Raw genomic sequence first — 364,137 nt, 5'->3', positions numbered from 1 at the left:
CGGCTGCCGCCGCGGTGCGACTCGCCAAACTGGACGAATTTGCCGGCAAGACCATTGTCGCCATCCTTCCCGACGCGGCTGAACGCTACCTCTCCACGCCGCTGTTCGAGGGCATCTGATGGCCGCCCCGACCCCTGAACCATGGAGCCGGGACCTGGAGCAGGTCGTGCGTGAGGCGCTGAGCTCGATCCGTTTCGGCACGGTGACCCTGGTGGTGCAGGACGGCCGGGTGATCCAGGTAGACAAGAGCGAGAAGATCCGGCTCAACAAAACCGGATATGTGGACGGCGGCGGGATTTAACAAGCCAACGTCCCCACCGTCATAGACCAATAACAAAATATCTTATTCCGCGCTGACTAGACAACTGGAGGCCGGGGGAACCATTCCCTCGGCCTCTTTTCGTTTTCTACGGGAGATTGCACCATGACCATATCATCATGCACCAAGGACCGCGTCACCCATGGCCACCCCTGCTTCGGCGGGAACCGGCACAAAAACGGCCGCATCCACCTGGCGGTGGCGCCGCGCTGCAATATCAAGTGCGGCTACTGCGACCGCAAGCACGACTGCGCCAACGAATCGCGCCCCGGCGTCACCAGCCGGCTGCTCTCCCCCCAGGAGGCCCTGGAACAGGTGCGCAGCACCATGGCAGATGAACAACTCGGAAAGGTTATTAAGGTGATCGGCATCGCCGGGCCCGGCGATCCGCTGGCCAACGAGGAAACCTTTGAAACATTTCGCCTGGTGAAGGCCGAGTTCCCCGAACTGCTGTTCTGCATGAGCACCAATGGCCTGTTGCTCCCCGAGCGGCTCAAGGACCTGGCAAAGATCAACCTGCACAGCCTTACGGTGACCATCAATGCCCTCGATCCGGCTGTCGGGGCCCAGGTCTATCGCCACGTGATCTACCACGGCACCCACTACCGGGGTGAGGAGGGAGCCGCCATCCTGATCAAAAACCAGTTCAAAGGGGTGCGCCTGGCCGCCGAGCAGGGTCTGGTGGTCAAGGTCAACACGGTGCTGACCCCCGGCATCAACGACAGCCAGATACCACTTATCGCCGACAAGGTCAGCGAGTACGGAGCCTTTGTCATGAACGTCATGCCGATCATCCCCCAGGCGGAGTTGGCCCATGTCGCTCCGCCGTCGCCGGAATACCTGGAAACGGTGCGGGCGGCCAACGAACAGATCATCAGCCAGTTCAGGGGCTGCCAACAGTGCCGTGCCGACGCAGTCGGCCTCATCGGCGGCGGCTGTTCCTTGTAACTGCGTCTTCCATCGCAAGAACCAAACCTTGCCACACCACATTGCCCACCAATTGTAACAGCGCAAGCCTCAGGAAATTATTTTCGTTGGAGATTCAGCAGAACAGCCTGGAAACGCATGATTTTTCAGCCTGTTCTGCTATACGACAACCGTTATCCCATTGGGACGGCACCATGAAACGGAACCTGGATTCCCTGCGGGATACCGCTATTTTTCTGTACGCACGCCCTAGTTGCACCCAGCCAGTCAAAAGAACTCTGAACTCAACTTTGAAGTTGATAAAACAGAACAACATGTTGTAATTGTGGATAGTACAATCTTACAATCGGTGATTCTCCCAGTGAATTCCCCATTTATGGGTATCGTTGCACGAAAGGAAAAGTCCATGGGAAGATCGATGCAGGAAGTATTGATATTCAATGCTTTCATGCAACATACGAGTGATTCCATCGTAATCAAGGAATATTTTGCCAATGAACGGGGCGAGTTCACGGGTGGGAAAATAATCTGCGCCAGTGCCACCAAGGCCCGCCACTATGGTCTCAACATGGACTCCATCCGAGGTTACACCGATTTTGACCTTTTGCCCCATGATCAAGCTGAAAAGGCCCTTCAAGATGATCTTTGGGTGATGAAGCATCGCAAACCTATTGAAGACCAACGCGAAACAATAACCCACAAAAATGGCGAAATAGTAAAGGTTTCCGTCACCAAATTCCCCTGGGTTTTGCCGAGTGGCGAAATCGTGGGGGTCATGTGCATCGCCCGGAACGTAACTATCCGAGAAAGGGCCAAGCAACAGGCCCGTGACTTGATGGAGTTTATGAAGCGGGAAGTTTTGAAACCCTTGCTCCCTCTGTACCATGCCAGTAGCAAAACATCCATGTCAGGAAATGTGCTGCAACCCATTATCGTGCGATTAATACGAAAGCTCGCGGAAACAAAGGATTTGCAAGCTTGAAACCATCGTAGAGTGCCGGTTAATTATGCTGCATACCCGCAGCAATCATTCTGTTCGTTCCAATGCAGGTCTCCCGATCGAGCCCTATTCTACCGCATATCGGCGCACGATCACCGAGATGGCCGAAAAAGGGTGACTACCCCCGATAGGATAGAAATGACGGCAGGGACATCCCTGCAGATTGCCCAACCTGAAGCGAAAGCACTATCATAGCGGGATGAAAAGAGAGGGAAGACGTATGGGAAACATGGCAACAATGCTGCTGTGCCTGGTACTTATGACAGGGTGTGCAACAGTGGAAAAGCACGACACGGCTCCAACCGCCCGGGGGGGGATTCTGGGCTACTTGCCGGCCAAGCAGTTGCCCGACATGGTGGCGCTGCTCCCTCCACCACCTGCCACCGGTTCGACCGCGTTTGCGCTCGACCAGGAAACCAGCCGCGCCAGCTTTCCCCTGCGGGATTCGGACCGATGGGCGCTGGCTATCCAGGATGCCGACCTTTCCTTTCCGGCTGCGGCCGAAAGTTTTTCCTGTGCCCTGAACGCCCGCATCACCGAGCAGGAAACCCCTCGCCTCTTCCGCCTGCTGCGCCGTACCCTGGCCGACGCGGGTAACGCCGTTTCCCGGCCGAAGGATACCTATAAGCGCCCCCGCCCCTTTATGGTGAACGGGGAGCGGATCTGTACCCCAGGCGACGAACAACGGTTGCGCACAAGCGGCTCGTACCCCTCGGGGCACACCACGGCCGGGTGGACCTGGGCGCTCATCCTGAGTGAAATCGCGCCGGAACGGGCCGATGCGGTCCTGATTCGGGGCAGGGCCTTTGGCCAGAGCCGGATCGTGTGCAACGTGCACTGGTTGAGCGACGTGAATGAGGGGCGTACCGTTGCCGCAGCGATGGTAGCCCGCTTACATGTCGACCCCGCCTTCCGGGCGGACCTGGAGGCCGCCAAGGCCGAGCTAGCTGCGGCACGCACCAAAGGGCTGTTACCTATCCGCGATTGCCGGACCGAGGCCGAGGCGCTGGCCCTGCCCCCGGTTGCCGAGCCGCAGCCCACCGGCAAATAGGTGCCCCGAACCATTATAGACACAACCGGGTTGGGGATGCGTTGGAAACCGTAACCACGGGGTGCGGACATTCGGGAGCCCTCGGCATCTGAAACGAAAAGTCCAGGATTACCGGGAACGCGAAACAGGTCATAAGAAAATACAGCTCAAAAGAGGAGGTATAATGGACCACGCCGAGAACATACAACCAGGGACCAAGCCCCATGGAAAGCATAAATACGGCCCGGAATACATGTCTCATGAGCTGAAGGTGACAGGGCGTGTAGAGAGGCCTCTTTGCTTGAGCGTTGCCGATCTCCGCAAGATGACCGCCCTGGAGACCGGGGCGCTACCCATTATCTGCGGCAGCGGCACGGAGAAGGGGACCATCAAGAGCTATCGCGGGGTATTGCTGCGGGATATCCTGGCACAGGCGTCCGTAGTCATAACGGAGCATCATGCGCCGAACAGGCTGTACCTGAAGCTCACTTCCAACGACGGCTATATGGCGCTCTTCAGTTGGCAGGAGATCAATAATACCGTCGTCGGTGAAAAGGCTATCGTCGTATTCGAAAGGGAGGGGCGGCCGTTGGACGAAAACGAGGGGGAATTCGCCTTTGTCTCGGCGAACGACTACCGGCCCGGCCCACGACGCATGCGCTACCTGGGGCACATCGAGGTGTGCGAGGTCGTCTGATTACCCAGGGGCGGGCATCGGGTCGGCATGACCAGCCGCCACCCAACCGGTGGCGGTCACAGCAGCTCGAGGGCGCCAGGGCTGTTCCACCACTTCATTGGATTGCGACATCAATTTTGAATTTTTGACAAAAAAATCCCCGTAGCACGGAGGGTTAGCTACGGGGTGCCTTATGGGCAATTTCCATCGTGAACAACGTTATAAACCGACTTTCTCGATGCACGGCACACTACCACGAGCGGCAAAGAGTGGACGGAAAGAGCTTGCTCAACTGTGGGCAACCCACCACATCCTGGCCATGAGGCCGGCAAAGAGTATGACGCCAAGCGTGAACACGCCCATGACTCCGGTGGATACGGCGGTATCTATCGGCATCACCTTCTGCAACACCCTCTGGTTTCGATCTCGGCTGCTATCATGATTTTCTGGTCTCTGCATTTTTAGCCTCCCGGTAATTCACTGCGACCCCATTAAGGATAAAAGATATCATCTTTATCCTTAATGTCAACAACTCGATCACCGCACCCCGCCTCCCAGCATTGTCGATGGTGGTACGCCATTGCGAAATATCACCGCTGCTGATCGCGGAAATAGGCGTATAATGGGACTAGAGGGCAAAATGGACCGCCCGGAAAGGATGGCGGGTATGACAGCTTTCCTTAGCTTTATCTATGCGACAGGCATGATGCTCGGATTATTCATCGCTGCGTTTGTGGGAGTGTACATATTGGCGTTGCTTTTATCACCAATTGAACGGAGAATATCCACCTATATCTGGTCCCATCCCATGCATGCGCCGGAGATGGGCACTCATAAGGGGTCATTCAAAACATTCAGCAAAAGAATCGAGAATGGACATTACACCAGGTAACCACATGCGAGGCGTAAAGCTTCAAAAGAAGTTCCTGTCGGTGGCAACCGTAGCCTGTGTGGCCCTCCTGAAAGCTGCCGTTTGCTGCGCCGGCGAAGAGAAGGACGGTTTTTCGTTGGGATACGGCATCTTGCGGCCTGTTGCCACCGATACGACCGGCAAGAGCCCCGGCCTGCTGACCGCCAAATATGGCTTCAGTTTGCTGAAAAATGTCACTCCGTACATCGGAACCGGTGTGGCCTATGCCCTCCCCCAGGATGCAACCGTTACGGACGCTCCCACAAAACTGAAAACAGGCGTGGCAGGCCAGGCCGGCGTCAGCTTCAACCTGAGCGGCAATTCGTCGCTCGTCATTGACTACAAATATTTGCATTTCACCAGTGAGCCCCCCACGAGCGACAGGAGCACGCCCCCCCAATCACTGGGCATCGGCGTACACATCAAGTTCTGACAAACTCATTAAATTATAATAAGCTCGCCATTTCAATCGATTATATGTGTATACATATTTTCACCATTTGACTTACCTGACGGCCATCAGCTATAGTTTTCACCTTTCGACACACATATCGGTTAGAGGGGTAAGGGAATGCTCAGAAAAAAGCTGGCTTTCAAGGTATTGGTAATCCTGGGGATTTCACTCGGCTGCGGCCTGGCAGCCATGATGGCGATTTCGATCTGGCAACAAACCACCTCGACCATGACGTTGCAGTTGAAGAATACCCGCAACCTGGCGGCGATATTCATCAGAGACATCGATGATTACATGATGAAAGGCGACTCGAAAGAGGTCAATAAGTACATTCGTGAAAATAAAGAGAAGAAACTGTTTCTCGACCTCAAGATCTACGACGAGCACGGCAAGGAGTCTGAAGCCAAAGACGGCGCGGTGCAGCCCGCCATTGCAAAAGCGCTTGAACTCGGCAAAACCATCGAGTTCAAAAGCGAAGAAAACGGCGTAAAAGCCCTCAACCTCGCCATCCCCTTCGAAAATGAGCAACGCTGCAAGCAGTGCCATGACGCCGCCCCCAAATTCCTGGGGGGAATGCTCCTGAAAACCTCCATCCAAGAGGGGTATGACAGCGCCAAAGAGACGTCCATAACCCTTTTTCTGACCAGCGTTTTGTTCTTCTTCGTCCTGCTCGGAACGATTTTCCTCTTCCTGAGAGCGGCAATCATCAAACATATCCTGGCTTTTTCCAAAAAGGTCGATGAGTTGTCCAGCGGCGCCGGCGACCTGACCACGGTCATCCAGGTGTCGTCCGACGACGAGATCGGCCATCTTGCAGTTGGAATCAACAAGCTCATTTCCAAGATCCACGACATCATGTCCCAGATCGCCCAGAATGCAGTTGCACTGTCGTCCTCCGCGGACCAGTTGCTCAGTACATCCCAAAAAATGACCGCGGGCATCGACGATGCGGTCAGTCAGACGGACACGGTGGCCACCGCCAGCGAGGAAATGGCGGCAACTTCGAGCAATATCGCCACGAATTGTACCGCGGCGGCGGAGGAGTCCGACAAGGCGAACGATTCCGCTACTGCCGGTGCCGAAGTGGTTTCAAGGACCATTGATGTCATGGCCCGCATCGCCGACAAGGTGCGGGAATCGGCGACGACCATCGAATCGTTGGGCAGCAGATCGGACCAGATTGGGGAGATCGTCGGCACCATCGAGGACATCGCCGACCAGACCAACCTCCTGGCTCTGAACGCCGCCATCGAGGCGGCCCGAGCCGGGGAACAGGGACGCGGTTTTGCTGTTGTCGCCGATGAGGTCCGCGCCCTGGCGGAACGGACCACCAAGGCCACCCACGAAATCGGCAAAATGATCAAGGCTATTCAAAACGAGACCAAGAGTGCGGTCGCCACCATGGAAGAAGGCGTTAAGGAAGTGGAGGCCGGAACCGAAGAGGCCGCCAGTTCGGGAGAGGCGATCTTTGAAATCATCGAACAGATTCGCGCCGTCGTGACCCAGGTCAACCAGATCGCTACCGCCGCCGAGCAGCAGACGGCAACCACCAGTGAGATCAGTTGCAATATCCAGCGGGTCACCACCGTCGTCCAGGGGGCGGCGGACGGGGCGCAAGAAACGGCCACCGCCGCCAATCAACTGGCGGATCTTGCCCATGACCTGAAACGGCTCGTGGGACTGTTCAAACTCTCATAACAGGAAGACAGCGGGCGGTCGGGCCATCACCCCCACCGTCCGTTTTTATGGAATATGGCTGCAAACACGAAACGGGGGACGCCATCTCCCGTTTCGTGTTTGCAGGGTAGACCGTGTGTCTACCCTGCCCCACCGTGGACACGAACATTCCACATCACACGGCTATCCGAATGCACTTTTACGCGCACCTGTGGTAAACTGTCTATCAGTAAAAGCTACCCCTTGCTCCATCCTTCCCCCATCGGCATCCATAAAAGGACAGAACGTGGCGCTACCCGACCATAACCGTACCATAACAACGATACTCGACACCCTCAGCCGTGATTATCTCCATGGCAAGGAAGAGGTGCTGCGCCTTTCCATGGTCGCACTCCTGACCGGTGGGCATATCCTGATCGAGGATCTGCCCGGCCTGGGCAAGACGACCATTGCCTTGGCCCTGGCCGGTATTACCGGCCTCTCCTTCGGCAGGGTGCAGTGCACCAGCGATCTGCTCCCTTCGGACATCACCGGCCTGTCGGTATTCAACCGGGAAGAAGGGCATTTCGCCTTTCTGCCGGGGCCGATCTTCAACAACATCGTCCTCCTCGACGAGATCAACCGTGCCATGCCGCGCACCCAGAGCGCCATGTTGGAGGCCATGGAAGAGCGGCGGGTGACGGTGGAAGGGACGACGCACCACCTGCCCGACCCCTTCATGGTGTTCGCCACCCAGAACCCCTCCGACCAGAGCGGCACGTTCCCCTTGCCCGAATCCCAACTCGACCGTTTCCTGATCTGCACCGGCATCGGTTATCCGCCGGAACACCTGGAAAAGGGCATCATTGCCGGAGGCGGCATCCGCGAGCGGATCGGCGGCATGACGCCGGTGGCCTCGACTGCCGACATCCTGGCCGCGCGCCGGTGCGTCGAAACCGACATCTACCTCTCGGACAAGGTGGTCGACTATATCTACGCCCTGGTGGCGGCCACCCGCAGCCACGGCATGATCCAGACCGGCCTCTCCACCCGGGCCGCCATCAGCCTTGCCCTGGCTGCCCGCGCGGCCGCTTTTCTGGAGGGGCGCGATTACGTGGCGCCGGACGACGTCAAGGGGATTGCAGTCCCGGTCTGTGCCCACCGCCTGGTCATGCGGCCCGATCAGGAAACCGTTGACAGGGGAGAATTGTTACGGGCACTCATCGCCGACATAGCGCTTCCTTTGGCCTGAAGATCAGCAAGGCGGGGGCACTCTACATCGCCATCACCCTTCTGCTGGGCTTCTCGGCCGTCAACACCGGCAACAACCTGCTGTTTCTGGTGGTTTCCGGGCTGCTGGCGTTCATGTCGGTCACCGGGTATGCCGGCATGCGCAACATCAAGGGGCTCATCCCCGAAATCGTCCCTCCGGCCGAGATATTCGCCGAAATCGCCGCACCATTCCGCCTGCGCATCCACAACACCAAACGGCACAGCCCCTCCTTCCTGGTCCGACTGGAATGCCCCGGTGGTCAAGGGATCACCTTCCCCCTGATAGGCTGCGGGGTCTCGACCGAGGGGAGCATCTCACTCATGTTCCCCGACCGGGGGCATGCCGTCCTTGACCGGATTACCATAAGCTCCACCTTTCCGGTGAACTTCTTCACCCGCTACTGGACATTTGCTACGGCTTGCCGTTTTATCGTCTTTCCCCGGCTGCAGGCCGGCGTGACAGTCGGCGACGGTGACGAGGCGCAACGCCATGGAAGCAACTCCCGGCAGGATCGGGGCCTGGACGGCGAACTGGAACGGATCGCAACCTACTCCGGCCGCGAGCCGTTACGGATGATTCACTGGAAGCTCTCTGCCCGCAGCGAGGAGTTGCTGGTCAAGGAGTTCGGCCGACAGACGGCGGCGCCCTTGGTCATCGATCTCGACTCCTTGCCGGGACAGGGGCTGGAGCAGCGCATCTCCCGCGCGGCCTGGCTGGTCAGGCGCTGGGTAGGGCTGCGGCCGGTCGGGCTCAGGTGCAACGGAAAGGTCATCCCGGCCGAAACCGGCCGGCACCACGGCCTGAAACTGCTGGCGGAGCTTGCCCTCTATGGTCGCGATTAGTTCGCTCACAGCCGTTCTCTCCTACGCCATCGCCCTCTGCGGAATCGTGCCGCTCTTCCCCTGGCTGGCCGCAACACCGCGAATGGCCCTGGCGGCAGGCCTGCTGGCCGGTATCTGGCAGGAGCGCCGGGGAGTCTGGCCCCTCAAAAACTGGCAGTTCAACCTGGCCGTCCTGCCGGTGTTCCTCTATTATGCATTCCAATTCAGCCGCGCCAACCCGGTCCAGCCGGTGGTGAGCGCGCTGGCCATCATGCTGGCGGTCAGGTTGTGCGGCGAAAAAAGCGTGCGCCACCATCTGCAGATTGCGGCCTTGTCCCTGTTCTGCCTGGCCTCATCATCCCTGTTCGACCTCAGCCCCATATTCCTGCTCTACCTGACCCTCATGCTGTTGCTGGTAGCAGTATCATTGGTTCTCCTCACCTTCCATGCCCAGGACAGCCGCATGGCCCTGTCCCGCCCCCACCTGCGGAAGGTGCTGGCCGTCGGGGTATTGATGCCGCTGGCCTCGTTGCCGCTCCTGCTGCTCTTCTTTCCGATCCTGCCCCGCACCCAGATTCCTTTATGGAATATCATGGCCGCCCCGGCGGCCCGCCCCTCCGGCTTCAGCGACAAGGTCGAGCCCGGCACCAGCGCCACCGTAGCGGAGTCGCGGACCATAGCCTTCCGGGCCGAGATGCCCCGGCAACCGCAACAACAACTCTACTGGCGCGGCACGGTCTTCAATCGCATGGAGGGGCACCGCTGGGTACGGGATGCGACCGTGCCGTCGGAACATCTGCTGTACAAAGGGGCGCGCATCGCCCAGACGGTCTACCCGGAGCCGGGGCCCTCCCGCGCCCTCTTCAGCCTGGATGCACCCGCCATTATCGCCCTGCCCAGGGCGCGGGGCGCCTCGGACGGTACCTTTGAGTATCCGGTGCCGCTCACCCGGCGCCTGGGCTACCGGACGGAATCAATAACCTCGGGTATCCTGCCGACGGCAGGGGGCATTAACCGGTTCTTCTACCTGAGGTTGCCCACCGACATCCCGGAGCGGGTGAAACAACTGGCGGGCGACATCAGGCGGCGAGGGACCGACGATGCCCGGAGGCTGGAGCTGCTGGAGCAGCATTTTCGCAACGGCAACTACCGTTACAGCATGCGCGATCTCCCCACCGGCGAACACGCCCTGGAGCAGTTCCTGTTTGTAAAGAAACAGGGACACTGCGAGTTCTTTGCCTCCGCCTTCGCCCTGCTCCTGCGGGCCGCCGGTGTCCCGGCGCGGCTGGTTGGCGGTTACCTGGGCGGGGATTACAACGACCTAGGGGGCTACTACCTGGTGAGCGACGATATGGCCCATGTCTGGGTCGAGGCATATCTGGAAGGCCGCGGCTGGCTACGGGTGGACCCCAGCAGCTTTGCCAGCAATGCCGGGGCGGTGTGGGGGGACGGAAAGCAACGAAGCCCGGCGATGAAGCTGCGCCTGTTTCTGGACTCCCTCGACCACACCTGGAACCGCACCATCGTCACCTATGATTTCGAGCAGCAGGTGGAAATAGCCCGCAGCGCCGGCAAGCGCCTGCAAAAATTCGAGATGGGAAAGGCGGCCCGGGCTGCCCTGCCCTACCTCCTGCTGTCCATGGTCCTGGCCTTCGCCCTGATCGTCATCGTGCGCCGCCCGTGGCTGTTCGCATCGCGTAACGAGCGGTTGTTGCGGCGTTTCTACCGTTTGGTCGAGCGTGATTGCGGAGTAAGGGTTCAACCGGGCAGCCAGGGGCTCTTCGAAACCGCCGGACAGACCGGGAACGCCAGGGTCCGGGAATTCGCGGCCATCTATGCCGGAGCCGTGTACCGGGACCGGAAGCTTACCCCACAGGAGGTGGCGCGGCTGCACCGGATTCTGGAAGAAGGTTTTGTTACAAGGACATGACGGCGTGCCGTAACACTTGCTTTAATCGGCCCAGTGCATACAATAGCCCCGATATCCTCCGGCCGGGAGAGGATTGCTATCCCGCCGAAGCGGGCTAAAATTTTTTAGGAGTTCCTATTCCGTATTACGGAGGATAATCCGTGCCGGAGCCTGACGACAGCAGAGAAATCTACAGGGAACGCGCCATCGCCGTTGTCAGGGCGCGCTGGAAAGGCCTGCTCAAAAACCGGGAGGCCTGCCTGCGCAGTGACGATGTGGACGCCGTTCATGACCTGCGGGTTTCAACGCGCCGGCTCAGGGCTGCGCTTGATTTTTTCGGGACCTTGTGCCCCGGCGACGAGGCGCCCCACGCCCGTTCGTCGATCCGGCGCCTGACCCGCGGCATTGGCGAGCTGCGCAACCTGGACGAAGGAATCCTCTTCTTTTCCCGAAACATCCCCGACAAACGGGGAACAGGCGACGCGTTCGCCCGCCTACTGCTCCATCTGCGCGCCAGGCGGGAATCCGAGGCCCTGAATGTTCAGAGGCTACTGAAAAAGCTGGATACGACCAGGATGGAACAGGTGATCGACCGCTACGCCACATGTGTGCGGGAACCGGCTGACGGCCGACACAGGCATGGGGTGCCGGCCTCCCTCCCGGCATATTTTTCGGAAGAGGGTCTGCGCCTGTATGGTGACGTCTGTCATCACCTTCCGGGGGCGCTTGTGAGGGAAAACGCGCGAAACCGCCATGCGCTGCGGATAGCCGTCAAACGGTGGCGCTATTTTTTGGAGATCGCCGCCGAGATATTTCAGCAGGATTACCGGGAGACCCTGGAACGGCTCAAAGAGTATCAGCAACTGCTCGGCGACCTCAACGATCTGAGGGTGTTCGAGGCTTTCGCCCACGAAACGCCCCTTACCCCTGCCGGGGCAGCGGCGCTCGACGCCCTGGTCACACGCCTGGCCGCGAACCATCTTCAACACCTTGCCCTGCTGTTCGACAAGCACCCGATCCGTTACCAATTCTCGGTGTAAGAGGCCTGTAATGAAAAAAACCCGACTAGCAGCTATCGACATAGGCACCAACTCCATCCGCTGTATCGTGGTCGAAGCGGGGCAGCAGGGGCGCTTCATGGTCCTGGACGACGAGAAGGCCACGGTGCGCCTCGGCGAACAGCTCAGCAAGACCGGAGCCATCTCTCCCGCGGCTTTTGCCCGGGCTGTGGAGGCCATCAGCCGCATCCGCAAACTGATCGACGGCCTGAAAGTGACCGAGGTCGAGGCGGTGGCCACCAGCGCCGTCAGAAGCGCAGCCAACGGCCCCGAATTGGTAGAGGCCCTGAGCCGGGAACTGGGCCGGGAGATCCGGGTCATTTCCGGCGAAGAGGAGGCCGAGTTGGCCGCCATATCCGCCCTGCACAACTTCGAGATGAACGGCAAACGGTATGCCATGATCGACATTGGCGGCGGCAGCGTGGAGATCGTCACGGCCCAGGGAAATCATATCGAAGAGTACTATTCCCTGGACCTGGGGGCCGTGGTCCTGACCGAGCGCTTTTTCCCCACCGATCCGATCAGAACGGCCGATTTCCAGAAGTTTCAACGCCACGTGCGGGCAGAACTCAAGAGGGCCTTTTCCGGGCAGAAACTCGCCGTCCAGACCTTCATCGGCTCCGGCGGCACCATCACCTCCCTGGGCTACATGGTCATGAACATGCGGCGGCAGGAGTATTCATCGGTCCACGGCTACGAGACCCTGCGCTCCGAACTGGTGCACCTGTTGGCCATGCTGATGCGGCGGGACATCAAGGGGAGGCGGGCGATACCGGGCCTGAACCCCGATCGGGCCGACATCATTGTGGCCGGTCTCGGTGTCGTTGACGAACTGATGCGTTTTTTCGGCGCCAACACGTTGTTGGTCAACGAGCGCGGCATCCGCGAGGGGTTGATCATCCGGTGCATGAGGCGGCTCGGGCTCATGGCGGAGGAACAGGGCCAACGCAACTGGCGCCAGTCGGCGCTGGAGTTTGCCCGTTCCTGCCACTTCGACGAACCCCACTCCCGTCATGTGGCCGGTATGGCGCTGGCCATGTTTGACTCCCTGAGCAAGGAATTTCGTCTGAAGAAGTCGGAACGAAGGATGCTCGAAGCGGCGGCCTACCTGCACGATATCGGTTACTTCATCAGCTACAACAGCCATCACAAACATTCCTACCACCTGATCCGCCACGCGGACCTGTTCGGGTTTGCTCCCCAGGAGCGGGAGATGATCGCCCAGATCGCCCGTTATCACCGCAAATCGCTCCCCAAGAAAAAACATGTGGAATTCCTGCGCATGTCGGAAAAGGATCAGCAGACCGTCTGCAGACTGGGGGGCATCCTGCGCCTCGCCGACGGTCTTGACCGGCGCCGGAGCGGCCTGGTGGAGGTGGTGGAGCTTCTCCACACCGAGGGTGATTACCGGATAAAACTCTTGGGAACCGAGGACATATCGGTGGAGATTTTCGGCGGTAATGCCAAAAAGGACCTGTTTGAAAAGGCCTTTGAGGGGAACATCGTCTTTGTGACCAGTTAACCTTTCAGATTCTGCCACAGAGCCACAGAGACACAGAGAAAATCGGGAGTAAGGCAAACGAAACAACAACTAATTTTTGAGGCTGGTTTTCCCCAATGATGTTGTGTTTCTCTGTGTACCTCCGTGGCTCTGTGGCCTAGCTGCCGTTGTTACGTCGGGACGGGAAACAGCCGCACGAGCTTTTCAAAGTCGTCCGGCGGCAGCGGTCTGCTGAAGTAGTGTCCCTGCATCTCTTCGCACCGCTGATGCGCAAGGAACAGGTATTGATCCTCCGACTCAACCCCTTCGGCCACGAGCTTCTTACCCAGGCTGTGCCCCATGGTTATGATGGCGGAAACCACCGCCGCCTCGCCCGGATCGAAGGTAATGCTGTTGACCAGGGACTTATCGATCTGCAACTCGTCGATGGGGAGCCGGTTCAGGTGGCTGAGCGATGAGTAGCCCGTGCCGAAATTGTCGAGGGAAATCTTGACGCCGATCTCCCGCAACTCCCCCAGCTTCCGCACGCTTTCGGTGATATTGTCCATGATGATCTTTTCCGGAAGCTCGATTTCGAGGTAATGCGGATCGAGCCGGGTAGCGGAAAGGGCCTGGGCGACCTTTTCCGTGAAGTCGTCCTGGTGAAACTGCCGGGCAGACGTGTTTACCGCCACGCGGAGCGGCTCCATCCCCCGATCCTGCCACGTCTTGTTCTGGCGGCACACCTTATCGAGCAACCATTCGCCGGCCGGGACGATCAGGCCGCTTTCTTCCAGCATGGGGAAAAATTCCACGGGAAAGGCCAGGGGTGCCCCCTTGGGCTGCCAACGCATCAGCGCCTCCATCCCGGTGATCTTTCCCGTGGTGGCGTCGATGCGCGGCTGATAGTGGGGCAGGAATTCTTCCCGTTCCAACGCGGAACGCAGCCGTTTCTTCATGATGGCCCGCTCGTCGCTCTTGAGGCTCATGGATTCGGTGAAGAACTGAAACGAGTTTTTCCCCTCCCTCTTGGCCTGATACATGGCCATGTCGGCCGTTTTCAGCAACCCCTCGACGGTGGTGCTCTGGAGCGGGTAGATGGAGATGCCGATGCTGGTCGTCACATAGGTGGGCTGCTCCAGGATATAGAACGGCCGCTGGAATAACTCCTGCACCTTTTCGGCAAACTTTACGATGTCGTGGATGTCCGGCATCTCGTTGACGACGATGACGAATTCGTCGCCGCCGAACCGGGCGACCGTATCGTACTGCCGCATGCACTGTTGGAGACGTTTGGCCACGTCCTTCAGGAGGATGTCTCCGACAACGTGGCCGAGCGTATCGTTAACCGTCTTGAAATTGTCCAGATCGAGGATCATCAGTGCCAGCAGGTTATTATGCCGGTCCTCGTAGGCCAGGGCCTGCTTCAGGCGGTCGAAGAGCAGTTCCCGGTTGGGGAGGCCGGTCAGGGCATCGTGACTCGCCTGATGCTGGAGCTGTTTTTCCGAATTTCTACGTTCGGCGACCTCTTCCTTCAGGAGTATGTTCACCTTGATCAATTCGGCATTGAGGGTGCGGATTTCCTCTTCGGCGCGCTTGATCTCGGTAATGTCGATCAGCGACACAACGCACCGCTCCGTGCCGGGCACCTTCTTGATCTTGGTGCAGACATGGCTGGTACGCTGGTTATTGCCGATGAACAGGGAGGCGGCATCCAACGAAGCCGCTCCGTTGGCCGTCCCTTTCAGGCATTGCTGGATCTCTTTGGCGGCAAACTGTTCCATCACAAAGAAGTCCGACCACTCTTTCCGATATTCGACCGCTTCCCTGGGGTAACCGGACAGGTGTTCGAACTCTTCGTTGACCATGGCAATGGTGCCGTTTTCGTCCACGATCATCATTGCGCTGCCGCTCACCTCGAAAATGGTGCGGTACTGCTCGCTGCTCTCCTTCAATTGCTTTTCTATCGCATGTTTGGCGAGCGCAATCTGGATAGTCTGACGGAGGCGCAGGGAATCAAACGGCTTTAAAAGGAAGGCAAAGGGGCCGGTCAGGAGCGAACGTTGGAACGTTTCGTCATCGGCATGGGAGGAGAGGTAAATCACCGGGATGTCGAAACGGGCGCGGACCTTTTCGGCGACCATGATGCCGTCGTCGCCTTTCCCGAGGGAGATGTCCATCAGAATGAGATCGGGCCGTTCCTCCGCCGTCGTATCGAGGACGAATTCCCCGGAATAGACCACGGCGGGGACGTCGTATCCCATCCCTTGCAACGTTTGTTTGAGATCTTCCGCAATAACGGCCTGATCCTCGACGACCAGTATTTTCACCTTACCGGACATGTTCGCTTCCCCTCCCGGGGCTATCCTCTGAATGAAATTTTACACACCGTTCCGGAGGTGCCGATAAATTCAACGACCCCCTGGAGCTGTTTGGCCAACGTAGTGACCAGGCTCAGGCCAAGGGTGGCCGGTGCCTCCATGTCGAGCCCCCTGGGAAGGCCGATACCGTTGTCGCCTACCACAAGTGTGTATAACCCCGCCTCGTCGCAATCGAAATCGATGCTGATCATTCCGTTTTTGACGTCCGGGAAGCCATGTTTCAGGCTATTGGAAACCAGTTCGTGGATAATAAGGCCGCAGGGCACGGCTATTTCAAGGCTGACGGCTATCCGGCTGATGCGCATTTCCACCTGGAGATTACTCTGGTTGGGGCTGTAGGCGCTTATGATACCCCCCACCAGGCTCCGCGCATATTCGTTGAAATCGATCCGGGCCGGATTACCGGAGTTGCACAACATCTCATGGATAAGCACCATGGCCCGGACTCGTTCCTGGCTCTCCTTGAAAAACTCCTGGGCACCGGGATTGTTTAGGTACCTCGACTGCAGGTTGAGCAGGCTCATGATGACCTGCATATTGTTCTTCGCCCGCAGGTGGACCTCCCTCAGCATGTTGTCCTTTTCGCGAAGTGCGGCCTTGAGATCATTTTCGGTGCGCTTGCCCGCGGTAACGTCCATGGCTATGGTGATGAACAGACGGCGCTCATCGGGAAGGGTGCCTGCGGGAGCGGAACAAAAGTTCCATACGAGCTTCTCGCCGTTGCTGGTGGTCACCGACAGATCCTCATATGTGCAAGCGGTCTCGGTTTTATACAGGAAACCGAGCTTCTCGAACATCGAAGCGGAGTCGGTGCCAAAGGCTTTCCTCACCCAGGCATCAATCGTGGGAATATCCTTGAAGGCATAGCCGGTTCGTTTGGTCCATTCACTGTTGACCACCACCACGAGGCCGTCCTCGGCATGAATCATGATCGGAAGGGGCGCGGCAAAGACCGCCTGCCGGAACCTGCCCCCCGCTTCCAGAAGGTCCTTTTCCACCCGCCGGTACATGGTGATATCACGCATAAAGACGCAGAAAAGTTCTTTTTCCCCATAATGGATCAGGCTCAACCTTAGTTCCACGTCGATCAGGGTGCCGCCCTGCCGCCGGCATTTCACCTCGCCGACATACTGGCCTTTCCCGGTGAGAGCCTGATTATAGAGCCTCTCGACCCCCACCGGAGAAAGGTCGATAAAATCATTGAGGGTCATGGAAAACAACAGTTCCTCGGGATAGCCGACCAGTTCCGCAAAGGCCTTATTCGCCTCCAGCAGGTACCTGCTGGCACCATCGATCAGGACAATCCCTTCCGCTGCCTGTTCGAAAACCGTCTGAAAAAAATTCTCGTTCATACTGTTTCTAACCCCTCAAAATCCGCAACCAATCCGCCGGTGCCCCCACAAAGCATACGTGTCCCAGGGGGTCAGATTCCGCCTAATTGCGGTTTCTAACGGCCAAACACCGGAAGCGGCACCAGGCGTTGTCGGGGCTTCACATCGCTCCCACGGCCACCAGCAACATACGGCGCTCCCTCTTGCGACCCATCTCCTTCGAGGGGGACGAGTCCGGCATCTGCAATCAATGCAAGAATTGATCCTCAATCAGAATAGGAATTATGGAGATTTGAAATGGAGTATTTACAAAAAAACCTCGAATACATAGCATGTTACCGCCATGAGCTCGAGGCCTCCGTTTCTCTTGGATAAAGTCAGGGACAAAATTTATTATGGCTGAACCTTTAGCAGATTCCCAATCCAACATCAAGTTGGAAATGGGCCAAACACATCATGGCCCGCACCGGGGTACGCTCACCCCGACGGTCATCTCTGTAAAGTAATCAGGGCGCCCTTGTCGAAATATCTTACAGAGCCACCCCCTTTGCTACGGTGGGATGGAGTCCGTACCGGGCAGGGACCCGGCAAACCTGTTCCTACTGGATCCCGCAGAGGTTGTTCCGTTCGTCCTCAGTGAACATACGATCAACATCCCCAGATTCAATCGGCGGGGGCAGACGGTGTGGATTTCCACTCCACATCCCGGAAAGAGCCCCTATTCGCTGGTCGGATCACCGGGTTAAACCCCCGATGATCAAGGTGACCCAGCCACATCACCAACATCCGGCGGCCACTTTCGTCCAGGGCCGTGATGCCCCTCAGGTCGATCTCGGTGGTTATCCTGGCACCGGGACAGAATTCGCTGAAGCGCAAGGCCTGCTCCGAAATCAGATGGGATTGCCGGGCGATCCAGGGGATCCGGTCGGCAACCGAATTAACGGTCCATTCGCCTTCCAGCGAGACTTGACAAACCTTACCTTCGTTCCGATGGGCTCGCATTATGGATGGCCGGGTGCTACAGCTTGAACTGGTTTACGAGCCGCTGCAACTCCTCGGCCTGCTGCGAAACATTGTTGGCAGTTACAGCGGTTTCCTGGATCGCGGCGCTGTTATGGTGCGCCAGTTCGTTCAGACTCAGTACGTTGTGGCTGATCTCCCGGGTCGTGGCCGTCTGTTCTTCGGCAGCCGTGGCGATCTGGCTGATTTGTTCGGTCACATCAGTGATGATGACAAGAATCTCCTGCAACGATCTGCCGGAGTCGGCGGCATGGGTGCTCCCCTGCTCGACCTGGGCAACACTCTGCTCCATCGTATGGACCGCCCCCCGGGTCTCCTTCTGGATCGCCTTGATCATCTCACCGATTTCCTTGGTGGCGCGGGTCGTACGCTCCGCAAGGGCGCGCACCTCGTCGGCCACAACGGCAAAACCGCGCCCCTGCTCCCCGGCGCGGGCCGCCTCGATGGCGGCATTCAGGGCCAGCAGGTTGGTCTGGTCGGCAATATCTTCGATGGTGCCCACGATCGTGCCGATCTGATCGGAGCGGTTGCCCAGCGTCTCGACCGTATCGGCGGCGTTCTTGACACGCTCGGCAATGGCCTGCATGACCTCAATGGACTGGTTCACAACCTCGGCGCCCTCGGCAGCCTTGCCCAAAGCGCCGCCGGCATTGGTGGCTGCATGATGGCAGTTGCCGGCAATATCCGAGGAGGTGGCCGACATCTCTTCCCCGGCCGTGGCCAGCGAGGTGGATTGGGACGAAAGGTTCCCCACGCTTTGCGACATCGCCTTTGAAGTCGATTGCAGTTCGTTGGCGGACGAGGAGAGCTGAAGGGCGCTGCCCGATACCTGGGAGATGATCCCGTGCAGTTTGTTCACAAAGGTGTTGAACCATTCGCTCAGTTCGCCGATCTCGTTGTTACCGCTGATCGGCAGACGCTTGGTCAGGTCACCCTTGCCCTGGGCGATGTCCTTGATGGTTTCCACCACCTCTTTGACCGGCCGGGTGATGGAGCGGGAAACCAAACCGGCCACAAGGACGCTGAGCCCCAGGATCACCAGTAGGCCTGTCCAGATGCCGAACTGCACATGCCGCATATCCTCGTCCACGCCATCGATGTAGATACCGGTTCCCACCACCCAGCCCCACGGGTTAAAAAGTTTGGTATAGCTGAGCTTCGGCAGCGGCTCGCTCGCCGATGGCTTGATCTGGCGATAACTGACAAACCCGCCACCTTTGTCACTCAACGCCGCCTTGGTGAAGTCCTGGTACATAAACTTCCCGTCGGCGTCCTTGAAGGAACTCATGTCCTTGCCTTCGTTTTCCGGGCGCAGCGGATGAGCTATCAGCCGATTATTGAGGTCGCTGATGAAAAAGTATTCCTTGCCGTTGTAACGCAGTTGCCTGATATCCGCGGCGGCCCGTTTCCGGGCGTCTTCCTGGGTCAGTATTCCCACCTCGGCCTGTTTTTGATAGGTGGCAAGGATGGTCGACGCCTCCTCAACCAGAAAGCGAACCATATCCTTTTTCTCATCCATGACCAGCCCCCGGATATACGGCACCAGAGCAAAGGTCGCCGCCAGCGCCAGCATCACCCAGGTCAACAACGACAGACTCATGATCTTGGAAAAGATTCCCCAGTGTTTGTAGCTTTTCATTCTGCTAGTTCCTCCCGCGCATTCGTTGATAGACAGCCAAACATCGAAAATGAAAATGTTCTGTGGCTTCCATCCATTGCAGTTCCACCGGTAAAAAGCATGACACATGCCAAGGAGATGAACCAGATTTAGCGAAATATTACTGCATGTTATAAAGGCACCGCCGTGCCGCCCCCTGCGTCGCAAGTTGACAGGGCGGCCCGCAGAGCTGAGCTGATCGCAGTAGATGGGGCGTTTGCGGGGTAACGACAAAAATTACTGATGCAATAATTGTCGCCGGGGTAACAACGGCTGCGCGGGCAGCGGTGGAGAGAGCTACGCGGGCGCTCGGGAGAGACGTTTGTTGAGGGCTTGGCGGGTAATTCCGAGATATGAGGCGGCTAGGCGCTGATTACCGCCGGCCAGCCGCAACGCTTCGGCGATCAGGTATTCTTCGGCGCCCTTCAACGTGGGAAAACGGTCCTTAAAAAGACAGGTATGGCAGCGTTCCTCGTTTGACGCTTCATCCTGCGGAAGGGCAAGATCGCCGCTTATGGCGACCAGAAAGGGTTCCAGCGAGAGGATGCCGTGGCCCGGGTGCCGGGCCACGGCATCCCGTACCAGGGCCTCAAGTTCGCGGATATTGCCCGGAAAACGATATGCGGCCAAATAGCGGCTCAACTCCGGGGGGGCGGACGGACGAGCCTTGTTGAGCGCCTGAGCGGCATTATCGAGGAAATGTTCCAGCAGGAGCGGGATATCCTCCGGCCGCTCCCGCAGGGGGGGAAGCGCCACATGATGGGCGCAGAGGCGGTAATAGAGGTCGGAGCGAAAACGGCCCGATTCCATGCCGGCCTTCAGATCCACATGGGTGGCAACGACAATCCGGGCCTCACAGATGCGGGGCGTATCGGCCCCCAAAGGCAGGTACTCCCCTTCCTGCAACAAGCGTAGCAGTTTGACCTGGGACGAGGGGGACAAGTCGCCGATCTCGTCCAGAAAGAGCGTCCCGGCCTCAGCCCGGCAGACCAGCCCCTCCCGCGCCCGGTCTGCGCCGGTAAAGGCCCCCCGCTGGTGGCCGAAAAGCGTATCGCTGAACATGGTGTCGTCCAGGCCGGCCAGGTTTACCGCAACAAACGGTCCTCCTCCCCCGCTCAGGGTATGGATGACGCGGGCGACCAATTCCTTGCCGGTGCCGGTTTCGCCGGTAATCAGCACCGGCTGCCGCGAAGGGGCCACCGACTCGAGATAGAAAAAAATGCTGCGCATGCGGGGCGAAACCGTGATGATGTCGCGGAAAACCGCCTCGTTCTCCAGTTGTCCTTCGGACAGGTGGCGGCGCAGGCGATCCAGCTCCGTGCGGGTACGGCCAAGGTCGTAGCAGGTCCCGACCGTGGCGACCAGCCTGGTGCGGTCCACCGGCTTGACCAGGTAGTTGTCCGCCCCGGCCTGCATGCAGGCCACCGCGGTATCCACGTCATTGACGGCCGTCATCATCACGACCGGCAATCCGGGATGGGTTTCCTTCACCCGCCGGAGCAGATCCAGGCCGGAAAGATGGGGCATGGTCATATCCAATACCAACACGGCGACCGGTTGCTCGTCAAGCATGGCCGCCACCAGGCGGCTGTCCGACTGGGTCAGGACATTGGCAAAACCTTCCCGGCGCAGGATCAGGCGGGTGCTGAACAGAAGCTCCTCTTCGTCATCGACCAGGAGTATGGCAGGTTCCTCGGCGGGCGTTTTCATGGGATTGCCCCCTGCCCCTGCACGACGCAGGGCGGTAAATGGATGATGGCGCGGGTGCCCTTTCCCTCTTCACTCTCGAAGCACAGGGTACCGCCGTGCTCCCTCAGGATCGAGTCGCTTATGGAGAGCCCCAGACCGGTTCCGCCGGACTCGTGCCTGGTGGAGAAGAACGGTTCCGTGAGGTGTGCGAGGGTTTCGCGGGTCATCCCCCTCCCCTCGTCGGCAATGGTTATTACCCCCCCGCCGCGATCCCCATCCCTGGCCGTACTGACCACGATCCCCCGTTCGCGCCCCGGCAAGGCCTGCAGGGCATTACTGATCAGGTTGATCAGGACCTGTTCGATCTGTTGCGAATACCCGCGCACCGGCGGAAGATTGGGAGCCAGCTCGAGCTCGAACCGGTCGGTTATGCGCTTTATCTGATGATCCAGCAGCGTAACGGCACTGGTGACCGCCCGGTTGATGTCGCACCCCCCTGCGCCCCCCGCCGCACAGGGACGAGAGTATTGTTTAAGCTGCCCCACAATGGCGTCGATGCGGCGGGAACCGTCGGCAAGACCTTTGAAGAGACGGTCGGCGGTGGCGGGGACCTCCCCGAAAGGGAGTCCCCCCAGGGTAAAACCGGGATGGACGTGGGAGTAGTCGGCAAGGACCGGCAGGGAGTCCCGCCAGACCTCGGCCAACAGGTCGGTATTGAAAGCGATCAGGTTGTTGGGGTTATTTATCTCGTGGGCAATCCCCGAGGCCAGCATGCCGATGGATGCCAGTTTGTGCGCCTGGATCAGGCGCGTCTGGGAGTCCTGCAACTGCTTTTCGAGCATGATTTTTTCGGTTGCATTACGCAATGAGCAGTAGAGCACCGTCTCATTGCCGAGGGTTATGGACCACGCCTTCAGGGATACGATCAGTTCTGCGTCTGCGCAGTCTTTTGCCGGGAGGTGCTCCCTCAGAAAAAACGACTCTCCGGTCAGGTGCGTCAGGCCCGCTATCAAATCCCCCTGTTCCGCCGTTGCGAAGAAGAACGGGAACTTTCGGGCAAGTATCTCCTGGTAGGGGTATCCGAACAGCTTGGACGAGGCGGGGTTCGCATCGAGGATGACCAGCTCCGGGAGCCGACACAGGATGATGGCGTCATCATGTTGGAAAAAGAATTGATAAAAACGCTGCTCGCTTTCCTTGAGTTGCCGGGTCCGCTCCTCCACGAGTTGCTCGAGGCGGTGGCGGTATTCCAGGTTTTCCCGTACCAGGCGGGCACGCTCAAGCACGCGCGCGATGGTGATGGTGATTTCATCCAGGTTCGTGATCGGCTTGGTGATATATGCCCAGGCACCAAGGCGTATGGCCCGGATGGCTTCACCGACGTCTCCCACGCCGGACATTGCGACGATCGGAATCTCGGGGAGTTCCCGCGTCAGCCGCTCCACCACCTCGAAACCATCCATGACCGGCATGCGGAGATCGGTGAAGACCAAGGATGGCCGCTGCCGGCAACAGATTTCGAACCCCTGGCAGCCGTCGGGAGCCAGGAGCACGACATAGCCCTGGTCTTCGAGACAGCTTGCAAGCGACTCGCGGACCATCGGTTCGTCATCAATGACGAGTATTGTCATTATGGGTTCAGGCATATTTCTCTACGAACAAGTTGGTTTAATTGGACGATAGTAATTTTTCACGCGGGACTATATCATAAACAAATGATATCTCAAGCATCATCGCTTGATTTACCGGCGGGATTCGATTATATCATGGAAGCGGATGCCGTATACACCTTTAAGGGCGTGATGATGGAATTCCTCAGCAAATTCAAGCTGCGCTGGAAGTTATTGGCGCTGGTGCTGCCGCTGGTGATCGGCCCGATCTTTATCGTTGCCGGCGTCATCGGCTATATTGCCAACCATCAGGCGTACCTGGGGGTCACCCAGACCAGCAAGGATGACCTGCAGCACATCACCGCCTTTACTATCGACCTGCTCAATTCCCATTACCAGCAGTTCCAGGTCTACAAACAGGACAAGATCAAGAACTTCAACAGCGAACTGGCAACCCTCACCAACCTCTCCTATAACCTGGTCGAATCCGAACACAAGCAGTACAAACAGGGCCGGTTCGACCTGGCCACAGCCAAGCGGGAAGCGCGTGACGCGCTAAAAAAGGTCAACGTGGGGGAAACCGGCTACATCTATGCCATGACCAGCCGCGGCGACCTGAAGGTGCACATCGCCCGCGAAGGGGAGAACGTCTACAACGAAAAGGATGAAAATGGACGCTACTTCATCCGCGAGATGTGCGAAACCGCCCGGCAGTCCAAGCCGGGTGAGGTGCTGTTCATCATCTACCCCTGGCGCAACGCCGTCCTGGGCGACAAATACCCCCGCAAGAAGATCGTCGCCTACCGTTATTTCCGGGAATGGGACTGGATCATCGCCACCGGCGGTTATCTGGAGGAAACCTACGACGAAGCGGCCTTCGAGCGCAAGTCCTTTGCCGAGCTGAAGGAAAAGATCAAGGCCAAGAAGGTCGGCTCCACCGGCTACATCTTCTGCATGGACAGCAAAGGCAACTTCACCATCCATCCCGACTCGGAGGGCAGGAATTTTATCGATGCCCGCGACTCCAGCGGCTTCCCCTTTATCCGCGAGATGTGCGGGAAGAAGAGCGGCTGGATCCGTTATCCCTGGCAGAATGTCAGCAACAGCGAACCGCGCATGAAGATCGTGCGTTACGAGTATTTCAAGCCCTGGGACTGGATCGTGGCGGTCGGTTCCTATGAGGATGAGTTTTACCACGAGGCCAACAAGATCAAGGACCGTATCCTGATCAGCATGGTTCTCCTCAGCCTGCTGGTGGGGCTATTCGCCGTGGTCCTGGTCTTTCGGGCCTCAACCATCATCACCAGCCCCATCACCCACATGATCGATGTCATACGGCGCGTCAAACGGGGTAACCTTGAGGAAAAGATGGTGGTTGAAGGGGAGGACGAACTGGCGGAACTGGCCGGGGTGTTCAACCGCATGACCGACATAATTCGTCGCAACAAGGAAATGGAGGCAAGCCTTGCCCAACACGGTAAGATGGCCTCCCTGGGCATCCTTTCATCGGGAGTGGCCCACGAGATCAACAACCCCCTGGGTGTGATCCTTGGCTACGCCGGCTACTTGGAAGGCAAGATGGCCGAGGACGACCCGAACTACAAATACATCCACGAGATCAAGCGCGAAAGCAAGCGCTGCAAGAAGATCGTCCAGGACCTGCTTTCCTATGCCCGGACCCCCCGGCCGAGCCTGGAGCCGGTTGACCTGAACGATCTCCTGGCACAGATCACGGATTTCGCCGCCAATCACACCGACATGCGCGGCGTGGTCATCCGGACCGAGTTTGCCCCCGATCTGCCCAAGGTCCATCTGGACGGCGACCAGATGCGCCAGGTGGCCATCAACCTGATCCTGAACGCAGGCGGCGCCATGCCGGACGGCGGCACCCTCACCATCCGCTCCGAAGCGGTTGACCCCGATCATGTCCGCATGGTATTCAGCGACAGCGGCTGCGGCATCCCGGCCGAAAACCTGGAGAAGATCTTCGAGCCGTTTTACACCACCAAGGAGCGCGGCACCGGCCTGGGGCTGGCCATCACCCGCCAGATCATCGAACAGCACCACGGCGAGATCCGCATCGCAAGCGATCCGGACACGGGCACCACGGTCACCGTAACGCTGCCCATCGAACGGGATGAACTGTAAGCGGACATCTCAAAGAAAATCGTGAATCGTGAATGGTGAAAAGTTAAATGCGAAAAGCGAATAGTGAGGGGCTGACGGCTTCAGGGTTTGTATCTTTCACCATTCACGATTCACCATTCACGTTTCACGTTTCACTTTTTTCTCTGTGCCCCCGTGTCTCAGTGGCAGATGGTGTTATCCGGCGTAAAAAAGGAACGACGCAAAAATGGCCGACAAAAAACGCATCCTCCTGATCGACAACGAAGAAGGCCTGTGCCGCATGATGGAGCAGGTGCTCCTGGATAACGGTTACCTGGCCCGCGCCTACACGTCGCCGCTCAAGGCGATTGAAGAGTTTCGTCCCGGGGCCTGGGACCTGCTCATCACCGACATCAAGATGCCCGGCATGAGCGGGCTTGAAGTACTCCAGAAGGCCAAGGAGAAGGAAAAGGACATCCCAGTGATCATGATCACCGCCTACGCCACGGTGGACATGTCGATCCAGGCCCTGCGCAAGGGGGCCTACGACATGCTGACCAAGCCGTTCGAGCCGGAAGAGCTGATCTACCGGGTCAAGAACGCCCTGCAACAGTCGCGGCTCCTGGAAGAAAACCGGGAACTGCGCGCCGAACTGGAGGGCAAGTTCTGTTTCGACAACATCATCGGCGCCTCCGGCGGTCTGAAAAGCGTGCTGGAACGGGTCGAGAAGGTGGCGGTGCGCGACACCTCGGTATTGATTACCGGAGAATCCGGCACCGGCAAGGAGTTGATCGCCCAGGCCATCCATTACAACTCGCCTCGGCGCGAGCGCAAGTTCATCGCCATCAACTGCGGCGCCCTGCCCGAAACCCTTTTGGAGAGCGAGCTGTTCGGCTACAAGAAGGGGGCCTTCACCGGCGCCAAGGAAAACCGTCACGGCCTTCTGGAGGCGGCCGACGGCGGCACCCTCTTCCTGGACGAGGTGGGCAACCTGCCCATGAATGTGCAGAAGACACTGCTACGCTTTTTGCAGGAAAAGGAATTCAACCGCCTGGGGGAGACCACCCCCACCCGGGTGGACGTGCGGGTGCTGTCGGCCACCAATTCGGACCTGAAAGAAGCGGTCAAAAGCGGGGCCTTCCGGGAAGACCTTTACTACCGGTTGAACGTGGTCAATATCCATCTGCCGCCGCTGCGGGAGCGGACCGACGACATCCCCCTGCTTGCGGCCCATTTCATCACCCTGCAAAATCAGAAGTTCGACACGGTGGTTAAAGGTTTCGACAAGGAGGCCATGCAGGCCCTGTGCGCCTGTGCCTGGCCCGGCAACATCCGCCAGTTGAAAAACGTGATCGAGGCCTGTATGGCCATGGTCGGCGAGGAGTATATCTCCCGCGAAACCCTGGACCAGTTTGTGGAGAGCGGCCACGAACCGGTCGGCATCCCCCTAGCGGCGGCCACCACGGCGGGAGAGCTTCCCTTCAACGCCGCCCTGGAACGTTTCGAGGCCGACCTGCTCAAGGGCCTTTTGAAAAAGCATGGGGGCAACATCGATGCCGCAGCCCGCGAGGCGGGCATGAACATGGTCACCATCTATCGCAAGATCAAGAAGTACGGACTCAAGAAGGACGACTATCTGTAACCTGAATCCGTGACGCCTGAACGGCAGAGTGAGCGTCATGCCGGAGTCCAACGCCGCCCATGCAGTATCATGCCTGCTTTGCCGTGCGTCCTCCGCTATGGTGGTGGAGACGCGGGCAATGCCAGGACTGAGGCATGGTAAGCGAGAGGAGCCGTTCAGGCGTCACGGATTCAGGTGTAAGGTGATTCCATGCTCGATTGGTTTCGCAGAAAGCAAGAGCCAGTGGTGAGCTTCCCGGATAACGAGGCCGCCTTTGCCCATGCCTGCACCATGGGGTACCGCCTGCTGCTGAATGCATTGATCCCGGCCCTGGTAGTGGACGTGGGGCGGCGCGGCGGCGAGGGGGAACGCTATTTCCGCCTTCGTCTGGCCGAGCCCGATGGGACTCAGGAAATATGGGGCTGCACGATGGCCGATGCCCCGGGCTACCCGGAGGTCGGGGACCTGGTGGCTTTCCGGATCGTCAGGATCGCCACGGAACTGCCGAAGGAAGCCCAACTGATCGGCTACATCGCCTGCAAACTCGCGCCGGTCCTGAACAGAAGCAAGGGATGGCAGATTGCCGCCAGTTTTACCCCCGCCCATCTCAAGCCGGAACTCCACCTGTGAACACTCGCCAGCCCTAAAACAGCCCCCGTTTCGTGGCCGGACCCCTCACGGGCCACTGCCGCTTCCGCCCATCCGCACGGTTATTCCCCCACCGACCTTACACCATCGCCATAATGAGGTATACTTACGGTAAGAGAGGGGGGAACCCATGCGCTTCAGCCTCTGTATCCTTCTATGCCTGCTTGTGTGCGTAACCGCGTCGGCCGCCGAACGGGCCAGGGTCAGGGTCGTAACCATCCACGATCCGATCACCCCGGTGACGGCCCAGTTTCTCCATCGCACCCTGAATGAGGCGGCCCGGAGCGGAGACAGCCTGGTGCTGGTGGAGCTTGACACCCCCGGCGGCCTGGATACCGCCATGCGGGAGATCGTCAAGGACATCTTTGCCAGTCCGGTGCCGCTGGCGGTCTATGTGGCACCCTCGGGCGCCCGCGCCGCATCGGCCGGAGCCATCATCTGCCTGGCGGCGGATGTGTGCGCCATGTCTCCCGGCACCAACATCGGCGCGGCCCACCCGGTTTCCCTGGGCGAGAAGCCCGACAAGACCATGGAGGAGAAGGTGATCAACGATGCCGAGGCCTACGCGGAAGGGATCGCCCGCAAACGGGGCCGCGACGAGACCATGGCGCGCAGGATGGTGCGGGAGAGCATCTCCCTGAGCGCCGACCGGGCGCTGGCCGGCAAGGTTATCGACCTGATCGCCCGGGACCGGGCCGACTTGTTGCACCGCATGGAGGGGCGTAGCATTATGCGGGACGGCCGGGAGGTGCCCCTGCGTCTGGCCGGGGCCGAGACGTTTTCGGCCGAGATGCGACCGGGAGAGCGGATACTGAACGCCATCAGCAACCCCAACGTGGCCTATGTCCTGATGATGCTCGGCATGCTGGGGCTGTTCTTCGAACTGTCCAATCCGGGCGTGATCCTGCCCGGGGTGATCGGGGGGATTTCCCTGATCCTGGCCTTCTTCGCCTTCCAGACGCTGCCGGTCAACTACGCAGGAGCACTGCTCATCCTGCTGGCGCTGGTGCTCTTTATCGCCGAGATCAAGGTCGTCTCCCACGGCATGCTGACGGTGGGCGGAATGATCGCCATGGTGTTCGGGTCGCTGCTCTTGTTCGAATCCCCGGAGCCCTACCTGCGGGTTTCCTGGAGCGTGATCCTGGTGACGGTGCTGGCCACGGCCGGCTTCTTCTCGGTAGCCATCGCCAAGGCGTTGCGCGTCCATCGCCTGAAACCTGCCACCGGCGCGGAAGGGCTGCTGGAACAGGAGGGGCGGGCCGAGAGCGCCATCGCCCCCGAGGGGAAGGTCTTTGTCAACGGCGAGTATTGGGACGCCTGGAGCGACCAGCCGATTGCCGCCGGGTCAAAGGTTGCGGTGGAGAAGGTGGAAGACATGCGGCTCAAAGTGAGGAAGACACTGTAGGGGCGAGGTGCCATCGCCCTTTTTCCGGTGCCCCAGTGGGGCGCTTCACATGAAAACGGAGGCTTGTCATGTTCAATCTGTTCAACTACGTCCCGGTTCTTTTTGTTGCGGTCCTGTTCATCATGTTCGTTGCCAGCGCGGTGCGCATCCTTCCCGAGTACGAACGGGGCGTGCTGTTCCGCCTGGGCCGGCTGGCCGGGGTGCGGGGACCGGGCCTCTTTTTCATCATCCCGGGCATCGACCGTCTGGTGCGGGTGACACTGCGCACCGTGGTCATGGATGTCCCCCCCCAGGACGTGATCACCCACGACAACGTCACGGTCAAGGTCTCGGCGGTCATCTACTTCCGGGTCATGGAACCCCAACGGGCGGTCGTGGATGTGGAAAACTACCTGTACGCCACCAGCCAGTTGTCCCAGACCACCCTGCGGAGCGTCCTGGGACAGGTGGATCTGGATGAACTCCTGGCCAACCGGGAGAAGATCAACAAGGAGTTGCAGGAGATTCTCGACCGCCATACCGGGCCGTGGGGGGTCAAGGTGGCCAACGTGGAGGTAAAAAACATCGACCTGCCCCAGGAGATGCAGCGGGCCATCGCCAAGCAGGCCGAGGCGGAGCGGGAGCGCCGCGCCAAGATCATCCACGCCGAGGGCGAATTGCAGGCATCGGAAAAGCTGGCCCAGGCAGCCGTAATCCTGGCCGCCGAGCCGACCGCGCTGCAACTGCGCTACCTCCAGACCCTGACGGAGATCGCCGCGGAAAAGAACTCCACCACCATCTTTCCGGTTCCCATCGACCTGATCAAGATGTTTCTGGATCGTCGGGACAAGGCGTGATACGCACCGATGGCGGCCCCACGCCGGAGCATCCCGTTCTAGCCCGAGAAGGCGACGAACGCCTTGCGCTCCCGGGGGCCGTCGAACTCGCAAAAATAGATTCCCTGCCACGTCCCTGAATCGTGTTATACTGTAAGTGGAAAAGAATGCAAAGGAGGTGGCGGCCATGAGAGACACCAAAGGTCCGTTCGCGAAGCCTCGGAAAACGATGAAGACGGCCATGCCCGGCAAGCACGAGATGATGCTCCGCCGTGCAGGCAACCACAATGTCCATGTCATCACCCCACACGGCAAGATTCAGGCCGGTCGCAAGGGACGCAAGGTATGATGGCGCAACGCAGGTAATACGAAAAAGCCCGGCATATGCCGGGCTTTTTCGTGGCGGTGAAGTGCCGCCGCACCGTTACCCCGCAAACACCCTTTTCCAGATCAGGCTGACGCCAATCCCCCACATGGTGCACCCCACCAGGATATCGAGAACCCGCCAGGCAACCGGCTTGCGAAACAGCGGCGCAAAAACCCTGGCGCCATAGCCGATGCCGTAAAACCAGACAAGCGATGCCGCCACGGCCCCCACGGCAAAGAAAACCCGGGCATGCCCGCGGAATTGCGCCGCCAGGCTTCCCAGCAGCAGGACCGTGTCCAGGTAGACGTGCGGATTCAGAAGGCTGAGGGCCAGCGTGGTCGTCACCACCGCCGCAAGGTCTCCCCCCACCACGCTTTCTCCATCGGTCCCTAACGCCTCCGGCCTGATTGCCGACCAAAAGGAACGGATACCGTAGCAAAAGAGGAAGGCGGCCCCTCCCCACAGGGCACACACGAGCAGTCGCGGCGATGAAGCCACGACCGTGCCGAAACCGCCGGCCCCCAGTGTAATCAGAATCATATCGCACAGAAAGCAGATGGTGCTTACGGTAAAGACGTACTCGCGGCGCAGCCCTTGGCGCAGGACAAAGGCGTTCTGGCTTCCGATGGCGATGATCAGGCTTGCTCCGAGGCTGAAACCGTGGACAAGGGGTTCATAGGACAAGGAATTGCTCATAAGGTTTCCACTCCGGCGGCAAGAATACCGGCTTCGGCACCATTTATCAATCCTGTTGTCCCGTGCCGCTATCACGACAACCGGGGCACATGGCAGAAAACGCCTGTTTGTTGTCATTGTGCCGTGCAGCACTTTGTGAAAAGATGCACACCATGAATCGTCACAATCAAGAAGTGAATGGCAAGACCGGGACAACCGAACCTCGCACCGTCGTCGTGGTCGTTCATGAGGGGTGCGAACTCCTGGATGCGACCGGCCCGGCCGCGGTATTCGGGGTGGTGAACCGGACATTGCGGGAGCAGGCGGCGGATGCGCCCGGTTACCTAGTCACCATCGCGGCACAGGAGCGGGGCGGCGTTACGACCTCCGCGGGGGTGCAGTTGGTGGCCGATGCGGCATGGCGCGACATGGCCGGCCCTATCGACACCCTGCTCGTGGTGGGGAGCCCGGACGAGCCCCTCGGCCGCGCCGTGGCCAATCGTGAACTGATCCACTGGCTGGCAGAAACGGGGGGACGGGTCAGGCGCCTGGTCTCGGTCTGCACCGGCGCCTTCCTCCTCGCGGAAGCGGGTCTCCTGAACGGCCGGCGGGTCACGACCCACTGGATGGACGTGGACCGCATGGCCCGGGAGTACCCGGAGGTAACCGTGGAGCCGGATGCGATCTATGTCAGGGACGGCTCCATTGCCACCTCGGCGGGCATTACGGCCGGAATCGATCTGGCGCTCGCCCTGGTGGAGGAAGATTACGGCAGGAAGCTGGCCCTGGCAATCGCCCGCCGCCTCGTCCTCTACCTCAAACGGCCGGGCGGGCAGAGCCAGTTCAGCAGTCGCCTCCGTTCCCAGATGGTCACGGGCGGGCCGCTGGCACAGCTCCTGGCCTGGCTTGAGGAAAATGCCCATCAGAATATCGCGGTTGAGGATCTGGCGGACAGGGCGGCCATGAGCCCCCGCAATTTTGCCCGGGTGTTCCTCCGGGAAACCGGCATGACGCCGTCGAAATACCTGGACCGGCTGCGGATCGAACGGGCCAAGCACCTCCTGGAGGAGACGAATCACCCCATGGAGACGGTTGCACGGGAGAGCGGCTTCAGCGGCGCCGAGCAGTTGCGGCGCACCTTCCAGCGGTGCCTGGGGATCACGCCCCGCGCCTACCGCGAACGCTTCTGATTATTGCCCCCAAGGAGTCATGTATGAACTACCTGCTGAAAAAAGGCGAAACGGTCGCGCTCACCGTCGCCCCCGAAGGTTGTTCCCTGCGCATGGACCGCGGAAGCGCCTGGCTGACCCGTTACGAGGACTCGCGCGATTATTCTCTGAGGCCGGGAGAGACCTTTGCCATCAGCGCTCCCGGCGCGGTGGTGATCGAAGCGCTGGAGGATACGACGTTCACTCTGGAATACGCCTGCACCGGCGGACCGGCCCGGGCGACCATCCAGGTCGGTCTCGGCCTCCCCTCCCCCGTCGCCATGGAACTGCACTGACCCATCCCCGCCACACTCCCCCTTTGATTGACTTTTTCCCCTGGGCGGTATATTCAGGAATGTTGCAATCTTGCCCAAGGAGCCCCGTGTGCCCGATACACCAAAACCAAGCCGTCTGTTCGCCTTCGTCGCCAAACGCCCGCGCCTGATCCTGGCGCTGGCCCTGTTGCTTTCCGTCTGTTCGGTCATCTACACCAAAAAGAACATGGAGTTCCTGACCGGCCGCGACGACCTGATGGCCAAAAACGCTCCCTTTCAGATGGATTACCAGGCCTATCGCCGGGAATTCGGCGATCAGGAAGAGATCGTGGCGGTTATAGAATCGGACGACGCCGAGAAATCGACCCGCGCCGCCGATGCGCTCTATCAGCGTCTGAATCGGGAAACCGGCCTGTTCCGCGACGTTTTCTACCCCGGCGGCCTCCCCTTCTTCCGCAAGAACGGTCTCCTGTTCATGCCGTTGGAGGATATCCAGCGGTTGCGCCACACCCTGACCATGGCCGCACCGGTCCTGAAGAACCTCTCCGCCTCCCCCTCCGTACAGACGCTCTTCACCAGCCTGACCGGCCAGATCGACGGGTACCTCGCCTCCGGCGACCCGGCTGCGCTGGAGAGCCTGACCTTCATGCTGGCCACCCTGGACAAGGGGTTCAAGGCCTTTGACGGCAAGGGGAGCGGCATGTCCATGGACTCGTTCCTCAAGGGAGGCGGCGACGGCAAGCCATCGGCCCTGGAAAGCGCCGGCAAGCAGCAGGTCATCACCATGCGGCCGGTCAAGGACGAGGGGAGCTTTGTGGCCTCGGAGAAACCGATCAAGGCGGCCCGCGCCGCCCTGGCCGAACTGGTGAAGCGCCCCGAGTTCAAGGGGGTCACGGCCGGCCTGACCGGCGTGCCGGTGCTTGAGTACGAGGAGATGGCCACCAGCCAGCGGGACATCGAGATCGCCACCATCCTTTCCCTCTCCCTGACCGTGATCCTGCTGTTGTTCGCTTTCCGCGGTCTCTTGAACGTGATCAGCGCCATGGTCTCGCTGATCGTGGGCATCTGCCTCTCCTTCGGCTTCGCCACCGCCGCCGTGGGGCACCTCAACATCCTCTCCATGGTCTTCGCCATCATGCTCATCGGCCTGGGAATTGAATACGGCATCCAGGTGGTCCTGCGCTACCAGGAGGAGTTGCGGGGCGGTTCGTCCGGCATGGCGGCCATAGAAACCGGCCTCAGGGCCAACATCCGTTCCATCATCATGGCCGCCGCCACCGTGGCCCTGGCATTCGCCACCTTTGCCTTCACCGATTTCAAGGGCATTGCCGAACTGGGCATCATCGCCGCCGGCGGGGTCGTGATCTGCGTCATCACCACCTTCACCGTACTCCCCTCCATGCTGATCCTGCTGGAACGATTCAGGAAGCCCCACACCGAGGGCCCCAAAGAGCAGGCTCCGGCAGGCCTTGCCGAAAAGCCCTTGTTCCACGCCCTCTTCACCAACCCGCGGACGGTCGTCGGTGCGACCCTGCTTCTGGCTCTCGTCTGCCTCTACCCCACCCTGACCATGCACTTCGACTACAACCTGATGAACCTCCAGGCCAAGGGGCTGCAATCGGTGGAATACGCCTACAAGCTGATGCGCAGCAAGGAGAACTCCGGCTATTTTGCCGTGGTGATCGCCAAAGACCGCGCCGCGGCCAAACAGTTGACCGAGCGGCTGGAGAAACTCCCCAGCGTGGACCACGTGGTCAGCCTGCCCGCCCTGGTGCCGGACAACCAGCAGGCCAAGCTGGCCGAACTGGCGGCGCTCCGTCAGGTATTGGCGGACGTCAAGCCGATGCCCTACGAGGAGAACCTGCGGGTCATGGAACTGCCCAGGGTCTTCGAGGCGTTCCGCGACCGGGTGGGCAAGCTGAAGACCGCGCTGGAGGCCAAAAAGGCGCCCGAAGCCAAGCCGGTCGGCGCCTTTCTGACGACCCTGGACGGCTTCTTCGCGAAGCTGGAGAAGGAAAAGGACAAGAACGCCCTGGGGATGCTGCGGGAGTTTCAGGGGGGCATGTTCGCCGAGCTGCCGGTCAAGCTGACCATGATGAAGGAGAGCCTGGAGGCGTCGCCGGTCGTCGAGGCGGACGTGCCGACGGACCTGAAGCAGCGTTTCGTGGGTAAGAGCGGCGTATTGCTGCTCCAGGTCGCCCCGAAAAAGGAGATCTTCGAGCACGAGCCGCTCCAGGAATTCGTCACCCAGGTCAAGGGCATCGTCCCCAACGCCACCGGCGAGCCGATCATGGTCTACGAATCCCTGACCATCATGCGGGACGCCTACCTCAAGGCCTTTGCCTATGCCTTCCTCGGTATCGCCGTGATCCTGCTGATCAACTTCAAGAGCGTGAGATTTGCCGCCATGGGTGCCCTGCCGCTGGCGGTGGGATTACTCTTCATGGTGGGGGGGATGCGGTTGGCGGGGGTCAGCTTCAACTCGGCCAACATCATCGTGCTGCCGCTGATCCTGGGAGTGGGGATCGACTCGGCCATCTACATCATCAACCGCTACCGCCAGGGGAGCGAGACCCCCGCCCAGGTGGCCACGAGCAGCGCCGGGATCGGCGTGTTCCTCAACGCCCTGACCATCCTGTTCAGCTTCGGCGCCCTGATGGTGGCCCACCACCAGGGGGTCTTCAGCATCGGCGCGGTCATGTCCCTGGGCATGGCGGCCAGTGTGGCGGTGTTTTTGGCCTTCCTGCCGGCGTTGTTGACGTTGTGGGGGAAGCGGTAAGGACCTGCACATTCTGAGGTAGTGGGAGTTGAAAGACCTCCGAGGCAGGGAACGCCTCGGAGGTCTTTTTGTTTGATTGTGCGTAAAAGCGTGGACGATGCCGGTTCCGTTTACTCGTTTCTTCGAACCGCAGTTTTATCCTTGGGGAACCAACCGCACGCAATGGGCGCTGGCCTCGGCCCGGCTTCGGGCCTCGTCGGTGGATGCCCCTTGCACCAGGGCCACCCCCATGCGCCGGCCGGGACGGGTATCCGGCTTGCCGAACAGGCGAAGCTTGGCGCCGGGGACGTTGAGCGCCTCCGCAAGCCCCTCGAAACGCACGTTGTCCAGGCTTTCCTTCGCCAGGATCACATGGCTGGCCGAAGGGGCCAGGTTGAGGATCTCGGGCACCGGCAGCCCGAGTATGGCGCGCACGTGCAGCTCGAACTGGCTCAGGTTCTGAGAGACCATGGTCACCATGCCGGTGTCGTGGGGGCGGGGGGACACCTCGCTGAACCAGACTTTGTCGCCGCTGACGAACAACTCCACCCCGAAGATGCCGTAACCGCCCAGGGCGCCGGTGACCGCCGCCGCCTGACGCCTCGCCTCGGCAAGGGCCGCCGCCGACATGGCCATGGGCTGCCACGATTCGTGGTAGTCCCCTTTGATCTGGACGTGACCGATGGGGGGGCAGAACGAGGTACCGCCGGCATGGCGGACGGTCAGCAAGGTGATCTCGTAGTCGAACGGGATGAACTCCTCGATGATGGCGGTATCCGAAGCGCCGCGGGCTCCCTCCATGGCGTAGCGCCAGGCGGCATCCACGTCCGAGGCTGACCGCACCACGCTCTGCCCCTTGCCGGATGAACTCATGATCGGCTTCACCACGCAGGGAAAGCCGATGGCCGCGGCATTGGAGCGCAGCTCTTCCGCACTTTTCGCAAATGCGTAGCGTGCCGTGGGCAGGCCCAGCTCTTCGGCCGCCAGGCGCCGAATTCCTTCCCGGTTCATGGTCAGGTTCGTCGCCCGCGCCGTGGGGATCACCCGCTGCCCCCCCTGTTCCAGCTCCAGCAGAAAGGCGGTGTCGATAGCCTCGATCTCCGGTACGATCAGGTCGGGCCGTTCCTCCGCCACCACCCGCCGCAGCGCCTCCCGGTCCAGCATGCTGATGACATGACTTCTGTGGGCCACCTGCATGGCCGGGGCATGGGGGTAACGGTCCACGGCGATCACCTCCACGCCGAGACGTTGGGCCTCGATGGCGACCTCCTTGCCCAGTTCTCCCGATCCCAGCAGGAGTAGTCTGGTAGCGCCCGGTTTCAGCGGGGTTCCAAGCTTCATAACAGTATTATCCTCCGAGTTCAAAGTTTCATTCCCCTATCACGGCGCACTGACGTTAATCACCTGGCTCCCCTCGTTCCCGGGATTCACCACCTGCAGGCGGAAATCCTTAGCGACCGGCGAATAGGGAAACCGTTGGTAAATGAGCCTGGTACAGTCGATAAAGATCACTTTCTCCCGTGCCGCCGAATCCTGGCCGCCATTGCCGCCAATGCGCTGGCCGTCCACATAGAGGGCCGAGTTCTGTTGGAAATTCTTCCCCTCTATGATCAATTCGTAATAATTCACGTACTCGTTTCCCCGGGTCACCTGGCTGATTTCCGGTTTGGTCTCGATCTCCAGCGCCAGTTGCACCGAGGCGTTCTCGGGTGAATTTTTTACCATGACCTGGTGCAGCCCCCCCGCCACCTGGGGCACCCGGAAGGCGATGGCCTCGGCCGAAACCACCCGGCTCTTGATGGAGGCATTATCGAAGAAGAGGAACGTCGTCTCACCGAAATTCCGCCCCACGGCGGTCACGTCCCGCTCCCCCCCCTGGGCGCAGGAACTGATCTTGTCGGGCGAAAGGGCGATAAGCACCGGCCGCAGGGGGAGTACGGAAAAGTTGTAGGCCCGACCCACGACGCCGTCGCCCCGCTTGAGGTACAGGGCGTACAACCCCGCGTCCAACGGCGGAACGATGAATTCGAGTTGCCGGCCGTCGGTTACCTTGGCCGGTATCTCCACGCTGCCGAGAAAGGCGGAAATCTGCTCGCCGAAATTGGCGCCGAAGATGGTCACCTTGCCGCCTGGCTCCGCCTGAGCGGGAATGATGCTGAGAATGGCGGGAGACGTATCCGGAGTCGAGACCGCCGGCTTCATGACGCGCTGCGGCCGTTCGGCGGCAAACAGGGCGGTATTTCCTGCCAGACAGAACGTCACGATGATCAGGATAGCGGCGATGTTTTTCATGTACGGCCTCCTTGCGGCTTTCGGCGACAGGATGCGTAACCTGTCAAAGGGGGACTGACGGGGCGCATGCCGCGCCCTGACGGAATGCGTGGTCGATCAGGCTCAATTCTTCACGGACATGGCCAACCACACCCCGCTCAGGCAGAAGATGATATTGGCTCCCCAGGCCGCAACCAAGGGCGGCAGCACCCCGCTGCGCCCGTAGGAAAGCAGCACGGCATTGACCACAAAATAGGCGAAACCGATGCCGATACTGGCCCCGATCCCGAGAGCGGCGCCGCCCGAACGGCTGTTCCTGAATGCAAACGGAATGCCCAGGATAACCATCACAAAGGCCGCAAACGGCCCGGAAAGCTTGGTGTGCATCATGGTCAGGTAACGAAAGGCCTGATAACCGCCGTTTTGCAGATTATCGGCATACTCCTTGAGCTTCCGGTAACTCAGGTTGTCGGCATTGTTGTCCAGGACGCGCAGATCGTCCAATTTCAGATTCAGGGCCACATCCATACTGCGGGCCCGCTGGGCCACATACCCGTGCCCCTGGCTGAAATCCTTCGTCACCACGTCTTTCAGGGTCCAGCGCCCGTCATGGAATTCGGCCGATCCGGCATCGATACGGCTGGTCGGGTTCATGGAACCGTCCAGCTTCCAGAGGGTGACCCCCCGCAGCACCTTGGCCTGGGGGTCGAACAGGCGGGCCTGAAGGATTTGGTTGTCGGAACGGAACCAGATATTGTTGCGTCTGAATACCGCATTGACGCCCAGCTTGCGGATATCGACCCGCTCGATCCGCTCCATACGTTCGTAGCTGCCGGGCACCACTAGTTCGGCGTTTAGAAGCAGCACAAAGCTGGCAACCAGCCCCAAAAACAGCATGGGGAACGAAATGCGCAGCAGGCTGATCCCGCAACTGCGCATGGCGATGATCTCGCTGTTGCGGGAGAACATCCCCAGGGTCAGCAGGGTCGCCATCAGGATCGAAAACGAGGCGGTCTGGCCGACCATTTCCGGCAGTTTCCAGACAAAGAACCGCAGGATGTCCCCGCCCGAGCCGCCGGCACGGATGAAGCGCGGTATCTTGTCCATCATGTCCAGCACCAGGTACACGGCCACGAAACTCCCCAGGCAGAGGGCCAGGAGGCGCAGCCAGGCCATTGCTATGTAGCGGGCGAGGATCGTCATCGAACGGCGTTCCTCCTCCCGATCAGGGTCAAGAGCACATTCTGAACGGCTGTCCAGATACTGCGTTCCAGGGATGCCATCCGCAGAAAGTGCCATCCCACGGCCAGAAAGATCACATTGGGGAGCCAGAGCGCCAGTTCCGCCGGCAGCGTTCCCCGTTCCGCCAAGGTCCGCAGAAGCGAGAGGAGCACATAGTAGGCCAGCAGGATGGCGATGCTGACGGAAAAACCGGCGGATTTGCCCGAACGGCGGTTCTGGATGCCCAGCGGCACGGCTACGACGGCGAACACCAGGGAGGCGAACGGAAAAGCGAAACGGCTCTGGAGTTCGGCCGCCATCTTGAGGCGGGTCGCCTTGGGAGTTGCAGGGTTGTCGATCTGCTGCCGCAACTCACCGATCCCCATATCCAGTTCATTGCGACCGATCCCCCCCCCTTTGCCGGGACCGGCCACGGTCATGGCGTACTCCCCGAAATTGACCAGCCGGTACCCGTCTCCCTTGCCTGCCGCGTGGATGCTGCCGTTGTTGAGCACCAGGCAGATATCCTGCTGATTGGGCGTGCAGCCGACATTTCCGCTGGCGGCAAAGATGGTCATGGGACGCGCCTGGTCGCGGCCGTCGTGGATGACGACCCCCTTAAGGGTGTGGCTCTGTTCGTCGTAATGGTCGGTATAGAGGATAATGCCCGGGATTTCGTCCCAGAACACCTTCTCGCGGATCGTCACAGCCACGTTCTGCTTCAACATCTCGAAACTGATGCGTTTGAAGGCGCTGTTCCCCCAGGGAACGCCGACGATGCTGGCGGCAAGGGTCAACAACACGGCAACTACGCCGCACAGCAGCACCGGCGGCATGATCTGCACCAGGCTGAGTCCGCCGGATTTCATCACCGTGATCTCGTTATCGGCCGAAAGGCGGCCAAAGGCCAGCAACACCGCCAAAAGAAAGGCCATGGGGATCGTGAACACCAGAAACGAGGGCATCAGGTACAGGATCATCCGGCTGATATCCGCCAGGGGCACGCCGCGGGAGATGACCAGATCGGTGAGTTTGATCAGCCTCCCCATCAACAGGATCAGGGTGAAAACCGCGATGCCGAGCAGGAAGAGTGAGGCGATTTCGCGGATTATGTAAAACGTTAGGATGCGCTTCATGATGGCATGATGATACATGAGCCGCGGGCAGGTGTAAAGGGAGGCGGGAATAAAAGAGAGTGTAAAAAAGGTGGCGAGTGCCCGCCCCGCTCAGATGACGCCGGCCAGTCCCAACATCGCGCCGGCCCCGATCAGCCATAGCGGGTTCCACCGGCTGTTCAGGACGATCAGCACGGTTGCCGCCGTGAGGCCGTAGCCCCCCCAGCTTGCATCGGCTCCACGGGTGATGATGCAGCCGCTTGCCAGGACCAGGCCGATCGCCAGGGGCGAGATGCCGGTCTGGATGATGAGCCGCCAGCGCGTGCCGTGGATTTTCTCCCAGAAGCGCATGAAAAAGTAGATCAGCAGGCTCGAAGGGCCGCACATGGCCGTCGTGGCGGCCAGGGCGCCGGACAGTCCCGCCACATGCCAGCCGATCAGGGTGGCGATAATCGCATTGGGCCCCGGCGTGGCCTGGGAGATGGCCACCAGGTGGGCAAAGGTGGCGTCGTTCATCCAGTGGTGGGTCTCCACCGCCAGCCGGTGCAACTCGGGCAGCACCGCGCCGGCACCGCCAAAGGCAACCAGGGAGAGCATCCCGAATTGGAGTGTGATCTCGACGATTATGTTCATGGCGCGCTACAGTACCGGCGCGCCGCAACCCACATGCTGAACGGGGCCAAACCAAACATGACCATGACCAGGGGCCAGTGAAGAAAAACCACCGCCACCAGGATCGCGACGCTGAAAATCATCAGGAATGGCCGTTTCAAGAGGTCGGCCGCCATCCGCACCCCCATGGCCAGGATCAGGCCTGCCGCGACGGCGGCGATGCCGCGCAGCATGGCCTGGATCGCGGGCAACTCACCAAACCTGCCGTAGAGCGCCCCAAGCGCGATGATGATGACAAACGGTGCGAGCAGCAGACCGAGCAGCGAGACAACGGCGCCGCTGGCGCCCTGGAAGCGAGCCCCGATGCAGACCGAGAGGTTGACGATGTTCGGTCCGGGCATGAACTGGCACAGGCCGAACAGGGTGGTGAATTCCTCGGAGGAGAGCCACTCCCGTTCTTCGACGATAGCACGGCGAGCCCATGCCATGACACCGCCGAACCCCGACAGGGCGATTTGGTTGAATCCCCAGAAAAGCTCGCTATGAGTAATCTCACGACGCTGTGTCACCATCGACTCCCGGAGGTATGATTGCCGACGCATCCCGCGAACGCCCCGCCAAAAAGATACGGCCTACGAACTATGCTTGAACACCATTCAGGCCAACAATGTCAATAAAATGTTTGTCAACAACGGCCAGGCAGCGTAAACAGTTCCATCCGCGACAGAAGCTCCATCGCTTCCCGTTCGTCATGGCCGCACATATCGAGGCTCGGCTGCAGGCTGGTGCAGACGGGTGGACGTTCGGGGCGGCCAAAGAGGCCACAGTGGTTGTCGGGCGTCAGTTGCACGCAACGCACCCCAGCCGGCTTGCCGTCGTCCATGCCCGGGATCGGCGAGGAAATCGAAGGTGCTATGCAGCAGGCAGCGCATCCTGCGCGGCATGCCATGGCGGCTTGTCTGTTCACGGTGTCCCCCCGAGAGAAAAAAAGCCCGTCGGAATCCCCGGCGGGCTTTGATTTTTATGTATTTTACCGCTGCCGCATCAGGCCTGGGCAGACCAGAGGCCGTGCAGATTGCACAGTTCACGGGCCGTCAGGCTGGTGGCGGTGATGTTGAACGTGGCGGTCGGCACATCGCCCGGTTTAAGGGCCTGGCGGTAGGCCTTGCCGTCGGCGACAAGTTCAATCCACTCGATGTAATGTTTCTCCTCCATGGGGTGGGGCACGCTGCCCACCGTGACCTTGACGATGCCGTCGCCGATTTCGATAACCGGCACATGTTTTTCCTTGGCAGCATCAACGGTGTTTTCCGTCAACTGCTTCATCGGCTCGCCGCAGCAGTGCAGCGGAGCGCCGCCGCCGTGGACGATCTCGACGATATTGCCGCAATGTTCGCATTTGTAGATTTCAAGAAGCTTCGGCATGATGGTATTCCTCCTGTGTGTTGTTGTTGATACCTGTTTCCAGGCAGTGGGTTACCGGTTTTCGCCCAACGGTTCAAAAAGGGCTATGGAATGAATACGGACCGGACAGAGCTCGGGGCATTTTGTCCCGCCATATCCGCAATTTCTGTCTTTGAATCACTGCATCAGCAAATACGACAATTATTATCTTTTATACCTTATTTTTGCAGTTTTGCAAGTCTGAAAATAAAAAAAGGGGATGCGCTGCCGCATCCCCCTGCTTCTTTTCATGAAAAAATCGGATCAGGACAGCTGGCGCCCACCATCGGCGGCCCACTTCTCCAACATGGCGGTGGTAACGGACTTGGGACGCTCGATGGCGTAGCCCAGACCGCGGTCCCAGGTGATGTTGGCCATGCAGCCCAAGGCGCGGCCAACGCCGAACAGAACGGTGTAGAAGTCCCATTCCTTGACGCCGTAGTACCACTGAATGACGCCGGATTGGGCATCGACGTTCGGCCAGGGGTTTTTGGTCTTGCCGTGCTCGGTGAGGACGCCCGGCGCCGTTTCGAAGATCATGGCAACCAGCTTGAACAGCGGGTCGTCCTTGAGGCCCGGCGTCTTGAGGCAGAACTCGCGCTGGGCGGTGTAACGCGGGTCGGTCTTGCGCAGAACGGCGTGGCCGTAGCCCGGAACAACCTGGCCGGCATTGAGGGTGTCCCAGAGGGCCTTGGTGACGTTTTCCTTGGTCGGCTCGGCACCATTGAGTTTTTTCTGGAATTCCATGATCCAGCCCAGGACCTCCTGGTTGGCCAGGCCGTGCAGCGGGCCGGCCAAGCCGTTCAGGCCGGCGGCATAGGCATAGTAGGGGTCGGACAGGGCCGAATGCACCAAGTGGGTGGTGTGGGCCGAGACGTTGCCGGACTCATGGTCGGAGTGCAGGATGAAGTACATGCGTGCCACATCCTTGTACTGATCGCTCTGCCCGATCATGTGGGCGAAGTTGGCACCCATGTCGAGAGTCGGGTCAATGGCGATCTGCTTGTCGCCCTTGTACTTCAGGTTGTAGATGAAGGCGGCGATAATGGGGATACGCGCCACGATGTCGCTGGCATCTTCATAGACCGATTCCCAGGCGACCATTTTGTTGAATTTGCCGGAGTTGTAGAAAGCGGCAAACTTGGACTCTTTCTGCAGGGCCATGATGCCGACCGAGAGCATGACCATGGGATGGCTGTCCCTGGGCAGGGCGCGAATGGCGGTGAAGACGTACTCGGGAACCGCTTGGCGCGTCTTCCACTCGGCTGCGACTTCGGCGACCTGGGCGTCGGTCGGCACGTCGCCGGTCAGCAGAAAGTACCAGAAGGACTCAACGGTCGGGTAGGCCGAACCGGCGGCCTTGGGCAGCGCCGCAAAGGTCTCGGGGATGGTCTTGCCGCGGAAACGGATGCCTTCCTGGGGATCGAGATAGGAGATGTCGGTGACGAGGCTGCGGATATCGCGGGCGCCGCCGATGCATTGTTCGATGGTCACCTGATCGATGATCACCTTGCCGAACTCCTTGGTAAGCTTGGTGGTACGGGGGCGGTGTTCCTCAATCTTCTGCTTGAGTGTCTCTTTCAATGCCATGTTGGTACTCTCCTTTCGTTGTGAGGATTAAACTGAGATCAGCAGTGTGAGCCGGACTCTTCGATACCAGTAAAAACCAACCGAAACGGTCGTCTACCCAATCCAAAAATATTTTTTTAGGATACTGTATACAATTAAGAAGTGTCGTAGTTATACCAAAGCCTTGACAAAATGCAACAAAAATTTTATAGGCGCGCTAGCGAGACAGGATCACCAGTTCTTCACTCGAATAGGTCAATTGTTTGAGCCCCTCATCGCTGATATAGAAGGTGTTTTCGATACCGACCGCCCCCTCTCCCGGAAAGACCACCTTGGGTTCAAAGGCAAAGGCCATCCCCACCTGGAATGTCATGTCCTGAAATCCACGCGCAATAAAAGGATATTCATCGATCTCGACCCCCAGGCCATGGCCGATGAAGGAAACCTGTGAGCCTTTGGCTCCCATGAAACTGTCGGCATACCCCATCTCCACCGCCAGGGCCAGGCACCGGTCGTACACCTCACCCCACGGAGCGCCCACAACGACGATTTGCTTCATCAACTCCTGCACCCGGAGCATGTCGTCATATCCCTTGCGCAGGCGGTCGGAGAGGCCGCCAAGGGCAAAGATACGGGTCTGGTCCACCAGATAGCCGTCAAAGCTCCCGGCAAAATCGACAATGATCGGCTCGTTGCGGCTGATCGGCTTGTAGCTCGCGCCCTGCCCGAAACAGGGACTGGGCCCCACACCGCCGAAGGGGGTATCGGTATAGGCCGGCACGGCGCTATCCGTGCCGGAAAAGGTGTGCCCGAAGAGCATTTCCCCATTAAAGACCCGCATCCGTATCAGCCCCAGGTGGCCGTTCAAGCGAGCCGTATGCTCAAGCTCGGCCGCCAGCTCCAGGTCGCTCATCCCCTCGCGGAGCACGTCCCGCACCCGGCGCGTCACCTTGTCCACCTGGTCTGCCGCGTCCTTCATCAGATGGATCTCGTAGTGGCTCTTGATCATGCGCACCAAGCGGATCAGCGGCGTGGCATCGCTGAATTGCGCATTGGGGAAGACCTTGCGATAGCGTTCGAAAAGAGCGACCGGCAGCACATCGAACTCCATGCCGATCTTCTTCGGCTCGGGGTAGCCGTGGCCGGCCGCCAACTGGGGGATGTCCTTGGGAGAACCGAAGGGCAACACCTCTTTCAGCCCCGACTCCATGCGTGCCCTGGCGGCGTCCCGGCGCACGAGGTACAGCGGCTGCCCGTGGGCGGGGACGTAAAGGCAGCCGCTCTGGACGGTCCCGGTGAAATAAAAGAGGTCGGCATTCTGGGCGATGATAATGGCATCCAACCCCTCGGCGGCCATATGATTTTGCAGCATTTTGCAGCGGTATTCCAACTCGGTGGCAGGGGTCAAACGCATGAATCCTCCATAAACGCGCATGTTGCCGACATATCTCAACAACTATTCCAACATGCGGGGGCATGCTCCCCCGGGAACGGCATAGTCGGTGCGCCGGATGGGGGAATTTTACACATGAACGGGAAATATGCAAGCGTGAGAGCCCCTGTTCCCTTTTGGGCAGCCGTTCGGGATACGGGCTGAAATGGCGTCTTTTTGCCTTGATCCAGCATTTCAGTATCGCCAAATTAATTTTATATAACACAAAAACAATTTTCTTGACTTACGTCATTTTTTGCTCAAGGATTCACCTAAAAAGACAAAGCGAATCGTATATATCTTTTTGTTGGTTCTCGATATCTGGATTGGGGTGCAAACCCCAAATAACCACATTATGGGGAGGATCAGGCTGATGAGAAGAAGGTTACTAGGAGTGGCAGGGGTTGCGGCAGCGGTAATGATGCTGGGGATGGCAACCATGGCCGGGGCGGCGGATGATTATCAGAAGTTTGGCGTGCGGATCAGGGCGATTTACGTCAAGCCGGATGAAAGCACGAACCTTAAGGGGGCAAACGTTAAAGTGAGTGACGACATCATTCCCGAACTCGACCTGGAGTATTTCTTCCTGAGGAATGTATCTGCGGAGCTCATCGCCGGGGTTACCAGGAACGATATCAAGGTTAACAACTCCTTTGCAGGTTCCACGTGGCTGCTCCCCCCCACCCTGACCGTAAAGTATCACCCGCTGGCAGGCAATACGATCAGCCCGTATGTCGGTTTTGGTGTCAACGTTATATTCCCCTTCAATTCAAAACTCAACGGCGCTGACCCTGGCTTCCAAATTGACAATAGCGTGGGGTGGGCCGCCCAGGCCGGCGTGGATTTCAAACTCAAGGACAACCTCTACTTCAACATCGACTACAAATATCTCAATGCCGACACCAAGATGACGATCGCCGGCAACAAGTACGACCTCGACCTCAACCCGCACCTCTTCGGCATCGGCGTCGGCTACCGTTTCTAATCAAAACCAAAATCACGTACCACAAGAAAAGGCGGGGGAATTGTGTCCCCCGCCCTTTTCCATTCACCTTCTATCTCTTCTCATCTCGGTTGCGCATGCAATGGGCAAGCCTCGTTTCACAATCCGCCTGCCTCCCGCTTGCTCTCCGGTCCCCCCATCTCGTAGTCGGCCCGCCGCTGGCGCTCCAGCTTTCGCCGGCGCTTGCCTCCCAGAAACAGCTCCTCGATCACAATGGCGATGAAGCAGATCACGAACAGCAGAAAAACGATACCGATAAGTTTTTGTAATATCATATCACACTACCTTGCCATGCCGAAATCCCGCAGGTAAACGGACCGTCCGGTCAATCCGCCCATCCCTCCGAAGCTACGCCGTCTCGCCGGCATCCTCCAATTGCAGCTCCTTGATGGCCATCTCCCGCAGCTTGAACTTTTGGATCTTGCCCGAGGCGGTCATGGGATACCCGTCCACAAACTTGACATACTTGGGAACCTTGTAGTTGGCGATCCGCCCCTTGCAAAATTCCCGAACCTCCGCCTCGGTCATCTCCAGCCCCTTCTTGAGGATAATGGCCGCCATCACCTGTTCGCCGTACTTGCGGTCAGGCACGCCATAGACCTGGACATCGGAAACCTTGGGATGGGTGTAGAGGAACTCCTCGATCTCCCGGGGGTAGATATTCTCCCCTCCCCTGATGATCATCTGCTTGATCCGTCCGGTAATCTTGCAGTAGCCGTTCTCGTCCATTATGGCCAGATCGCCGGTATGCAGCCAGCCGTCGGCGTCGATCACCTTGGCGGTTTCCTCCGGCATCTTGTAATAGCCTTTCATGACCATATACCCACGGCCGCACAACTCGCCCTGCTTACCGGGCGGCAGGGCGGCGCCGGTTTCGATATCGACGATCTTGACCTCGGCGCCCGGCAGAGCCCGACCGACCGTGGCCACCCTCAGTTCGATCGGGTCGTCGGTGCGGGTTTGGGTAATGCCGGGTGAGGATTCGGTCTGCCCGTAGACACTGGTGATCTCGGTCAGGTTCATATCCTTCACCGCCCGCTTCATTACCTCGATGGGGCAGACCGAACCGGCCATGATGCCGGTGCGCAGGGTGCTGAGGTCGAACTTGGAAAATTCCGGATGTTCCATTTCGGCAATGAACATGGTCGGCACGCCATGGAGCGCCGTGCACCTCTCCTGTTGGACCGTCTGCAGCACCTTGAGCGGATCGAAGATCTCCACCGGCACCATGGTCGAACCATGGGTAACGCAGGCCATGACCCCCAGCACGCAGCCGAAGCAGTGGAAAAACGGCACCGTGATGCAGAGGCGGTCCTTTTCGGTGAACTTCATGCATTCGCCGATATTGAAACCGTTGTTGACGAGATTGAAGTGGGTCAGCATGACCCCCTTGGGAAAGCCGGTCGTGCCGGAGGTGTACTGCATATTGATCACGTCATGGCAGTCGAGGGTCGCCTCGACGGCGTTCAGTTCAGCATCGGATATCCGCTTTCCGGCCTCGGCCATCGCCTCGAACGTGAACATGCCCCCAGGGGCCTGATCGCCGATAAAGACCACATTTTTGAGATAGGGCAGCTTCGGGCACGCCACTTTGCCCGGCTCTGCAGCCTGAAGTTCCGGCACCACGTCGTACACGGTTTGTACGTAATCGGTATCCTTGAAGGACTTGACCATGAAGAGCGTGGTGGAGTCGGACTGATTGAGGATATAGTCAAGCTCGGCCGATTTGTAGGCGGTATTGACCGTTACCAGCACGGCGCCGATCTTGGCCGTGGCGAACTGGAGCATGACCCACTCGGGAACGTTGTAGGCCCAGATGGCAACCTTGTCGCCTTTTTTAACCCCCATGGCGAGCAGACCTTTGGCGACCTGCCGGCAGACCTCGTTAAATTCCTTGTAGTTGTAACGCAGACCGCGTTGGGGATGGACCAGGGCGTCGTTTTCCGGGAAACGACGCGCCATGTCGTCCAGGAGCCCACCTACCGTTAGAGTGATTTGCTGTGACATCACCGCCTCCACATCAAAAGAAAATTTGCTCGCGCAAAATCATATGCAATTTAACATATTGATTTTAAAGAACTGTTTTAATAGCACAGCCAAACATGCGCGTCAAGATGCAAAAGAGCGGGAAACAGATGGGTTATCGGGCTGGAGGGTAAAATAGAACGTGGCGCCTTTTTGGGGTTCGCCTTCGGCCCAGATCCTGCCGCCGTGACGATTGACGATGCGTTGCACCGTCGCCAGGCCGATGCCGTTTCCCGCAAACTGACCGGGATCGTGCAAACGGGTGAACACGCGGAAGAGCCGGTCCACATCCTTCATGTCGAAACCGGCACCCGTGTCGCTGATGAAGAAAACCGGAACAGGACCATTATGCAACGCGCCGAACTCGATCCGGGGGGAGGGGCTGTGAGCGGTATACTTCCAGGCATTGCTGAACAGATTGGTCAGCAGTATCTTCAAGAGCCGCAGGTCGCCAACGACGGTCAGGCCGGGGGCGATGACCACCTCCGGCCTCCGTTCCGGTTCCGCAGCCCTGAAATCAATCGACAGGCTCTCGACAATAGCGCTGAGATCGACCTGCTGGGGCTGAAATTCGCTACGTGCCAGTTGGGCCAGCCTGAGCATGGCATCGATCATCTCGTTCAGCCAGCAACTGGATTCGTAGATCCGGGTTACGTACGACCGGGTCTGGGAATCGAGCGCAGCCTCCTCCAGTATCAGTTGGCTGTACCCGGAAATACGCGTAAGCGGGCCGCGCAAGTCATGGGATACCGAATAATTGAAAGCCTCCAGCTCGCTATTGGCAGCTTCCAGGCCGTTGGCCTGACGGGCAAGCTCGGTATTCAACTGGCGAATTTGTTCCATGTACATATGGTCGGTCTCCTCCGCCAGCTTGCGGGAGGTGATGTCCCGATCAAACCCGAGGATATAATTTTTGCCGTTCAACTTGACCGGGCCGGCATGCACTTCAAGGGGGAAGCGCGCCCCATCCTTTCTGAAGTGCCACACCTCGAAGGTTATCCACTGGCCGCTGAAAATGCGCTCCATCCAATCCGCCGAGGCCTCGTTGGACTCCGGGACATTGAGATCATGAATGCTCATGCCGCACAACTCTTCAACCGTATAACCGTGCTGGATGGCCGAGGCCTTGTTGGCGGCAACGATCCTGCCGCTCTCATCCCCCTCCGTACCGAGCAGCAATATGCTGTCCGGCGCCCGTTCGAACAGGATGCGATACTGTTCTTCCCGCTCCCGCAGGGTAACTTCGGCCCGTTCCAACGAATCCAGCATACCGTTGATGGTCAAGGCCAGATCATCCAGTTCGTCGTTGTGCTCCGTGACCTTCAGGCGTGAGGAGATATCGCTGTCGTTGCTGATCTGCCGAACGGTGGCGCTGAGAATCCCAAGGCGTTTGAGGACCGTCTCCCGGACAAAAAACAGCATCACGCAGCAAAAAACAAAGCCGGCAACGCAAAGGGCGGCCAGGATATAGGTAATGCTTGCCTTCCCCTGCTGGTACAACAGGCGCCGTTCGGTCAGCTTGGCGATGAAAAGCGGCTGCCCGTTGATATCGTTGAACAGGGCATAGCCCGCTATATGCGACTCATCAAGCGGAACCGCATGAAAGGATGCCCCGTCGCCCAGATCGGCAAGCGCTTCCTTGAAGTCGGCCGGCAACCCTTCGTCCCGGACCTGCCGGATTTCGAGGGCAAACTCGCTTATGTCGGATAATTGGGCAATCTCTTCCCGGTCGATGTTCCTGCCCACAAGCAGGACGCCTCCGCCGGCACAAGGCCTGACAACGACCTGGTGCAAACGCGCGCCGTTACGGATGGCCCCCTTCAGATGCCGGTCCTTGCCCTTTATGGCAAAAAGTGCGGTTTTGCCGAGACATTGCACAAGTCCATCATCAAGACCGGCAGGCCTGCGGTAATGATAATCCGCCGACTTGGCCGAGAGCAGTTCTCCAGCAGCGTTGTACACGGCGACAAAATCCACATGATGGTTGACAAGCGAGTCGGTATCCAACGTGCCGATTTCACTCGCGCCCCCCTTCTGCACCAGCGCGACGTAATCCCGGGCGCACGACTCCATATCGTCGAGGCTCTCCCGTATTTCATACTTCAATTTGGCGATGCTTTCGCCGAGCAGTTTGTTTTCGAGATTGGCAAAGCTGTTGAGCAGAATGAAGTCGGAGGTTATGGCCAGGATAAAGACCAGCCCGATAAAGGTGCTGACGATGACGAGGATTGTCTTGCGGGAAATATTCATTGCAACCCGAGGCGCCCAGGCGCCACTCGTACACATCTGTGTAGTAAAACGACTCAAAAATCAGCGTAAACAAAACACACAATGCCGAACGCCCGGAAACCGCGGCAGTGTCGCCGCGGGAAGACAACCGGCAAATACCCCGCTATTTCAAGGGGTAATAATACTCATGGTCCCGCCTTAGCCGCAACTGTTTTTTCGGGCACAATGGTTGCTTAAGCAAATAGTTCGCTATCAGCCCATGAGCTTTCGGCATGCCGATGACTGCGGCCGCGCGCCCCGTTCTGCGCAGGAACCCGGTCTGTACCGGAGGAGGTAGAAAGTGCTTTATAAATCCGTCAACGAATCATTCAACGAGTTCATGATCGAACGTAGCGACCCCAAGTGTATCCGCTGCAAGGTATGCGTCCGCCAGTGCGCTTATGAGGTCCACAGCTACGTGGAAGCCGACGACCGCCTGGCTGAAGACAATACGCTCTGTATCGGCTGCCGCCGCTGTTCGGCGCTCTGCCCCACCGGTGCCATTACCATCCGCTCCAACCAGGAAACTTTCAAAAAGAACGAGTCCTGGTCCGCAGCCCATATCCGCAACGTGTATGCCCAGGCCGACACCGGCGGCATCCTGCTGACAGCCATGGGCAACCCGGCCAAGTACCCTATTTACTGGGACCACCTGCTTCTGGACGCATCGCAGGTAACCAACCCCTCCATCGATCCGCTTCGCGAGCCGATGGAACTGCGTACCTATCTGGGCAAAAAACCTGACCGTATCGAAGTCGTCCACAACGAAAAAACCGGGAAGCCGGAGCTGAAGACCAAACTATCCCCCCAGCTCACCCTGGAATATCCTTTCATCTTCTCGGCCATGAGCTACGGCGCCCTGAACCTGAATGCCCATCGCGCCATGGCCGCGGCAGCCCAGGAACTGGGCACGATCTACAATACCGGCGAGGGTGGCCTGCACAAGGACCTTTTCAAATACGGCAAAAACGTCATCGTCCAGGTGGCCTCGGGCCGTTTCGGCGTCAGCGAACAGTACCTGAATGCCGGAGTCGGCATCGAGATCAAAATCGGCCAGGGCGCCAAACCGGGTATCGGTGGTCACCTGCCGGGAGAAAAGGTCGATGACCAGATCTCCGAGACCCGCATGATCCCCATGGGCTCCGACGCGATCTCGCCGGCGCCGCACCACGACATCTACTCCATCGAGGACCTGCGCCAGTTGATCTACGCCTTGAAAGAGGCCACCAACTACACCAAGCCGGTGTCGGTCAAGATCGCCGCCGTGCACCACATAGCCGCCATCGCCTCGGGCGTGGCCCGGGCCGGCGCCGACATCATCACCATCGACGGGTTCCGCGGCGGCACGGGCGCCGCACCGCAGGTAATCCGCGACAACGTGGGCATCCCCATGGAACTGGCCCTGGCAGCGGTAGACTCCCGGTTGCGTGATGAAGGCATCCGTAATCAGGTGTCCATCGTGGTCGGCGGCGGCGTACGAAATTCCGGCGACGCCATCAAGGCCATCGCCCTGGGCGCCGACGCCATCAATCTGGGGACCTCCGCCCTGCTGGCCATGGGCTGCACCCTGTGCCAGCGCTGCTACACCGGCAAGTGTCCCTGGGGGATCACCACCAACAACCCCTACCTGGCCAAACGCCTCAACCCGGAGATCGGCGCCGAAAAGCTGGTGAACCTGGTCCACGCCTGGGGCCACGAGATGAAGGAAATCCTGGGCGGCATGGGGTTGAACGCCCTGGAATCACTGCGCGGCAACCGCTACAAACTGCGTGCCGTCGGGTTGACGGAGAAGGATATGAACTTGCTCGGCGTCATGCCGGCTGGAGAATAGACCATGAAACGAATCTACACCATTGAAGATGCCTGCATTGGCTGCCACCTGTGCGAGGTGGGCTGCGTCACCGAGCATTCACTCTCGAAAGACCCGGTCAAGGCCTTTCTCCATGAGCCGGAACGTCCCATCTCCCGCTGTACGGTGGAGGAGTTGCACGGCGGGATCATCTCCCTTTCGACCACCTGCCGGCACTGCGACGAGCCGGATTGCCTGCGGGCGTGCATTTCAGGCGCCATCCAGAAAAATGCCGAAGGGGTCGTGCGCATCGACACCGAACAGTGCGTGGGATGCTGGTCATGCGTGATGGCCTGCCCCTATGGCGCCATCCAGCGCAACCTCAAGAAGAAAAAGGCCAACAAGTGCGACCTCTGCCCGGACAGGAAGTCGCCGGCCTGCGTTGACGCCTGCCCCAACCGGGCACTCGTGTACAGGGAGGGGAGCCAGAAATGAACTACGTAATCGTCGGCAATTCCGTAGCTGCCGTGGGCGCTGTCCGCGCCATCCGCGAGCGGGACCAGCTGGGCAATATCACGGTCATATCGCGGGAAAAGCATAATGTCTATGGCCGGCCGCTGATCTCCTACCTGCTGGGCGGCCTGATCAACGAGAAACGTATGGCCTATCTGCCGGATGACTTCTACGCCCAGAACCGCATCAATCTGCTGCTGGCATCGGAAGTCGTAGGGGTGGACACCAAGGCCAAGAAGGTCAAACTGGCCGGCGGCGACGCCATTGCCTACGACAAGCTCCTGCTGGCCACCGGCGGCGACCCGTTCATCCCGCCCATCGAAGGGATGTCCGACAAGGACCGCATCTTTACCTTCACCACCTGGGAAGACGCTGCCAAACTGAAAGGCATCGCCCCGGACATCAACCGCGCCGTAGTCATCGGCGGCGGCCTGATCGGCCTCAAGGCTGCCGAGGGCCTGAACCTGCTGGACAAGTCGGTGACCGTCGTCGAACTGGCCGACCGGGTCCTTTCCTCGGCCTTCGACCGACCGGCCGGCAAGATCGTGGCCCGCAAGATGAAGGCCAACGGCATCGACGTCATCACCGAGGACACGGTCGTCCGTATCGAAGGGGACGGAGCCGAGATCAGCGGCGTAACCCTCAAATCGGGTGACTTCATCCCCTGTGATACCGTTGTCGTGGCCATCGGCGTACGCCCGGCTGCAACCTTCCTCAAGGGGAGCGACATCGAGGTCAACCGCGGCATCGTGGTGGATGCGACGATGCAGACCTCCAGCAAGGATATCTATGCCGCCGGCGATGTGGCCGAGGCGGCCGACTTCTTCAGCGGGCAGAAGAACCCCATGCCGATCTGGCCCGATGCCTACATTCAGGGAGACATCGCCGGTGCCGCCATGGCAGGGGGGACGAAGGAATATGTGGGGGGCCTGGCCATGAACTCCATCGAGTTCTTCAAGGTCTCCACCATCTCCATGGGGGTCACCAACCCCAAGGACCCGACCCAGTATGAGATCCATACCTATCAGGACATCCAGAATTACCAGTACCGCAAGGTTGTGTTGCAGGACAACCGACTGGTGGGCGCGGTACTGGTGGGGAATGTTGACCGGGCCGGCATCTTCTCGGGCTTGATCCGGGAAAAGGTCGATATGCCCCCCTTCAGGGAGAGCCTGCTCACACCTGATTTCGGATTCCTCCATCTCTCCAAGGAGATCAGGAATAGACTTTTTGCGCCACAGGGGAAAGTGGCCGATAACGGCCGTGCAGAGCGGGCGGCGGGACATTAAACCTATGTAGGGACAGCATTGCCGATGCCTGCCCATGAGCGGGTGAAGACAAATTACCCCTGCATTAAGGACGATCTATGAAACCACAACCTACCCACATCTTTCAGAAAGACATCTCCAACTGCGGCCTGACCGGTTTCATCTCCAAAAAGGGGACACGGGTCGAAGGCTCGGTGATCATCAAATCCATCTCGCTTATGCATGACCGTGGCAACGGGTTGGGAGGCGGTTTCGGCGCCTATGGCATCTACCCGGAGTTCAAGGACTTCTACGCCTTCCACCTCATGTACGAGAACGCCATGGCCCAGCAACTGGCCGAGGAATATCTGGATGCGAACTTCCACATCGAACTGCAGGAAGATATTCCGACCCGCCGCACCAAGGCGATCGCCAATCCTCCGGTGTTCAAGCGCTACTTCGCCACCCCTCTGGAGACCGACGAGTACCGGGAAGCGGTGGAATACCAGGGCATGACCGACTCGGACATCATCGTCCGCCACGTCATGGCCATCAATCACGAGATCGAAGGAGCCTTTGTGGTTTCCTCCGGCAAAAACATGGGTGCCTTCAAGGGGGTTGGGTTCCCTGAAGAGATTGCCGAGTTTTTCCGCCTCGAGGAGTACAGCGGCCACATCTGGACCGCCCACAACCGTTTCCCCACCAATACCCCCGGCTGGTGGGGCGGCGCCCACCCCTTCACCCTTTTGGACTGGTCCATCGTCCACAATGGCGAGATCTCGTCCTACGGCATCAACAAACGCTACCTGGAGATGTACGGCTACCTGTGTACCATGCTGACCGACACCGAGGTGGTGGCCTACACGCTCGACCTGCTGATCCGCAAGCACGGGCTGTCGCCCGCACTGGCCTGCACCGCCCTGGCGCCCCCCTTCTGGTCGCTGATCGATCAGCTCCCCCAGAACGAGCGGGATCTCTACACCGCCATCCGCCAGATCTACGGCAGCGCCCTCTTGAACGGACCGTTCGCCATTCTGTTCGCCAGCAACAAGGGGCTGATCGGGCTCAATGACCGGGTCAAGCTGCGGCCGCTCGTCTGCGCTGAAAAGGACGACTTCGTCTACATGGCCTCCGAAGAGTCGGCCATCCGCGAGATATGCCCCGCTCCTGCACGCATCTGGACACCGCGCGGGGGAGAGCCGGTCATCGCCATGGTAGAAGGAAACGTTTAGCGGTTGTTGAAAAACAGCCATCTCGCCGCCATCCTCGAAGGCCCTTTCGTGCGGCGTAGCGCTGCTACGCCTCCTCAGGGCCTTCTCCGGGTGCGACGATCTGACTATTTTTGAACAACCTGGTTTTTTCAACGGCCTGTTAAGGAGCTTATATGAAGATAAACGCGCAGGGCATCTATTACCGCGATCTCAACAGCACCATACGCGAGGCGGTGCTGGCCGGTACGGACCAGATCGAGTTGAATAACGTCAACGGCCAGTACTTCATCGGCGACGGCATCAACAAGCCGGTGACCATCACCATCAACGGCGTTCCGGGCAACGATCTGGCCGCATTCATGAACGGCGCAACCATCATCGTGAACGAGAATGGCCAGGATAATATCGGCAACACCATGAACGCCGGCAAGGTCATCGTCCATGGTCACGCTGGCGACGTCTTGGGCTACGGCATGCGCGGCGGCAAGATTCACATCAGGAAGGATGTGGGGTACCGGGTCGGCATCCACATGAAGTCCTACCAGGAAAACAAGCCGGTGCTGATTGCCGGCGGCAAGGCGGGAGACTTCTTCGGCGAATACATGGCCGGTGGCGTGCTGATCCTTCTGGGCATGTTCACCGACGACCCGGCAAAGGACAAGCATGGCTACCTGTTCGGCACCGGCATGCACGGCGGCGTGATCTACGTGCGCGGCGGCGTGGATGAGTCCCGTCTGGCCAAGGAGGTCGGCGTTTTCGAGTTGGACGACGATGATCGAGCGGCGTTGGAAGGATACGTCGCTGAGTTTTGCCAGGATTTCAAACTTGATGTACAAGAGGTGCTCAAGGAGCGGTTCGTCAAGGTGTTGCCCCGCAGCAAGCGTCCCTACGGCAACATGTACTGTCCGATGCCCAAGTAATTCGCTTCACGATTCGATTCTCGCCGCAAAAAAAACCCGCCAAGCATCATTGGCGGGTTTTTTCTGTTCCATTGTCATATTCCCCGGGGACAAGGCCAACAGGCTATCCCATTGGCGGCAATCAGCCGGCGGTAACCGACCGGCTGACTACTCCTCCCCGCCCTTCCCCGCCTCAGACCCCTAGCTCCCTCAGTACAATGGCCATTTCCGGCTGTCGGTCCAACCACGCGGCCAGACGCTCCACTGCCTCCGCCTGGTCGGCGGCGGCCTCATGGGGCCAGACCCCAAGCACCGGCGCTCCGCACAGGGAACCGATATAATGGGGCGCACTCCGTTCGGCCAGGTCTGGCTCTTTGGGAAAATTGTTGATGATGACCCCGGAGACCGGAATACCCATCTGCTGGGCGGCAAAGCAGGTCAGCACGGTATGATTGACGGTCCCCAGATTGGGGCGCGCCACCACCAGCAGCGGCAGTTCCAACTCCCGGGCCAGGTCTGCCATGAGGAATCCGCCGACCAGCGGCACCATCAGTCCTCCGGCCCCCTCCACGATCACGAAGTCGTACGCCGCTGTCAGACGATCAAAGGATTCCCGAATCCGGGCGAACTCGATTACGATGCCATCGATCTTTGCCGCCTCGGCAGGGGCCAGCGGCTCCCGGAGCAGATAGGGGGTAACGTCCCTGCTGCAGGAGATGCCTGCGGCCTGGCACGTGAGAAGTGCATCATCTGAGACCAGCTCTCCGTCTACCTCCCTGCAGCCGCTGGTCACCGGCTTCATGACGCCGACGCGGACGCCGCGCATCCGCAGGAGCCGCGCCAAGACGGCGGTCACAATGGTCTTGCCCACACCGGTATCGGTGCCGGTTACAAATATGCCTTTACCCATTACTACTCCCTGATCCAATGGAATATAAATCCATGCCGAGATCACCTGAATCCTGAGAAACGGCCGCGCGGAGGACAGCCGTGACTATTCAGGCGAGACCCAGGCTCAAGAACACCCGCAGGGCGCAACGGTCAGTCCGAGATCTGCCACCATCTGGCGGTCAAGGGCAGGATTCCGGCCGACCTTGGTCAGATAATTGCCGGTCATCATCCCGCTGGCGCCGGCCATGAAGATCCACGACTGCAACTCACGCAGGTTTTTCTCGCGGCCGCCGCAGACCGTTATCTGCCGGTCGGGCAAGAGAAAACGGTACACGGCGATGGTCCTGAGGCACTCCAGCGGCGTCAGGAAGTCTGCATGCTCAAGGCGGGTACCTTCAACCGGGTCGAGGAAATTGACCGGAATGGAATCAACCCCCAGTTCGCGTAGCGTCAGAGCCATCTCGACCCGCTGGGCAAAGGTCTCCCCCAGCCCGAAGATGCCGCCGCAGCAGACCTTGAGGCCGGCACGCTTGGCGGCCCGGACCGTGTCCACATCCTGCTCGTAATCGTGGGTGCTACAGATGTTCGGGAAAAAACTGCGCGCGGTTTCCAGGTTGTGATGATAGGTCACCATGCCCGAATCCCTGAGAAGGCAGGCGGTCTCATAATCGATGATCCCCAGAGAGCACGACGGTGCAATGCCCGCTTCCTGGCGAATGCGCCCCAGGGTGCGGCAGATCCGGTCCAACTCATCCCGACTCCCGATCCCCGTGCCGCTGGTGATGATGCCGTAGCAGGAAGCGCCATGCTGCTCGGCGCTTTTGGCGCAACTGATCATCTGTTCTTCGTCCACAAGCGGGTACGCCGCAGCCTGGGTCGAGTGATGGGCGGACTGGGCGCAAAATGCGCAGTCCTCGGGACAGGTGCCCGATTTGGCGTTGATGATCGAACAGAGCGTCACCGCCTTGCCGACATAATGTTCCCGGATGCGGCCCGCTTCGGCCAGGAGCCGGTAGAACTCAGCCCCCTCAACATCTCCAAGGCGCAAGGCGTCGTCGCGGTCGAGGGTGTCGCCCGCGATCACAGAGTCGGCCAGCTTTTGCATAGTATCTTTCATGATCCCCTCCTCTGCGTGCAATATCATGACTCACCGGCATTGTCAACCACATCAGGACGGTAAGTTTACTAACGGTCAGACAAATAGCAATATTTATTGCACCTGCCACATTGTTTTCACAGGGGAGTATCTACCTTTCTAGCACATGATTCTGTCGTATTTCTCTGGCCAACTTGCAACGATCGTTGCACAAGGGCCGCAGACACCTCCGGACTCATCCCGACAAAATATAACAAATTCAGATACATACATATTAATATCCGTTCGGTATACATAGTGCATTACTTCTCGCAAAAATTCGCATAAAGCCACAAATGCTGCTGTGCAATCCCCGTGGTTCATCGCAACCCCCCCCCCCCCCCCACGACCGGCAGGAAGTACCTCCAGTTATATTACGACGTGCTATTTAATTTTTATTATATATATCAAATTGTTATGAATGTGTTACCTCCTATTTTCAAGCATCATCAGTATTGTAGATCATGCAACCTGCATCTCATGAAATGAACGGGGGACCACCGATGAAAAAACTTGCCGTTACACTCATAACACTCCTTATCGCCTGCTCGGCATTTGCCGGGGAAGCCCCAAAAACAGAAGAACAAAAAACGCTGTATGCCCTTGGCCTGCTCGTGTCCCGCTCTCTGGCAACCTTCAACCTCACCCCGCCAGAGTTGGAGATCGTCAAACAGGCACTTACCGACGCCGCAAGCGGCATGAGCCCGCAGGTCGATCTTGGCGTTTACAGCGGCAAGGTTCAGGAACTGGCCAGGGCGCGCCGCAAGCTTCAAGGTGAACAACTGGCGGCTCTCAACAAGGGTTTTCTCGATGAGGCTGCCAGGGAAAAAGGTGCCGTCAGAAGCGGTTCGGGGCTGGTGTACCTTTCGCTGAAAGAGGGGACCGGAACCGTCCCGGGCCCAACCGATACGGTTAAGGTACATTATCGCGGCACCTTGCCCGACGGCAGAGAATTCGACAGTTCATACAAGCGCGGCAAACCCACCGAACTCCGTCTGGATGGTGTCATCAGATGTTGGACCGAGGGGCTGCAAAAGATGAAGGCCGGCGGCAGGGCAAAGCTTGTATGCCCGTCCAGTATCGCTTACGGCGATGCCGGTGCGGGTGACCTGATCCTGCCGGGTGCGGCCCTGGTATTCGAGGTCGAACTGCTTGAGGTGAGAAAGTAAGGGATCGGCGCAACCATGACACGAGTACAGGTGACATTGACCATAGCCCTGGTCCTGTTGGGATCCACGGCAGCCCACACCTCCGATAATTGCAGGGTCGTAGAGTACCCGGACCGTATCGAGGCGAGCTGCATGGGGAATTCTGTTTCCGCGCCGGCATCACCGGAGGCGTCTGCGGCTCCCATTGCCGCTCCGACAGACGAAGCGGTTTCGAAAGAGTCGACCGTCACCGTGTCTTCGGTGCCCGCTGCCCATAGTGGATTCGCGGAACCGGCCCCAGACAGTCCCTTGCCACAGACAGCCAACAGTCATCAGCAGCGCCGCATTGCGACAGACACCATGGAGAACGCCAGGGCGGCGCGCCTCCAGAAGATAATGAACAGCAGGCAATGACAAAACCATTATGAGCAGAAAGTGAGTATCTCATGCCGCACACATCGATCTTGTCCCCGTTTCTGCTGATCCTGACGGGGATGTGCCTCATTGCCGCCCCGTCCCATGGGGAAGAACGGCAACAGCTCAATTCCTCAGGAGACAAAATCCAGTACGCCATAGGGGTTGAGGTGGCCAGAAATTTTAAAAACCAGGGACTGGAATTGAATCTGGATTTGGTTACGAAAGGCATGCGGGACGTATTGTCCGGTGAAAAACTTCTTGTTTCGGAAAAGGAGCTTCGAAGCATCCTGATCTCTGTTCAGAGCGATATACGGCGAAAACAGTCATTGGTGAGGCAGGGGGTTACTGGCAATAAAATACCATGAAAGGTTTACCTGTATTTGAGTATTTGAAAAGACGTGGAGTATTTGACTTTTCACCATGTAAAGAGAGGGGCATCATGAAAAGAGAACAATTCTGGATGTTGCTACGACTGGTGCTGGTAATTGCCGTTTGCCTCTGGAGCCCCCCACGGGTCCAGGCAGGCCCGGGAGGTGGCACCTACTACGCTAACACCCCCTCCGGGGGCCTTTCGGGCACGGCACTCCGGAAATTTGTCGACAAGCTTCCGGGCTTGGGGTTCCCCAACTGTACCATGAGCAGCCCACCGGGGGTGGGGACCTGTAATGAAAACAACCTGGGAAGCTACATCCCGATTGCCAACAAGATCACCAGCCCGACTTTTCCGGCAACAACGGCAACGGATGGCGTAACCGCAATACCCGCTTCCGACTATTATGAGATCGGGCTCGTTGAGTATTCCCAGAAGATGCACTCCGACCTGCCGAAAAAGACCCGGCTGCGCGGATACCGGGACCTCAATGCCAGTTTCACCAACATGTCCACCCAGTATCTGGGCCCCCTGATTATCGCCCAACGGGATGTGCCGGTCCGCGTCAGGTTCAAGAACCTGCTCCCCACGGGTAATGCCGGCAAACTGTTCATCCCGGTGGATACCAGCCTGATGGGCGCCGGACGGGGCCCGGCGGTTACCACGTTCGCAATCGCCAGCACGATCGGCGCCACGGTCCCCGCATTCACCAATTACAGCGGCAACTACACCCAGAACCGCGCCACGGTCCACCTCCATGGCGGCAACTCCCCCTGGATCAGCGACGGCACCCCCCATCAGTGGACGGTGCCGGTCAACGAGATATCCACCCCCTACCAGAAGGGTGCCTCCGCCAGGGACGTGCCCGACATGGTGCCGACCAATCCGGGAGAGCTGACCTTCTACTGGACCAACCAACAGAGCGGCCGCTTGATGTTCTACCACGACCACTCCCTCGGGATAACCCGCCTGAACGTCTATGCGGGCGAAGCAGCCGGCTACCTGATAACCGATCCGGTGGAAGAGGGGCTGATCAATAACGGGACCCTGCCGAACATCTGCCCCGGCGGAGGGACGGCGGTCTGCGAATACCGTTACGGGATTCCCCTGATCATCCAGGACAAGACCTTTGTTCCCAAGAATATAGACACCCAGGACGCCCTCTGGACAAAGAGTTCCAAAGGGGTGGCAAACAATTGGGGCGTCTACGGCGACCTCTGGTTCCCCCATGTCTATGAGGCAAACCAAGACCCAACCAGCCCAGGCGGAGCCAATCCGTTCGGACGCTGGGACTACGGTCCCTGGTTTTGGCCGCCGGTATCCATAGCGGCGGATAAGAGCACCCTGCCCGAGCCTTCCACGACACCGGAAGCGTTCATGGACACCATGCTGGTCAACGGCACCGCCTACCCCTACTTGACGGTGGAGCCGAAACCGTACCGGTTCCGCATACTGAACGCCTCCAACGACCGCATGCTCAACCTGAGCCTCTTCGTTGCGGACCCCAACGATCCCCTGGGCACGGAAGTAAAGATGGTGGCGGCCGCCCCCACGCCGTCATTTCCGGCCGGACCGTTCCCGGATGTAGCTGTCTGGCCCACCGACGGCAGGGCCGGCGGCGTGCCGGACCCAACCACCATGGGACCGAACATCATCCAGATCGGCAACGAGAGCGGTATTCTGCCCAATCCGGTCGTTCACCCCAACCAGCCGGTCAACTACAACTATAACCGCCGCGACATCGTGGTTCTGAACGTCCAGGAAAAGAACCTCTTCCTGGGGTCTGCGGTGCGTGCCGATGTGATCATCGACTTTTCCGACCCGAAATACATCGGCAAGAACATTATTCTCTACAACGACGCCCCGGCGCCGGTCCCTGCCTTCGACACGCGTATCGACTACTACACCGGCAACCCGGACCAGACTACCAGCGGCGGCGCACCGTCGACCCTGCGCGGATTCGGCCCCAATACCCGCACGGTCATGCAGTTCCGGGTGGCGGGCGCACCGCAGCCGAATCCCAACCTGCTGGCCAACCTCAAAGCGGCCCTGCCGGCCGCCTTCAAGGCCAGCCAGCCGGCCCCGCTCATCCCCGAGCCGACCTATCCCGTGGCGGCGTGGGGGGTTACCGCACCCACGGAGCAATACGCCAAAATCCAGGATTATGCCATCACCCTGAACCCTCTGAATCGCGACTACACCGCGAGCACCATACCGGTGACCATCCCCTTCCAGCCCAAGGCCATCCAGGAGCTGTGGGACCCGTACGGGCGTATGAACGCCACTTTGGGGATCGAACTCCCTTTCACCACCCAGCTCAACCAGACGACCATCCCCATGGGGTACGCCGAACCTGCCACGGAGCGGATCGTGGACGGCCACCCGCAGATATGGAAGATAACCCATAACGGTGTGGATACCCACCCGGTGCACTTTCATATGTTCGACGTGCAGGTACTCAACCGGGTCGGCTGGGACGGAGCCATCCGTTCGCCGGACGACAACGAACTTGGCTGGAATGAAACCGTCCGCATGAATCCGCTGGAGGATATCATCGTTGCCCTGCGGCCCAAGGCACAGGCGTTGCCCGGCGCATGGGTAGGCTTGAATACAGACCCAACTGCTGCTGGCTTGCCTCTTCCAAAAAGCAATCGCCTCATCGATCCGTCCCTAGCTCTCCACGCCCCGATTGCAACAACCGATATCGGCAATCTCGGCAAAGGGGGGACACCGGTTGCCGGTCTTGCCGTAAACGTACCCAACGATCCCACAGATTACGGTTACGAATATGTCTGGCACTGCCATATCCTCGGTCATGAGGAAAACGACTTCATGCGACCGGTCATATTCAGCGTATCCTCGGCGCCCCCTCTTTCTCCGAGCGGTCTTGTCGCCAGCATTGGTGGGGCTCCCGTACAAGGTCTGACTAACTATGTTACCCCCTACACCAACCCGAACATCAACCAGGTCGTGCTCCAGTGGGCCGACAACGCACCCGTTTCCACACCCAGCCGTTTCCAGGTGTTTCGCGCTTCCGGTGCCGGTCCTTACACGTATCCCACAGGCTTCACCGCCCTGGCGGAGATATCCTATTTGCCGGGCTATCCGCCAATCTATACCGATACCAATGTCAACCCGGGGACGACATACACCTATGCCGTCATCTCCCTGAACGACTACTTAACGCCTAACAACCCATCGAATGCCACACAGAGCACACCGGTCACCACGGCCACCTGGACCGCGGCCACCGGTGTGACCGTCACCGACAGCAAACCCGTGGGGCATGTAGTCGGCACCAATGTTTCGTTCACCGCCGCCGGCACGGGCGCAACATCAGGCAATCCGGCCCTGGCGGTGGTCTACCAGTATCGCTTCCTGCTCAATGGGGTCGAGGTACAGGCTTTCAGCACCAACGACATGTGGACCCTGCCGGATACCGCAGCCGTGGGCAGTTACACCATCACGGTCGAAGCCCGCACCAGCGCAGGGCAGAACCCGGTTGCCACTGCAACCATTACCCATGTGGTCAACAATCCGCCCAGTCCGCCGGTAACGGTTGCCAGCCCGGTCCCCGCCGTCTATTCGGCGGCTCCGGTGGTGGTGTCCCTGACCGCAACGACCAATGCGCCGCCGGCGACCATCTACTACACCCTGGACGGCAGTACGCCCACGACGGCAATGCCTCCCTACACCGGGCCGATCACACTGAATCAGACCACCACCATCAACTACTTCGCCGTCGACGTCAACGGCACGGCCGAAGCGGTCCACACCGACACCTGGTACATCCATGTGCCGGACCTGGTGGCCACCATGCAGATCAACAACGGCGCAACCTTGACCAAGACCCTGGCAGTTACCCTGAATCTGAACGCCTTTGACCCGGTCGGCGTCGCCACCATGGAATTTTCCAACGACGGCACCAACTGGAGCGGCGAGGAGCCCTACGCGACCAGCAAGACCTGGACTCTGCTTACCGGCAGTGACGGGCCGCGCACGGTCTATGCCCGTTTCCGCGACAAGTCGTTGCCCACCGGTGTCCAGTATCCTCCGATCACCGCCGCCATCACCCTGGATACGACCCCGCCGGTCACCACGCCAAGCCCGGTTCCGGGTACCTACACCAATGGCAGCTCGCTTGCGGTCACCCTGACGGCAAACGAGACAGCCACCATCTACTACACCGCCGACGGCACCACACCGACTACGGGTTCGCTGGTCTATGCAACCCCGATTCAGATCAATACCGCCGCCGGTTCGTCAACGACCATCAAATACTTTGCCATTGACGGCGCCGGCAACCAGGAATCGGTCAAGAGCGGCGTCTGGAACATGGCGACGATCGACTTGGTCGCCAGTGCCTTGATCAACAACGGGGCCAGTTGGACGCCGACCCAGAATGTCACCCTGACGCTGAAGGCCTTTGATCCAACCGGCATTGCCAGTTATGAACTTTCCAACGACGGCTCGACCTGGTCCGGCCCGTTCGCCTCGCCGGACACGACCGCGGGAGTCACCGTAACCATGACGCCGAGCTGGACCTTGACCGGCGGCGAGGGGTTGAAGACCGTGTACGTAAGATTCACCGACACCAACCTGGGGGGCGGCACGACCTATCCCCCCATCACGGCCTCGATCCTCCTGGGCAATAAGGATGGCCTGCTGCCGGGCACCAGCGGCTACCTGGCCAGCGCCTTGAAGGCGCTCCACATCGCCACCGGTTTCGAGTCGCCCACCCCGTTGGACCTCGTTCATGCCGACGTTGCTCCCTACTCCAACGGGACGGCAAAACCGGACGGCAAAATCGACCTGGGCGATGTAACCATGATCCTGCTCCGTTCGCTGGGGCTCATCGCAACGTTCTAGCACTGTTACCGAGCCCCCTCCTCTCCTGCGGGAGGGGGCCTTTATCTCTTCACCCTGGAGGAACGGTCCTTATGAAAAATCATATTATTTCTACAATCATCTGCACAATATCATTCCTGACGCTGGCGGCCTGCGGCGGTGGAGGAGGCGGAGGTCAGACGACACAGGCGGTCACCACGTTGTACCTGTTCGGCCAGATGTCCTCAACCACCAACAGCAAAATCGACAGCATCCAGACATCCTTCGTTGTGCCGACAGGCGTGCTGGTCAACTACACATCGGCTCCAGGGGCCCCTGCCGGCAACTATCCCGTCCGTGCCGGCTTTGCCGTACCGTCAGGCCCGATCAAGGTTGCAGCAAGCGATATCAGCGGTACGTACAACACCGGCAGCAGGCTGTTGACCATCAGTTTGCAGAACGTTGCCAATCCAAAGCTGGCCTTGCAGAGTTATACCACCGCAAAAAATGGAGCCACCATCAAAGGCGCCGAGGTAGCCAAAGTGACCTTGAAGTTGGTGACGCCGGGGAGCACCCCAACCTACCCGTCGCAAGACCTTTTCGCCACGATCTGGCAATACAGGGAATTGCCATCGATTTACCTTGGGTTATTGGATGGTTCCCATGTAAATTTCGACACGAAGTTCCAATAACACCACTCCGCCGTACGTGTGCATTCAAAGGCTGGTAACGGTGAACCCGCCCGTTGCCAGCCTTGTCCTTTTACTGGGGCTTCCGTATCACCCCACCCCGGAATGGCACTATGAGTAGCGTAAATAGTATTGCCATCAATTCAGCCCTAAGCTATGCTCATACCTAACAAATTCCATCCGACAGAAAGAGATAAACCATGACTCGACATCTCGGGCATATCTTTATGACGGCAACCCTGATCCTGGCAAGCGCCTCGCTTTCCCTGGGGGCTACAGTGTCAGTCAATCCAACAGGCACTTCAAGTAACGGCGTCTACACGGTCCAGGGGAGCGACATGGACGGTGTCGCCGGTTTTGACTTGGTTTTGAAGTACGACAGCCCGGCCTTGGCATCGCCGACGGTAAGCCAGGGCAGCCTCATATCCGGCGCAATAATGGTAGCCAACACCAACGCGGCCGGGACGATCAGGATTGCGGTCGTCAGCAACAAGTCATTTTCAGGCAGCGGGCCGCTTGTCACCATTAAATTTACAACCCATACGGGAGGCACCGTTTCAGTAGCCTCCTTCAACCCGATCAACAGCAGCGGAGCGACTGTCAGCGGCGGGACCACTACCGACACTCCCACTACCGACACAACCAACACCGGTACTACCACTACAGGTACTACCACTACAGGTACTACCACTACAGGTACTACCACTACCGGTTCTACCACCGCCGGTTCTACCACCGCCGGCACTACCACTACCAGCAGTTCAGGCGCCACCTATCTCGGCACGGTCACCATGCCGTCGGACAGTCAGATAAAGGGTGAGACAAAAACGACCGCGGCCGGGGAAACGCCGGTCCAACCCAGCACTCCTGAGGTGGCCGCCAAGCCGGGGGAAACGCCTCCCGCGGGCGAAGCCCCCCCTGCCGGGGAAACGCCTGCCGCGACCAAGGTCCCGACGGCGACAAAGAAAGCGGAAACGATCAACGTCGCTTCCAACACGGCGGTCCTTGAACGCTTCAGGGCCTACCGGGGAGACAAGACTCCCGCCATCATGGTCGCACTGTTCAAACAGCAGATTTCCCCCTCCTTCCGCCAGAAGCCTTTTGTCGCTCTGAGCGACGGCACGACCACCGTGACCATAGTCGCCGATCTTTCCGCGGAGACGGGAAGTTCGCCCAATTTTGCCCTGACCGGCGCAAAAATGGTCTCCCTGAAAAAAGACGACGCTTCATCCACCTGGCTCATTAAAGCCCTCCCGGCGAAAGGCGCGTTGAGCGCAAGCCTGATGGTCCTGAATGAAACCAAGGTTACCGAATACCCTCTGACCATCGCCCCGGCCATCAAGAAGGCGGCAGCTACGGAGAAGGAATTCGCAGCCTTCCTCAAGGATGCCGCCAAGACGCCGGCGAAGCACGACTTGAACGGCGACGGAACGTACGACGGGATTGATGATTACATCTACACCGCCAATTACCTCGTCCGGCAGCAAAAGGCCAGAACAACCGCAAAATAGCTATTCCCCCTTGCAGGCCGAAAACAAAGAAAGCCGACCGGAATTTCCGGTCGGCTTTCCCATTTCCCCAATAAAGGGCGTTGCCCTATCCGGTCATGGCCACAACTTCTTCATAGGTCGTCACCCCCTCCAGCATCTTCTGAATGGCGATCTGCCGCAGAGAGGCCAAGCCTTCCTCACGGGCGGCGGCCAGCAGGTCCCCCAACTCCACCGACCCGGTAATCAGGGACTTGACCCGCTCCGACATATCCAGCACCTCGAAGATGCCGGTACGTCCCTTGTAACCGGTGGAGCGGCACTCCTTGCACCCTCCCCCCTCCCAAACCCTGGAAGCCTTTTTACCCAGTTGCAGGTAGGTTCGTTCGTCATGGGTCAGTTCGCGTGCGCTCTTGCAGTGGGGGCAGATCCTGCGCAGCAGCCGCTGCGCCACAATACCGATCACCGTGGCTGAGATGAGGAATGGTGGCACCCCCAAATCGAGCAGGCGGATGATGGCCGAAGCGGAATCGTTGGTATGCAGGGTGGAAAGCACCAGATGGCCGGTCAGGGCGGCCTGTACGGCATTTTCGGCAGTTTCCCGGTCGCGGATCTCGCCGATCATGATGATGTCCGGGTCCTGGCGCAGGATGTTGCGCAGGATGGAATCGAAGCCGACGCCGATGGCCTGCTGCACGCCGATCTGGTTGAACTCTTCCATGACCATCTCGATCGGGTCCTCGACGGTGATGATGTTCACCTCCGGGGAGGAAAGGGAGCGCAGGGAGGAATACAGGGTCGTGGTCTTGCCGCTGCCGGTCGGGCCGGTAACCAGGATGATGCCGTTAGGCCGCCGGATGAACGCGTTGTAGAGGGCGAGTTCCCGGGGATAGAAGCCCATGCTGTCCAGATCCTGCAGCAGGATGTCCGGATCGAAGACCCTGATGACCACCTTTTCGCCGAACGCGACCGGAACGGTCGAGACGCGCAGTTCCACATCCTTGTTGTTGGAACTGGTCTTGATGCGGCCGTCCTGGGGACGGCGCTTCTCCGCCAGGTCCATTCGGGAGAGCATCTTGATGCGCGAAACGATCGGGGCATGAAGCGGCTTGGGGATCACGTGGATATTGTGCATGACGCCGTCGATCCTGAAGCGGATCAGGGACTTTTCCCGCTTGGGCTCGATATGGATATCGCTGGCGTTCTGGTCGAAGGCGTATTGCAGCAGGAAATCCACCGCATCCACCACATGCTTGTCGTTGCCTTCAATGTCGTGGTGCCCCTTGAGCTTGAAGAACTGCTCCAGATTCCCCAGTTCGACACCGGATGACGCCTCGGCTTCGGCGGCCATGACCGAGGCGCGGAACCCGTAGAATTCGCGCAGTATCTTGAGGATATCGCTTTTGGAACTGAGGACGCGCCTGATCTCCAGCCGGCGCGCCGCGGCCAGTTCCTTGACCATGGTATCGTTGAAGGGGTCGGCCACGGCTACCGTGATCACGCCCTTGTCTTCGGCAACGGCGACAATCAGGTTTTTCAGGGCAAAGGGGCGCGGGATGTGGGCGGTGACGACATTCAGATCAAGCTTGAGCGGGTCTATCCTGAGGTAGGGCAGGCCGACGGCGGAGGCCACAACCTCGGTAATGAGATCTTCCGTCAGGAATTTTCCGGGAGAGCCGGACAGTTCGAGATTGAAGGAGGCGATCACCTCCACCGGCGAGATGGCCTCGGCACCGTGCTGGACTCTGCGGGATGCGCCGGCCTGGTAGTAGGCGAACAGCTTGCTTTCCTGAGCCTTGCCGCGGGAAAGGATATCCTTCTGTTGCTCCGGGGAGATGACCCCGCGGCGTTGCAACAGCAGGGCGCAGTTTTCAAGGGTCAATCGGTTCGATGGGGGCATGGTCCCTTCCGGTGCTCCGTGCGGTTGGTCGTGGGAAGTTATTCCAAACTATTTTGGCTGGTGCCAAGGCGCGACGACGCGGGTGGCGCAGATTTTACCTCAAGGAGGCGCGACAACGGCAGCGGCCCCCGAAAACTGAAGAACGAGTACGAACCAACCGCACGGGGCGCTAGTTCGTGAATTTATTCTTCTTGGCCGCCTCGGCCTTCTGGGTTTCTATGCGCTTGACCACTTCTTCCACCACCTTGTCGGGGGTAAAACTGGACACGGCGGGTATCTGCCCCGCCGCCACCCCCTCGGGTTGGACATTTACCCGCTCCTGCGTCTCCGCCCGACGGGGCTGATGTACCGGCAGCGGGGCCTCCTGATACTGCGCCATGGCGTCCGTCAGGCTGCGCACCAGGCGAATCCCCATGATCACGGTGATCCCCAGCGCCACAATATCCTCGCGCCAGTACGCCAGGCTGAGATTGGTCGTCATGGAACCGGCCAGCAACCCCGCCGCTGCGATCAACAGGCAAAGGCCATTGCCGATCACGGTTAATTCAATATCTTGAGGCTCTTTTCGCCCGACCGCCTGGCTCGCCATGGTAGTCCTCCCGTCCCTGCCCGCTACAGTTCCTGATCGGCATCGGTCACTGAAAGCTTTAGCCCGATACGCTGCACGACCCACGCCTGCATGCGGTCCATATAATAATATACCACCGGGGTGATGTACAGCGCCAGTTACAACAAAGCCCATTCAACTGTCGGATGAATGGGCTTTGTTACCGCTTGCAGGAAATACGGCAGCTATTCTCTCACATACGTGTCCATGTCGGTTTCATGCACCATACCCATGACACGCGCATATTCGGACTCGATCATCAGGTAGTGATTGTGGGTTTCCTTGGCGTTCAGTTCGTACACCGCCCGTACCCCGGAGTCGTCAACCTTTGCCGCTGTTTCCAGCAGGGTCTGCTCCAGGTTTTGCTCCCGCTCCATAGCCAGCTCCAGAGCCTTTTGTTCGGTAAAGTCCTCGTCGATGAGCCGGGAGATCGACGCAATCCAGCTCGATTCATTGTCGGGGGGGGTATCAAGGAACTGGTCCAGGGACGGGATATCCTTGCCATCATATATCCGGTAAAATTGCCCGGCATGCTCCCGTTCTTCCTGTGCCAGAACTTCGAATGTCCGGCGGGCAGCCGTGTCCCTCATCTGTTTGGCACCCACCTGGTAAAAATTCATGGCGTTCTTTTCGGTCTGAATTGAACGTTTGACAGCCTCCTGAACGTTAATACTCATGATATCTGATCTCCTTTCCCTGGATTCTGATACTACCGGCACCTGCCGTCGGATAGACATAAACACTACCTATTGCCTCTTATTTGTCAAGCGATTGCCTGCGGAAAAATCCAAAGCGGTTGACAGTCGTCACAAGCGGCGTGTAAAAGGATGTGACATTTCGGTTCCCAAAGGAGACTGCACGTGGCACAGGAAGTTACTAAAATCATTTACTCGATGATGCGGGTCAGCAAGTTTTACGACAAGAAACCGGTCATCAAGGACATATCCCTCTCCTACTTTTATGGTGCCAAAATCGGCGTGCTGGGCCTGAACGGTTCGGGCAAGAGTTCCCTGCTCAGGATCATGGCCGGCGTGGACAAGGATTTCAACGGCCAGGCGGTGCTCTCCCCCGGCTACACCGTGGGCTATCTGGAGCAGGAACCACACCTGGACGAGGCCAAGACCGTGCGCCAGGTGGTGGAGGAAGGGGTCCAGGAGACGGTAGACCTGCTGGCCGAGTTCAACGCCATCACCGACAAGTTCTCCGAGCCGGACGCCGATTTCGAAAAGTTATGCGAACGTCAGGCCACCCTGCAGGAGAAACTGGACCACCTGGACGCCTGGGACCTGGACAGCCGCTTGGAAATGGCCATGGATGCCTTGCGCTGCCCGCCGGGAGACACGCCGGTCAAGGTACTCTCCGGCGGTGAAAAACGCCGCGTGGCGCTCTGCCGGTTGCTCCTGAAAAAACCGGACATCCTGCTCCTGGACGAGCCGACCAACCACCTGGACGCCGAAACCGTAGCCTGGCTGGAGCACCACCTGCACAACTATGCCGGCACCGTCATCGCCGTGACCCACGACCGCTATTTCCTGGACAATGTGGCCGGCTGGATTCTGGAGCTGGACCGGGGCGAGGGCATCCCCTGGAAGGGCAACTACTCCTCCTGGCTGGAACAGAAGCAAAACCGCCTGGCCCAGGAGGAAAAGCAGGAGAGCGATCGTCAGAAGACCCTGCAACGCGAACTGGAGTGGATCAGGATGTCCCCCAAGGGACGCCACGCCAAGTCCCAGGCCCGCATCAGCGCCTATGAACAGTTGGTGGCCCAGGAAAGCGAAAAACAGGCCAAAGACCTGGAGATCTATATCCCGCCAGGGCAGCGCCTGGGGGATATCGTCATCGAGGCGGACAACGTGGCCAAAGGCTTCGGCGACCGGCTGCTGTTCGAAGCAATGAACTTCCGGCTGCCCCGGGGCGGCATCGTAGGGATCATCGGCCCCAACGGCGCCGGCAAGACGACCCTGTTCCGCATGATCACCGGCCAGGAACGGCCGGACAGCGGTTCGTTCCGTATCGGCGACACCGTGCAGTTGGCCTACGTGGACCAGAGCCGCGACGCCCTGAACCCGGACCGGAATATCTGGGAGGAGATATCCGAGGGGCAGGACACCGTCCAACTCGGCAAGGTGGCCGTCAACTCACGGGCCTACGTGTCGCGCTTCAACTTTTCCGGTGCGGACCAGCAGAAGAAGGTGGGCATGCTCTCCGGCGGCGAACGCAACCGGGTACACCTGGCCAAGATGCTCAAAAGCGGGGCCAATGTGATCCTGCTGGACGAACCGACCAATGACCTGGACGTGAACACCATGCGCGCCCTGGAGGAGGCGCTGGAGAACTTTGCCGGCTGCGCCGTGGTCATCAGCCATGACCGCTGGTTCCTGGACCGTATCGCCACCCACATCCTGGCCTTCGAGGGAGATTCCAGCGTGGTGTTCTTCGACGGCAACTATTCAGAATACGAAGAGGACCGCAGGAAGCGGCTGGGCGCGGCGGCGGAGCAACCGCACCGCATCAAATACCGTCAGTTGACCAGGGCCTGACACTCAACAACACGATTTCGATCCACAACCAGACAGCCCCGGACCACGGTGAGAAACTCACGAAGAGCGGGGCTGCCTGTTTTTTCGTATTTTACGTGCTTGCCGTCAGGAACGCGAGCGGCCCCGTTCGAACGAGGTCGTCATCAGGTTCACAAAGGCCTCACGCGTTTCAGGGTCGACAATACCGGCCGCCTGTTCGGCGATAAACGCCTTTTGCTGCTCGCTCAGAACTTTCGGGGGCGCCGGTTCGTCATCATCGGCGGACCCGGCACTCTTTGCAAACGTACCGGGCCGGAGGACAATCTCCTTGATCAACTCCGCCCCAAGCTGTTCGTTAAGCTTTTGCTTCATCATGGTGGTGAGGAACCGCAGCTCCTGCATCCAGGCGGCGCTCGACACGGCAACGGTCAGGGTGCCGTTGATGATCCGCAGCGGTTGCGCCCGCGAGGCCACCGTCGGGCCGACCACCTCGGGCCAGAGACGCCAGATCTCCACCTCCCGCAGCCGTTCCGCCAATCCGAGCCCGGCCATCTGTTTTTTGAGCAGGTCCGGCAGGAGTTGGGGGAAGCGCATCTTCACCCGCTTAGCCATTTTGTTTTCTCCGCCGGTTGATGATGCCACCCGTAATCTGGCCGGCCACCGCCCCTCCCAGGGTAAGGGGGATGACGCGCCAACTGAGGCCGGCCGAGATGCGCAGCAGGGCAATAATGGGGATCGAAACATGAATGAGCAAAAACCACATGAATGAATATTTTTTGTAATTCTGGCGCAAATACCCGCAGGGAATACTGGAAAGGAACGCCACACAAACCACCAGTACAACTGTCAAAGACTCTTGCATGAACAACTCCTTTCAAGCATAGTAGAAATTCGTCTACAGTTTGTCAATCCGCTTATGTTCTAACAGGATGGGGAGATGGAGAAACGCCTTATGGTACAGGAGGGACATTTACTGGCGGTATTCAATTCCGGCCACCGGGTCATGAAGGCCGAGGGCGTGCTCAAGGCCCTCGGGCTGCCGGTGCTGCTCATACCCGCCCCCCGTCAGCTCCAGACCGACTGCGGGCTGGCCTTGCGCTTCAGCGAGGATGTGCGGGAGGAAATCATGCGGATACTGGAACGGGAAAGCCTGCTGCCGGCCTTTGTCAGCCAATACATGGGGGGAGAGTTCGTTACGTTTTGGGTTAACGAGGCAAACGGGCCCCCGACTATTTTATAGAGAGGTACGAAAAGAAATGACTACCATCGACTGCAGGAACCTGGCCTGCCCGGCCCCGGTGATTACGGTGAAGAAGGCGTTGGAGGAGCAGACGGAGTTGCGGGTCCTGCTGGACGACGGCGCACCGCGGGAGAACGTCACCCGATTTGCCCGCAATCGCGGCTGTCGGGTGAGTGAGGAGCGGGACGGCGCCGGCTGGGCCCTGACCATTGTCTCCAGCGGCGAACCGGCGCAGAAAGCGGCGACGACTGCCGTCACCGGCGAACGGGTGCTATTGATCACATCCGACCGCCTGGGGGACGGCCCGGAGGAATTGGGGCGCCTGCTGATGAAGAACTTCATCCACACCCTGCTGGAAACGAGCGAACTCCCGGCGCGCATGCTCTTCCTCAACACCGGGGTGCTCCTGACCACGGAAGGTTCGGATGTGCTGGAGGCGCTGGAAAAACTGGGGGGCATGGGGGTGGAAATTCTCTCCTGCGGCCTCTGCCTGGACTTCTTCAAACTCAAGGACAAGCTGAGGGCCGGCGGCACCACAAACATGCTTACCATCGCCGAAAGCCTGCTTTCAGCAGGACAGGCAATACGGCTTTAAAAACAAATAGTTCTTGACAGTTCTCCAAAGGCTACTTTATAGTAAACCCCTTTTGGAATATTCCGTACCATGAGACGATGCAACGACGATGTTTGACAGCCTTTCGGAAAAACTTGAATCGGTCTTCAAAAAGCTCCGCGGCCAGGGGGTAATGACCGAGGACAATATCAAGGAGGCGCTGCGGGAGGTCCGCCTGGCGCTCCTTGAGGCTGATGTCAATTTCAAGGTCGTCAAGGACTTTGTCGAGAGCGTACGCGTCAAGGCGGTCGGCACCGAAGTCGTGCAGAGCCTGACGCCGGGCCAGCAGGTCATCAAGATCGTCCACGACGAACTGGTGGCCGTCATGGGCGGCAACGAGGACAATGGCCTCAATCTGTCGGCCAAACCGCCGGTGGCGATCATGATGGTCGGCCTTCAGGGTGCGGGCAAGACGACCACCTGCGGCAAACTGGGCCGGCACCTGAAGAATCTGAAACGCCGTCCGTTGCTGGTCCCGGCCGACGTCTACCGCCCGGCCGCCATTGAACAGCTTGCCACCGTCGGCAGACAACTCGGCCTTGAGGTCTTCAACTCCTCGGCCGACCAAAAACCGGTCGATATCTGTTCGGCCGCCATGCGTTTCGCCGAATTGAACGGTTTCGACACGGTTATCCTCGATACTGCCGGACGGCACCAGATCGACGATTTTCTGATGAACGAACTGGCCGAGATCAAGGCATCTGTTCTGCCCTTGGAAATACTCTTTGTGGCGGACGCCATGACCGGCCAGGAAGCCGTCAACGTTGCCGGCGGATTCAACGAGCGGCTGGACATCACCGGCGTGGTCCTGACCAAGCTGGACGGCGACGCCAAAGGTGGCGCCGCTCTTTCCGTCAGGGCGGTTACCGGCAAACCGGTCAAGTTCGTCGGCCTGGGTGAGAAACTCGACGCCTTGGAGGTTTTCCACGCCGATCGCCTTGTATCGCGCATCCTGGGCATGGGCGATGTCCTCACGCTGGTGGAAAAAGCCCAGTCGGTCTTTGACGAAAAAGAGACTGCCCGGCTCCAACAGAAACTGAAGAAGAACCAGTTCGACCTGGAAGATTTCCTGGCCCAGCTCCAGCAGATCAAGAAGATGGGTTCGCTGGAATCGCTCATGGGGATGATCCCCGGCATGGGCAAAATGATGAAGCAGATGCAGGGGGCCCAGCCCAGCGAGAACGAAATGAAGCGGATCGAGGCGATTATCCGTTCCATGACGCCGGGCGAGAGGGCCAATCACGGTATCATCAACGGCAGCAGGCGCCTGCGGATCGCCAAAGGGAGCGGCACCACCGTGCAGGAGGTCAACCAACTGCTCAAGCGCTTCACCGAGGCGCAGAAGGTGGTCAAACAGCTCCAGAAACTCGGCCCCAAGGGGCTCCTCAAGGGTATGGGGGGGCTTGGCAAGGGCATGCTCCCGTTCGGCTAGACAACAATCGCATTACGGTTTTACTTAACTTCGCAGAAGAAAGAATCAGGAGGATTCAGATGGCAATCAAGATCAGGCTTGCACGTGCAGGCGCAAAGAAAAGACCTTTCTACCAAGTGGTTGTAGCCGATGAGCGCTGCCGCAGGGATGGACGTTTCATTGAAAACGTAGGGACCTACGACCCTACCAAAAATCCGGCAGCCATCAAGCTGAACGTGGAAAAGGCCCAGGCCTGGCTTGAAAAGGGCGCACAACCGACCGAAACCGTTCGCCAGCTTCTCAAGAATGCCGGCGTTTTGGGCAAGGCGGCGGCTCCGACGGCATAGCGAGTGTATCCACCCCGGTCCGCCGGCGATTCTACATGAGCAGAGGATACCGACATGAAAGCACTTGTTGAAACCATCGCAAAGGCATTGGTTGACGATCCGACTCAGGTCAAGGCGGCCGAGGAAACGGAAGAGGATACCTTGGTCATTAAACTGACCGTCGCCAAAGAGGACATGGGGCGTATCATCGGCAAGGAAGGCCGTACCGCCAAGGCAATTCGCACGATCCTCAATGCCGTGTCCACCAAGGACAACAAGAAGGCTATCCTCAAAATCGTAGAATAATGGGCGATCCGGACGAACTGATTACCGTGGGCAAGATCAGCGGGACCCATGGGATCAAGGGACAACTCAAGGTCTATTCCTATTCGGGCAACCTTGAGAGCTTGGGCGCTGCGCGGATCATCACCCTGAGAAGCCCTGGCGGCACGACGCTGCGGGAATTCGCCGTCAAGGGTGTAAAGCCGCACAGCGCCGGCTTCATCCTCAGCCTGCGGGATTTCGACAGTATCGACCAGGTTCTGCCTCTGGTGGGGAGCGAGTTATGTCTCCGGCGCAGTCAGTTGCCGGAACCGGAAGATGACGAGTATTACTGGTGCGACTTGCTCGGCCTTCGGGTCGTAACCGTCGACGGGGTCGAACTCGGTACGCTGGCCGACATCTTCGAGACCGGAAGCAACGACGTCTATGTGGTACGCAAGGAGAAGCAGGAGTACCTGATCCCGGCGGTAGCCTCCGTGATCAGCTCCGTTGATCTGGCGGGCGGCACCATGGTCATCACCCCAATGGACGGGCTTCTGGATCTATGATTTTCGATATATTAACCCTCTTCCCCGGGATGTTCGCCGGTCCTTTCGACGAGAGCATCATCAGGAGAGGGAAAGACAAACAGCTCATTGAGATTGCGTTGCACAACATCCGCGATTGGGCCACCGACCGGCACCAGACCGCCGATGACGCTCCCTATGGCGGCGGCGCCGGCATGGTCATGAAGGTGGAACCCCTGGCCGCCTGCATCGAAGCGGTCAAGGCCCGTCGTCCCGCCTCGACGGTGGTTATGACCTCCCCACAAGGGAGACGCCTCACCCACCAGGTGGCTGCGGAACTGGCTGAACGGGATGGTCTGATCATCGTCTGCGGCCGCTATGAAGGGATTGACGAGCGTATCCGCCAGTTGTACGTGGAGGATGATATCTCCCTGGGCGATTATGTCCTTTCCGGGGGCGAAATCGCCGCCATGGCTATTGTGGATACCGTGACGCGGCTTTTGCCCGGCGTGCTCGGCAGCGACGAATCGGCTGAAACCGACTCGTTCTGCGACGGCCTTCTGGAGTATCCCCAGTATACACGCCCGCCGGAATTCGCAGGCATCAAGGTGCCGGAGGTGCTCCTGTCCGGTAACCACGAGCTGATCAGAAAATGGCGGCGGCGCGAATCGTTGCGCAAAACGCGCTCACTCCGGCCGGACCTGCTGGAGGAAATCGCCCTGAGCAAGGAAGATCGCGCGTTGCTGGCCGAGATTGAACGGGAAGACGGCGCCTGTGACTGCTGACAGGGCCAACATGGCGATAGCGCTGCTGCACCATCCGGTTTACAACAAGCGGCGCGAGGTGGTGACCACCGCCCTGACCAACCTGGATTTGCACGATATCGCTCGTTCATCGCGTACCTTTGGACTGGAGCGCTTTTATATCGTGACCCCGTCTGCCGAACAACGGAATCTGGCGGAACGGATCACCGGCCACTGGCAGGAGGGGTGGGGAGCGGACTACAACCCGGACCGCCGCGAGGCGCTCGGTATCGTCCGAATCTGCACGGACCTGAAAACGGCCGTCAACGATCTCCAGACCGGATTTGCCAAGCCGGTCAAGACGATCATCACCGGGGCGGCACAGCGGCCGGACAGCCTTTCCTTTCCGGCTTTCCGCCAGATGCTGGCCGAGGCCGACCAACCGTACCTGCTTCTTCTGGGTACCGGCTGGGGGCTAACGGATGAATGCTTTATTGCGGCAGATTACGTTCTTGAGCCCATCGCGGGTGCAGGATCTTATAACCACCTCTCGGTCCGTTCGGCGGCGGCCATCATGCTCGACCGCCTGAGGGGAACACAACAAGAGGCACTTTAACAGGAAGCAGATACATAGAGGAGGAAGGCACTCATGAACACCATCGATACTCTGGAATTCGAACAAATGAAGAAAAACATCCCCCCCTTCAAAGTCGGGGATACGGTCAAGGTACAGGTTGCGATCGTTGAAGGCGACAAACGTCGTCTCCAGGCCTATCAGGGCGTGGTGATCGCCCGCCAGAACGGCGGCATCCGCGAGTCCTTCACGGTCCGCAAGATTTCCAACGGCATTGGCGTGGAGAGGGTGTTCCCGCTGCACTCCCCCAGCATCGAGGCCATCGAGATCGTGACCCGCGGCCATGTCCGCCGCGCCAAGCTGTACTACCTGCGCAATCTGCGCGGCAAGGCGGCCCGCATCCGCGAGAAGAAATATATCGCCGGAGCCTGAGAAGAAAGAACCGAAAAAGCCCCGCTTAGCGGGGCTTTTTCGGTTCTAGGGACCAACCATGCGACAAACTGAACTCTTTCCCGTCCCCCCTCTGGACACCCTGGCCCTTGAGCAGCACGCCCGCAGTCGGGGGTTTACCATGATTGCCGGGGTTGACGAGGCGGGGCGCGGCCCCTTGGCCGGTCCCGTGGTTGCGGCGGCGGTCATACTTCCCGAAGGGCTTCGCATCCCCGGGGTCGATGACTCGAAGAAACTTTCTCCGGAAACCCGCGAACGCCTTTTCGATGTCATCCAGGCCCAGGCCCTCACCATCGGCGTCGGTATGGGCAGCCCGGAGCTGATCGACCGCATCAATATCCTCCAAGCCACCCGCCATGCCATGTTGGAAGCGGTCACCGCCCTCTCCCCCCGGCCCGATTTCATTCTAATCGACGGAATCACCCAGATCGACTCCACCCTCCCCCAGAAAACCGTCAAAAAGGGGGACTCCCTCAGTCTCTCCATCGCAGCCGCCTCGATCATCGCCAAGGTCACCCGCGACCGTCTGATGCGGAAACTGGATGTCATGTACCCCGGCTACGGCTTTGCCGGCCATAAGGGGTACGGCAGCGCCGCCCATCTTGCAGCGATCCGCCAACTCGGCCCTTCACCGGTCCACCGCCTGAGCTTCGGCGGCGTCAAGGAACACGTCCCATGTCCCTCTTCCTGATCACCTTCCTGAGCCTCTACGGCGGCATGCACGCCTATGCCTTTCTCAGGCTGCGCGGCGCATTCCTGCCGAACCACCCCCTCACCCTGGCACTGGCGGCATGGATGATCCTGATGACCGCTGCCCCCATGCTGGTGCGCCTGGCCGAAGGCGCCGGCCTGGAACGGAGCGCTCTTTTCCTGGCATGGCCCGGCTACACCTGGATGGGGGCGATATTCATCTTTGTCGCTACCCTGCTGGCATGCGACGCACTAAGGCTGCTCGCCTGGCTGTCGAACCGCCTCTGGGGGACCGCCACCCCGGGGTTTCTGACCGCAACCGTCACCTGCACGACCGCCCTGATATTCGCGTTCCTTGCCAGCACCTATGCCTTCTACGACGCCCGGCGCATCAGAACCGACCATGTAACGGTGACCACGGCCAAACTTCCGCCATCGGTCGGCCGGGTCAGGATTGTGCAGATATCCGATGTCCACATCGGGCTCCTGTTCCGTGAATCCCGTTTGAACGGCATCCTGACCGCCGTCCGAAATGCCCGGCCCGACATTCTGGTGTCCACCGGCGATCTGGTGGATGGCAGGCTCTCCCGGGAGGACGTCATGTCGCATCAGAACAGGCTGGCCACTATGCTGGCGTCCATCGAGACCCCGGGCGGAAAATACGCCGTGACCGGCAACCACGAGTTCTACGCCGGTCTGAACCAGGCCCTGGCCTTCACCCGCACGGCCGGGTTTACCGTGCTCCGCAACCAGGCGGTCCCCCTTCCCAACGGCATCACCATCAGCGGGGTCGACGATCCGGCCGGCCGGCGCATGGGGGTTCCCGCCCCTCCCCTTTCGGAACAGGCGCTCCTGCGGTCCGTCCCCAGAGACCGCTTTTGCCTCCTGCTCAAGCATCGGCCGGATATTCCGGCCGCTAGCGACGGCCTTTTCGATTTACAGTTGTCCGGCCATGTTCACAAGGGGCAGATATTTCCCTTTAACCTGCTGGTACGTCTCCAATACCCCATCCCCTGCGGAACGACCGCTACCGCCAAGAATTCGCTCATCCACGTCTCCCGCGGCAGCGGCACCTGGGGTCCGCCGTTACGTCTGCTGGCCCCTCCCGAGGTAACCATCATAGACATCATTCCTCAGGGGGAGCAAAAACCATAACGCGCCGGGCCATGGGGAACTGAGCGTTTGCGAAGTTATGCCTGCTGTCCGCCTGCGCAATGATATCCCCCAGCCCTGGAGGCAAAGCAGGCATGGGCAAGGAAAATCCATTGATTTCTCAAACTTGATAAGTGTAAGGTTACAGGTAAAATGCACTTGTCGCCTGTGAGGGTCCCATGACCCAAGCAAACACCATGAGTCCGGCAACACCCCCTCCCATCGAAAGTACGGACCTTATTTCGGCGCTTCTGATGAAAGACGGCGTCATCGATGAGCAGCAGCTCTCCTATGCCACCAGAGTCCGCTCCAAGCTCAGCACCCAACGGACCATGATGGACACCCTTCTGGACCTGGGCTACGTAACCCAGGAACAGCTCCAAAAGACCCTGCGCAACAACCAGATGAACATCCGCCTCGGCGACCTCCTGGTGGAATTGGGGTATCTGCGGGACGCGGACCTCCAACAGGCCTTGGGGATACAGAAAGAATATCTGGGCAAAAAGCGGCTGGGCGAAATCCTGGTGGAACGGGGCTTCATCGAGGAGCGCCGGCTGCTGGAAACCCTCGCCTACCAACTCGGCTATCCGCTCATTGAGTTGAGCTTCGTCACCCTCGACCGCTCCCTGCTGGCCTCCATACCGCTCAACGTCTGCCGGGAGCACAAATTCGTGCCGGTCAAGCGCGAGGGTGACGCTATTGTCCTGGCATTTTCCGACCCCCTCGACCAGAGGGCCCAGGATGTGGCCCGAAAGATCCTGGGGCAGGGCCTCAAAATTGCCATTGCCCCCCGGGAATCGATCCTGGAAAATCTCACCGCCCTGGAACGGACATCAAGCCAGCCAGCCATTTCGGACGAGTCCACCATCATCGGCATGATCAACACGCTCTTCGAGGAGGCCATCGAAGAATGCGCCAGCGACATTCACATCGAACCGATGAAGGACCGTCTGCGCATCCGTCTCCGGTGCGACGGCGTCATGCAGCAACACAAGGATTTTCCCAAGGAACTGGCGGCTCAATTCACCAGCCGGATCAAGGTTATGGCCCAGGCCGACATCGCCGAACGGCGCCGCCATCAGGATGGGCGCATCCTGTTCGCCAGCGCCAAACACGGCATCAACCTGGATATGCGCGTATCCTTCTTCATCACCATCTACGGCGAAAAGATCGTCCTGCGGCTCCTCAACAACAAGGGGACCCTGCTGGATATCAGGGAGATCGGGATGGCCCCGCGCATGCTGGAGCATTTCATCTATGAGGCCCTGGAGGTCCCCACCGGCGTCATGATCATCACCGGCCCCACCGGGTCGGGCAAGACCAGCACCATGTACAGCTGCGTCAACTTCCTGAACAACATCAACACCAGCATCATTACCGCCGAAGACCCGGTGGAATACATCATCGACGGCATTACCCAATGCTCCATCAATCCCAAGATCGGCGTCACCTTCGAGGAAACCCTGCGCCACATCGTCCGTCAGGACCCGGACATCATCGTCCTAGGGGAGATTCGGGACCATTTTTCGGCCGAAACCGCCATCCAGGCGGCCCTGACCGGCCACAAAGTGCTTACCACCTTTCACACCGAAGACAGCATCGGCGGCCTGATCCGCCTGATGAATATGGAGATCGAGGCCTTCCTGATCTCCTCCACCGTGGTCTGCGTGGTGGCCCAACGCCTGCTCCGGCGGGTCTGCCCCGACTGTGCCGAGGCTTACATCCCCACCCCCCTCGACCTGTCCCGCCTGGGCGTATCGCCCAACGACCTGGTCGGAGCGGAATTCAAAATCGGCCGGGGATGCAAGTCCTGCCGTTTCAGCGGCTATCGCGGCAGAGTCGGCATATTCGAACTGCTGGTGATGAACGAAATGGTCAAAAACGCCATCCTGAACAACAAGAGTTCGTACGATATCCGCAGGATCAGCATAGAAACATCGGGCATGGTGACACTCGTTGAGGATGGCCTTGTCAAAGGGGCGCAAGGGTTGGTCTCCATGAAGGAGATCATCACCGATCTTCCGCGCCTGGGGAAACCGCGACCGCTTGGTGAACTTCGAAGGATACTGGGAGTTACGCAATGACCACGGGAAAACCGCTCGTAGAGCTGATCAGAGACCGGCTGGCTGGGGACCTGCGCGGTCTGCCGGTCTTTCATTCAGTGGCGGTCAAGCTCCAACAGATGCTTGTCAGCCGGGACTTCCGCATCGAGGAGGTCATCAGGCTGATCAACGAGGACCAGTCCCTGGCCAGCCAGGTTCTCAGGATGGGGAACTCTTCCTTTTATACCGGTCTCTCCAAGGTTGCCACCATCAAGGACGCCGTTGTCCGTCTGGGCGCCCAGGAAATCGCCAACCTGGTCATGATGGCGTCCCAGGCCGAACAGTACAAGTCCGGTGACCCGGTCCTGGACAATTTTCTGCAGAAACTGTGGGACCATGCACTCTCCTGCGCCACAGGGGCCACCTGGCTGGCGTCTAAGGCGGGCTATGCCTCCCTCGCGACCGAGGCATTCATGGGAGGTCTGCTGCACGATATCGGCAAGCTGGCCATCATCAAAGCGTTGGACGAAATCCTGCAAGCCGGCGGCACAAAGGCCACTATCTCGGAGATACTCATCAACGAGATCCTGGACACCATGCATGAGGATGTGGGCAACCGACTGATGCTCTCCTGGAGCCTGCCGGAGATCTATTGTTCCATCGCCGTAAACCATCACAATACTGAGTATGACGGCAACGATATCCTGCTCGTCATTGTCAGGCTTGCCAACCTGGCCTGCCGCAAGGTGGGCAAGGCTCTCACCCCCGATCCGGCGGTTGCCCTTTTCGGGGCACCCGAGGCGCAATTTCTGGGGATCAAGGAGATCGCCCTCGCCGAGTTGGAGATTATCGTCGAGGATGCGGGAACACAGGCGGCCTGAAACCGGCCCATGGAGTCAGGAGTGGCGGGACGCGGTTTTACGGAAATTTTACCTTTTTCGCCACACTCGCTTCACATTTCCCTGTTAGATTTGGTATAATAGATTTTATTTCTGGAGGTACTCGGCAAAGGCTGAAAAGGAGGTTTGTATGGGTAAAAAGATCCGCAATTCCATCGAAATCGTTGTGGAACAATTTCAGAATCTTCTCGAAAAGTGCCTGCAAACCAAGGACGACCATGAGCGGGTCGTATTGGTCCGAAGACTTATCAACCTGGTGGGGGTCATTCAGTTTCTGGTTTCAGTGCAAAAGGTTACACCCCACGCCTGAAACCTGAGCCAAACAAAAAAAACAGAAAGCCGGAGCCCCAAACAGGCCATCCGGCTTTTTTTTTGCAGAATTTCACGATGGTACGGGTATCAGTTTCTGAGATAGCGCGCGACGGCCCGATTATGCTCATCCAGGGTGCGGGAAAAATAGTGGGTGCCATCCTGGCGGGCCACGAAATAGAGGTAGTCGCTGCGGGCCGGCTGGAGGGCGGCGCGCAGGGCGTCCGCCCCCGGATTGCCGATGGGACCGGGTGGCAGTCCCTTGACAAGATAGGTGTTGTAAGGGGAATGGCGGCCGATGTCGGCCTTAGTGACCTTGCCCGAAAAGGCCCGCGCGCCGTAGACCGCCGTCGGATCGCTCTGCAGCGGCATTCCCAGGCGCAGACGGTTGTAGAAGACCGAGGAGATCAGCGGCTTTTCGGCCCCGGAAACCGCCTCCTTTTCGATGATCGAGGCCAGGGTCACGATCTCGTGGAGGGACAGTCGGCCCTGTCCCCGGCCGCCCGTGGTCACATCGCCGTAAACCTTCCGGAAGTGGCCGACCATCTGGGTGACCAACTGTTCTTCCGTGCCGTTGCGCGCCAGGTTGTAGGTGGCCGGAGAGAGGTACCCCTCGGCACTGGCGGCGTGGATACCCAGACGCTCCAGCAGGACGGTGTCGCGGCACGCGGCAAGAAACGCATCCCGCTTGAAATACCCCTTCTGGTCCAGCATCTCGGCGGCCTGGTAGATGGAATACCCCTCCGGCAGGGCAAAACGGCGGTAATCCACATCGCCCGCCGCCAGCTTACGCAGGATATCCCCCGGCGTCATGGCGTCCGTGAGACGGTAATCACCCGCTTTGAGGCGGTGAGCCTGCCCCCGCAGACGGGCGAGGAGGATAAAGTGCCACGCACTGCGGATAACGCCGCCCTGTTTCAGTTCCCCAGCCAGCTTTCTGATGCCGCTGCCGGCCGGAAAGGAAATATCGCGGACGAGAGCGCCCTTTCCCGGCGGGATAAAGGTGCAGACCAGATACCAGCCCAACAGGAGCAGAAAGCTGGCGCGAACGGAGAGTATGGCAAGTTTTTTGGGTGTAGGGGTGAACGGAAGCATTGTCGGCATTATGGGGTTTTTCCGGCTCGCAGTCAAGCCCGTGGGCGTTCCTTGACATCAGGTGCGAATGTTGTTACAAAAATTGATACAGAGAGAGCCATCATCATTGAGGCACCGACGCGCTGAACCGCCTCGATACGGCGGCGAAAGGGGAAACCATGGAACTGTTCAAGGATATCCGTCAGGTGTTCGACTTTGCCATCGAAAAGGAAGAGGCCTCGTACCAGTTGTACACCAAGGCCGCCGCGATGGTATCGTCAACCGCCAGCCGCAAGATGCTGGAGGAGATGGCCGGGCAGGAACTGGGGCACAAGCGCCTTTTGCAGGGACTGGACCGGGAGAAGGTCCATGAATACCGTTTCGTCAAGGTGCCGGATCTGAAGATTGGCGATTACCTGGTAGACATCGAATACCGGGACGACATGACGTTCCAGGAAATCCTGGTCTTTGCCATGAAGGCCGAGGAAAAGGCCGCCCGGCTCTACAGCGAGGCCAGCCACCTGACCGACGTTCCCGAAATCCAGCGCATGTTGTTGATGCTCGCCAACGAGGAGAAGAAGCACAAATTCAACCTTGAATCGATGTACGATGACAAGATACTGACCGAGAACTAGTGCCCCATGACTAACCGCACGGGATACTAACGTATCGGATGCCGCCTCCGGGCGGCATTTTCTTTGTGAGGCCCTTATGATGTTTCCCGAACAGATCCACCTCCCCTTCAATTTTGCCATCATCAGAGAGTACTTCCTACTCTGTTATCCCGCACCGCACGAACCGGCGGAAGAAGGCTACTGGGCCATCATGCAGGGTAACAGCATCCTTGTGGCGCGGGATGAAAACGGCCTATCCCTGCCCCAGGGCGGCCTGCCGGGCTGGCTCCAGCCGAAAGCTCCTCCGATCTTCATCGGCCAGTGGCATGGCAAGCCGCTCCGCGCCTTTGTCGTCGCCAGCGACCTGCCCCTCCAGGCCCCCTTCGAGGCCGAGGCGTTCAACGCTGCCGAGCAGCGTCTGGACATGGCGACCCTTTCCGTGGGGGGCCTTGCCAAGCAGATTCTGCACTGGGACCAGCAGAGCCGCCACTGCTCCCGCTGCGGTGCGCCGACCGAGCCCATGACCGGCAATTGGGGCAAACGGTGCACCGGCTGCGGCACAGAGCACTTCCCCCACATCCACCCCTGCGCCATCGTACTGGTCAGACGGGGCGACCACCTGCTCCTCACCCGCAAGGCGGAATGGCCGGCGGGCAGGTACAGCCTGGTGGCCGGATTCGTCGATTTCGGCGAATCCCTGGAAGAGTGCGCCATCCGCGAGGTCAGGGAAGAGACCGGCATCGGGATCGAAAACGTCCGCTACGTGGGAAGCCAGAACTGGCCCTTCCCGGCCCAGCTCATGGCCGGCTTCGTGGCCGACTATGCCGACGGCGAGATCACGGTCGATCTGAGCGAACTGGAGGATGCCCGCTGGTTTCCCCTGGATGCCCTCCCCTCGCTCCCGCCCCGGCGCAGCATTGCACGCTGGATCCTCGACAACTTCAAAACGCCGACATCCTGCCCCATTTGAGGCAGCCCGGCGACCCTGTCCGCCGGAAAACGCCCGTTTATGCCATTCCTCCGCACGGCATGTTCTTTGCGTTATACTAATTGAACCGAGAGACACCATCGCCCCAACCGGGGCAAGGAGGCTGTTATGCAACACGTACTCTGGATAGTTTTCATGCTGTTCATCGCCATCCCGCCATCCTGGTCCCTGGCCGGGGTCATCAGTCCGGCCCGGGTACACCAGCAGGTCGGCGACGTCTATTTCCGTACCCCCAGTGATACGGATTGGCTGCCGGTTGCCATCAACACGCCACTGGACGAGGGGGATTCGGTCTGGTGCCCCGACGGCTCACGGCTCGAGATCCAGTTGAACGACGGGTCCCTGATCAGGATCGATGGCGGCTCCACCATGGAGATGCTCGCTGTGGAGGAGGGCTTTACCCAGATACACCTCTCCGCGGGGCGCATGTACGTGCACACCGTCAGCAATGTCAAGGAACGTAGCCTGCAAATCGATGCCGAGGACACCACGGTGCTCCCCGCCAGCCGCACGCGCCTGCGGATCGACATGCTGCCCAACAGTGAAGAGGACGTATCCATCTTCAAGGGTTCGGCCTATGTGGAAGGCAACGGCAGCCGCACCAGGGTGCGGGCCGGCGAGCAAATCGCGCTGGAAGAGGGGCGTAACGAACTTTTGGCGCTCAATCCCCCCGACGATTGGGAGCGTTGGAATCTGGACCGCGACCGGGGTATCATCCGCAGTTCGCGCTCGGAGGCCTATCTCCCCGAGGAGATCAGGGGGTATGCCGGAGAACTCGACGCCAGCGGCGAGTGGGTTCGGGTTCCCGACTACGGCATGGTCTGGCGCCCGACGGTAATCCTGGCCGACGACTGGGCGCCCTACCGGAGCGGCCGCTGGATCTGGAAGGGCGACGACTATGTCTGGATCTCCTACGAAAACTGGGGATGGGCGCCCTATCACTACGGGCGCTGGATCGTGGTGGGCGGACGTGGTTGGTGCTGGGTCCCGCCCGGTCGCGGCGATGTCTACTGGGGACCGGGGTACGTGGGGTGGTATCGCACCGGCGACCGCGTCGGCTGGACGCCGCTGGCCCCGGGCGAGACCTACTACGGACATCGTTCCTACGGCCGCAACAGCGTCAACATCAACGTTACCAACATAAACGTCAGGAACACCACCGTGGTCTACCGGAACAGCGGGGCCCGGGGTGGGATGACTATGGTTCCCCAGAACGATTTCCTGCGGGGCAGGACCGTGAATACCCCGATGAGCGGGAGAAACGCAATACCCCCTTCGGCGGCCGTATCGGTCGGCAGTCCGCGCATCAAACCGATCCGGGAATCGCGCATGCCGGTCGTCAAGGGCACCCCTCCCCGGGTCGCACCGCCTGAGGTGAAACGGGTGGCGCCCCAGGAGATGCGGCAACGCTTCCCGCGGATAATGCCATCTTCGCCCGCCGCTACCCCTGCCCCGGCAAGAACGCCGAAGACAGCAACGCCTGCCCCCGTAGCGACGCCCCAGGTGCGGGACAGGAAGAATGTCCCCGCCGGGCAGCCAACCGCACAACCACAACCGGCCGGCAGAACGACAGCCCCGGCTGAAACCCGCGCGCCGGCCTCTCCGGCAACCCAAGGGAGGGGAGAACGGCGCTCCCCCGTGCCGGTAGTAACGGCACCGGCAGTAAAAACAGCCCCGGCGATGCAAACACGGCCCCAGAGTAGCCCGGCCCCGAATGCCGGACAAAACCGCAGAGCGACACCGTCACCCCAGGCACAGCCGAGAAAGGTCTGGAACGTTACTGCCCCTGAACAGCGCAATGAGAATAAGGGGGCGCCGGTCCCCGCACGGGGGCGTTCGGAAGAACGGCGGGAGGCTCCCCAAAGGTAGCTTGAATCGTGAAGAAGTACATCTCTGCCGGTAACACAAAAGGCTCTCCATGAGGAGGGCTTTTTGTATTGGTAAAACATATATGCAGCAGGGCAGAAGAGATGCACCACGAGCCAAAGGCTACTTCACCAGCATCTCCATCAGGTCATGCCCCTCCACCTTCAGGCCGGTCGTCCCGGCCTGTTCCTCGTCGTAGGACTTTGCGCCGTTGCCCGGCCCTTCCCCGCCGCGATAGATGACAAAGGGAACCGGTTCTGCCGTGTGGGTCATCAGGCGCACCGGCGTGGGGTGGTCGGGGGTGCAGAGGATGGCGAAGTCGCCGAATTTCCTGATCCCCTCCAGGACCGTACCCACCACCTGGCGGTCAAAATCCTCGATGGCCTGGATCTTGTGATCCATCCTGCCGGAATGGGATGCTTCGTCGGGGGCCTCCACATGCACGTAGACGAAATCGTGGTTTTCCAGGGCCGCAAGAGCGGCTTGTGCCTTGCCCAGGTAGTTGGTGTCGATGTAACCGGTGGCCCCTTCCACGTGGATCACGTCCAGGCCGGCGCAGACGCCGATCCCCCTGATCAGGTCCACTGCCGAGATTACCGCTCCCGAGAGGCCGAATTTCTGGCTGTAGGGATCGACCCGGGGGGTCTTGCCGTGTCCCCAGAGCCAGATGGAGTTAGCCTGCCGCTTCCCCTCCTCCTTACGTTTCTTGTTGAGGGGATGGTCGTGCAACACCATCTGGGCGTGGTTCATGATATTGTTCAACGTGGCGGCGCCATCGCCGCTGGGGAGGTACTCCAGCACCGCCTTCCCGGTGATGTCGTGGGGGGGGGTGGCCGTCATGCCGTCCTTGCCGCCGCGCCAGACCATCAGGTGGCGGTAGCCGACGCCGGGATGGAACTCGAACTCGGCGCTGCCGATCTCTTTCTGGAGCGCTGCCACCAATCCGCGCCCCTCCTCGGTGGTGATGTGGCCGGCAGAGAAATCCTCCATGTACAGCGAACTGCCATGGGGGTTGAGGGTCACCAGGTTCATGCGGAAGGCGACGTCGTCCGGGCCGAGGGTTACCCCCATGCTCACCGCTTCCAGCGGAGAACGACCGGTGTAACAGGTCCGCGGATCGTAGCCGAAGATCGACAGGTTGGCCACGTCGCTACCCGGCGGCAACCCCTCCGGGACGGTATTGGCCAGGCCGACCTGACCGTGCCGGGCCATGAAATCCATGTTGGGGGTTTTGGCCGCCTGGAGCGGTGATTTGTTGCCGAGTTCGCTGTAGACCACGTCCGACATGCCGTCGCCGAGGAGGATGATGACCTTCATACGCGCCTTTCAGGATGAGAATGGGGATAGAAAACCAATACTGCGGAAGTCTGGTTATATTAGTTTCCGAATCATCCCCTTGTCAACCTTCCTTGCCGCTACTTCCGCACAAAAATCTCTTTTGCCAGGTTGCCGTCGATGGCAAACTCGGAAAATCCGACCCGGAAGATGTAGGAGGGGAAAGACTGCACCAGTACGATACGATTACCCGGCAAGACCCCCATGGCCATCAGCTTCTGCATCTTCTTGCTGTCCTCGGTCTGGATGTAGGCGATCTCCCCCTCCTGTCCCGATTTGAATTCGGTCAGGGCCACCACGCCAAGGTCGCCCTGGGCCCGGGCATCCGCGCAGCACTCGCCCGGCGGTATCGGCTTGCCGTGGGGGCAGGTGGTGGGATGGTTGAGCATGGTGCAGATCTTGACGTCCACCCCTTCATTGAGCAGGTGCTCGAACTGGCATGCCTTATCGTCTCCCTCATCGCCGCGCAGGTTAAGCACATCCATCATCAGGCGCTCCGCCAGACGATGGCGGCGGATGGTCATCTTCCCCTCTTCACGCCCCTCGGGCCGGAAATAGACCATCCCCTGGCGCAGCTCCACCAGCGCGCGGTCGGTCAACTCGCGGTAGGCCGGGTCATCGGCCGGGAACCCCATCTTCTCCGGGTCGAGAAAACGCCCCCCCTCTTCTTCCACCGCGATCCACAGGGCCTCCAGGATCTCTTCCGCCTTTTCGGACAATTTCATATACGCTCCTTCTTTGCCACCGGGTGACAGGCATACAGAGAAACAACCATCAAATCGGACATCGCACCATAGCTTTCCCGTCGGGAAAACTATTTTAAGATGCCTTTGATTTTTTGTCCTCTGAATTCTCTGTAACCCCAGCGTCGGATGATGTTTTCCGTTTCAACATGTTTTTCAGCTTACCGATAAAGGCCGGTTCCAGGGGATTCTTGTAGTTGCAGCGCGGGCAATGCACACTGTGGCACCCGCCGGGGCAGCCGCCGCACCCGCGTTTTCCTTCATTTTCATCAAACTCGTGTCCGCAAAACCCGCAAATCATCTTCATATCTCCCAGGGGTGTCCCCCTCGCAGGATACTAGGAAAGTATCCCTGTTGCGAGCAAGAAACGGTTGAGCACATAGCCGCTGCCGAAGGCCAGCAGGCTGACGAACACGCCGATACTGCCCGCCACCTTCCATCCCCGCTCCTTCTTCATGATCAGAAACTGGGCTATGCAGGGGATGAACAGGGTCAGCGTCACCGCGGCAACCGTCAGTTGGCGGGCATCCATCAACCCCTTCGTCTGCAATTCATACAGGCCGGCAGCGCCGTAATCCCGGCGAAAGAAACCGAAGATGAAGGCCACGGCCGTCTCCTTGGGCAGGCCGATGGACGCCATCACCGGGGTCATGGCGGTTACGAGCTTTTCAAAGAGCCCGGTTATCTTGCCGAGCCAGAGCAGTATGGAGGCGAGCACGAACAGGGGCAGGATCTCCATGAAATACCACTGCATGCGGGTATAGGTCTTGGTCAATACATTGGAAAACTGCGGCAGCCGCATGGGGGGCAACTCCATGTAGAACATGGGGGCTTCGCCCGGCATGACCCGGGCCGCCAGCAGGCCCACAACCACGAACAAAAGCAGCAGACAGGCGCCCCATACCGCCAGGGCGCCGGGGAACTTGGACAAAAGCGCCAGGATCACCCCCAGCTGGGCCGAGCAGGGGATGGTCAAGGCCAGCAACACCGTGGCGATGACCCGCTCGCGGGTCGTTTCCAGGGTGCGGGTCACCATGGTCGCCATGGTGTCGCAGCCGAACCCCAGCACCATGGGGATCACCGCCCGGCCGGTGAGGCCGAACCGTTTGAAGATGCGGTCAACCAGCAGGGCCAGGCGCGGAAAGTAGCCGGTATCCTCCAGAAAGGAAAAAAAGATGAAGAAGGTCGCCACGATCGGCAGGATGATCCCCACCGCATAGCGGATTCCCAGGGTGATGATGCCGTACTCCCCCACGAACAGCTCCTGAATGATCTCCCAGGGGATGACCATCTTGACGATGCCGGTAATCCAGGGGTTGAACATCTCCACGAAGAGTTTTTTTTCCAGCACGTCAACCAGCGTGCCCGCGCCGAAGTCGCCGACGAACTTGTACAGGCCGAAATAGAGTACGATCAACAGCAGGGGGATACCGGTCAAAGGCTGCGCCGAGATGCGCGACAACCGTTCGCCCCAGGTAACGACCCGTTTCTCCGGGCTGGTGAACACGTCCAGGACCAGTTTTTTGACGATATCCTTACGCTCCATGGAGAGATCCAGGTGGAACGACCCGCGGCGATTGAAGGCGATGTCCCGCACCCTTTCGGCGATCACCCCGAACCCTTCCCCCTCCCGGCGGCGCACCAGGGAGGTGATTTCTTCGTCCTGCTGGAAAAGCAGCAGGGCCAGGGCGCGGCGGGAAAGGATGTACTCACCTTCCATGAGCCCGGACACCTCGTTGATGTCGTGCTCCAGGAGACGGCTGTAGGTAAAATGCCGGGGGCTACCCATATCCTGGCGATAGGTGGCGATGGCGGAGCGGATCTCGCCAAGCCCCCGTTTGCGGGTCGTCGCGGCCCCGACCACCGGGATGCCGAGCCTCTGCCGCAGCAGTTCCAGATCGATCTTGAGCCCCATCCGCTCGGCTTCGTCCATGATGTTGACCACCAGAATCACCGGCAGACCCGCCTCGATCAACTGGAGCGTCATGGCCAGCATACGCTCCAGGTTACGGGCATCGAGCACGTGCAGTACCACGTCCGGGGTCTCGTGCAACAGGATTTCCCGGGCAACCCGTTCCTCCTCGGTGATGGTATGGATCGAATACATCCCCGGGGTGTCGATCACCTCCCACGGCTGCTCATTGATCACGGCATGGCCGCGGGAGACCTCCACCGAGGTCCCCGGATAGTTGGAAACGGTTACGTACGACCCGGTCAGGGCATTGAAGAGCACACTCTTTCCGACGTTGGGATTGCCGACCAAGGCCACCCGTTTGGCATTTGGCACCTTCCCCGGCGCTTCCGTCTGTTTACCGCAGCATGTCGCCATTACTCCATCCTTTATGTTCTTGATTTTCAATTTCAAATATATGGCAAAAAAAATTACTGGTTAGCTCTGCATGCTGCGCACAGTCCGTAGAGTTCAAGTTTATGACTCTTGATCATGAAACCGTGGAGTAGCGCTATCTCCTTCTGCAGTTTCTCGATGGTCTCATCCTCGAACTCGATGATCGCGTTGCACCCGGTGCAGACCAGATGGTCATGGTGCTCGCCCGCCGACACGTGTTCATAGCGGGTCTGGCCGTCGTTCAGCAGGATCTCGCGGGCCAAGCCGGCCTCGGTGAACAGCTTGAGGGTGCGGTACACCGTGGCATGGCCGATGCCGGGATGGCTGGCCTTGATCTTCAGGTACAACTCTTCGACGCTGACGTGCTGGCGGGTGGAAAGAAAGAAATCAAGGATTATGTCCCGTTGACGGGTAGAGCGGAGCCCTTTGGCCGCAGCAAACGCATTGAATGCCTTTTTCTTTTCGAGGATCATCCCGCCCTCCTTTTTGAACTTGAAATTCAATATATGGGACACACCATGATCCTGTCAACACAAAAATATGCGGCCCGAAACGAAGCCAATAACTTGAGTTACCTGGAGCAGAATGCTATATAAGGACTGTTGTAATTCTTGATTCAGCTTAAATTGTCGGAATCCCGCAAACAGTGCATTGTGAGGTTTCGTCGGTTTTCCCGGAGATGTTTGACTTGTGGGATTAACCCAAATCGACAATATTGAAGTGGGCATGACCCTGGCAAGCGATGTTCACGACCGCACCGGCAGATTGTTGTTGGGCGCGGGCGTGGAGTTGAGCCAGAAGCATCTTGTGGTATTGCGGACCTGGGGGGTGATGGAGGTCAACATCGTCGGGATGGAGGACGATGACCCGAATAGCCGCCTCCCCGCAGAGATCACCCACGAGCAGTTGGATGCCGCCATGGCGTCACTTGGACCGCTTTTTTGCAAGAGTGACGTACAGCACCCGGTCATGCGCGAACTGCTCCGCCTCGCAGCGTTGAGAAAGGCCACCCATGAGCTTTGCTGAACGCGCGCCCATCACCCTGGAGCGGCTCGTGGAGCAGACGCGCACGATCTACTCCCTCCCCTATTTCTACGAACGGTTCAACGAGGCCATCAATCACCCCCGCAGTTCCATCGCCGATATCGCCAAGATCATCATCGAGGACCAGGGCCTCACCGCACGCATCCTCAAGCTCGCCAACAGCCCGCTGTTCGGCTATTACTCCCGGGTTGATTCGATCACCAAGGCGGTGACCATAATCGGTACCCAGCAGTTGCGCGACCTGGCGTTTGCCGCCTCGGCCATGGGCGTGTTCAAGGGCATCCCCGACGATTTGATGAATATGGCCTTTTTCTGGCGGCACAGCATCGCCTGCGGCATCATCGCCCGCAATCTGGCGACCTGCCTGCGCGAAAGCAATGTGGAGCGTTTCTTCGTGGCCGGAATCCTCCACGATGTGGGGCAATTGATCCTGTGCGCCGCCATACCGGATACGGCCGGCGAGTTGCTGGCGCTGAGCCGGTCGCGTCAGGAGCATTACCACCATACCGAGCGGGACCAGTTGGGCTTCGACCATGCCGACCTGGGCGGAGCGCTGTTGCAGGCATGGAAGCTTCCGGCCAATATTTTCGAACCGGTGGCATGTCACCACACCCCCCGCTCCGCAGCCCAATTCCCCCTGGAATCAGCCATCGTCCACCTGGCGGAAATCATCTGTCAGGCCTTCGAGTTCGGCGCCAGCGGTGAGTGGTGCGTCTCTCCCCTGGATCCGGCGGCCTGGGACCGCCTCGGCATGCCGGTCAACATCCTGGCTACCATCCTGAAACAGTCGGAACCGCAGATCGAGGAAACCTTCGACATTCTGATGGAGGGGCAATGAAAGCAAAAAGCCCCCCCCTTCCCCTTGAATTCCTCCAGGAGCGGGTCCAGTTTCTGGAAGAGGCGAACCGGCGTTATATGTCGATTTTGGACATGCTCGCGTCGAGTCTGGACTTCCAGGGCGACCTCAACCGCGCCAAGGACTTTTCCGCCATTTTCCAGGCTACCCAGGTGCAGGTCCGCAGAATCCTGGTAAGCCGCGAAATGGGGTGCCTTGAGGCGATGGAGGATGGCAGCTTCGAATTGGCATCCTGGGAACCCGTGGATGCCCGAAACGAGATTCAATCCGAGATCGACGCAAAGATCATGGACGGGACCTTCGCCTGGGCCCTGAACCGCAACCAAGCTATCCTGGTGCCCCTTGCCGGCAACCGGACCCTGCTCCTGCACAGTATCGCCACCCGTTCCCGCATCCTGGGGATGTTTGCCGCCATCCTGCCCGGAGATTCGACCTCGGTCGATGCAGCGGCCCTCAACGCCATATCCATCGTACTGTACACCTGCGCCCACGCCCTGGAGAGCACCACGCTCAACGCCAAGCTGCATGAAAACATGGTTACTCTTGAAGAGAAGGTCCTGGAGCGGACACGCGACCTGGCCATCGCCCGTGAACAGGCAGAAGAGGCCAGCCGCGCCAAAAGCGCCTTTCTTGCCAACATGAGCCACGAGATCAGAACCCCCATGAACGGAATCATGGGGATGACCGATCTCCTGCTCACTGGCGGGCTCGCCCCCACCCAGGAGCGGCAGTTCTACCACGCCATCAAGGATTCGGCCGACAGCCTGATGCTCGTCATCAACGATATACTCGATTTTTCCAAGATCGAAGCGGGCAGGACCGTACTCGACCATTCCCCCTTTCTGCTGCGTACGGTTATCGGTCAGATGCTGCGCTCGCTGGCGCCCAGGGCGACCGACAAAAAACTGGAGTTGCTCTGCGTCCCGGAAATAAACGTGCCCGACGCGCTGCTCGGCGATGCCGGAAAACTACGGCAGGTGCTGGTCAATCTCGTGGGCAATGCCATAAAATTTTCGGACCGGGGTGAAATCGTCGTCCACACCAACCTCGTGACAGACGATGGCGACCAGGTGCTGCTCCAGTTTTCCGTCTCGGACCGCGGGATCGGAATCGCCCCGGAAGCCTGCGGACGGATCTTCAACGTGTTCGAACAGGCCGATTCGTCCACGACCAAACGCTTCGGCGGCACCGGCCTCGGCCTGGCCATCTCCCGGCGGATCGTGGAACTGATGGGAGGCAAAATATGGGTCGACAGCACGCCGGGACAGGGGAGTACCTTTCACTTCACCGCCCGCCTCCAGATTCAGCAGCACGTACCTCCCCGGCCGGAACCGGCCGAACTGGCGGACCAGCATGTGGTGGTGGTGGAACAGATCGAGTTGAACCGGCGCACGTTGGCCCAATACCTGACCGCATGGGGCATGCGGCCTTTTTGTGCTGCCGATGGAACAGAGGCGCTGGACCTCGTCCGCCGACTGGCTGACGCCTCCAAACGCCCCCTGCTGGCGCTGGTTGATTTGCAAACCCTGGGCGCGGATTGCTGGGGCGTGGTCGAACAGCTTCGTGAAGCCGGCCGCGCCGGCCTGTTGATGATCGTCATGACCAGCGCCGGGATGCGCGGCGACGCCGAGCAATGCCGCCGGCTGGGGGTGAACGGGTATCTCGCCAAACCGTGGATACACGATGAACTGCGGGACGCCATCCTGGAGGTCCTGACCGGCCGGGGCGCAGTGCAGCAGGTGCCGACAACCCGCCACGCCCCGCAGGAGGAGCAGGCCCGCCTTGACATTCTGGTGGCCGACGATGTGGAGGTCAACCGGATGGTGGCGCTGGCCATCCTCGAAAAGCAGGGACACCGGGTCACCCTGGCCACCAACGGCCAGGAGGCTGTTGCGGCCTATGCAGCGGGGCGTTTCGACGCCATCCTGATGGATGTTCAGATGCCGGTCATGGATGGATTGCAGGCCACACGTCAAATCCGGGAGTTGGAGAAGGCTGCCGGCCGGAAATGCCCCATCCTCGCCCTGACGGCCTATGCCGGCCAGGAAGATCGCGAGAAGTGCCTGGCCGCGGGTATGGATGGGTACCTTTCCAAACCATTCAAAGCGGCTGAACTTGCATTCGCCCTGCACAAGCAGTGTGGCCTCCCGCTCCCTCCCCAAGAGTCCGGTTCAGGGGCCCCCGTCCCTCTGAAGATTTCAGAACCAAACCTGCCGGTATTCGACCGCGCCGGACTGCTTTCCCGCCTGGGGGGGAAGACCGAGCTGATCGGCAAATTTGTGGCGTTGTTCCGCAAGGGGATGGACGGCAACCTGGCAAAACTTCTCGCTGCCGCGGAAAGCCGTGATGCCGAAGGGATGCGGGTAAATGCCCACACTATCAAGGGAGCCGCCGGCAATATCGGCGCGCCGCGAATCCAGGACATCGCCCGGCGCATCGAGGAGACCGCCCGGGAAAAACGACCGGTTGAAGCGCTGGACCTGCTCCCCAGTCTCAACAACGAATATGCTGCTTTCGTACGCCTGACCGATGAAGAATCATAACCGGCCCGACCCAGGCGGGCCGGATTTCACAGAGGAGGAATTACATGGAGCTCAAGAAATGCCTTGTCGTAGATGATGACGAATTGGGACGCGAGATCGTAGCCCAGTACCTGGAGAACGTTCCCGTCGTTGACACCGCCGTCGGCGGCCGGGATGCGGTTGAAAAGTTCCAGGCAGCCATGACGGAGGGTGCCCCCTATGAGCTTATCCTGCTGGATATCGTCATGCCGGACATGGATGGGATCACCGCCGGCAAAGAGATCAGGAAACTGGAGAAGGGACTGGCCCTGCCGACGGACAAGCAGGTCAAGATCGTCATGCTGACCGCCCTCAATACCCCCCAGGATGTCATGCAGTCCATGCTGGCGGTTCAGTCGTCGGCCTATCTGGTCAAGCCCGTAGAGCCGGAGAAGGTCCACAAAACGATCAGCCAGCTGGGGTTGCGGATTTCCAGCTAAAGGACACTGGCCGGACAAACCATCGGGGAAGCTGGAATTACAAGGTAAAGGGGAAGATTGTCTTGTAATCTGACCATTTAACTTTATGATATGAAATCAGGTTAAGGCACTATGATCATGTTAATCACTCAGGCGTGCTATCAATGACGGTTCCGACAATCCTTATCGTTGACGACGATGAACTGAGCGTTCGCATGCTGGAAGCCCAGCTTGGCGAGGCTGGTTTCGCTCCCGTAGCCGCATTCAGCGGTGCAGAAGCCTTGGACATCATGGAGCAACGCCAGATCGATCTGGTCATCTCAGATCTGGTTATGCATGAAATGGATGGCCTGGAACTCATCGAGCAGATCGGGAAGCGGCACAAAGGGATACCGGTCGTCGTAGTAACGGCAAACGGCAGTGTGGAGAGCGCTGTTGAGGCCATGCGACGCGGGGCTTACGATTACCTTGAGAAGCCCATCAATCCCGCTATTTTGCGCATCACCACCCAACATGCCCTCGATTACCACCACATTGTCCGCGAAAATGAACAGATCAAAGGGCTCCTGGGAGAACCATTCACCTTTCAAAGCATTGTGACCGTCAATCCGGCAATGAAAGAGATGCTGCGGCTGGCTGCCAAGGTGGCTGCGGCACGCCAGACGACCATAGCCATCTACGGCGAAAGCGGTTCCGGCAAAGAGGTGTTGGCGCGAGCCATCCACTTCGCCGGCAAGGGGCTCCCCACCAGTTTTGTAGCGATAAACTGCGCCGCTATTCCCGAGCAGCTTCTGGAAAGCGAACTCTTTGGCCATGTGCGGGGAGCCTTCACCGGTGCCGACCGTGATCGGGAAGGCAAGTTCAGCCTGGCCCGTGGCGGAACGCTCCTGCTCGACGAGATCGGCGACATGCCCCTGCCGCTCCAGGCCAAGCTGTTGCGGGTCCTCCAGGAGCGCGTTTTCGAAAAAATCGGGAGCAACACCCCGCTTCCCGCCGACTGCCGGGTCATCGTAGCCACCAACCGCAATCTGGCCGAGTGGGTCGCTGCCGGGCGCTTCCGTGAGGATCTCTACCACCGGATCAACGTTTTTCCGCTTACCATCCCGCCCCTGCGTGACCGCAAGGACGACATCCCCCTGCTCTGCGAACATGTGCTCGACCATCTGCGCCAGCATCTGGGCAAGGCACTGCCCGGCATCTCCCCAAAGGCCATGGAAGCCATGCTCGACTACCACTGGCCGGGCAACGTCCGCGAACTGCGCAACTGCCTGGAACGCGCAGCCATTCTCACGGACGGAGAACTGATCCGTCCCGCCCATCTGGGGATCAATTCAGCAGGTTCCACTGATGCCGCCAATGGCGGCAACGCCGGCGACAGCGTCACCTATACCCTGACAGTACCGGGCGATATCCTCTCACTCGATACGTTGACGAAGCGCATTCTGGCCATCACCCTGGAACGGTGCAACGGCAACAAATCCAAGGCTTCCCAAATGCTCAAGATCGGCCGCAAAGCATTTTACCGTCCCTGACCCGTTGCGGTCCATTCTCCCGCCTGTCTGCAGCCGATGTACGCCCCTCATCAGAAGTTTGGCCGGGAAATCCGGGTAAAAACCATAGGCGTGGCGCAGCGGCTCCCGGCACCGTATTCCGGCTGAGACGTCATGAAAGCCGGGAATGGGGGAACAGGGATATTTTTAGTATGTTATACGAAGGAAACCGACAGATAGGGCAAAGTTGCTGGAGGCTGTGGGTGAATCGACAGCCTCGGGAACAATGGTAGGCATGGCAAATTTAATTGTGCCGTCTTCGATTTCAGCCAGCGTCTTTACCGCTTTTGCCAAACCGAAGATGGTGCCGCCGATAGCGCCGCACCCAGCCCCCACTCCAAAGTTGACAAGGTGTTTCGCCGGCTTTTTGGTGAAAGCGACGGTCGCGCCGCCGACTAACGTGCCGATCATGATGCCGTAGAGGGCATCCTGGAGCGTTTCCTGAAGGGCCTGGTCAACCGCAGAAGCGGGAATGGCACTCAATATTGTGGCAGAGATCACGATCATTGAAACGATTTTACGGGTTTTGAGCGCTTTCATCGAACCTCCTGTCTATCCGTTGCCATGGTTTCCCGGCATCACCCCGCCAGCGGGACGCCACCGCAGGATACGCTTTCAGAGGCGTTCCCCGGTTGCGCATGTCCATACTGCATCTGCACCATTCTTTCGTGGACATCTTTGCGGCAGAACACCTCAACAGCGATAATCTCGCCATCGATTACGTCAACCAGGATATTGCCCTGCCTAGGAGCCAATGCAATCGTGGTCTGCCCCGCTCCCCATCCTTTCGAAGGCTGCAGCCCCGTACAGAGCATGGCGCAAAATTCTTCACTGATCACACATCGCCCCACATCGACCGGCATATCCCTCACTTGGCAGGCAAGTTCAGGCCTGTCCTCCTCAAGGAGCAGACGCTCCAGTTCCCCCACAAAATCCGGCAGGCAATCTTTCAGATATACTTTTAGCATGACCTTACCCTGTACTTGTTCATCTCGCCGGGAAGTAGCACCGCATTTCCGCAGCAACGGCCTCAAGCCGCCCCCCTGTCGGCATACTCACTCGGGTTTCGATTGCTCGTTCAAGGATGGGGGGAGTGTTTCTTTGATATCGGCCTTGCGGATCAAAGACTTCATGAGTTCCATGGCGGTGAGGTTCACGCCCTCGGAGGTGTCGTTGATGGTTACTCCCCACAGCAGCCTGCCGGTTGTGGTATCGGCTATCTTGGCGGTCAGGGAAACGGTGCAGCGGTTTTTCTTGTCCATATTGCTGGCCAGACTGGCTACCAGCGAGGGGGACCTAATCGTCTCGCAACTGAAATCATTGACACTGCCGAAAACCACTGCAGCTATATTACGGGACTGCAAAGTATTCCGCATATCGTCACTCAGGCCCGAGCCGTAGAACTTTGTTTCATTCACCAAGGCAGTAGCGGTGCTTCGATCAATAACGATATATCCCTTGGCCACCAGTTCCAATGCTACGCGGTCGGCGGCCTCCTGGCCGATGCTTTTGGAACTGGCGGTAGAAAAGAAGGGCATGAGCGCTACCGTCCTTGTGTCGGGTGGGCTCCTGAACAGAGAGCAGCCGGCCAATGGAATACAGAGAATAATGTGACAAATAATTCGTTTCATTAGTGCTGTTTTCATAACCTTTCTGTGGTAAATGCCAAGGTAAAAAAGATCATGCGGCCTCAAATTTGTAGCCGGCGCCGTAGACAGAGTGGATAAACTCCGTGTCGGGATTGGCACCTGCAATCTTCTTGCGCAACTTTTTGATATGGCTGTCGATGGTACGACTGCTGACAACGCGGCGGTCGAGATAAATCTGTTCCATGAGTTGCTGACGGCTGTAAATTCGTCCCGGCTTTGCCGCCAAAAACTGTAACAATTTGAATTCAACAGCGGTGAGGCAGAGTTCATGTTCGGCAAGCGTGGCCCGATAGCGCGATTCATCAAGCATAAGCCCGGCAGCCTGCGTGGTCTGTTCGTCGCCCATACGGCGCAGAACCGCCTTGACCCGGGCGACGACCTCCCGCGGGCTGAACGGCTTGCAGATATAGTCATCGGCGCCGAGTTCGAGCCCGAGCAAACGGTCGACCTCATCAATACGCGCGGTCATCATAATGATCGGCACATTGGAAAAGGTTCTGATCTCCTTGCAGATATCTATACCGTCACGCCCGGGCAGCATCAGATCGAGCAGGACAAGGCTCGGTCCATTATCCTTTACCCAAAGCGCAACTTCAGTACCATTAGATAAGCTTGTCGTTTCGAATCCTGCAAGATATAGATAATCTTTTAGTACATCGACAAGTTTAAGCTCATCTTCAACAATAAGTATATTTTTTGCCATAGGTATTTCCCCACTAATAGGTTTCATAAGACGATACTAGTTTAGTGTGGTACACACCATTACCATAACAAGGCCCGCTTGTATCACTACCTCTATATATTTTCCTATTTTTGCCACATTCCCGCCACGTTTCCTTCTTTTCTGCCCATTTCACGCATTTCAGCATCGCCGAGAGACGCAAACATCATTGGACCGTGCCGCTGACGACGAGGGCGATAGGGGATGATGCCGTGGCCACCGTTGCCGCCCCTGCGGTCAGCGCCCCGGTCGTCTGGTCGACGGTGTATCGGAAGATGGAGTTGCCGTAGTAGTTGGCCGCATAGGCGAACGTTCCCGAGGGATCGAGAGCCAGCGAGCGGGGCTGTTTACCGGAAGCCGCAGTCGTACCGGCGGTCAACGTCCCGGTAGACTGGCCGATGGTATAGGAGGAGATGGTGTCGGAACCGTAGTTGGCTGCATAAAAATACTTTCCGGTGGGATCGACGGCGACAGAATAGGGGCTCGTGCCCGCAGCCACATCCGTTACCTTGACCAGCGCCCCGGTGGTTTGGGTGATGGTAAATACCGAAATGGTGTTGGAGCCGCTATTGGCCGCATAGGCGAATCGCCCCGTGGGATCAATGGTAATCGAGACAGGATTCGTACCTGCCGCTGCCGTCCCGACAGCGGTCAAGCCCCCGGTGGTCCGATCGATGGCATACGCCGAGATCGTGAAAGAGCTATAGTTGGCCGTATAGAGAAACCTTCCCGAGGGGTCAACGGCAATCGAGACGGGGTTGGTATCCGTTCCGGCAGAAACCGTCGCCACGGCGGTCAAGGCGCCGCTGGCCTGGTTGATCGTGTAGCCTGAAATGGTACTGGCACCGTAGTTGGCCACATAGGCAAATCTTCCCGAGGGATCGATGACTAGGGAACGCGGCTCAGTGCCGGCAGCAACCGTCGTCCCGGCGGTCAAGGCACCCGTGGTCTGGTCAATGGCATAGACCGAGACATTATTGGATGAGCGGTTTGCCACGTAGGCGTATTTCCCGGAGGGATCAACGGCGATACCGTAGGGACCTGTCCCGGCAGCCACAGCCGTCCCGGCGGTCAACGCCCCGCTGCTCTGGTTGACGCCATACACCGAGATGCTGTCCGAAGCATAATTCGCCGCATAGGCGAATTTCGGCACATTGGTGACGGCAGCGGTCCCGGATACCATGGCCATTTGAACGGGGCCGTTGGCGGCGGAAACCGTTCCTGCGGCGTTTAAGGCGCCGGTGGTCTGGTCGATGGCATAGACCGGGATGGCGTAGGAATTGAAACACGTTGCATAGGCGAACTTGCCCGAAGGATCGACCATGACGGAGGCGGGGTTTGTCCCTGCGGCCACCGACGTCCCCTCGGTCAGGGTTCCGGTGGTCTGGTCGATGGTATAGACCGAAATGGTGTTGGAATCATAGTTGGCCACATAGGCGAATTTGCCCGAAGGAACAACGGTCACGGCCGTAGGAGCCACCTCGGTGAGGGCTGCGGTCCCCGCAGTCAAGACTCCGGTAGTCTGGTTGACGGTATAGACCGAAACAGTGTTGGAGCCGCTATTGGTCACATAGGCAAATTTGCCCGAAGGAGCAACGGTCACGGAGACGGGTGTCTTGCCGGTAGTTACAGCGACTCCTGCGGTCAGCCCTCCGGTGGTCTGATTGATGGTATAGGTCGAGATGGTATTGTCACCGCTGTTGGCTACATAGGCAAAGTTACCAGAGGGGGCGATGGTCACCGAGGAGGGGGTTACGCCGGTAGCCACGTCGTTTCTTGCGCTCAAAGCCCCGGAAGTCTGATTGATGGTATAGGCTGAAATCGTGTTGTCAACGCTATTGGTCACATAGGCGAATTTACCCGAGGGGTCGACGGTTACGGACAGGGGAGCCGTGCCTGTGGTCACGGCGGTTCCGGCGGTCAGGGCTCCGGTGGTCTGATTGACGGTGTAGACCGAGATACTGTTGGAACCGTAATTGGCGACATAGGCGAATTTGCCCGAGGGGGTGACGGTCACGGCACGAGGATGCGTCTGGGCAGCCACATAGCCGCTATGGCGCAACTGGCCGGTTGAGGCATTGACGCTATAGATGGAAACCGTCCCGTCGTTATAGTTTGCGGCGTAGGCAAAGCGGGGATATGTCGGCGTGGCGTTCGTGCCGCTGCTTTCGCCGCTGCCGCACGAAGCCGATACCAAAAGAGTAAGAATCAAGACTGCCGTTTTCATTACATCCCGGACCATAACCATGCCGCCCTCTTTAACTTAGTATTTTGCATTTGAAAATCTGATCGTGTTGTTGAATGGGATTGTGCTGCCTTTGGGGAAAGAAACAGGGGGATACAGGCAACTGAACATGATCTTCAGTTGCCCCCAAAACGTCCAACCGGATGAACGGATTCGGTTTACCCGCGATGCAATTTAGAGCAGGAATGTGATTGAAATATGTAGGAATTGAGCAAACACATGTGAGGGTACCCCATCACGTCATTATCCGCGGCACCAGGACGCCCAGGGACATCCTGCCAGTCAACGGTTACTGGGTAGAAACGGGATTCGACTCGGACAACCTGCTTGGACAACGACCTTTACAAACCCTTTGAGGCGAAGGTGCTGCTGCGCTATCAAGTTGCAAGTGGTCCTGGAGCAGTCCGTCTCACCCCCGCAACCGTACCCAGAAGACACACCATGTACCCCACGGGCACACGCCTCTGGTCTCGAAAGTTCATAACCCACTGTAATCAGTGCATTATAAATATTGGCATTCAACCTGCTAGATATGGGATGTAGTGCACAGACTGTCCCCATCACGCACAGACGAGGCAGTGAGTGACAGTGCGTGCTTCATCTTGTTACGGGGAGGGAAGACATGGGATTTTCATCGGTCTTGTTGGAGAGACTTCATACGACTGAGGATGTGTTAGTAAAACAACTCGTTCGGGACGTCAAAGAGGTATTCAGTACCATGATCGGCATGGACGATCTGCTGCATCTCCCGCTGGAGATCAATCCCGTGAACCATTTTTCCGGCTGCACCAGCGCCCTGGTCGGCTTGGCGGGCACCTACAACGGCCTCATCAGTCTGCACGTCCCCGACGAATTGGCCCACAACATCACCACCAGCATGCTTGGCAAGGAAGCGGGGGACGATGACGACGATATCCAGGATGCGCTGGGAGAGGTCGCCAACATGATTGCCGGCTCCTTCAAACAACACCTGACCAACAGCGGATTGGATATTCGTCTCTCGACGCCATCGGTGGTTACCGGGAAACGGTACGCCATCGCCCTCACCAACAAGCCGGAGGCAATGGCGCTGCGCTTTGCCGCCTCGAATGAGGATTGGTTCATGGTTGCCGTGGCCCTGGAACAGGGTTAGGCCTCAGACTCCGCCAGCCACTACCCCTGTCCGACGAAATACCTGATGATATCGTTGTAGAATGCCAGCGCCATCAGTCCCAGGAGCAGCATCAGGCCGACCTGCTGGGCATATTCCCGTGCCTTTTGGCTGACCGGGCGACGGAATACCAACTCCCAAAAGAAGAAGAAGAGATGCCCGCCGTCAAGAACCGGCACCGGCAGGAGGTTGAGCACCCCCAGGTTGACGCTGAGCAGCGCCATGAAGGCCAAAAAGCTGGAACCGCCGGCCTGGGCCGTTTCACCGGCCATCTTGGCGATCATGATCGGGCCGCCGAGCGTATCCAGCGGTACGACACGCTGGGCCAACTTTACCAGTGACATGACCGTGATCTCGATCACCTTACCGGTTTGGACCGTCCCCTTGACAACCGACTGCAGGGGGCCGAAATGCTCGGTGACGACCTCGCCGGCCGAGGCCACGCCAATGGCGAAGCCGTTGACCTTCTCGCCGAACAGGTTCTTGCTTATGCGCGGTTCGGGTAAGATGGTGAACTGCAGGTCCGCAGCGTTGCGCTTTATTGCCACCACAACCGGCTTGCCCTTGGCCGCGGCAATCGCCTCGGCCACCTCTTCCCAATGGGTAATGGCTTTACCGTTGATGGCGGTTACGACGTCGTTCTTTTGAATCCCGGCCTTTGCCGCCGGCTTGTCCTTCAAGACCTCGCCGATCTTGGGGGTGATAGAGGGCACGCCCAGCATGCAGAGCACGATAAAGGCAAACCAGGCAAACACCAGATTGAAGACCGGACCGGCCATTACGATGGCGATCCTCGCCAGAGGCGGCTTATGGGCGAAGGAACGGCTTTTTTCCTCCTCCGTCAACTCCCTCGAAGCAGCGGCAGCCTCGCCGGCAACTGCGGCGCTGTTTTCCTCCTCATCTTCCGAAGCGGGATGGTGCGACTCCCCCCCCTCGATGAAGCCCCCTTCGCCGAACATCTTAACGTAGCCGCCCAAGGGAAAAGCGGAGACCAGGTATTCCGTCTCGCCGATCTTTTTGCCCGCCAGCTTGGGTCCGAAGCCGAGGGAGAATTTTTCCACCCTGACGTTGAACAGCTTGGCCACCAGAAAATGCCCGAATTCGTGAACAAAGATCAACACACCCAGGACGATTACGGCATAGACGATCATCATATCAGTTCACCATTCCCCGGCAGATCTCGCGCGCCCGGTCGCGTCCCCAGCGGTCGGCCAGCAGCACCTCTTCGATGGATTTCAGGTTATGGGCCTCATGGGCGTCCATGGTTCGTTCAATGACTTGGGCGATCTGCATGAAGCCGAGCCGCCCCTCCAGGAACGCCTCCACGGCGATCTCGTTGGCGGCATTCATTACGGCCGGCATGCTCTCCCCGTCCTTGATGGCGCGATAGGCCAGGCCGAGGCAGCGGAATTTTTCCCTGTCAGGCCTGAAGAAGGTCAGCCCGGACAGAGCGGTCAGGTCGAGCGGCTTGACGCCGGTTGCCACCCGCTCCGGATACGACAGGGCGTAGGCGATGGGGGCCTTCATGTCGGGCGTGCCCAACTGGGCGATGACGCAGCCGTCCACGTATTCTACCATGGAGTGGATGATGCTCTGGGGGTGGATGTTGACATCGATCTTCTCTACGGGCACGCCGAACAACCAGCGCGCCTCCAGTACCTCCAGCCCCTTGTTCATCATGGTTGCCGAATCGATGGTGATTTTGCGCCCCATGCTCCAGTTGGGATGATTGAGGGCATCCCGCACGGTAACGCCGGCCAGTTGCTCGGTCGGCGTGTTCAAAAACGGACCGCCCGAAGCCGTCAGGATGATCCGCGTGATATCCTCGCTACGATGCCCCTCCATGGACTGGAACACGGCGCTGTGCTCGCTGTCCACCGGATAGAGCTTGACGCCGTACTCGGCGACCATATTCATGAAGAGATGCCCGGCGGTGACCAGGGTTTCCTTGTTGGCCAGGGCGATATCCTTACCGGCCCGAATGGCGGCGGCGGTGGGGACCAGACCGGCTGCGCCGACGATGGCGGCCACCACCATCTCCGTCTCGTCGGCGGTGGCTGCGGCGATCAGGCCTTCGACACCTCCCAGAATCTCCACTGTCACCCCGGAACACATCTCCCTGAGACGGGGGACATCCTCCTGGGCGGCGACCACGGCGATGCGCGGCGAGAACGCTTTGATCTGGCGGGCGAAGAGTTCGAGATTGCGGCCGGCGGTCATGGCGACCACACGGAAACGGTCGGGGTACGCGGCGACGATCTCCAGAGTGCTGACGCCGATGGAACCGGTTGAACCGAGAATGGTAAGATGTTTCATAGAGCTATCCCTTGAAAAAATAGATGACGTAGTAATAGAGGGCCGGCGCGGCGAAGATGATGCTGTCCAGACGGTCCAGCACGCCGCCGTGGCCGGGAATGATGGTCCCGGAATCCTTGACCCCGAAACTGCGTTTAAGTAATGATTCGAACAGATCGCCGGCCTGCCCGAGGGCGCCGATGAACAGGGCCGTCACCAGGGCATCTCGAAAGCTCAATTGGGGGAAGAAGCTGAACTTGGCGATCAGGGTGCCGACAATGCTGCCGACGAGTCCGCCCAGAGCCCCTTCGACGCTTTTTTTGGGGCTGACCAACGGGTAGAGGGGGTGCTTGCCGAAGGCGCTGCCGGTGTAATATGCCGCCGAATCGTTGGTCATGACGATCAGCATGATGACCAGGAGCCATTGAATGCCGTAGGTCGTCTGGCGTAGCGCGACCAGGTGCATCAACAGGAACGGGATGTAGAGAAACGCCAGCATGGCATAGGCGATCTCCCGCGCGGCATCGGCCACCTCCCGGATACGGAAGAGGAACAGGAGGGCAAAGCCCAGAAACAGGAGAGCGCCCCCTGCCAGGAGATGGCGATCATTGCCGAAAAAGGGAATGAAAATAAAGAGCGTCCCGCAGACGGCTGCCGGCCACACCTCGACGGTCCTGGCCGGAAGGGCCATACGGTAGAATTCATGGATGCCGATAAAGACGAAGATGGCCAGCAGGCAGGCGAATAAGAGCGGGCCGCCCTTGAGAATGGTCAGGATCAGGACCGGCAGGAGGATAAGCGCTGAGATCAGGCGTTTAATAAGGAGCCCCTATTCAGTAGTTGGTCGCTGGTTTTGCCGAATCGCCGTTCACGGGACTGGAAGTCGGCCAGAGCCTTGTGGAACTCGTTGATGGTGAAATCGGGCCAGTAGGTTTCGGTAAAATACAGTTCGGTGTAGGCCAGTTGCCACAGCAGGAAGTTACTGATGCGCATTTCTCCGCTGGTGCGGATCAGGAAGTCAGGGTCGGGCAGCCCCCCGGTGTCGAGATAGCCGGAGAAGAGATCCATCGTGATGTCGTCCGGTTTGATTTTTCCGGCCGCCACGTCCCGGGCCAGCCGACTCGCCGCCATGCTGATCTCCTGGCGGCCGCCATAGGAAAGCGCCAGGGTCAGCACCATGCCGGTATTGCCGGAAGTCTCGCGAATGGCGTCTTCCAGGGTCGCATTGACGTCATCGGGCAGGTCGCTGCGGTTGCCGATAACATTGTAGCGAATGTTCTTGCGCATCATGCGCGCCGTTTCCTGGCGGATATACTTCTTGAGCAGCGCCATCAGCGCCTTGACCTCCATTGCGGGACGGGACCAGTTTTCCGAGGAAAAGGCGAAGAGAGTCAGGTACTTTATCCCCAGAAGGGACGCCTGCTCCACCACCATCTTGATGGTCTCGGCCCCGCGCTGGTGGCCTACGATGCGCTTGAGCATGCGCTGCTGAGCCCAACGCCCGTTGCCGTCCATGATGACGGCAAGATGCGTGGGCAGTTTGCCCGGTTCGAGCGGTTCCATCAGACTTCCATGACCTCTTTTTCCTTATGGGCCACGGCCTCGTCTATCTTGGTCTCGAAGTTCTTGGTAATGTCCTGAACATCCTTCTCATACTTCTTCAGTTCGTCTTCCGTGACCGCTTTGTCCTTTTCCAACTTCTTCAGTTTATCCATCGCGTCGCGGCGGATGTTGCGCAGGGCAACCTTGTCCTCTTCGGCCTTTTTCCTGAGATCCTTGACGATCTCCTTGCGGCGTTCCTCGGTCAGCGGCGGCAGGTTGAGACGGATGATCTTGCCGTCGTTGGAGGGGGTCAAGCCGATATTGGCGTTGAGGATCGCCTTTTCGATGGGGCCGATCATCTTGGCCTCCCACGGGGAGATGGTGATGGTGCGCGGTTCCGGCACCGCCAGGGTCGCCACTTGGCTAATGGCGGAAGGATTGCCGTAATAGTCCACCTTGACCGCATCAAGAATGCCGGTGCTGGCGCGGCCGGTCCTGATCTTCTGGAATTCCACCTTGAGAACGCTGACGGTCTTTTCCATATGGGACTTCATGTCGTCGATCACGGCCTTTGGCATAGTTCTATTCTCCTTGTACGATTGTTCCGATTTCTTCGCCGCAGATGACCTTCTTGATGTTCCCCTCGGTGGTCAGATCGAATACGATAATCGGCAGGTTGTTGTCCATGCAGAGCGAGGTCGCGGTCGCGTCCATAACCTGCAGCCCCATCTTGAGTACTTCGAGATAGGTGAGCTTTGGCAGTTTGACCGCCGTGGCATCCTTCTTCGGGTCGGCCGAGTAGACACCGTCCACCTTGGTTCCCTTGAGGATCACCTGGGCGTTGATCTCCATGGCCCGCAGGCTGGCTGCGGTATCCGTGGTGAAGTACGGGTTGCCGGTGCCGGCGCCGAAGATCACCACCCGTCCCTTTTCAAGGTGACGTATGGCCCGCCGGCGGATATACGGCTCGGCCACCTCCTGCATGGCGATAGCCGACTGGACGCGCGTGGAAACCCCCACCTTCTCCAGGGCGTCCTGCATGGCCAGGGAGTTGATCACGGTGGCCAGCATGCCCATATAGTCGGCGCTGGCACGGTCCATCCCCTTGGATGAGGCGGCCAGGCCGCGAAATATGTTGCCGCCGCCGATCACGAGCGCCAGTTGGACCCCCGAGTCCACTACCTCTTTGATCTCCCGGGCGATGGTGCTGATGGTCAGCGGATCAATGCCATATCCCTGGTCGCCGGCGAGCGATTCGCCGGACAGCTTCAAGAGCACTCTGGAAAATGACGGTCTGTTCATGGTCTGCTCCCGTCTTGAATGTGATGTAAGTATGAAGTCGTCAGATTTGAAATGATGCCAAGGCGGCGAGTATAAAAAAAGCCGGCCATGGCGGCCGGCTTCGGCGTCTGATTACATGCCGGCCGCTGCTGCCACTTCGGCAGCAAAGTCCGATTCCTTCTTTTCTAACCCCTCGCCCAAGACGTACTTGGTAAAGCGGCGAATGGACATATTCTCGCCGATCTTGGCGATGGTTTCATTGAGGTACTGCTCAATGGTCTTATCCGTATCCTTGACGTAAGCCTGCTCCAGGAGGCAGACATCGGCGTAGAACTTGTTGACCTGCCCTTCAATGATCTTCTCGATGATGTTTTCCGGCTTGCCGGTTTCACGGGCCTTGGCGCGATAGATTTCCTTCTCGCGCTCCAGAACGTCGGCAGGCACTTCCTCGCGGCGCACGCAGGTGGGCGAGGCGGCAGCGATATGCATGGCGATGTCCTTCACGAAAACCTGGAAGTTTTCATTCTTGGCAACGAAGTCGGTTTCACAGTTGATCTCGACCATGACACCGATCTTGCCGCCGGCGTGGATATAACAGCCAACGGCACCTTCAGTGGCGGTTCTGCCGGCCTTCTTGGCGGCAGCGGCCAGCCCCTTTTTACGCAGGTAATCCACGGCCTTTTCGAAATCACCGGTACTTTCCTCAAGGGCCTTCTTGCAATCGAGCATGCCGGCCCCGGTCGATTTTCTCAGTTCGTTGATCTGTGCAGCAGTAACAGCCATCATATCCTCCTTCCCCGTACCAGGGGATCAATGTATAAAATCAGTGCTTATTCGGCAGTCTCGCCGGCAACATCTTCAACCGCTTCAGCAGCGGCGAATTCCTCGGTCCCTTCGCTATCTGCCTGAAGAGCGGCGTTACGGGCCTGGTTACCTTCGATGGAAGCGTCGGCAATCTTGGAGCTCAGCAGACGAATGGCGCGGATGGCGTCGTCGTTGCCGGGGATAACGTGGTCGATGGGATCGGGGTCGCAGTTGGTATCGACGATGGCAACAACGGGGATGCCCAGCTTGTTGGCTTCCTGAACGGCGATCTCTTCGTTCTTGGGGTCGATGACGAACATCAGGCCGGGAAGTTTGTTCATCCCTTTGATGCCGCCCAGGATCTTCTGGAGTTTTTCCCGTTCCTTATCGAACTGGAGAGATTCTTTTTTGGTGTAGGCGTCGACGGTGCCGTCCTCGAACATGGCGTCGAGCCGCTTGAGACGGTCGATGCTCTGCTTGACGGTGGCAAAGTTCGTCAGCATGCCGCCCAGCCAGCGCTGGTTTACGTAAAACATGCCGCAACGGGTCGCTTCTTCGGCCACCGAGTCCTGGGCCTGTTTCTTGGTGCCGACGAACAACACGGTGTTGCCGTTTTCGACCGATTCCTTGACGAAGTTGTAAGCGGATTTGAAATAACGGACGGTCTTCTGCAGGTCAATGATGTAGATCCCGTTACGGGCCCCAAAGATATAGGGTTTCATCTTGGGGTTCCAACGCTTGGTCTGGTGGCCGAAATGGACGCCGGCCTCCAGCAGTTCCTTCATGCTGATACTTGACATATTCTTCTCCTTTGGTTTTTCCTCCGCCCCGTTGAATCCCTGCAAGCCACAAGGGACACCGCCGGTTCATTACCCGAGGCGTGCGAATTGAAATCGGAATTTTATAGCATGGTAGCCACGGAATGACAAGCAAAATCACCTTCGGGTACGTGCGTCTTTCTTCCCGGTCCTCCATGACGCCACGCAATTTTTGATCAGGGGGGCTTGACAGAAACCGCGGGCTCTGTTATTCAATTGAAACATTCGGGCGCTTAGCTCAGCGGGAGAGCACTGCCTTCACACGGCAGGGGTCACTGGTTCAATCCCAGTAGCGCCCACCAATGAAAACCATAATGGCTGGCCAACTTGGCAGCCATTTTTCGTTCGAGCACGGCGCGGCCAAACGAAAAATCCGTGAAGTTTTTGACGCTGCCATTGTTTGTTATTTAAAATTCGGGGAATCAAGTAGATGAAAAAGTTCGTTTTGTCATTGCTGATCTGCTTTGCGGTCATGACGGGGTGCAGCAAGCCGGAGTCCGAAATATACGGCACATGGAAGGCTGAGGGCTTCGATTTCGTTGCCGAATTTTCCAATGATCACACCGGCACCTCCACAAGCGCTATGGGAAAGACCTCCTTCACCTGGATGGTTCAGAGTGACGGCAGGATCAAGATCATCGACCCTTTCAAAAAAGACATTTTTCTGAAATTCCGCGGGGATTCCCTGAAAATCGATGGCAGCAGCCTCACCCTGACCAAAATCAAATAACCCACACTACGCACTATCCGCGCCGAGCAGGCAATCACAGGCCGAGGGAACAATTCCCCCGGCCTTTTCTTTTTCAAGCATTCGATAGATCACATCACGCCCTGCAGCGCAATCAGCGCCAACATTCCGCTCCGCCCTCTCCTGGCATCTGCATATTCACCACTAAAATACGTTACAATTTTTTCGAGCGATGACAGCAAGTTATTAGTTCAAAAACCATCATAACGTTCCTCATGTAAGAATTCCCTCACGAATACATCACCAATATGCTAAATATATCCTAAAAATTTATTGACAAAATATATGTAGTTTGTAAATATTGCTTCAAGACAATCGAATAACAACTCAGACCTTATTGAGAGTGGTGGAGGGAAAGGCCCGACGAAACCACAGCAACCGGCCCCATACAGGGCGTCAGGTGCTAATTCCTGCCGGTACCGGCAAAGATGAGGTGGAGGTTGCGAAATCCATCCTTCGTGACACCCATCCCATCTGACATCAGATGGGATTTTTTTATGGAGACATTTTAAATGGAAACACCACTACGCTTTGATTCGCTGCTCGTACATGGCGGCCTGGAACCGGGACCGGCGGGCGCCACCTCGGTCCCCATCGTTCAGTCCAGCGCCTTTGCCTACGAAACGGCCGATGCCCTGGAGGATGTCTTTCGCGGCCGGGCGGCCGGACAGGTCTATACCCGCCTGGGCAACCCGACCACCGAGGCCCTGGAACGGCGCCTGGCGCTGTTGGAGGGGGGCGGCACGGCCATAGCGACCGCTTCGGGCATGGCGGCCATCACCACCACGGTCATGACCATCGTACGGGCCGGTGACGAGATCCTGGCGTCTTCCTCCCTGTTCGGCGGCACCTTTTCCCTGTTCCGTGATACCCTCGCCAACTTCGGCATCACGGCCCGCTTCGTCGATCCCCTGGATCTGGAGTCGGTCCGGGCCGCCATCAACGACCGAACCCGGCTCCTCTTCGTCGAGACCGTGGGCAACCCCAAACTGGATGTACCCGATCTCCCCAGGCTGGCCGAGATCGCCCACCAGGCGGGACTCCCCCTGATCGTGGACGCCACCGTCACCACCCCCTATCTTGCCGACGGCGCCAAACTGGGGGCGGATATCGTGATCCATTCCACCAGCAAGTACATCAACGGCAGCGGCACTTCCATCGGCGGCGTCATCATCGACCGCGGCGTCTTCAACTGGAACACCGCCCGTTTTCCCCATTTCGAACCCTTTCACAAAAAATATCGCCAATTTGCCTTTACCGCCCGCGCCCGCAAGCTGGTGCACAAAGACGTGGGGGCCTGCGCCGCGCCGTTCAACTCCTTCCTGCTGACCGAGGGCATCCAAACCCTGGCCCTGAGGATGGAGCGGCACTGCAGCAATGCCCTGGTCCTGGCACGTTTTCTCACGAAACATCCCAAGGTGGCGTGGGTCAACTACCCCGGCCTGGAGGACGCCCCCGGCCATGGGGTCGCCACACGCCTGTACGGCGGCCGCTACGGCGGGTTGCTGACCTTCGGCACCGGCTCCAAGGAAACGGCCTTCCGCGTCATCAACGCCCTGCGTATGGCTAAAAACCTGGCCAACATCGGCGACGCCAAGACCCTGGTGATCCACCCGGCCAGCACCATCTGCGCCGATTACTCCCTGGAGGACAAGGCACTCATGGGGGTGTGCGAAGACCTGGTCCGGGTGTCGGTCGGCATCGAGGCCCCCCAGGACATCATCGACGATTTCAATCAGGCGTTGGACGCCATCTGATACGGAGAACTGCCATGAATATAACCATCAACGGAAAAGAAACCACCCTTGCAGAAAACCCGGCCCGCACCGTAGAATCCCTGCTGGAGGAACTGGATGTGGCACAGCGCCAGTACGTTACCGTGGAACTGAGCGGCGAGATCCTGGAACGGGATGCCTTCGGGAACACGCCGGTACAAGACGGCGACGCCCTGGAATTCCTCTACTTCATGGGCGGAGGACGCTGACCATGCTGACCGACGAACAGATCGAACGCTATTCCCGCCACATCATGCTGAAAGAGGTGGGGGGCAAAGGGCAACAGCGGCTCTTCGACGGCCGCGTGCTGATCATCGGTGCCGGCGGCCTGGGGGCGCCCATCGCCCTTTACCTGGCAGCGGCAGGAATAGGTACCCTCGGTATCGCCGATGCGGACGACGTGGACCTGTCCAACCTGCAACGCCAGGTGATCCACTTCACCCCCGACGTGGGCAAGCCCAAGGTGGAATCGGCCCGGGAGAAGATGGAGGCCATCAACCCCGCCGTGCGGGTCAGAACCTATAAGGAATGGGTCAACGCGGCCAATATCACGGACATCATCCGCGACTACGACTTTGTCATCGACGGCACCGACAACTTCGCCGCCAAGTTCCTGATCAACGATGCCTGCGTACTGGCCGGCATCCCCTACTCCCATGGCGGCATCCTGCAGTTCGACGGCCAGACCATGACCGTCAAACCGGGGGAATCGGCCTGCTACCGCTGCATCTTTCCCGAGCCGCCCCCAAAAGACGCCATCCCCACCTGCTCCCAAGCCGGGGTGATCGGCGTGCTGCCCGGCGTCCTGGGCACCATCCAGGCCACCGAGGCGATCAAATTCCTGCTGGGCAAGGGTGAACTGCTGACCAACCGCCTCCTCACCTACAATGCCCTGCGCATGAAGTTCCGGGAGATCCCGCTGAAACGCAACCCGGCCTGTCCGGTCTGCGGCGAGCACCCGACCATCACCGAGGTAAAGGACGAACTGGACGCGCTGACGGTCTGCGATCTGAAGAGTTAAACCATCCGGGTTACCTGTGCCACAGAGGCGCAGCGTTAACGAAATTGAGTGATGGTATTTAATTGCCACCTCGTTACCGTTCCTCCATCGCGGCAAGCGATTTTAGACGCACTCTGCGATTTGTTCTGTGTCTCCGCGTCTCTGCGGCAAATACGTAGTGAGGTGTTCACTGTGCTGAAAATTCCCGATTCCATCCATGACGACTTGATCGCCCATGCCCGCGAGGGATTCCCGCTGGAAGTGTGCGGGATTCTCGGCGGGACGGGCGATACCGTCTCCGCTATCTACCGTATGACCAATACCGACGCCAGCAACGAGCACTTCATGATGGAACCGCGAGAGCAGTTCAGCGTGGTGAAGGATCTGCGGGCCAAGGGGCTCTCCATGCTGGCCATCTATCACTCCCACCCCGAGACGCCGGCTCGCCCGTCCCAGGAGGATATCAAGCTGGCCCTCACGCCGCTGGTTTCCTACGTCATCATCTCGTTGGCCAATCCCACAAAACCTGCCGTGAAATCCTATAAGATTCACGACGGAAATGTGGAGCCTGAGCCGATCGAAACGATTAAATACTAAATCAGTAATAAACAGTAAAAATATTCTTGACAATGTCTATGTATTTAATATAGGTTTAAATCATACTTTTTCAGGAGAGAAATAAATGTCAAAGGCACAGCAGCCCACAAAGATCGATTTGAGCAATCTCAAGTCCGGCGGGTTCATCAAGGAGCGGGGCAAAGACCTGTTCACCGTGCGTCTGCGGGTTCCCGGCGGCAGGATGTCGGTCCCTCGCCTGAAAAAGATTGCGGAAGTGGCGGAAAAATACGGCGGCGAGTTTGTCCATCTTTCCGTGCGACAATCCATCGAGCTGATCAATATCAACTTCAAGGATTTCGACGTGGTGGTGGAGGAATTGGGCGAGGCGACCCAGAAAGTAGCCTCCTGCGGGGCGCGGGTGCGCGTTCCGGTGGCCTGCGGCGGGTGCGAATACAACCCCAACGGCCTGGTGGACACCCAGAAGTCGGCCCAGGAGGTGGATGAGAAGCTGTTCGGCACCGCCACCGGCCACCACAAGTTTAAGGTTGCCTTTGCCGGTTGCCCCTTCGACTGCCCCAAGTCGGCCACCAACGATGTCGGCTTCCAGGGCGCGATCTACCCTCAGTTGGACAAGGCTGCCTGCATCAGCTGCGGCCTGTGCGCCAAGAGCTGCGTCCCCAAGGCGATCACCATGGGCGAGGACAATAAGCCGGTCTTCAACGCCGAACGCTGCATCTGGTGCGGCGACTGCGTCAAGGTTTGCCCAACCAGCGCCTGGAGCGAGAAACGCCGCGGCTACACGGTGCGCATCGGCGGCAAGTGGGGGCGCAATCCCCTGGTCGGCACGCTGTTCGCTACCTTCCTCCCCGAAGAGCGGGTGGTGGATTTCATTTCGACCGTGTTGGAGTGGTACAAGGAAAAAGCCGAAGCTTTGGGGCGCATCAGACTGGGGGACGTGATCATCAAGGAAGGCCCCCAGGCCTTGCTCGACCATCTGCGGAAGCAGTTCCCAGACAACACGGTCACGGCAACCATACCGCCCCAGGTCATTGAGACCCAGGTGGGAATACGATCATGAAAGGAGCATGCTCATGCAGGTGATCGATCTGCGGGGCGTCGGTTGTCCCACGAACTTCGTCAAGGCCAAGCTGGCCCTGGAGGATATAGCGGCCGGAGAGACGGCCCAGATCCTCCTGGATGACGGGGAGCCGGTCAAGAATGTTCCCCGCAGCCTCAAGGCCGAAGGGCACAAGTTGCTGGGACTGCGGCAAACGGATGAAGGCCACTATGTCCTGGAGTTGGAAAAGGTGGAGGATTAACGCTGGATCAGCGCATTATTTTGGAGTTTATTTCTATAAACTCTATAGACAAAAATAGGAGGTAACACAACTATGCACCCACGAAAGCTCGTCACCATCATCGCCGTACTGTCGTTAACCCTTGCAGCAGCGTTGCCGGCATTTTCCGCGCCGGGCGTCACCCTGCAGAATGTTTCCTACGATCCGACCCGTGAACTGTACCAGGATTTCAACAACGCCTTTGCCAGATACTGGCACAAAAAAAGCGGCCAGAACGTCACCGTCAAACAGTCCCACGGCGGCTCCGGCAAACAGGCCCGTTCGGTCATCGACGGCCTTGATGCCGATGTGGTCACCCTGGCCCTGGCCTACGACATCGACGCCATCCAGGAGAAAGGGCTGATCAAGCCCGGCTGGCAGAAACGCCTGCCCCACAACAGCTCTCCCTACACCTCGACCATCGTCTTTCTGGTACGCAAGGGCAATCCCAAGCATATCAAGGACTGGAGCGACCTCATCAAGCCCGGCATCTCGGTCATAACCCCCAACCCCAAGACCTCCGGCGGCGCCCGCTGGAATTATCTGGCAGCCTGGGGCTACGCCCTGCACCAGAAAGGTGGCAACGAGGCCAAGGCGAGGGAATTCGTCACCAAACTCTTCAAGAACGTGCCGGTGCTTGACTCCGGCGCCCGCGGCGCCACCAACACCTTTGTGCAGCGCGGCCTGGGCGATGTACTCCTGGCTTGGGAAAACGAGGCCTTCCTGGCCATCAACGAGTTGGGACCGGATAAATTCGATGTCGTAACCCCGCCCGAGAGCATCCTGGCCGAACCTCCGGTAGCCGTGGTGGACAAGGTCGTGGATAAACACGGCACCCGCAAGGTGGCCGAGGAATACCTGAAATATCTGTACAGCGCCGAAGGGCAGCGGATCGCGGCCAAGCATTACTACCGCCCCATCGACAAGAAGGTGCCCACCAAGCTGGCCAAACTCCGGCTCTACACCATCGACCAGGCTTTCGGCGGCTGGCAGAAGGCCCAGAAGAAACATTTCGCCGACGGCGGGGTGTTCGACCAGATCTACGGTGCCGCAAAATAGAGGACGCACCTTTTCCGCGCTGTCCGGGGCAGGCACTCCCTGCCCCGGACATGACAAACCCAAATACGTTTCAGCATGATCCCGAGCGAGAGGAAGCGCATGAAACCGACATCTCCCATACCATATGGGAACCGTCACGTCTCTTCCCCCCGGCTCGGTAGCATCCAAGGGCCTCAATCATGAAACTTTTCAAGCGCCATAACAACGTCCTGCCCGGCTTCGGGCCGACCATGGGGTACACACTCCTCTACCTGAGTCTGCTCGTGCTGATCCCGCTTTCTGCCCTGATCTTCAAGACCGCGGGGCTCTCCTGGCACGACTTCGTGGCCGTTGTAACGGCGCCGCGGGTGCTGGCCTCCTACAAGGTCACCTTTGGCGCCGCCCTGGCGGCAGCCGGCATCAACGCCCTGTTCGGCGTCCTGGTGGCCTGGGTGCTGGTGCGTTACCCCTTCCCCGGCAAGCGGCTGGTGGACGCCCTGGTGGACCTCCCCTTTGCCCTGCCCACGGCGGTGGCCGGTATCACCCTGGCGACGGTCTACTCCGCCAACGGCTGGGTGGGGCGCTATCTGGAACCCCACGGCATCAAGGTAGCCTTTACCCCCCTGGGGATCATCGTAGCCATGACCTTCATCGGCCTCCCCTTCGTGGTACGCACGGTCCAGCCGGTGATCGAGGAGTTGGACAGCGAGATCGAAGAGGCGGCCGCCTGCCTGGGGGCCAACCGTTTGCAGACCTTCCGCAGGGTATTGTTCCCGCTCTTGCTCCCGTCGGTTTTGACCGGCTTTGCCCTGGCCTTTGCCCGGGCCGTGGGTGAGTACGGCTCGATCATCTTCATCGCCGGCAACATGCCCATGGTTTCGGAGATAACCCCCCTGGTCATCATCACCAAACTGGAACAGTACGACTACCAGGGGGCAACGGCCGTGGCCACGGTCATGCTGGTGGCATCATTCGTCATACTGCTGATTATCAACCTGCTCCAGAAGTGGAGCAGAAGGTACGCCGACTAATCGATTTTCCGGCGGCAGGCAATGAATATGTGCTACAGAGACACAGAGAAAAGCGAAAACCCAAGGTAACATCGAGGTCCCCATGTCCGCACCAACCACAACATACGCCGCAAAGGCAAACGACAACCACCGCATCACCGAACCGGCCCTCGTGCGCTGGGGGTTGACGGTCGTGGCCCTGGTTTTCCTGGCCATGTTCCTTGTTCTCCCCCTGGCGGCGGTGTTCAGCCAAGCCTTCGAAAAAGGGTTGGACGTCTACCTGACCGCCCTCAAGGAGCCGGACACCCTGTCATCCATCAAGCTGACCCTGATCACCGCCGCCGTGGCGGTGCCGCTCAACCTGGTGTTCGGCGTGATGGCGGCCTGGGCCATTGCCAAGTTCACCTTTCCGGGCAAGAACCTGCTGATCACCCTGATCGACCTCCCCTTCTCGGTCTCGCCGGTCATCTCGGGCCTGATCTTCGTGCTGCTGTTCGGCCGCCAGGGGTGGCTGGGCCCCTGGCTCGACGCCCACGACACCAAGATCGTTTTCGCCGTGCCGGGCATCATCCTGGCCACCATCTTCGTTACCTTCCCCTTCATCGCCCGGGAGTTGATCCCGCTCATGGAGGCCCAGGGGAGGGACGAGGAGGAGGCGGCCCTGGTGCTGGGGGCCAGCGGGTTGCAGACCTTTTTCCGGGTGACCCTGCCCAACATCAAGTGGGGCATCATCTACGGCGTGATCCTGTGCAACGCCAGGGCCATGGGGGAATTCGGCGCCGTGTCGGTCGTCTCAGGCCACATCCGCGGCAGCACCAACACCGTGCCGCTGCACGTGGAAATCTTGTACAACGAGTACAACTACACGGCCGCCTTTGCCGTGGCATCGCTCCTGGCCTTTCTGGCCCTGATCACCCTGGTGGTGAAGACCGTGGCAGAGTGGAAGGTACGGCAGCAACTTGGCAGATGATGGTTAAAGGCCAAAATCTGCCACAGAGACACGGAGAGAGTCAAAAGCGCTACAGAGAAGCAAAACAGGCTATTTTATACGTGGTGAGAATTTTGGTTTCCTCTGCGTCTCCGTGTCTCTGTGGCAAATGTTAAGAATCCAAGTTTGAGAATCTGACTTTACAGGTGATCCCATGAGTATCGAGGTAGAAAACATCCATAAGCAGTTCGGCAGCTTCACCGCCCTGAACGACGTCACCCTTTCCATCCCTTCGGGAGAACTGGTGGCACTGCTGGGACCGTCCGGGTCGGGCAAGACCACCCTGTTACGGATCATTGCCGGCCTGGAACGTGCGGACAGCGGGCGCATCCTCTTCAACGGCGAAGATACCACCGAACACCATGTGCGGGAGCGCAAGGTCGGCTTTGTCTTCCAGCATTACGCCCTGTTCAAACATATGACCGTCTTCGACAACGTGGCCTTTGGGTTGAACGTCAGGCCGCGCGGCACCCGCCCCTCCAAATCGGAGATCAACGCCAAGGTTATGGATCTGCTGCGCCTGGTACAGTTGGAAGGTTTGGCGCAACGCTATCCGGCGCAGCTCTCCGGCGGCCAGCGCCAGCGCATCGCCCTGGCCCGCGCCCTGGCGGTGGAGCCGCAGGTGCTGCTCTTGGACGAACCGTTCGGCGCCCTGGACGCCCAGGTGCGGGCTGAACTGCGCCGTTGGTTGCGCAAACTGCACGACGAGATCCATGTCACCAGTGTCTTCGTCACCCACGATCAGGAGGAGGCGCTGGAGGTGGCCGACCGCATCGTGGTCATGAACAAGGGGAGGATCGAGCAGGCCGGCACGCCGGACCTGGTCTACGACCACCCCGCCAACCCGTTTGTACTCAACTTCCTGGGCAACGTCAACCTGTTCCATGGCCGCCTGAACCAGCCGGGCGCCGACCAGCATGGGGCAGACGAAAACGCCGTGTCGTACGTCCGCTCCCACGACATCGAGATCGAGCGCAGCCCCCAGGACTCGACGGCCCTGAAGGCCGAGATCAGGCATATCCAGAAACTGGGCCCCTCGGTGCGGGTCACCCTGGCCATTGACGCCACCGGAGAGTTTATCGAGGCGGAGCTGACCAGGGACGTATTCAAGAACCTGGGATTGCAGCAGAGCGAGCAGGTATATGTGCGGCCACGCCAAGTCAGGGTGTTCGTGGAGGATTACCAGATTTAACGAGGAACGGAAGAGAAAGGCAACTAATGAGTGCAAACATTCCTGAAATAACGGCAAACGCAACCCCGGCGGAGATTCTCCGCGCCGGTATCGAGGCCGCCGGAGGGCCGGTATCCCTGGCCTGCTCCTTCTCCCTGGAGGATGTGGCCATTATCCATATCGCCCATGAAGCGGGGCTCTCCCTGGGGGTATTTGCCCTGGACACCGGTCGGCTGAACGAAGAGACCTACGAGGTGGCCGATGCCTTGGTGGAACGCTACCATCTGCACATCGACTGGTTTTTCCCCCGCCACGAAGAGGTCGAACGGCTGGAACGGACCGAGGGGCTCTTCTCCTTCCGCGAGTCCCTGGACAAGCGCCACGCCTGCTGTCATATTCGCAAGGTGGAACCGCTCTCCCGGGCCCTCAAGGGGCTTGCAGGCTGGGTGACCGGCATGCGCCGCGAGCAGAGTGTCACCCGAAGTGATCTGAAGGCCGTCGAGTTGGACTCACTGAACGGCGGCATCTTGAAGATCAACCCCCTGATAGATTGGAGCGAGGAGCAACTCACGAGCTACACCGACGAGCACCGGCTGCCCAAAAACCGCCTGTACAGCCAAGGGTACCGTTCCATCGGCTGCGCCCCCTGCACCAGGGCGGTGCAACCGGGCGAGGATGCCCGCGCCGGCAGGTGGTGGTGGGAGAATCCCGAGAACAAGGAATGCGGGCTGCACAGGCGATAACGGTATGAGGTCAACATGAGCAAAAAACATGTCGTGATAGCCATGAGCGGCGGCGTCGATTCATCGGTCAGCGCGGCCCTGCTGAAGGAGCAGGGTTACGAGGTGACTGGGGTGTCGTTGCAGTTGTACGATCCGGTCCCCCGGGAGCCCGGATGCCGGATAAAGACCTGCTGTTCCCTCGATGATGTCATGGATGCGGGCAGGGTGGCCAAGAAACTCGGCATCCCCTTCGAGGTAGTCGACATGCGGACCGAGTTCAAGGAACTGGTCATCCAGTACTTCATCGGGGAATATGCGGCCGGTCGCACCCCCAATCCCTGCATACGCTGTAACGACCTGATCAAATTCGACCTGCTGCTGAAGAAGGCGCACGAGATGGGGGCGGATTTGCTGGCAACCGGCCATTATGCGCGTATTGCCGAGGATGGGGCGGGCAAGAAATGGCTTCTGGCCGGTCTCGACGCCGCCAAGGACCAGTCCTACTTTCTCTTTACCCTGACCCAGGAACAGTTGCAGCACGTCCTGTTTCCGGTCGGCATGCTCGAAAAAACCGCAGTCAGGAAGCTCGCCGCCGAATTCAACCTCCCGGTGGCGCAAAAGCATGAGAGCCAGGAGATCTGCTTCATTCCCGACAATGACTATGTGAACTTCCTGGAGAGCCATGGCGTAGATCAGAAACCGGGTGATATCGTGACCGGTGACGGAACCGTTGTCGGCCGCCACGCCGGGATGCACCGCTACACGATCGGACAGCGAAAGGGGCTGGGGATTGCCTGGAAGCATCCGCTGCACGTGCGGGCCATCGACACGGACACGAATCGGGTCGTGGTGGGGGGGCGCGAAGAGTTGGCGGCCCTGTCCCTGACTGCGGCCCACTCGACCTGGAACACCACCCCGGCAGCGGCGAGGTTTCGCGCAACGTGCCGCATCCGCTACCACCACAGACCGGCACCGTGCGAGGTGGTCATGCTTGCGGAAAACCGCTTCGAGGTGCACTTCGATGAGCCCCAGACCTCCGTGACGCCGGGGCAGGCCGCCGTGCTTTATGACGGGGAGCGAGTGCTGGGCGGCGGTTGGATAGAGTGATGCGGACGCGGCTTTTGCGCCAGGGCTGCGTAAGTCTTCGGGATCACTTGTGCGGCGTAGCGCTGCTACGCCTCCGCGCAATCCCTCGACAGCCTTGCCCTGACGCAAAATCCGCATCCGCTGGACATTAAGGAGAAATTATGAGCAAAAACTTGACACATTTACAGCAGCTTGAAGCCGAAAGCATCCACATCATCCGCGAAGTCGTGGCCGAATTCGGCAACCCGGTGATGCTCTATTCCATCGGCAAGGATTCTGCGGTCATGCTGCACCTGGCCCGCAAGGCCTTTTACCCGGCACCGCCGCCGTTTCCCCTCCTGCACGTGGACACCACGTGGAAGTTCCGCGAGATGATCAAGTTTCGGGACCGCATGGCGGCCGAGTGCGGCCTTGAGCTGATCGTACATGTGAATGAAGAGGGGGTACGCAGGGGTGTCACCCCCTTTACCCACGGCTCGGCGCTCTACACCGACGTCATGAAGACCGAGGGACTGAAGCAGGCGCTGGACCGCTACAAGTTCGACGCTGCCTTTGGCGGCGCCCGCCGGGATGAGGAAAAATCACGGGCCAAGGAGCGCATTTTTTCCTTCCGCAGCGCCAACCACCGCTGGGACCCCAAGAATCAGCGCCCGGAGTTGTGGAACCTGTACAACACCCGCGTCAAACCGGGCGAGAGCATCCGCGTCTTTCCCATCTCCAACTGGACCGAACTGGACGTCTGGCAGTACATCCATCTGGAACAGATTCCGATCGTCCCGCTCTACTATGCCGCCGTCAGGCCGGTGGTGGAGCGGGACGGCATGCTCATCATGGTGGATGACGACCGCCTGGAACTCAAGCCGGGGGAAGTCGTGCAGCACAAATCGGTCCGTTTCCGGACCCTGGGCTGCTACCCCCTGACCGGGGCCGTGGAATCCACCGCCGACACCCTGCCGGCAATCATCCAGGAGATGCTGCTGACCCGCACCTCGGAACGCCAGGGGCGCCTGATCGACCACGACCAGGCCGGGTCGATGGAGAAAAAGAAACAAGAGGGGTATTTCTAATGGCACACCAGTCGGATTTGATCGAAAAAGATATCCTTGCCTACCTCAAGAGCCAGGAGGAGAAATCCCTGCTGCGTTTCATCACCTGCGGCAGCGTGGATGACGGCAAGAGCACCCTCATCGGGCGCCTCCTGTGGGATTCCAAGATGGTGTTCGAGGACCAGCTGGCGGCCCTGGAGGTGGACAGCAAAAAAGTCGGCACCCAGGGGGGCGCCATCGACTACGCCCTGCTGCTGGACGGTTTGCAGGCGGAGCGGGAACAGGGGATTACCATTGATGTGGCCTACCGGTACTTCTCCACCGATCGGCGCAAGTTCATCGTCGCCGACACCCCCGGCCACGAGCAGTATACCCGCAACATGGTCACCGGCGCCTCCACCGCCCAGGTGGCGGTGATCCTGGTGGATGCCCGCAAGGGCCTCCTTACCCAGACCCGGCGCCACAGCTACCTGGTTTCCCTGGTGGGTATCCGCCATATCGTCCTGGCGGTGAACAAGATGGACCTGATCGATTTCGACCAGCAACGTTTCGATACCATCCTGGGGGACTACCGGCAGTTCGCCGCCCCGCTCGGTTTTGACTCCATAACGGCCATCCCGATCTCCGCCCTGAACGGGGACAATATCATCGAATCGAGCGTCAACACCCCCTGGTATCAGGGGCCCACCCTGATGAACTACCTGGAAACCGTCCAGGTTGAGGGTGAGAACGTGGAAAAGCCGTTCCGGCTGCCGGTCCAGTGGGTGAACCGCCCGAATCTGGATTTTCGCGGCTTCTGCGGCACCATTGCCGCCGGTACCGTTCGTCCGGGTGACGAGGTGCGGGTCGCCTCGTCGGGACGCACCAGCCGGGTGGCCCGGATCGTCACCATGGATGGGGATCTGCCCGAGGCGACCGCCGGTCAGGCGGTGACCCTGACCCTGGCGGATGAGATCGATATCAGCCGGGGCGACACATTGTCCGTCCCCGATGCTCCGCCGCTCCAAACCCGTTTCCTGGAGGCGCACCTGGTCTGGCTCCACGACGAGCAGTTGCATCCGGGGCAGAGCTACCTGATCAAGACCTCCTGCGCCGTGATCCCCGGTCGTGTCACGACTCTGCGCCACGTGGTGGATGTCAATACCCTGGAACAGAAGCAGGCGCCGACGCTCCGGCTCAACGAGATCGGTGTCGGGCTCCTGGAATTGGACCGCCCGGCGGCCTTCGATCCCTACCGCCTGAACCGTGCAACCGGCAATTTTATCGTTATCGACCGCTACACCAACGCCACCGTGGCGGCAGGGATGGTTATCGCTGCGGCGCCGGAGATCCTGCAACCCCAGGAATTGGTGGCGGGGGGTATCCCGGCACCGACGGCCGAAAGTAACGCCGCCACCCGGCGGATCGACCTGGGGAGCCGTTTCATAAACGGCGACGAGGGGAACCTGGTGGATCTCACGGAGGAACCGGGGCAGATCGAATTCGCAGTTAGCCCGGCCTTTCTCGACGCCCTGGCGCAGGGAAACCGGGTGCTCTTCCGTCTGCGCAGCCCCGAGCAACTCCCGCCGGTGGCCCTTTTAGCCTACGAGCACAGCCTCCAGTGCACCTTCAGCCGGGCTGGCGACCGGATAAACCTGATCCTTTTCAGCGGTCCGGCCATTACGGTGCCCCTGGATGAAGGAGCCGATACCGGCCTCTAATTTTCGCTATGAGTATCTGCCGGAATCCGGTAAAATTTGTAAAGAAGTAACAAGCTTGTCTGAAAGGATTTGCACCACCCATGGATCAGGCACTACTGAACAAAACCACTGAACTCAAGAAGCTCCTCGCCGGGATGGGCGGGTGCGTGATCGGCTTTTCCGGCGGGGTAGATTCCACCCTCCTGTTTGCGGTAGCGGCGGAAGTGCTGGGGCCGCGCGCCCTGGCGGTCACCGCCACCTCCGAGACCTATCCCGAACGGGAGCGGCGGGAAGCCGAGGCGCTGGCCGAGCGTATCGGCGGCCGTCACCGGCTGGTCGTGTCCGAGGAACTGGATATCCCCGAGTTCCAGGACAACCCGCCCAACCGTTGCTACTACTGCAAGCACGAGCTGTTCGGCAAGCTGCGCGCCATCGCCGACCAGGAGGGACTCCCCCATGTGCTGGACGGCACCAACGTGGATGACCGGGGCGATCACCGTCCCGGCCGCCAGGCAGCGGCGGAGATCGGGGTGCGCAGCCCCCTGGAGGAGGCGGGATTCACCAAGGAGGATATCCGCCAACTCTCCCAAGCCATGGACCTTCCCACCTGGGACAAGCCGGCCTTTGCCTGCCTCTCCAGCCGCTTTCCCTACGGCACCGCCATCACCGCGGAGCGGGTCCGCAAGGTAGGGCAGGCCGAGGAATCCCTCCGGGAACTGGGTTTCCGCATCCTGCGCGTCCGCTACCACGACAGCGTGGCGCGGGTCGAACTGGGACAGGAGGAGTTTGCCCAGGCGGTCGGTCCCTTGCGGGATGAGGTGAGCCGCCGCGTCAGGGCGGCGGGTTTCACCTATGTTGCCGTGGATTTGCAGGGGTACCGCACCGGGTCCATGAACGAGGGGGTCGCCGCCGGGACACCGTGATGCACGGAGAACCGGCCTGATGGCCCATACCCCAACCTTGAAAGAGGGTCAGCACGTTGGTGCCGACCCTCTTTTCTATTTCACCCCTCCTAGTTATGCAACTCTCTGCTTGTAAATACCGTTAACGTCCTCATCAGTGGCATTGACCTTTTCTTGACGCTTTTCCCCTCCATTTTCACACCATCTTTACCTGTTACGTCCTATCGTAACAGTGAAGGATAAAAACACGCCCCAGAGGGGCCCGTCCCACAAAAGGAGTCGGATACATGGTAAACTTTGTAAAAGGCATGACACGGAGTGTTCCTCCGCGCAGGTCAATGCTCACTCAATGGAGAAACCGTCATGAACTCCTATGATTGGCTGCAAATCATCTGCTTCTTTGTCGTTCTTCTGGCGCTGATCAAGCCCCTGGGTAGCTTCATGGCGCACGTTTACCAAGGGGAGCGGACCTTTCTTTCGCCCCTGCTCGTTCCTTGCGAGAACCTGCTGTACCGCATCTGCGGGGTAAAGAAGGACGAGGAGATGGATTGGCGGCGCTACGCCGGGGCCATGGTCCTTTTCAACCTGGTACTCTTCGCGGCGCTCTTCCTCATGCTGCTGACGCAGCACCTGCTGCCCCTCAACCCGCAGAAATTCCCCGCCTTTACCTGGCAGTTGGCGCTCAACACCGCCATCAGCTTTGTCACCAACACCAACTGGCAGGCCTACAGCGGCGAATCGGCAGCCAGCTACTTCACCCAGACGGTCGGGCTGACGGTGCACAACTTCGTATCCGCCGCCACCGGCATGGCCATCGTGATCGCCCTGATCCGCGGCTTTGCCCGGCGCAGAACCTCCTTGCTGGGCAACTTCTGGGTCGATCTGACCCGCGGCACCCTTTACATCCTGCTCCCCTTGTCGCTGGTCGGCGCCCTCTTCCTGGTCTCCCAGGGGGTGATCCAGAACTTCACCGCCTACAAAACCGTGCCGCTCGTGCAGGCGGTGACCTACGACAAGCCAAAGCTGGATGATAAAGGAAACCCGATTAAGGACGCCACGGGCAACCCGGTCACCGAGAGGGTAACAACAAAGGAGGTCACCATCCCCCTTGGACCGGTAGCCTCCCAGGAGGTCATCAAGGAGTTGGGGACCAACGGCGGAGGGTTCTTCAACGCCAACTCGGCCCACCCCTTTGAAAATCCGACCCCCCTCTCCCATTACGTGGAGATCCTCCTGATCCTGCTGATCCCCGGCGCCCTCACCTACACCTTCGGCGTCATGGTGGGCAATACCCGACAAGGGTGGACGCTCCTGGGGGTGATGCTGGCGCTCCTGGTCATCTCCTTCGGGGTTCTGCAAGGCGTGGAGAGCAGCGGGAACCCGCTCGTGGCAAAACTCGGCGTCCAGGGGGCCAACCTTGAGGGCAAGGAGGTACGCTTCGGCCTGGCGGGCACCAGCCTGTTCGAGGTGGCCACCACCGGCACCTCCTGCGGCGCCGTCGCGGCCATGCACGACTCCCTGACTCCCATCGGCGGCATGGTGCCCCTGGGCCTGATCCTCTTGGGCGAGATCGTCTTTGGCGGGGTCGGTTCCGGGCTCTACACCATGCTGGCCTTTGCCGTCATTGCGGTCTTCGTGTCCGGCTTGATGATCGGCCGGACGCCCGAATATCTGGGCAAGAAGATCGAAGTGCGGGAGATGTGGATGTCGATCATCACGATCCTGACGGCCGGGATCATGGTCCTCGTCCTCTCGGGCATCGCCTTCCTCGTCCCGGCGGCCGTGGCCTCCATGGCCAACCCCGGCGCCCACGGCCTCTCCGAGGTGATCTATGCCTTTGCCTCCATGGCCAACAACAACGGCAGCGCCTTTGCCGGGCTGAACGCCAACGTCAACTTCTACAACCTGGCCGGCTCCCTGGCCATGATTGCGGGACGCTACGTCCCGGCCATCGCCGTGCTGGCCATGGCCGGCTCCCTGGCGGAGAAGAAGTATATCCCTCCCAGCCTGGGTACCCTGCCGACCGACAAGGTCCCCTTTGCCCTCTGGCTGTCGCTGGTCATCCTGATTGTGGGGGCGCTGACCTTCTTTCCGGCCCTGGCCATGGGACCCATCGTCGAACATCTGACCATGCTGGGAGGGAACTAGACCATGGCGAAGCACACACAACAACCTCAATCGGCTTTCGATAGAAAACTCATAGGGGGAGCCCTGGCCGACTCCCTGATGAAACTCGATCCCCGTTCCCTGTGGCGCAATCCGGTCATGTTCTGCGTGGAGATCGCCAGCGTCATAACCCTGATCACCTTTGTCATGTCGCTCACCGGCAGCAACAGGGAACCGGCCTGGTTCACCGGCGCCGTGTCGGTGTGGCTCTGGTTGACGGTGATCTTCTCGACCTTTGCCGAGGCTCTGGCCGAAGGGCGCGGCAAGGCGCGGGCCGCCTCCCTGCGCAAGGCGCGGACCGACATAACGGCCAAGCTCCTTGCCGGGCCCGAATTCGGCAGCGCCTCGACGGCCGTGGCCGCCAGCCAACTCCGCAAGGGTGATTACATCCTGGTGGAGGCGAGCGACATGATCGCCGGCGATGGCGACGTGGTGGCCGGTGCAGCGCTGGTGAACGAATCGGCCGTCACCGGAGAATCCGCCCCGGTGATCCGGGAGTCGGGCGGCGACCGCAGCGCCGTCACCGGCGGCACCACGGTCATCGCCAACGCCATCATCGTACGGATCACCGCCAATCCGGGCGAAACCTTCCTGGACCGCATGATCTGCCTGATCGAGGGCGCAAAACGGCGCAAGACCCCCAACGAGATCGCCCTGGAGGTATTGTTGATCGCCTTGACCCTGGTGTTCCTGCTGGTCTGCGCCAACATGAGCCCGCTCTCCATCTACAGCGTCAAGGCGACCGGCCACGGAGCGCAGGTTTCACTGACCATCCTGGTGGCGCTCTTCGTCTGCCTGGCCCCCACCACCATCGCGGCGCTCCTGCCGGCCATCGGCATCGCCGGCATGGACCGCCTCTTCCAGAAAAATGTCATAGCCCTGTCGGGGCGCGCCATCGAGGCGGCCGGCGACGTAAATGTGCTGCTCCTGGACAAGACCGGCACCATCACCCTCGGCAACCGGGAGGCGGTGGCCTGTGTCCCACTGGGGGGCCACAGCGAGCAGGAGGTGGCCGAGGCGGCACTCATGGCATCACTGAGCGACGAGACCCCTGAAGGGCGCAGCATCGTGGCCCTTGCCCGGCAAAAGTACGGTTTCACCAGGGACGCACCGCCCGCAGGGTCCGAGGCCATCGTTTTCAGCGCCGACACCCGCCTTTCAGGGATCAACGCCGACGGCATACAGTACCGCAAGGGCGCCGCCGACTCGGCGGTGGCCTTCGTCAGAAGCCTGGGAGCCACGTCCGTACCCAGCGACCTGGGCGAGATCGTGGACAGGATCGCCCGCGGAGGCGCGACCCCGCTGGTGGTCAGCCGCAATGAGGAGATTTTCGGCGTGGTCAACCTGAAGGACATCGTCAAGGGGGGCATCCAGGAGCGCTTCCTGCAACTGCGCAGCATGGGGATCAAGACCGTCATGATCACCGGCGACAATCCGCTCACCGCCGCCGCCATTGCCGCCGAAGCCCAGGTGGACGATTTCCTGGCCCAGGCCAAGCCCGAGGACAAACTGCGGCTGATCCGGGAGTATCAGGAACAGGGGTTCATGGTAGCCATGACCGGCGACGGCACCAACGACGCCCCGGCGCTGGCCCAGGCCGACGTGGCCGTGGCCATGAACACCGGGACCCAACCGGCCCGTGAGGCGGCCAACATCATCGACCTGGACAGCAACCCCACGAAACTACTAGACATCGTCGAGGTGGGCAAACAGATCCTCATGACCCGCGGCAACCTGACCACCTTCAGCATCTCCAACGACATCGCCAAATACTTCGCCATCATCCCGGCGGCGCTGCTCTCCATCTATCCCCAACTGGGGGTGCTCAACGTGATGCATCTGGCCAGCCCCTACAGCGCCATCCTGTCGGCGGTGATCTTCAACGCCATCATCATCCCGATGCTGGTGCCGCTGGCCTTGAAGGGGACCAGGTTCCGCCCCATGCCCGCCGAAAGGCTCCTGATCCATAACCTGCTCATCTATGGGGTCGGAGGCATCATCGCCCCCTTTGTCGGCATCAAGGCCATCGATCTGGTGGTGGGGTTGTTGGCGTAACACTTACTCACAGGAGAGAACGACATGAACGACCTGCGCTCGGCAATCCTTATGTTCCTCGTATTCACCATCATCTGCGGCGGCGCCTATCCGGCCATCGTTACCGGAGTTGCCTCTGCCGTCTTCCCCCATCAAGCCGCGGGGAGCTTCATAACCGGCGCAGATGGCAAAGAATCCGGCTCCGCCCTGATCGGGCAGCCCTTCTCCGCTCCGAAGTACTTCTGGCCGCGTCCTTCGGCCACCACCGATTTCGCTTACAATCCCATGGCATCGGGCGGGTCCAATGCCGGGCCGACCAACCCCGACTTCATCAAGACGGTCGGGGATCGGGTCGCGGCGTTGCGCACCGCAGGGGTGGCAGGCCCGATTCCCGCCGACTTGGCGCTGGCTTCGGCCAGCGGGCTCGACCCCCATATCACGCCGGCCGCGGCGCGGCTCCAGATTCCTCGAATCGCCAAGGCCCGCCTCTTGGACGAGGGAGCAGTGGCTGCGATCCTGTCAAGGACTGCCGAAGACCGCCAATTGGGTCTTTTGGGGGAACCGAGGGTAAATGTGCTCATGCTGAATTTGGCGTTGGACAGGCTGAAGCCGTAGACGAGAGACGCCATAATGTAGCGAAATCTTACATTGCCTTTGATCACATGGCCTCCCCCATCGAGAGGCCATGTCTGTTTTTGGAGGTGAAAGGTGATTGCTAAAATTAAGTTAATGGCAATTAAGTTATGTATAAATAAGCATAATTGTTTGACATGATTTTTGAACAGGTATACAAATATGAAACATTAGCCGGCTGCTGTTATGATGATTTCTACTCTAGGAGATAGTTATGTTCCTTCTTCCGAAAGGCAACCCTCTTTTTGAGAATCTGGCAGTCGGCACGCTGAAGCTGCCGGAAGTCCTGGCAAAGCTGAGTACCGGTAATTTCACCGGATATGCCAGTTTTGTTTTTCAGGAAGCGACTATCACCCTGGTGTTTGAGGCAGGTAAAGTAGTCAGCGCACTGCACGAAGAAGAAAACGGCAACCGGCAAACCGGCCTTGAGGCCCTGACGGCCCTGTGCCACCTGATGGTCGGTACAAGCGGCGGAACCCTCAACGTCTACAAGCTTTCCAAAGACCTCACCAGGTGTATCCATGCCCTACTCCAGGGCGAGATTCTCTACAAGGCACAAGAACTGAAACTGGTCGACATCAAGGCCCTTCTGGAAAAAATCGGTTCCGATAAGATGAGTGGCTGCCTGCGGATTTACACCGATGAGCGGTCAACCATAATCTTCTACAAGGACGGCGCTCCCCTGGGATTTTTCCATGACGGTTCCCAGGATATCGAGACATCATCCAGCGAATCCCAGAAGATCGCCGGGCTACCCGGTGCCAAGATCGATCTTTTCACGACCCAGGGGGTTGAGCACCTGATGGGGCTGAACCTGCTGGAGATAATCAACATTCAGAACATCTGGGAAACCGCCGTTGCACTTCAGCAATCCGAGATCAATAGAATCAATACGGCACGCGAAGAGCGGGAGAGAAAGAATATTGCCGGAAAACTCGAGGAACTGGAAGATCAGGTAAAGACCATTGTCGTCGAATCTGTGGGCAGGGTCGGGCGGGGTATCGTCGATAAAGAGTTGAACGATCAGGGCGGCAACAGCTGTCTGCTCGACGAGACCAATGTTGTGAAATTCCTCGCTGGCGTCGAGCGGTCTGCAAAGCTTCTCATCAGTGCAACCAGCCTTAAAGTAATGATGGAACAACTTTCCAGAACTATCACCGCGGCCAAATCGGGGCATTGAACACTTTTTATAGCGCAATTGGAGGCTAATAATGGAACAATTCATTGAGTTGCTCTCCCAGGTCAACACCTTTGAGCTTGTCAGGACGATCTTCTGGGGCTTGGCCGGTGCCATAAGTTTTTACTTCAGTATCGGCAATGCCCGCGTGTGGACCAGCATCTCCATCGGCTTCTTTCTCATCTTCCTCGGGCAGGCGTATGCCATTAATCCCTGGGTCCACTATTACAAACTTTCCGCGTTCCACAATATTGTCGGGACCGTGGCGATCGTAGTAATCACCCATGGTTTTCTGGAGTACTATGTTTTTTGCCGCACCTTCGAGATTTCAGGCAAGAAGGTTGCTGTCTATCTTTTCTCGCTACTCATCCTGGTCGCAGGCGGGCTCTTCCTGTTCGTCAATCCGACCCCCAGCCCCAATACCATCAGGAACTTTAAAATCGTCGAGAACGCCATCTGGGTGTTCCTCTCGATCATGAACCTGGAACTGATCCGCAAGATCTACGTTGCCATCAAAGACTCCCCCATTTCAAAGGGGTTCATAGCCTTTGGCATTGTTTTCTTCCTGATTTTCCTCTGGAGGGGCTCGGAACTCTATCTGCAAATCTTCCAATGGGATAAGGACTGGCAGGACATTATCGCCGTCATGACCGACGAGGTCTCGGATATCGACAAATTTGCCGACCGGGTGCAGATTTCGACCCTCGTCAATAGGTATGCCGGCTTCCTGTCCAGCCTTTCCGTCGGGGGGACGTTCATCTATATCTACCGTTTGCTGAGATAGCTGGACTGCCGTTGAAAGGCATGTTGCGCATTTTTTCAGGAGGATCACACATGGTCTCAAGAATTATCGCTGCATCATCGCTTCTGGCAGCGTTCCTGCTGGCCTTGGCCGGCTGCGGCGAAAAAACGGTTACGGCCGGCGGCAGCACAAAACTGGCCCAGTCGGAAGCCTGTTTCAACAACAATTGCCATCAAAACGCCGTCAGCCCCGGCACCGGCAAGAATATCGCCGAGGAATGGAAACTTTCGGTCCACAACACCTCCAACGCCGCCGGTTGCGCCGATTGCCACGAGCCCGAGGCGGGACACCCCAACAGTTGCAGCCGGTGCCACGGCGGTACGCCGAGTGGTACGCCGGGCAGCGCGAACCACGTCAGCAGAAACCCGGATACCGACGGCAAGTGCGACAAGTGCCACGCCAAGTCAAATGGGGTATTCAATACTACCGCCTACGATGCAGTCGCCCGGGATACGAAATTCATCCACTTCAGCACCGGCAGGCGAGCCGTCTACGTTGCGACCAATTACAAGCACTACTGCCGTAAATGCCATAATCCCCACGACACCACCACTGCCAAGACAATGCTTCAACAGTGGTCACGCTCCGCCATGGGTGGCACGGCCCTTCCCAGCACCACCGACTTCAAAACACGCGGGAGCGCACTAACGGCGAGTGCCAACTACGGCAACTTCTGCGTTCGTTGCCACACCTCGACCGGTTTCATCAATTTCGTATCATCAGGCTTCATGACTGTACACGCACTGCCGGACCTGGACGGCGTGCGAAACGATTATCCCGTAAACGCCCGCGCCACCTATCAGGACACCACCCGCGAGCCTACCGCCGCCTGCGACACCTGCCACAGCGACGGCAGGTCCAACGATGGGAGCGCCTACAGCGGTAGACTGCGCAGTGTACCGGCGGCTTCGATCTGGTACATGTACTCGTCCCACCCCGCAGGCGCCCCCCTGATCCGGGCCTCGTTGAATATTCAGTACGACTCTCTTGGCAATTCAAACGTATGCATGCCGTGTCACGCGGGACGCGAAGTCGGGGAGATGATCAAGACCGCCGACAAACTCGGCCTTTTTGACTATAACGGCTCCAACCCAGGAGGCATCTCACCGCACGATTTTGCCTCCGGGGCCAACCTTCAAGGGAGGAGCGGCTTCCAGTTTTTCGCCGACTCCATGTACGCGGTCAACCCGACACACAAAAATGTCGGTGCCGCTCTGAACATGGCGTCAAAGGGCGCCTGCATCGTCTGCCACATGACCAATGACCGTCCCCACTACGTCTTGGCGGCAAGTTGGGGGAATGCCGGTACCGTCAGCGATTCCATCAAAGACATGCCGAGTGAGCAACAAGTATGCAGTAAATGCCACTATGCAGGCTCCACGGTAGCGGACCCGAGACCGCGCACGGCAGCATTCATGAATGCCGAACGTGACAGCTACCGCGCAGCGGTGCTGGTGCTCAATGCCCTGTTGAAGAGCTACGGCGTTAACGGCAGCGGTGTATCCCCCAACAACAACTGGAAGAAATTCGGCAATTACACCGTGGCGGCCTCCGGTACCAGCAAAATCCGCGCCGGAGCCTACACCATGGGCGCCTACTTCAACTACAGCCTCTTCTTCAACGATCCGGCCGGATACACCCATAATCCGATCTATTCAAAACAGCTCATCTATGACTCAATCGACTGGCTGGTGAATAACAATCAGAATTTTACCGCCGGCGCAAACCCCGGCACTGTCTATACGGCCATCCACACGGCCACCATGCCGACATTGCCGCTTACCGGCAGCGGATTAACCTACTCGGGCCCCTACAATACCGAGCAGGCCTTGAACTTCATTTGCAAAAACTACGACAGTAGTTCAGGGATGTGCTACCGCTGGTAACAATTTGAATTTAATCAAATTACAGGAGGAAGACACCACCATGACAAGAAAACCGGCTTTGATCCTGTGCCTTATAGGATCTTGTCTTGTCCAACTGATTGTGGTTGCCTCATCCCACGCCATCCCTGCATTCAGCCGCGCCTACAAGGTCGAATGCAGCACCTGCCATACCATCTACCCCGAATTGAACGAGTACGGCGAGGCGTTCCTTAAAAACTCATACGTCTACTTCGGCAAGGGACAGAAGGCGGCCAAGGCCAAGGAAGCCGCCCCCGCCCCCAAGGCGACAGCCAAGCCGGCTGGCGGGGCCATGGAGGTGAGGGGCGAAGGTGACGCCGACAAGTTGAGCAAATTGAAGGGCGGGGCACTGGGGGCCGCAGAGGCGTCCTCACCCGAGCCGGCCCAGGAAGCGGCTGCGCCTGACGCGGCTCCCGGGGGCGAGGCCAAGCCCGAAGGGCTTCTCCTGGCGGCTATCCCCGAACTTCTTCCCATATCCTTCACTGCCTCGATACATGCGACCTACGACCACAACGCCGTCAACGAGCTCGACCTCTCGACACGTGCCCTCAAACTGAACGCCGGCGGCAATTTTCGGGAAAAGGTTGCCTTTTTCGCCACCTATGTGGCCTACAGCGAGAATACCGATAACATTCTGAATACGAATACGACGAGCACCACCCCGGCCAACAACAGCACCAATATCAATGAACTATTCGTCATCTGGCGCCACGCCCTCGACACGCCCATCAACTTCAAGGTGGGGCGCATGCAGCCGAAGCTCGGGCTCTGGAAGTCCAACAACAAACTCTCCACGACCAACTCCTTTGCCCCCTACGCCTACACGGTCGGCACTTCCGAATTCAAGCTCGAACAGCCCCAGGACGCACTGGAGGCCAACGCCGTCCTTGCTAACCGCTTCTTTGTCGCCGCCGGGGTGGTGAACCGCAAGTATCAAAACACCAAGGAAGGGTATGGGCACATCTCCTACAAGTTCGGCGGGGCGGATTACCTGGCAAACGAACCGGAGGTGGATCTGGCCAAGGAGGAGAGCATCTTCGACTTCCTGACGGTCACCGTTGGGGCCTACGGCTACTATGGCAAGAACGGCACCCCGAACACCACGGAAGGCGGCCTCATCCAGAACACCTATTATCGCAGCGGCCTGGACCTGGACATCCTCTACAAGCTCTTCAGGCTCAGGGTGGCCGGTGTGCTGGGCAAGGACGACAATGCCTACCTGTCCACGACCCCGACCGAAGTAAAGTCCTACGTGGCCGCAGTCGAGGGCGAGTACACCTTTCTCCAAAACCTCATCGGCGCCATGCGGTTCGAATATCAGGATGACGGACGCGGCCTGGTGCGCCGGTATATTCCGACGCTTGCCTACGCCCCGCTTGAAAACGTAAAGGTGGCCCTGGAATACAAACATGAGATCGCCTCTGCGTACAAATCGTCCGTTAGTTCGAGTGCTCAGGATTTCACCAACAAAATAGGCACCCTCGGGGTGACGTTCAGTTTCTGATTTTTGCTCTACTAGCCGCCATAATTTCGTCTGAAGGAGTCTCACATGCGGAAGCTCATCATACTGGTCACGCTCTTCACGCTTGTCATTGCCGCGGTTGCCGACGCACGCATCAGGGTAAAGGGACGCGGGGACAGAATGAATTTCGATCCCGACAGCATCCCGGCCAACTACAGGGCATCGTTCGATCTCATGTCGCGGAAATGCATCAAGTGCCACACCATGGAACGAACCGTCATTGCCGTGCAGACCGGGAGGGCTCCCATCACCGGCCAGCCCTTTGACCGGCAGGCGGTAAAGGCCTATGGCATCAAAATGCTGCGGAAACCCAATTCCAATATGAACAAACAAGAGATCAGGGAGGTTGTCATACTGTTGAATTACCTGCTTGACGAGAACGCACGGTAGGGCATCGGCCACACCGGCGTTTGGCCCGCTGTTATCGTCTGTTCCACACAGCCTCGCCCCTCCCGGTGCGAGGCTGTTTTCATATTATAATTGTCTTATTTTATCTTGAAATTTCCATCACAATTATGCAGAGTAGGGTTTTATACTGATAACATCGGGCTGGACGGAAAACCAATCGCACGTGTGGGCAGACTGGTCGTTTGACGGAAGGGGGGAAGCGGTGCGCCCTCCGTCATGCGTAATCGGCCCCGCGGACAAAGGGGCGTGCAATGCCGCTGAAAAATGACCTCCTGGACGCTCTTCACACGAGCGAGGACGAGCTGCTCAAGCACCTCATCCGTGATGTGGAAGAGGTGTTCTGCACCATGGTGGGTATGGAAAACCTGCTGCACCTGCCGCTCCAGGTGGCACCGGAGACACATTTCAAGGACTGCATTACGGCAATGGTCGGGTTTGCCGGTGTGTATAACGGCCTTGTGAGCCTGCATGCCCCCCAGAAGCTGGCGCTCGCCTTCACATCAAGCATGCTCGGCATGGAAGTCACCGAGTTGAACGACGATGTTCGCGATGCCCTGGGCGAGATCGCCAACATGATTGCCGGTTCCTTCAAGCAGCATATCTCACCGGGCGGCACCGATATCAAGCTGTCAACTCCTTCGCTGGTCAGTGGCGACGATTACTATGTCAATGCCGGCAACAATCTCGACACGCTCACCCTCCGGTTCGCAACCGATGAGGATTGGTTCATGGTGGCGATAGTGCTCGAAAAGGAATGAGCAAGGGAGGCCCGCCGGACCGGTAATGATAACCACCCGTTCCACTGCGCTCCGAGCATCTCCCGCTAAAATATTATTGACAAGATTGGTGGCATATCGTAGGCTCAACCCACAATAATTCACACAAAAAATACATAAATTTCTTATCGAGAGCGACCGAGGGACTGGCCCAACGACGTCGCGGCAACCAACCTGCAAGGGTAAGGTGCCAATTCCAGCGAAACCGCACGGTTTCGGGAGATAAGGAAGAGATGCCCTAGAGGAATCCTCTTCCACACCCCGGAAGGGGATTTTTATTTTGGGAGGTAGAAGATGAACATCAGTACGCAGGCGGTTCAGATCGGTCTGGAATGGGATACCCGGACCGGCGCGGTTTCGGTGCCCATTTATCAGACCGCCACGTTCAGGCACCCGGGACTCGGCCAGAGCACCGGCTATGATTACAGCCGCTCGGGCAACCCAACCCGCCAGTCCCTGGAAGACGGCATGGCCCGCCTTGATAACGGGGCGCGCGGCTTTGCCTATTCCTCCGGCATGGCCGCCATCGCCAACCTGCTGTTGCTGTTTCGTTCGGGGGACCACCTGGTCGTTACCGAGGACCTGTACGGCGGTACCTGCCGCCTGTTCGACAAGGTGTTCAACCAGTTCGGGCTGACCTTCAGCTATGTCGACACGAGCGACGTGGAGGCGGTGCGGGCAGCGCTCACGCCCCGGACCAGGGCGGTATTCGCCGAATCGCTCACCAACCCCCTGCTGAAGTTTGCCGACATCCCGGCCCTGTCCACCCTCTGCCGTGACCGCGACCTGCTCCTCATCGTGGACAACACCTTTCTGACCCCGTATCTCCTGCGCCCCCTGGACCTGGGGGCCGACATCGCCGTCTACAGCGCGTCCAAATACCTGGCCGGTCATAACGACACCATCGCCGGGCTGGTGGTGGTCAAGGACGCCGAACTGGCCGAGCGGGTCTACTACCACCAGAACGCCGCCGGCGCGGTGCTGGGGCCTCAGGACTCCTGGCTGGTGATGCGCGGCATAAAGACCCTGGGGGTCCGCATGGACCGGCAACAGGAAAATGCCGCAAAAATCGCCGGCTGGCTGAAAAACCACCCGGCCATCGCCAAGGTCTATTACCCGGGTCTCGAAGATCACCCCGGTCATGCCCTGGTAAAGCGCGATTCCCGCGGCTTCGGCGCCATGATCGCCTTTGAGGTCGCGACCCACGCCCTAGTGGAACAGGTGCTCCTGAAAACGCGCCTGATCTCCTTTGCGGAGAGCCTGGGCGGGGTGGAAAGCCTGATCACCTTTCCCGAGGTGCAGACCCACGCCGACATACCGCTTGAACTCCGGGCGCGGCTCGGTATCAACAACACCCTGCTGCGCCTGTCGGTCGGTATCGAGGACAACAACGACCTGATCGAAGATTTGAACCAAGCCCTGGAAGCGTAAGGAGACGACCATGAAGTTTGCAACCCAACTCATTCACGGTGGCCAGACCGCCGATCCCTTGACCGGCGCGCTGGGCGTGCCCATCTACCAGACCTCCACCTTTCGTCAGCAATCGGTGGACCACTTCGGGAAATACGACTACGCCCGTTCCGACAACCCCACCCGCGAAGCGTTGGAAGTGGCCATCGCCGGGCTGGAAAAGGGGAGCCGGGCCTTTGCCTTTGCCTCCGGCATGGCGGCCATTTCCTCCACCCTGTTGATCTTCTCTCCCGGCGATCATCTGGTGGTGTGCGAGGATGTCTACGGCGGCGCCTACCGGGTGCTGACCAGCATCTTCCAGCGCCTCGGCATCAGTTCCACCTTCGTGGACGCCACCAGCCTTGAGGCCATCGCGGCCGCCATCAGGCCGGAAACCAAGGGCATCTACCTGGAAAGCCCCTCCAACCCGCTGCTCAAGGTCACCGACCTGCGCGGAGTCGTGGCCTTGGCCCGGCCGCGGGGTATCATCACCCTGGTTGACAATACCTTCATGACCCCTTACCTGCAACGCCCCCTGGAACTCGGTTGCGATATCGTTCTGCACAGCGGCACCAAGTTCCTGAACGGCCACAGCGACGTCATCTGCGGTTTCGCCGTTGTCAGCGACCCGGAGCTGGGCAATCGTATCCGCTTCATCCAGAATGCCTTCGGCGCCATCCTGGGGCCCCAGGATTCTTTTTTGACCCTGCGGGGGCTCAAGACGCTCAAAGTCAGGATGGATCAGAGCCAACGGAGCGCGGAAAAGATCGCGGCCTGGCTCCAAACCCAAAAGTCAGTCCTCAAGGTGCACTACCCCGGACTCACCGACCATCCCGGCCATGCCATCAATGCCGCCCAGGCCGACGGCCCCGGCGCCGTCCTCTCCTTCGAGCTCGAATCCTACGCGTTAACCAAGGAACTATTGGAGAAAGCGCAGTTTTCCGCCTTTGCCGTCAGCCTGGGGGGGGTGGAAAGCATCATTTCCTACCCGGCAAAAATGTCCCACGCGGCGGTTCCCAAGGCAGAACGGGAAAAGAAGGGGATCAAGGACACCCTGGTGCGCTTCTCGGTCGGGCTGGAGGATGTTGACGACCTGATTGCCGACCTCCAGCAGGTCATTGGCCGTTAGATAATAGTCTTGTCTTTCCGGAAGTTTGAGATTAAACATCCGACAGTGCCGGAAGGCCCCGGCGATACTTTACAGACGAAAAGCAGTTTGCCCATGCGCATACGGATAAACGAGATAGCAACAGAAATCGACCCGGGGGCAACCTTGTCATCACTGGCCGCGCAATGGAAACCGGGCGCAGACGTGCTGATCCACAACGGGTTTCCGGCTCCGGCCGAAACGGCGCTCCGGGATGGCGATGAGGTCTACCTGATCAAACGGGGGGAGCGGCCGTCGGAAGATGAGTTGCAACGGCTGATGGCTGCCCGCCACACCCCGGGCGTGCATGCCCGGCTACAGGCGGCCACGGTCGGTATCGCCGGTGTTGGCGGGCTCGGCTCGGCGGTTGCCGTGTCCCTGGCGCGGATAGGCGTCGGCAGGATCGTGATCGCGGATTTCGACGTGGTGGAGCCGTCCAACCTCAACCGTCAGCAGTATTTCGTCGACCAACTGGGCCATCCCAAGGTGGCTGCCCTGGCCGACAACCTGGCCCGCATCAACCCCTATATCACGGTGGAACCGCACCACGTCATGCTGAGCCCCGCAAACATTCCCGCGGTCTTCGCCTTGTGCACCGTTGTGGTCGAGGCCTTTGACCGGGCCGACATGAAGGCCATGCTGGTGGAGACGCTCCTCGCCCGGATGCCGGAGGTCGTGGTCGTGGCCGCATCGGGGCTGGCAGGGTATGGCCCCAACAACGCCATTGTCACCCAGCGGGCAGCCTCCCGCCTGTACCTCGTGGGGGACGGCGAGTCGGAAGCCCGGACCGGGTGCGGCCTGATGGCCCCGCGGGTCGGCATCGCAGCCGGCCATCAAGCCAATCAGGTGGTACGAATTATTCTCGGAGAGGAAGGTACCTGATGGCCTCCGAAAAGAAACCGGTTGTCGCCGTCGCCATGAGCGGCGGGGTGGACTCATCGGTCACCGCCGCCCTGCTGAAGCGCCAGGGCTTCGAGGTGATCGGCATTACCATGCAGCTCTTCGCACCGCGCAGCACGGGCAGCGGCTCGGCCGCCCACGATGCCGCAGCCGTGGCCCGGCACCTGGGAATCCCCCACCATGTGATCGGCCTTGAAACGGATTTTCGCCACCTGATCATCCAGGACTTCATCGACGAGTACCGTTGCGGCCGCACCCCCAATCCCTGCGTGCGCTGCAACCGCTACGTCAAGTTCGGCCTGCTGCTGGAACAGGCGCGCGCCGTGGGGGCGGACCTGCTGGCCACCGGCCACTACGTCAGGAACACCATCGATAGCGCGGGCGTCTGCCACCTGCGGCAAGCACGCTGCATCGGCAAGGATCAGTCCTATTTTCTCTACACACTCTCCCAGGAGCAGTTATCTCAGGTGCTCTTCCCGCTGGGGGAGATGGCGAGCAAGGATGAGGTGCGCCGCCTGGCCCACGAGTTTGCCCTGCCGGTGGCCGACAAGGGCGACAGTCAGGAGGTGTGTTTCATCCCCGACGATGATTACGTGGCGTTCCTGGAAGAGAGCGGCGGCCTGGCGGGAACGCCGGGGGACATCGTGCATGTGGGAGGGCAGGTTGTCGGCCGCCACCGCGGGACGCACCGGTATACCATTGGCCAGCGCAAGGGACTGGGGGTCGCCTGGAACAGGCCTCTGTACGTAACAGCCATCGATACCGACCGCAATGTCGTGGTGGTGGGGGAGGAAGAGTATTTGGCAGCTGCCGGCCTGCTTGCCGCAGAGGTGGGCTGGATCGTCCCCCCGGATGGGGAGGAATTCGAAACGGCCTGCAAAATCCGCTATCGCCATCACCCGGTTGCGTGCCGGGTCAGGCTGCTGCCGGAAAGCAGATGCGAGGTACGCTTCGATGAACCGCAGCGGGCGGTTACGCCGGGCCAGTCAGTGGTTTTTTACCGGGGTGACGAGGTGCTGGGAGGCGGGAAAATAGCAGGGGCGATAGGACCATCTGCCCCTTGTGCAGAACAAACGGTTTGACAGCCGGACAGGGAAGGCATCCCTCGGGCGGGTGATCACGGTTCGGCATCACCCCTGCGGCGACGCGCCGATCTTATCCCAGGTGGGATTTTCATCGGGCTTGCGGATTTTGAACTCCAGGTAGTGCGCAGCCATCTTGAGTTTTTCCGTTGCCGTCTCCGATTTCGAGAAAACCTCCAGCGATTCCAGAACCCGCTGTACGGCAATCTGACTGGAAAACCCCTCCCCCCCCTCGGCCAAACGTCGAATGTGGCCGAGAACGGCCTTTTGCTCCTCCGCGGTATCGAACCTCTCAGGACCGGTAAGAAAAAGGATATACCGGGCCATGTTCCGCAGGTCCTCCACCAGCCGTTTCTCGTTGAGCAGCGACTCCATCACCGTCGCGATGCTCCCCTTTTCGGCGTAGTTGAGATTCTTGTTTTCGGCGTAAGAGGTGAGATAATCGAGGGCCGCGGTTCGATTCCGGGTGTCCTGCAGCTTGAAGATCAGTATATTGGCGGCCAGTAGTTTGAGCGCGTCGTTCTCTCCCGGAAGCAAGAAACAGTGGAGCATAAGGGCAATCTTCTCCCGTGCGGCCTCGCTGAGCGTTTCCGTATCCAGCTTCGCCCTGATCTGTTCCAGCAGGTCATGTTTGTCGGCATATTCGCCATAGATGATCTTGATGATGAGCCCGCGGACCTCGGGCTCATCGCTCACATCCCATAACTCTTCGACCGCTGCGATGATGCGGCGGCAAATCCCCTTGAGTTTTTCTTCCTTGGGCACTTCATCGTTGTTCCAATAATCCGGATAGATATCCATGACCGTGTCGGCTTCTTCAGGGTTCCGCGCCTTTTCCAATACAAATTTGAAATAGTTGAGCATCTTGAGTTGGAACGTTTTGCCGCCATCGTTCAAGGGGCGCAGCAGGTCCTCGAGAAAGGTGATATTCAAACCCGAAGCGCCGCTGCACAGGTAGCGATACACCCCTTCCGCCTTTTCGATCTGCTTCTCGATATACTTCTGCCGCAGGGCCGCACCGAGGTTGGTGGACTGCACCTTCTTGAAAAAAACGCTCAACAGGTTGGAGGCATGATGTTTGATGTTATAATCTGCATCATCGGAAAGAACGATGTCCAGGCAGGCGTCAAAGATCTTGACCTGTTCGCGCTCGTCTTGCGATGAATCGATATAGGCTTCCAAAATGGCTATTATTTCAGCCATATGGGTCCTATTCCTGCTATTGAGCAGGGTCATGAAGGTATCCCGCAGGCTACTGGAATCGATAATGCCGAAAAGGAACCGTATCGCCGCATTGCGATGGGCTCCCCCCTTGGTATCCACCGTTTTGAGCAGTTTGAGGATACTTTCCGCCGGATCGGAAACCCAACCGGGGAGCAGGTCCTCCAGCAGTATCTCGGCCTTTCTCCGGACCCGGGCATCCAGATCATAGACGAAATATTTGGCGATCTCGATCTTGAAGTCATGGTTGCCGTTCGAAGCGGAAATGATCTCGAAAGCGGTGGCCTTGTCCTTGGCGGACAGTTTGGCGATGTCCTTTTTTGCCTTGGATGCATCGTTGATTTTTATGTAAAAATTGACTATGTCTTTAACCGACACTTCGGCATCAAAGGCCATGACAGATCACCTTCCACAAAGATTTGAAGAATTATATACTTATCGCCATCCGAGTGCAACCACCAGATTGGCGGCCCCATGGGGCGGCCAACGATTGTATCCGGGCCGAAAGGAACCCGCATGAAGCTCTTCCTGTCTGTCATCATCCTGCTGCTGATAATCGTTGCAGAGGCCGGCGCCGCCAGCAGAAGCGTCACCTTTTTCTCCGACGGCGCTGTCGTGGAACTGGCAGGCGTCGCCGCCAGGGGCGTCGTCAAGATCCCCCTGCCGCCCGGCACGCGGGAAGATACCGTGCGAATCAAGCCGGAGAGGGGCACCAGCATTCAACGCGTCGATATGTTGCCGCTCCGCCGGGACACCAGGGGAGAAAAGGAGCTCGCTTCCCTGATCGAGCAGAGGAGTCGCCAGGAAGATCGACTGGGTACGCTGGCGACGCGTGAGGAGATTTTCAAATCCGCCGCCAAGTCCCAGAGCGGCAAAGCCCCCCGCAAGACCAAATCAAACCCGGACCCGATGCAGTCTATCCGCCTGGGGACCGACTTCGCCATCACCCAACTGGAAGCGGTTTATACGGCCCGGCGCAGGGCGGAGCAGGAAATCCGGCGCATCGACGCCCGTATCGCAACCGCGCGGAAAGCGGGAGCCGGGGAGGAGCGGGTGGCACGGGTGATCGTTTCGCCAAGGAATGGGCGGGTCACGGCACGCTTCGCCATTGGCAAAGCCGGCTGGACGCCCTGCTACGACATTCGCAGTAACGGCGGGGGAACCGCCCGGGTCACACTCTACGGTCAGGTGCCCGGGTTCTTCGCCGGCTACCAGATCCGCGTATCCCCCACATCCCTGGCTGGTGCGGCCGCGGAACGATCCAGCGTTCTCCCGGCAGCGGGGCAACGCGCCCGATTGGCGGAATATCGGATGGCCACCGAAGAGGAATATTTCGGCAACGGGCCGCTGCCATCATTCAGCTTCACGCTGAAAAACGCAACCGGCGCCGATCTCCCGGCGGGAGAAGCAGCCATTTACCGGGCCGGAGAATACTGGGGGGCCATCAGATTTGCGGGGATTTCATCGGGACGCAGCGCCAGGCTCGCCTCCAAAGCGGTACGGTAACAAACGAGGCCGGCCCTTCTGTCGCTGGGCCGGCCTCGTTTCGATGTCACGGGATGTGAACCCCGGTTACTTCAACAGGATCTCGACCTTGGCGGTCTTCCGGAGTTCCGTCAGAAAATCGCCCACAGCGGCGTTAATCTTCTGGTTCTTCAAGTAGTCCTCTATCCGGGGGCGGACCGTGCTGAAAGGCACGGTCTCGGCCTTTGTCTTTTCCGTTTGCTTGATGATGTGGTAGCCGAACTGGGTTTCGACCACATCGCTTATCTCACCCGGCTTGAGGGCAAAAGCGGCCTGCTCGAACGGCGGCACCATCTGCCCCTTGCCGAAGAACCCCAGGTCCCCCCCCTGCTTGCTGCTGGGGCAGGATGAATTTTCCTTGGCCAGGGTGGCGAAGTCCGCTCCCTTGGCCAATTCCTTGCGCAATTTTTCCGCCTTTTCGCGGGCCTTTTTCTTTTCTTCGGCACTCGCCTTGGTATCTATGCCGCACAGGATGTGGCTGGCCCTCACCCTTTCCTCCTGCCGGAATTTATCCATATTCTGGTCGTAAAACTTCTTGCTTTCCTCTTCGCTGATCGCAATCTTGGGGGCAATGGTCGAAGTGACGAAATTGGAGATGATCAGGTCCCTGCGGGTATACTCACGAAGTTCCTTTTCTGTCATGTCAATGGCTTGGATAGCCTTGGCAAACTCCGCCTCGCTGGCAAAACGCCCCTTGCTCTGTACGATCTTGGCGTCCACCTGCTTGTCGAGGTCCTTGATCTCCAGCTTCGAGCCCGCCTGGTAGAGCAGTTCGGCGGAAACCAGTTGGTCCACCACCCGCGTGTCGAGTTCCTTCTGTTCATCTGCGGAAAGCTGCCGCACGGGCTGGCTGGCCTCCAGAATCTTGTGGGCCCGTTTCAATTCGGCGGCCGGAATATCCGTGCCGTTCACCCGGGCGACCGGCCCCCGCAGCAGAGCGTCGGCGACAGGCGCCGGCGTTGTTTTCGGTCCTGACTCCGCAGCTGAAGCAGAAATAACGAACAGACTGAATGCAGTGATCAGGGTCAGTGATCTGCAGGTGATATGACAGAGTGTGCGCATGAACGAATCTCCTTCTATGAGTGTGGTATGGCGCTCCTATATAACATGCTTTACGGGCCGGTTAAAGACAAACATATTTTTGACATTTTACCACTTTTCGAGTACATTCGCTCCGCTCATTAAATTTTGGACAGCCCGGCATGAAGCGGCCGCAATGCGCATCAGGAGGATACATCACATGAAGAAGGTTCTTGTCGTTGACGACAGCCTTTCCGTAGCCCGACAGCTCGAGAAGATCATTTCTGAATCTGGTGAATTCACGTGTGTCGGACATGCCAAAAACGGCGCCGAGGCCATCAAGATGAATCACGCCGAGGACCCGGACATTATCTGCATGGACATGAACATGCCCGGCATGGATGGTCTCACCGCCCTGCGCAGCCTGTCGATGTTGGACAAAGAGGTCAAGGTGGTCATGGTCACCTCCTTGGGCGGCGTAGGCGATAAATTTACCGAAGCGCTCAAACTGGGCGCCAAGAATGTCATCTCAAAACCATTCGAGGCCGACGACGTCCTGAAGATCCTTCGGGATCTCTGATTTTTTCAGCACCAATAAACTCACGATACAAGGGGATATGTGCATGGCCGTCAAATTTTTCGGGCAGTTTCTGGTGGAAAAAGGGATCGTTTCACGTGAGGCTCTGCTCAGGGCGATTGAACTACAGGAACAGAAAAACCTCAAATTTGGCGAGATGGCACTGGCTATGGGCTACGTAACGCCGAACGATATCGAACGCGCCCACCACGCACAACTCTCCCGCGACATAAAACTCGGGGATTTGCTGGTGGAGATCGGTATCCTGACTCTTACCCAGTTGAACGAGGTCATCACCCGCCAGAAGAACAACCACCTCTACATCGGCGAGGCGCTGGTACTTGTGGGCGCCTTCTCCAACGAGCAGCTTCAACAGCATCTGAATGAATTCAAGGCCGACCAGGCGCCGTACATCTCCGAACGGGTCGAACTTCCCGCCGGCATCCCCAATCCCGAAGTATGGGAGATGGCCGCAGACCTGACCTACAAGATGATTACCCGTATTCTCGGGCTCCCCTTCAGGGCCGGAAAATGCCAAGCCGTCACCACGGTGGACACCAACTTCGTCATGGCGGCCATGGACCTGTCCGGCGACCAGGATGCCCGCTTTATCATCTCGGTTTCCCAGGGGCTTCAGAAGTCGGTGGCCAAGGCGATCCTGCGCGAGACATCGGTGGATAATGAACCGCAGGAGGTTCTCGAAGACACCGTGATGGAATTCGTCAACGTGGTGTGCGGCAACATCGCCGCCAAGGCCTCTCAGGCCGGCAGGATCGTCAACATCAACCCTCCGATCACCATCCGTCCCGACGCCGGGGGACTGGCCGTACCTGCGGGCCATACCGGTCTCTGCTTCCCGATCCTGGTCGGTGACGGCGAAACCATGCAGTTGGTGCTCCTTATCAAGAACTAAAGGCGGCACACAAACCGACACCGTACCAAAAGGGCGCCCTGCGAGGGGCGCCCTTTTCTATGCCGGTCATATACGACAAGGCTATTCACCCAGAATCCGTTGCGCCTCGCAGGAGTACTCCCCCTGCTCATCGTGGATAAGGAGCGGCGGCAGAACCAGCGTATCCCCTTTTCTGCCCTTGGCGAGCTGCGCCAAGAACATCGTTGCCGGTGCGGCGGCGGAACCATGCACCATGCGGAGCCTGAGCAGCGCAAGCTTGAGCTCCCCGGCACAGCTGACAAACTCCGCCAGCCGCGAGGGATGGCTGATAAAACAGATGGCTCCCGACGGTTTTACCAGGTATTTGGCAACGGACAGGAAGTCGAACAGGCCGGCGCTCGATTCATGGCGCGCAAGATCCCGGCCGGCGCGCGGACTGATGCGGCCACTGCCCGGTGTACGGTAGGGGGGGTTGGCGGTCACCAGATCAAACGACGAGACCGGAAACCTCCCGCGCAGGGAGAGGATATCGTCGCAGATAATCCCGATCCGCTCCTGGAGGCCGTTCAGGGTGACATTACGCATTGCCAACCCGGCCGCCTCCTCCTGGAACTCCACGCCGACCAGAGAGGCCCCGGCAGCTTTCCGGGCAAGAATCAGGGGAATAACCCCGCATCCGGTGCCGAGATCGATTACCCGGCCAACGGAACCCGCCTCGATAAAATCGCACAGCAGCAGCGGGTCGAGGGAGAAACGGTAGCCGTCTTTCGGCTGGCGGACCCGCAGGTCATAGGCGCGGAGTTCGTCCTGGGTTTCTTCACCTTTCACCTTTCACCTTTCACTCTTCTCCTCAACCACCACTCCCGCCCCAGCATGGCGGCGAAGAGAGCGAACGACGCCAGGGTCAGCCATTTGCCGACCTTGAACGGCAACGGATCGAAGTCGAACTCCACCCGATGGGTGCCGGGCGTCAGATATACCCCGCGCAGGATATGATCCACCGGCACGATCTCGGCTTTATTGCCATCCACAGAGGCGTACCACCCTTTGTAGTACTTTTCACCCAGGACAAGCAGAGTATTCACCGGAGCAGCCGCATCTACCACAACACGATTCCCCTCGTACACCGGTACAGTCACACGTTGCCGGACCAACGGCACCGCCCCATCCGGATTGGCCATGGCTATCGGCGGCGGGGACTCAACAAGGGCAACCGCCGCGGGGTTGAAACCGGGATTTTGTATGATTCCCACCCGTTGCGCGGGGTCGTTGATCACCGCAACAGCGGGCACCAGCCACCCCTTAGGCAGTACGTTGCGGTTTTCAAGAACAACCGTGGCACCGCCGGGAGCGGTGAAAACCGGGACGAATTTATTGCCAAACAGGCCTTTCTGTTGTTGATAGCTCTCGTTCGCTATGATCAGGTATTTTACATTTACGATATCCGGCATGGGACCGAGCGGGTTAAAACCGTCGAGAAACTGTTGCCAGCGCATCTGCTGAACCGCATTGGAGGTGAACATCACCGGAATGCCTTCTGATACGTACTGCATCGGGTCGCTGCCGTCCATAGGCAACACGCGCCAAGTCTTCGGGGTAGACTTCAGGAATCTCAGCAACGGTGATGCCTCACCCGCTTTTGCCTTGACCGGGGCTTCCGTGAGAAAGAGGAACTTGTCGTTGATCCGCCACGTATCGCCGACAAACAGCAGCAGCAACAACCACGGAACCGCAGCCACCAGACGCGGCTTCCTCAGCATCCAGAACACTGCGGCGCAGACCGCAGCCAGCCCGCCGGCAAGGGCCGTTTCACGCACCAGGTTGGCCCAGCGTTGCCCAACCAGTTGCGGTCCCTGTTCATAACGGGTCGGTTGGGCAAGCATATCCATAAATTGCCCCATCCAGTGATCCGCTCCCGCACGTTCTATCCCCAGCAGGACAAACAGCACTATCGGCAGCACGGTAATGCCGAGAAGGTACCGGAAAAACTCCTTTGTTTTGCGTACCTCCTCATCCTTGATCAGATCAATCCCCCGGGCGGCCAGGATCGCCAGCCCCAGCACCGGAATGAACATCATCATCTTGGGCACCCTGAAATGGTTGATTCCAGGGAAAAACCTGTACAGCATCCAGTAGAAAGGCGTGTATTTGCCCATGGAGAACAGGATGCCGCCGACAATTCCGCCCAGCGACAGCCAGGTATACTTGTCGCGCCGGAAGATCAGCGGCAACGGCAGCAACAGCCAGGGGATCAGCCCCATATAGCTGACCGTCTGGGTGAAGCGCATCCTCCCCCAGTAATACGAGGCGATGTTTGAAGGGTTATCCCCCGCTTCCTGGCGGGAGAGGCCGAAAAATCCGGGGATGACAAAGGCCCCCAATTCTTCCGGCGGCAGGGACCAGGACATGGCCTCCTCCACATCCAAGCCGCCTTTCGTAACACTGCTGCCAGCCGCCTGGTTGGCTCCGCTCTGCACGCCCCGGTTGGTATCCTTGGACCAGTTGGCCAGCGGCAGCAGCGAAATAGCAACCGTGGTCAGGAAGAACACCAGCAGCACCATGTTCATGCCGAACAACCGGGGGAACAGCTTCTTCCCCTCTTCCTTGTCCGCGACCACGATGCCGAGCAACCGGCAAATGCCGTAAGCGCCGACGCACAGACAGGTGTAGAACGCGATCTGCCAATGGGTGTTGAAGAACTGGAAGGCCAATACGAAAGCGGTGGTAAGGAAAAAAATCACCCGCCGCGTCTGAAACCCCCGCTCCAGGAAATAGAAGGCCCAAGGGGCGTAGCAGATGGTAGCGATCTTCATCACGTGGCCGGCGTTGATGAGCGATGCATTTTCTGGCGCCAGAACGAATATCAGCCCTCCCAGGAACGCTGCGAGCCGACCGGCGCCGATGACGCGGCAGCAGAGGTAGGTGCCGCATGCGCCAAAGAAGAGGTGGAGCACGATGAACCAGGCCACGCTCTCCGGAGCGGGAATCAGCCAGAACAGGAGATTCCTCCAGACAAGAAAGGCCAAGGAGACGTCTCCCCCCTCGACCGAGGAGCCGCTGTTGATCATCATGTCCCACGACGCCTGGAGACTCCAGGAAGGGAGGATATCGAGGAACTTCATATCCCTGATCCCCCGTACCCCCCAGTAAAACTCGCCGATGATGTCAGGGGCGCGGATTATCTTGTCGGTAAACAGGATGCGCGAGAAGAAACAGAGCAAAACAAGCAGCATGCCGGTAAAAATGGCCAGTTTTTTCGTACGGTCACTCATGCAATGATCATCTCCGATTCTCGTTTTATGTACCGATATTCCCGCATAGCGCAGGATATTGTCCGAGCAGCAACTTCTGTGGGAACATAGTCATCCCGTCCCTAGCGACAGCAAACGTCAGATTTTTGCCGACAATTCCCCGCGTAAAACATCGCCAGCCTCCCGGCGAACTCATGCCACGTGAATCGCTCCGCGAGGTAACGGCGTCCCTCTTCCCCGACCTGCCTGCCCAACGTCCTGTCCAGCGCGAGGGCGGCCGTCTTTTCCGCCATGGCTTCCACCTGGGCCGGGTCACACAAATATCCCGACGCACCGTCGCTCACGTATTCGGCAGCCTGCCCGACCCGGTCCGCCACAACCGGTATGCCCGCCCTGATGATCTCCGTCAGCTTGGCGGGGCATTTGGCCCGGTTGACCAGGGTATCGTCCAGCGGATAGATGGCCACGTCGGCGGCCGCCAGATAATCGGGGATCTCCTGCGGCTCGACCCAGCCCGCCATGACCAGCGCTTCCCGGAAGCCCCCGGTTTCCGCGGCACCGGCCAGCCGCTCCTCCTCGCCGTGCCGCCCCTTGCCCACCACCAGGAAACGGACTCCGGGGACCCTTCGGTACAGGTCGGCAAACAGCCGGTGCAGGCGCTCCTGGGAAAACTCGAAGAAGCGGGTATACAATAGCACCACCGGCGCAGCCGCTTCAATACCCAACCGTTTCCGGGCGCGAAGGCCATCCCCCGGCGGAGCCTGCTCCACGCAGTTGGGCAGATAGAGGATCTTTGCGGCCGCCACCCCCAGCCCGGCGGTCAGCCGTTCCAGTTCGCGGCTGGCGACGGTCATACCGGCGGCATGGCGGGACAGCCACTGTTCCTGAAAGGCGAAGAAACGTTTTTCAAGCGAAGAGTAGGTGTGGAGCTCGTTCATCCCCCCCTTACCCTCCCAATCGTCGGTATCCACGAACAGCGGGGGGAGCCCTACCCCCAGCCGGTGCAGCGCGATATGCGCCATGGCCGCCAGGCCGCCGTATCCCTTGGGCTTGAAGAGGTGCACCACATCCGCCCGTTCACGGAGGGCGGCCCGAAACATACGCCACGCCAGGGGGAGGGCCCGCCGGGCATTACCGCCGGCCGGGAGCGCAACGTTCACGAGCCGCACCCCGCGCAGCACCTCCGTCTTCCCCGAGTCCTCGGGATTGGTGTAGGGGGGGGCGATAATCACCACTTGGTGGCCCAGGCCCTGCAACTCCGCCGCCAGCGGCAGCATGCGAGCGATCACGGTCCCCTTGGGGCGGATGCCGAAGGGTGCGAGAAAAACGATCTTCATATCCCGCTCCCCATCTTGCGCAGGAAGATTCCCAATGGGGAGCCCCCCCGCGCCAGCAGCCCCGCGATCCGGACGTTGTCCAACCGGCGCAGGCGCGCTATTTCGCGCCGTTTGCGCAGCAGCGCCGGAAGGTCGCGCAGCACGTGCAACCGCGCCCGCAGCGCCGGCACGAACCGCCCCCGCACGAGCGCCAGCAGCAGCGCGGCCCCGTCCCAGGCGAGGATTCGGGGCAGATGGCGCAACAGCAGCGTCGGCGGCCAGTTTTTCAGCAGCACATACCACTTGTTGCGCTGGACCTGATACACGGTAAACGGACTCATGCGCCCCCCGGTGGCCGAATGGACATGGTACACCACCGCGCGCGGGGCCGTCACGGCCCGCCACCCCGCCAGCCTGCCCCGCCAAGCCAGGTCCAGGTCCTCGTAATAGGCGAAAAAATCTCCATCGAAGAAGCCGATCTCCTCCAGCATGGCCCGCCGGTACAGCGCCGCCCCGGCGCAGGGGCCAAAGACCTCGGACGGCACGTCGTACTGCCCCTCGTCCGCCTCGCCGACCCCGATATTCATGCCGAGTCCCGCCGTTGTCGGTCGCACCCCCACCGAGTCGATGCGGCCGGTCCGGTAAAAGTTGAGCATCTTGGCCGCCACCATGCCGATGCCGGGGTCGGCCTCCACCGCCGCCACCAGTTCGGCGAGGAATTCCGGCTGCACCGCGGTGTCGTTGTTGAGGGTCACGATATGGGTGCCCTTGGCAACGGCCAGCCCCCGGTTGTTCCCTTCGGCAAACCCCACGTTCTCCGGCAGTTCCACCAGCCGTACCCAGGGATAGGCGTTCCGCACATAATCGGCCGAGCCATCGCGGGAGCCGTTGTCCACCAGGATCGTCTCGAAATCCCGGTACGACTGCGCGGCCAGGGCGTCGAGGCACGGTTGCAGGAACGTTTTGCCGTTCCAGGTGAGGATGATGACGGAGACCATCGGACTCAAGGTTCATCCCTTCCTGTCCGGTATTCCCCCCCTCCAAATCGAGCGCACAGCTTCTGACCAAGAACATATGATAACAGTGCAAATAAAAAATACTTACCACGTTGCGGGAACGACCGCCGAGAAGCGCTAAAGATGTGGTTCCGCCCCTCATCTGGTCTGCCGTTTGCAATCAATGACTTCCCGAAGTCAGCTTCATGATAGGAAACAACCTGTTGGGTATCTATTCCTTGCCGGTGCAACTCATCCGCATGTTCGGAAACGAACTGCTGAACCACCTGCCATTTGGTTTCGTGCATAGAGATTTCGTCACGGCTGGTGTTCGATTGATGCATACGGCAGAAGGCATGATATTTGTCGATAAAACCGAAACGAACCCCTGACAGCGCCAACCTCAGGAAAAACTCCCAATCCTCGTTGTGCGAAAGTCTTCTATTAAAACCGATCACCGTATCAACCGCTGATTTACGGATCAAAGGTGAGTGTACAGTAATAAAATTACCGTACAGAAGTTGTTCGAGAACCGCCCCTGTAGGAGTAGGCCGGTCAAGATTGAAAAAACTCCTTTCGCCTTCTTCTCGAAAAAAACGGACTTTCGAATATACTGCCCCGTACTCGGGGTGCGTCTCGAGAAAATATACTTGGTCAACTATTTTATCGACAGCCAACGAATCATCCGCATCAAGGAATGACAAATAGTCGCCGGTCGCTATGGCGATGCCAGCATTTCTGGCCGCAGAACGCTCGGCGTTTTCCTGATGCACATACTTGATTCTGTCTCTAAAGCCTTCGGCAACCAATGATGTCGAATCAGTCGATCCATCGTCCACAACAATACATTCGATGTTAATGTATGTTTGGGAAAGCACGCTAGTGATAGCTTCCGCAAGAAATTGTTCCGAGTTGAAGGCCGGGATGATAACCGACACACGACAGCCTGTCCCTACTGTCATCATTAGTGTCCCTTTCCCTGGATGCCAAAAAACAATTCGTGGTATTTCTTGCAGTACTTTTCTCCTGCAAAATGCGCCTTTGCATATTCATGGGCTGCACGGGACATTTTTTTAAGGGCAGACGCATCATGGGCAAAATGGTCAAGGGCATCTGCCATTTTAAGGGCAATCATATCCTCTTTTTCTTCGGTAATCAGGATGCCGTTCACACCATCCTCAACATGCTCGGGAATCCCCCCAACGCTAGTGGTAACTGGGACGACCCCGTTCGCCATCGCTTCCATGATAACTACGGGAAATCCTTCGCGGCATGAACAGAGCAGCAGGACGTCCGCTTCCCGGTACACCTTGGCAAGCTCATCAGGATCATTGATCTCCCCGAGAAGCATACAGTTGTTACGATCTTCCGGACGAATGGCACCGGCAACATCCCCTGCAAACCGGAACTCAGCAGTAATGCCCCGATTTTTGGCAAGTGTAGCGACCAGCCCGGCGATATGGACCCGTTTTTCCTCAGAGCCCCTTCCAACATACAGCACCTGTAGTTGAGAAGAGACTTTCTGCGGGCATGACGCAGGTACACTGATCCTGTTTTCGATGAGAACAATCCGATCAAGAAAGTTGGTATCCAAATCATGAGCCGCATACTGGTGCCGGAAATCATCAATGGTCTTCCGGTTGATGACAACACGGGCATCGAGAAGCGGCACTGCCGACAAACTAAAGTCTTCACCACCGCCCCCGAAGGCATGTAGCAGATCGATGCGCCGCGCATCCGGCTTTAGGTATGGAAGCATTTTGTAAAAAAAGCGGCTGTTGCACCCGAAGACCACAGGCGACTGTTGCCGATTGATTAGACCGGCAATGAAACCGACGCTGAAGGGAAGTGTGTATTTGAACAGCCACCAGACGTTATGCAGACGAGCTTCCCGACCGAACAGGTGTTTGAACTTGCTATTTTTCGACTGGTGCGTAAAGAAAACCAACGGGGTGAACTCGGCAAAACAGCGCACAATCTCCGCATGCACTTTTTCCGCGCCTCCAACGTGATAGTAGGGGAAGAAGAAAAAGACTCTAGTACTATTTGTGAAAGGGACCAGTCGGGAAAATTCCAAGCCCAGCCGCACAAGCAGTTTTCTGAATCCCACTTCTATATTTCTGTCGTAGGGTGTGTTTCTCATAGTTTGAAGTTTGTCATTTGCCGCAGAAGAATCTCTTTATTTTTTTGACAGGACGGATAACACACTCCGCTTTGGAGCGAACATAATCTTCCATGACCTGCCGCTTTACTTTTTGTACATACATTCCAGGTATTCCCTGACCTTCCGCCCAATCTGCAAAGTTTCTGAAAACTTTCATACGGGCTATTCTTTCTTCTCCGAGGCTACTTCGTACACTGTTCGCTGCATCGTTTTGATATGTAACCAGCGGTTCAGGGACAAAAGCAAAATTCGTCTGCGTCGCGACCCGTAACCAGAGGGCATAATCTTCGCACCCTTTCAGGGTTTCGTCCTCGGGAAAGCCACTCACAATATCAACTAGTGACTTGTGCAGTAACGCCGAGCTGCATATAACCTGGTTAACGGGAAGCAAATCATAGAAAGATAGTTTCCGTGACTCCCATCTTAAAAAATTGCCGGTAATGCCCTTACCAGGAACGAAATTATGAGCATTGGTGCAGGCAGCCCGACAGTCCAGTTCTTCCAGCAGCGAAAACTGCTTTTCCAATTTCTCTGGTTGCCATTCGTCATCGCTATCAAGAAAGGCAAGCCATTCTCCCTTGCTTGCGCGAATACCGCAATTTCTCGGGATTGCAGGTCTTCCCCCGCGCACCCCACTCACCCACTTGACGCGTTCATCACCTATGGACTTTACGATTTTTTCTGTGTTGTCCGTTGACCCATCGTCACATATTAAGACTTCGAGTACTGGTATGGTCTGACCTAGTACGCTTTTTATTGCCTTTTCAATGAGGATCGCGCGATTCCACGTTGGGATTATTACAGAAACAGTATGCATGAATTAAACGATTCCTTATCGGTATAAGAATAGCCGACACATTAAGTATAATTTTAATCGTAATACCATCATGGCAATTAACATTAACAAGTTATCAGCCCACAATCTATATTCTAAGCCATGCATCTGGTATAAGATCATCTGAATTAATTTCAGTGGCGCTATACCATTTTTGAGGTGCAACCACTATTTTTTTAGAGTTTTTATTCAACCATGCCCCCCACCAACTGAACGAACTGTTGGCAATAATATGGTGCTGGCAGGCACTCATTAGTCGGAGGTCATCGTATGCCTTTTCTGCTCCGTTCACATCTATGTATGTTACAGGAAAGTCGATTTTAAAATTGTGCTTTACCCATGTCAGGTCGTCTGAGAATACAAAGAAGCGCGGCGAGGCAACTCGCGCACCAATCGCCTCAATTGCAGCAGCATAGTAATCTAGCGAGAGCACGCCGTGATAAGCTGCGGCATTGGAGTTCGTCACGTAATCTCCCCTGCGGAAATGGAGCGACACGGACTCACACACTTTGATTTCCCGTAGTACGGAGGCATTAGCCCCATCAGGGCTTTCCTTCAATCTGAAGTCATTCCGGATCACATCGGCCGTGTCACGAAAATATTTTTCGCTTTGCCAGTACCCATCGAGATAGATATCACCCTTTAGGCTGAGAATCTCGGGAGCGGAATTAAAATGCTGTTCAGCAACGTAACTAATGGGTGTCGCATAACCGACTGAAGCCAGCAACCGCTTCACAGCCTTCGGCCACCGCCGGGTGTCCACCCCTCTGAGCCGTCGCACTTCCTCTGCGGTGGCGATATCGGCTGTGATGTCGAAGACGCCGAGCTCGTACCGTCGGGGTGTGTCGCCGCGAGCTTCTCTGCCGAACCATTGGGTGTCCAGTTTCAGGCGGTCGCCGTTGATATGGGCCAGTCTCCGGGCAGCGGCATACTGAAACATCTGGTTGCCCAACCCTCCCCAGAGCTTGACAATAATCATGGGTAGTCCCCCTGTTGAAGGTCGCGGTAGCAGCGAAGCGGTTTCGCCAGTTTTTTATGAAACCACTCATCATAATTGTCGAGAAAGGCAATCCGTTCTCCCCGACTTTCTCTGATGCCACGATTGCGGGGAAGAGTTGGCCGCCCTCCACGCATCTCGGCATTCCAGCGAATTCGCGAATCACCAATACCTCGGACAACTTGTTCGCTGTCATCGGTGGAACCATCGTCGCAGACGAGAATTTCCAGCAGGTGGCTTGTCTGGGCCAGTACACTGCAAACAGCTTTTTCCAAGAATTGCGCGTGGTTCCATGTTGGAATTATAATTGTAATTATTTTCACGGCATGGCTTGTATAAATAATCTAATATCGCTAAATTTATCGCTATTTTGTTTTATCCACTCAATATTTTTATCCCACCATTTGATCTTTTTAAGTTCATCAATTTCGAATGTTTGAAAACGAAATTTAATGTGTTTTGCAGGAACACCGCCAACAATCGAATATGGTAAGACATCTTTGGTTACAACAGCATTTGCAGCTATAATTGCCCCATCCCCAATTTTCACTCCATCTGAAATCATAGCACCAGCACCTATCCATACATCGTTACCAATTTCAACAGGTTCAAATTCAATAAATTTTTGATTACTCACAAATGAAGTAAGACATCCACTATTATTAGCGGAAAAAAAAGCAGGATATGTGGATACAAATACACTGGATGGATGTTTCCCCAGACCAATTTTTACGTCTGGACCAATTGAGCAAAAACTGCCTATTTTGCTATTTAATATTATTGATCTATCTGCGAAGTAAGTATATCTACCTATCTCTGAATTTATTATTTTTACATCGGTATGGATAACCGTATTTTCTCCAAATTTGCAGTTATGAGCCTCAGATCTATCATGGAATATAGTGTTTTTATATCTCTCTATAGCTTTCAGTCTTCCATTTTCGTGATTCAGCAGCTTGATTATATTATTTATTAATTTGTAGTATCGTCGAAATTTATTAATTATACTTTCCATGTCTAGTTCTACCTTTCCAAATGTTAATCGTGCCATTCTTTACGGCATTTACGCCAAATTATAACAAAGTATGGAAGTACAAATAGACTTGTTACGGCAAGGTATCCTATTGTAACACCAAGTGATCCAAACCTTTTACCCAAATACCATGTCATAACCGCTTGCAATAAAGAAGTGATAACTGTCACAACCATAAGAGGCTCTTTTTTGTGTGCACGCAAATACGTGGCAATTGATCCATTAAAAATTTGGAAACAAATGGTGCATAAGAGGATTGCTGCTTGCCATGCAGGAATGAATCGTTTTCCAAAAGAAGAATACATTTGTAATACCCAAATTGCCGACATACCTGCAACTGCACCTACTAAAACGAGAATAATCGCTTTTTTTGTTGTCTGAAAAAAAAGATCATCAAGGCCTTTCCAATCATTAACGGCTATACGTTTTCCAAAATCAGGTGTCTTTGCATTGATAATCGTCATGCTTGCAGCAAGAAGAGCATTTGCCGCAGTTAGCGTCATCCCCATCTGCCCGGCGACAACTGCTCCATGGTATTGGAATAATACCGGATTAAAAAGCTGAAAAATAAAATATGCAGCACCAGAAGAGATTGCCATCCGCCACTGCATCGGCCAGATCTCCCCCCACCATGATAATCCGCCAGGCGCTTTCCGAATCGCCCGTTCTTCTCCAAACCACCCGCGCCATGCAAGTTTGAGCAATTCCGGACGTCGAGCCAAAAGATAGCCCCAAGAAATGGCAAGAGCGCCCAAATTGACGGCGAATGCCGCATAAAGGCCGCCATGAAGTCCAATAACCGCCCAACAGAGAACTGAACTGGTTAAGGCCGCAACCAACTCCCGCTTGTTGACGGTAACAACATCACCGCTCCCCATAATAATTGAGAAGAAAGGAGTAACGAAGAGGTTGAGCGAAACGCCCACTACGGCAAGAATCCAGGGAAGTCGCCACTGAAAATCGAGATTACCTTTTTGGCCGAAAAAGAAGAGACCGGCAGGAATCAAGACCACTGCCATGAGAAGCGCAGCAACGCCAAACCACAGCACGGTTTTGCAAAGGAGATCGGTGAAACGACGAAGCGCAAAAGGATCACCCTCCAGTCGCCCATTCCGCCCCCACGAAAGATTCACGAACTCGTGGCTGGCAAACTGTGCAAGCACATACATCAACCCGAGGTCAAAAAAGGTTTGAAGCCCCAAGAGACTGCTGAAAGTAAAGTAGAACCCTTGCTGTGGCGCAGTGAGGCCCGTCGCAATGATCACCATCGTGATCGGGCCGGAGATGAGTCCCCAACTCCGTGCCAGAATCCCGAAGGTTACGGCCCTGTCAAAACCAAGAAAACGAAGAATTTTTTTAATCATACGCTTGATGAACGCTGCTTTCTTGGGACTCCGCTAACCGCGGCCATATTTTCAAACAGATAATAAAAATTTGCGGCAGCTCCCTCATATCGTGGTGCAGGACTTCGTGAGAAGGTCTGCAATCCTCCCCGCCGCGTTCCCATCCCCATACGGATTATGGGCCTGACTCATGGCCCTATATGCCTCCCCGTCCGTAAGCAGGCGGCCAGCTTCAGCCACAATCCTCTCAGGGTCCGTTCCGACCAGCCGCACCGTTCCAGCCTCAAGGGCCTCGGGACGTTCGGTGGCCTCGCGCATGACCAGCACCGGCTTACCCAATGACGGCGCCTCTTCCTGTACGCCGCCGGAATCGGTGATGATCAGGTGGGAGCGGTTCATCAGCCAGACAAAGGGGAGGTAATCCTGCGGTTCGATCAGGTGGATGTTGCCATACTTGCTGCCCAGGAGGCGCCGTACCGGTTCTTGAACGTTGGGGTTCTGGTGGGCGGGGTAGACGATCTCTACGTCAGAATACGTCTCACCTATTTCAGCCAGCGCCCGGCAGATATTTTCGAAGCCTTCGCCGAAATTCTCCCGGCGGTGGCCGGTGACCAGGATCACCCGAGAGGTCCGAGAGGTCACAACGGGTGAATTTTCCGGGAGGCACCGGCGCAGGCGCTCCACGATCCCCGCTTCGTGCTCCGGCTGCCGCACCTTGCCGACGACCGCCAGGAGCGCGTCGATCACCGTGTTGCCGGTGATGTGGATGGTTGCGGGGTCGATCCCCTCGCGCAGCAGGTTGTCCCGCGCCCACGGCGTGGGTGCGAAATGCCGGTCGGCAATCACCCCGGCGACGTGCCGGTTGATCTCCTCCGGGAAGGGGGCGTACTTGTTGTGCGTCCGCAACCCCGCCTCCACGTGCCCCACGGGGATGCGCAGATAGTAGGCGGCCAGCGAGGCGGCCATGGTGGTGGTCGTATCGCCGTGGACCAGGACGATATCGGGCCGTTCCTCTTCCAATACCCCGCGCAGCCCCAGCAGTACGTTGCAGGTGATGTCGAAGAGGTTCTGGCCCGGCTTCATGATGTCCAGGTCGTGATCCGGGACGATGTCGAAGAGGTGCAGCACCTGGTCGAGCATCTGGCGGTGTTGGGCCGTGACGCAGACGCGGCTGACGAAGCGATCGGCATGTTTCTCAAGTTCCTTGACCACCGGGGCCATCTTGATCGCTTCGGGGCGCGTGCCGAATATGGAGAGGACCTTGATCACGCCCGGCCTCCGCCATTTTCCTTGCCCGTATCCGCTCCGGCGGTGAAGATCCGCCCCAAGGCGATCCCCTGCCCCAGGAGCGTCTGCAGCAACTCATTGCGTCGCTTCAGGGAGGAGATCACCAGTGAGGCAGTCAACTGGGGCGCTCCTGCCGCCAGTGCGACGACCGGCACCCCGAAGAAGGTCTCGCCGGCACGTGCGTCGTCCATGACCGCAACCAGCTTGATATCGGTCTCCTGCAACGACAGGTAGGCCACCTCGGCCACCTCGTCCACCCCGCAGAAGGCGACCTCCCGCACGCCGGCGGCCTCCAGGCGGCGGAACAGGTCCAGGTAGTCCTGACGGGCAACGGTGTAGAGGCTGGTGAAGTAACTGAGATGCTGATAGGCCAGGCGGCTCTTCTCGGCCAGCCCTTGGGGGGTGAGGAGATAGGCGTAGCGGTTGCTGGGAAAGTTCTTGACCCGCACGTAGCCTTTGGAAACAAGGTTTTTCAGGTAGGAGTTGACCAGACCGACGGCAATGCCGAGCCGGCGGGAGAGTTCCCGCTGGGACAGGGGTTCTTCGCCGGTTATCTCGGAAAGTAGCAAGAGGGAGCGGTAGGATTCAAGTGATTTTTCACTGTTGTTCATATTCTGAACATTAGCGAAAAACAGGGGAAAATTGCAAGCTAAAACGGTGAAACTGTGAATTGTGAATTGTGAATTGTGAAAACGGTGAAGGGTGAAACTGTGAATCGTGAAGGGACTACTTCGTATTTTCTCGTACTTTGTTGATGAGGCCGGCAAGCTTTGCTGAAATCGAGTCGATCCTGCTATCCATTTCCTTTTTCTGTGGAGATTCAATAAATCCGAGGTTGAAGGCAATTTCCAACTGCGTGTCAAGCTCACTCAAAGAACCACCGGCAATACTGAGAAACTGGGCAAATTCTTTCGTTGAAAACCGTGCGGCCCCTTCGGCGATATTGCTCGGTATTGAGACTACAGCCCGGCGCATTTGAGAGCTCAAGCCATATATCTCAGATTTTGGAAAGGCCTCGGTCAGCTCATAGATGGCGGTGGCAAGGGACACGCCTTCCTGCCAAACTTCCAGCTTTTTATGAGCCCTCTTCACCATTCACCATTCACCATTCACCATTCACCATTCACGGTCCTTAGACCTGCCTTCTTCACGATTCACGATTCACCATTCACGCCTCACGCCCCACCATCTCCCGATACCAGCGATACGTTGCCGCAAGCCCATCCTCCAGGCCGATATGGTGCCGCCAGCCGAGGGCGTGGAGGCGGGACACGTCGCAGAGCTTGCGCGGCGTGCCGTCGGGCTTGCCGGGGTCGAAGGCCAGATCGCCCGCGAATCCGACCACTTTTTTCACCACCAGGGCCAGTTCGCGGATGGTTAGCTCCTCGCCGCTGCCGATATTGATCAGGGCCGGGGCCGCAGGATCATCCAGCAGGCGGCCATACTCCGCCTCCGGCAGGTTGATCAGGTGCAGGCAGCCGTCCGCCAGGTCATCCACATGGAGGAATTCCCGCAGGGGCGTACCGCTGCCCCAGATGGTCACCGTGGCGTCGCCGCGTTCCTTTGCTTCGTGGAATTTGCGGATCATGGCCGGCAGGACGTGGGATGAGACCAGGTCGAAGTTGTCGTTGATCCCGTAGAGGTTGGTGGGCATGGCGGCCAGGTAGCGGGTGCCGTACTGGCGGTTGAAGGAGCGGCACATGGTGATGCCGGCGATCTTGGCCACGGCATAGGCGTCGTTGGTCGGTTCCAGCGGCCCGGTCAGGAGGTATTCCTCCTTCAGAGGTTGGGGCGCCAGCTTGGGATAGATGCAGGTGCTGCCCAGGAACAGCAGGCGCTTGACGCCGGTGTTCCACGAGCCATGCACGATGTTGTTCTGGATCATCAGGTTCTCGTAGATAAACTGGCCCGGCTGGGTGCTGTTGGCTACGATTCCGCCCACCTTCGCGGCGGCCAGGAAGACGTATTCCGGGCGTTCGTCGCGGAAAAAGGCCGCAACCGCAGCCTGGTTGCACAGGTCCAACTCTGCCCGCGAAGGGAGCACCAGGTTGGTGTAGCCCGCCCCCTGGAGTCGGCGCACGATGGCCGATCCGACCATGCCGCGATGGCCGGCCACATATATCTTGTCCTGCGGATTCATCTTGAAACTCCTTAAAGACGTGAATGGTGAAACGTGAATCGTGAAGGGAAAAACGTGAAGGGCTATTATTCACCATTCACATTTTCACTTCAAATACCCGAATTTTTTCATCCGGTAGCGGAAGGCGTCGATCCCCAGGCTGAGCTTCTTGGCGGCCTTGGACTGGTTCCACTCCGTGCTGTCGAGGGCCTGGCGGATCAACTCCTTTTCCACCTCTTCGATATCGATGCCCTCGGCCGGCAGCCGGAAGGTCGCCAGGGGGGGGCCGCTCTGGGGGGTGGTCTTGGCGACGATCTCCAGGGGCAGGTGCTCCAGCATGAGCGTATCCTCGTTACCCAGGATAATGGCCCGTTCGATGACGTTCTTCAGCTCACGCACGTTGCCCGGCCAGCCGTAATCCGCGAGAATCCGTTCGGCCATGCCGGCGATGCCCTGCACCTTTTTGTTGAAGTCCTTGTTGTAGACCCCGATGAAATGGTTGGCCAGGGGGATGATGTCCTCCTTGCGGTCCCGCAGGGGCGACAGGTGGATGGGGATGACCTGTAGGCGGTAATAGAGGTCGTTGCGGAAGGTTTTTTCCTCGATGGACTTCTGCAGGTCCTTGTTGGTGGCGGAGATGATGCGCACATCGACGGTGAAGACCCGGCCGCCACCGATACGGCGGAACGAGCGGTCCTCCAGAAAGCGGAGCAGTTTGGCCTGCATCCCCATCTCCATGTCGCCGATCTCGTCCAGAAACACGGTGCCGCCGTCGGCCAGTTCGAACAACCCTTTCTTGGTGTTCTTGGCGTCGGTGAAGGCCCCCTTTTCATGGCCGAACAGCTCGCTCTCCAAAAGCGTGGCCGGCACCGCCGCGCAGTTGATGGCGATGAACGGCTTGTCCGCACGGTTCGAACTGTAGTGGATCCACTTGGCCACCAGTTCCTTGCCGGTGCCGGATTCCCCCTGCACCAGAACCGTGGAGGCCTCGCTCTTGGCCACCTTGTCCAGCACCTCCATCAACTGCTTTATCTGCCTGCTGTCGCCGATGATATTGGGCGGGAAGGATTTCTTCGTCTCGGAGCGGAGGCGGGCCACTTCGCGCTTGAGGTCCGTGGTCTCCAGCGCCTTTTTGATGATGATGGCCAGTTCGTCCAGGTTGAACGGCTTGCTGATATAGTCGTAGGCCCCCAAGCGCATGGCGTTGACCGCCGTCTCAAGGCCGCCGTGGGCGGTCACCATGATGACCACGATCTCCTCGTCGTACTCCTTGAGCTTTTCCAGCGCCTCGATGCCGTTGATGCCCGGCATCTGGATGTCCAGCAGCACCAGGTCGGGCTGTTCTTCCCGGGCCAGGCGCAAAGCCTCCTCGCCGTCGCCGGCGGTAACGACCTCATAGCCCTGCTTCTTCAGGTTTTGCTCCAACGACCAACGGATCAGGTGTTCGTCGTCAACAACCAGAATTTTGTTACGTTTCATGCGCTCTCCTTACCTACTTCGATGTCATGAACGCTGCAGGCCGGCAGCTCTATGGTGAATATGGTGCCGCGGGGGGTGTTGTTGGCAACGGTGAAAAAACCGTTGTGCAGATTGATCAGCTTGTAGCATATGGGCAGGCCCAGGCCGGTGCCCTGGGCCTTGGTGGTAAAAAACGGCGTAAAGATCTTTTCCTGAATCTGGGGGGGAATGCCTGAGCCGGTATCGGCCACGTCTATCCGCACATGGTCGCGCCCCTGGCGGGTGGACAGGCTGGTGCTGATGGTCAGCGTTCCCCCTTCGTTCATGGCCTGGAAGGCGTTCAGGATGAGGTTGAGAAATACCTGCTGCATCTGCTTGCCGTCGGCATACACCGTGGGGAGGCCGGGGGCGAACTCCAGCTGCCGTTCGATGTGCTTCACCCCCCGGTGCTGGGAAGCGAATTTGAGGGTCTTCTCGATGATATCGCTGATGTCGATGCAGGCAAGTTCAGGGACCGAAGGCTTGCCGAAAAAGAGCAGGTCGTTGACCGTCTTGTCCAGGCGCTGCACCTGTTGCAGCACCTCTTTGAGGATGCCGCTGCGCGGGTCGTCCGGCTCCATGTCGTCCCTGATGATGCTCACCGCGGCGGAGATGCCTGCCAGCGGGTTCTTGATCTCGTGGGCGATGCCGGCGGCCATCTCGCCGATGGCGGCCAGGCGGTCCGCCCGTTCCAACTGTTGGAAATGATACTGCTCCAACTCCTTTTTGGTCACCTCGAGCCGGTCCACCATGGAGTTGAAACTGTTGATCAATTTGCCGATCTCGTCATCCGTGCCCCGGTAGTCGATGCGCACGCTCAGGTCGCCGTTTTCTACCCGCGACATGTTGGCGGTCATGCTGTCCAGGGGCTTTTTGACAAACTTGAAGAGTATGAACGAAATGGTGATGGAGAGAAAAAAGGTGATGGCAACCGACGAGGCGATAAAGATGCGCGAAGCCGTCAGCATCTGCATCTTGGTCCGGTAGAGCGAATAATCCACATTGAGGATGCCGATGACCTTGGCCTTGCTGCCGTGGCAGGTGTGGCACGCCGCTTCGTTGTAAATCGGCTTGACCATGGACAGCACCTCACCGTAGGGGGGGAGGTCGAAGATGCCGTAATGTTTGGGATTGAGGTACAGGCGGTAGTCATCCATGCCGACCACCTTGCCGACCTCGGCCGGGTTGGACGAGCGCAGGATCACCCCATGGGGATGGAAGATGCGCACGCCGACCAACTGATTGTGCTGCCCCATCATGGCCAGGATCGAACTCACATCCTGAACGTTTCCCAGGTGCATGGTGTTGTAGATACTGTTTTCTACGGTATGGAGCAGCAATTCGGTATTTTCGCGGGCCGTATCGATCAGCTGGGACTGCTGCTGCCGGACGTTAAAAAAGGTATAGATGAAGATGCCACCAACAAGCAGGACAATGGTCGTGGCAATAATGCGGGTTGTCAGGCTCTTGAACACTAATGGTATCCCTGTGCGATGTCAGCACGTCGCTGTTGCGGCCGAAGGGCCCTACGTGACCGTCCGTTTGAGGTAAAGCCCCCACGGCCAGGATTATTTGTCATTGGCACCGAAAAACGAAAGGATGGCGTCGTCAAGCTTGACCACCTCTTTCGCGGCTTTGTCGCGGTCGGCCGCTTCCTGCGAGGCGGCGCCGCCCTGTTGCGGCACAGGCGCTGCGAACAGGAGCGAGATATCGGCTTTCGCGGCTGACGGGGATTGAGAGGCGAGCGGCGCAGAAAGGAGCTCGGAATCCGCAGCTGCCGAGGGAACGGGCGACTTGTCGGCGACAGCCCCTGCCCGGGAAGAAGGGGCCTGAAAGGCGCGCTGGTCGAATTCCCCCGATTTGAGGCGCCGCATCATCTCCTTGTGCTGATCCTTCATCAACTCTTCCACCACGGATTCAAGGTTCTCTATCTTCAGGATGTCGGCGTAACTGGTCTTCTTGGAGCAGAGGATGACTCCCCCCCGGTAGAGCAGGGTAATGATGTGGGGAGAGGAGACACCACTGTCCTCGGTTTGGACGTGGAAGACCTCTCCCTTATACATGACGTTGTGATTGAATCCCAGAACCATGAGCAAACCCGTACGCGAAATAACGGAATCAACCTGACGTTACCACAAAAGCCCCAGTAACTGCAACATGTTAAATAGTTGATTCAAAAAGAACTCCCCGCCAAATCACCACAACAAAATCACCCCTCGGCGCCCAGCAACTGCTTGATCCTGGCAACCGCCTCCATGGCGTCGCGGGCATAGAGATCGGCGCCGATTTTGTCGGCGTATTCCTGGGTCACCACCGCCCCACCCACCATGGTAAAGGTCTTTACCCCGGCTGCTTTGAGCCGTTTGATCACATTGTCCATCTCGGACATGGTGGTGGTCATCAGGGCCGAGAGTCCCACCGCGTCGACGGCGTACTCCTTTGCCTTGGCGATGATGGTGGCTGCCGCTACGTTCTTGCCGATATCGAAGACCTCGAAGCCGTGATTTTCCAGCAGGGTACAGACGATGTTCTTGCCGATGTCGTGGATGTCGCCCTCCACGGTGGCCATCAGGATGCGGCCGCGGCTCTCGAACGCCTGCCCCTTCATCTCCTCTTTCAGGCGGACGAAACCGGCCTGCATGGTGTCGGCCGCCTGCATGACCTGGGGCAGGAAGAAGATATTCTTCTCAAAGCGCCGCCCCACCTCCTCAAGACCGGGCAAAAAGCCCTCGCTGCTGACCTGCATCGGGGCCAGCCCTTCCCGCAGAGCCTCCTCCACCAGGGGAACGATGCCGTCCCGGTCGCCGTCGATGACCGCCCGGGAAAGCCGTTCGCGGATGGAAAGCGGGGCGCCGGATGCCGTGGCCGCCTGAACTGTTGCCGCTGCCTGTTCGCCGCGGTAGGCTTCGATATAGACCGCTGCCTGGTGATCGCGGTTCAGGAGGACCATGGCCGAGCGCCAAGCCGCCATCATGGCGCCGTCCTTGGGGTTGATGATGGCGGCATCCAGCCCGGCCTCCATGGCCATGGCGAAGAATGCCGACGAGATCAACGGCCGTTGCGGCAGGCCGAATGAGATGTTGCTGACCCCCAGCACCGTGGCGAGCCCCAGTTTCTGTTTGACCAGCCGGATGGCCCGCAGGGTTTCGGCGGCCCGTTTCTGCTCGGCGCTGACCGTCAGGGTCAGGCAGTCGATGATGATATCGGCGTCCGGGATGCCGTACCGCCGGGCGGCGTTACGGATGCGGCGGGCGATGGCCAGCCGCCCCTCGGCGGTATCGGGGATCCCCTTCTGGTCCAGGGCCAGGCCGATCACGGCGGCCCCGTACTTTTTGGCCAGGGGCAGCACACGGCGCAGGCTCTTGGCCTCCCCGGAAACCGAGTTGATCAGGACCTTGCCGTCGGCCGCCTTGAGCCCCCGCTCCAGGGCAGCCGGGCTGGAGGAATCCAGCACCAGCGGCACACCGGCGGCAGCGGCGGCGCAGAACACGGCACGCTCCATGGCGGCCGGCTCGTCGATGCCCGGCGCCCCGACGTTCACGTCCAGCAGGGTCGCTCCGGCGGCGACCTGTTCCATGGCCTCGCGGCGGATGTAGGCCACCTTGCCGTCCAGGAGTTCCTGGGAGTAGACCTTTTTCCCGGTAGGATTGATGCGCTCACCGATGATGGCGGTCTTGCCGCCGCCCCCCGCCGCCGTCCAGCCGGAACGGCTGGAAAGGAACGTCACGCCGGTCGATTCCGGGCGCGGCTGCCATGGCTGCTGCATCGTGCCGAGCGCCGCTTTCATGACGCGGATATGGGCAGGCGTGGTGCCGCAGCAGCCACCGATCACCCGTACCCCCATCCCGATCATCCGCTCGTGATAGGCGGCCATCTCCTGCGGTGTCCCGGGAAAGACCGTGACGCCGTCGATGAGTCGCGGCAAACCGGCGTTGGCCTGGGAGATCAGCGGCAGATGGGTCACCGTGCGCATCCTGCAGAGGATATCGTAGATGCCCTCCACCCCCAGGCCGCAGTTGGAACCTATGATATCGGCGCCGGCAGCGGTCAGGGTGATGGCGGCGGACTCGGGCGGCGTACCCAGCACCGAGCGGCCGTTGTCGTCGAAGGTCAGCATGGCGATGACCGGAATCGTCCCGGAGACCTCGCGGATGGCGATCAGGGCGGAGCGGCACTCCTTGATGTCCAGAAACGTCTCCAGACTGAGCAGGTCGGCCCCGGCGTCGATCAGCGCCGCCGCCTGTTCGCGAAAGGCGGCCTTCATCTCGTCGAAGGGGACCTCGCCCAAAGGCTCCACGAATTGCCCGGTGGGACCGATGGAACCGCCCACGTACGCCCTGCCGCCCGCTTCCTTGCGGGCGATCTGGACGGCGCGGGCATTGATCTCGGCCAACCGTCCCTCCAGGCCGTAGTGGGCCAGCTTGAAACGGCTGCCGCCGAAGGTATTGGTTATGATGATATCGGCCCCGGCCTCCACATAATCACGGTGCACCGACGCAACAACCTCCGGCATGGTCAGGTTGAGCTCCTCCGGGGACTGCCCCGGCCTCAAACCCCGTTCCTGGAGCATGGTGCCCATGGCCCCGTCGAGAATAAGCACCTTTTCTTGGATGGCTTCGAGGAATGGCTTCATCATTTTCCCTTTTTCGGTGTGGATGGTGCGACGGCCGGGGCCTGTCCGGACGCTTGTTCCAGAGAATAGTCCGGCGCCAGGGGGGCGGACAGATCCAGATGGTTGAGCACTGTCGAGCTATTCCCCTCTACTGTCAGCTTCACCCGACTGATCTGGGGGTAATTGGCACTGACCGTATCGACGATGGAATACACGGCCAACATCTCCGCAGAGCTGCCGGACGGCAGGTCCACGGCAAACTCCCGACTCAGATCGACAACGGCCGTACCACCTTCTATGCGCACACTGTTCAAACTCGTGTTTTCCGGCAGGGCTTCGTCATAGTCCCCCAGGGGACCGCTCAAAAGGGCATCCAGCGTATTTTTGATGCAGGCCCCGGTTTCGTTGCACGACTCCAGCTCCCGGGCCTCGCGCGCCAATCGATTGCCGTCGGCCACAAAGAACAACACCACCGTTCGCGTACCCGAATGTTGCTTGGTTTGCGGGGTCGCAGGAATCTTGTAGCTGGTTTGGTACTTTTGCCAGAGCATCCACCCGAACGCCAGGGCGATCACCAGAAACGGCAGTACCAGGCCAATATTGACACGTTTTCGCCGGACCAATGGCATGGGTCAGCACTCCTCTCCGTCTTTGTCAAGGTCCACCTGATACACATCCCCCAGGCGCCCCCCCAGGAAACGGTTCCCCACCCGGATGAATCCGGCCGGGATATCGCTGACATAGTAGTGATGATTTCCCTCCTCCGCGGCAGGGCGCAGGAGGTGCTTGTCGGCCAGAATGGCGGCCACGGTCCGTGCGGTCTCTTCAGCCGAGTCCACCAGGGTGACGTCCGGCCCCATGATGTCGGCGATGAGCGGTTTGAGCAGCGGGTAGTGGGTGCAGCCCAACACCAGGGTATCGATCCCGGCTTCCTTGAGTTCGCGCAGGTAGCTCTCGGCCGTAAGGCGCGCCACCTGATTGTCGGTCCACCCCTCCTCAGCCAGGGGGACGAACAACGGGCAGGCGCGGGTCAGCACACAGGCGTCGGGCTTGAGGCGCTTGATGGCGCGGGTATAGGCGCTGCTCCGGATGGTCCCGGCAGTGCCGATCACCCCTACCCGACCACTGCGGGTCACTTCGACCGCCCGGCGCGCCCCCGGCTCGATCACCCCCACAACCGGGAGCGAGAACTGTCGTTTAAGCCCGGGAAGCGCTACGGCGGAAACGGTGTTGCAGGCCACGACCAGCAGCTTGATATCCCGCCGGCACAGGAACGACGTGATTTCGTGGGCGTACCGGGTCACCGTTTCGGGTGACTTGGTGCCATAGGGCACCCGGGCAGTGTCGCCAAAGTAGATGGTATCTTCCTGGGGCAGCGTCCGGATGATCTCGCGCAGCACCGTCAGCCCCCCCACCCCTGAATCGAATATGCCGATGGCCTGCCAAGACACGCCTGAACTCCTCCCGAATAGCCCCTAAACGCTGATGAATTTTGAATTATATACTCGTTTCTCTTTCCGAGGCAAGCCATTTGACGGACCGGCGCAATCGCCGGAATACTTCTTATTGTCCTTGACAAATCAGGAACCACTTATTACCTTGAAATCAAGAACTAGCACTCCCTGATGTTGAGTGCTATTTTTTTGAGGTTTGGCCATGGACGTGGAACTGTCAACCAGAAGTAGACAGATACTTGAAGCGATTGTCGAGGATTACATCGCCACCGCCGAACCGGTCGGCAGCGGTTCCGTGGCGCGCAGACACGCCCTGCCCCTCTCGACGGCCACCATCAGAAACGTCATGGCCAACCTCGAAGAGATGGGACTTTTGACCTCGCCCCACACCTCGGCCGGCCGGGTGCCGACCGAAAAAGCCTATCGACTCTACGTGGACTCCCTGGTAGCGCTTCGGCAGGTCAGCCGTGACGAAAAAAAACTGATCATACGCCGCTGTCGCGAAGCCGGGGCCGGGCTTCTGGGGATTCTCAAAGAGACCAGCCGCACCCTGTCGTCACTCTCCAATTATATGGGTATCGTCGTGGCGCCCAGCTTCACTTCAGACGTGTTCCGCCACATCGAATTCATCCGCATCGGGAGCCACAAGGTGCTGGCGATCCTGGTATCCAGCAACGGCACGGTGCAAAACCGCCTGGTGGAAAGCGATACGGAATTTTCCCAGTCCGATCTGATCACCATGGGTAATTACCTGAACGAGTTGATGCAGGGGTTGACCATCTCCCAGGCCCGGAAACGCATTCTGGAAGAGATGCACACCGAGAAGATGCAGTACGACAACCTCATGTTGCTTGCCCTGCGCATGACCGAGCAGGCCGTTTCCGGTGAGGGAGACGAAATATTCGTCGAGGGCCAGGCCCGTATCCTTGACCAGCCGGAATTCAACGATGTCGGTCGCATGAAGGATGTTTTCCGCGCCTTCGAACAGAAGGGACAGTTGCTGAAGCTCCTGGAACGGTGCATGTCCGCCGATGGCGTGCAGATCTATATCGGCTCCGAATCCCCCTTGAGCCAATCGGCCGGCGTCAGCCTGATCACATCCCGTTTTGTCACCAGCAGTAATACCGTCGGGTTGTTGGGGGTGATCGGCCCCACCCGGATGGGCTACTCCAGCGTCATCCCCATTGTCGATTACACCGCTCGCCTGGTAAGCCGGATGCTCGCGGAAACCTGAGCCGAAACGCAGTATATCTTAGAAAAAGGATTATAAGCGACCATGAAAGCGCACGATACCGTAGAACCGAAGAACGCCGAACAAGCCGCCGGCCAGGGTGGCGGCGCCGCAGACCAAACCGCAGCCGGAGCACCGGAGGTCGAGCCCCTGTCCCTCGAGGAGCAGCTCGCCGCCAAGGAAAAGGAAGCGCGGGAGAACTGGGACCGCTTCCTGCGGGAACGGGCCGATCTGGAAAATCTGCGCAAACGCACCAATCGCGAAAAAGAGGAATTGCTCAATTACGGCTACAAGTCGCTGATCGAGGAGATACTGCCGGTACTGGACAACCTGGAACGCGCCCTGGGCCATGCCTCCGAGGACGGGTTGCCCGCCCTGGTGGAGGGGATTCGCATGACCCACACCATGTTGCTGACGTCGCTCCGAAAATTCAACGTGACGCCGGTCGAAGCGGTCGGCGCCCCCTTTGACACGGCCTTCCACCAGGCCATGGCCCAGGTGCCGACCGATGAATTTCCCCCCAATACGGTTGTGGAGGAATACCAGAAAGGCTACCTGCTGAAGGATCGCCTGCTGCGCCCGGCCATGGTGTCCGTCTCGACGGAGATCAAAGGGGAAAATCGTGAATAGTGATGGTGAAAGGTGAATGGTGAATGGAAAAAACGAATGGTTTAAGGGTTTGCACCATTCACGTTTCACAATTCACGTCTCACGCTTCACTTTTTTTTTACCATACCCTTGTTTTTTCCCAAAACGATGACTAGTTTTATTTCTACAGGAAGATATGAAAAGGAGGATTATCCGTCATGAGTAAAGTAATCGGAATCGATCTGGGGACCACCAACTCCTGCGTCGCAATCATGGAGGGTGGCGAACCAGTTGTTATCGCCAATTCCGAGGGGAGCCGCACCACCCCCTCGATGGTGGCTTTTGCCGAGAATGGTGAGCGCCTCGTGGGGCAGCAGGCCAAACGGCAGGCAGTCACCAACCCGGAGAACACCCTGTACTCCATCAAACGTCTGATCGGCCGCAAGTTTGAAACGGATGCGGTCAAAAAAGACATCGCCATTTCACCTTTCAAGATCGTCAAGGCAGATAACGGCGACGCCTGGGTCGATGTACGCGACAAACGCTACTCCCCCCCCGAAATCTCGGCCATCGTGCTGCAAAAGATGAAGAAGACCGCCGAGGACTACCTGGGCGAGGCCGTCACCGATGCCGTCATTACCGTGCCCGCCTACTTCGATGACTCCCAGCGCCAGGCCACCAAGGATGCCGGCAAGATCGCCGGCCTGAACGTCCTGCGCATCATCAACGAGCCGACCGCTGCCGCCCTGGCCTACGGCCTGGACAAGAAAAAAGACGAGAAGATCGCCGTCTTCGACCTGGGCGGCGGTACGTTCGATATTTCGATCCTTGAGCTGGGCGACGGGGTATTCGAGGTCAAGTCCACCAACGGCGACACCTTCCTGGGGGGCGAGGACTTCGACCAACTGGTGATCGACTGGATCGCCGACGAGTTCAAGAAGGACCAGGGCATCGACCTGCGCGGCGACAAGATGGCCCTGCAGCGCCTGAAGGAAGCGGCCGAGAAGGCCAAGTGCGAACTCTCCACCTCCGTGGAGACCGACATCAACCTCCCCTTCATCACCGCCGACGCCTCCGGTCCCAAACACCTGACGCTGAAGCTTTCCCGCGCCAAGCTTGAATCGATCTGCGCCCAGTTGCTGGCCAGGCTGGACGGCCCCTGCCGCACCGCCCTCAAGGATGCCGGTCTCTCCTCCAGCGAGATCGACGAGGTTATCCTCGTGGGCGGCATGACCCGCATGCCGGCCGTACAGAAACGGGTCGAGGAAATCTTCGGCAAGACCCCCAACAAAGGCGTCAACCCGGACGAGGTAGTCGCCATCGGGGCGGGCATCCAGGGCGGCGTGTTGAAGGGTGATGTGAAGGACGTGCTGCTGCTGGACGTTACCCCGCTTTCGCTCGGTATCGAAACCCTGGGCAGCGTCATGACCAAACTGATCGAAAAGAACACCACCATACCGTGCCGTAAAAGCCAGGTGTTCTCCACCGCAGCCGACAATCAGCCGGCCGTCTCCATCCACGTTCTGCAAGGTGAGCGCGAGATGGCGCATGACAACAAGACCCTCGGCAACTTCGAACTGACCGGCCTTCCGCCGGCACCCCGCGGCGTGCCCCAGATCGAGGTCACCTTTGACATCGATGCCAACGGCATCGTCCACGTCTCGGCCAAGGACCTGGGCACCGGCAAGGAGCAATCCATCCGCATCACGGCCTCCTCGGGGCTTTCAAAGGAAGAGATCGACAAGATGGTGCGCGATGCCGAGGCCCACGCGGAAGACGATCGCAAGAAACGCGAAGCCATCGAGGCCCGCAACCAGGCCGACAGTATGGTCTACAGCACCGAAAAATCGCTCAAGGAGTTCGGCGACAAGATCGATGCCGTTGAAAAGGGGAATATCGAGAACAAGATCGCCGAACTGAAGAAGGTCATGGAAGGCGAAGACGCCGAAGCGATCAAAAAGGCCACCGACGAACTGGCCCAATCGGCCCACAAGCTGGCCGAGGCCATGTATGCCAAGACCCAGGAGGCCGGGGCCGAAGGAGAAGGCGCTGCCGGCGCCGAACAGACCGGCGCTTCGAAACACAAGGATGAAAAGGTCGTTGACGCCGATTTCGAAGAGGTCAAAGAAGAGAAGAAGTAAGCCAAAATACTTTTAATATCAGCAGGTAGCACATAATTCACCAAGCACGGGCAGTGCCTCTCCCAAGGGGCGCTGCTCGTTGCATTATCAAGGACACTATTTTGGCAAACGGCGAAAAACGCGATTACTACGAGGTATTGGAGGTCCACCGCAACGCCTCCGAGGCAGAGATCAAGAAGGCCTTCCGCAAGATGGCCATCCAGTATCATCCCGACAAAAACCCGGATGACAAGGCCTCTGAAGAAAAGTTCAAAGAGGTGACCGAGGCCTACGAAGTGCTTTCCGACGCCCAGAAACGCGCCCAGTACGACCAGTTCGGCCATGCCGGCGTCTCCGGGGCGGGCTTCGGCGCTGGCGGGTTCGGCGGCGGATTCGGGGCCGGCACCCCCTTCGGCGACATCTTCAGCGACATCTTCGGCGATATCTTCGGCGGAGGCGGGACCGGACGCGGACGCGCCCAGGGGCGGCGCGGCGACGACCTGCTCTACAACATGGAGATCAGTTTCGAAGAGGCCGCCTTCGGCACCGAGCAGAAAATCGAGGTTCCCTTTGCCAAACGGTGCGGGACCTGCAACGGCTCCGGTTCGAAACCGGGCACCGAGCCAAAGGTTTGCCCTTCCTGCCGCGGAGCGGGCCAGGTCCGGTATCAGCAGGGATTTTTCAGTGTCAGCAAGACCTGCAGCCAGTGCAACGGCGAAGGCAAGGTGGTGGACAACCCCTGCCCGGACTGCCGCGGCAAGGGCAGCGTCAAGGACACCAAGACCCTCTCGGTCAAGGTGCCGGGCGGCGTGGAAACCGGGTCGCGCCTCAAGCTGACCGGCGAGGGGGGCCAGGGCAAAGGCGGCCCCAACGGCGACCTCTACGTGGCCATCAGCGTCAGGGAGCACCCCATCTTTCAGCGTGAAGACAACAATGTCATCTGCGAGATCCCGATCAGCTTTATCCAGGCGTCCCTGGGATGCGAACTGGATGTGCCGACCCTGGACGGCAAGGTAGCCATGAAGATCCCGGACGGCACCCAATCCGGCAAGGTCTATCGCCTGCGGGGCAAGGGCATCCCCTCGCTTCAGGGCTATGGCCGGGGCGACCAGTTGGTGATCATCAGGGTGGAGACCCCCACCAACCTCAACAAAAAGCAAAAGGACCTGCTGGAGGAGTTCGCCAAGATCAGCGGCGAGGATGTCCATCCCTTGAAAAAGGGGTTTCTGGACAAGGTCATGGCTATCCTGAGCTGACGGCGCACTTCGCCATCTGGGGGAGAATACGGGATGCCCGCGTCAAATTGGCTTGCCGGGCATCCCGTTTTGCATTACTATTCCAGGGAATCGAGTCCAAACCTGTCGGAAACGGAGCGCATGCATGGATAACCAGCAGCTGGCGGAAAAGGCGACCGAGGCGCTGCGCCCCTTCGAAACCGCCAACCTGATGAATACGATTCAGCATCTCACCCTGAAGCAGATATTCACCCACCCGGCGTTCTTGGTCGTCGTCACGGCGATCTTTTTCTTCGGCGTCGTCAAACGGTCAAAAACCGTCCTGCTGACGCTGTTCACCCTGATCGCTTTCATCGTCATCGTGCGCTTCTCCATACCGGCACCCGGCGAGGAACTGTCCCTGAAATCCTTGCTGCCGTTCATAAGCGGCGGCTTGGTTATCGGTGGTGTGATCATCTACTTCTCACTCATCAAATCAGACTGAATCCAGGAGAAGGGACGTTATTTCATGAAAATCGACAAACGCGACTGGCTGTTCATCGGGCTCATCGTTGTGGTGCTGGGCATATTCTTTGCCATCTCCGGCAAAGAGAAGACCAAGTTCGTTCCTCTGGACGACAAGCATAAACCGTTTTACGATACCTTCGCCCAAACCGGCAGTAAAAAGGAAGCGGAAAAGGGGTGCGAAACCTGCCACAACGAAAAAGGGGTTCCCTTCCCCCCCAACCACCCCCCCAAGAACCGTTGCCTGCTCTGTCACAAACTGAAACGCTAGCAAACCTTCAGGCAGCCCCCACGTAAGGGGGCTGCCTATTTTTTAACCTCATCCAGACGCTTTTCCCCTCATCACGGAGCGACATCGGACCGACGCCGCGCCAGAGCGTTCCGTAACCATTGCATTTTGAACGGCATCTCGTTTTGGCCCTGATTTTGCTTCAATTTTCACCGAGCCGCACACACCTCACGCAAAAGACGAGCGCGCTATGGCAGCCATCTCTTCCGACACATCCCAGAAACCCCGCATCTCCTACCACGAATTCTATACCGATGGCTTCACCCCCCGTGAGCACTACCGGCCGCTCTGGGAGCACATCCAGTCGGTCGGCCAGAACGCCTTCGAGGCCAAGGTGCACGAATCGCAACTGGCCCTGCACGCAGAGGGGGTAACCTTTACGGTCTACGGGGACTCGGACGAGGGGATCGAGCGCATCTGGCCCTTCGACCTGATCCCGCGCATCATCCCGGCCAGCGAGTGGAGCATCATCGAGTCGGGCCTCAAGCAGCGGGTCCGCGCCCTGAACCTGTTCCTCAAGGATATCTACCACGACCAACGCATCCTCAAGGACGGCGTCGTGCCGGCCGAACTGATCTACCAGGGCAAGGATTTCCGCCGGGAGATCATGGGCATCGACCCGCCCCACGATATCTACACACACATCAGCGGCATCGACATCATCCGGGACGAGGACGGCAAGTACCTGGTTCTGGAAGACAACCTGCGCACCCCCTCCGGCGTATCCTACATGATCGAGAACCGGGTCATCGAGCGGCGCATCCTGCCGGAGTTTTTCGCCAAATACCGCGTGCGCCGGGTCGAGCACTACCCGGCCCTGCTGCTCGAGGCGCTGCGGGCCGTATCCCCCCGCGGCACGGGCCAGGCCGAGATCGTCGTGCTGACGCCGGGCATCTACAACTCGGCCTATTTCGAGCACACCTTCCTGGCCAAGGAGATGGGGGTGGAGCTGGCCGAGGGGCGCGACCTGGTGGCCAAGGACGACGTGGTCTACCTGAAAACCACCACCGGCCTGCAACGGGTCGATGTCATCTACCGCCGGGTGGACGACGACTTCCTCGACCCGCTCGTGTTCAGGTCCGATTCCACACTGGGGGTGGCCGGGATCATCAACGCCTGGCGGGCCGGCAACATCGCCATCGTCAACGCCCCCGGCAACGGCATCGCCGACGACAAGGCGGTCTATCCCTATGTCCCCGACATCATCCGCTACTACCTGGCCGAGGCCCCCATCCTGCACAACGTCCCCACGTACCAGATGACCAACCCCGAGGAACGGGCCTATGTCCTGGACAATCTGGAACGCATGGTGGTCAAGGCGGTCAGCGAATCGGGCGGCTACGGCATGCTGATGGGCCCGGCCTCGACCCCGGCCCTGCGCAAGGAGTTTGCCGCCAAGGTGCAGGAAGATCCCCGGAACTACATCGCCCAACCGGTGATCCAGCTCTCGCGCCACATCTGCTACATGGACGGCGAGTTGGAGGCGCGCCACCTGGATCTGCGTCCCTACATCATTTACGGCGACGATATCAACGTGGTGCCGGGCGGCTTGACGCGCGTCGCCCTGACCAAGGGATCGCTGGTGGTCAACTCGTCCCAGGGTGGCGGCAGCAAGGACACCTGGGTCCTGGCAGAATAAGGAAACGCGCCGCACACTGACAGGCTGTCGAAAAATTAAGGTTGTTCAAACACAGTCAGATCGTCGCACCCGCAGAATGCCCCGAGGAGGCGTGAGCTTTGCTACGCCGCACGAAAGGGCTTTCGAGGACAAAGGCCTGATGGCTGTTTTTCAACAACCTCCCAGTATTCACAAAGGACACGCCATGCTGAGCCGAATAGCCGATTCTATCTACTGGATGTCCCGCTATCTGGAGCGGGCCGGCGATACCGCCCGCCTGATGGAGATCAACCTGCTCTATCTGTTGGAGGCCGAGGAGGACATGTCCGAGGGGGACAAGTGGCGGCCGCTGCTCAGCATCACCTCGGCGGAGGCCGCCTTCAACGGGCTGTACGGCGAGGGGCAACTCACCCAGGGGCGGGTGTTGCAGTTCATGACCGCCGAAAAGAGCAACGGCAACTCGATCCGTACCTGCCTGCGCCTGGCCCGGGAGAACGCGCGCATCGCCCGCGACCGCATCTCGCGGGAGATGTGGGAGGCCATCAACGAGCTCTGGCTGAATATTGACCAGCAGTTGAAAACGCCGCTCCACCCTCTGCGGGCCAGCCAGTTTTTCTCCTTCGTGCGTAGCGAGGTGGCCCGTTTCCACGGCCTGACCAGCACCACCATGATGCGGGGCGAGGCCTTCGGCTTCTACCGCTTGGGCACATTCCTGGAGCAGGCCGACATGACCGCCCGCATCCTGGACGTGAAGTATCACCTGCTCCTGCCGGATCTAAGCCTGGTCGGATCGGCCCTGGACTATTATCAGTGGGCGGCCCTGCTCAAGTCCCTCTCCGGGTACGAGGCGTTCCGCCGCAAATATCACGCCGGGTTTCGCCCCATGGACGTCGTGGAGTTCACCATCTTCGAGCAGGAGTTCCCCCGTTCCCTGGCCTATACGGTCAGACGCATGCGCCGGGCCCTGGTCGATACCGGCATCACCGGCCAGCAACGCTCTCCGGCCGCCATGGAGCGGCTGGAAGGCATGTTGGCCGGCAATTCTGCGGAGCAGATCTTTTCCACCGGCCTGCATGAGTTCCTTGAGGAGTTTCTGGCCGCCATCGCCGCCCTCAACCAGGCGGCCCAGGCCGATTTCCTCGATACCCATATGGAAGAGCCGTGATATGCGTTATTTCATAGAGCACGAAACCGTTCTGGAGTACCCGGAAGCGGTGCGCGAGCACCACGTCGAACTGCGCCTCACCCCCCGTGAAGATTCGTACCAGCGGCTGTTGGGCATTACGCTGGAAACCGAGCCGACGGCCGGGCTGCGCGGCTACCGGGACTATTACGGCAACCAGGTCACCTGCTTCGACATCATCCAGCCCCACCGCCGCCTGGTAACCCGCATGCGGGCCGAGGTGGAAAACACCCTGGCAAATCCCTTCGACTTCCAGCCGCTGTCCCCCGGCGACGAACAGGAGCGGCTCAGGGAAGCGCTGCGCACGACCCCGGCGCTGTACGATTATATCCTGAGCCGGAGCCCAGCCACCCCGAACCTGGGACGGCTGGACCAGGGGTTCGCCTTCCCGTGCCATGAGCCGGGCCGCCCGGTCCTGGAATCGGTGCAACAGGCCATGGAGTGGATCACGACGGTGCTCCGTTATAAAGCCGGCGTGACCACTGTCCACTCCACCCTGGCCCAGGCCCTCACCGCCGCAGCCGGGGTCTGCCAGGATTTCGCCCACCTTTTGATCGCCATCGTCAGATCGTGGAAAATTCCCGCGCGATATGTTATGGGATACTTGGCATCCCGTGAGGAGGGGGCAGAGGAGGCTCCGCCCGCCACCCATGCCTGGACCGAGGTGTTCATCCCCGGCCGCGGCTGGACCGGTTTCGACGCCACCCAGCAGATCCTCGCCAACGACCTGTTCATCCCCGTGGCCGTGGGGCGCGACTACCTGGATGCGGCCCCCCAGCGTGGCAGTTTCAAGGGGGATGCGGCGGGCGACAACCCGGTGATACGGCTGTCCATATCTCAACAATAACCCTGGAGCAACGACGCGCCATGCCCGAATCCACCATAGCCATCAGCACCTCGTGCATCCTCTCCCTGGAGATGCCCTACAGCGAACAGCTCTGCATCCGCCGCACGGTGTACCGCGGCGGCGACGGTCCGCGGGCCGCCATCGTGGCCGGCATCCACGGCGACGAACTGGAAGGGCTCTACGTCTGCCAACTGCTCGCCGACTGGCTGGAACAAATGGCCAGGGAGAACCCGGCCGGACTGGCCGGGACCGTGGAACTCTATCCGGCCATGAACCCCCTTGGGTTGGACACCCTGACCCGCGCCATCCCGGTCTTCGACACCGACCTGAACCGCAATTTTCCCGGCTCACCCAACGGTGACCTGCCGAAACGGATCGCCCACGCCGCCAGCGAGAACCTGTCCGGCGCAGCGCTGGTGGTCGATATCCACGCCAGCAACATCTACCTGCGCGAGATTCCCCAGGTGCGGATCAACGCCGACTTTGCCGACAGCCTCGTCCCCCTGGCCCGGCGCCTGAACCTGGACCTGATCTGGCTGCACGGCGCCATGACCGTGCTGGAGGCCACCGTCGCCCACAGCCTGAACAGCGTCGGCACCCCCTGCCTGGTGGTGGAGATGGGGGTCGGCATGCGCATCACCCCCGACTACTGCCGCCAAGTGATGTCCGGCATCCTGACCCTCTGGAAGGACCTGGGCGTGCTGGCCCCGGACGTGGAGTTGCCGCCCCTCAACCACCTCCCCCTGATCGCCGACGACAGCAACGTCCACTACCTGAACGCCCCCACCTCGGGGCTGTTCGTCCCGGTCATCGAACACTGGACCGACGTGCGCAAGGGGCAGCTGCTGGGCAACATCGTTTCCCCCCTGCAGGGGGGCATCCTGGCCGAGGTACGCTCCCCGGTGGACGGCGTCCTCTTCACCCTGCGGGAATATCCGCTGGTGTACGAGGGGTCGCTCATGGCGCGGGTCATGGCCAGAAAAGGGAGGTTGGCATGAGCAGCCGCGACCTGGTACTCATGACCGCCCCGCTGCGGGAAGACTTCACCATCCCCTGCCACGAGATCGGCCCGGCCGCGGGAACCCCGGCGGTATCGTTCGTGTCCGGCCTGCACGGCGACGAGATCAACGGTATCTACATCCTGGCCCGCCTGGCGGATTTTCTCAAGGCCGTGGAGGGGGGCGGATATCCGAAACTGCGCCTTGCGCAACGGGTCCTGATCATCCCGGCGGTCAATGTCCTGGGCACCAACACCCTGCGCCGCGCCTGGCCCTTCGACCAAAGCGACCAGAACCGCATGTTCCCCGGCAACCAGATGGGCGAGACCACCCAACGTATCGCCTACACCGTGCTGGAGGCGACCAAGAAGTCCGCCTACCGCGTGGACCTGCACAGTTCCAACCTGTACTTCGAGGAGCTGCCCCAGGTGCGCCTCTACGATCCGACCCCGGAGGAACGGGAGACCGCACATCTGTTCGGGCTGCCCTCCATCATGGAGCGCTCGGTGAGCCCGGTATTCACCACCACCCTGATGTATGCCTGGAAATACTGGCCCGGTCAGAGTTTCCTCCTCCAAATCGGACAGGCGGGCTCCATACAACTGCCCCACTGCCAGCAGGTCTTTCGGGGGCTGGTTTCGTTTCTGGGGAGGATCGGCGTGCTGGAAGGGGTTGAGGTGGCTGAGGCGGACCAGGAGGCCCTCTACTTCACCAGGGAGTGTTCCGTCCGCATCTATGCCGACCGGGCCGGCATGTTCGTCTCGGACAAAAGCCTGGGTGGGTGGGTAAACAAAGGGCAGGAGTTGGGGTATATCTACGACAGCTTCAACGGCAACGTCCGCACCCGGGTAACCGCGCCGGTAGCGGGCCTGCTCACCGGCATCCGCCGCCAGCCGATGCTGTTCGAGGGGGACCTGCTGATGCGGATCTGCACCAGGACCCCCTGAGGGGTTCAACGCTTTTCAGTACCGGTTCCCGGGCAACCACCCCGGACGGATAATGGGCGCATTCAGGGGGCGCACGCAACCTAAACGGTCTTTTCCCGGTATCAGTACATCTCGTACTTCAACAGCCGGCATTCGATCGGCCCGTTGAAGAGCACATACCGGCGCGAGGCCTTCAGGCCGATATATTTCGCCAATTCCAGATTGCCGGTCAGGATGAAACCGGTCCAGCCCCGGCAGCGTTTTTTCAGGACATCGCCGATCTGGCAGTACAACTCCCGCAGTTCGTCCTCATCCCCCAGGCGCTTGCCATAGGGGGGGTTGATGATCACGACCCCCTTGTCCCCCTCGGGCTGGAACTCCTCCAGGGCGGCGTGAAAGAAGTGCACCTGCCCCTCGAATCCGGCCAGTGCGGCGTTGCGGGCCGCCAGGGCCAACGCCCGGCTGTCCCGGTCATAGCCGGTGATCAGGCCGAGAGGGAGCCGCTGCATGCCGCCCTCCGCTTCCCTGAGCAAGCGTTTCCACACCCTTTCGTCGAAATCCTGCCAGCGTTCAAACCCGAAGGAGCGCTTCAGCCCCGGCGGCACATGGGCCGCCAGCAGGGCCGCCTCCACCGGGATCGTCCCCGAGCCGCACATGGGATCGGCCAGGGGGATTGAGCCGTCCCAGCCGGTCAGGGCGACCACGGCGGCGGCCAGGGTCTCGCGCATGGGGGCTTCGTTGCGTTCCAGCCGGTAGCCGCGACGGTCCAAGGCGTCTCCCGAACTGTCCAGACTGACGGTACAGACGTTCTTGGACAGGTGGACATTGATGCGCACGTCGGGCGCAGCGGTATCCACGCTGGGACGGCTGCCGCACGCCTCTCGAATTCGATCGACCACGGCGTCCTTGGTCTTGAGGGCCACAAAACCCGAGTGGGTCAGGGCCGAGTCGCGCAGGCTGCAATCCACCGCCAGGGTCATGGCGGGGGTAATCAGTTCCTGCCAGGGGATGGCGTGCACCCCGGCGTACAACTCCTCGGGGGACGAACAGGGGAACAGGGCGAGTTGCACCAGCACGCGGCTGGCGGTGCGCAGCCAGAGGTTGGCCCGGTAGAGCCCCTCGCGGTTGCAGGTAAACGAAACCCCGCCCCGTCCGGCGGCCACATCCCCAACCCCCAACTGTTCGAGCTCGTGGGCCGCAATCTCCTCGGCGCCGCGGGGGACAGCGGCAAAACAGGTCATCTTCGGATCGGGCCGCTGGGCCTGCCGCGGGCCGGGCCGCAGAATGTGATTTTTTTCACTCATGGTGTACCGCTATCTCCTGTTCCCAAATTTCCGCCAAAAGAAGGCGTGTCTCCTCAAGGGTACCGCTGTTGTCGATCACGACCCTGCCGTGGCGTTCCTTCTCGGCCAGGGGCATCTGACTGCCAATGATCCGTTCGGCCTCTTCCCGGCCAATGCCGTCCCGCGCCATGAGCCGTTCCAGCTGAACCTCCGGCCGCACCGTCACCACCCAGATCTCATCCACCCGGTCGGTGACGCCCGCCTCGATCAGGAGCGGCGCCATGTATATCACTATTCGCTGGCCGGCAGCCGCGGCCCGGGTAATGCGTTCCTCCGCCAGACGCCGGATCTCGGGGTGCAGGACCGCCTCAAGCTGCCGCCGCTTGTCCGCGTCGGCGAAAACGATACCTGCCACGCGCTTGCGGTCGAGGGTGCCGTCCCCGCGCAGCACCCCGGCCCCGAGCAGCGCGGCAAGCCGGGCCAAACAGGGACTCCCCGGCTTGACCGCCTCCCTGGCCAATTGATCGGCATCCACGACCGGCACGCCCCGTTCCTCGAAGAAGCGGGCCACGCTGCTCTTGCCGGTGGCGACACCGCCGGTCAGACCGATGACGCGGATTCCGGACGGCCTCATTTCAACTCCTTCAACTCGTTGTAGGCACGCCGGAAATTGGCATCGAAAAAGGTGCGGAATCCGGGCATGTTCTGGAACTGCGGCACTGAAAACTCCCGTTTGGCGGCGTCCACGTCAAGCCCTTTCGCGGCAAGACGCAGGATTTCGGTGGTAAAATCGCGGAAGAAGGCCCGGAAACGTTTGATGCCGTCGTTGTTCGTCACCGCGCCCAGCCCCGGAACAACCGTGCGCGCGCCGACCTCGTCCAAGGTATCGAGATCCATGAGCCAATCGCGGAAATAGCCGTCCCCCATGTAACCGCCCACATCGTTGAACAGGAGGTCGGAGGTGAACAGGACCCCGTCCTCGGGAAGGGAGACGAACACATCGCCCTCGCTGTGCCCGCGCTCGGTGGCGGTCATGACGATCTCCCGGGAACCTCGCTTGATGGTAAGCCCCTGTTCGAAGAAGATTACCTGATTTTTGATCTGGCCCGGTTCCTTCCTGAGGAGTTGCCAGGTACGCTGGGAGGTGATGATGTCGGCATTGCGGGGGAAATCCGTATCCAGGGCGTCGAAGCCGCTATGGTGGTGGGTCAGGATGACGTAGCGCACTTGGAGCGGCGTTATGGTCCCGACAAACTCGAGCAGTTCCCTGGTGGTCGCCTTGGTGAAATGGGCGCCGGCCAGGATGACCTGATAGTCGGCCACCACGATCAGGCAATTGCTGGCGGCCCGGCTCCCCGGCTCGGCAATGGCCGCATAAACATCGCCCCCAACCTTTTGAAACCTGAAGTTGGCCGCATCGGCCACAATCGGCAAAAAAAGCGCAACAAAGAGCACTATGGCCAAGGACACGCGTTTCATGGTTCTCCCTTGAAAGCGCATTCTAACAGAGCATCCGATAAAAAGACAGATTTTTGGCTTGAGTTGCCCGCTCGATTAGTGTAATTTGTTTGGATAATGTCCGAAGCTGGACAGGAATGGTGCGGGCGGTTAGCTCAGTTGGATAGAGTACAGGCCTCCGAAGCCTGGGGTCGTGGGTTCGAATCCCATGCCGCCCGCCAATCCTGCAACACGGGATGATGTTTTACCTCTCTTTGTTCGCTATGGCTCACGCGGGTAACAGTCCCATGCCAACACGCAGCACATCAACCATTTTCTCCAGCCTCCTCCAGCCGTCTCCAATCACCATCTCCATCGTAAACATCGTGCTGCTGGTCATTCTCGGCTGGCTGGACTACATAACCGGCGATTATTCCCTGATCATCTTCTACCTGATCCCGGTATCGCTCGCTGCGTGGCATGTGAGCAGGGGGGCTGGCGCGTTATTTTGCCTTCTCGCGTTCATCACCCGCTTGACCGCCGATGGAGCCGGCACGTCTTTTTCCTTTTCCTATTCGCCGCTCCACTACTGGAATGTTTTTGTCGAGTTTGTCTTCCTGCTGATCATGAGTTTTCTGGTCGCGACCTTGAAACGGCACCTGCACGCAGAAAGGTCGCTGGCAAGCAGCGACCCCCTGACCGGCCTGCTCAATCGCCATGCCTTTTTCGAGTCGGCCGCTCATGAGTTGCATCGTTCGCGCCAGAGCAGGCAGCCGGTCTCCATCGCCTGCATCGATCTTAACAATTTCAAGGAGATCAACAACCGGTTCGGCCATAAAACGGGGGACAGCCTGCTCGTGGAGGTGGCCGACGCCATCAGGGCAACGACCCGGGGCAGCGATCTCCACGCCCGGTTCGGCAGCGACGAGTTTGTCGTGCTGATGCCCGATACCGATAGTACCGCGGCCCTGCCGCTTCTCGAGACACTTCACCACCAATTGCAGCAGGCGATGGCACACAAGGATTGGCCGGTCGGTTTCACCATCGGCGCCGTCACCAGCCTGCGCGATCTGCCCGCCATCGGCGAGTTCGTCCACAAGGCCGAAGAACTCGCGCGCACCGCCAAGGAGCGCGAAACGGACGGCATAGCGTATGTGGTGGTCTGATCATCTTCATTTTGTGACTATCACGGAGGGACCTCATGGCAAAAGGGAGTTTTGACGCAACCGACTTATTGGCTCCACTCATGTTGCGGATACCGCTGGGGCTGATCTTCATGGCCCATGGCTCGCAGAAATTGCTGGGTCTGTTCGGCGGACAGGGCTTGACCGCCACCTTCAAGACCTTTGAACTGAAAATGGGCATCCCGCCGATCTTCGCCCTTCTGGCGATCATTGCCGAATTCGGCGGCGGCTTCGGCGTGTTGACCGGATTCCTGACCCGGCTTTCGGCGGCCGGCATTTCAGCGGTCATGCTGGTGGCCATCTACAAGGTGAGCTGGGTGAACGGTTTTTTCCTGAACACCTATTGCATACCGGGCCACGGCCATGGCATCGAATTCAATATCGCGCTTTTGGGCATGGCCCTCTATCTGGTTCTTGCCGGTGGGGGCCGTTGGTGCCTGGACCGCTTGGTCTTCCGTTCGTAGGGGCGGATTCGGGGGACCCGTTCCCCCCTGAAATCATCATGGATACAAGAGGCGGGCCAAGCCCGCCGCTATTCTCGCCGAACACCCCGTAATGTCACTATTTATCGAACTTGGCGGCAATTTGCTGTTTTTTTGCTCATGTCGATATGATCTTGAAAAACCCGTTCTCAATTTTGAAAAACCGGGTTTGAGGCCCTCTCCACTTATTAATAAAACGTTTTTATCGGTCTAGGGGCTATTTTGGTTCAAGATCTAATCCGACAATGCTCTCACGCAATGCTAACAATTTGTAAGGTTTTTGTATAAATCCAGCCAATCCTTTGCCAACAAATTTTTGCGTCACTTCCAACTCACTGAACCCACTGCTCATGATTACTTTCACTGCGGGATTCAGCGCCCGTAGTTCCCTGAAGCACTGTTCGCCATCCATATGCGGCATGGTCAGGTCAAGGATGACAAAGCTTATATCCGCTCTTGCTTTGTAGGTTTCTATAGCCTCTTGACCATCGTTTGCAGTCACAACATTGAAGCCCAGTTCTTTGAGCATTTCAGCGCCTATCCCTCGAATCGTTTCTTCATCATCAACAAGGAGTACCGTGCCGCTCCCCTTCCAATAATCATCCCTCGTATTGTGATTGAAAATCTCAACAGGTTTGCCGCTTGCCGGGAGAAGAATTTTGAATGTGCTGCCTTTGCCCGGCTCACTATAGACCTTGACTGCGCCCTTATGTCCGCGAACTATCCCGAGGACAGCGGCCATTCCGAGGCCTCTCCCGGTAAATTTCGTCGTAAAGAACGGGTCGAACAACTTTGCAAGTGTTTCTTTGCCCATACCACATCCAGTGTCAGCAATTTCGATAAAAATATACAGTCCATCATTTATGTTTTCATCAAGCCAGACATCTTTCAAATAACTGTTGTCACAATCCATACAACCGGTGGTGATTGCAATTACGCCGCTTTTATTGCCAATAGCTTCCGAGGCGTTTATAACCAAGTTCATTATAACTTGGCGAATTTGGGTAGCATCCACCTCGACTGGTGGCAAGGGGCGGGTAAGGTTAAGGCGCAGTACGGCCTTTTTTGAGATTGAAACCTGAAGTATATGAAGCATTTCTTCCAGCAAATCGTTGATGTCATGATTACTGATGACAAACTTGCCTTTACCAGAATATGCGAGCATCTGTTTGGACAGATCGGCGGCACGGGCAGCGGCTATTTCGATGCTGCGCAGGTTATCGATAGCGGGTGATTCCGGATTGATGCGCATAAGGGCCAAGTCTGCATTCCCGATAATTGATGTAAGGATATTGTTGAAGTCGTGGGCAATACCACCAGCCAGCACTCCAAGGCTCTCCAGTTTCTGGGCGTGGAGGAGTTGCTGCTCAAGTTTCAGCCGTTCCTCTAGAGCACGCTTACGTTCCGTTATATCGCGAGTAAAGGCGAAATTGAATTCGTGGATGCCAAAATGAACATAGTTAGCGTTGACCTCGACGGGAAATATACGGCCGTCCTTTGCACAGTGCCGAGTCTCAAGTATAATATTACCTCGCCGCCTGAGTTCTTCGAAGTGTGCCGCCCATACGCCAGGCTGGTAATCCGTGTCAAGGTCAAAAATACTCATGCTGAGTAGTTCTTCACGGGAATAACCAAGGCCCGCACAAGTTGCTTCGTTCACATACAGGATACGCCCCTCGCTGGTGACCCAAAACATGCTATCACCCGCATGATCAACACAAAACCGCATCATCTGTAGCGACTCATCAGCTTTCTTTTGCTCAGTGATGTCATGAAATGACCAGAAGCGTCCCGCAATTTCATTACCGACTTTCTGAGGCTGTGTATAACGTTCAAAAATGCGGCCATCAGCAAGATAGAGTATGTCGGTACTTGTTTGCTCTGGATGTTCGTACATATCTGCGACTTTTGCCAAAAATTCTTCAGGGCCGGCCATCTGAGAGGACGCATGAGCGAGTATCTGTTTATTATCGGTCATATAAAGAAGATGCTGCGGAACATTCCAAAGTTCGACAAACCGCTGATTCCAACGGGTGATTTTCCCTTCCCGGCTTACGATCAGGATGCCATCAGGTGTAGATTCCAGGGCGGCTGTGGCCAAAGAAGTTGAGTAAAGCAGCTTACTATCCGCCGCTCTGCGGTCTTCTTGCTTCTTCAATATAAGGCCGATAATCGTAGTGAGGACAGGATAAATGAGCAGGACCGGGGGGGCGGACTCTCTGAGGATGGAATTACGCAACCCGGCGGGGAAGAGGAACATGCAGGAGAGCATTCCCAGATGGGTAACAACGCCAAAAAAGTACAGTTGCATGCAATTGAGAGATTTCTCGTTTTTATCTTTCCAATGTTTCCCGGCAAGACCAAAACACGCTGTAACTACAATCACAATAGTCCCGACCGCCCCCCCAGAGCCGCCTTGGTAGAGGCGAAATGCTCCGGCAATACCCATCGCAATCGTTGTAGGAACGAGCCCGAAAAAGAGCCCGCACAGGCTGAGAAGAACCGATCTGGTATCGAAATATATACCGTGTTCAAAAGGCCAGGGATTCAACATAACGGCAATGCAGATAAGCCCAACCAGGATTCCAGTCAAACTGTCCCGCAGATTTTTTTTTGAAATTTCAGAGACGCTAAATGTGTCATAAACGACACAAAGGATAAGCATCAATGCCGCATTATTTAAAAAACCTGCAAAAGTGTCCAAAATGCCCCCAGGTCATAGGTTGCTATCCTACAGTCGAAGATAACGCAGAATAGACTCAATGTTGACTTCTAATCTTGAATTCGCTGAAAAAGAAATCCAGTTAAATAATCTTCAGCGCCTTGCCCCAGACGAAAAGCCAACACAAGTAATGTTCGTATCAGGTCTTGGCGCAATCCTGCCTGCACGACCAAGAGATTTCCCACTATCATGATATTTTACTTATCTGGATTTAACAGGCAATTGCAAGAGGAAAATCTATGGCAGATACCGGTAAAATCTGCTAATGTATTTGCTATTGTTGTCGTTTTTTGCAACTTGTCAACAAGTAGATAACCCATTGATATTAGTAAGTTGAGAATATATCGAAAGGCGGGCTAAGCCCGCCTTTCGATTGCTAAAGGAGCACTCGTGGAAATGCATAACCAGCAGGAAGTCGACAAACGCCGTACCTTTGCCATCATCAGCCACCCTGACGCCGGCAAGACCACCATCACCGAAAAACTGCTCCTCTTTGGCGGGGCCATCCAGCAGGCCGGAGAGGTCCGCGCCCGGAAGAGCTCCCGCCATGCCACCTCCGACTGGATGGAGTTGGAAAAACAGCGCGGTATCTCCGTCACCTCCTCCGTCATGAAATTCACCTATTCCGGTTGCGAGATCAACCTGCTGGACACCCCCGGCCACAACGACTTCTCCGAGGATACCTACCGGGTCTTGACCGCCGTTGACTCGGTGCTGATGGTGATCGACTCGGTCAAGGGGGTGGAGAGCCAGACCAAGAAGCTTCTGGAGGTCTGCCGCCTGCGCCGTACCCCGATCATGACCTTCATGAACAAGCTCGACCGGGAGGGGCAGGACCCCCTGGACCTGTTGGACGACATCGAGAAAAACCTGCACATGCAGACCGCCCCGGTTACCTGGCCGGTGGGGATGGGCAAACGCTTTCGCGGGACCTATCACCTCTACACCAAGGAGTTGACCTTTTTCGACCCCGATGCGGCCAACGGCACCGGCCAGGTGCTGACCGCCACCGGCCTGGACGACCCGCTGCTGGACGAACTGCTGGGCAGTCAGGTGGATGAGCTGCGCCATAATGTGGAACTCCTGGAGGGGGCCGCCCATCCCTTCGACAAGGATGCCTACCTGGCCGGGCAGCAGACGCCGGTTTTTTTCGGCAGCGCCATCAACACCTTCGGCGTTCAACAGCTTCTGGACGCCTTTGTGGAGTATGCCCCGGCGCCGCTGCCTCGCGAGACGATCAGCCGGATGGTGTCGCCCTACGAGGAGCCCTTCAGCGGCTTCACCTTCAAGATCCAGGCGAACATGGACCCGGCCCACCGGGACCGGATCGCCTTCTTCCGCATCTGTTCCGGCAAGTTCACCCGCGGCATGAAGGTGCGGCACGTACGCCTGGGGCGCGAGGTGCAGATCGCCAACGCCACCATCTTCATGGCCCAGGACCGGACCAATGTGGAGGAGGCTTGGCCGGGGGACATCATCGGCATCCACAACCACGGCACCATCAAGATCGGCGATACCTTCACCCAGGGGGAGGAGTTGAAATTCACCGGCATCCCCAGCTTTGCCCCGGAACATTTCCGCAAGGTCAGGCTGCTCAATCCCATGAAGTCAAAGGCGCTGGAGAAGGGTCTGGTGCAACTGGCCGAAGAGGGCGCCACCCAGGTTTTCAAACCGCTGATGGGGGCCGACTGGGTCATCGGGGCGGTCGGCTTGCTGCAATTCGAGGTGGTCATGCACCGCCTGGAGTTCGAATACGGCGTCAAGGTGGCCTTCGAGCCGGTCAGCTACGTGACCGCCCGCTGGGTTCTCGGCGAAAAGAAGGAGATCGAGGAGTTCGAGAAGAAGGAGGTCATGCACCTCTATATCGACGGCGAAGGCAAGCTGACCTACATGGCCGGCAGCCAATGGCGTCTGGACAATACGATGGAAAACTGGAAGAAGCTGGAGTTCCACGAAACCAGCGAGCATAGCTAGGCATGGCCGAAGCCGCCGCACAACCGGGCAAGCAGGGTGAAGAGCGGGGAGGGTACCGGGTACGGGCGACCTGGCAGGCCATCAGCCATCTACCCCTGGAGAATTTCCCCCTGATACTGCCCCATGTCCACCCGGTTGCCGCTTTTTTCATCCTGCGGCGGCTGAAACATCGGGGTTTTTCCGACTGCAAGGTCGTGACCACCGCCAAAGGGCTGGTTGTTCACGCTCAACGATAAGACAGGAAAGGGCGGTCCCTGACAGGGCCGCCCTTTTTTGTTTTCGTTTTTCTCTTGAGGAAGGTAGCCCCACGGCTACCCCATGAACTTGGATATCTCGAAACCGATCTGCCCTAGGGGCAGCACCTCATCGGCGACCCCGCCTTCGATACAGGCCCGAGGCATGCCGTAGATGGTCGATGTCGCCTCGTCCTGGGCAATAGTCACCCCCCCCTTGCTCTTCAGGAGTTGCATCCCCTTGAAACCGTCGTTACCCATACCGGTCAGGATAACCCCCAGCATGGAGCCGTTGGTTGCCTCGGCCATGCTCGAAATCATCAGGTCCACCGAGGGGATATAAACATACTGCGGATAGGCGCTGGTGGGGACGGTTTTAACCACAACGCTCGTTCCCCTGCGCACCAGGGTGGTATGCATGCCGCCAGGGGCGACCAGCGCCAGGCCGGGTTTGAGTACATCGCCATCTACCGCCTCCCGGATGGTCATGGAGCATTTGGCGTTCAGGCGATCGGCATAGGGGCCGGTAAAGGCCTTGGGCATGTGAATGCCGACGATGATGCCGTAGGGAAAATTGACGGGAATACGGGAGAGCACTTCCTGGAGCGCCACCGGTCCCCCGGTGGATGCGCCGATCCCCACATAATTGATTTTTTTGCCGGTAAACCGCGATGCCGTGGGACGCGTTGGGGGTGCGGCAACAGAGGCGACGCCGACAGACCGTACCGGGGAGGAGGCTGCGATGCGGCCCACATGGGATTTCCCCGCTTCCCTGACCTTGCGCAACAACTCCTCGCGGAAGATATGCTGGGCCTCGGTCGAGTCGGTGACGTTCTTGGGGATGTAATCGATGGCGCCGGCGTCGAGGGCCTCGAAGGTGGCCTTGGCCCCTTCGTTGGTCAGGGTGGAGACCATGAGTACCCTGGTGGGCGCCTTGGCCATGATCTGGCGCAGGGCAGCGATGCCGTCCATGCGGGGCATTTCCACGTCCATGGTGATGACGTCCGGCTTGAGGGCGATGGCCTTCTCCACCCCTTCCAGGCCGTCTGCCGCTGTACCGACGATATCAAAGGATGGGTCCTTGGAGAGCACACTTCGTATCGCCATGCGCATGAACGAAGAGTCGTCGACGATAAGTACCCGTATTTTTCCGCTTCGGGAAGTAAGCATCAATCCCCCGCCTGTTCGTGTGAAGTAAATATGGAACGGACCAACGCCTTGACATCGGGAATGGCGTCGTCCAGCTCGTAGCAGAAACGTTCGATATCAAGGTTTGCCAGATTCGGGGCCTCGTTCCTGAGTATCTGCCAAGCGGCTTCATCGGACAGGTTAAAACTTACCCACTCTCTTCCGCCGTAATTAAGTTCGCGCACGCCGCAGAACAGATCGGACAGGTTGACGATAGCGCACAGGACCGGGTCGATGGTCGCCTCGGCAGGTGTGTGATGCTGGGAAATCAGCTCGCAGTACACCTCGGGGAAGTTCCATTTCCGGGCCATGCACAGGCCGATCTCGCAATGGGTCGTGCCCAGCAGCTCCGCCTCGGCATCCACCAGCTTGATCGGCTTATCCTTGATGCGGTCCAGGACCGCCTGAAAATCCTCGCGCTGGTACTGGCTCAGGAAGACGACGCCCAGGTCGTGGATAATGCCGCCGATATAAGCCTTTTCAAGATCCGGATACCCGATCTTTTCGGCAATGATCTTGGAAACCATGCCGACCCCGAAGGAATGCTCCCAGAAGGCGCTGATCTGAAAATCGCCCGTATCGGCGTCAAAGGCGTTGATCAGGGAGGTGGTAAGGGCCAGTTCGCGGATGTGCTTCAAGCCGAGATAGACAAGCGCCAGCCTGAGGGAGGTAATGTCGTGGCCGGGCTTGAAGATCGGCGAGTTTACCATCTTCATCACCCGGGCGGTCATGACCTGATCGGTCAGCATCAGGTCGGCCACATCCTCGACCTTCACCTCCGGTTGGTCAAGGAGAAGCAGCACCTGAGTGGCGACCACGGGAATCGTCGGCAGATCCTCGATTGTACCAACCAATTCTTCCGCTCTCTGTATCATCGCGAGCTTGTCCATGGAATATACCTTTCAGGCTACTTTTTGTAGGTGAAGCCACCGGGAAAGTGGACGGTCTTGAACTTGTCGTTGACCCCATGCAGGGACTCGGATTGGCCTACAAAAAAATAACCGTATGGTTGTAGGTTGTTGTAAAAGTGTTGGACAACCTTGGATTTCGAAGCAGTATCGAAATAAATCAACACGTTGGCACAAAAGATAAAATCAAAACTCTTCATGAAGATCATCTTGGAATCATCGTACAGGTTGAGCTTGTTGAACGTAACGAACTTCTTGACCTCCGGCGAGAGAAGGAACTTGCCGTTCTCCTCCTTTATATACTTGCGTTTGTAGAGGTCGGGGATGTTACGGACCGAATAGGCGTTGTAAATCCCCTCTTTGGCCTGGGAGATGACGGTTTCGTTGATATCGGTGCCGACGATCTCGATAATCCAGTCCTTGAGGAGCGTCGAACGCTTTTCCAGCAGCATCATGGACATGGTATAGGCTTCCTCCCCCGAGGAGGAGCCGGCACTCCAGATGCGCAGCTTGCGAAAGCCCATCTTATTCTTGGTTTCGACGATTTCCGGCAGAAGTTTTGTTTCCAGCGCCGTCAGTTGCGGCACATTGCGAAAAAAATAGGTTTCATTTGTGGTGATCTCATCCATCAGATACTTCAGCTCTTCGGAACCGCGTGGCGATTTGAGGAACTGATAGTACTCCAGATGCGTCTTCGTGCCGGTAATCTCCATCCTCCGACTAAGACGGCTCTCCAGGAAGTACTTCTTGGTGGTATGGAAGTACATTCCGCAGATATTGTAGATAAAGTCGCGCAGCTGTATGAAATCACTATCGGATATTGACACGGTCGGTCCTTTTGGGCTTGTGGTTGGCGCCTACTCCAAGAACGCCAGCATATCTATGTCAGTTATCGAATCGGCAACCTTCAATTGTACCGTTTTTCGTCCAAGTTTCTTTTAATGCGAGTCGAATCGCCGACTCGCGCCGCCGGGGAGAAAAATATTGGTGGGAACTGCCGGCCTACCGGCCCGGAGCGTTTTCGCCGTCATCGATGAGCCCGACCGGGTCGACGATCAGGGTGACCCGGCCGTCGCCGAGGATGGTGGACCCGGCTATACCGGGGATATTGGCTAGGTAGTTGCCGAGCGACTTGATGGCCACCTCCTGCTGTCCCACCAGGCGTGTGACCACCAGTCCCATGCGCTTGTCCGCGGCGCCGACAACGACGACATAGCAGAAATCGTCGTTTTCATAGCGCTGCTGTACGTTGAACTTCCGTTGCAGGCGCATCAGCGGCAGCACCGATTCGCGCAGTTTGAGTACCTCCTGGCCGCCGACCATGTGGAACGTGCGCTGTTCGACCCGCAGGGTCTCAAGCACGGAGGAGAGAGGAATGGAGTAGATCTCTCCCTCCACCTCTACCAGGAGCGATTGAATAATGGCCAGGGTCAACGGGAGGCGCAGGATGAATTCCGATCCCAGCCCCTTTTCGCTCTTGATCTCGATCAAACCGTTGAGCTTCTTGATATTGGTCTTGACCACGTCCATGCCGACCCCCCGGCCCGAGAGGTCGGAAGCCTTCTCCTTGGTCGAGAAGCCGGGCAGAAAGATCAGATCGAAGACTTCACGCTGGCTCATGGCGGCCAGTTGCTCCTCGGTGATCAACCCCTTTTCCACGGCTTTGCGCCCGACCCGGTCGGTGTCGATGCCGCGGCCGTCGTCCTTGATGCTGATGATGATCTGGTTGCCCTCGTGGACGGCGGCCAGGATCAGGACGCCCACCCGTGGCTTACCGGCGGCAACGCGTTCGTCGGGGGTCTCCAGGCCGTGGTCCATGGCATTGCGGATCAAGTGGATGAGTGGATCGCCGATCTCGTCCACAACCGAGCGGTCCAGCTCGGTCTCTTCGCCGAAAATCTGCAGATCGACCTCTTTGCCCAGGTCGCGGGCCAAGCTGCGGACGATACGGGGGAACTTCTTGAAAACCTTGTCCACCGGGATCATGCGCATCTTCAGGACCTGCATCTGCAGTTCCGAGGTGACAAAGCTCATCCGCTTGGTGAGTTTGCCGAATTCTTCATTAAAATCGAGCCGTTCCGAGTCACCCTGCTGCAGATCCTGATTAAGCTGGATCATGCGGTTACGCTCAAGCACCAGTTCGCCCACCTGATTCATCAGGTCGTCAAGGCGTTTGACATCGACGCGCACGGTGGTGTTGTCGGAAAGGTCCTCTCCCTTCCCCTCGGTCGGCTTGGGCACCGGTGCCTTCTTGGCGACGGCGTCCCCGGCCGGTTTCGGCGGCGGGACCGGTGCGACTTCCTGTTTGACAGGCGACGGCGGCGGTTCGGCCGACGATGCTGCCGCGGCATCCGGGGCAGGAGCCGCAACGGGCTCGGCAGCCGCTTGCGAACTTGCGTCGGCAGCGGGTTGCGGGGCGGCCGGAGCCTGGGCGGCAACGCTCTCGGAAAGGAGTGGCATCAGCTTGGCGATGGTACCGTCGATCTCCCGTTCCTGAATTTCACCCGCCTTGATATCGCTTACCAGAACCTTGACCAGATCCGTGGCTTCGAGAATGACATCCATGATTTCAGGGTTCACCGTCAATTCGCCTTTTCGCAGGCGGTTGAGAACATCCTCCGTCTTATGGGTCACTTTAACCAAGAGGTCGAAGCCCAGAAAACTCGAAGCGCCCTTAACGGTATGGATCGACCTGAAAATCCGGTTGAGAAGTTCGGGGTCGTCCGAGGACTTTTCCTTCTCCAAAGCCACGAGATCGTCGTCGAGTTTCTCGAGCAGTTCGGTTGTCTCGGTAAGGAAGCCTTCCAGCAGTTCCTGGTCTTCACTATCAAACGGTGGCATTAACGTCTCCTTGAAAAAAACTGGACCCTACAAACTACATTGATGCAAAAAGCCGCCGCTCGTCGCCGGAGAACATCTTCTCCAAGTCGAGCAGAACCAGCAGACGCTCAGCCTGATTTATTACACCAGCAATGCACTCCTGGTCAATGCCGCTGGCGACTACCGCGGGCGAAGGCTGGATCTCGCTGCCGGAAATACGGATGACTTCCGAAACGGCATCGACGATGAAGCCCATCAGCTCTCCTTCCACATCCATGACCATAATGCGGGTCTGCTTGTCGTTGTCCACTTCCATTAGGCCGAATTTTTTGCGCATGGAGATGATGGGGATCACCTTGCCGCGCAGGTTGATGACACCGTCGACATAATGGGGAGTATTGGGAACGCGCGTCACGTTCGGCATCCGGATAATTTCCCTGACCTTGAGGACATCGACCCCATATTCCTCCTGGTCAAGATTAAAGCTTACCAACTGTATCAATTTATCGCGAGATTCATCAGATTTCACCGGCACGAGCGCATCGTTCATTACTCCCTCCTCCATGTGGATAAGCATACTCGAAATGATCAAAATAGTTATGGAAGTTTGCCTGGACGGCAGCCCCCGCATAAATTAGAATACTAAATTATGGCTAATATTTATCATGCAGACCGCCATTTATCAAGTACGATAAAATTTAAATTCGGGACGGCAGCACCAAACAGATCGGCTGCCCTGCCAATCGCAAGAAAAACACAAAGTCATTTTCTTGACTTTAGTGTCAATGCGCCCTATTATTCTCCCTTAATGCCTTTCGAAGCATCGTGGGCACATCACCGCACACCTCTGCCAGTACTGGATAATACGTCATGGATACGCCGGGCACCATTTTCATAGTCGAGGACGATCGCAAAACCCGCGATCTCATATCGGCCTTTTTGAAATACCAGGGGTACGACATCGCCCACGCCACCCAGGCATCCAATATTTTTGACACCATACATGAAAAACATATCGGCATCGTGATCGCAGACTTGAAGCTGCTGGCCGATATCGCCCCAAATTTCATCGAAGAGGCCAAGAAGATAAACCCGCTCCTTGTCCTGATCGGCTACAGAAGCAATGCCCATATCAACTCGGCAAACGAAGACAATGTTTTTCTCCTGTCCAAGCCGCTCAATCTGGACGAGCTGGAAAGTCTGGTCATGCGCGCCAGGGAGTTCCAGACTATGAAAACGCCCCATGCCTGGACTGCACCACGCGCCCCTCGCACGCTCTGTTCCTCCATCATCGGAAAAAGCAGCCGGATGGCCGCCCTCTTCGAGTTGATCGAAAAGATCGCCGCCTCAAACGCCACGGTGTTAATCCAGGGAGAATCGGGCACTGGCAAGGAACTTGCAGCTCGTGCCATACACCAGTTGAGCTCCCGGAGCGACAAAAATTTTGTCCCGATCAACTGCGCAGCCATCCCCGAGGACCTGATCGAAAGCGAGTTGTTCGGCCATATCAAGGGGTCGTTCACCGGCGCGTATGCCAATCGTGCGGGGCGTTTCGAGATGGCGGACAAGGGGACCCTGTTCCTGGATGAAATCGGCGACATGAAGGCCAATCTGCAGGTCAAGCTTCTGCGGGTCCTGCAGAGCAAGGAATTCGAACCGGTCGGATCGACGAAGTCGCAGAAGGTGGATGTCCGCATCATTGCGGCGAGCAACAAGAAACTGGAGGATCTGGTGGAGTCCCAGGACTTCCGCGAAGACCTCTTTTACCGGCTGTCGGTCATTCCCATCACCATCCCCCCCCTGCGGGATCGGCGCGAGGACATACCGCTGCTGATAGACTTCTTTCTGGACCGTTTCAATGGCGAAAAGCGGCATGCGGTAACGGGCTTTTCCAGCGAAACCCTCGGAATCCTCTGCGCCTACGACTGGCCGGGGAACGTCCGGGAGTTGGAGAATCTGGTGGAACGCCTGGTGATTCTCAAGGATAGCGGCCTCATTACCCCTGACGATCTCCCGGAGAAATACCTTTCCCGGACGGTTCAGGTGCAGGCCCCGGCAGTCCCGGTCGGGAACGAATTCCCGGAAAGCGGCATCTGCCTCAACTCGGTCCTTGACGAGTTCGAAAACCGGCTGATCCTCCAGGCTCTGGAGCGGACCAGGGGCAACAAGAAGGAAGCGGCCATGCTACTGAACCTGAAACGCACGACCCTGATCGAGAAGCTGAAGAAAAAGAACCTGGCCTACGGCAAGGAGTCCGAGACGCAATGACCATAGATATCAGCGGCAATCTGTCGCTTCTCAAATCGGTTCTGGCGCTGGAGTCGCGCAAGAGCGAGCGCCAGGACGCCGCAGGACGGACCGATGGCGTCTTCGCCGAACGGCTCGACCGTGCCATGGAGAGCTCGACGACGGAACAGACGCAGCAGGCCAGCGCCCAAAACCTTGCCGAAGCTCTCAGCCTGCAGATGCTCCAGACCACCCTGAGCTTGGCGGGAGACGGCGCGTCCGACGCCTCGCCGGCCCAGACGCTCGGACAGCAGCCGTCCCTGCTCCAGCCCCTCATTAAGGCCTATGCCGACGCCGCCGCGCAGGCACCCCCGAGCCAGACAGCCTACAGTGGGGGGGAATCCCCTTCGACACAACCTGCTGCGGTGTACCCGTCCGCGTCTTCGACACCGCTGGGCAGCGACAAAGAATGGCTGGAGCCGATCATTGCCAAGGCCTCCCGCCGTTACGGGGTCGAGACAGGGCTCATCAAGGCCGTCATCAAAGCCGAAAGCAACTTCAACCCCACGGCCGTTTCCTCCGCAGGGGCCAGGGGCCTGATGCAACTCATGCCCGGAACCGCCCGTTCCCTCGGTGTCAACGACTCCTTTGACCCCGAGCAGAACGTCATGGCCGGGACGCGCTTCCTGCGCGACCTGCTCGACCGCTATGACGGCAACGTGGACTCGGCCCTGGCCGCCTATAACTGGGGACCGGGCAACGTGGACAGGAGGCCGGATCGCATGCCCCGCGAAACACAAAATTATCTGGTACGGGTAAAACAGCTCTACGCATCGTACAGCGCCTGACCCTCGCATAATGTCTAACATCTTTACCGCACCACATATCGTGTGGCACCCATCCCGACCATGAACAGGTGATTTCATGCCACCCCTGTATATCATCGGCACCGGCCCCGGCGACATCGTCCACCTGACCGATGCCGCCCGGCAAGCCCTCGCCGAATCCACAACCATTATCGGTTACGACAGTTATCTGGAGCAGATCAGCCCCCTCATCGCCGGAAAAACGACGGTGGCAACCGGCATGATGCGCGAGATCGAGCGCTGCCGCGAGGCCATCGTCAGGGCGCGCGCCGGCGAAGCGGTCGCCCTGGTCTCCGGGGGCGACGCCGGCATCTACGGCATGGCCGGCCTGGTGCTGGAGTTATTGGAAAACGAGGCCGAAAGCGGCCTGCCCCAGCCGGATGTCCGGGTCATACCGGGTATTTCGGCCATCCAGGCGGCGGCCTCCGTGCTGGGCGCACCGCTGATGCACGACTTTGCCGTCATCTCCCTCTCCGACCTGCTCACCCCCTGGGACCTGATCATGACACGGCTTACGGCGGCCGCCCGGGCCGATTTCGTCATCGTGATCTTCAACCCCCGCAGCACAAAACGGGTCACCCAGATCGAGGAGGCCCGCCGCATCATCCTGGCCTCCCGTCCGGCCGAGACCCCGGCGGGCATCGTGCGCAACGCCTGCCGCCCGGACGAGCAGAGCACCGTCACCACCCTGGGAGCATTGCTGGAGCACCGGATCGACATGTCCACCATCGTGGTCATCGGCAACAGCAGCAGTTTTGTGGACAGCCACGGACGCATGGTCACTCCACGGGGGTATGCCGGCAAGTACGGCGCCGCCCCCAGTTCGGAACCTGAATCCGTGATGCCGGAATGCCGCAGTGGCCGGGAGAGCCGGGGCCCGCACGCCGCACGTGCCGCAGCGGACCAAGCGCCATGCCGGTCCTCAGTCGGACGGTCGATCACCTCTCTACATGCAAAGGCAGAGGCCTTCCGGCCAGGAGGCATGGAGGCGTCACGGATTCAGGCGGAAACGGATACGCCGGCGGTATCCCGGCCGGGTGCCCTCATGTTCTGCGGCACCGCATCGGACGTGGGCAAATCGGTCGTCACGGCCGGCTTCTGCCGTCTGCTGGTCAGGTGCGGCATCCGCACCGCTCCCTTCAAATCCCAGAACATGTCCCTCAATTCCGCCGTCACCCCCGACGGGGGCGAGATCGGCCGGGCCCAGGCCGTGCAGGCCCAGGCCTGCCGCATCGATGCCCATACCGACATGAACCCGGTGCTGCTGAAACCCAATTCCGACACCGGCAGCCAGGTCATCGTCCAGGGCAGGCCGGTCGGCTCCATGAATGTGGCACAGTACGATGCGTACAAGCCCCAGGCCTTTGCAAGGGTCGCGGAGAGTTTCGAACGCCTGAAAGGCGGCTACGACTTCGTCGCCATCGAGGGTGCCGGAAGCATTGCCGAGATCAACCTCAAGCACAACGACATCGCCAATCTCCGGGTTGCCGCCATGGCACGCTGCCCGGTCATACTGGTGGCCGACATCGACCGCGGCGGCGTCTTCGCCCAGATCGTCGGCACCATCGACCTGCTGGAGCCCCATGAGAAGGCGATGATCCGCGGGATCATCATCAACAGATTCCGCGGCGACGCCGCCATCCTGCGGCCAGGGCTCGACTTCATCACGGAGCGGACCGGCATCCCGGTCATCGGCGTCCTCCCCTGGCTTGCGGACCTCAATCTGCCGGCCGAAGACAGCATGGCCCTCAGCCGCCCCTCACATCCGACCGGCGGTGCCCCCGACCCGAACACCATCCGCATAGGGGTCGTCAGGCTGCCGCGCATCTCCAACTTCACCGATTTCGACGCCTTCAGCTACGAGCCGGACTGTACCCTCACCTATCTGGAATCGCCGCAGCAGATGGCAGGGCTCGATGTCCTCATCCTCCCGGGCAGCAAGACCACCATCCCCGACCTCAACTACCTGAAGGAGCGCGGCTTCTTCGAGGCGATCGAGGACTTCACGGGGCAGATCGTCGGCATCTGCGGCGGCTACCAGATGCTCGGCCAACGGGTGTCGGACCCCGACGGCGTGGAATCGGACGTTCGGGAACTGGCCGGGCTCGGCCTGCTCCCGGTGGAGACGGAACTCCTGCCGAAAAAGAGCACCCATCAGGCGGCGGCCCGCCTCGACGACGCCGGTCAGGCACTGGCCCCCGGCTGCGAGGAGGAGTTGGCCGGCTATGAGATCCACATGGGCATCACCACCCCCGTCGGCCCGGGGCGCCCCTTTGCCCGCATCTCCCGACGCGGAGCCGCCCAGGTTGCCGTCCCGGACGGCGCGGTTTCCCCCGATGCCAGAATCTTCGGCACCTACCTGCATGGCATCTTCGACAACGCCCGTTTCCGGAAGGCCTATCTCAACCGTATCCGCAGCGACAAGGGACTCCCCGTACGGCATGACGCCCACGAACCGGATCGCGGCGATCCCTTCGACCGGCTGGCCGATCACCTTGAGCGGCATCTCGACATCCCCCTCCTGCTGCATATGTGCGGGCTGGAACGGTGACACCTGCTGAACCGGCAGTGCTGATCCTGGCCCTGGCGTTGGACCTGGCCCTGGGCGACCCCCGTCGGTTGCCCCATCCGGTGGTCCTGATCGGCCGGTTGATCGCCTTCCTCGAATCAAGCCTGCGCAAGATCACCCGCCATGAGCGGGCCGCCGGCATCGGCCTGTTGTTCCTCACCGTGGGCACGAGCGCCACAACCGTTTGGTTGGCGCTGTACGGGCTCACAATCCTTACTCCCCTTGCCGGCCTCCTGGGCGCGGCGTACGTTTCCTACACCTGCCTGGCCGCCCGCTCCCTCCACCGGGAATCGGCCCTGGTTGCCGACGCTCTGATGGCCGGAGACCGGGAGGCGGCGCGACGCAACCTGTCCTTTATTGTCGGCCGGGATACCCACGATCTCTCAGATACCGATATGTGGCGGGCAGTGGTGGAAACCGTCGCCGAGAACACCGCCGACGGCATTGTGGCGCCCCTGTTCTGGCTGACCCTCGGCGGGCCGGTGGCCGGCATGGCCTTCAAGGCGGTCAGCACCCTGGACTCCATGGTGGGCTATAAAAACGAGCGTTATCTGCGGCTGGGGTGGGCATCGGCCCGCATGGACGATCTGCTGAATTACCTCCCCGCCCGGCTGACCGCCCTGTTGATGATCATGGTCTCGCCCCTGACCGGACTTTCATGGCGCAACGCCGCGCGCATCACGCTGCGCGACCGCCGCAATCATCCTTCGCCCAACAGCGGCCACCCGGAGGCTGCGGCCGCCGGGGCTTTGGGGGTGCGCCTGGGGGGGGCGGCCAGCTATGGCGGCCAGCCCTCCTGGAAGGAGCCCATCGGCGACCCGTTGCTCCCCCTTGACGGCCGGGCATACCGGAGTATGATCAGGCTGATGTACGCCACCACCCTGCTCATGGCAGCCGCCTGCATTGCCGCTGCCTGGGCGCTGAAAGGCTTCCATGTCCCGCAGTTATGACCACGGCGGCACCATATTCGCGACGGCGCGCCGGATGGGCGTCCCGCTGTCCGCACTGGCCGATTTCTCGGCCAGCATCAACCCGCTGGGACCGTCGCCCCTGGTGAGATCGGCCGTCGACCATGCCTTTGACAGCTTGGTGCATTACCCCGACGCCGGCCATGAAGAGTTGAAAGAGGCCCTCGCCCATTACCACGGGCTTCCCGCAACCCACTTCGTTATCGCCAACGGCTCGACGGAACTGATCTACCAACTGCCGGCCGTCCTATCCGGGAAACGCGCCCTGCTCGCCGCCCCCTGCTTCAGCGAATACGAGCGGGCCCTGAAGCGGCACCGGTGGGAGGTGCACCACTTCCCGCTCGCACCAGAGGACGGTTTTTCCTTGGACCCGGCACGGCTGGAAGCGAAACTTGCCGAGGGGTACGACGCCTTCTATCTCTGCAACCCCGGCAACCCCAGCGGCACGCTCTATCCGCCGCCCATCGTCGAGCAGGTCCGTGAACTGTGCAGCGCAGCAGGCACCTTTCTGGTGCTGGATGAAGCCTTTATGGATTTCTGCGAGGAGGCGTCGGCCAAACACGCCGTCGTCACGAGCGATAACGCCCTCATCCTGCGGTCCATGACCAAATTCTTCGGCATCCCCGGCCTGCGCCTGGGGTATGCCGTGACAAATGCGCCGCTGTGCGGGCGTCTCGACGCCCTCGGCGTACCGTGGAACGTCAACACCCTGGCGCAGGCCGCCGGCACGGCATCCCTGCGGGATCGGGAGCATAATCAACGGACCCTCTTCTTCATCGACCAGGAGCGGCGCTTCCTGGCCGACCGGTTGGCCGGCTTTCCCCGGCTCAGAGTCTACCCTTCCCGCGCCAACTTCCTGCTGGTGGAGCTTACGGGCGAGATGACGGCCCGGGAACTGGCGCAAAAACTCCTGCCCGAATTGGTCATTATCCGCGACTGCGCCAGTTTCAGCGGCCTTACGCCCCGTTTTTTCCGCATCGCGGTGCGTACGCGCCCGGAAAACGAACGTCTCGTTGCATGTTTGACAAAGATTCTATCAACAGAATAGGGGGGTGTGATGGGAGAGACCATACGTTTCGGTATATCCATCGACGACGGGCTGTTGGAGCGTTTTGACCGGCTGGTTACGGAAAAGGGCTACGTCAACCGTTCCGAGGCCATACGCGACCTGATCCGCGACGCCCTGGTGGAGCAGACCTGGGAAGACGGCAACGAGGAAACGGTCGGCACGGTGACGCTGGTCTACGACCACCACGTCCACGACCTGGCCGACCGGCTGACCGCCATCCAGCACGACCACCATGACCGCATCATCTCGACCCTGCACGTGCATCTGGACCACCACAATTGTCTCGAGGTGCTGATCGTCAGGGGCAAGGCCAGCCAGATCAAGGCCATCGCAGACTCCCTGATCGGCGTGAAGGGGGTCAAGCACGGCAAGCTGGTGATGACGACCACCGGCCGGGAATTGGGCTAAGGGACGTCAAGTTTATCCTGAATCCGTGACGTCGGAATGCCACTGTATCCGGAAGAGCCGGGGCCTGCCCGCCGCCATGCCGTAATATCTCACTTACGAGGCCCGTCGGTCGCAAACTCTGCAAACGCAAAGGCAGAGACCTTCCGGACCAGCGGCGGCAGGAAGGTGTCACGGATTCAGGTGTACAAAAAAAGGGGAAGCGCGAGGCTTCCCCTTTTTTACTCATTCTCTCCACCCTGCCGTCAGCTTAAAGGACCTCCGGCGAGTTTCCTCAACCATGGGAGTCAGTATACTGCTTCAGGCAAATCCCGCGTAATGGGGCAGCACACCACAGCAGGGAGCGACCCCCGTTTTGTTTAGCATTCCGCCCGGGTGCTACTGCCGACCAACAGGGTAGAGAGAACGTTCTGGTGGTTTCATTATTACACCGGCGACCAAATCATTACAAGCCTTTTATATACGGTCAGACATACCCCAGAAAACCGGTCAGCCGCCGGACCTCTTCCATCAGGTTTCCGAATCCGGGGAAGGTGAGGGACTGGGGACCGTCGGAGAGTGCCTTTTCCGGTTCCGGGTGCACCTCCACCAACACGCCCTGGGCCCCCCCCATCAACGCCGCCAGCGCCATGGGGGGCACCAGGCTGCGCTTGCCGGTGGCGTGGGAGGGATCGACCATGATCGGCAGGTGGGACATTTCCTTGATCAGCGGCACAATGGCCAGGTCGAGGGTGTTGCGGGTAGCGGTTTCATAGGTGCGGATCCCCCGTTCGCACAGGATGACCTGATCGTTCCCCTCGGCCAGGATATACTCGGCCGCGGCCAGGAACTCCTCCACCGTGGCGCTCATGCCGCGCTTGAGCAGCACCGGCTTGCGGATCCTGCCCAGTTCCCGCAGCAGGTCGAAGTTCTGCATGTTGCGCGCCCCGACCTGGAGCAGGTCGGCGTACTCGGACACCAGCCCCACACTGTCCGGGCTCATCACCTCGGTAACGATGGGCAGGCCACTCTCCCTCCCCGCCACGGCGAGCAGCTTCAGCCCCTCCTCCCGCAGTCCCTGGAAGGTATGGGGGCCGGTGCGCGGTTTGAACGCCCCTCCCCGCAGCATGTCGGCGCCGGCCTGTTTCACGAAGAGAGCTGTCTTGACGATCTGCTCCTCGCTCTCCACGGCGCACGGCCCGGCCACCACCACCGGCCGGCACCCCTGGCCGACACGGACGCCCCTGACATCGACAATGGTATTTGCGGGATGAAAATCGCGGGAAACCAGCTTGTATGGCTTGGAAACGTGGATCACCTGTTGTACGCCCGTCAGTTCCAGAATTTTGCTGTCATCGACATATCCCTGGTTGCCCAGGACGCCGATGGCGGTCCGTTCCCTGCCCGGGATCGGCGCCGCCGTAAGGCCCATCTCGTTTACGGTCCGGACCACGGCGTCAATATCGGCCGTGGTGGCATTATGGCTCATGACGATCAACATGAATAGCTCCTTTTACCCAAATCAGACAAAATTTCCCATGGAGATACGGCACGCCTCTGCTGTTTCCGAACCGACAAAGATTTCAGATGCCCTTGATCTTGTTTTTCTCTGTATCCCCGTAACTCCGTGGCAAAAGTATCCTCGATCCTCACTCGTGCCGCTCGGACAGTTTTTGCAGCTTTTCCATCTGGTGGATCACCACCCGGCTCCCCTGGACCTCGATAATCCCCTCGTCCTTCAGTTTGCGCAGGGTGCGGGAGATGGTCTCGCTGGCGGTGCCGAGCCGCGAGGCAAGCTCGCCCTTTTTGACCCCCAGGTCGATGTAGGTGATGCCGCCGTAACTGGCCGACTTTTCGGCGGACCGCCGGACCAGAAAGGAGGCCAGCCGCGAAGTGACGTCGGCAAAGGAGAGCTCCTCGATCTGGCGGGCGAACTGCCGCAGCATGAGCGACAGGGAGACCACCAGGTTGAGGGAGAAATTGGGATTGCGCCCCATCAGCTCCAGAAACCCTTCCTTGGGCAGGTAGAGCGCCTCGCCGGCCGCCAGTGCACGGGCTTCGGCCGGGTAGCGGCCGTCGCCGAAAAACGCCGCTTCGGCAAAGGTCTCGCGGGGTTGCACGAAGTGCAGCACCTTTTCCCGGCCATCGGGGGCGATACGGCAGAGCTTGATGCTGCCCGATACCAAAAGGTAAAAACCGGTGGCTTCATCGCCCTCGCTGAAGAGGGACTCACCTTTCCGGAACGTGCGGCGGACCGTAATGACGGCCAGTTCAGCCAGGTCGTTATCCTTTAGGCCGGAGAAGAGCAGGGATTTTTTGAGCAGCTCGATCAGTTCCATACCAACACCTTAACATCCGAAACCTTACATCTGCCACAGAGACACGGAGAACGGCACAGGAGAGGAAATAGAAATTTTGTAGATTAACCCCAAAAGATGTTGCTTTCGGTTTCCTCGATTCTGCCTTTCCTCTGTGTCTCCGTGTCTCTGGGGCAGATGTTCAAGCCTATTTTTTAAGGAAAGCAGCGATCTTCTCCGCCACCTGGGGCGCGGTAAAGCCGAACTGTTCCGCCAACACCTTGTCCGGGGCTGAGGCGCCGAAGTGCTCGATGCCGATGAACAGGCCGTCGCATCCCAGAAGCTTGCCCCAGGACTCGCCACGCCCCGCTTCAAAGGCCACGCGGGGAACTCCTGCCGGGAGCACCTCGTCGCGGTAGGCGGCAGGCTGGGCCTGGAACTGCCCCAGGTTGGGCACGGAGACGATGCGGGCTCCGATCCCCCGTGCAGCCAGGAGGCCTGCCGCATCGGCCGCCACATGCACCTCGGAGCCACTGGCCATGATGACCACGTCGGGCTTTCCGGCGGGCGAGGCCGCGACATATCCTCCCTTGAGGCCATCCGTTCTGTCGAAGGAGGCGGGGCGGGCAATGACCGGAAGTTTCTGGCGGGTGAGGATCAGGACCGTCGGCCCATTGCTGCGTTGCAATGCCGCCTGCCAGGCCTGTGCCGTTTCCAGGCCGTCGGCCGGACGGATCACCTGGAGGCCCGGAATCATGCGGAGTGAGGCCACATGCTCGATCGGCTGATGGGTGGGGCCATCCTCGCCGACAAAAAAGGAATCGTGGGTAAAGATATAGATCGACTGCAGGTTCATCAAGGCGGAGAGACGGATGGAGGGGCGGCAGTAATCGGAAAAGACCAGGAACGTGGCGCCGTAGGGGATAAAACAGCCATATAGGGCCATGCCGTTCACCACCGCGCCCATGGCGTGTTCACGGATGCCGAAATGCAGGTTGCGGCCGGCAAACGCGCCCGGCTGCACGGAAGCCGCGCCCTTGATATCGCTGTTGTTGGAAGGCGACAGGTCGGCCGATCCGCCCACCAAGGCGGGAATAAGAGCGGCCGCCTTCTGGAGAACCGCGCCGGACAGGGCTCGGGTGGCGCCGTCCTTGTCGGCAACCACGGCGAGCAATTCATCGGCCAGCGCGGCCGGTACCTGCTTGTTCCACATTTCATCCCACAGCTTTGCCTTTTCGGGATTGGCGGCATGCCAGCCGGCAAAACCGCGTTGCCAGAAGGTATAGCGACGTTTGAGCGCCTCGACCCGTTCACGGCAGATGGCACGGACCTCTTCCGGCACCTCGAAGGGGGCATGCTGCCATCCCAGGTTGGCCCGTGTGGCGGCGATCTCGTCTTTGCCCAGGGGCGAGCCGTGAGCCCCGGAGGAATCCTGTTTGGCGGGGCTGCCGAAGGCGATGTGGGTGGTGGCGATAATGATCGACGGGCGCTCCGTCTCGGCCTTGGCGGCGGCAATGGCGGCCATGATCTGAGTGTAGTCGTGGCCGTCGATCTTCTGCACATGCCAGCCGCTGGCGGTAAAACGTCCGGCCACGTCCTCGGACCAGGCCAGATTGGTCTTGCCCTCGATGGTGATGCCGTTGTCATCGTAGAGATACACCATGTTGCCCAGCTTGAGATGACCGGCCAGGGCGGCGGCTTCGTAGCTGATCCCTTCCTGCAGGTCGCCGTCGCCCACCAGGGCGTAGATGGTGTGGTCGATGGGGCTGAAGTCGGCGGTATTGAAGCGTTCCGCCGCCATCCGGCTGGCAATGGCCATGCCGACCCCATTGGCGAACCCCTGGCCCAAGGGGCCGGTGGTCACCTCGACCCCGACGGTATGGCCGAACTCGGGGTGCCCGGGGGTTTTGCTGCCCCACTGGCGGAAGTTTTTCAATTCCTCCAGCGGCAGGTCATAGCCGAACAGGTGCAGGAGCGAATAGAGCAGCATGGAGCCGTGGCCGGCCGAGAGGATGAAACGGTCGCGGTTGGGCCAGCGGGGGTCTTCGGGGTTAAAGGAGAGATAATTGCCCCACAGGGTAAAGGCGCAGTCTGCGGCCCCCATAGGTAATCCGGGGTGGCCGGAATTGGCCTTTTCAACCGCGTCGGCGGCGAGAAAACGGATGGCGTCGGCACAGAGCCTGGCCTTGTCTGCGGGAATGACTGCCTGCTGCATATCGTGTGATGCTCCTTTCGGAAATTTATGTAAAGTGGTTGTATCCCTTGTTCTGTGGGGCATATGTGCTGCCGTCGGCCAAAACGACCGTTACCTCGGGCGAGGCTGTTACTATACCAACAGGCCGAGCATCAATGCCACTTTTTTTCATAAGTTGGACAATTTTTTCCCGATTGGCCGCGGGCGCGGTAAATGCCAGTTCGTACTCTTCGCCGCCGGCCAGGGCAAGATCGGGATGGGACGAGGGGTGGGAACGGAGAATGGCGCGAAAGTCCGGTGAAAGAGGGAGAGCGTCGAGGTGAATCGTACCGCCGAGGGCGGATAGCTCGGCAATATGGCCAAAATCAGCCAAAAGCCCGTCGCTGACATCGATCATGGCCGATACGAGCCCGGCCTCCGCCAGCGCCCGGCCAACAGCGGCCCGGGGGGACGGATCGAGCAGACGGGAGATGAGGTGTTCCTCCTCCACCGTCACGGAAGAGGGGAGTTTCCCCTTTTCCAGCAATTCCAGCCCCAGAGCGGCGTCTCCCAGGGTTCCGGTCACCCAGATGTCGTCATCGGGGCACGCGCCGGAGCGCCGTACGATCCTCCCCGGCTCCTGTTCCCCCATGATGGTGACGGATATGACCAAGCCGGCGCGGGAGGAACAGGTGTCGCCGCCGATCAGGGCCACGCCGTGTTCCGCGGCCATGGCAAGAAAACCGCGGGTAAATGCGTCAAGGAATTCGAGGGGGGTGTCGGGGGGAACGGCAAGGGAGAGCAGTGCCCAGCGGGGGATGCCCCCCATGGCGGCGATATCGGAGATGCTGACCGCCAGGGATTTGCGCCCCAAGCGGCAGGGGTCATGCCATACACGGCGGAAGTGCACATCCTCCACCAGCATGTCGGTTGAAGTCAACAACTGCATACCCGGGGAAAGGGCCGTTACGGCGGCGTCATCACCGATGCCGGTGATGACGCCTTTGCCGTTGGCCACGCCGGAAGCGATACGGGAGATCAGGCCGAATTCGCCCAACTCTCCAATCTTCACCCCCGTGCCCCGGCAGAAATTTCCTTGCGGGGACGCATCAGCACCTTGGGGGTGGCTTCGCCGCTGCGCGGCTTTTTCGCAGGCTCCTTGGGGGTGGACGGCGCTGGAGGCGGAAACTTCTCCAGGGCCAGCTTCAGCACCTCGCTCACGTCGTGCACCGGGACGATCTTGACCTTCTTGAGTATCTCGGCCGGGATGTCCTCCAGGTCCTTTTTGTTCTGCTCGGGGATGATGACCATCCGCATCCGCGAACGCACCGCCGCCAGGATCTTCTCCTTGAGGCCGCCGATGGGAAGCACCTTGCCCCGCAGGGTGACCTCGCCGGTCATGGCCACGTCCTTCTTGACCGGGATGCGCGTCAGGACCGAGACCAGCGCCGTGGTCATGGCGACACCGGCCGAGGGGCCGTCCTTGGGAATGGCGCCGGCCGGGACATGGACGTGAATCTCATGGTCCTGGAAGAAATCGGGGTTGATGTGCAGAATGTCTGCATGGGCGCGGATATAGGAATGGGCCGCCTGGACCGACTCCTTCATCACGTCCCCCAACTGCCCGGTCAGGGTCAGGGCGCTCTTTCCCTTCATCAGGGTGGCCTCGATGTGCAGGATCTCTCCTCCCACCGGCGTCCAGGCCAGGCCGTTGACCACGCCGACCTCGTTCTTGTCCAGATCCTCTTCCCGCAGATACTTGGGCGCCCCCAGGAAGGTGTGCAGGTTCTTGGCCGCAATCTTGACGGTACGCGTGCCCCCTTCGGCCACCTTGCGCGCCACCTTGCGGCACACCGTGCCGATCTCCCGTTCCAGGTTGCGCAGACCCGCCTCACGGGTGTACTTGGTGATGATCTCGCGGATGGCATCGTCCTCGAAACTGATATCCTTCGCCTTGAGGCCGTTCTCCTTTATCTGGCGCGGCACCAGATAGCGGCGGGCAATTTCCAGCTTCTCCTCCTCGGTGTACCCGGCCAGGTTGATCACCTCCATGCGGTCGCGCAGGGCGGACGGCACCGGGTCGATCTGGTTGGCCGTGGCGATGAACATCACGTTGGAGAGATTGAACGGCATGTTGATGTAGTGGTCGGAGAACGAATGGTTCTGTTCCGGGTCCAACACCTCCAACAGCGCCGACGAAGGATCTCCTTTGTAGTCGTAGCCCAGCTTGTCCAACTCGTCCAGCATGAATACCGGATTGTTGGTGCCGGCCTGCTTCATCCCCTGGATGATGCGCCCCGGCAGGGCGCCGATATAGGTGCGGCGGTGGCCGCGGATCTCGGCCTCATCCCGTACCCCGCCCAGGGATATACGCACGAACTTGCGGTTCATGGCCCGGGCGATGGATTTGCCCAGGGAGGTCTTGCCGACCCCCGGAGGGCCCACGAAGCAGAGGATCGGCCCCTTCATCTTTTTCTTTAGCTTGCGCACCGCCAGGAACTCCAGGATGCGCTCCTTGATCTTGTCCAGGTAGTAGTGATCGTCGTCCAGAATCTCCTTGGCGCGGACGATGTCCAGGCTGTCCCGGCTGGATTTGCTCCAGGGGAGTTCAACCAGCCAGTCCAGATAGGTGCGGATGATGCCTGCCTCGCCGGCGTCCGGATGCATGTTTTCCAGCCGGTTCAGCTGTTTGAGTGCCTCCTTCTGGGATGCCTCGGGCATCTTGGCGGTCTCAATGGCCTTGCGGATCTCGGCGATATCCTCCTTGCCTTCGCCATCCCCCAGCTCCTGCTGAATGGCGCGCATCTGCTCACGCAGGTAGTACTCCCGCTGATTCTTGCCCATCTCCTCGCGGGCCGCGCTCTGGATCTTGGCCTGCACGCTGAGCAGTTCCACCTCGCGGTTCAGGAACTCGTTGACCTTGGTCAGGCGCATGACCGGTTCGCTCATCTCTAGAAGCAATTGGGCGTCGGCCACCTTCAGCCCCAGGTTGCTGGCAATCAGATCGGCCATGCTGCCGGGGTCCTGGATATTTTCCAGGATTACCATCACCTCGGGGGAGACCTGCTTGCCCAGCTCGATGACCTTGGTCAGCTGTTCGCGCACGGTGCGCACCAACGCCTCCGTCTCCAGGGAAACGTCCTGGAGCGGGGTGTCAACCATCTTCTCGATGCGTACCGTGTGGAACGGCTTCTCCGTCACATACTCGGTGATGCGGGCCTTGCTCAGGCCCTGGACGAGAATCTTCACCCTGCCGTCCGGCAGTTTGAGCATGCGCATGATCATGGCGACCGTGCCGACCTCGTAGATTTTGTCCGGGGTCGGGTCTTCCTCGCCGATCTCATGCTGGGTGGCCAAAAGGATCATCCGGTCCCCGGCCAGGGCGCTGTCAACGGCCTTGACCGACATCTCGCGCCCCACGAAGAGCGGGATGATCATGAAAGGGTAGACCACCACATCGCGCACCGGCAAGAGCGGCAACACCTCGGGAATCTTCACCTCTTCCGATTCCTGTTTTTCCATATCCTTATCTATCTCGCTCAATCTTGTATCTCCTTTATCGTTACCTGCCGGTCACCAGTTTTGGGATAACTCACCCGCAGAACGCCGTAACGGTATTCAGCCTTGATGGCGCATGTATCAATACAACCCGGAATATGCAGTGCATGGTGGAAACGGCCGTAACCCCGTTCGAGGCAGACATAACGGGCGTCGCCGACCGCCTGTTCGCAAGGTCTATGCGCCTCGAGCACGAGGGTCGCACCATGCTGCGTCAGGCTGATGTCCTCAATGCGAAAACCGGGCAGATCGAATTCCAGAACGATCTCATTGCAGGTCTCGTACATATCCACCGGCGGGCGGTTTTCCCCCTCGCCGAAGACATCACGAAGTTCAAGGGCGTCCAGCAGATCCCGGATTTCACCGAGGTGCCGGCCAAAGAGTTCCTGCTGAAACGGCTGTCTGCGAGAAAAACGTGGCATATAACCACCTTGCCTACCATTGATGATGAAGCTGACTCTCGGACTGGCTGAAAGGTAAACATTCCCTTCGACAAAGTCAAGGCACACATTCGGCGGGCGCGCACAATTCGGGACCAACCCGCGTCATCTGGCGCAACCACCGTCATGGCGCCGCCCAAACTCACCCGAAATCAGCCTCCCCTCTCGGGGCATTTTTTTATTTGATTGACTTACTCCGCAATATTCAATAGAAAAACAAATTTGTTCATTTTTGTTCCGCTTCCCGGCGGCGGGCACATGAATGTGGGCGCTCTTCAATAATATATGTAATAATGGCGAAGCATGCCACTCCCCTGCTGCACGATGGCTTTCAGCAAATAATAACGAAAGTTGGTACACGGCCTATGGAACGCTGGTCAATTAACGAGTCCGTAAAGCTCTACAACATGGACAACTGGGGCGCAGACCTGTTCTCTATCAATAAGAAGGGGAACATCTGCGTCCATCCCTCCTCCAGTTCCAAGCAGTCCATCGATTTGCGCGCCCTGGTTGACGACCTGATCAAACGCAAGATCAAGCCCCCTATCCTGCTGCGTTTCATGGATGTGCTCCAGGGGCGTATCGCCAGCATCAACCGCGTGTTCAAGAGCGCCATCCAGGAGAACGACTACCCGGCCAAGTACCAGACCTTTTTCCCCATCAAGGTCAACCAGCAACGCCAGGTGGTCGAGGCCATCGCCAACTTCGGCAAACGCTACAACATAGGTCTTGAGGTGGGCTCGAAACCGGAACTGGTAGCCGGCATCTCCATCTCCACCGGCAACGGCCTGCCGATCATCTGCAACGGTTACAAGGACACCGAATATATCGAGACCGTCCTCTACGCCACCAAGATCGGCTACGACATCACCCTGGTGGTGGAAAAACTGTTCGAACTGGAAAAGATCATCGAACTTTCCAAGAAGACCGGCATCCAGCCCAAGCTCGGCATCCGGGTGAAGCTCTCCTCCAAGGGGACCGGCAAATGGGCCACATCAGGCGGCGAGGACGCCAAGTTCGGCCTGCGCATGTCCGAGATCATCGCCGCCATCCGCATGCTGGAGGAACACGGACTGCTCGACTGCGTCAAGTTGCTCCATTTCCACATCGGCAGCCAGATCACCAAGATCGACAAGATCAAGACCGCCCTGATCGAGGGGACCCGTATCTACGCCGAAATGCGGAAACTGGGTGTCGGCATCGAATTTCTCGATATCGGCGGCGGCTTGGGCGTGGACTACGACGGCTCCAAGTCCAGCTACTTCTCCAGCGTCAACTACACGGTCGAGGAATACGCCAACGACGTCATCTACCAGATCAAGAACATCTGCGAAGAGGCCGGTGTCGAGTGTCCCAACATCATCTCCGAATCGGGGCGCGCCACGGTTGCCCACTACTCGGTGTTGATCACCAACGTCCTCAATACCAACACGCAGCACCTGATGCCCGATTTCGAGGAGATCCTGACCCAGGCCGAGAATCTGGCACCCACGGTCAAGAAGCTCATGGACATCTACAAGAGCATCGACCGCTACTCCCTGCGCGAGGACTACCACGACACGATGCAACTGATCAACGAGGCGGTCAGCCTGTTCAACCTGGGCTACCTGACCCTCAACGACCGCGCCATCGCCGAGTGGCTCTACTCCAAGATCATAAAAAAGCTCAACGGCATCGTCGAGAAGATCAAACCGATCCCCGAGGAGTTGCAGAACTTTCACCTGGCCCTGCGCCAGACCTATTTCGCCAACTTTTCCCTGTTCCAGTCGATCCCGGACTCCTGGGCCATCGACCAACTCTTCCCGATCATGCCGCTGCAACGGCTCAACCAGAAGCCGGACGTCATGGCCTCCATCGCCGACATCACCTGCGACTCGGACGGCGAGATCACTAGTTTTGTCGGCGAGACCGGCAGGACCAAGTTCCTCCCGCTCCACCGCATCCGCAAGGAAGAGGACTATTTCATCGGCTTTTTCCTGATCGGCGCCTACCAGGAGATTCTGGGAGACATGCACAACCTGTTCGGCGACACCAATGCCGTACACATCACCTTCAACAAGAAAACCGGTTACCTGATCGACACCGTGATCAACGGCGACGCCTGTTGGGAGAGCCTGAAGTACGTCCAGTACAAGGGGCCGGAAATTCTCAAGCACGTCAGGGACAATCTGGAGAAGAGCGTCGCCCTGCGGAAAATATCCATTGAGGAGAGCAGCCACTTCATCGAACTCCTGGACCGGACACTTCTGGGCTATACCTATCTGGGCGAGTAACGCCCCTAACTCCGTAATGTAAAAGTTTTGTTACGGGCATTGCGCCAACCGGCCAATGCCCGTAGTATCCAGTGCACCATTTTACCAAGCTGCGCAGCGCCAGATTCGCGATGATAACGGCGACGGTGAGGAGGCAGGCCCTCAGGCGTAGCAGCGCTACGTCGAGGAGCATGCGGACGAACCGGCGTCGTTAGGGCGCGAATATGGCACTGCCCGGAGAAGGAGTTTTCCATGAGCAAAGTCCTCATCATCGGCGCCGGCGGCGTCGGTCAGGTTGTGACCCACAAATGCGCCCAACGCCGGGACATCTTCAGCGAGATTACCCTGGCCTCCCGTACCCAGTCCAAATGCGACGCCATTGCGGCCCAGATAGCGACGCCGATCGCAACCGCCCAGGTGGACGCCGACAACGTAGCGGAACTGGCGGCCCTGATCCGCAGGGAGCAGCCGAAACTGGTGATCAACGTAGCCCTCCCCTACCAGGACCTGACCATCATGGATGCCTGCCTGGAGACCGGGGTGGATTATCTGGACACCGCCAACTACGAGCCGCGCGACACGGCCAAATTCGAATACCATTGGCAGTGGGCCTACCAGGAGCGCTTCAAACGGGCCGGGATCATGGCCCTGCTCGGCTCCGGCTTCGATCCGGGCGTGACCAACGTCTACACCGCCCTGGCCGCCAAGAGCCACCTCGACGAGGTCCAGGAGATCGACATCATCGACGCCAACGCGGGCTCCCACGGCCAGCCCTTTGCCACCAACTTCAACCCGGAGATCAACATCCGCGAGGTGACCGCCCCGTGCCGCCACTGGGAGAACGGCCAATGGATCGAGAGCGGCGCGCTGGCCACCAAGCACTCCTTCGACTTCCCGGACGGCATCGGCCCCATGAACATCTACCGCATGTACCATGAGGAGATGGAGTCCATCGTCAAGCATATCCCTACCATCAAAAAGGCCCAGTTCTGGATGACCTTTTCAGACAACTACCTCAAGCATCTTGAGGTGTTGCAAAACGTAGGCATGACCAGAATCGACGAGGTGGAGTACAACGGCCAGAAGATCGTGCCGCTGCAATTTCTCAAGGCCGTGTTGCCCGACCCCGGCTCCCTGGGGCCGCTGACCAAGGGCAAGACCTGCATCGGCGTCATCGCCCGGGGCCTCAAGGGCGGCAAGCGCAAACAGGTCTACATCTACAACATCTGCGACCACGAGGCCTGCTTCAGGGAGGTCAAATCCCAGGCCATCAGCTACACCACCGGCGTACCAGCCGTGGTGGGGGCCATCATGATGCTGACCGGCAAGTGGCACAAACCGGGCGTCTGGAACATGGAACAGTTCGATCCGGAGCTGTTCCTGGAGGTGCTGGGGCCCATGGGGTTGCCCACGGTGGTTGTCGATGGCGGCGAATGGCCGGAACTGTGAGAAACGCCACATTTGCGCCCTGACGGCACCGGCTCCTGCGGAGGCTCATCGACGTAGCGCTGCTACGCCTCTCTCGCCTCTCTCGCCTCCTCGTCGCCGATACCGCCATCATCGCAAATCTGACGTTTCTTGTGGGAAAAACCGGCATTCGGTCAACAGGCTTTTTTTTCAGATTCAATGCCTCCGTGGCAAATAAAAGGTTTCGATTGTGACCGGTATAGATATCGACAAAATCCTTGAACGCTCCCCCTCCCCGGCCTACGTGGTGGACCTGGGGAGGCTGCGCCATAACCTGGCCATCCTGGATGATGTTCAGAAGCGCAGCGGGGCCAAGATCCTCATGGCGTTGAAGGCCTTCTCCATGTGGAGCGTGTTCCCCACCATCCGCGAGACCCTGCACGGCGTCTGTGCCAGTTCCCCCTGGGAGGCGCGCCTGGGACGGGAGGAGTTCGGGCGCGAGGTGCACAGCTTCGCCGCTGCCTTCAAGGCGAGCGACATTGCGGAACTGCTGCCCATCTCCAACCATCTGGTCTTCAATTCCTTCAACCAGTTGGAGCGTTTCCGCCCCCTGTGGGAAAAGGAACGGGGGCGCGTCTCCATCGGCCTGCGGGTCAATCCCGAGCACTCCGAGGGGCACACCCCCATCTACGACCCCTGCGCCCCGGCCTCGCGCCTGGGCATCCCGCGGGCGGAGTTTGAGGGGAGGTCCTTGGCGGGGGTCGAGGGGCTCCACTTCCATACCCTCTGCGAGCAGCTGTTCGAACCGCTGGAGCGGACGGCGCGGGCGTTCGAGGAGAAGTTCGGCGAGTTCCTGCCCCGGATGAAGTGGCTCAACCTGGGGGGGGGCCACCACATCACCCGGGAGGGGTACGACATCGACGGCCTGGTGGAACTGGTGACGTATTTCCGCGAAAAGTACGACCTGGAGGTCTACCTGGAGCCGGGCGAGGCCATCGCCATCGGCACCGGCATCCTGGTGGGCGAGGTGCTGGACGTGGTACATAACGAACTGGATATCGCCATCCTGGACGTCTCGGCCACCTGCCACATGCCGGACACCCTGGAGATGCCCTATCGCCCCGATATCGAGGGAGGCTTCGCCCCCGACGAGAAGGCCCATACCTACCGCCTGGGCGGCCCCTCCTGCCTGGCGGGGGACATCATCGGCGACTGGTCCTTCGACCGGCCGCTGCACGCGGGCGACCGGCTGGCCTTTCTGGACATGGCCCACTACACCATGGTCAAGACCACCACCTTCAACGGTATCCAGCACCCGGCCATCTGTACTTTCGAGCCAGAAACCAGCGAGTTGCGGGTGGTGCGCAGCTTCGGCTACGAAGATTTCAAGGCACGGCTATCGTAGACAAACCAGACTTTGACTATTACGAGGTACCCCCATGGAACTGAAAACAAGAATATGGATGACCGGCGCATTGGAGTGGTACGGGTATGTGGGCGACCAGCAGATGTTCCTCGGCCAGCGTTCCTTCCCCAGCCCACTGGAAGAGGGGGACGAGTGGACCACCGAGATCGGTGACATGTTCAAGGTCATTGATGGCGAGATCCGCCTGTTGGGGAAAACCGAGCCCCCCCGGAAGTTCTGGTAGGCTACGGAGGGCAGCGCCCCCGCCCTCCCCTTCTTTTCGCTTCTCCGCGCTTTACTTCGCGCCGGGGCTCTGCTATCACCATCCCATGTCCAACCATGTGCCCCACATCATCGAAGTAGCCATCCCGCTCCACCTGGACCGGACCTTCCACTACCGCGTCCCCCGGGAGATGGAGGGGCAGGCCCTTGCCGGGCGGCGCGCCTTTGTCCCCTTCGGCCGCCGCAGGTTGACCGGCTACATTCTGGGAAACGTGACGGAAACCCCGCCCCATGAACTGAAAGAGATCTTCGAGGTGCTCGATCCCGAGCCGCTCTGGACGGACAGCGAACTGGAGTTCTTCCGCTGGGTGGCTTCCTACTACCTGCATCCCTTGGGCGAAGTCCTCAAAACAGCCCTTCCGGCCGGCATCAATATCCAGGAGCGCAAGGGAGTGGGCCAGGCCGACCCCACCGTCAGCGGCGGGAAGGCCATCAAGACCGAGATCGTCTACCGGGCCTCAGCGCCGTGCGAGCCCGTTCCCCACCTGGGCGCCAAGGCGGCGGACATCCTGGGTGTGATCAGGGAGGCGGGAGATATCCCGGCGGCCGAGTTGCGACGGCGTTTCGGCACCTGTTCACCCCAGCTCAAGCGGCTGGCGGAATTGGGCCTCGTGACCGGCGAGACGCGGGAGGTCTATCGCAACCCGTTCGGCGACGATGTTGTGAAGCGCGACACCCCCCGGGTCCTTTCTCCGCACCAGCAGGCAGCCCTGGACGCCCTCTGCGCGGCGCTGGACCGGCACGCCTTTGCGCCCTTCCTGCTGCACGGCGTGACCGGCAGCGGCAAGACCGAGGTATATCTCCAGGCCATCGACCAGGCCCTGGGGCAGGAAAAAAACGCCCTGGTGCTGGTGCCGGAAATATCCCTGACCCCCCAACTGGTGCAGCGCTTCCGCGCCCGCTTCGGCCACGGCATTGCCATCCTGCACAGCGGCCTCTCCGACGGGGAGCGCTATGACGAGTGGCGACGCATCAGGCGCGGCCAGGCCCGCATCGTCATCGGCGCCCGCTCGGCCATCTTCGCCCCTCTGGCCCGCATCGGCATCATCATCGTCGACGAGGAGCACGAGGCATCCTTCAAACAGGCCGACGGCCTGCGCTACAACGCCCGCGACCTGGCCCTGGTCAGGGGCAGGATGGAGCGGGCCGTGGTCCTGCTCGGATCGGCCACGCCGCTGGTCACCAGCCGGTATGCCGCGGAGCACGGCAAGCTGGCGCTCCTCACCCTGCCGGAACGGGTTGAGCACCGCCCCATGCCCACCGTCGAGCTGGCCCCCATGAAGGGGGTTGCCACGGCCATCAGCCCGCTCCTAGTTCCGGCCCTGGAGGCGACCCTGGCCGCCGGCGAACAGGCGATCATCTTTCTCAACCGCCGCGGCTTTGCCACCTATCTGGTCTGCGCGGAGTGCGGCGCGCCCCTGGCGTGCCCCAACTGCTCCGTGTCCCTCACCTACCACCGCCAACGGGGCCAGAGCGTCTGCCATTACTGCGATTACGCCATCCCCGCCCCCGGCATCTGTCCTGCCTGCGGCTGCCAGGAGTTGAAGGAGCTGGGGGCCGGCACCGAACGTCTGGAGCACGACCTGCGCGAACTGGTGCCCCAGGCGCGCATCCTGCGCATGGACAGCGATACCACCGGCGGCAAGGGGAGCCACGGGCGCCTCCTAGCCCGCATGTCCGACGGCAGTGCGGACATCCTGGTGGGGACCCAGATGATCGCCAAGGGGCACGATTTCCCCGGCGTGACCCTGGTGGGCGTGGTCAATGCCGAGGCCAGCCTGGGCATGCCCGATTTCCGCGCGGCCGAGCGCACCTTTCAGCTTCTGTCCCAGGTCATCGGCCGGGCCGGACGGGGGGACACCCCCGGCCGGGTGATCGTCCAGACGCTCAACAGCGACCATTACGCCATCCAGAACGCCGTACAACATGACGGCGATGCCTTCTACCGCCAGGAGCTGGAATTCCGCCGCGAGGTTGGCTACCCCCCCTTCAGCTTTCTGGCCTGCCTCGGCTTTTCCGGCACAACGGAGGGACCGGTGGAAGAGCATGCCGAGGCCATAACCCGTTTGTTGGCGCAGCTGAAACGGGAAAAAGGCCTGCGTGTGGAAATCCTGGGGCCGGCCCCGGCGCCCCTGTACCGCCTGCGGGGCCGTTTCCGCCGTCAGATCCTGCTCAAATCCCCCACCCGCAACGATCTGCGCCGCCTGATCGCCGCCTGGCAGCAGAATCGCCCTGTCGTTTCGACCATCCGCGAGTATGTGGATATCGATCCGGTGGATATGATGTGACGGATGAACCTCAACAATTCTGCCACAGAGACGCAGAGACACAGAGAACGTCAAAAGCAGAACCTTTTTTACAGGGATGAACAGGATAAACGGGATAAGATCTGAAACCTGGTTACAGGCAAAAGCATAAAGCTTTATCCTGTTTATCCCCTACTCCCTGTCAATAAGGCTTTCTCTGTGTCTCTGTGTCTCTGTGGCAGATTTTTTGTACGTGAGTTGTCAGTTCTGGCGCATCTTAGCTACCAGAAAGAGCTCGACGGTTACGATCTCGTTTACCAAGTGCTGGCCGAGTTTTTCGAAAAGCCTCCCCGAGCCGTAAATGGCCCCCCAACGCGTGCGGTCAAGATCGCACAGCACCCTGGCCTTGAGTTGGCCATCCGGCTGGGGCGCCACTTCGGCCGTGAGCGGCAACTCCCTTTTCACGCCTCTCAGTTCAAGGCTGCCCATCACCCGGTAGACAAGAGAACAGGTGGACGCCTCCGGCAGAAGCTCCGAGCCGTTGATGACATAGACCGCCTCCGGGTAGGTGGCCACATCGAAAAAATCGTCGGATTTCAGATGACTGACCAACATGCGGTTGTACCCCTCATCCTTCAGGTCGATGTCCGCAATGGACCCCATGTCCAGGGTGATGCTTCCGCCGGCCGGCCCCCCCTTTTTCACCAGAATCTCTCCGCCCGCTACGGCTATGGTGCCGTAGTGCCTGCCGTTCAGATTGCGTCCCATCCATTCCAGCCGACTGGCAGCGCAATCCACCACGTACCCGCCATCCGCGATGGCGATCTCCGGGACAGCCGGGCCTTGGCCCGCCTCCACCCCATATCCGGCCGCCCGCCAGGCGGCCAGGCCGCCGGCCAGTTCCCGCACCTCCCGATATCCGGCACGCCTCAGTTTTTCCACCGCAACCGAGGCCTCCCGCGAGCGGGCACTGGCGCCATACACCACCAGCGGCGTGTCCCGGTCGCTGACGATCTTTGTCAGGTTTTCCAGAAACGCCATCTCATACACGCACGCATTGCTCGCGCCCGGGATATGGCGCTCCCCGAAGTATTCGGGAGGAAGCACATCGACCAGGCAGACAGGGCCGCCCGAATCCAGTAGCGATTTTAATTCACCTGCCGAGATACTGGACAGCATGATTATCACACACCTTTCACCCCCAACGTATACGAGGAGGGCCGATCATTTTAACCCTTTGTTTTTAATTATATGCCTGCCTTGTTGCCCGTCAATCAGATTATTGTTGTCTTATTTGACGGCCAATTTTTCTTTGCCCACCTGTGGTGCTTTGTGTTATACAAATCCACTGCTTTTGCACAACGTTTCACCTCAATTTGACAGGAGTGTTCGATGATTACCTTTCAAGGCGTGCACAAGTGGTTCAAGAGCCTGCACGTACTCAACGATATCAATCTGCACGTAACCTCCGGCGAAGTGCTGGTCGTCTGCGGGCCGTCCGGCTCCGGCAAGTCCACCCTGATCCGCACCATCAATCAGCTCGAACCGATCGACAAGGGGACGCTGACGGTTGACGGCATGGACCTGCTGGACAAAAAGACCGATATCAACAAACTGCGGGCCGAAGTCGGCTTTGTCTTCCAGCAGTTCAATCTGTACCCCCACCTTTCCGTCCTGAACAACATCATCCTGGCCCCCACCAAGATTCGCAAGACCGCCAAGAGAGATGCCGAAGAGCAGGCCATGGCGTTGTTGGAGCGGGTCGGGCTGGCTGAGAAACGCAATGCCTACCCGTCGCAGCTTTCCGGCGGCCAGCAGCAACGCGTGGCCATCGCCCGCGCCCTGGCGATGAAACCGAGGATCATGCTCTTCGACGAGCCCACCTCGGCCCTCGACCCGGAGATGATCGGCGAGGTTCTGGCGGTCATGAAGGATTTGGCCGTAAGCGGCATGACCATGGTTGTGGTCACCCACGAGATGGGGTTTGCCCGCGAGGTTGCCCACCGGGTGGCTTTCATGGATGCCGGCACCGTTCTGGAGGAGGCTACGCCCGACGAGTTTTTCAGCAGGCCGAAGCACGAGCGCGCTCAACAGTTCCTGCGCCAGCTTCTGACGCCGATGCACTGCGAATGTCCTTAGAACCGGGATTTCCGGTCTGTACTACCACTCTTGAAGGAGGAATTCGACATGAAGAAACTGGTAACATTATTCATGGTCACGGTGCTGGCCTCGATGGCCGCCAAAACGGTGCTGGCCGCTGATACGCTGGCTGATGTGAAGAAAAAAGGAGTGCTGGTGGCCGGGGTCAAGGACTCCCTCCCCCCCTTCGGCTATGTGGACGAGAAAACCCGCACCATTGTTGGGTATGACATTGACTTCATCAACGCCATCGCCAAAAAGCTGGGCGTCAGGGTAGAACTCAAGCCGGTCACCTCGGCCAGCCGCATGCCCCAGTTGCAGGAATCACACATCGACATCATCGCCGCCACCATGACCAAAAACCCCGAGCGGGCCAAACAGGTCGACTTCAGCCACACCTACTTCTTCACCGGCCAGAAGTTCATCACCAAAAAAGGGACCGTCAAGAGTTTGAAGGACCTGGAAGGCAAAAAGATCGGTACCGCCAAGGGTTCCACCTCGGAGCAGAACGTGAAGAAGGCCCTGCCTACCGCCACCGTGCTCTCCTTTGACGACTATCCCCAGGCACTGCTCGCCCTGGAGCAGGGCAAGGTATTCGCCGTGACGACCGATGAGGCCATCCTGGCCGGCATCCTGGCCAAGGCCCCCAACAAGGCCCGCTTCGAAATCCCGCGCGTCCAGATCTCCGACGAGCCCTACGGCCTCGGCATGCGCAAGGGCGACAAGCGCTTCGTGGATTTCGTCAACAAGACCATCCTGGATATGGAGAAGTCAGGCGAAGCCGCCCGGATTTTCAACAAATGGTTCGGCCCCACGACCCAGTTCCATCTGCAACGCAACTTCAAGATCACGGCCGGCAAGTAATACAGAGTTTGTAACGTCCAGCAGGCGGGGGGTGCGGAGAAGGCTCCTGCCCCCCGCCCCGCTTTCCATGAGGGTTTCACGTGCTTAATTATCAATTCGACTGGTCGACCGTAACCTCGGGCAAGTATTTCGATTGGCTGGCCTCGGGAGTCAAGGTCACCCTGCAACTCTCGGCACTCTCCATTGTGCTTGCCTTCATCCTGGGGCTGTTGATCGCCGTCATGCGCATGAGCAACAACAAGCCGGTCCGCTGGATTGCCCATGCCTACCTGGAATTTTTCCGCAACACCCCGCTCCTGGTGCAGATATTCTTCTGGTACTTCGGGTCGTACAAGATCCTTCCGACCGCCGTGAACGACTGGCTGAACAGCACCAACTTCGAGTTCGCCGCCGCCGTGATCGCCCTGACCATCTACACCTCGGCCTTCATCGCCGAAGACATCCGTTCCGGCGTGCTGTCCATCCCCAAGGAGCAGATGGAGGCGGCCCGCAGCGCGGGTTTCTCCTACCTCCGCTCCATGCAGTACATCATCCTGCCCCAGGCGGTCCGTCTCACGGTGCCGCCGCTGGTGAACCAGTTTCTCAACCTGGCCAAGAACTCGTCCCTGGCCATGACGATCGGTGTCATGGAACTGACCTACCAGGCCCGCCAGGTGGAGAGCTACACCTTCAAGGGCTTCGAGGCGTTCACCGCAGCAACCGTGGTCTACGTGGCTATTTCGCTTGTTATCACCGCCCTGGTGAACATCTACAACGAGAAAGTCCTCAACATTCACAAGGCGGCCTGATATGGATCAATTTTTCAATATATCGGTGATTGCCGACAACTTCACCTACTTCATGATCGGCCGCTTTCCCAACGGCCCTCTGGGCGGCCTGGGCCTGACCCTGTACCTGGCGTCGGTTTCCTGCGTCCTCTCCTTTTTCGGCGGCCTGATTCTGGGATTGCTCAGCATCTCCCGTTTTCGGGCCGTGCGCTACCCCGCCGTCGCCTTCATCAACCTCGTGCGCGGCATGCCGCTTCTGATGGTCATCTTCTGGATGTACTTCCTCTTGCCGGCCCTGTTCGGCAAGGTGGCCGAAAGCCAGACCGTCATCATGGCGCTGACCCTGTTCACCTCGGCCTACATGTCCCGCATCGTGGTGGCCGGTATCGAGGGTATCCCCAAGGGGCAGACCGAGGCGGCCATCTCCACCGGCCTCAAGCCGTGGCAGGCCATGCTCTATATCGTACTTCCCCAGGGATTGCGCAACATGATCCCCTCCTTCGTCAACCAGTTCGTTTCCCTGATCAAGGACACCTCTCTGGCTTTCATCGTCGGCGTATCCGAACTGACCCATGTGGGAACCCAGATCAATAACCGGACCATGGCCTATCCGACGGAAATCTTCGTTTTCATCGCCCTGATCTATTTTATTGTCTGCTACGCTTTCACCTCCCTTTCCCGCTGGCTGGAACAGCGGTTGGCCTGGCGCAAGGCTATTTGACGCCCATCTCCGCGAAATTCATTACAGCGGCTTGTCACCGGCCGAATCTCTGATAAGATTGCTGTCGATACGGACGCGCCGTCCTGGCGTTGTCCGTACGACCTTTCTCTCGTTTGGGGAACATCGTGAACCGTCATGTCCCACCCAACCCAGTCCCACCCCAGCTGAGAAAATCTCTGTCCTCCTGTCCGGCGACTGCCATGATTGCCCTCCCGCCGGGAAAACATTTCATTCCATCTGCATCTGATCATCATTTTGATAGAGACGCACGCGCCGCCGACACGGCGGGACGTCGCTTCGAGGCATGACAATGACGTCGCCCCCATCCCCAGACGACCTCACCATCCTGTATGTGGAGGATGAAGACACCTCGCGGGAGCAGGTCAAACGCATGCTCGGCCTGCGCGGCTACCGGCTGATCGTGGCCGCAAACGGCCGGGAAGGTCTGGAGCTCTACCAGGCGCATACCCCCGACATCGTACTGACCGATATCATGATGCCGTTCATGAGCGGGCTGGATATGGCACGGGAGATCCGCAGCAGGGCCCGCGATGCCCAGATTATCGTCGTGACGGCCTTCAACGATATCGACTACCTGCTCCAGGCCATCGATATCGGCATCAACCAATTCGTCCTCAAACCGGTGGCCTTCCAGAAACTTTACGAGGCCATCGAACGGAGCATCAACGTTGTGACGATGCAGCGACAACTCCGCCGGCAAAACGAACACATCCGCCTGCTTTCCAGTGCCCTCGAGCAAAGTCCCAGCATGGCGATCATCACCGATACCACCGGCGTCATCGAATACGTGAACCGCAAGTTCTGCGAGATAACCGGCTTTGACGCCGACGAAGCGATCGGACGGACACCGCGTATCCTCAAATCAGGCGAGACCTCCCCCGAAGTCTACCAGGATTTGTGGTCCACGATTCTCCAGGGAAACGAATGGCACGGCAGCATGCAGAACCGGAAGAAAAACGGCGATCTCTTCTGGGAAAACGTGAGCATATCCCCCCTCAAAGCCCCTGACGGCTCATTGCTCAAGTTCATCAAGAACGGGGAGGATGTCACCCGGCAGAGAAAGCTGGAAGCGGAGAGTCTGCGGTCCAGGAAGATGGAAGCCATCGGTATTCTGGCCGGCGGCATGGCCCACGACTTCAACAATCTGTTGCAGGTGATCCTCGGCTACATTTCCCTGGCTAAGCTGCATGTCAACGCCCCCCAGACCATCATCGAGATGCTCGAGACGGCGGAACAGACCTCGCTGCGCGCCAAGGAGTTGAGCCTGCGCCTGCTGGCATTTTCCAAGGGAGGGGACTCCTTTGTGCATCCCGCGCCCCTTGCCCCGCTGATCGCATCGGCCATCGCTGCCGTACTCAGGGATAAACCGGCCATAGCGAGCGAAGTCACTATCGCGTCCGACCTGCACCGGGTAAGGATGGACGACTCCCAGATGGAGCGGACCTTTTCCAACCTGGCGGTCAATGCCGTCGAGGCCATGCCCCAGGGCGGGACCCTGCGGGTCGAAGCGGAGAATGTAACCATAGGCGAGCAGGATGCCCTGTCTCTCCCGGCGGGGGAGTACGTTCATCTGACGTTCCACGACACCGGAACCGGCATCACCCCCGAAAACCTGCCCAGGGTCTTCGACCCCTACTTTACCACCAAGGAGATGGGCAGTCAGAAGGGCATGGGGCTCAGCTTGGCTCTCTGCCACTCCATCATCCGCAAACACAAGGGCGCCATCAACGCCGAATCCACACCCGGCAAAGGGACGACCTTTCACATCTATCTGCCGGCCCTCCCGGACGAACCAACAGCTCCGCACGAAACGGCGTCCCCGTAAGCCGCCCCGCTCCCCGGCCCGCAAACGGCCGGGACGCCACTCCAGCGGAAGCCACCATTTCACTTCTGCCGCCGATTCTGATATGGTAAGATCGTTGCACAACCATCTTGCGGAGTCAGAATGTACCACGGCGGCATCTATGCAGAAGAAATAGCGGGCAAGGCGTACGATACCCGCCTGCTGACCCGTTTTGCCCGCTATGTTGCCCCCTACCGCACGGCGATCGTCGCGGTGCTGATCACCGTACCGATAGTTGCCGCCTGCCGCCTTGCTCAACCCTGGATCATCAAGTTGGCCATCGACGGCCACATCACCACCGGCAGATTGGCCGGTTTGGAAGGGATCGCCCTGGCCTTCCTGGCGGTCCTGCTGTCCGAATCCCTCCTCGCCTTTTTACAGATTTACCTGCTCCAATCCGTCGGCCAGCGGGTCATGGCCGACATACGCAACGAGCTCTACCGCCATGTCATGCGCCTGCCGGTCTCCTGGTTCGACCGGGTGCCCACGGGCAGCGCCGTCACCCGCCTGACCAGCGACGTGGAGGTATTGGGCGAGATGTTCGCCTCGGGGATCATTACCATCGTGGGTGACGTCATGCTCCTGGTGGGCATCATCTCGGTCATGCTCTGGATGAACCTGAAGCTGTCGTTGGTGACCTTCAGCGTCCTCCCCCTGCTCCTGTACGTTGCCTGGGCCTTTCGCCGCAGGATGCGCCAATCGTTCCGCGAGGTGCGGGCACGCCTGGGGCGCCTCAACGCCTTTCTGGCCGAGTCCATCGGCGGCATCAGCATCATCCAGGCGTTCAACCGCGAACGGGACGAAGAGCGGCGCTTCAGCAACCTGAACGCATCCTACCGGGACGCCAACATGCCGGTCATCTTCTGGGATGCGTCATTGTACGCCATCGTGGAGGCTCTGTCGTCCATCGCCGTGGCCCTGATCATCTGGTACGGAGGCGGCGAGATCATCAGGGGCGCCCTGACCTTCGGGGTTTTGGTGGCCTTCATCCAGTATATCGAAAAATTCTTCACCCCCATCCGCGACCTGTCGGCCAAGTATTCGGTCATGCAGGGGGCCATGGCGGCCTTGGAACGGATCTTTGCCCTGCTGGACACACCGGCGGACAAGCCGGTTCACCAGGCCCCCGTGCCCGCCTTTGCCGAAGAAGGCCGCTCACCCGGAGAAACTTTCGGGCAGAGGCCTCCCCTGATCGAATTCCGTAACGTCTCCTTTGCCTACCGCGAGGGGGACAACGCCCTGGAGGAGTTCAGCCTGGTCCTCCGGCGCGGCGAGCGGATCGCACTGGTGGGGGAAAGCGGCGGCGGCAAGACCACCATCACGCGGCTTTTGACGCGCCTCTACGAGATCGACAGCGGCAGCATCCTCATTGACGGCATAGATGTGCGCAACATGCAGGGAAGCGACCTGCGCCGGCGCATCGGCATCGTCCTCCAGGACCCCTGCCTGTTTGCCGGCAGTATCGAGTTCAACATCTGCCTGGGGGACGAAGAGGCGCGGACGCGGGTCCGAACGGCGGCCGCCGCGGTCGGGGCCGACCGCTTCATCGAGCGCCTGCCCCAGGGGTACGGGGAAGAGGTCCGGGAGCGGGGTAACAACCTGTCCGTAGGGGAAAAACAGCTCATCTCCTTTGCCCGGGCCGTGGCCTTTGATCCCGAGGTGCTGGTGCTGGACGAGGCGACCGCCAGCGTGGATTCCGCCTCGGAGCAGATGATCCAGGAGGGGATCAGGGGATTGATGCAGGGGCGCACCTCCCTGGTTATCGCCCACCGGCTTTCCACCATCCAGGACGCCGACCGGATCGTGGTGGTGCACCGGGGCCGCAAATCGGAGGAGGGGACGCACCAGGAGCTCATGGAGGCCAAGGGGCTCTATTACCGGCTGCACCAGTTGCAGTTCAACGGCCTTTAAAAAAAGTGAATGGTGAAAGGTGAAAGCGAGACGTTAAAAGCCTTTTCCCTCCATTCACTATTCACTATTCACGATTCACAAAGTTCTAGCCAGACCCTGTTGCATAACGACGCGGAAACTGATACGGTTACCCCATCATAAGGACCCATTTTCGGAGGAACCCATGTGCACCACTTGCGGCTGCGGCCCGACAGATACGCACGACCATGACCACCAGCACGGCGACCATCACCACAGCCACAGCCATAGCCACGATCACGACCATGATCACGAGCACCATGACCATGATCACGAGCACCATGACCATGATCATGAAGCCCACGATCATCACGACCACGACCACGACCACGGCGACCGGAAACGGACCGTGATCAGCATCGAAGAGGACATCCTGGCCAAGAACAACCGTCTGGCCTCCTTCAATCGCGCCCTGTTCAAGGACAAGGGCATCTTCGTCCTCAACCTGGTAAGCTCTCCCGGATCGGGCAAGACCACCCTTTTGGAGCGTACCCTGCGGGACTTGGGTGACCGGTTCCGTTTTGCCGTGATCGAGGGGGATCAGCAGACCGACAATGACGCCCAGCGCATCGCCGCCACCGGCGTAGCGGTCCGTCAGATCAACACCGGCGCCGGCTGCCACCTGGACGCCCATATGGTCATGCACGGCACCGATGGATTTGATCTGGACAATCTGGACGTGCTCCTCATAGAAAACGTGGGCAACCTGGTCTGTCCGGCCTCCTTCGACCTGGGAGAGCACCACAAGGTGGCGGTCCTCTCGGTGACCGAGGGTGAGGACAAGCCGCTCAAGTACCCCCAGATGTTTCACAACTCCACGGTCATGCTGCTCAATAAGACCGACCTGCTCCCCCACTTGGACTTTGATGTGGAAAAATGCAAGGAATACGCCCGCAGGGTAAGCCCCGGCATCACCATCTTCGAGGTTTCGGCGCGCACCGGCGAGGGGATGGACGGATGGTACCAATGGCTGGCAACGGGGACGGCAAAGCCATAGTCCGCAAGCGTTTCCTCATCAGCGGCATCGTCCAGGGCGTCGGGTTCCGTCCCTTCGTGTTCCGCTCGGCCTGCGAACTCGGCCTGACCGGCTGGGTGCGCAACATCCCCGCCGGGGTGGAGATCGAGGTCCAGGGTACGGTTGACACGCTGGAAGCGTTCCAGCACAGCCTGACCCATGACCTCCCTCCCCTGGCCACTGTCACGTCCAGTTTCACGGAGGATATCCCCCCGGTCCCGGAGCGCGGCTTCACCATCCTCCCCAGCGGGGATGGAGCGAAGAATATCCAGGTGGCGCCCGACTCCGCCCTCTGCGGCGACTGCCTGCGGGAGCTGTTCGATCCGGCCGACCGGCGGTACCGTTACCCGTTCATTACCTGCACCAACTGCGGCCCCCGCTACAGCATCATCACCGCTATCCCCTACGACCGCCCCCGGACCACCATGGCCGAATTCCCGGTCTGCCCCAATTGCCGCCGGGAGTACGACGACCCGGCAGACCGGCGTTTCCATGCCCAACCCATCGCCTGCCCGGTCTGCGGCCCGCAGCTCCGCCTGCTGGATGGTAACGCCAATCCGGTCGCGGAGCGCGACGATGCCCTCATCCAGGCTATCGAACTCCTGAGGGGGGGCAAGATCCTGGCGGTCAAGGGGATCGGCGGGTATCACCTGGCCGTGGATGCCTGCAACCCGGAGGCGGTCAAGCGGCTGCGCGAGCGGAAAAAGCGGGACGAAAAGCCCTTTGCCGTCATGGCCGCCGACTTGGCGACCGCCCGCAAGCTGGTGGTGCTGGGCGACCAGGAGGAACGGCTCTTGACCGGCCCGGAGAGCCCGATCGTTATCGCCCACAAGACCCCGGATTGCCCGGTTGCGCCCCTGGTGGCGCCGGCCAACGGCTGGCTCGGCCTGATGCTGCCTTACGCGCCGGTCCATCATCTCCTGATGCGCGATCACTTCGCGGCCCTGGTGATGACCAGCGGCAACGTGTCCGACGAGCCGGTGGCCTTTGAAGATAGCGACGCCCTTAAGCGTCTGGCAGCCATCGCCGATTTTTTTCTCGTGCACAACCGGCCGATCCATGTGCGCAGCGACGATTCGGTCCTGCGCCTCTTCCAGGACAAACCGCTCTTTTACCGCCGGGCCAGGGGCTATGCGCCGCGGGCCGTGCGGCTCCCCTTCACGGTGCCGCCGCTTTTGGCCGTGGGGGCCGAACTGAAAGGGGCCGTTTGCCTGGCCCAGGGGGATCAGGCATTCCTGAGCCAGCACATCGGCGACCTGCAGAACAGCTCAACCGCCGACTCGTTCCGCCACACCATCCGGCACCTGTCGGGCATTCTCGAAATAGCGCCGCAACTGGTCGCCTGCGATCTGCATCCCGACTATATCTCCTCGCTCCATGCGACGGAATCCGGGCTGCCCCTGACACGGGTTCAGCACCACCACGCCCACATGGCGGCCTGCATGGCGGAAAACGGCTTGGAAGGCGAGGTGGTCGGCATCATCTTCGACGGTACCGGTTTCGGCACGGACGGCACGATCTGGGGTGGCGAGTTTCTGGTCGGCGGCTACGAGGGATTCCAACGGGCCGGCAACTTCCTTCCCGTACCGCTAGCCGGGGGTGACACCGCAGTACGGGAACCCTGGCGCATGGCCCTGGCGTGGCTGTACCGTTCCCAGGGCAAAGGGGCCTTTGAACTGGACCATCCGGTTGCCCGGCATCTGGATGATACCCAGAAAGGCATATTTGCCGCCATGCTGGAGCGGGGCCTCAACGCGCCGCTTACCTCCAGCTGCGGCCGTCTGTTCGATGCCGCGGCAGCCCTGCTGAACGTGCGCCAGACCGTATCCTACGACGGCCAGGCGGCCATTGAACTGGAGGCCTTGGCGGAGGCCGCGGAGGTTTCGGGGACCTACTCCTTCGGGATTACCGGCAACGAGCGGCTGGCCATCGATTTCACCCCGCTTTTCCAGGACCTCCTGGCCGATACGGCTGCCGGCACGGGGGCGGCGGCCATGGCCTACCGTTTTCACGCCACCGTGGCCCAGGCAGCCGTGGAGACTGCCGTCCGTATTGCCGGGAAAACCGGCCTCGATCGTATTGTTCTCTCCGGCGGCGTTTTTCAGAATCGCCTTTTGAGCGAAATGGTATATACTGAGCTGCTTGATCAGGGGCTACAGATATTCACCCACCGGCTGGTTCCCCCCAACGACGGCGGTATCGCCCTCGGGCAGGCGGCAATAGCCGGATGGCAGGGAAGGAGATAAACAGGTATGTGTCTTGGTGTACCCATGAAGATTCTCAGCAGGGACGGCGACACCATTGTGGCCGAGGTGGACGGTGTGCAGAAGGAGGCCAGCGTCATGCTGCTGGGCGAGGAGGTCGGGGTGGGCGACTATGTCATCGTCCATGCCGGATTCGCCATCTCGCGCCTGGATGAGGACTATGCCGAGGAGACCTTGCGGATGATGAAAGAGGTCTTTGCTCCCGAGGATATGCGATGAACAGGCGGGCATCCGGTCCTGCCGCGGAGGAGGAAGCATGAAATTTCAGGACGAATTCCGCGACCGCGAACTGGTCAGGAATATGGCCGCCAACATCCAGCGCATGGCGCAGCGGTTGAGCAAACCGGTCAACTTCATGGAAGTCTGCGGCACCCACACCATGTCCATCTACCAGTTCGGCATCCGCTCGCTGCTCCCGGAGAACGTGCGGCTCGTCTCCGGTCCCGGATGCCCGGTCTGCGTGACCCCGGTGGGCTACATGGACAAGGCCGTGGCCTGCACGGCTGATGCCCGTAATATCGTGGCCACCTTCGGCGACATGCTGCGCGTCCCCGGCAGCCGCTCATCCCTGATGGAGGAACGGGCCAAGGGCGCCGACGTGCGCATCGTCTACTCACCACTGGATGCGGTCGCCCTGGCAAATGCCAACCCCGAGCGCCGGGTGATCTTCCTGGGGATCGGCTTTGAGACCACCGCCCCGACCATCGCCGCCAGCATCCTGGAGGCGACGCGGCTCGGACTTTCGAACTACTACGTTCTGGCCTCCCACAAGACCATGCCGATCGCCATGGACCTCCTCACCGCCGACCCGGACCTCGCCCTTTCCGGCTACCTCTGTCCGGCCCACGTCAGCACGGTCATCGGCGCCAACGCCTACAAGCCGCTGGCGGAGAAATACCACATTCCCTGCGTGGTGACCGGTTTCGAGCCGGCCGACGTCATGCAGGGCATCGAGATGCTGCTGGCCCAGGTCCTGGCCGGGGAAAGCCGGGTGGAAATACAGTACAGCCGCGCCGTGAGCTGGGAAGGCAACCCCAAGGCCCAGACCATCATGGAGCGGGTCTTTGTGCCGTGCGATGCTTCCTGGCGCGGCCTGGGGATGCTCCCCGGCAGCGGCCTGGCCATCAAGCCTGAACTTGCACGCTTTGACGCCGAGAAGGCGTTGGAGATCGATCCGGGGGAAGAGCGGGAAAATCCCGCCTGCCGCTGCGGCGAGGTGCTCAAGGGGAAATTATCCCCCTTCGACTGTCCGCTCTTTTCCACGGCCTGCACGCCGGAATCTCCGGTGGGCGCCTGCATGGTGTCCAGCGAAGGGACCTGTTCAGCGGCGTACAAGTACGGAAGATAACTACGGATAAAGGGTGCCATTATGACCTCGATGCAGGACCTTAAAGACCACTACGGCTTCACCGACGACGATGAGGAATTGCTCAAAGCCTTTCAGCCCCTGGCGGCCCAACACAAGGAGCGCTTCTCCGGCGAATTCCACAACTATCTTTACGGGTTGCCCGAAACCACCGCCATCCTCAACACCAGCAATCGCCAGCGGCTTCTTGAGATGCACAGCAACTGGTTCATGTCGCTCTTTAACGGTGCCTATGATAACAACTACCTGAACCACCTGACCCGCATCGGCCACGCCCACGTCAAGGTCGGCCTGAATGTCCATTTCGTTAATGTCGCCATGAACCGGGTCCGCCACTTCCTGCTCAACCTGATCGACGAGAACTACCCGGACCGTGACGAACGGCGTGCCCTGCGCGAGGCGACCGAAAAGATCCTCGACATGAATCTGGACATCATGAGCGCCTCTTACCGCGAGGAAGAGTTGAAGAAGGTCTTTGTCTCGCGCGAACTGGAATCCCACCTCATCCGATTGGCCGAACGCTTCACCTACGGCCTCAATCTGGTGCTGGTGCTGGCCCTGGCAGGGGTTTCCATCTCGGTTGCCTTGCTGTTCGGGTGGGATCTCATCAATATTTTCCGCGGGGATGTGGAGAAAGGCATACTCAGCGCGTTGGGCGAATTGCTGATCCTCTGGATGATGATCGAGTTGATGGACAACGAGATCAAGAACCTGAAGGGTGGCAAATTTAACATCCTGGTCTTCATCGGCGTCATCATCGTGGCCATGATCCGCGAGATTCTGATCTCCACCCTGCGCCACGACGATCTGGCCACCCAGGCATTCCTGGCCGGCACCCTGCTGATCCTGGGAATCCTCTACTACCTGGTCTCCCGGGCTCAGAAGGACCTGGACAAGGCATAGCCCATGCTCCCGTTTGCGCACGTTCTGGCCGGATTCACCCTCGGTTTCACCTTTCGGAAGGAACTCGGCCGGATTCTGCGGGAAACGCCGTCCTGTTCATCCATTACAGGCCTGGCCCCGGAGCACCTCGCCGCCGTGGGCATCACGGCCCTGGCCCTGGATTTCGACGGCGTCCTGGCCCCCCACGGTTTTCCCGAGCCGCTCCCCGAAGCCCGAGAATGGCTGATCCGTTGCAGCACGGTTTTCGGCACGGACAGGATCTTCATTCTCTCCAACAAGCCGACCGAGGCCCGCAGGATCTGGTTCAGGAACCATTTTCCCGAAATCCGCTTCATCTCCGGCGTCCGCAAGAAACCCTATCCCGACGGTCTCCACAAGGTAGGCGAATTGGCCCACGCTCCCCTGTCCGCCATCCTGATGGTGGACGACCGCCTGCTGACCGGTTGTCTGGCGGCCCTCACGGCCGGTGCCCGTCCCCTCTACATCCGCAGTCCCTACCGTTCCTTCCGCCACCGTCCCTTGGCCGAGACCTTCTTCATGCTGCTGCGGGCCGGGGAACGTTTTTTTTTCAAAGGCGCCTCCCGCCTGTAAACAGACTCGTCATATTTTCCCCAGCGCCGCCTCGATCCGCTCGCAGAGGGTTTTCAGGATCTTGATGCGGGCGTAGTACTTGTCGTTGGCCTCCACCAGGGTCCAGGGCGCAATGTCGGTGCTGGTGCGGTCGATCATATCGCAGACCGCCACCTCGTACTCGCCCCACTTCTCCCGATTGCGCCAATCCTCGTCCGTGATCTTGAAACGCTTGAAGCCGATCTTCTCCCGTTCCTTGAAGCGCCTGAGTTGCTCCTCCTGGCTGATGGAGAGCCAGAACTTGACCACCACCGTATGGTTGCGCACGAGTTGCTCCTCGAAGTCGTTGATCTCACCGTAGGCCCGCATCCAGTCACCCCGGCCGCACAGCCCCTCCACCCGCTCCACCAGTACCCTGCCATACCAGGAACGGTCGAAGATGGTAAAACGCCCCTTGCGGGGGATGTTGCGCCAGAAACGCCACATATAGGGCTGGGCCAACTCCTCGTCGGTGGGGGCCGCCACCGGGATGATGCGATAGAGACGGGCGTCCAGGGCCTGGGTGACGCGACGGATGCTCCCCCCCTTGCCGGCGGCGTCGTTCCCCTCGAAGACCGTCACCACGGAGAGCTTGCGGAAACCGGCATGGCGGGTCAGCAGATTGAGCCTCCCCTGGTACTTTTCCAACTCGTCCTCGTAGTCGGATTTCTTCAATTGCTTCGACATATCCAGAGTTTTGAGGATCAGCAGGTTGTCGATGGTGGACATGATGGGAGGAATCGGCTCGTCGTGTTGCGGCGGTTCGGCGGCATCCAGCCGTTGGCGCAGGGCGGCGAGCAGGGCTTTGCCGATGGTCAGGTAGCGGTAGTTGGGATCGCTCCCCTCCACGATGGTCCAGGGTGATTCGGCGGTACTGGTGGTGCGCAGCATCCGTTCCGAGACCTTGCGAAATTTGTCGTAGAGTTTGTAATGCTGCCAGTCGGTATCAGTGACCCGCCAGCGGGTTTTGGGGTCTTTCTCCAGGCTCTTCAGGCGCTTTTTCTGCTCATCCCGGGACAGGTGCAGCCAGAACTTGAGGACCAGCGCCCCTTCGTTGCAGAGCATCCGCTCGAAGTGAACGATCCGCTCCAGCCGCTGGTCCAGTTCGGCATTTTTGATGGTGCCGTAGACGTTTTCCAGCAGGGGCGCCGAATACCAGGTGCCGATGAAGATGCCGATCTTCCCCTTGGGGGGCAACACCCGCCAGTAGCGGTACATCTGGGGGCGTTCCAACTCTTCGTCGGTCAGGTCCCGCAGGGCGTGGGTCTCGATGTGGCGCGGGTCCATCCACTCGTTGAGGAGATTGACCGTTTCCCCCTTGCCGGCGCAGTCCACACCGGCCACCAAAATGATGACCGGGAATTTCTTCGACTGGAGCAGGTCGAGCTGGGCGTCCAGCAGGGCTCCGCGCAGTTCGGGAACCTCCTTTTTCCAGACGGTTTTGCTGATCTTGTGTCCCAATTCGGCGGACTCGAACATGGTTCTCCTCCTTTAGCATGTTGTTGAAAAACAGCCATCTCGCCGCCGTCCTCGAAAGTCTCCTTGTGCGGCGTAGCGCTGCTACGCCTCCGCGTGACTTTCTGCGGGTGCGACGATCTGGCTATTTTTGAACAACCTGAGTTTTTCAACAGCCTGTTAGTATCTCAACACCTTGTCCAGAAAGCCCCGCATCTCCGGGGTGGTCGGCTGTTCAAACAGCTCTGCGGCGTCCCCCCACTCCAGCACCCGCCCCTCGTGGAGAAAGACCACCTGGTCGGCCACCTGGCGGGCAAAACCGATCTCGTGGGTCACCAGCACGAGCGGCCGCCCCTCCTGGCGCAGTTCGGCTATCAGGTCCAGCACCTCCACGGTCATCTCCGGATCAAGGGCCGAGGTCGGCTCGTCGAACAGCAGCAGGCGCGGTTTTATGGCCACGGCGCGGGCTATGGCCACCCGCTGTTTCTGCCCCCCCGAAAGCTGGGCCGGGGTTTTGAGGGCATGCCCGGCCAGATGGAACCGGGCCAGCAGTTGCAGGGCATAGGTTGCCGCCTCAGCGGCCTCGTAGCCGTGCACCTTCTCCAGGGGGAGCGCGATGTTGTCCAAGGCGGTCAGGTGCGGAAACAGGTTGAACGACTGGAACACCGTCCCGATCCCCCTGCGGTGTCGCAGCAGGTATGCCTCGTTGAATTGTATCGGATCGCCGTCCAGGGCGATCTCGCCACCATCCGGGGTTTCCAGGCCCGCCAGTATGCGCAGCAGGGTGGATTTTCCGCCGCCGGACGGCCCCAGGATGGCTAAGGTACGAACCTCAGGTATGGCGAGGGTGACTCCGTTCAGGGCGACGTGGTCGCCATAGGATTTGACGATAGCGCTGACCTCAAGTCGCATAACGGAACCTCTTTTCCAGGCGTTTGGTCCAGAGGGAAATCGGCAGGGTAAGGATCAGGTAGCCGACCGCCAGCGGCAGGTAGCTCTCCAGGGTACTGAAGGTAAAGGCATTCACCTCCTGGGCGTTGAGGGTGAACTCGTTGACCGAGATGATAGAAAGGAGCGATGAGTCCTTGATGAGTGATGCGAATTGTCCGGCCATGGGGGGCAGGACCTGGCGGGTCACCTGGGGGAAGATGACGTAGCGGTAAATCTGAGCGCGGGTGAAACCGATGGCCCGCGCCGACTCCAACTGGGTCTCGCCGACACTTTCGATCCCCGCCCGGATGATCTCGGAGATGTAGGCCCCGGCAAACATGGCGAGGATGACGATCCCCACCAGATAGCGATTATTGATCCCGAAGGCGTCGGCCACCACGTAAAAAAAGATCAAAATCTGCACCAGGAGGGGGGTGCCGCGGATGATCTCCATATAGACCTGTGCCAGATAGCGCAACGGCAGGAAAGACGCTCGCTGGGCCAGGGCCGTGGCCAGGCCGACCACCAGGCTTAAAGCCATGGCGGCCGAGGAGACGGCCACCGTTATCAGCCACCCTTTCAGAAATTTGTAGCGGTAGGTGTAGACCGCATCCCAGCCCCAGGCAAATTTGACCTGGCTGAAGGCAAACCAAAACAGCAGGGAGAGGAACAGTAACACCGCCAGCCAACTGGCTGCGGCGGCAGCTGCCGGAATCCTGCCCCCGTGGCTGTCGGGGGTCATGAAGAAGTAGCGTCGCACCGTGGTCCGGTTAAAAGAAGAATGGATATTTCAGCTCCTTGAAGGTCGTTTTTTGCTCGCGCAGCCAGGTATCGCCCAGCCGTTCGAAACCGCCCTGTTCACGGAACGTCCCCAGGAACCGGTTGATCCGCTCTTTGAGTTGTGTATCGCCTTTGCGCAGGGCGATACCCCACTTCTCCTGCTGGAAGGGATTCAACAAGGCGCGGGTGGTATCCCGGTTCTTCTTCCAGTTGGTATAGGTGGACATCTGGTCGTAGATAAAGGCGTCCGCCTTCCCTTGCACGACCTCGAGCACGGCGGCGGCCTCCTTGTCCAGCACCAGGACCTTGGCATTCTTGAGGTTCCCGGTTGCGTAGGTGTGACCGGTCGTCCCCTTTTTGACGGCTACGGTGACGCCCGGTTTGTCCAGGTCATCGATTGATTTGATCGGCGATGTTTTGCCCACCAGCAGGCAAAGACCGGTGGAAAGGTAGGGGTCGGAAAAATCCACCGACTGCCGGCGCTCGTCGGTGATGGTCATGGAGGAGATGATCAGGTCGATCTTCCCGGTTTTGAGCGCAGGGATCAGACCGTCAAAGGCGGTGTTCTGGATGACGACCTTCTTGCCGAGCGCCTTGCCCAACTCATTGGCCAGATCGACGCTGATGCCCTTGGGCGTTCCCTTTTCATCGGTCATTTCAAAGGGGGGATAGGCTAACTCCATCCCCACGACCAGGGTATTCTTGGCGGCCGGTTCCTGCTTGCTCACGCACGCGGCCAGGGCAAGGAGCAGCGCCGCCAGCATGAAGCACGCGACACTGCGATGGATGGGTGTAATCGTCATATTCCGTCCCCCCCTTTTGTCTGCGGATATCACTGGAAACATATCACAAACTATAGCACAGAAATGCAACGCTTCAAAAATCTCTGATTCAATAACTCTAGCGCAAAAAATGGAGAGAGGGCGGTGCAGCCCGCATGTTCTCAACTTTTTTATTGGAACATGAGATTAAAATGTGATAGAAACAGTTGTTACTAAAAATCAGGAGGTTGCAGGTGAAAAAAATAGTATTATCCCTTCTTGTTATCGCTGCACTTGCTTTTGCCGGGTGCAAAGAGAAACCCAAAACCGAAGTTCCTCAACAGCCCGCTGGCATGCCTGCACAGGGCCAATTGCCTCCTGGACACCCCGCCACTCCGGGCGCTGACCCCCACGCCGGCATGAAGGCGCAGGAGATCCCCGCCGGCGCAGGCCAAAAAGGGAAGGTAACCCAGACCATGAATTCCGGCGGCTACACCTACGTGGAAGCGGCCAACGACAAAGGTGAAAAGGTTTGGATGGCGCTGCCCGAGTTCAAGGTTAAAGTCGGCGACACCATCGAATTTCCCGTTGCTCCGCCGATGGTGAATTTCCAGAGCAAAACCTTGAACAAGACCTTCGACAAGATCATGTTCATTCCGGGTATCAGGATCGTGAAATAACGATTCCCGCAGATCAGTAAAAAAGCGGGGCCTCACGGCCCCGCTTTTTTTGTATCCAGCGCCCGCAGTGCCGCCCCATGGTTGGGCACCAGGGCCAAGACCCTGCGGTAACATTCGGCGGCCTTCCGTTTTTCACCTCGTTCGGTATGCAACTCTCCCACCAGCAGCCAACCCCAGGGGTTATCCGGTTCGCGCTCGGTTATCTCCCTGAACTCCCGTTCTGCCGCGTCGATGGAGCCCGACTGCCGGTACCACTCTCCCGCCAGAACGTTGGTGGTGGCGCAATACCCCAAAAGTGCCTTCTGTTGCCGAAAGCGGCGTTCGCTCCCTTTTCCCGTCCCGGCTGCAAACGCCCCCATGATCCGGTGTGCCGCCCCTCCAGGCTTTCCTGCGGCATGGAGGGCCGTATCCGGGGTTTCCTCAAAAATGCCGGGGCGTACCAGGCCGTTTGCGACAGCCTGCTCGAACAACCGGGTACCCGGATAGTAGACCAGCGGCGAGACATAGCCATCGTCCGGCTTGATGCGCCGGACCAGTTCGACGGTCATACGGATATCGTCTTCAGTCTCCCCGGGCACATCGGAGATCAGATATACGGAGAGACTGATGCCGACCTTTCTCACAAGCGCGGCCGTTTGTTCCACCTGCCACGGATGGATCGACTTGTCGAGCTGGGCCAGGATACGCGGCGAGCCTGATTCGATCCCGATCTGGACACACTCACAGCCGGCCCGTTTCATCCAGGTCAGAACCTCCTCGTCCAGGGTGGTGACGCGAGATTGGCAGTTCCAGAGCACAGCAGCCCGCCGCGTGATCATAAGACGACAGAATTCAATGGCCCTGGTGCGATCGGCGGTAAAGGTATCGTCCCGCAACGAGAAGTAGATCAGGCCAAACCGATCCCGAATGTACAGGATTTCATCAACGATATCTGCCGGGGAGCGGAACCGCACCCGACGCCCCCAGAACCCCGGCGAACTGCAGAAGCTGCACGCAGAGGGGCATCCACGGGCGGTCAGGACAAATTCGGGTTGCAGTTCCAGATCGACACCGATGGAGTGATCCAGATAGCGGGCGGGAAACGGAAGTGTGTCGAGCGTCCTCTGCGGCATACGCTGCTCCGTGAGGACGACCCGGGCGCCGTCGCGAAATGCGATCCCGGGCACATCCCGCCAGTCCCCCCCTTGCGTGATCCTCTCGGTCAACTCCCGTAACGTTTCTTCGCCCTCTCCCACCACGACGATATCGACCGGCGAATCTTCGGCCAGCATTTCATGGTAGCGGAAGGTGGCGTGCCCTCCCCCCAGGATGATGATGCTGTTCGGATTCAGCTGACGCGCCAAGCGCGCCACCTCAAGGGAGGCGTGGCGGTTATGGGTCCATTGGGAAATGCCGATGATGTCCGCTTGCAGGGAGGAGAGCTGTTCCTTGATTACGGGGAGGGACCACCCGGAAAGGTTGGCCAGAAGGGAATCGTAGCCGGCTTCACGCAGCACGGCATGCAGATAACAGAGTCCACTGGGCAGCAAACTGATATAAGGATCGCTGCGATCGGCTTCCCCGGATATGTACGCTAAAATAATTTTCATAGTCGAACAAAAAAATCCGGGCACAAAAGGCCCGGATTTATTATGTACCATAGATTGGCGGCGGCACTAATTCAGGTTAAGAGTAATGCCCATGGTGTCGTTAGCCGGAGCGTCAGTATCCTGCTCTTCCTCAACCCCTTGCAGCAGTTCGTTGAAATTGATCGCCCCGCCGCTGCTGGCGACGGAACCGATCCGCCGTGCGCCCAGGTAACGCGAAAGATAGTAGGGGGTATCCATGGAGGAGATCACCACCCTGCGGTCGCGGGAGGAAGCATGGATCATCTTGCGATTGCCAAGGTAGATGCCGACATGGGAAGGGAAGCGGGCATAGGTTTGGAAGAATACCAGATCACCCTTGCGCAGGTCGCCGCGCACAACCTCGTTGCCGACGTTAAACTGTTCGCGCGCGGTACGGGGCAGGCTGATCTTCTGCTCGCGGAACACCTGCTGCACAAAGCTGGAGCAATCGAGCGAGCCACGGCTGTTGCCGCCGAAACGGTAATGAGCCCCCAGGAAACCGTATGCGGTTTTTTTCAGGCCGCTGATCCCCTGATTGGTCTCTTCGATATTCTTGGCAAGGTCAACCGGCCGATCGGCGTCAATGTCGCTCAGTTCAGCCAAGGTTGACGAGATTTCCTGTTCACTCAAAAGTTCTTTACTAACCAATTGCAACCTGTTGGACGCGGCGACAACGGGGGTCTTTTCCTCGACTGCCGGCGCGGGTTCATTCAGGGCCAGCACTTGCCCCGTCTTGATCCGGTTGCCTTTCAGGCCGTTCAGCCGGCGCAGTTCCGACATTTTGAGACCGGTCTTCTTGGCGATCCTGGGGAGGGTATCGCCCTTGACCACCTTGTACGATGATGCGGCCTTTGTCACCTTTGCCGTTTTCTGCTCGGCACGTGCGGGAATGATAATGCGGCTTCCCTGTTCGACGCGGGTACTGCTCAGGTTGTTGACAGATTTAAGTTCTTCGACGGATACGTGATATTTGCGTGCTATGGAATGAAGCGATTCACTTCTGCGCGCGACGTGGGTTTTGGAGGCCAAAACCAGTTGCGGGAAGGAAAGCAGGATGAGACAAATCGCGGCAAGAGTTCGGATATGTGTCATTACCCCTCCTATTCCGTTCTAGTTTTAGTGCAACGGTTTGGGCTTTATATAACAAACGCCCCCGTTTGTCAATCCTTTACTGCCCATCACCGCCCCTGCCGTCATGCAACCCATATGCCATTTCATCGATATTATTGATGAAGAGAACGGCGGGAAACAAGTTTCAAGACCAATGGTTCATCCCGCAGGATTGTGACATTTTTGTACGGCGGCAGCAGATTTTTTTGATATTCCGTGCCCTTGACAAGCTTGCTGGCATCGACCTCTTCCGTCGACACCGTCTCAAGTTTTGAAATTTGGCCGGACGGCCCCTCCACCTCGACTGTGTCGGGCGACGCGACCACCCGATATGCGCCCAGTCCACGCGGCAGCCTGCCACGCAAAGCGACCCTGACCGGCACGGTTTTACGCACTTTTTTCTCCGTTACGATGCGTATGGTCGAGGGATTGACGCTGCCGACCACCATGCCGGAGGGGAGCTTGAAGTCCGAGTTCCTGATCCTGACGATTGCCGCCCCTTCCCGCACCTCCGACAAATCGATGTCGGCGGCAATATCAAGTTTTGCCGGCGTGGGCGTCAGACTGGAAAAGGACTTTACCTGGACCTCGACCTCTTCGGGAGAACTTCGCAGCAGCACCAGTCCCTGCGGTATGCCGTGCAGCCGGACGGGGGCCGTCACCGTGGCGATCGCCCCCTGGCGGGAGGTAATCAAGGCCCAGAATGCTATAACAATGAGCAGGACCGCCGTTTTAGGCAGCAAATTGGAAAAAAAACGCTGCCGCAAGCTCTCACGTGGCTTTTCCTTTTCAGGCAAAATCAACTCTTCCAGGAGCGCCACCAACTCGCCAGCGGAGGAAAGGCGGTGCAACTCCCCTCCCACGGCCAGCGACACCTCGCCCCGCTCTTCCGAAACCACCGCCACGACAGCGTCGGTGCGCTCCGAGAGCCCGAGGGCGGCGCGGTGGCGGGTACCGTAAAACTGGGGGAGTTCCGGGTTCTGGGAGAGTGGCAGGTGGCACGACGCCAGGGCAATTTTTCCTTCCCTGATCAGGGCGGCACCGTCATGCAGCGGCGCACCGTCGTAAAAGATGGCCTCCAGTATCTGCGGGGTAATCTCGCAGTTCAGGCTCACGCCGTTCAGCATCTGGTCCACCAGGGATTCGCTCCGCTGAAAGACGACAATCGCCCCGGTCCTCTTCTTCGCCAAGCTGAACAGCGTATCGACGATCTCCTGAAAGCGGCTCAGTTGCTGCGTCTCCTGGCGGCTGCCGAAAAAATGCCGCATAAGGCTGAAGCGGTACAGCGCCTGCCGGATCTCGGCCTGAAACACCACGATGATCAGGACGATCAGCACCGTACCCAGTTCCTGCAGAACCCAGCTGGTCATATAGAGACCGAGAAACCGGGTGACGAAATAGATGACCGTCACCACCCCCAGTCCCAGCAGCACCTGCATGGCGCGGGTCCTGCGGAACCAGGAGTAGAGTTGATAGAGCAGCAAGGTCATGATCAGGATATCGGCGATATCCTGTATTCTCAAAAAAGAGGGCACGTCAATTCCCTTTTGCTTTTCTACGAGGTTTGTGGATGGACGGTTTCTCCTGCCTGATCGATGTGGAGCGATTCTGCATGGCAAGCCGGGCCGCATCATGCCTGCGGATATCCTCCAGCACCTGGTCCCTGAGGGGCGGCACCGGGTTCGGCTCGGGCAGTTTTTCCAGATAGGCTGCCTCGGTATAGACGTTGCGGGCATTCCACATGCTGAACCCGAATACCTTGGCGTCCCGGGCGGCCTGAATCTGATCAATGATCATCTTCTTGTCGTAGGCAGCCCCCAGCTTGAAGTCCTGCAGCCAGGGGCGCATCTTGGCCCGTTTCCCTTCAAGCCGCTTCGCGCCCCGCAGGCAGGCGTCGTAAATGACGCGATAGGGGTGCTCGGCCGGTTTTTCCAGCCCCAGGTGGCCAGGGGGATAATGGGACGGGTAGATCATGGGGCAGACAAAATCCACATAGTCGGCCACATCCTGAATACGCTGGCCGATATTCATATCGTCGTCCACCATGGTCGTGAGGCCGAAGATGTCGGCCGAGGTCATCACGTCCACCGGCTTCATCTGCTGGTCCACATACTGGAAAAAACGGCGGATAATCTCATGTTTCGGCACATCACGTTTATAAACCGGATAGGTCATGGTCTTCAGCTTCCCATCGGTGGGGAAACGGACATAATCAAACTGGATCTCGTCAAAACCCTTGGCGGCCGCTTCCTTGGCAATGGCCAGATTATAGTCCCAGACCGTCTTCGAAGCGGGGTCAACCCAGGCCAGCCCCTTGCGGTCCTTCCAGACCTTCTGGCCGCCGCCGCCCACCGCCAGGTCCGGGCGCGCCTTGGCCAGGTTGGGGTCCTGAAAAACCGCGATACGGGCAATGGTATAGATCTTTTTGTCGCGGCACTGTTTGAGGATGGCGTCCAGATTACGGATACGCTTCTCGTAAGCACCCGTCTGGGCCACCAGCGGCACCGTGGAGTCATAGCCAACCTTGCCGGTGCTGTCTTTTATGTCGATCACCACCGCATTCAAGTGGGAGCGGGACACCATGTCGGTCAGGGTTTGGAACCGATTGATCCCGGCGGTCCAGGATGTTATGTAGAGCGCCCGCACCTCCATGTTCAGCAATTGCTGACGCTTGGATGGCGTCGGGGGAACCGGCTTGGAGGCCGCCGTGGAGGACGTGGCTGGTTTCTGCTCATTCTGACAGGAGACAAGACCACAACAGGTGACGATGATCAGGGCGACACGACCAGCAAGGGCGACAACATTTTTCACTCACGACACTCCGTTGGTTTTTTCTGGTTTATGCCCCGGAAATATGCTACAAGGCAAATAGTAATTTATAGCAGCAAATTATCGGAAAAGGTAGTACAAACTTATGTTCAGACTGTCTGAAAAGGGTGAAAAGATTCAGGGGATGTTCGGGAGTATCGCCCCACGGTACGACTTCCTCAACCGCCTGCTCAGCTTCGGCATCGACCGGTACTGGCGCAAAAAGGCCGTGCGGCTTATCAAGTACCGGGAGGGTTCCCGGATTTTGGACGTGGCGACCGGTACCGGCGACGTGGCGCTGGAGATAGCCAGATCGACCCCATCCTCGGTAAAGATCACCGGGGCCGACTTTTGCCAGGAGATGGTGGAATTCGGTCAAGCCAAGGTGGCAACCTCTCCCTATGCCGGACGGATCGATTTCAAGATGGCTCCGTGCGAGGATCTTCCTTTTCCCGACAACACCTTTGATTCGATAACCATCGCCTTCGGGATCAGGAACGTGGTGGACAGGAGACTGGGGCTGGCGGAGATGTGGCGGGTGCTGCGACCCGGAGGGCGGGTGGTCATCCTGGAGTTCTCAACGCCGCGCTCCCAATTTTTCAAACAGATTTACTACTTCTACTTCCGCCGTCTTCTACCGGTCATCGGCGGTTTCTTTTCGAAATATAACGCCTATAAGTACCTGCCGGACTCGGTACTGGAATTCCCCTCCCATGAGGAATTTTCCCATATGGTTGCCGACGCAGGTTTTCGCAACATCCACATCCACCCGCTGACCTTTGGTATCGCCACCATCTACGCCGGCGAAAAGGAATAACCCCTACCCTGCCGGGACGTTGAAAATATTCGAGGAATAAAGAATAGCGGGGCCGCGCCGCAGAAGGGCGTGGCTGTCCGTTAGGCTTTGAATTTACTCTCCGTCCCGTCCACCAGCCGCTTGATGTTCGCGTGATGCCGGACAATCACGATTGCGGCCACAATCCCCGTCACCAGCAGCATTGCGCGCCCCCCGTGCAGCACGTACACGGCGAGCGGCATGACCGCCGCCGCCGCTACGGAGCCGAGGGATACGTAGCGCCACTTCAAAACCAGAAGTAGAAAGACCGCGAGGGCGATTGCCACGGCCAGGGGCGACAGCGCCAGGAAGACCCCGAGGGCGGTCGCGACCCCTTTTCCCCCCTTGAACCGCAGAAACACCGAAAACACGTGACCGCAGAAGGCCGCCAGACCGACCCAGGCCGCCAGATCCGTTGCCGGGGCATAGTAGTGTGCCGCCAGCACCGGCACAAGGCCCTTGAGGCAATCGCCAATCAGGGTCAGCACGCCGACCTTGCGGCCCGCGGTGCGATACAGGTTGGTGGCGCCGATATTGCCGCTTCCCTCATGGCGCACGTCAATGCCGCAGGCCTTGCCCAGAAGGAGTCCCGTGGGGATCGACCCCAAAAGGTAGGCCGCCGCACAGGCGGCAGCCAGCATCATGTCGAATTGTGCTGTCATGGTCGAAATCCTGAAATCACTTGCCTGCGGCCTTCTGGATACGGGCCGCAAAGGTGCTGCCGGGAAACTCGCGCACCAGCCGGTCAAACGCCTCGCGGCTCTTCTCGCGCTGTCCCGCTTCTTGATAGGCCGTCCCAAGGCAGTACAGCAGTTCGTCATTGTGCTGAAGCCCGGAGAACGTCTTGAGCGCCTCTTCAAAACGGGCGATGGCGGCCGGATATTTTTCGGTCCTCAGGTAGAAACGACCGACATAGATCTCGTACTGCAACTGTTTGTCCTTGCAGTCGCGAACCCTCTCCTGGGCCTCCTGGATATGCTCTCCGCCGGGATACAACTTCAGGTACGATTCCAAAATGGCCAGGGCGTTCTTGACCGGCGTCTGGTCCGTGTCGATGCGGTTTATCTGCTTGTAATAGCTCAGCCCCTGCCGGAAAAGGGCATAGTCGGCCCGCTCATGCCTGGGGTGAAGCTTGCGAAAATCCTCGTAGGCGGCAGCGGCTTCGATATAGTCTCTGTTGAGAAAATAGGCATCGGCTATGCCGATCTCCGCCTTGGCCGTAAGCTCCGGCGACTTGTAACTTTCCTTGACCTTTTTCCAGTTTGCAACGGCATTCTCGTACCTGCCCTTTTGAAAGGACTGTTCGCCATCCTTGTAAAGTTCCTCGGGCGACGTGTTCACCGGCGGCGACGCGCACCCCTGCAACAGGGAGGCGGCAAGGGTGCCGATCGCGATAGCACTCTGTAAGCTCTTCATGGTTTTCCTCGCATGGTGTCCTGCAATCAGATAATTCCCGTCCCAAGTTCATCGTGCAGCAATCGCGCGATGATATCATGGCTCAACCACAGGGCGGCAGCCCCCGGATTCCAGGATGCGTGCACCATCAACCGGCCGGTGGACAGAAAAACGATGCGGGAGAGCTCGGCACAGATCAGCTGCTTATGATCGGCATGCATACCCAGCAATTCGGCGGAACTGGCCAACATCAGCTCCATCTGCTCCCGGGTGCTGTGGTGCGGCCAGGTGGCGAAATCAAGCATCCCGGCCAACAGCGGCGACGCAAGGTAGGCGTCGGCCCGTTCCAACAGATGTTCGACCGTTTCCCCCTCCTTGAGCATGGCTTGGCAGCGCTCGAAAAGCGGTGCGGCGGCGCGTTCGCCCGCCACATTCCGAATAGCGGACAGCAGCGGGTACAGCGAGATTTCCACTCCCAGAAAAAGGGCGCTGGAGTTGGTCTGTATCTCGGGGCAATTGAAGACCGTGGCGACGACACCGTTCCCGGTCGCCTCGGCGGCGATATCTTCGAGGCGCATCTTGGCCCACCCCTGAACATAAGGGGTGTAGGACTGCCAGCGGTACTCGCCCCCCACCAGTACGGCGGTGCCGTGATAGCCGTAGGCGGCGTAGCGCACCTGTCCGCCTGCTGCGCCGAGGCGTCCGCGCAGAGCGGCCGACTCCTCGATCAGATAGCGGAAGGTATCGCCCGTGACCTCATTGAAACTGGCGTCGCACAGGCGGCCCAGGTCGCTGTTCCAGAAGCCTTCCGAGGCGAGGAACTTATCGCCGGTTCCCTTGAAGACCCGGTTGAGGAGCGGCATGAATACCCGCGCGCGCGGGATGCCGCCGGCCATGGAATGGGCAAAGAGCACATTGGCGCCGGACGGAATACGTGACGCGAGCTGGTGCATCACCTGCGCCAGTGCGGCGCGCATCCGGGCCGTACCGGCGCTCCTGGCCTTCTCGATAAAATCGGGGCTGAAACTGATGGAAGCCCACTCGTCCGGCTTGGCCTTCTTGAGTTGCTCGGCCACCGACGGTTGTCCGTCCACCTGCTCCATGTCAAAGCCAGCCTCCAGCGGGACGTTGATGATGCTCCCGCCCAAGAGCGCCTCGGCGCCCGCCAGCTCCTCCGCGGTCAACGGCCGCAGGGTACCGTCGCTGTCGCGCCGCCCCACGGTAGTGCCGATCACGTCCATGCCGATGCGTCGGGCCTCCTCCACCAGGCCGTTGGCATACCCGCGGCCGAAAAGTTCCCCCACCAGGACCAGCACGTCCCCCGGCTTGTACCCCGCCGTATCCGGCAATTTTTCCAGTGACCTATAATCAGTCATATAATCCTCCGCCTGCTTTCCCGCTGTTCGACGAGATTTTTCAAAACTTGGTACTCTTATCATGAACCGGCCGGCAAAGTGAACAGAAAAAGCTGCCGTGACAAGAGGGGGCTTTCGTGCTATCGTGTGCAAAAACAATCAGCAGGAGACCCAATCTCACCGTGAATAACGATCTCATCCTTCTCGGCCATGGCAGCGGCGGCCGGCTTTCCCATCAACTTCTGGACGAACTGATCATCCCCGCCCTGAGCGGAATCGCCCCTTCCGGGCAAAACGATGCGGCCCTGCTCCCCCCGCCTGCCGGCCAACTCGCCTACACCACCGACTCCTTCGTGGTCGATCCGATCTTTTTCCCCGGCGGCACCATCGGCAGCCTGGCGGTCCACGGCACGGTCAACGACCTGGCCATGATGGGCGCACAGCCGCTCTATCTGAGCGTCGGCCTGATCATCGAAGAGGGGTTCAGCCGGGCAGACCTGAAAACCGTGCTGGACGACATGCGCCAGGCCGCCGACAAGGCTCAGGTACGGATCGTGACCGGCGACACCAAGGTCGTCCCCCGGGGCAAGGCGGACAAAATATTCATCACAACCGCCGGAATCGGCTCGGTAGGACATGATATCGCCATCCACGGCGCCAATGCCCGGCCGGGCGACAAAATCATCATCAACGGCACCGTGGGCGACCACGGCATTGCCGTCATGGCCGGCCGCGAGGGGCTCAACGTCGGGACCGACATCCGAAGCGACTCGGCCGCCCTCAACAGCCTGGTGGCCGCCATCATCGCCGAGGCGGGAGATCTGCTGCACGTGCTCCGCGACCCGACCCGCGGCGGCATCGCAACCACCATCAAGGAGATCGCCCAGCAGTCGGACGTGGGAATCACCCTGCACGAGGAACGGATCCCCGTGAACCAGGCGGTGCGAGGCGTCTGCTCGATCCTTGGCCTCGATCCGCTCTTCGTCGCCAACGAAGGGAAGCTGCTGGCCTTTGTCGCCCCCGAGGCCGCGGAACGGGTCGTGGCGGCGATGAAACGGCACCCCCTCGGCACCCAGGCCGCCATCATCGGCGAGGTCGTTGACGGAGAGCCGGGCCGAGTCCGCATGGAGACCAGCGTAGGCGGCACACGGGCGGTGGAGATGCTGGCCGGGGAGCAACTGCCCAGGATCTGTTGAAGTACAAAAACAACATCCGCCACAGAGACACGGAGAACGTCTGACAGACGAGAAACCAAAACGGCAATTTTAATCTGAGAATTTTTTCGTTTTGTTTTTTTCTTTCTTCTGGTTTTCTCTGTGTCTCAGCGTCTCTGTGGCAGATTCAAGGTTTTAAAGTAAATGGCAAAGGAAAAGACACCCATAACCCCGGCCATCCGCCAGCTGCGGGCCGAAAAGGTCGAGTTCGTCGACCACCTCTACGCCTACGAGGAAAAGGGGGGCACGGCCGTTTCCGCCCGGGAGTTGGGAGTCGACGAACACTGCGTGATCAAGACCCTGATCATGGAGGATGAAACAAAGAACCCGCTCATCATCCTGATGCACGGCGATTTGCAGGTTTCGACCAAGGAGTTGGCCCGCATCATCGGTGTCAAGCAGATCACCGCCTGCACGCCGGAAACCGCTCAAAAGCACAGCGGCTATCAGGTGGGGGGCACCTCGCCCTTCGGTACGCGCAGGCAGATGCCGGTATACCTGGAAGAGACCGTCGCCGAGCTGGAGAAGATCTACATCAATGGCGGGAAACGCGGTTACCTGGTAGCAATGGCGCCATCGGAACTGGTCAGGGTGCTGAAACCGGTGCCGGTGCACGTGGGGATACATTAGGAGAAAAGGAATGATCCGTAAGGCCCAGATTAGCGACGTCAAGGAAATCCAAAAGCTGTTGATGAAGTACGCCAGCCAGGGGGACATGCTCTCCCGCTCCCTGTCGGAACTGTATGAATCGATACGCGATTTTTACGTCGTTGTGGACGACGGCAAACTCCTGGGAGCGGCCGCTCTGCATATCGTCTGGGATGACCTGGCCGAAGTGCGCTCCGTGGCGGTGGCCGAGGAGGTCGGCCGCAGGGGCATCGGCAGCCAACTGGTGCAGGCCTGCATCGACGAAGCGCGCCAGATCGGCCTCAGGCGTATTTTCTGCCTGACCTACAGACCCGACTTTTTCGCCACACTCGGTTTTCGTCTGGTGGACAAGTCCGAGTTGCCCCAAAAGGTATGGGGCGACTGCATCAAATGCGTCAAGTTCCCGGACTGTGACGAGAACGCCATGATCCTGGACCTGAACTAAGGCCTCTTTTAGCCTGCCTGCTTGCTGCAAAGCCCTTTCCGTCACCGGAGAGGGCTTTTCTTTTTGCGGTGCCGCTCATTGAGTATCGCCGGGCCGGTGATAGTATTGGAAACGGTAGTGTATTTTGTTCGACGTAAAGGCAACCAAGATGAACGTCCATGACTCACACCGGGCAGACGACCGCCACCGGGCCCTTGAGCGCGTCATGCAGCAACATCGCCTGCGCCCGGACAGCCTCATCGAGATATTGCACGCCGCCCAGCGGCAGTTCGGCTGGCTGGATCGCGATGTGCTGGGCCTGATAGCTGCGCGGCTCAGACTTCCTCCCAGCCTCGTCTACGGGGTGGCCAGCTTCTATCACGCCTTTCGACTCGAACCGCCCGGCCGGCACCGCTGTACGGTCTGTACCGGCACCTCCTGCCACCTCAAAGGGGGCTCCAGGCTTTTGCAACAATTGGAACAGCATTTCGGTATCGCCTGCGGCGCAACCGCCCCCGACGGCAGCCTGACACTGGAGAACGTGCGCTGCCTGGGCGCCTGCGGCCTGGCACCGCTGATCGTGATTGACGACGAGGCCTGCCCCCACGCATCCTTTGGACCTGTTGTGGAGCGGTTGACGGCCAGCTTGGATGGTGAGGATACGTCGCCGTGAAGACACCCGAACCGAAGAACGAGAAGCCGACGGTATGTGGCGGTGGGCTGAAGATCTCTGTCTGCCTCGGCTCTCCCTGTCTTGCCTCTGGTGCGGAGGGGGTGCTGCGGGCACTTCGCGAAGCCTGGGGCGAAAAACCCATTGCCGTCATCGGCACCGGCTGCATGGGACCGTGCAGCCGCGGCCCCATGATCAGGATCGAGCGGGACGGCTATCCGACGGCCTATTACGAACGCATGACGCCCCAGGCCGCCTGCACGACGGTTGCGGCGTACCTGGCCGGCGCTGCCCCCGAGCAGGGTCGCCTGGCGCCCGACTTTCCCTTCATCGCCCTACAGACACGGGTCGTCCTGGAGCAGTGCGGCAGGATCGATCCCTGCGACCTGAACAGCGCCCGGGCCGCCGGCGGCTACCGCGCCCTGGCACACGCCATCGGGAAGATGACGCCTGAACAGATTTGTTGCGAGATCGGCGCCAGCGGCCTGCGCGGCCGGGGCGGGGGCGGCTACCCCACCGGTACGAAATGGGAATTGGTACGAGCGGCCAGTGGCAGGCGGAAATATGTGGTAGCCAACGGCGACGAGGGCGACCCGGGCGCCTTCATGGACCGCACTCTGATGGAGTCCGACCCGCACCGGCTGCTGGAAGGCATGGCCATCGCCGGATATGCCGTGGGAGCCCGCGACGGCTTCATCTTCGTGCGGGGAGAATATCCCCTGGCGGCCCAACGCCTGGGGGCGGCGATCGTTGATGCCGGCAAGGCCGGCCTGCTGGGGCGCAACATCCTGGGGAGCGGTTTTTCTTTCCGCATCCGCCTGCGCATCGGGGCGGGAGCCTTCGTCTGCGGCGAAGAGACGGCCTTGATGGCTTCCGTCATGGGGCGGCGCGGCCAGCCGGTCATCCGTCCCCCCTACCCGGCCCAGCGCGGCCTGTGGGGCAGCTCGACCCTGATCAACAACGTGGAGACCTTCGGCTGTATCGCCCCGATCATCCGCAACGGCGCGGCCTGGTTCAGGTCCGTCGGGACACCGGGTAACAGCGGCACCAAGGTCTTTTCCATCTCCGGCGACGTGGCCACCGAGGGGGTGCTGGAGGTGCCGCTCGGGACGCCGCTGCGGGAGTTGCTGGCCATGGCCGGCGGCGTCAGCGGCGGCAGCTTCAAGGCGGCCCAGACCGGCGGCGCCAGCGGCGGCTGCATCCCGGCCAGCCATATGGATGTGCCGGTGGACTACGAGTCGCTCAAGGGGCTGGGCACCATCATGGGCTCCGGTGGTCTGATCGTGATGAACGACCAGCGCTGCATGACGGATGTGGCCCGTTTTTTCATGCATTTCTGTCAGGACGAAAGCTGCGGCAAATGCGCTCCCTGCCGGACAGGCACCCAGCAGGCGGCACGCCTGCTCGACCGGATAGCCGCCGGCGAGGCGACCTCGGACGACATTTCTCAACTGGAGCAACTCTGCCGGTTTATGCGTGAAACCAGCCTGTGCGGTCTTGGCATGGCGGCCCCCACGCCGGTACTCAGTACCCTGCGCTGGTTCCGGGAGGAGTACGAAAACCACGTCCGTGACCGGCGCTGCCCAGCCGGTGTCTGTGCCATGGAGGGAACCCCATGCCGCGACTGACGCTTACCATAAACAACCGTAGCGTAAGCGCCCGGCGGGGTGAGAGCATCCTGTCGGCAGCGCGCCGCTCGGGTAGTGATATCCCGACCCTCTGCAATCTGGGAGGGCTGATCCCGGCCGGTGCGTGCAGGGTCTGCCTGGTTGAGGTGGCAGGGTATCCCCGCCCGGTCCCGGCTTGCGCCACGCGCGCCGAGCAGGGTATGGTAGTGACGACCGACACGGAACGCCTGACGGCGGCGCGGCGCATGATCGTGGAACTGCTGTTGGCGGAACGCAACCATAGCTGCGCGGTGTGTGTGATGAACCAGCACTGCCAATTGCAAGACCTGGCGGCGCGCCTCGGCATCGACCATGTGCGTTTTGCCTTTATCTCGCCCCTGGCCGGGGTGGATATCAGCCACGAGCGTTTCGGGATCGATCACAACCGGTGCATCCTCTGCCGCCGCTGCGTCCGGGTCTGCGACGAGATCGAGGGGGCCCATACCTGGGATGTTGACGGGCGGGGGGCGGCCAGCCGGATCATCTGCGATTTGGCGCAACCGTGGGGAACCAGCGCCACCTGCACCGGGTGCGGCAAATGCGTACAGGCGTGCCCCACCGGAGCGCTCTTCGAAAAGGACGCGCCGACCAAAAAAGCGACCATAGATATGGAGAGGCTATCCGAGTGGCGGAGGAGCCGGAAATGACGCGCCCCAGGCTTGCCACCGTCTGGCTCTCCGGCTGTTCAGGCTGTCACATGAGCCTGCTCAACCTGCACGGCGACCTGCTGGGGGTGCTGGAACAGTGCGATCTGGTCTATTCCCCCCTGGCGGATATCAAGGAGTATCCGCACGGAGTGGATATCGTCCTGGTGGAGGGAGCGGTGGCGAATGAGGACAATCGGGAGATGGCGGGGATCATCAGAAGACGGAGTGCCTGTGTGGTAAGCCTGGGGGATTGCGCCGTGAACGGCAATGTGAGCGCCCTGCGCAACCCGTCCGGTCTTGCCGCTACGCTGGGACGGGTCTATGGTGAGGCGCCACCGGGACATGACGTGGCACAGCTCCTGCCCCGTGCGGTGCCGCTGCATCAGGTCATCGGGGTGGATGCGTTCCTGCCCGGCTGCCCGCCAGCCCCGGAAAGGATCCGGCGGCTGCTGACCTGTCTGCTCCAGGGCCAGCCGGCGGGACTGCCGCCGGAGATGATCAGCTTCGGCTGACCGGCCCCGCAGGGGATTTTCGACAACGAGTTAGTTAATCGAAGACTTCCATGGAGAGGTACCGCTCTCCCGTATCCGGCAGGATCACGACCACGTTCTTGCCGGCCCCCAGCTTTTTCGCCACCCGCAGTGCGCCGACCAGGGCCGCGCCGCTCGATATCCCGCACAGGAGCCCCTGCTTGGCCGCCAGGGTACGGGCAGCGCTGTAGGCATCCGCATCGGGCACGGCGATGACTTCCTGATAAATCGAGGTATTGAGTACGTCGGGGATGAAACCGGCACCGATCCCCTGAATCTTGTGGGGTCCCGCCAGGCCGCCGGACAGGACGGGCGAGCCGGCCGGCTCGACGGCTGCAATGTGGACAGCCGGGTTGTGCTGGCGGAGTACCTCACCGACCCCGGTGATGGTTCCACCGGTGCCGACCCCGGCCACAAAGCCGTCGATGCTCAGCCCCTTCATCGCCGCAACGATCTCGGGGCCCGTCGTGCGGCGATGGGCCTCCGGGTTGGCGGGATTGCTGAACTGCTGCGGCAACAGCCAGTGTTTTTCGGCAGCCAGTTCTTCGGCCTTTTGCACCGCCCCCTTCATGCCCTGCGAAGCAGGCGTCAGCACCAGCTCGGCCCGGTAAGCCGTTAAGAGGCGGCGGCGTTCCATGCTCATGGACTCGGGCATGGTCAGCACCAACCGGTACCCCTTCACCGCACAGACCAGTGCCAGACCAATGCCAGTATTGCCGCTGGTCGGCTCGACAATCGTTGCCCCCGGCTTGAGGCAGCCATCCTGCTCGGCCCGCTCGATCATCGCCAGGGCGATGCGGTCCTTGATACTGCCGCCAGGGTTAAAGGATTCAACCTTGGCATAGATTTCGGCCGCCCCCACCTCCGTCAATCCGGAAAGCTTCACGAGTGGCGTGGCGCCGATCTGTTCGATAGCACTTGTGCTGATGGCAATGGGCATGTTTTTATCCTGGCATAAGGTCTGTGGGTGCAGGTTCCTGCACGGCCGCGGTGTGCGGGACATGGCGGAAAACTGCGTTCCCTAGATGTAGTACATGAAGCGGTGGTCCTGCTCCTTCTTGATTCCCATATCCAATCCGCGCTGACACAGTGTCTGAAGGGTTATGCCGGAGAACAGGGTGTTGAGTAACGTGGCGGCCTCTTCCCAGACCGTCTGGGTCACGCACTGTCCTTCAAAGGGGCAGTCGGTCTTGCGGTTGCGTTTTTTCGGCGTCGCCCCGGTGCAATCGACCAGGAGCACGTCCATTTCGGTGGCGCACAGTACATCCAGAACCGTGATCTCCTCGGGCTTCTTGGCCAGGCAGTATCCCCCCTGAGGCCCGCGTTTGCTTTTCAGTATCCCGGCCCGCTTGAGGTTCTGGAAGATCTGTTCGAGATAACGGGGTGATATCTGCTGGCGGCGGGAGATGTCCTGAATCTGGGCCGGCATATTGCCACAGTTATAGGCAATGTCGAAAAGAGCCCTCAGGCCGTACCGACTTTTTGTTGACAGACGCATAGTTCCTCCCGGAGGTTACATCGTTACGTACCACCATCTATAACAAAAATACACCGCATACGTCAACAAAACTAACCAAAATACTTTCAAAATTCTACACAAGACGACGATGGTTTCCATGAGCGTCCCTACAGGCTTCGGCTCAACTTTCCACGGCCCTGGCGACCGTCACCACCGCCACCTCGCTGGCGCCGGCTGCCTTGAGCACATGGGCACACTCCTTTACGGTGCTGCCGGTGGTGTAGACATCGTCCACCAGCAACACGCGCCGCCCCTTTACGACACCGGCGTCCCTGACGTCGAAGGCCCCTTTGACATTGTCGCGCCGTTGCGCCGCGGTCAGGGTGATCTGAGGTTCGGTCCACCGGATGCGCCGCATGGCGCCGCGCTCCAAGGGGACGCCCCATTCCCGTGACCAGATTTCGCCCAGCAACACGGCCTGGTTGAAACCGCGCTCCCTGAGCCGCCGGACATGCAGCGGCACCGGCACGATCAGCTCCGGGGCGCATGCGGCGACGAAATCCCGCAGAGGGGCGGCCGTCAGCAGGGCAAGGGGGCGGCGCAGATGGGTTTTATAGCGATATTTGTAGGCGTGGATCAGTTCGCGGCACTCCCCCTCGTAGACCAGTGCCGCCCGGGCGGCTGCAAAATCGGGTTGTGCCTGCCGGCACGCGCCGCACACATGGTCACCCCCCACCCCCAGGAAGGGGATGCCGCACACCGGGCAGAGCGGATGGGCCACGGCGGGCATCCGTTCCCGGCACGCCGGACAGATGTGCAGGGGGCCGGCATCGGGGATGAACGCCCGGCAGATATGGCAAAGCGGGGGGAACAGGACATCCAGGAAGGTTGCGAAAAAATTGTTCACGGCCGGTCACCGTTGAGCGCCCGCCCCAGCGCAAAAAAGCGGGGCGAGCCATTCGCCTAGTAGCGCATCAATACCCGATAGCTCAACTTCGTTTCGCCATCCGCCGGTACCGGTATTTTGTACTCCAGGGTCCCGGAATTGGCCTTGACGTAGTCATGGGTGGAATTCAGCACCTGCCAGTCGCCCGGGACCGGTTCCGTCACCCGCACCACGACGACCTCTTTCTTGTGGTTGCGGATGGAGATCTCATAGGCAGCCTCGTAGCTGTCCTTGGCGCGCTTCTTCCAGTCGGTCTGCTTCTTGTCGGCCACCACGTCGAAGGCATCCCCCAGTTTGATGCGCACCTTCTCGTCCCGGGGGGTGTGGTCGATGGCATCCTCGCCCACGAACTGGAGCGACTTGTCGCCGTCCCTTTTGTAGACCCGCACGGTCCCCTTGGGCAACGGCATCCCCAGGCGGTTCTTCTCCCGGTTCTCCAGTTCGATATAGACGCCGATCTTCTGTTTTTTGGCGATATCGCCGCTGTAGGCACCCTGATAGTAATAGGAAGCCCCGGCAAGGAGCAACTCCTTGCGCACCGGTATGTCGGCTACGGTAAACAGGCTGATCTGCTTGGACTGGTTGTCCTTTATGGAGGAGGGGCGCTGGAGCGTGTACATGTGGTACTCCAGCAGCCCCTCCTCCCTGAACTGGGGTGCCGGGGCGGCAGCCCCCATCAGCATGGTCTTGGCGGCATAGCGCGGCTGCACCTCGTCGCGAACCCGGTTCACATCCCCGGCCACCAGTTTGACGGCGGCATTGCGATAGGTTGCCCCACTGTTGTTGGTGATGGTGACCCACCCCCCCAGATCGGCCTTGTCGTCCCGTTCGTTGAGGGTCATGACGTAGTCGGCGCGCCAGGTGATGCCGCCGGTCAGGTAGGCGGCCTCCACCGTATGCGCCTTCTCACGGCTGTTTTCCAGGAGCCACACCAGGGTCGGGCTGGCGATCAGGCTGTCCGGCACCTGGGGGAAGATCACCCGCCCCGGATGGCCGTAGGTGATCTCGTTGCCGATCCTGAATACCGGGCCGTTGTTGTTGGCCAGGAGTGTGGCGGTCACCACCTCTTCCCGCTCGCTGTAGGGATTCTTCTGGTAGAGCTTGACCTCTTTGCCCACATACTTGTCCATCAGCTTCTGCGGGCTTAATAGGTCATACTCGTAGTTCTGTTCCAGGACATTCAGGCTGGCCGCATCCGAGAGGGAGCGGATATGGACGCTGGCCGGCATGATGGCCGTGGCCACATCCATGAAACGCAGTTCGCTGCTGCCCTTGGGCAGGTGCAGCACGCGCTGGTCCTTGATCAGGCCGAGGCTGGAATTATAGATGGTCACCGCCACGCCGGTCTGTTCGGCAATGGTCGAGGTGGTCACCGCCGCTTCGCCGCCGGCGCCCCACACCCGAAGGGCCATTACAAAAAGCAGTGCCATTGCCGCCATCATCGTGCGAATCCAGTGAACCCTCATGCCCCCTCCTCGCCCTTTGGGCCGTTGCGCTACGCAACGTACCGATGCAAAGCCTATTTCAGCACCTTCACGGACTTGATCACCACCTGCTGTTCGGGCACATCCCCCATGCCGTGGTGGAATCCGGTCCTGACCGCCTTTATCTTATCCACCACATCCATCCCCGCAATGACCTTGCCGAAGACGGCATAGCCGTAGCCGTCCGGGTTGGGGCGATTCAGCATATCATTGTTCACCACATTGATGAAGAATTGCGCAGTGGCGCTGTCCGGCATGCCGGTGCGAGCCATGGCGATGGTGCCCCGGTCGTTCTTCAGGCCATTGGTCGCCTCGTTCCTGATGGGACTGACGGTCGGTTTCTGGACGAAGTCGGTGGTAAAGCCGCCCCCCTGGATCATGAAACCGTTGATGACGCGGTGGAAGATCGTACCGCTATAGAACCCCTTGTTGACATACCCGAGGAAATTCTTGACGCTAATGGGCGCCTCCTTTTCGAACAGTTCCAGCTTGATGGTGCCCTGGCTGGTCTCCATCTGGACGACCGGATTCTTTGCCGTGCCGGCGGCACAGGCGATACCGGCGAACATGAAAACAGCTATAAGGGCCATTACTGATTTTCTCAACATTGTGGTTCTCCTTCGCGTACTAGATTAAAGATGGTTTGCGAGATAATGCCGGCATGCTCAGCACGATCCCTTGAAGATATATATCCGGCACCTCGTTCCCTCAGGGCCGGTTCGGGCACGGCTTACCGTTGCAGCCGGGATTCATGGCCCTGCCGCACCCCATACCCATGGCGACGCACTCGCCGTCACGTTTTCCGCTCGCGGGAAGACCGCTCTGGACACGCAGAGCACTGATCCTGGCCTGGATCGCGGCGATATCGGCCTGCAAAGCCGCCACCTTAGCGGCATCCGGGACGCCCTTCAAGTTTTCACGCTGCAGATCGAAACGCCTGTTCATCATCTCCTGGCGCAAGTCCAGGGTGTCCTGCTGAAATTTTCTGAACTGCTCAGACTGGCCGGCGTTCTGGGCGCACTTAGCGCAGCCGCCGGACATGCCGCCCATGGGGTCGCCGGCGAGAGCCATACTCCCGATGGCTAGAGCCAACACCAGGACCGTCAGAGTTGAAACACATGCTTTCATAAACCTACCTCCTGAAAATTGTTATCGTCTATTATGTGCAACATTCTTTGGCAAACAGGAAATCATTCGAAAGTGGACCGCTACCCCAACGAACGCACCAGATCGGCCAGACACTGGATAAAGGCGGGCGAGCTATTGAGGGACTCGCTGCGCCGAAAGTTCGCAATGCCCAGTTTCTGGGCCTCCTCCCGGTACTGGATATCGATTTCGTAGAGGGTCTCGATATGGTCGGAGACAAACGAAAGCGGCACCATCAACAGATCCTTGCAGCCAGCCTTCGCCAGTTCGCCGATCATGCTCTCGGTGGAGGGCTCCAGCCACTTGACCGGGCCGGCCCGCGACTGGAAGGCAAGATGATGCCGGATGCCGCCGAAATGCTCCATCACCAGCCGCACCGTGGCCTGGATGTGATCGAGGTAGGGATCGCCGGAATCGATGAACGACCGGGGCAGGCCGTGGGCCGAGAAAACTAGTTGCACGGCGCTTCGGTCGGAAAATTCGGCCAGCCCCTGTTCGACCTTCTCCACCAGAGCCCCGATATAACCGGGATGATCGTAGAACTGGCGGACATAGCTCAGATCGAAGCGCACCTTTGCCTGGGCCAGCACCCGCTCCAACTCGTTGAGACTGGAACCGGTGGTGGCCCGGGAGTAGTGGGGGTAGAGCGATAGCGCCACGATCCGGCTGATGCCTTCCCGCTTGATGGCCGCCAGGGCGGAGGTAGTGTCCGGTTTCCAGTAGCGCATGGCCACGAAGCAGCGGTACCCCTCCCCCAGGACCTTCTCCAACTCAGCGCCCTGCTGCTCGGTCAACTCACGCAGGGGCGACTTCCCCCCCATCCGCCGGTAATACTCGACTACCGTCTTGGCGCGCCGGCGGGAGATGATCCGCGCAATCACCGGCTGCAGGAAGGCCGGGCCGATACGGATGATGTCCCGGTCCGAAAACAGGTTGCAGAGGAACGGTTCAACGGCATCCAGGGAATCCGGGCCGCCCATCTGGAGCAGCAATACGGCGGTTTTTTCAGACAATTTGTACCCCCTCCATCTCTGCACACAAAGAACATCGACAACAAATTGCTTCTCATCCGGAGTTTCCGGATGGAAATTATTTTTCGAGTAGGCTGTTGAAAAACTCAGGTTGTTCAAAAATAGTCAGATCGTTGCACCCGCGAGACAAACCCTGCGGAGGCGTGAGCCTTGCTACGCCGCACAATTTCACTCGTGAAATTGGACCGCGAAGGCGCCCGAAGGGTGAGGCCAAAGGCCTCAGTCACAAAAGGGGCTTCGAGGACGAAGGCCTGATGGCTGTTTTTCAACAACCTCCTAGGCGCGGATCATCACCAACAGCATCTTGAATGGCTTGACCGCCTTGAGTGCATGGGGCTTGTTGGCCGGCATGATGATCATCTGGCCGGCCCCTACCGTCTGGGGGCTCCCCTCGATGGTCACCTCGGCCTCGCCGTCCACCACCTGCACAAAGGCGTCGTAGGGGGCGGTATGTTCGGAAAGCCCCTGCCCCGCATCGAAGGAAAACAGCGTCACCGTTCCGATTGTCTTGTCGATCAATGTCTTGCTGACCACCGAGCCGTCCTGATAGGCAACCAGGTCGCTCATGGTCAGGGCTTTTCCGATCAGGTCCATGTTCTCCCCCTCTTTCAGCCAATAGAGTCTGCCAGCGGCGCCATAATATGATGTAAACGCCCCCCAGGCAATAGTTTAAACGCAAAAGGCCGGAGACATGGTGTCTCCGGCCTTTTCCTTTTTTCATACCAGTAGCAGGAACGTCGATTTTTCGTCAGATCAAGGCGCCGAGGAAGAGCGAGGAGGCGTAGCAGCGCTACGCCGCACGAGTGACTGACGAAGGCAACGCCGAGCTGGCGTAAAAGCGGCGTTACCCGATTTAGTACATGCCGCCCATGCCGCCCATGCCGCCCATCCCGCCGCCCGGCATAGCAGGCAGTGCGGATTCGTCCTTCGGCTTCTCGGCGATCAGAGCCTCGGTGGTCAGCATCAGACCAGCGATGGAAGAGGCATTCTGCAGGGCCGAACGGGAGACCTTGGTCGGGTCGATGATCCCGGTCTTGATCATGTCAACGTACTCGTCGGAGGAGGCGTCGTAGCCGAAAGCATCCTTGCCGTTTTTGACCTTGTCCACCACGATGGAGGCGTCGATGCCGGCATTGTCGGCGATCTGGCGGATCGGAGCTTCCAGGGAGGCCCTGACCACGTTGACGCCGAACTGCTGCTCGGCTGTCAGCTTGAGGCCGTCCAGCACCTTGAGAGCGCGGATGTAAGCCACGCCGCCGCCAGGGACGATGCCCTCGTCAACGGCTGCGCGAGTAGCGTGCAGGGCGTCTTCCACGCGGGCCTTTTTCTCTTTCATCTCGACTTCCGTAGCGGCACCGACCTTGATGACGGCAACGCCGCCCACCAACTTGGCCAGGCGCTCCTGAAGCTTCTCGCGGTCGTAATCGCTGGTGGTTTCCTCGATCTGGGCGCGGATCATCTTGACGCGGCCCTGGATGGCTTCTTCCTTGCCGTCGCCATCGATGATGGTGGTGTTGTCCTTATCGATGGTGATGCGTTTGGCGCGGCCCAGCATCTCGATGGTGGTCTGGTCGAGTTTGAAACCGACCTCTTCGGAGATCACCTGACCGCCGGTCAGGATGGCCAAGTCTTCCAACATGGCCTTGCGGCGGTCGCCGAAACCGGGAGCCTTGACGGCAGCGACGTTCAGCACGCCGCGCAGTTTGTTGACCACCAGGGTTGCCAGCGCTTCGCCTTCGATGTCCTCGGCGATGATCAGCAGCGGGCGACCGGTTTTGGCGGTCTGCTCAAGAACCGGGAGCAGGTCCTTCATGTTGGAGATCTTCTTGTCGTGGATCAGGATCACGGCATTCTCAAGGGTTGCTTCCATGCGCTCCGGATCGGTAACGAAGTAGGGGGAGAGATAACCGCGGTCGAACTGCATCCCTTCCACGGTCTCCAGGCTGGTTTCCATGGCCTTGGCTTCTTCGACGGTGATGACGCCTTCCTTGCCGACCTTCTCCATGGCCTCGGCAATGATGTCGCCGATAGTCTTGTCGTTGTTGGCGGAGATGGTGCCGACCTGGGCGATCTCCTTGTGGTCCTTGATCGGTTTGGAGATTTTTTTCAGCTCATCCACGATGGTCTCCACGGCCTTGTCGATGCCGCGCTTGATCTCCATCGGGTTGTGGCCGGCAGCCACCAGCTTGGAGCCCTGACGGTAGATGGCCTGGGCCAGAACCGTGGCGGTGGTGGTGCCGTCACCGGCGACATCGGAGGTCTTGGAAGCGACTTCCTTCACCAACTGGGCGCCCATGTTTTCGAATTTGTCTTCCAGTTCGATTTCCTTGGCAACCGTCACGCCGTCCTTGGTGATCAGCGGTGCGCCGAAGGATTTGTCGATAACGACGTTACGACCCTTGGGGCCGAGAGTAACCTTAACGGCATCTGCCAGGGTGTTGACACCCTTCAGAATGGCGTTGCGACCGTCCTGGTCGAACTTGATGATCTTTGCAGCCATGTTTTATTCCTCCATGTATGAAATTTTTATGGTGTGATCTTATTGCGGCACAGCAAAAGGCTCCAGATGCAAGGCGCGCGCGGAGCGGGGCGCGAGGCGTACCGGAGGTACGTTGAGTGTCCCGCGACGAACGCAACGCCGCAGATGGACCTTTGGCGAAGCCGCTCTATTCTACGATGGCCAGGATATCTTCTTCCCGCATAATCAGGAACTCTTCACCGTCCACCTTGATCTCGGTGCCCGAATATTTGCCAAACAGGACTTTGTCCCCTACCTTCACGTCCAGCGGCAGCACCTTGCCGTCTTCGGTCTTCTTACCGTTGCCGGCAGCCACGATCTCGCCACGCTGCGGTTTTTCCTTAGCGGTTTCAGGGATGAAGAGCCCCCCAGCCGTCCTGGTTTCTTCTTCGACCCTCTTGACGAGGATGCGGTCCTGAAGTGGTCTCAAACTCATGTGTCCTTCTCCTTTCTATTACCGTTGGTGGTGTAAAATCATAGACAAGATTAGCACTCGCAACGACCGAGTGCTAACGTAGGGGAATATAATCAACAGGGGGGTAAAAATCAAGGGGTGTGATAATTTTTTTCCCAACAGACCGTTATGCTTGCCGAAAAGGACTCATCGTCCGTCTGCCAGTGCCGTTCCAACGGCAGCCAGGGAAAAGCGGCCAATGACCGCCTCTCACAATCGACCAAGCTTAGGAACGGGCATCCGCCCCCCCACCCCGGCGTGGCAGGCATCGGCGTTTGACGTAGCTAATGACCTGCAGCGCAGGACATACCCCTTTCATACCTGGTTCCACCTGATCCTCTGCCCGCCGGCCTTTTCACGAGCTATCGAGACAAATGTACGTTTTCTTATTTTACAGTACTACCTGGTGCATGCAAATTAAATATGCAAATGAATACGGGCAACTATCGGTGAAACCGCAACAAGGGCGTTGCGCTCTTTACTTTCCGTTTTGACAATTGGTGTGCCGTCTGGTACAAAATCCGCAACTGTTTACCAACCGGTCTGGTGCCGCGCTCTTGATCAGCGCGGTTAAAAGGGAAGAGGGTGCAACTCCCTCGCTGTCCCGCAACTGTAAGGGGGGACCGATGCCGCAGCACGCCACTGGGGAAACCTGGGAAGGCGCGGCAGAGGAATGATCCCCAAGCCAGGAAACCTGCCATACCGATGCTTTTGGGACCTCCGTGGAACGAGGGGCCGGAGCCGGATAGCGTCTTCATCCAGGTATTTTCGAGCCCCTGCCCACGAGTTCATTCGGCAGGGGCTTTTTTCGTCAAGAGTTTGTTCGCAAATAACTGCCGCGAGGACCGCGCCCGGATTTGCGGCAGATTTGACTTGGCCGATTGAGTAAAACCGTAGGAGCAGCAGGGCTACGTCGAGGATTTTGCGATGGAGGCCGGGACGAAGGTGCCGTGAAGATGGGATGCGGGACCGCAAAGTTGTTTACGAACAAGCTCTAAGGAGGAACGCATGGCCAAAACTATCTTCATTACCGGCGGGGCGCGAAGCGGCAAGAGCCGTTTCGCCGAGGAACTGGCCCAACAATTCGGCGCGCCGCTCTGCTACCTGGCAACGGCCCAGGCGCTGGACGACGAGATGACGGAACGGGTCAAAAGACACCGTCTGCGCCGGGGCGATGCCTGGCAGACCATCGAGGAGCCCCTGCATCTGTCCCATGCCCTGGCCCGTTGCGACGGCACCGGCAAGGCGGTTTTAGTGGACTGCATAACCCTGTGGCTCTCCAACCTGCTCTTTCACTACGAAGAGCGGGACGAAGACGCCGAGGCGTGCATCATGGAGGATGTGCGCCGCCTGACGGCCACCCTGCGGGAGATGCGGACCCCGGTCATTGTGGTGTCCAACGAGGTGGGCCAGGGGATCGTGCCGGAAAACCGCCTGGCGCGCCGTTTCCGCGACATCGCCGGCCAAACCAACCAACTCCTGGCGGCCATGGCGGACGAGGTGTATGTGGCCATCAGCGGGATACCGCTTAAATTGAAATAAATCAGACATTTAGAGAATAAAACTCACGAAAAGGAGATTATCAATGAATATCGTAGAGACCACGCTGGAACGCATCAAGCCGGTCAACGCCGAGCTGCTGCAACAGGCCCAGGCCAAGCTGGACAACAAGACCAAACCCCTGGGCTCCCTGGGCAGGCTGGAGGAATTCGGGCGCCGTGTCGCCGCCATCAGCGGCACCATGAATCCCGACACCACCAAGAAGGTCATCTTCACCTTTGCCGGCGACCATGGCGTGACCGACGAGGGGGTTTCGGCCTTCCCCAAAGAGGTCACGCCCCAGATGGCCTTCAACATGCTGGCCGGCGGCGCCGGGGTCAACGTGCTTGCCCGCCATGCCGGGGTCGAGGTACGGCTGGTGGATGTGGGGATGGACTATGACTTCAACGGGGCCCTTGGCCTGATCGACCGCAAGGTGGCCCGCGGCACCAAAAACTTCGCCAAGGGACCGGCCATGACCCGCGACCAGGCCCTGGCAGCCCTGAAGGTCGGCATCGACCAGGCCGACCAGTGCAAGGCGGAAGGGGTGGCCATGGCGGGAACGGGGGAATTGGGCATCGGCAATACGACCCCCTCCTCGGCCATCATCGCCGCCATCTCCGGCATGCCGGTCAAGGACCTGACCCACCGGGGCACCGGCATCAACGACGCCGCTCTGGCGAACAAGATCCGCGCCATCGAACAGGGGCTGGCCCTCAACCGCCCCGACCCAAAGGACCCTCTGGACGTACTGACCAAGGTGGGGGGACTTGAGATCGCCGCCATTGCCGGCTTGGTGCTGGGATGCGCGGCCAACGGCATCCCAGTTGTGGTGGACGGCTTTATCTCCACCGCAGGGGCATTGATCGCCTCGGAAATGCACCCTAATGTGCGCGACTATATCTTTGCCGCCCATGCGTCGGTGGAAATCGGCCACCGTTTCATGCTGGAACGGATCGGCGCCACGCCGATCCTGGACCTGAACATGCGCCTGGGAGAAGGCACCGGCGCCGCCCTGGCCATGGGCCTGATCGAGGCTGGGGTGAAGGTGTTGAAAGAGATGGCCACCTTCGAGCAGGCTGGGGTTGCGGAACAGCTATAAATCTGAACCCGTGGCGCCGGAATGCCACAGCGTCCGGAAAAGCCTGGGCCCGCACGCCGCCATGTCGTAACAGCCCACTCAGTCGGCTGCTACTCCGCCTGATGGCCGCAGCCCCTTCAAGCGCAAAGGCAGAGGCTTTCCGGACCAACGGAGGCGTGGAGGCGCCACGGATTCAGGATAAATCGAAAAAGAATGGACCATACATTTATGAAAACTCAGATAGAAGCAGCCCGCGAAGGCATCATCACCCCCCAGATGGCGGCAGTGGCGGCAGACGAGGCGCTGTCGGCGGAGTTCGTGCGCAACACGGTGGCCGAGGGGCGGATCGTCATCCCCTGGAACCATGGCCGCAAGCCCAAGGCAACCGGTATCGGCTTTGGCCTGCGCACCAAGGTCAACGCCTCCATCGGCACCTCCTCGGACATCATCGACTACGAGGCCGAGGTGGCCAAGGCGCGTGCCGCCCTGGAAAGCGGGGCCGATACCCTGATGGAACTCTCCGTAGGTGGCGACCTGGACCGGGTACGGCGCGAGGTGATCGCCTGCGTGGACCTGCCGGTAGGCAACGTACCGCTTTATCAGGCCTTCTGCGAGGCGGCCCGCAAATACGGCGATCCGAACCGGCTCGACCCCGAAGAGCTTTTCGACCTGATCGAGCGGCAATGCGCCGACGGCATGGCCTTCATGGCGGTGCACTGCGGCATCAACCTCTCCACCATCGAACGCCTCAGAAAACAGGGATACCGTTACGGCGGCCTGGTTTCCAAGGGGGGAGTCTCCATGGTGGCCTGGATGCTGGCCAACAAGCGGGAAAACCCGCTCTACGAGCAGTTCGACCGGGTGGTGGCGATCCTGAAGAAATACGACACCGTACTCTCCCTGGGGAACGGCCTCAGGGCCGGGGCCATCCATGACTCCAGCGACCGGGCCCAGATCCAGGAACTGGTCATCAACTGCGAACTGGCCGAACTGGGGCGAGACATGGGGTGCCAGATGCTGGTGGAGGGGCCGGGGCATGTCCCCCTGGACGAGATCGAGGGGAACATCAAGCTGCAAAAGCGCATGAGCGGCGGTGCGCCCTACTACATGCTGGGGCCGATCACCACCGACGTGGCACCCGGCTTCGACCACATCACCTCGGCCATCGGCGCGGCCCAGTCGGCCCGCTTCGGCGCCGACCTGATCTGCTACATCACCCCGGCCGAGCACCTGGCCCTGCCCAACGAAGATGACGTGCGCCAGGGGGTCAAGGCCGCCAAGATCGCCGCCTATATCGGGGACATGAACAAATACCCGGAGCGGATGCGGGAACGGGACAAGGAGATGTCCAAGGCCCGCCGCGACCTGGACTGGGAAAAACAGTTCCAACTGGCGCTCTATCCCGAGGACGCCCGAGCCATCCGCGCCAGCAGGATACCCGAGGACAGCGCCACCTGCACCATGTGCGGCAACTTCTGTGCCTCCCGGGGCGCAGGAAAGCTCTTTGCAGATGACCTGAAACAGGATAAGATCTGACGATCACATCGGCAGGGAAAGAGACACCGTGTACAGTTCCATCACATCGCTATCGTTACGGCTCCGGCCGGGGGATGACATTCGCAACTCCTTATCCCGCCTGCTCCTGGACCGGGAACTGCCGGCAGCCTGCGTGCTCAGCTGCGCCGGCTGCCTGAGCCGGGCAGCCCTGCGGCTGGCCGGCAACGGTGGCGGCACCATCATCGAGGGGCCGCTGGAGATCGTCTCCCTCTCCGGCACCCTCTCCCCCCAGGGGCCGCACCTGCACATAGCCTTTGCCGACAGCATCGGCCGCGTGCTGGGCGGGCACCTGCTGGACGGCTGCATCGTCCTGACAACGGCAGAGATCGTTCTGGCGATCCTGCCCGACGTGCGCTTCTCACGCCGCCACGACACCGCCACCGGCTATGCGGAACTGGTCATCACCTCTCCTGTCGAAGTAACGCCATGAAACCCTACCTTGTCGCCTTTCAGTTCCTGACCATCATACCACTCCCTTTCAAGGTGCATTGCGAGGCCCGGGACCTGGGGCGTTCCACGGCGGTCTTCCCCCTGGTGGGGCTGACCATCGGCGCCCTGCTGGCCGGGCTCAACTGGCTGATCACCCCTTGGCTGGCCCGGCCGCTGGCCGACGCGCTGCTGGTTACCGCCCTGGCCGCCGTGACCGGCGCCCTGCACCTGGACGGCCTGGCCGACGTCTGCGACGGTATCGCGGCCCGGGGCGGCAGGGAACGCTTCCTGGAGGTCATGAAGGATTCCCGGGTCGGCGCAGTCGGCGTCGTCGGCATCGTCCTCGACCTGCTCCTGAAATGGCAGGCCCTGCTGGCGGTGCCGGCCGGCATCAAGATGCAGGCCCTGCTATTCTTTCCGGCCCTGGCCCGCTGCGCCCAGGTACTCGCCATGACCGGCGCCCGCCATGCCCGCAAGGAGGGGCTGGGCGCGGTCTTTATCCAGGGTACCGGCAATGCGCGGCTGATTGCTGCCCTGGCCCTCACCCTGGCAGCGGCATTTGTCCTGCCGCCCCTTACCGGTCTCTCCGCCTACGTCGCCGTCATCCTGTTGACCGTGGCGCTGCGCTGCTACTTCCAGCGCCGGCTGGACGGCCTGACCGGCGACGTGCTGGGCTGCATCAGCGAACTGGCCGAAATTGCGGCCCTGATGGTCATCTCCATCAGGTTTTCCTGATCCCCCCGGACTACCTTTGAAAGGAACCATACAGACATGACCCCGGCAACCCGCATCTACCTCATTCGCCACGGCCAGGTGGAAGGGCACGACCAGCCCCGTTACAACGGCCAAACCGACGTGGGCTTGACCGATGTCGGCCTGGAGCAGTACCATGTTCTCAAGGAGCGCCTGGCCGGAAAACCGCTCTCGGCCTGCTACACCAGCGACCTGTCCCGCTGCGCCATCGGCGCGGATATCATCTGCGGCCAGTTCGGCATCGAACCGGTGAAGAGGCCGGAGTTACGGGAGCTGAACATCGGCGACTGGGAGGGCCTGACCTGGAAGGAGATCGCCCAGCGCTGGCCCATGGAATGGCAGGCGCGGCTGAACGACCTGGTCAACTACCGGGTGCCCCGGGGCGAGAACCTGCTGGATGTGGAGGCGCGGGTCATGCCGGTCATCGGGGAGATCGTGGAGCGCCACAAGGGGCAGGAGATACTGGTGGTGGGGCACGGCGGGGTCAACCGTATCGTGCTCTTGAGCGCTATCGGCGCCCCGTTCGCCGGGATGTTCAACATCGAGCAGAACTACGGCTGCCTGAACATCATCGATTACTATGTCGACGGCAGGGCCACGGTCAAGCTGCTGAACGGGTGAACGGCCGGGCAATAAGTCCGTCTGCGGCGTTACACACCCCCTTTATCACTGCGGCGTACCAAGGGGCACGCCTCATGCTTCAGGGGTCGCACGCCTTGCATCCGGAACTTTTGCCCAGCCGTTGCCGAAACATTTTTTGAGAAAGGAATTTCACCATGGCACCCCCCAAACGACCGGTCACGGTCAAGCTCCCCTCGGCAGCAGAAGCCGCAGCCCGCATCGAGGCCATGCGGCGGCAAACGGAGGGCAGCGCCAACTACCGGACAAAGTCCTTGAAGATCCACGGCCCGATCTGCGCCAAATGCGGCCGGGAATTCGACCAAGCCAACCTGCACCTGCTGACCGTCCACCACAAGGACGGCAACCACAACAACAACCCCGCCGACGGCAGCAACTGGGAAAACCTGTGCGCCCACTGCCACGAGGACGAGCACAGCCGGGATCTGCTGGGGGACTATCTCAGCAAATAGGTTGCCCCTGTTTGCTGAGCTACCCCCGGCCTGAATCCCCCCTGCCAGCGGTCCGCAAAAGGACCTCCTCCCCTAAAAATAGCCACTCGTAGCAAGACCCAGCAATACGCCCGCCACACTACAATTAAAAACATCCGACAGGCGTCTGCAACTTTTGTCGCTTATGGCAATTGATTCAATAGCTTGTTCGCAAGCCTACGGAACTATAACTATTACATTCTTTCGAATAAGGGACAGAACGGCATGAAGTCCCGTTCTCTATAATCTTTTGTTTTTTGGGTTTATTTTCTTTTGATGAAGTATAATTTGAGCCAAAGCACCATGATATTTACCGGCGGTTTCGAAACATGAGACTTCTTTGTTCTGCCATCTTTCTGCTTCTGGCACTGCCCCCCCCTGCAGTTGCCCTGGATCACACCCTGGCCGGGCAGGTTCTGGGAGAGATCAACCTGGCCCGCACCGCACCGCGCACCTATGCCGCCTTTCTGCGGGAGTTCCGCAACCGGTTCCGGGGCACCTATTTCCTGCTGCCGGGCAGCGACACCCGCATGCAGACCCGTGAAGGGGTCAAGGCTGTGGATGAGGCCATCCGATACCTCTCCCGCCAGAAGCCCCAGCCGCCCCTTACCTGGTCGGCGGGGCTGGCAGCGGCAGCGGCCGAACTGGCGGAGGAGCAGGGACGCTCCGGCGCCACGGGCCACACCGGCTTGGAGAGTCACGGCATGCGGGAGCGGGTCGACCGGCACGGGAAATGGAGCCGGCAGATCGCCGAGAATATCGGCTATGGCCCCACAGAGGCCCGGAACATGGTCATGCAATTGATCATCGACGACGGGGTGCCGGACCGGGGGCATCGCAAGAACACCTTCAGCGCGGTTCTCAGGACCGCCGGGGTCGCCTGCGGCCCTCATCCGAGCTTTGGAAGCATGTGCGTCATCGATTTTGCGGATACGTTCAGGGAATATGGAGAATAGACGGCAATCTATTCGCGTAGAGGAGAGGAAAAGTCGGATGCCCGGTGATCAGATGGAAGTTGGATCGGCCTGAGGAAGCCCGGCGCACAACTCCCGGCCATGAACAGCGCCATCGGCACCATCCTCACCGACCTGGCGGCCCAGACGCCCAAGATCCGCCTCCGCAGATTACCAGACGCAGTTCACCTTCTGTTACCTTGCCCACCCAATCATGCGGCGCGCATCATGGGGTGGGCAGGGTGGTGATGCCCCTTGGTGCCGTAGTGGGCGTGCCTGATCTTGACGGCATCCAGGGACAGGGGCCACAGCTTGTCGCAAAATTTCGTGATCGCGTTCCGAGCGAGGTCAAGCTCTTCGGTGTCAGATTCTCCCCGCGCCTTGAGTTCGCTGATCTCTACCGTCAGGGCATTCAATATCCGTTTCAGTATCTTTGCCCGCGTTTTTCTCATTTCGATTGTCATGGCTGAACTCCTCAACAGACATTCATTCATGGTTAGAGTATACTCCATTTGTATCTGGATAGAGCCCCCTGTTTAACGTTTTCCTGCGCCTATTGAATTATTGGGTCTTTTGTGGCTACAATGGTTCGCAGGATGCAAACGACTGTCAGAGCAGATTCAGGAGGTGAATAGTACAATGAAAATGGCAAAAATCATGTTTCTGTACCTGGCGTTCGTGCTGGCGTTCTACGTCGCAACGGCCTTTGGTGCCGGCAAGGAATCCATGGTTATCGACGTCAGGACCGAAGCGGAATGGAATACGGGGCATGTGGAAGGGGCGCGGCTGATCCCCCTGGAGCGGATCGGGAAAGATATCGGTACGGTGACAGGGGATAAAAGGACCAGAATCTATCTCTATTGCCGCACCGGCCGAAGAACCGCCCTTGCCTTCGATGTGCTGAAGAAGGCCGGCTATGAGGACATCATCAATCTGGGAACCGTGGAGAACGCGGCCAAGGAGTTGGGCAGACCGATTGTGAAGTAGCCGTCACGGGGAGAGCACTCCTCCGAGACACCTTCCGACAGAAACGTGGTGCCCGTTGCCGAACGAAAAATCCCCCTGCCGCAGGAACGGCAGGGGGATCGGGAAGCGCCTGCCGCGGAGAGCGGCAGGCTAGCGTATGCAACCTTCTTTACAATGCGATACGGGGCGAATCCTGAAACGTTCGGTAAACATGGCTGTTCCTCCTTTCTCTCGGATTTGGAATCAAGCCTGCAGGCTTAATTCCCAGCTCACCTCCGCCGGTGACCACTGGCCACCGCGAAGAGGGAAAGGCTCGTTGCGACACACCAAGGCATGGTGAATTTCCCCAAATTGTTACCTTTAACGTCACAATTTATGCCGAAAAGCATCACACACTCTTAACATCTGAAACGACTTCTTCAAGCGTAATGCTCTTCAGACTCTCCTCAACCGATAGCTGCGTCTTTTCCAAGACCCTCTCCAGGGCAGCCTTGATATTACAACTCACGGGACATGGTTTTTGGACGTCATAGCCATGGATTGAAAAGGCTTTCGGCGCATCCACCGCCTCGTAAATATCAAACAACGATATCTCACTCGCCTTTTTGGCCAGCGTACAAGCCCCCGCCTTGCCGGTGGTCGTATGCACCAGCCCCGCCTTGGATAATTTAGAAAGAACTCGCCGAACAAAACTGGGGCACGTATTAACGCTCCTCGCCAGGCTGCTGGAGGTCATGTCCGCCCCATCCTTGTAACCAAGCCCGGTCATGATATGCACCGCTATGGAGAATTGCGTGTTGTTCGACATATTGTTACTATATTAGTAACAGAATAAAAAAACAAGCATTATCTCGATAGCCTCTCCAAGGACGCAAGCGGGCCACTCCTCCCGCGCCATACGCGCAGCATCCCTTCCCCGACAGTGCCGCTAAAACAGAAACTCCCCGGGATTACCCGGGGAGTTCATAAACAAAAAGAGCGGCCTTCGGACCTTCCCTTGTATACGTGTATTTATCTCGTATATCAGGTACGTCGTCTTCGTGCATCTTCCATATTTGCGGTCACTTCCCAACCAACAAGACGACGGCGCTCTGTTCTGCCGAGCGGCTGCGATGCGTCGGGGTGCCGGGGGACGGCATCACCCCCCGTGGGAAATTTCTTCGAGATTGCCGGCAATGACCGTTGCCGTGGCAGCCTGCTCCTCGGATGCGGTGGCAATCTGGGAGATCACGTCCTTGATCTGGTCGATGGAAATGACGATCCCATTCAAGGATTCCTCCACATGCTTGGAAAGGCGCTCACTCCCTTCCGCCTCGTTCTTCCCCTTTTCGATGGACTCCACCGCCTCAGCGGCTCCGGTCTGAATCTCCGCGACCATGGCGCCGATCTTCTTGGTGGAAGCCATGGTACGATCCGCCAGGCGGCGGACCTCGTCGGCCACGACGGCGAACCCTCGGCCTTGTTCACCGGCGCGGGCCGCTTCGATGGCCGCGTTGAGGGCCAGCAGGTTGGTTTGCTCGGCTATTTCATTGATCACCGTGACAAACTCGCTGATCTTTTCCGATTTCGCCCCCAGGTCGCCGACGATGGCGGCCGAACTGCGGACGATCTCTGCCACCTTCTGCATCTCCCTGACCGCCTGGTTGACGATCTTCTGCCCATCGTAGGCATTTGCGGCGACGTTGGCGGCCGAATCCGAGGCATTGGTCGTGTTGCGGGCCACCTCGTTGACGGTCATGCTCATCTCTTCCATGGCCGTGGCGATCTGCTCGACCCTGGTCTCCAGGTAGTTCTTGCGCTCGATCTCCCTGCGCTGATGTTCCACCACCGCCTTCTCGGCCGTGATGTCGCTCCAGCAGGCCATATAACACAAAACCTTGGAGGAATCCTGGCTATCCCAAACAGGGTAGGCCGTCGTCCGCAGGGTGACGCTGCCGATGGGTATCTCGGCGGTGTGGGGCAAATCCGTCCGGGGATTGCCGAACAAGCGGCGGATGCGGGACGGGTCCTTGTGGTACTGATGGATGGAATTGCCGAAGGCATTGCCCGCATCGGCCCCGCCCAACCCGGCGTTGAGTTCACTGCGGTGCCGGCTGAGCAATTCCTTTGCCCTCCTGTTCATGTAGAAGATCTTGTTATCGGTCGTCGTGTCACAGAGCATGACGATGTTGTCCACATTGTCCATCATCTGTTCCAGCTTGGAGATTTCCGCGTCCTTTGCTTCAATCTCCCGTTTGTTCGTACCTCCGAATATGCCCATGATTGCTGCTCCTTGTGGAAAATGTTTCCTCGTATTGAAATCGGTAAAACCAATAAAAGCCATCTTATTTATAGCTACTTCTTATTTGGCCAGTAGTTTCCGCCCACCAGGGTGGCGGTGATGCTGCCGATCTTGACCTTGGATTTCATCAGTACCGGTATGCGGCGGTCATCGTCCGTCAGCCAGATGTACATATCCCCGGTGCGGGCAAAGATTCCCTCCGACTTGAGCAGCGGCTTGATCACCACCGTCTTGAACCTCCCCAGGGGGGTCTCGATCACTTCCCGGCGCAGAACCCGCACTTCCGTGTTCCAAAGCTTTTTGCAATCGAATATATCGATATAGTAGGACGTGCCCACCTGGAGCGGGATGGAACGAAAATAGAAAAAGCTGGACAGGGTGTCGTAGGTCCGCCTCGTGATGCTCTTGGTTGTTTCACTGTTCTTCAACAGGTCCTTGGTGCGGACCTCGAGCTTCCGGCGGTCGAAGACCGCATCCTTCTGGAAGCGGGTCCACCCCTCGCGGATACGTTCGCGATACAACCGGGGGACCCCGATATAGAGGGGCGGCGAACCAGAAATCAGCACCGATTCTATCCGGTCTTCCACCGGAAAAAAGACCCTCAGCCAATCGGCGGATTTGGCGGTGGATACGATATGCACCTCGCTGCCTTCGAGGGTTACCTCCTGCACCGCCCGGCCAGCCGGGATGCCGGTGTAGGAAATCTCGAACTCCAAGCGTTCCGGCATCGGAAAAGCCGATACAGAACGAGGCACGACCACCAGCCCTGCGCAGAGTGCCAGCATCACCATCAGGAAAACGACACTCGCCGGTTTATTCATTGCCCGACCCCACTTTCGTCTCCTGTCTCCCGTGCGTTCGGTTCGCCGCATCGGGACACACTATGCCTGTCCGCCGGTGGGAGTGCTCTCAAACGCATTGCGCAGCTTATGCAACTCCTCCATCTCTTTCAGCTTGTCCCCCAGCCAGGCGTGGAAGACACGGGCGTTTTCATAGCTCATCGCCACACCGGTATCGATAAAACGCACCATGCTGTTGTTCAGCCCCTCGGGCTCAACGGCGACTTCCCGGCCGATGGCGCCTTCGGGGGTAATCTCGTGGCTGATCGACTCGGGCAGGGGCTGGCGTTCCAGATAAAAGTGTATCACCATTTCGCCGCGGGGCGAGAAGCCCCCCTGGGCACCATTGACATAGGTTGGGTTGTATCCGTAGTTAAAGATATACTTGAAGGTGATCTCGGGTTTCTTGGCGTCCATCCATAATCTCCTTTTCATGTGATTTGTCACCTGATCGAACGGAAGCAATGCGTTCCTATGTCACTTACCACACCCGGCGGAGTCAGGAAAAGAAATTCTTGCAAAATTATTGGCCAGGACCTATAAAAGACCTACAACGTCTTGTTTCATAGGAGGAATTCCCTGAATGAGCAAAACGACACTCACACTTAGCCTCATATTCGCACTGATTCTGACCGTTTTACCATCGTTTGCCGCAGTGGTGCCCCCGACCGTCATTTTCGACCAGGGGCACGGTCAGCGTTTTACGACCGGCGACCCGGGGGAACTCCAACTCTCAAAGCTGGCCGACACCCTGCGGGCCTCCGGCGCTACCATCACGACGACCACAGCCCCCCTGAGCGACGAGCTCCTCAAGGGCGCAGCCGGGTTGGTCATATCCGGCGCTTTCAAACCGCTCCAGCCGGAGGAGGTCGAGGCGGTTGCCCGTTTTGTGCAGAACGGGGGGAGATTGGCCGTCATGCTGCACATAGCCCCTCCCCTGGGCAACCTGCTGGCCCGGCTGGGAATCGATTTTTCCAACTCGGTCCTGCATGAGCGCCAAAACGTCATCGATAGCGACCTCAACTTCCGCGTCACCGACCTTTCCCCAAATCCCCTCTTCTCGGGGGTCAGCAGCTTCTCGGCCTATGGCGTCTGGGCCATCAGGCCCGGCACGTCATCCAGCGCCATCGCCCGCACCTCGCCCGAGGCCTGGGTTGACCTGAACGGCGACAAGGTTCTGTCCAAGGGGGACGCCGTGGGCGCCTTCGCGGTCATCGTCATGGGGCCCCTGGGAAAAGGCGAGTTTACGGTATTCGGAGACGACGCCATCTTCCAGAACCGTTTTCTGGATGACAACAACCGGAAACTGGCAACCAATCTGGGAATATGGCTGACCAGACACTAACGGCCGGGGAGGGATGCTTTCACCCCTTCTCCGGCGACCGCATCCATTACCGTGTGGTCGGAAGCGGCCGCCACCACATCCTGTTCCTGCACGGCTTTGCCGCTTCGCTGCATACCTGGGATGACCTCGTCCCGTTTTTCCCGGCCGGCGAGTACACCCTCCATCTGTTGGACCTCAAGGGACACGGCGGGTCGCTGAAACAGTGCCGGGGCGATTATTCCACCCAGCACAACGCCCATATCGTCAGTGCGTATATCCGTTCCCGCGACTTGAGCGGCGTGAGTGTGGTGGGCCACTCCTTCGGCGGGTTGGTGGGGATGTCCGCAGCCCTGGACTGCCCGCAGATCTCCCGTCTGGTCCTGATCGATTCCCCCGGATTCCCCCAGGCGTTTCCCCGCTTCATGCGTATCCTGCGCATCCCGTTTCTCGGCCCCCTGTTCATGGCATTCCTGTCTCCACGCCGGCTCGCCCGCAAGGGGCTTGAATCGGTCTTTTACCGGCATGAACGGATTACGGAGCGGCTCGTCGAACGCTACGCCGCCGGGTACAGGGGGTTGGCGGCGGCCCGCGCCCTGGCGGAAACCGTACGGCAGATGATACCGGATGATGCGGAACAGATGACCCGTCGATATGCCGGTCTCGCCATTCCGGTCCAGATCCTGTGGGGAGAGCACGACCGGGTCGTCAAACCGTGGCAGGGGCACAAACTGCACCAGGAGATAGCCGGTTCCCGACTCACCACCATCGCCGACTGCGGCCATAACCCCCACGAGGAGCGACCCGAAAGGACTTTCAACCTGATCCGGGCGTTCCTGTCCGGCAAGACCGGTTGACAGGCCGGAACGGAACCGTTAAAAGAAGTCAATGTGTTTTTTTGGGGGAGGTGCCTCATGAAGAAGACCCTGTTCACAACAGCCATGACCGTTGTTTAAGTAGCGGGCAACAGCCGTTCGGTTTCCGGAAGAGGGGTGGTCAAAGCGGCCGCCCCTCTTCCGTTTTGCCGCTACGACAATGGTATGCCTTGACTTAATCGGCGAATATCTGTAAGTTTATACTTTTACAATAGCTGTAAGGAGTTGAAATGAAACCACTCTTTTTAAATCCCCCCACCTTCGAGGACTTTGACGGCGGCGCCGGCGCCCGCTACCAGGCATCACGCGAGGTGACCTCATTCTGGTACCCCACCTGGCTCTGTTATCCGGCCGGGATGATTGAGGGGAGCCGCGTCGTCGACGCACCGGTGCAGCGTCTCTCCATCGAGGAGTGCCTGGCTATTGCCAAGGATTACGACCTGGTGGTCATGTACACCTCCACGCCGACCCTGAAGATCGATATCGAGACCGCCCGCCGCATCAAAGCCCAGAAGCCGGCAACCGTCACGGTCCTGACCGGCCCGCACGTCACCATCCTGCCGGAGGAATCCCTCAAGGCCGGCGCAGGCGTCATCGACATCGTCTGCCGCGGCGAGTTCGATTACGCCATCAAGGAGCTGTGCGAGGGGCGGGAGTGGGAGAGCATCGAGGGGATCAGCTTCCTGCGCGACGGCACGGCGGTGAATACCCCGGACCGGCCGATTCTGACCGATCTGGACGCGCTGCCGTTCGTGGCGCCGATCTACAAGCGCGACCTGCCGATCAAGGAATACGTCATTCCACACTTCAAGAGCCCGTATGTGGCGATCTACACCAGCCGGGGCTGCCCGGCCAAATGTACCTTCTGCCTTTGGCCCCAGACCTATTCCGGCCAGAAGATGCGCACCCGCTCCCCCCAGAGCGTCTTTGAGGAGGTCAAATGGATCAAGGAGAACCTCCCCGAGGTTCGGGACATCTCCTTTGACGACGACACCTTCTCGGCGGACAAGAAACACGCCCGCGCCGTAGCCGAACTGATCAAGCCCCTGGGCGTCTCATGGGTGATCAATGCCCGCGCCAACTGCGACTACGAGACCCTCAAGGTCATGCGCGACGCCGGCCTGCATCACGTCATCGTCGGTTTCGAGAGCGGCAACGCCCAGATCCTCAAGAACATCAAGAAGGGGGTCACCAAGGAGCAGGCCATCCAGTTCGTCAAGGATTGCAAAAAACTGGGGATCACCATTCATGGCGCCTTTATCATGGGGCTGCCGGGCGAAACGAAGGAGACCATTCAGGAAACCATCGCCTACGCCAAGATGCTGGATCTGGAGTCGATCCAGGTTTCTCTGGCCTCCCCCTACCCCGGCACCGAGTTCTTCGAGCAGTGCAAGCGGGAGGGCTGGATCGCCTCGGACGCCTACATCGACGACACCGGGCACCAGATGTGCGTCATCAACTACCCCCACCTCTCCAACGCCGAGATCTTCAAGGCGGTGGAAGAGTTCTACAACAAGTTCTACTTCCGGCCGAAATACATCCTGCGCAGTATCGGCAAGATGATCGTCAACGGCGAGGAACGCAGAAAGCTGCTCAAGGAAGGCAAACAGTACCTTGACTACATGCGCAAGCGCAAGCAGACAGCGCCGTAAAGCGCATCATACCGGCATGAAACAGCTCATCATCACCTCCGACGACTTCGGCCTCTCCCCCGGCGTCAATGCCGCCGTGGAGAAGGCGTGGCGCGACGGCATCCTGACCTGCGCCTCGATCATGCCCGGGGCAGCAGCGTTCGACGAAGCGGTGGGGATTGCCCGCCGCAACCCCGGCCTGCAGGTGGGCGTGCATCTGACCCTGGTCCAGGGTTCGGCCGTGCTGCCAACCGATAAAATCCCCGGTCTGGTGGATGAGGCGGGCGCCTTCAGGGACAACCCCGTGGCCGCCGGCATGCGCTATTTCTTCGACAAGGGGCTGTACAAACAGTTGCAACGGGAGATCGAGGCCCAGATCAGGCGCGTGAAGGATGCCGGTATCCCGGTGACCCACATCGACGGCCACCTCAATATCCATCTGCACCCCACGGTATTCGCGTTCCTCCGGGAGTTGATGCCCCGCTACGGCATCACCAGTTTCCGCCTCTCGCGGGAGCGCCTCATGCACAACCTGACCTTCAACCGCGAGCGCATCGCGGGAAAGGCCCTGGAGCGGGTCATTTTCGGGGCACTCTCCTCCCAAGCCCTGCCGGCGCTGAAGCGGCTGGGCATCCGCCATGCAGGGGAGGTCAAGGGGGTACTCAACTCCGGGCGGATGAACGAAGAGTACCTCCTCAACATCCTGGACGGACTGGACGAGGGGCTGACGGAGATCTACTTCCATCCCGGTTGCCTGCCGGACAGCGAGATCACCCGCCGTATGCCGGATTACCACCATGAAGACGAACTGGCAGCCATCACCAGCCGGCGGATCAGGCAGAAACTTGCTGCTTTAGAAATTGAATTGACCAATTATCGGGGAGACAGGAAACCGTATGTTTAAGACCGTGATTATCATGTTCATGGCGGTAAGCGCCGGAACCGTGGGCGATATCCTGCTGGCCAAGGGGATGAAGGAGATGGGGGACATATCGGCCATGAACCTGCGGGGCATCATGGATACCGCGTTCAGGGCGCTGACCACCCCCAAGCTCATGATGGGCACCGTCATGCTGGCCATTTTTTTCTTCCTCTGGTTGGCGGTGCTTTCCTGGGAGGACCTGTCGGTGGCGCTCCCCATGCAGGCCCTCAACTATGTGCTGGTGGCGTTCCTTTCCCAGTATTTCCTGCATGAAACCGTGACGCCCCTCCGTTGGGCCGGTACCGTACTGGTCTGCGTCGGGGTGATGATGATCACCAAAAGTGGCGGAGCGCAGTAGTGGCGCCGACAAAGGAGCATAACCATGCTTGACGGAAAGACTATCGGATTCATTGGCGGCGGCAACATGGCCGAGGCGATCATCAAGGGTCTCCTGGCCGGAGGCTTTTCGCCGGCCGCCATCATGGTGGCCGAGCCCACCCCGCTCCGCAGGGAGTTCCTCGCCAGCACCTACGGTGTGGAACTTCACGAGGAAAATCTTGACATTGCCCGCCGGGCCGACATCCTCCTCCTGGCCGTAAAACCTCAGGTGGCGGCCAGTGTCCTGGCCGGACTGGAACAGGTCATCTCGCCGGACAAACTGATCATCTCCATCATGGCCGGCATTTCGACCGGCTTTATCGAGGAAAGCTTCAACAACGGCGCACGGGTCGTGCGGGTGATGCCCAATACCCCGGCCCTGATCCAGGCAGCAGCCACGGCCATCTGCCCCGGCCGAAAAGCCACACAGCAGGATCTGGAGATTGCCCGTGAGATTTTCTCCCGGGTCGGCACGGTCGTCACCCTCGCGGAAAAACTGATGGATGCGGTAACCGGACTGTCCGGTAGCGGCCCGGCCTATGTCTTTGCCTTCATAGAGGCCTTAGCCGATGCCGGGGTAAAAAACGGCTTGCCGCGGGACGTTGCCGCCCAGTTGGCGGTGCAGACCGTGGTCGGTTCTGCCCGCATGGCAGCGGAAACCGGCGAGCACCCGGCACTGCTGCGGGAAAAGGTGACATCCCCCGGCGGGACCACCATCGCGGGCCTGCACACCCTGGAAAACGGACGTTTCCGGGGTCTTATCATGGACGCCGTGGACAGCGCCAGCCAACGTTCAAAAGAATTATCGGGAAAATAGTCCTTCCGTAAAGCAGAACGGGCGGCTCCAGGGCCGCCCGTTCTGCTTGTCTTCCCTATATCGGCGTTTCTCCAGGCATCCCCGTTCAAAACGCCCTTTTCAGGTTCACTCCGCCTCATCCCGTACAAACCGGAATGCCACCCCCTCGTCCGTGACCCGCACCACCCGCGCCTTGAGCACCGGCGGTTCCTTGCCCAGAACCAATCCGTTCAGTTGCAGGTGCATTTCGGCATCCACCGGTGGACGGGGCTCGAACGCAACGAGGACAAACGCCCCGCTATCGCTGAAGTCCCTGGTAACAGCCCGTTTGACCTGCTGCGTCGCGGGCCAGGTGACTTTTATATCCAGCGGGGCTTCAATCCGTTCGCTAATGCGCGTATTATCCATTCCCCATCCCGTACGGCCGCCCCTGTAAAGAGATATCGCCGCGGCCCCTTTCGAAGTGTTCTCTATTTCTGACCGGCCAACGGCCGGTTTCGCGGCAGGTTGACCTCGGGAGACAGGAGCAGGTGGGGAGGAATCTCCTGAGCACCCAATATCTTGACCATCCGCTCGAAACCACCCGCAATCGCACGTAACTCCACGTCAGGCAGGACTTCCAGCCCCCTCACGAGAAGCCCCTGGGCCACCTCCGGCGATGTCATCACAACCTGCCTGCCCGCGTCCGTCAGCCCGACATGCACCACCCGCCGGTCCTTGCTGCACCGTTCCCGTTCAACGAGCCCCCGTTTTTCAAGCCGGTCGACGATCCCGACGATAGTGGCGGGATGCAGGTACATCCTACGGGCCAGTTCCGATATCTTGATCGGCGCGTTTTCGGCAATCACCTTGATTGCCCACAATTGCGGGCCCGTCAGGCCGGTTTCCCGTTCAACCCTCTTGGATTGCTCGTTAACGACTTGAAATACGCGCCGCAGATTGTCGATAATTTCCGCGACCAAAGCGGGTGTTGGTTGCATACGGCTCCTTTTGCGCGGCCCACCCAGGGAAGAGAGGTTCAGGCCACACGGCATGTCGTCGTTCATGCTGGCGTTGATTATAAATGTCTTGACGCCCCTCGTCCAGACATGATGACGCTCGTATACCGACAACGGCGGCAACCGGGAAACAGGGGCGGTACGGGCTGCATCACTCCTTGTCGTTCGGCCCGGGGCCGCCGGCAGGCTTGTTAAGCGATTCATACAGGGCGATCTGCTCGGCGAGGGACAGTTTGCGACGGCAACAGGCGCTCCTGTTGCGACAGAGCCGGCAGCGGTCGTCGGAGCACCACTGGCAGTAGGTGCAATCGGGACAGGGATGCTTTTTCTCGTTTTCCCCGGTCATGGCAGCCTAGTAGACAACGTTCCGTTTGACGGCATTCCCCTCCAAAAGCCGGATGAACGCCTTGCCGCTGTCGGCGTTGATCAGCAGGTAGCGGGGGAGTTTCATGATCGGGTCGTGGGGCGTCGCATGACGGCGCTCAATGGTGAAGCTGGCCACATAGCCGGCCTCAACGGCCTTTTTGATCAGGTAATCGTCGTAGATGCCGAAAGGCCAGGCGAGCAGGTCAACCTTTGCGCCAAGCTCCGACTCGAGTTTGACCTTGGACTTCAGAAGCTGCGTCGTGACGAGCTTGTCATAGGCAGCACTGCTGAGCTTTTTCCGTTCTTTCTTGAAGTTCGGATGCCAGTAGGTATGGGACTGGATATCGAAGAGCCCCGTCTTCTTCAGTTCCCGCAACTGTTCCCAGGTCATGGCGTATTTTGCGTTGGAAATGGCGGAAGGGTAGGCAAAGACCGTAACCGGGTAGCCATACGTGCGAATAACGGGCAGCATGTAGCTATACACGGATTTATGGGCATCATCCGTAACAATGACCACCGATTTCGGTTTTGGAGCCGGGGCCTTGCCGCGGTAATAGTCCACAAGACGACGGAGCGGGATAACGGTATAACCGTTGTCGTGCAGGTATTTCATATGGGACTCGAATACCGGGGTCGTAACGGTCATGCCGTCGGCAACCGTGGGGCCGAAACGGTGGTAGAGCAGGATCGGAACGCGGAACTCTTCGGCGGCGGAAGCGGAAGGGGCGGCAAACCAGGAAGAAACGGCGATCAACAGACAGCATACGAAACGCAACAACAGCATACACAACCTTTCTGAAAAAAATTTGGCCGCCGGGGGGGGTCACCCCCTGACGATATACACGGAGCAGGGGGCGCTGCTTGCCACGCGGTGGGAAACGCTTCCCTTGAGGCGGCGCTGGATGAACCCCTTGCCCGAACTGCCGATAGCGATCACATCGATGTGCTCGCGCCTGGCAAATTCGATCAGTTTCTCGGCCGGTTCACCGTACTCGACGATCATCTCCAGGGGAATATCGTGCTCGGAAGCACTTTTCTCGATGACGTAAAAGATGCGGCGGCGCAGATCGTCCCACTGTGCCGTCTCGGTGACCGGGGCGGAGGGCACGAAATCGGTGTAGGTTGACGTCGGGGAGTTGGGCAACACCAGCATGGCATAGATGTGGCTCTTGAACTGGCTTTTGTTGCCGGCGGCAAGTCTGACCGCTTCTTCGGCCGCCTTATCCGATTGCGGCGAACCGTCGATGGCGACGAGTATCTTTTTTCTCAGGTTCAGCATGCCGCACCCCGCATGTTTTATTCATACCCATTTGTCAGGGAAAGACTTCTCACCCCTTATTAGGAATATAATGCAATTTTTAGGACTTGACAATTATAAAACATTATTCTACATTTATGTCGATCTATCTTTTTTTCAGCAGTTTTTTGAACAGGTTAGATTTTTTCATTAAATTTCACGATCTTGTTTCCACCTTTTTTTCATTATACATCTAACGAAACAGGGTACCGACCATGGCAAAGAAAGAAAAAGCGGAATATCTCATTCAGGCCGTCTCCCACGCCCTTGACCTGCTGGAGCAATTCCACGGCGAAACGGACGAGTTGGGCGTCACCGAACTCAGCAAACGCTTGAAACTGCATAAAAACAACGTATTCAGGCTTCTTGCGACGCTGGAGGCACGGGGTTACATCGAGCAGAACCGTGTAACCGAGAACTATCGCCTCGGCCTCAAAACCCTGGAACTCGGGCAGACCTTCATCCGCCAGATGGGCCTTCTGCGTCAGTCGAAACCGATTTTGGAAGCCCTGGTCAAGGAGTGCAACGAGACCACCTACGTGGCGATCCTCAAGGACTTCAACATCATCTACCTGGATGCGGTGGAGACCGACATGACCGTCCGCGTCGTCCCGCGGGTCGGCTCAAGGCTGCCGGCCTACTGCACCGCCGCGGGCAAGGTTCAGATCGCCCATATGAGCGATGAGGAGTTGGAAAACTACCTCCCTCCCAAAGAGATCAAGCAGTACACAAAAAATACCGTCACCGACCGCGACCTCCTCAAAAAGCAGTTGAAGACCATCGCCGAGCAGGGCTACGCCATCGACAACGAGGAACTGGATGTGGGCGTCAAGTGCGTCAGTGCGCCGATCCGCGACTATACCCGCCGGATCATCGGCGCGGTCAGCATCTCCGGTCCGTCCATGCGCTTCACGGACGAACGACTGGAAAAGGAACTCATCCCGCTGGTGACAAAGGCCGCCAAGGAGATATCCTCCAAGCTCGGTTTTCAATAACGACACCAACCATCATGTCCACAACGAGGGCGGCTTTCAGGCCGCCTTCTTCGTTTCCGCTTGAAGATATGCCCGTCGTTGGCTACTATTGCCGAAAACGCCGAGGTACGAACATGCCGACCTATAAAGTGATCGAACTGGGTACCGTTACCGAAGAGGCCATCGAGGAGACGCTCAACGAATGGAGCGCCAAGGGATGGCGCTTCGACAGCATGCAATTTGCCATGCGCGAGTCCAGCCGGAGGCCGAGCATGGCCTTTGTGCTGTTCACGCGGGAACAGGCGGAGAAAAACGCACCATGAACAGCCACGACGACACCCTCTACCTGATCGATGGTTCCTCCTACATCTACCGGGCTTATTACGCCATCCGCCACCTGTCATCTCCCAGCGGCCATCCGACCAACGCCATCTACGGCTTCATTCAGATGTTGCTCAAGTTGATCAAGGATCACGATCCCAAGCAGTTGGCGGTGGTCTTCGATGCCGGCAGGATCACCTTCCGCACCGAAATGTACCCGGAATACAAGGCCAACCGGGCCGCCATGCCGGATGACCTGCGCCAGCAGGTCGGCCCGATCCGCGAGGTGGTGCGCGCCTTCAACATCCCGGCCCTGGAGTTGGAGGGGTTCGAGGCGGATGACATCATCGGCGCCCTGGCCGCCCGTTACAGCGCCAATGGCGGCCGGGTCGTGGTGGTGACCGGCGACAAGGACCTGATGCAGATTGTGACGGAAAAAGTCACATTGCTGGACACCATGAAGGACAAGCGGTCGGGTCTTGCGGAGGTGAGCGAGCGCTTCGGCGTCGTGCCTGATCTGGTGCCGGACATCCTCGGTCTGGCCGGCGACAGTTCGGACAACATCCCCGGCGTACCGGGCATCGGTGAGAAGACCGCCATCAAGCTGCTTCAGGAGTTCGGCACCCTGGATGCCCTTTTGGAACGGGCGGGCGAGGTAAAGGGAAAGAATGGCGAAAAACTGCGGGAATTCCGCGACCAGGCGCTCCTGTCGCGCAAGCTGGCCACCATCGAGCGCAACGTACCGCTGGAAATCAACCTGGATGAACTGACCGCCCGGGAACCGGACACCCCGGCCCTGAACGCCTTTTTCAAACAGTACGGTTTCACCACCCTGATCAAGGAGATGACCGGTCACGCAACCCTCTCCAGTGAGGGGTACCGGACCGTCACCGCGGCCGGGGAACTGGAGGCGTTGGCCGCGGCCCTGGAGCAGGCCGGCGAATTCGCCTTTGACCTGGAGACCACCAGCCTCGACCCGCGCCTGGGCGAGATCGTCGGCCTGTCGTTCTCCTTTCGCGACCATGAGGCCTACTATATCCCGGTGGGGCACATAGCCGCATCCCCCTCCCCGTCTCTTCCCGACGCGGAGGGGACGTTGTTTGCGGCGCACTCTCAAGCCGGGGAACAGGGCGAGGGTGTCGCCCCGCTTGCCCCCGATCAGCTCCCGCGGGACCGGGTGCTGGAACGCCTGCGCCCCCTGTTCGTAAATCCCGGGCTGCGCAAGGTCGGCCAGAACATCAAGTTCGATATGCAGGTGCTGGCCAACAGCGGCATTACGGTCGCGGGCGTCTGGTTCGACACCATGCTGGCCTCCTATGTGCTCAACCCGGCCCGGAGCGGACACGGCCTGGACGCCCTGGCCCAAGAACACCTCAACCACCGCATGATCAGCTACAGCGAGGTGACCGGTACCGGCAAGGGACAGAAGAATTTTTCCCAGGTGGCGGTGGAGGCCGCCTCCACCTATGCCTGCGAAGATGCGGACGCCACCTGGCTCCTGCGGCGCAAATTCGAACCACAACTGGCTGAAACCGGCCTTGAACAGCTTTTCCATACCATAGAGATGCCGCTGGTGACGATCCTGGCCGATATGGAAAATTACGGAGTATTGCTCGACAGGGAGATGCTGAAGGAACTTTCCCGGGACTTTTCAACGCGCCTTGCGGAACTGGAGGGGCAGATCTTCGCCATCGCCGGCGCCCCCTTCAATCTCAATTCTCCCAAGCAGCTGGGCGAGGTACTCTTCGAACGCATGGGGCTGAAAACCGGCAAGAAGACCAAGGGCAAGACCGGCTGGTCCACGGACAACGAGGTGCTGAGCGCCCTGGCCGAGGAGCATGAGGTCGCCCGCCTGATCGTGGATTACCGGGGCCTGACCAAGCTCAAGTCCACCTACAGCGACGCCCTGGAGCGCCTGGTCTGCCCCAGGACCGGCCGGGTGCACACCTCTTACAACCAGACCGTCACCGCCACCGGACGGCTCTCGTCCTCCGATCCCAACCTGCAGAACATCCCGGTCCGCACCGATGAGGGGCGCCGTATCCGCCACGCCTTCATCGCCCCGCCGGGGCACGTCATCCTCTCGGCCGACTACTCCCAGATCGAACTGCGCGTACTGGCCCACCTCTCCGGCGACCCGGTTTTCTGCCACGCCTTCGCCCACGACGAAGACATCCACACCCGCACCGCGGCCGAGGTCTTCGGCCTGTTCCCCGAGATGGTCACCAGCGAGATGCGCCGCCAGGCCAAGACCATCAACTTCGGCATCATCTACGGCCAGGGTGCCTTCAGCTTGGCAAAGCAGTTGGGCATTGCCCGCAAGACGGCCGAGGAGTTCATCGCCGCCTACAAGGAGCGCCACAGCGGCGCGGTCGGCTTCCTGGACTCCTGCATCCGCCAGGCGGAAGAGACCGGATACGTCACAACCATCCTGGATCGGCGGCTTCCCATACCGGATATCCACAGCACGAACGGCAACGTGCGGGCCTTCGCCCAGCGCAACGCCATCAACTACCCCATCCAGGGCTCGGCGGCCGACATCATCAAGAGCGCCATGATCCGCGTGGACGGACGGATACGGGCCGAGGGGCTGAAGAGCCGCCTGACCATGCAGGTGCATGACGAACTGGTCTTCGAGATACCGGAGGAGGAACTGCTCCCCATGGAACGCTTGGTGGAGGAGGAGATGTCCCGCGCCGTGGAGCTGAAGGTGCCGCTCAAGGTGGACATCAGCTATGGGAAGAACTGGAGCGAGGCGCACTAGCAGGTTGTTGAAAAATAGCCATCTCGCAGCCGTCCTCGAAAGCCCTTTTGTGACTGAGGCCTTTGGCCTCACCCTTCGGGCGCCTTCGCGGTCCAATTCAGCAAGCTGAATTGTGCGGCGTAGCGCTGCTACGCCTCCGCAGGGCCTTCTGCGGAGGCAACGATCTGACTATTTTTGAACAACCTGAGGTTTTCAACAGCCTGCGAGAGGCGGCAACGGCACCCTGCGCGCATTGCTGTCGGGATAGGGATACTCCATGTGCCGGGCCGTGGCCCGCGCCACCTTCTCGCCGTGGTAGCGGGCAACCACCTTGAGCGCCATGTCGATCCCCGCCGAGATGCCGGCTGACGTGACGACCCGACCGTCCTCCACCACATGCTGGCCGTATTCCACCGTCACGGCGGGAAACGAGTCGCGCATCCAATCCAGGGAGCGCCAGTGGGTAGTGGCGTGCAGCCCGTCGAGCAGGCCGGCAGAGCCCAGCAGCATGGCCCCGGTGCAGACCGAGGCCAGCGTTTCCACCTCGGCATTGCGCTCCCGCAGCCACTGGAGCATGGCCGGATTGCCCAGTTCCCTGCGGGTGCCCCAGCCGCCCGGCACGACCAGGACATCCAACCGGGGGCAGGTCGAAAAGGTGGCGTCGGGCGTGACCCTCATCCCCCCCGGGGTGGTCACGGTACCGCTTTTCTCGGCCACCAGCAGCAGTTCGAAGGGGGAAGGCTCCTCGCGCCGCTTCGCCTCGTCACGCCGCACCGCGGAAAAGACCTCGTACGGTCCGCAGAAGTCGAGCACCTCAACGGCGTCGAACAACACGATCCCCACCCGTTTCCTCTCCATGAGTCCCTCCCGCTCTCCCGTGGTGTGATTACGGCTACTTGCTGCCGTGGTGCTGTCCCTTCTGTGGAGCCAGGAACACGATCTCCTGCTTCAGGCTCTTCCCCTGCCGTTCGACCAGCACCACCCCGCGGTCGCCGGGATGTTTCCGCTGCACGGCATAGGTCAGGTCGAAATTTCCCGTCAGGGGTTCGCCGTCGAGGGCGAGCAAGATGTCCCCCGGCTGCAGGCCGGCCCGTTCGGCATTGGAGCCGGGCAGCACCCCCTTCACCGCCAGACCGCGGCCACCGGGCGCCGGCTCGATCATCACGCCGAGGCGGAGCCCTGTTTCGGGCAGGTCCTCGTAAGCCTGGTACACCAGAAAATCGTACGGCACCATGGGGAAATCGGGGACCGTGACGTTCATCAGGCGATCCTGTTTGTCGGGCGGGATGTCGAGTTCCTTGCCGCCGATGATGACCGAGGAGGCGGGGAGACGGCGGAATACCCGGCGCGGGATGCCGAAGCCGCTGCTGACATGATCACCACCGGCGACCACCAGCAGGTGTTTGTCCCTGCCGGCCGGGCTTGCCAGGTAGCGGGCCGCGGATTCGGCCATGGTCTCGTCCCGCAGGGTCTGGGCGCGGATAAAGCCATCGATCGCCATCCCCCCGTGGCTGTGATCGCCGAAGATGGCCGTTACCAGGCCGCGCTGGTAGGGATCGGTCAGGTCGAGTTCCGGCAACTGGGCCCGCTCGGCCGGGCCGAGCTGTTCCGGGGCCGTGCTGCGCACCGCCTTCACCAGGCTCTTCTCGGCATCCAGGGCGATGACCGGGAGGTGCCGTTCACGGGCGAGGTTCAAAAGGTCACGGTAATAGGCAAAATCCATGTTCCAGTTTTCGAACCAGCGGGATTCTTTGAGAAAGGCCTTTTCATCCAGCTCGCCGGCAACCCAGCGGTCGAGGGCCGGCTGTTGGGAACGCACGAACATCTCCATGCCCAGTGCCAGGCGGCCGGGATAGCGCTCGGCGAGAGCTTGGAGGACCTGTAGTTCCAGGCGGTGGGAGGCGGGGTTGTCATGGGTCTCGCCGACGTAGACGATACGCGCGTCCGTGGCCACGGCCAGCATCTGGGCCGGGCTGACCAGGGTGCCGGTCGGCAGATGGACGATCTGGCCGATACGGGGCGGCGCCGTGAGCGGATAAGGATCCTGGGGGTCGCCCATCACCTGCCTGCCGACGGGGGCACAGGCGGTCAGGGCGAACAGGCTCAGGGCGACCACGGAAACCAATGGAGAGAAACGGACCATGCTGCCTCCTCGTGAGAAAGGGGTACGTGAACTTTTTTCTTGCCTTGTGTCTTGGCCTAGAATAAATAAATCCATCCCACATTTCAACAGATCAATAGGCCGTCCATGCATGCCGAAAAACTTCAGGCCATTGTCCTCTCGACGCTCGATTACGGCGATAGCGACCGGATCGCGTCGCTGTTCTCCCTGGAGCATGGCCGTATCAAGGCTTTTGCCCGCGGTGCGCGCACGAGCCGCAAGCGTTTCGGTGCGGCGCTGGAGGCCTTTGCCCGCATCGAGGCCCAGGTCCGGGTCAGGGAGGGGCTGGCAGGGCTGCAACAGGCCGAGATCGTCACCATCTACCCCCGCATCCGCGGCGACCTGCCAGCCATTGCCCATGCGCTCTATGCCTGCGAGGTGGTGGAGGCCATGACCCCCGAAGGGCATCCCCTGCCGCGGCTCTACCGCTTGTTGGCCGCCTATCTGGACCGCCTGGAAGCGGAAACGGCGGCCGATGATAGCGACCGCCGTTTCTTTGAAATCAACCTGTTGAACATCCTGGGCTATCGCCCCTCGCTGGAGAGTTGTCCCCGCTGCGACACCCCCTTTGGCACTGTCGGCGCACTTTTGCAGGAGAACGGCGAACCGGTGTGCCGGGCCTGCGCCCCGACCGGCAGGCCGCTGCATCCCTCAGCCCTCAAAGCCCTGGGCGCCTGCATGGCAACCGGCACCTTCGGCAAGGTCGTCTTTCCGCCCGATCTCCTGACGGAAGGGGGGGCGCTTCTGGATCGAGCCATCGCCACCCATGCAGGACGCCGGTTGAAGAGCCTGGAGTTTCTGGGACAGGTCACTCCTTAGTCCTGTCCTCCTTCTTCCTGCCGTCCAAAAGGGCGCGCCAGCAATACCCGGCCGCAAAACCGCCCACCGCCCCCGCCAGCAGGAACACGAACAACTGTATATCCCCCTCGCCGGTGTCGATCAGCGGCTTTCTGGCCTCGCGGCCATGTTCCCGGGCGATCTTCTGAACAACGGTTTCATCGATCCCCTGCCACTGTTCCACTGCCGGGGAAACCGTTGCCATTGACCACAACAACACGCTTATCATGATGATGCGTCGTTTCATCGTTTCCCTCCATCGACTCCCGCCAAAGCGGTGCGGGCGAGCAGGTCCGGGCGTTTTTTGCGCAACAGGGAGACCATGCCGGCGGTGATGACCCCTTCGATGATCCCCAGGGGCAACTGGGTGGGGACGAACGCCAGGGCGATCTTGCCGGCCAGGGGCCAGAACGGGCTTGTCCCCCGGATACCGGCCGCCAGGATCATGGCGGTCGTGGCGTAGGTGGCCCAATCGGCCAGGAGTCCGGCCACGAAGGCGGCCGCAACCGGCCCGGCGCCGCAGGCGCGCACGCCGCGAAACACGATGAACCCGGTAAAGGAACCGACAACCCCCATGGCAAAGAGATTGGCACCCCAGGTGGAGAGGCCGCCATGGGAGAGAAAGAGCGCCTGGATCAACAGGGCGACCGCCGCCACCACCACTCCCATGGCCGGGCCGAGCAGAATCGCGGCCAACCCCGTGCCGCAGGGATGGGAACAGGTCCCGGCGGTCGGCACCGGCACCGGCATGCAGGAGATGACGAACACCACGGCCGCCACCATCCCCACCAGCGGCTTGCTGGACAGGTCCTGGGCCGAACGGCGCGCCAGGCTGCGCAACCCCAGGGCCAAAAAGGGCGCCGACGCGGCAAACCAGACCGCTGCCCAGGAAAAGGGCAGAATCCCCTCGGAGATGTGCATGGCAAATGAAGAGGACGGCAGAAGAACGACAGGCAGGCAAACGGACAACAACAGTAACGCAGGGTGTTTCATGATACGCTCCCTTCCCCACGGTCGGAGTGCTTATGCGACTTCCAGCCAGGTCTCCTGACTCGGGGATCGTCCCGTCACCGCGCCTTCCCATCCTTCACGGACAGTGGCCTCCTGCGGTGACAGTCCCCCCTTACAGTTGCGGGGCAGCGCCGGATTCGCACCGGCTTCCCTTGGACCGGAAGCAGTTTCGATTTTGTAGCACGGCAACAGGCAAAAGACAACCCGAATCCGGCCTGAAGAGCGGATCGAGCGCCACGCCGGGGTCCAGCGCCGCCCATGAAGTATCATGCCGAGGGGGGAGGCGCCATGAGGGGTGTCACGGGTTCGGGGATACCTCGGTTCTTCCGCAGATTTTGTGGGCTGCGGGATCTCCCCGAAGCCATAGCAGCAACCTGAGGAGCGAAGGGGCAGGGATTCCCGTGGGTCGCCCAACCCGATTAAATGCTGATTGATCCCTTCTCCCTGAGCCACTGCTGCAAAAACTCGATGCAGACCCGCACCTTCGCCGATTCAGTCAGACGCAAAGGGTAGACAGCCGAAATGTTAGCTTCCTGAAAAAATTCGGGGAGTACCCGCACCAGGCGCCCCTCCCTCAAGTCCCCCGCAATGTCCCAAGTCGATCGCAAAATGATGCCGTGTCCGTCCACAGCCCACTGGTGAACAATTTCACCGTTGCTGCACGATAGCGGCCCGGACACCCTGACCGTTTCCACCCCTTTCGGACCTTGCAGCCGCCAGACCCCGAAACTCTGATCACGCTCGCGGATGACGATGCAGTCGTGACGAGCCAGGTCAATGACTTCTGCCGGCATGCCGCGACGCTCCAGGTAGGACGGCGCGGCACAGAGAACTCTAGAGTTCTCGGCGATTCGCTTCACGATCAAGTTGGGCGCCGAATCGCCCCCTACTCTGATATCGAGATCGAATCCTTCGGCGATCATATCCACCGGACGGCTTAGTAGTTCCAATTCAATGCGCAGCAAGGGATAAAGTATGGCGAGTTCGGAGAGAGCAGGAGCGAGTTTTTTGCGTCCAAAGCCGGAACCGGTAATGATGCGCAGTGATCCCCTCGGGGTCGTCTTTGAGGTGGTGACCGACTCGACCATCTGCTCCACATCCTCCAGAATCCGCTGCGCCCAGCGGTGCACCGTTTCCCCGTCTTGTGTCAGGCTCACGCGCCGGGTGGTGCGGTGCAGTAGGCGCACCTTCAGCACGTCTTCAAGCAGCGCTATCCGCTTGCTAACATAGGCAGGTGAGGCTCCCAATTCGGTTGCCGTGGCAATGAAACTCATGTTGCGCACCACGGCGCAAAAGAGTCGCATGTCATCAATAGGAGGCAGATTATTCACGTTTCGTGTCCTTTATATGCATACAATATCTAATTATCTTTACCCTGAAAAGTGCTATTTCTACTTCAAATGCTAATTCCACTTCAGGGTTTCCTATGGCGCCAAATTCACCATTCGTAACCCAGACTCCTGGAGACAATGATGAAAAATCACAGAATCGCAGTAATACCAGGTGACGGTATCGGCGGGGAAGTCATGCCTGAAGGTCTTCGTGTGCTGGAGGCTGCAGCGGGGAAGTTCAATATCGAGATCGAGTTTACCCATTTCGACTGGTCCTGCTCCGACTACTACCTGAAGCACGGACAGATGTTGCCGGCCGATTGGTTCGAGACGCTGAAACCTTTCGATGCTATCTATTTCGGCGCTGTCGGATGGCCGGAGGTGGTGCCCGACCATATCTCCCTTTGGGGATCGCTTCTGAAGTTCCGTCGGGAATTCGACCAGTATGTGAACCTGCGACCGGTGCGACTGATGCCCGGGGTCCCCTGCCCCCTGGCTGGCCGTAAGCCCGGCGATATCGACTTTTACGTCGTCAGGGAGAACACCGAAGGGGAATACTCCAAGATCGGCGGTATGATGTTCGAGGGGACGGAGCGCGAACTCGTCCTGCAGGAATCAGTCTTTACCAGAACGGGGGTAGATCGCATTCTCAGGTTCGCCTTCGAGCTGGCAAAGAACAGGCCGAAAAGACACCTGACCGCTGCCACCAAATCGAACGGTATCGCCATCAGCATGCCCTACTGGGACGAACGAGTGGCATTGATGGGAGGGGAGTTCCCGGAGGTGAGTTGGGACAAGTACCACATAGACATCCTCACGGCACGGTTCGTCCTGACCCCGGATCTTTTCGACGTGGTGGTGGCTTCCAACCTGTTTGGAGATATCCTTTCGGATCTCGGTCCCGCTTGTGCTGGAACTATCGGCATTGCACCATCCGCGAATTTAAATCCCGACCGTCTCTTCCCTTCGCTCTTCGAGCCGGTCCATGGTTCAGCACCCGACATCGCCGGCAGGAATATCGCCAACCCAATTGCCATGGTCTGGTCGGGAGCAATGATGCTCGATTTCCTAGGGAACGGCGATCCTCGCTACCGTGCCGCACACGATGCCATCATCAGCGCCATTGAAGCTATCCTGGTCGATGGTCCGCGCACCCCCGACATGGGGGGACGTGCCACCACAGTTGAAGTAGGCGCGGCTATCGCTGCGGCGGTCTGACGAAGTCCCCTGAACTCTCCTGTCTGGACGAAGGCCTGCTGAGAGTTGCCGCCTTTATTTTCCTCTGCCGGCCATAACAAAGAGTATCGCATATTCCACTATGCGAGAGAACCTGGAGGTTACAATGGACATTCGGATAACCGAAGTAAAGGAAATTACCCTGCCGATCTCGTCGCCGATTCGTAACGCCTACATCGACTTCACCAAGATGACCACCAGCCTGGTGGCGGTTGTTACCAACGTCGTCAGAGACGGGAAGAGGGTTGTTGGTTATGGATTCAACTCCAATGGCCGCTACGGCCAAGGGGGATTGATAAGGGAGCGTTTCGCCCCTCGCATCCTGGAAGCTGAAGCTTCCACGCTTTTGGATCAGACAGGAGAGAACCTCGATCCCGACCGCGTTTGGGCTGCCATGATGACCAACGAGAAACCCGGAGGGCACGGCGAGCGCTCGGTTGCGGTGGGGACCATCGATATGGCCGTGTGGGACGCCACGGCCAAGATCGCCGGCAAACCGCTTTTCCGGCTGCTCTCGGAACTTCATGGCGTCGAGGCGGATCCCCGCGTCTTCGTTTATGCTGCCGGCGGTTATTACTACCCTGGCAAGGATCTGGCTGCGCTCCGCGCCGAGATGCGCAGCTATCTCGACCGCGGCTACACCGTGGTGAAGATGAAGATCGGAGGTGCGCCGCTTACCGAGGACCTGCAAAGGATAGAGGCGGTGCTGGCGGAGATAGGGAGCGAGGCCCGATTAGCGGTGGACGCCAACGGCCGGTTCGACTTGGAAACGGCCATCGCCTACGCCAAGGCGCTACGGCAGTACGACCTTTTCTGGTACGAGGAGGTCGGCGATCCTCTCGATTACAGCCTACAGGCTACAGTGAGCGAATTCTACCCTGGCCCGATGGCGACCGGCGAAAACCTGTTCAGTCACCAGGATGCACGAAATCTGATCCGTCACGGCGGCATGCGTTCGGATCGGGACTGGTTGCAGTTTGACTGTGCTCTCTCCTACGGACTTTGCGAATACCGCCGCACCCTGGCCATGCTGCAGCGCCATGGCTGGTCCTCACGGCGGTGCATCCCGCACGGCGGCCATCAGATGTCGCTCAACATAGCTGCAGGCCTCGGCTTAGGTGGCAATGAAAGCTACCCCGATCTTTTTCAGCCGTTCGGGGGTTTCCCCGACGGCGTCAGGGTAGAGGCCGGATACATCACGATGCCGGAACTCGTCGGCATCGGTTTTGAAGGCAAATCGGACCTGTGCCGAGTCATGCACGACTTGGCTGAATAAATGGTGGGTGCGGAGGCTGGGCCCAGGGTTAGCTTGAGAGGACGCACCCTCCCCACGCCCACAGCTTCTGCGGGTGGTGCGATACCTCACACGGTGCCGTATTTTCGGCAGGCATCTGCAAAGGCCGGCGCGATCCCCCCGTTGCTGCCGAAATGCAGGTGGATATAGGACGCCAGGCAGTTTTTGTAGCGATACCCTTCCCGGCCAAGCTCCCTCCCCTGCCGGGACACCCGGTAACACCGTTCAATGCGATCGGGCATCGTCCCGACCTCCGAATAGTGGAACTCGTGGCCGCGGGCGCTCCCATTACCGGCTATCACCCCATAATACGTCGCACATTCGACCTGGCGATACCCGAGCGCCTTGCGTTTCGGCAACATGCGCGCCCGCACCGGGAAGATGCCGACGAAATCGGCCACTGGTTGCCCCTCCCCGGCCTCCATGCCGCGGGTCAGGTAGATGAAGCCGCCGCACTCGGCATACACCGGCATGCCCGCCTCGACGGCGTCCCGCACGGCGGCTTTCATGGCGCTGTTGGCGGCCAGGCGTTCGGCATACAACTCCGGGTAACCGCCCGGCAGGTAGATGCCACGGATATCGGCCGGCAGGTGCGCATCTGCCAGGGGCGAAAACGGGACGATCTCGGCGCCCGTCTCCCGCAACAGGCGCAGGTTGTCCTCGTACACGAAGCAGAAGGCCGCGTCCCGGGCCACAGCGATACGGACCGGTGCGCCCCCCTCCGCGAGGGCATCCCGCAAAGTTCCCTCCTTTAAAAAAGGGGGGCCGGGGGTGACGTGAATGTCTGCCAGTCCCCCCAGGTCCAGACGGTCCTCCGCCAGATCGGCCAGGCGCTCCAGGTAGTCGGGCGGCAACGGGTTGTCCTCGGCCGTGACCAACCCCAGGTGCCGCGACGGTATCCCCAGGGATTCGTCCCGGGGGATGCAGCCGAACACCGGCAACTCCGGCAGTGCCGCTGCCAGGGCTTGACGCAGCAACTCGCCGTGGGACTCGCTCCCCACATTGTTGAAAATCACGCCGGCAATCCTGACGCGCTCGTCGTACCCGGCAAACCCTTTGACCAGGGCCGCCGCGCTGGCCGCCATGCCTCGGGCGTTGACCACCAGCACCACCGGCACGCCGCAAATAGCGGCCACCTGGGCGCTGCTTCCCTCCATGGGGGCGTGGCCTATGCCGTCGAACAGCCCCATAGCCCCTTCGATGACCGCCACGTCGGCCCCCTTCCCATGCAGATGGAAGGTACCGGCCACGAACCCCTCCGGGCACATCCAGCCGTCCAGGTTGACGGAGGGGCGGCCGGTGGCCAGGCGATGGTAGCCGGGATCGATGAAATCAGGGCCGCACTTGAAGGGCGCAACCGGCATCCCGCGCCGTTTGAAGGCGGCCATGACGGCCAGGGCCACGGTGGTCTTGCCGGAACCGCTCTGGGGGGCGGCGATGAGGAAGGCGCGCCGCGTCACCGCAACGACCGTCTTGCGCCGCCGTACTGAAAAAATGCGATCAAATGGAATTCTTCCTTGTCGTAGCCCCGGGGGAACGACCCCACCGGACCTATGGAGCGCAGGGTGCGCAGAACCTCGTCATCCAGTATCCGTGCGCCGGAGCTTTCCAGCAGTTCCACCTTGGCGATCTCTCCGCGCCGATTGAAGGTGATCCGCACCGGCGTGACCCCCTCGATCCCCTTCATGGCCGCTTCCTGGGGGTAGCGCCAGACGCCGTACACGGCGGTTTCGAAGTGGCGCAGGAACGAACCGAACTGGATGTCGTCGCTGTTGAGAAAGCGGGTGTCCCCCTCGGCTACGTCGTTCTCGAATTTGCGGCGATACCCCTCTTCCAGCTTGGCCAGACGCTGCGCACTCGGGAAAAGTTGGTGCGGGGAAATCTGCGGCGCGCTCTGGGACTTTGGCCTGAGCAGGCTGGAAACCGATGAGCCGGGCGCCAGGGGGGATTCCTGGCGTCCCGGAGGCAACGTCTGGGACTGTTTGCCTGCGGGGACCTGCCGGTGCGGGCTCCTCACGGCCTCCTGGGGTTGGGGCTTTGCGACCGGCTGCGGTGCCGGCCCGAAGCTGTCCCGGGGGGCGTTCCCGCGGGGGGCCATCTCCTTGGGGACACGCTGCCGTTGATCGGAGAAGCGCTTTGTCTCCTGCTGCGTGGGCTGTTGGGGCTTCAGCTCCGGGATCTGCTGTATGTCGATGAACACCGGCTCCTTGGGAGGCGGCTTTTGTTCGTGGGGCAGGTAGTACATCAGGGCAAACATGCCGACATGCAGCGCCACGGAGATTACCAGGAGATAGATAAAGGTTTTTTCGATATATTTGTCAGACATGCAGGGTGGTCGCTCGGAAAAAAGATAAAAAATCGGATATGCCGCCGTCGGGCGGCGGCTACCCCGCCTCGGGCAGGGGAACGGCCTGAAAGCCCCGGTCGTAATTCAATACCGCATCGTCTTGCTTGCCGGTTTCGGCGCGCAGGTACATCAGGATTTCTTTCAGGCTTTCCAGGATGATATGCTCCGCTTTGGGGAATTCGGACGGATCAAGTTCCAGCGTTACCGTACTCTGATAATCAGTGTTTCGCAAGTGGTTCAGGAAGCGGGTCAGCGGCAGCATGCCGTGCCCCGGCAAAAGATGCTCCCGTCCCTGCCCGTAATCGGAAAAATGGATGTTCCTGATGCGCCCTGATTCGTAAAATTGGTAAAAGTCGTTGATAAAATTGGCCTTGCCCGATCCCATGTGGGTGCAGTCGAAGGTCATGAACAGGTTGTGGTCACGGATGAACTCGATCATCCGCTGGGTGCTGGACAGGATATGGGGATTGATCTTCATCCTGCCCACCCAGGGCATGTTCTCCAAGGTGACGGTCACCAGGCCGTCCAGCCCCACATCCTTCTGAAAATCGATCACGCTGTAGAGCCAGCGCCAGTAGCCAATCTCAAAGCTCATCCACGACGGCGGATGAAAATTCACCAGCGGGATACCGCATTCCGCGGCCAGGGCCACGCTCCGCCGCAGGGAATCCGCCGGGCCGCCCCAGCCATCCAGGGGCATGAAGGGTGCATGGATGGAGTGGATCACCGCGATCTGCTGCAGCGATCTGATCAGCCTGACCGGGTTGATCTTCTGGAAGTCCTGGTTGATGATCAACTCGACCCCATCGAAACCGGCGGCCGCCGCAAGCTCCAAGGTCCGCGGCAAAGGGAGCGTGAAGAGGCTGCCTGTGGAGAGCGTGATCTGCACGGCGGCTACTCTTCCGTCCCGTTATAGACGACACTCACCAGACGCTGGACCGTCCCGACGGTCTCCAGCGCATCCCTGAACATACCGAGGGTATCTTCGTCCAGGTTCGTGATGTCCAGGTAGAGAGCCGCCCCATTGTTCCGGACCGGGAAAAATTCACGTTCCCGCGTCAGGCGCAGCTCGTTCAGGATATGCCAGGACTGCAGCAAGCGTTCGGCGGTATCCACATCCAATGCCTGGCGCCCAAGCAGCACCCGGATGCGCTGGGGGATATCGGGGGCATCGACCCGGTGGATCAGGGCCAGGGCGGCAACCGCGGCCGAGAGCGGCAGCAGGGCATGCTCGAACAGCCTGAACAGCCCGCGGTGCGGACCGCTCTTTTCCAGACGCCACCCCCCCATCATCCCTATGCCGTTGGACAGCCCCATGAGGCGGGTCACAAGATCACCCATGGCCCGGCGGCTCTGTTGCAGGTGCGGCAGCACAAGCTCCCGAAACTCGCCCTCCCCCCCCTCGGAGGAAAAAAGGACTTCATGATCGGCCAACCTGAGCAGTTCTACCAATTCCTTCTGCTTCCCCCTGGCCAAGCCTTGCTCCAGGCGTTGGTTCCACTCCGGCAGACTGCCGCGCCACGGAGGATGCACCGGGGCGACGTCGCCATCGACCTGCAGACCGCAGGCCGCAAAACCCTCTTGGAGAATACGGGCATACCGGGAGCCCGCTTCCTGGTCGCCGCTGTCGTCCCGCCCAAGGACCAGCGCCAACTGCAGCGGGCAGAAGGGAGAAAACTCCCGGCGGCCGGCCGTTCCCATTGCCACGAGCGTCGTGGCATGCAGCTCTTTGCCGGACTCCCCCAGCTGGATCAGGGTGGAGCGGTGCAGGGAACCGGTCAACGCGTGCAAAAAGAGCGTGCTGAGATGGTAAAAGGCCACGCAGGAGCCGTAGCGGCCGAAGTGATCGTAGAGTTCCGCATAGTAGGTTGCACACAGCTCCCCGAGACGAACCGGGTCCACGCTTGCCGTCGTCTCGACGACGATCCGATCGAGTCGCGCCATCCGTTCGTCGTTTTCGCCGGCAAGCGCCTCAAGCTCACGGCAGGTCTCGTTGAACAGCCCCTCCGCCTCCTCGGAGCGACAGGGGGCGCTCTGCTTCAGGAGCGCCTGACGGAAGGCGGCGCCAAACTCCTCGGCAGCCCGCCAGGTGGTGATATCGCTCCCCTTTGCCGTGGCCAGAACCGCCATTACTCCTCCGCAGTGTCATGTACGTTGCGGGCAAGAAACAGCTTGATCCCGTCGCCCGGCGGCGGGGTCAGGAGCGAAACCGCCACCATGACCAGAATGACCAGCGGCGCGCCGATGAAGGCCGACGACGTGGCGGGCGGCAATGACGCGAGAAACGGCAGGATGCCCGCCAGGAACGGGGCAAAGGTAATCACCACCCCGGCCAGCATGCCGCTGATGACCCCGGGGGCATTGGCCCTCCCCCACCAGATTCCCAACAGGAAGGCCGGGAAGATGGTGTTGCCGGCCAGGGCGAAGGCCAGGGCCGCGATCTCGGCGATCATGCCCCACGGCCTGAGGGCCAGCGTCATGACGATCACCGCCAGGAGCAGAAAAAAACCTTTTGCGGCAACGACCTTGTCCGCCTCGCTGGCGTTCGGCCTGATCAGACGGGGGTAGATATCATAGGAAAACGAGGCCGAACCGGTCAGAAACATGCCCGCCACCGTGGAAAAGGCGGCGCTCATCCCGCCGGCGGCCAGCAGCCCGATACACCACAGGGGCAGGCCGCTGTAACGGGCGGCGGAAAGCACCGCCATATCCGCCACCATCGGGTCGGAGCTGTTCAGCACGATGCCGCCGCGCGCCTCGAACAACCGGGCCAGGACGCCATAGGCCGGAGCCGACCAGTAGATCAGGGCAATGAAGAACAGCCCCCACACCACCCCCCAGCGGGCATCCCGGATGGAGGGGACCATGTAGAAGCGGGAGAGGACGTGGGGCAGGCCGGCCGTGCCGAACATGAGGGTAAAACAGAGCGCCAGCCAGCGAAAGGGTGTGACCGTGGCAAACGGCTCCGACCAGGCGAAGCCGAATTGCTGCTGCAGGTCCCTGATGGCGGCGCCGTAGCCGAACTGGGGGAGGATCCAGAAATACCCCAGCTTGCGGGCCATGAGCATCAGCGGCAGGATGAAGGCCGTGATCAGTACGAAGTAGTGCAGTTTCTGATTCCGCGCCACCCCGAGGGCGCCGGATACGACCACGAACCCCACCACCAGCGCGGCGCCGACGACCACCGCCGGGGTATAGGCGATGCCGAACAACCACGAGACGATCAGGGCGATGCCGCGGAACTGGGCGACACCGTAGATGACGGCGATACCGATGGAGATGATCGCCGCCAGGGTGCGCGCCGCCTCGGATTCATAGCGGAAACCGACGAAGTCCGGGGCGGTGTACTTGCCGAAGCGCCGGATCTGGGTGGCCATGAGCACCAGCAGCAGGACATAGCCGCCGGTCCAGCCGACCACGAAGGCCATGGCGTAGTACCCCGTGAGGTAGAACATGCCGGCCAGCCCCAGAAAGCTGGCTGCGCTCATCCAGTTGCTGGCAATGGCGGCGCCGATACCGATCCGCCCGGTGTACCCGCCGGCGACACCGTACTCGGAGGCCTGCCTGCTGCTGGTGCGCAGTCCCGAGACGATGAACAGGGCAAACATGCCGACCACGATGGCCAGGGGCAGAAGCTGCACCGCGGATTCGGTCATTTACTCATCCTCCCGGCCGGAACGGACCCGGAAACGCAGAGCGCCGTCCAGGCGGCGGGCCGCATGACGGTCCATCCAGATGTTGAAGAGTACGCAGAGAATGATGAACCAGAGGGGCAACACCTGGCCGGTCAGCCAGAAATGGATCGGCAGGTTGAAAAAGGTCATCTCTTCGAGCAAAAGCTCTGAATAGTTGATTTCCAGCAGGTAGACGCATGCCTGGATACCGACGATGGCGGCAAACCAACCGGCCAGAACCAGCCAGATGACCCGGACTTCGCCACGCATGGCGGTTCCGCGCGGCCTGAAAAAACTGATCTCCCTGTCCGTCCTGGATTCCTCCATGGCCTTACCCCCGTTTTCAACGCCCTGCTATGAAGCCTTGCGGTAGTGGACGAAGTAAATCTGTTTGCCGGCATCCATGAATTTGAGCATGTACTTGGAAAGCGGATACCCCTCCAGGGCATGTCGATAGGGATCGGGGGCAAGGACGTTGGCGAACCCGGGCATGTCCGGCATGAAGCGGGCCACATCCTCGCCATAGTCATCGAAGTCCGTGGCAAAGTGGAAGTCTCCGCCGGGCAGCATGAATTCCGACAGATAGCCGACGAACTCCGTATTGACCAGCCGCCGCTTGCGGTGACGCTTTTTGGGCCACGGATCGGGGCAGTTGATGACCACCATCCGCAAGGAGCAATGGGGGATGCAGCGTTCCATGAAGGAGCGGGCCTCGGCACGGATAACCCGCACGTTGTCCAGCCCCGCCTTATCGACCCGCTTGGAGGTCTTCAGGCACCCCTTGTTGTAGTAATCCACGGCTATGAAATTCCAGTCGGGATGCAACGGGGCCATCTGGGCCACAAAATGCCCCGTACCGCAGCCGATCTCCAGCGCCAGAGGGTTGTCATTACCAAAAATTTCGTTCCAGGCCGGCAGGGAAGCCAGCGTTTCCGCATCAATGAACCGGGGGGAGGTTATGGGAATAAGCGTCACGCGTTCACCTTTTCTGATATCAAATCGTTTTAACTTACCACATTTCACGGCAATTTTTCACCGCTTTTTGCTCCCGATCGCAAAAATAGCCTCACTGGCGGCGGCAACAACGATTGGACAGCGTTCACCGGCACTTTTTTCCTTAGTCTCTGGACGGAAACACCTTAACATTTCCCGTGTGCTGTGGTATAGATGAGCAGTTATTACGCAGTATCGGAGAACACATGGAAATATTTGGCGGTTTCATGGTAATGATGAGCATTATCGGCTTCTTTTTGGCGGTTATCTGGCTCATCATGCCGTTCGTGGTGTTCGCCATCAAGGGTAAGCAGGACCGCACGCTGGAAGTGATGGAACGTATCGAAAAACGGCTGTCCGAGGTGGAAAACCGGTTGGCGGCGCTCTACCAGGCTGGCCAGCCTGCCGTAGTTGAAACCGCTTCGCATGTTTCGGACACCACGGCACCGGACCAACTCCGGCCCGATGACGCACCCGCCTCCCCTCCCCTTGCCTAAGCAACCGTTTTATTGTACTATTCACCGCACCAATACGAATCGGAGGACATGAGAGATGCCGTTGTTGCATGGCAAAAAAGTAGTGATTTTCGGGGTCGCAAACGAAAAAAGCATTGCCTGGGCCATAGCCCGGGCTTTTCATGAGCAGGGGGCCGAACTGGCCATTACCTATGCCAACGAGGCGATCGAAAAACGGGTCCGGCCGCTGGCCGAATCGTTGAACGCCGCGGCGGTCCTTCCCTGCAACGTCACCAGTGACGATGATATCCAGGCGGTATTCACGGAACTGGGCAAACGGTGGGACGGCATCGACATTATTGTCCACGCCGTAGCCTTTGCCAACAAGGAAGAGCTGAAGGGAACCATCGTCAATACCACCCGCGAGGGTTTTGCCACCGCCATGGACATCAGCGTCTATTCCCTCCTCGGCATACTGAAGGCGGCCCAGCCGATGATGCAGGGGCGCAACGCTGCGGCGCTGACCCTTACCTACCACGGCGCCGTGAAGGTATTCCCGAGCTACAACGTCATGGGGGTTGCCAAGGCGGCCCTGGAGGCATCCGTACGCTACCTGTCCGAGGCGCTCGGTCCCGAGGGTATCCGCGTCAATGCCATCTCCGCCGGCCCCATCCGTACGCTGGCCGCTTCCGGCGTGAACGGCTTTATCCACATCCTCAACCACGTGGAGTCCAAGGCCCCCATGCGCCGCACCATCACCCAGGAGGACGTGGCCCGCTCCGCGGTCTACCTGTGCAGCGAGCTGGCCAGTGGCGTGACCGGCGAGATACACTACGTGGACGGCGGCTATAACGTAATCGGCCTATAATGTGACCATCGGGCAAAGGTGGATTTTCACCTTTGCCCGATGGTCCCCGGAGCCTTCCCATCAAAGAACCTTACGGCAATCTTGCAGGACTCAAACAAAGCCAGATCCAGGCGTTGGAACGTCTCTACCGGAGGCGCGTCCCGCCGGCCGAGTTCTGCTCCTCCGAACTGGCTGCCCGCCTCGTGGAGATATCCTCCGACATCCGCCGTCAGCTCGGCATCCTGGTCAACCGCCAGGGCATGGTGGAATACGTCGTCGTGGGGGACGAAAAGGGGCTCGTTATCCCCGAACTGCGGGACTATCCCCTGGGCAAGCATCCGCTGCGGGGGCTGCGCCTGATCCACACCCACCTCAAGAACGAACCGGTCAGCGAAGACGATATCACCGACCTCGCCCTGCTGCGCCTCGACCTGCTGGCCGCCCTGCTCTTCACCCCGGAACGGCAACAGATCTCCGCCCAGATAGCACACCTCTCCCCGGCCCACGGCGGCCCCTCCACCGTTACCGGTCCCGTGGCGCCGCTTGATCGCATCGATCTGGACTGCGGCCATTTCTTTTCCGAGCTGGAAGCCGACCTGGAGCGGGCCGTACGTACAACGAGCCGGGGCGGCGAGGCACTGGAGCGCGCCATCCTGATCTCGGTCACCACCGGCGGGACGCGCCAGGATGCCGAGGATTCCATCGCCGAACTGCGCGAACTGGCCAGGACCGCCAGCATCGAGGCGCTGGACACCTTCATCCAGCGCCCCCGCAAGCTCAACCCCCGCTTCCTCATGGGCGAGGGGAAGATGCGCGACGTGGTCATCCGCGCCCTCCAACGGGGCGCCACCATGCTGGTCTTCGACCAGGAGCTGACGCCAGCCCAGATCCGTTCCATCTCGGCCATGACCGAACTAAAGGTCATCGACCGCAGCCAGCTGATCCTGGACATCTTTGCCCGCCGGGCCAAGAGCCTGGACGGCAAGGTCCAGGTGGAACTGGCCCAGCTCAAGTATCTGCTGCCGCGCCTCACCGGCCGGGGCGTGCAGATGTCGCGCCTCATGGGGGGCATCGGCGGACGCGGACCGGGCGAGACCAAGCTGGAGACCGACCGCCGCCGTATCCGCGACCGTATCGCCAGCCTGGAGCGGGAGCTGAAGGAACTCTCCCGGGGCCGCGACCAGCGCCGCCGCCAACGGGTCAAGGCCGGCGTGCCGATCATCTCCATCGTCGGCTACACCAATGCTGGAAAATCCACCCTGCTCAACGCCCTGACCCAGAGCGAGGTCTTTACCGAAGACCTGCTCTTCGCCACCCTGGACACCTCCACCCGCCGCCTGCGCTTCCCCCGTGAGCGGGAGGTGATCATCACCGATACGGTCGGCTTCATCCGTTCCCTGCCCGCCTCCCTGCTGGGGGCCTTCAAGGCCACCCTGGAAGAGTTGCAGGACGCCGACCTGCTGCTGCACATGGTAGATGCGGCCAATCCCCGCTTCGAGGATCAGATCGCCCAGGTGCGGGCCATTCTGGGGGAGTTGGGGTTGGGGGAAAAACCGGAACTGCTGGTCTTCAACAAGGCCGACATCCTGAACGACCTGAAAAAGAAGGACACGGTGGCCTTCCTCAAGGTGCGCCAGGTTGCCCGCACCACGGGGGGGCTGACCATCTCGGCCCGGGACCGGAAGAGCCTGGCGCCGCTGCTGGAGGAGTTGCAGCGACGCTTCTGGCCATCCGAGCAGACCGATTTCGGGACCACTACTCAAACTGAGCCTTGAACTCCTCCACCGCCTGGCGCAGGGCAGCCACCTCGGCCCGCAGGAGGGCGACCTCCTCTTCAAGCCTCCCGATCCGTTCATGCTCCGCCATCACCCGCTGCCGGGCCGCTTCGGGCGGCGGGGCGCCTTCACCCGGCGCGGGTTCGGGTTCGCCGCCAAAAAGCTGGGCATAACGGCATTCCTTCCGCCCCGACTGACGGGGCAGGCGCGTCACCAGCGGTGTTTCCCGCGCCATCAACTCCCTCAGCACCTCCTCCACCGCAGCCAGATCGGCAAAAGGATGCATCCGTTCCCCTCGGGTACGCAACTCCCCCACGGTCTGGGGACCGCGCACCATCATTTCACAGACAACGGCCTGTTCGGCCGGCACCAGCCCCAGCTTCTCCGCCAGGATATGACGGTATTTGGGCACCCGCCCGCCGTCGGCCGAAACCACCGCCAATTGCTTGAACCGCAGCCCGTCCAGGGCACGAACCACCTCATCCTCGGTCAGGGCCATGATCGGGTCGCGGTTCGACTTCTGGTTGCAGGCAGCGGTGAGCCCGTTCAGGGTCAGGGGATAATACTCCGGCGTGGTCATCTCCTTCTCGATCAGACAGCCGAGAACCCGCACCTCCACACCATCCAGCAGAATATCCATGGGAAGCTCCTTTCGCGCATCACACCACGTGACGTCGCCACTATAGCACGAGACGGAACGCCGGCCACCGGATTTTGCCGGCCGCCAGCCGCAATCGTATACACGTCTACAGGTATACGTAATTGGTAATGACGCGGGCGATCGCTATACTTAACGTGTTATACGCATGTCTTGTACGTTCAGGGAGTATCCGTCCATGTGCAAAAAACTCTTCATCGCCGCCACCGGCCAGCACTGCGGTAAAACCACCATCAGCCTCTCGCTGATGCATCTGGCGCGGCAGCGGTATGAACGGGTCGGTTATATCAAGCCGCTGGGTCCCAAATGCTTTGAGTTCGACGGCGTCATCGTGGACAAGGACGCGGCCCTGATGGCCCAGGTCTTTGGCCTGGAGCACGAGATCGCCCTCATGTCGCCATTGGTTATCGGCAAAGGCGCCACCAAAAAATTTGTGGACGGCGAGTTGTCCCGCGAGTGGGCCATGGAGAAGGTTGCCACGGCCTGCCGGGAGCTGGAATCGCGCTACGATCTGCTCCTGATCGAGGGGGCGGGCCACGGAGGCGTCGGCTCGGTCATCGGTCTCAACAATGCCGACATGGCCAAGCTGCTGGATGCGCCGGTCGTGATGGTGGCGGGCGGGGGCATCGGCAACGTTATCGATTCCGTGCGGCTCAATCTGGCGTTGTATGAGCAGGAGGGCGTAGATGTGCGCATGCTGTTGGTCAACAAGCTGCTGGCGGAAAAGCGCGCATCGTCCCTTTCCTACCTGGAACGTTATTTCGAGAGCAAACAGATCCGGGTTTGCGGGGCCTTCGATTACTCGCCGGTCCTGGCCGACCCGACGCTGCAAAATGTCGCCAAATTGCTCGAACGGCCGTTGATGGGGGACCAGAACAAGAAGATGCGCATCATCCATCACTTCCAGTTGGGTGCCGCCTCCTCCCAGAAGGTCATCGACAACCTGCGGGAATCGACCATGCTGATTTCCACGAGTTCCCGAGACGAGCTCCTGGTCACCCTCTCGTCGCTGTACAACATCCCTTCCTTTCACAAACTGATCGCCGGAATGGTCATTCCCGGACATGCACCGGTGTCGGCCATCACCCAGCGGATCATCGACGACAGCGGCATCCCCTATATCCGCATCGAGCAGACCACGGCCGAGGCCTTCACTGCGCTGAGCGGCCACGTTTCCAAGATATCGGCCGAAGACACCGAAAAGATCTCGCTCATAACCAGCCAGGCAGAGAAGGTCATCGACTTCGACGCCATAGAGACGCTTCTCGAAACCGGCGCGCCGCCGGCAATCGACAAGATGCCCCTTGCCCAGGCGGCATGAGGATATACGCTTCAATTGAGAAAGGCGGCCAAGCGGCCGCCTTTCTTATTTATAAATATAAGCCTGTTACCATTCCAGAGCCATTTGGGCTTCACACTAAATTAGTAGCAGCTTGATTGCCGCATGTCAGACCGTTTCGCAAACAAAATCGATATTCAAATCGCTAAATAAGATTCGAGTCCGTACCGGCTCCCCAAGCGTGACGCTCAGCAAACTTTTTTGCTCACTATTTCGAGTTCCTGATGGCTCCGGTCAAGAGGAGGCATCCGAGAACGGAATACATGTTCCAGAGAACATCTTTTGAGTAGCAGATGTCGAAGACCAGTTCCTTGGCCGTTTCCGAGATGGTGGAGTTCAAAAAACGGATAGGCAGCCTCAATGGCTTCAGGAAAGCCTTTCAGGCCATCCACGCAGGCGATCAGGATATCTTTCACGCCCCGGTTCTACAATTCGGTCAGGATGGAAAGTCAGAACTTGGCCCCTTCGGTCTCGGCGGCCCACATGCCGAGCACATCCTTAACCCCTTCCATGGTAACGGCTATGGCCAGATACACCGCCTGGGTGACGATGGAACCGTTGTGCTTGACCTTGATCCTGACGGCATCCAGGTAGACAATGGGATAGATGTCGTCCAGGGGACGGTTCTGCCAGAGCCTGACTTCTTCGGTTACAACTTCCGTGACCTGGGAGATGAACGTGGGTGAGACTTCAACCCCGTACATCTCTTCCAAGTGGGTCTGGATGTCCCTGGTGGTCATCCCACGGGCATACATGGAGATGATCTTGTCGTCGAAACCTTTGAAGCGGCTCTCACCCTTGGGAATGATGGCCGGATCGAAGATGGCGTTACGGTGACGGGGTACGGTTAGATCGATCTAGCCGAAGTCGCCCTTCACCTTTTTCCTGTAGTTGCCGTTGCGGGAATTGCCACTGTTCTTACCGACTGGGGCGTTGTTGGCATAGCCGAGGTGGTCGGTCATTTCGACCTGCATGGCTTGCTCAAGCAAGCGCTTGGCCAGCTCCTTCAAAAGGCCGTTCTCGCCTATCAGGTCCTCTGGGGTCTCGAACCTCTAACCCCTCGCGGTCATGTACATAATATTTTTTACACCCTCCATATTTTAACGACTCATGCGGATTGCTGTAACACTCGTAAAGTGGAGCAAAAAGTGTTTCGAGTTTACGCTTCAATGCATCCGTCATACTGCGCGACAATGGTCTTTCTGGTGTCCTTTCTGATGCGACACCCCCTAATGTTTTTATCGATGCAACCCTCAGTCAGAAAAGAACCTTCATCATACCAGTCGTTGTTGTCATGGAGGAATTGGCGGAGCTGCTCCTGGTCAGTCGGTCAAGGCATGGGCCTCCTTTTCGCACTCCTCAAGTATCCGGGCAATATCGTCATCAGGTATGTCAGGCAGGATAAAACTGCCTCTGCCGTCCTTCGCCACCCTGCTGATGCCGGGATAACGCCGCTCCAAAACCTTGATTTCCATGGCTTGGCTCTTGACGGTAGCCAGAAGCCTTCTATTCTCCGCCTCCAGGTCGTATTTCTCAATGGCCGACCGTAGCGCAAACCTCAAAAGCGGTTCATCCCACGGCTTGGTGAAGAAACGATAAATCTCCCCCTCGTTGACCGCCCGCATTGCCGCTTCCAGGGTTGCGTGACCGGTCAGCAGGATACGGATGACCGGGGGAAAGCGGCGGCGGACCTCGGCCAGCAGTTGCGACCCGCTCATGCCCGCCATGCGCTCATCGGAGACGATCACCTTGACCGGCATGGCGGCCACCATCTCCAGGGCTTTGTCGCCGCTCGGCGCAGTCAGGACCTGATACGGCTCGTCGATCAGCGACCGGGTAAGCGCGGTAAGGACATTAGGTTCGTCGTCTACCAACAAAATGGTGTCATTCATCGGTCCACCCCCTCTTTCATAGTGCCTTGCTGCGCCACCCCGCAGAAGGGGCAGTGAATCCAATCCACCTCCACCGGCAGACGGCATTTCCAACAACGATTTTCCTTCACCGCTCCGCAATACGGGCAAAACACGAACTTGGCCTCGATGGCGCGGCCGCAGTGGAGACAGGGTTGTTCCAGGTAGACGCTGGGGCCGATCACCCGCAGCACCTCCTCCATGGTCGTCCATCCCAAGCGAACCTTTTCCAGGGCATCCTCGAGCAGGGTGCGCATACCGCTGGCGCGCGCCAGTTCCAACACCTCGGTTTCCTTATAGGCGCTGCCGATCAACTGGCGGAAATCATCGTTCATGATGAAGACCTCGAAGATGCCGATACGCCCATGATACCCGGTAGTATTGCAGACATCGCACCCGCTGCCCACAAAGACCCCGCCGGTGAAGAACCCGGCGGGCACTCGCAGCATCTCCAGCAGGTCCTTATCGGGAGGCACGAGCTTTGCGCAGTTCTTGCAGACCTGACGCACCAGGCGCTGGGCGATGAGCCCCTCAAGCGCCGAGGCGATGATATACGGTTTGATGCCCATGTCGATCAAACGGGTGATGGAGGCGACGGCGGAGTTGGTATGGAGGGACGATAGCACCATGTGGCCGGTAAGGGCCGCCTTGAAGGCCACGTCGGCCGTATCCTGATCGCGAATCTCCCCCACCAGGATGACGTCCGGGTCCTGGCGCAGGGTCGAGCGCAGCACCTGGGAAAAGCTCAGGCCGATCTTTTCATGCACCGAGACCTGGTTCGCCTCCTCCATGAAGTATTCCACCGGTTCCTCGATGGTCTCGAAGTTGCGCGTCGAGTTCATCATGGCCGCCAGCAGGGAATAGAGCATGGTGGTTTTGCCGCTGCCGGTGGGGCCGGTGGCGATGATCACCCCCTGGGGCTTCTTGCTCATCACCGTGATCTTGCGCAGATCGTCGGCCAGCACTCCCAGTTCATTAAGGCTCTTGATGGCCGCGCTCTTGTCCAGAATGCGCATGACGATCTTTTCGCCGTTCAGGGTGGGAAGGGACGAAACCCGCATATCCACGATCCGCGCCCCGGCCTTGACCGTGATCCTGCCGTCCTGGGGCCGACGGCGCTCGGCGATGTCCATCTTGGACAGGATTTTCAGCCGCGACACAACCGCCGCATGCAGGTCCGACGGGATCTTGATCTTGCTGTGCAGCATGCCGTCGATGCGCAGACGTATCACGGTGTACTTGGTCTTGGGTTCGATATGGATATCACTGGCCCGGTAGCGGATCGCCTCGGAAATGATGGCGTTGACGATGCGGATCACCGGCGGCACTTTCGAGGAGCCTATCAGTTCCTGAACGCTGACCTCGGCCTCTTCCTCCTCGATGACGATATCGATCTCGTCCAGAGGTTCGATGTCCAGGGCCTCGTCCAGCCCGGTGTCCGGCTTCCCGCCGGCCAGTTTGGCCAGGGCCTCGCCGATCTCGGATGAAAGCGCTATGTAGGGAAGGATCTTGAGACCGGTTATGCGGCTGATATTGTCGCACAGCATGAGGTCCGACGGATCGGCCATGGCCAAGGTCAGCTGCCCCCCTTCCAGCTTTACCGGCAGGATGCGGTGGCGCACGCAGATATCCTTCGGAATGGCGGCTGCCGTTGCCGGGTTGATCTCCATCTCCCGCAGGTCGATGAAATCGATTCCCAGGTGTTTTTGCAGGACGCGGACGATGGCATTCTCCGTGATGATCCCCAGCCGCACCAACGTATCCCCTAAAAACTCGTCCAGCTCCTTCTTCTGCTGGGCGGCCAGCAGGACTTCACGCGAGACGGCCCCCTCTTTTTGCAGGAGGTCCCCCAGTATTCCCTTTCCTTCGTCGAACAGGCCGGCATACTTGGTGATCGTTGCCTGTTGCCGCTTGGCCACATCCCTGAGGCGACGATTCTCCTGCATCAGGACGTACTGCTGCAACGCCAGGCTGACCGTAAGGCGCAAATCCTCGTCGTTCCAAGGTTTGGTGATAAATTTATAGACCGCCCCGTCCTTCACCGCTCCCATGATCGAATTAACGTCCGCATAGCCGGTCAGCATGATGCGGATGGTGGCGGGCCAGGTTTCCTTGATCTTTTTGAGCAGTTCGGCGCCAGTCATACCGGGCATGCGGTGGTCCGATATGATCAGGTGGATGGGGCGGCTCGCCATGATCTCCAGGGCCGCGGCGGCGGAGTTGGCGGTAAAGATGGTATAGCTCTCTTCCATGAAGATGCGCCGCAATGCCCCCAGAACCCCTTCTTCGTCATCGACGAACAGGAGGCAGAACTCATTCTGGGGCGGCGACTCGATCTCAATCTCTTCGTCGCGTCCCGCCCCGCTCCCTCCCCCCATGCTTCTGAACAGTTCGGCGTATGTGCTCATGATGCGTCTCTCTCTTCCGGCAGTGCGATGGTGAAGATAGTCCCGCCTCCCGGCGGGCATTCCAAGGAGATCGTGCCCCCGCAGGAGTTGACGGCCTGGTAGGCCATGTTCAGCCCCATGCCGGTGCCTTCGCCCACATCCTTGGTGGTAAAGAACGGGTCGAAGACCCGGTTGCGAATCCCGGCCGGGATGCCCGGCCCGTTATCGGCGATGCGCACCCGTACCTGCCCCTGCCCGGCCTCGGTCGAGATGGCGAGCACCAGTGCCGGCACCTTCAATTGCAGGGCGTTACGGATCACATTCAGGAATGCCAGGGAGATAAGCGCCGGCCTGAGCGTGACCCGAGGGATGGGGGCCAGCCGGCGCTCGATCACGGTACCCTCGCGGACCTCATGACCCAGCACGCTCAAGGTCTGCTCCAGTTCGGCGTTCAGATCGGTCGGCATTTCGTTGATCTCGTCCACATGGGAAAATCCCCGCAGATCGGCCACCAGCTTCTTGACCCGTTCAGCGCCGTCCAACGATTGGGCCGTCAATTCGTCCAGGTCATTGAGGATGAAGTCAATCTTCAGTTCCTGCCGCCGCTCGTTGGCCTCGTTCATCAGGGGGGGCGGGAGATGGCTTTCACAACCCAGGCGGTAAAAGGCCAGCATCTCTTTCAGCTTTGCGGCATACCGTTGCAGCGTCGCGAGATTGCTGATGACAAATCCGATCGGGTTATTGATCTCATGGGCCATCCCGGCTGCCAACTGGCCGACGGAAGCGAGCTTCTCCCGCTGTAGCATGGCGGCATAGGCCCGGCTCAACTCCTTGGTCCGCTCATGAACCTTGATTTCCAGGGTTTCGGCCAGTTCACGGTATTGCCGCTCGGATTGGGCCAGACGCCGATTGGTCTCCAGCAGTTCATCGTAGGTTTGATTTATGACGGCGGTGTGGGTTTCGCTGGTCAGCAGGCGTTTCATGGCGCCAAAAACCAGGGTGTGCAGGGCGGTATGCAGCATGTCCGCCACCCCTTCCAGGAGGGGGGTGACGCCGGCACCAAAGAGGCTCAGGGCCCCCACCGGTTCACCTTCGACCAGGATCGGGCGCAACACCTTCCAAGGGCCTGCGTCGCCGCAGGAGGCCAGCAGCGCTCCATCCGCCGCCACAATCTCGCCCCCGCAGGCGCCGGCCCGGACCGCCCCCTCTAAAAGCATCAGCGCGTCGGCGGTGTTCAGCAACTGCCGCAGGCCGATCTCCCTGCCGACAATAAAGTCCAAGCGTCTGTCCATGGTCATATCCTAGAAAAAAACATGTGCCGCAGAGTCGCAGAGCCCTGAGGGAACAAAATACTGACTAGTGCATCATGAGGGTGCGTATTGGTGATTCTCCGTTTCGGTGAAAGATCTTTGTTGAAAACCCCGTGTTTTTATCTGTGTCTTTGCGGCTTTGTGCCCTACCTGTCGATTCAAGGATTATTGGTATCCTTGCTGGCGTCTGGTCACGCTGCGGAGAAAGTCGGCCTTTTCGACCCCCAAGCGGGAGGTCAGCCCCAGCCGGCTGTCGAGGGCGTCGTAGATCAGGCTCACGACCTGCTCATAGGTTTCCACGATGCCGTCACCCCTGAGGGCCGAGGCCAGCACCACCGGCAAGCCGGTCGGCCCCCATGTCCCACTGATCTCCTCCGGGGTGATAATCGCGTCCAGATCGCGCTTGTTGAACTGGATCACCAGGGGGAGCTTTCCGATGGCCAGCCCCACGAAGGAGAGATTCCTCTCCAGGTTGGCGAAACTCTCGGCGTTATTGGCCATCTCGCCTTTCTGGGAATCCGCCACGAAGACGATCCCGTCGGCCCGCTGCAACACAGCCTTGCGGGTAGCGTCGTGACGCACCTGGCCCGGCACGGTGAAGACCTTGAGCTTGATGCGGAACCCGGACGGCGACACATAGAAAAACGGCAGCAGATCGAAGTAGATGGTACGGTCGTCCACCGTGTCCAAGACCATCAGTTCCCCCCGCCCCTCGTTGCTCAACAGGTCGTGCAGACAGAGCAGGTTGGTGGTCTTGCCCGAGAGGGCCGGCCCGTAGTAGACCAGTTTCAGAACCAGCTTCCTCTGTTGTTCGTCATACTCTATCATCGGTCCCCCATCAGGCAAGCGGATATCATGGCGTTACCAGCACAAAGACCCCTTGTTTGGGCGGGTCGATCCGGTAGTACCGCCTGATGGCCGCTATGCGGGCTCCGTCCAACTCCTCACCCCGGCCGAGCAGTAACAGTCCGGTGCCGCTGACCACATCCCGTGCCAGGCGCATGCCGTCGTGGAGATTGATCGGCTGCAACTCCAGCTCTTTCAGGTCTTCGCGCCAGTCCAGATGGATGTAGGTTTCCTTGGCGGCAGCCCGAAAGAGTCCCAGCAACTGGGGGTCGAGCGTTCTGCCGTGTTCAAGCTCCAGCCGCGCCATGGCCCTGCCGAACCCCAGCTCGGAATTGTCCAGGCGCATCTGCCGGTCGATCAGGTCGGCGTAGGCGATGATCCTGGCTCCCAACGGTATCGCCTCCTTCTGAAGGCCATCGGGAAACCCGCTGCCGTCCCAATATTCATGGTGATGTCGAATCAGCAGTCCGGCGGGCCGCAACTGCTCGATGGCATCGATGGCGGCTTGCCCGCGCACCGGGTGCAGTTGGTATGCCTCCCGCTCTGCCGATGCCATCTCTTCCGGTTCTTTGGCCATGATGTCGTCGGGGATGCCCAACTCGCCAATATCGTGCAGGAGCGCCGCAATTCCGATGAGCTCGACCTCTTCAGCCGGTAGTTGCAGGGCTATGGCCGCGCTGCGGGCCATCCGGCACACGTTTTTTCCATGGGGGCGAAATCGCTGGTCACGCAGATTGAGCAGCTCCGAAAAGGCGGTTATGACACCTTCGAAGGCATTCTTAAGGCGTCCGTTGGCCTCGTTGAGCTCTTCGTTTTTCTTGCGGATCTCAGTGGTCTGGGCCAGGATACGCTGTTTCAGGTTGGCGTTCCACTCCTCCAACTCCTTGTTCTGTCGCGCAACCAGATCGTTGAGGCGGCGATTCTCCCGCAGGATGTTATAGCGGTCGACGCCCTCGCGAATGATGCGGAGCAATTCCTCGTCGTTCCACGGCTTGGCCAGGTAGCGCCAGGCGCCGCCGCGGTTGATGGCATCCACGGCCGCAGTGATGTCGGCATAGCCGGTCAGGATGATGCGCAAGGCATCCGGTGCGATTTCGCGGGCCTTCTCCAGGAACAGGGCTCCGGTCATACCGGGCATGCGCTGGTCCGAGACCAGAAGTGCCACATTCGCGAGCCCTTCCAGAAGCTTGAGCCCCTCCTCGCCGGAGGTGGCCGTGACGATATCCAGCTCTTCCTCCTCCATGAGCAGACGCTGAAGGGCCCGCAAAATATTCTCCTCGTCATCGACCAGGAGGATGGTGACCCGTGTGTCCAGATTCTGGGATAATTCGCTCATTTTGCATCTCCTGGAGAGTGTGCGTCGTTCAAGATTGCCATGAATACCGCCACAACATCCGGATCAAGCACCGATCCGGACATCGCCATGAATTCACGCAGCGCATCTTCCGACAGCAAGGCCCTACGATAGGGGCGGTCGACCGTCAGGGCGTCATAGACGTCGGCCGCAGCCACGATGCGGGCTTCAAGCGGGATGTCCGTTCCCGCAAGTCCGGCCGGATAACCGTGGCCGTCAAAATGCTCGTGGTGGTACAGGATCACGTTGAGCGTCATGGACGACACGCCCGCCTGCCGGGCGACCTCGGCGCCCCAGGCCGGGTGCTGGCGGACGATGTCCATCTGCTCGCGCTCCAAACCGCCGGGGTGGTTGAGGATGGCCCCCGGCACGCCGATCTTGCCGCAATCGTGCAGTATGGCGCCATGGGCGAGGTCGGTGAGTTCCTGCCCCTGCAAACCGAGTCGGTGTCCCAGCGCGACCGACGACTCGACCACGCGGTCGCAATGTCCGCGGGTGTAACGATCCTTCAATTCGATGGCCTGGGCCAAGGTGCGGAAGATCCTCTCATCGCCGCTGCGCAACGAGACCAGCAGTTCATAGCGCAGGGCCGCTTCATCCACCAACTCGACCAACTGGCGGTTATCCCACGGTTTGACCACAAACCGGTAGGCCTCGCAACGGTTAATGGCATCCAGGGCCGTTGCCAGATCGGCAAAGCCGGTCATCATGATCCGTACCGAGTCCGGCGCCAGCCGGCGGACTTTGTCGAGAAAATCGATACCGCTCTCACCCGGCGGCATACGGTTGTCCGACACGACCACGGCGCACTCCCGTTCCTTGAGAATGGCAAGTCCTTCCCGGGGGTCGGCCGCAAAGAGGACGGTGTGCGCCGAATCGTAAAACAGGCGCCTCAGGGCCTTGAGGATGCCGGGGTCGTCGTCCACGAACAATACCGTGGCCATCAGGGGGCCTCCAGAAGCGTGATGACCAGCGCATCCTGCTCATCCACCCGGATCCGCGACCCGATTACCCGAACCGTGCCAGAGGTCAGCGTTATCTGCCGTTCAACCCGAGTGGTCTTGTTCAACTCATCATAGATAGTGGCCAATTCGGCCGGCAAAACGCTTCTGGCATCGGCGCCGATCAGTTCCTTGCGGGAGACGGCCAGCATACGGGCGCCGATGACATTGCACTGCACGATCATGCCGTTTCCGTCACTGCCGATAAACCCCAGCGGCAGCGCATCCAGAATATTCTGAATCCCGGTCAGGAGATGATTTTGGAGCATCACCTCCCGGACCCGCTCCCCCACCAGCGCATGCAGATGTTTGTTGATGATCTCAAGCTCCCTGTTGGCCTCTGCCAGCTCACGCACCAAGCAGCGGTTCTTTTCGCGCAACTCGTAACGGTCCAGGGCCTCGCGTACCACCCGGAACAGGTCGTCGTCATTCCACGGTTTGGCGATGAACTTGTAAATCTGTCCCTCGTTGATGGCCGACACGATCGCGCCCGTGTCGGCATAGCCGGAGAGGATGACGCGTTCCGTCTCCGGCCAGCGGCGACATACCTCGGCGAGGAATTCGACGCCGTTCATGCCCGGCATGCGGTAGTCGGACACCACCAGCTTGAAATTGCCATTGCGCTCCAGCAGTTTCAGGGCTTCAGCCCCGGAACCGGCAGTATGGATATCGTAGCCCTCGTCGATGAAGAGCCGCTCCAACGAATGGAGGACGTTGTGCTCGTCATCGACAAAAAGGATGCGGGTCTCCTCGTTCTTCATCGGACCTCTCCATCGAGCGGCAACCGTACGGTAAAGGTGGTGCCCTTGCCCACCTGGCTCTCCACCGCGATGTCGCCGCCATGCTTCTTGACGATGTCCAGGCTAATGGCCAGGCCGAGGCCGGTTCCCTTGCCCACCTCCTTGGTGGTGAAAAACGGCTCGAAGATTTTCTGCATGGTTTCCTGCGGAATCCCCTGGCCCGTGTCGGCAATGACAATCTTCGCCCACGAGCCGTCACAGCTGGTGGTGACCGTGATGGTGCCCTTCTGCTCAATGGCATGGGCGGCGTTCACCATCAGGTTCATCACCACCTGGCCTATCTGCTGGGGATGGCAGACGACCGGCGGAATCTCCCCCAGTTGCATATCCAGATCCGCCACATATTTGATCTCGTTGCGCACCACATTGGCGGTCACCCGGACACATTCATTCAGATCGCTGGGGACGGCCTTGTTGCTGTCGGCGCGGGAGAAGCTCTTCAGGTCCTGGACGATTTTTCGGACCCGGTCGGCCCCCTCCATGGATTCGCTTATCAGATTACGGAAGTCCTTCATCACATAGTCGATCTTGGCCTGCCTCTTCAACTCTTCCAGATTCGACCTCGTGGCAGCGTCCACGTGTCGCTCGATGGTTTCCGACATGGCGTCCATGAAGGCGGCCAGCTTTTCGGCGTACTTTTTGAGAGTATTCAGGTTGCTGGTAATGTACCCCACCGGGTTGTTGATCTCATGGGCCACCCCGGCCGCCAACTGGCCGATGGACGCCATTTTTTCCTGCTGGATCACCCGCGCCTGGGCCTCCTTCAGTTCGGAAAGGGCCAGGGTCAGCTCCTCGCTTTTGAGCGCCAGCTCATTCTTGGTGCGCACGCTGGAGCTGATATCCGAAACGAACATGGTGGCGCCGACGATCTCACCCGAGGGGAGTACGACCGGGCTGACCGAGATTTCATAATAGATGTCATGTCCCAGAAGCCGGCGCGTATGACGAAAACTGTTACCGGCAAGGGCGCGGTCCAGATCGCTGCGGATTTCTTCACGGACGGAAGTCTCGAAATAGTCCAGGCAGATATGCCCCTCCTTGATCTCGGCGCCGAAAATCTCGCGCATCGATTGGGCATGGGCAGGATTGAAGAGGGTATAGCGGTACTGGCAGTCCACACTGAAGACGATGATTTCAGACGGACTTTTGATGATCGCCTCGATCAGTGCGTGATGCTGGCGCGCCGTTTCCTCGGCCAGCTTCCGTGCGGTTATGTCGGTGGAGATGGCGCAGACCGCCGTAATCTCGCCGGATTCGTTCTGAATGGGGAACTTGACCGTCAGGTAGGTGTGTGCCCCATCCCCATGGCGAATAGTCTCCTCCACCATGATCGAGCTGCAATGGGTTATTACGGCGCGCTCGTCGGCGGCCTGGAGTTCGGCCAAATCACGGGGAAACAGGTCGTGGCCGGTCTTGCCGATCAGGTCGTCGCGGGATATCCCCAACAGTTCCGCAAAGTAGCTGTTGCAGGTTATCAGGCGTCCCGCAAGGTCCTTCATGTACACCAGCGCCGGCACATTGTCGATGATCGACTGGAGCATCTCCCGGCTCTGTTTCAGGGCGGTTTCGATGCGCTTCCGCGTAGTGATGTCCCTAATGATATAGAGAAACACATGCGCATCGCCGACCCTCTCTTTACTGCAACTTACCTCTGCCGGGAAGAGGCTGCCGTCCTTGCAGACATGGAGCGACTCGTGCAACGGATTGCACACTGAAGCCTCGAAAATGGCTCCGATATCGGAATTACGATTGTCAGGCGCCAGCAAATCCCGGAGAGAGAGCGAGAGCATCTCATCCCGCGAATAGCCGTACCGAGCGATGGCGGCCTGGTTCACCTCGAAGATCGCACCCTGTTCATCGGCAAAAAACATGATGTCCCGGGTGTTTTCGTACAGCATGCTGAAGCGTTGCAGTATCTCGCTGTGCCGTTGGGTGGCGGTATTGTCGTACAGGGTTACGATGACGCCGGAAAATACTCCGCCCGCGTTCGTCATCCTTTTGAACTTGATCTGGAAAAAGCGCCGCCCGGTACCGGTTTCGAACCATGTCTGGAAACCGGAAACCGTATCCTGGGTCCCCAGAAAGAGGTTCAATTCATCGTTGAACCACGGAAATTGGATATCCCCGGTGCCGTCCTCGTTGAACATCCGCTCGGCACGACTGTCGAACCTGATCAACTGCGTACCGGCCTGGTTGATGCGGACAATGCGCAACTCCCGGTCCACAAAAAAGATCGGATCCGGCAGGTTTTCGAAGAGGGTGAGAAATTCATTCCTCTCGTTGTTGGCATGGCATGCTTCGCCTATGGCCGATGCAACATCCGTACTCTTCATGACACGACCTCACCCTCGGAAACGGTAGGATTGACCAGCGGCAGCACGATGGTAAACGTTGTCCCCCTGCCGGCTTCGCTCGCGACGCTGATGTCGCCGCCATGTTTTTTGACAATGTCATAGCTGATGGAAAGCCCCAATCCGGTTCCCTTACCGACCTCCTTGGTGGTGAAAAAAGGTTCGAAGATGCGCTTTATGTGCTCCGGCGCAATCCCCGTGCCGGTATCGGAGATGACGATCCTGATCGCGTCCCCCGCCAGGGATGTCCGGACGGTGATCTCGCCATGCCCCTCTATGGCGTGGGCGGCGTTGACCAGGATGTTCATGAACACCTGGTTCAACTGCTGCGGGTAGCAGTTGATCATGGGCAGGTCGCCGTAATCGCGGACAACATCGGCCACGTACTTGATCTCGCTGCGGAGCATATTGAGCGTGCTGTCCAGGCATTCATTGATGTCCGCCGGCTTGTACTCGACCTCGTCAAGCCGCGAGAAGCTCTTCAGATCCTGAACGATCCGCCGCACCCGGTCCGCACCCTCGCGGGACTCATCCAGCAGGCTGCCCACGTCCCCCAGGATGAAATCGATCTTCATGGATTTCCGCAGGTCGGCGATGACCGCCAGCGAGGCTTCATCGCCGCAGGACCTGACCGTGTCCAGGACCGCGGCTTCAAATGCCCCCAGCTTGTCCAGATACTTTCGCAGCGTGGAAAGATTGCTGGAGATAAAGCCCATCGGGTTGTTGATCTCATGAGCCACCCCGGCCGCCAACTGGCCGATGGAAGCCATTTTTTCCTGCTGGAAGACCTGCATCTGCGTCTCCTTCAGATCAGCGTACGCCTTCTCCAGCTCTTGGGACATCTTCAGCGACCTGGTGACATCGTGAAGACTGACCACGATACCCCTCATCTCGTCGGCTCCCTGCTTTTTCAGCGGAAACGACAGCAGTTCGAAGTGACGCTGCCCCCCTTTGTACACCAGGTGCCCGCTCATCCCGTCATAGTTGCTCATGTCCATGCCAATCTCGTTGAGCAGGTCAATACAGTCTTCACCGATGATCCGATTGTAGTCGCGGGCGGCCAGGTCGCACACCGGCCGGTTGCACCGCCGTATCCTGCCCCAGGAGTCGCACATCAGCACCAGATCCGACACACAGTCCATGGTGTCCTCCCATTCCTGCTTGGCCAGATCTATCTGCACAAAAAGTTCCGAGAGCTGAGTATGCTTCTGTTGTAGTTCCGCCCGGCTCTTGGCCAACTCCTGCTCATACTGCTTGCGCTGGGTGATGTCCTCCTTGACCGCCAGATAGTGGGTGATATGCCCAGCCTCATCCTTGATGGGGGAAATGGATGCCAGTTCCCAATACAATTCACCGTTCTTTTTCTTGTTGAGCAGTTCCCCATGCCAGGTCCTACCTGACGATACGGTTTTCCAGAGCGTTTCGTACACCTCGGGGGGCATTTCGCCGGACTTGAGTATCCGCGGGTTGCGGCCGATCGCCTCAGCGATATCGTAGCCGGTCAGTTCGCAGAACTTCTTGTTCACGTAATCAATGTCCCCCAGGGGATTGGTAATCACGATCGAGCAGGGATTTTCCTCGATTGCCCATGAAAGCTTGCGCTGTTCTTCTTCGGCCAGCTTGCGGTCCGTGATGTCGAGAACCGTTTCTATTGTGGCGATGATCTCGCCGCTGGAGTTCATCACCGGAGCGGCATCAAAAAAGAGATAGCGGCGTTTATTGCCGATATTTTCATACCACCCCTCGGACTGTAGCCCCTGGTTGACATGGAGCGAATCGCGAAACCTGTCGTAAAATTCCGCGACCCAGGAGATTTCTCCCGAAAGGATCAAATCTGCCAGGACCGGACGTTCATGGTCGTAGAATGGCTCCCACTGGCGGTTTGTCCCGATCATCTCGGAGGCCGGCAAGCCGCTGAGGGTCTCCATGGCGCTGTTCCAGACGATGATCCGATGTTGCGCATTCAAGACAAAAAGCGGCACCGCAGCCTTCCCAACCAAGTTCTCGGCAAACTCCTTTTGCTCCTGGAGTCGGTTCTGCAACTGCTTGAGTGGCGTGATGTCCGTGAAATTGCCACGGGTTCCCAACAGCACGTCTTGCGTGTTGTACACCTGGTGGCACAGATGGGTAACCCAACGTTCCTCGCCGTTTTTAGCGATGATCTTCAACTCTATCTGGCGTTGTTTGCCGCTTTCCTCATCATATTCGTGGATATGCCGATGCCAGAGATCGAGGTAGTCCGGGTGGATGATTTGCTCCACCAGGCCGCGCCGGTTATGAAACTCCCCTTCGCTGTAGCCGGTCAACTCCAGGCAGTTGGGCGATATGTACTGGATCTGATTGTCGGGATCAAGCCAGAAAGCGACTTCGGCGGTAAACTCGGCAACGATGCGGTAGGTCTCATGGGAGATGCGCAGCACCTCCTGCTGATCGTCCACATTGGCGATCAACTCGTTGAAAGCATGGGCAAGGCTCCCCAGTTCGCCGTTCAACGTCTCGGGCAGCAGACGCTCCTCTCCCCGCTTGTCGGACATGGCCCCGATATGGTTGACGACCATCTGCAACGGTCTGGTTATGCGCCCCATGACCAGCCAGACCAAAACAACGGAACAGAGTGCGATGAAGACAAAAGCCGATATCACGGTGCCCTGTGTCGCCCGTATGGGAGTGTATATTTCATTGTCCGAGACATGGGATGCCAGGATCCAGTCGGCCTGTTGGAGCTTCCGGAAGGATGAAATACCGGCGCCCCCGTGGGAATTGACATTATCCATGGAGCCTTCGAAACCGTCATGGAGGACCCGGTCAATGCCGACATTCATGCCTGGTCGTATGGTTTCCATAATCCGGCCCGGGTTGTTATGCACGACCATTGTGCGTTCTTTGCTGAAAATATAAAAATAGCCGGTCCCCTTGACAGTGGTTTTGACGACCGACTGCAGGAAAGACCCCTTGAGCAGGTTGTGCCGGCCGATCAGCACCCCCAGCAGTGTACCGTCCCGAGACTTGATCGGCGCGGTGAAAGCGATGGAGGGATCGTGCGTTCCGATGCTCTGGCGATAGGGGGTGGAGACGAGTGGCTGGCCGGTCTCAACGGTTCGCCTGATGAAATCGCGGGAGGAGAGATCGACGCCGCGACGGTCAGGGATAAAAGGGCTCTCGGCCAACAAACGGAAATCGGGTGAAACAGCCACAAAACCGCCGTCAAAGAACTCCCGGAGATTATCTTCATGGTCGAGAATCTGCTGGAGTTTGTCGGGGCTGCCCATGTCGGCAGGAGAGAGCGCGGCAGCCATGCGCCCGAGCTGGCGCAGGGCCAGTTTGAGCCGATCGTCAACCTGGGCGGCAATCTCCGCCAGTTCGGCATTCTGGTGATCCGCAATGGCCAGCTTGAGTTGGGAATGAATGAGAAATATGGTCAACAACAAGGAGGAAGAAAACACCGCCACGGTCAACCCAAGGAAATATACGGTAATTTTGACCCGTAGCGACCATCTTGTCGAGAGGAGTGTCCGCATAACACCTCAACCAAAGGATCAATTGTGGAATATAGTGTATCCCAGAATGGCGATTAGTCAAATGCGGCGGGGTGAGCAAAGCGCTTTACGAGAGACCAGACGATTACTATAAAAAACCCCAGTGTTTGTATGGTTACATTACTGCAACATCCAGTCCATCGCTTAACCTAGATGACCTCCAAGGAGCGGTTTTTAACAAAGATGTATCATGGCAGGAAATAACTGGTTCTACTCTTGTATACATATTGTCTGGGAGTTGAAAGGTCTATCCCTGTAACGTATACAGGAAAAGGCCTGACAGGTTTGTATATTTCAATACTCTCAGGGGACAGTGCAGCCTTCATAAACGCAGCGAAAGCCTTTCGTAAACTCCCCCTGAATTGAGACATTCCCAAAGTAGAGCTTTCTGGCATTATTAAGACCAGGAGGTTCAAATGAAAGGATCACGATTTACCGGAACCCAGATCATTTCGATTCTCAGAGAAACTGAAGCCGGAATGCTTGTTAAGGATGTCTGCCGTAAGCATGGCATCGGCGACGCGACCTACTACAATTGGAAATCAAAGTATGGCGGTATGTCTGCTTCCGATCTCAAGCGGATGAAGGAGATGGAAGCTGAACTGAGCCGTCTCAAGCGCATGTATGCTGACATGGCCCTTGAGAATCACGCTTTGAAAGATCTGATCGAAAAAAGGCTCTGGGCCGCCCGAGAAGCGAGATGCAGCAATCTATCTCGTCGCTGAACACAGGCTGTCCGTGCAGCGTAGTTACCGTTGTATCGGACTCTCTCGTGCGGCTTACTACCGAGTTCCGGTTTCCGCCTCTGAAGCGGATCAGGACGTCATCAAGGCTCTTAATGCCCCCGTTGGACGCCACCCTCGCTGGGGCTTCTGGGAATGTTTCAAAGCCTTGCGGCGGCTTGGCCAGCTATGGAATCATAAGCGGGTGTACCGCGTTTATTGCACCCTTCGGCTTAACCAGAAGCGCAGGACCAAGAAGAGGCTGCCGCAGCGCATCAAACAGCCCCTGCTCGTGCCACAGCAACCGAACCAGACATGGTCGGCAGACTTTGTGAGCGATGCACTCTATGCCGGAAGGCGGTTCAGAACTTTCAACGTCAGTGATGATTTCAACCATGAATGCCTGGCCGTGGAAATCGATACATCTCTTACCGGCACAAGACTGGTCCGTGTGTTTGGACGGCTACGCCCTGAGCGGGGCCTTCCCAATGTCCTGCGAGCGGACAATGGCCCTGAGTTCCTAAGCGGCGACTTTGTTGCCTGGGCTGAAACGAACGGGATGGCTATTCAGTACATTCAGCCAGGAGAACCGAACCAGAACGCCTATATCGAGCGATTCAACCGCACGTATCGAGAAGAACTGCTTTCAATGTATCTCTTCAACAATCTCAGCGAGGTACGGGAAGCGACCTACTGGTGGCGGAACGATTACAATGAGCTGCGGGGGGCAATAAAGGGTCAGGCACCAATTACTCTTTCAATCAGGCGATGGAAGCGGTCGCCCACGCTCCTGCCGGCTCCTCCGTCCCTTCACGTATCCCTTCTACCCCACGAAAATACCCCCTCTAAGGGTCAGCTCTACATTCTACATACTTTCAACCTACCCGTTAACACCGCCGATCTCTGTGCACTTTTTCTTGCCCTTCTACACCCCGCAAACTCAATTTTGAACGCAAAATCAAAGTGTTAATAAAATTAACATAAAACTTTCACCCACCCTCAACCTTCTATTTTCCCATAAAAAAAAGGCCCCAAAACCTGCTTGGGAGCCTTTCATTGTATCATTTTGATGCAGAAAAAATTGTATCAGTGAGGTCACTTGCTTACAAAAAAACGGAACTGTGACCAAAACAAAGGTACTGTTTGTCTTCCCCCTTTGTCAAAGGGGGGAACCGGCGCCAAGCTGTTCTTTGGGATATCGTCGTCCTGGGGCACTATATCCCGTCAACCGTGGCAAACCGCACCCCGGCTTCCGCCATCTCCTCCAGGGCCCGGGCCGAGTCCCCCGGTTGCAGTTCAACCCCGGCCACGCAATCCGTCAATAGCGTCACCGTGAGGCCCGCCCGTACGGCATCCAGGGCCGACGAGCGCACGCAGTAGTCGGTGGCCAGGCCGCCGATATAGAGATGGCCCACTCCCAGAGCGGCAAGGCACGCCCCCAGAGTCGCCCCGTCTTCGCGGGTCCCTTCGAAGGCCGAGTAGCTGTCGCTGTCGGGTGCGGTCCCCTTGGAGATAACCGTCGTGCCCGGCGGCAGGCTCAGAGCGGGGTGAAAATCAGCCCCCGTGCTCCCCTGCACGCAGTGGGGCGGCCACATCCCGCCGTACTCCTTGAAATGCCTCGTCACGGCGGGATGCCAGTCGCGGCTGGCAAATACCGGCAGCCCGGCCTCCCTGAACCGTTCCGCAGCCCGGCTGAGCGGCACCGCCACCCGGTCGCCGTCCGGCACGCCGAGCGCCCCGCCGGGGCAGAAATCGTTCTGCACATCCACGATTAACAGCGCACTGCCACGTTCCATGGCTATGCCCCCTTTTTGCAGACTTCGCTGATCAGCCGGCAGCGCAACTCATTCAGGCGGGGAGACACCGAGACCTTGTAGCGGTGGGGGTTGATGAAACGCTGGCACCCTTGGGGGAGCAGGGCCAGTTCGCGCCGACACCGGGCGGTCATGGCACCGAGCGGCTCCACGGCAACCGTGCGGCGCCCCTCTTCCATGACCACCTGCCGCAAATCGGACAGCTGGGCACCTTCGGGAAGGATCTTGTGCTGCAGCGGGTTGGTCGGGTCATAGACCGTTTCGCCCGGCTGCAGGTCATCCTCTGCCAGGCAGATCACGTCCTGAATGAAAGCACCATCCGGGCCGGTTGCCCGCAGGAGGCGTTTCTTCCCCGGCAGGGTTGCCTTGGCCATGTCGCTGGTCACCTTCAGCTTGGGGTGCCCATCAACCCGGACCAGCTTGTAGACCCCGCCCAGGGAAACGCCGCCCGCCCCGGAGCAGGTTGCCAGCTTGGTGCCCACCCCGTAGACATCTATCCGCCCGCCCTCGTTGCGTATGGACTCGATCACATACTCGTCAAGCTCGTTGGATGCCACGATGAGCGCATCCGGAAAGCCGGCTTCGTCCAGCATCCTCCTCGCTTCGCGGGACAGGTAGGCCAGATCGCCGGAATCGATGCGGATGCCCCGCAGCTCATGGCCCTGCTCCCGCAATTCCCGCGCCACGATGATGGCGTTGGGCATGCCGCTTCCCAGGGTATCGTAGGTGTCGACCAACAGGATGGTGGCGTCGGGGAAGACCTTGGCATAGGCGCGAAAAGCGGTGAGTTCGTCGGGGAAGGCCTGAATCCAGCTATGGGCATGGGTCCCCCGCACCGGCAGGCCGAAAGCCATGCCGGCCAGGACATTGCTCGTGCTGCCGGCTCCCCCCACACAGGCGGCCCGGGACGCGGAAAGCCCGCCGTCAGGCCCCTGGGCGCGCCGCAGGCCGAACTCGATCACCTCGGCCCCACCGGAGACACGGCAGATGCGCGCCGCCTTGGTCGCCACCAGAGTCTGAAAGCTGATGATGGTAAGGAGCGCCGTTTCCACAAGCTGTGCCTCTGCCAGAGTTCCCTCCACCGTCAGAATCGGTTCGTTGGCGAAGACCAGCGTCCCCTCCGGCGGCGCGGTCACCCGGCCGCGAAAGCGGAAGCCACGCAGGAAATCGATAAAGCGGGGGGAGAACAGGCCGAGTCCCGCCAGATAGGCCAGTTCCTCTTCTGAAAAACGCAAACCTTCCAGAAACTCCAGGGCCGGCTCCAGACCGGCAAAAACGGCATAGCCCCCCTCAAAGGGGTTGGTGCGGAAAAAGAGGTCGAATACGGCCTGTTTTTCCGCCATCCCCTCATCCAGATAGCCGGCCAGCATGGTCAGTTCGTACAGATCGGTCAAAAGAGGTGAATAGCGCATGATGCTTCTCCTGGGATACAGCAGTAATAATCGCCGGTACCCGTGTACCACGGGCTCGTGCACCGGGCCTTCCGGTGAAGTATACCATGGCGTCGCCGGCAACCGGCAACCATAACGCAAAAGGGAGATGCGGAAAGAATCCCGCAACCCCCTTTGGCCGTTTCGTGCAAACCTACAAGCTTTTCATTCCCGCGTCAAGAGCACCCGAGCATGCCCGGGACGCTTTCCGGGTGGCAAGCGATGGCTGATTTACGTCACTTTGAACTGGCTGACCATGCGTTGCAACTCCTCCGACATGGCCGACAGACTCTTGGCTGCTTCTGCCGTTTCACCCGCGCCTCGCGAGGTTCTTTGCACAACGGTGGTTATTTGCATCATATTGCTGCTGATCTCGCCGGTCGTAGCGGTCTGTTCTTCGGCGGCGGTGGCTATCTGGTTCGCCTGCTGGGTGACGGCGTTGATCTGCTCCAGAATATCCCCAAGCGCCTTCCCCGAACGGCCGGCCTCCTCTGTTCCCCGTTCAACCTCGCTGTTGCCCTCTTCCATGGCTGAGACAGCGCTTTTGGTCTCGCTTTGAATGGACTTGATCATGTCCGAAATCTCTTTGGTTGCGCGCGTCGTCCGTTCGGCAAGCGCCCGGACTTCATCGGCGACAACGGCAAAACCGCGTCCCTGCTCGCCGGCACGGGCCGCTTCGATGGCGGCGTTCAAGGCCAGAAGATTCGTCTGATCGGCAATATCTTCGATGGTCCCGACGATAGCGCCGATCTGGTCTGAGCGTGCGCCCAGGGACTCGACGGTCTTTGCCGCACTCTTGACGCGCTCCGCTATCGAGCCCATAACGGCGACCGTCGCCTGCACCACGCCGGAGCCTTCCACTGCGGCATCGTTGGCGCGCTGGGCGCTTTCGGCCGCCATATGGCAGTTATGGGCGATGTCGTTGGAGGTCGCGGCCATCTCCTCGCCGGCTGTCGCAACGGTGCTGGCCTGGGCGACGACCTCCTCGGAGCCTTCAGCCATCAGGTGCGCCGTACTCATGAGTTGCGTTGACGCCGAAGCGACCTTGCTGGCATCGGTGATGAGTTGGAGCATGATGTTCTGGAACCTGCCGACGAAGTCGTTAAAATGGGAGCACAGCTGCCCCAGTTCATCCCTGCTCTCATACGCGACGCGGCAGGTCAGATCCCCGTCGGCAATATGGGTAATGGAGCCCACGATCTCGCCCAAAGGCCCTCTGATGCTGCGGGTGATAGCCAAAGCGGTCAGGATGCTCAGGATAAGTGCCACCACTCCAAGGCCATACATCACCTCCATGGCCGTTTTGCCCGCATCTTTGGCGCTCGCCACCCGCAGGTTGACCCGGTTTTCGTAAAAATCCAGCAAGGCGTCGCCGGCCTGGGTCATCCGCCCGATTGCCGCTTCTCCCTCACTGTTCATCAGGGATTTGAACAGGGCGGCATCACCGGCCAGGGCCGCATCAGTGAGTTTTTTATGAACCGCATCCCCAGCAACAGCGACATTTTTAAGTTTTTCAATAAGCTTTTTACCTTCAGGCGTCTTGGTGTTTTTTTCGACAAAGGCAATATTGTCGCGATATGTTTTCCGATATTCCTCGATGCGGGCGGTCAATTTTTCCCGGTCCGTGGGGGTGTCGGCCAGGATCAGCCCCTTGATGGATTCGTCGATGTTTTTGAGGCTCATCTGCGCTTTTGCGACCCTGGCGCTCAGGTCGCTGACGCGATTGACGTTTTCAAGCTGGTCGCCACTCGTGTAGAGACCGTTGACCGCCGTGGCGATCACGATGACCAGCAAGAGCGAAACGATAGAAAATCCCGCCAGCAGGCGGGCTCCGATGGTCAGATTTTTCATTACTACCTCCTGGAATATGACTTCAGCGCCAATAACAATGCAATTTTTTTCTGCTTACCGGCATGACACGAGGGTGTCACGCCGCCCCCACATGCCAATTGAAGGCCTTTCTCTGGCAGTCCAGCACCGACAGGAGCGGGATGCCCAGCACCTCGAAGCATTCAGCGGCCTCGTCGAAGGCGTTCTCCTCAAGCATTTTGGCCAGGGAGAGCAGGACGCTCATCTCACCCTTGCGGTCCGATAACGCGTTGCGGATGTCGTCGGAAAGTCCCAGGCTGGTCACCACTTCGTCCATGGGAATTTCGTACACGTCCTTCAGCACCGAGAGGATGCCGACCATGAACGCTTCGTCGGGAGCGCACGTGTCGATGCGCGGCGGCGTGCGGGCCAGCTCTTCCATGAAGGTGGCACGGGCCACCGCCAGGTGCATGATCGGGTTGTCGGCGCCCTGGCGGCCGTCGCCGGCGAAGAGGGCTATCTGCACCCATCGTTTGAGTTGCTGCCGTCCGATGATGGTGAGGGCGTGGCGAATGGTGCGAATCTTCTCGTGCAGGCCGGCGGCGACGGAGTTGACCAGCATGAGGAGTTTGTAGACCAGGGCCGGGTTTTCCTTAAAGGTGGCTTCGATCTCACTGGTCTCGGCGTCGGTGGCCAGTTGCTGCATGAGGGTGAGGAAGCCGGTGAGGGCGTTTGCCACCCGTTGTTTCTGGATCAGGCTGGGGCGGGCGAAGAAGTACCCCTGAAACAGCTCCATGCCCAGGCTGCGGCAGCGCAGGAAGACGCCACGGGTTTCGACCTTTTCGGCCAGCAGCTTGACCGGGTAGCGCCGCAGGCGTTCCACCATGGCAGGGAGGTCGGTGAGGGGGGTCTTCATCAGGTCGATCTTGACGATGTCCACCAGGCCGGCGTAGAGGGGCTCGAAGGCGGGGCTGTATTCGTGGTCGTCCAGGACCAGCCGGTAGCCCCGGGATTTGAGCGCCCGGCACCGTTTGACGATTTCGGGGTGGGGTTCGACGTTTTCCAGCAGTTCCAGTCCGATCCGCTCGGGAGGCAGAAGTTCGATGACGTCGCTCATGAGGAGCTCGGTGTCTACGTTGACAAAACCGTGCTGCCGGCCCAGGAGCATTTCGATGCCCATGGCGGAGAGGGTGGCGACGATTACCTGGGAGCTGGCCTGCAGCGGGCTCGAGAACCGGGCGGACGTGACCGAGTCCGGCGACCTGAAGAGCAGCTCGAAGGCCGCTATCTCTTCCCGTCCGTTCAGGATCGGCTGTCGGCCGATCAGATATGCTTCATCGTGCATTGTTTTCCTCTGTCTGGTTGCGGGCCCCACGTCCGGGGCCGTCATGGTCAGCACTCGCCCAGGTACTCCCGTTCGGTCCGGGAGAGCATCTTGTCCGGGTCGAGCAGGATGAGCATGCGGTCGGCCCGGTTGACGACGCCGACGATGAATTCCTGTTCGAGGCCGCCGCTGGTCATGCTGGGGGGCGGCTGGATCTCGCTGCCGGTGATGCGGATCACCTCCGCCACCGAGTCGACGATGAAGCCGGTCAGGGACCCGGCGATGTCGATGACGATGATGCGGGTCTGGCTGTCGTTGGCTGTCTCGGCCAGGCCGAACCGCTTGCGCATGGACATGATCGGGATCACCTTGCCCCGCAGGTTGATGACCCCTTCCACGTAGGGCGGGGTGTTGGGCATGTGGGTGATGGTGGTCATGCGGATGATCTCCCGCACCTTCAGGACCTCAACCCCGTATTCCTCGTTGCAGATGCTGAAGCTGACCAGTTGGGCCAGCTCACTCGACCCGCCAGCCCCTGTTATCGGTACCAGTGCGTTCGACATTGACTCTCCTTTCGGCGCTCCGCGCCCAAACCGCAGACAGGGATAATGCTCATGTTACAAAAAAAGGCCCAACCTTTTACGCAAAGGTGGGCCTTGTCACAATGGTCGTATTGTGTCACTTCGGCGGCCCCTCTATCCAGTCGAAACTGGACAGGTAGCTTTGCGTCGCCAGGTTACCCTGGTTTTGCCTCTTCGATGAGATTGATTAACGATTAAAAATACACTAGGAAAAATACGAAAGTAAAGTTGTATACCACTAATCCATGGTTAAAACAAATTATAAATGTTTTATTAATAAACTAATTAGGTGTCACCCTATTCCCTCAGTAATGGGGTGGCGGTTCCTCCTCGTCGGCGCTACGGTTGATGGAAGGCGCCAACAGGCGGAGCTGTTCGCGAATCAGGCTCTGCTCCCGTACAAGCCGTTCAATGGTCATCTCCTGGCGGCAGACGGTGTCGTTCAATTCCTGGATGGTGTGTTCCTGCTGCATGAAACGCAATTCCAGTTCGGTAATCCGTTCGTTCATGGTTCCCTCCATAGTAGACTGTGAAAAATCAAGATTGTTCAAAAAATAACCAGATCGCCGCCCCCTCGCAAGCCTTGAGGAGGCGTAGCGGCGCTACGCCGCACGAAAGGGCTTTCGAGGACAAAGGTCTGACGGCTGTTTTTCAACAACCTCCTTTCAACTCCCATACGGTCATCTCGGCAATGGTGTGCTGGAACTTGCGCCGGGTCTCGCGAATCACAAAGGGGATGTCGCGCGGTTCGCCCAGCATGCGGAAACGGGGGGCCAGGGCACTCTTCAACCCTTCCAGCGAGGTAACGTTCTCGCCCGCATCCTTGTACCCCCCGAGCCACTCTTCTTTTTTGGTGAACTCCTCCAGCCAGGTGTAGGGAGAGGTGATCACCAGCACCCCACCCGGGTTGATGCGTTCGTGGATGGTGGAGAGGAAACGGCGGGGCGAGTAGAGCCGGTCGATCAGGTTGGCCGCCAGCACCAGGTCGTAGCCGGTGAATTTTTCCGGCAGGTTGCAGGCGTCGGCCTGAGAAAACTCCACCCGGTCGCGCCCTCCCTCCAATCCCAAGTCGGCCAGGCCGACCTCGTGGAACGAGAGGATTTCCCCCTCCTCCGGGAAGGCGTAGCGCAGATAGCCTTCCTCCTGCATCCGGGCCGCCAGGCGGAAGAAGCGGGTGGAAAAATCCAGCCCGGTCACCTCTTGAAAGCCGCCCCGGGCCAGTTCGAAAGAGGCACGCCCCAGGGCGCACCCCAGGTCCAGGGCTCGCCCCTTAGAGCGTCCCGCCATCGCCTCCAGGCAGAGCTTTGCACAGGTCGCCGGAAAGTTGGCCACGCCGAAGTGTTCCGCCCCGTAGTGGGCGTCGCAATACTGGGCCGTCAGGGTGTCGGTCTCGTACTGGTCCTGATGAACCTCCACCGCTGCTGTGCTCTCCACGTAACGGAACCCGGCGTGCTGGAAGAAATGCCTGCGGAAGGCATAGCGCGCATCCCGCGTCGCCTCGTTGCCGGTGGAAATCCACGAGCCCCCCTTTATCAGGTTGTGGCGGGTATCGAAGGTCGGGGTTGAGAAATCGTCGTACCACGGATGAATCCGGAAGCCGTGGAAGGGGTAGATGGGGGTCTCGGTCCACTGCCACACATTGCCCACCACGTCGAAGAAATCGCCGGAACGGAAACGGTCCACCGGGCAGGACGACGACCAGTACTCCAGGTTGATGTTGCCCGGCGCTTTCTCCCACCAAGGCTGGTCCGGGATGGCGCACACGTTCCGGAGCCGGGTCCATTCGTCCTCGGTCGGTAGGCGGATGGGGAGGCCGGCAGCGGTCGCCTTCCAGTTACAAAAGGCCTTGGCCTCCAGGAAGTTGACCTCCACCGGCCAGTTCCAGGGGAGATCGATCTCCAGGGCCATGGTACGCAGCTTCCAGCCGCCATCGTTTTTGATCCAGAAGAGCGGATGCTCGGCCCCTTTGAACTCCCGCCAGTTCCACCCCTCCTCGGTCCACCACTGCCGCTCCCCGTAACCCCCGGCCTGGACAAAGGCCAGGAACTCCCGGTTGGATACCAGGCATTGGGAAGCCTTGAACCCGGCTACCGTGGCCTCGTGGCGGCCGTATTCGTTATCCCAGCCGTAGAGCGGATGATCCGCGGCCTTGCCCAGGACCACCGGGCCCCCCGCGACCTGAAGCAGCCGGTTTTCCGGTGGTTCCCCCGCCTCGGTGCAGATCGCCCAGAAGGGAAGCTGCACCACCTGGTCGATGGGCAACTGACGGATCAGCACCGACGAGGTTTCCAGGTGGATACGCTCGTGCTCGATGCCCATCATGACGGCCCAGAACGGATCGTCCCAGGTAATGGGCAGTTTGAGCGGCAGGCGGCGAATCAGGCCGTCCACCAGTTCCCGGACCTTGTCGCGGTACTCCTTGACCTCCTGGCGGGTCGGCCAGTCGTAGTGGGTGGCATCCAGGTCGTCCCAGGACATCTCATCCACCCCCACGGCGAACAGGGACTCGAAGCGGGGATTGATGCGGCTGTCGATCGCCTTGGCGATGGTCAGCTTGTTGATGAAAAAGGTTGCGGTATGGCCGAAGTAGAAGATCAGCGGGTGCCGCAGCCGGTCGGCTCGCAGGTAAAAGGTGTCGTCGTGCCGGAGGGTCTCGTAGAGATTCTCGTCGATGTCGAACGTTCTATGGAAATAATCCAGGATCTCGGCCCGTTTCTGCTCCGGGTCCCCCTGATCTAGGATGGTGGTGCGGGTATTCTTAAGGTCCATGGCATATCCTCTCTCTTCATGACGGAAGATGACTCGTGCGTAGAGCAGTATACCCCAAGAGGGGCAAGCGGCAAGCGATACAGCCTGCTTGAAGGAAATAACCTGAATCCGCGAGGCCGGAATGCCGCACTGTTCGGAAGAGCCGGAGCCCGCACGTCGCCCCTGTCGTGGCACGTCACTCATGCTGCCGGCCCTCCGATGGGTTGCCGGCATCTTCTTAGAGGCAAAGGCTGAGGCCTTCCGGACAGTGCGGCATGGAGGCGTCACGGATTCAGGAATAACAAAATGCCTGCCGTGTTATGCAGGGCTACACATCCAGCACCACGACGGCGCGCCAGATCCCGGATTCACAGGCGACCCGCAAGCGGTGCAGGGTGGCGGCCTTGACATCCACCACCAGGGGATGCCGCTGCCGGTCGATCTTCTCGCCCCGCAGGACCGATTCCAGCCGGAAACGTCCCCCTTCCTCTGCGATCCTCACCTTCTCCGGGTGCAACAGCCGCCGCCGGGCATCCTTGAGAAAGACCAACTCCTGGAGGAAGGAAAAGAGCAGCAGGTCCAGAGCCGTATCTTCCACCGTAACAACCGTCTCTTCCCGGCGTTCCACGGCCTCGGGGTCATGGACCATGGTACTCAGCAGGGCATCCGCGCCGGCCGCGAACAGTTCTTCCCGCGTCTTCCCCCACGCCTCGAAGGCCACGTCGGCCGTGGCGATGTCGTCCAGGAACCTGAAGGGCATGGCTGGTACGCTCCCCCTTACCCCTTGATATTGCCCATGGGCACCAGCTTGACCACCCGCCGGGAGAGCCCGGCCTCTTCGGTGGCAGCGGTAACCAGATCGATATCCTTGTAGGCAAAGCCGGCCTCTTCGGCAAGGCCGCCCCAGGAATCGGTACGCACGTAAATCCCCCGCTGCTCCATCTCGCCCAAGAGCTTCTGCCCCGTGACCATCTTCTTGGCCTGGTGGCGACTCATGGTACGGCCGCTGCCGTGGGCCGTAGTGAAGAAGGTGGCCGCCGCCCCCGCCTCTCCCGCCAGCAGGTAGGAACCGGTCTCCATGCTGCCGCCGATGATCACCGGCTGGCCGGTCTCGCGGTAGCAGTCGGGGATGCCGGCCATGCCGGGGCCGAAGGCGCGGGTGGCCCCTTTGCGGTGCACCAGCACCTCCCGCATCGTGCCGTCCACCAGATGACGCTCCAGCTTGGCCGTGTTGTGGGCCACGTCGTAGACCATGCGCATCCCCAACTCCTCGGGGGAACGGTGGAACACCTGGGAGAACACCTCCCGCAGGCGATGCAGGATCACCTGGCGGTTGGCGAACCCCATGTTGACGGCGCACTTCATGGCCGCGAAGTAGGCCTGCCCCTCGGGGGAGCGGAACGGTGCGCAGGCCAACTCCCGGTCAGGGAGCTTGATACCGTACTTTGCGGTCATGACCCGCAGGAAGCTTTGCAGGTAGTCGGTGGCCACCTGGTGGCCAAAACCGCGGCTGCCGCAGTGGAACATGATCACCACCTGGTTGGGGATGGTGATGCCGAAGGCGCGGGCCGTGGCGGCATCGAAGATATTTTCGGGCCGGGCCACCTGAATCTCGCAATAATGGTTGCCGGAGCCCAGGGTGCCGATCTGGTCGAAGCCCCGCTCGATGGCCTTGTCGCTCACCGCGTCAGGATCGGCGCCGCCGAAGCAGCCCCCCTCCTCGGTCATATCCAGGTCCTCGGGCCAGGCATAGCCTTTCTCCCGGCACCAATGGGAGCCTTTCTCCAGCACTTGGCGGAACTCGCTGCGGGAGCAGTGCACGAAACCGGTGCAGCCGACCCCGGCGGGGATGCGGGCGAACATCAGGTCCACCAATTGGTGCAGGCGCGGCCGCACCTCCTCCTCGGTCAGGGTGGTCAGCACCAGGCGCATGCCGCAGTTGATGTCGAAACCGATCCCGCCGGGAGAGATCACGCCACAGGCCGGGTCCATGGCCGCCACGCCGCCGATGGGGAAGCCGTACCCCCAGTGGCCGTCGGGCATGCAGTAGGCGTATTTCAGGATACCGGGCAGGCAGGCCACGTTGGCCGTCTGCTCAAAGACCCCCGCCTCCATGCCGGCCAACAGCCCTTCCGTGGCGATGATCCGCGCCGGGACCAGCATGCCGTCCTTGTATGACACGGGGAGTTCCCAGACCGTGGGGGCAACCTTGCGTAGTTGGGGAGGAAGGGACATGGCATACTCCTCCTTCCGGGGATACGATTCTGTGAATGAAGTATAGCACAACCGGTGAACGCCGCTCAGCCAGCCTTCAGGCGGACCGTTCCGCCGCACACCCCGGCGATGACCAGCATCCCCCCCCACAACTGGGGCCACCCGAGCCGTTCCCCCAGCAGCAGGGCCGCCAACAGGGTGCCGAAGACCGGCACCAGATTGACGAACAGGGCCGCCCGGCTGGCTCCCAGGGCCTGGACCCCCTCGTACCACCAGACAAAGCCGGCCACCGTGCCGAGCAGGGCCAGTTGCAGGATGGCCACCCACCCCAGGATGCTGAAACGGTGCGGCCCGGCCCCGCCCAGCGCCTCCAGTACGGCGGCGGGGATCAGGAGCAGGGTGCCGGACAGGGCGGCATAGGCGGTCGCCACCAGGGGCGAAAAGGTGCCCATGGCCCGCTTGCCCAAAATCGAATAGGCCGCCCAACTGAGCGGCGCCCCGAGCAACAGCAGATCGCCGTGGTTGAAGGTCAGGGTGCGGAGCACGCCGAGATCGCCACGGGTGACGATCACCCCGACGCCGGCCAGGGAGACCGCCAGCCCGACACCCTGGAGCGGCCTGATCCGCTCCCGCAGCCACCAGGCGGACAACACTGCCGTGAGCAGCGGATTGATGGCGACGATCAGGGAGCCGTTGGCCGCGCCGGTCAGCTTCAGGCCGCTGAAAAAGAAGGCGTTGTAGCAAAAGATTCCGGTCAGGCCGAGGGAGGAGAGGGCCAGCACCTCACGGAGGCTGTGGGGCACCGGCACGGTTTCTCCCCTGCGCTGCGCCTGCCGGGCCACCAGCGCCATCAGCACCACGGCCGCGATCGCAAAACGGCAGCTTGCGGCAAAGAACGGCGGCGCTTCATGCACCGCAAAGCGGGCGGCCACAAAGGTGCCGCCCCAGAAAAAGGTCGTCAGAACCAGCTTGAAATAAATCCCTGCCCTGCCGGTGTGCTGTGGGTCATTCGTCACCCTGATGTTGGCCCCCGATCATAGTATTCCCTCAGTATCTGCGAAGAGTATCCGCCAGGTTGCTAACGGCCATTCCCGGGGATGTTGACCGACACCAGGGTAAGCTCGTCTGTCCCGGTATTGCGGTAATAATGTTCTTCACCCCCCTGGATGCGAACCGCCAGCCCCGGCCGTATGGCTGTTTCCTCACCGGCCACCCCGACTACGCCCGAGCCGGACAGGAAGTAGAGCAGGTGCCCATAGGCGTCGCGATGTGCCGTAAAGCCGTTCCCCGGCAAGACGCGGGTCACGGTCATGGTGATTCCCTCGTTGAGGATGGTCGTGCCCAGCACCCCCTGGGCAACGTCCGGCCGCACCGTCTTCCACTCTTGCGCATTGATGTCGGTGAATCTGCCCATGGCCGCATCTCCTTTCTGCCTATGCCTATCGCCCCAGGTCAGCGGCTGCCCAGATGCAGCCTACCATGACCAGGAAGTCTACCACGGCGGCCGCCTCATTGCCAACCACCCAGGCATCATACCCCTTGGGCAAAAGCGACACATCCCCCGGCCGGCAGGCGAACTCGCTGCCGCCATCCATGACCACATGCAGCGTGCCGGGAGCAAATTCAGACATTTTCAGGGACGACTCAGTAAGGAGCATCCTGCAAACCAGCAAAACTGTAATTGACCGGAACCCAGACATAGGCTTTGCCGTCCCTGCGGACATGGCCGATGCCCGGAAACGGGAAGTGCGCGGCAGCAACCCAGTAGCCCCGTTTGGCCGCGTCGGCAAAGGCTTTTATGCGCTGTTTGGCGGCTGCAGGCGCATCGACATCGAACGCGATCGTTACCTCCGGGGACGGGAACTGGACCTCTTCCGCATGGGCAACATCTCCCCATAACTGCATCTTTTGACCTCGGCTTTCGACGACATAGAAACTATGCCCTGGGGTATGCCCCGGTGTCTCAAGAGTGCGAATGCCGGGAAAAAGCTCCGTGCCGTTTCCGAACGTCCGCAGTTTTCCGGACGCGAGATACGGCGCAAATGCGGTAGCCGCCTCGACAAAAGCATGTTTATGCCTCGCCTCCGCACCGGCCTCATTGGCCTTGTCGAGCCAGAAGTCCGCTTCGTGCTTATCCACATAGATCAGCGCATTGGGGAAGACGGCCTTGCCGTCAATCGTCAGCCCGCCTGAATGATCACCATGGATATGGGTGAGCAGCACTGCGTCTATATCTTCCGGCTTGTATCCTGCGGCCCGCAGGTTACTGACCAGCCGGCCGCCCGCCTTCGGGCCGAACAGGTGCCCGGCGCCGGTGTCTACCAACAGGAGCCGCGTTCCGGTATTGATCAGAAACGTGTTAATCGAGGTTTCGTATTGGGGCGTCAGGGAATTACGCGCCAGCACATCCTTTACCTTTTCCGGCGTGGTATTCGTCAGCAGTTTGTCGAGTGGACACGTCACGGTCCCATCCGAGATTGCGGTGATTTCGAAATCTCCCAGCATCATCCGGTAATAACCGGGCGCCTGGGTTTTGACCTGAGGGGCCGCTGCCTGAGAGACAACAGGCGCAAGCAGGATAGCGGCGGCAGAAAAAACCGCAACTATGCGCCCCACTGTAGCGATTGTTCGAGTTACTCGTGCTTTGATCATGGTTGTGTACCTCCATTGGATGTTGTTGCCATGACTCAAGCGTACCTCCGAACGTCTTGTTGTTGAATACCCAGACCTCCAGCATGATAGCCTATTTCTCCAACCCGGTCTGTTTCGTCTTTTTATGTCGAGCACTATTGATTATACTGATATGGCCCTTTGCGAAACGGCAAAGGGCCAGGGAGAATCATGTCTATGAAAAGAAATCAGCAAAAAGAGCTGGCGGCTCGGCTCGGCAAATACTCCAGCGATGAGGGGCGTAACAACACGGCCATACCTCAACTACATTGCTTCAAATTGTCAAAACCGACCGCAAAGACGTCTGTGGTATACAGCCCCTGCCTGAGCCTCGTCGTACAGGGGAAAAAAGAAGCGGAGCTGGACGGTGAGACATACCGATATGCCGCTTCCGAATTCCTGGTTGTATCCGTTGATTTGCCGGTCACCTGCCAAATTACGGCGGCGACGGTGGAAAGCCCTTATCTTTGCCTGCTTCTCGACATCGACCCGGTTCTGTTAAGCGACTTGATGCTGCAAACGGATGAAAAATGGACTGACAAAAACGATGCGAGCCGCGGGCTGTTTGTCGGCAAAGTCGATGACCTGCTGGCCGACTGTGCTGTGAGGCTTGTAAGGTTTTTGGATACGCCGCGAGATATTCCGCTTTTGGCCCCCCTGGTGATACGCGAGATCTATTACCGTCTTTTGATGAGCCACTATGGGCAGGCGATTGCACAGATTGCCATAGTCGGCAGTATTACTCAGCGAATCGCACAAGTCATACACCTGCTCAAAACCAATTTTTCGAAACCGATCAGAGTGGAAGACATGGCGGAAATGGCGAATATGAGCCTCTCGTCCTTTCATTTTCATTTCAAAGAGGTGACCGCCCTGAGCCCTCTGCAATATCTGAAACGGATGCGCCTGCTCGAAGCGCGGCGCTTGATGCTGTCGGACGGAACAGATGCGGCAAACGCAGGCTACCTCGTGGGTTATGAAAGCTCGTCCCAATTCAGCCGCGAATATTCGAGGATGTTCGGCACCCCGCCCATCAGAGATATTACGAATCTACGCGCAAGCCAGGGGCTGTGGTAGCCCCATGGCAAGCCGCAGTACCCTACTTATTCAGGTCTGTCATATCCTCACCCCCTCTTTCATGACCGCCTCCACGATGAACGAAGAGCGCATGGGGCTGACCGTATACAATCTTGTGTTTGCTTCGCCATGTCGGATACCATAACGTCGGCCTTCGGGCCGTATATCTCATTTGGGCAGGTATTGACATGTTCGAAGTAGTAAGCAACGACGTCCTTGCACCGTCTCTCCACCGCATGGTGGTCAGAGCCCCGCGGGTGGCGGCGTCCCGAAAACCGGGACAGTTCGTCATCGTTCGTTCAGCACCGGGGGAAGAGCGCATTCCCCTCACCATCGGTGACGCCGACAACGCAGCCGGCACCATCACCCTTTTCATTCAGGCTATCGGCGCATCGACGCGCACGATCGTCGCCATACCTGCCGGCGGCTTTCTGCGCGACGTGGCCGGACCGCTCGGTTTGCCGACCCACATCGAACCATGGGGGCGGGTGGCCTGCATAGGTGGCGGCGTGGGAACGGCGGTCCTCTACCCCCTGGCCAAGGCGCTTGCCGCGGCGGGCAACGACGTAACCACCATCATCGGCGGCCGCGCCGAGTCCTACATCATCCTGAAGGACGAGTTGTCGGCTTTTTCCAAGGAGGTGCTGGTCACCACCGAGGACGGCAGCATGGGGCGCAAGGGGTTTGTCACCGCCGAACTCGCCGACCTGATGGCCAATCCGAACACCTGCCCCCGGGCGGTGTTCGCCATCGGCCCGGTGCCGATGATGCGGGCCGTGGCCGAGCTTACCCGCCCTTTGGGCATCACGACGATCGTCAGCCTCAACCCGATCATGATCGACGGGACCGGCATGTGCGGCGGGTGCCGCGTGCTGGTGGGAGGCGAACCGAAGTTCGCCTGCGTGGACGGGCCAGAATTCGACGCTCACAAGGTAGACTTTGCAAACCTTTTTGACCGTCTTTCCACCTATCGCAGCCATGAGGCCGCCGATTGCAAACTGAACAGGCAGGTGCAGCCATGACCACACCCATGACAACCAAGGAACGTCTCGCCATCGACCGGGCCAGGATGCCGGAATTGGCGCCAACCATACGGAGTGCCAACTTTGAAGAGGTCAACCGCGGGCTTGCGGAGGAGGACGCGATCCGCGAGGCGCAGCGCTGCATCCAGTGCAAGAACCGCCAGTGCGTCGAGGGGTGCCCGGTCGGGGTCTCGATCCCCGAATTCATAGGCAGGCTGGCGGACAACGACCTCCCCGGCGCCGCCCGCATCCTGCAGCACGACAACGCCCTCCCCGCCGTCTGCGGCAGGGTCTGCCCCCAGGAAAGCCAGTGCGAGGCCAAATGCGTGCGGGGGATCAAGGGCGAGGCCGTGGCCATCGGCTACCTGGAGCGTTTCGTGGCCGATTGGGCCATGAAAAACGCCGCCCAACTCGGCGCGGAAACGCCCCCGCCCCCGGCCGGCAAGAGGGTGGCCATCGTGGGGTGCGGTCCGGCCGGACTCACCGCGGCCGGCGAACTGGCCCGCGCCGGTCATGGCGTGGTGATCTTCGAGGCGCTGCACGACACCGGCGGGGTGCTGCGTTACGGCATCCCCGAATTCCGCCTCCCCAAGGCGATCATCGACGTGGAGGTCGACCGCCTGCGGGCCCTGGGCGTTACGATCGAATGCAACGTGATCATCGGCAAGACCCTCACCCTGGCCCAACTCCGCCAGGAATTCGATGCGGTGTTCATCGCCAACGGGGCCGGTCTGCCGACCATGCTCAACATCCCGGGGGAAAACCTGAAAGGGGTCTACTCGGCCAACGAATACCTGACCAGGGTCAACCTGATGGGGGCCGGACGCCTGGCCGGCGCCAGCACGCCGATCATCAAGGGGCGCAACGTGGCGGTCATCGGCGGCGGCAATACGGCCATGGACTGTGTGCGCACCGCCCGGCGGCTGGGTGCGGAACGGGCCATGATCATCTATCGCCGCAGCGAGGCCGAGATGCCCGCCCGCGTGGAGGAGATCAAGCACGCCAAGGAGGAGGGGGTGGAGTTTCTCATGCTGACCGCGCCGGTGGCCATCCTCAGTGAAGGCGACGGCTGGGCGACCTCCCTTCGCTGCCAGCGCATGGAACTGGGAGAACCGGACGCCTCAGGGCGGCGCAAACCGGTACCGGTGGAGGGGGCCCAGTACGATGTCCCGGCCGATGTGATCGTCAACGCGGTCGGCACGGGGGCCAACCCGCTCCTGACGGCAACGGCTCCCGATCTGGCCCTGAACAAGTGGGGCAACATCGTTGCCGACGAGAACGGCCTTACCAATATTGAGGGGGTCTTCGCCGGCGGCGACATCGTCCGGGGCGGGGCGACCGTCATCCTGGCCATGGGGGACGGCAAACAGGCCGCAGCGGCCATCTCCGCCTTCCTGTCCTGACCGTGGGCGGCTCCGGCGGTCGGAGCCACCCGCCACCCCAGGCGTTATGGGGGTTTGCACGATTTTTGTAGACGAACGACCATCTTCTCTCGTACCTTAGAGAAAGAGACAACGGCGATGAGCCGCATTACAGATGAAAGGTATGAGACACATGGCACAGGCAAAACAAGGCGACAAGGTAAAAATCGACTACACCGGCACGCTGGAAGATGGTACCGTTTTTGATTCAACTCTGGAGAGCGAGTGCGATTCCGATGAGTGCGGTTGCGAGGAAGATGGCGACTGCGGCGATGACGATTGCGGGTGCGGGTGCGAAAGCGGGCCGATGACGCTGACCATCGGAGAGGGGGAACTGTTTCCCCAGGTTGACGAGGCCCTGGTCGGCATGGCCCCGGGCGACAAGAAGACCGTCGTTATCCCGGCCGCCAGCGCCTTCGGCGAGTACGACAAGGAACGGATCTTCACCGTACCGCGCAGCGACCTCCCGGACGACCTGGACCCGGTGGTGGGCGACGAACTTGTGCTCGCCAATGAGGAAGAAGAAGAGCTGGGCGTGATGGTCATCGAGGCAAACGCGGAAAGCGTTACCTTCGACGCCAATCATCCCCTGGCCGGCGAGGATCTCACCTTCGAAGTATCGTTGCTGGAGATACTGTGAGGCGTTGAGACATAGTCTCGCATAACCACATGGAAAAGGCGACCTTCGGGCCGCCTTTTTCTGTTGTGGACAGATTCCGCGGCCCACCACCTGCCGGACATCCCGGCATGGAGCTCAAACTGAAATTGTACACTGAAATAAATTATTTAACAGTCTTTTCATATGTGTTTCCAGGAGGTATAGTGTACTTACAGTAGCGCTACTGGAACAGACTGCCACGACAAGGAGGGGGAGACATAGAGGAAGTTTCACCCGAAAATCAAGTTGCAGTAGAGACCCGGCAGGTGGTACGGCCGGAATAGCCCTTGAAAAGGGCACAAAGATATACGCCAACAGAGGCCCGCGAAGTTTGCGGGCCTTTCATTTCTGCGGGTGCAGACCGCCCCCGTGACCACCATCCCAACAGATCGCTTGACATAATCTGTCAAAAGCTGTTATCTTTAAATAAATTAGCAGTACCGGATAACACGTTACGTCATCGTAGGCCCCGGAATAGCCGGGGCTTTTTTTTGTAAAACCAACAGAAACAGAGAGGCAATTATGGGTTTCACCCAGTTCAAGTTTCACCCGGCAGTGTCAGCCGGCATCCGCGAGGCAGGCTACTCGCACCCGACACCAATCCAGAAAGAAGCCATACCCAAGATAATGGAAGGACGAGATGTGCTCGGCCTGGCCCAGACCGGGACCGGCAAGACGGCCGCCTTCGCGCTGCCCATACTCGATCGGCTGAGCAAGGGGGCGCGCCATGCGACCCGCGCTCTGGTCATCGCCCCGACCCGGGAACTTGCGGAACAGATCGAGGCATCCTTCAGGCTGTTCGCAGGGCAGACCGGCCTGAAAAGCGCCACGGTTTACGGCGGCGTCGGCCAGACGCCCCAGATAGCCGCCCTCAGAAAAGGCACCGAGATCATCGTGGCCTGTCCCGGACGGCTGCTTGACCTCATGCAGCAAGGGGTGGCAGTGCTCGACAATGTCGAGGTGCTGGTCCTCGACGAGGCCGACCAGATGTTCGACATGGGATTTCTGCCCACGATCAAGAAGATCCTCCAGAAACTCCCCTCCAAGAGGCAGACCCTCCTGTTTTCGGCAACCATGCCGGACGAGATCCGGAAGCTGGCAGAAGAGATGCTGAAGGCCCCCGTGACGGTGCAGATCGACACGATCAAGCCCGCCACCACGGTGCGCCACACCCTGTATCCGGTCGAACAGCACCTGAAAACGGCCCTGTTGATGAAAATACTGGAAAAACATACCGAGGGTTCGGTACTGGTCTTCACCAGGACAAAGCACCGGGCAAAACGGGTCGGCGAGTTGTTGGTCAAGGCCGGCTACCAGGCCGCATCACTACAGGGCAACCTCTCCCAGAATCGGCGCCAGGAAGCCATGGACGGATTCAGGGACGGTTCGTACCGGATTCTGGTTGCCACCGATATCGCCGCCCGGGGGATCGATGTATCGCTGATAGGATTGGTCCTGAATCTGGATATGCCGGAGACGGCCGAATTCTACGTGCACAGGATCGGGCGGACCGGCAGGGCGGAGCGCACCGGAGAAGCCATAACGTTCGTTACCAGGGATGACACCGGCGCCATCAGGACACTGGAAAAGTTGCTGGGGAAACAGATCGAGCGCAAGACGCTGCCGGATTTCGACTACACGGTTCCGGCCCCTGCGAAGGATGAGGAATTCAAGCGGCATCCCCACGAGATGGGCAACCGCCGGCCGGCGGCGAAAAACGACGCCAAACAGCAGGCGAAAAGCCCCGCGAGGGGTTCCGGGCCATTCCGGACCAAGAGCGAGGTTGCCGGCGAGGAGACGAAAGCGTCCAGGGTGCAACCGGTTGCGAAGCCGGGTGCCAAACCCGAAGCTGCACGTAGCGGGAAGCAGCGCCAATGGCGAGGCTCCAACAGCAGGCCCTGATCACACACTATTGCACATCTTGAAGTCGTGGCCGCCGCAACCGGGGCGGCCGCGACTCCCTGCCATTATTCACCGCCACACTTCCCCGCGCAACAGCAGGTCATCCCCTTGGCCTTCCCGAACGCCTCGCTCCCCTCCCGCCAACTCAGCCAGGCGATCAGCATGGCGCCCACGGCATCGAGGCTGCCGATCCCGGTCACTTCGTACCCCAGGCTGGCTGCCATAAGGACCAGCGATAGGTACATACAGGCCCGCGAACAGGCCGCATCGGCCAGGATAGCCGCAGAATCGAGCGCCCGGCCGACCTTGACCTTATGGTGAATCAGAGCCCACATAAAGGAGATCGAGACCAGCGAGACCACGATCCCCCACACCGTCGTCTGCGGCTTATGCTGTCGGCCGATGCTCACCACGGCAGTCAGAAACAGGCCCAATGCCAGGCAGTAGAAGGCCCCCCCAGTTATCCGCAACGCCCGCCGCTCGAACTCATCCCTGGTTTCCCCGTTGTTGCCCCTGATCCTTTTCAACATGTGCCAGACACCGATGGCCGAAACCACCTCGATGAACGAATCAACCCCGAATCCGAAGAGCGTCAGGGTCTCATCGGCGGAGCCAAGCCACATGGAAACAGCACCTTCAACGAAATTATACACAATGGTGAACAGCGCCAGGAAGTTGGCCTTGGCGTAAAGCTTGTTTCGGGTGGAGGGAAGCATATCCATTGTATCCTCGCTATCTTCGGCCCGAGAGCGGCTGGGCGGTTTTCGATCTTACAACAAATGTGCGTGCAAGTTTAGGACAAACAGCGGAATATTCCCCGCACGGTGTCGAATATCCTTCATACCAATAACGATGTATCGATACAAATAGCATCAATATCATCTGGTTATGTCTTTGGCACACCACATGCTTTCCTGAAGGCACACGAGAAATTTTTCGATCTAAGGAGACCCGCACCATGAAGAAACTTACCGTAGTACTGGCTGCCGTCCTGGCCCTGTCCGTCCCGGTGCTGTCCCAGGCCCATGAACACGACGATCACGCTTCCATGGATATGACCCATGAGACCATGCACAACCATCAGGATGACCAGTGCGCAAAGGAATGCGACATGCTCCTGAAAGAGTGCGCCCACGAGGTTGATACGATCCAGCAGCGTATCCAACGGATTCAAACCGAGATACGGGATAAGGGGGCAACGGTCTACAACCGTGAAGAGTTGCAGGTATTGAATAAGAAACTGAAAGAGACCAACGAACTGGTCCGGTCGCTCCAAAAACCGGGGCATTGATCGGCAGCCCCGGCCACGATTCGCCCGGGGTGTGGGCCGGGCACCTCGGACTGAGCTAACGAAGCAGGATAAAGCCAGGCGGCATCCAGAGATTGAACCTTGGATGCCGCCTGGCTTTATGCTATTCTGTGCCATTCCCATGCTCAGAAAAATCTCCACAATTTTTGTCCCCATGGCCGTTCTTTTTGCCGCCTGGGTCATCGTCTTCCGGATTCCCCTGCTTCCTCAGGAGCAGCAGGGCTTGGTCCCTTTTGTCACCTACCTGCTGTACACCGTGGGGATGCTCCTCGCCTGCCATTTCCGGCGGGGGCGGGTCTTCCTGGCCCTGCTGGCCGTGGGGATCTGTTACCACCTCTTTCGCACCCAACTCACCCACGGAACCGATACCCCGGAGGCATGGCTCGTCTACCGCGCCCTGACGGTGGTTGTTCCGTTCAATATCCTCCTCGTTGCCCTGATGCGTGAAAAGGGGTTCTGGAGCATGGCGGGGCGCATGCGCCTGTTGTTCGTTGCCATGGAAATCGGCGCCGTGTGGTTGACGATTCGCCTTGACCAGCATGCCCTGTGGGTCGCCTTGACGCGACCGATCATCAACTGGCCGGCCCTGGAGCGCTTCGCCATGCCGCAACTGTGCCTGGTCCTGATCCTCCTGGCGGCCGGCATTGCCGTGCGGCGGGCGGTGTCCCTCGGTTCCCCCATCGAGGGGAGCGTGTTCGCCAGTTGTGTCACCCTCTTCGTGGTGTTCCGGTGGATGTGGTCCCCCCATGTGCCGGAGACATTCTGTGCCGCTTCCGCCCTCATCCTGATCATGGCCGTGATCCAGGATTCCTACAACATGGCGTTTCGCGACGATCTTACCGGCCTCCTCTCCCGGCGCGTGCTCAACGAGCAACTACCGGGCCTGGGGAGCCGTTACGCCATCGCCATGGTGGATGTGGACCATTTCAAAAACTTCAACGACAGCTATGGTCACGATGTGGGGGACCAGGTGTTGAAAATGGTGGGGGCGCGCCTGATGAGCATGACCGGAGGCGGCTCGCCGTTCCGCTACGGCGGCGAGGAGTTTACGGTGCTGTTTCCGGGCAAGAGCGCCAAGGAGGCGCTCCCGCATCTGGAGCGGCTTCGCCAGGCCATTGGCGATTACCGCATGACCCTGCGCGGGGAAGATCGCCCCAGGGACGAGGAACGGGGCAAGAGCCGCCGCTCCGGTTCACGCAAGGCCGGTGAGGTATCGGTTACGGTCAGCATCGGCGTGGCCGAAACGGGTGGCCGGCAGACATCGCCCCAGGAGGTGCTCAAGGCGGCAGACGGAGCGCTCTACAAGGCAAAGAACAGGGGCCGGAACCAGGTCTGCCTCGGGGGGGGGAGATGAGGAAACCAGCCCCAAACGCGCATAATACCGTCCCCACTACCGGAACGTCGTGCATCCCCTCCCCTCCCCCGCTCCCCTGGCAGCCGGGCCATCCCCCCCTGATGCTGGCCCCCATGCAGGGGCTGACCAACCAGGCCATGCGGCGGCTGTTCATCGACTGGGTCCGCCCCGATACGGTCTTTACCGAATTCATGCGGGTCAATGCCGCCGCGCCGGTACGCCGGCTCTCGGCCACCGACCTGCGCGAGATCGCTCCCCAGGAGGGGGGCGTCCCCCTGGTGGTGCAGTTGATCGGCCACGGCTGCGAGGCCCTGGTCTCCGCCGCCCGTTCCGCCCAGGCTGCCGGAGCCGCGCATATCAACCTCAACCTGGGCTGTCCCTACGGGAGGATGACCAGCGGCCTGACCGGCGGTGGCATGCTGCAACGCCCGGAACTGCTGGAAGAGATCATCTTCGCTCTGCGCAACGCCATTACGGGCGGTTTTTCCGTCAAGCTCCGCGCCGGCTATGACGATCCCAATCAGATCTTCGAACTGCTCCCTCTCTTCGAAGCCGCCGGCGTTGATTTCCTCGTGCTGCATCCCCGCACGGTGATCCAGGAATACCAGGGAGTGGCGGACCACGGCATCACCGCCCGCGTGGTGCGGCAGACCCGGCTGCCGGTCATCGCCAATGGGGATATCCGCACGGCCGCCGACGGGGCCCGCCTGCTGGAGGAAAGCGGCGCCGTCGGCCTCATGCTGGGCAGGGGGGCCATCGCCGACCCGCTGCTGTTCCAACGGTTGCGCGGCAGCGCCCCTGCAGAACCGGCCAAGGCCGAACGGGCAGCCATGCTGCAACGGTACCTCAAGGAGCTTCTGGCCCGTTACGGAGAGCTGTTCTGCGGGGAGACCCAGGTCCTGAACAAGGTCAAGGGGGTGTTGGCAACCTTTGACGATGCCGACTTTGAAAAGGCGGTCCGGCAGCTCCGCAAGGCCAAAACCATGGCGGCGTTCAGCGCCCGGCTCGCAGAACTGGAGTAAACTATGGACACATCGGTACAACTCTTTGATCCGCAGAAATTGCTCGATTTGGCAGAAGCCCGCATGCCCTTCGGCAAATACCAGGGGCGGCTCTTGATCGACCTCCCCGAGCCCTACGTGGTCTGGTTCGGCCAGCAGGGTTTTCCCAAGGGCAAACTGGGCGACCAGCTGCGGACCATTTATGAGATCAAGGCCAACGGCCTGGAATACCTCTTCGATCCGTTACGCTGACCTCGCTTATCGACATCGGCCCACCACATAAAAGCCCATGGCGGCCAGCGGCTGCCATGGGCTTTTGTTCTACTATTGCCCGATTTCTCCCGACAACGCTACCGTCAGGCCAGCCTGAAACGATTGACAACGGCTTGAAGGCCGTCGGCCAATCCGGCAAGCCGTGAGGCCGAATCTGCGCACTCGTGGGAACCTTTTGCCGTATCCTGGACAAGCAGGGTTATATGCTGGATATTGCTGCTGATCTGTTCGGTGGTGGCCGTCTGCTCTTCGGCTGCCGTGGCAATCTGGCTAATCTGGAGCGAAACGGAATTAACCTGTTCCTGTATCTCGTGCAGGGCATGCTCCGACTTGCCAGCCACGGCCGTCCCCCCTTCCACCTCCCGGACCCCCTCTTCCATAGCCCTGACAGCCCCGCTGGTCTCCGTTTGAATAACCTTGATCATCTCGCCGATCTCGCGGGTCGCCGTGGTGGTTCGTTCCGCCAGCGCCCGGACCTCGTCGGCGACAACGGCAAATCCCCGTCCCTGCTCGCCGGCCCGGGCCGCCTCGATGGCAGCATTGAGCGCCAGCAGATTCGTCTGGTCCGCAATATCCTCGATGGTCACGATGATCGCACCGATCTGGTCGCTCCGCTGACCCAGGGTCTCTACCGTGGCCGAGAGCGCCCTCACCTGTCCCGCAATCCGTTCCATGACCGTGATGGTCTGCTGCACCACATCTACGCCGGTCGTCGCTATGGAACTGGACGCCTGGGAATTGTCGGCAGCCACATGGCAGTTCCGGGAGATCTCGTGGGACGTGCCGGCCATCTGCTCGCCGGCGGTCGCGACGCTTTCCGACTCCGAGGCGACCTTTTCGGTCGTATCGGCAATGCTCTGCGAGGTCACGGAAAGGTTGCGGGAAGCGTTGGCCAGATCGGCGGAGGTGGCGCTGACCCGGCCGATGACATCGCGAAAACCGTCTACCATGCTCTTCAGACTGCAGAGCATCGTCCGCACGCTGCCGCGCCCGGCAACGGCAACCTCAAGGGAGAGGTCGCCGGCGGCAATCCGGTCGGTTATGGAACTGCAGTAGGCAAAGGTGCCGCTGATGCTTCTGATAATCAGGGTACTCAGGATGGCGCATCCCAGAAGCACCACAAGGCAAACTCCGATCATGATCGTCTGGGACCGCCCCAACAGTTTATCCGTGTCCTTTTCTATCAGGCTCCCTTTCGCCTCGGTAAGGGCCACCAGCTTGTCGATCTGCTTGCGGTGGGTCTCGTAGAGTCCGGCAAGGGACGTTTTTACGATGTCATCGGCTTTCGCCCTGTCCCCTTGCTGGATAGCCGGAAAGAATTCCTTGACGGCCTTGTCGAAGAACATCATGGCCGGGTTATAGGAACCATCCACCAGAAGCTGTTTCATCTCTCCTTCCTGCAACTCCTTTTGCCAGTAGGCATGGCGTTCTTCGTACTCTTTTTTCAGCTTGGTGAAGCTATCATACAGTTGCTGTTGCTTGGTTTTATCCGGCTCGTGCAGCGCCTGAAGGACAATCAGATACGGTTCGATGATATATTCTGGGGGAGGCAGAATATCGGCAACCAGGTCCTTGCCCTGCACGATCTCTCCGTACACCGGACCGTTGACCTTTACCTTGTGGAGCACGGTGAACGCCGTGAGGGAAAAAACCATGAACCCGGCCATGGATACGCACGCCAGGGCAATGATCTGCTGCAGAATGCTGAAACGGGAAACCTGCCGATGAACCATCTAAGTACTCCTCGTTGAGTCAGGATTTTATACAACTTTAGGTGCATCGTCATCAAACAGCGTTACCTTTAGCACTTTTATTTCTATTTACCCCCTGTCTGCACGGGGCCAATTGCCCCGTCAGTCGCATCGCTACGTGGTGTTGCTACGCTCCTTCGGTTCACGATCAGATCCCGATCGGCACGGCCTCCTGCTCGCTCACACAGATGGAGAGCAGAAAACCGTGGTGCCCCACGGGGGAGTGGCGTTCGAATTCCCCATGCCAATGCTCCATGACGGCGCTTGTGAATCATGTATATTGGGGTATGTTTCTCATAGGGGAGAACCGCCTGCCAACCCCATCCCCAAAGCCACGAGAGGAGTAAGTCCATGGAAGACACCGTTTTCAAGGCCATGATCGTCGAGGAGCCGCACAAAGGGACCTTTACGCGCCGCATCGGAGAACGGCGGATCGGCGACCTTCCGCAGGGAGAGGTCATCATCAGGGTCCACTTCTCGTCCCTCAACTACAAGGATGCCCTTTCCGCCACGGGCCACCCCGGCGTAAGCCGCAACTTCCCCCATACCCCGGGTGTGGATGCGGCCGGCGAGGTTGCGGCCTCTTCCACGGATGCCCTCTCCCCCGGCGACCGGGTAATCGTCACCGGCTACGACCTGGGCATGGGCACCCCCGGCGGTTTCGGACAGTACATCCGCGTACCCGCGGCTTGGGTGCTGAAACTTCCGCCAGGCTTGAGCCTCCGGGAGAGCATGATACTCGGCACGGCCGGTTTCACCGCCGCACTCTCGGTGCTTCGGCTCATGGAGGCGGGGGTGCGGCCGGCCAGCGGCGACGTCCTCGTCAGCGGAGCCACCGGTGGCGTCGGGAGCATCGCCGTTGGTCTGCTGGCAAAGGTCGGCTACCGGGTCGTGGCAGCCAGCGGCAAGGAGCATGAACGGGAGTTCCTTCGCTCCCTTGGGGCCGCCGAGGTCATCAGCCGCGACGAACTGCTGCAGGGGAGCGAGCGCCCGCTCATGAAGGAGCGTTGGGCCGGCGCCGTGGATGTGGTGGGAGGAACCGTCCTGGCGGCGATCCTCAAAGGGACCCGTTACGGCGGGACCGTCACCTGCTGCGGCATGGTCGGTTCCTCGGAACTTCCGGCCAACGTCTTCCCCTTCATCCTGAGAGGCGTGGGACTTTTGGGGATCGACTCGGTACAGTGCCCCATGGGGCCGCGCGTCACTGTCTGGAACCGGCTGGCGGACGACTGGAAATTGGACACCCTCGCCGGGATGGCCGTCGAATGCGGCCTCCATGAACTTGAACAAAAGATTCAGACCATGTTGCACGGCGGACTCCGGGGAAGGACCGTCATCAACCTCTCTGACTGAACACCAGCCATAACCGCCCCTGTTCTTCCAAGGCGGCCATCGGCCGCCTTTTCCACCCGGCCACGCGGAAGTCCCGTCGCCCACGCACGATTTTCCCCCTCTATTTTGATGGTTTATGCCCACCCTATAGCGTACCGCGCCGCCCCATGCTGCCGAATCAACAACGTAGACGGCAGTTTTTATTTGATTGCCAAATATTGTTTGATTTAATTTTCTGTTTTTATTTCAAATGGTTATAGTATTACTAAATCATGCCTACGCTCAAAAATAGAAAACATATCTATTCAGTAACACAACAATCGTGTAACATTTTGTTTTATTTGAATAATTTTGGTATTACCACTTGCTTTTTTAAAATACGCTGTTTATAGTATTACTAAATTAAAGAGGTTGTTTAAAGAGGAGAAGAATCATGACATGCCCAGTATGCAACACCAATGGACACTATTTCGGGATTGATTCCGCTGCGGATGGGTCCGCCGAGAATGTGGTGACCTGCCTGTTCTGTGGAACGACTCGGACGACGGATAGTACGTTGACGGAGACCATCAAAAACGGCAAGGAAAAATCCTTCCTCAAGGCGTTCTCCAAGTATACGGAAAACGACGATCTCCACCTGGCGGCGTAACGACGCAGCCTTGCTTGGACTGAAGAAGTAATGCAGACACACAACCACGACAAAAGGCGGCCAATGGCCGCCTTTTGTCGTTTGGAACGTGTCCGTAAATAACGTTGGTCTGGTATCGTGCTTGGATTCAGGGTGGATTACTTGGAAGCAAAGGGTGAAACGGCTTCCCGGCACATGCCGTGGGACCCTTTCCCGCAGATCCTGCCATCCTGCCAGATGGCCCCGTCAAGAATGGCGTTTTCCAGATTCGAGCCGGTGAGGCCGCTCAACCTCAGGCTGGCCATCCGCAGATTTGCACCGGCAAGATTGGCCCGCTCCAAGTCCGATTCCCCAAGGTCGGCCCGCTCCAGGTTGGCATTACTCAGATCAACGCCTTTCAGGTTGCACTTGCTGAGATTAACCCCCGTCAGGTTCATGCCGCTCAGGTTCTTGCCCGACAGGTCCCGGCCCGTCTTCAGGAGTGCCATAACCTCCCCGATGGAGAGCCTTTTGCCGGGAGCGATTTCGACTATCGCCAAAGGTGCCTTGCGCAACGTCTTGCCCCTGGCCGACGACTTTTTCTTTTTCATCTTCTTGGGGACAACCGCGCCGAGACTCTTTTGGGGAGCCGGCGAGACCTGATCGGCCGACGCCGGGATTGCAGGGTCGTTGCCCCCACTTGCCCCCTCCGCGGCCCACACGTTTGAAGAGGGAACATCCGCTAGTGAAACAGCCACAAAGAAAACTGCTGCGACACCAAACATCCTGAATATCGTCATGACGTACCTGCCTTGCGACCTCGAAAACCAGCTAAAACGGTTCGCGGGGAGAAATGTGTGCCCGATAGTATCATGCCGGCGAAAAAAAGCAACCAACCGGGGCGGTCACCACCGTGGCACCAGAGGCAACCCCCTGCCTGCGTATCCATCCTACCTGAAGGCGTGCAGCACATACTCGGCGATTGCCCCGGCATCCTCGTCGGACAGGGTTGCCGCATCGAAGCGGATCATGCGTGAAATGGGGGTACGCATGATCCGCACGATATCCTGGGGCTTGGTGATATGGTGCGAGCGCAAGGCCCGTCCCCGCAGGGTGTGTTCCGGGTCGCTGACATTGCCGCCATCGGGATGGCAGACGGCGCAGTACTGTTTGAACAGCTCCTCACCCCTCTGTACCTGTTGCTGCCGCGGCGCTGCCACCGGGGGGCGTTCCCGCCCTTGGGGCGGTTCATTGCTGCATCCTCCCAGCAGAGACACAGCAACCAGCACAACCGCACAGGTCTGCATCGTTATTCTGAACATGGCAGCCTCCTGAACAAGGTATCGATGACGGCAACAATGTGCCAGTTCAAAAACGGCCGAGAGAGAGCGTGACCGTCACCAGAAGCGGGAACAGGTTGAGGTACGGGAAGAGGAATCTTTCGGAACGGGCCAGGGAGATGACGACCAGCGGCAGGGGAAAGAGGACATACCAGAGGGCGGCCTGCTGCCCGATGATGCCGAAGGCCGGCAAAAGCATGGCTGCGGCGGTCAAAGCGGCCATCCAGAGCCACACCAGGCCGGTCTCCCCGACCGGTGGGCGGAGGAGCGGGATGCCGGCGGCGCGGTAATCGGCGGCGTGGCGGCGCTGGAAGAGCCAGAAATGGGGGATCTGCCACAGGTACAAAAGCCCGGCCAGGAACATGACCCGATAATCCGTTGGGCTCCCCCCGGCCAGGCACCAGCCGATCAGCGGCGGCGCGGCGCCGCACACCGCTCCCGCTGCCAGGGCAAGGGAGGTACGGCGCTTGAGGGGGGTATAGACCGCCAGATACCACACCAGGGCCGCGGCGCCGAGCAGCGGGGGGAGCAACCCGCCGGCGGCGGCCAAGGGCAGCAGACCGCCCGTCACGGCGGCCACGCCGATGAGCGTGGCGGAACGGGGCGTCAGATCGCCTTGGGGAAGGGGCCGCCGGTTGGTGCGCACCATCAGACGGTCCAGGTCCCGCTCGACCACTTGGTTGATGGCGGAGCCCCCGGCGGCCAGAAGCGCCACCCCACCCAAGAGCGCCCCCAGGGATACGGGCTGTACCTCGGCCGGGTGGAGGAGATAGCCCCCCACTGCGGCAACGCCGTTCAAGAGCGCCAGGCGCGGCCGGAACAGCCTGAGCAGGGGGGCAATCACCTGAGCCCCTCGATGAATTCCACCAGGGCCGTCACCTCATCGTCCGACAGGGCGGGATCGGTGGGCATGATCGCCTGAAACCCTTCCACCACAGCAGCCTCCGGTTGGCGGATTGACTCCCGCAGATACCCTTCGTCGGCCGTAACAATGGTCTTTGTCTTTCCCCTCTGTACCGTGACCTTGGCGCCGAACAGCCCCTTAAAGGTGGGGCCGACGCCACGGCTGCCGTCCAGGGAATGACAGGCCAGACACCCCTTTTCCTGGGCCAGCTTCCTGCCGTCGAGCTTGGCGGCAGCCGCGCCGCCCGTGCGGAGGTACGCGACGATCGCCTTGACCTCAGCCTCCGTGAGCACCCCGGCAAAGGGGGGCATGACCGGCTGGAAGCCCTTGACCACATCGGCGTTCGGCTCCAGCAGTGAGCGCCGCAGGTAGGCCTCGTCCACGCTGATGTGCCGCTCCGCACCATTGCTCAAGACCGTTTCGCTCCGCCCCCAGATCCCCTTGAGCGTTGGCCCGATACCCGGCTTGCCATCCAGGGAGTGGCAGCCCAGACAGCCATGCTTTTCCAGGAGTTCATGGCCGGGCGGTTCCCCCTTGCCGGTCCGCTGTTCCAGCCAAGCGGCAAACTCCGCCTCGGGCAGTGCCTCCACGGTGGTGATCATGGCCGAATGGCCGGTGCCGCAGTACTGGGAGCAGAACAGGTCGTAGGAACCGGGCTTGGTGGCCACGAACCAGGCATAGTTCTTCATCCCCGGCACCACATCCCGCTTGACCCGGAAGGCGGGCAGGTAGAAGCCGTGGATCACATCCAGGGAAACCAGTTCCACCCTCACCGGTTTGTTCACCGGCACATACAGCTTGGCACTGGTCCTCCCGTTGGCGTAGGCAAAGCTCCACGACCACATGCGGGCCGTGGCGGTCACCTCCATGGCCCCCTTGGGCACGTTGCGCAGCGCCAGATAGCCCGCCCAGCCGTAGTAGAACATGACCAGCACCAGAAGGGTCGGGAGCACGATCCAGACGACCTCCAGCCAGAGATTGCCCGTGGCCTGGGAGGTCGGTTCCGGAGCCCGGGAACGGTGGTAGCGGACCACAAAGAACACCATGGCCGCGGTGATGCCGACCAGCAGCACCAGGCAGGCCCCGAAGATGAACATGAAGACCGGGTCGATGGCTTCGGTCGTGGTTGTGAGATATGCGCTATTCACGGTAGCTCCTCAGCGGTAGAGCACGTCGAAGAAGGTCAATCCGATAAAGATGGCCAGGGTCACCAGAGCCACGAACAGGAGCCAGCGCAAGAGCCGCCCCTCGTACTTCATGTGCATGAAGAATGCGATCACGAGCCCCGACTTGAGGCAGGCGATGGTCAGTGCCCCCAGCACCTTGTAGCCGCCCAACTCGAGGCGGGTGATCAGAACGGTCAGGGCGGTCAGGGCCAGCAGGGCCAGCCAGACCTGCGCCAGCTTGGCGTAGCCTACGATATGATGGGCACCAGTGTCGGACGTCATGTGGGACTCCTAGAGAATCAGGTAATACAGCGGGAAGATGAAGATCCAGATCAGGTCCACCAGGTGCCAGTACAGGGCGCTGTTCTCCAGCAGGATGTAATCTCCGCCATGGACGGCGCCCCGCTTCACCTTGCTACCGACCCAAGCCAACAGCGTGGCGCCGATCAGCACGTGCAGGCCGTGGATGCCGGTGGACATGAAGTACAGGCTGAAAAACACCGACTCCCCCGGAGGGCCGGCAGCCAGGTGGGGGGAGTTGGGATAGATGCCGTGCAGAATCTTGGTGCTCCACTCCACGTACTTGATCGCCATGAAGATGGCCGCGCAGAGGATCGTCCCCCCGAGCAGCCACAGGGTACGGCGCCGCTCGCCCCGCTGCACAGCGGTGACCGCCATGGCCACCAACAGGCTGCTGGTCAGCAGAACAACGGTGTTGATCGTGCCGAATACCACGTTCAATTGACGGCCGGCCGCCGAAAACTCGTGAGGGTAGCGGGAAAGATAGGCCGAATAGAGCAGGAACAGGCCGCCGAACAGGAGCAGTTCGGTGAACAGGAACAGCCACATGCCGAGCTTGGCCCCGCTGTCGTCCTTGAGGTGGCTCATGGGATACCGGTCCCCCTGAAGTCGTAGGGGCCGTGGGTGACGACCGGCTCCTCTTCGAAGTTTTCCGTGGGGGGCGGCGTGGCGGTCGTCCACTCCAGGGTCGCCCCTCCCCAGGGATTGCCCACGAACGGCTCTCCCCGGAACAGGCCGCGGAACAGATTCACCAGCATGACGATCAACCCGGCCACCAGGATCCAACTGCCGATGGTGGCCACCAGGTTGAGGGTGGCGAACTCGGGCAGGTAGTCGTAGTAGCGCCGCGGCATCCCCTTCATGCCAAGCACCTGCATGGTGAAGTACATGACGTTGAACCCGACGAACATGAGCGCCCAGGCCACGATGGCCGGCTTTTCGGCATAGCGGCGGCCGTAGAACTTGGGCAGCCAGTAGTGCATGGCGGCGAAGAAGGCGAAACCGGCGCCGCCGAAGATCACGTAGTGAAAATGCCCCACCACGAAATGGGTGTCATGCACGTGGACGTCGGTGGCGGCCGCCCCCAGGATCAGGCCGCTCAAGCCGCCGATGGAGAAGAGCAGGATAAAGGAAAGGGCGAACAGCATGGGCGCGTCCAGGGAGATGGAGCCCTTGTAGAGGGTGGACACCCAGTTGAATACCTTGATGGCGGAAGGGATGGCGACGATGAAGGTCAGAAACGAGAAGACCAGGATGGCGGTGTCGCTCATGCCGCTGGTGAACATGTGGTGTCCCCAGACCAGGGAGCCGAAGGCCGCAATGGCGATGCTGGAAAAGGCGATCATCTTGTAGCCGAAGATCGGCTTTCGGGAGAAGACCGGGATGACATCCGAGATCACCCCCATGGCGGGCAGGATCATGATGTAGACCGCCGGGTGGGAGTAGATCCAGAACAGGTGCTGGTACATGACCGGGTCGCCCCCCCGGCCGGGGTCGAACAGGCCGGTGCCCAGGAGCCGCTCGGCCATGACCAGCACCAGGGTGATGGCCAGGATCGGTGTGGCCAGGACCTGCACCCAGGCGGTGGCGTACAGGGACCAGACGAACAGGGGGAGCCTGCCCCAGGTCATCCCCTCGGCCCGCAGGCGGTGGATGGTGGTGATGAAGTTGAGACCGGTCAGGATCGACGAGAAGCCGACCACGAAGACCCCGAACACCGCCAGGGAGACGTTGGTGCCGGTGCGGGAGCTGAAGGGGACATAAAAGGTCCAGCCGGTGTCGGGCGGACCGCCGCCGGTGAAGAGCGAGGTGATGATGATCACGGCACCGATGATGTAGAGCCACCAGGAGAACAGGTTCAGGCGGGGAAACGCCACGTCGCGGGCGCCGATCTGGATCGGCATGACCAGATTGCCGAAGGAACCTTGAAAACCGGGGATGATGAAGAGGAAGATCATCACCACGCCATGCACGGTAAAGAGGGCGTTGTAGGTCTGGGGCCCCATGATGGTGCGCCCCGGCGCCATCAGCTCGATCCTGAGCAAAAGCCCCAGCAGGACCCCCACCAGAAAGAAACCGAAGGTGGAGTAGAAATAGAGCAGTCCGATCCGCTTATGGTCGGTGGAGAATATCCAGGCCGCGAGGCCGGTTTTGCCGGTATCGTTCCAGAAACTTGGCTGCGTAGGCTGAACGGTGGTCATCAAACCTCCCGGAAAGGTGAAGAACGATGTTCACGGTGAAAGGCTAAATTTCGAACTACAGACTTGATGAGCAGGATAGAAGGGCGGGGATGCTCCGGCCGGTATCCTGTTAATCCTGCTCCTTTTTGTCGGCAAGGGTGCCCGGTTTTCTTCGCTTTGTCCCGCCCAGCAGCAAAAAGGCCAGAAAGCCCCCGGCGCAGAGGATCACCACCGTGGCGCTCACCCGCAGCAGGTTGAAGACATAGGTCTTGCCCGTGGGATCGAAGCTGAAGCAAAACTCCATCACCTTGCGGATGGAGGCCCCCGCCTTGCCCTCCCGCGCCTCCAGCAGGGCCAGGGATACATCCTTGGCCAGGAAGGTCGTGCCGTACAGGTAACGGACGATGGTGCCGTCCCCGGCGACCACCAGGGTCGTCACCGGATGGATGAAGTCCCGCCCCCGGCGCTGGAAACTATACCCGGCGGCAGCGGTCACGCGCCGGATGTTTGCGGCATCGCCGGTGAGAAAGCGCCAGCCGTCCTCGGGAAAGGGGACATTCATGGAGGTCAGGTACATGCGCTTGTAACGGGCGGCAAGTTGCGGCGTTTCGCTCTCGTCGAAGCTGAAGGAGATGACGCGGTACTCGGCCACCGGCCTGTTCTTTATGGTTGGCAGGACCCGTGCCAGCCCCCCTTGCAGGTAATTGCACACATTGGCGCAACTGTAGTACACCGGGAGAATGATGGTCGGCCCGGTGATCAGGTCCCCCAGGCGAACCGTCTTGCCGGTCTCGTCGCGAAAGGTCGCGTCCAAGGGGATCTTGGCGCCCAGGCGTTCATCGATCCCGACCGCCGGCCCCTCTTCTTTCGGGAAGGGATCGCCGGCTTGGTGTTTTTGAGAGGCTTCTTCGCTGTGGGCACCGGCCCGGCAGGGGCAAAGCATGAGTACGGCGAGCAGCATTGCCGCTCCGCAACGAGCCATCCGAGCCGTTGTGCCACTCAACCATGCCATAACGTTTTATCCTTGAAAAAGCTATCGTCTCAGTGCTTCTGCGGCTCTGGGGCCGAATTGCCGTTGCAACCTGCTGACTCCACCGTTTTACGGAAAGGCCGGCTTCAGTTCAAATTAAAATTATTTTCGTAGGCCATCAGGGTGTTGATCATCAGGGCCGCCACGGTCATACGACCGACACCGCCCGGCACCGGGGTGATCCAGGAACACTTGGGGGCGACGGCGGCGAAATCCACATCCCCCACAAGCTTGCCGTTCTCCAGCCGGTTGATGCCCACATCGATCAGCACCACCCCCTCCTTGACCATGTCCTCGCTGACAAAGCCGGGGATGCCCACCGCCACGATCACGATATCGGCCCGGCGCGTCTCATCCAGCAAGAGTTGCCGCGGGGTTTCGATATGGGTCAGGGTGACGGTGGCATTGCCGATATCGAAATCATTGGCCAGCATGATGGAGATCGGCTTGCCGACGATGTTCGAGCGGCCGATAACCACGCAGTGTTTCCCCTTGATCGGTATGTCGTAGAATTGCAGCAGCTTGCAGATGCCATAGGCGGTAGCCGGGCGAAAGGCCTTCTGACCGAGGGCCATGCGGCCGAAGTTGGTGGGATGGAAGCCGTCGATATCCTTTTCCGGGGCGATGGCATTGATGACGTTCTGCTCGTTGATATGGGGGGGGAGCGGCAGTTGGACGATCACGCCGTCGGTGCTCGGATCGTTGTTGATGTCACTGATTTTCGCCAACAACTCCTGTTCCGTGACCGTTTCCGACAGGCGGATCAGGTTCCCCTCGAACCCGGCTCTCCCGCAGGAGGCTATCTTGGATTTGACATAGGATTCGCTGGGGGCGTGCGTCCCGACCAGGATGATGGTCATATGCGGCTTGCGCAGGCCGGAGCCGATATAACCGGCGACCTTCCGGGAAATATCGGCCACCAGGCTCTCAGCACACTTCTTACCGTCCAGCAGTTCCATGGTTATACGGCTCCTTGCTTCGGAATATCGGTCCCCCCGGTTCTCTTAGAGAAACGAGACGTTTAGGAAGTAGTATCACAAATCGGTGAGGGCCGCAACCGACGGGCGCGCATTTGGTTGCCGACTCCCCGCCGGAGGCAGCAACGAAACAGTGCATAGCGTTCTTTCTTGTCGTATTTCAAGGGGATGCTTGCGCGACGGCAAGGCGTCCGCCAGGGCGGCAGGCCCGGCTGGGCCTGTTTTGTTTGACAGCGCCCCAGGAAAGCTGGTACGCTGAAACATCCGTGGACGATACCATCACGGTGTAGACCGTGTCACGTGCGTCGCCACATAATGCTCCGGAGCAGTCCGGAGTTTTTTTATTGTGATGAATGAAGGAAATTTAATAGTCGGGAATACGGGAGAGCAGCATGGCAATCAAAAAATTAGCGGCAGGGGACTGTATCGAGGCGCGCTGCACGCGCTGCCGGGCAGTACTCAATCATACCATTGTCGCCATGGTCGGGGAAAAGATCATCAGGGTCGAGTGCAATACCTGCCGCGGGATGCATAATTACCGTGGCGAGAAGACAACCAAGGAACCGGCGGCAAGGACAACCAGAACAGCGGCAGCCGCTGCCCCCCGCAAAGCGAGGAAGGACCCGGGTGCCGCCGAGCGGGAGGAGTGGGAATCTCTCAGCCCGGCCATGGAGCAGGGGCGCGCCCTCCCTTACGATATGAATGGCAAGTTCCGCGTGAACAGCCTGGTGGCTCACCCCGTGTTCGGCCTCGGCGTCGTAAAGGTCGTGGTTCCACCCAACAAGATGCAGGTCCTGTTTCAGGACGGGAAAAAGCTGCTCCGCTGCGGGTAGCTCGACGTTTTGGTAAGGGGTGGCAGTCTGGCGGGACAGGGGCTCCCGGTCCAACCCGGACGGCAGAGCCGGATATGTGGTCCGGCTCCGGGGCCGCCATCCCCCATCGTGCCGAGCCAGGGCCAACCGTACCGTTCCGCGAAACACAATGCTGTCAAAACAATTTGTTACACAAGATAATTGCTGAAATCCAGAGGGGCTCCCACGAGCCCCTTTTTCTTTCCTCCATGCGTTGGAACAGCGCCACTGGCCAGAAGGCTCCCAACCGCGCAGCCATCTCCTACCCCAGTTCCAGCGGCGGTTCCCCCAGGGCAGCCAGCTGCTCACGCAGATCGAGGATGTGTTCTCCCCAGTAGCGGACAGTATTGAACCAGGGGAACGTGGCGGGAAAGATCGGGTCTTCCCAGCGGTTGGCGAGCCAGGCGCTGTAATGGAGCATGCGCAGGGCGCGCAGGGCCTCAACCAGGCGTAACTCCGCCGGATTGAAGTCGAAGAACTCGTTGTACCCCTCCAGCAACACTTCCAATTGGGCGATCCGCCGCTGGCGGTCACCGGAGAGCATCATCCAGAGGTCCTGAACCGCCGGGGCCATGCGCGCATCATCGAAATCCACGAAGTGAGGGGCATTGTCGCGCCACAGGATGTTGCCGCTGTGGCAGTCGCCATGGGAGCGGAGGTAACGGATCGGCCCGGCCTCGGCCAGGACACCGTCCACAGCCTCCAGCAATTGATCGGTCACGGCGGTGTAGCTTGCCCGGTACTCTTCCGGGATAAAGCGCTCCCGGATCAGTTCGACGCTGGCATGGCCGAAACTCCGGCTGTCCAAGGTCGGCCGGGAGGCAAACGGCTGTACGGCGCCTATGAGATGGATTCTGCCCAACATGCGGCCGAGGATCAGCAGATTGTCCAGGTTGTCGAACTCCGGGGCATGCCCTCCCTGGCGCGGGTAGAGGGCGAAACGGAACCCGTCGTGGTGGAAGAGGCTCTCGCCGGCGGCATTGGTCCAGGGGGCCACCACCGGCAGTTCATGTTCCGCCAACTCGAAGCAGAAACGGTGTTCTTCGACGATCTGCTCGTCGCTCCAGCGGCCGGGGCGGTAGAACTTGGTTACCTCATCTTGTATTTATCTGTAAAAAATATATGTATCTCATTAAATACTTTATTGACAATTTCTCGTTTGGAGTTAAGTATCCTATTGAGGAACTAAAACTATTCATGAGCATCTGTCCCTTTTCCATAATCATACCTGCTACTGTCGCATCAGGAAAATCTGTTGTGCCTAAAGCTTCGTACATACAATACACAGAAACGTTTAGCAGCAGATACAAAAGTATGACTTCGGAACGTTTGATACAAGAGTTGGCCATCGGATTTCTTTCTTTGGATGGCAAAAGCATTTGCACCATCAAAATTGCAGACAAGGTGATAAACGCATTTTGTGAACGGTTCCGTCACCAGATATCAACACTTGAAAATGTAACTCATAGTCACCTCGAAGATTTTCTAACATACTTAAAACAAAACTTCCAAACCCGACAAGAGCACGAACAAAAGAAGCATCCCTGGTTAAGCCTTTTTCATTCCTTCAAACAATGCTTTAGTAACATAATTAGTAAAGAAAAGTGGCCCTATATCCCTAGGGTAAGAAACACCGTAAATGGCCATACTCCTTATGCTATGAAAATGATGCTTATCGCTCTCCGAGCTGAAATTGACAGAATTCGGAGCAAGATGGATCGGTGTGAGGAGGCCGTAACGAATGGACGCATCCTGTCTTTTAAATATTTTGAAGAATCCTTAAATTCGAAAAAACAGATACTAACTAAAACACAACTTAAGGAGCTAGAAACACAGCTCAACAATATCGCTTTAGATTTAGAATATCGCTCCCTTTCGACCCTAACTATTTTGGCAAAAAAATGGGAGGTGGGTATATCTACGCTCAGCAAGTGGAAAAGACAGCTCAAAATAAATAAATGGCGCAAAGACAGTAAATTGGCTGCGTTTTCTGAAAAACAGTTGGAGATTTTGCGTAAAGATCTTTTCCCTTCCCCAAGACTAATGAAAAAAGAACTCGCTATTAAGTTTGGAATAAGCACTGCAACCATTGCAGAATATGAAATAAAATTTGCACGCGGGTTAAGGCCTACTGAACTTGTTGAGGAAATTAGTATTACGAAAGAAGATGTGGTCGCCACGATTTGTCATTATCTTCCAGGATGGCCTCTGCAGGGACACATTGTGACGACTAGGAAGGTGTATCAGTGCTACGAAGTACCCAGTGGAATTCTAATTGCTGAATTTGAGGACGAAGCTGACGCCAAAGCACTTGCACTCAAAATACATGGATTTGTAAAACAAAGTAACAATAATAAAAGTGAAAAACCAATAAACCCTGGTGAGAAAATTTTACGAAATTTTAGTTATAGAACAAACTTAGGTAAACATCTTAGACAGTTATTCCCCAATTATGCGAGGGAAATAACAGAACTCTATTTTCCAACTACATACGACTGGACTTGTATCTTACTATACTGGTGTTGCAAGACTGGGTGGAATCAAGAGACCATCAGATCCGTTAACGTATTTCAATTGATGCAGGTGATGAAGGGAAATAGCACGTTATCCGCTTTCAGCAGAAAACATGTTAGCATCAAAGGAGAAAAAACACGCTCTCAACCTGATAGTAAGCCAGCAATATTCGTTCATGTGAGTGATCAGGAAGACAAATACGGGTTGTATCGGGTGATTGCTGATTATTACGAATTCAGCAAACGGTTACGTCCTTATCTAAAGGGTGATGAGATCAATTGTATCCTTACGGGCTTCCGGAGTAAAAATAACAGGTATAGCCTTACGATGTTTGGCCCAAGTGAAAGCTGCTGCCCTACACCTTTTGCTAGTTCTATGCCTGTTACCGAATTTTTTAATCGTAATCCCATTTTTGAAGATGAAGGAGAATCGGAACGAATCAAGACGACCAACAGCATGAAGTTGCGTACAAGCTATGAATCAGCTTTAGAATTTATGGGCATTCCATTGATGCTAAGAGCCTTTATATTTGGCCACAAAACATGGGATACAACAACCTCATATTACGGCAGCGATACAGTCTCCAGCACACTTCAAAATGAAAAAATCAGGGTGCATTTAGATACATTGTCCGAAAAGGCATTCAAGGGCGAATTAAAGCGCTACGAACAGGTTAAAAAAGAAAACGGTGACAACGTGGTTCAGCTTTTCACACATATGGGAAATGATATTTTTGTCTGCTGGAACAACACAAAACCAACATGGGAGGGGCATGAAAAGAGGATTTCAGGTGGACATTGCGACATCTTCTGCCAATGCCTACAGTGCAAACAGTCCTGTGTCACCGAAGACTCCCTGCCATATATTGTCAGATGGCAGTGGGATATTGAGGAATGGAAGAAGGAGGCCAGCTTTGCAGACTTCCCTGTGTTTATGTATAAACGATATCAAGCAATCTGCGAAATTATTGAAATGTGCCGAAAAGACGAGTATTGGCAGACTGTACTGGACAATGCGCAAGATAAAGCGCTGGACGAAAATTTTTTTGTGCCGCCAATATGGAGTGCTATATGAGCATTGAGTTTACTCAAAGAGAAACAGATTTGAGGAGGCGCCTCACAGCAGAGCTTAATGACGAAATAAAAAATCACATTGAGAGCGAAATAAATGAGCAGGCCGAAGAGATTAAGAATGATCTGGAGTATGAATATCCTGATGACCTTACCCCTTCAATAGAACCAGTTCTTGCTTAGGTTTTTCGGTCTTTTGTTCTTTTTCAAATGTTCTTGCAAACTCAGTCGGTGCCATGCCGTTCAGTGAGCTGTGCGGCCTTTCCGAGTTGTA

General features: G+C 59.4%; 337 protein-coding genes, 2 tRNA genes, 4 pseudogenes and 5 riboswitches. Of the genes and pseudogenes, 179 read left to right on the top strand and 164 right to left on the bottom strand.

Translation table 11 applies throughout. The annotated features are described in order from the left end of the window. Nucleotides 1–118: 118 nt before the first annotated feature. The 5 genes from F6V25_RS07455 (at nucleotide 119) to F6V25_RS07435 (ending at nucleotide 3,973) form a co-directional block, all read left to right on the top strand. Complete coding sequence (locus tag F6V25_RS07455) at nucleotides 119–301, top strand: YezD family protein (RefSeq protein ID WP_151127965.1); 183 nt, start codon at nucleotides 119–121, stop codon at nucleotides 299–301. A 123-nt stretch (nucleotides 302–424) separates the two neighbouring features. Then, the gene (locus tag F6V25_RS07450) at nucleotides 425–1,267 is read left to right on the top strand and encodes a radical SAM protein (RefSeq protein ID WP_151127964.1); all 843 of its coding nucleotides are present in this window, start codon (nucleotides 425–427) and stop codon (nucleotides 1,265–1,267) included. 385 nt (nucleotides 1,268–1,652) lie between these two features. Then, on the top strand, nucleotides 1,653–2,228 hold the full coding sequence (locus F6V25_RS07445; RefSeq protein WP_191966113.1) for a PAS domain-containing protein: 576 nt from the start codon (nucleotides 1,653–1,655) through the stop codon (nucleotides 2,226–2,228). Nucleotides 2,229–2,523: 295 nt separating this feature from the next. After that, nucleotides 2,524–3,297: an acid phosphatase gene (locus F6V25_RS07440; protein WP_218043532.1), complete on the top strand. Its 774-nt coding sequence runs from the start codon at nucleotides 2,524–2,526 to the stop codon at nucleotides 3,295–3,297. A 163-nt stretch (nucleotides 3,298–3,460) separates the two neighbouring features. Continuing rightward, the gene (locus F6V25_RS07435) at nucleotides 3,461–3,973 is read left to right on the top strand and encodes a molybdopterin-dependent oxidoreductase (protein ID WP_151127962.1); all 513 of its coding nucleotides are present in this window, start codon (nucleotides 3,461–3,463) and stop codon (nucleotides 3,971–3,973) included. A 267-nt stretch (nucleotides 3,974–4,240) separates the two neighbouring features. On the opposite strand, the gene F6V25_RS16965 is transcribed toward F6V25_RS07435, so the two are convergent. After that, nucleotides 4,241–4,411 carry a hypothetical protein gene (locus tag F6V25_RS16965; protein WP_191966112.1) on the bottom strand — a complete coding sequence of 57 codons (171 nt, stop codon included), beginning with the start codon at nucleotides 4,409–4,411 and terminating at the stop codon, nucleotides 4,241–4,243. Between the two features lie 437 nt (nucleotides 4,412–4,848). Between F6V25_RS16965 and F6V25_RS07430 the strand changes: the two genes are divergently transcribed. The 7 genes from F6V25_RS07430 to F6V25_RS07400 all read left to right on the top strand — a co-directional run bounded on the left by F6V25_RS07430 (nucleotide 4,849) and on the right by F6V25_RS07400 (nucleotide 13,555). Then, entirely contained in the window at nucleotides 4,849–5,295 is a 447-nt protein-coding gene (locus F6V25_RS07430) for a porin family protein (protein ID WP_191966111.1), read from the top strand. 138 nt (nucleotides 5,296–5,433) lie between these two features. Next, the gene (locus F6V25_RS07425; protein WP_151127960.1) at nucleotides 5,434–7,014 is read left to right on the top strand and encodes a methyl-accepting chemotaxis protein; all 1,581 of its coding nucleotides are present in this window, start codon (nucleotides 5,434–5,436) and stop codon (nucleotides 7,012–7,014) included. A 265-nt stretch (nucleotides 7,015–7,279) separates the two neighbouring features. Continuing rightward, nucleotides 7,280–8,224: an AAA family ATPase gene (locus tag F6V25_RS07420; protein ID WP_151127959.1), complete on the top strand. Its 945-nt coding sequence runs from the start codon at nucleotides 7,280–7,282 to the stop codon at nucleotides 8,222–8,224. 113 nt (nucleotides 8,225–8,337) lie between these two features. Continuing rightward, on the top strand, nucleotides 8,338–9,087 hold the full coding sequence (locus F6V25_RS07415; RefSeq protein ID WP_246166990.1) for a DUF58 domain-containing protein: 750 nt from the start codon (nucleotides 8,338–8,340) through the stop codon (nucleotides 9,085–9,087). Continuing rightward, the gene (locus tag F6V25_RS07410; protein ID WP_151127957.1) at nucleotides 9,074–10,996 is read left to right on the top strand and encodes a transglutaminase TgpA family protein; all 1,923 of its coding nucleotides are present in this window, start codon (nucleotides 9,074–9,076) and stop codon (nucleotides 10,994–10,996) included. Before F6V25_RS07415 ends, F6V25_RS07410 begins: the two co-directional genes overlap by 14 nt. Before the next feature lie 140 nt (nucleotides 10,997–11,136). Next, nucleotides 11,137–12,015 carry a CHAD domain-containing protein gene (locus F6V25_RS07405; RefSeq protein ID WP_151127956.1) on the top strand — a complete coding sequence of 293 codons (879 nt, stop codon included), beginning with the start codon at nucleotides 11,137–11,139 and terminating at the stop codon, nucleotides 12,013–12,015. Nucleotides 12,016–12,025: 10 nt separating this feature from the next. Continuing rightward, a complete protein-coding gene (locus F6V25_RS07400) occupies nucleotides 12,026–13,555 on the top strand; it encodes a Ppx/GppA phosphatase family protein (RefSeq protein WP_151127955.1) in 1,530 nt (509 codons plus the stop codon). Nucleotides 13,556–13,704: 149 nt separating this feature from the next. Here the strand turns inward: F6V25_RS07400 and F6V25_RS07395 are convergent, their stop codons facing one another. The 6 genes from F6V25_RS07395 to F6V25_RS07370 form a co-directional block, all read right to left on the bottom strand. Further along, nucleotides 13,705–15,855: a GGDEF domain-containing response regulator gene (locus tag F6V25_RS07395; protein WP_151127954.1), complete on the bottom strand. Its 2,151-nt coding sequence runs from the start codon at nucleotides 15,853–15,855 to the stop codon at nucleotides 13,705–13,707. Between the two features lie 20 nt (nucleotides 15,856–15,875). Continuing rightward, the gene (locus F6V25_RS07390; RefSeq protein WP_151127953.1) at nucleotides 15,876–17,246 is read right to left on the bottom strand and encodes a sensor histidine kinase; all 1,371 of its coding nucleotides are present in this window, start codon (nucleotides 17,244–17,246) and stop codon (nucleotides 15,876–15,878) included. 642 nt (nucleotides 17,247–17,888) lie between these two features. Beyond that, nucleotides 17,889–18,227, bottom strand: a complete 339-nt coding sequence (locus F6V25_RS07385) for a hypothetical protein (RefSeq protein WP_151127952.1) — start codon at nucleotides 18,225–18,227, stop codon at nucleotides 17,889–17,891. 16 nt (nucleotides 18,228–18,243) lie between these two features. Next, nucleotides 18,244–19,884, bottom strand: coding sequence for a methyl-accepting chemotaxis protein (locus F6V25_RS07380; protein WP_151127951.1), 1,641 nt, complete (start codon nucleotides 19,882–19,884; stop codon nucleotides 18,244–18,246). A 315-nt stretch (nucleotides 19,885–20,199) separates the two neighbouring features. Continuing rightward, nucleotides 20,200–21,612 (bottom strand): sigma-54-dependent transcriptional regulator, encoded by a 1,413-nt coding sequence (locus tag F6V25_RS07375; protein WP_151127950.1) that lies wholly within the window; start codon nucleotides 21,610–21,612, stop codon nucleotides 20,200–20,202. Continuing rightward, entirely contained in the window at nucleotides 21,609–23,222 is a 1,614-nt protein-coding gene (locus tag F6V25_RS07370) for a hybrid sensor histidine kinase/response regulator (RefSeq protein ID WP_191966110.1), read from the bottom strand. The genes F6V25_RS07375 and F6V25_RS07370 overlap by 4 nt, the downstream gene beginning before the upstream one ends. Nucleotides 23,223–23,357: 135 nt before the next feature. Between F6V25_RS07370 and F6V25_RS07365 the strand changes: the two genes are divergently transcribed. The 5 genes from F6V25_RS07365 (at nucleotide 23,358) to F6V25_RS07345 (ending at nucleotide 29,817) form a co-directional block, all read left to right on the top strand. Beyond that, entirely contained in the window at nucleotides 23,358–25,349 is a 1,992-nt protein-coding gene (locus F6V25_RS07365) for a cache domain-containing protein (RefSeq protein WP_246166989.1), read from the top strand. A gap of 205 nt (nucleotides 25,350–25,554) precedes the next feature. Further along, complete coding sequence (locus tag F6V25_RS07360; RefSeq protein ID WP_151127948.1) at nucleotides 25,555–26,949, top strand: sigma-54-dependent transcriptional regulator; 1,395 nt, start codon at nucleotides 25,555–25,557, stop codon at nucleotides 26,947–26,949. A gap of 189 nt (nucleotides 26,950–27,138) precedes the next feature. Then, complete coding sequence (locus F6V25_RS07355) at nucleotides 27,139–27,558, top strand: hypothetical protein (RefSeq protein WP_151127947.1); 420 nt, start codon at nucleotides 27,139–27,141, stop codon at nucleotides 27,556–27,558. 148 nt (nucleotides 27,559–27,706) lie between these two features. Then, entirely contained in the window at nucleotides 27,707–28,981 is a 1,275-nt protein-coding gene (locus tag F6V25_RS07350; RefSeq protein WP_151127946.1) for an NfeD family protein, read from the top strand. Nucleotides 28,982–29,049: 68 nt separating this feature from the next. Next, nucleotides 29,050–29,817, top strand: coding sequence for a slipin family protein (locus F6V25_RS07345; protein ID WP_151127945.1), 768 nt, complete (start codon nucleotides 29,050–29,052; stop codon nucleotides 29,815–29,817). A 38-nt stretch (nucleotides 29,818–29,855) separates the two neighbouring features. Here F6V25_RS07345 and F6V25_RS17510 read toward each other — a convergent pair. After that, nucleotides 29,856–29,930, bottom strand: a pseudogene (locus F6V25_RS17510) (YjbQ family protein); the annotation flags it as partial. Nucleotides 29,931–29,983: 53 nt separating this feature from the next. On the opposite strand from F6V25_RS17510, the gene F6V25_RS16960 reads away from it, so the two are divergent. Then, nucleotides 29,984–30,145, top strand: coding sequence for a hypothetical protein (locus tag F6V25_RS16960; protein WP_191966109.1), 162 nt, complete (start codon nucleotides 29,984–29,986; stop codon nucleotides 30,143–30,145). 75 nt (nucleotides 30,146–30,220) lie between these two features. Here F6V25_RS16960 and F6V25_RS07335 read toward each other — a convergent pair whose 3' ends face one another. Beyond that, nucleotides 30,221–30,859, bottom strand: a complete 639-nt coding sequence (locus tag F6V25_RS07335; RefSeq protein WP_151127944.1) for a LysE/ArgO family amino acid transporter — start codon at nucleotides 30,857–30,859, stop codon at nucleotides 30,221–30,223. A gap of 152 nt (nucleotides 30,860–31,011) precedes the next feature. Here F6V25_RS07335 and F6V25_RS07330 point away from each other — a divergent pair, with 152 nt between their 5' ends. The 3 genes from F6V25_RS07330 to F6V25_RS07320 all read left to right on the top strand — a co-directional run bounded on the left by F6V25_RS07330 (nucleotide 31,012) and on the right by F6V25_RS07320 (nucleotide 35,100). After that, entirely contained in the window at nucleotides 31,012–32,028 is a 1,017-nt protein-coding gene (locus tag F6V25_RS07330) for a GlxA family transcriptional regulator (protein ID WP_151127943.1), read from the top strand. A gap of 23 nt (nucleotides 32,029–32,051) precedes the next feature. After that, nucleotides 32,052–32,342, top strand: a complete 291-nt coding sequence (locus F6V25_RS07325) for a DUF2917 domain-containing protein (protein ID WP_151127942.1) — start codon at nucleotides 32,052–32,054, stop codon at nucleotides 32,340–32,342. Between the two features lie 88 nt (nucleotides 32,343–32,430). After that, a complete protein-coding gene (locus F6V25_RS07320; protein ID WP_151127941.1) occupies nucleotides 32,431–35,100 on the top strand; it encodes an MMPL family transporter in 2,670 nt (889 codons plus the stop codon). Nucleotides 35,101–35,235: 135 nt separating this feature from the next. Here the strand turns inward: F6V25_RS07320 and purT are convergent, their stop codons facing one another. From purT to F6V25_RS07270, 10 genes are all read right to left on the bottom strand, one after another. Beyond that, the gene (purT, locus tag F6V25_RS07315) at nucleotides 35,236–36,420 is read right to left on the bottom strand and encodes a formate-dependent phosphoribosylglycinamide formyltransferase (protein WP_151127940.1); all 1,185 of its coding nucleotides are present in this window, start codon (nucleotides 36,418–36,420) and stop codon (nucleotides 35,236–35,238) included. 39 nt (nucleotides 36,421–36,459) lie between these two features. Then, entirely contained in the window at nucleotides 36,460–37,371 is a 912-nt protein-coding gene (locus F6V25_RS07310) for an IPT/TIG domain-containing protein (RefSeq protein WP_151127939.1), read from the bottom strand. A 102-nt stretch (nucleotides 37,372–37,473) separates the two neighbouring features. Beyond that, nucleotides 37,474–38,553, bottom strand: a complete 1,080-nt coding sequence (gene lptG, locus F6V25_RS07305; RefSeq protein WP_151127938.1) for an LPS export ABC transporter permease LptG — start codon at nucleotides 38,551–38,553, stop codon at nucleotides 37,474–37,476. After that, the gene (gene lptF, locus F6V25_RS07300; RefSeq protein WP_151127937.1) at nucleotides 38,550–39,707 is read right to left on the bottom strand and encodes an LPS export ABC transporter permease LptF; all 1,158 of its coding nucleotides are present in this window, start codon (nucleotides 39,705–39,707) and stop codon (nucleotides 38,550–38,552) included. The genes lptG and lptF overlap by 4 nt, the downstream gene beginning before the upstream one ends. A 90-nt stretch (nucleotides 39,708–39,797) precedes the next feature. Beyond that, complete coding sequence (locus F6V25_RS07295; RefSeq protein ID WP_151127936.1) at nucleotides 39,798–40,319, bottom strand: chromate transporter; 522 nt, start codon at nucleotides 40,317–40,319, stop codon at nucleotides 39,798–39,800. Beyond that, nucleotides 40,316–40,867, bottom strand: coding sequence for a chromate transporter (locus F6V25_RS07290; protein ID WP_218043531.1), 552 nt, complete (start codon nucleotides 40,865–40,867; stop codon nucleotides 40,316–40,318). The genes F6V25_RS07295 and F6V25_RS07290 overlap by 4 nt, the downstream gene beginning before the upstream one ends. Nucleotides 40,868–40,983: 116 nt before the next feature. After that, complete coding sequence (locus F6V25_RS07285) at nucleotides 40,984–41,247, bottom strand: YkgJ family cysteine cluster protein (protein ID WP_151127985.1); 264 nt, start codon at nucleotides 41,245–41,247, stop codon at nucleotides 40,984–40,986. A 95-nt stretch (nucleotides 41,248–41,342) separates the two neighbouring features. Further along, entirely contained in the window at nucleotides 41,343–41,723 is a 381-nt protein-coding gene (locus tag F6V25_RS07280; RefSeq protein WP_151127934.1) for a desulfoferrodoxin, read from the bottom strand. 282 nt (nucleotides 41,724–42,005) lie between these two features. After that, complete coding sequence (locus F6V25_RS07275) at nucleotides 42,006–43,331, bottom strand: citrate (Si)-synthase (RefSeq protein WP_149306540.1); 1,326 nt, start codon at nucleotides 43,329–43,331, stop codon at nucleotides 42,006–42,008. A 196-nt stretch (nucleotides 43,332–43,527) separates the two neighbouring features. After that, nucleotides 43,528–44,724, bottom strand: a complete 1,197-nt coding sequence (locus F6V25_RS07270; protein WP_151127933.1) for a M24 family metallopeptidase — start codon at nucleotides 44,722–44,724, stop codon at nucleotides 43,528–43,530. Nucleotides 44,725–45,115: 391 nt separating this feature from the next. Between F6V25_RS07270 and F6V25_RS07265 the strand changes: the two genes are divergently transcribed. Beyond that, nucleotides 45,116–45,727 carry an OmpW/AlkL family protein gene (locus F6V25_RS07265; protein ID WP_191966107.1) on the top strand — a complete coding sequence of 204 codons (612 nt, stop codon included), beginning with the start codon at nucleotides 45,116–45,118 and terminating at the stop codon, nucleotides 45,725–45,727. A gap of 116 nt (nucleotides 45,728–45,843) precedes the next feature. Here F6V25_RS07265 and F6V25_RS16955 read toward each other — a convergent pair whose 3' ends face one another. The 3 genes from F6V25_RS16955 to F6V25_RS07255 form a co-directional block, all read right to left on the bottom strand. Further along, nucleotides 45,844–46,020 (bottom strand): hypothetical protein, encoded by a 177-nt coding sequence (locus F6V25_RS16955; RefSeq protein ID WP_191966120.1) that lies wholly within the window; start codon nucleotides 46,018–46,020, stop codon nucleotides 45,844–45,846. A gap of 73 nt (nucleotides 46,021–46,093) precedes the next feature. Then, the gene (locus F6V25_RS07260; RefSeq protein WP_151127931.1) at nucleotides 46,094–47,752 is read right to left on the bottom strand and encodes an AMP-binding protein; all 1,659 of its coding nucleotides are present in this window, start codon (nucleotides 47,750–47,752) and stop codon (nucleotides 46,094–46,096) included. Nucleotides 47,753–47,854: 102 nt separating this feature from the next. Continuing rightward, nucleotides 47,855–50,020, bottom strand: a complete 2,166-nt coding sequence (locus tag F6V25_RS07255) for a PAS domain S-box protein (protein WP_191966106.1) — start codon at nucleotides 50,018–50,020, stop codon at nucleotides 47,855–47,857. A gap of 319 nt (nucleotides 50,021–50,339) precedes the next feature. On the opposite strand from F6V25_RS07255, the gene F6V25_RS07250 reads away from it, so the two are divergent. The 5 genes from F6V25_RS07250 to F6V25_RS07230 all read left to right on the top strand — a co-directional run bounded on the left by F6V25_RS07250 (nucleotide 50,340) and on the right by F6V25_RS07230 (nucleotide 55,718). Then, nucleotides 50,340–51,869: a glutamate synthase-related protein gene (locus F6V25_RS07250; RefSeq protein ID WP_151127929.1), complete on the top strand. Its 1,530-nt coding sequence runs from the start codon at nucleotides 50,340–50,342 to the stop codon at nucleotides 51,867–51,869. Nucleotides 51,870–51,872: 3 nt separating this feature from the next. Continuing rightward, entirely contained in the window at nucleotides 51,873–52,322 is a 450-nt protein-coding gene (locus F6V25_RS07245) for a 4Fe-4S dicluster domain-containing protein (protein WP_149306545.1), read from the top strand. Next, complete coding sequence (locus F6V25_RS07240; RefSeq protein ID WP_151127928.1) at nucleotides 52,319–53,629, top strand: NAD(P)/FAD-dependent oxidoreductase; 1,311 nt, start codon at nucleotides 52,319–52,321, stop codon at nucleotides 53,627–53,629. The genes F6V25_RS07245 and F6V25_RS07240 overlap by 4 nt, the downstream gene beginning before the upstream one ends. 77 nt (nucleotides 53,630–53,706) lie before the next feature. Beyond that, nucleotides 53,707–54,819 carry a class II glutamine amidotransferase gene (locus F6V25_RS07235; RefSeq protein ID WP_151127927.1) on the top strand — a complete coding sequence of 371 codons (1,113 nt, stop codon included), beginning with the start codon at nucleotides 53,707–53,709 and terminating at the stop codon, nucleotides 54,817–54,819. A gap of 152 nt (nucleotides 54,820–54,971) precedes the next feature. Beyond that, nucleotides 54,972–55,718, top strand: coding sequence for a GltB/FmdC/FwdC-like GXGXG domain-containing protein (locus F6V25_RS07230; RefSeq protein WP_151127926.1), 747 nt, complete (start codon nucleotides 54,972–54,974; stop codon nucleotides 55,716–55,718). A gap of 172 nt (nucleotides 55,719–55,890) precedes the next feature. On the opposite strand, the gene bioD is transcribed toward F6V25_RS07230, so the two are convergent. Together bioD and bioB are read right to left on the bottom strand one after the other, a co-directional pair. After that, the gene (gene bioD / locus F6V25_RS07225; RefSeq protein ID WP_151127925.1) at nucleotides 55,891–56,607 is read right to left on the bottom strand and encodes a dethiobiotin synthase; all 717 of its coding nucleotides are present in this window, start codon (nucleotides 56,605–56,607) and stop codon (nucleotides 55,891–55,893) included. 105 nt (nucleotides 56,608–56,712) lie between these two features. Continuing rightward, a complete protein-coding gene (gene bioB, locus F6V25_RS07220) occupies nucleotides 56,713–57,705 on the bottom strand; it encodes a biotin synthase BioB (protein WP_151127924.1) in 993 nt (330 codons plus the stop codon). A gap of 521 nt (nucleotides 57,706–58,226) precedes the next feature. On the opposite strand from bioB, the gene F6V25_RS07215 reads away from it, so the two are divergent. From F6V25_RS07215 to F6V25_RS07190, 6 genes are all read left to right on the top strand, one after another. Beyond that, nucleotides 58,227–58,892, top strand: coding sequence for an FKBP-type peptidyl-prolyl cis-trans isomerase (locus F6V25_RS07215; RefSeq protein ID WP_151127923.1), 666 nt, complete (start codon nucleotides 58,227–58,229; stop codon nucleotides 58,890–58,892). A 15-nt stretch (nucleotides 58,893–58,907) separates the two neighbouring features. Further along, nucleotides 58,908–59,285, top strand: coding sequence for a hypothetical protein (locus F6V25_RS07210; protein ID WP_151127922.1), 378 nt, complete (start codon nucleotides 58,908–58,910; stop codon nucleotides 59,283–59,285). 32 nt (nucleotides 59,286–59,317) lie between these two features. Then, the gene (locus F6V25_RS07205) at nucleotides 59,318–59,653 is read left to right on the top strand and encodes an FKBP-type peptidyl-prolyl cis-trans isomerase N-terminal domain-containing protein (protein WP_151127921.1); all 336 of its coding nucleotides are present in this window, start codon (nucleotides 59,318–59,320) and stop codon (nucleotides 59,651–59,653) included. Between the two features lie 74 nt (nucleotides 59,654–59,727). After that, entirely contained in the window at nucleotides 59,728–64,527 is a 4,800-nt protein-coding gene (locus F6V25_RS17395; RefSeq protein ID WP_151127920.1) for a chitobiase/beta-hexosaminidase C-terminal domain-containing protein, read from the top strand. A 71-nt stretch (nucleotides 64,528–64,598) separates the two neighbouring features. Then, complete coding sequence (locus tag F6V25_RS07195; protein WP_151127919.1) at nucleotides 64,599–65,177, top strand: hypothetical protein; 579 nt, start codon at nucleotides 64,599–64,601, stop codon at nucleotides 65,175–65,177. Between the two features lie 197 nt (nucleotides 65,178–65,374). Beyond that, entirely contained in the window at nucleotides 65,375–66,685 is a 1,311-nt protein-coding gene (locus F6V25_RS07190) for a cohesin domain-containing protein (protein WP_151127918.1), read from the top strand. An 85-nt stretch (nucleotides 66,686–66,770) separates the two neighbouring features. Here the strand turns inward: F6V25_RS07190 and F6V25_RS07185 are convergent, their stop codons facing one another. The 3 genes from F6V25_RS07185 to F6V25_RS07175 form a co-directional block, all read right to left on the bottom strand. Then, a complete protein-coding gene (locus F6V25_RS07185; RefSeq protein ID WP_151127917.1) occupies nucleotides 66,771–68,561 on the bottom strand; it encodes a GspE/PulE family protein in 1,791 nt (596 codons plus the stop codon). Nucleotides 68,562–68,730: 169 nt separating this feature from the next. Further along, nucleotides 68,731–69,150 carry a hypothetical protein gene (locus tag F6V25_RS07180; RefSeq protein ID WP_151127916.1) on the bottom strand — a complete coding sequence of 140 codons (420 nt, stop codon included), beginning with the start codon at nucleotides 69,148–69,150 and terminating at the stop codon, nucleotides 68,731–68,733. A 203-nt stretch (nucleotides 69,151–69,353) separates the two neighbouring features. Further along, nucleotides 69,354–69,845 (bottom strand): ferritin-like domain-containing protein, encoded by a 492-nt coding sequence (locus F6V25_RS07175; RefSeq protein WP_151127915.1) that lies wholly within the window; start codon nucleotides 69,843–69,845, stop codon nucleotides 69,354–69,356. 183 nt (nucleotides 69,846–70,028) lie between these two features. On the opposite strand from F6V25_RS07175, the gene ettA reads away from it, so the two are divergent. Continuing rightward, nucleotides 70,029–71,708: an energy-dependent translational throttle protein EttA gene (gene ettA / locus F6V25_RS07170; protein WP_151127914.1), complete on the top strand. Its 1,680-nt coding sequence runs from the start codon at nucleotides 70,029–70,031 to the stop codon at nucleotides 71,706–71,708. 105 nt (nucleotides 71,709–71,813) lie between these two features. Here the strand turns inward: ettA and F6V25_RS07165 are convergent, their stop codons facing one another. Further along, entirely contained in the window at nucleotides 71,814–72,299 is a 486-nt protein-coding gene (locus tag F6V25_RS07165; protein ID WP_151127913.1) for a DciA family protein, read from the bottom strand. Continuing rightward, the gene (locus tag F6V25_RS07160; protein WP_151127912.1) at nucleotides 72,292–72,549 is read right to left on the bottom strand and encodes a hypothetical protein; all 258 of its coding nucleotides are present in this window, start codon (nucleotides 72,547–72,549) and stop codon (nucleotides 72,292–72,294) included. Before F6V25_RS07160 ends, F6V25_RS07165 begins: the two co-directional genes overlap by 8 nt. 75 nt (nucleotides 72,550–72,624) lie before the next feature. On the opposite strand from F6V25_RS07160, the gene F6V25_RS07155 reads away from it, so the two are divergent. From F6V25_RS07155 to F6V25_RS07090, 14 genes are all read left to right on the top strand, one after another. Then, on the top strand, nucleotides 72,625–72,927 hold the full coding sequence (locus tag F6V25_RS07155; protein ID WP_246166988.1) for a putative Se/S carrier protein: 303 nt from the start codon (nucleotides 72,625–72,627) through the stop codon (nucleotides 72,925–72,927). Nucleotides 72,928–72,943: 16 nt separating this feature from the next. Beyond that, on the top strand, nucleotides 72,944–73,522 hold the full coding sequence (gene yedF / locus F6V25_RS07150; RefSeq protein ID WP_151127911.1) for a sulfurtransferase-like selenium metabolism protein YedF: 579 nt from the start codon (nucleotides 72,944–72,946) through the stop codon (nucleotides 73,520–73,522). An 88-nt stretch (nucleotides 73,523–73,610) separates the two neighbouring features. Next, nucleotides 73,611–74,972: a signal recognition particle protein gene (gene ffh, locus F6V25_RS07145; RefSeq protein ID WP_151127910.1), complete on the top strand. Its 1,362-nt coding sequence runs from the start codon at nucleotides 73,611–73,613 to the stop codon at nucleotides 74,970–74,972. 59 nt (nucleotides 74,973–75,031) lie between these two features. Next, nucleotides 75,032–75,298, top strand: coding sequence for a 30S ribosomal protein S16 (gene rpsP, locus F6V25_RS07140; protein WP_149306565.1), 267 nt, complete (start codon nucleotides 75,032–75,034; stop codon nucleotides 75,296–75,298). Between the two features lie 54 nt (nucleotides 75,299–75,352). Next, nucleotides 75,353–75,583: a KH domain-containing protein gene (locus tag F6V25_RS07135; protein ID WP_149211006.1), complete on the top strand. Its 231-nt coding sequence runs from the start codon at nucleotides 75,353–75,355 to the stop codon at nucleotides 75,581–75,583. Next, nucleotides 75,583–76,107: a ribosome maturation factor RimM gene (gene rimM, locus F6V25_RS07130; RefSeq protein ID WP_151127909.1), complete on the top strand. Its 525-nt coding sequence runs from the start codon at nucleotides 75,583–75,585 to the stop codon at nucleotides 76,105–76,107. The genes F6V25_RS07135 and rimM overlap by 1 nt, the downstream gene beginning before the upstream one ends. Then, nucleotides 76,104–76,850 (top strand): tRNA (guanosine(37)-N1)-methyltransferase TrmD, encoded by a 747-nt coding sequence (gene trmD / locus F6V25_RS07125; protein ID WP_151127908.1) that lies wholly within the window; start codon nucleotides 76,104–76,106, stop codon nucleotides 76,848–76,850. Before rimM ends, trmD begins: the two co-directional genes overlap by 4 nt. After that, a complete protein-coding gene (locus tag F6V25_RS07120; RefSeq protein ID WP_338045587.1) occupies nucleotides 76,840–77,424 on the top strand; it encodes an RNA methyltransferase in 585 nt (194 codons plus the stop codon). Before trmD ends, F6V25_RS07120 begins: the two co-directional genes overlap by 11 nt. 33 nt (nucleotides 77,425–77,457) lie before the next feature. Continuing rightward, on the top strand, nucleotides 77,458–77,814 hold the full coding sequence (rplS, locus tag F6V25_RS07115) for a 50S ribosomal protein L19 (RefSeq protein WP_149306569.1): 357 nt from the start codon (nucleotides 77,458–77,460) through the stop codon (nucleotides 77,812–77,814). A 58-nt stretch (nucleotides 77,815–77,872) separates the two neighbouring features. Continuing rightward, nucleotides 77,873–78,523 (top strand): ribonuclease HII, encoded by a 651-nt coding sequence (locus F6V25_RS07110; protein WP_151127907.1) that lies wholly within the window; start codon nucleotides 77,873–77,875, stop codon nucleotides 78,521–78,523. Next, nucleotides 78,508–79,677 carry a metallophosphoesterase gene (locus tag F6V25_RS07105; RefSeq protein ID WP_151127906.1) on the top strand — a complete coding sequence of 390 codons (1,170 nt, stop codon included), beginning with the start codon at nucleotides 78,508–78,510 and terminating at the stop codon, nucleotides 79,675–79,677. Before F6V25_RS07110 ends, F6V25_RS07105 begins: the two co-directional genes overlap by 16 nt. A gap of 176 nt (nucleotides 79,678–79,853) precedes the next feature. After that, a complete protein-coding gene (locus tag F6V25_RS07100; RefSeq protein WP_151127905.1) occupies nucleotides 79,854–81,758 on the top strand; it encodes a GspE/PulE family protein in 1,905 nt (634 codons plus the stop codon). After that, a complete protein-coding gene (locus tag F6V25_RS07095) occupies nucleotides 81,755–82,597 on the top strand; it encodes an HDOD domain-containing protein (protein ID WP_151127904.1) in 843 nt (280 codons plus the stop codon). The genes F6V25_RS07100 and F6V25_RS07095 overlap by 4 nt, the downstream gene beginning before the upstream one ends. A 148-nt stretch (nucleotides 82,598–82,745) precedes the next feature. Further along, a complete protein-coding gene (locus tag F6V25_RS07090; RefSeq protein WP_151127903.1) occupies nucleotides 82,746–82,925 on the top strand; it encodes a hypothetical protein in 180 nt (59 codons plus the stop codon). Between the two features lie 89 nt (nucleotides 82,926–83,014). On the opposite strand, the gene mltG is transcribed toward F6V25_RS07090, so the two are convergent. Next, complete coding sequence (gene mltG, locus F6V25_RS07085; protein WP_246166987.1) at nucleotides 83,015–84,028, bottom strand: endolytic transglycosylase MltG; 1,014 nt, start codon at nucleotides 84,026–84,028, stop codon at nucleotides 83,015–83,017. 149 nt (nucleotides 84,029–84,177) lie between these two features. Between mltG and F6V25_RS07080 the strand changes: the two genes are divergently transcribed. From F6V25_RS07080 to F6V25_RS07070, 3 genes are all read left to right on the top strand, one after another. After that, nucleotides 84,178–84,633: a ferritin-like domain-containing protein gene (locus F6V25_RS07080; RefSeq protein ID WP_151127902.1), complete on the top strand. Its 456-nt coding sequence runs from the start codon at nucleotides 84,178–84,180 to the stop codon at nucleotides 84,631–84,633. Nucleotides 84,634–84,709: 76 nt separating this feature from the next. After that, nucleotides 84,710–85,582: an NAD(+) diphosphatase gene (gene nudC / locus F6V25_RS07075; protein ID WP_151127901.1), complete on the top strand. Its 873-nt coding sequence runs from the start codon at nucleotides 84,710–84,712 to the stop codon at nucleotides 85,580–85,582. A 126-nt stretch (nucleotides 85,583–85,708) separates the two neighbouring features. Then, the gene (locus F6V25_RS07070; protein ID WP_151127900.1) at nucleotides 85,709–87,469 is read left to right on the top strand and encodes a DUF6600 domain-containing protein; all 1,761 of its coding nucleotides are present in this window, start codon (nucleotides 85,709–85,711) and stop codon (nucleotides 87,467–87,469) included. 120 nt (nucleotides 87,470–87,589) lie between these two features. Here the strand turns inward: F6V25_RS07070 and F6V25_RS07065 are convergent, their stop codons facing one another. The 4 genes from F6V25_RS07065 to F6V25_RS07045 all read right to left on the bottom strand — a co-directional run bounded on the left by F6V25_RS07065 (nucleotide 87,590) and on the right by F6V25_RS07045 (nucleotide 92,364). After that, the gene (locus F6V25_RS07065) at nucleotides 87,590–88,783 is read right to left on the bottom strand and encodes a cofactor-independent phosphoglycerate mutase (protein ID WP_151127899.1); all 1,194 of its coding nucleotides are present in this window, start codon (nucleotides 88,781–88,783) and stop codon (nucleotides 87,590–87,592) included. 98 nt (nucleotides 88,784–88,881) lie between these two features. Further along, a complete protein-coding gene (locus F6V25_RS07060) occupies nucleotides 88,882–89,526 on the bottom strand; it encodes a metal-dependent transcriptional regulator (protein WP_149306577.1) in 645 nt (214 codons plus the stop codon). A gap of 355 nt (nucleotides 89,527–89,881) precedes the next feature. After that, a complete protein-coding gene (gene feoB, locus F6V25_RS07050; RefSeq protein WP_151127898.1) occupies nucleotides 89,882–91,873 on the bottom strand; it encodes a ferrous iron transport protein B in 1,992 nt (663 codons plus the stop codon). A 53-nt stretch (nucleotides 91,874–91,926) separates the two neighbouring features. Continuing rightward, nucleotides 91,927–92,364, bottom strand: coding sequence for a Fur family transcriptional regulator (locus F6V25_RS07045; protein WP_149306579.1), 438 nt, complete (start codon nucleotides 92,362–92,364; stop codon nucleotides 91,927–91,929). 217 nt (nucleotides 92,365–92,581) lie between these two features. Between F6V25_RS07045 and F6V25_RS07040 the strand changes: the two genes are divergently transcribed. The 5 genes from F6V25_RS07040 to F6V25_RS07020 all read left to right on the top strand — a co-directional run bounded on the left by F6V25_RS07040 (nucleotide 92,582) and on the right by F6V25_RS07020 (nucleotide 98,303). Next, nucleotides 92,582–92,917: a hypothetical protein gene (locus F6V25_RS07040; RefSeq protein ID WP_151127897.1), complete on the top strand. Its 336-nt coding sequence runs from the start codon at nucleotides 92,582–92,584 to the stop codon at nucleotides 92,915–92,917. Next, complete coding sequence (locus tag F6V25_RS07035) at nucleotides 92,904–93,773, top strand: HDOD domain-containing protein (protein WP_151127896.1); 870 nt, start codon at nucleotides 92,904–92,906, stop codon at nucleotides 93,771–93,773. Before F6V25_RS07040 ends, F6V25_RS07035 begins: the two co-directional genes overlap by 14 nt. Further along, nucleotides 93,770–96,334, top strand: coding sequence for a response regulator (locus tag F6V25_RS07030; protein WP_151127895.1), 2,565 nt, complete (start codon nucleotides 93,770–93,772; stop codon nucleotides 96,332–96,334). The genes F6V25_RS07035 and F6V25_RS07030 overlap by 4 nt, the downstream gene beginning before the upstream one ends. 44 nt (nucleotides 96,335–96,378) lie before the next feature. After that, nucleotides 96,379–96,792, top strand: a complete 414-nt coding sequence (locus F6V25_RS07025; RefSeq protein WP_151127894.1) for a response regulator — start codon at nucleotides 96,379–96,381, stop codon at nucleotides 96,790–96,792. Nucleotides 96,793–96,935: 143 nt separating this feature from the next. Continuing rightward, the gene (locus tag F6V25_RS07020; RefSeq protein ID WP_151127893.1) at nucleotides 96,936–98,303 is read left to right on the top strand and encodes a sigma-54-dependent transcriptional regulator; all 1,368 of its coding nucleotides are present in this window, start codon (nucleotides 96,936–96,938) and stop codon (nucleotides 98,301–98,303) included. A 165-nt stretch (nucleotides 98,304–98,468) separates the two neighbouring features. Here F6V25_RS07020 and F6V25_RS07015 read toward each other — a convergent pair whose 3' ends face one another. From F6V25_RS07015 to F6V25_RS06990, 5 genes are all read right to left on the bottom strand, one after another. Continuing rightward, entirely contained in the window at nucleotides 98,469–98,861 is a 393-nt protein-coding gene (locus tag F6V25_RS07015) for a hypothetical protein (protein WP_151127892.1), read from the bottom strand. A 38-nt stretch (nucleotides 98,862–98,899) separates the two neighbouring features. Beyond that, the gene (locus F6V25_RS07010) at nucleotides 98,900–99,289 is read right to left on the bottom strand and encodes a hypothetical protein (protein ID WP_151127891.1); all 390 of its coding nucleotides are present in this window, start codon (nucleotides 99,287–99,289) and stop codon (nucleotides 98,900–98,902) included. An 87-nt stretch (nucleotides 99,290–99,376) separates the two neighbouring features. Then, nucleotides 99,377–99,859, bottom strand: a complete 483-nt coding sequence (locus F6V25_RS07005) for a CsgG/HfaB family protein (protein ID WP_191966105.1) — start codon at nucleotides 99,857–99,859, stop codon at nucleotides 99,377–99,379. A gap of 142 nt (nucleotides 99,860–100,001) precedes the next feature. Continuing rightward, a complete protein-coding gene (locus F6V25_RS07000; protein ID WP_151127889.1) occupies nucleotides 100,002–100,673 on the bottom strand; it encodes a response regulator in 672 nt (223 codons plus the stop codon). A gap of 184 nt (nucleotides 100,674–100,857) precedes the next feature. Further along, entirely contained in the window at nucleotides 100,858–102,918 is a 2,061-nt protein-coding gene (locus F6V25_RS06990) for a beta-propeller fold lactonase family protein (protein ID WP_191966104.1), read from the bottom strand. Between the two features lie 640 nt (nucleotides 102,919–103,558). Here F6V25_RS06990 and F6V25_RS06985 point away from each other — a divergent pair. Further along, entirely contained in the window at nucleotides 103,559–104,068 is a 510-nt protein-coding gene (locus F6V25_RS06985; protein ID WP_151127887.1) for a chemotaxis protein CheX, read from the top strand. Between the two features lie 20 nt (nucleotides 104,069–104,088). Here the strand turns inward: F6V25_RS06985 and rseP are convergent, their stop codons facing one another. The 8 genes from rseP to rpsB form a co-directional block, all read right to left on the bottom strand. Next, the gene (gene rseP, locus F6V25_RS06980) at nucleotides 104,089–105,240 is read right to left on the bottom strand and encodes an RIP metalloprotease RseP (protein WP_151127886.1); all 1,152 of its coding nucleotides are present in this window, start codon (nucleotides 105,238–105,240) and stop codon (nucleotides 104,089–104,091) included. 1 nt (nucleotide 105,241) lies between these two features. Continuing rightward, entirely contained in the window at nucleotides 105,242–106,402 is a 1,161-nt protein-coding gene (locus F6V25_RS06975; protein ID WP_151127885.1) for a 1-deoxy-D-xylulose-5-phosphate reductoisomerase, read from the bottom strand. A gap of 4 nt (nucleotides 106,403–106,406) precedes the next feature. After that, entirely contained in the window at nucleotides 106,407–107,150 is a 744-nt protein-coding gene (locus tag F6V25_RS06970) for a phosphatidate cytidylyltransferase (protein WP_338045590.1), read from the bottom strand. 38 nt (nucleotides 107,151–107,188) lie between these two features. Then, nucleotides 107,189–107,944, bottom strand: a complete 756-nt coding sequence (locus F6V25_RS06965) for an isoprenyl transferase (protein ID WP_151127883.1) — start codon at nucleotides 107,942–107,944, stop codon at nucleotides 107,189–107,191. Then, nucleotides 107,944–108,501, bottom strand: coding sequence for a ribosome recycling factor (gene frr, locus F6V25_RS06960; protein ID WP_149306595.1), 558 nt, complete (start codon nucleotides 108,499–108,501; stop codon nucleotides 107,944–107,946). The genes F6V25_RS06965 and frr overlap by 1 nt, the downstream gene beginning before the upstream one ends. Nucleotides 108,502–108,505: 4 nt before the next feature. Then, complete coding sequence (gene pyrH / locus F6V25_RS06955) at nucleotides 108,506–109,225, bottom strand: UMP kinase (RefSeq protein ID WP_149306596.1); 720 nt, start codon at nucleotides 109,223–109,225, stop codon at nucleotides 108,506–108,508. Nucleotides 109,226–109,336: 111 nt separating this feature from the next. Continuing rightward, a complete protein-coding gene (gene tsf, locus F6V25_RS06950; protein WP_151127882.1) occupies nucleotides 109,337–109,987 on the bottom strand; it encodes a translation elongation factor Ts in 651 nt (216 codons plus the stop codon). Nucleotides 109,988–110,034: 47 nt separating this feature from the next. Then, entirely contained in the window at nucleotides 110,035–110,808 is a 774-nt protein-coding gene (gene rpsB, locus F6V25_RS06945; protein WP_151127881.1) for a 30S ribosomal protein S2, read from the bottom strand. Nucleotides 110,809–111,053: 245 nt separating this feature from the next. Between rpsB and F6V25_RS06940 the strand changes: the two genes are divergently transcribed. From F6V25_RS06940 to mnmA (F6V25_RS06795), 30 genes are all read left to right on the top strand, one after another. Then, nucleotides 111,054–111,128 (top strand) — tRNA-Val (locus tag F6V25_RS06940). A gap of 128 nt (nucleotides 111,129–111,256) precedes the next feature. Then, nucleotides 111,257–111,556: a hypothetical protein gene (locus F6V25_RS06935; RefSeq protein ID WP_151127880.1), complete on the top strand. Its 300-nt coding sequence runs from the start codon at nucleotides 111,257–111,259 to the stop codon at nucleotides 111,554–111,556. 349 nt (nucleotides 111,557–111,905) lie between these two features. Continuing rightward, nucleotides 111,906–112,009, top strand: a riboswitch (SAM riboswitch). A gap of 77 nt (nucleotides 112,010–112,086) precedes the next feature. Further along, on the top strand, nucleotides 112,087–113,331 hold the full coding sequence (locus tag F6V25_RS06930; protein ID WP_151127879.1) for an O-acetylhomoserine aminocarboxypropyltransferase/cysteine synthase family protein: 1,245 nt from the start codon (nucleotides 112,087–112,089) through the stop codon (nucleotides 113,329–113,331). Between the two features lie 14 nt (nucleotides 113,332–113,345). After that, nucleotides 113,346–113,558 (top strand): sulfur carrier protein ThiS, encoded by a 213-nt coding sequence (gene thiS / locus F6V25_RS06925; protein ID WP_151127878.1) that lies wholly within the window; start codon nucleotides 113,346–113,348, stop codon nucleotides 113,556–113,558. 2 nt (nucleotides 113,559–113,560) lie between these two features. Beyond that, a complete protein-coding gene (locus F6V25_RS06920) occupies nucleotides 113,561–114,370 on the top strand; it encodes a HesA/MoeB/ThiF family protein (RefSeq protein WP_151127877.1) in 810 nt (269 codons plus the stop codon). 171 nt (nucleotides 114,371–114,541) lie between these two features. Further along, nucleotides 114,542–114,946, top strand: a complete 405-nt coding sequence (locus tag F6V25_RS06915; RefSeq protein ID WP_151127876.1) for a M67 family metallopeptidase — start codon at nucleotides 114,542–114,544, stop codon at nucleotides 114,944–114,946. 85 nt (nucleotides 114,947–115,031) lie between these two features. Then, complete coding sequence (locus F6V25_RS06910) at nucleotides 115,032–115,985, top strand: 4Fe-4S dicluster domain-containing protein (RefSeq protein ID WP_151127875.1); 954 nt, start codon at nucleotides 115,032–115,034, stop codon at nucleotides 115,983–115,985. Between the two features lie 13 nt (nucleotides 115,986–115,998). Next, nucleotides 115,999–116,226 (top strand): sulfurtransferase TusA family protein, encoded by a 228-nt coding sequence (locus F6V25_RS06905; RefSeq protein WP_149211059.1) that lies wholly within the window; start codon nucleotides 115,999–116,001, stop codon nucleotides 116,224–116,226. A 72-nt stretch (nucleotides 116,227–116,298) separates the two neighbouring features. Continuing rightward, nucleotides 116,299–117,303: a sulfate ABC transporter substrate-binding protein gene (locus tag F6V25_RS06900; protein WP_151127874.1), complete on the top strand. Its 1,005-nt coding sequence runs from the start codon at nucleotides 116,299–116,301 to the stop codon at nucleotides 117,301–117,303. A 179-nt stretch (nucleotides 117,304–117,482) separates the two neighbouring features. Then, on the top strand, nucleotides 117,483–118,313 hold the full coding sequence (gene cysT, locus F6V25_RS06895; protein WP_151127873.1) for a sulfate ABC transporter permease subunit CysT: 831 nt from the start codon (nucleotides 117,483–117,485) through the stop codon (nucleotides 118,311–118,313). Nucleotides 118,314–118,395: 82 nt separating this feature from the next. After that, nucleotides 118,396–119,262, top strand: a complete 867-nt coding sequence (gene cysW, locus F6V25_RS06890; protein WP_151127872.1) for a sulfate ABC transporter permease subunit CysW — start codon at nucleotides 118,396–118,398, stop codon at nucleotides 119,260–119,262. A gap of 172 nt (nucleotides 119,263–119,434) precedes the next feature. Beyond that, nucleotides 119,435–120,472 carry a sulfate/molybdate ABC transporter ATP-binding protein gene (locus F6V25_RS06885; RefSeq protein ID WP_149306607.1) on the top strand — a complete coding sequence of 346 codons (1,038 nt, stop codon included), beginning with the start codon at nucleotides 119,435–119,437 and terminating at the stop codon, nucleotides 120,470–120,472. A 26-nt stretch (nucleotides 120,473–120,498) separates the two neighbouring features. After that, nucleotides 120,499–121,194 carry a phosphoadenylyl-sulfate reductase gene (locus F6V25_RS06880; RefSeq protein ID WP_151127871.1) on the top strand — a complete coding sequence of 232 codons (696 nt, stop codon included), beginning with the start codon at nucleotides 120,499–120,501 and terminating at the stop codon, nucleotides 121,192–121,194. Between the two features lie 15 nt (nucleotides 121,195–121,209). Continuing rightward, nucleotides 121,210–122,280, top strand: coding sequence for a tRNA 2-thiouridine(34) synthase MnmA (gene mnmA / locus F6V25_RS06875; protein WP_151127870.1), 1,071 nt, complete (start codon nucleotides 121,210–121,212; stop codon nucleotides 122,278–122,280). A gap of 140 nt (nucleotides 122,281–122,420) precedes the next feature. Continuing rightward, nucleotides 122,421–123,326, top strand: coding sequence for a sulfate adenylyltransferase subunit CysD (gene cysD, locus F6V25_RS06870; protein WP_151127869.1), 906 nt, complete (start codon nucleotides 122,421–122,423; stop codon nucleotides 123,324–123,326). After that, on the top strand, nucleotides 123,326–125,005 hold the full coding sequence (cysN, locus tag F6V25_RS06865; RefSeq protein WP_151127868.1) for a sulfate adenylyltransferase subunit CysN: 1,680 nt from the start codon (nucleotides 123,326–123,328) through the stop codon (nucleotides 125,003–125,005). Before cysD ends, cysN begins: the two co-directional genes overlap by 1 nt. An 80-nt stretch (nucleotides 125,006–125,085) precedes the next feature. Continuing rightward, nucleotides 125,086–125,907, top strand: a complete 822-nt coding sequence (larE, locus tag F6V25_RS06860) for an ATP-dependent sacrificial sulfur transferase LarE (RefSeq protein WP_151127867.1) — start codon at nucleotides 125,086–125,088, stop codon at nucleotides 125,905–125,907. Between the two features lie 342 nt (nucleotides 125,908–126,249). Beyond that, nucleotides 126,250–128,034 (top strand): potassium-transporting ATPase subunit KdpA, encoded by a 1,785-nt coding sequence (kdpA, locus tag F6V25_RS06855; RefSeq protein WP_151127866.1) that lies wholly within the window; start codon nucleotides 126,250–126,252, stop codon nucleotides 128,032–128,034. Nucleotides 128,035–128,037: 3 nt separating this feature from the next. After that, on the top strand, nucleotides 128,038–130,107 hold the full coding sequence (gene kdpB, locus F6V25_RS06850; protein ID WP_151127865.1) for a potassium-transporting ATPase subunit KdpB: 2,070 nt from the start codon (nucleotides 128,038–128,040) through the stop codon (nucleotides 130,105–130,107). Nucleotides 130,108–130,131: 24 nt separating this feature from the next. Next, a complete protein-coding gene (kdpC, locus tag F6V25_RS06845) occupies nucleotides 130,132–130,701 on the top strand; it encodes a potassium-transporting ATPase subunit KdpC (protein WP_151127864.1) in 570 nt (189 codons plus the stop codon). 232 nt (nucleotides 130,702–130,933) lie between these two features. Then, nucleotides 130,934–131,899: a GTPase-activating protein gene (locus tag F6V25_RS06840; RefSeq protein WP_151127863.1), complete on the top strand. Its 966-nt coding sequence runs from the start codon at nucleotides 130,934–130,936 to the stop codon at nucleotides 131,897–131,899. A 31-nt stretch (nucleotides 131,900–131,930) separates the two neighbouring features. Continuing rightward, nucleotides 131,931–132,680 carry a hypothetical protein gene (locus F6V25_RS06835; protein ID WP_151127862.1) on the top strand — a complete coding sequence of 250 codons (750 nt, stop codon included), beginning with the start codon at nucleotides 131,931–131,933 and terminating at the stop codon, nucleotides 132,678–132,680. Between the two features lie 50 nt (nucleotides 132,681–132,730). Next, a complete protein-coding gene (locus F6V25_RS06830) occupies nucleotides 132,731–134,584 on the top strand; it encodes a hypothetical protein (protein ID WP_151127861.1) in 1,854 nt (617 codons plus the stop codon). 40 nt (nucleotides 134,585–134,624) lie between these two features. Next, nucleotides 134,625–136,106 (top strand): hypothetical protein, encoded by a 1,482-nt coding sequence (locus F6V25_RS06825; protein ID WP_151127860.1) that lies wholly within the window; start codon nucleotides 134,625–134,627, stop codon nucleotides 136,104–136,106. Between the two features lie 45 nt (nucleotides 136,107–136,151). Further along, a complete protein-coding gene (locus tag F6V25_RS06820) occupies nucleotides 136,152–136,514 on the top strand; it encodes a cytochrome C (RefSeq protein WP_151127859.1) in 363 nt (120 codons plus the stop codon). A gap of 269 nt (nucleotides 136,515–136,783) precedes the next feature. Then, a complete protein-coding gene (locus F6V25_RS06815) occupies nucleotides 136,784–137,290 on the top strand; it encodes a chemotaxis protein CheX (RefSeq protein WP_151127858.1) in 507 nt (168 codons plus the stop codon). A gap of 140 nt (nucleotides 137,291–137,430) precedes the next feature. Beyond that, a riboswitch (SAM riboswitch) is annotated at nucleotides 137,431–137,537 on the top strand. Nucleotides 137,538–137,602: 65 nt separating this feature from the next. Beyond that, on the top strand, nucleotides 137,603–138,739 hold the full coding sequence (locus F6V25_RS06810) for a trans-sulfuration enzyme family protein (RefSeq protein WP_151127857.1): 1,137 nt from the start codon (nucleotides 137,603–137,605) through the stop codon (nucleotides 138,737–138,739). 10 nt (nucleotides 138,740–138,749) lie between these two features. Further along, the gene (locus F6V25_RS06805; protein WP_151127856.1) at nucleotides 138,750–139,886 is read left to right on the top strand and encodes a trans-sulfuration enzyme family protein; all 1,137 of its coding nucleotides are present in this window, start codon (nucleotides 138,750–138,752) and stop codon (nucleotides 139,884–139,886) included. Between the two features lie 93 nt (nucleotides 139,887–139,979). Next, nucleotides 139,980–140,786 (top strand): sulfur carrier protein ThiS adenylyltransferase ThiF, encoded by an 807-nt coding sequence (gene thiF / locus F6V25_RS06800; RefSeq protein ID WP_151127855.1) that lies wholly within the window; start codon nucleotides 139,980–139,982, stop codon nucleotides 140,784–140,786. Further along, nucleotides 140,786–141,886, top strand: coding sequence for a tRNA 2-thiouridine(34) synthase MnmA (mnmA, locus tag F6V25_RS06795; RefSeq protein ID WP_151127854.1), 1,101 nt, complete (start codon nucleotides 140,786–140,788; stop codon nucleotides 141,884–141,886). Before thiF ends, mnmA (F6V25_RS06795) begins: the two co-directional genes overlap by 1 nt. Before the next feature lie 48 nt (nucleotides 141,887–141,934). On the opposite strand, the gene F6V25_RS06790 is transcribed toward mnmA (F6V25_RS06795), so the two are convergent. Next, on the bottom strand, nucleotides 141,935–143,503 hold the full coding sequence (locus F6V25_RS06790; RefSeq protein ID WP_151127853.1) for a hypothetical protein: 1,569 nt from the start codon (nucleotides 143,501–143,503) through the stop codon (nucleotides 141,935–141,937). A gap of 120 nt (nucleotides 143,504–143,623) precedes the next feature. On the opposite strand from F6V25_RS06790, the gene F6V25_RS06785 reads away from it, so the two are divergent. Then, a complete protein-coding gene (locus F6V25_RS06785; protein WP_151127852.1) occupies nucleotides 143,624–144,613 on the top strand; it encodes a hypothetical protein in 990 nt (329 codons plus the stop codon). Between the two features lie 66 nt (nucleotides 144,614–144,679). Here the strand turns inward: F6V25_RS06785 and F6V25_RS06780 are convergent, their stop codons facing one another. Beyond that, nucleotides 144,680–145,693, bottom strand: coding sequence for a peptidylprolyl isomerase (locus tag F6V25_RS06780; protein ID WP_151127851.1), 1,014 nt, complete (start codon nucleotides 145,691–145,693; stop codon nucleotides 144,680–144,682). A gap of 178 nt (nucleotides 145,694–145,871) precedes the next feature. Here F6V25_RS06780 and F6V25_RS06775 point away from each other — a divergent pair, with 178 nt between their 5' ends. Both F6V25_RS06775 and F6V25_RS06770 read left to right on the top strand, forming a co-directional pair. Further along, entirely contained in the window at nucleotides 145,872–146,231 is a 360-nt protein-coding gene (locus tag F6V25_RS06775; protein ID WP_149306629.1) for a response regulator, read from the top strand. 43 nt (nucleotides 146,232–146,274) lie between these two features. Further along, nucleotides 146,275–147,141, top strand: coding sequence for a chemotaxis protein CheX (locus tag F6V25_RS06770; protein WP_151127850.1), 867 nt, complete (start codon nucleotides 146,275–146,277; stop codon nucleotides 147,139–147,141). A gap of 81 nt (nucleotides 147,142–147,222) precedes the next feature. Here the strand turns inward: F6V25_RS06770 and F6V25_RS06765 are convergent, their stop codons facing one another. The 21 genes from F6V25_RS06765 to murI form a co-directional block, all read right to left on the bottom strand. After that, a complete protein-coding gene (locus F6V25_RS06765) occupies nucleotides 147,223–147,948 on the bottom strand; it encodes a tRNA1(Val) (adenine(37)-N6)-methyltransferase (protein ID WP_151127849.1) in 726 nt (241 codons plus the stop codon). After that, nucleotides 147,945–150,392, bottom strand: a complete 2,448-nt coding sequence (locus F6V25_RS06760) for a glycosyltransferase family protein (protein WP_151127848.1) — start codon at nucleotides 150,390–150,392, stop codon at nucleotides 147,945–147,947. Before F6V25_RS06760 ends, F6V25_RS06765 begins: the two co-directional genes overlap by 4 nt. A 101-nt stretch (nucleotides 150,393–150,493) precedes the next feature. Beyond that, the gene (locus F6V25_RS06755; RefSeq protein WP_151127847.1) at nucleotides 150,494–151,708 is read right to left on the bottom strand and encodes a glycosyltransferase family 4 protein; all 1,215 of its coding nucleotides are present in this window, start codon (nucleotides 151,706–151,708) and stop codon (nucleotides 150,494–150,496) included. After that, nucleotides 151,705–152,685 carry a glycosyltransferase family 2 protein gene (locus tag F6V25_RS06750; RefSeq protein WP_151127979.1) on the bottom strand — a complete coding sequence of 327 codons (981 nt, stop codon included), beginning with the start codon at nucleotides 152,683–152,685 and terminating at the stop codon, nucleotides 151,705–151,707. Before F6V25_RS06750 ends, F6V25_RS06755 begins: the two co-directional genes overlap by 4 nt. Nucleotides 152,686–152,690: 5 nt before the next feature. Continuing rightward, nucleotides 152,691–153,647, bottom strand: a complete 957-nt coding sequence (locus tag F6V25_RS06745) for a glycosyltransferase (RefSeq protein WP_151127846.1) — start codon at nucleotides 153,645–153,647, stop codon at nucleotides 152,691–152,693. After that, nucleotides 153,647–154,825, bottom strand: a complete 1,179-nt coding sequence (locus tag F6V25_RS06740) for a glycosyltransferase family 4 protein (RefSeq protein ID WP_151127845.1) — start codon at nucleotides 154,823–154,825, stop codon at nucleotides 153,647–153,649. Before F6V25_RS06740 ends, F6V25_RS06745 begins: the two co-directional genes overlap by 1 nt. Nucleotides 154,826–154,838: 13 nt before the next feature. Continuing rightward, a complete protein-coding gene (locus F6V25_RS06735; protein WP_151127844.1) occupies nucleotides 154,839–155,663 on the bottom strand; it encodes a glycosyltransferase family 2 protein in 825 nt (274 codons plus the stop codon). A 106-nt stretch (nucleotides 155,664–155,769) separates the two neighbouring features. Then, nucleotides 155,770–156,660, bottom strand: coding sequence for an alpha-1,2-fucosyltransferase (locus F6V25_RS06730; RefSeq protein WP_151127843.1), 891 nt, complete (start codon nucleotides 156,658–156,660; stop codon nucleotides 155,770–155,772). Then, on the bottom strand, nucleotides 156,657–157,001 hold the full coding sequence (locus tag F6V25_RS06725) for a glycosyltransferase family 2 protein (protein WP_275095371.1): 345 nt from the start codon (nucleotides 156,999–157,001) through the stop codon (nucleotides 156,657–156,659). Before F6V25_RS06725 ends, F6V25_RS06730 begins: the two co-directional genes overlap by 4 nt. Continuing rightward, nucleotides 156,998–157,693: a CatB-related O-acetyltransferase gene (locus F6V25_RS17390; RefSeq protein ID WP_151127841.1), complete on the bottom strand. Its 696-nt coding sequence runs from the start codon at nucleotides 157,691–157,693 to the stop codon at nucleotides 156,998–157,000. Before F6V25_RS17390 ends, F6V25_RS06725 begins: the two co-directional genes overlap by 4 nt. Nucleotides 157,694–157,716: 23 nt before the next feature. Further along, a complete protein-coding gene (locus F6V25_RS06715) occupies nucleotides 157,717–159,075 on the bottom strand; it encodes a lipopolysaccharide biosynthesis protein (RefSeq protein WP_151127840.1) in 1,359 nt (452 codons plus the stop codon). Between the two features lie 84 nt (nucleotides 159,076–159,159). Then, nucleotides 159,160–160,323 carry a non-hydrolyzing UDP-N-acetylglucosamine 2-epimerase gene (gene wecB, locus F6V25_RS06710; protein ID WP_151127839.1) on the bottom strand — a complete coding sequence of 388 codons (1,164 nt, stop codon included), beginning with the start codon at nucleotides 160,321–160,323 and terminating at the stop codon, nucleotides 159,160–159,162. Next, nucleotides 160,320–160,952, bottom strand: a complete 633-nt coding sequence (locus F6V25_RS06705; protein WP_151127838.1) for a winged helix-turn-helix transcriptional regulator — start codon at nucleotides 160,950–160,952, stop codon at nucleotides 160,320–160,322. The genes wecB and F6V25_RS06705 overlap by 4 nt, the downstream gene beginning before the upstream one ends. Nucleotides 160,953–161,067: 115 nt before the next feature. Next, nucleotides 161,068–161,436 carry a four helix bundle protein gene (locus tag F6V25_RS06700; RefSeq protein WP_151127837.1) on the bottom strand — a complete coding sequence of 123 codons (369 nt, stop codon included), beginning with the start codon at nucleotides 161,434–161,436 and terminating at the stop codon, nucleotides 161,068–161,070. A gap of 73 nt (nucleotides 161,437–161,509) precedes the next feature. Beyond that, the gene (locus F6V25_RS06695) at nucleotides 161,510–162,481 is read right to left on the bottom strand and encodes a GDP-L-fucose synthase family protein (RefSeq protein ID WP_151127836.1); all 972 of its coding nucleotides are present in this window, start codon (nucleotides 162,479–162,481) and stop codon (nucleotides 161,510–161,512) included. 84 nt (nucleotides 162,482–162,565) lie between these two features. Further along, on the bottom strand, nucleotides 162,566–163,939 hold the full coding sequence (locus F6V25_RS06690; RefSeq protein ID WP_149306645.1) for a sigma-54-dependent transcriptional regulator: 1,374 nt from the start codon (nucleotides 163,937–163,939) through the stop codon (nucleotides 162,566–162,568). After that, a complete protein-coding gene (locus F6V25_RS06685) occupies nucleotides 163,936–165,432 on the bottom strand; it encodes an ATP-binding protein (protein ID WP_246166986.1) in 1,497 nt (498 codons plus the stop codon). Before F6V25_RS06685 ends, F6V25_RS06690 begins: the two co-directional genes overlap by 4 nt. Nucleotides 165,433–165,525: 93 nt before the next feature. Then, the gene (locus F6V25_RS06680) at nucleotides 165,526–166,047 is read right to left on the bottom strand and encodes a hypothetical protein (RefSeq protein WP_151127834.1); all 522 of its coding nucleotides are present in this window, start codon (nucleotides 166,045–166,047) and stop codon (nucleotides 165,526–165,528) included. 119 nt (nucleotides 166,048–166,166) lie between these two features. Beyond that, a complete protein-coding gene (locus F6V25_RS06675; RefSeq protein ID WP_151127833.1) occupies nucleotides 166,167–168,593 on the bottom strand; it encodes a homocysteine S-methyltransferase family protein in 2,427 nt (808 codons plus the stop codon). Further along, nucleotides 168,590–169,198 carry a GerMN domain-containing protein gene (locus tag F6V25_RS06670; RefSeq protein ID WP_151127832.1) on the bottom strand — a complete coding sequence of 203 codons (609 nt, stop codon included), beginning with the start codon at nucleotides 169,196–169,198 and terminating at the stop codon, nucleotides 168,590–168,592. Before F6V25_RS06670 ends, F6V25_RS06675 begins: the two co-directional genes overlap by 4 nt. A gap of 3 nt (nucleotides 169,199–169,201) precedes the next feature. Then, nucleotides 169,202–170,020, bottom strand: coding sequence for a glutamate racemase (gene murI / locus F6V25_RS06665; protein ID WP_149306650.1), 819 nt, complete (start codon nucleotides 170,018–170,020; stop codon nucleotides 169,202–169,204). Between the two features lie 205 nt (nucleotides 170,021–170,225). Here murI and hrcA point away from each other — a divergent pair, with 205 nt between their 5' ends. The 11 genes from hrcA (at nucleotide 170,226) to F6V25_RS06610 (ending at nucleotide 181,583) form a co-directional block, all read left to right on the top strand. After that, nucleotides 170,226–171,257, top strand: a complete 1,032-nt coding sequence (hrcA, locus tag F6V25_RS06660) for a heat-inducible transcriptional repressor HrcA (protein WP_151127831.1) — start codon at nucleotides 170,226–170,228, stop codon at nucleotides 171,255–171,257. Nucleotides 171,258–171,299: 42 nt separating this feature from the next. Next, the gene (gene grpE / locus F6V25_RS06655) at nucleotides 171,300–171,884 is read left to right on the top strand and encodes a nucleotide exchange factor GrpE (protein ID WP_151127830.1); all 585 of its coding nucleotides are present in this window, start codon (nucleotides 171,300–171,302) and stop codon (nucleotides 171,882–171,884) included. A gap of 176 nt (nucleotides 171,885–172,060) precedes the next feature. Next, nucleotides 172,061–173,983 carry a molecular chaperone DnaK gene (dnaK, locus tag F6V25_RS06650; RefSeq protein WP_151127829.1) on the top strand — a complete coding sequence of 641 codons (1,923 nt, stop codon included), beginning with the start codon at nucleotides 172,061–172,063 and terminating at the stop codon, nucleotides 173,981–173,983. A 101-nt stretch (nucleotides 173,984–174,084) separates the two neighbouring features. Beyond that, the gene (dnaJ, locus tag F6V25_RS06645) at nucleotides 174,085–175,218 is read left to right on the top strand and encodes a molecular chaperone DnaJ (RefSeq protein WP_151127828.1); all 1,134 of its coding nucleotides are present in this window, start codon (nucleotides 174,085–174,087) and stop codon (nucleotides 175,216–175,218) included. Between the two features lie 124 nt (nucleotides 175,219–175,342). Further along, entirely contained in the window at nucleotides 175,343–175,681 is a 339-nt protein-coding gene (locus tag F6V25_RS06640; protein ID WP_151127827.1) for a hypothetical protein, read from the top strand. Between the two features lie 24 nt (nucleotides 175,682–175,705). Next, the gene (locus F6V25_RS06635) at nucleotides 175,706–175,972 is read left to right on the top strand and encodes a cytochrome C (RefSeq protein WP_149306656.1); all 267 of its coding nucleotides are present in this window, start codon (nucleotides 175,706–175,708) and stop codon (nucleotides 175,970–175,972) included. 208 nt (nucleotides 175,973–176,180) lie between these two features. Next, entirely contained in the window at nucleotides 176,181–177,629 is a 1,449-nt protein-coding gene (locus F6V25_RS06630; protein ID WP_151127826.1) for a circularly permuted type 2 ATP-grasp protein, read from the top strand. Nucleotides 177,630–177,813: 184 nt separating this feature from the next. Next, nucleotides 177,814–178,773 carry an alpha-E domain-containing protein gene (locus F6V25_RS06625; protein ID WP_151127825.1) on the top strand — a complete coding sequence of 320 codons (960 nt, stop codon included), beginning with the start codon at nucleotides 177,814–177,816 and terminating at the stop codon, nucleotides 178,771–178,773. Between the two features lies 1 nt (nucleotide 178,774). After that, the gene (locus tag F6V25_RS06620) at nucleotides 178,775–179,638 is read left to right on the top strand and encodes a transglutaminase family protein (protein WP_191966102.1); all 864 of its coding nucleotides are present in this window, start codon (nucleotides 178,775–178,777) and stop codon (nucleotides 179,636–179,638) included. Between the two features lie 20 nt (nucleotides 179,639–179,658). After that, complete coding sequence (locus F6V25_RS06615) at nucleotides 179,659–180,636, top strand: M14 family metallopeptidase (protein ID WP_151127823.1); 978 nt, start codon at nucleotides 179,659–179,661, stop codon at nucleotides 180,634–180,636. After that, nucleotides 180,633–181,583 carry a M14 family metallopeptidase gene (locus tag F6V25_RS06610; RefSeq protein WP_151127822.1) on the top strand — a complete coding sequence of 317 codons (951 nt, stop codon included), beginning with the start codon at nucleotides 180,633–180,635 and terminating at the stop codon, nucleotides 181,581–181,583. The genes F6V25_RS06615 and F6V25_RS06610 overlap by 4 nt, the downstream gene beginning before the upstream one ends. 101 nt (nucleotides 181,584–181,684) lie before the next feature. Here F6V25_RS06610 and F6V25_RS06605 read toward each other — a convergent pair whose 3' ends face one another. The 3 genes from F6V25_RS06605 to F6V25_RS06595 are packed head-to-tail and all read right to left on the bottom strand — an operon-like array spanning nucleotide 181,685 to nucleotide 184,324. After that, entirely contained in the window at nucleotides 181,685–182,866 is a 1,182-nt protein-coding gene (locus tag F6V25_RS06605; protein ID WP_151127821.1) for a THUMP domain-containing class I SAM-dependent RNA methyltransferase, read from the bottom strand. Next, a complete protein-coding gene (gene coaE / locus F6V25_RS06600; protein ID WP_191966117.1) occupies nucleotides 182,859–183,464 on the bottom strand; it encodes a dephospho-CoA kinase in 606 nt (201 codons plus the stop codon). Before coaE ends, F6V25_RS06605 begins: the two co-directional genes overlap by 8 nt. Nucleotides 183,465–183,475: 11 nt before the next feature. After that, nucleotides 183,476–184,324 (bottom strand): MBL fold metallo-hydrolase, encoded by an 849-nt coding sequence (locus F6V25_RS06595; protein ID WP_151127819.1) that lies wholly within the window; start codon nucleotides 184,322–184,324, stop codon nucleotides 183,476–183,478. Between the two features lie 123 nt (nucleotides 184,325–184,447). On the opposite strand from F6V25_RS06595, the gene F6V25_RS06590 reads away from it, so the two are divergent. From F6V25_RS06590 to F6V25_RS06580, 3 genes are all read left to right on the top strand, one after another. Next, nucleotides 184,448–184,524 (top strand) — tRNA-Arg (locus tag F6V25_RS06590). Between the two features lie 66 nt (nucleotides 184,525–184,590). Continuing rightward, nucleotides 184,591–185,448 carry a GGDEF domain-containing protein gene (locus F6V25_RS06585; protein ID WP_191966101.1) on the top strand — a complete coding sequence of 286 codons (858 nt, stop codon included), beginning with the start codon at nucleotides 184,591–184,593 and terminating at the stop codon, nucleotides 185,446–185,448. A 35-nt stretch (nucleotides 185,449–185,483) separates the two neighbouring features. Then, a complete protein-coding gene (locus F6V25_RS06580) occupies nucleotides 185,484–185,930 on the top strand; it encodes a DoxX family protein (RefSeq protein WP_149306666.1) in 447 nt (148 codons plus the stop codon). A 235-nt stretch (nucleotides 185,931–186,165) separates the two neighbouring features. Here the strand turns inward: F6V25_RS06580 and F6V25_RS06575 are convergent, their stop codons facing one another. Continuing rightward, a complete protein-coding gene (locus F6V25_RS06575) occupies nucleotides 186,166–188,652 on the bottom strand; it encodes a PAS domain S-box protein (protein ID WP_151127817.1) in 2,487 nt (828 codons plus the stop codon). A 414-nt stretch (nucleotides 188,653–189,066) separates the two neighbouring features. Here F6V25_RS06575 and F6V25_RS06570 point away from each other — a divergent pair, with 414 nt between their 5' ends. Together F6V25_RS06570 and F6V25_RS06565 are read left to right on the top strand one after the other, a co-directional pair. Further along, nucleotides 189,067–190,644, top strand: coding sequence for a peptide chain release factor 3 (locus tag F6V25_RS06570; protein WP_151127978.1), 1,578 nt, complete (start codon nucleotides 189,067–189,069; stop codon nucleotides 190,642–190,644). Between the two features lie 2 nt (nucleotides 190,645–190,646). Next, nucleotides 190,647–190,880, top strand: a complete 234-nt coding sequence (locus tag F6V25_RS06565; RefSeq protein WP_151127816.1) for a hypothetical protein — start codon at nucleotides 190,647–190,649, stop codon at nucleotides 190,878–190,880. A 75-nt stretch (nucleotides 190,881–190,955) separates the two neighbouring features. On the opposite strand, the gene F6V25_RS06560 is transcribed toward F6V25_RS06565, so the two are convergent. From F6V25_RS06560 to F6V25_RS06540, 5 genes are all read right to left on the bottom strand, one after another. Continuing rightward, complete coding sequence (locus F6V25_RS06560) at nucleotides 190,956–192,047, bottom strand: protein-glutamate methylesterase/protein-glutamine glutaminase (RefSeq protein WP_151127815.1); 1,092 nt, start codon at nucleotides 192,045–192,047, stop codon at nucleotides 190,956–190,958. Beyond that, a complete protein-coding gene (locus F6V25_RS06555) occupies nucleotides 192,047–192,955 on the bottom strand; it encodes an HDOD domain-containing protein (protein ID WP_151127814.1) in 909 nt (302 codons plus the stop codon). Before F6V25_RS06555 ends, F6V25_RS06560 begins: the two co-directional genes overlap by 1 nt. Nucleotides 192,956–192,972: 17 nt before the next feature. Then, nucleotides 192,973–193,800 carry a CheR family methyltransferase gene (locus F6V25_RS06550; protein ID WP_151127813.1) on the bottom strand — a complete coding sequence of 276 codons (828 nt, stop codon included), beginning with the start codon at nucleotides 193,798–193,800 and terminating at the stop codon, nucleotides 192,973–192,975. Nucleotides 193,801–193,975: 175 nt separating this feature from the next. Then, nucleotides 193,976–195,814, bottom strand: coding sequence for a chemotaxis protein CheA (locus tag F6V25_RS06545; RefSeq protein ID WP_151127812.1), 1,839 nt, complete (start codon nucleotides 195,812–195,814; stop codon nucleotides 193,976–193,978). A gap of 34 nt (nucleotides 195,815–195,848) precedes the next feature. Further along, entirely contained in the window at nucleotides 195,849–196,343 is a 495-nt protein-coding gene (locus F6V25_RS06540) for a chemotaxis protein CheW (RefSeq protein WP_151127811.1), read from the bottom strand. A 320-nt stretch (nucleotides 196,344–196,663) separates the two neighbouring features. Between F6V25_RS06540 and F6V25_RS06535 the strand changes: the two genes are divergently transcribed. From F6V25_RS06535 to nikR, 6 genes are all read left to right on the top strand, one after another. Continuing rightward, nucleotides 196,664–198,061 (top strand): sigma-54 dependent transcriptional regulator, encoded by a 1,398-nt coding sequence (locus tag F6V25_RS06535; RefSeq protein ID WP_151127810.1) that lies wholly within the window; start codon nucleotides 196,664–196,666, stop codon nucleotides 198,059–198,061. After that, entirely contained in the window at nucleotides 198,058–198,867 is an 810-nt protein-coding gene (locus tag F6V25_RS06530) for a lytic transglycosylase domain-containing protein (protein ID WP_191966099.1), read from the top strand. Before F6V25_RS06535 ends, F6V25_RS06530 begins: the two co-directional genes overlap by 4 nt. Before the next feature lie 76 nt (nucleotides 198,868–198,943). After that, nucleotides 198,944–201,436 carry a cobyric acid synthase gene (locus tag F6V25_RS06525; RefSeq protein WP_151127809.1) on the top strand — a complete coding sequence of 831 codons (2,493 nt, stop codon included), beginning with the start codon at nucleotides 198,944–198,946 and terminating at the stop codon, nucleotides 201,434–201,436. Continuing rightward, complete coding sequence (gene cbiB, locus F6V25_RS06520; RefSeq protein WP_151127808.1) at nucleotides 201,433–202,404, top strand: adenosylcobinamide-phosphate synthase CbiB; 972 nt, start codon at nucleotides 201,433–201,435, stop codon at nucleotides 202,402–202,404. Before F6V25_RS06525 ends, cbiB begins: the two co-directional genes overlap by 4 nt. Further along, nucleotides 202,388–203,470: a threonine-phosphate decarboxylase CobD gene (gene cobD, locus F6V25_RS06515; protein WP_151127807.1), complete on the top strand. Its 1,083-nt coding sequence runs from the start codon at nucleotides 202,388–202,390 to the stop codon at nucleotides 203,468–203,470. Before cbiB ends, cobD begins: the two co-directional genes overlap by 17 nt. 9 nt (nucleotides 203,471–203,479) lie before the next feature. Next, complete coding sequence (gene nikR, locus F6V25_RS06510) at nucleotides 203,480–203,899, top strand: nickel-responsive transcriptional regulator NikR (protein WP_149306678.1); 420 nt, start codon at nucleotides 203,480–203,482, stop codon at nucleotides 203,897–203,899. Nucleotides 203,900–204,362: 463 nt separating this feature from the next. Here nikR and aroF read toward each other — a convergent pair whose 3' ends face one another. The 6 genes from aroF to F6V25_RS06480 form a co-directional block, all read right to left on the bottom strand. Further along, nucleotides 204,363–205,376 (bottom strand): 3-deoxy-7-phosphoheptulonate synthase, encoded by a 1,014-nt coding sequence (gene aroF, locus F6V25_RS06505; protein ID WP_151127806.1) that lies wholly within the window; start codon nucleotides 205,374–205,376, stop codon nucleotides 204,363–204,365. 148 nt (nucleotides 205,377–205,524) lie between these two features. Beyond that, the gene (locus tag F6V25_RS06500; RefSeq protein WP_151127805.1) at nucleotides 205,525–206,214 is read right to left on the bottom strand and encodes a Crp/Fnr family transcriptional regulator; all 690 of its coding nucleotides are present in this window, start codon (nucleotides 206,212–206,214) and stop codon (nucleotides 205,525–205,527) included. A gap of 166 nt (nucleotides 206,215–206,380) precedes the next feature. Next, nucleotides 206,381–208,387, bottom strand: a complete 2,007-nt coding sequence (tkt, locus tag F6V25_RS06495) for a transketolase (RefSeq protein WP_151127804.1) — start codon at nucleotides 208,385–208,387, stop codon at nucleotides 206,381–206,383. A 25-nt stretch (nucleotides 208,388–208,412) separates the two neighbouring features. Further along, on the bottom strand, nucleotides 208,413–209,417 hold the full coding sequence (gene thiL / locus F6V25_RS06490; protein ID WP_151127803.1) for a thiamine-phosphate kinase: 1,005 nt from the start codon (nucleotides 209,415–209,417) through the stop codon (nucleotides 208,413–208,415). Further along, nucleotides 209,414–211,888, bottom strand: a complete 2,475-nt coding sequence (lon, locus tag F6V25_RS06485) for an endopeptidase La (protein ID WP_476739186.1) — start codon at nucleotides 211,886–211,888, stop codon at nucleotides 209,414–209,416. The genes thiL and lon overlap by 4 nt, the downstream gene beginning before the upstream one ends. Then, nucleotides 211,885–212,325, bottom strand: coding sequence for an Hsp20/alpha crystallin family protein (locus F6V25_RS06480; protein WP_151127802.1), 441 nt, complete (start codon nucleotides 212,323–212,325; stop codon nucleotides 211,885–211,887). The genes lon and F6V25_RS06480 overlap by 4 nt, the downstream gene beginning before the upstream one ends. Nucleotides 212,326–212,708: 383 nt before the next feature. On the opposite strand from F6V25_RS06480, the gene speA reads away from it, so the two are divergent. The 5 genes from speA (at nucleotide 212,709) to priA (ending at nucleotide 219,977) form a co-directional block, all read left to right on the top strand. Further along, a complete protein-coding gene (gene speA / locus F6V25_RS06475) occupies nucleotides 212,709–214,616 on the top strand; it encodes an arginine decarboxylase (protein WP_151127801.1) in 1,908 nt (635 codons plus the stop codon). A 231-nt stretch (nucleotides 214,617–214,847) separates the two neighbouring features. Beyond that, the gene (locus F6V25_RS06470) at nucleotides 214,848–216,044 is read left to right on the top strand and encodes a saccharopine dehydrogenase family protein (protein WP_151127800.1); all 1,197 of its coding nucleotides are present in this window, start codon (nucleotides 214,848–214,850) and stop codon (nucleotides 216,042–216,044) included. A 208-nt stretch (nucleotides 216,045–216,252) separates the two neighbouring features. Then, entirely contained in the window at nucleotides 216,253–217,407 is a 1,155-nt protein-coding gene (nspC, locus tag F6V25_RS06465) for a carboxynorspermidine decarboxylase (protein ID WP_151127799.1), read from the top strand. A gap of 34 nt (nucleotides 217,408–217,441) precedes the next feature. Then, nucleotides 217,442–217,651, top strand: coding sequence for a hypothetical protein (locus F6V25_RS06460; RefSeq protein ID WP_151127798.1), 210 nt, complete (start codon nucleotides 217,442–217,444; stop codon nucleotides 217,649–217,651). Nucleotides 217,652–217,736: 85 nt separating this feature from the next. After that, complete coding sequence (priA, locus tag F6V25_RS06455; RefSeq protein WP_151127797.1) at nucleotides 217,737–219,977, top strand: replication restart helicase PriA; 2,241 nt, start codon at nucleotides 217,737–217,739, stop codon at nucleotides 219,975–219,977. Nucleotides 219,978–220,196: 219 nt separating this feature from the next. Here priA and F6V25_RS06450 read toward each other — a convergent pair whose 3' ends face one another. After that, nucleotides 220,197–221,114, bottom strand: a complete 918-nt coding sequence (locus tag F6V25_RS06450; protein WP_246166985.1) for a YceI family protein — start codon at nucleotides 221,112–221,114, stop codon at nucleotides 220,197–220,199. Nucleotides 221,115–221,327: 213 nt separating this feature from the next. On the opposite strand from F6V25_RS06450, the gene F6V25_RS06445 reads away from it, so the two are divergent. The 12 genes from F6V25_RS06445 to F6V25_RS06390 all read left to right on the top strand — a co-directional run bounded on the left by F6V25_RS06445 (nucleotide 221,328) and on the right by F6V25_RS06390 (nucleotide 234,358). Next, complete coding sequence (locus F6V25_RS06445; protein ID WP_149306690.1) at nucleotides 221,328–222,074, top strand: amino acid ABC transporter ATP-binding protein; 747 nt, start codon at nucleotides 221,328–221,330, stop codon at nucleotides 222,072–222,074. A gap of 48 nt (nucleotides 222,075–222,122) precedes the next feature. Beyond that, nucleotides 222,123–222,938 (top strand): ABC transporter substrate-binding protein, encoded by an 816-nt coding sequence (locus F6V25_RS06440; protein WP_151127796.1) that lies wholly within the window; start codon nucleotides 222,123–222,125, stop codon nucleotides 222,936–222,938. Between the two features lie 80 nt (nucleotides 222,939–223,018). Beyond that, nucleotides 223,019–223,726 (top strand): amino acid ABC transporter permease, encoded by a 708-nt coding sequence (locus tag F6V25_RS06435; RefSeq protein WP_151127795.1) that lies wholly within the window; start codon nucleotides 223,019–223,021, stop codon nucleotides 223,724–223,726. 1 nt (nucleotide 223,727) lies between these two features. Then, nucleotides 223,728–224,426: an amino acid ABC transporter permease gene (locus F6V25_RS06430; protein WP_151127794.1), complete on the top strand. Its 699-nt coding sequence runs from the start codon at nucleotides 223,728–223,730 to the stop codon at nucleotides 224,424–224,426. Between the two features lie 310 nt (nucleotides 224,427–224,736). Beyond that, nucleotides 224,737–226,272, top strand: a complete 1,536-nt coding sequence (locus F6V25_RS06425) for a response regulator (RefSeq protein ID WP_191966098.1) — start codon at nucleotides 224,737–224,739, stop codon at nucleotides 226,270–226,272. A 120-nt stretch (nucleotides 226,273–226,392) separates the two neighbouring features. Then, nucleotides 226,393–228,201: an ABC transporter ATP-binding protein gene (locus F6V25_RS06420; protein ID WP_151127792.1), complete on the top strand. Its 1,809-nt coding sequence runs from the start codon at nucleotides 226,393–226,395 to the stop codon at nucleotides 228,199–228,201. Between the two features lie 163 nt (nucleotides 228,202–228,364). Continuing rightward, complete coding sequence (gene hypB / locus F6V25_RS06415; protein ID WP_151127791.1) at nucleotides 228,365–229,216, top strand: hydrogenase nickel incorporation protein HypB; 852 nt, start codon at nucleotides 228,365–228,367, stop codon at nucleotides 229,214–229,216. Next, complete coding sequence (hypF, locus tag F6V25_RS06410; protein ID WP_151127790.1) at nucleotides 229,186–231,480, top strand: carbamoyltransferase HypF; 2,295 nt, start codon at nucleotides 229,186–229,188, stop codon at nucleotides 231,478–231,480. Before hypB ends, hypF begins: the two co-directional genes overlap by 31 nt. A 6-nt stretch (nucleotides 231,481–231,486) precedes the next feature. Continuing rightward, complete coding sequence (locus tag F6V25_RS06405; RefSeq protein ID WP_151127789.1) at nucleotides 231,487–231,717, top strand: HypC/HybG/HupF family hydrogenase formation chaperone; 231 nt, start codon at nucleotides 231,487–231,489, stop codon at nucleotides 231,715–231,717. A gap of 37 nt (nucleotides 231,718–231,754) precedes the next feature. Further along, the gene (gene hypD / locus F6V25_RS06400) at nucleotides 231,755–232,846 is read left to right on the top strand and encodes a hydrogenase formation protein HypD (RefSeq protein WP_151127788.1); all 1,092 of its coding nucleotides are present in this window, start codon (nucleotides 231,755–231,757) and stop codon (nucleotides 232,844–232,846) included. A 21-nt stretch (nucleotides 232,847–232,867) separates the two neighbouring features. After that, entirely contained in the window at nucleotides 232,868–233,767 is a 900-nt protein-coding gene (locus F6V25_RS06395; RefSeq protein ID WP_151127787.1) for a protoglobin domain-containing protein, read from the top strand. Nucleotides 233,768–233,770: 3 nt separating this feature from the next. Further along, nucleotides 233,771–234,358, top strand: coding sequence for a YqeG family HAD IIIA-type phosphatase (locus F6V25_RS06390; protein WP_151127786.1), 588 nt, complete (start codon nucleotides 233,771–233,773; stop codon nucleotides 234,356–234,358). Nucleotides 234,359–234,367: 9 nt separating this feature from the next. On the opposite strand, the gene pap is transcribed toward F6V25_RS06390, so the two are convergent. The 4 genes from pap to F6V25_RS06370 all read right to left on the bottom strand — a co-directional run bounded on the left by pap (nucleotide 234,368) and on the right by F6V25_RS06370 (nucleotide 238,344). Further along, complete coding sequence (gene pap / locus F6V25_RS06385) at nucleotides 234,368–235,855, bottom strand: polyphosphate:AMP phosphotransferase (RefSeq protein WP_151127785.1); 1,488 nt, start codon at nucleotides 235,853–235,855, stop codon at nucleotides 234,368–234,370. A gap of 156 nt (nucleotides 235,856–236,011) precedes the next feature. Next, on the bottom strand, nucleotides 236,012–236,743 hold the full coding sequence (locus F6V25_RS06380; protein WP_151127784.1) for an amino acid ABC transporter ATP-binding protein: 732 nt from the start codon (nucleotides 236,741–236,743) through the stop codon (nucleotides 236,012–236,014). After that, nucleotides 236,733–237,503, bottom strand: a complete 771-nt coding sequence (locus tag F6V25_RS06375) for an amino acid ABC transporter permease (RefSeq protein ID WP_151127783.1) — start codon at nucleotides 237,501–237,503, stop codon at nucleotides 236,733–236,735. The genes F6V25_RS06380 and F6V25_RS06375 overlap by 11 nt, the downstream gene beginning before the upstream one ends. 28 nt (nucleotides 237,504–237,531) lie before the next feature. Then, nucleotides 237,532–238,344 (bottom strand): transporter substrate-binding domain-containing protein, encoded by an 813-nt coding sequence (locus F6V25_RS06370; RefSeq protein ID WP_246166984.1) that lies wholly within the window; start codon nucleotides 238,342–238,344, stop codon nucleotides 237,532–237,534. A 212-nt stretch (nucleotides 238,345–238,556) separates the two neighbouring features. Between F6V25_RS06370 and F6V25_RS06365 the strand changes: the two genes are divergently transcribed. After that, nucleotides 238,557–238,982: a hypothetical protein gene (locus F6V25_RS06365; protein ID WP_151127782.1), complete on the top strand. Its 426-nt coding sequence runs from the start codon at nucleotides 238,557–238,559 to the stop codon at nucleotides 238,980–238,982. A 32-nt stretch (nucleotides 238,983–239,014) separates the two neighbouring features. Here F6V25_RS06365 and F6V25_RS06360 read toward each other — a convergent pair whose 3' ends face one another. The 4 genes from F6V25_RS06360 to F6V25_RS06345 form a co-directional block, all read right to left on the bottom strand. Beyond that, the gene (locus F6V25_RS06360) at nucleotides 239,015–240,571 is read right to left on the bottom strand and encodes a B12-binding domain-containing radical SAM protein (protein ID WP_191966097.1); all 1,557 of its coding nucleotides are present in this window, start codon (nucleotides 240,569–240,571) and stop codon (nucleotides 239,015–239,017) included. A gap of 66 nt (nucleotides 240,572–240,637) precedes the next feature. Beyond that, nucleotides 240,638–241,681, bottom strand: a complete 1,044-nt coding sequence (locus F6V25_RS06355) for a C40 family peptidase (protein WP_151127780.1) — start codon at nucleotides 241,679–241,681, stop codon at nucleotides 240,638–240,640. Between the two features lie 131 nt (nucleotides 241,682–241,812). Next, nucleotides 241,813–243,234: a diadenylate cyclase CdaA gene (gene cdaA / locus F6V25_RS06350; protein ID WP_246166983.1), complete on the bottom strand. Its 1,422-nt coding sequence runs from the start codon at nucleotides 243,232–243,234 to the stop codon at nucleotides 241,813–241,815. Nucleotide 243,235: 1 nt separating this feature from the next. Beyond that, nucleotides 243,236–244,510 (bottom strand): putative glycoside hydrolase, encoded by a 1,275-nt coding sequence (locus F6V25_RS06345; RefSeq protein WP_151127779.1) that lies wholly within the window; start codon nucleotides 244,508–244,510, stop codon nucleotides 243,236–243,238. Between the two features lie 103 nt (nucleotides 244,511–244,613). Between F6V25_RS06345 and ubiE the strand changes: the two genes are divergently transcribed. After that, nucleotides 244,614–245,324, top strand: a complete 711-nt coding sequence (ubiE, locus tag F6V25_RS06340) for a bifunctional demethylmenaquinone methyltransferase/2-methoxy-6-polyprenyl-1,4-benzoquinol methylase UbiE (RefSeq protein WP_151127778.1) — start codon at nucleotides 244,614–244,616, stop codon at nucleotides 245,322–245,324. Nucleotides 245,325–245,404: 80 nt separating this feature from the next. Here ubiE and plsY read toward each other — a convergent pair whose 3' ends face one another. Genes plsY through F6V25_RS06325 form a run of 3 tightly spaced genes read right to left on the bottom strand, consistent with a single transcriptional unit; the run spans nucleotide 245,405 to nucleotide 248,113 of the window. Further along, nucleotides 245,405–245,986: a glycerol-3-phosphate 1-O-acyltransferase PlsY gene (plsY, locus tag F6V25_RS06335; protein ID WP_246166993.1), complete on the bottom strand. Its 582-nt coding sequence runs from the start codon at nucleotides 245,984–245,986 to the stop codon at nucleotides 245,405–245,407. Nucleotides 245,987–246,020: 34 nt separating this feature from the next. Next, on the bottom strand, nucleotides 246,021–246,758 hold the full coding sequence (locus F6V25_RS06330) for an outer membrane protein assembly factor BamD (RefSeq protein ID WP_151127776.1): 738 nt from the start codon (nucleotides 246,756–246,758) through the stop codon (nucleotides 246,021–246,023). 26 nt (nucleotides 246,759–246,784) lie between these two features. Next, nucleotides 246,785–248,113, bottom strand: coding sequence for an enoyl ACP reductase FabMG family protein (locus F6V25_RS06325; protein WP_151127775.1), 1,329 nt, complete (start codon nucleotides 248,111–248,113; stop codon nucleotides 246,785–246,787). A gap of 161 nt (nucleotides 248,114–248,274) precedes the next feature. Here F6V25_RS06325 and hypE point away from each other — a divergent pair, with 161 nt between their 5' ends. The 7 genes from hypE to F6V25_RS06290 all read left to right on the top strand — a co-directional run bounded on the left by hypE (nucleotide 248,275) and on the right by F6V25_RS06290 (nucleotide 253,874). Continuing rightward, the gene (hypE, locus tag F6V25_RS06320; protein WP_151127774.1) at nucleotides 248,275–249,288 is read left to right on the top strand and encodes a hydrogenase expression/formation protein HypE; all 1,014 of its coding nucleotides are present in this window, start codon (nucleotides 248,275–248,277) and stop codon (nucleotides 249,286–249,288) included. A 162-nt stretch (nucleotides 249,289–249,450) separates the two neighbouring features. Beyond that, complete coding sequence (gene ybaK, locus F6V25_RS06315) at nucleotides 249,451–249,936, top strand: Cys-tRNA(Pro) deacylase (RefSeq protein WP_151127773.1); 486 nt, start codon at nucleotides 249,451–249,453, stop codon at nucleotides 249,934–249,936. Between the two features lie 10 nt (nucleotides 249,937–249,946). After that, complete coding sequence (locus F6V25_RS06310) at nucleotides 249,947–250,399, top strand: N-acetyltransferase (protein ID WP_151127772.1); 453 nt, start codon at nucleotides 249,947–249,949, stop codon at nucleotides 250,397–250,399. A 124-nt stretch (nucleotides 250,400–250,523) separates the two neighbouring features. Further along, complete coding sequence (locus F6V25_RS06305; RefSeq protein WP_151127771.1) at nucleotides 250,524–251,051, top strand: NAD(P)H-dependent oxidoreductase subunit E; 528 nt, start codon at nucleotides 250,524–250,526, stop codon at nucleotides 251,049–251,051. Continuing rightward, nucleotides 251,048–252,676 (top strand): NuoF family protein, encoded by a 1,629-nt coding sequence (locus F6V25_RS06300; protein ID WP_151127770.1) that lies wholly within the window; start codon nucleotides 251,048–251,050, stop codon nucleotides 252,674–252,676. Before F6V25_RS06305 ends, F6V25_RS06300 begins: the two co-directional genes overlap by 4 nt. Then, nucleotides 252,664–253,362, top strand: coding sequence for a bidirectional hydrogenase complex protein HoxU (gene hoxU / locus F6V25_RS06295; RefSeq protein ID WP_151127769.1), 699 nt, complete (start codon nucleotides 252,664–252,666; stop codon nucleotides 253,360–253,362). Before F6V25_RS06300 ends, hoxU begins: the two co-directional genes overlap by 13 nt. Next, nucleotides 253,359–253,874 (top strand): NADH-quinone oxidoreductase subunit B family protein, encoded by a 516-nt coding sequence (locus F6V25_RS06290; RefSeq protein WP_151127768.1) that lies wholly within the window; start codon nucleotides 253,359–253,361, stop codon nucleotides 253,872–253,874. Before hoxU ends, F6V25_RS06290 begins: the two co-directional genes overlap by 4 nt. A 34-nt stretch (nucleotides 253,875–253,908) precedes the next feature. Here F6V25_RS06290 and cysK read toward each other — a convergent pair whose 3' ends face one another. The 10 genes from cysK to groES form a co-directional block, all read right to left on the bottom strand. Further along, entirely contained in the window at nucleotides 253,909–254,832 is a 924-nt protein-coding gene (gene cysK, locus F6V25_RS06285) for a cysteine synthase A (RefSeq protein WP_151127767.1), read from the bottom strand. A gap of 81 nt (nucleotides 254,833–254,913) precedes the next feature. Beyond that, entirely contained in the window at nucleotides 254,914–255,390 is a 477-nt protein-coding gene (locus F6V25_RS06280) for an RrF2 family transcriptional regulator (protein ID WP_151127766.1), read from the bottom strand. A gap of 142 nt (nucleotides 255,391–255,532) precedes the next feature. Continuing rightward, nucleotides 255,533–256,258 (bottom strand): ComF family protein, encoded by a 726-nt coding sequence (locus F6V25_RS06275; protein ID WP_151127765.1) that lies wholly within the window; start codon nucleotides 256,256–256,258, stop codon nucleotides 255,533–255,535. A 56-nt stretch (nucleotides 256,259–256,314) separates the two neighbouring features. Next, nucleotides 256,315–257,763 (bottom strand): DUF4139 domain-containing protein, encoded by a 1,449-nt coding sequence (locus F6V25_RS06270; protein ID WP_151127764.1) that lies wholly within the window; start codon nucleotides 257,761–257,763, stop codon nucleotides 256,315–256,317. Nucleotides 257,764–257,816: 53 nt separating this feature from the next. Further along, nucleotides 257,817–258,389, bottom strand: a complete 573-nt coding sequence (locus F6V25_RS06265) for a peptidylprolyl isomerase (protein ID WP_151127763.1) — start codon at nucleotides 258,387–258,389, stop codon at nucleotides 257,817–257,819. Between the two features lie 100 nt (nucleotides 258,390–258,489). Further along, on the bottom strand, nucleotides 258,490–258,909 hold the full coding sequence (locus F6V25_RS06260) for a hypothetical protein (RefSeq protein ID WP_151127762.1): 420 nt from the start codon (nucleotides 258,907–258,909) through the stop codon (nucleotides 258,490–258,492). 80 nt (nucleotides 258,910–258,989) lie between these two features. Beyond that, the gene (gene hemH / locus F6V25_RS06255) at nucleotides 258,990–259,940 is read right to left on the bottom strand and encodes a ferrochelatase (protein WP_151127761.1); all 951 of its coding nucleotides are present in this window, start codon (nucleotides 259,938–259,940) and stop codon (nucleotides 258,990–258,992) included. A gap of 294 nt (nucleotides 259,941–260,234) precedes the next feature. Continuing rightward, nucleotides 260,235–260,552 (bottom strand): cupin domain-containing protein, encoded by a 318-nt coding sequence (locus F6V25_RS06250; RefSeq protein ID WP_151127760.1) that lies wholly within the window; start codon nucleotides 260,550–260,552, stop codon nucleotides 260,235–260,237. A 259-nt stretch (nucleotides 260,553–260,811) separates the two neighbouring features. Beyond that, nucleotides 260,812–262,458 carry a chaperonin GroEL gene (gene groL, locus F6V25_RS06245; protein ID WP_151127759.1) on the bottom strand — a complete coding sequence of 549 codons (1,647 nt, stop codon included), beginning with the start codon at nucleotides 262,456–262,458 and terminating at the stop codon, nucleotides 260,812–260,814. 166 nt (nucleotides 262,459–262,624) lie between these two features. Beyond that, nucleotides 262,625–262,912, bottom strand: a complete 288-nt coding sequence (gene groES / locus F6V25_RS06240) for a co-chaperone GroES (RefSeq protein WP_149306724.1) — start codon at nucleotides 262,910–262,912, stop codon at nucleotides 262,625–262,627. 147 nt (nucleotides 262,913–263,059) lie between these two features. Here groES and F6V25_RS16950 point away from each other — a divergent pair, with 147 nt between their 5' ends. From F6V25_RS16950 to F6V25_RS06200, 9 genes are all read left to right on the top strand, one after another. Continuing rightward, nucleotides 263,060–263,209: a hypothetical protein gene (locus F6V25_RS16950; RefSeq protein WP_191966096.1), complete on the top strand. Its 150-nt coding sequence runs from the start codon at nucleotides 263,060–263,062 to the stop codon at nucleotides 263,207–263,209. A 248-nt stretch (nucleotides 263,210–263,457) separates the two neighbouring features. After that, a riboswitch (cobalamin riboswitch) is annotated at nucleotides 263,458–263,646 on the top strand. Between the two features lie 292 nt (nucleotides 263,647–263,938). Next, nucleotides 263,939–264,472, top strand: coding sequence for a bifunctional adenosylcobinamide kinase/adenosylcobinamide-phosphate guanylyltransferase (gene cobU / locus F6V25_RS06235; RefSeq protein ID WP_151127758.1), 534 nt, complete (start codon nucleotides 263,939–263,941; stop codon nucleotides 264,470–264,472). A gap of 43 nt (nucleotides 264,473–264,515) precedes the next feature. Beyond that, nucleotides 264,516–265,571, top strand: coding sequence for a nicotinate-nucleotide--dimethylbenzimidazole phosphoribosyltransferase (gene cobT, locus F6V25_RS06230; RefSeq protein ID WP_151127757.1), 1,056 nt, complete (start codon nucleotides 264,516–264,518; stop codon nucleotides 265,569–265,571). A gap of 207 nt (nucleotides 265,572–265,778) precedes the next feature. Then, entirely contained in the window at nucleotides 265,779–267,086 is a 1,308-nt protein-coding gene (gene thiC / locus F6V25_RS06225; protein ID WP_151127756.1) for a phosphomethylpyrimidine synthase ThiC, read from the top strand. A gap of 28 nt (nucleotides 267,087–267,114) precedes the next feature. Beyond that, nucleotides 267,115–267,537: a PPC domain-containing DNA-binding protein gene (locus tag F6V25_RS06220; protein ID WP_218043530.1), complete on the top strand. Its 423-nt coding sequence runs from the start codon at nucleotides 267,115–267,117 to the stop codon at nucleotides 267,535–267,537. Continuing rightward, on the top strand, nucleotides 267,534–268,271 hold the full coding sequence (gene cobS / locus F6V25_RS06215; RefSeq protein WP_151127755.1) for an adenosylcobinamide-GDP ribazoletransferase: 738 nt from the start codon (nucleotides 267,534–267,536) through the stop codon (nucleotides 268,269–268,271). The genes F6V25_RS06220 and cobS overlap by 4 nt, the downstream gene beginning before the upstream one ends. A 36-nt stretch (nucleotides 268,272–268,307) precedes the next feature. Beyond that, complete coding sequence (cobC, locus tag F6V25_RS06210; RefSeq protein WP_151127754.1) at nucleotides 268,308–268,910, top strand: alpha-ribazole phosphatase; 603 nt, start codon at nucleotides 268,308–268,310, stop codon at nucleotides 268,908–268,910. A 155-nt stretch (nucleotides 268,911–269,065) separates the two neighbouring features. Beyond that, the gene (locus tag F6V25_RS06205; RefSeq protein WP_151127753.1) at nucleotides 269,066–269,380 is read left to right on the top strand and encodes a YajD family HNH nuclease; all 315 of its coding nucleotides are present in this window, start codon (nucleotides 269,066–269,068) and stop codon (nucleotides 269,378–269,380) included. A 347-nt stretch (nucleotides 269,381–269,727) separates the two neighbouring features. Next, the gene (locus F6V25_RS06200) at nucleotides 269,728–270,354 is read left to right on the top strand and encodes a CAP domain-containing protein (protein ID WP_151127752.1); all 627 of its coding nucleotides are present in this window, start codon (nucleotides 269,728–269,730) and stop codon (nucleotides 270,352–270,354) included. 209 nt (nucleotides 270,355–270,563) lie between these two features. Here F6V25_RS06200 and F6V25_RS06195 read toward each other — a convergent pair whose 3' ends face one another. Then, nucleotides 270,564–270,815, bottom strand: a complete 252-nt coding sequence (locus tag F6V25_RS06195; RefSeq protein WP_151127751.1) for a hypothetical protein — start codon at nucleotides 270,813–270,815, stop codon at nucleotides 270,564–270,566. Between the two features lie 175 nt (nucleotides 270,816–270,990). Here F6V25_RS06195 and F6V25_RS06190 point away from each other — a divergent pair, with 175 nt between their 5' ends. Next, nucleotides 270,991–271,338 (top strand): rhodanese-like domain-containing protein, encoded by a 348-nt coding sequence (locus F6V25_RS06190; RefSeq protein WP_151127750.1) that lies wholly within the window; start codon nucleotides 270,991–270,993, stop codon nucleotides 271,336–271,338. Nucleotides 271,339–271,705: 367 nt separating this feature from the next. Here the strand turns inward: F6V25_RS06190 and F6V25_RS06185 are convergent, their stop codons facing one another. From F6V25_RS06185 to F6V25_RS06170, 4 genes are all read right to left on the bottom strand, one after another. Further along, the gene (locus F6V25_RS06185; RefSeq protein WP_151127749.1) at nucleotides 271,706–272,125 is read right to left on the bottom strand and encodes an Rrf2 family transcriptional regulator; all 420 of its coding nucleotides are present in this window, start codon (nucleotides 272,123–272,125) and stop codon (nucleotides 271,706–271,708) included. Between the two features lie 330 nt (nucleotides 272,126–272,455). After that, nucleotides 272,456–273,577 carry a methyl-accepting chemotaxis protein gene (locus F6V25_RS06180; protein ID WP_151127748.1) on the bottom strand — a complete coding sequence of 374 codons (1,122 nt, stop codon included), beginning with the start codon at nucleotides 273,575–273,577 and terminating at the stop codon, nucleotides 272,456–272,458. A 74-nt stretch (nucleotides 273,578–273,651) separates the two neighbouring features. Further along, nucleotides 273,652–274,419: a DUF3108 domain-containing protein gene (locus F6V25_RS06175; RefSeq protein ID WP_191966094.1), complete on the bottom strand. Its 768-nt coding sequence runs from the start codon at nucleotides 274,417–274,419 to the stop codon at nucleotides 273,652–273,654. A 60-nt stretch (nucleotides 274,420–274,479) separates the two neighbouring features. Then, on the bottom strand, nucleotides 274,480–274,854 hold the full coding sequence (locus F6V25_RS06170) for a hypothetical protein (RefSeq protein ID WP_151127746.1): 375 nt from the start codon (nucleotides 274,852–274,854) through the stop codon (nucleotides 274,480–274,482). Nucleotides 274,855–275,020: 166 nt separating this feature from the next. Here F6V25_RS06170 and F6V25_RS06165 point away from each other — a divergent pair, with 166 nt between their 5' ends. From F6V25_RS06165 to proC, 6 genes are all read left to right on the top strand, one after another. Then, nucleotides 275,021–275,782 carry a DUF4350 domain-containing protein gene (locus F6V25_RS06165; protein ID WP_151127745.1) on the top strand — a complete coding sequence of 254 codons (762 nt, stop codon included), beginning with the start codon at nucleotides 275,021–275,023 and terminating at the stop codon, nucleotides 275,780–275,782. Next, nucleotides 275,764–276,615 carry an alpha/beta fold hydrolase gene (locus tag F6V25_RS06160; protein WP_151127744.1) on the top strand — a complete coding sequence of 284 codons (852 nt, stop codon included), beginning with the start codon at nucleotides 275,764–275,766 and terminating at the stop codon, nucleotides 276,613–276,615. The genes F6V25_RS06165 and F6V25_RS06160 overlap by 19 nt, the downstream gene beginning before the upstream one ends. 248 nt (nucleotides 276,616–276,863) lie before the next feature. Beyond that, complete coding sequence (gene hpnJ / locus F6V25_RS06155) at nucleotides 276,864–278,285, top strand: hopanoid biosynthesis associated radical SAM protein HpnJ (RefSeq protein ID WP_151127743.1); 1,422 nt, start codon at nucleotides 276,864–276,866, stop codon at nucleotides 278,283–278,285. Between the two features lie 16 nt (nucleotides 278,286–278,301). Beyond that, entirely contained in the window at nucleotides 278,302–279,168 is an 867-nt protein-coding gene (gene hpnK / locus F6V25_RS06150) for a hopanoid biosynthesis-associated protein HpnK (RefSeq protein ID WP_151127742.1), read from the top strand. Beyond that, nucleotides 279,161–279,544: an EamA family transporter gene (locus F6V25_RS06145; protein WP_149306742.1), complete on the top strand. Its 384-nt coding sequence runs from the start codon at nucleotides 279,161–279,163 to the stop codon at nucleotides 279,542–279,544. Before hpnK ends, F6V25_RS06145 begins: the two co-directional genes overlap by 8 nt. A gap of 24 nt (nucleotides 279,545–279,568) precedes the next feature. Further along, on the top strand, nucleotides 279,569–280,381 hold the full coding sequence (proC, locus tag F6V25_RS06140) for a pyrroline-5-carboxylate reductase (RefSeq protein ID WP_151127741.1): 813 nt from the start codon (nucleotides 279,569–279,571) through the stop codon (nucleotides 280,379–280,381). A 105-nt stretch (nucleotides 280,382–280,486) separates the two neighbouring features. Here proC and F6V25_RS06135 read toward each other — a convergent pair whose 3' ends face one another. The 5 genes from F6V25_RS06135 to F6V25_RS06115 all read right to left on the bottom strand — a co-directional run bounded on the left by F6V25_RS06135 (nucleotide 280,487) and on the right by F6V25_RS06115 (nucleotide 283,003). After that, nucleotides 280,487–280,768, bottom strand: a complete 282-nt coding sequence (locus tag F6V25_RS06135) for a PilZ domain-containing protein (RefSeq protein ID WP_151127740.1) — start codon at nucleotides 280,766–280,768, stop codon at nucleotides 280,487–280,489. Between the two features lie 62 nt (nucleotides 280,769–280,830). Further along, on the bottom strand, nucleotides 280,831–281,340 hold the full coding sequence (locus tag F6V25_RS06130) for a MarR family winged helix-turn-helix transcriptional regulator (RefSeq protein WP_151127739.1): 510 nt from the start codon (nucleotides 281,338–281,340) through the stop codon (nucleotides 280,831–280,833). Between the two features lie 169 nt (nucleotides 281,341–281,509). Then, complete coding sequence (locus tag F6V25_RS06125) at nucleotides 281,510–281,704, bottom strand: hypothetical protein (RefSeq protein ID WP_151127738.1); 195 nt, start codon at nucleotides 281,702–281,704, stop codon at nucleotides 281,510–281,512. Between the two features lie 6 nt (nucleotides 281,705–281,710). Next, nucleotides 281,711–282,508, bottom strand: a complete 798-nt coding sequence (locus F6V25_RS06120; RefSeq protein WP_151127737.1) for a polysaccharide deacetylase family protein — start codon at nucleotides 282,506–282,508, stop codon at nucleotides 281,711–281,713. A gap of 39 nt (nucleotides 282,509–282,547) precedes the next feature. Continuing rightward, nucleotides 282,548–283,003: a universal stress protein gene (locus tag F6V25_RS06115; RefSeq protein ID WP_151127736.1), complete on the bottom strand. Its 456-nt coding sequence runs from the start codon at nucleotides 283,001–283,003 to the stop codon at nucleotides 282,548–282,550. Between the two features lie 233 nt (nucleotides 283,004–283,236). Between F6V25_RS06115 and F6V25_RS06110 the strand changes: the two genes are divergently transcribed. The 3 genes from F6V25_RS06110 to polA all read left to right on the top strand — a co-directional run bounded on the left by F6V25_RS06110 (nucleotide 283,237) and on the right by polA (nucleotide 287,080). Beyond that, nucleotides 283,237–284,016, top strand: coding sequence for an IclR family transcriptional regulator (locus F6V25_RS06110; RefSeq protein ID WP_151127735.1), 780 nt, complete (start codon nucleotides 283,237–283,239; stop codon nucleotides 284,014–284,016). Between the two features lie 113 nt (nucleotides 284,017–284,129). Further along, on the top strand, nucleotides 284,130–284,318 hold the full coding sequence (locus F6V25_RS06105; RefSeq protein ID WP_151127734.1) for a DUF4177 domain-containing protein: 189 nt from the start codon (nucleotides 284,130–284,132) through the stop codon (nucleotides 284,316–284,318). After that, nucleotides 284,315–287,080 carry a DNA polymerase I gene (gene polA, locus F6V25_RS06100; RefSeq protein WP_151127733.1) on the top strand — a complete coding sequence of 922 codons (2,766 nt, stop codon included), beginning with the start codon at nucleotides 284,315–284,317 and terminating at the stop codon, nucleotides 287,078–287,080. The genes F6V25_RS06105 and polA overlap by 4 nt, the downstream gene beginning before the upstream one ends. Nucleotides 287,081–287,272: 192 nt before the next feature. On the opposite strand, the gene F6V25_RS06095 is transcribed toward polA, so the two are convergent. Then, nucleotides 287,273–287,917, bottom strand: a complete 645-nt coding sequence (locus F6V25_RS06095) for a DJ-1/PfpI family protein (protein WP_151127732.1) — start codon at nucleotides 287,915–287,917, stop codon at nucleotides 287,273–287,275. A 34-nt stretch (nucleotides 287,918–287,951) separates the two neighbouring features. Beyond that, entirely contained in the window at nucleotides 287,952–289,202 is a 1,251-nt protein-coding gene (locus F6V25_RS06090; RefSeq protein WP_151127731.1) for a ChaN family lipoprotein, read from the bottom strand. A gap of 105 nt (nucleotides 289,203–289,307) precedes the next feature. On the opposite strand from F6V25_RS06090, the gene recO reads away from it, so the two are divergent. Next, nucleotides 289,308–290,039, top strand: coding sequence for a DNA repair protein RecO (gene recO, locus F6V25_RS06085; RefSeq protein ID WP_151127730.1), 732 nt, complete (start codon nucleotides 289,308–289,310; stop codon nucleotides 290,037–290,039). Here recO and F6V25_RS06075 read toward each other — a convergent pair. Together F6V25_RS06075 and F6V25_RS06070 are read right to left on the bottom strand one after the other, a co-directional pair. Next, a pseudogene (locus F6V25_RS06075) lies at nucleotides 290,029–291,050 on the bottom strand (energy-coupling factor ABC transporter permease). The gene recO and the pseudogene F6V25_RS06075 sit on opposite strands and share 11 nt — an antisense overlap. Nucleotides 291,051–291,076: 26 nt before the next feature. Next, a riboswitch (cobalamin riboswitch) is annotated at nucleotides 291,077–291,245 on the bottom strand. Between the two features lie 242 nt (nucleotides 291,246–291,487). Further along, entirely contained in the window at nucleotides 291,488–292,399 is a 912-nt protein-coding gene (locus tag F6V25_RS06070; RefSeq protein ID WP_151127727.1) for a LysR family transcriptional regulator, read from the bottom strand. A gap of 138 nt (nucleotides 292,400–292,537) precedes the next feature. Between F6V25_RS06070 and F6V25_RS06065 the strand changes: the two genes are divergently transcribed. Then, nucleotides 292,538–293,617 (top strand): tartrate dehydrogenase, encoded by a 1,080-nt coding sequence (locus F6V25_RS06065; RefSeq protein ID WP_191966093.1) that lies wholly within the window; start codon nucleotides 292,538–292,540, stop codon nucleotides 293,615–293,617. Between the two features lie 124 nt (nucleotides 293,618–293,741). Beyond that, nucleotides 293,742–294,911 carry a mandelate racemase/muconate lactonizing enzyme family protein gene (locus F6V25_RS06060; RefSeq protein ID WP_151127725.1) on the top strand — a complete coding sequence of 390 codons (1,170 nt, stop codon included), beginning with the start codon at nucleotides 293,742–293,744 and terminating at the stop codon, nucleotides 294,909–294,911. 86 nt (nucleotides 294,912–294,997) lie between these two features. On the opposite strand, the gene F6V25_RS06055 is transcribed toward F6V25_RS06060, so the two are convergent. From F6V25_RS06055 to trmB, 7 genes are read right to left on the bottom strand one after another with little or no spacing between them, the layout of a single operon-like run. Continuing rightward, a complete protein-coding gene (locus F6V25_RS06055) occupies nucleotides 294,998–296,389 on the bottom strand; it encodes a cobyrinic acid a,c-diamide synthase CobB (protein ID WP_151127724.1) in 1,392 nt (463 codons plus the stop codon). Continuing rightward, entirely contained in the window at nucleotides 296,386–297,255 is an 870-nt protein-coding gene (locus F6V25_RS06050) for an energy transducer TonB (RefSeq protein WP_151127723.1), read from the bottom strand. Before F6V25_RS06050 ends, F6V25_RS06055 begins: the two co-directional genes overlap by 4 nt. Before the next feature lie 58 nt (nucleotides 297,256–297,313). Beyond that, the gene (locus F6V25_RS06045) at nucleotides 297,314–298,165 is read right to left on the bottom strand and encodes a sugar phosphate isomerase/epimerase family protein (protein WP_151127722.1); all 852 of its coding nucleotides are present in this window, start codon (nucleotides 298,163–298,165) and stop codon (nucleotides 297,314–297,316) included. 5 nt (nucleotides 298,166–298,170) lie between these two features. Then, nucleotides 298,171–299,406, bottom strand: a complete 1,236-nt coding sequence (locus tag F6V25_RS06040) for a putative nucleotidyltransferase substrate binding domain-containing protein (protein WP_151127721.1) — start codon at nucleotides 299,404–299,406, stop codon at nucleotides 298,171–298,173. Beyond that, nucleotides 299,406–300,932 (bottom strand): sodium:solute symporter family transporter, encoded by a 1,527-nt coding sequence (locus F6V25_RS06035; protein ID WP_151127720.1) that lies wholly within the window; start codon nucleotides 300,930–300,932, stop codon nucleotides 299,406–299,408. The genes F6V25_RS06040 and F6V25_RS06035 overlap by 1 nt, the downstream gene beginning before the upstream one ends. Next, on the bottom strand, nucleotides 300,933–301,277 hold the full coding sequence (locus F6V25_RS06030; protein WP_151127719.1) for a DUF4212 domain-containing protein: 345 nt from the start codon (nucleotides 301,275–301,277) through the stop codon (nucleotides 300,933–300,935). It abuts the gene before it with no gap. Nucleotides 301,278–301,304: 27 nt separating this feature from the next. Further along, the gene (trmB, locus tag F6V25_RS06025) at nucleotides 301,305–301,925 is read right to left on the bottom strand and encodes a tRNA (guanosine(46)-N7)-methyltransferase TrmB (protein WP_191966092.1); all 621 of its coding nucleotides are present in this window, start codon (nucleotides 301,923–301,925) and stop codon (nucleotides 301,305–301,307) included. 224 nt (nucleotides 301,926–302,149) lie between these two features. Here trmB and F6V25_RS06020 point away from each other — a divergent pair, with 224 nt between their 5' ends. Genes F6V25_RS06020 through hflX form a run of 3 tightly spaced genes read left to right on the top strand, consistent with a single transcriptional unit; the run spans nucleotide 302,150 to nucleotide 305,020 of the window. Continuing rightward, the gene (locus F6V25_RS06020) at nucleotides 302,150–302,440 is read left to right on the top strand and encodes a hypothetical protein (protein WP_151127718.1); all 291 of its coding nucleotides are present in this window, start codon (nucleotides 302,150–302,152) and stop codon (nucleotides 302,438–302,440) included. A gap of 55 nt (nucleotides 302,441–302,495) precedes the next feature. Beyond that, a complete protein-coding gene (locus F6V25_RS06015) occupies nucleotides 302,496–303,266 on the top strand; it encodes an enoyl-ACP reductase FabI (protein ID WP_151127717.1) in 771 nt (256 codons plus the stop codon). Nucleotides 303,267–303,298: 32 nt separating this feature from the next. Continuing rightward, entirely contained in the window at nucleotides 303,299–305,020 is a 1,722-nt protein-coding gene (hflX, locus tag F6V25_RS06010; protein ID WP_246166982.1) for a GTPase HflX, read from the top strand. Here hflX and F6V25_RS06005 read toward each other — a convergent pair. Further along, nucleotides 305,001–305,660: a YceH family protein gene (locus F6V25_RS06005; RefSeq protein WP_151127716.1), complete on the bottom strand. Its 660-nt coding sequence runs from the start codon at nucleotides 305,658–305,660 to the stop codon at nucleotides 305,001–305,003. The genes hflX and F6V25_RS06005 overlap by 20 nt on opposite strands. 196 nt (nucleotides 305,661–305,856) lie before the next feature. On the opposite strand from F6V25_RS06005, the gene F6V25_RS06000 reads away from it, so the two are divergent. Next, nucleotides 305,857–306,999: a phosphotransacetylase family protein gene (locus tag F6V25_RS06000; RefSeq protein ID WP_151127715.1), complete on the top strand. Its 1,143-nt coding sequence runs from the start codon at nucleotides 305,857–305,859 to the stop codon at nucleotides 306,997–306,999. A 362-nt stretch (nucleotides 307,000–307,361) separates the two neighbouring features. Here F6V25_RS06000 and F6V25_RS17230 read toward each other — a convergent pair. The 10 genes and pseudogenes from F6V25_RS17230 to F6V25_RS05945 form a co-directional block, all read right to left on the bottom strand. Next, nucleotides 307,362–308,048 (bottom strand): annotated as a pseudogene (locus tag F6V25_RS17230) (IS256 family transposase); the annotation flags it as partial. 291 nt (nucleotides 308,049–308,339) lie between these two features. Continuing rightward, complete coding sequence (locus tag F6V25_RS05985) at nucleotides 308,340–308,909, bottom strand: response regulator (RefSeq protein WP_151127712.1); 570 nt, start codon at nucleotides 308,907–308,909, stop codon at nucleotides 308,340–308,342. Continuing rightward, nucleotides 308,906–311,335 carry an ATPase, T2SS/T4P/T4SS family gene (locus F6V25_RS05980; RefSeq protein ID WP_151127711.1) on the bottom strand — a complete coding sequence of 810 codons (2,430 nt, stop codon included), beginning with the start codon at nucleotides 311,333–311,335 and terminating at the stop codon, nucleotides 308,906–308,908. The genes F6V25_RS05985 and F6V25_RS05980 overlap by 4 nt, the downstream gene beginning before the upstream one ends. Then, nucleotides 311,332–312,606 carry a sensor histidine kinase gene (locus F6V25_RS05975; protein WP_151127710.1) on the bottom strand — a complete coding sequence of 425 codons (1,275 nt, stop codon included), beginning with the start codon at nucleotides 312,604–312,606 and terminating at the stop codon, nucleotides 311,332–311,334. Before F6V25_RS05975 ends, F6V25_RS05980 begins: the two co-directional genes overlap by 4 nt. 183 nt (nucleotides 312,607–312,789) lie before the next feature. Next, entirely contained in the window at nucleotides 312,790–313,452 is a 663-nt protein-coding gene (locus F6V25_RS05970; RefSeq protein ID WP_151127709.1) for a GTP-binding protein, read from the bottom strand. 25 nt (nucleotides 313,453–313,477) lie between these two features. Continuing rightward, nucleotides 313,478–314,806: a response regulator c-di-GMP phosphodiesterase, NosR family gene (gene nosR / locus F6V25_RS05965; RefSeq protein ID WP_151127708.1), complete on the bottom strand. Its 1,329-nt coding sequence runs from the start codon at nucleotides 314,804–314,806 to the stop codon at nucleotides 313,478–313,480. Continuing rightward, nucleotides 314,803–315,768: an HD-GYP domain-containing protein gene (locus F6V25_RS05960; RefSeq protein WP_246166981.1), complete on the bottom strand. Its 966-nt coding sequence runs from the start codon at nucleotides 315,766–315,768 to the stop codon at nucleotides 314,803–314,805. The genes nosR and F6V25_RS05960 overlap by 4 nt, the downstream gene beginning before the upstream one ends. After that, nucleotides 315,768–316,586, bottom strand: a complete 819-nt coding sequence (locus tag F6V25_RS05955) for a response regulator (RefSeq protein WP_151127706.1) — start codon at nucleotides 316,584–316,586, stop codon at nucleotides 315,768–315,770. The genes F6V25_RS05960 and F6V25_RS05955 overlap by 1 nt, the downstream gene beginning before the upstream one ends. Beyond that, nucleotides 316,583–318,958, bottom strand: coding sequence for a PAS domain S-box protein (locus F6V25_RS05950; protein ID WP_151127705.1), 2,376 nt, complete (start codon nucleotides 318,956–318,958; stop codon nucleotides 316,583–316,585). The genes F6V25_RS05955 and F6V25_RS05950 overlap by 4 nt, the downstream gene beginning before the upstream one ends. Continuing rightward, nucleotides 318,955–322,494, bottom strand: coding sequence for a PAS domain S-box protein (locus F6V25_RS05945; RefSeq protein WP_151127704.1), 3,540 nt, complete (start codon nucleotides 322,492–322,494; stop codon nucleotides 318,955–318,957). Before F6V25_RS05945 ends, F6V25_RS05950 begins: the two co-directional genes overlap by 4 nt. Nucleotides 322,495–322,928: 434 nt before the next feature. Between F6V25_RS05945 and F6V25_RS05940 the strand changes: the two are divergent. Continuing rightward, nucleotides 322,929–323,958 (top strand): annotated as a pseudogene (locus tag F6V25_RS05940) (IS3 family transposase); the annotation flags it as partial. A 490-nt stretch (nucleotides 323,959–324,448) separates the two neighbouring features. Here the strand turns inward: F6V25_RS05940 and F6V25_RS05935 are convergent. The 13 genes from F6V25_RS05935 to F6V25_RS05875 all read right to left on the bottom strand — a co-directional run bounded on the left by F6V25_RS05935 (nucleotide 324,449) and on the right by F6V25_RS05875 (nucleotide 337,806). Next, nucleotides 324,449–325,030 (bottom strand): nicotinamidase, encoded by a 582-nt coding sequence (locus F6V25_RS05935; RefSeq protein ID WP_151127703.1) that lies wholly within the window; start codon nucleotides 325,028–325,030, stop codon nucleotides 324,449–324,451. Between the two features lie 2 nt (nucleotides 325,031–325,032). After that, nucleotides 325,033–326,460, bottom strand: a complete 1,428-nt coding sequence (locus F6V25_RS05930) for a nicotinate phosphoribosyltransferase (RefSeq protein ID WP_151127702.1) — start codon at nucleotides 326,458–326,460, stop codon at nucleotides 325,033–325,035. Between the two features lie 249 nt (nucleotides 326,461–326,709). Next, nucleotides 326,710–328,329, bottom strand: coding sequence for a methyl-accepting chemotaxis protein (locus F6V25_RS05925; RefSeq protein ID WP_151127701.1), 1,620 nt, complete (start codon nucleotides 328,327–328,329; stop codon nucleotides 326,710–326,712). Nucleotides 328,330–328,405: 76 nt separating this feature from the next. After that, nucleotides 328,406–329,632 (bottom strand): EAL and HDOD domain-containing protein, encoded by a 1,227-nt coding sequence (locus tag F6V25_RS05920; RefSeq protein WP_151127700.1) that lies wholly within the window; start codon nucleotides 329,630–329,632, stop codon nucleotides 328,406–328,408. 47 nt (nucleotides 329,633–329,679) lie between these two features. Beyond that, complete coding sequence (locus tag F6V25_RS05915) at nucleotides 329,680–330,174, bottom strand: chemotaxis protein CheW (protein ID WP_151127699.1); 495 nt, start codon at nucleotides 330,172–330,174, stop codon at nucleotides 329,680–329,682. 119 nt (nucleotides 330,175–330,293) lie between these two features. Then, nucleotides 330,294–330,373: riboswitch (cyclic di-GMP riboswitch) on the bottom strand. A 124-nt stretch (nucleotides 330,374–330,497) separates the two neighbouring features. Next, nucleotides 330,498–330,701 (bottom strand): SlyX family protein, encoded by a 204-nt coding sequence (locus tag F6V25_RS05910; protein ID WP_149306775.1) that lies wholly within the window; start codon nucleotides 330,699–330,701, stop codon nucleotides 330,498–330,500. A 142-nt stretch (nucleotides 330,702–330,843) separates the two neighbouring features. After that, nucleotides 330,844–332,961 (bottom strand): 5-histidylcysteine sulfoxide synthase, encoded by a 2,118-nt coding sequence (gene ovoA, locus F6V25_RS05905; RefSeq protein ID WP_151127698.1) that lies wholly within the window; start codon nucleotides 332,959–332,961, stop codon nucleotides 330,844–330,846. 307 nt (nucleotides 332,962–333,268) lie between these two features. Further along, a complete protein-coding gene (locus F6V25_RS05900; RefSeq protein ID WP_151127697.1) occupies nucleotides 333,269–333,700 on the bottom strand; it encodes an archease in 432 nt (143 codons plus the stop codon). Nucleotides 333,701–333,717: 17 nt separating this feature from the next. Next, nucleotides 333,718–335,175 carry an RtcB family protein gene (locus F6V25_RS05895; RefSeq protein ID WP_151127696.1) on the bottom strand — a complete coding sequence of 486 codons (1,458 nt, stop codon included), beginning with the start codon at nucleotides 335,173–335,175 and terminating at the stop codon, nucleotides 333,718–333,720. A gap of 65 nt (nucleotides 335,176–335,240) precedes the next feature. After that, on the bottom strand, nucleotides 335,241–336,170 hold the full coding sequence (locus F6V25_RS05890) for a DMT family transporter (RefSeq protein WP_151127695.1): 930 nt from the start codon (nucleotides 336,168–336,170) through the stop codon (nucleotides 335,241–335,243). A gap of 62 nt (nucleotides 336,171–336,232) precedes the next feature. Continuing rightward, nucleotides 336,233–336,568, bottom strand: a complete 336-nt coding sequence (locus tag F6V25_RS05885; RefSeq protein ID WP_151127694.1) for a cupin domain-containing protein — start codon at nucleotides 336,566–336,568, stop codon at nucleotides 336,233–336,235. Nucleotides 336,569–336,593: 25 nt separating this feature from the next. Then, entirely contained in the window at nucleotides 336,594–336,785 is a 192-nt protein-coding gene (locus F6V25_RS05880) for a cupin domain-containing protein (RefSeq protein ID WP_191966090.1), read from the bottom strand. Between the two features lie 13 nt (nucleotides 336,786–336,798). After that, the gene (locus F6V25_RS05875) at nucleotides 336,799–337,806 is read right to left on the bottom strand and encodes an MBL fold metallo-hydrolase (RefSeq protein WP_151127693.1); all 1,008 of its coding nucleotides are present in this window, start codon (nucleotides 337,804–337,806) and stop codon (nucleotides 336,799–336,801) included. Nucleotides 337,807–338,001: 195 nt separating this feature from the next. On the opposite strand from F6V25_RS05875, the gene F6V25_RS05870 reads away from it, so the two are divergent. The 5 genes from F6V25_RS05870 to F6V25_RS05850 all read left to right on the top strand — a co-directional run bounded on the left by F6V25_RS05870 (nucleotide 338,002) and on the right by F6V25_RS05850 (nucleotide 343,904). Next, on the top strand, nucleotides 338,002–338,901 hold the full coding sequence (locus F6V25_RS05870; RefSeq protein ID WP_151127692.1) for an AraC family transcriptional regulator: 900 nt from the start codon (nucleotides 338,002–338,004) through the stop codon (nucleotides 338,899–338,901). A gap of 188 nt (nucleotides 338,902–339,089) precedes the next feature. Further along, entirely contained in the window at nucleotides 339,090–339,923 is an 834-nt protein-coding gene (locus F6V25_RS05865; RefSeq protein WP_151127691.1) for a sulfide/dihydroorotate dehydrogenase-like FAD/NAD-binding protein, read from the top strand. Then, nucleotides 339,920–341,326: an NADPH-dependent glutamate synthase gene (gene gltA, locus F6V25_RS05860; protein ID WP_151127690.1), complete on the top strand. Its 1,407-nt coding sequence runs from the start codon at nucleotides 339,920–339,922 to the stop codon at nucleotides 341,324–341,326. Before F6V25_RS05865 ends, gltA begins: the two co-directional genes overlap by 4 nt. 151 nt (nucleotides 341,327–341,477) lie before the next feature. Continuing rightward, a complete protein-coding gene (locus F6V25_RS05855; RefSeq protein ID WP_149306784.1) occupies nucleotides 341,478–341,984 on the top strand; it encodes an FKBP-type peptidyl-prolyl cis-trans isomerase in 507 nt (168 codons plus the stop codon). Nucleotides 341,985–342,524: 540 nt separating this feature from the next. Then, on the top strand, nucleotides 342,525–343,904 hold the full coding sequence (locus F6V25_RS05850) for a DEAD/DEAH box helicase (protein WP_151127689.1): 1,380 nt from the start codon (nucleotides 342,525–342,527) through the stop codon (nucleotides 343,902–343,904). A gap of 65 nt (nucleotides 343,905–343,969) precedes the next feature. Here the strand turns inward: F6V25_RS05850 and F6V25_RS05845 are convergent, their stop codons facing one another. After that, complete coding sequence (locus F6V25_RS05845; protein ID WP_246166980.1) at nucleotides 343,970–344,626, bottom strand: cation diffusion facilitator family transporter; 657 nt, start codon at nucleotides 344,624–344,626, stop codon at nucleotides 343,970–343,972. Between the two features lie 236 nt (nucleotides 344,627–344,862). Here F6V25_RS05845 and F6V25_RS05840 point away from each other — a divergent pair, with 236 nt between their 5' ends. From F6V25_RS05840 to F6V25_RS05825, 4 genes are all read left to right on the top strand, one after another. After that, nucleotides 344,863–345,195 (top strand): hypothetical protein, encoded by a 333-nt coding sequence (locus F6V25_RS05840; RefSeq protein ID WP_151127688.1) that lies wholly within the window; start codon nucleotides 344,863–344,865, stop codon nucleotides 345,193–345,195. A gap of 139 nt (nucleotides 345,196–345,334) precedes the next feature. After that, complete coding sequence (locus F6V25_RS05835; protein WP_218043529.1) at nucleotides 345,335–346,567, top strand: GGDEF domain-containing protein; 1,233 nt, start codon at nucleotides 345,335–345,337, stop codon at nucleotides 346,565–346,567. Next, nucleotides 346,564–347,589, top strand: a complete 1,026-nt coding sequence (locus tag F6V25_RS05830) for a tRNA dihydrouridine synthase (protein WP_420849960.1) — start codon at nucleotides 346,564–346,566, stop codon at nucleotides 347,587–347,589. The genes F6V25_RS05835 and F6V25_RS05830 overlap by 4 nt, the downstream gene beginning before the upstream one ends. A gap of 3 nt (nucleotides 347,590–347,592) precedes the next feature. Next, nucleotides 347,593–347,820, top strand: coding sequence for a DUF3820 family protein (locus F6V25_RS05825; RefSeq protein ID WP_149306788.1), 228 nt, complete (start codon nucleotides 347,593–347,595; stop codon nucleotides 347,818–347,820). Between the two features lie 104 nt (nucleotides 347,821–347,924). Here the strand turns inward: F6V25_RS05825 and F6V25_RS05820 are convergent, their stop codons facing one another. Next, nucleotides 347,925–349,574, bottom strand: a complete 1,650-nt coding sequence (locus F6V25_RS05820) for a methyl-accepting chemotaxis protein (RefSeq protein ID WP_246166979.1) — start codon at nucleotides 349,572–349,574, stop codon at nucleotides 347,925–347,927. Nucleotides 349,575–349,943: 369 nt separating this feature from the next. Here F6V25_RS05820 and F6V25_RS05815 point away from each other — a divergent pair, with 369 nt between their 5' ends. Both F6V25_RS05815 and F6V25_RS05810 read left to right on the top strand, forming a co-directional pair. Further along, a complete protein-coding gene (locus F6V25_RS05815; protein WP_151127686.1) occupies nucleotides 349,944–350,945 on the top strand; it encodes a YhdH/YhfP family quinone oxidoreductase in 1,002 nt (333 codons plus the stop codon). 412 nt (nucleotides 350,946–351,357) lie between these two features. Continuing rightward, complete coding sequence (locus tag F6V25_RS05810; protein ID WP_151127685.1) at nucleotides 351,358–351,573, top strand: hypothetical protein; 216 nt, start codon at nucleotides 351,358–351,360, stop codon at nucleotides 351,571–351,573. A gap of 137 nt (nucleotides 351,574–351,710) precedes the next feature. Here the strand turns inward: F6V25_RS05810 and F6V25_RS05805 are convergent, their stop codons facing one another. From F6V25_RS05805 to F6V25_RS05765, 9 genes are all read right to left on the bottom strand, one after another. After that, nucleotides 351,711–352,331 (bottom strand): pentapeptide repeat-containing protein, encoded by a 621-nt coding sequence (locus F6V25_RS05805; RefSeq protein WP_151127684.1) that lies wholly within the window; start codon nucleotides 352,329–352,331, stop codon nucleotides 351,711–351,713. A 150-nt stretch (nucleotides 352,332–352,481) separates the two neighbouring features. Beyond that, the gene (locus F6V25_RS05800) at nucleotides 352,482–352,853 is read right to left on the bottom strand and encodes a c-type cytochrome (RefSeq protein WP_151127683.1); all 372 of its coding nucleotides are present in this window, start codon (nucleotides 352,851–352,853) and stop codon (nucleotides 352,482–352,484) included. A gap of 46 nt (nucleotides 352,854–352,899) precedes the next feature. Beyond that, entirely contained in the window at nucleotides 352,900–353,715 is an 816-nt protein-coding gene (locus F6V25_RS05795; RefSeq protein ID WP_151127682.1) for a protoheme IX farnesyltransferase, read from the bottom strand. Continuing rightward, nucleotides 353,712–354,923, bottom strand: a complete 1,212-nt coding sequence (gene coxB, locus F6V25_RS05790; protein ID WP_151127681.1) for a cytochrome c oxidase subunit II — start codon at nucleotides 354,921–354,923, stop codon at nucleotides 353,712–353,714. Before coxB ends, F6V25_RS05795 begins: the two co-directional genes overlap by 4 nt. 9 nt (nucleotides 354,924–354,932) lie before the next feature. Next, nucleotides 354,933–355,223, bottom strand: a complete 291-nt coding sequence (locus tag F6V25_RS05785) for a cytochrome C oxidase subunit IV family protein (RefSeq protein ID WP_151127680.1) — start codon at nucleotides 355,221–355,223, stop codon at nucleotides 354,933–354,935. A gap of 9 nt (nucleotides 355,224–355,232) precedes the next feature. Further along, a complete protein-coding gene (locus F6V25_RS05780) occupies nucleotides 355,233–355,829 on the bottom strand; it encodes a cytochrome c oxidase subunit 3 family protein (RefSeq protein WP_151127679.1) in 597 nt (198 codons plus the stop codon). Next, the gene (gene ctaD, locus F6V25_RS05775) at nucleotides 355,826–357,442 is read right to left on the bottom strand and encodes a cytochrome c oxidase subunit I (RefSeq protein ID WP_151127678.1); all 1,617 of its coding nucleotides are present in this window, start codon (nucleotides 357,440–357,442) and stop codon (nucleotides 355,826–355,828) included. The genes F6V25_RS05780 and ctaD overlap by 4 nt, the downstream gene beginning before the upstream one ends. 109 nt (nucleotides 357,443–357,551) lie before the next feature. After that, on the bottom strand, nucleotides 357,552–358,433 hold the full coding sequence (locus F6V25_RS05770) for an SCO family protein (protein ID WP_246166978.1): 882 nt from the start codon (nucleotides 358,431–358,433) through the stop codon (nucleotides 357,552–357,554). A 104-nt stretch (nucleotides 358,434–358,537) separates the two neighbouring features. Further along, nucleotides 358,538–359,410 (bottom strand): bifunctional 5,10-methylenetetrahydrofolate dehydrogenase/5,10-methenyltetrahydrofolate cyclohydrolase, encoded by an 873-nt coding sequence (locus F6V25_RS05765; protein ID WP_151127677.1) that lies wholly within the window; start codon nucleotides 359,408–359,410, stop codon nucleotides 358,538–358,540. A gap of 410 nt (nucleotides 359,411–359,820) precedes the next feature. Between F6V25_RS05765 and F6V25_RS05760 the strand changes: the two genes are divergently transcribed. Continuing rightward, entirely contained in the window at nucleotides 359,821–360,261 is a 441-nt protein-coding gene (locus tag F6V25_RS05760; protein ID WP_151127676.1) for a hypothetical protein, read from the top strand. 280 nt (nucleotides 360,262–360,541) lie between these two features. On the opposite strand, the gene F6V25_RS05755 is transcribed toward F6V25_RS05760, so the two are convergent. Further along, on the bottom strand, nucleotides 360,542–361,384 hold the full coding sequence (locus F6V25_RS05755) for a serine/threonine protein kinase (protein WP_151127675.1): 843 nt from the start codon (nucleotides 361,382–361,384) through the stop codon (nucleotides 360,542–360,544). A 209-nt stretch (nucleotides 361,385–361,593) separates the two neighbouring features. Here F6V25_RS05755 and F6V25_RS05750 point away from each other — a divergent pair, with 209 nt between their 5' ends. Continuing rightward, nucleotides 361,594–363,867, top strand: coding sequence for a hypothetical protein (locus F6V25_RS05750; RefSeq protein ID WP_151127674.1), 2,274 nt, complete (start codon nucleotides 361,594–361,596; stop codon nucleotides 363,865–363,867). Beyond that, the gene (locus tag F6V25_RS05745; RefSeq protein ID WP_151127673.1) at nucleotides 363,864–364,046 is read left to right on the top strand and encodes a hypothetical protein; all 183 of its coding nucleotides are present in this window, start codon (nucleotides 363,864–363,866) and stop codon (nucleotides 364,044–364,046) included. The genes F6V25_RS05750 and F6V25_RS05745 overlap by 4 nt, the downstream gene beginning before the upstream one ends. Nucleotides 364,047–364,137 lie beyond the last annotated feature (91 nt).

Origin of the sequence: Oryzomonas japonica, assembly GCF_008802365.1 — a bacterium.
GTDB classification, from domain to species: domain Bacteria; phylum Desulfobacterota; class Desulfuromonadia; order Geobacterales; family Pseudopelobacteraceae; genus Oryzomonas; species Oryzomonas japonica.
This window is presented reverse-complemented; position numbering and strand designations above follow the sequence as displayed.

Bases quoted from the DNA above. Each gene is read 5' to 3' on its own strand.
- F6V25_RS07455 (WP_151127965.1), top strand. From the start codon at position 119: ATGGCCGCCCCGACCCCTGAACCATGGAGCCGGGACCTGGAGCAGGTC.
- F6V25_RS07450 (WP_151127964.1), top strand. From the start codon at position 425: ATGACCATATCATCATGCACCAAGGACCGCGTCACCCATGGCCACCCC.
- F6V25_RS07445 (WP_191966113.1), top strand. From the start codon at position 1,653: ATGGGAAGATCGATGCAGGAAGTATTGATATTCAATGCTTTCATGCAA.
- F6V25_RS07435 (WP_151127962.1), top strand. From the start codon at position 3,461: ATGGACCACGCCGAGAACATACAACCAGGGACCAAGCCCCATGGAAAG.
- F6V25_RS16965 (WP_191966112.1), bottom strand. From the start codon at position 4,411: ATGCAGAGACCAGAAAATCATGATAGCAGCCGAGATCGAAACCAGAGG.
- F6V25_RS07430 (WP_191966111.1), top strand. From the start codon at position 4,849: ATGCGAGGCGTAAAGCTTCAAAAGAAGTTCCTGTCGGTGGCAACCGTA.
- F6V25_RS07425 (WP_151127960.1), top strand. From the start codon at position 5,434: ATGCTCAGAAAAAAGCTGGCTTTCAAGGTATTGGTAATCCTGGGGATT.
- F6V25_RS07415 (WP_246166990.1), top strand. From the start codon at position 8,338: ATGTCGGTCACCGGGTATGCCGGCATGCGCAACATCAAGGGGCTCATC.
- F6V25_RS07410 (WP_151127957.1), top strand. From the start codon at position 9,074: ATGGTCGCGATTAGTTCGCTCACAGCCGTTCTCTCCTACGCCATCGCC.
- F6V25_RS07400 (WP_151127955.1), top strand. From the start codon at position 12,026: ATGAAAAAAACCCGACTAGCAGCTATCGACATAGGCACCAACTCCATC.
- F6V25_RS07395 (WP_151127954.1), bottom strand. From the start codon at position 15,855: ATGTCCGGTAAGGTGAAAATACTGGTCGTCGAGGATCAGGCCGTTATT.
- F6V25_RS07390 (WP_151127953.1), bottom strand. From the start codon at position 17,246: ATGAACGAGAATTTTTTTCAGACGGTTTTCGAACAGGCAGCGGAAGGG.
- F6V25_RS07385 (WP_151127952.1), bottom strand. From the start codon at position 18,227: ATGCGAGCCCATCGGAACGAAGGTAAGGTTTGTCAAGTCTCGCTGGAA.
- F6V25_RS07380 (WP_151127951.1), bottom strand. From the start codon at position 19,884: ATGAAAAGCTACAAACACTGGGGAATCTTTTCCAAGATCATGAGTCTG.
- F6V25_RS07375 (WP_151127950.1), bottom strand. From the start codon at position 21,612: ATGAAAACGCCCGCCGAGGAACCTGCCATACTCCTGGTCGATGACGAA.
- F6V25_RS07370 (WP_191966110.1), bottom strand. From the start codon at position 23,222: ATGACAATACTCGTCATTGATGACGAACCGATGGTCCGCGAGTCGCTT.
- F6V25_RS07365 (WP_246166989.1), top strand. From the start codon at position 23,358: ATGGAAGCGGATGCCGTATACACCTTTAAGGGCGTGATGATGGAATTC.
- F6V25_RS07360 (WP_151127948.1), top strand. From the start codon at position 25,555: ATGGCCGACAAAAAACGCATCCTCCTGATCGACAACGAAGAAGGCCTG.
- F6V25_RS07355 (WP_151127947.1), top strand. From the start codon at position 27,139: ATGCTCGATTGGTTTCGCAGAAAGCAAGAGCCAGTGGTGAGCTTCCCG.
- F6V25_RS07350 (WP_151127946.1), top strand. From the start codon at position 27,707: ATGCGCTTCAGCCTCTGTATCCTTCTATGCCTGCTTGTGTGCGTAACC.
- F6V25_RS07345 (WP_151127945.1), top strand. From the start codon at position 29,050: ATGTTCAATCTGTTCAACTACGTCCCGGTTCTTTTTGTTGCGGTCCTG.
- F6V25_RS16960 (WP_191966109.1), top strand. From the start codon at position 29,984: ATGAGAGACACCAAAGGTCCGTTCGCGAAGCCTCGGAAAACGATGAAG.
- F6V25_RS07335 (WP_151127944.1), bottom strand. From the start codon at position 30,859: ATGAGCAATTCCTTGTCCTATGAACCCCTTGTCCACGGTTTCAGCCTC.
- F6V25_RS07330 (WP_151127943.1), top strand. From the start codon at position 31,012: ATGAATCGTCACAATCAAGAAGTGAATGGCAAGACCGGGACAACCGAA.
- F6V25_RS07325 (WP_151127942.1), top strand. From the start codon at position 32,052: ATGAACTACCTGCTGAAAAAAGGCGAAACGGTCGCGCTCACCGTCGCC.
- purT (WP_151127940.1), bottom strand. From the start codon at position 36,420: ATGAAGCTTGGAACCCCGCTGAAACCGGGCGCTACCAGACTACTCCTG.
- F6V25_RS07310 (WP_151127939.1), bottom strand. From the start codon at position 37,371: ATGAAAAACATCGCCGCTATCCTGATCATCGTGACGTTCTGTCTGGCA.
- lptG (WP_151127938.1), bottom strand. From the start codon at position 38,553: ATGACGATCCTCGCCCGCTACATAGCAATGGCCTGGCTGCGCCTCCTG.
- lptF (WP_151127937.1), bottom strand. From the start codon at position 39,707: ATGAAGCGCATCCTAACGTTTTACATAATCCGCGAAATCGCCTCACTC.
- F6V25_RS07295 (WP_151127936.1), bottom strand. From the start codon at position 40,319: ATGAACATAATCGTCGAGATCACACTCCAATTCGGGATGCTCTCCCTG.
- F6V25_RS07285 (WP_151127985.1), bottom strand. From the start codon at position 41,247: ATGGCATGCCGCGCAGGATGCGCTGCCTGCTGCATAGCACCTTCGATT.
- F6V25_RS07280 (WP_151127934.1), bottom strand. From the start codon at position 41,723: ATGCCGAAGCTTCTTGAAATCTACAAATGCGAACATTGCGGCAATATC.
- F6V25_RS07275 (WP_149306540.1), bottom strand. From the start codon at position 43,331: ATGGCATTGAAAGAGACACTCAAGCAGAAGATTGAGGAACACCGCCCC.
- F6V25_RS07270 (WP_151127933.1), bottom strand. From the start codon at position 44,724: ATGCGTTTGACCCCTGCCACCGAGTTGGAATACCGCTGCAAAATGCTG.
- F6V25_RS07265 (WP_191966107.1), top strand. From the start codon at position 45,116: ATGAGAAGAAGGTTACTAGGAGTGGCAGGGGTTGCGGCAGCGGTAATG.
- F6V25_RS16955 (WP_191966120.1), bottom strand. From the start codon at position 46,020: ATGATATTACAAAAACTTATCGGTATCGTTTTTCTGCTGTTCGTGATC.
- F6V25_RS07260 (WP_151127931.1), bottom strand. From the start codon at position 47,752: ATGTCACAGCAAATCACTCTAACGGTAGGTGGGCTCCTGGACGACATG.
- F6V25_RS07255 (WP_191966106.1), bottom strand. From the start codon at position 50,020: ATGAATATTTCCCGCAAGACAATCCTCGTCATCGTCAGCACCTTTATC.
- F6V25_RS07245 (WP_149306545.1), top strand. From the start codon at position 51,873: ATGAAACGAATCTACACCATTGAAGATGCCTGCATTGGCTGCCACCTG.
- F6V25_RS07240 (WP_151127928.1), top strand. From the start codon at position 52,319: ATGAACTACGTAATCGTCGGCAATTCCGTAGCTGCCGTGGGCGCTGTC.
- F6V25_RS07235 (WP_151127927.1), top strand. From the start codon at position 53,707: ATGAAACCACAACCTACCCACATCTTTCAGAAAGACATCTCCAACTGC.
- F6V25_RS07230 (WP_151127926.1), top strand. From the start codon at position 54,972: ATGAAGATAAACGCGCAGGGCATCTATTACCGCGATCTCAACAGCACC.
- bioD (WP_151127925.1), bottom strand. From the start codon at position 56,607: ATGGGTAAAGGCATATTTGTAACCGGCACCGATACCGGTGTGGGCAAG.
- bioB (WP_151127924.1), bottom strand. From the start codon at position 57,705: ATGAAAGATACTATGCAAAAGCTGGCCGACTCTGTGATCGCGGGCGAC.
- F6V25_RS07215 (WP_151127923.1), top strand. From the start codon at position 58,227: ATGAAAAAACTTGCCGTTACACTCATAACACTCCTTATCGCCTGCTCG.
- F6V25_RS07210 (WP_151127922.1), top strand. From the start codon at position 58,908: ATGACACGAGTACAGGTGACATTGACCATAGCCCTGGTCCTGTTGGGA.
- F6V25_RS07205 (WP_151127921.1), top strand. From the start codon at position 59,318: ATGCCGCACACATCGATCTTGTCCCCGTTTCTGCTGATCCTGACGGGG.
- F6V25_RS17395 (WP_151127920.1), top strand. From the start codon at position 59,728: ATGAAAAGAGAACAATTCTGGATGTTGCTACGACTGGTGCTGGTAATT.
- F6V25_RS07195 (WP_151127919.1), top strand. From the start codon at position 64,599: ATGAAAAATCATATTATTTCTACAATCATCTGCACAATATCATTCCTG.
- F6V25_RS07190 (WP_151127918.1), top strand. From the start codon at position 65,375: ATGACTCGACATCTCGGGCATATCTTTATGACGGCAACCCTGATCCTG.
- F6V25_RS07185 (WP_151127917.1), bottom strand. From the start codon at position 68,561: ATGCCCCCATCGAACCGATTGACCCTTGAAAACTGCGCCCTGCTGTTG.
- F6V25_RS07180 (WP_151127916.1), bottom strand. From the start codon at position 69,150: ATGGCGAGCCAGGCGGTCGGGCGAAAAGAGCCTCAAGATATTGAATTA.
- F6V25_RS07175 (WP_151127915.1), bottom strand. From the start codon at position 69,845: ATGAGTATTAACGTTCAGGAGGCTGTCAAACGTTCAATTCAGACCGAA.
- F6V25_RS07165 (WP_151127913.1), bottom strand. From the start codon at position 72,299: ATGGCTAAGCGGGTGAAGATGCGCTTCCCCCAACTCCTGCCGGACCTG.
- F6V25_RS07160 (WP_151127912.1), bottom strand. From the start codon at position 72,549: ATGCAAGAGTCTTTGACAGTTGTACTGGTGGTTTGTGTGGCGTTCCTT.
- F6V25_RS07155 (WP_246166988.1), top strand. From the start codon at position 72,625: ATGGAGAAACGCCTTATGGTACAGGAGGGACATTTACTGGCGGTATTC.
- yedF (WP_151127911.1), top strand. From the start codon at position 72,944: ATGACTACCATCGACTGCAGGAACCTGGCCTGCCCGGCCCCGGTGATT.
- ffh (WP_151127910.1), top strand. From the start codon at position 73,611: ATGTTTGACAGCCTTTCGGAAAAACTTGAATCGGTCTTCAAAAAGCTC.
- rpsP (WP_149306565.1), top strand. From the start codon at position 75,032: ATGGCAATCAAGATCAGGCTTGCACGTGCAGGCGCAAAGAAAAGACCT.
- F6V25_RS07135 (WP_149211006.1), top strand. From the start codon at position 75,353: ATGAAAGCACTTGTTGAAACCATCGCAAAGGCATTGGTTGACGATCCG.
- rimM (WP_151127909.1), top strand. From the start codon at position 75,583: ATGGGCGATCCGGACGAACTGATTACCGTGGGCAAGATCAGCGGGACC.
- trmD (WP_151127908.1), top strand. From the start codon at position 76,104: ATGATTTTCGATATATTAACCCTCTTCCCCGGGATGTTCGCCGGTCCT.
- rplS (WP_149306569.1), top strand. From the start codon at position 77,458: ATGAACACCATCGATACTCTGGAATTCGAACAAATGAAGAAAAACATC.
- F6V25_RS07110 (WP_151127907.1), top strand. From the start codon at position 77,873: ATGCGACAAACTGAACTCTTTCCCGTCCCCCCTCTGGACACCCTGGCC.
- F6V25_RS07105 (WP_151127906.1), top strand. From the start codon at position 78,508: ATGTCCCTCTTCCTGATCACCTTCCTGAGCCTCTACGGCGGCATGCAC.
- F6V25_RS07100 (WP_151127905.1), top strand. From the start codon at position 79,854: ATGACCCAAGCAAACACCATGAGTCCGGCAACACCCCCTCCCATCGAA.
- F6V25_RS07095 (WP_151127904.1), top strand. From the start codon at position 81,755: ATGACCACGGGAAAACCGCTCGTAGAGCTGATCAGAGACCGGCTGGCT.
- F6V25_RS07090 (WP_151127903.1), top strand. From the start codon at position 82,746: ATGGGTAAAAAGATCCGCAATTCCATCGAAATCGTTGTGGAACAATTT.
- mltG (WP_246166987.1), bottom strand. From the start codon at position 84,028: ATGCCGACAATGCTTCCGTTCACCCCTACACCCAAAAAACTTGCCATA.
- F6V25_RS07080 (WP_151127902.1), top strand. From the start codon at position 84,178: ATGGAACTGTTCAAGGATATCCGTCAGGTGTTCGACTTTGCCATCGAA.
- nudC (WP_151127901.1), top strand. From the start codon at position 84,710: ATGATGTTTCCCGAACAGATCCACCTCCCCTTCAATTTTGCCATCATC.
- F6V25_RS07070 (WP_151127900.1), top strand. From the start codon at position 85,709: ATGCAACACGTACTCTGGATAGTTTTCATGCTGTTCATCGCCATCCCG.
- F6V25_RS07065 (WP_151127899.1), bottom strand. From the start codon at position 88,783: ATGAAGGTCATCATCCTCCTCGGCGACGGCATGTCGGACGTGGTCTAC.
- F6V25_RS07060 (WP_149306577.1), bottom strand. From the start codon at position 89,526: ATGAAATTGTCCGAAAAGGCGGAAGAGATCCTGGAGGCCCTGTGGATC.
- feoB (WP_151127898.1), bottom strand. From the start codon at position 91,873: ATGGCGACATGCTGCGGTAAACAGACGGAAGCGCCGGGGAAGGTGCCA.
- F6V25_RS07045 (WP_149306579.1), bottom strand. From the start codon at position 92,364: ATGATCCTCGAAAAGAAAAAGGCATTCAATGCGTTTGCTGCGGCCAAA.
- F6V25_RS07035 (WP_151127896.1), top strand. From the start codon at position 92,904: ATGAGCTTTGCTGAACGCGCGCCCATCACCCTGGAGCGGCTCGTGGAG.
- F6V25_RS07030 (WP_151127895.1), top strand. From the start codon at position 93,770: ATGAAAGCAAAAAGCCCCCCCCTTCCCCTTGAATTCCTCCAGGAGCGG.
- F6V25_RS07025 (WP_151127894.1), top strand. From the start codon at position 96,379: ATGGAGCTCAAGAAATGCCTTGTCGTAGATGATGACGAATTGGGACGC.
- F6V25_RS07020 (WP_151127893.1), top strand. From the start codon at position 96,936: ATGACGGTTCCGACAATCCTTATCGTTGACGACGATGAACTGAGCGTT.
- F6V25_RS07015 (WP_151127892.1), bottom strand. From the start codon at position 98,861: ATGAAAGCGCTCAAAACCCGTAAAATCGTTTCAATGATCGTGATCTCT.
- F6V25_RS07010 (WP_151127891.1), bottom strand. From the start codon at position 99,289: ATGCTAAAAGTATATCTGAAAGATTGCCTGCCGGATTTTGTGGGGGAA.
- F6V25_RS07005 (WP_191966105.1), bottom strand. From the start codon at position 99,859: ATGCCCTTCTTTTCTACCGCCAGTTCCAAAAGCATCGGCCAGGAGGCC.
- F6V25_RS07000 (WP_151127889.1), bottom strand. From the start codon at position 100,673: ATGGCAAAAAATATACTTATTGTTGAAGATGAGCTTAAACTTGTCGAT.
- F6V25_RS06990 (WP_191966104.1), bottom strand. From the start codon at position 102,918: ATGAAAACGGCAGTCTTGATTCTTACTCTTTTGGTATCGGCTTCGTGC.
- F6V25_RS06985 (WP_151127887.1), top strand. From the start codon at position 103,559: ATGGGATTTTCATCGGTCTTGTTGGAGAGACTTCATACGACTGAGGAT.
- rseP (WP_151127886.1), bottom strand. From the start codon at position 105,240: ATGATGATCGTCTATGCCGTAATCGTCCTGGGTGTGTTGATCTTTGTT.
- F6V25_RS06975 (WP_151127885.1), bottom strand. From the start codon at position 106,402: ATGAAACATCTTACCATTCTCGGTTCAACCGGTTCCATCGGCGTCAGC.
- F6V25_RS06965 (WP_151127883.1), bottom strand. From the start codon at position 107,944: ATGGAACCGCTCGAACCGGGCAAACTGCCCACGCATCTTGCCGTCATC.
- frr (WP_149306595.1), bottom strand. From the start codon at position 108,501: ATGCCAAAGGCCGTGATCGACGACATGAAGTCCCATATGGAAAAGACC.
- pyrH (WP_149306596.1), bottom strand. From the start codon at position 109,225: ATGAACAGACCGTCATTTTCCAGAGTGCTCTTGAAGCTGTCCGGCGAA.
- tsf (WP_151127882.1), bottom strand. From the start codon at position 109,987: ATGGCTGTTACTGCTGCACAGATCAACGAACTGAGAAAATCGACCGGG.
- rpsB (WP_151127881.1), bottom strand. From the start codon at position 110,808: ATGTCAAGTATCAGCATGAAGGAACTGCTGGAGGCCGGCGTCCATTTC.
- F6V25_RS06935 (WP_151127880.1), top strand. From the start codon at position 111,257: ATGAAAAAGTTCGTTTTGTCATTGCTGATCTGCTTTGCGGTCATGACG.
- F6V25_RS06930 (WP_151127879.1), top strand. From the start codon at position 112,087: ATGGAAACACCACTACGCTTTGATTCGCTGCTCGTACATGGCGGCCTG.
- thiS (WP_151127878.1), top strand. From the start codon at position 113,346: ATGAATATAACCATCAACGGAAAAGAAACCACCCTTGCAGAAAACCCG.
- F6V25_RS06920 (WP_151127877.1), top strand. From the start codon at position 113,561: ATGCTGACCGACGAACAGATCGAACGCTATTCCCGCCACATCATGCTG.
- F6V25_RS06910 (WP_151127875.1), top strand. From the start codon at position 115,032: ATGTCAAAGGCACAGCAGCCCACAAAGATCGATTTGAGCAATCTCAAG.
- F6V25_RS06905 (WP_149211059.1), top strand. From the start codon at position 115,999: ATGCAGGTGATCGATCTGCGGGGCGTCGGTTGTCCCACGAACTTCGTC.
- F6V25_RS06900 (WP_151127874.1), top strand. From the start codon at position 116,299: ATGCACCCACGAAAGCTCGTCACCATCATCGCCGTACTGTCGTTAACC.
- cysT (WP_151127873.1), top strand. From the start codon at position 117,483: ATGAAACTTTTCAAGCGCCATAACAACGTCCTGCCCGGCTTCGGGCCG.
- cysW (WP_151127872.1), top strand. From the start codon at position 118,396: ATGTCCGCACCAACCACAACATACGCCGCAAAGGCAAACGACAACCAC.
- F6V25_RS06885 (WP_149306607.1), top strand. From the start codon at position 119,435: ATGAGTATCGAGGTAGAAAACATCCATAAGCAGTTCGGCAGCTTCACC.
- F6V25_RS06880 (WP_151127871.1), top strand. From the start codon at position 120,499: ATGAGTGCAAACATTCCTGAAATAACGGCAAACGCAACCCCGGCGGAG.
- mnmA (WP_151127870.1), top strand. From the start codon at position 121,210: ATGAGCAAAAAACATGTCGTGATAGCCATGAGCGGCGGCGTCGATTCA.
- cysD (WP_151127869.1), top strand. From the start codon at position 122,421: ATGAGCAAAAACTTGACACATTTACAGCAGCTTGAAGCCGAAAGCATC.
- cysN (WP_151127868.1), top strand. From the start codon at position 123,326: ATGGCACACCAGTCGGATTTGATCGAAAAAGATATCCTTGCCTACCTC.
- larE (WP_151127867.1), top strand. From the start codon at position 125,086: ATGGATCAGGCACTACTGAACAAAACCACTGAACTCAAGAAGCTCCTC.
- kdpA (WP_151127866.1), top strand. From the start codon at position 126,250: ATGAACTCCTATGATTGGCTGCAAATCATCTGCTTCTTTGTCGTTCTT.
- kdpB (WP_151127865.1), top strand. From the start codon at position 128,038: ATGGCGAAGCACACACAACAACCTCAATCGGCTTTCGATAGAAAACTC.
- kdpC (WP_151127864.1), top strand. From the start codon at position 130,132: ATGAACGACCTGCGCTCGGCAATCCTTATGTTCCTCGTATTCACCATC.
- F6V25_RS06840 (WP_151127863.1), top strand. From the start codon at position 130,934: ATGTTCCTTCTTCCGAAAGGCAACCCTCTTTTTGAGAATCTGGCAGTC.
- F6V25_RS06835 (WP_151127862.1), top strand. From the start codon at position 131,931: ATGGAACAATTCATTGAGTTGCTCTCCCAGGTCAACACCTTTGAGCTT.
- F6V25_RS06830 (WP_151127861.1), top strand. From the start codon at position 132,731: ATGGTCTCAAGAATTATCGCTGCATCATCGCTTCTGGCAGCGTTCCTG.
- F6V25_RS06825 (WP_151127860.1), top strand. From the start codon at position 134,625: ATGACAAGAAAACCGGCTTTGATCCTGTGCCTTATAGGATCTTGTCTT.
- F6V25_RS06820 (WP_151127859.1), top strand. From the start codon at position 136,152: ATGCGGAAGCTCATCATACTGGTCACGCTCTTCACGCTTGTCATTGCC.
- F6V25_RS06815 (WP_151127858.1), top strand. From the start codon at position 136,784: ATGCCGCTGAAAAATGACCTCCTGGACGCTCTTCACACGAGCGAGGAC.
- F6V25_RS06810 (WP_151127857.1), top strand. From the start codon at position 137,603: ATGAACATCAGTACGCAGGCGGTTCAGATCGGTCTGGAATGGGATACC.
- F6V25_RS06805 (WP_151127856.1), top strand. From the start codon at position 138,750: ATGAAGTTTGCAACCCAACTCATTCACGGTGGCCAGACCGCCGATCCC.
- thiF (WP_151127855.1), top strand. From the start codon at position 139,980: ATGCGCATACGGATAAACGAGATAGCAACAGAAATCGACCCGGGGGCA.
- mnmA (WP_151127854.1), top strand. From the start codon at position 140,786: ATGGCCTCCGAAAAGAAACCGGTTGTCGCCGTCGCCATGAGCGGCGGG.
- F6V25_RS06790 (WP_151127853.1), bottom strand. From the start codon at position 143,503: ATGGCCTTTGATGCCGAAGTGTCGGTTAAAGACATAGTCAATTTTTAC.
- F6V25_RS06785 (WP_151127852.1), top strand. From the start codon at position 143,624: ATGAAGCTCTTCCTGTCTGTCATCATCCTGCTGCTGATAATCGTTGCA.
- F6V25_RS06780 (WP_151127851.1), bottom strand. From the start codon at position 145,693: ATGCGCACACTCTGTCATATCACCTGCAGATCACTGACCCTGATCACT.
- F6V25_RS06775 (WP_149306629.1), top strand. From the start codon at position 145,872: ATGAAGAAGGTTCTTGTCGTTGACGACAGCCTTTCCGTAGCCCGACAG.
- F6V25_RS06770 (WP_151127850.1), top strand. From the start codon at position 146,275: ATGGCCGTCAAATTTTTCGGGCAGTTTCTGGTGGAAAAAGGGATCGTT.
- F6V25_RS06760 (WP_151127848.1), bottom strand. From the start codon at position 150,392: ATGAGTGACCGTACGAAAAAACTGGCCATTTTTACCGGCATGCTGCTT.
- F6V25_RS06755 (WP_151127847.1), bottom strand. From the start codon at position 151,708: ATGAAGATCGTTTTTCTCGCACCCTTCGGCATCCGCCCCAAGGGGACC.
- F6V25_RS06750 (WP_151127979.1), bottom strand. From the start codon at position 152,685: ATGGTCTCCGTCATCATCCTCACCTGGAACGGCAAAACGTTCCTGCAA.
- F6V25_RS06745 (WP_151127846.1), bottom strand. From the start codon at position 153,647: ATGATGACAGTAGGGACAGGCTGTCGTGTGTCGGTTATCATCCCGGCC.
- F6V25_RS06740 (WP_151127845.1), bottom strand. From the start codon at position 154,825: ATGAGAAACACACCCTACGACAGAAATATAGAAGTGGGATTCAGAAAA.
- F6V25_RS06735 (WP_151127844.1), bottom strand. From the start codon at position 155,663: ATGCATACTGTTTCTGTAATAATCCCAACGTGGAATCGCGCGATCCTC.
- F6V25_RS06730 (WP_151127843.1), bottom strand. From the start codon at position 156,660: ATGATTATTGTCAAGCTCTGGGGAGGGTTGGGCAACCAGATGTTTCAG.
- F6V25_RS17390 (WP_151127841.1), bottom strand. From the start codon at position 157,693: ATGGAAAGTATAATTAATAAATTTCGACGATACTACAAATTAATAAAT.
- F6V25_RS06715 (WP_151127840.1), bottom strand. From the start codon at position 159,075: ATGATTAAAAAAATTCTTCGTTTTCTTGGTTTTGACAGGGCCGTAACC.
- F6V25_RS06705 (WP_151127838.1), bottom strand. From the start codon at position 160,952: ATGAACAACAGTGAAAAATCACTTGAATCCTACCGCTCCCTCTTGCTA.
- F6V25_RS06700 (WP_151127837.1), bottom strand. From the start codon at position 161,436: ATGGTGAAGAGGGCTCATAAAAAGCTGGAAGTTTGGCAGGAAGGCGTG.
- F6V25_RS06695 (WP_151127836.1), bottom strand. From the start codon at position 162,481: ATGAATCCGCAGGACAAGATATATGTGGCCGGCCATCGCGGCATGGTC.
- F6V25_RS06690 (WP_149306645.1), bottom strand. From the start codon at position 163,939: ATGAAACGTAACAAAATTCTGGTTGTTGACGACGAACACCTGATCCGT.
- F6V25_RS06680 (WP_151127834.1), bottom strand. From the start codon at position 166,047: ATGGTTCTGGGATTCAATCACAACGTCATGTATAAGGGAGAGGTCTTC.
- F6V25_RS06675 (WP_151127833.1), bottom strand. From the start codon at position 168,593: ATGATGAAGCCATTCCTCGAAGCCATCCAAGAAAAGGTGCTTATTCTC.
- F6V25_RS06670 (WP_151127832.1), bottom strand. From the start codon at position 169,198: ATGCCATTGGTCCGGCGAAAACGTGTCAATATTGGCCTGGTACTGCCG.
- hrcA (WP_151127831.1), top strand. From the start codon at position 170,226: ATGGACGTGGAACTGTCAACCAGAAGTAGACAGATACTTGAAGCGATT.
- grpE (WP_151127830.1), top strand. From the start codon at position 171,300: ATGAAAGCGCACGATACCGTAGAACCGAAGAACGCCGAACAAGCCGCC.
- dnaK (WP_151127829.1), top strand. From the start codon at position 172,061: ATGAGTAAAGTAATCGGAATCGATCTGGGGACCACCAACTCCTGCGTC.
- F6V25_RS06640 (WP_151127827.1), top strand. From the start codon at position 175,343: ATGGATAACCAGCAGCTGGCGGAAAAGGCGACCGAGGCGCTGCGCCCC.
- F6V25_RS06635 (WP_149306656.1), top strand. From the start codon at position 175,706: ATGAAAATCGACAAACGCGACTGGCTGTTCATCGGGCTCATCGTTGTG.
- F6V25_RS06630 (WP_151127826.1), top strand. From the start codon at position 176,181: ATGGCAGCCATCTCTTCCGACACATCCCAGAAACCCCGCATCTCCTAC.
- F6V25_RS06625 (WP_151127825.1), top strand. From the start codon at position 177,814: ATGCTGAGCCGAATAGCCGATTCTATCTACTGGATGTCCCGCTATCTG.
- F6V25_RS06620 (WP_191966102.1), top strand. From the start codon at position 178,775: ATGCGTTATTTCATAGAGCACGAAACCGTTCTGGAGTACCCGGAAGCG.
- F6V25_RS06615 (WP_151127823.1), top strand. From the start codon at position 179,659: ATGCCCGAATCCACCATAGCCATCAGCACCTCGTGCATCCTCTCCCTG.
- F6V25_RS06610 (WP_151127822.1), top strand. From the start codon at position 180,633: ATGAGCAGCCGCGACCTGGTACTCATGACCGCCCCGCTGCGGGAAGAC.
- F6V25_RS06605 (WP_151127821.1), bottom strand. From the start codon at position 182,866: ATGAGTGAAAAAAATCACATTCTGCGGCCCGGCCCGCGGCAGGCCCAG.
- F6V25_RS06595 (WP_151127819.1), bottom strand. From the start codon at position 184,324: ATGAAACGCGTGTCCTTGGCCATAGTGCTCTTTGTTGCGCTTTTTTTG.
- F6V25_RS06585 (WP_191966101.1), top strand. From the start codon at position 184,591: ATGCCAACACGCAGCACATCAACCATTTTCTCCAGCCTCCTCCAGCCG.
- F6V25_RS06580 (WP_149306666.1), top strand. From the start codon at position 185,484: ATGGCAAAAGGGAGTTTTGACGCAACCGACTTATTGGCTCCACTCATG.
- F6V25_RS06570 (WP_151127978.1), top strand. From the start codon at position 189,067: ATGCATAACCAGCAGGAAGTCGACAAACGCCGTACCTTTGCCATCATC.
- F6V25_RS06565 (WP_151127816.1), top strand. From the start codon at position 190,647: ATGGCCGAAGCCGCCGCACAACCGGGCAAGCAGGGTGAAGAGCGGGGA.
- F6V25_RS06560 (WP_151127815.1), bottom strand. From the start codon at position 192,047: ATGCTTACTTCCCGAAGCGGAAAAATACGGGTACTTATCGTCGACGAC.
- F6V25_RS06555 (WP_151127814.1), bottom strand. From the start codon at position 192,955: ATGGACAAGCTCGCGATGATACAGAGAGCGGAAGAATTGGTTGGTACA.
- F6V25_RS06545 (WP_151127812.1), bottom strand. From the start codon at position 195,814: ATGCCACCGTTTGATAGTGAAGACCAGGAACTGCTGGAAGGCTTCCTT.
- F6V25_RS06540 (WP_151127811.1), bottom strand. From the start codon at position 196,343: ATGAACGATGCGCTCGTGCCGGTGAAATCTGATGAATCTCGCGATAAA.
- F6V25_RS06535 (WP_151127810.1), top strand. From the start codon at position 196,664: ATGGATACGCCGGGCACCATTTTCATAGTCGAGGACGATCGCAAAACC.
- F6V25_RS06530 (WP_191966099.1), top strand. From the start codon at position 198,058: ATGACCATAGATATCAGCGGCAATCTGTCGCTTCTCAAATCGGTTCTG.
- F6V25_RS06525 (WP_151127809.1), top strand. From the start codon at position 198,944: ATGCCACCCCTGTATATCATCGGCACCGGCCCCGGCGACATCGTCCAC.
- cobD (WP_151127807.1), top strand. From the start codon at position 202,388: ATGTCCCGCAGTTATGACCACGGCGGCACCATATTCGCGACGGCGCGC.
- nikR (WP_149306678.1), top strand. From the start codon at position 203,480: ATGGGAGAGACCATACGTTTCGGTATATCCATCGACGACGGGCTGTTG.
- aroF (WP_151127806.1), bottom strand. From the start codon at position 205,376: ATGTTGATCGTCATGAGCCATAATGCCACCACGGCCGATATTGACGCC.
- F6V25_RS06500 (WP_151127805.1), bottom strand. From the start codon at position 206,214: ATGGAACTGATCGAGCTGCTCAAAAAATCCCTGCTCTTCTCCGGCCTA.
- tkt (WP_151127804.1), bottom strand. From the start codon at position 208,387: ATGCAGCAGGCAGTCATTCCCGCAGACAAGGCCAGGCTCTGTGCCGAC.
- F6V25_RS06480 (WP_151127802.1), bottom strand. From the start codon at position 212,325: ATGCCACGTTTTTCTCGCAGACAGCCGTTTCAGCAGGAACTCTTTGGC.
- speA (WP_151127801.1), top strand. From the start codon at position 212,709: ATGGAACGCTGGTCAATTAACGAGTCCGTAAAGCTCTACAACATGGAC.
- F6V25_RS06470 (WP_151127800.1), top strand. From the start codon at position 214,848: ATGAGCAAAGTCCTCATCATCGGCGCCGGCGGCGTCGGTCAGGTTGTG.
- F6V25_RS06460 (WP_151127798.1), top strand. From the start codon at position 217,442: ATGGAACTGAAAACAAGAATATGGATGACCGGCGCATTGGAGTGGTAC.
- priA (WP_151127797.1), top strand. From the start codon at position 217,737: ATGTCCAACCATGTGCCCCACATCATCGAAGTAGCCATCCCGCTCCAC.
- F6V25_RS06450 (WP_246166985.1), bottom strand. From the start codon at position 221,114: ATGCTGTCCAGTATCTCGGCAGGTGAATTAAAATCGCTACTGGATTCG.
- F6V25_RS06445 (WP_149306690.1), top strand. From the start codon at position 221,328: ATGATTACCTTTCAAGGCGTGCACAAGTGGTTCAAGAGCCTGCACGTA.
- F6V25_RS06440 (WP_151127796.1), top strand. From the start codon at position 222,123: ATGAAGAAACTGGTAACATTATTCATGGTCACGGTGCTGGCCTCGATG.
- F6V25_RS06430 (WP_151127794.1), top strand. From the start codon at position 223,728: ATGGATCAATTTTTCAATATATCGGTGATTGCCGACAACTTCACCTAC.
- F6V25_RS06425 (WP_191966098.1), top strand. From the start codon at position 224,737: ATGACGTCGCCCCCATCCCCAGACGACCTCACCATCCTGTATGTGGAG.
- F6V25_RS06420 (WP_151127792.1), top strand. From the start codon at position 226,393: ATGTACCACGGCGGCATCTATGCAGAAGAAATAGCGGGCAAGGCGTAC.
- hypB (WP_151127791.1), top strand. From the start codon at position 228,365: ATGTGCACCACTTGCGGCTGCGGCCCGACAGATACGCACGACCATGAC.
- hypF (WP_151127790.1), top strand. From the start codon at position 229,186: ATGGCTGGCAACGGGGACGGCAAAGCCATAGTCCGCAAGCGTTTCCTC.
- F6V25_RS06405 (WP_151127789.1), top strand. From the start codon at position 231,487: ATGTGTCTTGGTGTACCCATGAAGATTCTCAGCAGGGACGGCGACACC.
- hypD (WP_151127788.1), top strand. From the start codon at position 231,755: ATGAAATTTCAGGACGAATTCCGCGACCGCGAACTGGTCAGGAATATG.
- F6V25_RS06395 (WP_151127787.1), top strand. From the start codon at position 232,868: ATGACCTCGATGCAGGACCTTAAAGACCACTACGGCTTCACCGACGAC.
- F6V25_RS06390 (WP_151127786.1), top strand. From the start codon at position 233,771: ATGCTCCCGTTTGCGCACGTTCTGGCCGGATTCACCCTCGGTTTCACC.
- pap (WP_151127785.1), bottom strand. From the start codon at position 235,855: ATGTTCGAGTCCGCCGAATTGGGACACAAGATCAGCAAAACCGTCTGG.
- F6V25_RS06380 (WP_151127784.1), bottom strand. From the start codon at position 236,743: ATGCGACTTGAGGTCAGCGCTATCGTCAAATCCTATGGCGACCACGTC.
- F6V25_RS06375 (WP_151127783.1), bottom strand. From the start codon at position 237,503: ATGACCCCCGACAGCCACGGGGGCAGGATTCCGGCAGCTGCCGCCGCA.
- F6V25_RS06370 (WP_246166984.1), bottom strand. From the start codon at position 238,344: ATGACGATTACACCCATCCATCGCAGTGTCGCGTGCTTCATGCTGGCG.
- F6V25_RS06360 (WP_191966097.1), bottom strand. From the start codon at position 240,571: ATGAAAATTATTTTAGCGTACATATCCGGGGAAGCCGATCGCAGCGAT.
- F6V25_RS06355 (WP_151127780.1), bottom strand. From the start codon at position 241,681: ATGACACATATCCGAACTCTTGCCGCGATTTGTCTCATCCTGCTTTCC.
- ubiE (WP_151127778.1), top strand. From the start codon at position 244,614: ATGTTCAGACTGTCTGAAAAGGGTGAAAAGATTCAGGGGATGTTCGGG.
- plsY (WP_246166993.1), bottom strand. From the start codon at position 245,986: ATGATGCTGGCTGCCGCCTGTGCGGCGGCCTACCTTTTGGGGTCGATC.
- F6V25_RS06330 (WP_151127776.1), bottom strand. From the start codon at position 246,758: ATGAAGAGCTTACAGAGTGCTATCGCGATCGGCACCCTTGCCGCCTCC.
- F6V25_RS06325 (WP_151127775.1), bottom strand. From the start codon at position 248,113: ATGACTGATTATAGGTCACTGGAAAAATTGCCGGATACGGCGGGGTAC.
- ybaK (WP_151127773.1), top strand. From the start codon at position 249,451: ATGGCAAAGGAAAAGACACCCATAACCCCGGCCATCCGCCAGCTGCGG.
- F6V25_RS06310 (WP_151127772.1), top strand. From the start codon at position 249,947: ATGATCCGTAAGGCCCAGATTAGCGACGTCAAGGAAATCCAAAAGCTG.
- hoxU (WP_151127769.1), top strand. From the start codon at position 252,664: ATGCCGCGACTGACGCTTACCATAAACAACCGTAGCGTAAGCGCCCGG.
- F6V25_RS06290 (WP_151127768.1), top strand. From the start codon at position 253,359: ATGACGCGCCCCAGGCTTGCCACCGTCTGGCTCTCCGGCTGTTCAGGC.
- cysK (WP_151127767.1), bottom strand. From the start codon at position 254,832: ATGCCCATTGCCATCAGCACAAGTGCTATCGAACAGATCGGCGCCACG.
- F6V25_RS06280 (WP_151127766.1), bottom strand. From the start codon at position 255,390: ATGCGTCTGTCAACAAAAAGTCGGTACGGCCTGAGGGCTCTTTTCGAC.
- F6V25_RS06270 (WP_151127764.1), bottom strand. From the start codon at position 257,763: ATGAGGGTTCACTGGATTCGCACGATGATGGCGGCAATGGCACTGCTT.
- F6V25_RS06265 (WP_151127763.1), bottom strand. From the start codon at position 258,389: ATGTTGAGAAAATCAGTAATGGCCCTTATAGCTGTTTTCATGTTCGCC.
- F6V25_RS06260 (WP_151127762.1), bottom strand. From the start codon at position 258,909: ATGAAAGCATGTGTTTCAACTCTGACGGTCCTGGTGTTGGCTCTAGCC.
- F6V25_RS06250 (WP_151127760.1), bottom strand. From the start codon at position 260,552: ATGGACCTGATCGGAAAAGCCCTGACCATGAGCGACCTGGTTGCCTAT.
- groL (WP_151127759.1), bottom strand. From the start codon at position 262,458: ATGGCTGCAAAGATCATCAAGTTCGACCAGGACGGTCGCAACGCCATT.
- groES (WP_149306724.1), bottom strand. From the start codon at position 262,912: ATGAGTTTGAGACCACTTCAGGACCGCATCCTCGTCAAGAGGGTCGAA.
- F6V25_RS16950 (WP_191966096.1), top strand. From the start codon at position 263,060: ATGCTTGCCGAAAAGGACTCATCGTCCGTCTGCCAGTGCCGTTCCAAC.
- cobU (WP_151127758.1), top strand. From the start codon at position 263,939: ATGGCCAAAACTATCTTCATTACCGGCGGGGCGCGAAGCGGCAAGAGC.
- cobT (WP_151127757.1), top strand. From the start codon at position 264,516: ATGAATATCGTAGAGACCACGCTGGAACGCATCAAGCCGGTCAACGCC.
- thiC (WP_151127756.1), top strand. From the start codon at position 265,779: ATGAAAACTCAGATAGAAGCAGCCCGCGAAGGCATCATCACCCCCCAG.
- cobS (WP_151127755.1), top strand. From the start codon at position 267,534: ATGAAACCCTACCTTGTCGCCTTTCAGTTCCTGACCATCATACCACTC.
- cobC (WP_151127754.1), top strand. From the start codon at position 268,308: ATGACCCCGGCAACCCGCATCTACCTCATTCGCCACGGCCAGGTGGAA.
- F6V25_RS06205 (WP_151127753.1), top strand. From the start codon at position 269,066: ATGGCACCCCCCAAACGACCGGTCACGGTCAAGCTCCCCTCGGCAGCA.
- F6V25_RS06200 (WP_151127752.1), top strand. From the start codon at position 269,728: ATGAGACTTCTTTGTTCTGCCATCTTTCTGCTTCTGGCACTGCCCCCC.
- F6V25_RS06195 (WP_151127751.1), bottom strand. From the start codon at position 270,815: ATGACAATCGAAATGAGAAAAACGCGGGCAAAGATACTGAAACGGATA.
- F6V25_RS06190 (WP_151127750.1), top strand. From the start codon at position 270,991: ATGAAAATGGCAAAAATCATGTTTCTGTACCTGGCGTTCGTGCTGGCG.
- F6V25_RS06185 (WP_151127749.1), bottom strand. From the start codon at position 272,125: ATGTCGAACAACACGCAATTCTCCATAGCGGTGCATATCATGACCGGG.
- F6V25_RS06180 (WP_151127748.1), bottom strand. From the start codon at position 273,577: ATGGGCATATTCGGAGGTACGAACAAACGGGAGATTGAAGCAAAGGAC.
- F6V25_RS06175 (WP_191966094.1), bottom strand. From the start codon at position 274,419: ATGAATAAACCGGCGAGTGTCGTTTTCCTGATGGTGATGCTGGCACTC.
- F6V25_RS06170 (WP_151127746.1), bottom strand. From the start codon at position 274,854: ATGGACGCCAAGAAACCCGAGATCACCTTCAAGTATATCTTTAACTAC.
- F6V25_RS06165 (WP_151127745.1), top strand. From the start codon at position 275,021: ATGAGCAAAACGACACTCACACTTAGCCTCATATTCGCACTGATTCTG.
- F6V25_RS06160 (WP_151127744.1), top strand. From the start codon at position 275,764: ATGGCTGACCAGACACTAACGGCCGGGGAGGGATGCTTTCACCCCTTC.
- hpnJ (WP_151127743.1), top strand. From the start codon at position 276,864: ATGAAACCACTCTTTTTAAATCCCCCCACCTTCGAGGACTTTGACGGC.
- hpnK (WP_151127742.1), top strand. From the start codon at position 278,302: ATGAAACAGCTCATCATCACCTCCGACGACTTCGGCCTCTCCCCCGGC.
- F6V25_RS06145 (WP_149306742.1), top strand. From the start codon at position 279,161: ATGTTTAAGACCGTGATTATCATGTTCATGGCGGTAAGCGCCGGAACC.
- proC (WP_151127741.1), top strand. From the start codon at position 279,569: ATGCTTGACGGAAAGACTATCGGATTCATTGGCGGCGGCAACATGGCC.
- F6V25_RS06135 (WP_151127740.1), bottom strand. From the start codon at position 280,768: ATGGATAATACGCGCATTAGCGAACGGATTGAAGCCCCGCTGGATATA.
- F6V25_RS06130 (WP_151127739.1), bottom strand. From the start codon at position 281,340: ATGCAACCAACACCCGCTTTGGTCGCGGAAATTATCGACAATCTGCGG.
- F6V25_RS06125 (WP_151127738.1), bottom strand. From the start codon at position 281,704: ATGACCGGGGAAAACGAGAAAAAGCATCCCTGTCCCGATTGCACCTAC.
- F6V25_RS06120 (WP_151127737.1), bottom strand. From the start codon at position 282,508: ATGCTGTTGTTGCGTTTCGTATGCTGTCTGTTGATCGCCGTTTCTTCC.
- F6V25_RS06115 (WP_151127736.1), bottom strand. From the start codon at position 283,003: ATGCTGAACCTGAGAAAAAAGATACTCGTCGCCATCGACGGTTCGCCG.
- F6V25_RS06110 (WP_151127735.1), top strand. From the start codon at position 283,237: ATGGCAAAGAAAGAAAAAGCGGAATATCTCATTCAGGCCGTCTCCCAC.
- F6V25_RS06105 (WP_151127734.1), top strand. From the start codon at position 284,130: ATGCCGACCTATAAAGTGATCGAACTGGGTACCGTTACCGAAGAGGCC.
- polA (WP_151127733.1), top strand. From the start codon at position 284,315: ATGAACAGCCACGACGACACCCTCTACCTGATCGATGGTTCCTCCTAC.
- F6V25_RS06095 (WP_151127732.1), bottom strand. From the start codon at position 287,917: ATGGAGAGGAAACGGGTGGGGATCGTGTTGTTCGACGCCGTTGAGGTG.
- F6V25_RS06090 (WP_151127731.1), bottom strand. From the start codon at position 289,202: ATGGTCCGTTTCTCTCCATTGGTTTCCGTGGTCGCCCTGAGCCTGTTC.
- recO (WP_151127730.1), top strand. From the start codon at position 289,308: ATGCATGCCGAAAAACTTCAGGCCATTGTCCTCTCGACGCTCGATTAC.
- F6V25_RS06065 (WP_191966093.1), top strand. From the start codon at position 292,538: ATGATGAAAAATCACAGAATCGCAGTAATACCAGGTGACGGTATCGGC.
- F6V25_RS06060 (WP_151127725.1), top strand. From the start codon at position 293,742: ATGGACATTCGGATAACCGAAGTAAAGGAAATTACCCTGCCGATCTCG.
- F6V25_RS06050 (WP_151127723.1), bottom strand. From the start codon at position 297,255: ATGTCTGACAAATATATCGAAAAAACCTTTATCTATCTCCTGGTAATC.
- F6V25_RS06040 (WP_151127721.1), bottom strand. From the start codon at position 299,406: ATGGCGGTTCTGGCCACGGCAAAGGGGAGCGATATCACCACCTGGCGG.
- F6V25_RS06035 (WP_151127720.1), bottom strand. From the start codon at position 300,932: ATGACCGAATCCGCGGTGCAGCTTCTGCCCCTGGCCATCGTGGTCGGC.
- F6V25_RS06030 (WP_151127719.1), bottom strand. From the start codon at position 301,277: ATGGAGGAATCCAGGACGGACAGGGAGATCAGTTTTTTCAGGCCGCGC.
- F6V25_RS06020 (WP_151127718.1), top strand. From the start codon at position 302,150: ATGGAAATATTTGGCGGTTTCATGGTAATGATGAGCATTATCGGCTTC.
- F6V25_RS06015 (WP_151127717.1), top strand. From the start codon at position 302,496: ATGCCGTTGTTGCATGGCAAAAAAGTAGTGATTTTCGGGGTCGCAAAC.
- F6V25_RS06005 (WP_151127716.1), bottom strand. From the start codon at position 305,660: ATGGATATTCTGCTGGATGGTGTGGAGGTGCGGGTTCTCGGCTGTCTG.
- F6V25_RS06000 (WP_151127715.1), top strand. From the start codon at position 305,857: ATGTGCAAAAAACTCTTCATCGCCGCCACCGGCCAGCACTGCGGTAAA.
- F6V25_RS05985 (WP_151127712.1), bottom strand. From the start codon at position 308,909: ATGAATGACACCATTTTGTTGGTAGACGACGAACCTAATGTCCTTACC.
- F6V25_RS05980 (WP_151127711.1), bottom strand. From the start codon at position 311,335: ATGAGCACATACGCCGAACTGTTCAGAAGCATGGGGGGAGGGAGCGGG.
- F6V25_RS05975 (WP_151127710.1), bottom strand. From the start codon at position 312,606: ATGGACAGACGCTTGGACTTTATTGTCGGCAGGGAGATCGGCCTGCGG.
- F6V25_RS05970 (WP_151127709.1), bottom strand. From the start codon at position 313,452: ATGATAGAGTATGACGAACAACAGAGGAAGCTGGTTCTGAAACTGGTC.
- nosR (WP_151127708.1), bottom strand. From the start codon at position 314,806: ATGAGCGAATTATCCCAGAATCTGGACACACGGGTCACCATCCTCCTG.
- F6V25_RS05960 (WP_246166981.1), bottom strand. From the start codon at position 315,768: ATGGCCACGGTATTGTTCGTGGACGACGACCCCGGCATCCTCAAGGCC.
- F6V25_RS05955 (WP_151127706.1), bottom strand. From the start codon at position 316,586: ATGAAGAACGAGGAGACCCGCATCCTTTTTGTCGATGACGAGCACAAC.
- F6V25_RS05950 (WP_151127705.1), bottom strand. From the start codon at position 318,958: ATGAAGAGTACGGATGTTGCATCGGCCATAGGCGAAGCATGCCATGCC.
- F6V25_RS05945 (WP_151127704.1), bottom strand. From the start codon at position 322,494: ATGCGGACACTCCTCTCGACAAGATGGTCGCTACGGGTCAAAATTACC.
- F6V25_RS05935 (WP_151127703.1), bottom strand. From the start codon at position 325,030: ATGGAACGTGGCAGTGCGCTGTTAATCGTGGATGTGCAGAACGATTTC.
- F6V25_RS05930 (WP_151127702.1), bottom strand. From the start codon at position 326,460: ATGCGCTATTCACCTCTTTTGACCGATCTGTACGAACTGACCATGCTG.
- F6V25_RS05925 (WP_151127701.1), bottom strand. From the start codon at position 328,329: ATGAAAAATCTGACCATCGGAGCCCGCCTGCTGGCGGGATTTTCTATC.
- F6V25_RS05920 (WP_151127700.1), bottom strand. From the start codon at position 329,632: ATGCACGATGAAGCATATCTGATCGGCCGACAGCCGATCCTGAACGGA.
- F6V25_RS05915 (WP_151127699.1), bottom strand. From the start codon at position 330,174: ATGTCGAACGCACTGGTACCGATAACAGGGGCTGGCGGGTCGAGTGAG.
- F6V25_RS05910 (WP_149306775.1), bottom strand. From the start codon at position 330,701: ATGAACGAACGGATTACCGAACTGGAATTGCGTTTCATGCAGCAGGAA.
- ovoA (WP_151127698.1), bottom strand. From the start codon at position 332,961: ATGGACCTTAAGAATACCCGCACCACCATCCTAGATCAGGGGGACCCG.
- F6V25_RS05900 (WP_151127697.1), bottom strand. From the start codon at position 333,700: ATGCCCTTCAGGTTCCTGGACGACATCGCCACGGCCGACGTGGCCTTC.
- F6V25_RS05895 (WP_151127696.1), bottom strand. From the start codon at position 335,175: ATGTCCCTTCCTCCCCAACTACGCAAGGTTGCCCCCACGGTCTGGGAA.
- F6V25_RS05885 (WP_151127694.1), bottom strand. From the start codon at position 336,568: ATGGGCAGATTCACCGACATCAATGCGCAAGAGTGGAAGACGGTGCGG.
- F6V25_RS05880 (WP_191966090.1), bottom strand. From the start codon at position 336,785: ATGTCTGAATTTGCTCCCGGCACGCTGCATGTGGTCATGGATGGCGGC.
- F6V25_RS05875 (WP_151127693.1), bottom strand. From the start codon at position 337,806: ATGATCAAAGCACGAGTAACTCGAACAATCGCTACAGTGGGGCGCATA.
- F6V25_RS05870 (WP_151127692.1), top strand. From the start codon at position 338,002: ATGAAAAGAAATCAGCAAAAAGAGCTGGCGGCTCGGCTCGGCAAATAC.
- F6V25_RS05865 (WP_151127691.1), top strand. From the start codon at position 339,090: ATGTTCGAAGTAGTAAGCAACGACGTCCTTGCACCGTCTCTCCACCGC.
- gltA (WP_151127690.1), top strand. From the start codon at position 339,920: ATGACCACACCCATGACAACCAAGGAACGTCTCGCCATCGACCGGGCC.
- F6V25_RS05855 (WP_149306784.1), top strand. From the start codon at position 341,478: ATGGCACAGGCAAAACAAGGCGACAAGGTAAAAATCGACTACACCGGC.
- F6V25_RS05850 (WP_151127689.1), top strand. From the start codon at position 342,525: ATGGGTTTCACCCAGTTCAAGTTTCACCCGGCAGTGTCAGCCGGCATC.
- F6V25_RS05845 (WP_246166980.1), bottom strand. From the start codon at position 344,626: ATGGATATGCTTCCCTCCACCCGAAACAAGCTTTACGCCAAGGCCAAC.
- F6V25_RS05840 (WP_151127688.1), top strand. From the start codon at position 344,863: ATGAAGAAACTTACCGTAGTACTGGCTGCCGTCCTGGCCCTGTCCGTC.
- F6V25_RS05835 (WP_218043529.1), top strand. From the start codon at position 345,335: ATGCTCAGAAAAATCTCCACAATTTTTGTCCCCATGGCCGTTCTTTTT.
- F6V25_RS05830 (WP_420849960.1), top strand. From the start codon at position 346,564: ATGAGGAAACCAGCCCCAAACGCGCATAATACCGTCCCCACTACCGGA.
- F6V25_RS05825 (WP_149306788.1), top strand. From the start codon at position 347,593: ATGGACACATCGGTACAACTCTTTGATCCGCAGAAATTGCTCGATTTG.
- F6V25_RS05820 (WP_246166979.1), bottom strand. From the start codon at position 349,574: ATGGTTCATCGGCAGGTTTCCCGTTTCAGCATTCTGCAGCAGATCATT.
- F6V25_RS05815 (WP_151127686.1), top strand. From the start codon at position 349,944: ATGGAAGACACCGTTTTCAAGGCCATGATCGTCGAGGAGCCGCACAAA.
- F6V25_RS05810 (WP_151127685.1), top strand. From the start codon at position 351,358: ATGACATGCCCAGTATGCAACACCAATGGACACTATTTCGGGATTGAT.
- F6V25_RS05805 (WP_151127684.1), bottom strand. From the start codon at position 352,331: ATGACGATATTCAGGATGTTTGGTGTCGCAGCAGTTTTCTTTGTGGCT.
- F6V25_RS05800 (WP_151127683.1), bottom strand. From the start codon at position 352,853: ATGTTCAGAATAACGATGCAGACCTGTGCGGTTGTGCTGGTTGCTGTG.
- F6V25_RS05785 (WP_151127680.1), bottom strand. From the start codon at position 355,223: ATGACGTCCGACACTGGTGCCCATCATATCGTAGGCTACGCCAAGCTG.
- F6V25_RS05780 (WP_151127679.1), bottom strand. From the start codon at position 355,829: ATGAGCCACCTCAAGGACGACAGCGGGGCCAAGCTCGGCATGTGGCTG.
- ctaD (WP_151127678.1), bottom strand. From the start codon at position 357,442: ATGACCACCGTTCAGCCTACGCAGCCAAGTTTCTGGAACGATACCGGC.
- F6V25_RS05770 (WP_246166978.1), bottom strand. From the start codon at position 358,433: ATGGCATGGTTGAGTGGCACAACGGCTCGGATGGCTCGTTGCGGAGCG.
- F6V25_RS05765 (WP_151127677.1), bottom strand. From the start codon at position 359,410: ATGGAACTGCTGGACGGTAAGAAGTGTGCTGAGAGCCTGGTGGCCGAT.
- F6V25_RS05760 (WP_151127676.1), top strand. From the start codon at position 359,821: ATGGCAATCAAAAAATTAGCGGCAGGGGACTGTATCGAGGCGCGCTGC.
- F6V25_RS05750 (WP_151127674.1), top strand. From the start codon at position 361,594: ATGACTTCGGAACGTTTGATACAAGAGTTGGCCATCGGATTTCTTTCT.
- F6V25_RS05745 (WP_151127673.1), top strand. From the start codon at position 363,864: ATGAGCATTGAGTTTACTCAAAGAGAAACAGATTTGAGGAGGCGCCTC.